400 protein-coding genes, 4 tRNA genes, 3 rRNA genes, 29 pseudogenes and 1 riboswitch (2 of these 437 only partly in view) are annotated in these 456,148 nt (G+C 64.6%); of the genes and pseudogenes, 262 read left to right on the forward strand and 174 right to left on the reverse strand.

Annotated features, from left to right (window positions below; translation table 11 throughout):
- Positions 1 to 420 carry the end of a DUF5719 family protein gene (locus ACQCS0_RS06615; protein WP_354153910.1) on the forward strand. Its footprint begins 1,173 nt before the window's first position, so 420 of the gene's 1,593 nt are visible here — the last part of the coding sequence; the start codon falls outside the window, past its left edge; it ends in the stop codon at positions 418 to 420.
- Between the two features lie 4 nt (positions 421 to 424).
- On the opposite strand, the gene ACQCS0_RS06620 is transcribed toward ACQCS0_RS06615, so the two are convergent.
- Complete coding sequence (locus ACQCS0_RS06620; RefSeq protein WP_354153909.1) at positions 425 to 940, reverse strand: metallopeptidase family protein; 516 nt, start codon at positions 938 to 940, stop codon at positions 425 to 427.
- Positions 941 to 1,061: 121 nt separating this feature from the next.
- Here ACQCS0_RS06620 and ACQCS0_RS06625 point away from each other — a divergent pair, with 121 nt between their 5' ends.
- The 4 genes from ACQCS0_RS06625 (at position 1,062) to ACQCS0_RS06640 (ending at position 4,675) form a co-directional block, all read left to right on the forward strand.
- Entirely contained in the window at positions 1,062 to 1,451 is a 390-nt protein-coding gene (locus tag ACQCS0_RS06625) for a DUF3499 domain-containing protein (RefSeq protein WP_282329252.1), read from the forward strand.
- Positions 1,452 to 1,531: 80 nt separating this feature from the next.
- Complete coding sequence (locus ACQCS0_RS06630) at positions 1,532 to 1,765, forward strand: Trm112 family protein (RefSeq protein ID WP_193340239.1); 234 nt, start codon at positions 1,532 to 1,534, stop codon at positions 1,763 to 1,765.
- 129 nt (positions 1,766 to 1,894) lie between these two features.
- Positions 1,895 to 3,373 carry an adenosylhomocysteinase gene (gene ahcY, locus ACQCS0_RS06635; RefSeq protein WP_354153908.1) on the forward strand — a complete coding sequence of 493 codons (1,479 nt, stop codon included), beginning with the start codon at positions 1,895 to 1,897 and terminating at the stop codon, positions 3,371 to 3,373.
- 63 nt (positions 3,374 to 3,436) lie between these two features.
- On the forward strand, positions 3,437 to 4,675 hold the full coding sequence (locus ACQCS0_RS06640; protein WP_354153907.1) for an Ig-like domain-containing protein: 1,239 nt from the start codon (positions 3,437 to 3,439) through the stop codon (positions 4,673 to 4,675).
- 36 nt (positions 4,676 to 4,711) lie between these two features.
- Here the strand turns inward: ACQCS0_RS06640 and ACQCS0_RS06645 are convergent, their stop codons facing one another.
- On the reverse strand, positions 4,712 to 5,512 hold the full coding sequence (locus ACQCS0_RS06645; protein ID WP_354153906.1) for an RDD family protein: 801 nt from the start codon (positions 5,510 to 5,512) through the stop codon (positions 4,712 to 4,714).
- Positions 5,513 to 5,581: 69 nt separating this feature from the next.
- Here ACQCS0_RS06645 and ACQCS0_RS06650 point away from each other — a divergent pair, with 69 nt between their 5' ends.
- Both ACQCS0_RS06650 and ACQCS0_RS06655 read left to right on the forward strand, forming a co-directional pair.
- Complete coding sequence (locus ACQCS0_RS06650; RefSeq protein ID WP_354153905.1) at positions 5,582 to 6,574, forward strand: stage II sporulation protein M; 993 nt, start codon at positions 5,582 to 5,584, stop codon at positions 6,572 to 6,574.
- Between the two features lie 123 nt (positions 6,575 to 6,697).
- Positions 6,698 to 7,801, forward strand: coding sequence for a TIGR01906 family membrane protein (locus tag ACQCS0_RS06655; RefSeq protein WP_354153904.1), 1,104 nt, complete (start codon positions 6,698 to 6,700; stop codon positions 7,799 to 7,801).
- Between the two features lie 35 nt (positions 7,802 to 7,836).
- Here the strand turns inward: ACQCS0_RS06655 and ACQCS0_RS06660 are convergent.
- Together ACQCS0_RS06660 and ACQCS0_RS06665 are read right to left on the reverse strand one after the other, a co-directional pair.
- A pseudogene (locus tag ACQCS0_RS06660) lies at positions 7,837 to 9,255 on the reverse strand (AMP-dependent synthetase/ligase); the annotation flags it as partial.
- A gap of 67 nt (positions 9,256 to 9,322) precedes the next feature.
- Complete coding sequence (locus tag ACQCS0_RS06665; RefSeq protein ID WP_426940113.1) at positions 9,323 to 11,005, reverse strand: dolichyl-phosphate-mannose--protein mannosyltransferase; 1,683 nt, start codon at positions 11,003 to 11,005, stop codon at positions 9,323 to 9,325.
- A gap of 46 nt (positions 11,006 to 11,051) precedes the next feature.
- On the opposite strand from ACQCS0_RS06665, the gene rsmI reads away from it, so the two are divergent.
- Together rsmI and ACQCS0_RS06675 are read left to right on the forward strand one after the other, a co-directional pair.
- Entirely contained in the window at positions 11,052 to 12,011 is a 960-nt protein-coding gene (rsmI, locus tag ACQCS0_RS06670) for a 16S rRNA (cytidine(1402)-2'-O)-methyltransferase (RefSeq protein ID WP_426939381.1), read from the forward strand.
- 171 nt (positions 12,012 to 12,182) lie between these two features.
- Positions 12,183 to 13,682, forward strand: a complete 1,500-nt coding sequence (locus tag ACQCS0_RS06675; protein ID WP_354153903.1) for an NAD-dependent succinate-semialdehyde dehydrogenase — start codon at positions 12,183 to 12,185, stop codon at positions 13,680 to 13,682.
- Positions 13,683 to 13,765: 83 nt separating this feature from the next.
- Here the strand turns inward: ACQCS0_RS06675 and ACQCS0_RS06680 are convergent, their stop codons facing one another.
- The 3 genes from ACQCS0_RS06680 to ACQCS0_RS06690 are packed head-to-tail and all read right to left on the reverse strand — an operon-like array spanning position 13,766 to position 18,775.
- Entirely contained in the window at positions 13,766 to 16,252 is a 2,487-nt protein-coding gene (locus tag ACQCS0_RS06680) for a transglutaminaseTgpA domain-containing protein (RefSeq protein ID WP_426940114.1), read from the reverse strand.
- Positions 16,249 to 17,652, reverse strand: a complete 1,404-nt coding sequence (locus ACQCS0_RS06685) for a DUF58 domain-containing protein (protein ID WP_354153902.1) — start codon at positions 17,650 to 17,652, stop codon at positions 16,249 to 16,251. The genes ACQCS0_RS06680 and ACQCS0_RS06685 overlap by 4 nt, the downstream gene beginning before the upstream one ends.
- Positions 17,653 to 17,665: 13 nt before the next feature.
- Entirely contained in the window at positions 17,666 to 18,775 is a 1,110-nt protein-coding gene (locus ACQCS0_RS06690) for a MoxR family ATPase (protein ID WP_354153901.1), read from the reverse strand.
- A 164-nt stretch (positions 18,776 to 18,939) separates the two neighbouring features.
- Here ACQCS0_RS06690 and ACQCS0_RS06695 point away from each other — a divergent pair, with 164 nt between their 5' ends.
- The 5 genes from ACQCS0_RS06695 to ACQCS0_RS06715 all read left to right on the forward strand — a co-directional run bounded on the left by ACQCS0_RS06695 (position 18,940) and on the right by ACQCS0_RS06715 (position 25,225).
- Complete coding sequence (locus ACQCS0_RS06695) at positions 18,940 to 19,899, forward strand: TatD family hydrolase (protein WP_354153900.1); 960 nt, start codon at positions 18,940 to 18,942, stop codon at positions 19,897 to 19,899.
- 258 nt (positions 19,900 to 20,157) lie between these two features.
- Positions 20,158 to 21,345 (forward strand): transglycosylase family protein, encoded by a 1,188-nt coding sequence (locus tag ACQCS0_RS06700; RefSeq protein WP_426940115.1) that lies wholly within the window; start codon positions 20,158 to 20,160, stop codon positions 21,343 to 21,345.
- 184 nt (positions 21,346 to 21,529) lie between these two features.
- Entirely contained in the window at positions 21,530 to 22,402 is an 873-nt protein-coding gene (gene rsmA / locus ACQCS0_RS06705; RefSeq protein WP_354153898.1) for a 16S rRNA (adenine(1518)-N(6)/adenine(1519)-N(6))-dimethyltransferase RsmA, read from the forward strand.
- The gene (locus ACQCS0_RS06710; protein WP_354153897.1) at positions 22,399 to 23,361 is read left to right on the forward strand and encodes a 4-(cytidine 5'-diphospho)-2-C-methyl-D-erythritol kinase; all 963 of its coding nucleotides are present in this window, start codon (positions 22,399 to 22,401) and stop codon (positions 23,359 to 23,361) included. The genes rsmA and ACQCS0_RS06710 overlap by 4 nt, the downstream gene beginning before the upstream one ends.
- A gap of 37 nt (positions 23,362 to 23,398) precedes the next feature.
- The gene (locus ACQCS0_RS06715) at positions 23,399 to 25,225 is read left to right on the forward strand and encodes an ABC-F family ATP-binding cassette domain-containing protein (RefSeq protein WP_354153896.1); all 1,827 of its coding nucleotides are present in this window, start codon (positions 23,399 to 23,401) and stop codon (positions 25,223 to 25,225) included.
- 359 nt (positions 25,226 to 25,584) lie between these two features.
- On the opposite strand, the gene ACQCS0_RS06720 is transcribed toward ACQCS0_RS06715, so the two are convergent.
- On the reverse strand, positions 25,585 to 26,229 hold the full coding sequence (locus ACQCS0_RS06720) for a TetR/AcrR family transcriptional regulator (RefSeq protein WP_354222312.1): 645 nt from the start codon (positions 26,227 to 26,229) through the stop codon (positions 25,585 to 25,587).
- A 150-nt stretch (positions 26,230 to 26,379) separates the two neighbouring features.
- Here ACQCS0_RS06720 and ACQCS0_RS06725 point away from each other — a divergent pair.
- The 9 genes from ACQCS0_RS06725 (at position 26,380) to sufU (ending at position 38,304) form a co-directional block, all read left to right on the forward strand.
- A tRNA-Gln gene (locus ACQCS0_RS06725) sits at positions 26,380 to 26,451 on the forward strand.
- A 107-nt stretch (positions 26,452 to 26,558) separates the two neighbouring features.
- Positions 26,559 to 28,040, forward strand: a complete 1,482-nt coding sequence (gene glmU, locus ACQCS0_RS06730; protein ID WP_354153894.1) for a bifunctional UDP-N-acetylglucosamine diphosphorylase/glucosamine-1-phosphate N-acetyltransferase GlmU — start codon at positions 26,559 to 26,561, stop codon at positions 28,038 to 28,040.
- Positions 28,040 to 29,020, forward strand: a complete 981-nt coding sequence (locus ACQCS0_RS06735) for a ribose-phosphate diphosphokinase (RefSeq protein ID WP_056348072.1) — start codon at positions 28,040 to 28,042, stop codon at positions 29,018 to 29,020. The genes glmU and ACQCS0_RS06735 overlap by 1 nt, the downstream gene beginning before the upstream one ends.
- Before the next feature lie 238 nt (positions 29,021 to 29,258).
- The gene (locus ACQCS0_RS06740; protein ID WP_185262977.1) at positions 29,259 to 29,849 is read left to right on the forward strand and encodes a 50S ribosomal protein L25/general stress protein Ctc; all 591 of its coding nucleotides are present in this window, start codon (positions 29,259 to 29,261) and stop codon (positions 29,847 to 29,849) included.
- 79 nt (positions 29,850 to 29,928) lie between these two features.
- Positions 29,929 to 30,525: an aminoacyl-tRNA hydrolase gene (gene pth / locus ACQCS0_RS06745; protein WP_354153893.1), complete on the forward strand. Its 597-nt coding sequence runs from the start codon at positions 29,929 to 29,931 to the stop codon at positions 30,523 to 30,525.
- Between the two features lie 112 nt (positions 30,526 to 30,637).
- Positions 30,638 to 33,376 carry a LuxR C-terminal-related transcriptional regulator gene (locus tag ACQCS0_RS06750; RefSeq protein WP_354153892.1) on the forward strand — a complete coding sequence of 913 codons (2,739 nt, stop codon included), beginning with the start codon at positions 30,638 to 30,640 and terminating at the stop codon, positions 33,374 to 33,376.
- Positions 33,363 to 36,083: a LuxR C-terminal-related transcriptional regulator gene (locus ACQCS0_RS06755; protein ID WP_354222348.1), complete on the forward strand. Its 2,721-nt coding sequence runs from the start codon at positions 33,363 to 33,365 to the stop codon at positions 36,081 to 36,083. Before ACQCS0_RS06750 ends, ACQCS0_RS06755 begins: the two co-directional genes overlap by 14 nt.
- Positions 36,084 to 36,504: 421 nt before the next feature.
- Entirely contained in the window at positions 36,505 to 37,830 is a 1,326-nt protein-coding gene (locus tag ACQCS0_RS06760) for a SufS family cysteine desulfurase (protein WP_354153891.1), read from the forward strand.
- 24 nt (positions 37,831 to 37,854) lie between these two features.
- Positions 37,855 to 38,304, forward strand: coding sequence for a Fe-S cluster assembly sulfur transfer protein SufU (sufU, locus tag ACQCS0_RS06765; protein ID WP_354153890.1), 450 nt, complete (start codon positions 37,855 to 37,857; stop codon positions 38,302 to 38,304).
- A gap of 42 nt (positions 38,305 to 38,346) precedes the next feature.
- Here sufU and nhaA read toward each other — a convergent pair whose 3' ends face one another.
- The 4 genes from nhaA to ACQCS0_RS06785 all read right to left on the reverse strand — a co-directional run bounded on the left by nhaA (position 38,347) and on the right by ACQCS0_RS06785 (position 42,057).
- Positions 38,347 to 39,660, reverse strand: a complete 1,314-nt coding sequence (gene nhaA / locus ACQCS0_RS06770; protein WP_354153889.1) for a Na+/H+ antiporter NhaA — start codon at positions 39,658 to 39,660, stop codon at positions 38,347 to 38,349.
- Positions 39,661 to 39,732: 72 nt separating this feature from the next.
- The gene (locus ACQCS0_RS06775; RefSeq protein ID WP_354153888.1) at positions 39,733 to 39,954 is read right to left on the reverse strand and encodes an SCO4848 family membrane protein; all 222 of its coding nucleotides are present in this window, start codon (positions 39,952 to 39,954) and stop codon (positions 39,733 to 39,735) included.
- A gap of 3 nt (positions 39,955 to 39,957) precedes the next feature.
- A complete protein-coding gene (locus tag ACQCS0_RS06780; protein WP_354153887.1) occupies positions 39,958 to 40,455 on the reverse strand; it encodes a DUF2505 domain-containing protein in 498 nt (165 codons plus the stop codon).
- Positions 40,456 to 40,515: 60 nt separating this feature from the next.
- Complete coding sequence (locus tag ACQCS0_RS06785) at positions 40,516 to 42,057, reverse strand: SDR family oxidoreductase (RefSeq protein WP_354153886.1); 1,542 nt, start codon at positions 42,055 to 42,057, stop codon at positions 40,516 to 40,518.
- A gap of 180 nt (positions 42,058 to 42,237) precedes the next feature.
- Here ACQCS0_RS06785 and mfd point away from each other — a divergent pair, with 180 nt between their 5' ends.
- Together mfd and ACQCS0_RS06795 are read left to right on the forward strand one after the other, a co-directional pair.
- Positions 42,238 to 45,930, forward strand: a complete 3,693-nt coding sequence (mfd, locus tag ACQCS0_RS06790; protein ID WP_354153885.1) for a transcription-repair coupling factor — start codon at positions 42,238 to 42,240, stop codon at positions 45,928 to 45,930.
- A 6-nt stretch (positions 45,931 to 45,936) separates the two neighbouring features.
- A complete protein-coding gene (locus tag ACQCS0_RS06795) occupies positions 45,937 to 46,758 on the forward strand; it encodes a metal-dependent hydrolase (RefSeq protein WP_354153884.1) in 822 nt (273 codons plus the stop codon).
- 81 nt (positions 46,759 to 46,839) lie between these two features.
- Here the strand turns inward: ACQCS0_RS06795 and ACQCS0_RS06800 are convergent, their stop codons facing one another.
- The 6 genes from ACQCS0_RS06800 to nirB form a co-directional block, all read right to left on the reverse strand.
- On the reverse strand, positions 46,840 to 47,085 hold the full coding sequence (locus tag ACQCS0_RS06800) for a hypothetical protein (RefSeq protein ID WP_282329226.1): 246 nt from the start codon (positions 47,083 to 47,085) through the stop codon (positions 46,840 to 46,842).
- Between the two features lie 52 nt (positions 47,086 to 47,137).
- Positions 47,138 to 47,863: a deoxyribose-phosphate aldolase gene (gene deoC, locus ACQCS0_RS06805; RefSeq protein WP_354153883.1), complete on the reverse strand. Its 726-nt coding sequence runs from the start codon at positions 47,861 to 47,863 to the stop codon at positions 47,138 to 47,140.
- A 101-nt stretch (positions 47,864 to 47,964) separates the two neighbouring features.
- Positions 47,965 to 48,849, reverse strand: coding sequence for an FAD-dependent oxidoreductase (locus ACQCS0_RS06810; RefSeq protein ID WP_354153882.1), 885 nt, complete (start codon positions 48,847 to 48,849; stop codon positions 47,965 to 47,967).
- A 203-nt stretch (positions 48,850 to 49,052) separates the two neighbouring features.
- Positions 49,053 to 50,204 carry a uroporphyrinogen-III synthase gene (locus ACQCS0_RS06815; protein ID WP_354153881.1) on the reverse strand — a complete coding sequence of 384 codons (1,152 nt, stop codon included), beginning with the start codon at positions 50,202 to 50,204 and terminating at the stop codon, positions 49,053 to 49,055.
- Between the two features lie 14 nt (positions 50,205 to 50,218).
- Positions 50,219 to 51,253 carry a uroporphyrinogen-III C-methyltransferase gene (gene cobA, locus ACQCS0_RS06820; RefSeq protein ID WP_354153880.1) on the reverse strand — a complete coding sequence of 345 codons (1,035 nt, stop codon included), beginning with the start codon at positions 51,251 to 51,253 and terminating at the stop codon, positions 50,219 to 50,221.
- A gap of 2 nt (positions 51,254 to 51,255) precedes the next feature.
- A complete protein-coding gene (gene nirB, locus ACQCS0_RS06825; protein WP_354153879.1) occupies positions 51,256 to 53,901 on the reverse strand; it encodes a nitrite reductase large subunit NirB in 2,646 nt (881 codons plus the stop codon).
- A gap of 263 nt (positions 53,902 to 54,164) precedes the next feature.
- Between nirB and nirD the strand changes: the two genes are divergently transcribed.
- Positions 54,165 to 54,527 carry a nitrite reductase small subunit NirD gene (gene nirD, locus ACQCS0_RS06830; protein WP_354153878.1) on the forward strand — a complete coding sequence of 121 codons (363 nt, stop codon included), beginning with the start codon at positions 54,165 to 54,167 and terminating at the stop codon, positions 54,525 to 54,527.
- A gap of 7 nt (positions 54,528 to 54,534) precedes the next feature.
- Here the strand turns inward: nirD and ACQCS0_RS06835 are convergent, their stop codons facing one another.
- Complete coding sequence (locus ACQCS0_RS06835; protein WP_354153877.1) at positions 54,535 to 56,304, reverse strand: phospho-sugar mutase; 1,770 nt, start codon at positions 56,302 to 56,304, stop codon at positions 54,535 to 54,537.
- A 112-nt stretch (positions 56,305 to 56,416) separates the two neighbouring features.
- Here ACQCS0_RS06835 and ACQCS0_RS06840 point away from each other — a divergent pair, with 112 nt between their 5' ends.
- On the forward strand, positions 56,417 to 56,902 hold the full coding sequence (locus ACQCS0_RS06840; protein ID WP_354153876.1) for an Rrf2 family transcriptional regulator: 486 nt from the start codon (positions 56,417 to 56,419) through the stop codon (positions 56,900 to 56,902).
- Between the two features lie 77 nt (positions 56,903 to 56,979).
- Here ACQCS0_RS06840 and ACQCS0_RS06845 read toward each other — a convergent pair whose 3' ends face one another.
- Positions 56,980 to 57,798, reverse strand: coding sequence for a purine-nucleoside phosphorylase (locus ACQCS0_RS06845; RefSeq protein ID WP_354153875.1), 819 nt, complete (start codon positions 57,796 to 57,798; stop codon positions 56,980 to 56,982).
- A 94-nt stretch (positions 57,799 to 57,892) separates the two neighbouring features.
- Between ACQCS0_RS06845 and ACQCS0_RS06850 the strand changes: the two genes are divergently transcribed.
- Together ACQCS0_RS06850 and ACQCS0_RS06855 are read left to right on the forward strand one after the other, a co-directional pair.
- Positions 57,893 to 59,341, forward strand: coding sequence for an NAD(P)H-quinone dehydrogenase (locus tag ACQCS0_RS06850; protein ID WP_354153874.1), 1,449 nt, complete (start codon positions 57,893 to 57,895; stop codon positions 59,339 to 59,341).
- Positions 59,342 to 59,365: 24 nt separating this feature from the next.
- Entirely contained in the window at positions 59,366 to 59,551 is a 186-nt protein-coding gene (locus ACQCS0_RS06855) for a PspC domain-containing protein (protein WP_354153873.1), read from the forward strand.
- A 28-nt stretch (positions 59,552 to 59,579) separates the two neighbouring features.
- On the opposite strand, the gene ACQCS0_RS06860 is transcribed toward ACQCS0_RS06855, so the two are convergent.
- The gene (locus tag ACQCS0_RS06860; protein ID WP_354153872.1) at positions 59,580 to 60,275 is read right to left on the reverse strand and encodes a hypothetical protein; all 696 of its coding nucleotides are present in this window, start codon (positions 60,273 to 60,275) and stop codon (positions 59,580 to 59,582) included.
- A gap of 315 nt (positions 60,276 to 60,590) precedes the next feature.
- Positions 60,591 to 60,860 carry a hypothetical protein gene (locus ACQCS0_RS06865; RefSeq protein ID WP_354153871.1) on the reverse strand — a complete coding sequence of 90 codons (270 nt, stop codon included), beginning with the start codon at positions 60,858 to 60,860 and terminating at the stop codon, positions 60,591 to 60,593.
- A gap of 276 nt (positions 60,861 to 61,136) precedes the next feature.
- On the opposite strand from ACQCS0_RS06865, the gene ACQCS0_RS06870 reads away from it, so the two are divergent.
- Positions 61,137 to 62,114, forward strand: a complete 978-nt coding sequence (locus ACQCS0_RS06870; RefSeq protein ID WP_354153870.1) for an HNH endonuclease signature motif containing protein — start codon at positions 61,137 to 61,139, stop codon at positions 62,112 to 62,114.
- Positions 62,115 to 62,356: 242 nt separating this feature from the next.
- Positions 62,357 to 63,151 (forward strand): potassium channel family protein, encoded by a 795-nt coding sequence (locus ACQCS0_RS06875; RefSeq protein ID WP_354153869.1) that lies wholly within the window; start codon positions 62,357 to 62,359, stop codon positions 63,149 to 63,151.
- A 90-nt stretch (positions 63,152 to 63,241) separates the two neighbouring features.
- Here ACQCS0_RS06875 and ACQCS0_RS06880 read toward each other — a convergent pair whose 3' ends face one another.
- The 5 genes from ACQCS0_RS06880 to ACQCS0_RS06900 form a co-directional block, all read right to left on the reverse strand.
- The gene (locus ACQCS0_RS06880; RefSeq protein WP_354153868.1) at positions 63,242 to 64,339 is read right to left on the reverse strand and encodes a type I restriction endonuclease; all 1,098 of its coding nucleotides are present in this window, start codon (positions 64,337 to 64,339) and stop codon (positions 63,242 to 63,244) included.
- 567 nt (positions 64,340 to 64,906) lie between these two features.
- Positions 64,907 to 65,161 (reverse strand): GIY-YIG nuclease family protein, encoded by a 255-nt coding sequence (locus ACQCS0_RS06885; protein WP_354154201.1) that lies wholly within the window; start codon positions 65,159 to 65,161, stop codon positions 64,907 to 64,909.
- A 175-nt stretch (positions 65,162 to 65,336) separates the two neighbouring features.
- On the reverse strand, positions 65,337 to 66,899 hold the full coding sequence (locus ACQCS0_RS06890; RefSeq protein ID WP_354153867.1) for an FAD-dependent oxidoreductase: 1,563 nt from the start codon (positions 66,897 to 66,899) through the stop codon (positions 65,337 to 65,339).
- Positions 66,896 to 69,124: a molybdopterin oxidoreductase family protein gene (locus ACQCS0_RS06895; RefSeq protein WP_354222303.1), complete on the reverse strand. Its 2,229-nt coding sequence runs from the start codon at positions 69,122 to 69,124 to the stop codon at positions 66,896 to 66,898. Before ACQCS0_RS06895 ends, ACQCS0_RS06890 begins: the two co-directional genes overlap by 4 nt.
- A gap of 1 nt (position 69,125) precedes the next feature.
- Positions 69,126 to 70,598 (reverse strand): MFS transporter, encoded by a 1,473-nt coding sequence (locus tag ACQCS0_RS06900; protein ID WP_354153865.1) that lies wholly within the window; start codon positions 70,596 to 70,598, stop codon positions 69,126 to 69,128.
- 270 nt (positions 70,599 to 70,868) lie between these two features.
- Here ACQCS0_RS06900 and ACQCS0_RS06905 point away from each other — a divergent pair, with 270 nt between their 5' ends.
- Positions 70,869 to 72,281, forward strand: a complete 1,413-nt coding sequence (locus ACQCS0_RS06905) for an MFS transporter (protein WP_354153864.1) — start codon at positions 70,869 to 70,871, stop codon at positions 72,279 to 72,281.
- A 153-nt stretch (positions 72,282 to 72,434) separates the two neighbouring features.
- Here ACQCS0_RS06905 and ACQCS0_RS06910 read toward each other — a convergent pair whose 3' ends face one another.
- From ACQCS0_RS06910 to ACQCS0_RS06935, 6 genes are all read right to left on the reverse strand, one after another.
- Complete coding sequence (locus ACQCS0_RS06910; RefSeq protein WP_354153863.1) at positions 72,435 to 73,166, reverse strand: glutamine amidotransferase; 732 nt, start codon at positions 73,164 to 73,166, stop codon at positions 72,435 to 72,437.
- A gap of 107 nt (positions 73,167 to 73,273) precedes the next feature.
- On the reverse strand, positions 73,274 to 73,714 hold the full coding sequence (locus tag ACQCS0_RS06915; protein WP_354153862.1) for a nuclear transport factor 2 family protein: 441 nt from the start codon (positions 73,712 to 73,714) through the stop codon (positions 73,274 to 73,276).
- Positions 73,715 to 73,733: 19 nt separating this feature from the next.
- Entirely contained in the window at positions 73,734 to 75,554 is a 1,821-nt protein-coding gene (locus tag ACQCS0_RS06920; RefSeq protein ID WP_354222301.1) for a biotin carboxylase N-terminal domain-containing protein, read from the reverse strand.
- A 129-nt stretch (positions 75,555 to 75,683) separates the two neighbouring features.
- Positions 75,684 to 76,373 carry a nucleoside triphosphate pyrophosphatase gene (locus ACQCS0_RS06925; RefSeq protein WP_354222299.1) on the reverse strand — a complete coding sequence of 230 codons (690 nt, stop codon included), beginning with the start codon at positions 76,371 to 76,373 and terminating at the stop codon, positions 75,684 to 75,686.
- Between the two features lie 64 nt (positions 76,374 to 76,437).
- Positions 76,438 to 78,972 carry an MMPL family transporter gene (locus tag ACQCS0_RS06930; RefSeq protein ID WP_354222297.1) on the reverse strand — a complete coding sequence of 845 codons (2,535 nt, stop codon included), beginning with the start codon at positions 78,970 to 78,972 and terminating at the stop codon, positions 76,438 to 76,440.
- 1 nt (position 78,973) lies between these two features.
- Positions 78,974 to 79,663 (reverse strand): TetR/AcrR family transcriptional regulator, encoded by a 690-nt coding sequence (locus tag ACQCS0_RS06935; protein ID WP_354153859.1) that lies wholly within the window; start codon positions 79,661 to 79,663, stop codon positions 78,974 to 78,976.
- Between the two features lie 161 nt (positions 79,664 to 79,824).
- On the opposite strand from ACQCS0_RS06935, the gene ACQCS0_RS06940 reads away from it, so the two are divergent.
- On the forward strand, positions 79,825 to 80,397 hold the full coding sequence (locus ACQCS0_RS06940; protein ID WP_354153858.1) for a hypothetical protein: 573 nt from the start codon (positions 79,825 to 79,827) through the stop codon (positions 80,395 to 80,397).
- A 123-nt stretch (positions 80,398 to 80,520) separates the two neighbouring features.
- On the opposite strand, the gene ACQCS0_RS06945 is transcribed toward ACQCS0_RS06940, so the two are convergent.
- From ACQCS0_RS06945 to ACQCS0_RS06960, 4 genes and pseudogenes are all read right to left on the reverse strand, one after another.
- Positions 80,521 to 81,984, reverse strand: coding sequence for a dicarboxylate/amino acid:cation symporter (locus ACQCS0_RS06945; protein ID WP_354222295.1), 1,464 nt, complete (start codon positions 81,982 to 81,984; stop codon positions 80,521 to 80,523).
- A 165-nt stretch (positions 81,985 to 82,149) separates the two neighbouring features.
- Positions 82,150 to 83,836 (reverse strand): annotated as a pseudogene (locus tag ACQCS0_RS06950) (DUF885 domain-containing protein).
- 9 nt (positions 83,837 to 83,845) lie between these two features.
- Positions 83,846 to 84,106 carry an acyl-CoA carboxylase subunit epsilon gene (locus ACQCS0_RS06955; protein ID WP_354154199.1) on the reverse strand — a complete coding sequence of 87 codons (261 nt, stop codon included), beginning with the start codon at positions 84,104 to 84,106 and terminating at the stop codon, positions 83,846 to 83,848.
- Positions 84,106 to 85,689, reverse strand: coding sequence for an acyl-CoA carboxylase subunit beta (locus tag ACQCS0_RS06960; protein ID WP_354153855.1), 1,584 nt, complete (start codon positions 85,687 to 85,689; stop codon positions 84,106 to 84,108). Before ACQCS0_RS06960 ends, ACQCS0_RS06955 begins: the two co-directional genes overlap by 1 nt.
- A 236-nt stretch (positions 85,690 to 85,925) precedes the next feature.
- Between ACQCS0_RS06960 and ACQCS0_RS06965 the strand changes: the two genes are divergently transcribed.
- The 14 genes and pseudogenes from ACQCS0_RS06965 (at position 85,926) to ACQCS0_RS07030 (ending at position 97,875) form a co-directional block, all read left to right on the forward strand.
- Complete coding sequence (locus tag ACQCS0_RS06965) at positions 85,926 to 86,843, forward strand: NAD(P)-dependent oxidoreductase (protein WP_354153854.1); 918 nt, start codon at positions 85,926 to 85,928, stop codon at positions 86,841 to 86,843.
- A gap of 68 nt (positions 86,844 to 86,911) precedes the next feature.
- Positions 86,912 to 87,820, forward strand: coding sequence for a biotin--[acetyl-CoA-carboxylase] ligase (locus ACQCS0_RS06970; RefSeq protein WP_354222293.1), 909 nt, complete (start codon positions 86,912 to 86,914; stop codon positions 87,818 to 87,820).
- Entirely contained in the window at positions 87,813 to 88,412 is a 600-nt protein-coding gene (locus tag ACQCS0_RS06975; RefSeq protein WP_354157694.1) for a PH domain-containing protein, read from the forward strand. The genes ACQCS0_RS06970 and ACQCS0_RS06975 overlap by 8 nt, the downstream gene beginning before the upstream one ends.
- A complete protein-coding gene (locus ACQCS0_RS06980) occupies positions 88,402 to 89,526 on the forward strand; it encodes an adenylate/guanylate cyclase domain-containing protein (protein ID WP_426940116.1) in 1,125 nt (374 codons plus the stop codon). Before ACQCS0_RS06975 ends, ACQCS0_RS06980 begins: the two co-directional genes overlap by 11 nt.
- A gap of 110 nt (positions 89,527 to 89,636) precedes the next feature.
- The gene (locus ACQCS0_RS06985) at positions 89,637 to 89,771 is read left to right on the forward strand and encodes a hypothetical protein (protein WP_354183539.1); all 135 of its coding nucleotides are present in this window, start codon (positions 89,637 to 89,639) and stop codon (positions 89,769 to 89,771) included.
- An 80-nt stretch (positions 89,772 to 89,851) separates the two neighbouring features.
- Positions 89,852 to 91,123, forward strand: a complete 1,272-nt coding sequence (locus ACQCS0_RS06990) for an RDD family protein (protein ID WP_354222291.1) — start codon at positions 89,852 to 89,854, stop codon at positions 91,121 to 91,123.
- Positions 91,120 to 92,022 carry a protein phosphatase 2C domain-containing protein gene (locus tag ACQCS0_RS06995; protein ID WP_354157690.1) on the forward strand — a complete coding sequence of 301 codons (903 nt, stop codon included), beginning with the start codon at positions 91,120 to 91,122 and terminating at the stop codon, positions 92,020 to 92,022. Before ACQCS0_RS06990 ends, ACQCS0_RS06995 begins: the two co-directional genes overlap by 4 nt.
- Position 92,023: 1 nt before the next feature.
- Positions 92,024 to 92,164 (forward strand): hypothetical protein, encoded by a 141-nt coding sequence (locus ACQCS0_RS07000; RefSeq protein WP_354183537.1) that lies wholly within the window; start codon positions 92,024 to 92,026, stop codon positions 92,162 to 92,164.
- 11 nt (positions 92,165 to 92,175) lie between these two features.
- Positions 92,176 to 93,000, forward strand: a pseudogene (locus tag ACQCS0_RS07005) (FtsK/SpoIIIE domain-containing protein); the annotation flags it as partial.
- Between the two features lie 122 nt (positions 93,001 to 93,122).
- Positions 93,123 to 93,692, forward strand: coding sequence for a hypothetical protein (locus ACQCS0_RS07010; RefSeq protein WP_354222289.1), 570 nt, complete (start codon positions 93,123 to 93,125; stop codon positions 93,690 to 93,692).
- A 136-nt stretch (positions 93,693 to 93,828) separates the two neighbouring features.
- Entirely contained in the window at positions 93,829 to 96,099 is a 2,271-nt protein-coding gene (gene ligA, locus ACQCS0_RS07015; protein WP_426939422.1) for an NAD-dependent DNA ligase LigA, read from the forward strand.
- The gene (locus ACQCS0_RS07020) at positions 96,096 to 96,914 is read left to right on the forward strand and encodes an inositol monophosphatase family protein (RefSeq protein WP_354222287.1); all 819 of its coding nucleotides are present in this window, start codon (positions 96,096 to 96,098) and stop codon (positions 96,912 to 96,914) included. Before ligA ends, ACQCS0_RS07020 begins: the two co-directional genes overlap by 4 nt.
- Positions 96,915 to 96,940: 26 nt before the next feature.
- The gene (locus tag ACQCS0_RS07025) at positions 96,941 to 97,453 is read left to right on the forward strand and encodes a GNAT family N-acetyltransferase (protein WP_354153846.1); all 513 of its coding nucleotides are present in this window, start codon (positions 96,941 to 96,943) and stop codon (positions 97,451 to 97,453) included.
- A 38-nt stretch (positions 97,454 to 97,491) separates the two neighbouring features.
- Complete coding sequence (locus ACQCS0_RS07030) at positions 97,492 to 97,875, forward strand: RidA family protein (RefSeq protein ID WP_354153845.1); 384 nt, start codon at positions 97,492 to 97,494, stop codon at positions 97,873 to 97,875.
- Between the two features lie 90 nt (positions 97,876 to 97,965).
- On the opposite strand, the pseudogene ACQCS0_RS07035 reads toward ACQCS0_RS07030, so the two are convergent.
- Both ACQCS0_RS07035 and ACQCS0_RS07040 read right to left on the reverse strand, forming a co-directional pair.
- Positions 97,966 to 98,355 (reverse strand): annotated as a pseudogene (locus tag ACQCS0_RS07035) (response regulator).
- A pseudogene (locus ACQCS0_RS07040) lies at positions 98,348 to 99,178 on the reverse strand (sensor histidine kinase); the annotation flags it as partial. The pseudogenes ACQCS0_RS07040 and ACQCS0_RS07035, both read right to left, overlap by 8 nt.
- Between ACQCS0_RS07040 and ACQCS0_RS07045 the strand changes: the two are divergent.
- From ACQCS0_RS07045 to ACQCS0_RS07065, 5 genes and pseudogenes are all read left to right on the forward strand, one after another.
- Positions 99,168 to 99,548 (forward strand): annotated as a pseudogene (locus tag ACQCS0_RS07045) (citrate:proton symporter); the annotation flags it as partial. The pseudogenes ACQCS0_RS07040 and ACQCS0_RS07045 overlap by 11 nt on opposite strands.
- A gap of 145 nt (positions 99,549 to 99,693) precedes the next feature.
- Positions 99,694 to 99,990 (forward strand): Asp-tRNA(Asn)/Glu-tRNA(Gln) amidotransferase subunit GatC, encoded by a 297-nt coding sequence (gene gatC, locus ACQCS0_RS07050; RefSeq protein ID WP_056348187.1) that lies wholly within the window; start codon positions 99,694 to 99,696, stop codon positions 99,988 to 99,990.
- 2 nt (positions 99,991 to 99,992) lie between these two features.
- Positions 99,993 to 101,552: an Asp-tRNA(Asn)/Glu-tRNA(Gln) amidotransferase subunit GatA gene (gene gatA / locus ACQCS0_RS07055; protein ID WP_354153843.1), complete on the forward strand. Its 1,560-nt coding sequence runs from the start codon at positions 99,993 to 99,995 to the stop codon at positions 101,550 to 101,552.
- Positions 101,552 to 103,060 carry an Asp-tRNA(Asn)/Glu-tRNA(Gln) amidotransferase subunit GatB gene (gatB, locus tag ACQCS0_RS07060; protein WP_354222284.1) on the forward strand — a complete coding sequence of 503 codons (1,509 nt, stop codon included), beginning with the start codon at positions 101,552 to 101,554 and terminating at the stop codon, positions 103,058 to 103,060. The genes gatA and gatB overlap by 1 nt, the downstream gene beginning before the upstream one ends.
- 215 nt (positions 103,061 to 103,275) lie before the next feature.
- Positions 103,276 to 103,896, forward strand: coding sequence for a hypothetical protein (locus ACQCS0_RS07065; protein WP_354153841.1), 621 nt, complete (start codon positions 103,276 to 103,278; stop codon positions 103,894 to 103,896).
- A gap of 5 nt (positions 103,897 to 103,901) precedes the next feature.
- On the opposite strand, the gene ACQCS0_RS07070 is transcribed toward ACQCS0_RS07065, so the two are convergent.
- Complete coding sequence (locus tag ACQCS0_RS07070; protein ID WP_354153840.1) at positions 103,902 to 104,813, reverse strand: LysR family transcriptional regulator; 912 nt, start codon at positions 104,811 to 104,813, stop codon at positions 103,902 to 103,904.
- 136 nt (positions 104,814 to 104,949) lie between these two features.
- On the opposite strand from ACQCS0_RS07070, the gene tdh reads away from it, so the two are divergent.
- From tdh to ACQCS0_RS07095, 5 genes are all read left to right on the forward strand, one after another.
- Entirely contained in the window at positions 104,950 to 105,996 is a 1,047-nt protein-coding gene (gene tdh, locus ACQCS0_RS07075; protein WP_354153839.1) for an L-threonine 3-dehydrogenase, read from the forward strand.
- Positions 105,997 to 106,004: 8 nt separating this feature from the next.
- Positions 106,005 to 107,201 carry a glycine C-acetyltransferase gene (locus tag ACQCS0_RS07080; RefSeq protein WP_354153838.1) on the forward strand — a complete coding sequence of 399 codons (1,197 nt, stop codon included), beginning with the start codon at positions 106,005 to 106,007 and terminating at the stop codon, positions 107,199 to 107,201.
- 83 nt (positions 107,202 to 107,284) lie between these two features.
- Entirely contained in the window at positions 107,285 to 108,403 is a 1,119-nt protein-coding gene (locus ACQCS0_RS07085) for an FAD-dependent oxidoreductase (protein ID WP_354153837.1), read from the forward strand.
- Positions 108,404 to 108,415: 12 nt separating this feature from the next.
- On the forward strand, positions 108,416 to 109,627 hold the full coding sequence (gene hutI / locus ACQCS0_RS07090; RefSeq protein WP_354153836.1) for an imidazolonepropionase: 1,212 nt from the start codon (positions 108,416 to 108,418) through the stop codon (positions 109,625 to 109,627).
- 113 nt (positions 109,628 to 109,740) lie between these two features.
- Positions 109,741 to 110,529, forward strand: coding sequence for a DeoR/GlpR family DNA-binding transcription regulator (locus ACQCS0_RS07095; RefSeq protein ID WP_354153835.1), 789 nt, complete (start codon positions 109,741 to 109,743; stop codon positions 110,527 to 110,529).
- Between the two features lie 16 nt (positions 110,530 to 110,545).
- Here the strand turns inward: ACQCS0_RS07095 and ACQCS0_RS07100 are convergent, their stop codons facing one another.
- Positions 110,546 to 111,226, reverse strand: a complete 681-nt coding sequence (locus ACQCS0_RS07100) for a histidine phosphatase family protein (RefSeq protein ID WP_354157677.1) — start codon at positions 111,224 to 111,226, stop codon at positions 110,546 to 110,548.
- Positions 111,227 to 111,325: 99 nt separating this feature from the next.
- Between ACQCS0_RS07100 and ACQCS0_RS07105 the strand changes: the two genes are divergently transcribed.
- On the forward strand, positions 111,326 to 112,105 hold the full coding sequence (locus ACQCS0_RS07105; protein ID WP_354153833.1) for a CPBP family intramembrane glutamic endopeptidase: 780 nt from the start codon (positions 111,326 to 111,328) through the stop codon (positions 112,103 to 112,105).
- Positions 112,106 to 112,228: 123 nt separating this feature from the next.
- Here ACQCS0_RS07105 and ACQCS0_RS07110 read toward each other — a convergent pair whose 3' ends face one another.
- The gene (locus tag ACQCS0_RS07110) at positions 112,229 to 112,867 is read right to left on the reverse strand and encodes a VOC family protein (protein ID WP_354153832.1); all 639 of its coding nucleotides are present in this window, start codon (positions 112,865 to 112,867) and stop codon (positions 112,229 to 112,231) included.
- A 204-nt stretch (positions 112,868 to 113,071) separates the two neighbouring features.
- Here ACQCS0_RS07110 and ACQCS0_RS07115 point away from each other — a divergent pair, with 204 nt between their 5' ends.
- Together ACQCS0_RS07115 and metX are read left to right on the forward strand one after the other, a co-directional pair.
- On the forward strand, positions 113,072 to 114,424 hold the full coding sequence (locus tag ACQCS0_RS07115; RefSeq protein ID WP_354153831.1) for a bifunctional o-acetylhomoserine/o-acetylserine sulfhydrylase: 1,353 nt from the start codon (positions 113,072 to 113,074) through the stop codon (positions 114,422 to 114,424).
- 68 nt (positions 114,425 to 114,492) lie between these two features.
- Positions 114,493 to 114,607, forward strand: a riboswitch (SAM riboswitch).
- Between the two features lie 12 nt (positions 114,608 to 114,619).
- Positions 114,620 to 115,735, forward strand: a complete 1,116-nt coding sequence (gene metX / locus ACQCS0_RS07120; protein ID WP_354153830.1) for a homoserine O-acetyltransferase MetX — start codon at positions 114,620 to 114,622, stop codon at positions 115,733 to 115,735.
- A gap of 4 nt (positions 115,736 to 115,739) precedes the next feature.
- On the opposite strand, the gene ACQCS0_RS07125 is transcribed toward metX, so the two are convergent.
- Together ACQCS0_RS07125 and ACQCS0_RS07130 are read right to left on the reverse strand one after the other, a co-directional pair.
- Entirely contained in the window at positions 115,740 to 116,252 is a 513-nt protein-coding gene (locus ACQCS0_RS07125; RefSeq protein ID WP_354153829.1) for a hypothetical protein, read from the reverse strand.
- A 138-nt stretch (positions 116,253 to 116,390) separates the two neighbouring features.
- A complete protein-coding gene (locus ACQCS0_RS07130) occupies positions 116,391 to 117,239 on the reverse strand; it encodes an SGNH/GDSL hydrolase family protein (RefSeq protein ID WP_354154197.1) in 849 nt (282 codons plus the stop codon).
- 95 nt (positions 117,240 to 117,334) lie between these two features.
- Between ACQCS0_RS07130 and ACQCS0_RS07135 the strand changes: the two genes are divergently transcribed.
- Positions 117,335 to 117,985 (forward strand): phospholipase, encoded by a 651-nt coding sequence (locus tag ACQCS0_RS07135; protein WP_354153828.1) that lies wholly within the window; start codon positions 117,335 to 117,337, stop codon positions 117,983 to 117,985.
- 48 nt (positions 117,986 to 118,033) lie between these two features.
- Here the strand turns inward: ACQCS0_RS07135 and ACQCS0_RS07140 are convergent, their stop codons facing one another.
- Positions 118,034 to 118,267: an RNA-binding S4 domain-containing protein gene (locus ACQCS0_RS07140; protein ID WP_111906389.1), complete on the reverse strand. Its 234-nt coding sequence runs from the start codon at positions 118,265 to 118,267 to the stop codon at positions 118,034 to 118,036.
- A gap of 33 nt (positions 118,268 to 118,300) precedes the next feature.
- On the opposite strand from ACQCS0_RS07140, the gene ACQCS0_RS07145 reads away from it, so the two are divergent.
- The 3 genes from ACQCS0_RS07145 (at position 118,301) to ACQCS0_RS07155 (ending at position 121,876) form a co-directional block, all read left to right on the forward strand.
- Positions 118,301 to 119,326, forward strand: a complete 1,026-nt coding sequence (locus ACQCS0_RS07145) for a DMT family transporter (RefSeq protein WP_354153827.1) — start codon at positions 118,301 to 118,303, stop codon at positions 119,324 to 119,326.
- A 133-nt stretch (positions 119,327 to 119,459) separates the two neighbouring features.
- Positions 119,460 to 120,845, forward strand: a complete 1,386-nt coding sequence (locus ACQCS0_RS07150) for a glycine--tRNA ligase (protein WP_354153826.1) — start codon at positions 119,460 to 119,462, stop codon at positions 120,843 to 120,845.
- A 2-nt stretch (positions 120,846 to 120,847) separates the two neighbouring features.
- Positions 120,848 to 121,876, forward strand: coding sequence for a GNAT family N-acetyltransferase (locus ACQCS0_RS07155; protein ID WP_354153825.1), 1,029 nt, complete (start codon positions 120,848 to 120,850; stop codon positions 121,874 to 121,876).
- Between the two features lie 73 nt (positions 121,877 to 121,949).
- Here the strand turns inward: ACQCS0_RS07155 and ACQCS0_RS07160 are convergent, their stop codons facing one another.
- On the reverse strand, positions 121,950 to 122,765 hold the full coding sequence (locus ACQCS0_RS07160; protein ID WP_354153824.1) for a DUF1295 domain-containing protein: 816 nt from the start codon (positions 122,763 to 122,765) through the stop codon (positions 121,950 to 121,952).
- A complete protein-coding gene (locus ACQCS0_RS07165; RefSeq protein WP_354153823.1) occupies positions 122,762 to 123,502 on the reverse strand; it encodes an alpha/beta fold hydrolase in 741 nt (246 codons plus the stop codon). Before ACQCS0_RS07165 ends, ACQCS0_RS07160 begins: the two co-directional genes overlap by 4 nt.
- A gap of 80 nt (positions 123,503 to 123,582) precedes the next feature.
- On the opposite strand from ACQCS0_RS07165, the gene ACQCS0_RS07170 reads away from it, so the two are divergent.
- The 6 genes from ACQCS0_RS07170 (at position 123,583) to ACQCS0_RS07195 (ending at position 129,923) form a co-directional block, all read left to right on the forward strand.
- Complete coding sequence (locus ACQCS0_RS07170) at positions 123,583 to 125,046, forward strand: YibE/F family protein (RefSeq protein WP_354153822.1); 1,464 nt, start codon at positions 123,583 to 123,585, stop codon at positions 125,044 to 125,046.
- A gap of 95 nt (positions 125,047 to 125,141) precedes the next feature.
- Complete coding sequence (dusB, locus tag ACQCS0_RS07175; protein ID WP_354153821.1) at positions 125,142 to 126,320, forward strand: tRNA dihydrouridine synthase DusB; 1,179 nt, start codon at positions 125,142 to 125,144, stop codon at positions 126,318 to 126,320.
- Entirely contained in the window at positions 126,304 to 127,602 is a 1,299-nt protein-coding gene (locus ACQCS0_RS07180) for a deoxyguanosinetriphosphate triphosphohydrolase (RefSeq protein WP_354153820.1), read from the forward strand. Before dusB ends, ACQCS0_RS07180 begins: the two co-directional genes overlap by 17 nt.
- 52 nt (positions 127,603 to 127,654) lie before the next feature.
- On the forward strand, positions 127,655 to 129,586 hold the full coding sequence (gene dnaG, locus ACQCS0_RS07185; protein ID WP_354153819.1) for a DNA primase: 1,932 nt from the start codon (positions 127,655 to 127,657) through the stop codon (positions 129,584 to 129,586).
- A gap of 66 nt (positions 129,587 to 129,652) precedes the next feature.
- Positions 129,653 to 129,725, forward strand: a tRNA-Asn gene (locus tag ACQCS0_RS07190).
- Between the two features lie 125 nt (positions 129,726 to 129,850).
- Positions 129,851 to 129,923, forward strand: a tRNA-Asn gene (locus ACQCS0_RS07195).
- 52 nt (positions 129,924 to 129,975) lie between these two features.
- On the opposite strand, the gene ACQCS0_RS07200 is transcribed toward ACQCS0_RS07195, so the two are convergent.
- From ACQCS0_RS07200 to ACQCS0_RS07210, 3 genes are all read right to left on the reverse strand, one after another.
- Entirely contained in the window at positions 129,976 to 130,383 is a 408-nt protein-coding gene (locus tag ACQCS0_RS07200; protein ID WP_185263057.1) for a hypothetical protein, read from the reverse strand.
- A 104-nt stretch (positions 130,384 to 130,487) separates the two neighbouring features.
- On the reverse strand, positions 130,488 to 130,667 hold the full coding sequence (locus ACQCS0_RS07205; RefSeq protein WP_354154196.1) for a hypothetical protein: 180 nt from the start codon (positions 130,665 to 130,667) through the stop codon (positions 130,488 to 130,490).
- 24 nt (positions 130,668 to 130,691) lie between these two features.
- The gene (locus ACQCS0_RS07210) at positions 130,692 to 131,945 is read right to left on the reverse strand and encodes a multidrug effflux MFS transporter (protein ID WP_354154195.1); all 1,254 of its coding nucleotides are present in this window, start codon (positions 131,943 to 131,945) and stop codon (positions 130,692 to 130,694) included.
- Positions 131,946 to 132,104: 159 nt separating this feature from the next.
- On the opposite strand from ACQCS0_RS07210, the gene ACQCS0_RS07215 reads away from it, so the two are divergent.
- From ACQCS0_RS07215 to ACQCS0_RS07235, 5 genes are all read left to right on the forward strand, one after another.
- Positions 132,105 to 132,959 (forward strand): phage holin family protein, encoded by an 855-nt coding sequence (locus tag ACQCS0_RS07215; protein WP_354153818.1) that lies wholly within the window; start codon positions 132,105 to 132,107, stop codon positions 132,957 to 132,959.
- A 39-nt stretch (positions 132,960 to 132,998) separates the two neighbouring features.
- Complete coding sequence (locus ACQCS0_RS07220) at positions 132,999 to 133,622, forward strand: CDP-alcohol phosphatidyltransferase family protein (protein WP_426940117.1); 624 nt, start codon at positions 132,999 to 133,001, stop codon at positions 133,620 to 133,622.
- Positions 133,622 to 134,530, forward strand: a complete 909-nt coding sequence (locus tag ACQCS0_RS07225; protein ID WP_354153816.1) for a DMT family transporter — start codon at positions 133,622 to 133,624, stop codon at positions 134,528 to 134,530. The genes ACQCS0_RS07220 and ACQCS0_RS07225 overlap by 1 nt, the downstream gene beginning before the upstream one ends.
- Before the next feature lie 130 nt (positions 134,531 to 134,660).
- Entirely contained in the window at positions 134,661 to 135,857 is a 1,197-nt protein-coding gene (locus tag ACQCS0_RS07230) for a glycosyltransferase (RefSeq protein WP_354153815.1), read from the forward strand.
- Between the two features lie 141 nt (positions 135,858 to 135,998).
- Positions 135,999 to 136,072, forward strand: a tRNA-Ile gene (locus tag ACQCS0_RS07235).
- Positions 136,073 to 136,163: 91 nt separating this feature from the next.
- Here ACQCS0_RS07235 and ACQCS0_RS07240 read toward each other — a convergent pair.
- The 3 genes from ACQCS0_RS07240 to ACQCS0_RS07250 all read right to left on the reverse strand — a co-directional run bounded on the left by ACQCS0_RS07240 (position 136,164) and on the right by ACQCS0_RS07250 (position 138,212).
- Positions 136,164 to 137,300, reverse strand: coding sequence for a site-specific integrase (locus ACQCS0_RS07240; protein WP_354153814.1), 1,137 nt, complete (start codon positions 137,298 to 137,300; stop codon positions 136,164 to 136,166).
- Between the two features lie 139 nt (positions 137,301 to 137,439).
- Positions 137,440 to 137,655 carry a helix-turn-helix domain-containing protein gene (locus ACQCS0_RS07245; RefSeq protein ID WP_354153813.1) on the reverse strand — a complete coding sequence of 72 codons (216 nt, stop codon included), beginning with the start codon at positions 137,653 to 137,655 and terminating at the stop codon, positions 137,440 to 137,442.
- A 215-nt stretch (positions 137,656 to 137,870) separates the two neighbouring features.
- Entirely contained in the window at positions 137,871 to 138,212 is a 342-nt protein-coding gene (locus tag ACQCS0_RS07250; protein ID WP_426940118.1) for an ArsR/SmtB family transcription factor, read from the reverse strand.
- 53 nt (positions 138,213 to 138,265) lie between these two features.
- Between ACQCS0_RS07250 and ACQCS0_RS07255 the strand changes: the two genes are divergently transcribed.
- On the forward strand, positions 138,266 to 138,625 hold the full coding sequence (locus ACQCS0_RS07255; RefSeq protein ID WP_426940119.1) for a hypothetical protein: 360 nt from the start codon (positions 138,266 to 138,268) through the stop codon (positions 138,623 to 138,625).
- A 22-nt stretch (positions 138,626 to 138,647) separates the two neighbouring features.
- Positions 138,648 to 139,154 (forward strand): hypothetical protein, encoded by a 507-nt coding sequence (locus ACQCS0_RS07260; RefSeq protein ID WP_354153811.1) that lies wholly within the window; start codon positions 138,648 to 138,650, stop codon positions 139,152 to 139,154.
- Here the strand turns inward: ACQCS0_RS07260 and ACQCS0_RS07265 are convergent.
- Positions 139,108 to 139,431, reverse strand: a complete 324-nt coding sequence (locus ACQCS0_RS07265) for a helix-turn-helix transcriptional regulator (RefSeq protein WP_354153810.1) — start codon at positions 139,429 to 139,431, stop codon at positions 139,108 to 139,110. The genes ACQCS0_RS07260 and ACQCS0_RS07265 overlap by 47 nt on opposite strands.
- A gap of 115 nt (positions 139,432 to 139,546) precedes the next feature.
- On the opposite strand from ACQCS0_RS07265, the gene ACQCS0_RS07270 reads away from it, so the two are divergent.
- From ACQCS0_RS07270 to ACQCS0_RS07280, 3 genes are all read left to right on the forward strand, one after another.
- Positions 139,547 to 140,524: a hypothetical protein gene (locus ACQCS0_RS07270; protein ID WP_426940120.1), complete on the forward strand. Its 978-nt coding sequence runs from the start codon at positions 139,547 to 139,549 to the stop codon at positions 140,522 to 140,524.
- 62 nt (positions 140,525 to 140,586) lie between these two features.
- Positions 140,587 to 141,300, forward strand: coding sequence for a hypothetical protein (locus ACQCS0_RS07275; RefSeq protein WP_426940121.1), 714 nt, complete (start codon positions 140,587 to 140,589; stop codon positions 141,298 to 141,300).
- Positions 141,300 to 142,412: a C40 family peptidase gene (locus tag ACQCS0_RS07280; protein ID WP_426940122.1), complete on the forward strand. Its 1,113-nt coding sequence runs from the start codon at positions 141,300 to 141,302 to the stop codon at positions 142,410 to 142,412. The genes ACQCS0_RS07275 and ACQCS0_RS07280 overlap by 1 nt, the downstream gene beginning before the upstream one ends.
- A 210-nt stretch (positions 142,413 to 142,622) precedes the next feature.
- On the opposite strand, the gene ACQCS0_RS07285 is transcribed toward ACQCS0_RS07280, so the two are convergent.
- Both ACQCS0_RS07285 and ACQCS0_RS07290 read right to left on the reverse strand, forming a co-directional pair.
- Positions 142,623 to 143,594, reverse strand: coding sequence for a DUF4268 domain-containing protein (locus ACQCS0_RS07285; protein WP_426940123.1), 972 nt, complete (start codon positions 143,592 to 143,594; stop codon positions 142,623 to 142,625).
- 505 nt (positions 143,595 to 144,099) lie between these two features.
- Entirely contained in the window at positions 144,100 to 144,384 is a 285-nt protein-coding gene (locus ACQCS0_RS07290; RefSeq protein ID WP_426940124.1) for a hypothetical protein, read from the reverse strand.
- A 206-nt stretch (positions 144,385 to 144,590) separates the two neighbouring features.
- Between ACQCS0_RS07290 and ACQCS0_RS07295 the strand changes: the two genes are divergently transcribed.
- The 6 genes from ACQCS0_RS07295 (at position 144,591) to ACQCS0_RS07320 (ending at position 151,280) form a co-directional block, all read left to right on the forward strand.
- Positions 144,591 to 144,878 (forward strand): hypothetical protein, encoded by a 288-nt coding sequence (locus ACQCS0_RS07295; RefSeq protein ID WP_190989882.1) that lies wholly within the window; start codon positions 144,591 to 144,593, stop codon positions 144,876 to 144,878.
- 60 nt (positions 144,879 to 144,938) lie between these two features.
- Positions 144,939 to 146,288: a hypothetical protein gene (locus ACQCS0_RS07300; protein ID WP_426940125.1), complete on the forward strand. Its 1,350-nt coding sequence runs from the start codon at positions 144,939 to 144,941 to the stop codon at positions 146,286 to 146,288.
- The gene (locus ACQCS0_RS07305; protein WP_426940126.1) at positions 146,281 to 147,762 is read left to right on the forward strand and encodes an SCO6880 family protein; all 1,482 of its coding nucleotides are present in this window, start codon (positions 146,281 to 146,283) and stop codon (positions 147,760 to 147,762) included. Before ACQCS0_RS07300 ends, ACQCS0_RS07305 begins: the two co-directional genes overlap by 8 nt.
- A 239-nt stretch (positions 147,763 to 148,001) precedes the next feature.
- Entirely contained in the window at positions 148,002 to 149,216 is a 1,215-nt protein-coding gene (locus ACQCS0_RS07310) for an ATP-binding protein (protein ID WP_426940127.1), read from the forward strand.
- 52 nt (positions 149,217 to 149,268) lie between these two features.
- Positions 149,269 to 150,744: a type IV secretory system conjugative DNA transfer family protein gene (locus tag ACQCS0_RS07315; protein ID WP_426940128.1), complete on the forward strand. Its 1,476-nt coding sequence runs from the start codon at positions 149,269 to 149,271 to the stop codon at positions 150,742 to 150,744.
- A gap of 161 nt (positions 150,745 to 150,905) precedes the next feature.
- The gene (locus ACQCS0_RS07320) at positions 150,906 to 151,280 is read left to right on the forward strand and encodes a hypothetical protein (RefSeq protein WP_426940129.1); all 375 of its coding nucleotides are present in this window, start codon (positions 150,906 to 150,908) and stop codon (positions 151,278 to 151,280) included.
- Between the two features lie 42 nt (positions 151,281 to 151,322).
- On the opposite strand, the pseudogene ACQCS0_RS07325 reads toward ACQCS0_RS07320, so the two are convergent.
- The 11 genes and pseudogenes from ACQCS0_RS07325 to ACQCS0_RS07375 all read right to left on the reverse strand — a co-directional run.
- Positions 151,323 to 151,385 (reverse strand): annotated as a pseudogene (locus tag ACQCS0_RS07325) (hypothetical protein); the annotation flags it as partial.
- Positions 151,376 to 152,068 carry a MobF family relaxase gene (gene mobF, locus ACQCS0_RS07330; RefSeq protein WP_426940130.1) on the reverse strand — a complete coding sequence of 231 codons (693 nt, stop codon included), beginning with the start codon at positions 152,066 to 152,068 and terminating at the stop codon, positions 151,376 to 151,378. The pseudogene ACQCS0_RS07325 and the gene mobF (ACQCS0_RS07330), both read right to left, overlap by 10 nt.
- Positions 152,065 to 152,568, reverse strand: coding sequence for a hypothetical protein (locus ACQCS0_RS07335; RefSeq protein ID WP_426940131.1), 504 nt, complete (start codon positions 152,566 to 152,568; stop codon positions 152,065 to 152,067). Before ACQCS0_RS07335 ends, mobF (ACQCS0_RS07330) begins: the two co-directional genes overlap by 4 nt.
- Before the next feature lie 526 nt (positions 152,569 to 153,094).
- The gene (locus ACQCS0_RS07340) at positions 153,095 to 154,204 is read right to left on the reverse strand and encodes a Gfo/Idh/MocA family protein (protein ID WP_426940132.1); all 1,110 of its coding nucleotides are present in this window, start codon (positions 154,202 to 154,204) and stop codon (positions 153,095 to 153,097) included.
- A gap of 66 nt (positions 154,205 to 154,270) precedes the next feature.
- Complete coding sequence (locus ACQCS0_RS07345) at positions 154,271 to 155,359, reverse strand: Gfo/Idh/MocA family protein (protein WP_426940133.1); 1,089 nt, start codon at positions 155,357 to 155,359, stop codon at positions 154,271 to 154,273.
- Positions 155,356 to 156,375 carry a Gfo/Idh/MocA family protein gene (locus ACQCS0_RS07350; RefSeq protein WP_426940134.1) on the reverse strand — a complete coding sequence of 340 codons (1,020 nt, stop codon included), beginning with the start codon at positions 156,373 to 156,375 and terminating at the stop codon, positions 155,356 to 155,358. The genes ACQCS0_RS07345 and ACQCS0_RS07350 overlap by 4 nt, the downstream gene beginning before the upstream one ends.
- A gap of 2 nt (positions 156,376 to 156,377) precedes the next feature.
- Positions 156,378 to 157,484, reverse strand: coding sequence for a Gfo/Idh/MocA family protein (locus ACQCS0_RS07355; RefSeq protein WP_426940135.1), 1,107 nt, complete (start codon positions 157,482 to 157,484; stop codon positions 156,378 to 156,380).
- 62 nt (positions 157,485 to 157,546) lie between these two features.
- Positions 157,547 to 158,602: an oligopeptide/dipeptide ABC transporter ATP-binding protein gene (locus ACQCS0_RS07360; protein ID WP_426940136.1), complete on the reverse strand. Its 1,056-nt coding sequence runs from the start codon at positions 158,600 to 158,602 to the stop codon at positions 157,547 to 157,549.
- Positions 158,599 to 160,569 (reverse strand): dipeptide/oligopeptide/nickel ABC transporter permease/ATP-binding protein, encoded by a 1,971-nt coding sequence (locus tag ACQCS0_RS07365; protein WP_426940137.1) that lies wholly within the window; start codon positions 160,567 to 160,569, stop codon positions 158,599 to 158,601. Before ACQCS0_RS07365 ends, ACQCS0_RS07360 begins: the two co-directional genes overlap by 4 nt.
- Positions 160,566 to 161,522, reverse strand: coding sequence for an ABC transporter permease (locus ACQCS0_RS07370; RefSeq protein WP_426940138.1), 957 nt, complete (start codon positions 161,520 to 161,522; stop codon positions 160,566 to 160,568). Before ACQCS0_RS07370 ends, ACQCS0_RS07365 begins: the two co-directional genes overlap by 4 nt.
- Positions 161,523 to 161,661: 139 nt before the next feature.
- Positions 161,662 to 163,287: an ABC transporter substrate-binding protein gene (locus ACQCS0_RS07375; RefSeq protein WP_426940139.1), complete on the reverse strand. Its 1,626-nt coding sequence runs from the start codon at positions 163,285 to 163,287 to the stop codon at positions 161,662 to 161,664.
- Positions 163,288 to 163,547: 260 nt separating this feature from the next.
- Between ACQCS0_RS07375 and ACQCS0_RS07380 the strand changes: the two genes are divergently transcribed.
- Entirely contained in the window at positions 163,548 to 164,306 is a 759-nt protein-coding gene (locus tag ACQCS0_RS07380) for a FadR/GntR family transcriptional regulator (protein WP_426940140.1), read from the forward strand.
- Between the two features lie 100 nt (positions 164,307 to 164,406).
- Here the strand turns inward: ACQCS0_RS07380 and ACQCS0_RS07385 are convergent, their stop codons facing one another.
- Positions 164,407 to 165,897, reverse strand: coding sequence for a PucR family transcriptional regulator (locus tag ACQCS0_RS07385; RefSeq protein WP_426940141.1), 1,491 nt, complete (start codon positions 165,895 to 165,897; stop codon positions 164,407 to 164,409).
- A gap of 173 nt (positions 165,898 to 166,070) precedes the next feature.
- Between ACQCS0_RS07385 and ACQCS0_RS07390 the strand changes: the two genes are divergently transcribed.
- The 3 genes from ACQCS0_RS07390 to ACQCS0_RS07400 all read left to right on the forward strand — a co-directional run bounded on the left by ACQCS0_RS07390 (position 166,071) and on the right by ACQCS0_RS07400 (position 170,245).
- A complete protein-coding gene (locus tag ACQCS0_RS07390) occupies positions 166,071 to 167,447 on the forward strand; it encodes an MFS transporter (protein ID WP_426940142.1) in 1,377 nt (458 codons plus the stop codon).
- The gene (gene speB, locus ACQCS0_RS07395) at positions 167,444 to 168,442 is read left to right on the forward strand and encodes an agmatinase (protein ID WP_426940143.1); all 999 of its coding nucleotides are present in this window, start codon (positions 167,444 to 167,446) and stop codon (positions 168,440 to 168,442) included. Before ACQCS0_RS07390 ends, speB begins: the two co-directional genes overlap by 4 nt.
- A 144-nt stretch (positions 168,443 to 168,586) precedes the next feature.
- A complete protein-coding gene (locus ACQCS0_RS07400) occupies positions 168,587 to 170,245 on the forward strand; it encodes a phosphodiester glycosidase family protein (RefSeq protein ID WP_426940144.1) in 1,659 nt (552 codons plus the stop codon).
- Positions 170,246 to 170,334: 89 nt separating this feature from the next.
- On the opposite strand, the gene ACQCS0_RS07405 is transcribed toward ACQCS0_RS07400, so the two are convergent.
- On the reverse strand, positions 170,335 to 171,366 hold the full coding sequence (locus tag ACQCS0_RS07405) for a DUF4192 domain-containing protein (RefSeq protein ID WP_426940145.1): 1,032 nt from the start codon (positions 171,364 to 171,366) through the stop codon (positions 170,335 to 170,337).
- 506 nt (positions 171,367 to 171,872) lie between these two features.
- Between ACQCS0_RS07405 and ACQCS0_RS07410 the strand changes: the two genes are divergently transcribed.
- From ACQCS0_RS07410 to ACQCS0_RS07425, 4 genes are read left to right on the forward strand one after another with little or no spacing between them, the layout of a single operon-like run.
- Positions 171,873 to 172,364, forward strand: coding sequence for a hypothetical protein (locus tag ACQCS0_RS07410; protein ID WP_426940146.1), 492 nt, complete (start codon positions 171,873 to 171,875; stop codon positions 172,362 to 172,364).
- Complete coding sequence (locus ACQCS0_RS07415; protein WP_426940147.1) at positions 172,361 to 173,389, forward strand: hypothetical protein; 1,029 nt, start codon at positions 172,361 to 172,363, stop codon at positions 173,387 to 173,389. The genes ACQCS0_RS07410 and ACQCS0_RS07415 overlap by 4 nt, the downstream gene beginning before the upstream one ends.
- Positions 173,386 to 173,835: a hypothetical protein gene (locus ACQCS0_RS07420; protein ID WP_426940148.1), complete on the forward strand. Its 450-nt coding sequence runs from the start codon at positions 173,386 to 173,388 to the stop codon at positions 173,833 to 173,835. The genes ACQCS0_RS07415 and ACQCS0_RS07420 overlap by 4 nt, the downstream gene beginning before the upstream one ends.
- The gene (locus tag ACQCS0_RS07425; protein WP_426940149.1) at positions 173,828 to 175,015 is read left to right on the forward strand and encodes an alpha/beta hydrolase; all 1,188 of its coding nucleotides are present in this window, start codon (positions 173,828 to 173,830) and stop codon (positions 175,013 to 175,015) included. Before ACQCS0_RS07420 ends, ACQCS0_RS07425 begins: the two co-directional genes overlap by 8 nt.
- A gap of 9 nt (positions 175,016 to 175,024) precedes the next feature.
- Here the strand turns inward: ACQCS0_RS07425 and ACQCS0_RS07430 are convergent, their stop codons facing one another.
- Entirely contained in the window at positions 175,025 to 175,657 is a 633-nt protein-coding gene (locus ACQCS0_RS07430; RefSeq protein ID WP_426940150.1) for a DUF4192 family protein, read from the reverse strand.
- The gene (locus ACQCS0_RS07435) at positions 175,654 to 176,055 is read right to left on the reverse strand and encodes a DUF4192 family protein (RefSeq protein WP_426940151.1); all 402 of its coding nucleotides are present in this window, start codon (positions 176,053 to 176,055) and stop codon (positions 175,654 to 175,656) included. Before ACQCS0_RS07435 ends, ACQCS0_RS07430 begins: the two co-directional genes overlap by 4 nt.
- Before the next feature lie 1,142 nt (positions 176,056 to 177,197).
- Between ACQCS0_RS07435 and ACQCS0_RS07440 the strand changes: the two are divergent.
- A pseudogene (locus ACQCS0_RS07440) lies at positions 177,198 to 177,864 on the forward strand (formyltetrahydrofolate deformylase); the annotation flags it as partial.
- 171 nt (positions 177,865 to 178,035) lie between these two features.
- On the opposite strand, the gene ACQCS0_RS07445 reads toward ACQCS0_RS07440, so the two are convergent.
- Both ACQCS0_RS07445 and ACQCS0_RS07450 read right to left on the reverse strand, forming a co-directional pair.
- On the reverse strand, positions 178,036 to 178,839 hold the full coding sequence (locus tag ACQCS0_RS07445; protein WP_426940152.1) for a creatininase: 804 nt from the start codon (positions 178,837 to 178,839) through the stop codon (positions 178,036 to 178,038).
- 195 nt (positions 178,840 to 179,034) lie between these two features.
- Positions 179,035 to 180,573: a purine-cytosine permease family protein gene (locus ACQCS0_RS07450; protein ID WP_426940153.1), complete on the reverse strand. Its 1,539-nt coding sequence runs from the start codon at positions 180,571 to 180,573 to the stop codon at positions 179,035 to 179,037.
- A 272-nt stretch (positions 180,574 to 180,845) separates the two neighbouring features.
- Between ACQCS0_RS07450 and ACQCS0_RS07455 the strand changes: the two are divergent.
- Positions 180,846 to 181,013 (forward strand): annotated as a pseudogene (locus ACQCS0_RS07455) (PucR family transcriptional regulator ligand-binding domain-containing protein); the annotation flags it as partial.
- Positions 181,014 to 181,248: 235 nt separating this feature from the next.
- Here ACQCS0_RS07455 and ACQCS0_RS07460 read toward each other — a convergent pair.
- Positions 181,249 to 181,427, reverse strand: a pseudogene (locus tag ACQCS0_RS07460) (DUF4158 domain-containing protein); the annotation flags it as partial.
- Between the two features lie 2 nt (positions 181,428 to 181,429).
- Here ACQCS0_RS07460 and ACQCS0_RS07465 point away from each other — a divergent pair.
- From ACQCS0_RS07465 to ACQCS0_RS07475, 3 genes and pseudogenes are all read left to right on the forward strand, one after another.
- Positions 181,430 to 181,540: pseudogene (locus ACQCS0_RS07465) on the forward strand (sugar phosphate isomerase/epimerase); the annotation flags it as partial.
- Between the two features lie 65 nt (positions 181,541 to 181,605).
- Positions 181,606 to 182,817, forward strand: a complete 1,212-nt coding sequence (locus ACQCS0_RS07470) for an MFS transporter (protein WP_426940154.1) — start codon at positions 181,606 to 181,608, stop codon at positions 182,815 to 182,817.
- A gap of 238 nt (positions 182,818 to 183,055) precedes the next feature.
- Positions 183,056 to 183,190 (forward strand): hypothetical protein, encoded by a 135-nt coding sequence (locus tag ACQCS0_RS07475; RefSeq protein WP_426940155.1) that lies wholly within the window; start codon positions 183,056 to 183,058, stop codon positions 183,188 to 183,190.
- A 63-nt stretch (positions 183,191 to 183,253) separates the two neighbouring features.
- Here ACQCS0_RS07475 and istB (ACQCS0_RS07480) read toward each other — a convergent pair whose 3' ends face one another.
- The 3 genes and pseudogenes from istB (ACQCS0_RS07480) to ACQCS0_RS07490 form a co-directional block, all read right to left on the reverse strand.
- Entirely contained in the window at positions 183,254 to 184,069 is an 816-nt protein-coding gene (gene istB / locus ACQCS0_RS07480) for an IS21-like element helper ATPase IstB (RefSeq protein WP_426940156.1), read from the reverse strand.
- A pseudogene (locus ACQCS0_RS07485) lies at positions 184,066 to 185,370 on the reverse strand (IS21/IS408/IS1162 family transposase); the annotation flags it as partial. The gene istB (ACQCS0_RS07480) and the pseudogene ACQCS0_RS07485, both read right to left, overlap by 4 nt.
- A pseudogene (locus ACQCS0_RS07490) lies at positions 185,327 to 185,530 on the reverse strand (hypothetical protein); the annotation flags it as partial. The pseudogenes ACQCS0_RS07485 and ACQCS0_RS07490, both read right to left, overlap by 44 nt.
- Between ACQCS0_RS07490 and ACQCS0_RS07495 the strand changes: the two are divergent.
- The 6 genes from ACQCS0_RS07495 (at position 185,438) to ACQCS0_RS07520 (ending at position 189,297) form a co-directional block, all read left to right on the forward strand.
- Entirely contained in the window at positions 185,438 to 185,728 is a 291-nt protein-coding gene (locus ACQCS0_RS07495) for a transposase (protein ID WP_426940157.1), read from the forward strand. The pseudogene ACQCS0_RS07490 and the gene ACQCS0_RS07495 overlap by 93 nt on opposite strands.
- Positions 185,729 to 185,781: 53 nt before the next feature.
- The gene (locus tag ACQCS0_RS07500; RefSeq protein WP_426940158.1) at positions 185,782 to 186,135 is read left to right on the forward strand and encodes an IS3 family transposase; all 354 of its coding nucleotides are present in this window, start codon (positions 185,782 to 185,784) and stop codon (positions 186,133 to 186,135) included.
- Positions 186,136 to 186,433: 298 nt separating this feature from the next.
- Complete coding sequence (locus ACQCS0_RS07505; protein WP_426940159.1) at positions 186,434 to 187,528, forward strand: tyrosine-type recombinase/integrase; 1,095 nt, start codon at positions 186,434 to 186,436, stop codon at positions 187,526 to 187,528.
- Positions 187,525 to 188,460: a tyrosine-type recombinase/integrase gene (locus tag ACQCS0_RS07510; protein ID WP_426940160.1), complete on the forward strand. Its 936-nt coding sequence runs from the start codon at positions 187,525 to 187,527 to the stop codon at positions 188,458 to 188,460. The genes ACQCS0_RS07505 and ACQCS0_RS07510 overlap by 4 nt, the downstream gene beginning before the upstream one ends.
- On the forward strand, positions 188,457 to 189,077 hold the full coding sequence (locus ACQCS0_RS07515; protein WP_426940161.1) for a tyrosine-type recombinase/integrase: 621 nt from the start codon (positions 188,457 to 188,459) through the stop codon (positions 189,075 to 189,077). Before ACQCS0_RS07510 ends, ACQCS0_RS07515 begins: the two co-directional genes overlap by 4 nt.
- Entirely contained in the window at positions 188,968 to 189,297 is a 330-nt protein-coding gene (locus ACQCS0_RS07520; protein WP_426940218.1) for a tyrosine-type recombinase/integrase, read from the forward strand. Before ACQCS0_RS07515 ends, ACQCS0_RS07520 begins: the two co-directional genes overlap by 110 nt.
- Positions 189,298 to 189,326: 29 nt before the next feature.
- On the opposite strand, the gene ACQCS0_RS07525 is transcribed toward ACQCS0_RS07520, so the two are convergent.
- The 3 genes from ACQCS0_RS07525 to ACQCS0_RS07535 are packed head-to-tail and all read right to left on the reverse strand — an operon-like array spanning position 189,327 to position 192,609.
- Positions 189,327 to 190,370 (reverse strand): tyrosine-type recombinase/integrase, encoded by a 1,044-nt coding sequence (locus ACQCS0_RS07525; RefSeq protein WP_426940162.1) that lies wholly within the window; start codon positions 190,368 to 190,370, stop codon positions 189,327 to 189,329.
- Positions 190,367 to 191,341 (reverse strand): tyrosine-type recombinase/integrase, encoded by a 975-nt coding sequence (locus tag ACQCS0_RS07530; RefSeq protein ID WP_426940163.1) that lies wholly within the window; start codon positions 191,339 to 191,341, stop codon positions 190,367 to 190,369. Before ACQCS0_RS07530 ends, ACQCS0_RS07525 begins: the two co-directional genes overlap by 4 nt.
- Positions 191,338 to 192,609 (reverse strand): tyrosine-type recombinase/integrase, encoded by a 1,272-nt coding sequence (locus tag ACQCS0_RS07535; protein WP_426940164.1) that lies wholly within the window; start codon positions 192,607 to 192,609, stop codon positions 191,338 to 191,340. Before ACQCS0_RS07535 ends, ACQCS0_RS07530 begins: the two co-directional genes overlap by 4 nt.
- Before the next feature lie 269 nt (positions 192,610 to 192,878).
- Between ACQCS0_RS07535 and ACQCS0_RS07540 the strand changes: the two are divergent.
- Together ACQCS0_RS07540 and ACQCS0_RS07545 are read left to right on the forward strand one after the other, a co-directional pair.
- A pseudogene (locus ACQCS0_RS07540) lies at positions 192,879 to 193,088 on the forward strand (integrase); the annotation flags it as partial.
- A gap of 83 nt (positions 193,089 to 193,171) precedes the next feature.
- Positions 193,172 to 193,663, forward strand: a pseudogene (locus ACQCS0_RS07545) (IS3 family transposase); the annotation flags it as partial.
- 42 nt (positions 193,664 to 193,705) lie between these two features.
- Here the strand turns inward: ACQCS0_RS07545 and ACQCS0_RS07550 are convergent.
- Both ACQCS0_RS07550 and ACQCS0_RS07555 read right to left on the reverse strand, forming a co-directional pair.
- Positions 193,706 to 193,858, reverse strand: coding sequence for a hypothetical protein (locus ACQCS0_RS07550; RefSeq protein WP_426940165.1), 153 nt, complete (start codon positions 193,856 to 193,858; stop codon positions 193,706 to 193,708).
- 644 nt (positions 193,859 to 194,502) lie between these two features.
- Positions 194,503 to 194,678 (reverse strand): annotated as a pseudogene (locus tag ACQCS0_RS07555) (transposase); the annotation flags it as partial.
- A gap of 396 nt (positions 194,679 to 195,074) precedes the next feature.
- Between ACQCS0_RS07555 and ACQCS0_RS07560 the strand changes: the two are divergent.
- Positions 195,075 to 196,553 carry an NCS1 family nucleobase:cation symporter-1 gene (locus ACQCS0_RS07560; protein WP_426940166.1) on the forward strand — a complete coding sequence of 493 codons (1,479 nt, stop codon included), beginning with the start codon at positions 195,075 to 195,077 and terminating at the stop codon, positions 196,551 to 196,553.
- A gap of 410 nt (positions 196,554 to 196,963) precedes the next feature.
- Here ACQCS0_RS07560 and ACQCS0_RS07565 read toward each other — a convergent pair whose 3' ends face one another.
- The 3 genes from ACQCS0_RS07565 to ACQCS0_RS07575 are packed head-to-tail and all read right to left on the reverse strand — an operon-like array spanning position 196,964 to position 200,263.
- Positions 196,964 to 198,415: an MFS transporter gene (locus tag ACQCS0_RS07565; protein ID WP_354155550.1), complete on the reverse strand. Its 1,452-nt coding sequence runs from the start codon at positions 198,413 to 198,415 to the stop codon at positions 196,964 to 196,966.
- Positions 198,416 to 198,462: 47 nt separating this feature from the next.
- Positions 198,463 to 199,338, reverse strand: coding sequence for a PfkB family carbohydrate kinase (locus ACQCS0_RS07570; protein ID WP_354155549.1), 876 nt, complete (start codon positions 199,336 to 199,338; stop codon positions 198,463 to 198,465).
- A 13-nt stretch (positions 199,339 to 199,351) separates the two neighbouring features.
- Entirely contained in the window at positions 199,352 to 200,263 is a 912-nt protein-coding gene (locus ACQCS0_RS07575; RefSeq protein WP_354155548.1) for a pseudouridine-5'-phosphate glycosidase, read from the reverse strand.
- A 117-nt stretch (positions 200,264 to 200,380) separates the two neighbouring features.
- Between ACQCS0_RS07575 and ACQCS0_RS07580 the strand changes: the two genes are divergently transcribed.
- Positions 200,381 to 201,283, forward strand: coding sequence for a LysR family transcriptional regulator (locus ACQCS0_RS07580; protein ID WP_354155547.1), 903 nt, complete (start codon positions 200,381 to 200,383; stop codon positions 201,281 to 201,283).
- A 9-nt stretch (positions 201,284 to 201,292) separates the two neighbouring features.
- Here the strand turns inward: ACQCS0_RS07580 and ACQCS0_RS07585 are convergent, their stop codons facing one another.
- Positions 201,293 to 202,582: an MFS transporter gene (locus tag ACQCS0_RS07585; protein ID WP_354155546.1), complete on the reverse strand. Its 1,290-nt coding sequence runs from the start codon at positions 202,580 to 202,582 to the stop codon at positions 201,293 to 201,295.
- A 391-nt stretch (positions 202,583 to 202,973) separates the two neighbouring features.
- Here ACQCS0_RS07585 and mobF (ACQCS0_RS07590) point away from each other — a divergent pair, with 391 nt between their 5' ends.
- The 4 genes from mobF (ACQCS0_RS07590) (at position 202,974) to ACQCS0_RS07605 (ending at position 207,955) form a co-directional block, all read left to right on the forward strand.
- Complete coding sequence (gene mobF, locus ACQCS0_RS07590) at positions 202,974 to 204,884, forward strand: MobF family relaxase (protein ID WP_426940167.1); 1,911 nt, start codon at positions 202,974 to 202,976, stop codon at positions 204,882 to 204,884.
- The gene (locus tag ACQCS0_RS07595) at positions 204,881 to 206,119 is read left to right on the forward strand and encodes a hypothetical protein (protein ID WP_426940168.1); all 1,239 of its coding nucleotides are present in this window, start codon (positions 204,881 to 204,883) and stop codon (positions 206,117 to 206,119) included. Before mobF (ACQCS0_RS07590) ends, ACQCS0_RS07595 begins: the two co-directional genes overlap by 4 nt.
- Positions 206,070 to 206,591 (forward strand): hypothetical protein, encoded by a 522-nt coding sequence (locus ACQCS0_RS07600; RefSeq protein WP_426940169.1) that lies wholly within the window; start codon positions 206,070 to 206,072, stop codon positions 206,589 to 206,591. The genes ACQCS0_RS07595 and ACQCS0_RS07600 overlap by 50 nt, the downstream gene beginning before the upstream one ends.
- A gap of 197 nt (positions 206,592 to 206,788) precedes the next feature.
- Entirely contained in the window at positions 206,789 to 207,955 is a 1,167-nt protein-coding gene (locus tag ACQCS0_RS07605; RefSeq protein ID WP_354155542.1) for an ATP-binding protein, read from the forward strand.
- Between the two features lie 565 nt (positions 207,956 to 208,520).
- Here ACQCS0_RS07605 and ACQCS0_RS07610 read toward each other — a convergent pair.
- The 3 genes and pseudogenes from ACQCS0_RS07610 to ACQCS0_RS07620 form a co-directional block, all read right to left on the reverse strand.
- Positions 208,521 to 209,688 (reverse strand): annotated as a pseudogene (locus ACQCS0_RS07610) (IS256 family transposase).
- 371 nt (positions 209,689 to 210,059) lie between these two features.
- Positions 210,060 to 210,863 carry a creatininase gene (locus tag ACQCS0_RS07615; RefSeq protein WP_354155541.1) on the reverse strand — a complete coding sequence of 268 codons (804 nt, stop codon included), beginning with the start codon at positions 210,861 to 210,863 and terminating at the stop codon, positions 210,060 to 210,062.
- Between the two features lie 57 nt (positions 210,864 to 210,920).
- The gene (locus tag ACQCS0_RS07620; protein ID WP_426940170.1) at positions 210,921 to 212,441 is read right to left on the reverse strand and encodes a purine-cytosine permease family protein; all 1,521 of its coding nucleotides are present in this window, start codon (positions 212,439 to 212,441) and stop codon (positions 210,921 to 210,923) included.
- 106 nt (positions 212,442 to 212,547) lie between these two features.
- Between ACQCS0_RS07620 and ACQCS0_RS07625 the strand changes: the two genes are divergently transcribed.
- Positions 212,548 to 214,095 carry a PucR family transcriptional regulator ligand-binding domain-containing protein gene (locus ACQCS0_RS07625; protein WP_354155540.1) on the forward strand — a complete coding sequence of 516 codons (1,548 nt, stop codon included), beginning with the start codon at positions 212,548 to 212,550 and terminating at the stop codon, positions 214,093 to 214,095.
- A gap of 42 nt (positions 214,096 to 214,137) precedes the next feature.
- Here ACQCS0_RS07625 and ACQCS0_RS07630 read toward each other — a convergent pair whose 3' ends face one another.
- Together ACQCS0_RS07630 and ACQCS0_RS07635 are read right to left on the reverse strand one after the other, a co-directional pair.
- Positions 214,138 to 214,959 carry an IclR family transcriptional regulator gene (locus ACQCS0_RS07630; protein WP_354155539.1) on the reverse strand — a complete coding sequence of 274 codons (822 nt, stop codon included), beginning with the start codon at positions 214,957 to 214,959 and terminating at the stop codon, positions 214,138 to 214,140.
- Between the two features lie 81 nt (positions 214,960 to 215,040).
- A complete protein-coding gene (locus ACQCS0_RS07635) occupies positions 215,041 to 216,297 on the reverse strand; it encodes an aminopeptidase P family protein (RefSeq protein ID WP_354155538.1) in 1,257 nt (418 codons plus the stop codon).
- A 237-nt stretch (positions 216,298 to 216,534) separates the two neighbouring features.
- On the opposite strand from ACQCS0_RS07635, the gene glyA reads away from it, so the two are divergent.
- From glyA to ACQCS0_RS07685, 10 genes and pseudogenes are all read left to right on the forward strand, one after another.
- The gene (gene glyA, locus ACQCS0_RS07640) at positions 216,535 to 217,875 is read left to right on the forward strand and encodes a serine hydroxymethyltransferase (protein ID WP_426940171.1); all 1,341 of its coding nucleotides are present in this window, start codon (positions 216,535 to 216,537) and stop codon (positions 217,873 to 217,875) included.
- Positions 217,872 to 219,091, forward strand: a pseudogene (locus ACQCS0_RS07645) (sarcosine oxidase subunit beta family protein). The gene glyA and the pseudogene ACQCS0_RS07645 overlap by 4 nt, the downstream one beginning before the upstream one ends.
- 27 nt (positions 219,092 to 219,118) lie before the next feature.
- Positions 219,119 to 219,541: a sarcosine oxidase subunit delta gene (locus ACQCS0_RS07650; protein WP_354156511.1), complete on the forward strand. Its 423-nt coding sequence runs from the start codon at positions 219,119 to 219,121 to the stop codon at positions 219,539 to 219,541.
- Complete coding sequence (locus tag ACQCS0_RS07655) at positions 219,538 to 222,483, forward strand: sarcosine oxidase subunit alpha family protein (RefSeq protein WP_426940172.1); 2,946 nt, start codon at positions 219,538 to 219,540, stop codon at positions 222,481 to 222,483. Before ACQCS0_RS07650 ends, ACQCS0_RS07655 begins: the two co-directional genes overlap by 4 nt.
- Complete coding sequence (locus tag ACQCS0_RS07660; RefSeq protein ID WP_282331799.1) at positions 222,476 to 223,111, forward strand: sarcosine oxidase subunit gamma; 636 nt, start codon at positions 222,476 to 222,478, stop codon at positions 223,109 to 223,111. Before ACQCS0_RS07655 ends, ACQCS0_RS07660 begins: the two co-directional genes overlap by 8 nt.
- Positions 223,111 to 224,484 carry an L-serine ammonia-lyase gene (locus ACQCS0_RS07665; protein WP_354166692.1) on the forward strand — a complete coding sequence of 458 codons (1,374 nt, stop codon included), beginning with the start codon at positions 223,111 to 223,113 and terminating at the stop codon, positions 224,482 to 224,484. The genes ACQCS0_RS07660 and ACQCS0_RS07665 overlap by 1 nt, the downstream gene beginning before the upstream one ends.
- Before the next feature lie 3 nt (positions 224,485 to 224,487).
- Positions 224,488 to 225,382: pseudogene (purU, locus tag ACQCS0_RS07670) on the forward strand (formyltetrahydrofolate deformylase).
- Between the two features lie 81 nt (positions 225,383 to 225,463).
- Entirely contained in the window at positions 225,464 to 226,363 is a 900-nt protein-coding gene (pdxS, locus tag ACQCS0_RS07675; RefSeq protein ID WP_426940173.1) for a pyridoxal 5'-phosphate synthase lyase subunit PdxS, read from the forward strand.
- Positions 226,364 to 226,654: 291 nt separating this feature from the next.
- Entirely contained in the window at positions 226,655 to 227,854 is a 1,200-nt protein-coding gene (locus tag ACQCS0_RS07680) for an aminotransferase class I/II-fold pyridoxal phosphate-dependent enzyme (protein WP_354163024.1), read from the forward strand.
- Complete coding sequence (locus tag ACQCS0_RS07685; RefSeq protein ID WP_354156028.1) at positions 227,851 to 228,810, forward strand: D-glycerate dehydrogenase; 960 nt, start codon at positions 227,851 to 227,853, stop codon at positions 228,808 to 228,810. Before ACQCS0_RS07680 ends, ACQCS0_RS07685 begins: the two co-directional genes overlap by 4 nt.
- 246 nt (positions 228,811 to 229,056) lie before the next feature.
- Here the strand turns inward: ACQCS0_RS07685 and ACQCS0_RS07690 are convergent.
- From ACQCS0_RS07690 to ACQCS0_RS07700, 3 genes and pseudogenes are all read right to left on the reverse strand, one after another.
- A pseudogene (locus ACQCS0_RS07690) lies at positions 229,057 to 229,362 on the reverse strand (integrase core domain-containing protein); the annotation flags it as partial.
- A 114-nt stretch (positions 229,363 to 229,476) separates the two neighbouring features.
- On the reverse strand, positions 229,477 to 230,697 hold the full coding sequence (locus ACQCS0_RS07695; protein ID WP_354156027.1) for a tyrosine-type recombinase/integrase: 1,221 nt from the start codon (positions 230,695 to 230,697) through the stop codon (positions 229,477 to 229,479).
- Complete coding sequence (locus ACQCS0_RS07700) at positions 230,694 to 231,899, reverse strand: tyrosine-type recombinase/integrase (protein ID WP_354156026.1); 1,206 nt, start codon at positions 231,897 to 231,899, stop codon at positions 230,694 to 230,696. Before ACQCS0_RS07700 ends, ACQCS0_RS07695 begins: the two co-directional genes overlap by 4 nt.
- 138 nt (positions 231,900 to 232,037) lie before the next feature.
- Here ACQCS0_RS07700 and ACQCS0_RS07705 point away from each other — a divergent pair.
- Positions 232,038 to 232,362, forward strand: a pseudogene (locus tag ACQCS0_RS07705) (integrase core domain-containing protein); the annotation flags it as partial.
- A 1,042-nt stretch (positions 232,363 to 233,404) separates the two neighbouring features.
- Positions 233,405 to 233,758 carry a MaoC/PaaZ C-terminal domain-containing protein gene (locus ACQCS0_RS07710; RefSeq protein ID WP_354156025.1) on the forward strand — a complete coding sequence of 118 codons (354 nt, stop codon included), beginning with the start codon at positions 233,405 to 233,407 and terminating at the stop codon, positions 233,756 to 233,758.
- A 1,536-nt stretch (positions 233,759 to 235,294) separates the two neighbouring features.
- On the opposite strand, the gene ACQCS0_RS07715 is transcribed toward ACQCS0_RS07710, so the two are convergent.
- The 5 genes from ACQCS0_RS07715 to ACQCS0_RS07735 all read right to left on the reverse strand — a co-directional run bounded on the left by ACQCS0_RS07715 (position 235,295) and on the right by ACQCS0_RS07735 (position 242,357).
- Positions 235,295 to 236,806, reverse strand: coding sequence for an NAD-dependent succinate-semialdehyde dehydrogenase (locus ACQCS0_RS07715; protein WP_426940174.1), 1,512 nt, complete (start codon positions 236,804 to 236,806; stop codon positions 235,295 to 235,297).
- Positions 236,807 to 236,958: 152 nt separating this feature from the next.
- Positions 236,959 to 237,912, reverse strand: a complete 954-nt coding sequence (locus ACQCS0_RS07720) for an alpha/beta hydrolase (RefSeq protein ID WP_354156023.1) — start codon at positions 237,910 to 237,912, stop codon at positions 236,959 to 236,961.
- Positions 237,909 to 239,396, reverse strand: coding sequence for an NAD(P)/FAD-dependent oxidoreductase (locus ACQCS0_RS07725; RefSeq protein WP_354156022.1), 1,488 nt, complete (start codon positions 239,394 to 239,396; stop codon positions 237,909 to 237,911). The genes ACQCS0_RS07720 and ACQCS0_RS07725 overlap by 4 nt, the downstream gene beginning before the upstream one ends.
- A 34-nt stretch (positions 239,397 to 239,430) precedes the next feature.
- Positions 239,431 to 240,582 (reverse strand): alcohol dehydrogenase catalytic domain-containing protein, encoded by a 1,152-nt coding sequence (locus tag ACQCS0_RS07730; RefSeq protein WP_354156021.1) that lies wholly within the window; start codon positions 240,580 to 240,582, stop codon positions 239,431 to 239,433.
- Between the two features lie 335 nt (positions 240,583 to 240,917).
- On the reverse strand, positions 240,918 to 242,357 hold the full coding sequence (locus tag ACQCS0_RS07735; protein WP_354156020.1) for a PucR family transcriptional regulator: 1,440 nt from the start codon (positions 242,355 to 242,357) through the stop codon (positions 240,918 to 240,920).
- A gap of 124 nt (positions 242,358 to 242,481) precedes the next feature.
- Here ACQCS0_RS07735 and ACQCS0_RS07740 point away from each other — a divergent pair, with 124 nt between their 5' ends.
- The 4 genes from ACQCS0_RS07740 to ACQCS0_RS07755 are packed head-to-tail and all read left to right on the forward strand — an operon-like array spanning position 242,482 to position 246,701.
- Positions 242,482 to 243,840, forward strand: a complete 1,359-nt coding sequence (locus ACQCS0_RS07740; RefSeq protein ID WP_354156019.1) for an aminotransferase class III-fold pyridoxal phosphate-dependent enzyme — start codon at positions 242,482 to 242,484, stop codon at positions 243,838 to 243,840.
- Positions 243,841 to 243,874: 34 nt separating this feature from the next.
- Positions 243,875 to 245,122 carry a CoA transferase gene (locus ACQCS0_RS07745; RefSeq protein WP_354156018.1) on the forward strand — a complete coding sequence of 416 codons (1,248 nt, stop codon included), beginning with the start codon at positions 243,875 to 243,877 and terminating at the stop codon, positions 245,120 to 245,122.
- Entirely contained in the window at positions 245,119 to 246,321 is a 1,203-nt protein-coding gene (locus tag ACQCS0_RS07750) for an acyl-CoA dehydrogenase family protein (RefSeq protein ID WP_354156017.1), read from the forward strand. The genes ACQCS0_RS07745 and ACQCS0_RS07750 overlap by 4 nt, the downstream gene beginning before the upstream one ends.
- Positions 246,318 to 246,701 carry an aldehyde dehydrogenase family protein gene (locus tag ACQCS0_RS07755; protein WP_354156016.1) on the forward strand — a complete coding sequence of 128 codons (384 nt, stop codon included), beginning with the start codon at positions 246,318 to 246,320 and terminating at the stop codon, positions 246,699 to 246,701. Before ACQCS0_RS07750 ends, ACQCS0_RS07755 begins: the two co-directional genes overlap by 4 nt.
- 174 nt (positions 246,702 to 246,875) lie before the next feature.
- Here ACQCS0_RS07755 and ACQCS0_RS07760 read toward each other — a convergent pair whose 3' ends face one another.
- Positions 246,876 to 247,004 carry a hypothetical protein gene (locus tag ACQCS0_RS07760; RefSeq protein WP_426940175.1) on the reverse strand — a complete coding sequence of 43 codons (129 nt, stop codon included), beginning with the start codon at positions 247,002 to 247,004 and terminating at the stop codon, positions 246,876 to 246,878.
- Positions 247,005 to 247,218: 214 nt separating this feature from the next.
- Between ACQCS0_RS07760 and ACQCS0_RS07765 the strand changes: the two genes are divergently transcribed.
- Positions 247,219 to 248,322, forward strand: coding sequence for a 3-hydroxyacyl-CoA dehydrogenase NAD-binding domain-containing protein (locus ACQCS0_RS07765; RefSeq protein ID WP_354156015.1), 1,104 nt, complete (start codon positions 247,219 to 247,221; stop codon positions 248,320 to 248,322).
- A 104-nt stretch (positions 248,323 to 248,426) separates the two neighbouring features.
- Positions 248,427 to 249,611, forward strand: a pseudogene (locus tag ACQCS0_RS07770) (acetyl-CoA C-acyltransferase).
- A gap of 143 nt (positions 249,612 to 249,754) precedes the next feature.
- Here ACQCS0_RS07770 and ACQCS0_RS07775 read toward each other — a convergent pair.
- Positions 249,755 to 250,243 carry a hypothetical protein gene (locus ACQCS0_RS07775; RefSeq protein ID WP_354156014.1) on the reverse strand — a complete coding sequence of 163 codons (489 nt, stop codon included), beginning with the start codon at positions 250,241 to 250,243 and terminating at the stop codon, positions 249,755 to 249,757.
- A gap of 1,054 nt (positions 250,244 to 251,297) precedes the next feature.
- On the opposite strand from ACQCS0_RS07775, the gene ACQCS0_RS07780 reads away from it, so the two are divergent.
- Positions 251,298 to 252,485: an amidohydrolase gene (locus tag ACQCS0_RS07780; RefSeq protein WP_354156013.1), complete on the forward strand. Its 1,188-nt coding sequence runs from the start codon at positions 251,298 to 251,300 to the stop codon at positions 252,483 to 252,485.
- A 729-nt stretch (positions 252,486 to 253,214) separates the two neighbouring features.
- Here the strand turns inward: ACQCS0_RS07780 and ACQCS0_RS07785 are convergent.
- The 3 genes from ACQCS0_RS07785 to ACQCS0_RS07795 all read right to left on the reverse strand — a co-directional run bounded on the left by ACQCS0_RS07785 (position 253,215) and on the right by ACQCS0_RS07795 (position 258,868).
- Entirely contained in the window at positions 253,215 to 254,486 is a 1,272-nt protein-coding gene (locus ACQCS0_RS07785; RefSeq protein WP_354156012.1) for a permease, read from the reverse strand.
- A 318-nt stretch (positions 254,487 to 254,804) separates the two neighbouring features.
- Positions 254,805 to 256,811: a hydantoinase B/oxoprolinase family protein gene (locus tag ACQCS0_RS07790; RefSeq protein ID WP_354156011.1), complete on the reverse strand. Its 2,007-nt coding sequence runs from the start codon at positions 256,809 to 256,811 to the stop codon at positions 254,805 to 254,807.
- Positions 256,812 to 256,813: 2 nt separating this feature from the next.
- Complete coding sequence (locus ACQCS0_RS07795) at positions 256,814 to 258,868, reverse strand: hydantoinase/oxoprolinase family protein (RefSeq protein ID WP_354156010.1); 2,055 nt, start codon at positions 258,866 to 258,868, stop codon at positions 256,814 to 256,816.
- A gap of 158 nt (positions 258,869 to 259,026) precedes the next feature.
- Here ACQCS0_RS07795 and ACQCS0_RS07800 point away from each other — a divergent pair, with 158 nt between their 5' ends.
- On the forward strand, positions 259,027 to 260,625 hold the full coding sequence (locus tag ACQCS0_RS07800) for a helix-turn-helix domain-containing protein (RefSeq protein ID WP_354156009.1): 1,599 nt from the start codon (positions 259,027 to 259,029) through the stop codon (positions 260,623 to 260,625).
- Positions 260,626 to 261,110: 485 nt separating this feature from the next.
- On the opposite strand, the gene ACQCS0_RS07805 is transcribed toward ACQCS0_RS07800, so the two are convergent.
- Positions 261,111 to 261,272 carry a hypothetical protein gene (locus ACQCS0_RS07805; protein WP_354156008.1) on the reverse strand — a complete coding sequence of 54 codons (162 nt, stop codon included), beginning with the start codon at positions 261,270 to 261,272 and terminating at the stop codon, positions 261,111 to 261,113.
- Positions 261,266 to 261,481, reverse strand: coding sequence for a hypothetical protein (locus tag ACQCS0_RS07810; RefSeq protein ID WP_354156007.1), 216 nt, complete (start codon positions 261,479 to 261,481; stop codon positions 261,266 to 261,268). The genes ACQCS0_RS07805 and ACQCS0_RS07810 overlap by 7 nt, the downstream gene beginning before the upstream one ends.
- Before the next feature lie 269 nt (positions 261,482 to 261,750).
- On the opposite strand from ACQCS0_RS07810, the gene ACQCS0_RS07815 reads away from it, so the two are divergent.
- The 4 genes and pseudogenes from ACQCS0_RS07815 to istB (ACQCS0_RS07830) all read left to right on the forward strand — a co-directional run bounded on the left by ACQCS0_RS07815 (position 261,751) and on the right by istB (ACQCS0_RS07830) (position 266,403).
- On the forward strand, positions 261,751 to 263,265 hold the full coding sequence (locus ACQCS0_RS07815) for an amino acid permease (protein WP_354156006.1): 1,515 nt from the start codon (positions 261,751 to 261,753) through the stop codon (positions 263,263 to 263,265).
- A gap of 234 nt (positions 263,266 to 263,499) precedes the next feature.
- A pseudogene (locus ACQCS0_RS07820) lies at positions 263,500 to 263,702 on the forward strand (IS3 family transposase); the annotation flags it as partial.
- Between the two features lie 359 nt (positions 263,703 to 264,061).
- A complete protein-coding gene (gene istA / locus ACQCS0_RS07825; RefSeq protein ID WP_426939904.1) occupies positions 264,062 to 265,600 on the forward strand; it encodes an IS21 family transposase in 1,539 nt (512 codons plus the stop codon).
- Positions 265,597 to 266,403, forward strand: a complete 807-nt coding sequence (gene istB, locus ACQCS0_RS07830; protein ID WP_426939905.1) for an IS21-like element helper ATPase IstB — start codon at positions 265,597 to 265,599, stop codon at positions 266,401 to 266,403. Before istA (ACQCS0_RS07825) ends, istB (ACQCS0_RS07830) begins: the two co-directional genes overlap by 4 nt.
- A 197-nt stretch (positions 266,404 to 266,600) precedes the next feature.
- On the opposite strand, the pseudogene ACQCS0_RS07835 reads toward istB (ACQCS0_RS07830), so the two are convergent.
- Both ACQCS0_RS07835 and ACQCS0_RS07840 read right to left on the reverse strand, forming a co-directional pair.
- Positions 266,601 to 267,470 (reverse strand): annotated as a pseudogene (locus ACQCS0_RS07835) (IS3 family transposase); the annotation flags it as partial.
- Between the two features lie 20 nt (positions 267,471 to 267,490).
- Entirely contained in the window at positions 267,491 to 267,781 is a 291-nt protein-coding gene (locus tag ACQCS0_RS07840; protein ID WP_426939106.1) for a transposase, read from the reverse strand.
- A gap of 75 nt (positions 267,782 to 267,856) precedes the next feature.
- On the opposite strand from ACQCS0_RS07840, the gene ACQCS0_RS07845 reads away from it, so the two are divergent.
- Positions 267,857 to 268,534 (forward strand): hypothetical protein, encoded by a 678-nt coding sequence (locus tag ACQCS0_RS07845; RefSeq protein ID WP_426940176.1) that lies wholly within the window; start codon positions 267,857 to 267,859, stop codon positions 268,532 to 268,534.
- A gap of 534 nt (positions 268,535 to 269,068) precedes the next feature.
- On the opposite strand, the gene istB (ACQCS0_RS07850) is transcribed toward ACQCS0_RS07845, so the two are convergent.
- The 5 genes and pseudogenes from istB (ACQCS0_RS07850) to ACQCS0_RS07870 form a co-directional block, all read right to left on the reverse strand.
- Complete coding sequence (istB, locus tag ACQCS0_RS07850) at positions 269,069 to 269,848, reverse strand: IS21-like element helper ATPase IstB (RefSeq protein ID WP_354156004.1); 780 nt, start codon at positions 269,846 to 269,848, stop codon at positions 269,069 to 269,071.
- Positions 269,845 to 271,385 (reverse strand): annotated as a pseudogene (gene istA / locus ACQCS0_RS07855) (IS21 family transposase). The gene istB (ACQCS0_RS07850) and the pseudogene istA (ACQCS0_RS07855) overlap by 4 nt, the downstream one beginning before the upstream one ends.
- 1,128 nt (positions 271,386 to 272,513) lie before the next feature.
- Entirely contained in the window at positions 272,514 to 273,551 is a 1,038-nt protein-coding gene (locus ACQCS0_RS07860; RefSeq protein ID WP_354156003.1) for an AAA domain-containing protein, read from the reverse strand.
- Positions 273,434 to 274,696: an AAA domain-containing protein gene (locus ACQCS0_RS07865; protein WP_354156002.1), complete on the reverse strand. Its 1,263-nt coding sequence runs from the start codon at positions 274,694 to 274,696 to the stop codon at positions 273,434 to 273,436. The genes ACQCS0_RS07860 and ACQCS0_RS07865 overlap by 118 nt, the downstream gene beginning before the upstream one ends.
- 108 nt (positions 274,697 to 274,804) lie before the next feature.
- The gene (locus tag ACQCS0_RS07870; RefSeq protein WP_426939429.1) at positions 274,805 to 275,287 is read right to left on the reverse strand and encodes a hypothetical protein; all 483 of its coding nucleotides are present in this window, start codon (positions 275,285 to 275,287) and stop codon (positions 274,805 to 274,807) included.
- Between the two features lie 224 nt (positions 275,288 to 275,511).
- Between ACQCS0_RS07870 and ACQCS0_RS07875 the strand changes: the two genes are divergently transcribed.
- Positions 275,512 to 276,702, forward strand: coding sequence for an acyl-CoA dehydrogenase family protein (locus tag ACQCS0_RS07875; RefSeq protein ID WP_354222281.1), 1,191 nt, complete (start codon positions 275,512 to 275,514; stop codon positions 276,700 to 276,702).
- Positions 276,703 to 276,713: 11 nt separating this feature from the next.
- On the opposite strand, the gene ACQCS0_RS07880 is transcribed toward ACQCS0_RS07875, so the two are convergent.
- From ACQCS0_RS07880 to ACQCS0_RS07890, 3 genes are all read right to left on the reverse strand, one after another.
- Positions 276,714 to 277,193, reverse strand: coding sequence for a transposase (locus ACQCS0_RS07880; protein WP_354156031.1), 480 nt, complete (start codon positions 277,191 to 277,193; stop codon positions 276,714 to 276,716).
- 378 nt (positions 277,194 to 277,571) lie between these two features.
- The gene (locus ACQCS0_RS07885; RefSeq protein ID WP_354155999.1) at positions 277,572 to 277,772 is read right to left on the reverse strand and encodes a hypothetical protein; all 201 of its coding nucleotides are present in this window, start codon (positions 277,770 to 277,772) and stop codon (positions 277,572 to 277,574) included.
- Positions 277,769 to 278,311, reverse strand: a complete 543-nt coding sequence (locus tag ACQCS0_RS07890; protein WP_354155998.1) for a hypothetical protein — start codon at positions 278,309 to 278,311, stop codon at positions 277,769 to 277,771. The genes ACQCS0_RS07885 and ACQCS0_RS07890 overlap by 4 nt, the downstream gene beginning before the upstream one ends.
- Before the next feature lie 91 nt (positions 278,312 to 278,402).
- On the opposite strand from ACQCS0_RS07890, the gene ACQCS0_RS07895 reads away from it, so the two are divergent.
- Positions 278,403 to 278,528 carry an ANTAR domain-containing protein gene (locus tag ACQCS0_RS07895; RefSeq protein WP_426939540.1) on the forward strand — a complete coding sequence of 42 codons (126 nt, stop codon included), beginning with the start codon at positions 278,403 to 278,405 and terminating at the stop codon, positions 278,526 to 278,528.
- 43 nt (positions 278,529 to 278,571) lie between these two features.
- Here the strand turns inward: ACQCS0_RS07895 and ACQCS0_RS07900 are convergent, their stop codons facing one another.
- From ACQCS0_RS07900 to ACQCS0_RS07920, 5 genes are all read right to left on the reverse strand, one after another.
- Positions 278,572 to 279,060 carry a hypothetical protein gene (locus tag ACQCS0_RS07900; RefSeq protein WP_354155997.1) on the reverse strand — a complete coding sequence of 163 codons (489 nt, stop codon included), beginning with the start codon at positions 279,058 to 279,060 and terminating at the stop codon, positions 278,572 to 278,574.
- Positions 279,057 to 279,536, reverse strand: coding sequence for a cupredoxin domain-containing protein (locus tag ACQCS0_RS07905; protein WP_354155996.1), 480 nt, complete (start codon positions 279,534 to 279,536; stop codon positions 279,057 to 279,059). The genes ACQCS0_RS07900 and ACQCS0_RS07905 overlap by 4 nt, the downstream gene beginning before the upstream one ends.
- A gap of 62 nt (positions 279,537 to 279,598) precedes the next feature.
- Complete coding sequence (locus ACQCS0_RS07910; protein ID WP_354155995.1) at positions 279,599 to 280,339, reverse strand: class F sortase; 741 nt, start codon at positions 280,337 to 280,339, stop codon at positions 279,599 to 279,601.
- A 35-nt stretch (positions 280,340 to 280,374) separates the two neighbouring features.
- Positions 280,375 to 281,124 carry a hypothetical protein gene (locus ACQCS0_RS07915; RefSeq protein WP_354155994.1) on the reverse strand — a complete coding sequence of 250 codons (750 nt, stop codon included), beginning with the start codon at positions 281,122 to 281,124 and terminating at the stop codon, positions 280,375 to 280,377.
- 197 nt (positions 281,125 to 281,321) lie between these two features.
- Entirely contained in the window at positions 281,322 to 281,804 is a 483-nt protein-coding gene (locus tag ACQCS0_RS07920) for a hypothetical protein (RefSeq protein WP_354155993.1), read from the reverse strand.
- Positions 281,805 to 282,143: 339 nt separating this feature from the next.
- Here ACQCS0_RS07920 and ACQCS0_RS07925 point away from each other — a divergent pair, with 339 nt between their 5' ends.
- Positions 282,144 to 282,347 carry a hypothetical protein gene (locus ACQCS0_RS07925; protein WP_426939432.1) on the forward strand — a complete coding sequence of 68 codons (204 nt, stop codon included), beginning with the start codon at positions 282,144 to 282,146 and terminating at the stop codon, positions 282,345 to 282,347.
- 247 nt (positions 282,348 to 282,594) lie between these two features.
- Here the strand turns inward: ACQCS0_RS07925 and ACQCS0_RS07930 are convergent, their stop codons facing one another.
- The gene (locus ACQCS0_RS07930) at positions 282,595 to 283,551 is read right to left on the reverse strand and encodes a ferritin-like domain-containing protein (protein WP_354155991.1); all 957 of its coding nucleotides are present in this window, start codon (positions 283,549 to 283,551) and stop codon (positions 282,595 to 282,597) included.
- A 218-nt stretch (positions 283,552 to 283,769) separates the two neighbouring features.
- Here ACQCS0_RS07930 and ACQCS0_RS07935 point away from each other — a divergent pair, with 218 nt between their 5' ends.
- The 4 genes from ACQCS0_RS07935 to ACQCS0_RS07950 all read left to right on the forward strand — a co-directional run bounded on the left by ACQCS0_RS07935 (position 283,770) and on the right by ACQCS0_RS07950 (position 286,030).
- The gene (locus tag ACQCS0_RS07935) at positions 283,770 to 283,976 is read left to right on the forward strand and encodes a hypothetical protein (RefSeq protein WP_426940177.1); all 207 of its coding nucleotides are present in this window, start codon (positions 283,770 to 283,772) and stop codon (positions 283,974 to 283,976) included.
- A gap of 124 nt (positions 283,977 to 284,100) precedes the next feature.
- Positions 284,101 to 284,454, forward strand: a complete 354-nt coding sequence (locus tag ACQCS0_RS07940; RefSeq protein ID WP_354155989.1) for a hypothetical protein — start codon at positions 284,101 to 284,103, stop codon at positions 284,452 to 284,454.
- 93 nt (positions 284,455 to 284,547) lie between these two features.
- Positions 284,548 to 285,375, forward strand: coding sequence for an alpha/beta hydrolase (locus ACQCS0_RS07945; protein ID WP_354155988.1), 828 nt, complete (start codon positions 284,548 to 284,550; stop codon positions 285,373 to 285,375).
- Positions 285,376 to 285,571: 196 nt separating this feature from the next.
- Positions 285,572 to 286,030 carry a hypothetical protein gene (locus tag ACQCS0_RS07950; RefSeq protein WP_354155987.1) on the forward strand — a complete coding sequence of 153 codons (459 nt, stop codon included), beginning with the start codon at positions 285,572 to 285,574 and terminating at the stop codon, positions 286,028 to 286,030.
- Positions 286,031 to 286,462: 432 nt separating this feature from the next.
- Here the strand turns inward: ACQCS0_RS07950 and ACQCS0_RS07955 are convergent, their stop codons facing one another.
- Both ACQCS0_RS07955 and cynR read right to left on the reverse strand, forming a co-directional pair.
- Positions 286,463 to 287,122: a cation diffusion facilitator family transporter gene (locus tag ACQCS0_RS07955; protein ID WP_426939541.1), complete on the reverse strand. Its 660-nt coding sequence runs from the start codon at positions 287,120 to 287,122 to the stop codon at positions 286,463 to 286,465.
- Positions 287,123 to 287,386: 264 nt separating this feature from the next.
- The gene (gene cynR / locus ACQCS0_RS07960; RefSeq protein ID WP_354155985.1) at positions 287,387 to 288,259 is read right to left on the reverse strand and encodes a transcriptional regulator CynR; all 873 of its coding nucleotides are present in this window, start codon (positions 288,257 to 288,259) and stop codon (positions 287,387 to 287,389) included.
- Between the two features lie 113 nt (positions 288,260 to 288,372).
- On the opposite strand from cynR, the gene ACQCS0_RS07965 reads away from it, so the two are divergent.
- From ACQCS0_RS07965 to ACQCS0_RS07985, 5 genes and pseudogenes are all read left to right on the forward strand, one after another.
- Entirely contained in the window at positions 288,373 to 289,032 is a 660-nt protein-coding gene (locus ACQCS0_RS07965) for a carbonic anhydrase (RefSeq protein WP_354155984.1), read from the forward strand.
- Positions 289,033 to 289,067: 35 nt separating this feature from the next.
- Entirely contained in the window at positions 289,068 to 289,538 is a 471-nt protein-coding gene (gene cynS, locus ACQCS0_RS07970; RefSeq protein ID WP_354155983.1) for a cyanase, read from the forward strand.
- Between the two features lie 74 nt (positions 289,539 to 289,612).
- Positions 289,613 to 290,113 (forward strand): nucleoside deaminase, encoded by a 501-nt coding sequence (locus ACQCS0_RS07975; RefSeq protein ID WP_354155982.1) that lies wholly within the window; start codon positions 289,613 to 289,615, stop codon positions 290,111 to 290,113.
- Between the two features lie 24 nt (positions 290,114 to 290,137).
- Positions 290,138 to 290,266, forward strand: a complete 129-nt coding sequence (locus ACQCS0_RS07980; protein ID WP_354155981.1) for a hypothetical protein — start codon at positions 290,138 to 290,140, stop codon at positions 290,264 to 290,266.
- A 403-nt stretch (positions 290,267 to 290,669) separates the two neighbouring features.
- Positions 290,670 to 291,511: pseudogene (locus ACQCS0_RS07985) on the forward strand (IS5 family transposase).
- 12 nt (positions 291,512 to 291,523) lie between these two features.
- On the opposite strand, the gene ACQCS0_RS07990 reads toward ACQCS0_RS07985, so the two are convergent.
- Positions 291,524 to 292,021: a M23 family metallopeptidase gene (locus ACQCS0_RS07990; RefSeq protein WP_354155980.1), complete on the reverse strand. Its 498-nt coding sequence runs from the start codon at positions 292,019 to 292,021 to the stop codon at positions 291,524 to 291,526.
- Between the two features lie 404 nt (positions 292,022 to 292,425).
- Here ACQCS0_RS07990 and rpsB point away from each other — a divergent pair, with 404 nt between their 5' ends.
- The 6 genes from rpsB to ACQCS0_RS08020 all read left to right on the forward strand — a co-directional run bounded on the left by rpsB (position 292,426) and on the right by ACQCS0_RS08020 (position 297,435).
- Positions 292,426 to 293,328, forward strand: coding sequence for a 30S ribosomal protein S2 (rpsB, locus tag ACQCS0_RS07995; protein ID WP_332761179.1), 903 nt, complete (start codon positions 292,426 to 292,428; stop codon positions 293,326 to 293,328).
- A gap of 120 nt (positions 293,329 to 293,448) precedes the next feature.
- Positions 293,449 to 294,285, forward strand: a complete 837-nt coding sequence (gene tsf / locus ACQCS0_RS08000) for a translation elongation factor Ts (RefSeq protein ID WP_354155979.1) — start codon at positions 293,449 to 293,451, stop codon at positions 294,283 to 294,285.
- 127 nt (positions 294,286 to 294,412) lie between these two features.
- Positions 294,413 to 295,150: a UMP kinase gene (pyrH, locus tag ACQCS0_RS08005; RefSeq protein ID WP_193340142.1), complete on the forward strand. Its 738-nt coding sequence runs from the start codon at positions 294,413 to 294,415 to the stop codon at positions 295,148 to 295,150.
- 125 nt (positions 295,151 to 295,275) lie between these two features.
- Positions 295,276 to 295,833, forward strand: a complete 558-nt coding sequence (gene frr, locus ACQCS0_RS08010) for a ribosome recycling factor (RefSeq protein WP_190988619.1) — start codon at positions 295,276 to 295,278, stop codon at positions 295,831 to 295,833.
- A complete protein-coding gene (locus ACQCS0_RS08015; protein WP_354155978.1) occupies positions 295,833 to 296,756 on the forward strand; it encodes a phosphatidate cytidylyltransferase in 924 nt (307 codons plus the stop codon). The genes frr and ACQCS0_RS08015 overlap by 1 nt, the downstream gene beginning before the upstream one ends.
- Before the next feature lie 94 nt (positions 296,757 to 296,850).
- A complete protein-coding gene (locus ACQCS0_RS08020) occupies positions 296,851 to 297,435 on the forward strand; it encodes a DivIVA domain-containing protein (protein WP_354155977.1) in 585 nt (194 codons plus the stop codon).
- Here ACQCS0_RS08020 and ACQCS0_RS08025 read toward each other — a convergent pair.
- The 5 genes from ACQCS0_RS08025 to ACQCS0_RS08045 all read right to left on the reverse strand — a co-directional run bounded on the left by ACQCS0_RS08025 (position 297,369) and on the right by ACQCS0_RS08045 (position 302,013).
- Positions 297,369 to 298,034 carry a hypothetical protein gene (locus tag ACQCS0_RS08025; RefSeq protein ID WP_354155976.1) on the reverse strand — a complete coding sequence of 222 codons (666 nt, stop codon included), beginning with the start codon at positions 298,032 to 298,034 and terminating at the stop codon, positions 297,369 to 297,371. The two genes, ACQCS0_RS08020 and ACQCS0_RS08025, sit on opposite strands and share 67 nt — an antisense overlap.
- 185 nt (positions 298,035 to 298,219) lie before the next feature.
- Positions 298,220 to 299,686, reverse strand: coding sequence for a cation acetate symporter (locus ACQCS0_RS08030; RefSeq protein ID WP_354155975.1), 1,467 nt, complete (start codon positions 299,684 to 299,686; stop codon positions 298,220 to 298,222).
- Between the two features lie 7 nt (positions 299,687 to 299,693).
- Positions 299,694 to 300,041, reverse strand: a complete 348-nt coding sequence (locus tag ACQCS0_RS08035; protein WP_354155974.1) for a hypothetical protein — start codon at positions 300,039 to 300,041, stop codon at positions 299,694 to 299,696.
- Positions 300,038 to 300,763, reverse strand: coding sequence for a LytTR family DNA-binding domain-containing protein (locus tag ACQCS0_RS08040; protein ID WP_354155973.1), 726 nt, complete (start codon positions 300,761 to 300,763; stop codon positions 300,038 to 300,040). The genes ACQCS0_RS08035 and ACQCS0_RS08040 overlap by 4 nt, the downstream gene beginning before the upstream one ends.
- Positions 300,764 to 300,822: 59 nt before the next feature.
- Complete coding sequence (locus ACQCS0_RS08045) at positions 300,823 to 302,013, reverse strand: histidine kinase (RefSeq protein WP_354156029.1); 1,191 nt, start codon at positions 302,011 to 302,013, stop codon at positions 300,823 to 300,825.
- Between the two features lie 178 nt (positions 302,014 to 302,191).
- Here ACQCS0_RS08045 and ACQCS0_RS08050 point away from each other — a divergent pair, with 178 nt between their 5' ends.
- The gene (locus tag ACQCS0_RS08050; RefSeq protein WP_354155972.1) at positions 302,192 to 302,572 is read left to right on the forward strand and encodes a DUF485 domain-containing protein; all 381 of its coding nucleotides are present in this window, start codon (positions 302,192 to 302,194) and stop codon (positions 302,570 to 302,572) included.
- Positions 302,569 to 304,185: a cation acetate symporter gene (locus tag ACQCS0_RS08055; protein ID WP_354155971.1), complete on the forward strand. Its 1,617-nt coding sequence runs from the start codon at positions 302,569 to 302,571 to the stop codon at positions 304,183 to 304,185. The genes ACQCS0_RS08050 and ACQCS0_RS08055 overlap by 4 nt, the downstream gene beginning before the upstream one ends.
- A 194-nt stretch (positions 304,186 to 304,379) precedes the next feature.
- Here the strand turns inward: ACQCS0_RS08055 and ACQCS0_RS08060 are convergent, their stop codons facing one another.
- Positions 304,380 to 304,538, reverse strand: a complete 159-nt coding sequence (locus ACQCS0_RS08060) for a hypothetical protein (RefSeq protein WP_354155970.1) — start codon at positions 304,536 to 304,538, stop codon at positions 304,380 to 304,382.
- A 113-nt stretch (positions 304,539 to 304,651) separates the two neighbouring features.
- Here ACQCS0_RS08060 and ACQCS0_RS08065 point away from each other — a divergent pair, with 113 nt between their 5' ends.
- The 4 genes and pseudogenes from ACQCS0_RS08065 to ACQCS0_RS08080 all read left to right on the forward strand — a co-directional run.
- Positions 304,652 to 305,248, forward strand: coding sequence for a hypothetical protein (locus tag ACQCS0_RS08065; protein ID WP_354155969.1), 597 nt, complete (start codon positions 304,652 to 304,654; stop codon positions 305,246 to 305,248).
- A gap of 361 nt (positions 305,249 to 305,609) precedes the next feature.
- Entirely contained in the window at positions 305,610 to 306,539 is a 930-nt protein-coding gene (locus tag ACQCS0_RS08070; protein WP_426940178.1) for an MTAP family purine nucleoside phosphorylase, read from the forward strand.
- Positions 306,536 to 307,603 carry an NAD-dependent epimerase/dehydratase family protein gene (locus ACQCS0_RS08075; RefSeq protein ID WP_426940179.1) on the forward strand — a complete coding sequence of 356 codons (1,068 nt, stop codon included), beginning with the start codon at positions 306,536 to 306,538 and terminating at the stop codon, positions 307,601 to 307,603. Before ACQCS0_RS08070 ends, ACQCS0_RS08075 begins: the two co-directional genes overlap by 4 nt.
- Positions 307,604 to 307,888: 285 nt before the next feature.
- A pseudogene (locus ACQCS0_RS08080) lies at positions 307,889 to 307,957 on the forward strand (hypothetical protein); the annotation flags it as partial.
- Positions 307,958 to 308,182: 225 nt separating this feature from the next.
- Here the strand turns inward: ACQCS0_RS08080 and ACQCS0_RS08085 are convergent.
- From ACQCS0_RS08085 to fadE16, 8 genes are all read right to left on the reverse strand, one after another.
- A complete protein-coding gene (locus ACQCS0_RS08085) occupies positions 308,183 to 308,887 on the reverse strand; it encodes a DUF2064 domain-containing protein (protein ID WP_354156032.1) in 705 nt (234 codons plus the stop codon).
- Positions 308,884 to 309,600, reverse strand: coding sequence for a glycosyltransferase family 2 protein (locus tag ACQCS0_RS08090; RefSeq protein ID WP_354156092.1), 717 nt, complete (start codon positions 309,598 to 309,600; stop codon positions 308,884 to 308,886). Before ACQCS0_RS08090 ends, ACQCS0_RS08085 begins: the two co-directional genes overlap by 4 nt.
- Before the next feature lie 115 nt (positions 309,601 to 309,715).
- A complete protein-coding gene (locus ACQCS0_RS08095; RefSeq protein WP_354156033.1) occupies positions 309,716 to 310,129 on the reverse strand; it encodes an Rv1678 family membrane protein in 414 nt (137 codons plus the stop codon).
- Positions 310,126 to 310,683, reverse strand: coding sequence for a TQO small subunit DoxD (locus ACQCS0_RS08100; RefSeq protein ID WP_354156034.1), 558 nt, complete (start codon positions 310,681 to 310,683; stop codon positions 310,126 to 310,128). The genes ACQCS0_RS08095 and ACQCS0_RS08100 overlap by 4 nt, the downstream gene beginning before the upstream one ends.
- A complete protein-coding gene (locus tag ACQCS0_RS08105; RefSeq protein WP_354156035.1) occupies positions 310,676 to 310,801 on the reverse strand; it encodes a hypothetical protein in 126 nt (41 codons plus the stop codon). Before ACQCS0_RS08105 ends, ACQCS0_RS08100 begins: the two co-directional genes overlap by 8 nt.
- Positions 310,802 to 310,943: 142 nt before the next feature.
- Positions 310,944 to 311,945 (reverse strand): Rv1681 family radical SAM protein, encoded by a 1,002-nt coding sequence (locus ACQCS0_RS08110; protein ID WP_354156036.1) that lies wholly within the window; start codon positions 311,943 to 311,945, stop codon positions 310,944 to 310,946.
- Positions 311,936 to 312,748, reverse strand: a complete 813-nt coding sequence (locus tag ACQCS0_RS08115) for an Rv1680 family SBP-like protein (protein ID WP_354156037.1) — start codon at positions 312,746 to 312,748, stop codon at positions 311,936 to 311,938. Before ACQCS0_RS08115 ends, ACQCS0_RS08110 begins: the two co-directional genes overlap by 10 nt.
- Before the next feature lie 12 nt (positions 312,749 to 312,760).
- Entirely contained in the window at positions 312,761 to 313,882 is a 1,122-nt protein-coding gene (gene fadE16, locus ACQCS0_RS08120; protein ID WP_354224808.1) for an Rv1679 family acyl-CoA dehydrogenase, read from the reverse strand.
- A gap of 572 nt (positions 313,883 to 314,454) precedes the next feature.
- Between fadE16 and ACQCS0_RS08125 the strand changes: the two genes are divergently transcribed.
- Positions 314,455 to 315,921 (forward strand): glycosyltransferase 87 family protein, encoded by a 1,467-nt coding sequence (locus ACQCS0_RS08125; protein ID WP_354156038.1) that lies wholly within the window; start codon positions 314,455 to 314,457, stop codon positions 315,919 to 315,921.
- A gap of 143 nt (positions 315,922 to 316,064) precedes the next feature.
- Here the strand turns inward: ACQCS0_RS08125 and ACQCS0_RS08130 are convergent, their stop codons facing one another.
- Both ACQCS0_RS08130 and ACQCS0_RS08135 read right to left on the reverse strand, forming a co-directional pair.
- Positions 316,065 to 316,754, reverse strand: coding sequence for a collagen-like protein (locus ACQCS0_RS08130; protein ID WP_354156039.1), 690 nt, complete (start codon positions 316,752 to 316,754; stop codon positions 316,065 to 316,067).
- 139 nt (positions 316,755 to 316,893) lie between these two features.
- Positions 316,894 to 317,367, reverse strand: a complete 474-nt coding sequence (locus ACQCS0_RS08135; RefSeq protein WP_354156040.1) for an Lrp/AsnC family transcriptional regulator — start codon at positions 317,365 to 317,367, stop codon at positions 316,894 to 316,896.
- A 195-nt stretch (positions 317,368 to 317,562) separates the two neighbouring features.
- Between ACQCS0_RS08135 and pdhA the strand changes: the two genes are divergently transcribed.
- From pdhA to ACQCS0_RS08150, 3 genes are read left to right on the forward strand one after another with little or no spacing between them, the layout of a single operon-like run.
- The gene (pdhA, locus tag ACQCS0_RS08140; protein WP_354156041.1) at positions 317,563 to 318,675 is read left to right on the forward strand and encodes a pyruvate dehydrogenase (acetyl-transferring) E1 component subunit alpha; all 1,113 of its coding nucleotides are present in this window, start codon (positions 317,563 to 317,565) and stop codon (positions 318,673 to 318,675) included.
- Positions 318,672 to 319,682 (forward strand): alpha-ketoacid dehydrogenase subunit beta, encoded by a 1,011-nt coding sequence (locus tag ACQCS0_RS08145; RefSeq protein ID WP_354156042.1) that lies wholly within the window; start codon positions 318,672 to 318,674, stop codon positions 319,680 to 319,682. The genes pdhA and ACQCS0_RS08145 overlap by 4 nt, the downstream gene beginning before the upstream one ends.
- 8 nt (positions 319,683 to 319,690) lie before the next feature.
- Positions 319,691 to 321,073 carry a dihydrolipoamide acetyltransferase family protein gene (locus ACQCS0_RS08150; RefSeq protein WP_354156043.1) on the forward strand — a complete coding sequence of 461 codons (1,383 nt, stop codon included), beginning with the start codon at positions 319,691 to 319,693 and terminating at the stop codon, positions 321,071 to 321,073.
- Between the two features lie 155 nt (positions 321,074 to 321,228).
- Here ACQCS0_RS08150 and ACQCS0_RS08155 read toward each other — a convergent pair whose 3' ends face one another.
- A complete protein-coding gene (locus ACQCS0_RS08155) occupies positions 321,229 to 321,891 on the reverse strand; it encodes an SACE_7040 family transcriptional regulator (protein WP_354156044.1) in 663 nt (220 codons plus the stop codon).
- Positions 321,892 to 322,058: 167 nt separating this feature from the next.
- Between ACQCS0_RS08155 and ACQCS0_RS08160 the strand changes: the two genes are divergently transcribed.
- The 7 genes from ACQCS0_RS08160 (at position 322,059) to ACQCS0_RS08190 (ending at position 330,138) form a co-directional block, all read left to right on the forward strand.
- A complete protein-coding gene (locus ACQCS0_RS08160) occupies positions 322,059 to 323,666 on the forward strand; it encodes a carboxyl transferase domain-containing protein (RefSeq protein ID WP_354156045.1) in 1,608 nt (535 codons plus the stop codon).
- 7 nt (positions 323,667 to 323,673) lie between these two features.
- A complete protein-coding gene (locus tag ACQCS0_RS08165) occupies positions 323,674 to 325,884 on the forward strand; it encodes a biotin carboxylase N-terminal domain-containing protein (RefSeq protein WP_354156046.1) in 2,211 nt (736 codons plus the stop codon).
- 2 nt (positions 325,885 to 325,886) lie between these two features.
- A complete protein-coding gene (locus ACQCS0_RS08170; RefSeq protein WP_354156047.1) occupies positions 325,887 to 327,050 on the forward strand; it encodes an acyl-CoA dehydrogenase family protein in 1,164 nt (387 codons plus the stop codon).
- Between the two features lie 85 nt (positions 327,051 to 327,135).
- Positions 327,136 to 327,930, forward strand: a complete 795-nt coding sequence (locus tag ACQCS0_RS08175) for a CoA transferase subunit A (RefSeq protein WP_354156048.1) — start codon at positions 327,136 to 327,138, stop codon at positions 327,928 to 327,930.
- A gap of 2 nt (positions 327,931 to 327,932) precedes the next feature.
- Positions 327,933 to 328,700, forward strand: coding sequence for a CoA transferase subunit B (locus ACQCS0_RS08180; protein WP_354156049.1), 768 nt, complete (start codon positions 327,933 to 327,935; stop codon positions 328,698 to 328,700).
- Positions 328,697 to 329,302, forward strand: coding sequence for a MaoC family dehydratase (locus ACQCS0_RS08185; RefSeq protein WP_354156050.1), 606 nt, complete (start codon positions 328,697 to 328,699; stop codon positions 329,300 to 329,302). The genes ACQCS0_RS08180 and ACQCS0_RS08185 overlap by 4 nt, the downstream gene beginning before the upstream one ends.
- Positions 329,299 to 330,138, forward strand: a complete 840-nt coding sequence (locus tag ACQCS0_RS08190; protein WP_354156051.1) for a CoA ester lyase — start codon at positions 329,299 to 329,301, stop codon at positions 330,136 to 330,138. Before ACQCS0_RS08185 ends, ACQCS0_RS08190 begins: the two co-directional genes overlap by 4 nt.
- A gap of 31 nt (positions 330,139 to 330,169) precedes the next feature.
- On the opposite strand, the gene ACQCS0_RS08195 is transcribed toward ACQCS0_RS08190, so the two are convergent.
- Positions 330,170 to 331,636, reverse strand: a complete 1,467-nt coding sequence (locus ACQCS0_RS08195) for a lipase maturation factor family protein (RefSeq protein ID WP_354156052.1) — start codon at positions 331,634 to 331,636, stop codon at positions 330,170 to 330,172.
- 46 nt (positions 331,637 to 331,682) lie between these two features.
- Here ACQCS0_RS08195 and ACQCS0_RS08200 point away from each other — a divergent pair, with 46 nt between their 5' ends.
- The 8 genes from ACQCS0_RS08200 (at position 331,683) to ACQCS0_RS08235 (ending at position 338,760) form a co-directional block, all read left to right on the forward strand.
- Positions 331,683 to 332,432 (forward strand): sulfite exporter TauE/SafE family protein, encoded by a 750-nt coding sequence (locus ACQCS0_RS08200; RefSeq protein WP_354156053.1) that lies wholly within the window; start codon positions 331,683 to 331,685, stop codon positions 332,430 to 332,432.
- A 34-nt stretch (positions 332,433 to 332,466) separates the two neighbouring features.
- Positions 332,467 to 333,651 carry a 1-deoxy-D-xylulose-5-phosphate reductoisomerase gene (dxr, locus tag ACQCS0_RS08205; RefSeq protein ID WP_354156054.1) on the forward strand — a complete coding sequence of 395 codons (1,185 nt, stop codon included), beginning with the start codon at positions 332,467 to 332,469 and terminating at the stop codon, positions 333,649 to 333,651.
- An 18-nt stretch (positions 333,652 to 333,669) separates the two neighbouring features.
- Complete coding sequence (locus ACQCS0_RS08210; protein WP_354156055.1) at positions 333,670 to 335,001, forward strand: site-2 protease family protein; 1,332 nt, start codon at positions 333,670 to 333,672, stop codon at positions 334,999 to 335,001.
- 158 nt (positions 335,002 to 335,159) lie between these two features.
- The gene (locus tag ACQCS0_RS08215; protein WP_354156056.1) at positions 335,160 to 335,825 is read left to right on the forward strand and encodes a MarR family transcriptional regulator; all 666 of its coding nucleotides are present in this window, start codon (positions 335,160 to 335,162) and stop codon (positions 335,823 to 335,825) included.
- Positions 335,822 to 336,346 (forward strand): hypothetical protein, encoded by a 525-nt coding sequence (locus tag ACQCS0_RS08220; protein WP_354156057.1) that lies wholly within the window; start codon positions 335,822 to 335,824, stop codon positions 336,344 to 336,346. Before ACQCS0_RS08215 ends, ACQCS0_RS08220 begins: the two co-directional genes overlap by 4 nt.
- Before the next feature lie 54 nt (positions 336,347 to 336,400).
- Complete coding sequence (locus tag ACQCS0_RS08225; protein ID WP_354156058.1) at positions 336,401 to 336,694, forward strand: YciI family protein; 294 nt, start codon at positions 336,401 to 336,403, stop codon at positions 336,692 to 336,694.
- Between the two features lie 46 nt (positions 336,695 to 336,740).
- Positions 336,741 to 337,907: a flavodoxin-dependent (E)-4-hydroxy-3-methylbut-2-enyl-diphosphate synthase gene (ispG, locus tag ACQCS0_RS08230; protein WP_104063099.1), complete on the forward strand. Its 1,167-nt coding sequence runs from the start codon at positions 336,741 to 336,743 to the stop codon at positions 337,905 to 337,907.
- A complete protein-coding gene (locus ACQCS0_RS08235; RefSeq protein ID WP_354156094.1) occupies positions 337,870 to 338,760 on the forward strand; it encodes a GNAT family N-acetyltransferase in 891 nt (296 codons plus the stop codon). The genes ispG and ACQCS0_RS08235 overlap by 38 nt, the downstream gene beginning before the upstream one ends.
- 21 nt (positions 338,761 to 338,781) lie before the next feature.
- Here the strand turns inward: ACQCS0_RS08235 and ACQCS0_RS08240 are convergent, their stop codons facing one another.
- The 3 genes from ACQCS0_RS08240 to ACQCS0_RS08250 all read right to left on the reverse strand — a co-directional run bounded on the left by ACQCS0_RS08240 (position 338,782) and on the right by ACQCS0_RS08250 (position 340,987).
- Positions 338,782 to 339,333: a TetR family transcriptional regulator gene (locus ACQCS0_RS08240; protein WP_354156095.1), complete on the reverse strand. Its 552-nt coding sequence runs from the start codon at positions 339,331 to 339,333 to the stop codon at positions 338,782 to 338,784.
- A gap of 119 nt (positions 339,334 to 339,452) precedes the next feature.
- Positions 339,453 to 340,196, reverse strand: a complete 744-nt coding sequence (locus ACQCS0_RS08245) for an ABC transporter permease (RefSeq protein ID WP_354156096.1) — start codon at positions 340,194 to 340,196, stop codon at positions 339,453 to 339,455.
- An 8-nt stretch (positions 340,197 to 340,204) separates the two neighbouring features.
- A complete protein-coding gene (locus ACQCS0_RS08250; RefSeq protein WP_354156059.1) occupies positions 340,205 to 340,987 on the reverse strand; it encodes an ABC transporter ATP-binding protein in 783 nt (260 codons plus the stop codon).
- A gap of 445 nt (positions 340,988 to 341,432) precedes the next feature.
- Between ACQCS0_RS08250 and ACQCS0_RS08255 the strand changes: the two genes are divergently transcribed.
- Genes ACQCS0_RS08255 through ACQCS0_RS08265 form a run of 3 tightly spaced genes read left to right on the forward strand, consistent with a single transcriptional unit; the run spans position 341,433 to position 345,492 of the window.
- Positions 341,433 to 343,241, forward strand: a complete 1,809-nt coding sequence (locus ACQCS0_RS08255) for a proline--tRNA ligase (RefSeq protein WP_354156060.1) — start codon at positions 341,433 to 341,435, stop codon at positions 343,239 to 343,241.
- Positions 343,242 to 343,250: 9 nt separating this feature from the next.
- The gene (locus ACQCS0_RS08260; protein ID WP_354156061.1) at positions 343,251 to 344,045 is read left to right on the forward strand and encodes a TSUP family transporter; all 795 of its coding nucleotides are present in this window, start codon (positions 343,251 to 343,253) and stop codon (positions 344,043 to 344,045) included.
- Positions 344,046 to 344,094: 49 nt separating this feature from the next.
- On the forward strand, positions 344,095 to 345,492 hold the full coding sequence (locus tag ACQCS0_RS08265; protein ID WP_354156062.1) for a pyridoxal-dependent decarboxylase: 1,398 nt from the start codon (positions 344,095 to 344,097) through the stop codon (positions 345,490 to 345,492).
- 39 nt (positions 345,493 to 345,531) lie between these two features.
- Here the strand turns inward: ACQCS0_RS08265 and ACQCS0_RS08270 are convergent, their stop codons facing one another.
- The 3 genes from ACQCS0_RS08270 to ACQCS0_RS08280 are packed head-to-tail and all read right to left on the reverse strand — an operon-like array spanning position 345,532 to position 348,477.
- Positions 345,532 to 346,563, reverse strand: coding sequence for an aminoglycoside phosphotransferase family protein (locus ACQCS0_RS08270; protein ID WP_354156063.1), 1,032 nt, complete (start codon positions 346,561 to 346,563; stop codon positions 345,532 to 345,534).
- On the reverse strand, positions 346,560 to 347,288 hold the full coding sequence (locus tag ACQCS0_RS08275; protein WP_354156064.1) for a VIT family protein: 729 nt from the start codon (positions 347,286 to 347,288) through the stop codon (positions 346,560 to 346,562). Before ACQCS0_RS08275 ends, ACQCS0_RS08270 begins: the two co-directional genes overlap by 4 nt.
- A 49-nt stretch (positions 347,289 to 347,337) precedes the next feature.
- The gene (locus ACQCS0_RS08280; protein ID WP_354156065.1) at positions 347,338 to 348,477 is read right to left on the reverse strand and encodes a DUF4439 domain-containing protein; all 1,140 of its coding nucleotides are present in this window, start codon (positions 348,475 to 348,477) and stop codon (positions 347,338 to 347,340) included.
- A 106-nt stretch (positions 348,478 to 348,583) separates the two neighbouring features.
- On the opposite strand from ACQCS0_RS08280, the gene rimP reads away from it, so the two are divergent.
- From rimP to rbfA, 5 genes are all read left to right on the forward strand, one after another.
- Positions 348,584 to 349,198, forward strand: coding sequence for a ribosome maturation factor RimP (gene rimP / locus ACQCS0_RS08285; RefSeq protein ID WP_354156066.1), 615 nt, complete (start codon positions 348,584 to 348,586; stop codon positions 349,196 to 349,198).
- Positions 349,198 to 350,178 carry a transcription termination factor NusA gene (nusA, locus tag ACQCS0_RS08290; RefSeq protein WP_354156067.1) on the forward strand — a complete coding sequence of 327 codons (981 nt, stop codon included), beginning with the start codon at positions 349,198 to 349,200 and terminating at the stop codon, positions 350,176 to 350,178. The genes rimP and nusA overlap by 1 nt, the downstream gene beginning before the upstream one ends.
- A 169-nt stretch (positions 350,179 to 350,347) precedes the next feature.
- Positions 350,348 to 350,725 carry a YlxR family protein gene (locus ACQCS0_RS08295; protein WP_141139999.1) on the forward strand — a complete coding sequence of 126 codons (378 nt, stop codon included), beginning with the start codon at positions 350,348 to 350,350 and terminating at the stop codon, positions 350,723 to 350,725.
- 152 nt (positions 350,726 to 350,877) lie between these two features.
- Positions 350,878 to 353,772, forward strand: coding sequence for a translation initiation factor IF-2 (gene infB / locus ACQCS0_RS08300; protein ID WP_354156068.1), 2,895 nt, complete (start codon positions 350,878 to 350,880; stop codon positions 353,770 to 353,772).
- 249 nt (positions 353,773 to 354,021) lie between these two features.
- On the forward strand, positions 354,022 to 354,531 hold the full coding sequence (gene rbfA, locus ACQCS0_RS08305; protein WP_354156069.1) for a 30S ribosome-binding factor RbfA: 510 nt from the start codon (positions 354,022 to 354,024) through the stop codon (positions 354,529 to 354,531).
- Positions 354,532 to 354,613: 82 nt separating this feature from the next.
- On the opposite strand, the gene ACQCS0_RS08310 is transcribed toward rbfA, so the two are convergent.
- Positions 354,614 to 354,847 (reverse strand): hypothetical protein, encoded by a 234-nt coding sequence (locus tag ACQCS0_RS08310; RefSeq protein WP_354156070.1) that lies wholly within the window; start codon positions 354,845 to 354,847, stop codon positions 354,614 to 354,616.
- Positions 354,848 to 355,056: 209 nt separating this feature from the next.
- Here ACQCS0_RS08310 and ACQCS0_RS08315 point away from each other — a divergent pair, with 209 nt between their 5' ends.
- Positions 355,057 to 355,542: a nucleoside deaminase gene (locus ACQCS0_RS08315; protein ID WP_354156071.1), complete on the forward strand. Its 486-nt coding sequence runs from the start codon at positions 355,057 to 355,059 to the stop codon at positions 355,540 to 355,542.
- 11 nt (positions 355,543 to 355,553) lie between these two features.
- Here the strand turns inward: ACQCS0_RS08315 and ACQCS0_RS08320 are convergent, their stop codons facing one another.
- Entirely contained in the window at positions 355,554 to 356,720 is a 1,167-nt protein-coding gene (locus ACQCS0_RS08320) for a pyridoxal phosphate-dependent aminotransferase (protein WP_354156072.1), read from the reverse strand.
- Positions 356,721 to 356,810: 90 nt separating this feature from the next.
- Here ACQCS0_RS08320 and truB point away from each other — a divergent pair, with 90 nt between their 5' ends.
- The 10 genes from truB (at position 356,811) to ACQCS0_RS08370 (ending at position 366,873) form a co-directional block, all read left to right on the forward strand.
- Entirely contained in the window at positions 356,811 to 357,749 is a 939-nt protein-coding gene (truB, locus tag ACQCS0_RS08325; protein ID WP_354156073.1) for a tRNA pseudouridine(55) synthase TruB, read from the forward strand.
- 2 nt (positions 357,750 to 357,751) lie between these two features.
- On the forward strand, positions 357,752 to 358,105 hold the full coding sequence (locus tag ACQCS0_RS08330; RefSeq protein WP_185263109.1) for a hypothetical protein: 354 nt from the start codon (positions 357,752 to 357,754) through the stop codon (positions 358,103 to 358,105).
- Between the two features lies 1 nt (position 358,106).
- Entirely contained in the window at positions 358,107 to 358,577 is a 471-nt protein-coding gene (locus ACQCS0_RS08335) for a hypothetical protein (protein WP_354156074.1), read from the forward strand.
- Between the two features lie 187 nt (positions 358,578 to 358,764).
- Positions 358,765 to 359,748 (forward strand): bifunctional riboflavin kinase/FAD synthetase, encoded by a 984-nt coding sequence (locus ACQCS0_RS08340; RefSeq protein WP_354156075.1) that lies wholly within the window; start codon positions 358,765 to 358,767, stop codon positions 359,746 to 359,748.
- A gap of 40 nt (positions 359,749 to 359,788) precedes the next feature.
- Entirely contained in the window at positions 359,789 to 360,643 is an 855-nt protein-coding gene (gene kynA / locus ACQCS0_RS08345) for a tryptophan 2,3-dioxygenase (RefSeq protein WP_354156076.1), read from the forward strand.
- A gap of 8 nt (positions 360,644 to 360,651) precedes the next feature.
- Positions 360,652 to 361,899, forward strand: coding sequence for a kynureninase (kynU, locus tag ACQCS0_RS08350; RefSeq protein WP_426939542.1), 1,248 nt, complete (start codon positions 360,652 to 360,654; stop codon positions 361,897 to 361,899).
- Positions 361,900 to 362,141: 242 nt separating this feature from the next.
- Complete coding sequence (rpsO, locus tag ACQCS0_RS08355; RefSeq protein WP_104063120.1) at positions 362,142 to 362,411, forward strand: 30S ribosomal protein S15; 270 nt, start codon at positions 362,142 to 362,144, stop codon at positions 362,409 to 362,411.
- A 248-nt stretch (positions 362,412 to 362,659) separates the two neighbouring features.
- The gene (locus tag ACQCS0_RS08360; RefSeq protein WP_354156097.1) at positions 362,660 to 364,912 is read left to right on the forward strand and encodes a polyribonucleotide nucleotidyltransferase; all 2,253 of its coding nucleotides are present in this window, start codon (positions 362,660 to 362,662) and stop codon (positions 364,910 to 364,912) included.
- Positions 364,913 to 365,036: 124 nt separating this feature from the next.
- Positions 365,037 to 366,380 (forward strand): pitrilysin family protein, encoded by a 1,344-nt coding sequence (locus tag ACQCS0_RS08365; protein WP_354156078.1) that lies wholly within the window; start codon positions 365,037 to 365,039, stop codon positions 366,378 to 366,380.
- A gap of 31 nt (positions 366,381 to 366,411) precedes the next feature.
- Entirely contained in the window at positions 366,412 to 366,873 is a 462-nt protein-coding gene (locus ACQCS0_RS08370; protein ID WP_354156079.1) for a DUF1579 family protein, read from the forward strand.
- 70 nt (positions 366,874 to 366,943) lie between these two features.
- On the opposite strand, the gene ACQCS0_RS08375 is transcribed toward ACQCS0_RS08370, so the two are convergent.
- Positions 366,944 to 367,225, reverse strand: coding sequence for a hypothetical protein (locus ACQCS0_RS08375; protein WP_354156080.1), 282 nt, complete (start codon positions 367,223 to 367,225; stop codon positions 366,944 to 366,946).
- A 207-nt stretch (positions 367,226 to 367,432) separates the two neighbouring features.
- Here ACQCS0_RS08375 and ACQCS0_RS08380 point away from each other — a divergent pair, with 207 nt between their 5' ends.
- A complete protein-coding gene (locus tag ACQCS0_RS08380) occupies positions 367,433 to 368,572 on the forward strand; it encodes a helix-turn-helix transcriptional regulator (RefSeq protein ID WP_354156081.1) in 1,140 nt (379 codons plus the stop codon).
- 13 nt (positions 368,573 to 368,585) lie between these two features.
- Here ACQCS0_RS08380 and ACQCS0_RS08385 read toward each other — a convergent pair whose 3' ends face one another.
- From ACQCS0_RS08385 to moaA, 3 genes are all read right to left on the reverse strand, one after another.
- Positions 368,586 to 370,178 (reverse strand): DUF222 domain-containing protein, encoded by a 1,593-nt coding sequence (locus ACQCS0_RS08385; RefSeq protein WP_354156082.1) that lies wholly within the window; start codon positions 370,176 to 370,178, stop codon positions 368,586 to 368,588.
- A gap of 216 nt (positions 370,179 to 370,394) precedes the next feature.
- The gene (locus tag ACQCS0_RS08390) at positions 370,395 to 370,661 is read right to left on the reverse strand and encodes a MoaD/ThiS family protein (RefSeq protein WP_160669617.1); all 267 of its coding nucleotides are present in this window, start codon (positions 370,659 to 370,661) and stop codon (positions 370,395 to 370,397) included.
- A gap of 4 nt (positions 370,662 to 370,665) precedes the next feature.
- The gene (gene moaA / locus ACQCS0_RS08395) at positions 370,666 to 371,847 is read right to left on the reverse strand and encodes a GTP 3',8-cyclase MoaA (RefSeq protein WP_354156083.1); all 1,182 of its coding nucleotides are present in this window, start codon (positions 371,845 to 371,847) and stop codon (positions 370,666 to 370,668) included.
- A gap of 132 nt (positions 371,848 to 371,979) precedes the next feature.
- Between moaA and ACQCS0_RS08400 the strand changes: the two genes are divergently transcribed.
- The 7 genes from ACQCS0_RS08400 (at position 371,980) to ACQCS0_RS08430 (ending at position 377,753) form a co-directional block, all read left to right on the forward strand.
- Complete coding sequence (locus ACQCS0_RS08400; protein ID WP_354156084.1) at positions 371,980 to 373,638, forward strand: molybdopterin-dependent oxidoreductase; 1,659 nt, start codon at positions 371,980 to 371,982, stop codon at positions 373,636 to 373,638.
- Positions 373,639 to 373,661: 23 nt separating this feature from the next.
- Positions 373,662 to 374,906, forward strand: a complete 1,245-nt coding sequence (locus tag ACQCS0_RS08405) for a molybdenum cofactor synthesis domain-containing protein (protein ID WP_354156085.1) — start codon at positions 373,662 to 373,664, stop codon at positions 374,904 to 374,906.
- Positions 374,894 to 375,388, forward strand: coding sequence for a cyclic pyranopterin monophosphate synthase MoaC (gene moaC, locus ACQCS0_RS08410; protein ID WP_354156086.1), 495 nt, complete (start codon positions 374,894 to 374,896; stop codon positions 375,386 to 375,388). Before ACQCS0_RS08405 ends, moaC begins: the two co-directional genes overlap by 13 nt.
- Complete coding sequence (locus ACQCS0_RS08415; RefSeq protein WP_354156087.1) at positions 375,385 to 375,954, forward strand: MogA/MoaB family molybdenum cofactor biosynthesis protein; 570 nt, start codon at positions 375,385 to 375,387, stop codon at positions 375,952 to 375,954. Before moaC ends, ACQCS0_RS08415 begins: the two co-directional genes overlap by 4 nt.
- On the forward strand, positions 375,944 to 376,405 hold the full coding sequence (locus tag ACQCS0_RS08420; RefSeq protein ID WP_354156088.1) for a molybdenum cofactor biosynthesis protein MoaE: 462 nt from the start codon (positions 375,944 to 375,946) through the stop codon (positions 376,403 to 376,405). The genes ACQCS0_RS08415 and ACQCS0_RS08420 overlap by 11 nt, the downstream gene beginning before the upstream one ends.
- A 94-nt stretch (positions 376,406 to 376,499) precedes the next feature.
- Entirely contained in the window at positions 376,500 to 377,270 is a 771-nt protein-coding gene (gene dapB, locus ACQCS0_RS08425) for a 4-hydroxy-tetrahydrodipicolinate reductase (RefSeq protein ID WP_354156089.1), read from the forward strand.
- A 3-nt stretch (positions 377,271 to 377,273) separates the two neighbouring features.
- Positions 377,274 to 377,753: a hypothetical protein gene (locus ACQCS0_RS08430; protein WP_354156090.1), complete on the forward strand. Its 480-nt coding sequence runs from the start codon at positions 377,274 to 377,276 to the stop codon at positions 377,751 to 377,753.
- Between the two features lie 7 nt (positions 377,754 to 377,760).
- Here ACQCS0_RS08430 and ACQCS0_RS08435 read toward each other — a convergent pair whose 3' ends face one another.
- The 3 genes from ACQCS0_RS08435 to ACQCS0_RS08445 all read right to left on the reverse strand — a co-directional run bounded on the left by ACQCS0_RS08435 (position 377,761) and on the right by ACQCS0_RS08445 (position 380,311).
- Positions 377,761 to 378,996: a heparan-alpha-glucosaminide N-acetyltransferase domain-containing protein gene (locus ACQCS0_RS08435; RefSeq protein WP_354156091.1), complete on the reverse strand. Its 1,236-nt coding sequence runs from the start codon at positions 378,994 to 378,996 to the stop codon at positions 377,761 to 377,763.
- A gap of 84 nt (positions 378,997 to 379,080) precedes the next feature.
- A complete protein-coding gene (locus ACQCS0_RS08440; RefSeq protein ID WP_426940180.1) occupies positions 379,081 to 379,938 on the reverse strand; it encodes an integrase catalytic domain-containing protein in 858 nt (285 codons plus the stop codon).
- Positions 379,892 to 380,311 (reverse strand): hypothetical protein, encoded by a 420-nt coding sequence (locus ACQCS0_RS08445; RefSeq protein ID WP_426940181.1) that lies wholly within the window; start codon positions 380,309 to 380,311, stop codon positions 379,892 to 379,894. Before ACQCS0_RS08445 ends, ACQCS0_RS08440 begins: the two co-directional genes overlap by 47 nt.
- Positions 380,312 to 380,468: 157 nt before the next feature.
- Between ACQCS0_RS08445 and ACQCS0_RS08450 the strand changes: the two genes are divergently transcribed.
- The 8 genes from ACQCS0_RS08450 to ACQCS0_RS08485 all read left to right on the forward strand — a co-directional run bounded on the left by ACQCS0_RS08450 (position 380,469) and on the right by ACQCS0_RS08485 (position 389,209).
- Positions 380,469 to 380,888: a hypothetical protein gene (locus ACQCS0_RS08450; RefSeq protein ID WP_354156145.1), complete on the forward strand. Its 420-nt coding sequence runs from the start codon at positions 380,469 to 380,471 to the stop codon at positions 380,886 to 380,888.
- Between the two features lie 9 nt (positions 380,889 to 380,897).
- Entirely contained in the window at positions 380,898 to 381,644 is a 747-nt protein-coding gene (locus ACQCS0_RS08455; protein WP_354156144.1) for a carbon-nitrogen hydrolase family protein, read from the forward strand.
- Positions 381,645 to 381,770: 126 nt separating this feature from the next.
- Positions 381,771 to 382,679 (forward strand): 4-hydroxy-tetrahydrodipicolinate synthase, encoded by a 909-nt coding sequence (dapA, locus tag ACQCS0_RS08460; protein ID WP_354156143.1) that lies wholly within the window; start codon positions 381,771 to 381,773, stop codon positions 382,677 to 382,679.
- A 41-nt stretch (positions 382,680 to 382,720) separates the two neighbouring features.
- Positions 382,721 to 384,412 (forward strand): ribonuclease J, encoded by a 1,692-nt coding sequence (locus tag ACQCS0_RS08465; RefSeq protein ID WP_354156142.1) that lies wholly within the window; start codon positions 382,721 to 382,723, stop codon positions 384,410 to 384,412.
- A 130-nt stretch (positions 384,413 to 384,542) separates the two neighbouring features.
- On the forward strand, positions 384,543 to 387,470 hold the full coding sequence (locus ACQCS0_RS08470; protein WP_354156141.1) for a DNA translocase FtsK: 2,928 nt from the start codon (positions 384,543 to 384,545) through the stop codon (positions 387,468 to 387,470).
- 9 nt (positions 387,471 to 387,479) lie between these two features.
- Positions 387,480 to 388,115, forward strand: a complete 636-nt coding sequence (pgsA, locus tag ACQCS0_RS08475) for a CDP-diacylglycerol--glycerol-3-phosphate 3-phosphatidyltransferase (protein WP_354156140.1) — start codon at positions 387,480 to 387,482, stop codon at positions 388,113 to 388,115.
- 9 nt (positions 388,116 to 388,124) lie between these two features.
- The gene (locus ACQCS0_RS08480; protein ID WP_354156139.1) at positions 388,125 to 388,604 is read left to right on the forward strand and encodes a CinA family protein; all 480 of its coding nucleotides are present in this window, start codon (positions 388,125 to 388,127) and stop codon (positions 388,602 to 388,604) included.
- 152 nt (positions 388,605 to 388,756) lie between these two features.
- Complete coding sequence (locus ACQCS0_RS08485) at positions 388,757 to 389,209, forward strand: helix-turn-helix domain-containing protein (protein ID WP_056342905.1); 453 nt, start codon at positions 388,757 to 388,759, stop codon at positions 389,207 to 389,209.
- A 26-nt stretch (positions 389,210 to 389,235) separates the two neighbouring features.
- On the opposite strand, the gene ACQCS0_RS08490 is transcribed toward ACQCS0_RS08485, so the two are convergent.
- The gene (locus tag ACQCS0_RS08490) at positions 389,236 to 389,853 is read right to left on the reverse strand and encodes a MarR family transcriptional regulator (RefSeq protein WP_354156138.1); all 618 of its coding nucleotides are present in this window, start codon (positions 389,851 to 389,853) and stop codon (positions 389,236 to 389,238) included.
- A gap of 41 nt (positions 389,854 to 389,894) precedes the next feature.
- Between ACQCS0_RS08490 and ACQCS0_RS08495 the strand changes: the two genes are divergently transcribed.
- The 6 genes from ACQCS0_RS08495 to dapF all read left to right on the forward strand — a co-directional run bounded on the left by ACQCS0_RS08495 (position 389,895) and on the right by dapF (position 395,566).
- Positions 389,895 to 390,119, forward strand: coding sequence for a DUF3046 domain-containing protein (locus ACQCS0_RS08495; protein WP_354156137.1), 225 nt, complete (start codon positions 389,895 to 389,897; stop codon positions 390,117 to 390,119).
- Positions 390,120 to 390,352: 233 nt separating this feature from the next.
- The gene (gene recA, locus ACQCS0_RS08500; protein WP_185263133.1) at positions 390,353 to 391,411 is read left to right on the forward strand and encodes a recombinase RecA; all 1,059 of its coding nucleotides are present in this window, start codon (positions 390,353 to 390,355) and stop codon (positions 391,409 to 391,411) included.
- Between the two features lie 127 nt (positions 391,412 to 391,538).
- Complete coding sequence (locus ACQCS0_RS08505) at positions 391,539 to 392,087, forward strand: regulatory protein RecX (protein WP_426939543.1); 549 nt, start codon at positions 391,539 to 391,541, stop codon at positions 392,085 to 392,087.
- A 77-nt stretch (positions 392,088 to 392,164) separates the two neighbouring features.
- Entirely contained in the window at positions 392,165 to 393,712 is a 1,548-nt protein-coding gene (gene miaB, locus ACQCS0_RS08510; RefSeq protein WP_354223585.1) for a tRNA (N6-isopentenyl adenosine(37)-C2)-methylthiotransferase MiaB, read from the forward strand.
- 3 nt (positions 393,713 to 393,715) lie between these two features.
- The gene (gene miaA / locus ACQCS0_RS08515) at positions 393,716 to 394,612 is read left to right on the forward strand and encodes a tRNA (adenosine(37)-N6)-dimethylallyltransferase MiaA (RefSeq protein ID WP_354156135.1); all 897 of its coding nucleotides are present in this window, start codon (positions 393,716 to 393,718) and stop codon (positions 394,610 to 394,612) included.
- 9 nt (positions 394,613 to 394,621) lie between these two features.
- Positions 394,622 to 395,566 (forward strand): diaminopimelate epimerase, encoded by a 945-nt coding sequence (gene dapF / locus ACQCS0_RS08520; protein WP_354156134.1) that lies wholly within the window; start codon positions 394,622 to 394,624, stop codon positions 395,564 to 395,566.
- On the opposite strand, the gene ACQCS0_RS08525 is transcribed toward dapF, so the two are convergent.
- Entirely contained in the window at positions 395,547 to 396,161 is a 615-nt protein-coding gene (locus tag ACQCS0_RS08525; protein WP_354156133.1) for a methyltransferase, read from the reverse strand. The two genes, dapF and ACQCS0_RS08525, sit on opposite strands and share 20 nt — an antisense overlap.
- Positions 396,162 to 396,604: 443 nt before the next feature.
- Between ACQCS0_RS08525 and hflX the strand changes: the two genes are divergently transcribed.
- Both hflX and ACQCS0_RS08535 read left to right on the forward strand, forming a co-directional pair.
- Complete coding sequence (gene hflX, locus ACQCS0_RS08530) at positions 396,605 to 398,170, forward strand: GTPase HflX (RefSeq protein ID WP_354156132.1); 1,566 nt, start codon at positions 396,605 to 396,607, stop codon at positions 398,168 to 398,170.
- On the forward strand, positions 398,163 to 400,220 hold the full coding sequence (locus tag ACQCS0_RS08535; RefSeq protein ID WP_354156131.1) for an ATP-dependent DNA helicase: 2,058 nt from the start codon (positions 398,163 to 398,165) through the stop codon (positions 400,218 to 400,220). The genes hflX and ACQCS0_RS08535 overlap by 8 nt, the downstream gene beginning before the upstream one ends.
- Before the next feature lie 13 nt (positions 400,221 to 400,233).
- Here the strand turns inward: ACQCS0_RS08535 and lexA are convergent, their stop codons facing one another.
- Complete coding sequence (lexA, locus tag ACQCS0_RS08540) at positions 400,234 to 400,977, reverse strand: transcriptional repressor LexA (RefSeq protein WP_354156130.1); 744 nt, start codon at positions 400,975 to 400,977, stop codon at positions 400,234 to 400,236.
- Positions 400,978 to 401,326: 349 nt separating this feature from the next.
- Between lexA and ACQCS0_RS08545 the strand changes: the two genes are divergently transcribed.
- From ACQCS0_RS08545 to ACQCS0_RS08580, 8 genes are all read left to right on the forward strand, one after another.
- Positions 401,327 to 401,767 carry a LysM peptidoglycan-binding domain-containing protein gene (locus ACQCS0_RS08545; RefSeq protein WP_354156129.1) on the forward strand — a complete coding sequence of 147 codons (441 nt, stop codon included), beginning with the start codon at positions 401,327 to 401,329 and terminating at the stop codon, positions 401,765 to 401,767.
- A 77-nt stretch (positions 401,768 to 401,844) separates the two neighbouring features.
- A complete protein-coding gene (locus ACQCS0_RS08550) occupies positions 401,845 to 402,963 on the forward strand; it encodes a histidinol-phosphate transaminase (protein WP_354156128.1) in 1,119 nt (372 codons plus the stop codon).
- An 81-nt stretch (positions 402,964 to 403,044) separates the two neighbouring features.
- On the forward strand, positions 403,045 to 403,671 hold the full coding sequence (gene hisB / locus ACQCS0_RS08555; RefSeq protein WP_426940182.1) for an imidazoleglycerol-phosphate dehydratase HisB: 627 nt from the start codon (positions 403,045 to 403,047) through the stop codon (positions 403,669 to 403,671).
- The gene (gene hisH, locus ACQCS0_RS08560) at positions 403,668 to 404,399 is read left to right on the forward strand and encodes an imidazole glycerol phosphate synthase subunit HisH (protein WP_354156127.1); all 732 of its coding nucleotides are present in this window, start codon (positions 403,668 to 403,670) and stop codon (positions 404,397 to 404,399) included. The genes hisB and hisH overlap by 4 nt, the downstream gene beginning before the upstream one ends.
- Positions 404,400 to 404,558: a hypothetical protein gene (locus ACQCS0_RS08565; RefSeq protein WP_354156126.1), complete on the forward strand. Its 159-nt coding sequence runs from the start codon at positions 404,400 to 404,402 to the stop codon at positions 404,556 to 404,558. It begins immediately after the preceding gene.
- Between the two features lie 57 nt (positions 404,559 to 404,615).
- Complete coding sequence (gene priA, locus ACQCS0_RS08570; protein WP_193340075.1) at positions 404,616 to 405,362, forward strand: bifunctional 1-(5-phosphoribosyl)-5-((5-phosphoribosylamino)methylideneamino)imidazole-4-carboxamide isomerase/phosphoribosylanthranilate isomerase PriA; 747 nt, start codon at positions 404,616 to 404,618, stop codon at positions 405,360 to 405,362.
- Positions 405,363 to 405,370: 8 nt separating this feature from the next.
- Positions 405,371 to 406,267: an SseB family protein gene (locus tag ACQCS0_RS08575; protein WP_354156125.1), complete on the forward strand. Its 897-nt coding sequence runs from the start codon at positions 405,371 to 405,373 to the stop codon at positions 406,265 to 406,267.
- Positions 406,268 to 406,321: 54 nt separating this feature from the next.
- Positions 406,322 to 407,626, forward strand: a complete 1,305-nt coding sequence (locus tag ACQCS0_RS08580; RefSeq protein WP_354156124.1) for an MFS transporter — start codon at positions 406,322 to 406,324, stop codon at positions 407,624 to 407,626.
- Positions 407,627 to 407,782: 156 nt separating this feature from the next.
- Here ACQCS0_RS08580 and ACQCS0_RS08585 read toward each other — a convergent pair whose 3' ends face one another.
- Positions 407,783 to 408,169 carry a DUF1844 domain-containing protein gene (locus tag ACQCS0_RS08585; RefSeq protein WP_056342948.1) on the reverse strand — a complete coding sequence of 129 codons (387 nt, stop codon included), beginning with the start codon at positions 408,167 to 408,169 and terminating at the stop codon, positions 407,783 to 407,785.
- A gap of 387 nt (positions 408,170 to 408,556) precedes the next feature.
- On the opposite strand from ACQCS0_RS08585, the pseudogene infC reads away from it, so the two are divergent.
- Positions 408,557 to 408,958: pseudogene (gene infC, locus ACQCS0_RS08590) on the forward strand (translation initiation factor IF-3); the annotation flags it as partial.
- Positions 408,959 to 409,305: 347 nt separating this feature from the next.
- Here the strand turns inward: infC and ACQCS0_RS08595 are convergent.
- Positions 409,306 to 409,587: pseudogene (locus ACQCS0_RS08595) on the reverse strand (hypothetical protein); the annotation flags it as partial.
- A 129-nt stretch (positions 409,588 to 409,716) separates the two neighbouring features.
- Between ACQCS0_RS08595 and rpmI the strand changes: the two are divergent.
- The 3 genes from rpmI to ACQCS0_RS08610 all read left to right on the forward strand — a co-directional run bounded on the left by rpmI (position 409,717) and on the right by ACQCS0_RS08610 (position 411,429).
- Entirely contained in the window at positions 409,717 to 409,911 is a 195-nt protein-coding gene (gene rpmI / locus ACQCS0_RS08600; RefSeq protein ID WP_009358635.1) for a 50S ribosomal protein L35, read from the forward strand.
- Between the two features lie 119 nt (positions 409,912 to 410,030).
- Entirely contained in the window at positions 410,031 to 410,486 is a 456-nt protein-coding gene (rplT, locus tag ACQCS0_RS08605) for a 50S ribosomal protein L20 (RefSeq protein WP_056342954.1), read from the forward strand.
- Between the two features lie 49 nt (positions 410,487 to 410,535).
- Complete coding sequence (locus ACQCS0_RS08610) at positions 410,536 to 411,429, forward strand: RNA methyltransferase (RefSeq protein WP_354156123.1); 894 nt, start codon at positions 410,536 to 410,538, stop codon at positions 411,427 to 411,429.
- A gap of 134 nt (positions 411,430 to 411,563) precedes the next feature.
- On the opposite strand, the gene ACQCS0_RS08615 is transcribed toward ACQCS0_RS08610, so the two are convergent.
- Positions 411,564 to 411,839 carry a GlsB/YeaQ/YmgE family stress response membrane protein gene (locus ACQCS0_RS08615; protein WP_056342958.1) on the reverse strand — a complete coding sequence of 92 codons (276 nt, stop codon included), beginning with the start codon at positions 411,837 to 411,839 and terminating at the stop codon, positions 411,564 to 411,566.
- 204 nt (positions 411,840 to 412,043) lie between these two features.
- Here ACQCS0_RS08615 and ACQCS0_RS08620 point away from each other — a divergent pair, with 204 nt between their 5' ends.
- Positions 412,044 to 413,060, forward strand: a complete 1,017-nt coding sequence (locus ACQCS0_RS08620) for a cation diffusion facilitator family transporter (protein ID WP_354156122.1) — start codon at positions 412,044 to 412,046, stop codon at positions 413,058 to 413,060.
- A 52-nt stretch (positions 413,061 to 413,112) separates the two neighbouring features.
- Here the strand turns inward: ACQCS0_RS08620 and ACQCS0_RS08625 are convergent, their stop codons facing one another.
- Positions 413,113 to 414,321, reverse strand: coding sequence for an MFS transporter (locus ACQCS0_RS08625; protein WP_354156121.1), 1,209 nt, complete (start codon positions 414,319 to 414,321; stop codon positions 413,113 to 413,115).
- A gap of 67 nt (positions 414,322 to 414,388) precedes the next feature.
- Between ACQCS0_RS08625 and ACQCS0_RS08630 the strand changes: the two genes are divergently transcribed.
- Entirely contained in the window at positions 414,389 to 414,841 is a 453-nt protein-coding gene (locus ACQCS0_RS08630) for a (deoxy)nucleoside triphosphate pyrophosphohydrolase (protein WP_426940183.1), read from the forward strand.
- 137 nt (positions 414,842 to 414,978) lie between these two features.
- Here the strand turns inward: ACQCS0_RS08630 and ACQCS0_RS08635 are convergent, their stop codons facing one another.
- The 3 genes from ACQCS0_RS08635 to ACQCS0_RS08645 form a co-directional block, all read right to left on the reverse strand.
- Entirely contained in the window at positions 414,979 to 416,106 is a 1,128-nt protein-coding gene (locus tag ACQCS0_RS08635; RefSeq protein WP_354156119.1) for an Rv2578c family radical SAM protein, read from the reverse strand.
- Positions 416,107 to 416,192: 86 nt separating this feature from the next.
- On the reverse strand, positions 416,193 to 416,849 hold the full coding sequence (locus tag ACQCS0_RS08640; RefSeq protein WP_354156118.1) for an SIMPL domain-containing protein: 657 nt from the start codon (positions 416,847 to 416,849) through the stop codon (positions 416,193 to 416,195).
- A 2-nt stretch (positions 416,850 to 416,851) separates the two neighbouring features.
- Positions 416,852 to 417,298 (reverse strand): hypothetical protein, encoded by a 447-nt coding sequence (locus ACQCS0_RS08645; RefSeq protein ID WP_354156148.1) that lies wholly within the window; start codon positions 417,296 to 417,298, stop codon positions 416,852 to 416,854.
- Positions 417,299 to 417,610: 312 nt separating this feature from the next.
- Between ACQCS0_RS08645 and pheS the strand changes: the two genes are divergently transcribed.
- The 3 genes from pheS (at position 417,611) to ACQCS0_RS08660 (ending at position 421,953) form a co-directional block, all read left to right on the forward strand.
- A complete protein-coding gene (pheS, locus tag ACQCS0_RS08650) occupies positions 417,611 to 418,672 on the forward strand; it encodes a phenylalanine--tRNA ligase subunit alpha (RefSeq protein WP_426940184.1) in 1,062 nt (353 codons plus the stop codon).
- Between the two features lie 2 nt (positions 418,673 to 418,674).
- On the forward strand, positions 418,675 to 421,218 hold the full coding sequence (pheT, locus tag ACQCS0_RS08655; RefSeq protein ID WP_426940185.1) for a phenylalanine--tRNA ligase subunit beta: 2,544 nt from the start codon (positions 418,675 to 418,677) through the stop codon (positions 421,216 to 421,218).
- A 69-nt stretch (positions 421,219 to 421,287) separates the two neighbouring features.
- Positions 421,288 to 421,953 (forward strand): 4'-phosphopantetheinyl transferase superfamily protein, encoded by a 666-nt coding sequence (locus ACQCS0_RS08660; RefSeq protein WP_354156115.1) that lies wholly within the window; start codon positions 421,288 to 421,290, stop codon positions 421,951 to 421,953.
- On the opposite strand, the gene ACQCS0_RS08665 is transcribed toward ACQCS0_RS08660, so the two are convergent.
- From ACQCS0_RS08665 to ACQCS0_RS08680, 4 genes are all read right to left on the reverse strand, one after another.
- On the reverse strand, positions 421,950 to 423,329 hold the full coding sequence (locus ACQCS0_RS08665) for a M1 family metallopeptidase (RefSeq protein ID WP_354223580.1): 1,380 nt from the start codon (positions 423,327 to 423,329) through the stop codon (positions 421,950 to 421,952). The two genes, ACQCS0_RS08660 and ACQCS0_RS08665, sit on opposite strands and share 4 nt — an antisense overlap.
- Positions 423,330 to 423,377: 48 nt before the next feature.
- On the reverse strand, positions 423,378 to 427,268 hold the full coding sequence (locus ACQCS0_RS08670; RefSeq protein ID WP_354156147.1) for a Pls/PosA family non-ribosomal peptide synthetase: 3,891 nt from the start codon (positions 427,266 to 427,268) through the stop codon (positions 423,378 to 423,380).
- A gap of 185 nt (positions 427,269 to 427,453) precedes the next feature.
- Positions 427,454 to 428,416: a quinone oxidoreductase gene (locus ACQCS0_RS08675; protein ID WP_354156113.1), complete on the reverse strand. Its 963-nt coding sequence runs from the start codon at positions 428,414 to 428,416 to the stop codon at positions 427,454 to 427,456.
- Positions 428,417 to 428,579: 163 nt separating this feature from the next.
- A complete protein-coding gene (locus ACQCS0_RS08680) occupies positions 428,580 to 429,671 on the reverse strand; it encodes an acyl-CoA desaturase (protein WP_354156112.1) in 1,092 nt (363 codons plus the stop codon).
- Between the two features lie 174 nt (positions 429,672 to 429,845).
- Between ACQCS0_RS08680 and argC the strand changes: the two genes are divergently transcribed.
- The 10 genes from argC to ACQCS0_RS08730 all read left to right on the forward strand — a co-directional run bounded on the left by argC (position 429,846) and on the right by ACQCS0_RS08730 (position 440,063).
- Positions 429,846 to 430,877, forward strand: coding sequence for an N-acetyl-gamma-glutamyl-phosphate reductase (gene argC / locus ACQCS0_RS08685; protein WP_354156111.1), 1,032 nt, complete (start codon positions 429,846 to 429,848; stop codon positions 430,875 to 430,877).
- Positions 430,874 to 432,040: a bifunctional glutamate N-acetyltransferase/amino-acid acetyltransferase ArgJ gene (gene argJ, locus ACQCS0_RS08690; protein ID WP_354156110.1), complete on the forward strand. Its 1,167-nt coding sequence runs from the start codon at positions 430,874 to 430,876 to the stop codon at positions 432,038 to 432,040. Before argC ends, argJ begins: the two co-directional genes overlap by 4 nt.
- A gap of 44 nt (positions 432,041 to 432,084) precedes the next feature.
- Positions 432,085 to 433,041: an acetylglutamate kinase gene (gene argB, locus ACQCS0_RS08695; RefSeq protein WP_354156109.1), complete on the forward strand. Its 957-nt coding sequence runs from the start codon at positions 432,085 to 432,087 to the stop codon at positions 433,039 to 433,041.
- A gap of 68 nt (positions 433,042 to 433,109) precedes the next feature.
- Positions 433,110 to 434,354 carry an acetylornithine transaminase gene (locus tag ACQCS0_RS08700; protein WP_354156146.1) on the forward strand — a complete coding sequence of 415 codons (1,245 nt, stop codon included), beginning with the start codon at positions 433,110 to 433,112 and terminating at the stop codon, positions 434,352 to 434,354.
- Positions 434,351 to 435,367: an ornithine carbamoyltransferase gene (gene argF / locus ACQCS0_RS08705; RefSeq protein ID WP_354156108.1), complete on the forward strand. Its 1,017-nt coding sequence runs from the start codon at positions 434,351 to 434,353 to the stop codon at positions 435,365 to 435,367. Before ACQCS0_RS08700 ends, argF begins: the two co-directional genes overlap by 4 nt.
- The gene (locus tag ACQCS0_RS08710; RefSeq protein ID WP_354156107.1) at positions 435,367 to 435,903 is read left to right on the forward strand and encodes an arginine repressor; all 537 of its coding nucleotides are present in this window, start codon (positions 435,367 to 435,369) and stop codon (positions 435,901 to 435,903) included. The genes argF and ACQCS0_RS08710 overlap by 1 nt, the downstream gene beginning before the upstream one ends.
- A gap of 107 nt (positions 435,904 to 436,010) precedes the next feature.
- On the forward strand, positions 436,011 to 437,216 hold the full coding sequence (locus tag ACQCS0_RS08715) for an argininosuccinate synthase (protein ID WP_354156106.1): 1,206 nt from the start codon (positions 436,011 to 436,013) through the stop codon (positions 437,214 to 437,216).
- A 6-nt stretch (positions 437,217 to 437,222) separates the two neighbouring features.
- Positions 437,223 to 438,662, forward strand: a complete 1,440-nt coding sequence (argH, locus tag ACQCS0_RS08720) for an argininosuccinate lyase (protein ID WP_354156105.1) — start codon at positions 437,223 to 437,225, stop codon at positions 438,660 to 438,662.
- A gap of 116 nt (positions 438,663 to 438,778) precedes the next feature.
- Complete coding sequence (locus tag ACQCS0_RS08725) at positions 438,779 to 439,315, forward strand: pyridoxamine 5'-phosphate oxidase family protein (RefSeq protein WP_354156104.1); 537 nt, start codon at positions 438,779 to 438,781, stop codon at positions 439,313 to 439,315.
- Positions 439,316 to 439,325: 10 nt separating this feature from the next.
- Positions 439,326 to 440,063, forward strand: coding sequence for a maleylpyruvate isomerase family mycothiol-dependent enzyme (locus ACQCS0_RS08730; protein ID WP_354156103.1), 738 nt, complete (start codon positions 439,326 to 439,328; stop codon positions 440,061 to 440,063).
- 4 nt (positions 440,064 to 440,067) lie between these two features.
- On the opposite strand, the gene ACQCS0_RS08735 is transcribed toward ACQCS0_RS08730, so the two are convergent.
- A complete protein-coding gene (locus ACQCS0_RS08735) occupies positions 440,068 to 440,589 on the reverse strand; it encodes a methylated-DNA--[protein]-cysteine S-methyltransferase (protein WP_354156102.1) in 522 nt (173 codons plus the stop codon).
- Positions 440,586 to 442,109, reverse strand: a complete 1,524-nt coding sequence (locus tag ACQCS0_RS08740) for an AlkA N-terminal domain-containing protein (RefSeq protein WP_354156101.1) — start codon at positions 442,107 to 442,109, stop codon at positions 440,586 to 440,588. The genes ACQCS0_RS08735 and ACQCS0_RS08740 overlap by 4 nt, the downstream gene beginning before the upstream one ends.
- Positions 442,110 to 442,187: 78 nt before the next feature.
- Between ACQCS0_RS08740 and ACQCS0_RS08745 the strand changes: the two genes are divergently transcribed.
- The 10 genes from ACQCS0_RS08745 to ACQCS0_RS08790 all read left to right on the forward strand — a co-directional run.
- Positions 442,188 to 442,838, forward strand: coding sequence for a DNA-3-methyladenine glycosylase (locus ACQCS0_RS08745; protein WP_354156100.1), 651 nt, complete (start codon positions 442,188 to 442,190; stop codon positions 442,836 to 442,838).
- 131 nt (positions 442,839 to 442,969) lie between these two features.
- Positions 442,970 to 445,198: an AAA family ATPase gene (locus ACQCS0_RS08750; protein WP_354156099.1), complete on the forward strand. Its 2,229-nt coding sequence runs from the start codon at positions 442,970 to 442,972 to the stop codon at positions 445,196 to 445,198.
- Between the two features lie 79 nt (positions 445,199 to 445,277).
- Positions 445,278 to 446,591, forward strand: coding sequence for a tyrosine--tRNA ligase (tyrS, locus tag ACQCS0_RS08755; RefSeq protein ID WP_354156098.1), 1,314 nt, complete (start codon positions 445,278 to 445,280; stop codon positions 446,589 to 446,591).
- A gap of 503 nt (positions 446,592 to 447,094) precedes the next feature.
- Positions 447,095 to 448,619: ribosomal RNA gene (locus ACQCS0_RS08760) — 16S ribosomal RNA — on the forward strand.
- A gap of 548 nt (positions 448,620 to 449,167) precedes the next feature.
- Positions 449,168 to 452,313 (forward strand): 23S ribosomal RNA (locus tag ACQCS0_RS08765).
- Between the two features lie 236 nt (positions 452,314 to 452,549).
- Positions 452,550 to 452,666 (forward strand): 5S ribosomal RNA (gene rrf / locus ACQCS0_RS08770).
- Together the 16S, 23S and 5S rRNA genes form the textbook arrangement of a ribosomal RNA operon.
- Before the next feature lie 326 nt (positions 452,667 to 452,992).
- Positions 452,993 to 454,798: a hypothetical protein gene (locus tag ACQCS0_RS08775; protein ID WP_426940186.1), complete on the forward strand. Its 1,806-nt coding sequence runs from the start codon at positions 452,993 to 452,995 to the stop codon at positions 454,796 to 454,798.
- Between the two features lie 5 nt (positions 454,799 to 454,803).
- The gene (locus ACQCS0_RS08780) at positions 454,804 to 455,793 is read left to right on the forward strand and encodes an HAD-IIA family hydrolase (protein ID WP_354154410.1); all 990 of its coding nucleotides are present in this window, start codon (positions 454,804 to 454,806) and stop codon (positions 455,791 to 455,793) included.
- Between the two features lie 9 nt (positions 455,794 to 455,802).
- A complete protein-coding gene (locus ACQCS0_RS08785) occupies positions 455,803 to 456,033 on the forward strand; it encodes a hypothetical protein (RefSeq protein WP_354154409.1) in 231 nt (76 codons plus the stop codon).
- Positions 456,034 to 456,035: 2 nt separating this feature from the next.
- On the forward strand, positions 456,036 to 456,148 hold the 5' end (the start) of the coding sequence (locus tag ACQCS0_RS08790; RefSeq protein WP_354154408.1) for a TlyA family RNA methyltransferase. 700 nt of this gene lie beyond the right edge of the window; the window shows 113 of its 813 coding nt (coding positions 1-113); its start codon is at positions 456,036 to 456,038; the stop codon falls past the right edge of the window.

Below are 456,148 nucleotides of genomic sequence, written 5' to 3' on the forward strand. Positions count from 1 at the left end.
GTGGCTGCAGCCCGCGTCACGCGGGGCGTCACGAACGAGAAAGCCTCGGACGTGGCCTGGGCTGCCTCCGGTGTCCGGCTGGGAAGCCAGCACGTGGTGCCCGTGCCCCAGGGCGGTGACCGGATCCTGGTGTTCGGCGTCCTCGAGAACCGGGCCACGGTCACCTACGCTGCCATCACCTCGGACGGCAAGATCCGCGCTGCCGCAACTGCCGACGTCGCCGGCGGCACCACAACGTCCATCAAGGTCCCCGAGAAGGTGGACGAGTCGGAAGTCGTGGCCTACGTTGTCTCCGCTTCGGGTGACGCCGCCTACGGCGCGCTGCTCCTGCAGCAGGAGGGCCGGGACGACATTTCCACGGTGGCCTTTACGCCGGCCGCTGCTGGGCACGAAAAGGTGCCGGTCTCCCTGGGATACTGACCGGTCAGTACCGGCGGCGGTAAACCGGATCCAGAGTTTCCGGTGCCACGCCAAGCATTTCGGCGGTGTGTTCCACCACAACGTCGTGCACCAGGTCCTGGAGTTCCTCCCGGCTGCCGCAACCCTGCTCAACTACCCTGCGGTACAGGGTGATCACAGGGCCCTCCTCGGCGGTGGCTGGAGTGTAAGCGCCCATGGGAGGCTGTGCGGCGTCGGCGACCAACTGCTCCAGCTGCGGGGGTATTTCGTCCACGGCGAACCGTACGCCATCGAGCGTTTTGCCCCAGATGTCGTGGAGCCGCTGCGCGGAATCCAGCACCATCTCATCAAAGCGGTCCGAGCGCGTCCGATATCCGGGGAGTGTGGGCAACATCAGCTCCCCGCGCAGGCCGCGGCCGTGGCGGTTCCGGCGGCGCATCGCAAAGCTGCGGCCGGGCGAACCCGAGCCCGTTTCTGCGGCGCGGACATCCGGGTCAGCCAAACGGACCGAAAAAGCTGAATCTTGGTTCGAGGACTGCATACCTTGACTGTAAACCCGGGCGCAGAATTACGCGACATAACGCCCGTTTGCGTGCCGGGGCGCGGCGGTCGTTTCGGCAAATACTCCGGACGGGCAAGGATACGGAGTAGTCTGTGATGTCGTGGGAGCTATCCGTCAATGTTCAAGGTCAGCCTGCCGTCAGTCGGCGGTGGCAACTTTGACGTACGTCTATTCCGATTCCACCGCCGTCCTGGGTCCGCTTGCCACCTACGCCGAGCCTCATTGTTACGATTTGTGCGAGCAGCACGCCGGCTCCCTGACGGTGCCCCGCGGCTGGGAAGTGCTTCGTTTGGCGATGCCGACCAGCCCGCAGCAGCCTGGACCGGACGACCTCCTGGCCCTTGCCAACGCGGTCCGCGAAGCGGCGGGACAGCCGCCGAAGCAGCAGACCACGCCGGGCCAGCGGGTCTCGCATTCAGCGCTGGAGGCCCCAGCCGGCACGGAAGGCGTCCGCCGGGGGCATCTGCGCGCACTGCGCGAACCTTCCTGAGGTGGATCTGGCGGTAGGCTGGAACCTGCTAATCAGTCAGCCAACGGCGCGAACGAGCGCCCCTGTTGGGAGCACCAATCATGCCAAAGATCAGTCCTGAACTGTTGTCCGTCCTCCGCTGTCCGGTGACCGGTTCGCCCGTGGTCCAGGAAGGCGAAGAGCTTGTGTCGACGGCGGCCGGAGAATCGGGCGTGAAGCTGCGCTACCCGATCGAGGATGGTATCCCGCTGCTGCTGCCGCCGGAACTTCTCCAGGCCGCTACCGCTGCCGGCTCGGACCAGCACGATCCCGCTGTCCGGCCGGCCACGGACTAAACCCCGGCTGCGGACACAACCGTAGGTACTGCCCAGGCAGCGCCTGGAAACCCCGTACCACCACCAGCAGTCGACTTTCGCGCAGACGCTTAAACGCCGTCGCCGCCATCGGACAAGCAAAGGAACCCCATGACAATTGACTACAAAGTAGCCGACATATCGCTGGCCGAAGCCGGCCGCCACCAGATCCGCCTGGCCGAGCACGAAATGCCCGGCCTGATGTCACTCCGCACGGAGTTCGGGCCCACCCAGCCGCTGAAGGGCGCCCGGATCGCGGGATCCCTTCACATGACGGTGCAGACCGCCGTCCTGATCGAAACCCTCACAGCCCTCGGCGCCGAGGTCCGCTGGGCCTCCTGCAACATCTTCTCCACCCAGGACGATGCCGCCGCGGCCGTCGTGGTGGGCACTGGAACGGCCGAGGACCCGCAGGGTGTCCCGGTGTTCGCCTGGAAGGGCGAAACGCTGGAGGAATACTGGTGGACTGCCCAACAGATCCTGGCTTGGCCGGGCGCGGATACCAACCCGGAGCTTGGCCCGAACATGATCCTCGACGACGGCGGCGACGCCACCATGCTGGTGCACAAGGGGGCTGAGTTCGAAGCCGCCGGCGCCGTGCCGGCGACAGGCGAGGACGAGTCCGAGGAAGGCCGGATCTTCCTGGACGTGCTTCGCGCCTCGCTGCAGGAAGACCCCCAACGGTGGACCCGGATCGGGGCCGGGCTGCGCGGCGTCACCGAGGAAACCACCACCGGCGTGCACCGTCTCTACCAGCTGGCTGAGCAGGGCAAACTGTTGTTCCCGGCCATCAACGTCAACGACTCGGTCACCAAGAGCAAGTTCGACAACAAGTACGGCATCCGCCACTCTCTGCCTGACGGCATCAACCGGGCCACTGATGTCCTGATGGGTGGCAAGGTAGCCGTCGTCTGCGGTTATGGCGACGTCGGCAAGGGAGCCGCAGAAGCATTCCGGGGCCAGGGTTCGCGCGTCATCGTCACCGAGATCGATCCCATCTGCGCCCTCCAGGCAGCCATGGACGGCTACCAGGTTGCCAAGCTTGAGTCGGTGCTGAGCCAAGGCCACATCTTCATCACCACCACCGGCAACAAGGACGTCATCCTGGCCGAACACATGGCCGGCATGCGCGACAAAGCCATCGTCGGCAACATCGGCCACTTTGACAACGAGATCGACATGGCGGGACTGGCGCGGATCCCTGGCATCAGGAAGGTGGAAATCAAGCCCCAGGTACACGAATGGGTGCTCGACGCCGAAACCTCGGAAGAGCGCTCCATCATCGTCCTGTCCGAGGGGCGCCTGCTGAACCTGGGCAATGCAACCGGTCACCCGTCCTTCGTGATGAGCAACTCGTTCGCCAACCAGACCATCGCCCAGATCGAGCTGTGGACCAAGCGGGACCAGCCCGAAGGCGAACGCGAATACAACAACCAGGTCTACGTCCTTCCCAAGATCCTGGACGAAAAGGTTGCCCGGCTGCACCTCGACGCCCTCGACGTCGAACTCACGGAACTTTCCAAGGAACAGTCCGACTACCTGGACCTGGACATCGCCGGACCGTACAAGCCCGAGCACTATCGTTACTGACGTGTGACTCCCCGGGTGCCAACCGCGCCCGGGGCTGTTACGTCCAAGTATTAAGATCGGACCATGGAACCTGTTGTTAAGCCACGCCGGAGGGGGACCGCCAAGAAGATTCTCTTGGTGGCAGCCGTGTGTGTCCTTGCCGCGACGGGCGGAGTTTTCGCCGCCGTCGCGCCGGGCTTCGCGCGCGGCGGACTGGAGTCCGAAGCCAGCTCAGCAGTCCGGTCCGCACCGGGAGTCGCATCGCCCGTGGTGGCCCCGGTCAAGGTGGACGTCACGCCGGCCAACGCCGCGAAGCAGGTGAACCCAGCCACATCCGTGTCCCTCACGGTGGGTAACGGTCGGATCGAGAGCGTGACCCTGACCAGCACAGCCGGTGAAGCCGTCCACGGTACCTTCGCCGGCGACGGCAGCAGCTGGACTGCGACGGATCCCCTGAAATTCAACACCGAATACAGCCACACATATGTGGTCACCGACGGTGCGGGACGGGAAACGAGCACCACTAACTCGTTCAGTACGGTTTCCAGCACCCATGAGGCGGACGCCGCCATCTACCCCCTGGACGGGATGAAGGTTGGCGTGGGCCAGCCGCTGCAGGTCATTTTCAGCGAACCGGTAGTCAACCGGGATGCCGTGGAGAAAGCCATCAAAATCACCTCCAGCGCAGGGCAGACCGGAGCCTTCCACTGGTTCAGTGAAACCATGGTCCGGTACCGCCCCGAGGCCTTCTGGGCGGCGAACTCCACCGTCACCATGGACATGCAGCTCTTCGGCGTGGACCTTGGCAACGGCCAGATTGCCAACTTCAACAAAAAAGCCACCGTCAATTTCGGGGACAAGCGGGTGGCCATCGCGGACGCCACCGCCCACACCTTCACGCTCAGCGTCAACGACCAGGCGGTGAAAACCCTGCCGGTCAGTATGGGTGACAAACGCTTCCCGTCAGCGCGTGGCTACGCGGTCCTGATGGAGAAGAACCGCTATGACCACTTCCGGGCCGCCAGCATAGGACTCAAGCCCGGCGATCCCGCCTACTACGGCGAAGTGGACGTCGAATATTCCATCCGCCTCACGCTGAGCGGTGCCTACATTCATCAGGCGCTGGAGTCCGCCTTCCCATACATCGGCAACACGAACGTCTCCCACGGCTGCATCGGGTTCGCTCCCGACGGCGCCGCCTGGGTTTTTGCCAACATGACCACCGGCGATGTGGTTCAGATTGTTAACACCGAAGGCGACTACGCCGCCCTCGACGACGGCTACGGCGACTGGAACATCCCCTGGGCTGAGTACAACAACTAGGAACCCTTCGGCCTGCGAGCAGGAACACGTCCGGTCCTACGGGCCGAAAGGCAGGCGGCCCAACCGCTCTGCCGTGGCCGAGTTCCGGCGCCGGGCCTGCCGCAACCGCGCAAGTTCGCGGTGCCGGCGTTCGGCGGTAACTGCCGCCAGGTACTGGTCCGAGCGGGTTCCCGGGGGCGGCGGCGGGGCCACATGCGTGGCCAGTTCCGTGGCGATCGATGCCGCTACTCCGGCGGCGGACAGCGGTGCCATGCGGCCGGCCTGCCGGATGAATTGGGCAGCCTGCCGTGCGGTGGCGTCCGGAATCCGGCCGATGTCCGCCGCTGAGGCCCAGGCCTGAAGCTGCGGCGGAACAAAGACGTGGACCGGCGCCTCGACTGGCACCCGCCGGCGCAGCGCATACGTGCCGGCGAGGATGTCACCCAGCCGCTTGGAGCGGCTGTTGAAGAGCGCGACGCCGATGGCAAGGCCGCCCAGGGTCAGGTAGATTTCCAGGAACCCGGTCAGCCCGCGGATCACCGCATGGCGGAACCGGATGGCACCGCCGTCGTCCCTGACCACCCGCAGGCCGGCCGCCAGTTTTCCGAGCGAAAGCCCCCGGGTTAGGGTCTCCACCGCCACGGGGAAAATCACAAAACAGAAGACCACAGTCACCAGCGTCAGCGTCCGCATTGCCGCCTCGTCAAGGTCCTGGCCCGCGGCTGCGACGCCCAGCAGGATCAGGACCAGCAGGATGACGTTGAACAGTACATCCAGCAGCAGCCCAAGGGCACGGGCGGCGAAGGACGCGGGGCGCAGTTCCAGGACAACTGCCTCGCCGGTGATTATCGAACTCAAGCGGAATACCCCAATCCCTCGTCAAGCGTCCTGCGGACGCTCACAGTCTAGGGCGGCTAGGCTGTTGCCGTGGATATGGATGCCTTCTCCGCCGCCAACGGGGACAAGTGGTCAAGGCTGCACCAGCTCGCCCATAAGCGGCGCCTCAGCGGCGGCGAAGCCGACGAGCTGCTGCGGCTCTACCAGTCGACGTCGGCGCACCTTTCGTTCATCAGGTCCATTGCGCCGGAGAGCGGCCTGTCCGCCTCCTTGTCCGCCACCCTGGCCCAGGCACGGACCCGTTTCACGGGCGCACGCTCCAATGTGATGGCGGACGTGGCCCGTTTCTTCGTGGCTGCCCTGCCCGCAGCCCTATACCGCCTGCGGTGGCTGACGGTGGCCTGCGGCGCCGCATTTGTGCTGGTCGCCGGCGCCTACGCGCTCTGGATCGGGACGTCTCCGGATGCCCTGCGGTCCGTTGCCTCTGAGGCTGCGGTCCGGCAGTACGTCGAGGAAGACTTCATTGACTACTATTCGGAAAACCCTGCGGCCTCGTTTGCGGGGGCCGTCTGGACCAACAATGCCTGGATCAGCGCCCAGGCGGTGGCCCTGGGCATCACCGGCATCTGGGTACCCATGATCCTGTTCACGAACGCCCAGGGCGTCGGGATTGCCGCAGGAGTCTTCGCCGCAGTGGGCCAACAAGGTGTGTTTTACAGCTACATCCTGCCGCACGGGCTCATGGAACTCACCGCTGTTTTTATTGCCTGTGCTGCGGGCTTGCGGATCTTCTGGGCCATGGTGTCCCCGGGACCACGGACGCGGGGACGGGCCGTGGCGGACGAAGGCAGATCGCTGATCACCGTGGCCCTGGGGCTGGTGCTGGTGCTGTTCGTCTCCGGCTTGGTGGAGGGCTTTGTCACGCCCAGTCCACTTCCGGTGTGGGCCAAGATCGGCATCGGCCTGGCAGTACTGGCCGCGTATTGGAGTTACGTCCTGGTGTGGGGACGGCGGGCCTATGACGCCGGTGAACGCGGCGATTTGCAGGCCGGTGACGCCGGATACAGCGAAATCGCCGCATGAATCCACTGGCGCCGGGGTGGCTCCTCGCCCTCGTGCAGGAGCGGGCGGTAGGCTCAACATCAGATACACGGCGCTGCCCGGATCAGAGCCGGCAGCGCGGACCCCAACGGAAGTGACGCTGCTGTGAATGACAATTCTCCGACCCCTGCCAAACGCACGGAGCCGCAGCCGGATCCGGACCTGGATACTTCATCGGACACGGACGAACCGGCTTTTGCCTGGCTGAATGACTCCGGCTCCAGCACTCCCGAGGCGTCCCCGGCCGGTAGTTCCGGTTCCGTCCAGGGCGGTGTCACCCAGCCCGAAAGCCGCGCGGGCCGAAAAGCCGCGGAGGCCGCCGTCGAACCTCCCGCCGTCGCACCTACCGTAGAAGAGTCACTCCGCAAAGAACCGTCCGCGCAGGGCGCCACCCGAAACGGTGCCCACTTCAGCGAGCCGCTCCCCACGTCAGCCCTGCAGGTCCGTCCGCCGCAGGAGGAAGTGGAACGCCGCAACGCGGAGCGCGAAAGCGCAGCCAACGCCAAGCCCGTGGCTCCGCGCATCTGGCAAGTCCTGCTGGCCCTTTTCTACCCCGTGATCCTGCTGGTGCTTGCCGTCCGCGCGGTCACCAGCCCGCTGTTCCTGTGGGCCGAGTACAACCGGCCCGGGTTCCCCGGCGACGGGTACGGCTTCAGCACCGACGACCGGATGACGTACGGCTCCTACGCCGTTGACTACCTCAGCAACTGGGCGGGGCCGCGGTACCTGGGCGACCTGGTCAACCGCAGCGGCGGGGACCTTTTCAAGGACGGCGAAGTCAGCCACATGGCCGACGTGAAAATTGTCATCCTCTCGGCCTTGGGGGGGGGAGCCCTCCTGATTGTCCTCAGCCTTGTGGCCATCGCTTACCTGCGCCGCCGGAGCACCGGCGGAGTGCGCCGCGGACTGTTCGCAGGATCCATCGTTGCGCTGGCGATCATCCTGGGCCTCGGCGCGCTGGCCGTGCTCGGCTGGCAACAGTTCTTCACCGAGTTCCACCGGATCTTCTTCGCCAGCGGTTCCTGGACGTTCGCCCTGGAAGACACCCTGATCAGGCTGTTCCCGGGCCAGTTCTGGATCGATGCCGGCATTGTCATCGCCGCGCTGGTCCTCTTGGCAGCCCTTGTGACGCTCATCCTCACCTGGCCCACGCGCCGCCGTCGCGGGCTGGCCAGGGATGACCAGGACGCCGCTGAGGTGCAGCCCTAAGCGACTTCCCAGCCCTCGGACTTAGCGGTCCGCTACTTGCGGCCCGTGATGGTCAGGAAGCCCTCAGGGTCCAGCTCGCCGAGGTCTCCGGTCCTGAAGAAACCGTCCACGAAGGCCCGTGCGGTGGCGGTTTCGTTGGCATGGTAACCCTTGAACACGCCGATCCCCTTGACCAGCACTTCGCCGTCCTCGGCCACGCGGATGGTGGTGCCCGGCAGGGGGATGCCTACGCTTCCCACCTTGGTCCGGGCAGGCGTGTTGGCTGTGCAGGGCGCCGTTGTTTCGCTCAGCCCGTAGCACTCAAGGACCCGGATTCCGGCGCCGCGGAAGAAGTGCGCGTCCTCAGGCGCCAGGGGGCCCGACCCCGATACCGCGTAGCGGACCCGGCCGCCCAGGAATTGGCGGAGCTTCGGGTACGCCAGTTGGTTAAAGACGGCATGCTGCGCCCGCAACGCCATTCCCGGTCCGCTGCCCCGGCCGCGGGCAGCGTTGTCCTCTGCTGTGGAGAAGCGGACGGCAGCGGCCGAAGCAGCCGCGAAGATCCCGGCTTTTACTGACCCTGCGGCCTGGTGCGCGGCGTCCGCCCGGAGCTTCGCGAAGATCCGGGGCACCGCCAGGAGGAACGTGGGTTTGAACGTGCCCAGATCCGCCGGCAGATCAGCCGGACCGGTGATATGGCCCACGGTGGCACCGGCATGGAGACACGCCAGCTGGGCGGCGCGGGCGGGCACATTGGCCAGCGGCAGGAACATCAGGGTGCGCGCATTCTGCGCCTTGATGATGTCCGGGAGAAAGGCAACAGCGTTGACGGCCACGAGCGCGAAGTTGCCGTGGGTGATCTCGCAGCCATTGGGACGTCCGGTGGTCCCGGCGGTGTAGACCACGGACGCGACGTCGTCCAGGCCTGCGGCGGAGCGGTGGCGTTCCAGCTCGGCATCAGTGACGCCCATTCCGGCACCCGAGAGGCTGGCCAGGTTCGGGGCAGCGCCGTCGACATCCATCCTCACCACGGCGACCAGCCGGTCCTCGAGCAGGGCGGATGTCTCCAGGATGCCTGTAACCAGCGCCACCTTGCCGCGGTCTTCGGCGAACACCCGCCGCGCGCCGGAGTGGTGCAGGATCCACTCCATCTGGCCGGGGGTCGAGGCCTCGTCGATGGGAACGCTCACGCCGCCGGCAAACCAGATGGCGAAGTCCACCAGCGCCCACTCATAGCAGGTGGAGGACATGATGGCCACCGTGTCGCCGGGCTCCAGGCCGCCGGCGATCAGTCCCTTTGCCAGGGCACATACATCGTGCAGGAATTTCTGCGCCGGAACATCGGTCCAGCCGTTGGGGCCTTTGCGCGCGTAAAGGGCGTGGGCCGGATTCGCGGCCTCCCGCTGGCGCAGGAGATCAGTGACATTGCTGCCGGGCTCCAGCTCCACTAGGACTTTTGTGCTTACTTCCCGCACGGGTGGCGTCTCCGTTCCGCTGCCTCAACGCAGTTCGCGGCTGGTCAGGGTCTCATGCAATCCTGCCTTAGATCCAGGACGGCATCCACATCCGGAAGCGCCATTCCTGGTAGGGGATGGTCTCCGCCGTCCACACAGGGTAGAAGAAAGCGGACAGCAGGAATGCCCCGGCGACGAAGAGTGCCACCAGGTAAACACCGGAGCGCCGGCGCCAGAGCGGGTCGGTGTCCCGGCCCAGGACAATGCCCAGGCAATATACCAGCGCCAGCACCAGGAAAGGCTCGAAGGAGACCGCATAAAAGAAAAACATGGTCCGCTCCGGGTACATAAACCACGGCAGATAGCCGGCGGCCACACCCGCAAGGATCGCCCCTGCACGCCAGTCACGGCGCCCGGCCCACCAGAACAGCAGGACCACCAGCGAGATGGCCCCTCCCCACCAGATCATCGGGTTCCCCACCGAGAGAATGGCTGAGGCGCAGTTGGGCACGTCGCATCCCGGGACGCCCTGCTCCGGTGTCTGGTAGAAGAACGACGTCGGCCGGCCCATCACCAGCCAGCTCCAGGCACTTGCCTCGTAGGGGTGTTCGGAGCTCAGCCCCTGATGGAACTTGTAGGCCTCCAGGTGGTAATGCGCCAGGGAACGCAAAGCGTCAGGCAGCCAGCCCCACGCCGCGGAGGGGTTGCTCTGGGCCCACTGCCTGAAGTAGGCGCCCTCGGAACGGAACCAGCCGGTCCAAGTGGCGGTGTAGACCACCACGGCAACCGGAACCATGCTGGCAAAGGCCTGAAGCCCGTCCTTGATGATCCCGCCGCTGACCCAACCGCGGATTCCCGCGACGCGCCGTGCATTGAGGTCCCACAGGACCGTCAGTACCCCGAAGCCGGCGAGGAAAAAAAGGCCCGACCACTTGGTGCCCACCGCGAGGCCTATGCACACTCCCGCGGCGAGACGCCACCAGCGGATCCCCAGCCATGGCCCCGCCAGCAGCTGACTTGGTGAGGGCTGGCCCTTCGGGGACGCGGCCGCGAGCCGTCCGAGCCGTGCGGCCAGCCGCCGTCGACCGTCATCGCGGTCCAGCAGCAATGCTCCGAAGGCCGCCAGGGTCCAGAACATCAGGAAGATGTCCAGGAGTGATGTCCGTGACATCACCAGGTGGTGGCCGTCGACGGCGAGCAGCAGGCCAGCGGCAGCAGCCAGAGGCACTGAGCGGAAGAGCCTCAGCGCAATCAGGGTGAGCAGCAGGATGGAGAGGGTCCCGGTGAGTGCGGCCGCGAACCGCCAGCCGAACGGATTATCGGCCCCGAACAGCCACATGCCACCGGCGATCATCCATTTGCCCACGGGCGGATGGACCACGTACTCGGGAGTGTCCAGGAGGATGGCCGGGTTGCCCGCGTTGAAGGAGTCGTTGGCCTTGTCCGGCCAGCCCCGTTCGTAGCCGCTGACCAGGTAGGAGTAGGCGTCCTTGACATAATACGTTTCATCGAAGACCAGGCTGTGCGGCGTGTCCAGCCGCACAAAGCGGAGGACGCCCCCGATCGCGGAGGTCAGGGCAGGAACCAGCCAGAACCAGAGACGCAGCGACGGCGGGTAATCCTGCCAGCCGCGGGTGCTTCCGATCAGGCGCTCGCGAAGGGCTGCAGCGGAAAAGGCGCTCGCCGGACGGGCGATCCAGGGGCCTCGTTCCGGCTGGTTGGTTTGGCCGGCCTCGGCAGGCCGCATGGAGGTCTGCGTCACGAGCCCCATGCTACCTTTTGCAGCTTGGGCCGCCTGCCAGCAGTACGCTGGGGGAGTGGACCCTAACCCCAGCACCTTCGCCGATTCCCGCCCTGCAGAACCTTCCGTTGCCGCCGGGGAGGAGCCAGAGACCGAGGTTTACGTGACAGCGGACGCGGCTGCAGCGGCACCAGCTGCCACGGGTCCAGGCCGGATTGTGCTGGCGGCGACGCCCATCGGCAATGCCGGCGACGCGTCGGCCCGCCTGATCGAGCTGCTGGGCACGGCGGACATCGTGGCCGCCGAAGACACCAGGCGCCTGCACCGCCTTGTCCAGAACCTCGGAGTCACCGTCGCCGGGCGGGTCATCAGCTACCACGAGCACAACGAGGCCACCAAGACCGCGGAGCTGCTGGAGCACGTCCGGTCCGGCAAAACCTTGGTGATGGTCACAGACGCCGGCATGCCTTCGGTCTCGGACCCGGGGTTCCGGCTCGTGGAAGGTGCCGTGGCCGCCGGACTGACCGTAACCGCCGTCCCGGGACCGTCTGCGGTACTGACTGCACTGGCTCTCTCCGGACTGCCCACCGACCGCTTCTGCTTTGAGGGGTTCCTGCCCCGGAAAGCCGGCGAACGGGCGTCGCGGCTGGCGGACCTTTCGGCCGAACGCCGGACCATGGTGTTTTTTGAGGCCCCGCACCGCCTGGAATCGATGCTGCGGGCGCTGCGCGAGCGCTTCGGTGCCGAGCGGCGGATCGCTGTCTGCCGCGAACTGACCAAGACCTACGAGGAAGTCATCCGCGGGACGGTCGGAGAACTGTTGCTGTGGGCCGAAGGCAACGAGGTCCGTGGCGAGATCGCGGTGGTGCTGGGCGGCGCCCCCGAGCAGGCGCCGGGCACCCCCGAAGACCACGTAGCGGCCGTCAACGAGCTGGTGGCCCAGGGAATCCGGCTAAAGGAAGCCGTGGCAGCCGTCGCTGAGGACGTCCGCGTGAGCAAGCGGGAGCTGTACTCGGCGGTCCTCGCCGCACGATAAGGGCGCGAAGCCTCAGCTGTGCAGCTGCACAACGGCGTCTGGTATCTGTAGTGCGTCCAGGCGTAGACCCTCTGGCGGCCACCGCAGTAGTCTGACAGTAAATCAGCCGGGAAGGCAGGCCACCAGGCCTGTGTAGTGGCTGGACCAAACCTTACTGACGAGGGAGTCAACGTGACTGTCACCGCACTGCCAGCTGTTACCGCGGAGCGCGAAAGCGCGCTGCTGGCCTCTGTTCCTACCGGACTGCTGATCAACGGCGAATGGCGCCCGGCGGCTTCAGGCAAGACGTTCGACATTGAAGACCCCGCCACGGGGAAAGTGCTCCTCAGCATCGCTGACGCGGGCCCGGAAGACGGCAAGGCTGCCTTGGACGCGGCCGCCACCGCGCAGGAGTCGTGGGCGAAGGTTCCGGCCCGTGAACGCGGTGAAATCCTCCGCCGTGCCTTTGATATGGTCACTGCGCGCGCCGAGGACTTCGCGCTGCTGATGACCATGGAAATGGGCAAACCGCTGGCCGAAGCCCGTGGCGAGGTCACCTACGGCGCGGAGTTCCTGCGCTGGTTCTCCGAGGAAGCCGTCCGCATCTCCGGCCGCTACTCCACCGCACCGGACGGCAAGAACCGCCTGCTGGTGACCAAGAAGCCGGTGGGCCCGTGCCTGCTGATCACGCCGTGGAACTTCCCGCTGGCCATGGCCACCCGCAAGATCGCCCCTGCTGTCGCCGCCGGCTGCACCATGGTGCTGAAGTCAGCCAACCTCACGCCGCTGACCTCGCAGCTGTTCGCCGCCGTAATGCAGGAGGCGGGCCTGCCCGCCGGAGTCCTGAACGTCATTCCCACGTCCACTGCAGGCGCCACCACCGGTCCGCTGATCAAGGACCAGCGCCTGCGGAAGCTGTCCTTCACGGGCTCCACCGAGGTGGGCCGCCGCCTGCTCGCCGATGCCTCCGAGACTGTACTGCGGACTTCCATGGAACTCGGCGGCAACGCCCCGTTCGTGGTCTTCGAGGATGCGGACCTGGACGCCGCCGTCGCCGGTGCCATGCTGGCGAAGCTGCGGAACATGGGCGAAGCCTGCACCGCCGCGAACCGGTTCATCGTGCACGAATCCGTCGCCGACGAATTCGCCCAAAAGTTCGCCGCGAAAATGGGCGAAATGACCACCGCCCGGGGCACCGAACCGGAATCCAAGGTCGGTCCCCTGATCGACGCCAAGAGCCGGGACAAGGTCCACGAACTCGTCTCCGACGCCGTCGCCTCCGGCGCCAGGGCCGTAGTGGGCGGCGCCCCGGCCGAAGGCCCGGGCTACTTCTACCCGCCCACCATCCTCACCGGCGTCACCGAAGGCACCCGGATCCTGTCCGAGGAAATCTTCGGCCCCGTAGCCCCGATCATCACCTTCGGCACCGAGGACGAAGCGGTCCGCCTGGCCAACAACACCGAGTACGGGCTGGTGGCATACGTCTTCACGCGCGACCTGAACCGCGGAATCCGGATGGGCGAACGGCTCGAGACCGGCATGCTGGGCTTGAACGCCGGCGTCATCTCCAACGCCGCCGCACCGTTCGGCGGCGTCAAGCAGTCCGGGCTGGGACGTGAAGGCGGCCTCGAGGGCATTGAGGAATACCTCTACACCCAGTACATCGGCATCGCGGACCCCTACGCCGGCTGAACGGACAATCCTCCGGCTGACAGGATTATCCTCCGGTCAGCCGGGTACTCCAGCGTCTGCGGGCAGCCAACAGCAGCTGGCTGCTATTGGCTGCCTCGCGGCCGGAACAAGCGGTCGCGCGCCCTCGACCAGGAGCGTGCGGCGGCTTTTGCCATCACGCGTGCCAGACGGTTGAACCCCCTAAACGGGGCGACCAGGAGCCAGGCCAACCGTCCCAGAACCGACGGCGGGAGCCAGTCGGCACGGAGACGCCGGGGGAGTGAGGCGTTGGCACGCAAGGACTGCTGTACCGCCGCGATGCGCGGGGCAATCGCCCCAGTCCTGCCGCGGCCTGCTGGGTCCTGGACAGGCGGCCCGTAGTGCCGGCGTTCGAAGTCGGAGGTGAGGCTGCGGATGGCCTGATGCGCGGCGTCGTCCATTCCACCGCTCTCGCCGAGCAGCGATGACTGGCGGAGCCGTGCGGAATAAGTTCGGGCTGTTTCGCTGGATTCCGGTGGCAGGCCGTAGTCAGTTCCCAGGTCGCGGATTTCAGCCCACGCCAGCGGAACCGCGTCCTCCCGGGCCCGGTCCTCGGTGCGGAGCCGCCGTGCACGCCGCCCCATCCTCACCAGCCGTGGCGAGGCCGCCAAAAGGACAAGGCCAAGCGCGGCCGCCGTCCCGAGCAGCCACGGCAGGAGCACCAGCCCCACGTCCCCATTGCCGCCACCTGCACCGGGGAGGGGCGCCGCCGACGCACCTGGCGTGGAGGCCGGGGCTGTTGTGCCCGGAAGGAGGTCGGCGTTGTTTTCCAGCGACCCGGGGCTACCCGGGTTGCTGGTTTCCGTGGCGTACGCGGGTATGACACCACGCGACGGGGTGGGTTCAAACGGCACCCACCCAAGTCCCTGGAAGTAGAGTTCGGGCCAGGCATGGGCATCCCGGGCGTCCACCTCATACTCGGGCAGTGCACCTTGCCCGGCTACGGACACCGTGGAACCGGTGGTACGGCCCGGCGCGTAGCCCACGGCGATGCGGCTGGGGATACCCTCCAAGCGGGCCATCACAGCCATCGCGGACGAGAAGTGGATGCAGTAACCGCTCTTCTGGGTCAGGAAATCGGCCAGCACCGAAAGCCCATTCCCGTCATAGCCGCCCTGGACAGGTGACTGGAGTGAATAGGTGAACTCACCCGACCGCAGGTATTTCTGGATGGCCATGGCCTTGGCGAAGGGCGTGTCGCTGGACGCCGTCACCGTGGCAGCGGTGCTCCGGACTATGTCCGGGACGTTGCCGGGAACCCTGGTGAAATCATCCCGGATTCCCCGCACGGCCTGCGATGACTGTTGCAGCAGGGAGGCCGTGAGCTTAGGCGTCGAGGACACCACAATGTATTGCTGTGCCCGCGAGTTGGTGTTGGATCCCTTGACGGCCAGCGTGGCCGGGTCCCACGTCCAGGAGCCGTTGAGCCCGCGGATTGACTCAGGCGCATACGGCAACGGCAGATACGGGCTGGTGAACGTGCCCGTATCCACGGCAGTCACCTGGCGGAGTTGCTCCTCGGCGACGATCTCGTAGCCCGTCTCAAGCTGTCCGGCCACGGGGCGGCGCTCGGCGTCCCGGTCATCAGGTCCCCAGGATTCGCCGTCGAAATTGTCAACAGTGACGGACCGCAGATAGAGCGACCCGGCCGCATTGGTGGCATAAGTGATCCGCCCGCTGCCTGCTGGTGCCCGCAGGCTGTTTCCCAAGGTAATCATGGGATTCAGGCCGGTGCCGGCGCCCCAAGGGTTCAGCCGGGCGCCCTGCGGAAACGTGCCGTGCTCGAAACCGGGAATTGCCGCCGGCACCGCCAGGGTTGCCACCAGCGCTACGGTTCCGGTCAGCACGGCCCGACGCAGCTGGCCGGGATTCCGGCCGCTGTCGGCTGATGTGCGGGAATCCGGCGCAAACCACTGGCTGCACGCGAGGATCATCAGGTATCCGGCCACCGTGGCAATGAAGCCCCAAACCCCCACGCTCTGGGGCTTCACCGTGGCGGGGACCACCAGAATGGCCAGAAGCCCCAGTCCGGTTGTTGCCGGCATGCCAAGCGGCACGGCCAGCGCATCGATGAGGATGACGGTCAGGCCCAGGGCCGCGCAGCACACCATCACGATCCCTGCATTCGGAGCCACCGGGGCACTTTCCGCAAGGACCGTCTCGCTCGCCCGGCTGATGAACCTGTCCACTTCGGCCAGGGTTGCCCCGGACGGGATGAAACCGGCAATGCCCGTGCTCCGGAAGAACGTCAGTGTTAGAACCGCGATCAGCGACGCAAAGCCGCCGGCTGCCACCACCAGGGGCTGGGCCCGCAGTGCGCGGAGCGTGGCGATGGACAGGCAGACCACCACTACCGTGGTCAGGATGGGTAAGTACCAGGCCCAGCCGCGCAGGACGCCGTTGAGGGAAATTGCGGCGCCCGCAACAGAGAGGGCCACAGCCCCGGCCATGGCCCAGGGGTACGCCCCAACCCGCGTCCGTGCCGGGACTTGTCCAGGGGCACCCGTTGCTGCCTTGTCGCGGGAAACGTTGCGTTCCGGTGCCAGCGTCACCGCCCCACCCCCGCTCCGCGGCGCACGTCTGCAGCCGCCGTGGCAGGCGCAGCACCGGCGTGGTCGAAATGGGTCCAGGCATCCGGGACTGAAATCGAGGTTGTCACGGCCACTGCCCTCCAGCCGCCCCGGCGGAGTGCCTCCAAAGAGTCCTCGGAATCCGCCGGCCTGTCGGAAACGATGATGGCGAAGGCGTTCGCGCCGTAACCCGCCGCCGGAGCGAGGGCTCTGGCCTCGCTCGGCGAGATCCTGCCGAGCACGGCAATCAGGGGACCCCGCATCCGGTGGGCCGAGAGTTTATCCATGAGTTGATCGTCGAAATCAGCCGGTCCGGCATCCTGGCCACCGTGGTCCCGGGCAGCATGGTGCGGACCGGAGAGCTGGATGGCAGCGAGGCTTTCGGCGATCGACTGGAGTCCGGACACTCCGCTGAAGTCTTCCGCCTCCGGTTCCGGCGCGGACGGGGAACGTAGGAACGCGGGTTCGCCGCGGGGGTCCAGGAGGCGGAGGGCGTAGCTGCGCTCCGACAGGTGCGTGCAGATAGAGATCGCGGCCACCACGGCCCACTCGAATGTGCCGCTGGTGATCATCTCGTGGCCGTCCGCGGAAGCACTGCCCCCGAGACCAGAACCGTGGCCAGCGGAAAACGCAGCGAACCGTTGGTCCAGGATGACGGTGGCCTCCGGTGTCGTGACGGATTCCTCCTGACGTACCATCAGGGCGCCGTGGTGGGCGGTCGCGGCCCAATGCACCCTGCGCATCGGATCGCCCGGGCGGTATTCACGGGTCATGACGTCATCGTCGCTGGGGTTGGCACGGGTACGCGTGGCTGTGATGCCGTCGTTCCCGCGGGCTCCCGCGAGGCCCGTCGCGGGAAGCTCGACGGCGGCGGGCGTCACGGTGAGCGTGTCGCCGTCGTCAATTGACCGCCGGTGCAGGGACAACCCGAACGGATCCGTGAACTCGGCTGTTACCGGGCCGATCAGGTATTGTCCGCGTTTGGTGGATCGCAGATGATATTCGTACCTGCTGGTCCCGCCCTTGGCGGAGCGGGACGGAAAATGGAAGGCCGGGGATTCCCCGAACCGTGGCGGCAGCCGTTCCTCCATGATGGCCCGGCCGCCACCGGAACCGGTCCGTGCCACCGCGAGCCTAACCGTGGTGGCAGCGGAGGTTTCCACCGGGGAGGGGTTGAACTCGCGGTAGACCTGGAACCGCGGCTTGAGGAGCCTGATTCCGGTGAGCGAAACCAGGGGAAGGACTATGAGCAGAACACTCAAACTCAGCAGATCCCGCCGTCCCATGATTTGGGCAGACAACAGGCAGACGGCGCCGGCGGCCAGGAGCCCCCAGCCACGCTGGCTGAAGAGGTGCCGGGGGAGTCGGTCACGCAGCGCCATGTGACAGCCCAGCCTAGTGGTTCCGGCGCAATCCGGCGGGCGGGGCCGATGACCGGGCCGGGTTGTTCACCGGCTCCTGGTTCACCGGGAGCCGGGAGAGGATGCCCCGGATGACGGTGTGCGGCGTCTCGCCGGCGCCGGCTGCCTTGCGGTCCAGGATGATCCGGTGGGCCAGCACGGATTCCGCCACGCCGACGACGTCGTCGGGCAGCACAAAATCACGGCCGTCCAGGGCCGCTGTGGCCTTCGCAGCCCGGAGCAGCTGGAGCATGGAGCGTGGGCTGGCGCCCAGCCGCAGCAGCGGGCTTCCGCGCGTTGCGCGGCCTACCGAGACGGTGTATTCCTTGACCGCCTGAGATACGTAAACCTGCTGGACGGTTGCGATCATCGCTGCGACGTCGGCCGCGGTGATCACGGGCGAGACCTTGGCCAACGGGGAGGTCGCCTGATGAGTCTCCAGCATCTCGATCTCGGAGTCCTTGTCCGGATAGCCCATGGAAATCCGTGCCATAAAACGGTCGCGCTGGGCTTCTGGGAGTGGGTAGGTGCCTTCCATCTCGATCGGGTTCTGGGTGGCCACCACCATGAACGGTTCGTCGAGTCTGTAAGAGTCGCCGTCCACCGTGACCTGGTGTTCCTCCATGCACTCCAGGAGGGCTGATTGCGTCTTGGCGGACGCGCGGTTGATTTCATCGCCAATGACGATGTTGGCGAACACAGCACCCGGGCGGAACTCGAAAAGCCGCGACGCCTGGTTGTAGATGGACACGCCCGTTACGTCCGAAGGCAGCAGGTCCGGGGTGAACTGGATGCGGCTGACCGTGCAGTCGATGCTCCGGGCCAGGGTTTTGGCCAGAAGGGTCTTGCCCACGCCCGGCACGTCCTCCAGGAGCAGATGGCCCTGGGCCAGCAATACTGTCAGGGCGAGCCTGGCCGCATCCGACTTTCCGTCGATGACGGTGTTAATCGATGCCAGGATCCGCCGGCTGGCCGCGTGGAATGCTTCCCTGTCCATGGCTGCTGACTTGTGGCCGTTGAGCTGGCCCACTTGCTCCGTCACGGCGGAAAAGTTCCGGCTGGCAGTGGTCACCTCGTTGACAGCGGTGCGGCGGTGGGAATTCATCTGCAACCTTTCAGCCCGGGGATCGCCCGGAACGGGACAGCAGGCCTGCCTTCGCCCGGCGGTGGGCGTTCGCGTCTGTTCGTACCAGCCTACTAACACAACTGCCCTCGCTGACAGAGAGTTCCGGGAATTCTGCGGGGATCGGCCGCCGCTAGGCTTGAGGGATGTGCAATTCGCTGATTCCCGCCGCCTACCGCGCAGTCGGGACGGACCCTGAAGATGCAGCCCACGCTGCCGCTGAGGCCGCAGCCGGTGCTGCGGCCGGCACCCCAGCCGGCGCCGGGCGGCAGGCGCGGCCGGACTATCCGCCCGCGCCGGAGCCGTTGCCCGTCCCAGTGATGGACAACCATACGCACCTGGACTTCCCCGACGGTGAGAGCCCCGTGGGGATCGCCGCGGCGATGGATGCGGCCCAGGCCGTCGGAGTGCAGGGGGCTGTCCAGGTGGGCTGCGACCTGGAGTCCTCTCGGTTCACGGTCCGCGCCGTTGACCTGGACAGCAGGTTGCTGGGCGCCGTGGCGCTGCACCCCAACGACGCCCCGGACTATGCCAGGCGTGGCGAGCTGGAGGATGCGCTGACGGAGATTGAGCGATTGGCCGCCCATCCCCGGATCAGGGCCATCGGCGAGACAGGCCTCGATTTCTTCCGCACAGAAGGGGACGGCCTGGCCCACCAGCGCTATTCGTTCCGGCGGCATATCGATATCGCCAAGCGACTGAACCTGACGCTGCAGATCCACGACCGCGACGCTCACGACGACGTGGTGCAGGTCCTGCGCGAGGAGGGGGCTCCGGAACGGGTGGTGTTTCATTGCTTCTCGGGTGATGAGGCGCTCGCCACGATCTGCAACGCTGCGGGCTGGAACATGTCCTTCGCCGGCACGCTGACGTTTAAGAATGCCGCCAACCTCCGCGCCGCACTGGCGGTGGCAGACCCGGACCTCATGCTGGTGGAAACGGATGCGCCGTTCCTGACTCCGCATCCGCACCGCGGCCGTCCCAACGCCAGCTACATGGTGCCGTACACCGTCCGCGCCATGGCCGAATTGACAGGAACTGACCTCGCTGAGCTCTGCACCCGGATCAGCGAGAATACCGCGCGGGCGTACGGATCGTGGGACTGATCCCGGCCTCGACAGATGGCTTGATAAACATACTTCGTATGTAAAATTCTTGGCCGCTTTATAACGCTACGGTTACAGTAGAGAACTATTAGCCGGGGTCGGGGAAGGCCTTCGGATAATTTCACTTCATTCGCAGCAGGACCAGGCAGGGCTTGATGCCCACTGCCTGCCGCGTGGGGTGTGGCGGCGCAACGGTGCCCGGAGCTTGTCCCCAGGGTCACGCGCCGGCTATTTCACTGCGTTTTTCCCCGTGCCCGGATGGATCTAAAGTTACGGGCAATCGTGGTCAAGCTCTTCACAACGGACGGCAAGTTCAGTTTTATCAAGGTGGGCACCCAACTCGTGGTGCTGTGTGCTCTGGTGTTGGGCCTCGTGGCCTTCGTCGGAAATAACAAAACCGTTACCCTCAACGTCGATGGAAAAGTGACTTCGGTCCAGTCCTTCGGCGGCACCGTGGGCCAGGTAGTAAAAAGCGCCAATGTAGAACTGCAGTCGGCTGACCGCGTCTCGCCCTCGGCGGACGCCAAAGTGGAGAACGGCACCGTGATCAACGTCAACATGGCCAAGGCAGTCAAGGTCAGCCTGGACGGTTCCGAAAAGACCATCAACACCACGGCGCCGGATGTTGCGGGCCTCGTGACCGAACTCGGGGTGGCCAGTTCCTCCTCCGTCTCCGTCCCCAAGGACGCCCAGCTCGCTGTGGCCGGATCCTTTGTGTCGATCTCCACGCCCAAGTCCGTCAGTATTGTTGCCGACGGCAAGGCCGCCACGGCCACCACCACCGCGGGGACCGTCGCCCAGGTGCTGACGGACGCCGGCATCACCCTCGGCGTCGACGACCGCACCTCCCAGCCGGGCAACGCGCACGTGGTCAACAACATGGTGGTCAAGGTCTCCCGGGTGGATACCAGCCAGACCGCAGCCACCACTGAAGATGTTGCTTTCGACAGCATGACCACCGAAAGCGCCGAGCTCTTCAAAGGCGAGAAAGAGGTCACCCAGGCCGGCGTGGCCGGCAAGGTGGACAAGAGCTTCAAACTGGTGATGGTTGACGGCCGTGAAGCCTCGCGGACCCTGGTTTCCGAAACGGTTTCCGTGCCTGCCGTGACTGAAAAGGTCACGGTCGGCACCAAGGCAAAGCCAGCGGCCGTGGCCGTGACCGCGGCCGGAACGAGCACCGGTGCCGCAGCACCGGCCATGATGAACGAGGCCATGTGGGACAAAATCGCCCAGTGTGAGTCCACCGGAAACTGGTCCATCAACTCGGGCAACGGCTACTACGGCGGCCTCCAGTTCGACATCCGGACCTGGATCGGTTCCGGCGGCGGCGCCTACGCCCCCAACGCCAGCCTCGCCACCAAGGCGCAGCAGATCGACATTGCCAACCGCATCTACGCACAGCGAGGCCTCCAGCCGTGGGGCTGTGGCTGGGCAGCTACAAGCTAGGTGCCAGTAAGCCCCTGCGCTGTCGGCAGCTGATCACAACCGCCAGGCAAGCAGAAGGCAGCGGCCGGTCCCGGATTGCCCTGGGGCCGGCCGCTGCCGTTAGGCGGAAACACGCGCCGCGTAACACGCATGATCCGCGCGGAAAGCGGATGGCCCGTCACAGCAGCCGGGATAGGATACCTAGGTGACTGAACCGACTGCCGCCGCGCCCGCGCCCCTCTTCGGTGCCTCCGACATACGCCGGCTGGCGGAAGAAATCGGTATCCGGCCCACCAAGACCCTGGGCCAGAACTTCGTCATCGATGGCAATACCATCCGCCGGATCGTCTCGGTTGCCAACATCGGGCCAACCGAGACCGTGCTGGAAGTCGGGCCCGGGCTTGGCTCGCTCACCCTGGGCCTTCTGGACGCCGCCCAGACGGTCGTCGCCGTTGAAATCGACCCTGTCTTGGCAGCGAAGCTGCCCGAGACCGTCAAGGCCTGGCGCCCTGAAGCGGCGGACTCTTTCCATCTTGTCCAGGCCGACGCCATGAAGGTGACGTCCCTCCCGGTTGAGCCCACGGCCATTGTGGCAAACCTGCCCTACAACGTTGCCGTGCCGGTGGTCCTGCACCTGCTCCAGCATTTCCCCAGCCTGCAGCACGGTCTGGTCATGGTCCAGGACGAGGTTGCCGACCGCCTGGCTGCGGGGCCCGGATCAAAGACCTACGGGGTGCCCTCGGTCAAGGCAGCCTGGTACAGCAGCATGCGCAAAGCCGGCGTGATCGGCATGAACGTCTTCTGGCCGGCGCCGAAGATCCAGTCCGGACTCGTGGCCTTCACCCGGCGCGAACCACCTGAAACAACCGCCACCCGTGAGCAGGTGTTCGCGGTGATCGACGCCGCCTTCGCCCAGCGCCGGAAAACGCTGCGCGCCGCCCTGGCCGGCTGGGCCGGCGGTGCACCCGAGGCCGAACGTTGCCTCGTCGCTGCCGGGGTGGCTCCTTCTTCCCGGGGCGAAGTCCTGGACATCCACGCCTTCGCCCGGATTGCCGAAGCCCGCGAGGCCGGGTCGTGAACGCACTCGCGGGGAAGTTTCCCACACGGACTGTCCGGGTGAAGGCGCCCGGCAAGGTCAACGTTTCCCTGGACGTAGGGCCGTTGCGCGCGGACGGTTACCACTCCGTTGCCAGCGTCTACCTGGCCGTTTCCCTCTATGAGGAAGTGGCAGCCACCAACACGGAGACGCCGGGGATCACCGTCAGCATCAGTCCTGACAGCACCCTGGACCTGGACGGCGTGGATATTCCGCTGGATGAGAAAAACCTGGCTTATAAGGCCGCAGCGATCATGGCCGATGTCTCCGAGCATTCCACCGGGGTGCACCTCGAAATCACTAAGCGGGTCCCCGTGGCCGGGGGCATGGGTGGCGGCTCGGCCGATGCCGCGGCCACCCTGCTGGCCTGCGATGCGCTGTGGAACAGCGGGCTGTCGCGGGACGAGTTGGCACACCTGGCCGCTGAACTGGGTGCCGACGTCCCGTTCTCCCTCCTCGGCGGAACCGCCGTCGGGCTCGGCGTTGGCGACGACCTTTCGCCGGCCCTGGCCAAAGCCCAGACCGACTGGGTCCTCGTGGCGGCGGACTATGGACTGCCCACTCCCGAAGTCTTCCGCACCCTGGACCGGCTCCGCGAGGCCGAAGGGCTGGACATTGCCGAGCCCACGGCCGTGGATCCCAAGATCCTGCAGGCGCTGCGGAGCGGGGACGCCGACGCCCTGAGCCGGGTCCTGGTGAACGATCTCCAGCGGGCCTCCATTGAACTTGCCCCCGCGCTCCGCGATACGCTGGGAATGGGCGAGTCCCATGGCGCCATCGCGGGGATTGTCTCCGGTTCGGGACCCACAGTGGCACTGTTGACGCACAATCCAACGGCTGCCGAAAGCCTGGCCGAGGATCTGCGGCACTACGGTCTGACAGCACTTGCTGTCCACGGGCCAGTGCCCGGCGCCCGCATCATCTCCGATACCCTCCTTTAAGAGCCCCTTCCTTACTGAGCAGCAGAAAGCAGTCCTCTTGGCACACCTTCTTGGCGGCGAAAACCTTTCGGTTTCGTACGCAACGCGCACCGTCCTGGACGGCATCACCCTCGGACTCGAGGAAGGTGACAGGATCGGCATGGTGGGCCGGAACGGCGACGGCAAGTCCACGCTGATGCGCCTGCTGGCGATGCGTTCAACCCCGGATTCCGGCCGGGTGACCAAGCGCAGCGAAGTCAACATCGGTTATCTGGACCAAAGCGACGTGCTCGACGGCGACCTCACGGTCGGCGCGGCGATCGTCGGCGACCAGGCCGACTATGAATGGGCCCGTAATCCCCAGATCCGCGAAGTCATGGGCGGGCTTGTGTCCGACGTCGACTGGCATGCCAACGTCCACGCCCTCTCCGGCGGGCAGAAGCGGCGGGTGGCGCTGGCCAAGCTGCTGATCGAGGACCACGACGTCATCATGCTCGACGAACCGACCAACCACCTCGACGTGGAAGGTGTCGCGTGGCTGTCCAGGCACCTGAAGACCCGCTGGCGGGCGAACCAGGGCGCCTTCCTGGTGGTCACGCACGACCGCTGGTTCCTGGACGAAGTCTGCACCAAGACCTGGGAAATCCACGATGGCATCATGGACCCGTTCGACGGCGGCTACGCGGCCTACGTCCTGGCCCGCGCGGAGCGTGACCGCGCGGCGAATGTTATGGAAGGCAAGCGCCAGATGCTCGTGAAGAAGGAGCTCGCCTGGCTGCGCCGCGGCGCTCCGGCCCGCACGGCCAAGCCGAAATTCCGCATCGAGGCCGCCAACGCCCTCATCGCCGATGTCCCCGAGCCACGCGACTCCACAGCCCTGAGCAAGATGGCCACCGCCCGGCTCGGCAAGGACGTCCTGGACCTCGAGAACGTCTCACTGGACTTCCTCGGCGGCGACCCCGGACAGAAGCTTTTCGACAACATCACCCTGCGGCTTGCACCCGGTGAGCGGCTGGGACTCGTGGGCGTCAACGGCGCCGGCAAGACCACGCTGCTGAAACTCCTCAACGGCGAGATTGAGCCGTCATCCGGCAAGGTCAAGCGCGGCAAGACCGTGGTCACCGCCGTGCTGACCCAGGAGGTCAAAGAGCTCGACGACGTCTCGGACCTGCGCGTGATCGAAGTCATCGAGCGCGAAAAGCGGTCCTTCAACGTGGGCGGCAAGGAATTCACGGCGGGCCAGCTCGTAGAGCAGCTGGGCTTCACTAACGAAAAGCAGTGGACCCCGGTCCGGGACCTCTCCGGCGGTGAGCGCCGACGCCTCCAGCTGCTGCGTCTGCTGGTGGGGGAGCCGAACGTGCTGATGCTCGATGAGCCCACCAACGACCTCGACACCGACACCCTCGCCGCCGTCGAAGACGTCCTTGACGGTTGGCCGGGCACGCTCGTTGTGGTCAGCCACGACCGTTACCTGCTGGAGCGCGTGACGGACCACCAGATGGCGCTGCTGGGCGACGGCAAGATCCGCGCCCTGCCGCGCGGCGTGGACCAGTACCTCGAACTCCGCGAAGGGGCTCTTGCCGGCTCCACGATCACCGGCGGCGGCAACCCTGTCACCGGCCCGAGCGGCAGCACCGCCCCTGCCGCGTCCGGCTCCTCCGAAGCCGAAAAGCGCGACGCCCGGAAGGCCAAAAACCGGATCGAGCGCCAGCTGGGCAAACTGGAGCAGCAGGAAAAGAAGATTCACGACCAAATGGTCAGGAGCACCGCAGAATCTGACTTTGACGCCCTCGCCGACCAGAACAAAAAACTCAAGGACCTCGCCACAGACCGCGAAGCCCTGGAACTCGAATGGATGGAAGCCCTGGAAGTCCTCGGCGAGTAACCCTGTTTGCGGCGTGAGTGGCGGCTTAGGTGCCGGAGCCGCCTCTTCCGCGTCGCCGTGGGTGCCGCAGCCGGCCCTTCCGCGTCGCTTAGACACGACGCAAAGGGGCCACTCGCTCGCTGAGCGAGCTCCCGTCCCGATGCGCCGCGATGCGCTCCTTTCGGAAGGACCGCCTCCGGCGAGCTGAGCTCGCCTCCCAGAGTGGAACCGAAGGCACGCGACCGTAACCGTCGGCAGGGGGTAGTCGTGGGGGCGCCTGAACGGAACTCTTGGCACTAGTGGTGCGGGGGACCTTCGCGCTAAGCGACGGCGAAGGTCCACTGCGCCGCGAAGGCGACCACGGACTGCGCCTTGGGGGCTTAAGTGTCCGTTCGCGCGGGATCTTCGATGCGGAGCTCGGGGTCTTTTTGGAGGCCGGTGAGGCCGTTCCAGGCGAGGTTAACCAGGTGCGCGGCCACGGTGTGTTTGTCGGGCTGGCGGCTGTCCTGCCACCATTGGCCGGTCATGGCCACCATGCCCACGAGCATCTGGGCATACATGGCGCCGTCCTGGGCGCTGAAGCCGCGGCGGTGGAATTCGTCGGACAGGATGTGTTCCACGCGTGCGGTGACCTGGGACAGCAGGGTGGAGAAGGCGCCTTCGGGCTGCGACGGCGGTGCGTCGCGCATCAGGATCCGGAAACCCTCCGCCCGGTCCTCGATGTAGGTGAGGAGGGCCAGGGCGGCGCGTTCCACCAGGACCCGTGGTTTTCCTTCTTCGGTCAGGGCAGCGGTGATCGAGTCCAGCAGGATGTGGAACTCGAAGTCCAGCACCTGCGTGTAGAGGCCCTCTTTGGAGCCGAAATGTTCGTAGATCACGGGCTTGGAAACACCGGCGCAGGCCGCAATTTCCTCAATGGTGGTCCCGTCGAGCCCGCGCGCGGCAAAAAGGCCACGGCCGACGTCGACCAGCTGGCTGCGCCGCTGCACGCCTGTCATCCGGGTCCGGGGTGGGTTATTGCTCACATTTTCCATCATGCCCTAGCGCCGCTGAAACGGTTGGAACCGGTGGCGGGACAGGGGCCCGGCTGCCGAGTTTCCTGCCAATGTCGCGGGGGGCCCTGAAGCCATGGCAAAATAAATACTTGTGCCTTGGCCTTTGCGCCTGTGGCATGGTCCGCCCTGGTGTAATGGCAGCACCCCGGCCTTTGGAGCCGTGGAGTATAGGTTCGAATCCTATGGGCGGAACTGCTGTGCGATGACCGTCCAGTAGGATGAACTCGGTGCCCCCCGGCGATCTGGCAGGGCAGGCACCCCGCCCAGCGCAACGCGCAACCAAGCAAGGAGAACCGTACGTGATCCCCGAGACTGCCGGCCCAGCCGCCGTCATTGTTCTGGCAGCAGGCGCCGGTACCCGGATGAAATCCCGTACCCCGAAGATCCTGCACGAAATCGGTGGCCGGTCCATGGTTGGCTACGCCCTCCTGGCAGCTCGCAGCATTAATCCTGGACGGCTGGCCCTGGTGGTCCGCCACGAGCGGGATCTGGTGGCCCGCCACCTCAACGAGCTTGATCCCGAAGCCCTGATCGTGGACCAGGACCACGTTCCCGGCACCGGCCGCGCGGTTGAGGTGGCCGTGCAAGCGCTGGACGCCCAGGAAAAACTTGCAGGCACCGTCGTGGTCACTTACGGCGATGTTCCACTCCTGACCGGCAGCCTGTTGGCGGATCTGGTGGCCACTCATGAGAGGGAGGCCAATGCCGTCACGGTACTGACCGCGCTGTTGTCTGACGCCACGGGCTACGGTCGCATTCTCCGTGGTGATGACAGCTCCGTCACCGGCATCCGCGAACACAAGGATGCAACAGAAGCTGAACGCCTGATCCGCGAGGTCAATTCCGGGATCTACGCCTTCGACGCCGACGTCCTCCGTGACGCGCTGGTCCACATCACCACCGACAACTCGCAGGGTGAAAAGTACCTCACCGACGTGCTGGGAATCGCCCGGCAGGCGGGCGGCCGGGTTGCTGCCGTCGTCACCGAAGACCGCTGGCAGGTGGAGGGCGCCAATGACCGGGTGCAGCTGTCCGCCCTCGGCGCGGAACTGAACCGCCGCACCGTTGAAGCCTGGATGCGCGCCGGGGTCACCGTCGTTGACCCCGCCACCACCTGGATCGATTCGACCGTCACCCTCGACGAGGACGTCCGTATCCTGCCGAACACGCAGCTGCACGGCGCCACCACCGTGGCGCGGGACGCCGTCGTCGGCCCCGACTCAACCTTGACCGATGTCCGCATCGGCGAGGGCGCCAAGGTGACCCGCACACACGGTTCCGGCGCTGTGATCGGCGCGGAAGCCGCCGTGGGCCCCTTCACGTACCTGCGTCCCGGCACCGTGCTCGGCGACACCGGCAAGATCGGTGCGTTTTACGAAACCAAGAACGTCACGATTGGCCGAGGCTCCAAACTTTCCCACCTCGGCTACGCTGGTGACGCCGAAATCGGCGAGGACACCAACATTGGTTGTGGCAACATCACGGCCAATTACGACGGCGAAAAGAAGCACCGCACGGTGATCGGCTCGGGTGTACGCACAGGTTCCAACACGGTCTTTGTTGCACCGGTCACCGTGGGGGACGGTGCCTACAGCGGCGCCGGCGCGGTGATCCGCAAGGACGTCCCGGCAGGGGCGCTCGTCCTGTCCGTTGCCGCACAGCGCAACGCCGAGGGATGGGTTGTGGCCAACCGCCCCGGCTCGCGCTCGGCTGAACTGGCGCAGGCGGCCGCCTCAGATTCCTCACATACCCCGGCATCGACAGAAGAGGACCAGCGATAATGAGCGAAATTACGGCACGCGGCGAGAAGAAGCTGGTGCTAGCCGCTGGGCGTGCGCACCCCGAACTGGCGCGGGAAATCGCCAAGGAGCTGGGTACCGAGCTGCTGCCCGTTGATGCCTATGACTTTGCCAACGGGGAGATCTACGTCCGAGCCGGCGAAAGTGTCCGGGGAACGGACGCGTTCGTCATCCAGGCCCACCCGGCGCCGCTGAACAACCACCTCATGGAACAGCTGATCATGATCGATTCGCTGAAGCGGGCCTCCGCCAAGCGCATCACCGTGGTGTCCCCGTTCTACCCGTACGCACGGCAGGACAAAAAGGGACGCGGCCGTGAGCCGATTTCCGCCCGCCTGGTGGCGGACCTGTACAAGACCGCCGGTGCTGACCGCATCATGAGCGTTGACCTGCACACCTCGCAGATCCAGGGCTTCTTCGACGGTCCCGTGGACCACCTTATGGCCATCCCACTCCTGGCGGACTACATCCGCACCCGCGTCGCCGCGGACAACGTTACTGTCGTGTCCCCGGACACCGGCCGGGTGCGCGTTGCGGAGCAGTGGGCCGAACGCCTGGGCGGAGCGCCACTGGCGTTTGTGCACAAGAGCCGGGACCTCACCGTTCCCAACCAGGCCGTCTCCAAGACTGTCGTGGGCCAGATCGAGGGCCGTACCTGCGTCCTCATCGATGACATGATCGACACCGGCGGCACCATTTCCGGAGCGGTCCAGGTCCTGAAGAACGCCGGGGCGAAGGACGTCATCATTGCCGCGACGCACGCTGTCTTCTCCGAGCCCGCTGCACAACGGCTCTCCGAATCCGGCGCCCGCGAAGTGGTGGTCACCAACACGTTGCCCCTCACCGCGAATCAGCAGTTCCCGCAGTTGACGGTGCTGTCCATCGCACCGTTGATCGCCCGCGCCATCCGTGAAGTGTTCGACGACGGGTCTGTCACCAGCCTGTTCGACGGCAACGCCTGATTCCCACGCTGTTGCAGCCGGCGGCGGGCCCGTTTTCAGTATTTGGTCCCGGCGCTGGTAAGCTTTTTGACGATACCTTGGCGAGGGAGCGCATCCGGGAAACCGGATCGCAGGTCTCCGTTATCGACTGGGTCTGAATCTCCCTTCTGGAAGGGCCGCCTCACGGCCGCCCGGCGTTGAAGGTCGTAACAGACCTCCGCCCTTGCTGAACACCTTTTAGACTTCCAAGGAGATACACATGTCTGAGCAGAAGCTCGCAGCAGAAGTACGCACCGAATTCGGCAAGGGCTTTGCCCGCCGCGCGCGCATGGCCAACCTGATCCCCGCCGTCATCTACGGCCACGGCGCCGAGCCGATCCACATCACGCTTCCGGCGAAGGCCACCACGCTGGCAGTCCGCAAAGCCAACGCCCTGCTGACCCTGGACGTCAACGGCGAAGAGCACCTAGCCCTGGTCAAGGACGTCCAGCGCGACCCCATCAAGCAGATCATCGAGCACATCGACCTGCTGACCGTCATCAAGGGCGAGAAGGTCACCGTGGACATCCCGGTTCACATTGTTGGCGAACTGGCTCCGGGCAGCGTCTTCAACCAGGAACTCACCGTCATCTCCCTTGAGGCAGAGGCAACCCACCTGCCCACCGCCATCGAGGTCGACATCGAAGGCCGCTCCGCCGGCCAGCACATCCACGCTTCCGACCTTGTCCTGCCGAAGGGTTCGGTCCTGCTGGCCGACGCCGACGCACTGGTGGTCCACATCTCCGAGGCCACAGAGGTTACTGAGGAAGAGGCACAGGCTGACTCCGCAGCCGCAGTCTCAGCCGAGTAATAACGGCACAGTTTGATGTGTGGCCGGGCCCTGTCAGGGTCCGGCCACAGCCATGTCCGGACCACCTTAGGATTGAATAATGACTGACACCTGGCTGATCGTTGGCCTCGGTAACCCCGGGGCCGAATACAAGGACAACCGGCACAACGTCGGCCAGATGGTCCTGGACGAACTTGCGGGCCGGATGGGTGGAAAGTTCAAAACACACAAGGCACGCGCCCAAGTGCTCGAAGGGCGGCTCGGGCTCGGCGGTCCCCGGGTGGTGCTGTCCAAGCCGATGAGCTATATGAACGTTTCCGGCGGCCCTGTGGCGGGCCTGGCGAACTTTTACGGCATTGATCCTGACCATGTTGTTGCGGTGCACGATGAGATTGATATCCCGTTTAACACGCTAAAGCTGAAATGCGGTGGCGGCGAGGGCGGTCACAACGGACTCCGGGACATGTCCAAGGCACTGGCCACCAAGGATTACTTGCGGGTACGGGTGGGTGTGGGCCGCCCGCCAGGGCGGATGGAAACTGCAGACTATGTCCTGCGCGATTTTGGCACTGCAGAACGCAAGGACCTTCCGTTCCTGCTCGATGAGGCGGCCGATGCCGTGGAATTGCTGGTCAGGGAAGGACTTACCGCGGCCCAGCAGAAGTTCCATCCGGCCAGGTCAGACGGTCAGCAATAAAACTTAAAACGGTCTGTCCCTGTTTACCTGTGTGTGCCAAGGGGTAGTCTTCTTTCTAAGCGGGGGGCGATGGGGCTTATCCCGCTTTAGGTGGGATTTAGGGGACAAGTTCATGTCAATCGAGCCACTCAGCTGGGGACGTGGGTCACCGCTCAACGACGTTGGGCTGCGCACCGACACTGCTGGCCGATCAGAGCCGCAGCCATGGTCCGTGCCCGCGCGGAGCGCCAACCTCGATGCGGTCCGTACAGCCCTGACCAGCCTCGAATCCCTGGGAGTCGTCATCACCGGCGGACGCGGCGTCGGCAAGTCCTCCTTAGCCAGGACGGCCGTCTCCGAGTTGGGGCCGGATATCTGGACGTTGCAACTGCGCAGCGGACCGTCATCCGGAACAACGCCCTACGGTTGCCTGGCTTTCCTGCTGGCGCGCCTTCCCCAGGCGTACATGGGGTCACCCACGGCCATCCTCCGCGGCATTACATCCCTCATCAAAAGCGATGCCGCTGGGCGCCAGTGTGTCATCACCCTGGACACCGCGGGCGGCATCGATGACATGAGCGCCGGCGTACTGCTCAACATCCTCCTGACAGGGACCGCCCGCATTGTGGCCGTGGCACCCATGATCAGCGACCTTCCGGCCGACTTCCACTGGCTCCTCAGCGACCGCCGGCTCACCGAGGTCAGGTTGGACAACCTCAATGAACTGCAGACCCGCCAGGTGCTGCTTTCCCTGCTGGGCCACCGCGTGTCGGCCTCCCTGGTCAGCACCTTCCACACCATGGTTGGCGGAAACCCGCTGCTCCTGAAGGCGCTTGCCACCGAGCAGCAGCATTCGGGGAACCTGGTTCTTTCGGACTCCGTCTGGACACTGCGGGACAAAGTGGTGCTCGACGGCGCGGCCAGCCTTGACGACATCGTCCGATCCCAGTGGACCCGGAAATCTCCGGAGGAACGGGACGTCATCGAGATGCTCTCCTGCGCCCGCAGCGTGGAACTGTCCGGGCTGACTACCGTTTACGGTGCCGGTGTGGTGGCGGACATGGAGGATTCGGGCCTGCTGAAGATCGATTCTTCGGACCACCGATGGGTTTCACTGCGCGAAAAGTACCTCGGCGACGTTGTTCGCTCCTGGCTGAGCATCACTCGTCGACGGGAACTGCGGAGCCTCCTCCTGGGCGGCAAGGAGCCTGACCCGGCCACCATGACGGTGGAGGAGCTGATGGCGTTCGGCGCCTGGACCCAGGAATGCGAGGCTGAGTTGAGTCCGGCCATGGCGCTGGCCGCTGCCGAAGCCGCAGTGCAGCTCTTTGACCCTCATTTTGCCCTCAAGTACGCCGACACATTGAAGCGGAATGACCCCCAGTGGGTGCCGGCCCAGCGGCAGAAGGCGGCAGCGTACCTGCTCATGGACCTGCCGGTGCAGGCCATGGCAGCATTGGACGATATTTCCCAGCCGCAGCTGGACAACCTGGACGTTGAAGAGTTCGCCCGGGTGGTCGCTGCCAAATCGCGGGTTATGGTCTGGCTCCCCGAACACACCGCCCGAGTGCCGGCACTTCTGCAGACGGCACGGGAGCGGCTTGGCGTGGAACCGGGAATCGCGAAGGGCTGGCCGGAGCCCCTGGCTGCTGCGGCCAACCGGATCAGCCTGAGCGAATTCGAATACCAGGCCTTCGTGGGGGACTACTCCGCCGCCCTGCCGGCGCTGGAAGCCGCCGCGGACCCCGGGCAGAATCCGGATACCTGGTTCAGGATGAACTCAGCGGTAATCCTCATGAGCGCACTGTCCATGACAGGGCGGGAAATGGACGCGCTGAGCCTGATGAGGCAGGTGGGCGGGCAGATCTCGGACGCCGCCGAGATCGTGGGGCTGCGTGAGAAGTTCGCCGGCCGGGCGTACAACGTGCTCCTGATGGCAGGGCAGTGGCGCCGGTGCATCGACCTCCTGGATCCGCCGTCCGCGCGCGAATTCCACCGGCTCCCGTACCGGAGTGCTGCCGCGGAGCTCGATGCCGGCATCGCCTACGTATACTCGGGCCGCGGTGCCGCGGCCCTTGATTCGCTGCTCTCGGCCGCTGCGCAGCTGGAGCTGCGACCCCTCCAGAGCATGCTCCGCGCCGCCTACGCTGCCATCGCCTTCGCATATGCGCAGATCGGCAATGCCGGGCAGTCCCGGAAATATCTTGACAGACTGCAGCGGACAGCAGGCGCCGCTGACCATGCCACCCGCAGCCGCACTGAATTCTGTGCCGATATGGCCGCCCGTTGGCTGGGGGACAGCGACGCAGCCACCCGCCTCAAGCAGTCCGCCCGCCGCGACATCGCAACGGGAACGTTCACCCTTGCCGGGATCAGCCTGCTCGGAGCAACGGTCAACGGCACGGACGCTGACTTCCGGCTAATGGAACAAGTGGCCGGGCATCGCCAGGGCCCCTTGGCCGAAATTTCACGGCTGATCGCCGTGGGCAGCCGGACCCGCGATGCCAAAACGTTGCTTGCCGGCGGGGAACTGGCGGCCACCCTCGAACTGGATGCCGTTGAGGCCCGGTGCATGGCGCTGGCCGTTGACTACGCCCGGCAGGCGGGTGACTCGGTCTCCGCCAGGACTGCACAGGCCCGGCTCGACATCCTTGCAGCCACCGTTGCCAGCCTGCCGATCGTACCGAGCAGCGGCAGCCCGCTCCTGACAGCGCGGGAGCGGCAGATCGCGCGGCTGGCAGGCCGGGGCGCGTCCAACCGCGACATTGCCGAAGAGATGGGAGTGTCCGTGCGCACTGTGGAAGGGCACCTTTACCAGGTCTTTACCAAACTCGGAGTAACGTCCAGGGGTGATCTGACTGGACTCGTATAACGGCCACGCAGCCAAACCAGGACCGCCGTACCGGCTTCTCACGGGCCGGCGTGAACCGCTGGACCGGATCTGCAATATCATCCGCAGCCGTACGAGTCAGGCAGTGTTCCTCATGGCGGGCCCGGGCATCGGGAAATCAACGCTGACCGAGGCCATCACCGAGCGGCTTGCCCAGGAGATGATCATTGTTCAGATTCATGGAAGCTCGTCGCTGTCCGGTGTACCCTTTGGAGTTCTGGCGCCGTACACCGCGGAGCTCACTGCCGAGGACTCGGTGTCCCCGGTGGCTGTGCTGCGGTCCGTGTGGAGGTACTTTGAGCAGCTGAAAGGCGGCAAAGATACCCCGTTGCTTCTGATGATGGATGACGCCCATCACCTGGACGAGGCATCGGCCAGCATTGTGGCGGACATGATCACCGCCGGCTGGGCCACCGTGCTTGCTGCCGGCAGGCCGCGACCCGGGCTGCCGCAGCCGCTCGCGCAGCTCTGGTACGACGGCCTGGCCGACCGTGTGGATCTGCGTCCCATGAACCGGGAGCAGATCGAGGAAGTCCTCTCCCATGTCCTTGATGGAACAGTCCCCGCTGGAACCATTGACACTATCTGGAGTGCATCCGGCGGAAATCCGCGGATTCTTGATGCCTTGTTGCACGATGCCGCAGAGCGGGGCCAACTCGCAAAGCGGAACGGGATCTGGATGCTGCTGGGCCCTTTGCCTGCCGACGGACCAAGGCTCACCGAGGTGGTGGTGAAGGACATGCTCCGCCGCGGCCCAGAAGAACAGGAAGTCCTGAAACTTGTTGCCCTCGCCGGGCCCGTGAGCCGTAAAATGATCGAGGACACTTTTGGCGCCGACGTGGTGCGCACGCTTCTGGACCAGCAGATGATCGTCGAAAATTCCGGCATTCCGGCCGAACTCCGGATCTGGAACTCCGTATTCGGAGAGGCGCTCCGCACCAGCATCTCGGTGTCACGGAGCCTGCAGCTGCTTGAAAAGATCCAGGATCAGCTCGGCACCGCACCCGAAGGGTCTGAAGGCAGGATGAGGGCCGTGGAATGGGCCCTCGAATGCGGATTAAAAATATCCGATACCGAGCTGCTTGAGGCCGCCGGCACCGCCTTGGTCCACTCCCGAAATTGGAGTAGCCGCACGATGGCGGAAAAGGTCGCGGACCCGGACCTCGTACCGCAGGCACAGGCTGTCCAGGCAAGGGCCCTATTCAATGAAGGCGACTTCGTTGGTGCCGCTAGGCTTCTGGACGGGTGCTGGCTGCAGCTGAGGAAGGGGCCCTGGGCTGTTCCGGTCCTGATGCTCAGGGCAATGGCGCACCAGGCTCTGGGGACACCGCTGGCAGTATTTGCAGCCGATTCCCGTGAAGCGCTTCAGCGCGCCGGTGCCATGACGGCTGGCCCCTTGGCCGTACTGCAGGATTCCGAACAGGCACCCGGTGCTCCTGACAAGATCTGGCAGGAGTGCTTGCTTCACCTGTTGGAGCTTGGCGAAGCCGGCAACCACCAGGCGTTGGCGGCCGAGGTCCAGGAACTTCGTAGCGGCCGCGGTGGTGATGCCACGGAGGACGCCCTGCATGCTGTGGGCCTCGCGCTGTTGGCCCATGCCCTCGCCTCGGCCGGACGTGCCGTCCAGGGGCTGGATGCTGCATTGCTGTCGGCCTCGGAACTTCCCGCCCTGCAGGGTGGCGTGTTCTTCTTCAATGAATTTGTCCTCGGCCGCCTGGTGGCAGACTACCTGGCCATGGGGGAGTGGGAGTCCGCGGAACGGGAGTTGGCGAACTACGTCGCCGGACAGCCGAGGGGTATCGCATATTTCAGCGGCAGCCTCGAGGTACTCCGTGGCTACTCGTTGCTGCGCCAGGGGCGGATGGAACGCGCCTACCAAACGCTGTTACCGGCTGTGGAGACCTTGCGGCTCAACGACCCGTTGCAGCTGTTCCGGTTTGGGTCCGGGCTGGCGTTCTATGCAGCGGCGAGGCTCGGTGACTCCGCCCAGGCCGGCCGGCTTGAGCTGGATTACAAGGATTCACCCGCGGGCTCCACTGGCTTCGGACTCCTTGCCACGGCCTACGCCGCAGCAGCATCAGAGTATGTAACGCACGACGGGAAAGGCCTGGCGTCCCTCCACACACTGTCCACCACGCGCGAGGTGACCAGCCGAGCCGGGACACTTCTGGAACTTTTGGCACTCTGCTGGGACCTTGGCGATCATTCCGTGATCCCTTTGGTCCACACGCTGGCGGGGAGCGTTGAAGGCCGCTGGGCCGCTGCAATGCTCACCCTGGCGGAGCATTGGGAGTCCGAAGACGCGGATTCCATCATGGAGACGGCGGCCATGCTTGAAGGCGCCGGATTCGTCAACCTGGCGCGGGAGGCATACGCCCGGTCGAACACCGTCCTTGAGAGCTCCGGGGAGCGCCGGCGGGCCCGTCAGGCAGTGGCCCTGCGGGAGAAGTGTGACCACGAACTGGGGGAGCGGTTTCGGGAAGGCCACTTCATCGCCGCAGCACCGAGCGTGCACCTCACGCGCAGGGAACAGGACATCGTAGAGCTTGCTGTGCAGGGCCTCACCGACAGGGAGATCGCACAGAAGCTCATGGTGTCCGTGCGCACTGTGGAGGGCCACCTTTACCGTACCTACGTCAAACTCGGCGTGCGGAGCCGCGACGAACTGGCTACAGCCCTTCCGCACTAGGGACTGCGTACGGAAGCCCTCCGTCCGGGCCCCGAACGCGGACGTCCCTATATGCGTATCCACGGGGCCTAACCCGTAGCCCGGGCGCAAAAAACTAGAGTACTGCCTACTCGTGCGCCGGGCGTTCGTGTGCGGTTGACTTAGTGCGGCAGGAAAACCCGGATTCACCGGAACCGTGGACCGGCCAACAGACTTTATAGGCCTCGTTTTGACGCAAGCTTCCGGCCCCTGGGGCCGGATCGAAACGGGGCCGGCGACGTCGGAGTCTTCTGAGACCGAGACTCTCCCCCCAGCCGTCGCCGGCCCTCACTTCCGCGGGCTGAAGCCCGGAGCTGCTGTGGCGGTTGCCCCTCGGGCCACCGCCACAGTGGTGTTGTGGGACAATTGAGTGTCAATCCATTGGCATCTCAAGGAGTTCGCTTTGGCCCTAGTATCAACGCCTGCCACGCTGGAACGCGCAGTGCCGGCCATGGATAACGCCGAAGTCCTCAGGATTCGGAACGACTTCCCCGTACTTGGCCAGCTGGTCAACGGCCAGCCCTTGGTGTACCTCGATTCGGGCGCCACGTCGCAGAACCCGCTGAGCGTCATCGAAGCTGAGCAGGAGTTTTACGAACAGCGCAACGCTGCCGTGCACCGCGGTGCCCACTATCTTGCGGTGGAGGCAACAGAGGTTTTCGAAGATGCCCGCCAGACCATCGCGGACTTCATCGGTGCGGACTACGCGGAAACGGTGTGGACCTCCAACGCCACCGAAGGCCTGAACCTGATCAGCTACGCGCTGTCGAACGCCTCGCTGTGGGCGGCGCAGGGGCGCGGTGACGGGCGGCTGAAAGACCTCGGAGTGGGCCCGGGTGACCAGATCGTGGTGACGGAAATGGAGCACCACGCCAACCTGATCCCCTGGCAGGAACTGGCGTTCCGCACCGGCGCCACATTGCGCTACATCCCCATCGACGACGCCGGTTTCTTGCGGATGGACAGTGCGGCCGAGATCCTGGGACAAAAAACCAAGGTCCTCGCCTTCACCCACGCCTCCAACGTGCTGGGCACCATTAATCCGGTGCAGGAACTGGTGGCGCTGGGGCAGCGGGCCGGAGCCCTGGTGGTCCTGGACGCCTGCCAGTCTGCGCCGCACCTGCCGTTGAACGTCAAAGAGCTTGACGTCGACTTCGCCGTCTTCTCCGGCCACAAGATGCTGGCGCCCACCGGAATCGGTGTCCTCTACGGTAAGCAGGACATCCTGGATGTGCTGCCGCCGTTCCTCACCGGAGGATCCATGATCACCACCGTGACCATGGACCGGGCCGAGTACCTGCCCGCGCCGCAGCGCTTCGAGGCCGGTACCCAGCGCATCTCGCAGGCGGTTGCCCTGGCCGCCGCAGCCAACTACCTCACGGAAACCGGCCTGGACCGCGTGCACCGCTGGGAATCCGAGCTCGGCCAGCGGATGGTGGCGGGACTGGAATCCATTCCCGGCATCCGTGTGCTGGGGCCCACCGCAGGACAGGAACGGATCGGCCTCGCCGCATTCCACGTCGATGGCGTGCACGCGCACGACGTCGGACAGTTCCTGGATTCCCGGGGCATCGCCGTCCGCGTGGGACACCACTGCGCCCAGCCGCTGCACCGCCGCCTGGGCCTGACCGCAACCACCAGGGCAAGCGCCTACCTGTACAACACCACAGACGACGTCGACGCCTTCCTGGAAGCCGTTGCCGGAGTCCGGTCCTATTTCCGCGTCTAGCGCGATCACCGAAGGTACACCTCAATGAGCCTTGACCAGCTGTATCAGCAGATCATCCTTGACCATTCCAAGGTCCGCCACGGCAGTGGACTGGCGGGAATCGCCGCGCCGGCGGGGGCGTCCACGGGCCAGTCCCGCCAGCTCAACCCCGTCTGCGGTGACGAAGTCACGCTGCGGGTGGCTGTTGAAGGCGGCAAGGTGGCGCAGATTTCCTGGGACGGCGAAGGCTGCTCCATCTCGATGGCATCGGCGTCGGTCCTCAGCGAGCTCGCGGAGGGAATGACCGTGGACGAACTCCGCGCCGTCATTGGCAACTTCCGCGAAGTGCTCCGCTCGCGTGGGAAAGTCCACGCCGATCCCGAAATCCTGGGCGACGCCGCGGCATTTGAGGGTGTGGCCCGCTACGCCGCGCGCGTTAAGTGCGCCATGATTTCCTGGGTTGCCGCCGAAGACGCCCTGAACCAGGCAACCTAGGCCCGTACGGTCCGAAGCCGGTGCGCAGCCGCGCCGCGGCGGTCAGCGCCGCTGCTCGAAAACGTCCGGGACGCCGTCGCCGTCGGCATCACGCCGTTCCGTCTCTTCCACTGCGCGGTAATGCCGGTTCCGCAACCGGAGCACCACGGCGGCGAGCAGGGCGGCCGCCAGTGATCCGGTGAGGATGGCCACCTTCGCGTGGTCATCGTGCGCCGAGCCCGCACCGAAGCTCAGCTCTGCGATCAGCAGCGACACCGTGAAGCCCACTCCGGCCAACATTGCAAGGCCGGCGACATCGATCCAGACGAGGCCGTCGTCGAGCTTTGCCCTGGTGGTCTTAGTGATCAGGTAGGTAGTGCCGAACACTCCAATCGTCTTGCCGACCACCAGCGCAGCCACAATTCCCAGTGCCACAGGATCCGCCAGGGCCGACCTGAAGCCGTCGAGGCCACCCACGGCTACTCCGGCGGAAAAGAAGGCGAAGACCGGGACGGCGAAACCTGCCGAAAGCGGGCGGAGCCGGTGTTCAAAGGACTCAGCCATCCCGGAGCCGGTCTCACCACGACTCCGCGACGCCAGTACCGGCACGGCAAATGCGAGCAGCACGCCGGCCACCGTGGCGTGGATACCGGAGGCGTGCACGAGTCCCCAGGTGGCGGCGGCCAGCGGCAGCAACAGGTACCAGCTTCGGACCCTCCTCTGGGCCAGAAGGGCAAACAGCCCCAGCGGAACCAGCGCCGCCAGCAAGAAGAGCGGCTGCAGCCCGGACGAGTAGAAGAAAGCGATGATGCCGATGGCCAGCAGGTCATCCACTACGGCCAAGGTCAGCAGGAAGGTCCGGAGGGCAGCAGGCAGGTGGGTGTTGATGACGGCCAGGACGGCCAGGGCAAAAGCGATATCAGTGGCTGTGGGAATTGCCCAGCCACGCTGGCTCGCAGCGTCCTGCCCCAGGTTCACCAGCGTGTAGATCAGGGCGGGAACTGCAACCCCTCCCACGGCCGCGGCCACGGGAACCACGGCCTTGGACACCTTGCGAAGTTCGCCGGAGACAAACTCCCGCTTGAGTTCCAGGCCGGCCAGGAAGAAGAAGATGGCCAGTAGACCGTCGGAGGCCCATTGCCCCAGGGAGAGCCGGAGGTGCCAGGGTTCGTAACCGATTTTCAGGTCCCGCAGTGTGAAGTAGCCCTCGGCCGCCGGTGAGTTGGCCCAGAGGAGTGCGGCAGCAGTCGCCAACAAGAGGAGGGCGCCGCCGGCTGTTTCCAGTCTGAGGATCGCGGAGATCCGCAGGAATTCAGGGTAGCTTGAGCGGCTGAGGACCTTAGCGGCGAAGGCGGGACGGGAAGGGTGCTTGGCCATGAATGGCTCCTGGAATTGGGGGGTCGGCAAAACTATTGCCGACCAGACTTCCCGGCGCACCTTTGTATCAGCCTACCCGAGCAGGCCCATAACTCCGATCACCGCGGTGACAGCTCCCAGCACCATCGAGATGCTGACCAGCACCACATGGACGGTGAGGAACTTTGTGGCCTTGCCGGCGGCGTCCCGCGCCCGGGGGTCCTTCATCACGCGACGCAGGAACTGCGGCCAGACCACGAGGGACCAGATGCCGGCGATGATCAGCAGGCAGCCCGCAAGCAGAGGGAGCTGCACGGCCTAGTGGCTTTCGAGCCAGGCCTGGGCCTGCTGGGACTGGATGTTCAGGGCCTTGGACACCATGGGCTCGGCCGCCTCGGCGATCTTGCCGCCCAGGAAGGGAACAGAGGACGTGACGTTGCCTTCGAGTTCAATGCGTGTGTTGCCGCCCTCTGCGACGAGCCGCTGGACCGCGGTCACATCAAGGGGGGCGCCGGCGATCTTCAGCGTGATGTTGCTCTGGCGGGAACCGTCAGCCGCTGGAGCCTCCCAGTTTTCCACCTGCGTCACTGTGAGCTTTTCGCCCACGAACTTGCGGGCGATCTCCGGCAGGCGGGTGGTGGGGAGGGTACGTACCGAGGTGGTGCTGAATGCTCCGTCGACGTCTCCGGCCACTTCGAAGGACTCCAGGGTGCCGCCAACGAATTGGCTGGTGTGCCGCTGGAAGTCCTCGTTGATAAAAACAGCAGCAACGCTGCCGACGGCGTGCGGAAGGGTGGTGGTTGCACTCAGTGCCATGGGTCCTCCAGTGATGTGTAGGTCAGAACGCTTTTTGCTCCCCACATCCTACGGGGAGCCCTACTGGTTGTTGGAACCGGCCCCCGCGCTGTCGGCGCCGGCGATCTTCTGCGCGGCGGTGGTGATGTTCCGTGCCATCGCCGGAAAAATGAGGCTGTGGAATGGCAGTACGGCCAGCCAGTAGAGCTTTCCGCTCAGGCCCTTGGGGAAGAAAATCGCCCGCTGCCGGTAGCGGCTGCCCGTCCCGTCAGGTTCCACGGACAGCTCAAGCCAGGCACGTCCGGGGGCGCGCATCTCTGCGCGGAGGCGTAACAGTTTTCCGCGCTCTATCCGTTCCACACGCCACCAGTCCACCACTTCGCCTGAGGCCAGGGTGCCAGGATGCCGACGTCCCCGCAGCAAGCCCGCGCCGCCGGTGAGCTTGTCCAGCCAGCCCCGAACGCGCCAGGCAAGCGGCAGTGAATACCAGCCGTTCCGGCCGCCGATCCCTTCGATGATGGTCCACACGTGGGCAGGAGCAACATCCCCGTGGAAAGTCCGCTCATCCATATAGACCGTGTGGCCTGCCCAGTCCGGATCGCTGGGCAGCGGATCGGCGTCCGCCCCGGCATTTGACCACGTGGTTTCCACCTGGCCGTCACGCTCCTTGCCCAGGGCTAGGGCAACAGCCCCCCGGTACGGAGTCAGACCGCCAGCCGGCACGGGAATATGGGCGTCGATATCTTGCTCGCGGGACACGGCATCGTGCTGCAGCGACTCGACGAGCGGCAGTGACATGGACAGCGGGATCGGCGTGGTCAGCGCCACCCACAGGCCGGCAAGCTTAGGGGCCGGAATGGGCAGCGCCAGGACCACCCGGTACGGCAGCCCGGCCTCGGCGGCGTATTCCTTCATCATGCCCGCGTAGCTCAGGACCTGCCGGCAGCCGATGTCGAAGGTGCGGTTGACCGGCCCGTCCATGGAGGCCGCACCCACAAGGTAGTGCAGTACGTCCCGGACGGCGATCGCTTCGATCTTGTTGCGCACCCAGCTTGGGGCCGGCATCAGCGGAAGGGTCTCGGACAGGTGGCGGATCATTTCGAAGGACGCCGACCCGGAACCGATCACCACCCCGGCCTGGAACACCACAGCCTCCACCGCGCTATCCAGGAACACCTTCCCCACGGCTTCCCGGGAGCGCATGTGGGTGGACAATTCGACGTTGGCCGGGTGCAGGCCGCCCAGGTAAACGATCCGGCCTACATGGGCTGCGGCGGCAGCTGTGGCGGCTGTTTCCGCCATGGCCTTTTCCTTGGATTCGAACCCGGCGCCGGCGGCCATGGAGTGAACGAGGTAGTACAGCACGTCGACCCCGGCCAGCGCCTGGCGCAGGGAAGCGCCGTCGTCGAGACTGCCCTGGATCACCTCAACTTTGCCTAGCCACGGCACGCCTGCGATCTTGGCCGGAGTCCTGACCATGACCTTTACGGTGTGGCCGGCCTCCAGCAGCCGGGGGACCAGGCGGCCGCCGATGTAGCCGGTGGCTCCGGTCACGAGGACGGTTTGCGCCGTCCCTGCGGCCACGGTGGAGGGAGTGTCGCTCGGACTCTTGCTATCGCTCATTGAAAGCTCCTCAGGCCAGGCGGGGGGATGCGTCAAACGGGTGCGCTTCCTCAGCAAGCTTAGCAACGGGGGTTCCCGGCGGGCCCCGGTGCAGGGGTAGGCTGGGATGACCCGGGATTCGAAGAGAATTTCGGGTTTTCGTGTTGCCTGCGATCCCTTGAACCCACAGGAGTTTCCGCCATGAGCCCCACTGGCCCGTCCCATCCTGGCCCGTCCCACGCCGGTCCCTCGCTGGCCGGGCTGCGCCGTGTCCTGGCAGAAGACCAGACGTTCGCCAGGGTCCAGGCGGAGGCGGCCAGGGGCTTTGATGTCCGGGGCCAGGATTACCAGGTCAGCGCGCCGGCCGGTCTCCGTGCCGTCCTGCTGGCGGAAATGGCAGACGGCCTGGCCTCCGGTGCCGACGAAGGAACTCCCGATGGCGGGTTCCCCCCGGTGGTGCTGGCAGTCACCGCGACAGGACGCGAGGCAGAGGACCTGACGGCGGCCCTGCGTGCCTACCTGCCGGCCGATTCAGTGGCCGAGTTCCCCAGTTGGGAAACCCTGCCGCACGAGCGGCTCTCGCCCCGTTCGGACACGGTGGGCCGCCGGCTGTCCGTCCTGCGCCGCCTGGCTCACCCGGAAGGTTCGACGGCGGGCCGGCTGCGTGTGGTGGTGGCGCCGGTCCGCGCTGTGGTCCAGCCAATCGTCGCCGGGCTGGGTGAGCTGGTTCCGGTCACGCTGAAGGTGGGACAGGACATGCCGTTCTCCAACGTGGTGCGGAGCCTCGCCGACGCGGCCTACGCACGCGTGGACATGGTCACCCACCGTGGCGAATTTGCCGTCCGCGGCGGCATCATCGACGTCTTTCCGCCCACCGAGGACCATCCCATCCGGGTGGAGTTCTTCGGCGACGAGGTAGACCAGATGCGCTGGTTCGCGGTGGCCGACCAGCGCTCGCTGTCGGCGCCCGGCATGCACCACCCCACCGAACTCCATGCCCCGCCCTGCCGCGAAATCCTGATCACGCCGTCAGTGATGTCCCGCGCGGCCACCCTGAAGGCGCAGCTCCCCGCGGCCGCGGACATGCTCGAGAAGATCGCCGGCGGCATCACCGTGGAAGGGATGGAATCCCTGGCCCCGGTGCTGGTGGATGCCATGGTCCCGTTCGTGGAGCAGCTGCCCGCCGGGTCCATCTCGGTGATTATAGAACCGGAAAAGGTACGCCGCCGCGCACATGATCTTGCCGCCACCAATGAGGAGTTCCTGGAAGCTGCCTGGTCCACGGCATCCGATGGCGGCACGGCTCCGCTGGACCTCAGCTCGCAGGCGTCGGAAGCCTTGCACTCCGCCAGCTTCCGTTCCCTGGCCGAAACCCGGAGCTCCTCGCTGGAGCACGAGGTGTCCTGGTGGTCCATTACGTCACTGGCCACCGACGAGGAGCTGCTGCCGGAGATCGACGTCCTCAACCTCCGCGCCCGGGAACCGCGCGGCTACCAGGGCGATGTGGCCGAGATGATGGACTTCATCGGCTCCCACGTTCGGGACCAGTGGCGGATCGTGGTTGCCACCGAGGGACCCGGCCCGGCGCAGCGCCTGGCGGAACTGTTCCACGACGCCGACATCCCCTGTGCCCGGGTGGACACCCTTGAGAAGGAGCCGCAGGCGGGCATCATCGAGGTGACCACTGCCGCCGTCGGACGCGGTTTTGTCCTGGACAGCCTCAAGCTGGGGCTGCTGACCGAAGCGGACCTGCTGGGACGGACGTCCGCAGGCTCCACCAAGGACATGCGGCGCATGCCGTCCAAGCGGCGAAACGCCGTGGACCCGCTGCAGCTGGTCAACGGCGATTCCGTGGTGCACGAACAGCACGGCATTGGCCGTTTCATCGAACTCATCCAGCGCAAGGTGGCAGGCGGCGGAGACGGCGTCCGCGAATACCTGGTCCTGGAATACGCCCCGTCCAAGCGCGGCGCCCCCGGGGACCGCCTGTTTGTCCCCACCGACCAGCTGGACCAGGTGACCCGCTACGTCGGCGGAGACACGCCCGTGCTCAGCAAGATGGGCGGCTCCGACTGGGCCAGCACCAAGTCCAAGGCACGCAAGGCCGTCAAGGAGATCGCCGGCGAACTCATCCGGCTGTACTCCGCGCGGATGGCCTCAAAGGGCCATGCCTTCGGGCCGGATACCCCGTGGCAGCGCGAGCTGGAGGAGGCCTTCCCGTATGTGGAAACGCCGGACCAGCTGACCACCATCAACGAGGTCAAGGCGGATATGGAGCGCGAGATCCCCATGGACCGCCTGGTGTCCGGCGACGTGGGCTACGGCAAGACCGAGATCGCCGTCCGGGCCGCGTTCAAGGCGGTCCAGGACGGGAAGCAGGTGGCGATCCTGGTGCCCACCACCCTGCTCGCCCAGCAGCACTACGAAACGTTCACCGAACGCTTCTCCGGCTTCCCCCTGCGGGTCAAAGCCCTGTCGCGGTTCCAAGGGACCAAGGAAACCAAAGAGACCGTTGAGGGCGTCAAGAGCGGCTCCGTAGACGTCGTCATTGGAACCCACCGGCTGCTGTCGAAGGACTTCGCGTTCAAGGACCTGGGCCTGGTGATCGTGGACGAGGAGCAGCGCTTCGGCGTGGAGCACAAGGAAGCGCTGAAGAAGATGCGGACCAACGTGGACGTGCTGGCCATGAGCGCCACACCGATTCCGCGGACCCTGGAGATGTCGTTGACCGGTATCCGGGAAACGTCCACACTGGCCACCCCGCCGGAGGAACGCCACCCCGTCCTCACCTACGTGGGCCCGTACACGGACAAGCAGACCTCGGCCGCCATCCGCCGCGAGCTGATGCGCGAAGGCCAGGTGTTCCTGGTCCACAACCGGGTATCCACGATCGAACGGACCGCCGCCAAAGTCCGCGAACTGGTCCCGGAGGCGCGCGTGGAGGTGGCGCACGGGCAGATGTCCGAGAGCCGCCTGGAGCAGATCATTGTGGACTTCTGGGAAAAGCGCTTTGACGTCCTGGTGTGCACCACGATCATCGAAACCGGCCTGGACATCTCCAACGCCAACACCCTGATTGTGGACGGGGCCGACAAATACGGCCTCTCCCAGCTGCACCAGCTCCGCGGCCGGGTGGGCCGCGGCCGTGAACGCGCCTATGCCTACTTCCTTTACCCGTCCGAGAAGCCCCTGGGCGAGGTGGCCCTGGAACGGCTCAAAGCCGTGGCCACCCACAACGAGCTTGGCGCCGGGATGCAGCTGGCCATGAAGGACCTCGAAATCCGCGGCGCCGGCAACCTGCTGGGCGGCGAGCAGTCCGGCCACATCCAGGGCGTGGGCTTCGACCTCTACATCCGCCTGGTTGGTGAGGCAGTGGCCGACTTCCGCGGCGACGCCGAGGAAAAGGCCGCCGAAATGAAGATCGAGCTGCCGGTCAACGCACACCTCCCGCATGATTATGTGCCGGGGGAGCGGCTCCGCCTGGAGGCCTACCGCAAGCTGGCATCTGCCTTGACGTACGAGGCCATCGGGGAGGTGCTGGCCGAGCTTGTGGACCGCTACGGCGAACCGCCGCTGCCGGTCCAGAACCTCATTGCCGTGGCCCGCTTCCGGGTGGGTGCCCGCGAAGCCGGCCTGTCCGACGTCGCACTTCAGGGCAACTTCATCAAGTTCTCGCCGGCGCAGCTGCCGGAGTCGAAACTGATGCGGCTGACCCGGATGTACCCGGGTTCCCAGTCTAAGCCTGCCCTGGACGCGGTGCTGATTCCGAAGCCCAAGACCGCGAGGATCGGCGGCCGCGACCTGCAGGACGCCGAAATCCTCGAATGGGCCAACGGGGTCATCCGCAACATCTTCTCCGACGCGCCACTCGCCGCGCCGGCAGTAAGCGGTTAGGGCTTGATGGGAGGACACCACGCCGCGTCGGGGGCCGCGGCGTGGGTAGCTATTGCCTCAACCGGACCGTACACGCTGGGCTGGTATCCGCTGGACGCCACAGGAATCCTCATCGGCGGGATGGCGACGGCGGGGACGGCGCTCGTGTGCGACTGGGACCACCGCCACAGCACGGTGGCCAGCTCGCTGCCACCGCTGTCCAACCTGATTGCCGTGGGGATTGAGAACGCCAGCGGCGGGCACCGGCAAGGCACCCACTCGGTGCTCGGGGCGGCTTGCTTTGTGCTGCTGGCCACGATGGCCGGGCAGTTCCAGCTGCAGACGGACTGGGGCCTGCTGTCCGTGGGTGCCGGCCTGCTGTGCATGTTCATGATCAACATTGCGGCCAAGGCGCTGAAGCTGTTTCCCAAGTCCGGATTTATCAGCAACTGGATTTTTGCGCTGACCATGGCCGGACTGGTGACCTGGTTCGCGCCGGGGCAGTGGACCTGGCTGCCCGTCTCGATGCTGACGGGGGTGGTGGTCCACATCGTGGGGGACATGATCACCACAGGGGGTGTGCCGCTGCTCTGGCCGATCGTCATCAAGCCGCCGAAGTTCCTCCGGAAGCTGCCGGTACTCAACGACGTCTGGAAAGCCAACGGCGCCTTTTCCTTGCCGCTGCTGGGCCGCGCCGGTTCCAAGCGCGAGTGGCTGGTCCTGATCCCGGTGAGCGCCTACGCGATGGTGGGCATGTGCGTAGCGGCGTGGTCGCTGGCGAAAACACATTTCCCAGCCGCCATGGCGATCGGAAAGACTGCGGTCAGCCGCCTGTTGGGCGCGGGCTGACGCGGCCGGTACAGTTCACGACTTAAAAAGCTGCGGCCCCGGAATATCCGGGGCCGCAGACCTTTAAGTTGCAGAGGGTTCTTACTTGCCGCCGGCTGAATCGGAGCGGCCGGTGATGGTCTGCGGGATCCAGAACGCCAGGAAAAACAGGCCCAGGCAGACGGCCATCGGCCACGGGTTGCCGAGCGTAAGGAAGGACAGGGAGTAGATGGAGCCCAGGAACAGCGCCATCATGGGTACAAACAGAAGGATGCTGCCCACGAGGCTGTTCTCGTTCTGGGGGGTCTGTACCGTTGCGTTGCCGGACTCGGTGGTCTTGCTGGACATTATTTCCTCCTCGGCCCCGCGGGGCTCAAACAGTGGCGGCTCCGGGCCGGCGTCAGTAACTGGATGAACCCTGTTCACCCTTGACGATGGCAATGCCGGAACTGGCACCAATACGTGTTGCACCTGCAGCAATCATAACCTGAGCGTCGGCCAGGGAACGTACGCCGCCGGACGCCTTGACGCCGAGATCGGGGCCTACGGTGCGGCGCATCAGAGCGATATCCTCGGCCGTGGCACCCCCGCCATTGAACCCCGTGGACGTCTTGACGAAGTCCGCCCCCGCTTCAACGGACGCCTGGCAGGCAAGGACCTTCTGGTCATCGCTGAGCAATGCGGTTTCGATGATGACCTTCAGGATGGCTCCGCCTGCGTGGACCGTCTCCGCGACGGCGGAGATATCGTCCACCAGCGCACCCTTGTCACCGGCACGGGCAGCCGCGATGTTGATGACCATGTCAATTTCGTCCGCACCATCCAGTACCGCGCCGCGGGCTTCAAAGGCCTTCACGTCGCTGGGCGTGGCACCCATGGGAAAGCCGATGACCGAGCACGTGAGAACCCCGGACCCCTTCAGGGCGGTCTTGACTGTCTTGACCCAGAGGGGGTTAACGCAGACCGACTTGAAGTGGTACTCAGCGGCCTCGCCACACACTCCGAGGATCTCCGCTTCGCTGGCCTCGGGCTTGAGCAGCGTGTGGTCGATGTAGGAAGCGATGTTGCCCGATGCTGAGACCGTACCGGCTCCAGTCTGGTCGGTAGGAGTGGCTGCGTTGCTCATGATGGTCCCTTCCATGTGGCCTTGTGGGCCGCCGGAGCCACGCAGTGCGTGGCTGTTCAGGTGACCATCTTGTCACAGCGGGTGTCACGGCGGGCGGAGGTTCAGGCGGCCGCAGGCACGCGCCCGGCAACACCCGTGGCCGGGTCGTCCGCCGCTGATATAGCGGTCATCAGCTGCGCCGCGCAGGCGCCGGCGGCAGAGGCCGCCGCGACCAGCAGCCCCAGCCGCACGCCGTCGAACGCGGCGGCGTCGCCGATGGCCCAGACGCCGTCGACCGATGTCCGGTAGTCCTTGCTGATGGCGATTCCGCCGTTGGGGGCGGTAGCGAGTCCGGCGCTGGCGGCGAGTCCATCGCGGGAAATCCGCTCTTCGGCCAGGACAACCAGATCGCCGTTCATGCTGCTGCCGTCTTCGAAGACGACGCCGGAGGCGGTCAGGCCTGAGCCGGCGCTGGAGTGCACCACGGCGGCCGGCCGGACCGTTGTGCGGATAGGCCGGACGCCGCGGGCCCTCAGCACCGCTTCGGCCTGGCCCGCTGCCGCGCCGGTTCCCACGAGGATCCCCAGTGGCCGCCGGCCCAGCTCCCGCGTCACTTCCCTCACGGCGTCGCCGATCCGGGCTGCGTCGTCGATCGTGGAGTAGCTCAGGCAGCGGCCGGCGCCCGCCACGGGGGACGCGACGGGCGCTGATCCGGTGGCGATGACCAGCTCGTCGTAGCTCAGTTCCATGCCGTCGGCGGTGGTGACGGAACGGTTCCCCGCGTCGATGAAGCTGGCTGGCTGGCCGAAGCGGACTGATACCTGTGGCAGCTCTGCGAGTTCCAGGAGTTCGGCGGGAGCGTCGTCCCGGTTGCTGAGGACGGTGACTGTGCCGCGGAAGCGTGCAGCGTCAAGCTGGCGGACCAGCGCCTGTGCGGCGGGCCCTGCTCCGGCAATGACAATGCGAGGAACCGGGGAAACTGAGGTGGACGGTGCCGGAGCGGACATGTGCTGGCCCTTTCGCTGGCGGCCGCAGGAGCGGCCGGAACTTCGTGATGAATCCCAGCGTAGGCTGCCCGTTTTTCCACCGTGTTTCCGCATTGTCGCTGCCATTTACCGCCCGGTAACAATAGGAGTTCTTGTCCAGATAATGCGCTCAAAACGGCGCTTTGGCCGCATTATCTGGACAAAAACTCCTTTTGCGGGAGGCGCTAGACCCGGATCCGGTAACCCCGCTTGACCACCGTCTCCACCAGGCGGCCGTCCGGCAGCGATGACCGCAGGCGGCTGACCGTCATGTCCAGTGCATGGACCGAGCCCTTCAGCTCCAGCAGTTCCGACAGCGATTCCCGGGAAAGTACAGCCCCACCAGCCCCCAGCAGGGCACGCAGCAGCAGCAGTGGCGCAGGCGCCAGCTCAACGTGAACTCCATCGACCCGCAGGCTGCGCCCGCGCAGCTCAAGGTTGCCGGACGCGGTGTCCAGCCTGCGCACATGGTTAAGGGCGAGGTGCTCGCACACCAGCCGGATGAGGGCACCCATCCGGAACCGCTCCGGGATGAGCGGGGTGATGCCGGCGTCGAGCAGGGGCTGCGCGGTGACCGGGCCCACCACTGCCGTGGTGACGTTTGTTTTCAGGCTTTCGATGAGCTGCTTGTAGACGCCCATCTCGTGGGCGGTACTCCATACGGCATCGACGGCGGGTGCGCTCGTAAAGGTAAGCACGTCCAGGTTGCCGCTGCACACAGCCTCAATAAGGCGCGGAAGCCGGTCTTCGCCGTCGGGCTTCACCCAGCGGTACGGGGTCACCGTCAGAACCGTGGCGCCGGACATACGCAGGCGTTCCAGCTGCCGGACGTCCGTGTAGCCGTGCAACTGCACGGCCACGGTCTTGCCGCGCACGCCTTCGGCGAGCAACATGTCCACCAGCGTTGCGGTGGTTTCGTCGCTGCTGATTCCGACGTCGGCGAGTCCGGCGGCACGGACGGCGCCGCGGGCTTTGGGGCCGCGGACAAACATCCGGCACCCGGCGAGGGTGTCCAGCAGCTGCTCACCGATCCCAAAGGAGTCGGCGGCTTCGCACCAGCGGCGCATGCCGTACGCCGTGGTGGCGATGCACAGGTCCGGGCGTGCGGCGATGATCGCCTTGGTGTCCTCGATGAGGCGGACGTCCTCCTGCACCGGGGCGATCTTAAGGGCCGGGGCATGCAAGACTTCCGCGCCGCGGCGTTCCAGGGCCTCGATAAGGTCCCGGGAGCGCCGGTGCGAGGACACTCCAATGCGGAAACCCTCCAGGGGGGAATCAGCCGATTCCCCCCTGGAGGTCTCTTCAGCCTGGGGTTCTGCGGGTGCCAGTGCGGTCATGGGGGTCAATCCTTTCATGAACCGAGCAGCGAGGCCGCCAGGCGGTCGAGGTCGGCGGCGGCCTCAGCATGCCCGCGGTTGGCTTCCGCCACGCGAACCACCTCGCCAATGACCAGCACGGCGGGATTGCTGCACCCGGCAGCAGCGGAGGTGATTGTGCCCAGGTCCGCGATGGTGGTGCGCTGGCCCGGGCGGTAACCGCGTTCGACGACGGCCATGGGCATGTCGGGTCGCATACCGGCTTTACGGAGTCCGGCCGCGAGCTGGTGCAGGGTGCCAATGCCCATCAGAACCACAATAGTGCCGCCCAGCCCGGCCAGGTGCGTATGTTCCTTTTCGGTCAGCGGCCCGTGGCCGGAGACCACGGTGAACATGTGGCTGACCTCGCGGTGCGTGACGGGGATGCCGGCGGCCGCCGGCACGGAGATCGCGCTGGTAACACCGGAAATGACACGGACAGGCACGCCCGCCGCGACGCAGGCGGCGACTTCTTCGCCGCCGCGGCCAAAGACGTACGGGTCGCCGCCTTTGAGCCGGACGACGTTATTGCCGGCGAGGGCGCTTTCGACCATGAGCTTCTCGATGTCGGCCTGGCCCACTTTGTGGTGGCCGGGCTTCTTGCCCACATCCACGAGTTCGGCGGAGGTCAGGTCCGGCAGGTCCTGGCAGGGAGCCAGCCGGTCGAAAAACACCACGTCCGCATCGCGGAGGGCCTTCACGGCGGCGACAGTCAGCAGCTCGGTGGTGCCGGGGCCGCCGCCCACCAGGGTGACGTGGCCGACGGGTCCGGCGGCAGGCTCGGCCGCCACCGGGATGCCGGTGGCGGCGCAGCGCTCGAGCAGGGGCTCCCAGCCGGGCTGGCCGTCGTCGACCGCCGCGACCAGGAACGGGCGCTCGGGAAGCGGGCCGTCATGCGCCGCACCCGCAGGGGTGCTGAGGCGATAGACGACGGCGCCCGCGGCCACGTAGCGGCGGACCGCCTGTCGGGCGGCGTGGTCGGAGCCGGTGACAAGGACTTCGCGGCCGGTGAGATCGATGCTGAGCTGCATGGCTACACCTCGTTCTCGGCGCGGGGCCGCATGGGGATGGAGGCGCCGATCAGGACCGGCTGTTGGCCGGCGCGGCTTTTTTCCTCCGCAGTGGCCGGGCGCATCTGGCCACGCTCGTCGGAGACGAAGGTGATGGAGTCATCCTTCTGGTCGGGCGCGTTGACGAAGGACCGGAACCGGCGCAGGCGCTCGGGGTCCTTGAGGGTGTCGGCCCATTCGTCCACGTAGGTGTCAACGTGCTTGGCCATGGCGGCTTCAAGTTCCGCGGCGATGCCCAGGGTGTCCTTGACCACCACGTCCTCGACGTGCTTGATGCCGCCGTCGAGCTCTTCCTGCCAGCGCGCGGTGCGCTGCAGGCGGTCCGCCGTGCGGATGTAGTACATGAAGTAGCGGTCGATGTACTTGAGCAGGGTTTCGTCGTCGAGGTCCTTGGCCAGGAGCTGGGCGTGGGCCGGGGTGGCACCGCCGTTGCCGCCGACGTACAGGTTCCAGCCGTCGGCCGTGGCGATCACGCCGACGTCCTTGCCGCGGGCCTCGGCGCATTCACGGGCGCAGCCGGAGACGCCCATCTTGAGCTTGTGCGGGCTGCGGAGGCCTCGGTAGCGGAGCTCGAGCTGGATGGCCATGGCCACCGAATCCTGGACACCGAAGCGGCACCAGGTGGAACCCACGCAGGACTTCACGGTGCGCAGGCTCTTGCCGTACGCCTGGCCGGATTCGAAGCCGGCGTCCACCAGCTCCTTCCAGATTTCCGGGAGCTCTTCCAGCCGGGCACCGAACATGTCAATCCGCTGGCCGCCGGTGATCTTGGTGTACAGGTTGTACTTCTCGGCCACGGCGGCGATGACGCCGAGCTTCTTGGGAGTGATTTCGCCGCCGGCGATGCGGGGGACCACCGAGTAGGTGCCGTCCTTCTGCATGTTGGCGAGGGCGCGGTCGTTGGTGTCCTGCAGGGTGCCGCGGCCGGCGTCCAGGACGTAGGCGCTGTTCTGGCTGGCCAGGATATTGGCGATGGTGGGCTTGCAGATGTCGCAGCCGGCGCCGGTGCCGTACTTGGCCATGATCTCCTCGAAGGAGGTCAGTTCCAGGACGCGGATGGCGTCGAAGAGTTCCTGGCGGGACAGCTCGATGTGCTCGCAGAGTGCCTTGGAGACCTCGACGCCGGACTTGGTGAGTTCGGTTTCCAGCAGCTTCTTGAGCATCGGCACGCAAGATCCGCAGCTGGTGCCCGCGCGGGTGCAGCCCTTGAGCTCGCCAAGCTCCTGGACAGGGGCGTTGCCGTCGCAGGCGCCGCAGCCGTTGATGGTGTCGCGGATGGTTCCGGCGGCCACGTTGTTGCAGGAACAAAGGATGGCATCGTCCGGGAGTTCGGTGTCCGGGGCGTCGCCGCCGCCGGCCGCCGTGAGGTAAGCGCCCGGTTCGGCGCTGAGTTCACGGCCGAGCAGCGGGCGCAGGCTCATGTAAGGGGATGCGTCGCCCACGAAGATGCCGCCGAGCAGGGTCTTGGCATCGTCGGTGGTGACGATCTTCTGGTAGACACCGCGGGCGGGGTCGGCATAGACGATCTCGAGGGAGTGCTCGGTCCGGGCGAACGCGTCACCGAAGCTGGCAACGTCCACGCCGGAGAGCTTGAGCTTCGTGGCGGTGTCAAAGCCCGGGAAGGTGGCTGCGCCGCCGTGGAGGCGGTCCGCGACGATCTCGGCCATGGTGTTGGCGGGGGCAACCAGACCCAGGCACATGCCCTCAAAGTTGGCCACTTCACCGATGGCCCAGATACCGGGGACTTCTGTGGCACAGAAATCGTTGATGACCACGCCGCCGCGCGCGCCCAGGCTGAACTGGGGCTCCTCGCCCTCGGCTGCGCGGAAGAGTTCGTCACGGGGCTTGACGCCGATGGCCACGATGACGAGGTCGGCGGGGATGATCCGTTCGTCTGCCATGAGGACGCCGGTGACCTGTCCGTCGTCGTCGGAAAGGACCTGCGAGGGGAACACTCCGCCGTGGACCGTAAAGCCCTTGGCTTCGATGAGGCGGCCCAGTGACTGGCCAGCGCCTTCGTCCAGCTGGGTGTTCATCAGCCACGGTGCGCCGTTGATAACCACGGGAGTCGCGCCGAGCTGTTCAGTGCCTGCAGCTGACTCAAGTCCCAGGAGCCCGCCGCCGATGGTCACGGCATTGATAGTGCGGCCCAGCTTTTCCGTGAGCTCCGCGATGGCCTTGTTGATGGCCCAGACGTCCTCAAGCGTGCGGTAAACATGCACGTGCTCGGCGCCGGGGATGGGCAGCCGCATGGCGTCGGAGCCGGTGGCAACCACCAGGTCGTCGTATTCAAAGATGCTGCCGGCAGCGGTCTCAACCGTCTTTGCCTCGGCATTGATTTTGACCACGCGCTCGCCGGTCTTCAGTGACAGGGAAGCGTGGTCCCACATCGAGGCAGAACCCAGGGTCAGGTCTACGCTGCTGTCCGTCAGTGCCTTGGAGAGCGCCACGCGGTCGTAGGGGAGGTGGGCTTCTTCCGTGAGGACCGTGACGTCCCAGCCCTCAAGGCCCCGGGTGTGCATGGCATCGGCGAAGCGGTGGGCAGCAGGGCCGCCACCGGCGACGACGATCCGGCGCGTTGCCGTCTGGCGTGAAGTCTGTTCGGTCACTGTGGGCCTTTCGCATGTGCCGCAGACGGTGTTCTGCGACTTTCTCTGACGAGGTGTCCATTCAGACTAGGTAGTCGCAGTTTCGCTTCAGTTTCCCTTATGTTTCGTAGGCTTAACTTCTGCATCACGAACGGGTTTCCGAACGGGTGAGGTCTCTTTTACGCGCCGGACACATGCACTGCACGCCTTTGAAACACCCGTTGCCTAAGTTGTTTGGTACGGCCATAGAGGTGGCCAATCAAGCACGGGGAGAGGAGCCGGACATGACGGCAACACTGGAACTTGGGGCGCTCGCCGCCGACACCGCTACCTGGCACCGGGTCTGCGCCGTGGACGAGCTTGAGCTCTCCTGGGGCGAAGCGGCACTCATTGCGGGCCGCCAGGTGGCACTCTTCCGGACTGGGCCCAGTGAGGTTTTTGCCGTGGCCCACGAAGATCCGGCCACCGGCGCCCACGTAATGGCCCGCGGCATTCTGGGCTCACGCGGCACGCGCCCCACCATCGCTTCGCCGCTGCACAAAGAGGTCTATGATCTGGAAACCGGCGAATGCTTCGGAACCGCCGCGGTGCGACTGGAAACGTTCAGCACCCGCATTTCAGACGGTTTCATCGAAGTTGGGGTTTAGCGTCCCACTAGAGTCCGAGGGCCTCGCGGACGTCGTCGAGCACATTATCTAGAACGGTCCGGGCCAACTGGCGGACTTCGGGCAGTTCGGCCGCTGACTCAACCGGGAGGATGACTTCCACGTAGCACTTGAGCTTTGGCTCGGTGCCGCTGGGCCGGATGATCACACGGGTCTGGTCCCGGGTCAGATACAGCAAACCATCAGTGGGCGGCAAGTGCTCGCTCCCGTCGGCCAGGTCCACGAAGGATTCAACAGCGGACGAACGGAACGACTCGGGCGGGCTCACGCGGAGCCGGTTCATCATGGCGTCCAGCAGGCCCACATCGGCCACCCGGATGCTCAGTTGGTCGCTGGCGTGCAGCCCGTGCTGAAGGTAGAGCTCATCCAGGGTGTCGAAGATGGTTTTTCCGTCCGCCTTGGCAGCGGCAGCCAGTTCCGCGATGAGGACAGCGGCAGAGATCCCGTCCTTGTCCCGGACCAGTTCAGGGGCAACGCAGTAGCCCAGGGCTTCCTCGTAGCCGTAGACCAGCCCGGGCACCCGGGAAATCCACTTGAACCCGGTCAGCGTTTCCGCATGCGCGTATCCTGCCGCGGCGGCGATGCGGGAGAGCAGGCGCGAGGACACGATCGAATTGGCGAAGACGCCTGCCCCTCCACCATCGCCTGCTTCGTCCGTACTGCTGGACGCTTCGTCAGTGCAGGGCGCCAGCCGGGCCACAATGTGTGCTCCCAGCAGCGCGCCCACCTCGTCGCCGCGGAGCATGCGCCACGCGCCGGTGTCAGGATCCTTGGCCGCCACTGCCGCGCGGTCCGCATCCGGATCGTTGGCCAGGACAATATCGGCGTCCACGCGGGCCGCGGTCGCCAGAGCCAGGTCCAAAGCACCTGGTTCCTCCGGATTCGGAAAGTTCACCGTGGGAAAGTCGGGATCCGGCTCCGCCTGTTCGGCCACGAGAGTGACATCGGCAAAACCGGCAGCATTCAGCACCGCCACGGCAGTTTCGCCGCCCACACCGTGCATGGGGGTCAGGACTATCCGCAGGTCACGGGACGGGAAGCGGGCCGCATCGGCGAGTGCCGCCGTCGCGCGTTCATAATCCGCCGCAACGGACGGGTCCAGCACTGTCCAGCCGCCGGCGGCAAGGGTGATGGTTTCCAGGGCGCCCACGGCGTCGATCCGCGCGGCGATCCGCGCGTCGTAGGGCGCCACGATCTGTGCTCCGCGGCCGCTGTCCTCCACGGCATGACGGCCCAGGTACACTTTGTAGCCGTTGTCCTGCGGGGGATTATGGCTGGCGGTCACCATCGCGCCGCCGTCGCAATTGAGGGCCCGCACGGCGAATGCGAGCAGCGGGGTGGGCAGCGCGGACGGCATCAGGAACGTTTCGATCCCGGCGGCCGTAAAGATGGCCGCCGTTTCCTCGGCGAAGATGTCGGAGTTGTAGCGGGCGTCATAGCCGACGACGGCGCGTGGCCGGGTCCCGGGGGCGGCCTCAGCCACCGCATCAACCAGGAAGTCGGCGAGGCCGGCGGCGGCGCGGCGCACCACCACACGGTTCATGCGGTTCGGCCCGGCGCCCAGGGCGGCGCGGAGGCCTGCGGTGCCGAACTGAAGGGTGCCGTTGAAGCTGTCGGCCAGCTCCTGTGACGCTGCGGGGGAGCCCTCCTCCGCGAGTTGCAGCAGCTCGGTGAGCTCTGCGGCCGTGGCGGGATCCGGATCTTTGGCCGCCCATTCGCGGGCCTGGCTGAACAAGGAAGCGGCATCGGAGGACGTCATGCGGTCAACGCTATCGTCATTGCTTCAGGAACTGTGCCTGAACACCCGCCTGTGACAGCGGAAACCAGCGAAATCCTTGCAGTAAATTTTCTGGACAAGTAACGTCGCGAATATGAAACTGGGGCAGGGTGTTGAGTGGGGGCTGCATAGCTGCGTCAATATGTCCTGGACCGCGCCGGGGGAGGCCGTCAGCAGCGCACGGCTGGCCGAGTTCTACAAGCTTCCCGCCGCGTACCTGAACAAGCAGCTCCAGGCGCTGGTGCGGGCCGGCATCCTGACCTCGGTGTCCGGCCCGCGGGGTGGCTTCTCGCTGGCCAGGCGTCCGGCCCGGATTTCCGTCCTTGACGTGGTCCTCGCCATTGAAGGAAATGACCATGCCTTCCGGTGCGAAGGCATCACCAAGGACGCGCCGGGCGGGAGTATGGACGCTGACTACGCCCGCACGTGCCTCATCTCCCAGACCATGCGCCACGCCGAAGTCACCTGGCGGACCGAGCTGTCCCGGCAGAGCATTGCCGGGATCGCACAGTCCATCGAGCGCCGCTTTCCCGAGGCCCGGGAGGCCACGGTCAGCCAACTTATGGGCGCCAGGTTGTGACCAGCCCATAAGCAACGCGGGGTCAGTTAGCGCCCGTTGCAAGGCCTCGGATGGACGCTAAGTGACCCCGCGTTGCGCTAAAGCCTGGCGACGATGCCAGCCAGCAGTGTGGAGATGCGCGGTCCGGCGGCCTGGCCGGACTCGATGACTTCCTGGTGGCTCAGCGGCATGGCGCTGAGGCCGGCAGCAAGGTTGGTGACCAATGAAATTCCGAACACTTCCATGCCTGCGTGACGGCCGGCGATCGCTTCCAAGGCAGTGGACATGCCCACCAGGTCCGCGCCGATCCGCTTGGCATACTGGACCTCTGCCGGCGTCTCGTAATGCGGCCCGCTGAACTGGGCATAGACGCCTTCCTCCAGCGAGGCGTCCACTTCGCGGGCGAGGGCGCGGATGCGTGAACTGTACAGGTCTGTCAGGTCAACAAACGTTGCGCCTTCCAGGGGGGAGGTGGCGGTGAGGTTGATGTGATCTTTGATGAGTACCGGGGTGCCCGGCGTCCAGTTTTCGTTGAGTCCTCCGCAGCCGTTGGTGAGGACCAGCGTTTTGCAGCCGGCTGCCGCGGCGGTGCGGATGCCATGGACCACGGCGCGGACGCCTTTGCCCTCGTAGTAGTGGGTGCGGGCGCCCAGGACCAGCGCACGTTTGCCTTCTTTGGTCAGGACGGAGCGGATGGTACCCACGTGTCCTTCCACGGCCGGGGCATGGAAGCCCGGGACGGTGTCAGCGGTCAGGGTGGCGGTGGTCTCGCCGATGAGGTCGGCGGCTTCGGCCCAGCCTGAGCCCAGGACGAGGGCGATGTCGTGGCTGTCAACTTCGGTCTCCCGGGCGATGTAGTCAGCAGCGGAGCGCGCGGCGGCGAAAGGGTCCGTGTTCTGGAAGTCTGTATTACTCACTGGTACAAGTTATCGTGCTGCTGCCGCTGTGCACAGTGGCAACAGCGGTGCTCCAGGCCGCGGCCGGCACCGTGACGGGCCACTCTTTTATTGGTTGTCCCGCGCTGATGCGGGACAATGGTTGATTGTGACTACGCACCCTGATTTCAGCTCCCCCCGGATCGCAATCCTCGGAGGTGGCCCCGGCGGATACGAAGCCGCTATGGTCGCTGCCTCGCTGGGAGCGCAGGTCACCATCATCGAACGCGCGGGCATGGGCGGCTCGGCCGTGCTAACCGACGTTGTGCCTTCCAAGACCCTGATCGCGACGGCGGACCTGATGACCCGCGTCGGTGAGGCGGGCGAGCTGGGAGTGAAGTTCGACGTCGACGGCGGCGACTTTGTGCCGGCGATGCGCGCCGACCTCAAACACATCAACGACCGCCTGCTCGGCCTTGCCCGCCAACAGTCCACCGACATCTCCAGTGGGCTGGAGCACCAGAACGTCCGCATTCTGCTCGGTTCGGGCAAGCTCCTGGACAACCACACCATTGAAGTCCTGACCGCTCGCGGTACAGAAATCGTGGAAGCTGACACCATTCTGCTGGCCGTCGGCGCGCACCCCCGTGAGCTGCCCACCGCGCGGCCGGACGGGGAACGCATCCTGAACTGGGCGCAGATCTACAACCTTGACGAGCTTCCCGAGGAACTGATTGTGGTGGGCTCCGGTGTGACGGGTGCCGAGTTTGCCTCCGCCTACAACGGCCTGGGCTCCAAAGTCACCCTGATCTCCAGCCGCGACCGGGTGCTGCCCGGCTCGGACACCGACGCCGCTGAGGTGCTGGAGGAAGTCTTCGAGCGCCGCGGTGTGCGCGTGCTGTCCCGCGCCCGTGCCGAAACCGTCGAGCGGACCGACGACGGCGTCGTGGTCACCCTCGGTGACGGATCGAAAGTCACCGGCAGCCACTGCCTGGTCTGCGTGGGTTCCATCCCAAACACCGCCGGCATCGGCCTTGAAGAGGCCGGCGTGGCCCTCACCGAGAGCGGCCACATAAAGGTCGACGGCGTCTCCCGCACCACGGCGCCGAACATCTACGCCGCGGGCGACTGCACCGGCGTGCTGGCTTTGGCCTCGGTGGCCGCAATGCAGGGCCGGATCGCGATCGCCCATTTCCTGGGCGACAGCGTGATGCCGCTCAAGCTTCACCAGGTGGCGTCCAACATCTTCACCTCTCCCGAGATCGCGAACGTGGGCGTTACCGAGGCGGAGATCCAGTCCGGCAAATACCAGGGCGACATCGTCAAACTCTCGCTCAAGAGCAATGCCCGCGCCAAAATGCGCAACCACAAGGACGGCTTCGTCAAGATCTTCGCGCGCAAGGGCTCCGGCACCGTGATCGGCGGTGTTGTGGTGGGGCCGAACGCGTCCGAGCTGATCTTCGCCATCTCCCTTGCGGTCACCCAGAAGCTCCACGTCGACGACGTAGCCAACACCTTTACGGTCTACCCGTCATTGAGCGGGTCCATCTCGGAAGCCGCGCGGCGCCTGCACGTCCACATGTAAATGACTTGGGGTAGCGTGGCGGGCATGACTACAGCTCTGGAGCGGCCACGCCGCGGAAAAATCATCGGTGGCGTTTGTGCCGCCCTGTCTGCCCGGTTCGGGGTCCCGAAGTTCCTGGTCAGGATCGGCTTTGTGATCTTTGGCCTGGTGGGGATCGGCGAGCTGGTCTACATCGCCCTGTGGATCATGATCCCCAAGGCCCCGGCCTGAAGACCGCCAGGGATCCCGGCCTCGACGCCTAAGCCAGGGCGTAGGGCGGGACCGTGCACCCGGCTGCAAACGGGATGAACCAGCCATCGAAACCCAGCTTCCCGGCGTCGATTTCCGGAAGATCGGGGCTGTCCGAGTAGAGAGCTGGACTATCCGCCTCCTCCAACAGGACTTCCTCGACCTGTGCCCGCCAGTCTTCCGGGAGATCGAGTTCATAGATGTCCTCGGTGATTTCCGCCTGATCAAGCAGGCAGCGGACGGCGAGTTCGGCTGCGAGGCATCCGGGGGCTGTCCAGCCGCGGACCAGCGATGCCGTTACATCGGAAGCCACCACGATGAACTTTTGGGTGAAGTTGGCGTCGTAGCTGGCGGCGAACCGAGGCGGCAGCGAGGACAGCACAGAGGTACCGGCGACGTCAGACGGAGTAACCGCATCCAGGGCGGTCAGGGTTCCCAGATCGCGGAAGAGCTGGTCAACGAGAACGCCCGACGAGTTCCACAGGAGTCCTGCCAGCACGAGTATCTGGCGCACAGCTGTTTTCCGGTCTTCCGGCGAGGCCGCGGCCATTTCGTCCAGGTCTTCGGGTTCGAACTGCAGCCGCTGTTCCGGCGTCATGTCATCGGGGTGCGGGTCAAGACCCAACAATTCCAGGCTCAGCCCCGTGAGTTTCCCCGCGTCGGCCAGCAGCTCTTCGGTGATGTCGTCTTCTTCGTCGGCATTCATGGCCCCGATGCTACCTGCCGCCCGCGGTCGCCCCCGATTCGCGTTACGCGGACATGTCCGGGAACCCGGAAACCAGTCATGCACGGTGCATGCCTCCTAGAGATTTCTGGTCATACGGCCGCAGCCACCCCCTTGGTGGGAGTGGCCACAACGTCTCGCTCATGCTCTCTGCGTGTACGGCAAGTGGCGAAAAGGAGGGCATGACCAACCCCTTGCTTAATCAGCACCCCTGAGGGGTCGCGGCTAGCACTATGGCCGCCAGATCGTGGCCTCGGAGACTGGCCTCTGGGTCAAATTTGTGGCGTAGGTGCAGCGCTACCCGATGTGGTTGTAGCGGGGGCGCCGCAGCATCGCCGATGAATCCACCGGGAAGGCTTGGTTATATTTGCTCACGATGTCGCGTACAACATCGATGAACCACGACGGCGCTTCGGGCGCGACCACTACTCGGTTTACAAGCTGTTTCAGGTCGACGGCAAGTAGCTTGCCCGCTGGTAGCGTCCGGTAGTCGATCACGTTTTCGTAGTCGACGTTGGGGCTGCGTTCAGACGCGGGCGGTTTGTCCGCTTGTTCCGCTGGGGTCATAGGCCGCAGTGGCGTCAGATCTAAATATTGGATTTCGACCTCCTGCTCGTGGCGAAAGCTTTCACGCTTGTAGCTGTATAGACGATTCAGTTTAAGGCGTCCAGCAGGCCAGGATTTTCGAAGTCAACATAGCGGACCTCCACCAGGTTGGACTCCTTTTGGTCTGTAAGTTCCGCGTCAGAGTCTGTTTGAAAGAGTGCCGAGCGCTATCCTCATATTTGAATCATTTCGAGGGGGGAGACACCGTTGCCGTATATAGCTGTCGCATTTGGAATCGTGATCGTCGTGCTAGTGCTCCTGGCTTCGTATTGGTATATCGTCCTGCCAATTGTGCTGGTTGCTTTGGCGGGCGTGAAGTTGCCCCGGCTGATCCGGGATATTCGTAAGAAGCGCTATTTTGCGAGCGAAGACTTTCTGGAGAGGAAGGCTGCGATCAATTCGGTCGTCGATGAGCACAATGAGATAGCTGAGTACACCTCTGAGATTCGTAGCCGCGGAACGTTTCAGCTTGGCTTAGCGGCCACGGGCGCTCACGCGCACCTGGCGTCGTTCGATAATACGAGCAATCACAACTACCGCCGCGACCGTAATGTAGCTAACTACCAGGCACAGAATGTGCATAACTGCTCACTGCAAGTTGTCCGCAATGCTAGCTCCGATCCCCTCAAGTATCTGATGAAGTACTTCAACATCAAGGCGGTCGAGGCAAACCTCTCTGATGTGGAACATCTGGGTGAGGAGGTGGCCCGACTCGAAGACGCGGTCGACAATTTACGCCAGCGCGAGACGAGTATTACAGCGTCGTTCAACCCTCCTGCGTTCATCTTGAAGCACTACGCGGACGAGTTCATGGAGCACGTCGGAATCGAACTCTCGCCCATCAGCGTTCCGTATCCTGAATATGCCTTCGAATACGTAAGCGCTGGTGGGAACAGCTCGCAGAGAACGACCGTCACCCTGAATACCGAGACGATTGACGCGCTCGTAGAGACGCTTTCGCAGAAGATCCGGTTTAGCCAAAGCGCGGCTGGCCAGCGAGCACTTATGACTGCGAAGCTCCGCCAGTTCATCAAGACGAGAGACCGCCACACTTGCCGATACTGCTCAGTGTCGCTCGCTGCGGAGCCCCATCTTCTTCTTGAAGTGGACCACGTTGTTCCTGTCTCGAAGGGCGGGATGTCAACGCCGGAGAATCTGCAAGCCCTATGTTGGCGATGCAACAGGACCAAATCGAACAAAGTCGCGCCCGTTTGAGAAGTCACGACGCGCCAAACCGGATTAGCAACGGCTCCGGAAGGCCGAACACTCTTCACACACAATCTTAAGGGCTACTATCCTGGCGATGGTCGATCTTGAACGTCTGGCGTCGCGTTTCCGGACCGGGCCGCGTAGAGCCCACAGATAACTCACTGAGGTTCTCTGCTTTGCCAGCTTGTGTGTCGTTAGCCCTGTCACTGGATACCCGCAAGCGCAGCGCTCTGTCCTAGCATGCAGGGATGACGCAACTACTCTGGCGCAGACACACCGAATGGCCGCTACTCGCAGTCGCAATCTTGTTCCTCGCCGCATACTCCGCCCAGGTCATCATGGAACTACCGCCGCAACAGGATGACCTCCTCGAACGGGTCATCTGGGCAACTTGGGGGCTCTTCGGGATCGATTATCTGGTCAACCTTACCCTTGCAAGGAACAGATCACGCTGGTTTTTCCGCAATATCCACGAGCTGGTCATCCTAGTCCTGCCGGTGCTTCGACCACTGCGGCTGCTGCGACTGGTCACCCTGTTGAAGGTTCTGCACCGGACAGCGGGACACTCTCTCCGAGGACGGGTGTTGACATATGTCCTTGGCGCCGCCGTGCTCGTGAGCTACGTCGGCGCGGTCGCGATCCTCGATGCCGAGAGGGGTGCCGAAGGATCGAACATCAACGACTTCGGGGACGCCCTCTGGTGGGCTGTAGTTAGCATCACCACCGTGGGCTATGGCGATCATTTCCCGGTCACCCTGGCTGGAAGACTGGTTGCGGTCGGGCTCCTGCTCGGCGGCATCGCGGTACTGGGTGTTATTACCGCGGCCGTAGCTTCATGGCTCGTGGAAGCCGTCTCCATCAAGGTGACCGAAGAAACGGAGGTTACGGAAGACTCCCTTCGCCGCGAAGTGGCTAGCCTGACCGAGCAGGTCCGAGAACTTATAAACCGGCTCGACCCGAGCCTAGTCAAACAGGGCGACCAACAGGGCCCGGTAAGTGTCACATCTCCACAACCCCACGCCCCCGGCCTCGCGCAGGATTGAAGTAAGCAGTCTGAAGTATTCTCAAACGCAACTCAGTTTCAACGTGCGGGCCGCTTGCTCCTAATAGCCGGGCCGGTGCCCCAGCCAGGATCAGCCAGCGCTGAGGTAACTCTTTACACTCATTCGCAGCGTGTCGGCGTGATCGTAAATTTCCTCAAGACTGCTAATCGGAATTCGAGTTTCGGTCTTGTTTTCATCGAACACGCCGAGGTATTTCTGTACACGGTTGAAGTGCAACCGCGCAATGGGCTTACGGTTATTGTCGTCAAGTAACACGGCAAAGTAAGATTTAGCATCACGCTGTACTACTCGCCCGGGCTTCACGTCACCGCACACTATAGCGCGAACTATGTGGTACCCCTCTAGCTCCTCCAAAGTCGTTTCGATTCCAGTCTCCATGAGGTCGTCCTCCACCGCCTGCGCGCTGGTGACTGTGGTGGCAATTATCGGGTCGTTGGCCATCGGGAAATTCGGTGATCCCAGAGCAGTTTTGAGGCGCTCATTTACCTGATCGTTTAGAAACTGTTTTGCAGCCTTTGTAACCAGCCCGGTGAACTGCTCACGGACCTTCTGCGTATAGGGACCGTCGTAAACCTTGGAAGTCCAAAACTTGATCCAGTCGTTTTCAGGCGCCTTGAACTCCGAGGCAATCGCGCGCTTGATGGCGCCGATGTACTTCAATTCCCCAGCGGCACTGATTATGGAGTCGAGGTCGAAGACTTCCTTTGATAGCTTAATCAGTTCCGGGATCAGCGTCTCGTCAACGTCATTGAGATCCAGAACTAAGAACGGCTTCGCATCCATGCGATTAGGCGCGTCAAGATCTGTGAAGAACTGATAAACTTCGCCGTTAGTAAGGATGGCGATGCGGGCATTTGTTACAGCAAAGTAGCGGTACAACTGGGAGGCGTGCTCTATCTTGAGCGACTCCTTCGACTTCTTGCACTCCACCAAGATTTGCACGGTACCTCCATGCATGATGGCATAATCAATCTTCTCGCCCTTTTTCACGCCGACATCCGCCGTGAACTCCGGGACAACCTCTAGCGGGTTAAATACGTCGTATCCCAAAATAGTCGAAATGAACGGCATTACAAAGGCATTTTTTGTAGCCTCTTCCGTTTCAATTTGGGCGCGTTGCTGTCGCACCTTCGCGGCTAGCGCGGTCAATCGTTCTGCAAACTCCATAGCTTTCCCCCTACTAAAGGCCTAGAGGCCCATATTAGCGGCCCTCGTCGGTCACCGGGGCAGCCGTGAACCCGAGCGTCGTAAACCTGTGGCCTCCTCCCCCCAATTGGTTGATGGCAACCACAGGAGGAGGGAATGAACGGAGGGCCTCCGAGAAGCATCGGCAGAACTGGTGGCACGCCCGAGACTGAATAGCCATGTCATAACCGACTCATCGTCGGGCTACTAATATTGCCGGAAGCGTATCGAATCCCGGAGGCGCAGGATGGTTCCAGTTCTTGTCATCGTTAGACTTAGCCTGGTCCAGCAGGCCTGACGACTCCGGCCGCTATGATAAATTTCTTGGGCACACTAGGGGCAAACATAACTGCAGCATTCATCCCCATTTCAAAAATCATGACTGTCTTGGACAAACTCTAGCCGCACGGGCCGTTCCTCGGCCCAAGAAGGCGCGCGTTGCAGACGCATGTTGTGCCGCGCCCCAGCCCTCAATTCCCCCTGTTCGCGACTGGGCGGGCAAGCGGCACAACTCACGACGTCTCTCCTGATTTCACGGACTTGAAACTGTCAGAAGTCCTGGTCGTCCCTAGGGTGAGGACCAGCAGCGATGGCGCTGCGTAAGGCCGATCGTGTTGCGGTGAGGGCTTCTCGGTATGGGCTTCCGTCTGCCTTCTCAATATTTAGAGGAGGCAACAGATGTTGGATGATTCGGTCCTCGAAATCGAGGGCGTGCTTGTCATCCGCTAACTGCACGCTGGTAAACAACAGGTGATTGCTCATCCACGCCGTGAGGCGCTTTTCAGCTGTCCGGTCCAGCTTTATACCCCCTCTCGAATCGAAGCGCCAGGAAGCAGATGAAGCTCAATGGCCAGAATGGACGCCAAGGAGAATCGAGGGGAGGAACCGCCGACGCGTCGACGATGATATTTTCTGAATCGCTTTCCCAAGTCATTCTCGGCACGGCCCACATACAAGGGCTTCCCGGCTTCAGGACGACTCAGGCGGCGGGAGCCGCCTGGAAGTGTTTTTCAATGAGCCCCTTGATGTCCTCGTGGCAGCCGCCGCAGCCGGTGCCGGCACGGGTTGCCTTGGACACCTCGGCTACGGTAGAGCAGCCATCCGCCACGGCACCCTGGATCCTGGCGCCGCTGACACCGGCGCAGCGGCACACGGTTCCTTCCGGATCGGCAGGACCGGACGCGGCCAGCTGGTCCGGACCGTCCAGCCGCAGCAGCAGGGACCTGTCGGCCGGCAGTTCCGCGCCGCGCTCGAACAGCCCGACGAGCTCGGCGGCGGTCCGCGGCATGCCCACGGCCACCAGGCCTTCCAGCACTCCGCCGCGGGTGGTCATCTTCACGTAGCGGCCGTGTTCCGGATCGGCCCACTGGGCGATCTGCCGCCGGGGCCGGCCGTTCACGGCACCCGCGGTGAGCGCCTCTTCATCCCACGGCTCGGCCCCGTTGTCGCCGGCCACAGCCATGTTCATGCCACGGGCCTTGAGCACAATCACACCGGCCTGTTCCTGCGGCAGCTCTTGGAGCGCGTCCGCCTCGTCCTGTGTGCCGGTGGCCAGCAACGTCAGGTATTCGGCCAGCCATTCGGCCTGCCGCCACCCGGGCCCCACCAGGCCGGACGGGCCCTTCGCTGTGCGGCATTCGCCGCAGGCGGGGTCCGGGCAGCGGACCTCGGCGCAGTCGCCGATCGCGAAGATGTGCGGCTCGTGGTGGGCACGCAGCCGGTGGTCCACCAGGATGCCGGCACCAACCGACAGGCCGCAGCCTTCGGCGAGCTCGGTCCTGGGGCGGACACCGCAGGAGAGGACCAGGAGGTCGCCGTCGATCGCCGAACCGTCATTGAGCAGCAGCGCCGAGAACCCGCCGTCGGGCGCGTTGTGCTCCACCCCGGTGGACCGGGCGTTGCCGGCCATCCGGACGCCGCACCGGCGCAGGCTGGCCGCGAGGACCGCTCCGCCGCCGCGGTCGATGTTGCGGCCCAGCGGGTGTGGCCCGTTGTGTACCACCGTGACAGTGGCGCCTTCTTCCGCCGCCGCGAGGGCTGTCTCGAGGCCCAGGACGCCGCCGCCCAGCACCACAACACGCTTGCCGCCGTCGACCCCTGCGCGCAGAACCGAAGCGTCCCGGAGGTCCCGGAGCGCGGTCACTCCGGCCGGAAGGACGGGGGATGCGGGGTCCGGGTTGATGCCGGTCAGGTTGGGGATGACGGGCCGGGAACCGGTGGCGAAGACCAGCCGCTCATAGTGGGCGGAGGTGCCGTCGGTGAGGATCACCTGCTGGCGGGCGCGGTCCACGCGGCGGACCCGCACGCCAAGCCGGACGTCCACGCCGTCGGCGGCCAGGGCTGCCGCGTCGGAGAGCGCCAGGGCATCGGCCGTGGTGCGTCCGACGCCCAGATCGGCCACCAGCACACGGTTGTACGCGGCTTCGGCCTCTTCACCCACCACGGTCAGGCTGACGTGCCCGTCGCGGACCGCGGGCAGCAGTTCATCGATCAGGCGGGCAGCCACGGGGCCGAAACCAACAACGACAATCTGCTCACTCATGAGGCCTCCGATGTCTGAAGAACACTGCTCTGTTGTCCGGTTGCGACCGCCCGGACCCACACGTTGTTGAACTTGAATTCGGGCATCCCGGAAATGGGATCCGTTGCCGCCTCGGTGAGGCGGTTGGCGCTTTCAAGCTCCGGAAAATGGAACGGCAGGAAGACCGTCTCGGGACGGATCGCGGTGCTGAGTTCCGCACGGCAGAACACCTCCCCGCGTTCATTGGCCACCGAGACAAAGGCACCCTCGGTGATGCCCATGGCGGCCGCGGCTGCGGGGTGGATCTGCATTTTCGCCTCGGGCTGCGCGGCCAGCAGCTCGGACACCCGCCGGGTCTGCGTCCCGGACTGGTAGTGCTCCAGGAGGCGGCCGGTGATCAGGGTCATGGTTTTCGCGGCCGGGGCTGTGGGGTCCCCAACGGGGGGCGCGGCCGGCGTACGACGGCGGCGGGGCGTCACCGGGGTCATGACCGCCTTTCCGCCGGCGTGGGCAAACGCATCAAGGAACAGCCGGGGCGTACCGGTGCTGCCCACAGGGTAGGGCCAGTAGGCAGCTTCGCCGCGGTCCAGCATGGCGTAGTCAATGCCGGAGTAATCGGCGTGCCCGCCGGCCGAGGCCAGCCGCAGTTCCTCAAAGACCGTTTCCGGATCTTCGCTGTACGTGGACGGGGCCTCGAGCGCTTCAGCGAGCCTGGCCATGATCCAGAGTTCGCTGCGTGCGCCGGCCGGCGGCTGCAGGGCCCGGCGGCGGCGCAGTACGCGTCCCTCTAGGTTGGTGAGCGTGCCTTCCTCTTCGGCCCACTGCAGGACCGGGAGGACGAGGTCGGCTTCGGCGGCCGTCTCGGACATAAAGAAGTCGCAGACCACCAGGAAGTCCAGGCCGCGGAGCCCGGCGATGACGGCGTTTGCGTCGGGGGAGGCCACCGCGATGTTGGAGGCGTGCACAAGAAGGCACCGGACGCCGTCGGGCTGTCCCAGTGACTTCAGCAACTGGACGGCGGGCAGTCCGGGCCCGGGAATGGTTCCCTCCGGGACGCCCCAGACGCCGGCCATGTGGGCGCGGGCGGCGGGGTCGGTGATCTTGCGGTAGCCGGGGAGCTGGTCGGCCTTCTGGCCGTGCTCGCGGCCGCCCTGGCCGTTGCCCTGGCCGGTGAGGGTGCCGTAGCCGCTGCGGCGTGAGCCGGGCAGCCCCAGGAGGAGGCTGAGGTTGATCGCGGCGGTGGCGGTGTCCGTGCCGTCCACGTGCTGTTCCACACCGCGTCCGGTGAGGATGTAGCTGCCGCCCTTGCCTGCGCCGTCGGCGAGCCTGCGGGCGGTGTCCCGGATGAGCTCCGCCGGGACGCCGGTGAGGGACTGGACGCGTTCGGGCCAGAACGCGTTGACGCTGCGGACCACAGCCTCATAGCCGGTGGTGCGCGCTGTGATGAAGTCGTCGTCTGCCAGGCCCTCGTGGATGATCACGTGCGAGAGGCCCAGCAGGAGGGTGAGGTCGGTGCCCGGCAGGGGCTGGAGGTGGAGGCCGCCGCCGTCGGCCGTGAACTTTGCCGTGGCTGAACGGCGGGGATCCACCACGATCAGCCCGCCGGCGTCGCGGGCGCCCTGGAGGTGCTGCACAAACGGCGGCATGGTTTCGGCCACGTTGGAGCCGAGCATCATGATGGTGCTGGCGGCGTCCAGGTCGGCCAGCGGGAACGGGAGGCCGCGGTCCAGGCCGAACGCGCGCATCCCGGCGGCCGCGGCGGAGGACATGCAGAAGCGGCCGTTGTAGTCGATGCGTGAGGTGCCCAGGGCCAGGCGGGCGAACTTGCCCAGCATGTAGGCCTTCTCGTTGGTGAGGCCACCGCCACCGAAGACCCCGACGGCGTCCTTACCGTAGCGCGCCTGCGTGTCCTTCACGGCGGCGGTGACCAGCGCCAGGGCCTGGTCCCAGCCGATGGGGCGATGGACGCCGTCGGCGCCCTTGAGGAGCGGTTCGGTGACCCGTCCGGGGTGGTTCAGGAGCGTGGCTGAGGTCCAGCCTTTGCGGCAGAGGCCGCCGCGGTTCGTGGGGAAATCCCGGCCGCTTACTTCGAGGAGGGGGGCTTCCGCAGCGGCCAGCGCCGCGGATTCAGCCGGCACGGGGACTGACCCCGGCTCGGAAGCCGGGGTCAGTTCCGCAGGGGATGTGAGCGTCATGGCGCACTGCAGGGCGCAGTAAGGGCAGTGCGTGTCGGCGCTTTTGGTCATGTTAGACGTGTCCCATCGCGTTTCGGTTGGCGTTGCGGATGTAGAAGAACCAGCAGACCGCCAGCATCAGGACGTAGGCCCCGACGAAACCGTAGAAGGCCGGGGTGTAGGAGCCGCTGGCAGTGTTGGAGGCGTTCAGCACCTGCGGGATCACGAAGCCGCCGTAGGCGCCGATGGCCGAGATCAGTCCGAGGGCCGAGGACGCGAGCCGCTGGGTTTGCACGGTGCTGGCGCCGGACTTCGCCGCCCGGCTGGACGTGGCGAAGATGATGGGGATCATCCGGTAGGTTGCGCCGTTGCCGAAGCCGCTGGCGGTGAAGAGCATCAGGAACAGGACCAGGAAGAGCCAGAAGTTCTTCAGCGGCAGGGTCCAGATCATGGTCAGGGTGATGACGGCCATGCTGGCGAACGCTGCCACGGTCATCCGTGCCCCGCCCATGCGGTCAGCCATGCGTCCACCGTAGGGGCGGGCGAGTGAACCGACCAGCGGGCCGAGGAACGCCAGCGATAGTGCCACGGTGCCGACTCCGATGGAGGAGAACGCCGGGAAGTAGTCCTTGATGAGCTTGGGGAACACACCGGCGAAGCCGATGAACGAACCGAAGGTGCCGATGTACAGCAGCGCCATGATCCACAGGTGCGGTTCCCTCAGTGCTGCGACCGAACCGGCCACGTCACCCTTGGCGCTGGTGAGGTTGTCCATGTACTTCCAGGCACCGAAGGCGGCGATGAGGATGAAGGGGATCCACATCCAGCCGGCCATGGGCAGGTTGACGCTGCCGACGGCCACCAAAGTGATCACAATTGGGACGGCGAGCTGTGCAACGGCTGCACCCATGTTGCCGCCGGCGGCGTTCAGGCCCAGGGCCCAGCCCTTCTCGCGTGCCGGGTAGAAGAACGTGATGTTGGCCATGGAGCTGGCGAAGTTGCCGCCGCCGAAGCCTGCCAGAGCTGCCACGAAGAGCATGACGCCGAACGGGGTTTCCGGGTTGGAGACGCAGAGTCCCAGGCCGATTGAGGGAATCAGGAGGAGGAGCACGGACACGATGGTCCAGTTCCGGCCGCCGAAGCGGGGAACCATAAAGGTGTAGGGAATCCGGAGCGTGGCGCCTACCAGGCTGGGCATCGAGATCAGCCAGAAGATTTCCGAGGTGGTGAACGTGAAGCCGGCTGCCGGAAGCTGGACCACCACGATGGACCAGAGCTGCCAGACCACAAATCCTAGGAACTCGGCGAAGATGGACCAGTTCAGGTTGCGGCGGGCGATGGCCCGGCCGCCGGACTCCCACTGCTCTTTGTTCTCGGCGTTCCAGTTGGCGATCCAGCGGCCGGGACGGAAGTCAAGGGCGGGGGCATCTGTTGTACCCGTGGAGGGCTGCGCGCCGGCGGATGAGGACACGCCTCCGTGCAGCGGGTCGGCGTCTATATCTACGGAATTGCCGGGGCCGGCATTTGCGCTGCGGTCAACAGTCACGGTGGACCTCCTCATGGGGGATGTTGTTCTTCCACGGTAGAGAAGGCGCGTTTCGCGGACAGTCGCGGTTTGTTAACGTGCTGTGACATTTGCCTATCGGCAGCCGGCCGGCGGCGTGAGGAGCGTTAACGGCCGAAGGATGAGACATGGGCCACAAGTCCACATGGCGGACCTTTTGTCCATTGAATGGACGGCTGGAACTACTATCGGACTCTAACTACTGCGCGCCGGGTCTCACAAGGTCCGGCCGGTTCTCAGGAAAGAGTTCCTATGTCATCCATTCACACCACCGTGGAGCCAGGATCCCCCAAGGCGGTGAACTCGCGCGGCCGCGTGATTGTGGCCAGCCTGATCGGCACCACCGTTGAGTTCTACGATTTCTACGTCTACGCGACCGCCGCCGTGCTGGTCTTCCCGGCGCTGTTCTTCCCCAATCAGAACGAGACCACCCAGCTGCTCAGCTCCTTCGCTGTCTTTGGTGTGGCCTTTGTTGCCCGCCCGCTGGGATCCATCGTCTTTGGCCACTTCGGCGACAAGTTCGGCCGCAAGGGCACCCTGGTAGCCTCGCTGCTGACCATGGGCATTGCCACATTCCTGATCGGCTGCCTGCCCACTGCGCTTGTCCCGGGCTGGGAATTCTGGGCTCCGGCGCTGCTCGTTGTCATGCGGTTCGCCCAGGGCCTCGCCCTTGGCGGCGAATGGAGCGGCGCTGCCCTGCTGGCCACCGAAAACGCCCCGGCCAACAAGCGCGCCATCTACGGCACGTTCCCGCAGCTCGGCGCACCCATCGGCTTCATCATCGCGAACGTGATCTTCCTGGTGGCCAGCTACACGCTGACGCCGGCCGACTTCCTGGCCTGGGGCTGGCGCGTGCCGTTCCTGCTCAGCGCCGTCATGGTGATCATCGGCTTGTACGTCCGCCTGAAACTGATCGAAACCCCTGCCTTTACCAAGGTGCTCGAATCCAACGAGGTGGCCAAGTTGCCGCTGGCCCGGGTCTTCAAGTCCAGTGGCCGTCCGCTCATACTGGGCACGTTCATCATGCTCGCCACGTACGTGCTCTTCTACCTGATGACCACGTTCACGCTGACTTACGGAACCCGCGCCTCCAACCTGGGTGCTGCCAAGGCTGCCGCAGAGAAGGCCGGCAAACCAATGTCCGAGGCCGCCGCGGCAGCGTTTGTTCCCGGCCTCGGCTTCAACCGCAACGACTTCCTCTGGATGCTGATTGCCGGCGTCGTCTTCTTCGGCATCTTCACCCTGGTTTCAGGGCCGCTGGCGGAGAAGTACGGTCGCCGCAAGATGCTGCTGACCGTCACAGGTGGCATTTTTGTCTTCGGCCTTTTGTTCGTTCCGCTGTTCAGCGGCGGCTTTGTGGGCACCATGGCCCTGCTGATCATCGGCTTCTCGCTGATGGGCCTCACGTTCGGCCCCATGGGTGCGCTGCTGCCCGAACTGTTCCCCACCAACGTGCGCTACACGGGCTCCGCCGTCAGTTACAACGTGTCCAGCATCCTGGGTGCTGCGGTGGCCCCGTTCATCGCCGTCGCGCTGTGGGAGCTGGCTGACGGCAGCCCTGTCCTGGTCGGTGTCTACCTGACCGCGATGTCGGTGCTGACGCTGATCGCGCTGTTCGTGTCCAAGGAAACCCGCGACCTGGACTACGAGAACAACGTAGCCTGACGCGCCGCCGTCGGGCGTTCCAGCCCGGTTGCTGACGGAACTGCCCGGCATGTTCTCCGTTATTGCGGGGAACATGCCGGGCATTGCTGTGTCCGGCCGGGACCAACGGGGGGAGGAACGCACGACGGCGGCACCCGCCTACCAGCGCGGAGCTCAGCCGGCGTAGCGGGCCACGAAGTTCTTCAGAATGGTCATGGGCGCGGTGACGGTGAAGTTACGGGCGGCTGCCATCAGTTCCTCGGCGGATTCCGGCGGGAAGTAGCCGGCATGCCGGTAGATGTCGATCCTGGTGACCAGGCCCTCCGCGTCCAGCTCAGGGTGGAACTGCGTGGCGTACAGGTTCTGCTTGATCCGGAACATGTGGACGGGGCAGGCCCGGGAGGATGCCAGCAGCACGGCGTGGGAAGGCAGTTTGGTGCAGGCCTCCTTGTGTCCGGTGAAGGCGGTGAAGCGGCGCGGCATCCCGCGCAGGAGCGGATCCGCGAGCCCTGCCTGCGTCAGCTCGATTTCCACCCCGCCCAACTGTTCGCCAAACGTCCTGTCGATGAGCGCGCCCTGGTGCCTTCCCAGAGTCCCGACCCCGTAGCAGGCGCCAAGGAACGGGAAATCCTCAGCGACGATCCGGTCCAGCAGCACGGCAAGCTCACGCTCCACCCGGTGCTGGGTGTCGCTTTTCTTCTCTGCGGGGTCGCTGGAGGTGAAGGGACTGCCCCCCACAATCACGCCGGAGTATTCGGCCAGATCCAGTTCCGGCAGGGGAGCGGCTTCAAGCCGGACACGCCGGAGCTGTTCCGGTGCCAGGCCGCCATACCGCAGGTACGCGGCGTACTCGTCGTCAGCGGCGGCGTCTTCGGCCCGGGAGGCCAGGAGCAGGAAAGGCTTCACACGCTAAGTGTGCCGTTGGCTCCAGCCCAGCGCCAGAGTGCAGCCTGCGCCGGAGGGTTGTCCGGCGCCGGCGTGCACTCATGAAGGAACACGGCACCGGACTGATGTCAGTGGCTGGCCGGCTGCGCGAGCGATCGCCGGGACTGCGGCTGTGCGGCCGGATCCGCGTGGCGGTGGACGAGCTTCCAGTAGCCTTCTTCGCGCCGGAAGATGCTGGTCACGCGGAGCGCGAATTCCTCCGGCGCCGCGGCGCTCTCCAAGCGGGCCCGGAAGTGTTCCGTTTCCACCAGGTAGGCCGTGTCACGTGCGGTGTATGAGGTGATGGTGTCGAACCCGAGCATCTCGCCGTCGTGGAACTGGCGGGACGCCTGGTCCAGCCGGGCCTCCACCTGGGCCCAACCGCGGGCGATGCCGCCGAACGGGTTGGCCAGCGTGACGTCGTTGAGCCTGGAGTACAGGTCCTTGACGGCACCGGGATTCCCACGGGTGATTTCCGGAACCGCCAGGTGGTAGCGGTCTACTTCTTCTTCAAAACTGGGTGCAAGCATAGGGTGCCTCCGGCAGGGTCTAGTCTTCGATCGTGGCGATGACGGCGCCGGCCGACACCGTCTCACCGGCCGCTGCGCTGAGTCCGGTGATGGTGCCGGAACGGTGCGCGGTCAAGGGCTGTTCCATCTTCATCGCTTCAAGAACCACCACCAGGTCACCCTCGGCCACAACGTCGCCGTTGGCCACGGCAACCTTAACGATGGTGCCCTGCATCGGGGAGGTCAGCGCGTCCCCGGCGGCGGCCGCTGCCGCACCGCCTGAACGCACGCGCTTCTTGGACTTGCCGGACTTGGCTCCGGAACCCGCGGCGGAACCCGCCCCGATCGAACCCAGGGAGGCAGGCAGGACAACCTCGAGGCGCTTGCCGCCTACTTCAACCACCACACGCTGGCGTTCACCGGCATCGCCGCCGGCGTCAGCGGTTCCGTCCGGCGTCCAGGCAGGAATGTTGTTGACGAATTCGGTTTCAATCCAGCGGGTGTGGATGCTGAACGGCCCTTCCTCGGGCGCAAAGGCGGGGTTTGATACAACGGCGAGGTCGAAGGGGATAACGGTGGGGATGCCTCCCACCACCATTTCCTCCAGGGCGCGCCGGGAACGCTGCAGGGCCTGGGCGCGGGTGGCGCCGGTGACGATCAGCTTGGAGAGCATCGAGTCGAAGTTGCCGCTGATGACATCGCCCTCTTCCACGCCGGAATCGATCCGGATGCCAGGGCCGGTGGGGTTCTTCAGGGTGGTGATAGTGCCAGGGGCGGGCATGAAGTTGCGGCCCGGGTCCTCGCCGGTGATGCGGAATTCGAACGAGTGGCCGCGGACCTCAGGATCGCCGTAGCCGAGCTCCTCGCCGCGAGCCAGCCGGAACTGTTCGCGGACCAGGTCGATGCCCGTGACTTCCTCGGAGACACAGTGCTCCACCTGCAGGCGGGTGTTGACCTCGAGGAAGGAGATGGTGCCGTCTTGGCCCACCAGGAACTCGCAGGTTCCGGCGCCGAGGTAACCGGCTTCCTTCAGGATCGCTTTGGAGGATTCGTACAGGCGGCGGTTCTGCTCTTCGGTGAGGAACGGGGCCGGTGCTTCTTCAACGAGCTTTTGGTTGCGGCGCTGCAGCGAGCAGTCACGCGTGGAGATGACCACGACGTTGCCGTGGGCGTCCGCGAGGCACTGCGTTTCGACGTGGCGCGGGGCGTCCAGGAAGCGTTCAATGAAGCATTCGCCGCGGCCGAACGCTGCGATGGCCTCACGGACGGCTGACTCGAAGAGCTCCGGGATTTCTTCGCGGGTGCGGGCCACTTTGATGCCGCGTCCGCCGCCGCCGAAGGCTGCCTTGATGGCCACCGGCAGGCCGAACTTGTCCACGAACTCGAGGATTTCCTCGGCAGACTGCACAGGATCGGCGGTGCCGGGGACCTGGGGCGCGCCGACCTTCTCGGCGATGTGCCGGGCCTGGACTTTGTCGCCCAACGCGGAAATGGCGGCAGGGGAAGGGCCGATCCAGGTGATCCCGGCGTCGATGACCTTGGCAGCGAACTCGGCGTTTTCGGCGAGGAAGCCGTAACCGGGATGGATGCCGTCGGCGCCGGACTGGCGGGCAACGTCGATGATCTTGTCCATCACCAGGTAGGACTCTGCGGCGGTGTCGCCACCCAAGGAGTAGGCCTCGTCGGCAAGCCTGACATGGAGCGCGTCGCGGTCCGGATCGGCGTAGACGGCCACGGAGGCAATGCCTTCGTCGCGTGCCGCGCGGATGATGCGCACGGCGATTTCGCCCCGGTTTGCGATCAGCACCTTGGTGAGGTTCGACTGCACGGGACTAGCGGACTGCTCCAAATTTGCTGACAAGGCGTCTCCTTCTTTCCTTCAGGGAGCCTAGCGCGATTTTGTGGGTTCCGCCGATATTACTTGCGGTTTCCGCGTGTAAACGGGCACAGCTTTGTAGGGAACCTACAACTGGCCGGAAAATCGCCGGAATTATTCGGCCGACCACAGCTCCGTGATGCGTACGTTTGCGTGCCCGAGGAGACTGCGCAGCGTGGAGACTGACAGGCCCACAACGGCGTGCGGGTCCCCGTCCACCTTCAGGATGAACGCGCCGCCCAGGCCGTCGATGGTGAAGGAGCCGGCGCAGTGCAGCGGTTCGCCGGTGGCGATGTACGCGTCGATCTCTTCGGGATCCATGTCCGTGAAGTGGACCTCGGCGGAGGCGACCGCCCCGAGCGTGGCGCCGGATCCCAGCGCCGTGATGCCGGCGTCGGGCGCTGCGTCGGTCCCTTCCGCGGCGGCCGGTTCGTCATCGGCTGCCGTCGCGCGGCAGTCCACCAGCCAGTGCCCGGTGTGCAGGACCCCGCTGTTGCCGCTCATTCGCAGCATCCGTTCGCGGGCGACGGCGGCCGTGTACGGTTTGCCGTGCGCCTCGCCGTCGAACTCGAAGACGGAGTCGCAGCCGATGACCAGCGCGCCCTCGGCTTCCGGCAACGCGGCCACCGCCTCGGCTTTGGCGCGTGCCAGCAGTAGCGCGGTATCGTGCGGATCCGTGACGCCGTAGCGTGCCTGGACCTCGTCCTCGTCCACGTCGGAGACCAGCACGGAGTGCCGGATGCCGGCGTCGGCCAGGAGCTTGGTGCGGGCGGGGGACTGGGAGGCGAGGATGAGGCGGGTCACCGTTTCAGCCTAACGGACCGCAGCAGAACAACGCGGGGTCACTTACGGCCCATGCAGCCGGGGGTCATAGGCGCGAAGTGACCCCTCGTTGCTCTGAACGGGTGGGTGCTGGCTGGCGTTCCAGCCGGGCGCCCTCCACGTCCACATCCGGCAGGATCCGGTCCAGCCACTTCGGCAGCCACCAGGTCTTTTCGCCGAGGAGGTACATTACGGCCGGGACGATGGTCATGCGGACCACAAAAGCATCCAGCAGCACACCGAACGCCATGGCGAAGCCCAGCGGCCGGACCATGGTCAGGTGGCTGAAGATGAAGCCGGCGAACACGCTGACCATGATGATCGCGGCGGCGGTCACCACGGTGCCGGCATGGCTGAAGCCGATGCGTACGGCCTTTTTGGCCGGGGCGCCATGCATATAGGACTCACGCATGCCCGACGCGATGAACACCTGGTAGTCCATCGCCAGGCCGAACAGCACACCGATCAGGATGATCGGCAGGAAGCTCAGGACCGCGCCGGGATTGGCGACGTCGAACACTCCACCCAGCCAGCCCCACTGGTAGACGGCCACCACCAGGCCGAAAGCGGCGGCCAGGGACAGCAGGAAACCGCCGGTTGCCAGGAGGGGAACCACAATGGAGCGGAATACCAGCAGCAGCAGGATGACGGAAAGCCCGACGACGATCGCCAGGTACGGCGGCAGGGCGTCACCGAGTTTTGTGGAGACGTCGATGTTGCCGGCGGTCTGCCCGGTCAGGCCGATGGTGACCCCCGTTTCGGCCTGGATCTGGGTGCCGCGTTCGCGGAGTTCGCTCACCACCTGCACCGTGCCGGCCTTGGCGGGCCCCTCTTCCGGGATGACCTGGAATACGGCGGTGCGGCGGTCTTCACTCAGTGCCACTGGCACTGTTGCCACCACGTTGTCCACGCCACGGATCAGGTCCGCGACGTCATACTGCAGTTCCTGGGCCCGGGCTTCGTCCAGGCCGGCCGGGAATTCACCCACCACCACAATGGGGCCGGTGACGCCTTCGCCGAAGCTCCGTGCGGTGACGTCATAGGCCTGGTAGGCCTCGGAGTCCACCGGTTCGGAGCCGCCGTCGGGCAGTGCCAACTGGAGCTGCGCGGCGGGCAGGGCTAGCGTTCCCAGCAGGAGCACGCCGGCGACGAGCGCCACGACGGGGTGCCTGGTGACCATGCCGCCCCAGCCCCGGGTGCTCTTTTCCTCATCCTTGGCCTGGTCCGCAACCTCATGGCCGGCCTCGGCGTTGTGGGCATCGGCCTTGGCCCAGGCCCGCCGGGAAATGATGCGCCGTCCGATCAGGGACAGCAGGGCCGGGGTCAGGGTGAGCGCCACAAGGACGGCCACCGCGACGGTGCCGGCCGCGGCCAGTCCCATCACGCTCAGGAACGGCAGGCCGGGCACCACCAGGGCAGCCAGGGCGATGATGACCGTCAGGCCGGCAAAAAGTACCGCGTTGCCCGAGGTTCCGGTGGCGCGCGCCACGGATTCTTCGGGATCCATACCCGCCTGCAGCTGGGTCCGGTGCCGGTTGACGATGAACAGGGAGTAGTCGATGCCCACCGCGAGGCCCAGCATCAGCGCGAGCATGGGCGAGATGGAACTCATCTCGAAGGCGCCGGAGAGGGCGAACGTGATGCCCACGCCGACGCCAACGCCGATGACGGCCATCAGTAGTGGCAGGCCCGCGGCGATGAGCGTGCCGAGCATCAGGATCAGGACCAGGGCCGCGACCCCGATGCCGATGATTTCTGCGGTGCCGAAGAGTTCTGAAATGTCTTCGGTGATTTCCTTGCTGGCCAGTGCCGTCACCCCAGCGGAGGACGTCTCATGCGCGATGTCCTGCACCTGCTGGCGCACCGCCGGTGTCAGGGCATTGATGGAGGTGTTGAACTGCACCTGTGCCACAGCTGCCTGACCGTCCGTTGAGACAAAGCGGATCCCGGCGGAAGCTTCCGCCTGCCGCTTGCCCAGGTCCAGCTTGGCTTTGGCGGCCTGCCATTCCTGGGTGCCGGCTTCGAGCTGCGCCTTGCCCTGTGCGAGGGCGGCCTTCTGTGCTCCAAGCCGGGCTTCGATCATGGCTGGGGTGGCGCCGCTGGCGGCGAACTGCTGCTCCGCGGCGCTCAGCTGCGCGGTGCCGGCGTCGAGTTCGTCGCGTGAGGCATCCAGGCGGGCCTTGCCCGCGGCAAGCTGCTGCTCGCCGTCGGCGATGGCCTGCCCGGCCTGGTCCAGCTGGGCCTGCGTGGCGAAGGGATCCACCGTGGCCTTGACGTCAGGCAGTTCACCAAGCTTGGTGAGGGCAGCCGTGACGGCTGCGCGGCTGCCGTCGGTAAAGCCGCCTTCCGGGGCTTCAAAGACGATTGTGGCAGAGCCGCCCGACGCTGCCGGCAGTTCCTGCTTCAGCTTGTCCGCGATCCGCTGTGTCTCAGTGCCCGGAATCTGGAAGTTGTTGGACAGCGTGCCGTGGAAGGCGGCTGCTGAGCCGCCGACGGCCACCAGCGCCGCGAGCCAGAGCGAAATGACCAGCCAGCGGTGGCGGTAGGAGAATTTGCCGAGGCGGTAGAGCAGCAGGGCCATGTCAGAGCCGTTCTTTGTTGAGGTGGGTGGTGGCGGTTGTGGACGTCGCGGAGGGGCTGGCCGCCGGAACGGGGCTGCCGAAGCCGGAGCCGAGGTGGCCCATGGCGTCAATGAGCAGTTGCCGGAGGACAGCGAGGGAAGCGGGGGAGAGATCGGCGCCGCACTGGACGAACCACACGTCCATGGCCGCCTTCCCGCAGGAGATGACGGAGCCTGCGAGGGCGCGCAGGTACAGTTCGTCGACGACGGCGCCCGGGGTTCCGGCGAAGCGCTCCCTGGCGGCGCTGATGATCTCCTCGGTGCAGTGGTCCCACGCTTCGAGTTCGGACCGGGACAGGACCGCGTTGTCCTGGGTGAGTGTGAAGAGCTCAGCCAGCGGTGCCACGGTCATTAGGTCAGCGAGTTGCATCAGTGCCGCGCGGGCGGACTCGAGAACGGGCTCGTTCGCGGGGCGTAGCCGGAACTGCTGAAGGGCGCTGTCCAGGAACCCGTGCGTCACCGAAGCCAGGGCGGCTTCGATGCTGCTGAAGTAGTTGAAGAACGTGCGGCGCGATATCCCGGCGGATTCGGCGATGTCTTCCACCGTGAAATTCCCGGGGCCCTTCGCGCGCAGCAGAGTCAAAGCGGCGTCGGTGATGGCCTGGCGGGTGGCGGCTTTGTTGAGCTCACGGCGCGAGAGAAGTTCGGGCATGAAATTACACTACGTGCAAGTTTGCACGCCGCGCAAGTTGATTCACAGGAAGATGAAAGGTTCCCGACAGCTCCCCCTGATGCTGTCGCCGGAGACTGGGAGAGTTCCCATCTGGGACATCGTGACCAGCCGTCACCTGACGGCAGATCCAGGAGACAGAAATGGTACGCACAAAGAGAATTGCCGTCGGCCTCACGGCCACTGCGCTGGCCCTTGGCGCCGGGATCGGCGTCGCCGGCATGGCGTCGGCAACCACGACGCCCACCCCCAGCGCCAGCTCAAGCGCCTCAGCCGACGGGAGCACCGGCACTCCCCCAGCTGAAGGGAAGGGCATGCGGGGCGGTCACGGCCACGGCGGCTTCCGCGGCGTGGACGCGGCGGAACTTGCCACCAAGCTGGGCGTGGATGAAGCCAAGGTGACGGAGGCCCTGAAGGCCTACCGTGACGCCAACAAGCCCACCACCCCGCCGGCCGACGGAACTGAAGGAACCCGGCCGGACCCGGCCGCGAAGCAGGCTGAACTGGCGAAGTCCCTCGCGGCGACGCTGGGCATCGACGAGGCAAAGGTCGCAGCGGCGCTTGAAGAGCTGCGGAGTGCCGAACAGGCGGATCGCGCCGCGGCTCTGAAGACGCGCCTGGACGCAGCAGTCACTGACGGCAAGCTGACCCAGGCCGAGGCGGACGCCGTGACCAAGGCTGTCCAGAACGGAGTCATCGGGGGTGGCGGCCGCTAGCAAAAGGACACCCCGCCCCGAAGAGTTTTTGTCCAGATAATGCCCCTTTAAGCGTTTCCTGGGCGCATTATCTGGACAAAAACTCGGGGGTGGGGTGTTGCGGGGTGTGGCTGCGGCGGTGCGTTAGGCCTTGGCGTCCGCCAGCTCGCGTCCGGCTTCCGGAGAGTCAGTAGCTCCGGTGATGGCGGAGGGATCCGCGGCGGAGGAGTCGGCGTCGTCGTCCACAAACGGAGTGCCGTTCCGGGGCGCGTTGTAGAGCGCCTCGTCAAGGATGCCCTGGCGCTTGGCCACAATGGTGGGCACCAGGGCCTGGCCTGCAACGTTGACCGCGGTGCGGCCCATGTCCAGGATGGGATCGATCGCCAGCAGGAGTCCGACGCCGGCCAGGGGCAGTCCCAGCGTGGAGAGCGTCAGGGTGAGCATCACCACGGCGCCGGTGGTGCCGGCCGTTGCGGCGGAACCGAGGACCGAGACGAGGGCGATGAGCAGGTAGTGGCTGGCGTCCAGCTGGACGCCGAAGAACTGGGCCACGAAGATGGCGGAGATCGCGGGGTAGATCGCGGCGCAGCCGTCCATCTTGGTGGTGGCGCCCAAGGGCACGGCGAAGGAAGCGTAGGCGCGGGGAACACCCAGGCTGCGCTCCGTGACGCGCTGGGTCAGCGGCAGGGTTCCGATTGAGGAGCGGGACACAAACGCCAGCTGCACGGCAGGCCAGACGCCGGAGAAGTACTGCTTCACGGACAGGCCATGGGAACGGATGAGGGACGGGTAAACCACAAACAGCACCAGGGCAAGGCCCACGTAGATGGCGAAGGTGAACTTGCCGAGCGCGCCGATGGTGTCCCAGCCGTAGACGGCCGCGGCGTTGCCGATCAGGCCGACGGTGCCGAGCGGGGCGATGCGGATGATCCACCAGAGGACCTTCTGGATGACGGCCAGTGCCGAAGCGTTGAGGGTCAGGAACGGCTCGGCAGCTTTGCCTACCTTGAGGGCGGCGACGCCGACGGCGATGGCAATGACCAGGATCTGGAGCACGTTGAAGCTGATGGAGGTGCTGACTGTGGTGGCTGCGGTGGCGCTTTCGGTCACGGTGGAGCTGGCGCCGAGGCCGAGGAAGTTCTTGGGGAACAGCCCGATCAGGAAGGACCACCAGTCACCGGACTTGCCGGCGTACTTGGCCTCCTGGGTGATGCCGGTGTTGGCGCCGGGCTGCAGGAGCACGCCGAGGCCGATGCCGATCAGGACGGCGATCAGGGACGTGATGGCGAACCAGAGCAGGGTGTTCCAGGCCAGCTTGGCGGCGTTGGAGACCTGGCGCAGGTTCGAGATGGAGCTCACCACGGCGGTGAAGATCAGCGGAACCACCGCAGTCTGCAGCAGTGCAACGTAGCTGGAGCCGATGGTCTGCAGCGTGGCGCCGAGACCGTTGGGGGACTCCTTGGTGCTGCCCGTGTACTTGGCCAGCAGGCCGAGGCCCAGCCCGACAATAAGGGCGGCGATGATCTGGAAACCGAACGAGCCAGCCCACTTGGGCAGCTGGAAGCCGGTCTTTCCTGCGGATTCGGGGGTGCGGGTTTGAGTGCTCACCAGAACACGCTAGGCCCGGGCGCTTATCACGGCGAACAGATGTTGAGAAATGTTACGCCGCCACGTTGCCATCGAGGCCCAGGAATCCCCGCGAATCCGGCGTCATACAAGGCAATTGTGAAGTTATTCCCGCCGTCATTGTGCCAAACGTCACCCCGGACCTTGCTAATCCAGCAGCGCCCGGCGGAGCGTATCGAGGCCGACCGATCCGATGTTCAGCGCCCGCGTGTGGAACGCCTTGAGGTCGAAGCCTGGCCGGGTTTCGAGGTCGGCGCGGATCTGTTCCCAGAGGCGCTGTCCCACTTTGTAGGAGGGTGCCTGGCCGGGCCAGCCGAGGGTAGCGGGTGAATTCGAATTTGAGCTGGCCTTCGCTGATGGGCAGGTTTTCCTTGAGGAAGTCGTAGGCCGCCTCCGGGGTCCACGTTCCGGTGCCCCAGCGTTCGGGGATCTCCAGTTCCAGGTGGACGCCGATGTCGAACACCACGCGGGCCGCCCGCATCCGCTGCATGTCCAGCATGCCCATATGGTCGCCGGGATCGGCCAGGTAGCCGAGTTCCTGCATAAGCTTTTCGGCGTACAGGGCCCAGCCCTCGCCGTGGCCGGACGTCCAGCAGATGTTCCGCCGCCACTTGTTCAGCAGTTCCCGCCGGTAGGTGGCGGTGGCCACCTGCAGGTGGTGGCCGGGGACGCCTTCATGGAAGACCGTGGTGGTTTCGGCCCAGGTGGTGAAGGTGTCTTCGCCGTCAGGAACTGACCACCACATCCGGCCCGGGCGTGAGAAGTCATCAGAGGGGCCGGTGTAGTAAATGCCACCCTCGTCGGTCGGGGCGATAAGGCATTCAAGCTTCTTCATCACGTCCGGGATCTCGAAGTGCACGCCGGCAAGCTCGGCAACTGCCTTGTCCGAGAGTTCCTGCATCCACGCTTTGAGGGCCTCCGTGCCCTTGAGCTGGCGTGCCGGGTCATTGTTGAGGACGTCCTTGGCCTCCGCGATGCTGGCCCCTGGCTTGATGATGGATGCGACATTTTCCTGCTCAGCGATGAGCCTGTCGAGTTCCTGGACTCCCCACGCGTAGGTCTCTTCGAGGTCGACGGCGGCGCCCAGGAACGAGCGCGAGGCCGGTGCGTAGCGTTCCCGGCCGACGGCGTCCTGCTGCGGGGCGGCAGGCAACAGTTCCGTGCGGAGGAATTCCGCGAGGTCCCGGTAGGCACCCCGGGCGGCGGCAGCACCGGCGTCGAGCCTTCCCTGCGTTTCGCCGGGCAGGGGACCGCCTGCAGTCCGGGCCCCGGCGGCGAGCTTGGCGAAGAAGCCGTCTTCGGCGGCGTATTTGGTGGTCTGCTCGATGACGATGGAGACCTGGCGTTCGGCCGCGACCTTGCCCGCGTCCCGGGCCTGGCGCAGGGATTCGATGTAGCCGCGGAGAGCGCCGGGGACATTGAGGGCGCGGCCGGCGATGTGCTCCCAATGTTCAGCGGTTTCGGTGGGCATCAGGTCGAAAATGGCCCGGATGTCCTGTGCGGGGGAGGCGATGTTGTTCAGCTCCGCCACATCCCAGCCCGACTCGTGGATTTCCAGCTGGAGGCCGAGCCGTTCCCGCATGGCGTCCAGGGTGACGGTATCGACGTCGTCCTGGGGCGCGAGGCCCTCCAGGGCGGCAAGGGCCTTGCGGGCCTCTGCTGCGAAACCGGCGATGCCGGCGGGGGAGTAATCCGGGTACTCGGTCTCGTGCCCCGGCAGCCCCAGCGTGGTGGCAAGCGACGGGTTCAGCCGGATGAGTGTGTCGGTATAGTCATCCGCCACGGCATCGATGACGGAGTGCGGACGGGCGGCGGGGACGGCTTCGGTAGTCACCCCACGAGCCTAACCCCGGCTCCGCCTCCACGCGCCGGGACCCGGCGTCGGGGCGAGCCGCAGCTGCTGGCGACGCACCCAGTCGCGGGCGGTGGGCTTTCCGGCCGCCACGGCGTCCGCGCCGCCCAGGGAAAGCACGACGGCGGTCAGCGCCGCGAGCTCCTCGGCCGTCGGTTGCCCTTTGACTACAGAAAGCACGGGGGCATCGGCGGGCGCATTGGTTTCGACAGGCTCAACCAACGGGGCTCTGACCAGCGGATCTTTCGCCATCACAGCGGGATGTTCCCGTGCTTCTTGGTGGGCAGGCTCGCCCGCTTGTCACGGAGGGCACGGAGGCCCTTGATGATCTGGCCCCGGGTGTCAGACGGTGCGATGACAGCGTCCACGTACCCAAGCTGGGCGGCCTGGTAGGGGTTCAGCAGCTCGTCTTCGTACTGCCGAATGACCTCGGTGCGCCGGGCTTCGACGTCCCCGCCGGCCTCGGCAACGGCGGCCAGGTCGCGGCGGTACAGGATGTTGACGGCGCCCTGGGCACCCATCACGCCGATCTGCGCCGTGGGCCACGCCAGGTTCAGGTCGGCGCCGAGCTTCTTGGAGCCCATCACGATGTACGCGCCGCCGTAGGCCTTGCGGGTGATGACCGTCAGCTTGGGGACGGTGGCTTCGGCGTAGGCGTACAGCAGCTTCGCGCCGCGGCGGATGATGCCCTGGAACTCCTGGTCCTTGCCGGGCAGGAAGCCGGGGACATCCACCAGGGTGATGATGGGGACGTTGAAGGCATCGCAGTTCCGGACAAAGCGGGCGGCCTTCTCCGAGGCTGCGATGTCCAGCGTGCCGGCGAACTGCAGCGGCTGGTTGGCCACGATGCCCACGGTGTGGCCCTCCACCCGGCCGTAGCCGATGATGACGTTGGGGGCATAGAGGGACTGCATCTCCAGGAAATGGGCGTCGTCAACGATCTGTTCGATGACGGTTCGCATGTCGTACGGCTGGTTGGCAGAGTCCGGGACGAGCGTGTCCAGGGCGAGGTCGTCGTCGTTGATCTCCAACTCCTGCTGGTGCTCCAGCACCGGGGCCTCGGCGAGGTTGTTGGACGGCAGGAAATCCAGCAGTTCGCGGACGAACTCGATGGCATCGGCTTCGTCGGAGGCCAGGTACGTGGACGTGCCCGTGTTGGCATTGTGCTGGCGGGCGCCGCCGAGGGTTTCCATGTCCACGTCTTCGCCGGTGACGGTCTTGATGACGTCCGGTCCCGTGATGAACATGTGCGAGGTCTTGTCCACCATCACCACGTAGTCCGTGAGGGCGGGGGAGTATGCCGCGCCGCCGGCGGACGGGCCCATGATGAGCGAAATCTGCGGCACCACACCGGACGCGTGGACGTTATTGCGGAAGATGTCGGCAAACATGGCCAGTGACGCCACCCCTTCCTGGATGCGGGCGCCGCCGCCGTCGAGGATTCCCACTACCGGGCAGCCGTTGCGCAGGGCGAATTCCTGGACCTTGACGATCTTCTCGCCGTTGACCTGGCTCAACGATCCGCCGTAGACCGAGAAGTCCTGGCTGTAGACGGCAACGGGACGCCCGTCCACTGTGCCGTAGCCGGAGACAAGCCCGTCGCCGAGCGGCTTCTTCTTTTCCATGCCGAACGCAGTGGAGCGGTGCACGGCCAGCGCGTCAAGTTCCACAAACGAGCCCTCGTCCAGCAGCAGGTCCACGCGCTCGCGGGCGGTGTTCTTGCCGCGGGCGTGCTGCTTCTCGATGGCCTCGGGGCCGGAGGGTTGTTCTGCACGGGCCTGGCGGTCGCGGAAATCGGCGATCTTTCCCGCTGTCGTTGTCAGATCGTGGCTCATCAAGTGTCTCCGGCTCTGTAGCAGATTGGTGCTGTAACAATGTGGTGCTGCGTGAGGTGGTGGCGGGCAGGCCAGGCGCGGGATTTAAGTAGCTTCCACACAAAGGACGAACCCTGCTGGCTAGTCTAATGACGCACCTGCGTGGGACGACTGTAGAAAACCTACAATTTTCCGCGCTTTCCAGCGGCCAGCCCATATGTTACTCACCGGTAACATACCTCGGCTACAGTGGAGCCATGACTTCCAGCAACGACGCAAGGTCCACTGCCGCGACGCCGTACCAGGCCGCCGGGTCCCTTCGGGGCCGCACCATTCTGATGTCCGGCGGCAGCCGCGGCATCGGGCTGGCGATTGCCACCCGGGCCGCGCAGGACGGTGCCAATATTGTCCTGATGGCCAAGACCGGCCAGCCCCATGCCAAGCTGGCAGGCACTGTCTTCAGCGCCGCCGAGCAGGTGGAAGCCGCCGGGGGCCAGGCTCTGGCCATCGTCGGTGACGTGCGCAGTGACGACGACGTCGCCGGAGCCGTGGCGGCCGCCGTCGAACGTTTCGGCGGGATCGACATCGTCCTCAACAACGCGTCCGCGATTGATCTCTCCTGCACCGACGACGTGGACATGAAGCGCTACGACCTGATGCAGGACATCAACGTCCGCGGGACGTTCCTGCTGTCCAAGCTGTCGCTGCCGGCGCTGCGTAAATCGGCCCACGCGCACATCCTGACGCTCTCGCCGCCTTTGAATCTTGACCCCTACTGGGCAGGCAGGCACCTGGCGTACACGATGGCGAAATACGGGATGAGCCTCACGACGCTGGGCCTTGCCGAAGAACTGAAGGCCGACGGCGTCAACGTCAACTCACTCTGGCCGTGCACCCTCATCGATACAGCGGCCATCCGGAACATGCCCGGCGGCCAGGAAATCGTCCACGCTGCCCGCGGACCGCAGGTCATGGCCGACGCAGCCCATGCCGTCCTGACCGGCAGCAACCTGGCCGGGACGCGCGGGGCCGGCAACCACGGGGGCAGCGCGGGTGCGCCCAGCGGCAACTTCTACACGGACGAACAGGTGCTCCGCGCGGCAGGTGTCACCGACTTCCGTCCCTACAGCCTCGGGGCAGCGGAGGATCGGCTGGTTCCGGACATATTCCTCTGAGCCGCGGGTTCCAGCCATGTGGCTGCGGGAACAGCCAGCGGCGGCGCTTGAGTCGATAGGATTCAACCATGGATGACGCACGCACCCCAGGAAATCCGTTGAATCGCGGAGCCTTGGCGGACCAGGATTTCCTTGCGGCCACGGGCATCGCCAAGGTGGTGGTGGTTGACTCCACCGGCTCCACCAACGCCGACCTCCTGCGCTCGATTACCGTTGAACCCAAAGAATGGCCGGACCTGTCAGTGCTGACAGCCGAGTACCAGACCGCCGCCCGGGGACGCCTGGACCGGCGTTGGGAGGCTCCTCCGATGAGCTCGGTGTCGGTGTCACTCGTCCTGCGGCCCGCCAACGCAGAGGGCAGGCCGCTGCCCACCCACACGTATTCGTGGCTGTCCCTGCTGGGCGCACTCGCGCTGCGGGAGACGCTGACCGAGGCCGCGGGCATTCCGGCCGAGCTCAAGTGGCCCAATGACGTACTGGTCCGTGGCCGAAAGATCGCCGGGATCCTGGCCCAGCTGGGGCCAATGGGGGACGGTTCCGTTCCGCCGGTCATTTTGGGGACCGGCCTGAACGTGACTTTGACCGCATCGGAGCTCCCGGTGCCCACAGCGACGTCGGTTGCCCTGGAAGGGCCGCTGACCGTTGATCGGACCCTGCTGCTCAAAAGCTACCTCGCCCATTTCACAGTGCTTTACCGCAGCTTCTGCAATGCCGACGGCGACCCCACCGCCGGGATAGCCGGCGGCGCGTCGCTCCACAAGCGGGTGGCGTCCGTCATGGTGACGCTGGGCAAACAAGTGCGTGCGCAGCTGCCCGGTGACCACGAGATCATCGGGCACGCTTCGAGGCTGGACGAGTACGGCTCACTCCTGGTGGTGGACAAGGATCGCCGGGAACATGTGGTCACCGCCGGCGACGTAGTCCACCTGCGCCCGTGGGCACCGCCCGGCCAGGACGCCGAAAGCGGCTATGCGTAAAGGCCTTGTGCCGGGCGAGCAGGTCATTACGATCACCCGCCCGCAGCCGAGGAAGCTGGCTGGCCCTGCCGCAGCCTTCATTGCGGCGCCGGCCGCGGCAGCCTTTGCCAGTGCCTGGACCGTGCGCGGCGAGGCGACCCGATTAGTGCCTGTGGCTTCCGCTGACTGGACGCCGTGGATCGTCCTGGCATGCGTCATGGCCGCAGCGTGGATATGGTTGGCATATTGCCTGCCTCGGCTCCTGCAGTGGCAGGCAACCCGGTACATCCTCACGAGCCGCCGGATTGTTGCCCGCTATGGCATGGTGCGGCGCCGGGACGAGCAGGTCAACCTCGCGTCGATCCGCCACGTCACGGTCCATCAGTCGGTGCTGCAGCGCATATTGCGCTCCGGGAATATATCCTTGGAAACCGGGTACCAAGGTGTGGTGGGCGTCCAGGACGTCCCGGAAGCAGTACGGTTCCGGGACTTCGTGCTGGATGCAATCGACGAACTGCCCGTGGGCGGGGACCCGGGGACCGGTGAGATATCGGATTACGCAAACCAAGCGCTGCCGTGGGACTTGAGAGAAGGTGGAGACGATGAACGATGAGGACCAGCGGGACGAAGCGGGCCTGCCGGCTCCCGCCGTGCCTGAAACTGCCCACCCGGCAACAGGCACACTCTCTCCCGAACGGGTGGCTGCCAAGGCCCTCGAGGCCAGGCTGTTGGGCGGCGAACGGAAGCTGCGGCGCCGTGAGGTGGCAGCCGGGGCAGGGCTGTCCCTCCTGTCGGCGCGGAAGCTGTGGCGTGCCCTCGGCTTTCCGAACTTCGGCGACGAAGACGTCGCGTTCACCGAACGGGATCAGGCGGCACTGTCCACGGTGGTTGACCTGGTCCGCACCGGGGTGCTGACCGAAGAAGCCGCCATCTCCGTGACCCGGTCCATCGGACAGATGACAGACCGCATGGTGGTCTGGCAGATCGAGGCCCTGGTGGAGGACATGGTCCACGAGCAGGGCGTCACGGACGCCGTGGCCCGCAAGCGTCTGGTGAAGGAGCTGCCCTCCTTGCTGGACGCCCTGGAGGAGATGCTGGTCTATTCGTGGCGGCGGCAACTCAATGCAGGTGTTCAACGCCTGGCCGTGCGGGCCGAGGCTGGCTTGCAGGCCAGCGAAGAAGGCCGCGATGGCGATGAGGACGATGCCCCGCTGCCGTTGGCCCGCGCCGTCGGTTTTGCTGACTTGGTTTCCTATACGAGTCTCTCCCGCCGGATGAATGAAAAGACCTTGGCCCGGCTGGTCCAGCGCTTTGAGAACAAATGCGCCGAGATCATTTCCGTTGGTGGCGGGCGGCTGGTCAAGACAGTCGGCGACGAAGTCCTGTATATCGCGGAAACGCCGACTGCCGGAGCCGAGATCTCGCTCGCGCTGGCCCAGGCGTTCACCGAAGACGAGATCCTGCCGGAAGCGCGGGTGGCCATGGTCTGGGGCAGGATCCTGTCCCGGCTGGGGGACATCTACGGCCCCACGGTCAACCTCGCGGCCCGGCTCACCACGTTGGCGGATCCGGGAACGGTCCTGATCGACTCCATGACTGCATCCGCGCTGGACCAGGACAAGCGCTTCATTCTCGTTCAGCAGCCCGCTGAAAATGTCCGCGGGTTCGGCGAAATCCACCCGGTGCTCCTGGCACGCGGACAAGGAAAAGGCCTGGTCCTCGACTAGGGCGTTACCCCGAATCCGGCAGTTCAGGAATGCGGAGCCGGGACGGCGGCGTCACAGTCTGATGAGTCCACCGTTCTCCGGAACCCTGGCAGGAAGAACCCCCCTGAATCATGATGAACGAGGCCGAGCGCTGCCAGCAACTGATCCGGGGCGGCGCCATGTTCTGCAACGGCATGCGGTGCTCCGCCGCCCAACAGGGCGGCACGCAGCGGCAATCAAAGTGGACCTCCCGCAGCGGGCTGTGATGGACCGTGCGGCGGCGCACGCCAGCCAGAATCCCGGTACTATCCCGGTAGTACAAACGGCTCCACGGGGAGGAACGGGAATGGCAGCCAATCTTGAGCTTGTTCCGGCCACGGCGGGGAAACGGCTCGGCCCAGCAGTGCTCGACTGGCTGGCCCCCGTCGCGGTCCTGGTGGTGACTTTCGTCATCGGGTTCGCGGGAATCACCCGCACGCAAAACGGCGGCTTCATCATCTATGACACCGGTTCGCTGGTCCTGTTCGGCAGCCTTCCCCTTGGGCTGACGCTGGTGCATGTGGTGGTGCTGGTGGGCATGGAAGGCCGCTCCGGGAAGACCCTCGACAATCACGTCATGGGCATCCGCAGCGCTGACAAAGATGGCTACGCGCCCGGCGGCGGCGGAGTGTTCCTGCGCGGCCTCATCACGGGCGCGGGCATCATCCTGGCGCTCCTGGCCGCAGTGGCCGTCGTCATCTTCAAATGGTTGGACGTGGCTGTCTTCATCCTCGGCCTGCTGCTGTTGATCGGCACCGTGTGGGCCGTACTTGTGGTGGTTTCCAACACCTGGGACCGCGACGGCAGGCTCCGCGGCTGGCATGACACCGCAGCCAAAACACTGGTGTGCGACGTCAAGGACGGCCGCAGCCCCATTACCTCCGGCGGCATCCAGGGACCGTACAGTTTCGCACCCCTGGACCTCCCTCCTGTCCAGCAGGTCGCCTCGCCAGTCGCAGGGGCCGCTAAGCCGCCCCAGGTCGTGAACGCCCAGGCGTTCGTGGCCCAGCCATCGGTGCAGCCTTCGCAGCCGCCGGCCCAACAACCCGTGCACCCGTACGCGCCGCAGCCGTCCGCACAGCCGTCCTTCGCACCCCAGCCGTACGCGCCGCCGTCGTCCGCCCATTTTCAGGAGCCGCACGCGCAGGCTGCAGCCCCGGCGGTTCCCACGCCCGCCGCCCAATCCCATCCCGATGACGACCTCGACCGTGCGCAGATGCGCGGCGGCGCAATGTATGCGGCGGCCGTCGCCGTGCTGCGGACAAGGCTCGACGACGGCCGGGACTTCCAGCTCGACCGCAATGTCCTGGTGGGCAGGAATCCCCTGGACCAGGCGGGGGAGCAGCAGGTCCAGCTGCTGGCGATCAGTGATCCTGGCCGATCGATCTCCAAGCCACCCCTCCCCCTGCCGACCGACGGTGCCGGTGTTTGGGTGACTGACCGGAACTCCACCAACGGCAGCGCCGTCACCACGCCGGACGGCCTGCGCACGCCGCTGCCGCCGGGCGTGCCCGCTTTTCTCAGCCCGGGATCCACTGTCCGCTTTGGTGACCGTTCCTTCCACCTAGGACAGGCATGAACTCCCAGCCCGCCAGTGACCCAGCTGACGCAGACCACGGAACCGGCCTCAGCCTCAGTTACGGCTGCGGTACGGACCGTGGGCTGCGCCGCGAATTGAACGAGGATTCCTTCATCGCCTCCGACCCCGTCTTCGCCGTGGCAGACGGCATGGGCGGACACGAAGCCGGCGAGATTGCCAGCGGCATGTGCGTGCGCGCCCTCGCTGCCATGCCGCAGCTCGCCACCGGGGAGCGGAGTGTCACGGCGGCAGTGCTCCAGCAATACCTGCTCCGCGCCGACAGCTCCATCCGGGAAGTGACCGGCGCCCGGGCCGGGACCACGCTCACCGGTGCCGTTGTGGTGGAACAGATGGGCATGGCGTACTGGCTGGTCATGAACATCGGGGATTCCCGCACGTACCGGCTGAGCCAAGGGCACTTTGAACAAGTCAGCGTGGACCATTCTGAGGTCCAGGAACTCGTGGATGCCGGTGAAATCACGCAGGAACAGGCCGGTGTCCATCCCCGCCGCCACGTGGTGACGAGGGCGCTGGGCACCGGGGACGAGATCGAAGCTGATTACTGGCTCCTGCCCGTTGAGGAGGGCGACCGGATCATGGTCTGCTCCGACGGACTCAATGGCGAACTCACGGACGAGCACATCTTCCGGATCCTGAGCACCGTGGGGCATCCGCAGGACGCCGTGGATGCCCTGATCCAGGCTGCGCTCCGCAAGGGCGGAAGGGACAATGTCACCGTCATTGTGGTGGACGCCAGGAACGTGATGAACGACGGCGGCATCGCCGTCACGGCGCCCCGCCCCGCCGCTGATGCTGCGGAGGAAGCCACACTGCCCCGGGGACAGGTTGTTGACGCCAGCTGGCCGGCCGGCCATCACGACGGAAGAGGGGAACGCTGACATGGCAACCGCAACATACAGTGCGGGCACGTGGCTGGGCGTTGTCCGGGTCAACACAGTTGTCCTCCTGGGGCCCGGGACCCCGCCCGCCCTGGTCCAGTCCCTGTGGGAACTGCTGGCGCACGCCCCGGCAGTCCACTAGGTACTCCATGGCCGCCCCTTGGGATCAACCTCGTGGTCACCGGTGACCGGCCCAACGCGGTACCGGCGACATTGTTGGCCTCCATCCAGCGCAGGCTGGTGCTGAGGCTGACGTCCGAGGACGGCTACAAGTCCATGGACGTCGCCAAGGACGTCCTCACCAGCTCCTCACCGCCCGGGCGCGGCATGCTGGCCGGCAACTCCAACCTGGCGCTGCAGGCCCGTGAAGTCCACGAGCTCAGCCAGGCAATGCTGTGCCAGGGGCCGGAATCGGCACCCAAAATCCAGCGGCTTCCCGAACTGCTGGACTTGGATGTGCTGCCTGTCGGCAGGCCGGACCTGCCCGTCATCGGCGTCGACGACGAAACCCTGCAGCCGGCCGAGATCATGGCCCAGGGGCCGCTGCTGCTGGCCGGTCCGCCAGGCGCCGGCAGGACGGTGGCGCTGGTGACCCTGGCGTACGCGCTGCGCCGCTCCATTTCGGACACAGGGCTGGTTTACATCGGCTCGCGCCGGTCCGCGGTGGCGTCGCTGCCGCTCTGGAACCGTTCGGGGGCGGGTGCCGTTTCGCAGCTCGTGCCGGCGTCCATCAAGGCCGATCAGTGGGTCATTGGGGAATCGGAAACGTCAACCTGGTCCTCGGCCTGGTCCCTGGTCCAGCCTTTCAAATCCGGACGCCGGGGCCTGCTCATCAACCCGGGCGACATCGAAGGGGACAGTCTCCTCACGTCGCTGGGGCGCGTCAGCCCGCAATTCATATCTGGCCGCGGCTACATCGTGGGACGCGGCAAGGCGCGGAAACTGCAGATCGACGTGCCTCCGGAAAACAGGGGCTGAGCCGTTGCTTGCCACGGGCTCGTACATCTAATGGATTTGCGGGCCCCGGGGCGTTGTAGGAGACTACCGGAAACACTGTTCGCTGCGGCAAGGGGCTGCCGCGCGCCGTCGAAAAGGTGACCATGATCCGATCTTCATCCGTGCTCCGCGACGTGTCCGCTGCTGCGGCTGCTGCGGTGCTGGCGTTCCTGGTTGGCCTTTCTGCGGCGGCCCCGGCGCAGGCCGACGACGGTGGAAATGGCAGAATGCCCTGTGTGGTGCTGTGCGGCCCGGCCGACGACCCGACGCCGCCCAGTCCGGGCAAACCAACGCCGACGCCCTCACCGCCGGCCCCAGTGATCGATCCTCCGGCACCGCCGCCCGCGCCCGTGGTGCCCGCCCCGGAACCCATTCCCACCCTTGTACCGGAACCGAGCGTTTCGCTGGCTGAGGAATCGACGCCGGCCACGCCCAGCGCCACCATCGCCAGCCCGCCGTCGTCGTCGTCTGCGAGCCCGTCCACGGAATCGAACTGGACCAAGCCCATCACCAAATCGGCCAAGCCCACGCAGGCCGCCGCTGTTTCCCGGAACGACGGCTCCGGCCTCTTCGGCGGCCCCGGATTGCCGGCCATTATGGCGGGCGTGCTGCTGGTGGGAGTCTCAGGCCTGGCCTTCGCTTTGTGGAGCAGGAACCGACTCGCCTCGCACTGACCAGGTCCCGCACGCATGGGGAGTGGTGCATGGGCAGCGGCGCCCGTCGACAGCGGGATAGGTCCTCCGCGGCCGTTTACGGGGCTCGGCGGCGCATGGGCGTTTGGTTGTCGTGGCCGTAGGGCAAGATAGGTCTGTGAGCACAGCACCGGTCCCCGCAGAAAAAACAGCAAACAGCACTGAGGAACTTTTGCATCAGGATGCCGTCCCCGCCGGGTCCGTTCGCGAAGAATACGAAAACCTGACGGACCTGGTCAGGAAGTACCGGTTTGCGTACTACCAGCAGGACGAACCCCTGGTCTCGGACGCTGAGTTCGACGCACTGTTCCGGCGCCTGGAGGAGATCGAGGCACTGCATCCGGAGTTGGTAGCCAATGATTCGCCCACGCAGGAGGTTGGCGGGGAAGTCTCAGCCGCGTTCGCCGCCGTCGAACACCTGCAGCGGATGTACAGCCTCGAGGACGTCTTTTCCCTGGCGGAGCTGGAAGCCTGGATCACCAAGGCCGAGGCCGGCGTCAGCAAGCTGGGGGACACCGCCCAGCTGGCGTGGCTCACGGAACTGAAGATTGACGGCCTCGCGGTCAACCTGTTGTACCGCGACGGGAAACTGGTCCGTGCCGCCACGAGGGGTGACGGAACCACGGGTGAAGACATTACCCACAACGTCCTGACGATCAAGGAAATCCCGACGGAACTGACGGGCACCGGCTTTCCCTCCGAGGTGGAAATCCGGGGTGAGGTCTTTATCCCCTCGAAGGCTTTTGCGGAATTCAATGAGGCACTGATTGAAGCCGGCAAGGCGCCACTGGCCAACCCCAGGAATGCTGCCGCCGGTTCGATCAGGCAGAAGGATCCGGCGGAAACCGCCAAGCGTCCGTTGCGGATGTTTGTCCACGGCATTGGTGCGCGCGAAGGGCTTGAGACACTGACCCAGTCCCAGACGTACGCCGTGCTTGAACAGTGGGGCCTTCCCGTCAGTCCGTATTTCGAGGTTCTCGGTGGCCTGCCGGAGGTCCTGGCCTTCATCAAGCGCTATGGCGAGCAACGGCATACCCTGATGCACGAAATCGACGGCATCGTGGTCAAAATCAACGACTTCGCCACGCAGCGTGCCCTCGGCTACACCTCCCGCGTTCCCCGCTGGGCCGTCGCCTACAAGTACCCGCCGGAAGAAGTCCACACCAAACTGCTGGACATCCAGGTCCAGGTGGGCCGTACCGGCCGTGTGACCCCGTTCGGGGTACTCGAGCCGGTGAAGGTGGCAGGTTCCACTGTGGCCCGTGCCACGCTGCACAACCAGGACGTGGTCAAGGCCAAGGGCGTGCTGATCGGCGACGTCGTGGTGCTGCGCAAGGCCGGAGACGTCATCCCGGAGATCGTCGGCCCCGTGATGGCGCTGCGCACAGGCCGTGAGGACGAACTGCGCGAATTCGTGATGCCCGCCGAGTGCCCGTCCTGCGGCACGGAGCTCGCACCCTCCAAGGAGGGTGACATCGACATCCGCTGTCCCAATTCCAGATCCTGCCCTATCCAACTGACGGAGCGCGTCGCGCACCTGGCCGGCCGCGGGGCCTTCGACATTGAGGCCCTCGGCGGTGAAGCTGCCGTGGCACTTACCGATCCGGCGGAGCCCAGGCCCGGCCCGCTGGTAAGCGAATCGGGGCTCTTCTCCCTGACCGCGGCGGATCTGGAGCACGTGCGGATCCTGCGCGAGAAACGTTCCAAGGGCGTGGGCACCGGCATCTTCGAGCTGGTCCCGTACTTCTGGACAAAGGCAACCGCCACGACGCCGTCCAAGCCCACGGCGACCACCGCGAAGCTCTTAGCGGAGCTGGAGAAGGCAAAGGCCCAGCCACTGTGGCGGGTGCTGGTTGCCCTGTCAATCCGGCACGTTGGTCCCCGCGCCTCGAGGGCCCTGGCCACGGCGTTCGGCACCATGGACGGCATCCGGAACGCCTCCGAGGAAGACCTGGCCCACGTCGACGGCGTCGGCCCAACCATCGCGGCCGCACTGAAGGAGTGGTTTGCCGAGGCCTGGCACGTGGAAATCATTGACCACTGGGCCGCGGCCGGGGTCCGCATGGAGGACGAGCGCGACCAATCCATGCCGCGGACCCTGGAAGGGTTAACCCTTGTGGTTACCGGCTCCCTGCCGACCTTCAGCCGGGACGAGGCGAAGGAAGCGATCCTCATCCGCGGAGGGAAAGCCGCCGGCTCGGTCTCGAAAAACACCAGTTATGTGGTGGCCGGCGAAAGCGCAGGCACCAAACTCGACAAAGCCGAACAGCTCGGAATTCCCGTGCTGGACGAGGACGGCTTCCGGGAACTCCTAGCGAACGGCCCGGCGCCTGCCGCCGAAGCCGCGCCCACACCGACGTCCACAGAATCAGAAGAGGCAGCCGAATGAACCAGCAGGATCTCATTACCGAACTGCTTGCGGTGGCCCGTCAAGCAGCCGCCGCCGGCGCCGCCGTACTGGCTTCCCGCAATGGCGAAACCCTGGATGTCAGCAACAAAGGCGACGCCGGCGATTGGGTTACGGCCTTTGATGTCGCCGCGGAGAACGCGGTTCGCGATGCCATCACGGCCGTTCGCCCACAGGACACCATCACGGGCGAGGAACACGGGACCACCCGGCCCGCTGCCCCCTCCGGTTATCGCTGGTCCATCGACCCGCTGGACGGTACCACCAACTTCATCCGGAACATCGTCTACTACGCCACCTCCGTGGCAGTGGCGGATTCCGACGGCGTCTGGCTGGCTGGCGTCGTCAACGCCCCGGCGCTGGGCCGCGTCTACTACGCTGCCCGTGGCCAGGGTGCGTGGCTGGAAGAAGGCGGCCGGGTGACCCGGCTCCATGGCCCGGTGCCGGACCGTACCGGGCAGATCCTCGCCACCGGCTTCAGTTACGACCCCGCCATCCGCTCCGAACAGGCGGCACTGCTGGGCAGCCTGATGGACGGATTCGCAGACGTCCGGCGGCTGGGCTCCGCAGCGCTGGACCTCTGCATGGTGGCTGACGGGACCCACGACGCCTACGGCGAACGCGGGCTCAACGAACATGACTTCTCCGCCGGTGCGCTGATTGCCGAGGAAGCCGGTTGCTGGGTCCGGCGTCCCCGGCTGGCCAGTCCGCTGGATGGCGGACCCTCCGACGAGGACAGGCTAGCGGCCTGGACCTGCGCCGGGACCTTGGCGTTGTCCGGGAAGTTTCCGCTGTGACGCCGTTGCGCCACTAGCATTGTCAGGTGCTATCGCAAATAACCATCCGTCCGGCCGTAGAGGCAGACTTCCAGGCCATCGCCAGGATCACCGTGGACTCATACCTGGCAGCAGGGTATTTCGACAGCGCGGACCATCCGTATATGCAGCAGATCCAGGATGTTGCCGCCCGTGCAGCGAAGGCCACCATCTGGGTTGCGGAGCGTGGCCGGCAGGTGGTGGGATCCGTGACTCTCGCGCTGGCAGGTGAACCGTTCGCCGACATCGCCCGGCCGGATGAGCTGGAGTTCCGGATGCTGGTTGTGGATCCCGCGGTCCAGCGCAGTGGCGCAGGCAAGGCCATGGTGGAGGCCATCATTGAGTATGCCAAATCGCTGGAGGGGATCGCCGGCATTGCCCTGACCACCGGCGGGACCTGGGAGAGCGCCCACGGCCTCTACCGGAAGACAGGCTTCAAACGTGTCCCCGAGCGCGACTGGTTGATTCCGGGCACCGACATAAAGCTGCTGGTTTACCGGCTTGACGTCCAGTCAACCTAAAGTGGTGCCGACTCATTTTCGGCACTGAAAGGCCCACCATGCGCAAAACATTCGGCACCGGCTCCGTCTGGGAGCAGACCCTCGGCTACTCCCGCGCCGTCCAGGTGGACAATACACTGTACATCTCCGCCACGGCTGCCAGCGGCGAGGATGGCATTGTGGGCGATGACTTCTACACGCAGACCCAGTACATCCTGCAGAAGCTCGGCGTGGTCCTGGCCGACGCCGGTTTCAGCTTCGACGACGTGGTCCAGTCCAAGCTGTACCTGACGGACATCAGCAAGTGGGAAGAGGCCGGCCGCGCCCATGGTGAGGTCTTCGGCGAGATCCGCCCCACGCTTGCCCTGGTGCACGTCCTGCCGTTCCTTGACCCGAAGATGCTCGTCGAGATCGAGCTCGTGGCGCAGAAGAGCGCCAACTAGCACGCTCCAACCTGCACCCCCGGCGCGAACGGATACTTGGGGCCCTGGATTCCGGGGCCCCAAGTGTCCTTTCGCGTTCGAAGGGCGCCGCTACTGGCCCGGGAGGCTGTAGCGGTGTTCCGGGCGTCCGGTGGTCCCGTAGCGCAGTTGGATGTCGACGGCTCGTCGTCGGCCAGCGAGGACAGGTACCGTTGCGCCGTGGCGGAACGCTTTCCGCAGCGACCCGGTGTCCGACGCGGCTCTGAGGATCATGGTGTCCACGTCGAGCTGCTGCAGCAGGTCGAGCCCTGAGGCGTCCGGCAGGTAAACATCCAGCAGCACCAGATCCGGGCGGAGACTGTGGATCGCCTGCAGGGCCAAGGACGCCGACCCCACCGGCGCCAGCGCAAGGAATCCCGCCACCGAATCCACATACGCGGCATGCAGCTTGGCCACGTGGAAATCGTCATCCACAATCAGCACCCTGAAATCCTCAGGCATCATTGTCCTCTCGAGCCAAATCCGTGGTCCCCGAAGGTGTCCCCGCCCCTGTCCGGGCCGTTGTCCCCGGCTCCAGCAAGCGGACGTCCCCGCCGCGGCGCCGCGCCAACTTCCGGGCGAGGGCCAGGCCCAGCCCCTGCCCGCCACGGCTCCCGGCGGCCAGCCCGTCGCCGGAATCGGCGACGACGATGTGCAGCGTCCCGCCGTCGTCGTGCGGTTCATCCAGCACCTCCAGCTCCACCCAGCGGTCCGGGGACGAACCGGCGACGGCGGCGTTCACCGCGTTGTCTATCAGGTTGCCCAGCACAGTGGTCACGTCCTGCGGCTCCGTGACTTGGCCCCGGACCAGTGTTTCGGGCCCGATCCGCAGCGTAACACCGCGCTCATCAGCCTCCACCCCCTTGGCACCCACAAAGGCCTGCAAGTACGGGTCCTGGAACAGTTCCGCCTGGTCCACCGGAAACTTCAGCGGCCCCGTCGCGACCAGCCCGGCCAGGTAATCGTGGGCCTGCTGGTGCTGCCCGATGCTCATCAGGCCAGCGATGGTGTGCAGCTGGTTGGCGAATTCGTGGCGCTGCGCGCGCAGGGCCGTGGACATGGTGCCCACGGCGTCGAGCTGCCGGGTGAGCTGCTGGAGTTCGGTGCGGTCCCGGAGCATCACCACCCAGCCCAGGTCCTCGCTTCGATACAGGGCCTTGCGCGCGTTGGCCACCAGGACACTGTCGCCGACCACCAGCTCAATGGCATCGGCCTCCGACGCGTCAGGCCGGGTCAGCGCCTTGAGCTGCCCGGGCACCGGAGCGTCGGCCCACGGCGTGGTCGAGGCCATGTCCGCGTGGCTTGTCCAGATCATCCCCACGAGCATGGGCCCGTTCACGGCCGTCATCACCGGCGTCCTCAGCATCCCCATGACGTTCTTCATGAGCAACGACGCCTTCTACTTCGGCGTCCTGCCCGTGCTCAGCGAGACCGCCGCGCACTACGGAATCAGCGCCGCGGACATGGCGCGTGCCTCCATCACCGGGCAGCCGTTCCACCTGCAGAGCCCGCTGGTTCCGGCCATCCTTCTGCTCGTCTCGCTGGCCAAGGTGGACCTCGGCGACCACCACAAAAAGGTCCTTTGGCGCACCGCAGTGGTTTCCCTCGTCATGCTGGGCGTGGGGATGCTGACGGGAGCCATCGGGATCGGTTAGTCTATAGCTGCCTGCGGCTGGCCCTTGTGGCCGGGACCACGGCACCGATGTGCCCGTCTGACGCCCGCTGGGGGTCGTCAGACGGGCACTGACGTTTCCCCACTAGACTGGTTCGGAAAACAATCCGAACCTGCAGGGGAGATCCATGGCTGCGATCAACCGTGACGATGTTGCGCACCTCGCGCAGCTCGCTCACATCGAGATGAGTGCTGAAGAGCTGGACAGGATGGCCGGCGAACTCGCCGTCATCGTTGATTCAGTGAAGTCCGTGAGTGAAGCCGCCGGTGATGACGTCCCGGCAACCTCCCACCCGATCCCGCTGACCAACGTGTTCCGCGAGGACGTTGTGGGCCACACATTCACCGCGGAGCAGGCACTCTCGGGAGCTCCGGATTCCGATGAGAACCGTTTCAAGGTCCCGGCAATCCTGGATGAGGCATAACCATGACTGACACCAACGAACTCATCCGCCTCTCTGCCGCGCAGTTGGCCGCCAAGCTGGCCGCCCGCGAGGTCACCTCCGTCGAGGTCACGCAGGCTTACCTGGACCGGATTGCAGCTGTCGACGGCGGCGAACGCGGCGTGAACGCGTTCCTGCACGTCAACACTGAAGAAGCGCTCGCCGTCGCCGCTGAGGTGGACGCCATCCGTGCCGCCGGCGGTGCCGCTGCCGAGGAACTCCACGTGCTCGCCGGCGTGCCGATCGCGGTCAAGGACCTCATCGTCACCATCGGCCAGCCCACCACGGCAGGCTCCAGGATCCTCGAGGGCTGGCACAGCCCCTACGACGCCACAGTGGTCAAACGCCTCCGCGCCGCCAAAATGCCCATCCTGGGCAAAACCAACCTGGACGAATTCGCCATGGGTTCCTCCACCGAGCACTCCGCGTACGGCCCCACCCGCAACCCGTGGGACCTGGACCGGATCCCCGGCGGTTCCGGCGGCGGCTCGGCTGCGGCCGTTGCTGCCTTCGAGGCCCCGCTGGCCCTCGGTACGGACACCGGCGGATCCATCCGCCAGCCCGGCGCCGTCACCGGCACCGTGGGAGTCAAGCCCACCTACGGCGGCGTCTCCCGCTACGGTGCTATCGCCATGGCTTCCTCGCTGGACCAGATCGGCCCGGTTTCCCGCACCGTCCTGGACTCGGCGCTGCTGCACCAGGTCATCGGCGGGCATGATCCCTTTGACTCCACATCCCTGCCCGACCCCCTGGCAGACCTAGTCGCCGCCGCCCGCGTGGGCAACGTCGAAGGCATGCGGATCGGCATCATCAAGGAACTCCACGGCGAGGGCTACCAGGCCGGCGTCGAGAACCGCTTCAACGAAGCCCTGGAACTGCTGAAGCAGGCCGGTGCGGAAATCGTTGAGGTGTCCTGCCCCAACTTCCAGTACGCCCTCGGTGCCTACTACCTGATCATGCCGTCGGAGGCCTCCTCCAACCTGGCAAAGTTCGACGGCGTCCGGTACGGCCTGCGCGTCCTGCCCGAGGACGGACCCATGACGATCGAACGCGTTATGGGTGCCACCCGCGCCGCAGGATTCGGCGACGAAGTCAAGCGCCGCATCATCCTGGGTACCTACGCGCTGAGCGCCGGCTACTACGACGCGTACTACGGGTCGGCCCAGAAGGTCCGTACCCTGGTGCAGCGCGACTTCGAGGCCGCGTTCGCGCAGGCCGACGTCCTGATCTCGCCCACGGCGCCCACCACGGCGTTCAAGCTCGGCGAGAAACTGAATGACCCGCTGGCGATGTACCTCAACGACGTCGCCACCATCCCCGCCAACCTGGCAGGCGTTCCCGGGCTGACCCTGCCCGGTGGCCTGGCGGACGAGGACGGCCTTCCGGTCGGCATCCAGCTGCTGGCTCCGGCCCGCGAGGATGCCCGGCTCTACCGGGTGGGTGCTGTCCTGGAATCCCTGCTTGAGGCACAGTGGGGCGGACCGCTCCTGGACCGTGCACCGGCGTTGGTTGAGACCCTTGTTGAAGCCAAGGAGGCAAAATAATGATCACTGAGGCAACCCTGAGCTTCGAAGAGGCCATGGAGAAGTACGATCCCGTCCTGGGGTTCGAGGTCCACGTGGAACTCAACACCAAGTCCAAGATGTTCTCCTCCGCGCCCAACGTCTTCGGCGACGAGCCGAACACCAACGTCAACGAGGTGGACTTGGGCATGCCCGGTGTGCTGCCGGTAGTGAACAGGGTCGCGATCGAGTCCTCGATCAAGATCGGCCTTGCCCTGAACTGCAAGATCGCTGAATCCTGCACGTTTGCCCGGAAGCAGTACTTCTACCCGGACACTCCCAAAAACTTCCAGACGTCACAGTACGAGGACCCGATCGCGTACGACGGCTACCTGGACATCGAACTCGCGGACGGGACCATCTTCCGCGTGGAGATCGAGCGCGCCCACATGGAAGAGGACGCCGGCAAGCTGACCCACATGGGCGGGGCCGCCGGCCGCATCCAGGGTGCCGACTTCTCGCTGGTGGACTACAACCGCTCCGGCGTTCCGCTGGTGGAGATTGTCACCAAGCCCATCGAGGGCGCCGGTTCCCGCGCCCCGGAGCTGGCCAAGGCCTACGTGGCCGCCGTCCGGGAGATCGTCAAGAACCTGGGCGTCTCGGACGCCAAGATGGAACGCGGCAACGTGCGCTGCGACGCGAACGTTTCGCTGCGCCCGCACGGCCGCGAACGCTTCGGCATTCGCTCCGAAACGAAAAACGTCAACTCGCTGCGCGCCGTCGAACACGCCGTCCGCTACGAGATCCAGCGGCACGCAGCCGTCCTGGATGCCGGCAACCCGGTCATCCAGGAAACGCGCCACTGGCACGAGGACACCCGCACCACCACCTCGGGCCGTCCCAAGTCGGACGCCGATGACTACCGCTACTTCCCGGAGCCCGACCTGGTCCCGATCGTTGCGTCCCGCGAATGGGTCGAGGAACTCCGCGCCACTCTGCCCGAGCCGCCGGCGGCCCGCCGAAAGCGCCTGCAGGCCGACTGGGGTTACTCGGACCTGGAATTCCGCGATGTTGTCAACGCCGGCGTGATGGATGAGATCGAGGAAACCATCGCCGCAGGAGCCGCTGCCTCCGTGGCCCGCAAGTGGTGGATGGGCGAGATCGTTGGCCGGGCCAAGAACGCCGACGTCGATCCCGGCCAGCTGGGCGTGCAGCCCGCCACCATCGTGGAGCTGAACCGGATGGTTGAGGACGGCAAGATCAACAACAAGATGGCCACCGAGGTCCTGGACGGCGTCCTCGCCGGCGAAGGCACCCCGGCGGAGATCGTGGAGAAGCGCGGACTCGCCGTCGTTTCCGACGCCGGCCCCCTCCTGGAAGCCATCGACGCCGCCCTCGCCGCGCAGCCCGACGTCGCGGACAAAATCCGCGCCGGCAAGCTCCAGGCGATCGGCGCGATCGTGGGCGGCGTTATGAAGGCCACCCGCGGGCAGGCCGACGCCGGCCGCGTCAAGGAGCTGATCCTCGCGAAGCTCGGCGTTGAAGGCTAGCCGAGGGCCGAGCCGCAGGCTAAGCAGCCTGTTTTAACCCAACTGGGTCGCAGTTAATGCTGTCATGAGCGCTCATTACGACATCTACTGCGACCCAGTTGGGCTTTAAGTACTCGCTTCCTGCCCGAAAAGTACGCGTGTTCAGTGTGGCTTCCCGGTTCTAGACTGAAGATCCAGGGCGCCGGAGCCCTGCCGGTGCTGTGGGAGGAATGGCCATGTTGGTCCAAGAACCGTTCAGATTCCGCAAGGTCCTGCTGGCCGGCGTCGTAGCGCTGGCGCTGACCGGCACCGGCGTCGCCATCGCCTGGTCCGCGGACACGCCATCGCCGTCTCCGTCAGCGTCTGGCCCGGGGAAGTCGGACAAGGCGCCGGGCCAGGAGAAGCCGGCCAAAGCCCAGCGCCCGCAGCATCTGCACAGTGAAAGTGTGGTGAAGAAGGCGGACGGGTCCTTCGAAACCGTGCTGACCCAGCAAGGCACGGTGGACGCCGTCAGCGAAACCTCGGTCACCGTCAAGAGCGAAGACGGCTTCACCCAGACCTACGCCGTCAACGCGGATACCAAGATCATCAAGTTCCCGGCCCCGGCCGCGGACGGTTCGCCGGCAACGGGCGACGACGGGAAGCGGCTGAAGCGGTCAGAGGTCACCATCGCGGAAATCGCCACGGGCGAGGCCGTCAGGATCTCGGGCGTGAAGAGCGGCGACGACGCCACGGCGCGCCAGATCGTGGAGGGCGCCGGTGCCGGTCCGGGCAACGGCCTTGGGAAAAGCCTGGGCAAGGGGCACGGCCACGGGATGGGCAAGGGCCTCGGCCACGCCAAGCCATCCGAAAAGTAGGTAGCCTAGCCCTGTTCCACCAGTCCGGTCATGATCGCCTGCAGCGCCTCGCACACAATCATCACCGAGCGGCGCTTCAGGTTCTCCGGGCGGGCCAGGATATCGATCCGCCGCCGGGTGCTGATGCCCTCAAGCGGCCGCAGCACAATGCCCGGGTTGAGCACGGGCCGCGCCGTATGCCGCGGCAACAGACCCACCACACCGCCCGCCGCGACCAGCGCGGCCACCGTGGAGTAGTCGTTGATCCGGTGGACGATGTTCAATTCCTTGCTGGAGACGGCCGCGACGGCGGACAGCACGTCCGCGGGAGAGTAACCCGTGTGGCTGGTCACCCACGGTTCGCCTACGACGTCGGCCGCGGTCAGTGTGTCCTGGCTGGCCAGGCGATGTTCCGCCGACAGGGCCACATCCAGCGGTTCGTGCGCCAGCGGGATCACTGCCACACGCTCCTCCGGCCAACGCGGGCTGTGGTCCATCCGGTGCGCCAGCACCAGGTCGTACCGCGCCGTGAGCGCCGGAAAGTCCTGCTGCGCCACGTCCTCGTCGGAAAGCTGGATCCGCGGCTGGCCGGGCGCGTCCAGCATGCGGGCAAGCGGCGCGAACAGCGCCTGCCCCGCGCTGTGGAAACCGCTGATGGTCACGGGGCCAACGGGCGAGCCGTGATAGGCGCCGATCGCCGTCCGGGCGTCCGCCATGGCACTGACGACGGCGGCACCTGCGTCGGCGAGCACCTGGCCGGCTTCGGTCAGCACCAGGTTGCGGCCCTCTTTGCGGGTCAGCGGAACCTCCACGTTGCGTTGCAGCAACGCCAGTTGCTGGGACACTGCGGACGGCGTCACCATGAGCGTCTCGGCCACCGCCTTCACGCTGCCCAGGGCCCCCAGTTCCCGGAGGATTTCCAGCTGATGAATTTCCATCCGTCCAGTCTATACATTAGCTAATACTTCATCGTCGATTGAGAAAAAACTGCTTGTGCTAATGCTTCGAAATGGCTCTAATGAAGGGAGATCTCCGCCCGCAGCCGCGAGGCGACTGCCAAGAGTTAGGAAGCCAATGAAGGCCCTCTACAAGTCTGGTGCACACGCCGGGTTCGAACTCGTCGACCGCCCCGAGCCCGAAGCGGGACCCAACGACGTCAAGATCCGGGTCATGACCACAGGGATCTGCGGCACGGACCTGCACATCCAGTCCTGGGACGCCTGGGCACAGAGCATGATCCAGGCGCCGCTCATCGCCGGCCATGAGTTCTACGGTGAAGTAGTGGAAATCGGCCACGGCGTCCGCGACGTCAAGGTGGGGGACCGGGTATCCGGTGAGGGCCACGTGGTCTGCGGGATCTGCCGGAATTGCCGCGCGGGGCGCCGCCATATGTGTATCCATACCGTCAGCGTCGGCGTGCAGCGGGACGGCGCCTTCGCCGAGTATGTTGTCATCCCCGAGACCAACGTCTGGGTCCACCAAGATCCCTCCATCACCCCGGAGCTCGGCGCGATTTTCGATCCGTTCGGCAATGCCGTGCACACCGCCCTAAGCTTTCCCCTGGTGGGCGAGGACGTGCTGATCACGGGTGCCGGGCCCATCGGACTGATGGCCGTTGCGGTGGCGCGCCACGCCGGTGCGCGCAAGATCGCCATCACTGACGTCTCCAAGCCGCGGCTCGACCTGGCACGCCAGCTGGGCGTGGACCTGGCCATCGACGTCTCCACCACGCGCGTCAAGGATGCCCAGCGTGAACTCGGCATGCGGGAGGGCTTCGACATCGGGATGGAAATGTCCGGCCACCCCACGGCCCTCCCTGAGATGATCAACAACATGAACCACGGCGGCCGTATTGCCATGCTCGGCCTGCCCAGCCAGGACATCACCATCGACTGGGGCAAAGTGGTCACGCACATGCTGACCCTGAAGGGCATCTACGGCCGGGAAATGTATGAGACCTGGTACGCCATGAGCGCCATGCTCTCCTCCAACCCGGTCCTGCACGCCGGCATCTCAGCGGTGGTGACGGACACGCTGCCCGCCGCAGAGTGGGAAAAAGGTTTCGCGACCGCCCGCGCCGGCGTTGGCGGAAAAGTTGTCCTCGACTGGACCGAACTCTAAGGAGCACCATGTACACCTCCATCAAGGACCAGCTGCTGACTGAGCTGGACGACATCCGCACCGCCGGGCTATTCAAAACCGAACGCAGCATCAACTCCCCGCAGTCCAGCCACGTCACGGCAGGGCAGATCGGCCAGCCCGGCGCCACCGTCCTGAACTTCTGCGCCAACAACTACCTGGGCCTCGCGGACCACCCGGACATCATCGCCGCCGCGAAGTCAGCCATGGACTCGCGGGGCTTCGGCATGGCCAGCGTCCGCTTCATCTGCGGCACCCAGGACCTGCACCTGGAACTGGAAGCCAGGGTCTCCAGGTTCCTCGGCACGGAGGACACCATCCTGTTCTCCAGCTGCTTTGATGCCAACGGCGGGGTCTTCGAATCCCTCTTCGGGCCGGAGGACGCCATCATCTCCGATGCCCTCAACCACGCCTCCATCATCGACGGCATCCGGCTCTGCAAGGCCCAGCGGTTCCGCTACGCCAACCAGGACATGACGGACCTCGAGGCCAAGCTTGTTGAAGCGAAGGATGCACGGCGGAAGATCATCGTCACCGACGGCGTGTTCTCCATGGACGGCTACCTGGCGCCGCTGGAAGCCATCTGCGACCTCGCCGAGAAGCACGACGCCCTGGTGATGGTGGACGATTCCCACGCCGTCGGCTTTATGGGTGCCACCGGTGCCGGAACCCCCGAGCATGCCGGGGTGTCCCAGCGCGTGGACATCTACACCGGAACGTTCGGCAAGGCCCTGGGCGGCGCGTCCGGCGGCTATGTGTCCGGCCGCAGCGAAGTGGTGGCCATGCTCCGCCAGAAAGCGCGCCCGTACCTGTTCTCCAACTCCCTGGCCCCCGCGATCGTCGCCGCGACCATCAAGGCGCTTGACCTGGTGGAGAACTCCGGTGACCTGCGGACCCGGCTGTTCGAGAATGCCCGGCTATTCCGCCGCCGGATGACCGAGGAGGGCTTCGAACTCCTGGACGGCGAACACGCGATTGTTCCCGTGATGTTCGGGGATGCCGTGATGGCCGCCAAGGTAGCGGACCAGATGCTCCAGCACGGCGTCTTCGTCACCGCGTTCAGTTTCCCGGTGGTCCCGCGCGGCGCCGCCCGGATCCGTGTGCAGCTTTCAGCGTCGCACTCAGCGGACGACGTCGAAGCGTGCGTGGGTGCGTTCGTCGCCAGCCGTGCGGCGGTAGCAGGCTAACCCAGCCAGGTTTAACCCAGCCGGGCTAAACCTTACAGAGCAGGACCGGCGCGGACGCAGGGCAACTCTGCAAGGATGGAGCCATGGCAGCACACTACGACGTCCTGATTGTGGGCGGCGGCATCGCCGGCCTGTCCCTGGCCTCCGCGCTCGCGGGCAGCTGCAGCGTGGCGCTGGTGGAAGCGGAGCAGGAGCTGGCGTACCACACGTCCTCCCGCTCCGCGCGCCAGCTTATTCCGAGTTACGGCCCTGAGGTGGTCCAGGAACTCACGGTCCGGACCCTGGAGCTGATGGCGGCCCGGGACGCGCAACTCCCCGAACCTGTCCTGACGCCGCGGAGTTTTATGCTCATCGGCACCGAGGAGTCCGTCCGCGCCGAGGCCAGCGGCCACATGAGTCCCATCACGCACGACCGGGCACTGGAGCTTTGCCCTGCACTGGTCCCCGGGGCCTTCTCAGCCGCAGGCCTGGATACCGGATCCTTCGGCTGTAACGCCCCGCTGCTGCTGGCCGATCACCGCCTGCGGGCGGAGGCCGCCGGCGCCGACATCATCACCGGGGCACGGGTGCATTCCGCCCAGCGGCTGGGCTCGGGCTGGGAGATCGGGGCCGGTCAGGAAGCCTTTGAGTCCGGTGTGCTGGTCAACGCGGCCGGCGCCTGGGCCGATGAAATCGCCGTGATCAGCGGTGTGGAGAAGCTCGGGCTGCAGCCGTACCGGCGCACTGCGGCGATCGTCGACGTCGAACGTCCCCTGCCCGGGCACAGCCCCATGGTGGCGGCAGCGGACAACTCGTTCTATTTCCGCCGGGAGGGCACCGAGGTGCTGATCTCGCCGTCGGAAACGGTGCCCAGCGGACCCGAAGACGCCAGGCCGCGGCCCGGCGATATCGAGCGGCTGATCGTGAAGCTCAACCAGCTGACCACGTTGGGAATCCGCGGAGTTCGGAGCGCATGGACGGGGCTCAGGACCGAGGCAGCCGACGGCGTTCCGGTAGCCGGTTTCGACGCCGAAGCCCCCGGGTTCTACTGGCTGGCCGGTCAGGGCGGTTACGGCTTCCAGACCTCATCGGCCATGGCCGAGCTCGCCGCCGCGCAGATTCTGGCCGGGCAGGGCACCGGTCACAGTACCGTTGCGGACCATCATCCGGCATCCCGGACAGCGGAGGCGCTGGCGGCCACGCGATGGTCCATCCGGCGCTGAACAATGGAACCCATGAGCACCCTGATCACCAACATCGCCGAGCTGATGACCCAGGATCTGGACCACCGCGTCCTTAAAAAGGCCGCCGTGGTGATCGAGGGCGAACGGATCGCCTGGCTCGGTTCCGCCGCGGATGCGCCGGCGGCCGACGAAGCCGTGGATGCCGGCGGCCGGGCCGTTTTGCCTGGCTGGGTGGATTCGCACACCCACCTGGTCTTCGCTGGCGACCGCACCGCGGAGTTCGAGGCGCGGATGGCAGGGGAGGCGTATTCGGCCGGTGGTATCGCCGTCACCATGGGCGCCACACGGCGCGCGTCCGATTTCGACCTCACCCGGCTGGCCATGGCGCGTGTGTCCGAGGCCGTGTCGCAGGGCACCACCTACCTCGAAACCAAGACGGGGTACGGGCTGGACATTGAGCATGAGGCCCGGAGCGCCCGGATCGCCTCCACGGTCGCAGACGAAGTCACCTACCTTGGCGCCCACCTTGTCCCCGCGGGCACCGATGCCGAGGCCTACACCGATCTCGTCTGCGGGCCCATGCTTGATGCCGTCCGGCCCTACGTCCGGTGGGCGGACGTGTTCTGCGAGAAAGGCGCCTTCACTGCCGAGCAGTCCCGCCGTGTGCTGGAGGCGTGCCGCGCCTCGGGACTGGGGATCCGGGTCCACGGCAATCAGCTTGGCGAAGGTCCCGGCGTGCAGTTGGCGGTGGAATTCGGGGCAGCCAGCGTGGACCACGTGAACTACCTGTCGGACCGTGACGTGGCGGCGCTCGCGGAAAGCTGGTCCGGCTGGAATCCGGTCAGCGGTACGGGTGGCCGGGGCACCGTGGCAACCTGCCTACCCGCCTGCGATCTTTCCACCCGGCAGCCGCTGGCCCCGGGGCGTGAACTGTTGGACGCCGGGGTGCAGGTGGCGTTGGCGTCCAATTGCAATCCGGGTACCTCGTACACCAGTTCCATGGCGTTCAACGTGGCGACGGCGGTGCTGCAGATGCGGTTCAGCGTCCACGAGGCGGTGCGTGCTGCAACCTATGGGGGCGCGCTGGCGCTGCACCGGGAGACAGGGCACGACGCCGACGGCGCCCGGGCGGTGGGTTCGCTCGCCGTCGGGCACCGGGCAGATCTGCACATGCTCAACGCGCCCTCCGCCACGCACCTCGCCTACCGCCCGGGTATGCCGCTCACGTACGGGGTGTGGCGGGCCGGTGCGCGGGCACGCTAACTGGGGTCACGTATTTGTGATTGCGATGTGATCATTTGGTCCTGTTATGATCAGATAACGTCATATTCTGGTGACTGTTTGACGCCGATTTGTTTGACGCTGAGAGGCTCCCCATGACCCGCACTGACCGCCTGACGGCCATTCTGGACATCCTCGCCAAGACCGGCCAGGTGGAGGTGGAGGAGATTGTCACGCAGCTTGCGGTCTCGCCTGCCACGGCGCGGCGTGATCTGGACAGCCTGGCCAAGCGACGTCTGCTGACCCGCACCCGCGGCGGGGCCACCACAGGCGCCTTGGCCTACGACCTTCCTGGCCGGTACAACCGTGACGACCACGCCGAAGCCAAGGAACAGATCGCCCAGGCCGCCGCGGCCCTGATTTTTCCCGGCGCGGTGATCGGGCTGTGCGGCGGCACCACCAGTACAGCCTTGGCGCAAATCCTGGCCACGCGCGAGGACCTCAACGCTCCCGGCCACCAGTCCACCCTGACGGTGGTCACTAACGCCATCAACATCGCTGCGCAGTTGGCTGTCCGCCCCAACATCAAGGTCATGGTGACCGGCGGCATCCTAAACCCCCGCTCGTACGAACTGGTGGGACCCTACACCGACATCATTATGCAGAAGGTGGTCATGGACATCGCCTTCATCGGCGTGAACGGAATCGACCCTGAGGTCGGTCCCACCAATACGGGGGAGGGCGAGGCGTCAGTCAATGCCCTGCTCGCCAGCCGGGCCCGGATCTCGTACGTGCTGGCCGACTCCTCCAAGGTGGGCGTCAGAGCCTTTGCCACCATGGATGGCTACGAGTTCACCCGCCTGATCACCGATTCCGGGATCTCCGCCGAGGACAAGGCGGCGTTCGAAGCCAATGGCACCGAGGTGATTGTGGCCCCGCACTAGGTGCCGCGAACAGCCCCTAAAAGATCACCGGCGGCGCATCCAGGACGGTCTCGTCCACCCGGCGGTCCACCCATTGGCTGAATGGAATGTCGAGTTCGTACTTGCCCAGGTCGGTGCGCAGAAGTGTCCGCACCGCTGCATTGTCCGGGTTGTTGAGGGATTCGAAATACTCCACCGACCAGTGGAACCAGCGCATGCAAAACAGGCGCATGGTGAGCCCGTGGGTCACCAGCAGCGCGTTCGGGGCGTAGTCCGGTTTGGACCAGTGGCGGTAGAGCGTCTCCATAAAGGATGAGATCCGGTCGTAGACGTCGGAGCCGGATTCGCCCTCCCGGAACCGGTAGAAGAAATGGCCGTAGGCGTTGCGGAGTTCCTTCTGGTCTTCGATGTCGCCGGCGATCTGGAAATTGGCCCAGTCCTGCTCGCGGAGGCGCGGTTCTTCGATCACCCGTTCCGTGAGATTGCCGAGGTTCAGTGCCGCCAGGGTCTGGTGCGCCCGAAGGTACGGGGATACGTAGACGCAGACCTGCCGGCCGTCCAGCTCGCGGCGGATCAGTTCGCCGGCAGCCGTGGCCTGCGCCAGGCCCTGGGGAGTCAGCGGAATCCGGTAGTCCGGGACCCTGTTGTAGATGGACGTATCGACGTTGGCCGCGGACTGGCCGTGCCGGATCATGAAGATTTTCCCTGGCGCGCTCATAAGCCCCAAGCATAGGTCCTGCCTCCGTCGCAGGGCCTCACTGCGAGCCGGGCCGCCGGGAATCAGCGAAGAACCAGAAACTACAGGCAAGATGGAACCATGTTGGTTCCCTCCCGCCGTCGCCTGCGGATCGAAGTCTGGATTGTGCTGGGTCTTTCCCTGGGGCAGTCCGCCGTCTACTCGGTGGTGCAGCTGCTGGACAAGATAACCCGGGCCCAGCTGGCCGAAGGCACGTCCACGCTGAACCGGTCACAGAGCCCGCGCGAATACTTCGACCTTACATACCAGCTGCTGGACATCATTTTCGCCCTGGTGCCCGTGCTGCTGGTGGTCTACTTCCTCACGGACCAGCGGCAATCCGGTGCCGGCGTAAGCTCCCAGAGCGGTTCGGCTTTCCGGAAGCTGGGCTTCAACTTCGCCCGGCCGGGCCGTGACCTGCTGCAGGGCTTTGGCCTGGCGGCGCTGATCGGGATCCCGTCACTGGGACTCTACGCCGCGGGGCGTGCGCTGGGGATCACCACGGCCATCATCCCCAGCGCACTCGACTCATACTGGTGGACAGTTCCAGTCCTGATTCTTTCAGCGCTGCGGCACGCCGTGGTGGAGGAAGTCATCGTGGTGGGCTACCTTCTGGACCGATTCGGCAAGTTCGGCTGGCGCATGCCCCTGGCCATCTTCGCCAGCTCGATGCTCCGCGGCACCTACCACCTGTACCAGGGCTTCGGGCCGTTCATCGGCAACGCCGTGATGGGTGTGGTGTTCGCCTGGCTCTACACGAGGACCAAACGGGTGATGCCGCTCGTCATCGCGCACGCGCTGCTGGACATCGTGGCGTTCGTGGGCTTCAGCCTCTTTGGCCGGGCCGTGGGACTGGGGTAAGAGGGCCGTTGTTCCCATGCCGCACCGTGCACTGAATAAGGTCCGGCTTAAAAGGTTTCGGCCGCCATCGGTGGGTGGCATCATTGGCTCCCGCTGATGGCGGCCGAAGCTTTGAACGAGCAATCAGATGGTGACTGCTCCGGTAGAGGTTTCGAAGGTCACTGACAGGATTCCAGGGGTTCCATGCGGAGCCACCCAGTCAACGGCGACGTCCTCCAGGGGCTTTTCGACGGGTTCACCCAGCCATTCCGTCACGCGTGCGGCGGAACCGGCTATGGTCAGGCAGCTCATCTTGACGTTGCTTTCATAGGCATTTGACGGGTGCAGGGCGGGGTCGCCCGCCCACTTGAGCATGTACGGGACCTGCGGGTCCGCGATCAGGCCCAGGATGCCGATCTGCTTCCAGACCAGCTCGCGGCCGTCCGGGAACTTGCGGTTGCCGTTGACGGCAGCACGGCCCAGCCGGTCTTCGAACGGAGCGAGGTCGTCCACTTCGACGCACCAGCCCATCCAGCCGCCGCCGGCTTCGGACCGGGCCCGGACAGCCTGCCCGAAGGGGGCCTTGTCCGATGCCGGGTGGTTCAGGACCTCCACAACTTCCAGGTATTTGTGGCCGGCCAGGGGAATAATCATGTTCCGGGTTCCAAACCGGGGGTGCACCCCGCCCTTCACGGCTTCAACGCCGAGGGCGGACGAAATACGTTCGGTGGTGGCAACGAGGCCATCTTGTTCACAGGCGTAAGAGACGTGATCCATGCGCATGCCATCATCTTGGCACTTTGTGATCCGGCTCTCAGCTAAGGGTAGCCTTACCGGAATCCGTTGCGTCACGAGTGGACATTCCGCCGGAATGCAGGAGAAGGACCGGCCAGCTGACCACCTTCGTCACAATCCTGTTCCTGTCCGGGAAAGTCTTCCTACACTGAACGCAACGGAGTTGTGCCACACCACGTCAAGGAGCATTGAATGTCGAACGCATGGTCTTTCGAAACCCGCCAGATCCACGCTGGCCAGGAACCGGACAGCGCCACCGGCGCGCGGGCGCTCCCAATTTACCAGACGACGTCGTTCGTTTTCCCGAGTGCCGAAAGCGCCGCCAACCGGTTTGCCCTCGCAGAACTCGCACCGATCTACACCAGAATCGGCAACCCCACGCAGGACGCCGTGGAACAGCGGATTGCCAGCCTTGAGGGCGGGCTCGCTGCACTGCTGTTGAGCTCGGGACAGGCCGCCGAAGCCTTTGCCATCCTGAACATTGCCGAAGCCGGGGATCACGTGGTGGCCAGCCCCAGCCTGTACGGCGGGACGTACAACCTCCTGGCGCACACCCTCAAGAAGTTCGGCATATCCGTCACGTTTGTGGCTGACCCGGACAACCTCGACCAGTGGCGCGATGCCGTCCAGCCCAACACCAAGCTCTTCTTCGGCGAGGTGGTCTCCAACCCGCGGCAGGACGTGCTGGACATCGAAGGCGTGTCCGGGGTAGCTCATGACGCCGGCGTCCCCCTGATTGTGGACAGCACCCTGTCCACCCCGTACCTCATCCGCCCGCTCGAATGGGGCGCGGACATTGTGGTCCACTCCGCCACCAAGTATCTGGGCGGCCATGGTTCCGCGATCGCGGGCGTGATCGTGGACTCCGGAAAGTTCGACTTCGGCGCGGACCCGGAACGGTTCCCGGGCTTCAACACCCCGGACCCCAGCTACAACGGGCTGGTGTATGCCCGGGACCTCGGTGCCGGCGGTGCCCTGGGTGCCAACCTGTCCTACATCCTCAAGGCCCGGGTGCAGCTGCTGCGCGACCTCGGCTCGGCAGTGTCACCCTTCAACGCATTCCTCATCGCCCAGGGCTTGGAAACGCTGAGCCTGCGGGTGGAGCGGCACGTGGCCAACGCCGTCGATGTTGCCCAGTGGCTTGAGGCAAGGGACGACGTCGAATCTGTCGCCTATGCCGGTCTGGCCTCCAGCCCCTGGTATGAGCGCGGCCGCAAATACGGCCCCAAAGGCACCGGGGCGGTGGTCTCATTCAACCTGGCCGGCGGCGCGGAGGCCGGGAAACGCTTCGTGGATGCCCTGGAACTGCACTCCCACGTTGCCAACATCGGGGACGTCCGTTCACTGGTGATCCACCCGGCATCGACCACGCACAGCCAGCTCTCGCCGGAGCAGCAGGTCATCGCCGGGGTCACGCCGGGACTCGTCCGCCTGTCCGTGGGCATCGAACACATCGATGACATCCTGGCCGACCTCGAGGCCGGGTTCCGGGCAGCCAAGGGTGCAGCGGACCCCAACAAAGACGCGGTGGGCCCGCAGGAGTAGGGCTTCAGCGAAGTCACAACCAGTCACACGCTTAGCAATAGACCGGGGCTGTTCGTACACTCGAAGTAGGTCATGAGTGCCAGCGACAGCCCCGGCTTGCTGGCCGGCAACCCTCTTTTGCGGCGGGGTGCCCCGGGTGAGGACCTGGCCTGCCGGTCAATTGACGGTGGGCAAGCGCTTAGAAAAGGTCCTTCCATGACGATTACGATTTCCCGTACTGCAGCACCCGGAAACGGCGTGGTCCGTTACGCCAGCATCGGCGGACTTGAGCTCGAAGCCGGCGGTTACCTCCCGGACGTCACCCTTGGCTATGAAACGTGGGGAACCCTCAACGCGGACGGCTCCAACGCCGTCCTGATTGAACACGCCCTGACCGGCAGCACGCACGTGACGCGCGGCGACAGCGACGAGCCAGGCTGGTGGGAGCAACTGGCCGGACCCGGTGCACCGGTGGACACCGACCGGTTCTTTGTGGTCTCCATCAACGTCGTTGGTGGCTGTTACGGCTCCACCGGGCCATCCTCGGTTGCCCCCGACGGCAAGCCATGGGGGTCGCGGTTTCCGTTGGTAACGCTGCGGGACACCACGGCGGCTGAGGCCAGGCTGGCTGACCAGCTGGGCATCCCGAGCTGGTACGCCGTGCTGGGCGGCTCCATGGGCGGCGCGCGGGCATTGGAATGGGCGGTCACCTACCCGGAACGGGTCCAGCGGTGCGCTGTTATCTCGATCGGTGCCGCCAGCACGGCCGAACAGATCGCGTTCGCCCAGGCGCAGACGCTCGCCATCCGCCAGGACAGCAATTTTAACGACGGCGATTACTATGGCGGTCCGCTGCCGGAGGACGGACTGGCCCTGGCGCGGCGCATTGCGCACATCACCTATCGCTCCGCAGAGGAATTTGATGGTCGCTTCGGCCGGTCGGCCCAGCACCCGGAATCGCCATTCCAGGCGGCGGCGCTGGGGGAGCGGGGCCGCTACCAGGTGGAAAGCTATCTGGATTACCAAGGCAAAAAGCTGGTGCGGCGCTTTGATGCCAACAGCTACATCGCCATCACCGACGCCCTGATGAGCCACGATGTCTGCCGCGGGCGGGGTTCCCTGCATGAGGCCTTGGGCCGGGCTACCGCCAGGTTCTTCGTGGCCGCCGTGGACAGTGACCGGCTGTATTTCCCGTCCCAGTCCCGTGAGCTGGCCGACGCGCTCCCGGGTGACGTGGATGTGCACGTTATTGAGGCGCCGATCGGCCACGACGGCTTCCTGACCGAGATTGGCCAGCTCGGCACCCAGCTCCGGAATACGTTCCTGGTCTAAGCAGTTAGCCGTTCATGATGTCGGAGCGGCGCTTCATATAGTCCTCCATGGCCAGCTCGCCGTTGCTGTACTGCTGGTCGAGTTCGGCCAGTTTCCGGGCACGGTATCCCTGCGGGCCCGACGGCGGCAGGGGAATAGCGGGGGCGACAGGCGGCTTCGGTGCTTCCGCGCGCTGCGCCGGCACCGACTGATCATTGGCTTGCGGCTGGCCGTACGGCGGGAACTGCTGGTCTGCAGATGGAATCGGCTGCATGGGCGGCAACGGCTGGCTCGGCGGCAGGGGCTGTGGGCTCATGACCTGGCGGAAGCCGCCACTCATGTAATCCTGCTGCGTATAGCCGTCACGGGGCTGTTTGTTCTGCTGCCCTGGGTACTGTTCGCCGCCTGGAAACTGCTCAGGGTAGCGACCGGAAAAGCTCTGCTCCTGGTTCCGTTTGTTGACGGACTTCCGGTACATCCGCATCGCCATAGGCACCACGAACGACAGAATGATGATCCAGAAAAACAAGCTGTTCACGGTGTAGCGCCTCTCATATGTGTCCTTCCAGCTTAACCCCGGAGTCCACACGCCCGGCCGGGATCCGCAGGAAGGCTCCATCCCGGTTCACGGCATCCTGCACGGCATCGCTGTTCCCTGTGTCATGCCGGCCCGCCGCTAGCGCCGGGCGTCGGCGGTGCCCAGCGGCCCCTCGCCGGATCCCAATGGAACGCCAGGGCCGAACACGGGGCCTGGCATCGGACGTTTTGCGGTGATGCCGTCGCCGGAAGAGCGGTGGCGCAGCCGCCGCACCACCCACGGGACAAAGTACTCGCGGGCCCACACCAGGTCTTCGGAGCGGGCTGCCCGCCACGTGCGGACGGGCAGGGGCTTGGGCCGGAGCGGCTCGAGAGTGTGGTTCACGTTCAGCGAATCCAGCACCATGGCGGCGATGGTGTGGTGTCCCAATGGCGAAAAGTGCAGGCGGTCCTCGTCCCACATCTGCGGATCGTTCAGCTGCTTGAGCGACCACATGTCAGCGATGATGGCGTCATGGCGGGCGGCCACGGTGCGCAGGTTCTCGTTGTAGATGGCCACCTTGCTGCGGATCCGTCCCAGCACCGAGGAGCCGGTATCCGGGCCGTTGAACAGCACCACCGTGGCACCGCCCATGGCCAGGATCTGGACCACTGAATCAAGTTTTTCGGCGAGGGCGTCGGGGTCTCCGCCGGGCCTGATGAGATCGTTGCCGCCGGTGGAAAGGGTTATCAGGTCCGGCTTCAGCGCCAGGCACGGAGCGAGCTGCTGGTCCACGATCTGCTGCAGGAGCCGGCCGCGAACCGCCAGGTTGGCGTAGGCGAAGTCCGTCGGGCCGCGGCCCAGTTCCTCGGCCACCCGGTCGGCCCAGCCGCGGAATCCGCCGGGCCTGGTTGGGTCGGGGTCGCCGATGCCCTCGGTGAATGAATCTCCCATCGCTACATAGCGGCTCCATGGGTGCGCTTCCGTGGCCCTGGGTGGGCTCTGCATGGCTTTCGCGTCATTCACGGTCCTATCCTGCCTCCTCTTTCACAAGCTACGCCACCGTAGGTAGTTACCACCGGGTAACTGTAAGAATGGAAACCATGACTGTCGCCCAAGTATTTCCCGCTCCTGTTGTTCTGTGGTCCCGGCCGGAGGACCAGCGCTCCGGGAAGCCGCTGCTGGTGCTGCTGCACGGCTACGGTGCCAACGAACAAGACCTGCTGAGCCTGGCGGATATGCTTCCCGAGGATTTTGTTGTTGCCTCGCTCCGGGCGCCCCTGGTGACCGGCCCCGGGTTTACATGGTTCCCGCTGACGGCTTCCATCGAATACACGCTCGACGCCGTCAAGGCCGCAGCCATGTACGTGCAGGACTGGATTGACACCGTCAAAGCCGACCACCCGACGGTGACGCTGCTCGGCTTCTCCATGGGAATGGCCATGGCCACCACGCTGCTCCGGCAGCGCCCCGCTGACTACGCCGCCGTCGTCGGGCTTTCCGGTTTTGTGGTCAACGCGGACGGCGACCCCGCCTTCAAAGACGGCGAACTGGACGGCACGGTGCCGCTCTTCTGGGGCCGGGACCAGCAGGACCCCGTAATCACTACCGACAAAATCGACTACACCATGGGCTGGGTGCGGGGGCACGTCAAGCTCACCAAGGTGCTGTATGCGGGCATGTGGCACGGCATCAACCAGCAGGAAATCGGGCACGTTTCCGAGTTTCTGACGCACGAGGTGCTGAACAAATAAACGTACGACGGCGGCCGGCGGCACAGTGCCGCCGACCGCTGACGCTTGTCAGGCTTCGGGGGCCACAACCTTCACGGTCTGCCCGTTGACGGTGACCGTGTCGCCGTTGTGCAGCTGGCGTCCCCGGCGGTCATCGATCGCGCCGTTGACTTTGACGAGGCCGTTTTTGATCAGCTCAGCGGCTTCCACGCCGTCCTCCACCAGGCTGGCGAGCTTCAGGAGCTGGCCAAGACGGATCATGCTGTCGCGGATGGGGATCTCTTGAATGTCCTGGTTGCTCATACAAGTAATAATGCCTGACGTAAGGTGAATCCAATGACCCACACCCCCCGGCTGCCGCGGTTCGCGGGGCTCCCGCTGGCCGTCGTCGCGGGACTGGCCATTCCCGTCCAGGGCCGGATCAACGGTGCCCTCGGCGTCCGGCTCAACGACGGCATCGCTGCGGCCGTGGTGGGCTTCAGCATCGGCCTGGTGGTGATGATCCTGATCTCCCTGATCCTGCCCAGCGGCCGCGCCGGTCTCGCCAGGATCCTGCCGGCGGTCCGGTCCCGGGCCTTCCCGCCCGTGTACGTCCTGGCCGGCGGCATCGGCGCCCTTTTTGTTTTCTCGCAGTCCTTCACCGTGGGCATCCTGGGCGTGGCACTGTTTACCGTCGCCGCCGTGACCGGGCAGACCCTGAGCGGGCTGCTGGTGGACCGGCTGGGCATCGGTCCGGCCGGCAAACGGGCCGTAACTCCCCTGCGGATCATCGGATGCGTGCTGACGGTAGCCGCCGTCGCCTGGGCGGTTTCGCCACGGCTGGCTAGCCCGCCGGGTTCCCCGGGTGCTCCCGCGGAGGGAGCCGGCGGCCTGGAAACCTTGGTCCTGCCGTTGATCCTGCCGGTCCTGGCCGGGTTCCTGATGAGTTTCCAACAGGCCATGAACGGGACGGCGACGGTCCACTACGGTTCGCCGATCGCCGCCACGCTGGTGAACTTCGTGGCCGGCGCGGTGTTCCTGTGGATTGCCTTGGCCATCAAGCTGGCCGTTGTTGGACCGGGCAATCCGTTGCCGGCGGAGTGGTGGTACTACCTGGGCGGACCCATGGGCTGCGTGTTCATCGGCCTGGGTGCGCTGCTGGTCCGGAGCCTGGGAGTGCTGGTGACCGGGCTCGGCATGATCGCCGGACAGCTCCTGGGCTCCCTGGGGCTGGACCTTCTGGTGCCGGCCCCGGGAAGCATCGTGGCCCCGGCCACCGTCCTGGGCACACTGCTGACGCTGGCCGCCATCATCCTGGCCACCCTGCCGTGGCCGCGCGGCGCCTTCCGGAGGCAGGCAGTTTCCGGAGGCAGTGGCCGGTAGGCTAGGACACGCAGTTCTCTGCATCTTGTTCCTTCGCCCGCCCCGCCCGCACCCAGCGGTGATGCACCCACGTGCAGCGGGGCCAGATACCCGCGGACCGCACCCAGCGGCCCTGTAGAAATTGGAGTCCACCATGGCAGCAAAATCCGTACTCGACCAGGTCATTTCCCTTTCCAAGCGAAGGGGCTTTGTGTTCCAGGCCGGTGAAATCTACGGAGGCTCGCGCTCTGCCTGGGACTACGGACCCCTCGGCGCTGAGCTCAAGGAAAACATCAAGCGCCAGTGGTGGCAGTCCATGGTCCGCGGCCGCGAGGACGTAGTGGGCCTGGATTCCTCCGTCATCCTGCCCCGACAGGTATGGGAAGCCTCCGGCCACGTTGACGTCTTCTCCGATCCGCTGGTGGAGTGCCTCTCCTGCCACAAGCGCTACCGCGCTGACCACCTCGAGGAAGAGTACGAGGAAAAGAAGGGCCGCCCCGCCGAGAACGGCCTGAAGGACATCGCCTGCGCCAACTGCGGCACCCGTGGTGAATGGACCGAACCCCAGGAATTCTCCGGCCTCCTCAAGACCTTCCTGGGCCCGGTGGCCAACGAGGAAGGCATGCACTACCTGCGCCCGGAAACGGCCCAGGGCATTTTTGTGAACTTCAGCAACGTGCTCACCACGTCCCGGAAGAAGCCGCCGTTCGGCATCGGCCAGATCGGCAAGTCCTTCCGGAACGAGATCACCCCGGGCAACTTCATCTTCCGCACCCGTGAGTTCGAGCAGATGGAAATGGAATTCTTCGTTGAGCCCGGCACGGACGAAGAGTGGCACCAGTACTGGATGAAGGAGCGCATGTCCTGGTACACCGGCCTGGGCATCCGGGAGGAGAACCTGCGCTTCTTCGAGCACCCGCTGGAAAAGCTGAGCCACTACTCCAAGGGCACCACGGACATCGAATACCGTTTCGGTTTCCAGGGCTCCGAATGGGGCGAGCTCGAAGGCATCGCCAACCGCACGGACTTCGACCTCTCCACTCACTCCAAGGCTTCCGGCCAGGATTTGAGCTACTTCAACCAGGCCACCAATGAGCGCTACACCCCGTACGTGATCGAGCCGGCCGCTGGCCTGACCCGTTCCTTCATGGCGTTCCTGGTGGATGCGTACACCGAAGACGAGGCACCGAACGCCAAGGGCGGCGTCGACGTCCGTACCGTCCTGCGCCTTGACCCGCGACTGGCTCCCGTTAAGGCTGCGGTGCTGCCGCTGAGCCGCAACGAGGACCTCTCGCCGAAGGCCAAGGACCTGGGCGCGCAGCTGCGCAAGAACTGGAACATCGACTTCGACGACGCCGGCGCGATCGGCCGCCGCTACCGCCGCCAGGATGAGATCGGCACCCCGTTCTGCATCACCGTGGACTTCGACACCCTGGAGGACCAGGCAGTGACCATCCGCGAACGCGACACCATGAGCCAGGAACGCGTCTCGCTGGACAAGGTGGAAGGCTACCTGGCCGCCCGCCTGATCGGCGCCTGAGCGTGGCCATCGAATACCGCGAATGGCTTGAGGGCGATGACCTGACGCTGCTGGAAGTCTGGGGCGGCCCGGAGACCGAACAGGCACGGCAGTTCCGTGGAGCCCTGGCCGTCTCCTCGGCCGGGACGGACGGTACTCCGTGGCGCCGCTGCATCGTGGCCGAGGACGTCATTGACGGCGTTGGCATTCCGGTGGCGGCGGGCGTTGTCTACGAAGCCTCGCTGCACCCGGAGCGGCTGTGGAGCTACATCGAGGTGGCGCGCGATCACCGCCGCGCCGGCATCGGTGCAACGCTCCTGACCATGCTGCGCCGCGAAGCCGAGCAGGCGCCGTCGGGCGTTACCAAGTTGCGCGCGAAGGTGCAGCCGGGCACTGCCGGGGCCGCGTTCGCCGAGGCGTTCGGGCTTGCGCCCATCCAGCGTTCCCGGCTGGTGGTGGTGGAACCGGGCGCCCTGAAGCTGCCGGTGTTCCCTGCGAAGAACGACGGCGGCGGGCCGGCCAACGACGAAAACGCCGGTTCCGACGTCGTGATGGACCTCGCTACCGGCTCCGTTGAGCTGACCGACGTCGTGGGGCGGTACTACACATCCATCCACGGCTGGGATTCGCCGGGCGTGCTGTCGGTGGGGCAGGTGCAGAAGCTGTTCCTGGATGACCTCACCGGCGCGCATGGTGCGCTTGTGCTGCGCGTAGAGCCGGGGTCAGCCTTCGGCGCCGCCGTTTCGCCCAGCAAGAAGGGCCGGATCCGCGCCTTTGCGGTGAGCTATGCGGAGGCGGCCCTGGACCCGGCGGCGGACGCGTCTGCCCAGGGCGCCAAGGCCACGGATGTGTTTGTGGGCCACGAACCCGCGCTGGACTCGGACGACGCCGCAGCTGCGGTCCGTGACCTGCTCTCGCTCCTCGCGTATCAGCACCCGGTCATGCTGGAACTGGACGATTCGATGGCCGCGCTGCGCGCCGCCGTCGAGCCCTTGCTGGAATCCGGCAAAGCGCGCCAGGCCGGCGCGGACACGCTGGTCGTCTCGGACTGACCCCCGTACCCAATTGACTCGCAGTTAACGCTCTCACAACGCGAAATGGCGTAATGGCGACGTTAACTGCGAGTCAGTTTGGGGGCAGTCGCCGGCGTTTGGGCGGCCACGGGATGAAGCCGCTGGTTGCTTCGACATATTCCCGGTAGCCGGGCCGGCCGGACATCGCCTTTTCCGTCAGGGGCTTCCCGGTCTTCCCCGCCAGCGTCCATACCATCAGCGCCGCTGACAGGATAGTCAGGATGCCCGGCCAGGAGTCTGCGGTGATGAGGAACAGCCCCGTCCAGATGGCTGCATCACCGAAATAGTTGGGATGCCGGGTGTATCGCCACAAACCGGTATCCAGCACCGTGCCGCGGCGGGACGGGTCCTTCTTGAACTGGGCCAGCTGCCAGTCGCCCACGGTTTCGAACACAAACCCCGTCATCCACAGCAGGATGCCGAGCACGGCCACCCAAGCCACAGGCCCGGTGGCGAACATCCCTATCTGCAGCGTCAGGGACACAAAGAACATCACCGCGCCCTGCGGCAGGTAGACACGGCGGAGCGCATAGACGTTCCTGGATCCGGGCGCAGGTTCCAGCAGAGCCTTGTACCGAGGGTCTTCGTGTCCGTCGCGTGCCCGCCACCCAATGTGGCCACCGAGCCGTAAGCCCCACAGGGCCGACAGGAAAAGCAACAGGAACCTGCGGGTGTCATCGCCAGATCCGGCGGACAGGAACCAGGACACCACGGCCACCGCCACGAAGCCCGGGCCCCAGGCGACGTCCATCACCGAGTGCCGGCCCTGCCGCACGGCCACACCAAACGTCAGCGCCAGGACTGCCAGGACCGCCAGTGCTGTCCAGGGCAGTGACGCGGCGAACTCCGGCCAGGGGAAAGGGCTCATAGGGCCACTTCAGCGGAGGACATGGGCGCCAGTTCAGTCAGCGTGCGCGAGACGGGGTGTGTGAATCCGGTGCTCGCGGCGAAGGCCGTCATGACAAAGCCGGTGGCCAGCGTGTGCCACAGACGGCCGCGGCGCACCATAAAATGACCGGCACCGTGGATCGAAACATACTGCATGGAGGCTGCTGTCCCGGTGGCTCTGCGCGCGAAGGCCAGGGACTGGGACGGGCTGGTCATGTGATCTCCGGTGCCGTGGACAATCAGGACCTTGCGCCCAGTGAGCGGAGTTGCCGGTGTCTCCGGGCTGAGCCACGGGGCCAGCGCCACTACGGCGTCCACCTGCGGATCGTCCGCGGCACTCACGGCGGTGAGGCCGCCCATGGAGTGCCCCACCAGATACACGGGAACGCCAGGGTGTTGCGCACTGATCTGCTGGAGGGCCCAGCGGGCATCTTGCAGTGCAGACCGGTCCGGCCCGTTCCAGCCCCGCACGCTGTTCCGCAGGGACCATACGGCCAGGCCATGGTCCTTCCCGGCACGGTGCAGGTGGCGGGCGAACGTGATCATGCGCAGCGGGCTCAGGTGGCGAGCTTCCACGGGCTCAAAGCTGTGTGCCTTGCCCCCGTGCAGGACCAGTGCCACGCCGCGCGTTGTCCCCGCGGACGGCAGTACGGTGAGTGCCGCCTCCCGCCTCGCAGCAGGTTCGTTGGTGTGAAATTCAGTGCTGCGGTCCGTCACGTGTGGTTCCTCTCGGTTCATGCCATTTATCAACCCTAAGGCGCCGGACGTAGAGTGCAAGGTATGAGGTTCAACTGCTGATGGGCTCCGGTCACTCCCACGCTTCAACAGATCATTCGGAGCCGACAGCCGGGGCGATTGCTGCCCGGCGGAAGGCAAACCGCATCCTGGCAGCTGTGCTGGCACCGCTGACGCTGCTGACGCTGGTTGGCATGGCCATGCTGTGGCCGTCCGGGTCCCAAGAGGGGATCTCCCTCGCCAGCCCTTACGCGGCGGCGCCCGGCGTTACGTTTGATACCGGCAAGATCCAGAGCGTCGTGGAAGAAAGCTGCTTGCAGGGCTCCACGACCGCCAGCCCGCCGGCGGACACCAGCGGCCAGCCTGCCCCCGCCGGCTCCGAGTGCATGTTTGCCTTTACGGAACCGGACCAGGGCGGCAGCCCCGTCAAAGTAGTGATCAATCCTGACGTGGCGCAGTCCCACGGCGTGAAGCCGGGTGACCAGATCAGGTACCTCAACCTTTCGAACGCCCAAGGTGCCGCGGCGTCGCAGGGGTCCCCGGCGTACATCTTCGTTGACTTCGTCCGGACCGTGCCCATCGTGATCCTGGCGCTCCTCTATGCCCTGGTGGTCATCGCGGTGGCGCGCTGGCGTGGACTCCGGGCACTGCTGGGGCTGGTGGGCGCGTATTTCGTCCTTGCCGGCTTCATGTTGCCGGGGCTGGTGGAGGGCAAGCCTCCGCTGCTGCTGGCCCTGGTGGGGTCAACGGTGATCATGATCGGGGTCCTGTATTTTGCCCACGGATTCTCAGCGCGGACGTCCACGGCGCTGCTGGGCACCATGTTCGGCCTGGGCATCACGGCGCTGCTTGCTGCCTGGGCCACCGACGCCGCCAACCTGGCCGGCGTGGGCAGCCACGACGCCGCTACCCTGATCAATACCTCGGCCAACATCTCCATTTCCGGGGTGATCCTCTGCGGCCTCATCATCTCCGGCCTTGGTGTCCTCAACGACGTCACCATCACGCAGTCGTCCGCCGTCTGGGAACTCTACGAGCTGGCCCCCGGCACCAGTGCCCGCAAGCTCTTCACCTCCGCCATGCGGATAGGCCGGGACCACATCGCCTCCACGGTCTACACCATCGCGTTTGCCTACGCCGGCGCGGCCCTGCCCATCCTGATCATTGTGATGCTGTATGACCGGCCGCTGGGGGACACCCTGACCAGTGCCGAGCTGTCAGAAGAAGTCATCCGCACACTTGTGGGCTCCATTGGCCTGGTCCTCGCCATCCCCGTCACCACCCTGATCGCCGTGCTGGTGGTCAAGGCCACCGGCGTCCGGACGGTGGGTCAGCCCGCCGTCGGCATCCCGGACGAAGACCGCCGACTAAACGGCACCCGGGGCGCCGACTCCATTATCGCGGACGACGTCGGCGTTACCGGTGCGCTCCAGGCGGCCGCCTTCGAGAGATGGTCACGGCAGTCCACGGAAGACTCCGACGATCCTGTCCTCGCCCGGAGGGGGCGCCGCGCAGACCGCGGCTGAACGGCAGCTGGCCGCCCGGCGCTGCCGGAGAGTTCCAAAGGGCGTGTCCACATGGCGTGGCTCGCCGATTTGCCCGCCTTTGCGACAATGGACAGGTGACTGTTACCGCAACGCCTCCCGCCCCCAAGCTGGAACTCCCTCCCCTGAAGCTGGGCCCCATCACGGTGGACACCCCCGTGATCCTGGCTCCTATGGCGGGTATCACCAACTCCGCTTTTCGTCGTTTGTGCCGTGAATACGGCGGCGGCCTGTACGTGGCGGAAATGGTCACCTCGCGCGCCCTCGTGGAACGCACCCCCGAGTCGCTGCGCATCATCTCGCACGACGACGACGAAAAGGTCCGCTCCGTCCAGCTGTACGGCGTGGACCCCGTTACGGTAGGCCACGCAGTGCGCATGCTGGTCGAAGAGGACCGCGCGGACCACATCGACCTGAACTTCGGCTGTCCCGTTCCCAAGGTGACCCGGCGCGGCGGCGGGTCTGCCCTGCCCTGGAAGACCGATCTCTTCACCTCGATCGTCCAGACCGCGGTCAAGGAAGCGTCCAAGGGCAATGTCCCGCTCACCATCAAGATGCGCAAGGGCATTGACGAGGACCACCTGACGTACCTCGACGCCGGCCGGATCGCCCGTGATGCCGGGGTGGCCGCCGTCGCGCTTCACGGCCGTACCGCAGCGCAGTTCTATTCCGGCCAGGCGGACTGGTCTGCGATCGCCCGCCTGCGCGAAGCCCTGCCGGACATCCCTGTCCTCGGCAACGGCGACATCTGGTCTGCGGAGGACGCTGTCCGGATGGTCCGCGAAACCGGCGTGGACGGCGTGGTGGTTGGCCGCGGCTGCCAGGGACGCCCGTGGCTGTTCGGTGACCTCATGGCTGCCTTCGAGGGAAGCGACGTCCGCCACAAGCCGGACCTGCACAAGGTGGCCGAGAGCGTCTACCGGCACGCTGAGCTGATGGTGGAAACCTTCGGTGACGAGGGCAAGGCCCTTCGGGAGATCCGCAAGCACATGGCCTGGTATTTCAAGGGTTATGTGGTGGGCAGCGAACTACGGACCAAACTGGCCATGGTGTCCAGCCTGGAGGTACTGCGCGAGACACTGGGCCAGCTGGACCTGGACTCGCCGTACCCCGGCGTGGATGCCGAAGGCCCGCGCGGCAGGGCAGGATCGCCCAAGAAACCGGCGCTTCCCAAGGACTGGTTGGAATCCCGTGCCCTGAACACAGCCCAGTCCCGGGACATCTCTGCCGCCGAGTTGGATGTCTCCGGTGGCTGAGACGCGCACCACGGCACAGGCCCTGCCCGGCTACGAGGCCCACGATTCCGCCCGCTGGGTGGAGGAACCGCCCAAAAACAACTACCGCTCCGATTTTGAGCGGGACCGCGCCCGGGTGCTGCACTCTTCGGCCCTGCGCCGCCTCGGCGCGAAAACGCAGGTGGTAGCCCCGGATACGGATGACTTTGTCCGCACCCGCCTGACCCACAGCCTCGAAGTGGCCCAGGTGGGCCGCGAACTGGGCCGTGCCCTGGGGTGTGACCCGGACGTGGTGGACACCGCTTGCCTGAGCCATGACCTGGGGCACCCGCCGTTCGGCCACAACGGCGAGTCCGCCCTGAACGAGGTGGCACATGCCATTGGCGGTTTCGAAGGCAATGCCCAGACCCTCCGGCTCCTCACCCGGCTGGAGCCCAAGGTCCTGGCCACCGACGGGCGCCCGGCCGGACTTAACCTCACGAGGGCCAGCCTGGACGCGGCGGCGAAATACCCCTGGTCCGCGCTGAACGCGCCGGTGATCCACGGGCAGCGCACCAGCAAGTTCGGCGCCTATGAGGACGATCTGCCCATCTTCGACTGGCTCAGGGAGGGTGCGCCGGAACGCCGGTCATGCCTGGAGGCACAGGTCATGGACCTTGCCGACGACATTTCGTATTCCGTCCACGATGTCGAGGACGCGATCGTGGCCGGGCACTTCCAGCTGCGCTGGATGGATAACCCGGACCACCGGGCCCGTGTGGTGGGCTATGCCAAGCAGTGGTACCTCCCGCACAACGACCCCGCCGCGATCGACGCTGCCCTGGCCCGGCTGGAAGCTACCGACGTGTGGGTCCGCGAGGCCGACGGCAGCCGCAAATCCATGGCCGCCCTGAAGAACATGACGAGCCAGCTGATCGGCCGGTTCTGCCAGAGCGCCCTGGAGACCACCCGTGCCGTCTACGGCCCGGAAAACCTCACCCGGTACAGCGCCGAGCTGATGGTTCCGGACGAGACGGTCATGGAGATCGCGGTGATGAAGGGCCTGGCCACCACGTTTGTGATGACCACCGAACACCGCCAGCCCATCTACGAGCGCCAGCGCGAGGTGCTGCACGCTCTGGTCACTGCCCTGAACGCCACGGGGGACCGTCACCTGGAGCCGATGTTCGCGGCTGACTGGCGGGACGCGCCCGACGACGGCGCACGGCTCAGGGTGGTCATCGACCAGGTGGCGTCGCTGACAGACGGCTCGGCGCTGGCTATGTACGAACGCCTCGTGGGGAGCCTGCCGTCGCTGTGGTGACAGACGCCATAGGGCGGCCTTCACGGGTGTTCCCCGGGACTAGGATGGCTCTGTGGCTGGCCTGATCAAACGCGATGACATAGACGAAGTACGCCAGCGCACGGACATCAAGGAAGTGGTTGACGGCTACGTCACGCTCAAGGGTGCCGGGCTGGGAACGTATAAGGGCCTGTGCCCCTTCCACGACGAACGGTCGCCGTCGTTCACCGTGCGCCCCCAGGTGGGCAGGTACCACTGCTTCGGGTGCGGTGAAGACGGGGACGTCATCGCCTTCGTGCAGAAACAGGACCACACCTCATTTCATGAGGCCGTGGAAAAACTTGCTGCCCGCATCGGCTACGAACTGCGCTACGAAGACGGCGGCACCGGCCCCAACCGCGAGGAAGTGGGCAAGCGCCAGCGACTGCTGGATGCCCACAAAATCGCCGATGAATTCTTCCGCGCCCAGCTGTTGACGCCCGGCGCCGCCGAAGGCCGGAACTTTCTGTTCGGCCGCGGCTTTGACCGCGCCGCCTCGGAGCAGTTCGGCGTGGGCTACGCGCCGCAGGGCTGGGATGCGCTCCTGAAGCACCTCCGCGGCCGCGGCTTCACGGACCAGGAGCTCAAGCTGACGGGGATGTTCTCCGAGGGGAACCGGGGCATTTATGACCGGTTTCGCGGCCGGCTCATTTGGCCCATCCGCGACATCGCCGGCGACACCATCGGCTTCGGCGCCCGCAAGCTGTATGAGGACGACCAGGGCCCCAAATACCTCAACACCCCCGAAACCACGCTCTACAAGAAGTCCCAGGTGCTTTACGGGATCGACCTCGCCAAGCGCAGTATCGCCAAAGACCGCCAGCTTGTGGTGGTTGAGGGATACACGGACGTGATGGCCTGCCACCTGGCGGGAGTCCCGACGGCGGTGGCCACCTGCGGCACGGCGTTCGGCACCGAGCACATCAAGATCGCCCGCCGCCTGCTGTCGGACGACGGCACCGGGGGAGAGGTTATCTTCACCTTTGACGGTGACGCCGCCGGGCAGAAGGCGGCACTGCGCGCCTTCGAGGAAGACCAGCGCTTTACCGCCCAGACCTACGTGGCCGTGGAGCCCACCGGCGCCGACCCGTGCGACCTGCGCCAAAGCAGGGGCGACGCCGCCGTGCGGGACCTGATCGCCACGCGCCGGCCCCTGTTCGAGTTTGCCATCAAGGCCACGCTCAGGCGCCACAACCTGGACACCGTAGAGGGCCGGGTGGCCGCGCTTCGGGAATCGGCTCCGGTGGTGGCCCAGATCCGCGACGCAGCCATCAGGCCCGAGTATGCCCGGGAACTGGCCGGCTGGCTTGGCATCTCGGTTGAAGATGTCAGCCGGGCTGTTGGTGTCGCCATGAAGCGTGCCGCCGCTGGCGGGCCGGCTGCACCTGGGAAACCCTCAGGAGCCGGTACGGCGGCTCAGCTGGGGTCCGCCCAGGCGGGCGGGCCCGGCGTGGCTGCCGGTCCGACGTCGGGCGCTGTCCCTTCCTATCAGCGGCCCGACCCACGGGACCCCGTGGCCTCCATGGAACGGCAGGCCCTGGAGGTAGCGCTGCAGGAGCCTGCACTCCTGGGCGGCGGCATCTGGGAGCGCTTCTCCGGGGCCCGGTTCATCACGCCCGCCTTCCTGGCCGTACACGATGCGATGCGCGCCTCCGGCCCCGAGCTGATCGGCGACCCCGCACGCTGGGTGAGCCAGGTGATGGAGGAAGTCCCGGAACCCCTGCGGCCGTTGGTGTCCGAACTGTCCGTGGTGCCGCTGCCCGCTAGCACCGCCGAGGGAGTCCAGAAGTACGGCAGAGGCATTCTCACTGCGTTGTTTGAACTCCAGATCACGCGCGTTAAGGCGGACAAGATGAGCCAGCTGCAGCGACTCGACCCAGGCTCCGAGCACGACCGGATCCAGCAGCTGCAGCGCGAACTGATGATGCTCGAAATGGAACGCCGGGCACTGCGCTCCGACGCGTGAAACGCGCCGATTTCGCTCCGATTTCGTTTCCCCGCACGGTGTTTGCTAGGCTGGTACCCGCTTCATTCCTCCTTAGCTCAATTGGCAGAGCATTCGACTGTTAATCGAAGGGTTGCTGGTTCAAGTCCAGCAGGAGGAGCGCACAATCCCCGTTCCGGGTCTCCGGAACGGGGATTTTTGTATACCCGGGGCGGGTATGCAAGTCTGTGCTGCCGCCGATTTCCCATTCCCGGGAAACCTTTGCTAAGGTCATACCTGCTTCATTCCTCCTTAGCTCAATTGGCAGAGCATTCGACTGTTAATCGAAGGGTTGCTGGTTCAAGTCCAGCAGGAGGAGCAAACAAACAATAGATCCCCGTCCTCATCTCTGAGGGCGGGGATTTTTTGCATCAGACAAAGTCCATTTCCACTTGCAGGAAGCACTCCGCTTCGGCAATGGCCGCGCGGAAGGCGTCCTGCTCGGTGGGGAACTTGCGGGGCTCCCGCGGATGCCACTCATGGGCTGCTGAGTGCACCCGGACGAAGCCGGAGGCCGGCGGTGCGTAGAAGATGCCGAACCGCTGCACCGGCCATTCGGGCGACGTCTCCGGGGCCACCAGGAGGGCGGCGCTGAAGGCGGCGTTGAACCACTGCGCGATAGGCCGCCGTCGGTCGTCCGTGAAGAGTCCGGCGGCATAGAGGGCTGCGGACTGCTCGCCGGTTTGGGCGCACAGCCGGTCCCACCACAAGGGCAAGATGCCTGAGTCGCAACGTTGCCATGTGGCCGGGGGCGGCGGGGAGAACTGCCAGCTGGGCACGGATCTATTTTATCGTGGGAAAGTACCCCAGCGGCAGGGGTTGGCCCCTCCTCGGTGACCCGCGATTTGGCGCCCGGTCACAACGGCTCTCCAGACCCCCACAACTACGGGCGGTTCCAAGGGCCCGGGTTAACCCGGTACAGCAGGGCAGCACCGGCCAGCGCACCCAGGATTATGCCTAGGGCTCCACTGCCGACCACGCGCCCAAGGAAGTAACCGGCCACGCCGCCCAGCACTGCCCCGAGGAACAGTCCCCGGGGGTTTCGGTGCGGCTTGCGTGGCATGCGTTTCATCAGTGATCTACGGGTTCAGTGGATCGAGGGCACGGTGCGCGGCCTGACGATCAGCCAGAGGCCAGCTATCGCCATCAGTATGCAGGCGGCCTGCACGGCGCCCATGGGGGTGGAGCTGGTGATGCCCAGCCACCCCACCACCGGTGACACCAGGCCGGCCATCAGGAACGTCGCGGCACCCAGGAGCGACGCAGCCGTCCCGGCCTGTGCTCCGTGGCTGCTCAAAGCCAGCACCTGGACACAGGGGAACGTAAAGCCAGTGCCCATGATGTAGAACCAGAGCGGAACCATTGCGCCCCAAAGTCCCAGGCCGGCCTGGTCAAAGACCACAATCAGCAGGGCCATGAGGAACATCCAGGCTGTGGAACAGGCAAGGATCCACTGCGGGGGGACGATACGGATGAGCCTGGAGCTGATCTGGACACCAGCCACAATGCCCAGGGAATTGATGCCGAACAACAGACCGTATTCCTGCGGCGAGAACCCGTAGATGTCCTGGAACAGGAACGGCGAAGCGGACAGGTAAGTAAAGAGGCCTGCGAAGTTCATGCCGCCCACCACCAGGAGGCCCACGAAGATCCGGTCCGTGAAAAGAACCTTGTACCGCTGGCTGGCAGTCATGCCGGTCAGCCCGCGCTTGTCCGGTGGCAATGTTTCGCGGACCAGGACGAGTGCGGCGATGATCACCAGCGTGCCGTAACCGGCCAGGAACACGAAGATTCCCGGCCACGGCATCACCAGCAGCAGCTGCGATCCGATCACCGGGGCCAGAATCGGAGCCAGTCCGTTCACCAGGGCCATGCGCGAGAACATCCGGACCATGGCATAGCCGGAGAACAGGTCCCGCACCATTGCCATGGCCACCACACCGCCACCCGCAGCCCCCACACCCATGAGCACGCGGAAGAAGCCCAACGTAGAGATGTCGGTGGACAGGGCTGCTCCCACGGAGGAGGCGATGTGCAGGGCCGTGGCCAGGATCAGCGGGAGCCGGCGGCCGAACTTGTCGCTGAACGGGCCCACCACCAGCTGGCCGAGGGCAAAGCCCACGGTAGTGCCGGCCAGTGTCAGCTGGACCTGGGCCTCGGTGACCCCCAAGCTCGCTTCCAGTGCCGGGAACGCAGGCAGGTACAGGTCGATGGTGAAAGGGCCCAGCGCGGTGAGTGCACCGAGGAGGAGGATGTACAGCAGTTTCCGGCGTCGGGTCAGCGAATCGCCCGGATTCGAGTGAGTGGTCACGGAGATCAATCCTAGGCCCGGAAGTTCCATCTTTCCGGGGTTGCGGGCGCGCCGTGGGGCCAACCAGGAAGTTTGCCCCGGACCGGAATGATAGTTTTGGGGGCAGGACCGTGCTGCGGCGGGCTCCCACAGCACACGGATGCCGAATCGACCAGGCAGCAGACTACGCAACAAGTTAGGCGGGAACCGATGAGCGGACGTCACACCGGGCGCACCGGCCAGGGATTGCGGATCACCGCGCTGCCCAGGACGCTGAAACTACTCTTTCGCCTGGCCCCTCGCCAACTCAACGATGAAATCGCCTTCGCCAAGATCGAGCTCAAGCGCAAGGGAATCCAGGTAGGCGTCGCCGCCGCGTTCTTCGCCGTCGCGCTTCTTTTTGTGGCGTTTCTTGTGGTGGGCCTCATCGTGGCCGCCATAATGGGCCTGGCCACCGTCATGCCGGCGTGGCTGGCCGCGCTGCTCGTCTGCGCCCTCTTCCTGGTCATCGCCCTCATCGGTGCCCTGATCGGCCTCAGCAAATTCAAGCAGGCCATGCCCTTGGTCCCGGCCGAAACCATCCGCGGGATCAAACACGATCTCGGCATCGCCAAGGAAGGCTCGCGCTTCAACGCCGAACTGCTCGATCCTGCCAGCCCGGAGGCCAAGGCCGCGAAGGCTGCCAAGGACGAAGCAGCCGCGAAGGCCAAGGCCGCGAAGGAAGCCAAGGCCGAGGCGCATAAGAAGGAGTTCCCGCACGCGTCCGAGCCCGAGCTTCACCGCCGCCTCGAACAGCGCCGGCGGCACCTGGCACAGGTCCGCGACGAGCTGGATACCGAGCTCGACATCAAGCCGCAGGCCATGTTCGTACTGGGCGCTGCCAAGGAGAAACTTGGCGAGGGCACGGCTGCCGTTGAATACGGCGCGGCCGCGGCCAGCCAGAAGTTCGCTGCCTTCTCGGGCTCCCGGGACGGCGTTGGCGTGCGCTGGAAGCCGCTTGCCGCCCTTGCGGCCTCCGCGACGATCCTTGTGGTGCTCCTGCGCAGGCTGCTCCGGAACCCCTGACAACAGACATCACACTGGGAACTATGGAAGGGGGGCGGATTGAGGTTCATTGGCGCTGGCGCGCGACCCGGCCGACCCCAGATTGACCACGACCGCGTTTTCACACTCCCCAACGCCCTGACGGTGCTGCGCTTTATGGGCGTGCCGCTTTTTGTCTGGCTGGTCCTGGCCCAAAAGGAGTATGGGACCGCCGTTGTGGTTCTGGTGGTTATGGCGGGAACCGACTGGATTGACGGGTATGTGGCCCGCCGTTTCGACCAGGCGTCCAGGCTCGGCCGGGTCATGGACCCGCTGGCGGACCGGCTTGCCCTGATCGCGGTGGCGGTCACCCTGGTGATTGCCGGCGTCGTGCATTGGCTGTATCTGGCCGCACTCCTGGTGCCGGACGCCGTGCTCCTGCTGCTGACGCTCTCCTACTTCGGGGGCCATCCGGACCTGCCGGTGAGCCGTGTGGGCAAGGTCCGCACCGGATTCCTGCTTCTGGGCACACCGCTGCTGGTCCTGTCGCGTTTGGACACCCCGATTGCCGGGCCGCTGTACGTTGCCGCCTGGATCGTGCTGGGACTCGGGCTTGCCGGCCACTGGATTGCCGCCTATAACTACTTCTGGGCCATTCTGCGCAAGGGCCGTCAGCAGTCCCATCAGGACGGCGGCACCGGCTGATGGTGTGGGTGGCCGTTCTGCTGGCGGTGCTTGGAGCGTTCTGCCTGGCCTTCGGAGCGCAGAAGCAGGGGAGTGCAGTCAAGGCTGACACCGGCGGGCTGGCGCTGAGTTCACACGGATTCCTCCGTCTGCTCCGCAATCCGCGGTGGGTGCTGGGACTTCTCCTGCTGTGCGTCGGGATGGGAATGAACGCGGTGGCATTGGTCTCCGCGCCGCTGACGGTGGTACAGCCGATCGGCGCCATTGCTCTGGTCATTACCACGGTGGTGAATGCCCGGGACCAGGACATCACCATCAACCGGGCCACAATGGTGTCCATCGCGGCCTGCGTGACCGGCTCCGCGCTCTTTGTCCTCCTCGCCGTCAACGTGACGCAGGAGAACCACCACGTGAACCAGGAGGACGAGCTCACCATCGTGTTGCTGCTGGCACTGGCCGTCGGCGTGTTCGGCACCCTGGCGGTCATGTTCCGGCACCGGATGGGCGCGTTTGTCTACATCCTCGGCGCCGGCATGCTGTTCGGCTTCGTCGCGGTCCTGACACGTATCATCGGCAAACACCTGCTGGATCCGAACGGGCTGGCACTGCTCAATGTCCAGTGGTATTCGGTAGTGGCCATCGCAGCGGCCGGCGGCCTGGGTTCGTGGTTTGTGCAGAGCGCCTACTCGGGCGGCCCGCCGGACCTTGTCATCGCCGGGCTGACTGTCATCGACCCGATCGTGGGTATCGCCATCGGCATCGTGATCTTGGGTGAGCTGCGCCCGGACGTCCACGCCGTGATGGCGATTGCCATGGCTACGGCTGCTTCGCTTGCTATCGTGGGGGTGATCGCCCTTTCCAGGCACCATCCCGAGGTCACTAAGCGCAGGAAAGATGCGCGGAAGGCGGCGGGAAGGGCGTCCCACTAGCCTGTTTTCCCGACCAGCCCATCTTCATGACCATCCGATTTTCACTAAGAGGCCCCGTGCTACCTTGCCGGCGGCCCACCGGTGCAGCCAGCGACAGCTGCCCGCACCGTGACCTTCAGGAGCTCTCCACGTGACAACGCCCTCTGACCAGCGACCCTTGACCGTACTGATTGCCGCGGATACGTATCCGCCCCACATCAACGGGGCCGCCCAGTTCAGCTACCGGCTCGCGAAGGGTATGACGGGCCGCGGCCACAATGTGCATGTGCTGGCCTGCCGGGCGGACAACGGTGCGAGCTTCACCGAGTTCCGCTCCGAGGCGACCGTGCACCGGCTCCGCTCGCACGGGGTCTTCACCCACGAATACTTCCGCATCTGTTTCCCCTGGGAAATCAAGAAGGAGATCGGCCTCCTTTTCGATCGGATCAAGCCCGATGTAGTGCACATCCAGAGCCATTACATGATCGGCGAGCACGTGCTCTACGAAGCGGGGAAGCGGGGCATCAGAATTGTGGCCACCAACCACTTCATGCCTGAGAACCTGAACCCGTTCCTGCCGTTCCCGCAGTGGTTCAAGGACATCATCGGCAAGATCTCCTGGAAGGACATGGGCAAGGTCATGGGCCAGGCTGACGTGGTCACCACGCCCACACCCCTGGCCGCCAAGGCCATGCACCAGCACGCTTTCCTGCACAAGGTACTGCCACTCTCCAACGGCATCGACTCCGCAGCCTACGAGCTGAAGCCAGGCGAAGTTATCGAACCGCACGCCCATCCGACAGTGGTATTTGTGGGGCGCCTGGCCGAGGAAAAGCACGTGGACGTGCTGATCAATGCCGTGTCCAAGACGCCCGAAGAGCTCAACGTCCACCTGGATATTGTGGGCGGCGGCGAAGTCCGCGCGGCTCTTGAAGCGCAGGCGGAACGGCTCGGAATGGGGGAGCGGGTGAAATTCCTGGGACTGGCCAGCGACGAAGACCTCCGTGAGGCCTACATCAGGGCAGACCTGTTCTGCATGCCGGGGACCGCTGAGCTTCAGTCCCTGGTGACCCTTGAAGCCATGTCCGCCTCCACTCCCGTCCTGCTCGCGGATGCCATGGCACTGCCGCACCTGGTGCGTGACGGCGAGAACGGATACCTGTTCACACCCAACGACAGCGACGACCTCGCAGCCAAGATCACGAAGATCCTCCAGCTGCCGGCCGACGAACGGGCGGCAATGGGCCAGGCCAGCCGGCGGATGGTTGAACCGCACAGCATCGAGGGCACTTTGCAGACCTTCGAGGACCTCTACCGGGGTGCAACCTACGACGACAAAGCGCTCTGACTGCGATCTGGCAGCTGCTCGCTCCATCCTGGCCGGGGCCCGGAGTCCTGGCTGCGTGGTCCTGATGGCCGCCACTATTTGCTAGAGTGTTTTTGCCCTGCTGAAGCTGAAGTCGTCCACAGACCACGCTGGCAGGGGCGGGGGGCTATAGCTCAGCTGGTTAGAGCGCGGGACTCATAATCCTAAGGTCCTCGGTTCAAGTCCGAGTAGCCCTACCCGGAAAGAGCCCCTGACCTGCGGAACGCGGATCAGGGGCTCTTCTCTTTTGAAGTTCTGAGGTAGGCATCCACCGGAAACCCACCGGATTCATTCCATGCGCTGGCCGAACGCCTCCAATAGCGTCGTGTTGTCCGGCGCTTCGTGGGTCTTCTGGACGTAATGCTTCCGCGTGACGTTCTCGCTGGAATGCCCCAGCTGGGCCGATGCCACGGCCATCCCTGAGGAGGCCTCCAGCAGGGTTCCTACCGTCTTTCGGAAGGTGTGCGGGGTGACCCACTCGAAGCCGAGCTCGTCACGCGCTGAGCGCCACTGCTTGCGGAAGTTGTTGGGGTCCCGGAGCGAGCCGACGGCAGAGGGGAACACGACGTCCCACGGGTTGGCCACCAGCTGCCCAATTTGCCGCCTTAGGAGCATTTCCACTGCGAAGGCGGGTAGGAAGTACCTCTGGCGGGAATGGGCGCTCTTAGGGTGTTCCTGGATGGTCAGGCCCTGACGTGGCATGTAGACGATGGTCCCGTTCACCGTGACTGTTGGGCGCGCGGCCTTCAGGTCGATGTCTTTCCAACGGATCGCGAGGGCTTCGCCGATGCGCGCCCCGGTGGCGAGCATGATGTCGACGACGTCGAGCATGTCCACGGTGGGGTAGCGGCCGGCCTGCTTCTTGCTGGCCTCCCACTGGCGGAGCCCGGCACGCAGGGCGCCGACCTCCGCCACGGTCAGGGCCCGGACCTCCTTGTGGCTGGTTGGAATTGTGGCGACTTCACGCAGCGGGTTGCCGTCAAGGGCGCCGTGCCTGGCTGCCAGGCCGAGCATGCCCGACAGGACGGTCTTGCAGAGCTTCGCGGTGGCGTTTCCGTGCTTGGTCCTCATGGTCTTCAGGAACCGGTCCAGGGTGGAGACTGTGGTTTCCCGGATCCGGAGGCCGCCGACGCCCGGGCAGACGTAGTTGTCCATGATGTCCCGGTACCGGCGCCGGGTGTTCAGCGCCCGGCCTGTGTCCTCAAACTCCGCCCACCAGATAGGGGCGAGCTTCGTGATGCGCATGTCACCGGTGATGTCCTCCCCGGCTGGCATTGCCCGGTCCGTCAGGGCAGAGATCAGCAGCCGCTCCGCTTTCGCGCCACGGTCATTCTTTGATGTAGCTGTAGCCCGGGCCTCGACTTTCCGGGTGACGCCGTCGAAGTCACGAAACCGGGCCATGGCCCGCCAAACTCCGGGGCTCACCTCGTCCCGGCTTATTCTCCCCCAAGTGCCGATTTGAAGTGGGGGCCTAGGCATAGCTGGCGTTGTTTTCAGGGAGGCTGTTGTCCGGAGGGGCGTGCGAGACCACCAATCTGACCTGAACGTGCCGGCGGGATGCCATCTACGGTTCCAGTCTTGCCGATAACCAAGCGTCAAAGTCCCGGCGGCTGATGCGCAGATGCTTACCGATCCGGTGAGCTTTGGGGCCGACGTGCTTCACCCGCCATTGATAGAACGTCTGTTCGGGGATCTGGAGTTGAGCGCAGATCTCTTTTGGCGTGAGCCATTGCTGTTCGGCCGCATCCGGCCCGCCGCTGCGTTCTGGCGTGGTAGTCATGAGAGATTCCCCTTCATGTCGGCATTACTGCCGGTACGTGCTGCCGGCGTTGTTCCTAGTTCATAGGCGCCAGTAGATCTGGCGGCATGACTTTGGGGCAATAGCTTGCGCTAATACACGCGGGTGCGCCCGTGGCCCAGGCTCGCTTTGCACGGAAACAGACCCTCCGGCTTCGTTCAAAGTCGCGAAACCTGCGGCCGACTTTCGTCCCGGTCCTACCGAATTTGCTTTACCTCGCCGGTAAGGCCGACGGCCAGGGCTTCGATATGTTCCCGCACTTGATCCGGACGGGCGGTAAATCCGGCAACTGACATGCGTTCCACAAGACCAGCGCGATGCAGCATTACTACGTGCCTACGGACGGCCGGTGAGGATAGTCCGAGTGCGGATCCGATTTCGCTGCAGGTTGAGGGGCCGTTCCTGAGCAGGAAGCGGATGATGCGGCTTCGCGTTCGGTTCATCAAGATGCTCGGCATTGAGACCACAACCTGAGGAATAGTGAAGGACCTGCTGCTGTAGACGGGTCTACAGCAGCAGGCTACTCCGGTAGGCGTCATGTTGGAAGAGGCTGGCAGTGGAAATGATCCCTGAAGGAATCGAGGAGGCTGCCATGCAAGACCACCCACAAGTCAGGGCTTATACCGAGGCGGCACTGTCACTCCGGGCCGAACGATACTGGGACTACGGCTCCCGGGACGAGCGTGTTGAATTTCTGCGGGCGCTGGGCGAGGTGCTGACAGAGGTTTGCTACCATCTGGACCTAAATGAGGTGCTGCCGCCGATCATCCCAGAGGCGTGGCACGACGTCACTGCTGCTGCCGTCCGGCGACTGACCGCGCGACCATCGGCGAAGCTTCTCCTCTTGACGTATCTTGACCTTCGAATTGAGCAGCTGATTGCCGAGCCGGATGACTCGGGGAATACTGAGGCAGAGGGGGTCACCGCGCCTGACGGGGCGGCCGACCCATAAATCTGCTGATCAAAGGTGGGCAATGCGGACAAACGGCGAGAGGGCGCCCAGCGACGTGTTGTCTCCCCAGGCCCAGCTTGCCCGTCGTCTGAACCTGTTACTGGACGTCGTTGTTGCCGAACGTGGGAAGCCCGTAACGTTCCGCGAAGTTCAGGCGGAGCTCGAGGCCAGGGGCATCAAGTTGTCCCGAGCGCGCTGGTTCTACATGAAAGAGGGGACTGGGCGTCTGGTCAGTGATCCTGTGCTGCTGGCAGGGCTATGCAACATCTTCAACGTTGATCCCAACTACCTGGCTGGTGATGACGCCGAGTTGCCAGAACGCATCGATTCGCAGCTTGAGTTCGTGAAGTCCCTCCGTGCGGCCCGGGTGAAGTCCTTCGCCGCCCGAACCTTGGGCGACGTGTCGCCCGAAACCCTGCGGGCCATCTCTGAATATCTCAATAAGGACATCGGTCGCCATCCAAAAGCGGAACAGGCTGCGGCTAGTCCTCCAGAAGGTACTGAAGATGAGCCGCCAGCAGCTCCTTGATCCGTCCGGGGTTGGCTGAATACCGCGGAGAGCGGCCATGCCGTCTGCCCGGTTCCACGTCCACCACGATGGCGCCGGACTCCTCGAGGGCAAGCAGGTGTTTGGCGACGCTCGGCTCGCCGGCACTCACTGCGTCCACGATGTCCCCGCGCGTTGCCGGACCGTGCGCTGAAAGGTACCGCAGGATCTCGTTGCGCGACCTGTTACCGAAGGTCGCGACGGCGGCTTCGACGTCGGCCGACCATGCGGCGTCGTGAGGCTGCGTAATCCTGGGCATGCAACCATTCTTACCGAATCGCACAGAAAAAGTAAGACCCGGAGTCTTGACGATACTTTAACTATCTTTGACAATAGTTTGCATAGCCTTCATGTAGTTGTGGTTGGCGCCCTGTGTGGCCGCCACTCTTGAGCGGTCAGCGGTGCTGACAGCGGACATATTGGAATCGCTAGTTGAAGCGGTGAAGACCATGCGAGTCGAAGCCCGGGCGAATCAAGCCCAACAAGAACAAGCCCAGCAGGGAACTATCGATGTCTCCTTGAGCGGTGCCCCAGAGCCGGCAACGCTGGCAGTCCCGGTGGACCAGATTATGGTGGCCGTGGACGGGGTGCAGCGCTACGTTGTCTCGCATCTCTCGCGCATCGGCCGCGCGTGCGATGTGGACGATGTCATGCAGGACATCCGGGTGGCCGTCTGGGATGGGGTGACGCGAGGTCATTACCGGCAACTACCCGGAGTGCCGTTCGGCGCATGGGTCCAGGGCGTGTGCGCGAATGTGTGCGCGGCACACATTCGCCGGGAGATGACCCACCAGACGCTACCGCTGCTCCTGGAGCCAGAGGCCGACGGCTGTCGGTCGCTTGACGCAGTGACGCTGCTCGGTATGGACCGTGGGGCTGATCGAAGCGCTGAGAAGTTTGTCGACCAGCAGTGGGCGCGAACCATTATCGAACTGACCCGGGAGAGCGTTCCTGGCGGAGTGTGGGAACTTGCCGTCGACAGTCTCACCGGGCCGCGGCGGTACGGTCCGCCCTCGCCGCAGGACCGCCGGCGGTGGCACGCGGCGACAGTGGTCCGCCAGACGGCGAGGACTGTTCAAAGCGCGCTGGAGGTTGACCAAGCCTGCATCCGGAACATCCGGGACGTCTGCGAGCAAGCAGCAGAGTGCTTGCCTACGCCGGTGCTCCGCCGCACGGCGGCAACGATTGTTCGTCCAGACGTCCGGGGCCCGGAACGAACCAGGGCCGTGGTGGCACTGGCCGCCGAGCTTGGCGTCACGGAGCGCTATGTGGCCGTCCAGATCGGCTTCGCCCGGCGGTTGTATCAAACCTCGTGGAGGATTCTCCGGGCTGGAATGCGTTCCGCTCGCTGAGTCATGTCCTAACCGGCGGTTCAGGACATGAACGGGACGTGAAGGGTGGAAAGGTGTTCTCTTTGAGAAATGCACTGCCGAGCCTGGGCCGACGCCGGGGGTGGTGGTTTATGGCGATAGTCATCCTGGGCGTGGCAGCAGTTTTGATGGGTCTCGCGCGGCCACAGTCCGGGCCCGCCGCAGAGTCGGTTGTGCCGCCGTCAAAGGGGCCGGCTGAAGATGGACCGGTTACGCCGCACCCGAAGCCGCAAGGGGAAACCCCGACGGCGGCTCCGGCCATTTCGGGGGCCGTTCCGGATGGTGCCCCGCGCACCACCGACTTCCGGCACGTCGCTTCTGCGGCAGCAACGGCGATCTATTCGTGGGACACCCGTTCGTCGTCGTACTCGGAGGTTTACTCGCGGGTCCGCGCCTGGTGGCACGTGCTGCCGGACGGCTCCAATCCGCTGGCGGTGCTGGTGCAAGAGTTCGAAGCGACAGGCGTCAACGCCGGATCATATGCGTCCTTGGCCAGCCAGCAGGCATACCGCTCGGCCAGCGTCGAGTCGTTGACGTGCGACGGCGAGCTGGCCAAGGTGCGCGAACAGCCGGCTCCGTGGGTGGGGCTGCATGTGTGCACCGTCTCCCTTCAGGTTCTGGAACAGTCGACGGCGACCCGGAACTCGTACACGGCCCCTGTCAGTGTGATGGTGAACTGCCCGCCCGCCTCCACGGCACCGCCGGATCGCTGCGCCATGGTCGCCTTCTACGCTTCGCCTAACAGGATCGTGTACTGATGCCTGCTGCTGTGCTGCTGGCGGGGCTTGCTACGCGTCGGGCTATTTGGCGGGCAGTGGTGGCAGCGGTCTCAGCGCTGTTTCTGGCGGGTGCCCTTGCGTTCTGCGCCGCGGTCGCGGTGCTCGGGGCCAATTCAGCAAAGGCGGCGTCTGTCTGCTCACCAGCGTCCTTGGGTACTTCGCCTGTCGCCAGGGCACCCGCTGCGATTGTCCGCGATGGTAGCCAGCCAAGCCTGAATCTGACCGCCCGACAAGCGGCTGTGGCGGAGGACTACGTTTCAATCGGAAAGCAGTTGGGAATACCTCGGGATGGCCAGGTCATTGCGATCATGGTGGCCTTGCAGGAATCCAGCTTGAGGGTCCTGGCCAACGCGAACGTGCCCGATTCGCTTAGTTACCCGAATGACGGTGTCGGCAGAGACCACGATTCTCTGGGAAGTGCCCAGCAGCGGCCAGCGGCAGGCTGGGGGAGCGTTGCTCAACTGATGGATTCCGCGTACAACGTGCGGGCCTTCTACGGCGGGCCCACTGGCCCAAACCGCGGGAGTCCACGGGGGCTGCTGGATATCCGTGGCTGGCAGTCCATGACCAAAGGCCAAGCTGCCCAGGCGGTCCAAGTGTCCGCTTTCCCGGAACTATATGCGCGCTGGGAGGCTGAAGCGACGGCCATTGTTGACGCTCTCGATGACGGTACGGCACCGGTTCTCTGCAACGGAGCGCCGAACCTCAAGCCGATGATCGCAGAACCCGCCAATCTGACTGAGATCCGCAAAGACATCTTGCGGTTTACGTTGGAAGGCGTCGGCGGCACGTATATATGGGGCGGGACGGCGTTCAAAGCCTGGGACTGCTCCGGCTACGTGCAGTGGATTTATCGGCAGGCCGGCATCAACCTCCCTCGAGTGGAGCAATGGCGCGTCGGTGTGAGAACTGACAATCCCCAGCCAGGAGACCTGGTCGTCCAGAACGCCCAAGGGCCGAACAATTGGGGACACGTTGGCATCTTTGCCGGGAACGGCATGATGTGGAGTGCGCTCAATCCTTCGGTGGGGACGCTGCTGCATCCCATAGCTTGGAATTCGGACACGGCGTACTTTGATCTTGTAATGTAGCGGTAGAAGTTGCGGCCGTCCGCGACGCCCACCACCGCCTGCTGTCCGGTTCTCCGAGGGCATCTCCCTAACCATGCATGTGAGAAGGCATTAGCGCGGTGGCTGGATACAGCTGCTGTGGCCTGAGTCGTTCATCAAGTACAGCCAGCCGTTGGTCTCGACGTGTGCATGGAATTCGTTCTCGAATGCGACTTCGTCATGCTGAGCCATTTACAGAGTTCCTCCGAAGATCTTCGGACCGCCGATGGCATCAAGAGCCTGACGCATGCGGGTTTGGCTCTGAATTAGCCAATCGACCATTTCGGGCCAGCGCGCGGTGTCTGTGACGTCGTAATCCGCCGGCCCATCGACGATCTTGGCCGCTTTCCGGCCGTCCATCCGGTCCCATTCCACGGCGCGCCCGAGGGCGGCTTCAAAAATGTCCCGTTGCGCCAGCGCTGCTTCGAAGCGCTGGGAGTTGATAGTCGCATCTGGGTCTTCGAAGTAGAACTGGGTGATCATACCTGCGCGCGTAAACGCCATCGAGAGCACCACGCCACGTGCTCCGGTGGATGTGTTGGCCCAGCTTTGCGTGCTCCGGCGACCGCGGGTCCATGTCGGGTGTTGGGTCCGGATTCGCTCGAGTGCGAGCGCCCAGAACTCTGCGTAGATGGCTGCTTTGCCGCCTGCCTCAGACGACGCCGATGTCGCGCGTCGCACCTGTTTCTCCCAGTCATTCGGCTGGGCTACCAACTCAAAGCTCGGTGCTGGCTCCGAACCACCGATCCGCACCACTTTGATGACCACGCCGAAGAATCGAGTGTTCTCATCAGTCCGCTCATTCAGCCAGTCGATTGCCGCTCGATGCTCCGGCCGGAATCCGGTTGTGAGCCAAATGATCGTTGTTGGGTCGGTTCCGGCGGCATAGGTAAGGATCTGGCCCAAGTGGGTATGGTCTGAGAATTCCAACTGGTTCTCGACGATGACAACGTCGCCGGTTGCTTCGTCATACCCCTTCAGATCGAGACTGAAGTCGCCGACTGGATGTTCGGCCGCTTCCAGGATGAGCTCCATCCCCAGCAGATCACTCAGAACGTCAACATTCTGAAGCAGCCATGGCGTGAAGTGATGTGCCTCGTGCGGCCACACCTCACGGGGCTGGACCTGAACAATGCGACCAAGCTGCGCCAATGAGTTCACCATCACGCAACCTCTTCCCTAGATGCGATGGATTTCTTCATGGATTCCCCCATTGGAAAAGTTGAATGATGCATCGAGAATCATATGCCGGTGCCAGTGCCTGCCCGGCACATGACGTTCCGCTGCCACCCGAGTACCAGATGGCCGGAAGCAGACCCGGCGCTGACGCGAAAGATTAGTGTGCAGTGGAGCCCGGAACCGGATTGCCGCAAGGGTATGTTCTCACAATCGTGCTCGGTCAGCTTGTCATTCAGAGGCTACGGTTCACGTCGCCAGCTCGGAAGTGGATGTGACGACCGAGATGCGGATGCCGCAGTTATGGCCGAGAAACGCGGCGCTGCAATGGCCGGGCGGACAACCCTGCACTGACGACTCGTTCCTCGTTACGCCGAGGGAAGATGATCAGATCTGTGGGCGAACATTTGGAGCTACATCCATGGCGTCCAGCGGTTGATTGGACGCAGAGCACGCAACCTCTCAGTGTGCTGGAGCCCGTCCCTAAGGACTCTTACAGTCCGCTCTCGCCTTTCCACTCCTCCGGTGTCACTCGCTTGATGCTCGACGAGTGCGCCCACCCCATGTGGTACTTGCCGGAAGAATCGAGCCATTCAATCAGTCCGTAGGTGTGCGTCCATCCCACAGCCTTACCGTAGATCCCGCTGACGTACACCAGAGGCCGGCCGTACTTGGGGAAGTCTTTGATTGGATCAGGGTCGTCAATCGGCCGGCTCTCTTCGGCTTGAATCCGGGCAAACATGCGCTCGGAGTCGTCTGGACTACCACGCTTGATCACCGGACAAGTATAGAACATATATTCGAACAGAAATCTGGGTGGCAGCGCAGCGGTGTGCTCCAGCTGGTTGAGGCAGCGAACCCGTGGACACGTTGCGCAAGTGTCCTTATCGGGCCACACACGGTCATGTCGCCCCGTCCCGCCGCCTCCATGAAGTCGTGAACCCAAACCCTTACGCCCTTCGATGACAACAAATGGAGTGCCCAATGTTGATGGCAGCTGTAGACCCCGGAATCACCCCGAACGCCAGCTTTCCCTTTCTTGAATCGCTGAAACAGATCGGCGGCGGCATCTTGGTCGGCGCGTTCATAGTGATCGCCATTGTCGCAATCGTCGGCGCAGCGATGCTCCTGGCGGGGAAGCTGAGCCAATCCTCGCGGCTGGCGTCCGGCGGCGGCATGATCCTGCTCTGGACCGGCCCCGTGGCCGCGATCCTGGGCGGCATCAACGGCTACATCCTCTGGTCCCAGACGGCGTTCAACCTTGGATTCTAGGTCCCGTCAGTCATGGTTCAGTGTGATCTGAATGGATGGTGGCCGCCCGGGTGCGGTCTCGTGTCTCAAGCCAACGACGGTGTTCAAAGTTCCATCACGTCGTTCTTCGCGAACATTCTGCAAAACGTCGCCGCCTGGATCTGGTCGTTTATCACGGGCGCTTTCAGCGTCTCGGATGTAGATGATTCTCAGTGGACCGCCATCGAAGGACTGACGAATTGGTGGGTCGTAGTCATGCTCACGCCGCTCATCGTCGTGATGATCCTCCAACTGCTCTCCGCCCTCATCAGTCAGCAACCCCGCCGTCTGGTGCGGGCGCTCGCGGGCGGCGCCGCCGCTATCCCCATGGTCGCGGGCGCCGTCTACCTGGTCCGCCAGCTCACCAAAGTCAGCGATGCGGCGTCGACGGCGCTACTCGGCTCACTGGGAACAGACCCCTACGTGCTGTTTATGCGGCTCTTCGGTTTCGAGAAAGCTCCTGCCGGCTCTGGGCGGGAGTGGAACGTCGTGGCACTGGCACCCGGGTCCACTGGCGGCGCGGCTGGGGCCGTCGTCGTCACCGCCATGGCCGTCATCGTGGTCTGGGCTCTGGCGTTCATTTTGATGTGCTCGATGATCTTCCGGTCGTTCGCGCTCATCGTGCTGGCCGCCGTCGCCCCGGTCGCGCTGATGCTGATGCCGTGGGAGAAGACGAAATCAATGACGCGCCGGTGGACAGAGATCGTGGTCGCACTGCTCTTGGCCAAGCCGCTGGCCGCGACAGTGCTCGCGGTGGCCATCAAACTATTTGCCGAGTCGAAGTCGTTCGCCGGTTTGGCGGCTGGGACGGTCGGGATGGCTCTGGCGTGCGCCGCGCCCATGATGGCGCTGCGCCTTGTGAGCTTTGCCGGTGGCGAGCTGGCGGCAGCCGCGCAGACTGCAGGTGGCGGCCACGTGCTTTCCCGGAGTTCTGGCTTCGCTGCCCGGCAGATCAGTCGGCAGACGGGCGGCCGCTTCACGCTCGCTGCGTTGGCCAGCCGCTCAGCCATGAACCGCCCCATCCAGTCCAGCAGGCCGGTATCTCCCACTAGGACGCTGCCGCCCCGTGTACCGCTGCCCGGGATCGGGACAGGCCCGACGCCGTCGCAGACTTCCGGCGGTGGAGGCACCGCTGTGATGCTCGACGCCGGGCCGTCGCCTTCCGGCCCCATGTCGCCGCATGCGCGGAAAGAGCACGAGACAACACGACCGAATGCGCGCACGTCGCCAAGCGGACCGATGACCGGCGCGAACCTCGAGCCCGCACGGCCGCCGTCGCCCCAGTCCGCAACGGATCCCAAAGCCGTTCCTGCAGCGGCGCCGCCAGTGCGGCCGCTGGAGCCGCGGCAACCAATCGTCCAGCCACCCAAGGATGGAGATTCCCGTGTCTGAGAACTCCCGGGCCCTCGAAGCCGTCAAATTTCCCAGATATGAGCGACGCGGCTTGTTCATGGGTCTGATGTGGTACCAATTGCTCTTCCTCGCTGGCGGTGTCCTGGTGGCCAGCACGGCATCGGCGGTCAGCGGCCCTGCCGGCCTTTTCGCCTCGGGACCAATGTGGCTGACGCTGCTACTCCTCGGGTTACTGCAGTACTCACGGATTCCCTACCCGGTCTGGGCCAGCCACGCTGTCCTGTTCTTCGTCAGGCTAGCCACGAAACAGACCCGCTTTCTCGTGAGGCCTGAACGGGCTGCCCTGGCCGGGCGGCTGGCGCTGCCCGGCGGATTGGGGAACCTGGAGGTGCGCCGGACGTCCAGCAGCGAGGCGTTCATCGTGGACGCCCGCGGCAGGGAAGCCATCGCCGTGTTGCGGTGTAGCACAAGATCATTCGCCCTGTTGGACTCTGACGACAAGGCGTGGGCTGTGCAGTCATGGTCTCGAGTGCAGGCAGGTTTGGCTCAGCGCAGCAGCGTTGCGAGAATCGCAGTGCAGGATTACACGGTCCCGTATCCCTCGTCAGCTCTGCGCGACTTCTATGGCCGGACAGTCACGAACGCGGACCGCGATGGGGAACTCACCTGGGGACAGCGAGCCTACGAGGACCTGATCTCCGCAGCCGGCTCGGCGATGAGCCATGACCTCTTGCTCACCCTTGTTGTGGACACCGCCAAGGCCCGACGCCGTATCAGAGAGAGCGGCGGGGGACTGGTCGGCGTCGAACGTGTCCTGCGGCTGGAAGTCGAGGCCATGACCACCGCGCTAGGCACTCACAATGTCAGGGTGGAGGAGTGGCTTCCCGAGGCGGGCATCCTCGACGTTGTCCGTGGTGCCTTCGATCCCGCCGCTGTTCCGGACGCCGTTTCGGCGCCTGACCACCAGAACGACGGCGACCCCAAGGTTCAGAGCCTCCCGGCGGGACCCATGGCAGTCGACGAGCACTGGACCTATCTGCGCACGGACACGGGCTTTCATCAAACCTTCTGGATCGCCGAATGGCCCCGGCAGAAGGTCTTTCCGGGCTTCCTCCATCCGCTGATCTATGTCGGGGAATTCCGCCATACGGTGACTGAGGTGATCCGGGCCGTACCCACAACTGAGGCACTGCGGGACATCCGATCCGCCCAGGAAGCCCACGAAACCAGGCGACGCATCAACACACGCTTCGACAGGCCACTCACCCGGGAGCAACGGGCCGAGGAGGAAGAAGTTGCCCAGCGGGAGGAAGAGATCGTCGCTGGTCACGGCGACGTCCGTCCGGCTGCCTACGTGACCATCACGGCGTCCACCCTTGAAGATTTGGCCCGGCATAGGCAGGAACTGGAATCGGCTGCGGCAGGAGCCTTCGTCGAACTGCGGCTGCTAGCCGGGCAGCAGTGGGCCGCATTCGTCGCTGGCGCGCTTCCGTTCGGGAGGGGGCTTCGATGACACGAGCACGTCAATCGGTTCAGTTCGTGCCGACCGGTGGAACCAGACAGGAGCGGAAGGAACGACGCCGACGCTCAGCCGCCGGAGACAGCCAACCGTGGGAGGTCGCGCTCCACGCCTTGAGAGGGAGGGCAGATTCTGCACTCGACAGGAACGAACTCGGCGACTGGGGGAGCCGCGAACCCAACTCCCTGCGTGGCCCACACCGTTTGCGCCCGGCACCACACCGCGCGTCCACCATGACCTTTGCCGCTGCCTACCCTTTCATTACCGAGTCAGGCCTGGGCCATGAAGGAACATACATTGGCACTGACGTGTTCGGCTCTGGCGCGTTTGCCTATGATCCGTGGATTCTCTATGACAAGGGCGTCATCAGCGGTCCTTCAATAGTGGTTATCGGCACCGTTGGGACTGGTAAGTCCATGTGCGGAAAGTCCCTGGTGGCTCGGTCGATCACACTGGGGCGGAAGGCCGCCGTCGCGTCCGACCCCAAGGGGGAATGGGTCGCCGTCGCCCATGCAGTGGGTGGCAAGGTCATTTCAGTTGGCCCGGGTCGTTCCGCTCGCGTCAACCCACTCGACGCGGGACCGCGCTCCAGCGCACTGAGCGAGGCACAATGGCAGGCCGTGGTTCGGCAACGCCGCCGCTATCTGTTGGTGGCACTGGTCTCCCTGATGCGGCAAGGGATGCCGCTAAGCCCTGTCGAACACACGGCACTGGACATGGCTCTGATGGAGACCGTTGCCGAGAACTCGAATCCCACATTGCCTATGGTCCTGGACCACTTGCTGAACCCGTCAAAAGAAACGATCGGATTAGTGGGCAAGGACGGGGGACAAGCAGTCAGCCACTCCCTGCGCCGCACAGTCTCTGGCGACTTGGAAGGGATGTTTGATGCTCCGTCCACTGTTTCTTTCGATGCCGAAGCACCCATGATGGTGATGGACACCTCCGCGCTGATCGGCGCCTCGGAGCAGGCGCTATCGCTTGCGGCGGCGTGTGGCGCCACCTGGCTCGAGGCAGCAGTCACCAATCCCGACGGCGGCAAACGGCTGGTGGTGTACGACGAAGGCTGGCGAATGTTGGCAGACCCGTACATGCTCGCCAAGATGAGCGAGCAGTGGCGACTTGCCCGTACCTACGGCATCGCCAATTTGTTGATCATGCACAAAGTCGCCGACCTCAATGAAATCGGCGACAGCACCAGCGGCCACCGCCAAAAGGCCCTCGGCCTGCTTACCGAAGCGGACACTAGAATCATCTACCGGCAAAAGCACGACGCCATGCGCCTGACCAAAGAAGCACTCGGGCTGACTGAGGCCGAATGTGAGCACGTAGAAAACCTTCCCAAGGGCGTGGGACTCTGGAAGGTCGGGAACCGCTCCTTCATCGTGGCCAACAGGGTCACTACTGACGAGCTGGCAGTCTTCGGCACCGATGACCGGATGGTCTGAGGCCAGGATGAATCGGCGAAGCACTGACAGTCCGCTGGTCACAGCCGGCCTGATGGCGACAGCCAGCTATGTCTGTCTGTGCGTCCTCGTCCAGGCAGCCGCCCAAACCCTGACCTCTTGGCGCTGCGGCGACAGTCCGCCGTCGCCCTTCAACCCTGGCGCCGCCGTCGGACTCCTCATCGGCAGGATCGACTGGATCGTCCGTCAACCAGAGGGGTGCGACGTCGGCGTTGCCAGTGTCGGGTGGGTGGTCGGCCCGGTGCTGATTCTGGTGGCGGCGCTCGCCGTCGGCTGTTACCTGCTTTGGAAACGGTGGAAGCAATCAGGTGCGTGGCTGCGCCAGGACATCCTGAAACGTGAGGGGATCGCCCAGCGCGCCGAAATCCTCCAAGATTTCGGAGCCAGAGCCGTCCGAAGGCGAGGCAAATTCACGCGGCCAGGCCTGGCCGAGCCCCGGATCCAGGACGTGGCGTGGACCTTGGGCCGTTCCCGCGGAGTCACGATCCATGTCTCCACGGAGGAGTCGATGGTCATTCAGGGCGCCCCACGCTCGGGTAAGGGCCTCTATATAGTCATCAATGCCATCCTCGATGCGCCGGGCGCCGTGGTCACTACCTCCACCCGTGCTGACAACCTTGTAGTCACAATGACGGCACGCGCCAGTGGCGGTAGACCGGTCACCGTGTTCGACCCGCAGGGCATGTCAGGGCTCCCCTCGACCCTTCGCTGGTCCCCGGTACGAGGCTGCCAGGACCCTGACATCGCCACCCGCCGTGCCCTCGTCATCACCGCCGACACGGCGATGAAGGGCGAGAACGCCGCCTGGCAAAAGCGCTCCCTGATCATCCTGCAATGCCTCCTTCATGCGGCGGCGCTGTCTGGGGAAGGCGTGCGCGCCTTCCGGCGCTGGTCATCGAGTCCTGTCTTGGCGCGCGAGGCTCTGGAAGTACTCAGCAGGCCCGAGGCTGCGCTGGGGTGGCAGGCGGATCTGATGGGAATCCTGGAAGATGACCCTAGGAACACGTCCAACTCCTGGATTGGGGTCTCGGCTGCTGTCGCACCGCTGTCATCCCCGAGGGTGCTTGCCGCGCTGGACCCCCAGGATGAGTCCGTGGAGTTCGACCCAAAAGTATTCATCCGTGACTGCGGTACGTTGTATCTGATCGGCACCCGTGCCGGAGCCGCCGCAGCAGGGCCGTATCTTTCCGCCCTGATCGACGACATCGACAATGCCGCTCGCGAGATGGCCTTCACCGCGCCCGGAGGGCGGCTGGATCCACCGTTGTCCCTGATCCTGGACGAGATTGCCAACCTGGCCCCGTGGCCAGGCCTGCCCATCACCCTCTCTGACGGTGGTGGCATCGGCATTTCGACCCTTGTGGTCCTGCAGTCCCTGTCCCAGGCCCGGACGGGTTGGTCCATCGATGAGGCCGCAACCATCTGGGATTCGCCAAGGATCTGCCGCCACGACGCCTGGAAGGTGGGATCCAGGGGCTCGTCGTCCAGGGGATCGTTCTCGCTGACATAGGCGCGGTTTCCCGTCCTTCCTCGGGTCATGCTCACATACAGCAGTTCGCGCGTGAGCCGGCCCTGCGTCACTACGGTGTGTCCGGTGTCCACGGTGATGCCCTGCGAACGGTGCGCCGTCGTCGCATAGCCCAGCTCAACCGAGGACTCAACATAGTCGCGATGCAGCGTGACTGTCGCGCCGGTATCCCGTCGAACAACGGTCAGCGAGCCGTTGCGCCAGCCGGTACGGACGACGTCCATCATTGTGCCGTTCCGGATGAAGTCGCCGACGCTATCCGTGATGTGGCGGTCATTCCGGCGTGCGATGACCGTATCCCCGGTCCCGGCCCGCAATCCGTCGCCGAGCGGCACTGTGTGCTCCGCGTCCACGGCACCTTGGATTGCGCGGTCGGCCTGGGCACGCTCGTTGAGCATGCTGACGGTGTCGTTGTCCGCCGCGATGAGGATGGACGAGCTGCCGGCACTGATGTCTGCCTGCCAGTTCGAGTAGGCATGGTCCACCATGTCCAAGTAGCTGCCGTGGTCGATCCGTAGGTGAGCTTCATAGTCGGCGATTGCTCCGACGTCGCCTTCCCGGAGCTTGAGGGATGCCGCCTGTTCCCACGCATGTTCGAACCGCCAGATGGCGCTCAGCCGCACGGTCTTGCCCTGCCGGTCCAGCCAGCCAAGGACTCCACCGGCGTCGACAGCGTCCAGCTGCCCCAGGCACCGTCGGTGATGCGCTGGACTCGGTTGACGATGACCATATGGGTGTGGAGCTGCGGATCTCCGGCGCGGGACTCCCAATGGTCGAAGGCCGCGGCGATGGCGCCACGGGTGCCGAGGTGGGCGACGCCGTTGCGGCCGGCCCGTGTATGGATGACGCTTGCTTCGAGCCATTCGAGGGTGGCGTTGACTGCTTGGTGGTGGGTCTGCAGGATTTGGTCCTGAATGCTCCGGGGGCTCAAGGCCCAGAGGACTGACACGGACTTGGGGACGCTGAATGTCAGATCGAAGCCGACGACGGCGTGACGCGTTTCGATTCGGCCCTGGCTGTTTTGGACGACTGTGGGTTGGCCGTGCGGACGGCCCAGGGGAGAGCCGGTGTCTGGGTGGGTGGCGTGGTCGAAGATGGCTTTGGCGTCGGTTTCAGTGACTTTGTCTTCGGTGGTCCGGTTGATGCCTGGCAGGCCGTGGCCGAGCCAATAGCCCTGAGGGGTTCCGGCCTTCATGTAGTACGTGGTGGCGTCGCCGGGGGTGACGGTCAGATCGTCCATCATGGTGGTTTTGAACAGGTACTTCAGGCCGGACTGGGCCGAGAGCCTGGCGATGGACATTGTCATGGCTGCGCGGCTTGGGGGTTGCGGCTGGCAGACGACCAGCCGCGACGGCGAAAGAGCTGTTTGGTGCTGTTGTCGAGTTCGACACCGACTGCACGGGTGAGGGCCAGTAGCTTGCCGGCGATGTGGAGGAGGTCCTGAGCGCCGGTTTGCTGGACTGTGTGGAGGCGTACGACGTCGGCGCCCAGGCTCCTGATGGTTGCCCTTTGGTCAGCGTTCTCGGCTTCGAGGCGGTCGATGTCGGTTGCCTGGGAACGGAGCTGGCCGAGAACGTTGTCCAGTTCCTGTTTGCCAGCGGGGCCTGGGGCTGCCGGGGCATTCGAGGAATCAGGGGCCGCGCCATGGGGTGGGACCTGGCAGCGGAGGGGTTGGCGTCCCTGCGGTGTGTGGCGCCGCCGTCGCCGGTCACGCTGTCTGTTGGCGCAGCGGGTGGAGCAGAACCGTTGCGACGTGCGCGACGGTATGTAACGTCCTCGACATTCCTCGCAAGTTTTCCCGCTCACCACCGTTCATCAACGAGGATGCAACGGGCGACATGACTGGCCGTGAGCAGGCGCTCACGGCGAAGGCCTTAGATGCCAGAGGTGTGAAACTTCTTTTCGCTCTGAACAGTCGAAGCGGAAGGCGGACATCCGATTGCGATTCAGGCAGGTGTCGTCCATTGCCTGGATCGCAATGGGGTCGACGGTCGACGGCATTGTGGCAGCAAAGCAATCTGCGTCGCCGGCGGTCTTGCTTGTGCCAAGAGTGGGACCGGGTCATAACCACGCTCGGATGACGTGAGAATCAGTGATGAAGCCGCTGCGCATGAGGCAGTACCAGCACGGTAAAGTTCCTCAAGGGCGGCCCGCGCGGAACTTACCCCACCCTCCCCTCAACCACAAGGATGCCATCAGCAATAGGACGCCATTACCCTCCCTGCAAACGGCTTCCAGACTTACGGCACCAAAGGACACACCCCAAGAAAAACACAATCGGACCAATGTCACTAGGCGAACGAGGCAGGCGACGGGATACTGGCAGTTCGCGTCATCGGCCGGTGATTTCTGAGACAAGCACTTTGCGTCCCTCGCGCAGCGACAGGCTTAAGGCATCGGCAGTGGCGATTGATGCGGCGGCGGCGCTGCCATCCGTTAGTGCTGCGAATTCGGCCACCGCTGGCTCGCCGCGTAGTAGTGAATGGAAATAGGAGAGTTCTTCCTCGATCATGCCGCGCAGCCAAAGCGGTGGCTCGATGCTCGGATTGCCAAAGAGGACCCCGCCGTCCGCAGCGCCGCGGTTGTAAAACGCCGTCCTGTCATCATCTTCGGCCTGGGAACGATGGAGAAGGCTGGACTCCGTGCGCTCCGGGGTACGCACCTCGACGCCAGTGTCTTGAAGGTCGATGCGGATAGCGCCCATGGTGCCTTCGATGAGCACGTAGTGTTCGGGCCAGCGGAAGGCCGACCCGTACTCGAGGGCGGCGAAGGTGTTGTTGCCGAACTCGAGTGTCATCAGCAAAAGATCGTCTTCGTTGCCGTAGCCCGGCCCGAGGTGTGCGACATTTCCGCCGGCCATGGTGGCACTGACGGCTGGCCCCATAATGCTTTGAACAAAGTCCAGTTCATGGATGTGGTGGTACAGGTGTCCGCCGGAGAGCTCACGGCGTTTCTTCCATGTCACTTCCCCCTGCGGCTCTTCCCAGTTGTTTCGGACCGCGCGGCAAAACACCACCTCGCCAATCGCGCCCTCGGCTATGAGGGCCTTCGCTCGTCGCACTCCTCTCATGAAATTCATGGCGTGCCCGGCCATGAAGAGTACCCCGGCCTGTGCGGTCTCGGTGATCATCCGGGAGCAATCTTCGAAGGAGAGGGCTATGGGTTTCTCGCAGAAGACGTGCTTGCCGTGCTGTGCGGCGACGAGCACCGCCTCGGCATGGGCCCAGTTGGGGGAGGCGACGACGACTGCGTCCACGTCCTCGCTGGCGCAAAGTCTTTCGATGGATGCGCTCACCTTCGCGCCGAGCACGAGGGCTGCATTCGCCGAGTTTTCCGCGTCGAAAATCCGGGTGATGCTGGCGGAGGGTTCTTTGAGTAGGGCGCGGCCAATGGCCAGACCAAAGTATCCGGCGCCGACCAGGCCGTAACGGACCTCAGACATGGAATTTCCTTTCGAAACGCTGTGGTGTGAAGGGGCGGCTCGTAGGGGATAAGTGGGTCAGGTTATCTATGAAACGACTGCTGCCACGCGGACGGGCTGACCTGCGGCCACGGAGGCGTAGGCCGCGTCGATGACGGCTAGGCTTGCCGCTGCGTCGGCTTGGCCGTAAGCGGGGCTGCTGCCGCTCCGGAGGTCCTGCTCCCATTGGTTGAGCATGCGCCGCAGGATTGCTATGGAACTCGGCCCCTCCACCGGCAGTGCGGAGACGCCTCCAGCGGTGTCGAACCGGCTGACTTGCGGTTTGTCGTCGTCGGAGCTGGCGTTGCCGTGGGACCCAAGGATACGGATGCTGGAGGAGACGGGTCCCAACCCGGGGGCGGCGGGAACACGGCCCAGAGTCACGGTGGCCGTCACCCCGTTTTGCAGCAGCAGGGATGCGACAGCGGTGTCCTCGACGCCGTTATCTCGGTGCAGTCCGCTGAACAGAGTCGAGGCCTCGCAGTGGACCTCCAAAACTTCCAGCCCGGTCAGGAAACGGATGTAGTCCACAGGGTAGAGCAGGAAGTTCAGGATTTCCCCGCCCCCTGAGAGCGCCGGGTCCACCACCAGTTCGGGTCGCTCCACCGAGGTGGCAAAGTGGGCGCCGCTGGCAAACCATTCCACGTCAACATGCAACGGCAGCCCCATGTTCCCGGCATCGATCCACCGCCGCAGCCGTTGGACTGCTGGCGAGTGGAGCCGGTTGATGACGCTCAAGGATGTCTTGGCGGATGCTTCGGCTGCCGCCAGGGCAGCAATGTCCTCCGAGCTGGTACCGATGGGCTTGTCCACCAGGACATGCAGTCCTGCCTTCAGGGCCTGGGTGGCTAGGGCCGCGTGGCGGGTAGGTTCACTGCAGATAATGACGGCGTCGACGGCGGCTGGATCCAGCAGCGGTTCCAGGGTGTTGAAGTAGGCAACGTTCAGGCTCTTGGCGGTCTGGGCCGCATCCTCGTGCATCCAGGCGGGGCTCAGGGTCTCTTCGGCGACGCCCACCAGCTCGACGTCAGCGGTTTGGGCCAGAATTTCCGCATAGGGCACTGCGTGCCGGATGCCTGACAGGAAGCCGATCCGCAGGCGGGACCGCGGATTCTGGGCAGAGGCATGGGCGCTCATCGGATGACCCCTTTCTGATGGATGGACGGGATAGACAGGTCGATGGCCCGCCCGGTGTCCAGCGATTGCTGCGCCGCCAGTCCGGTCGCCAGGGCAGCACGGACCTCGGCAGTCCTGATGATCGGTTCCGCGCGTCCTTCGACGAGCTCGATCCAGTGGCACAATTGGGCGGTCATGGCACCTTCCACGGAGCTGGGCGCGGGCCGGGCGCCGTCGCTACTGAGGCCCGGATCGTCCTGGGTGCTGTGCGCCAGCGTCCCTTCCGACCCGGCCACGACAATGCGGCGAAGCACGTCGGCGTGTTTGCGCAGGGAGTAGGAGATTTCCAGCAGGGCCAGCGACCCGTCGTCGAACTTCACGGTCAGCTGGAAGCTGTCGTGGACGGGCATCTGGGCGGCATAGCTGGGGAACGATCGGGCGAACACCCGGACTGGGTTGCGCTGGAGCAGCCACACGGCCAGATCGATGCAGTGGCTGCCATTGTGCACTGGGTGGCCGCCGGACTTGGCGGCGTCGAGCTGCCAGCCGCGCCACCCGCCGGGCCACACATATCCGGTGTACCAGCTGAGGTGGGTGAGGCGGGGGGTGCCGATCTCACCGGCTTGGATGGAGGCGGCGATGGTGGCGATGGAAGGCTGGAACCGCACGGTCTGGCCCACCATCAGGCTTAGTCCGCGCCCTTCGGTTGCCTCCACCATCGAGTCGAGATGGTTCAGGTTCAAGGCCGCTGGTTTCTCGACGTGCACGTGTTTGCCCGCTTGGCCGGCTGCGATGGTGAACCGGGCATGGTCGGGGGTGGCATTGGTGATGTCCACTGCGGTGACGGCGGGATCTTTCAGGATTTTGTCGATGTCCGTGGTGGCTGTGGCCCCAGGATAGAGGGCGGCCAGGGAGGCGGCCCGTTCCAGGTTGGAGCCGTAGACGTAGGCCACCTCGACCCCGGGGATTTCTCGGAGGGCCGCGAGGTGGTCGCGGGCGATGTTTCCGCTGCCAATGATGGCTACCGTGCTGGTCATCCTCAGACTCCGGCGAGTGCATCTGAGGCAGCATGTGCGGCCGCCTGACGGGCAGCTGCCACCTGGGCCATGGCTTCGGCGCCGGCTACCACTGCGGTGGCAGGCGCCTCGATCAGCACGCTTTCCTCCCCGCGCATTGCGGCTGCGATCTCAGCAAGCTCACATTCCACGGCCGCCTGCATCCACAGCGGGCTCGTTGCTCCGGCGGCGTTGTAGGCTTGCTTCCGCTCGGCTGAGTCCCGCAGCGAGGCGTTGGCTTGCTCCGAATCAAAGATGCCCCATTGGGCGCTCACTTGGCCGTCGGTGTATTGGCTGACGACCCCGGTCCTCAAATTGGCCTCCAGGGCTGCCAACGTGCCGGAGATGCGGAACCGCCAGTCGGCCACGTGGGCCGAGGTCGACAGCTCGTGGTAGGCGACGGCGCCTGAGGCGAACTTTAAGGTGGTCTTATGGACGCTGTCCTCCGGAGGGCCGCCGGCTGGCCGGGGGGCCCCTGCCGTTGCCCGGATTTCGACCGGGTCGCCCAGGATCCAGGTCAGCAGGTCGAGTTCATGGATTTCGTGGAGCAGTTCCCCGCCGGTGCGGGCCCCGTCGAGCTTCCACCAGTTATCTGCCCCCTGCGGGACATGTATCAGCCGGGAACGGCTGCCGTATCCTTCCAGCAGTGTCCCCAGTTCGCCTGAGCGGGCGGCGTGGTACATCCTCTTGATGCCAGGCATGGTCCGTTCCACGTGTCCGACCAGCAGCAGGCCTGTGCTTCGACCGGCAGCCTCGACCGCGGCCAGGGCGTCCGGGCCCGTAATGGCCAGGGGCTTTTCGACAAAGACGCTTTTGCCTGCATTGAGCAGGGCGATGGTCGCCGCGGCGTGGGTGTGGTTCGGGGTGGCGATCATGACAAGGTCGACGTCGGCGGCGGCAGCCAGCTGGGAGGGGTCCGAGAGGGTGCGCGCGCCGACTCGCCGGGCCAGCTCGTCAGCGGATGTGGAGTCCAGGTCGCAGATGGCGGTGACTTCGAAGGCGTCGTCGTCTCTGCAGGCCAGGGCAAGGGTGGTGCCGAAGAAGCCGGAGCCAAGCACGGCGACGCGGATGGGAACGTGGGAATGACTCATGAAGGTGCCTCTTTAGAAAGGTTCAGAAGGGTTTGAATGTCCGGCAACAGCGACGGGGGAGCCTAGGCCGACAGCGGGGCGGCGGGGGCGGCGTCGTTGGTGCCGATGGGGTGGAAGCAGCGCAAGGTGTGAAGGGGCTGCTTGCTCCGGACAGTCAGGGGCGGCATTTCGTCCGAACACTCGGCCGTGGCTTTCCAACAGCGGGTGCGGAAGGGACAGCCGGACGGCGGCCGGACCGCGGAGGGCACGGGACCTTCGAGGTTAATGGGGTTGATTTCGTCCAGGATGCTTGGCGTGGCCGAGAGCAGGGCCTTGGTGTAGGGGTGTGCCACGCCGCCGGGGGTGAGTGCCGAGGGTACCTCCTCCACGATCCGCCCCAGGTACATGGTGACGATCCTGTCGCTCATGCGCCGGACGGTCTGGATGTCGTGGGAGATGAAGACCATGGCCAGGTTCATCTCGGATTTCAGGCGCAGCAGAAGGTTCAGGATCTGGGCGCGGACCGAGACGTCCAGGGCCGAGGTGGGCTCATCGGCCACCAGCAGTGAGGGTCCCAGCGCCAGGGCGCGGCCGATGGCAACCCGCTGGCGCTGGCCACCGGAGAGCTGGGTGGGCAGCGCATCCGCGGCACTCGGGGGCAGTCCCACGAGGTCCATGAGCTCGCGCACACGGGTCTCACGGGACGCACCGCTGCCCAGACTGTGGACGTCCAGCGGATCCCGGAGGATCCGGCGGATGGGCAGGCGGCGGTTCAGGGCGGTGGATGGGTCTTGGAAGATCATGCCCACGTTGCGGCCGAATTCGGTGCGACGGTGCTCGGCGGACATCTCCCACAGCGGTGCCCCGTTGAACAGGACGGTGCCGTCGGAGGGTTTCTGCAGGCCAACGATGGTCTTCGCCAGGGTCGATTTTCCGCAGCCAGACTCGCCGACGATGCCTATGGTCTCCCCGGCGGCGACGCTGAGGTTGGCCCCTGTCAGGGCGTACACGGTCTCTTTGCCGAAGAGGCTGGAGCCCTTGATGGCGTGGCGTACGTGGATGTTCTTCAGCTCGAGGACTGGAGTGTCGGCCTGGGTGTGTGCGTCTGGCAGGGATGGTGTGCCTGGGGATGTCCTCATATCAGGGTCTTTTCTTTCAGCAGTTCGTCGAGTTCGACGGCCGGGTGATGGCACGCGACCAAGTGGTCTTCTTCACTCCGGGTCACAGGGGGTTCGACAGTGTGGCAGACGGCGCTGGCCAGGGGACAGCGGTCAGCGAAGCGGCAACCGGCAGCGAAGTTCGCCGGGGAGGGAACCACGCCCTTGATCTGTGTGAGGCTTTCATCCCCTGCTTCCAGGGATAGCACCGCGGAGAGAAGACCGCGGGTGTAGTGGTGTGCGGGTTGGCCCACGACGGCGTCGATGGCGCCGGATTCGGCGACCTGGCCGCCGTACATGACGACTACCCGGTCCGCGATGTCGGAAACCAGGGCGAGGTCGTGGGAGACGAGCACGAGAGCAAAGCCCAGTTCGTCTTTGAGCCGCAACAGCAGCTTCATGACCTGGGCCTGGACTGTGACGTCCAATGCCGTCGTTGGTTCGTCGGCCACGATGAGCTTCGGTTCGCGGGAGAGGGCCATGGCGATGAGCACCCGCTGGCGCTGGCCGCCGGAGAGTTCGTGTGGAAATGCTTTGAGGGTACGCTGCGGATCCAGGTTCACCAGTTCCAGGAGTTCCTCGCAGCTGCGTTTGCCGCCGCGGCGGACGAACTGCCCCAGTTGGGACCTGATGGTCATCGCCGGGTTGAGCGAGGACAGGGCGTCCTGGTAGATCATGGAGATGCCGTGGCCCATCTGCGCCCGCCGCTTCCCGGGTTTCATGTGGAGCAGATTCTCACCTTGAAAGAGGATGGAGCCGCCAATCTGTGCTCCGCGTGGTTCCAGACCCATGATGGCCAGCGAGGTGAGCGACTTGCCGCAGCCGGATTCGCCGATCAGGCCCAGGACTTCGCCGGGCCGTACTTCGAAGCTGATGCCGTTGACGACGTTGACGCCGTTGTGGCGGTCCGGGAACGAGATGGTCAGTTCCTTCACTGACAGCACGGGGGCCAACCCTGAGAAGTCTTTGAGTCGGCCCCTGATGCGGGCCGCTGCAGCGGTAAGACCCGGCAACTGGACGGCGGAGGCGGCCGAGCGGGCTTCGGCGACCTCGGAAAATTCGGCCCTGATCGCGGTCTTGGCCGCTTTGGAGGCTTTGGCTGAGGGGGCGGCGAGGGCGTCCGAGAGGCCCTCGGACAGGACGTTCAGTGACACGACCGTCAGGAAGATCAGCAGGCCGGGGAAGGTGGTGGCCCACCAGCCGCCGAGCATCAGGAGTTCCTTGCCCTCGGCGATAACGCTGCCCCAGGAGGCGTAGGGCTGCTGGACACCGGCGCCGATGAAGGACAGTGATGCTTCGAACACGATGGCGTCCGCCACCAGCACGGTGCAGAAAACCAGGATCGGTGCGGCGCAGTTGACGGCGACATGGCGGGTGATGATGAAGAAGCGTCTGGCGCCGATGATTTTTTCCGCTGCGACGTAGTCCTCGCCGTATTGGTCCAGGACGTTGGCGCGGACGATGCGGGCCACCATGGGTGTGTAAAGGAAGCCGATCGCCGCAATGAGCACCGGCAGGTCGCGGCCGAAGACGGCTACCAGAACGGCGGCCAGGGCGATTCCGGGGAATGCCATGATGATGTCCAGGATGCGCATGATCACTTCATCAACGACCTTGCGGCTGGTCGCGGCTATGGAGCCGATGGCCGCGCCGGCGACCAGGGCGAGCAGGGTGGATCCGAGCCCGATGGCCAGGGACCAGCGGGCGCCGGTGGCCAGCCGGGCCATCAGGTCCCGTCCTTGGCCGTCCAGGCCTAGGGGGTGCTCCCAACTGGGCGCCTTGTCGGTGGCCACGGATTGGAGATTCGGGTCCGCGGCGATGAGCAGCGGACCGAGGGCCGCGCCCAGGGTTACCAGCGTGATGATGACGACGGCGATCCAGCCGGAGACTGTGAGGCGTCCGAGCTTGAAGCCGGAACGCGAGAGGCGGGCGGTGAGCTGCTTTCTCATGATGAGTGGCTCCTCAGGCGGGGGTTGGCGATCATGGAGAGAATGTCCACGATGAGGTTAATGACTACGAAGCCCAACGCGATGGTGAGAACGGCACCCTGGACGATGGCTGGCTCGTTGTTTTTCACGGCATCGATCATGATCTGTCCCATGCCCGGCAGGTTGAACATCTGCTCGATTACGACGGCGCCGCCCATGAGGTAGCCCACCCGCAGTCCAAGGACATTCAGAGGGTTAATGAGGGCGTTGCGCAGGACGTTGCGCCCTACGACCACGACGGGGTGCAGGCCGCCGCCCCGGGCAGTGCGAACGTAGTCCCTGTCGAGTTCCTCGACCATGGACGTGCGGATGATGCGAGTCATCTGGGCGGCTATGGGGAATGCCAGCGACACGGCCGGCAGTGTCATGCTTTGCAGCCAGCCCGAGAGGGAGTCCCCCGGATTGATGTAGCGGCTGGCGGGGAAAATCGGGTTCTCGATGGCCAGCCACTGTACCAGCAGGAGGGCGATCCAGAACGACGGCGCGGCCACGCCCAGCAGTGTGGCGAAACGGATGACCTGGTCCGGCCAGCAGTCCCGGTAGATGGCGGAGACCGTACCAAGAATGAGCGCCAGGGTCAGGGCGATGATCAGCCCGAGGAAGGTCAGCTGCATCGTCAGCGGCAAGGCGGTGGAGATCATGTTGACCACGGTTTCGCCCGTAGCCAGGCTCTTACCCAACTGACCCTGAAGGATAAGCCCCACAAAGACGAAGTACTTGACGAAGAAAGGATCATTGAGTCCGTGCTCGGCCCGGAACTGTTCCAGCTGGCCTGCCGAGACGGGGGCGTCGGCAAAGACAGCCACGGCGGGGTCGGTCTTGGAAAACTGCATGACGGTGAAGACAAAGAGGATGATGCCCAGAACCAGCGGCACCAGCGAGATGACACGTCGTCCGAGCAGTCTTAGAACCATTACCACTACGGGCTCCTTTGAGGGGAAGGAAGGAAGGGTGTTTGCCGGGACCCAGGCCCACCGGGGCCCCGGCAAACACTTGTTGTTTGCCGGGGGTCCGTCCTACCAAAGCCTCGGCAAACGATGAGGGGCGCCTTTTCTACGCCGTGCGGGTGGCCTTGAGAAGGTTCACGCCAGGGATGTCCAGCGCCTTGACGCTGTCCATTTTCTTGGGATCCCACGCCGTGAAAAGCTGCATATGCATCACAGGGTAGATCACCGCTTCATCGGCAATCGTGTCCAGGGCAGCATTGGTCTTGGCCTTGTGGTCCGCCGGATCCGTGGCCTGGATGGCAGCGTTTAGCTGTGCGTCCAGTGCTTTGAATTCCGCTGTCTCGCCCCACTTGTTCCAGGGCAGGAACGTGTTGGAGTTCGAGTAAAACCAGCGGATGTTCAAGTCGGCATCGGCACCAAACTGGTTGGGGTTGCCGGAGAACGTCAACGCGTCCACAGGTTCCCCTGCTGCAACCTTGGAATTGAAGGCCGCCGTCTCCTCGACGTCCAGGGTGGTGGACACGCCCACAGCATCCCAACCTTCCTTGATGGTGTTGACAGCCACCTTGGTCCAGGAAATGTTGGTGGAGAGCAGAGTCACCGAAAGGTTTTTCACGCCGGCCTCCGCCAGAAGTGCTTTGGCCTTGTCCGGGTTGTAGGCATACTGGGTGGCTGCCTTGTGGTACTCCGGGCTCTTGGTGTGCAGGAAGGACGTTGACGGCGTGCCCTTCCCGGCAATGGCAACGTCAATCAGCTTCTGGGTGTCAATGGCCATGCGCAGTGCCTGGCGCACGCGCTTGTCATTGAATGGCGCCTTGTTGGTGTTGAAGACCAGGCCCAGCAGGTTCATGCTGTCCACGCCCTCGACGGTGAGGCCCTTGCCCTTGAGGGAGTCAATGTTGTCCTGTGGGATGTTGTCCGCAATCTGGACACCGGAGGCGCCTGAGGTAAGCAGCCCAACCCTTGCCGCGGCGTCCACCGAGACGTTCCACTGCATGGAGGTGAACGTCGGCTTCAGGGAGCCGTTATACCCGTCGTGCTTTTCAAACGAGGTGAAGGAGGTGTCCTGGTGGGCCTTGACCTTGAACGGTCCGGAGCCGATGGCGTTCTTGCCCTGCTTGAGGAAATCAGCGTTCTGCGACTCGAAGACGTGCTTGGGCATGATCTTCACAATGGAGAACCGCTGCATGGCCGACGCGAACGGGAACTTCATGGAAATCTTGACCGTGGTGTCATCGACCTTGGTAACGCCGTTCAGCCATGAGGCGAAGAAGGCGTTCGTGAGGACCTTGCTTTTCGTGTCCAGGACGCGGCCGAAGGAATAGACGACGTCGTCCGCGGTCACCGGCTTTCCGTCATGGAACGTGGCACCAGGGCGAAGCTTGACCGTCCACTCGGTGGCCTTCAGATCCGCCGGCATTTCACTGGCCAGCGCGGCGTACGGGGTTCGTGTGACGGCTTCGGCGTCCCAGAGGCCCTCATAGATGTGGTTGTGGGCTGCCATGGCGAAGGCAGAGCCCGTGTTCAGCGGGTCCCAACTGCTGTTGTTGTTATAGCCAATGGCGACGTCAATGTGGTCGAGTGCCGCTGCGCTGCCGGCCACGGATCCGCTGGACTTGGGTCCGCCGCAGGCGGCCACCCCTGCGGTCAGGGCGGCGGCGGTGCCCATAAGGCCGGTGTACTTCAAGAACGCACGGCGGTCTAGGCCACGGTATTCGACTGCGTCACGCATGCTTTTCCTTCGGGTTGAGGTGTTGGTGGTCCGAGGTGCTTACCGCCAGAAGTCTGACGATGTAGGACCTATCGTTGATGATTAACGTGATCCACGTCAAGGGAAATCGATAAATTGGCTAAAAATGGCCGATTCTCTTCGTTCATCGGTCCTCGTACGTCTGAGGACTAGTTGGAAGACGTAGGACAGTGGTGTACTTAGCTGTACGGTAGGAACGCCCCATCGGAAGATGGGAAGATGCGATGCGAGGAGACGACACCATGAGCACTCACCCAGACGCCGGTGGCTGGGCTGCGCCCGCGACTGAGCGGGAGACGCTCACGGACAGGCTGAAGCGCTACATCCTTGACAAGCACATGCTCCCTGGCGATCCGTTGCCGAGCGAGACTGATCTGGCGGAAATCCTCAGCGCCAGCCGTTCCAGTGTGCGGGAAGCACTGCGGACGCTTGCCGCCCTCGACATCATCGAAATCCGCCACGGGCACGGAACGTTTGTTGGCCAGATGTCATTTGCCGGCACCATCGAGAGCCTGATCTTCAAGGGGCTCCTCAGCAGCCAAGGCGATCTGGAAGTCATTGACGACCTCATTGACTTGCGTGAAGCCTTCGACATTGCACTGACGGACCATGTGATGGCCGGGCTGGCACAGACCCCCGACCCTGCCATTGAAGAAACGCTGGCCGCCATGGACACCCATGCGGCGGCCAACAATCCGGCGGGGGTGGTGGCAGCGGAGAAGCGTTTCCACCAACAGCTGCTGGGCCACGCCGGCAACAAGCTTGCCACCCAACTTGGAACGGCCCTGTGGGAAGTCCACACCACCGTGGCCAACACCATCAGGACACCCAGTCAGGAAGAGCTGCTGGAGACGGCCAAAACCCACAGGACCATGTACGAGATGGCCCTCCACTCCCGCGGCCGGCGCTATCAGGCTGCCATTCTGGACCGCTATGAGCCGCTGCGAGGGCAGGTTCAGAAGCAGGCCAATGGTCCGCGGGCTGGCCAGGCGCGCGCCTAATCGTTCCGCTGATACCTCTGGCTTGACTGTGTGGCACTCAAGGGGAGCCTCAAGCCTTTCCGCGGGGCCGCCGTCGTACGCGGGAAGGTCAGCGGTGACATTACTCGCGAATCTCCATCGCTTCGTGGATCTGAAGGGCGAACCAGAGTTGAGCCAGGGCGGATGTTGCGGTCATGTCTAGCCCAGTCAGCTCACTGATTTTCCGGATCCTGTAAATGATGGTCTGCCGGTGAGTGAATAGGGCCGCTGCCGTCTTCTGCCAGGAGCGTTGCAGGTCCAGATACGTTTTCAGAGTGAGAATCAGATCCGGCTGGCGTCCTCGCTCATATTCGAAAACCGGGCCAAGGAGCCGTTGGACGAGTGCCTGTCCTTCTTCGTGGCTGGTCAACCCCAGCCAGGATGGGCCTTCGGCGTATCGCACGAGCTGCTCATTGTTGCTGCCTGCTGTTCCTAGGGCCCATAGTGACTCCTGAAGAGCGCTTTGAATGCCGGTAGGGGTAGCCGGCGTGCTAACCCCGATCATGGTGCCGGGCGGCAGCGCATGGAGTAGCTGTTCGTTGGAACACTCCTTGGACACCAGAATGTGGAGCTTGTTGTGTCTCTCCAAGCATGTGGTTGGGAAGCCGTGGCGCCACAGATTCGAGTGTGCGTTGGCCAGGTGCTGTCCTGCATTTGTGGACATGGAGACGACCAGAAACTCCTGCCCCGGAATGCCGAACTCGGACAGCCGACTTTCCAGATCCTTGATACCGTATCGGCCGTCGAATGCCTGAAGGAGGAACTCGGATCCCAGCCGGAGCCGGTTCTCCAACCCCAGAACGGTACGCGACAACTCCAGGCCGAGGACCGTCGCCGCATGGAGCAAAACCACGGCATCGGGGTGCGGATCGGACGCGGGCAGGACCACCAGCAGCGCGTTGGCATGCGTAGGAATTTCCATAAGAAGGACGTCTTGGTCAAGGACCCGGTGCCACTGGAAATTCTTCGCCGCTCCCTGGGCCGGCCCCACGAGATGTCCCAGCTCTGCGGCCAGAGTTGTCGGCAACGCCTCGCTGTCGGGGTGCCACGGGTGCAGACACCGCCGATCCACCACGAACAGCTGAGAATTCAACTCGGCTGCCAGCCCGTTCAGCAGGGTCTGCCAGTTGTTCGCTCCGGCAAGACGGAGAAGGTCATAAATCCTGGCCGTCTGCCGCAGTCTGCGGGATTCCTCCAGGAGCGAGGACTCGGCGACCGAACGGGCAATGGCGATGAACGGCAGAGGGTAGGGCACGTTGATCACAGGTAAGGGGAGTGCGTTGCACGCTTCCATAAATTCAGGCAGCAGCGGAGGAGCGTGCATTTTTTCGCCCACAGCTAAAGCGCTGGCCCCTGCCCGTACCAGGGACTGAGCGAGTTCCACCTGTCCGGCGGCATCGGCCGGAATCGACAGTCCGTTGGTCATCATGATTTCGCCGCCGGTGACCCACTCCCACAGCCGGGGCAGGTCCGACGTGTGTGCCCACGTGATGCGGTTCCCGAGGCCCTTGGAACCCGCAATCAGGCTCAACCCCAGCTGAGGCTCAGCGATCAGTTCGGCAACAGTAATCACTAACAGAGTTCCTTTGGTTGGTGCGGGGGACGGTGACTACGAGTTTATACAAATGTCTAGCCGTGTTTGCCATTTGTAGTTAATTGACGAATATGCCGGGTGACGCCGGTCACCCATGATTAAGTCACTTACTTCCCGGCTCAACGAAGAGCCTTCAACAGAGAGGGTTTGCAATGAGCGCAACGAGCAATCTCATTGATGACGCCCCGCTTACAAATTTCCACAAGAAGCTGACGTTCTTCGCCTCAGGCGGTCCCTTCATTGACGGCTATGCGCTGTCAATCATCGGAATCGCCTTGATCACCATGACCCCCGGCCTGCACCTGAGCACCGTGGAAATCGGCATGATCGGTGCAGCGAGCCTGGTCGGCATTTTCTTCGGCGGGGCCATCTTCGGCTGGCTGACGGATAAGATCGGCCGGCACAAGATGTACATCGCCGACCTCATCGCCCTGGCAGTGTTCTCCGGCCTGAACGCCTTCGCCACCGAAGTCTGGCAGGTTGTCCTCTGCCGGTTCCTCCTGGGCGCTGCCATCGGCGCTGACTACCCCATCGCCACCTCGCTCCTTGCAGAGTTCCTCCCGAAGAAGCACCGTGGACGTCTCCTGGGTGCCACCTTCGTGGTCTGGGCGATCGGCGCGGCAACTGCCTACGCCGTCGGATTCCTGCTCCGCGACACCGGTCCCGACGTCTGGCGCATCATGGTTGGCAGCCCGGCGATCTTCGCCGTCGTCACCCTGCTTTGCCGGCTCGGAACTCCTGAGTCCCCGCGCTGGCTGCTCTCCCGCGGCCGCCGTGACGAGGCGGAAGCCATCATCAAAAAGGTTTACGGCCAGCAGTACAGCCTCGCCGACATTGCCTCGGACAGCGAAGGTCCGGCCAGGCAAGGAAAGTTCCTGGACATCTTCAGGCGCCAGGCATGGAAACGCACCCTCTTTGTCTCCATCTTCTGGACTGCCCAGGTGATCCCGCTCTTCGCGGTCTACACGTTCGCCCCGGACCTGCTGGCCTCCATGGGCATGACCGGGGACGCCAACCTTTACGGGGGATCCTTCTTGATCTCCATGCTGTTCGTTGTGGGCGGTGTTCCCGGTTTGTGGCTCGTCGAGAGGATCGGCCGCCGGAAGCTGCTCCTGTGGAGCTTCGGCATTATTGTGGTGGCCCTGGCCATCCCCGCCTTCATCACGAATGTCCAGGCCGGCCCGCTATTCATCGCCCTGGCGATTTTTGCCCTTGCCTCCGGCGCGTCCAGCTTCCTCGAAGTCGTCTACCCCAACGAACTCTTTCCCACGGAGGTCCGGGCCACGGCGGTGGGCTTCGGCACGGCGATCAGCCGCGTTGGCTCGGCAGCCAGCACCTACCTGATGCCCGTCGCCATCCTCAGCTTCGGCGCAGCAGGCTCGCTGCTCATCGGCGCCGCCATCTCCCTGGTAGGTCTGGTGGCCACCTTCTTACTGGCACCGGAAACCGCCAACAAGTCCCTCGCCGAACTCACAACTGACAAAAGGCCGGTAACCCCGGCAACCACCAAAGAAGGAACACTGGTATGACCACCCACAAGCCAATCGGGCCCGTCGACGCAACGAAGGTACCCCGCTACGCCGGCCTCGGAACCTTCGCCCGGCTCCCTCAAATCGACCGGGTCCCGGACTACGACATTGCCATCGTCGGCGTACCGTTCGACGGCGGCACCTCCTTCCGCCCCGGCGCCCGCTTCGGGCCCGCCGCAGTCCGCGAAGCATCCCGGCTGCTGCGCCCCGGCTACCACCCCGAACTCGGCGTCGAGCCCGTATACGAGGCCCAGGTGGTGGACGCCGGCGACATCGCCTGCACGCCCTACGACATCACCCGCGCAGTCCGCGAAATCGAAGAGCAGGCACGGCCCCTGATCAGCGACGACAAACGGCTCATCGCCATCGGCGGTGACCACACCATCGCCCTTCCCATGCTGCGCGCACTGAACCAGGTGCATGGGCCCGTTGCCCTGCTGCACTTCGACGCTCACCTGGACACGTGGGACACCTACTTCGACCAGCCGATCACGCACGGCACGATCTTCCGCCGGGCCTTCGAAGAGGGACTGCTCGTTGAGGACAAGTCCATGCACGTGGGTATCCGTGGGCCTGTCTATGACCGGAACGACTTCCTGCGGGACCACGAGTTCGGCTTCCAGATCATCCGATGCTCGGATTTGGATGTTATCGGCGTCCCGGCCGCAATCCAGCGAGTCAAGGATCGGCTGGGCGACACTCCGGTCTACGTTTCCATCGACATCGATGTGCTTGACCCCTCGTATGCCCCCGGCACCGGTACCCCCGAAATGGGTGGCCTGCACTCCCGCGAACTGCTTGCCCTCTTGCGGGGACTGAACGGAATCAACATCGTCGGAGCCGACGTCGTCGAGGTCGCCCCCGCCTACGACCACGCGGACATCACCACCCTCGCAGCCGCAACCCTGGTCTTTGACCTCCTGGGCCTGATGGTGAACCGCTCCAAGGGTGCCACCATCCGAGGCGAGGAAGCCCTGGAAGTCGCCGGCGTCTAGTCAAACGACCTGTTGCAGGCCGCCGGCGCGCCGGCGGCCTGCAACCGTTCAAGCAGGTGAACGGCGCGCAAAGGTTCGAGGAACAGGCCCCTGCCAAGCTAGGAATGGGCGTTTTTAGCCTGTCAGGCTCCCTACGGTGGATAAATGAAATCCCCCGTAAAGCTCCGCACTACCATGACTGGCGGCCTGGTTCTGGCCTTTTGTTCTGCACTCATCGGCCAGGCCGGCCCATCCAGCGCTGACGACAATCCCCGCGACGACGGCACCGGCAACCAGCCCATCCATCTGAATCTGGGCGCCGCAGACCTTCCAGAACAGCGGACAGTCAGCACGCTCGCTCCGGGCGTCACATTGACCAAGATCAGTCGCGGGGGAGCTGACTCGTCTTTGTCCTGGACTGCAGAGGTTGCCATCCCCTCCGATTCACCGGACGCTGACGCACCGACGTCGCCGCTCTCGAGCCAGTCCACCGCACAACACACTGTCGAGAAGCTGAAAGCAGCAGGCGTTGACTCCCGCGTGGAGCATGTTCAGTCCCCGCAACTCGCGGACGGTGGCGGGGACTTAGGCTACCGCGTGCGTGCCGGACAGTTCGCGGCGAAAGCCGATGGGGCCGCCGTCGTAAGTCAGATCAAAGCTGCAGGGTTCGAGTCGTCAACGACCTACACCGGTTGGGACGGTGACTTGGGCACGAGTGCGGACACCCGCGGCCCCTGGAACCTGGAAGTCATCACTATCGACCCGAAGGACTACCGTGGCGAACTCACCGCGTCCTTCGGCCCGGACCTGGAAAAGCGCGAAACGACCAGCCAGCTGGCGTCCGCTGCCGGCGCGATCGCCGCTGTGAACGCAGGCTTCTTCGTTTTCGATCCTAAGGCGGGCGCTGAAGGTGATCCCGCCGGCGTCGGCGTGTATGGGGGCACGACGCTCAGCGAGCCAGTTGCAGACCGTCCGGCCCTCATCATTGACGGCAATAAGAACAGCACCAGTATCGAGCGCCTTTCCTGGGCCGGTTCGCTCTCTTCTGCGACCGGCCAGTTGGCGTTGGATGGCGTCGACCGGGTGCCAGGTTTGATCCGCAACTGCGGGGGAGCGAACGACCTTCCTACACCGCTGGCGCTGCATGACGTTACCTGCACCAATGCCAACGAGCTCGTCACGTTCACTCCGGAATTCGGGCCGTCCACCCCTTTTGGTCCGGGCCTCGAGGTGACTGTGGACGCTGGCAACATTGTCACCGGTGTGGCAGAAACCCGTGGCACGGCGGTGCCTGTTGGCGGTCACACCCTCCAGGCAACAGGTACCGACGTTGAGAGGCTGCGAACCCTTGCGCCGGTCGGTGCCAAGCTCAAGATCGGAACAGACCTGGTCGGCGAGAACGGAAAGACTCTCCGCTCGAACAAGGCCACCAGCGTAGTGAATGGCGGCCCCCTGCTGGTCAAAGACGGCCGCCAGGACGTCACGGTCAAACGGGACGGCATGGTCCACCCCAACGACGGCAACAGCTTCTACTACGGATGGGTGCACAAGCGGAATCCTCGAACGTTCGCCGGTACAGATGCCGCGGGCAGGACGTTATTGGTGACTGCTGACGGACGATCCACCGCATCGCTGGGTTTGAGTTTGAAAGAGGAAGCCGATGTCGCCATGTCCTTGGGTATGGTCCAGGCGATGAATCCGGACGGCGGAGGATCGACGACGGCGGTTGCCGGAGGGAACGTGCTGAACAGCCCGTCGGGTGGAACAGAACGAGGTGTTGGAGACGCCCTTCTCGTGCTGCCTGGTCGGCCTGAGAAAGAATAAAATCAGGCCGAGCAAGGTAAGTAACCCTGGATCGTCCGGGTGGGGCTGGGAAATACGGTTCGCCGTGATCGCATTCGGGGGTCCTCTCCTCAGGAGGCCTCGAGCCCTCGGTTCTGGTACGCCGTGCTCTTGTCCATGCTCCAGCCAGCCACCATCCCGGCGCCGATCATTTGGTCGCTGAGCCTGGCGAGGCGGTAGTCGGGGTCGGCTTCGAGGGCGAGTTCCAGGAATTGGTGGGCTTTGCTGCCCCGGCCTTCCCACCAGTTGATGAAGGCGATGGCGGTCAGGGCGGGAGCCGAGTGCTGCGTGGCGCTGTGCGTGTAGGCGTGGACGAGCAGCTGCTCTGCCCATTCAACTCGGGACCATTGCGGCTTGCTGTGCGTCTGGGCGAGCAGGACCTTGTCCATGGGTTCGTCGATTCCGGGGATGTCGGCCATGAGTTGATCGCGGATGGCAGGAAACTGCAGGTTCGCGATCAGGCCGATAGTTTCCTCCAGGTCCGGGTAGGTGGAGGCCGCCGAGAACATCGCCGCCCAGAGGCTCCGGGCCTGGTCCATGGCGTCTCCGGGTCTCATTCCCTGGATCTCCAGCACTCTCCTCTCGACCGCATCAAAAGTCTGAGTCTCTTTGGTGGATGCTGGCAGCGTGACTGCGTTGGTCGGCTCGATGGTGCTCCCGCGGTAGACGAATTCGGCGTTGATTTGGCTCGACTGGGTGGCACTCAAGGGGAGCCTGATTCCGTCCTTGGGGTCGCCGTCGTACTGTGAAACGGTGTGGTCACCGACGAGGAGTCCGTCGCGGATTGTCATTCCGGACTCGGCAAGGGCGCCTGTCAGGGCCGCGATGGTGGCGGCGTGGGGCCGCTTTTGGCCGGTCTGGGCTTCTGAGGTGTAGACGGCGAAGAGTACGCTCGCCGCCGCGGCGTCGTGGGCCAGGTAGCCGGCGACCATGTGTGCGTAGCTGATTTCAGTTCCTGGCTTTGGCAGGTCGACGCGGAGTGTGGCCCCGACGTGGTTGTCGGAGAGGGTGATGCAGACGAGGCTTTGGTGGGGCCAGAAGCCCAGGGTGTGTCCGATGAAGCTGAGGACGTCGGCGGGGGTTTTGATGGTGAGCGTTTCCATGTTCCTTCTCCTTCAGCGCCTGGCGGGCACCGGGTGTGCCTGTCAGATGTGTGCGTCGTTCTGATAGCGGAGTCCCCGCTGGGGATGAGGGGCCGGAGTGCAACTTGGGGAACCGGGCCCAAGCCAAAATTTCGCGAGGAAATAAGCGACGGATGAGCGCCGAACGAAATTTTTGGGTCGGGATCGGCGCATGGCGCCCTGGTTGCGCGGAGGACCCGCCCAGCGATGATGGGGATCAGAATGACAAACAGCGAAGATTCTTCTGGTCATTCATGGAGTGTTTTGGCTGGCGCGGCATGACGCCCTATAGATCGGCGCGAATCCTATGGTGTCCGCGGCGCGCCGAGCGCGTTTCGAGGGTGAGTTCGGCGCGGTCGACAACGCCACTTGCCTTTGCGTTGGAATTAAACGCACTTGCTCTGGACATGTCCAGAGCGCAAGCGTTCAATAAGAAAGTAAGCAACTATTGCCTGTCCAGGGGGCCGGGCTGATTGATGGGGTTTCCGATGGAAGGTCTCAATTCTGCCGCCGAACATTCGCCGCTGCGCAGCGCGGCGGAAGGATTTCGCATGCTTGACCTGCCAAGCCATCTTTCATTGGATGATCTGATATCGATCGTAGAGAGGGCCAGGCAGAAACGGATAGAGGTCGACGTCTCTGAGTCCCTTACTGGAGGATCGGTCTGCGGGTTGTGGCTGTCCACGGATAGCGCGGAGATAATCCTGCACGCGCCCACGCCGTCGGCACTGCATCGCCAGCAATTCATCCTTCACGAACTGGGCCATATGGTGCTGCGACACGATGAGCTGGTGGTGTCCTCAAACTATGCGGCGACATTGTTTCCGGACCTCTCCGGCGAGAAGGTGTCGCGGATCCTGGGGCGAAGTGACTTCCTGGACCATATCGAGGCCGCAGCCGAAACCTTGGCGGATCTCTTTGCCGCTGCAATCCGGGACAGCAGCCTCGAGCCGCGGTCTTTTGAACGGATTTTCGGATGATTCAGGACATTTCCGCCGTCGTGATCTGGTGTCTGGCGCTGTGCCTCCTGCCCGATCTGAAGCGGCGCAAAGACCAGAGCATCCTGGTGGCGGCCCTAACCATCGCCACTGCACTCACGCTCAACGTTGACCGGATCTACATCGCGGGGGACCAGCTACTCGGGAACCGCAATCTCCTGGACCTCATAGCCAATATCTTCATGGTTGTCGGTATCTACTTCCTGTCCCGTGCGATCCTGCGCGCCGCCGATGTCAGCGAGACGGTGGACATTCACAACAGAGCAGGGCTTTCGGTGCTCGGGATTGTCGTTGTGGCCTTGATTGTCAGCTTCAGCCTGGTTGATGCTCCGCGGACTTCGACTTCCTTTATGCGGGATTTTGGAAGCCAGTGGCCGGCGGCCGTGTACTCGAGTGTTCAGTTCCTCTACATCGGCGTGGTGGTGGCCATCACCGGCTTTACTTGTTTCAGGTTCCGCGGCGAGATGGCAAGGCCGTACTTTCGCGTTGCTTTTGTGTTCATCGGCCTGGGGTGCGCGCTGGCTGTGGTGTTGGTCTTTGCCGTGCTGGGAATGGACGTTCTTCATCTCATGCGCGAGCTTGAGGCAATGACGCGTCTCTCCTATGTCTACGACGCTGCCGAAGTGGGCGCCATGGTTTTCCTCTGTGTGGGTCTCGCCTTGCCGCCCGTCGCACGTCGGCTGGAGCGCAGTTCTGATGCCCGTGCCGCAGCTGTCCTCGTCGAACGATTGTCTGGGCTTTGGGACCGAATCACGTCGGAGCGATCCGAAATCCGACTAAATCTGGCTCAAACTGCGGTCGACCGCCACGATGCCCCCAAGCGCCGGCTGCATCGGATGTTGGTGGAGATCCAGGACGCACTATTCGTGGACCCGCACCTTGCCCAATTGCTGAGTCAAAATGATCTGGATGTTCTGCGAGAAGCGGAGCAGCATCTCGGAGCCCGGTTTGCAGAATCTGGACATCGACGACCGAAGCTGTCACGGAAAGGGGAAACACATCCGTGACCGATAGCGAAGTTGGGTTCCCCGAACAGCCGCAGGCGAAACTCGCGCGGAAGCTAAATCTCCTCCTGGATCTTTTTGAGGCCCAGGGATCATCGCCCCTGACGTATCCGCAGATAAGCAAGCACATGTCTGACCGCGGAACGCCGTTGTCTCGTTCCCGCTGGGCCTACATGCGAGCCGGCGACAGTTCCATGGCGACGGACCCGCAGCTTTTGCAGAACCTTGCCGAATTCTTCGGCGTTGACCCGAGATACCTTTTGGACGACGACGGCGAGGTTCCCGACTTGGTGGACGCGCAACTCGAACTACTGCGCACACTGCGGGAAAACCGCGTGAGAAACTTTGCTGCACGACAACTGCAGGGGATTTCTCCGGAGACGTTACTGCGGCTCCGCAAAGCCATCGACGAACGCCTGAAAGCACCCGAGGACGACGTCGATGCGTAGGGCCGCTACTGCTGTGGCCATAGGTTGTGGTATTGCCGGCGCTGCCGCCTTCCTCGTAGCGGCCTATTTTGCTCGGGAAGTTGTGGTGCCCAAGAGGCAGCGGAGGGAAGGTCTCGAAATCCGTCGTGTGGTCCACGGAGCCGACGAAACGCTGATGGTGGAGTTGCCGGCATCGGCGTGGACGACGGCTCCAGGCCGCTACAGCATCTGGTTTTCCAACGGCACAGGCCACGCCTGCATTGGAGAGATTGTGTCGACGGACGCCAGCGCCGGAACGGTAACCCGCCTAGTTGAACGGGTTGACTCCGGGGACCTGCAGAACGCCAAGACCGGCATTTGGAGCGGATACGTCTATCCGACGCCGGAGCCGTTAGGGCTGCCCTTCTCGGACGTTCAGATTCCAGTCGAGAACGGCTTGGCGCCCGCCTGGAAGTTCACACCGACGCAGGCGTCCGGCGATTCTTCCACTTGGGCGATCCATATCCATGGCTTGGGCGGATCGAAAGCCGGCGCTCTCCGCGGCGTGCCCGTTGCGAACCGACTGGGATACACATCCCTGGTTGTTTCACTCCGGAACGACCGGGATGCGCCTGCATCCAAGGACGCCCGCTATCACCTGGGGCAGTCCGAATGGGACGACGTTGAAGCTGCGGTGTCGTATGCCGTGGGGCAGGGTGCACGCCAGATAGTTCTTTTCGGCTGGTCTCTCGGTGCCTCAATTGCTCTTCAGCTGGCGGCATCATCGGAGTTTCGGGACCTCATCTCCCGGCTCGTGCTCAATGCCCCCGTTATCGACTGGAGTAGCACCCTGATGGCCAACGCCCGGTCCAGTTTGCTGCCCGGTTGGGGTGCACGGCTTGGACTGCAGATGCTTGGGTCATCCGGAACACGCTGGATCACTGGCCTGGACGCTCCCTTGAGCTTTCATACCCTGGACTTTTTGGCCCGGGCGGACGAACTCAGTGTTCCCATCCTTGTCATCCACAACGAAGGGGACCGTTCGACACCCTTTGCCATTTCCCGCGAGTTCGTCACCCGGCGCCCCGAGCTGGCAACGCTGCTCACTTTTCCCTCGGCGGAGCACACGCAGGAGTGGAATTCCGACCCGGACGGATGGGACGCGGCGGTGGAGAACTGGCTCCGAAACGGCCCGCCGTGGACTGCCGCCGTAACCCTATGACCGCGGGGCTTATGAAGCTTCGAGTCCCCGATCCCGGTAGGCCGCGCCCTTATCCATGCTCCAGCCAGCGACCATTCCGGTTCCGATCATTTGGTCGCTGAGCCTGGCCAGACGGTAGTGGGGGTCCGCTTCGAGGGCGAGCTGCAGGAACTGATGGGCCTTGCTGCCTCTGCCTTCCCACCAATTGATGAACACAATGGCGGTCAGGACTGGAGCCGAGTGCGCTGTGGCACTGTGCGTGTAGGCGTGGACGAGCAGTTGCTCGGCCCATTCGATACGGGACCACTGCGGCTTGCCGTGTGTTTGGGCCAGGAGGATCCGGTCCATCGGTTCGTCGATTCCGGGGATGTCGGCCATGAGTTGGTCGCGCACGGCGGGGAACTGGAGGTTCGCGATCAGGCCGATGGTCTGCTCGTCGTCCGGGTATGTCTTCGCTTCAAGCATTTCTGTCCAGAGCGCCCTGGCCTGCTCCATCGCCTCCCAGTGGCTCAGGCCCTGGATTGCGGCGACACGGCTCTCAACGGCATCCTTGGTCTGGGATTCTTTGGTCGATGCTGGCAGCGTGATGCGGTTGGAGGGTTCGATGATGCTGCCGCGATAGACGAATTCGGTATTGATCTGGCTGGACTGGGTGGCACTCAAGGGAGCCGGCCGCCCATCTCAGGGTCGCCGTCGTACTGTGACACCGTCTGGTCTCCGACGAGGAGTCCTTCCCTGATGGTGAGTCCTCGCTCGGCGAGGGCGCCCGTGAGCGCCGCGATGGTTGCAGCGTGTGGCTTGTTCCGGGCGCCATCCAGGGGCTCCGAGGTGTAGACGGCGAAGAGTACACTTTCGGCGCTGATGTCATGGCCGAGGTGTCCGGCCACCGTCTGCGCGTAGCTGATTTCGGCACCTGGCTTCGGAAGGTCTACGCGGAGGGTTGCCCCGACGTGGTTATCGGCGAGGGTGATGCAGACCAGGCTTTCTTGAGGCCAAAACCCCAGGGTATGGCCGATGAAACTGAGGACGTCGCCGGGGGTTTTGATGGTGATCGGTTCCATGTTCCTTCTCCTTCAGCGCCTGGCGGGCACCGGGTGTGCCTGTCAGATTTGTGTGTCGTTCTGATAGAGGAATCACCGCTGGGTACGAGGGGCCGGAGTGCAACTTGGCTCGCTCCCGGCGCATCGCGCCGTGGTTGCGCGGAGGACCCGCCCAGCGATGATGGGGATCAGAATGACAAACAGCGAAGATGCTTCTGATCATTCATGGGGGCGGGGGAGCGGGGCGGCATGACACCGTCGAACATTGGGGGCTTCGTCTGAAACCTATTAAGTTAGGCTTGGCCGGATTGGCTCGCGAGGGCGACTTTGGCATGTTCGGCGACGGACTGGGCTGCGAGTACAAGAAAACGGCGCCGCTCCCTCATCTCTCCTGCATTGTTCCTCGGCGGAATAGGAATGCCCTGCAATCAGCCTCCGCGGGTTGGCCTGCCGAACTGTGACGTCGAGAAGCCGAACGGCGCCGTCGAACACCTGACCAAGCACGTATGGGAGACGCCTATATCCTGCTAGGTGTCGCGCTGCGGCCAGGGACGATTCAGGTGTCAGGTTGCGGTCTTAGAGTTGGTCTACCCCCTCGTCAGAAAAGAAGAGGCCAACCCTATTCCGATGGCCTTTGGACACCTTCCTGACGTCAGGCTGGGGTGTATGGCAGCTGGACGAATTGAGACGCTGTGAATGGAGGATGGCGGGGGAGTTTGCCTTCCGGGTTCTGGATCCCTAATCTGTGGTGTTCTTGGGGCGCTGGGGGGCATAACGGTTGTACTCGAAGTCAGGTCCGCGAAGGCTAACTCATTGACGGCTCAGCACGCGATGTACTAAAACAGGTCCGCGGGATAGGAACCAAACGACCAAGGCCGCGAGCACGAGCCGAAGAAGAGAATTTGAAGGGTGAGGTGGCGCCAGCGGCGAGTGTTATCGGCACGTGCGCTTCCTGGCTAGCATCCAGCGGGTCGGACTCTTGGGCCACGACGACCTCGACGTAGCCGCAGCATCCCGAACTGCGGCATATGATGGGGCCAAAGAGCGGCGGATGGGGTCATGCTACGCGGAAGGATGCACATGGCTGGCAGACCGAGGCAGGACAACGGGCAGGTCCAAGGAGCTGCGGCCTCGCTGTTGAACGGTCTTGCTGTACTGGAGGGCTCCGGGATTCCTTCACTCCCGTTGCCGAACAATTTGGCATGCACTGGCAACTGCGGGCACAAGGGTCGAAACGTCGGGTCCTCATCATGGTTTCCAAATTTGAGCACTGCCTCAACGATCTGCTGTTCCGGGCCCGCATCGGGGAACTTCCCATCTATATCGTTGGCGTCGTCTCCAACCATCCCGATCACAGACGGACAGTCGAATGGCACGGCATCCCCTTCTTCCACGTGCCTGTCACAGCAGACTCCAAACCGGCCGCCGAAGAACACCTTCTCGAACTCATCGAACAGTTGGAGGTCGAACTGGTCGTTCTGGCCAGGTACATGCAGGTCCTCAGCGACGAACTGACCCGCCGGCTGGACGGCCGGGCCATCAACATTCATCACTCCTTTCTGCCCAGCTTCAAAGGCGCGAAGCCCTACCACCAGGCGCACGCCCGGGGCGTGAAGACCGTCGGTGCCACCGCCCACTACGTCAACGCGGAACTCGACGAAGGGCCCATCATTTCCCAGCAGGTAGTGGATGTGGACCGCACCTACGGGTCCGAGGACCTGGTCGCGGCCGGGCGGGACACCGAGTGCAAAGCCCTGTCCAACGCCGTCCCGCTGGCACTGCGAGGGGCGCGTCTTCCTCCAGGGCACCAGGACAGTGGTGCTGCGCTAAATCCGGCACTGGGCGGCAGCAATGACGCACCGGTACTGGCCATGCCCGCCGCGGCCCGAATATACGTCCGGGCCCGCCTGTACCTCCACCAGAGTGACACGAAAGGCGCCGCGGGAAAGTCTCTCACGGCACCTCCGTTGCACTGTGTGAATCGTGCGGGATCGTTGGCCCCTACCCCGGCACAACTGTAAGCGCGGGTTCACGGACCAGTTCGCTTGCGAGGTCGGCGGCCAGATCTTCGACGACCTGTCCGTACAGCAGTTCGCCCTTGGCAGCGCTGGAGCCCGCAGCCGATGACAGGCACCCGGTAGCGGGTGTCCGCTCCGGCACCACCGGGAGCCTGTCGAAGCGTGGCAGGGCTGCGGCAGGACCGTCGACCAGGCGGTCCATTGCAACCCGCGCCGGTTCGCGGTGGAGCATGAGCGAGGTTTCCAGGACGCCGCCGTGCTCGATGTCCCAGCCCGGGAAGCCATCGGGGTAGACCTGCGTCAGCGTGTCCTGGCTGACAAAGTCCCAGTACGACAGCAGTAGCACGCTCTGCTCTGCCCCGGACTTGATCCCAAGCTCGTCCAGGGCCAGGTCGATTCCCTCGTACAGGAACTGGTAGTTCTCGAAATGGCCGTTGATGAAGACCACGTGCCGGACACCCTGGTTGAGGAAGGACTTGACCAGGTTGCGTGCCACGCCGATGAGGGTGGCACCATCCATGCTGGTCGTGCCGGAGAGGTGGTTGCCGCCACCGGACTTCTGCTGGGACTTGTACCCGTAGGTGATGGGTTGAGCAACCAGTGCACCCAGCCGCGTGGCAACACCCTCCGCGAAGTGGGAGGACAGGATGGTGTCCGTTCCCAGCGGCAAGTGTGGGCCGTGCTGCTCCAAGGACCCGACGGGAATGAGGACGATCGCCTCCCCGGATGCCAAAGCTTCGCGGTAGGCGAAGGCATCCAGGTCTTCCAGAAATACTGACTTTTCCATGCTGGTGGTGCTCCTCGTTAAGTGCGGTGTAATCCAGTGGCGGTGGCCGGCGGCCGCCGCCACCGGGGTTTCAGGTGCTGATGATGTTGTTGTCCTAGCCGAACGGGAAGCTGGTGATGTTCTCAGCTTTGTCGTCCCCCACCACCAAGATGTCGTGCTCACGGTAGCGGCTGACCGTCGGGGTCCGTCAGAGTGTCAGTGTTTCAATATCCGGCCGTTGCGCTGGGCTGTGGCGAACCGCAGGTCGGCGGTGGCCTGCGCAACGGTGGCGGCCGGTAGGGCCGAGTCCAGGTGCCTGCGGTGGTAGGCCGGGCCCAGGAGGGCGTAGCTGCCGGCGCTGGCCAGGCCGCCTGCGAGCCAGGACAGGTCCCAGCCGCCCAGGGCTACGGCAATCGGACCCTGCATGGCGGGCACGAGCCCGTACATAAACAACCAGGTGGCGAAGATGCCTACGAGGAGGGATACCACGCCGGCCCAGTTGACGACGGGGAGCCGTTTGGTGCCCACTGCGTCGAAAAGCCTCTCCGGGTTGCCCGGCCAGCGCTTGTCGAGCCAGAAGTAGTGGACCAGCATGACTCCGCCCCAGGCCGCCACCCAGGCCACGAGCCCGATCAGCCAGGCGTCCAGGACCGCGGCGAAGTCCTCCTGGAAGATGAAGAAGACGACGGCGGCGAGCGAGAAGACGCCGACGAACAGGTTGAGCTTGCGGCGGCTGATGGTGATGTCCAGCGCCTGGGTGGCCACTGAGAACGTGTAAATGTTCAGGATGTTTGTGGCGATGGGTCCGTGCAGCACCATCAGCAGAACGGGCAGCGCCATAACACCGAAATTCTGGACAATGAGTTTTCCAGGGTCGATCTCACCGCTGTTGGTGGCCAGGCTGGCGCCGAGGATGCCGAGCCAAACCACTGGGATGAACTGGCCCAGGACAGAGGCCAGGTAGACCTTCTTTTTGGGGACTTCGGTGCTGACGAACCGGGAGTAGTCGGCCGCGTAGGTGAACCAGGTGATGCCCCAGCCGATGCCGATGGCGGTCATCACGGCACTCATGGCGGCAATGCGCTCTGAGCCTTCAAGGATCTGCCCGGCCGGGCCGGCGTAGCCCCAGTCGATCTTCATGCCGAACCAGGCGACGGCTGACATGACGGCCAGGATGATGATGGTGGGCGGCACGGTCCACTTTTCGAAGGCCGCGATGGCCTTGTAGCCGAACCAGGCGATCGCCACCTGTGCGGCCATGATGGCCGTGGCCACAGCAATCTTCCAGGCGTAGTTATGGGCAGTGGGATCAACCCAGCCGAGGGTACCGAACAGGGCCATGACCAGATCCAGGATGATCCAGGTGTTGACCGCGCACCAGCCGATCACCAGGACGGCCTGGATGGCCGCCGGGAGGTAATTGCCCTGGCGGCCGAACGCTGCCCGGGCCAGGACCATGCCGGTGGCGCCGGTCTTCTGGCCGAGCAGGACGAAGCACCCGAACAGCAGCATTCCGATCAGGTTCCCCAAAACAAGAACCGTAACCGTGTCGGCAAAGCCGAGGCCGAGGTGGATGCCGAGGGCGCCGAGCACCCAGTTGATCGGCGCAAGGTTCGCGCCGGCCCAGATCCAGAACTGACCAGAGACTTTCCGGGTCCGCTGGGACTCGGGAATGGGCTGAAGCCAGGCCTCGTGGTCTACGTGGTCTTCGTTGACCACGGAACCGGCGGGAACCGATGGGGATTTTTCAGGCATTGAAGCCTCCAGGAGAGTGGTGATAAGGGGTTTCCTCAAGGCTAAGTGGCCCAGACCACATAACCTAGATACGATGTGTATTAGTAATCGTTCCCTGATGCGACGGAGTGTAAGTGCCAATCCGCTTGGAAGAGGTCCTGAGCCACCCGACACTGGCGGCTGCAGATCCGGTTGTCCGGGCCGCAGCCCTCGCAGTGGCCCAGACCCAGCTCCGATGAATCCATTCGAGCGAAATTCTGGGCATCGCACCGCTGCTGGGCGGCGGGGAGCTTCTGCTTACCGGCGGGGCATCCCTCGCCCTCGCCTCCGATGAGCGGCGGACCAATTACATCCGCGAACTGGCAGAGCGGGGCGTGGCCGCCCCCGCCGTCGAGACCGGCCAGGCCCTGCCTTCTTTGCCCTCCTCGATGGTCGCGGCTGCTGAAGCAGCGGGCCTTCCGTTGATCGAGCTTCGCAAGGTAGTGCCATTTGTCGGCGTCATGCAGGCCATCAATTCGATGCTGGTTAGCGAGTCGGTCTCCCAGCTGCAGCGGGCTGATGAGGCCAGTCATGCGATGGCTGTTGAGCTGGCGCATGGCGGCAGCCTGGATCGGATTCTGGCTGTACTGGCCGTGATCACGCACACCGACGTGACCCTGACCTCAATATCGGGAGCCACCCTGGCTAGTGGAAACCCCAGGACTCGGACGAAACGGCAAGACGGGAGGCCAGCCAGGAAACCAGTTCAGGGGGCACACTTGGGTGTCTTCGGCCAGCGCGACGCCCGGGTAGCGCAGCAGAACCAGCTGGACGGTGAAGCCCAGCCTGTTCGCGTCTCCGCGGCGTTGCCGGATCAACGACATATCCGCCTCGCTGAGCGGGCATGGATCGCCTGCACGGCGCCAAGGAGGCCCTCGGCTTCATCCGCTCCCTGCTCTGGCAGCGTCCGACGACGAGCTTCGACGATGCCTTCTCGAACCAGGGCTAAGTGGCCCGGTGAGAAGAATTGCGGATGCTTTGATCTCGGACCGCGTCCAAGGGGAGCGGTGTGTTTTGAGTAGGCCACGCCCGTTCGTCGACCTGCGGCGCGCGGCCGGTTACTCGTTCTTCTTCATCGCTTTTGCCGGACGACTACCTGTAGCCATGATCGTGGTTGGCATGCTCACTATGGTGACGGCCGTGCGCGGTTCGATCGTCGACGCCGGCATTGCCTCCGCCACGGTCGGTCTCGCATCCGGGCTCGGTGGCCCGCTCGTGGGAGACGCAGCCGACCGCTGGGGCCAGCGCTGGGTGCTCACCGGGGCCGCGGTGTTGAACGCCTGCGCAATCATCGGAGCGGTGCTGGCGATTCAGGTCAACGGCCCGCTCTGGGCGATTGTGCTGGCGTGTGCACTCGTGGGCGTCACCGGTCCGCAGATTTCACCGCTCACTCGTGCCAGGTGGTTGGCGCTGCTCGATACCTTTCCCGAGGGCGAGGCCACTGAAGCTCACGCCAGCGCGGCCATGAGCTATGAGGGCATGGCCGACGAACTCACCTTTCTCTTCGGCCCAATCTTGGTGGGTCTGCTGGCCACACTTCTCACTCCGGCCGCGCCACTCGTGCTCGCTGCCGCGCTTACCCTCGTATTCGTGAGCGCGTTCGCCTGGCACGCCACAGCGCCGAAGACGGGCACCTCGCACAAGCACCACAGAACGGTCGGTTCGCTGCGCCCCTTCCTCAAAAACCGTGTTCTGCTTCCCGTGGTGGGGATGTTCACGATGGGCGCGTTCTTCGGCGCTACCCTCACGGCCCTCACCGAGTTCATGAGCGCGCGTAGCGCCGAGGCCCAGACCGGCTTGGTCTACGGCGCTATGGGATTGACCTCGGCGATCTGCGCGCTTGCGGTGGCCGCAGTCCCAGTCCGCGTGCCACTCTGGCGGCGCTGGCTCGTGGGCGCCTGCATCATCGCGATCGCGGCCATTGCCCTGCCGGGGGCGACTGAGTTGTGGCAGCTCGTCGTGCTGCTCATGGTGGCCGGCATCGGTTCGGGCCCGACCCTGGTGACCATCTTCCGCATTGGCGCTACCGTCGCGCCCCGCGGTCGCCTCACGACCACCATGGCCCTGCTCAGCAGCGGGGTAGTTGTCGGGCAGGCGGTCGCCACAGGCGTGAGCGGCTCGATCGCGCATGCCGGCGGCTACCCGGCCGTTGCCGTGGTGGTAGTGGCGGCGGCCATCGCGGGCTTCGCTCTGTCCCTCGCCAACGCCGCGGTCTCTCGTCGCTGATCGCTCGTGGACACCCCTGACAGGCCCGTTTCTGCCCTGGAGTCGTAGGTTGCCCGGAGCAGCCTTGCGCTGGACGCGGACTGTCTGAGGAATCAGCGGACAGCGCCAGAGCGTCGTTCTGAGAGTGGGGGCGGGGAACGTGGCGGCTCTAATTCTAGCCGCCCACAGTTCCAGGCCACTACGACCAGCACCAAGGCTTAGCGTGGTATTTTTTTCCGTTTTCTGATTCTGGCCGCTATTGGCCACCGCAGTCCTGGCCGGGGTCCTGCTGGATGACCTGGCCGGCTGGTGGTGGGCAGACCCCCTGGCGGGCCTGGTCATCGTCTACTACGCCATCCGCGAAGCCGTGGAAATTTTCCGCCACACCGATTAGCCATCAGCATGCTTGCAGGGCCCCGGCCCTGGCCAGGACCTGAGCGGCTCCGGCACGGGACTGTCAGCTCGCGGCCTGCTGGGTTCGGGTGTGGGCGAGGCGATAGGAGTCGGTGCCGGTTTCGATGATGGTGCCCTTGAACGTCAGCCGGTCAACGATCGCCGCGCAGAGCCGCGGGTCGGTGAAGGTCTTCGTCCATCGGGAGAACGACTCGTTTGTCGCGATCGCCACAGACGCTTTCTCTTCACGTTCTGTCAGGACCTGGAAGAGCAGTTCGGCGCCGCGCTTGTCCAGTTCCATGTAGCCGAGTTCGTCAATGCAGAGCAGATCCACCCGCCCGTACCGGGCGATGGTTTTCGCCAGGACTTTCTCATCCTCTGCCTCGACCAGTTCATTCACCAGGCGCGTGGCGAGGATGTACTTGACCCGGAACCCTTTCTCCGCCGCCGCGGTGCCCAGACCGATGAGGAGATGGGATTTGCCTGTCCCGGAGTCCCCGATCAGACACAAGGGGTGGCCTTTGCGGATCCAGTCTCCGGTGGCCAGGGTATTGATCGTGGCGGGGTTGATGTTCTGGTTCGCGTCATAGTCGAAGTCACCCAACCATTTATCGCGCGGGAAATTCGCCGACTTCACCCGCCGGACAGAGGAGCGCCGGTCCCTGTCATCACACTCGGCCAACAACAGCTCCGCCAGGAACCCCTGATAGGAGAGCTGCTCCTTTCCCGCCACCGTGAGTGCCTCGGTAAGGACCGCCCGGATCGTCGGCAGCCGCAGGCGCCGGCAGGCCTGGTCCACGGCCGCCGTCGCGGCTTCCTCCGTCAGCCCGCGGCGGCGGCGCAGGGTGTTGGAGACAACAACGGGGTTGGTCGGACTCATGAGATGTTCTCCTGCACGGTCGGGACTGGTGGCGTGGTTCTGCGGGTGAGGAGTTCGTTATAACCGGCCACCGACGGTAAGGGCCGGTTATCCGGCGGCAGGCCGGCAATGACGGCTGCCGGATCGGCCAGACGGCGCTGGGTGAGACTGACAATCTTGTGCTCACGCAGATCCGTTGTTGCACCGGAATCGCAATCGGGCCGGACCCACCCCGCACCACCGCGTTCGGAGGCGGTCAGGCGGGCTTCAACAGCGACCACGTCAGCCGTGACCGCGCCGACCTGCAGGGCGGCGGTGATGCCGGCGATCACGTCGGCAGCATCCATGCTGCGGTGGAGCAGCAGGACATCGACCAGCTCGCGCGTGGCCTCCGAATCACCGTCGGTCCGCCTGGCCGCGGCCCAGAACGCGTCATGAGCGGGCGTGAACACACCCGCCGCCCGGGCCTGCGCCAGCGCGGTGGACCCCGGCAAAGCACCCGGCTTTATTCTGAGTACCTCCAGATAATGATCGAGTTCCACGCAACTGCCTTCACGGGCAACAACCCGGGCATGCCGGGCAATAGGGGTGCGTCCGTCAAAGACAACGACTTCGGACGCCTTCAAAGACACCCGGACCCTGCGGCCGATGAACCGGACCGGCACGGAGTACTTCACCATCCGCACCCGGATCAGCGACGACCGGTCAACCCGCGGGGTCAACACCAGGCCCGGGTCGAAGAGATCAGCTGGCAGCGGGTTAAGCAATAGCTGCTCGGCCGCATAGTCATTGGCGACGGTGGAGAGTTTCCCGCTGATCCGGCGCCGGTCATCGGCTTCGTCCCAGGCAATGATCTGCCCGTTCAGTTCCGCCAGCGACCCCACCGCCGGCACCGGGGAAAGATGAGTACGCCGGAACCTGCCAACATCTCCTTCAACACCACCCTTCTCATGAGCACCGGCCAGACCTGGCTGGCAATAAAACGGGTCAAACCCGAAATGCGAACGAAAAAGAACCCACCGGTCGTTCTCCACCCGTCCCCGCCCTGTTCCCAGGACGGTCTTCACCGCGGCCGTGAGATTGTCGTAGCGGATATGCCCGGTGGGGATGCCGCCAATGGTCGCGAACGCGTCAATATGGCCCTCCAGGAACGCTTCCTGGCCCTGCGTCGGGTAGACCCGATGGACAGCCTTCACGGAGAAGGAGAGCCGGAACGCGAACATGTAGCACTTGGTGCGGACCCCAGCCAGATCAACCCACACCTCGCCAAAATCGACTTCAGCCTCGGCCCCCGGGGCGTGTTCCTGGGGAACGAACACCTCCAGGGATGTTTTGCCGGCCTCTGAGGTGTACTACTGATGTGAGACACAGTTTGAAAGGATTGTGCCCATGTCTGCTCGACCAACCTATTCCGATGAGTTCAAGGCTGATGCTGTTGCGTTGGTGATTTCCTCGGGTCGTTCGCCGGCGTCGGTTGCGCCGGAACTGGGGATTTCCGTCACCGCTCTGAAACGCTGGGTGCGGCTGCATAATGAGGGCCAACCGGAGGGCGGGGGCAAACCAGATGAGCCGGGGGATCCAGCGAAATACAAGGCACTGGAAGCCCGGCTGCGTGAAGTCGAGAGGGAAAATGACTTCCTAAAAAAAGTTTCAGCGTTCTTCGCCAGAGAACAACGGTAGAGGATCTCTACCGCCTTGTTCAGGCGAAGAACGCGCAGTTTCCCGTCCAATGGATGTGTGGGCGGCTGGGCATTTCCAGGGCCTCGTATTACCGGTGGCTGGCTGCGGAAGAGTCCCCGACGGCGGCCCGGCACCGGGAGCTGACGGAACACGTAAAGGTCATGTTCGATTCCTCCGACGGGATTTTCGGGCACCGTATGGTCCATACGAAACTTGCCGCTGCCGGCATCGAGGTATCGGTGGGAACCGTGGCGGTCATCATGGCAGAGAACGGCTGGGCTGCGAAGCGGATGCGGGCGTTCAAGCGCACGACGATTCCCTCGGATCCGGACAGGGTCTTCGCGGATCTCATCGGGCGGGATTTCACCTCCGCCGCCCCGGGAACGCGTCTGGTCGGGGACATCTAATGCCGGCGTCGGCATTAGATGTCCTATGCCGACCTTGGGGCTATGCCGATGATGCTGGTAATGGTGCTGGTCAACGGGGTTTTGTGGGGTTGAGATGTCGGCATAGTTGATCGGCGGTCATGCTTCAGACACAGAGTGTCTGGAGGTGAAGGCTGTGACGAAGAGATCGTTAACGGCTCGGCCGCAAGTGGATCGGATTCCGCGGGTTCCGGTGGGGCCGTTGGCTCCATCGGTGTTGGTCGAGTGTTCATCATGGTTGGCTGGGCAGGGGTATTCGCCAGGTTCAGCGGCGGGCATCGTGAACTTGCTTGCACGTCTGAGCGTGTGGATGCAGGCGGAGGGCGCGGGCATCGACCAGATCGGTCAGGCGCTGCTTGACCGGTTCGTGGCTTCAGAGCGTACGCGAACCGTGGTGGCGGCCACGGTGACCACGTGCATGGGCGCGATGCGCAGGTTCTTGATCGCGGCGGGATACCTGGCCGCGAACGATAACGAGGCGCGTGCGGCCACTGAAGCGCAGGCCGCGGTGACCGCGTGGCGCACGTGGATGCGGGACGACCGCGGGTTGCTCGAGAAAACCATCGACGCCCGCTGCTACTACGGGGCCGGACTCGTGGACGTGGTAACGACGCCAGGCGGCACTGTCGAGTGGTTCCGTCTGGACGCGCCGGTCGTCAACGCTTACGTCACTGAGCGGGGCCGTCCCTACGGGGTCGTGACTCGTGCTCACATCGTCGATGCGGCTCGTTGCTTGCTGCGGTGGGCGTTGAGCACGGGGCGGATCGGCCGGGATCCGACAGCGGGGGTCTTGAAACCTCCGGGAACGAGGCGGGCCCTGCCTCGCGGGGTCGGCGCGGATCAGGTTGCTGCGCTGTTGAGCGTGTGCAACCCGGCCACCGCGATCGGTGCGCGCGACCGGGCAGTGGTCACGATCCTTGTGCGGCTCGGCCTGCGCGCCGGCGAAGCCGCCCGCCTCACCCTCGACGACATCGACTGGACTGCAGGACAGCTCAAGGTCAGCGGGAAGGGCCGCGAGCACACGCTGCCGATCCCGGTCGACGTTGGTGAAGCATTGGAAGCATGGCTGCGGGCGCGTCCCCCTGCACTCGATCGTGGGGTGTTCGTCCGTATGAAAGCACCACGCAGGATGATGACACCGTCGGGGGTCTCGGGAATCATCGCCCGGTTGTCGGACCTGGCGGGCATCGACCAGATCCACGCCCACCGGCTACGACACACCGCCGCGATGGACGTCCTGGCTGGCGGTGGCACCTTGACCGAGGCCAAGGAACTCTTGGGCCATGTCTACACGGCGACCACGATGGCCTACGCGAAGGTCGATCTTGTGTCCCTGCGTGCTCTGGCGGTCCCATTCGGGCAGGTGCCGCGATGACGACGCTGCGTGAACACCTGGAGGAATACCTGACGTTGCGCCGCGCCCTGGGATTCCAGCTGAACGACATCGAGCGGCAGGTCGGGCTGTTCTGCACATGGCTCGAAGCACAAGGCCAGACAGCGACGTTCACCATCGACGACGCCGTCGCGTGGGCACGCCTCAACCCTGATGCGCACCCGTCGTGGTGGGCGACACGTCTGTCGCTGGTGCGCCGATTCGCCGCGCACCTGAGCGCGAACGGTGTCGAGGTCCCCGTCATCCCCGGTGGCCTGCTGTCAGCGAAGAAGCCCCGGGCAGTGCCTTACATCTACAGCCAAGACGACGTCGATGCGCTGCTTGCCGCCTGCACTGAGGCGTTCTCCAACGAGCGCGTCGCCGCGACAGTGCACACCGTCATCGGCCTACTCACCGCAACGGGGCTACGTATCAGCGAGGCGTTGAACCTTCGAGTCGATGACATTGACCTGCGCAACGACGTGCTGGTGATCAGGGCGGCGAAGTCGGACGAGCGGCTCGTTCCCGTGCACGCCTCGACGACGGCAGCGCTCATACGATACATCGATCTCCCGGCAAGGACTGCCACCAGCCCTGACCCGCATGGCCCGATTTTCGTGACCTCCAAGGGGACCGGGTACCACTACGTCTCCTTCTTTCCGCTGTTCAAACGGGTTCGGGAGCGAACCGGACTCACCCCGCGCGGCAGAGCGCGGCCCCGGCTCCACGACCTGCGGCACACCTTCGCCACCGCGCACATGACCGCGGCCTACGCCCACGGCGGCGACCCCGACAGGGTGCTGTCGTTGCTCGCCACCTGGCTCGGGCACTCCGACGCCGCCCACACCTACTGGTATCTGACCGCGACCGGCGAGCTGATGGCGCTGGCCGCTGGCATGCTCGACCGCGCTCCCAAAGAAGGAGAATCATCATGAACGCCCTGGCCACGAGCCTGCAAACCTACTTCACTGCCTTCGCCCGCACCCAGCGTGACCTTTCCAGCAACACGATCGCGTCCTACCGCGACACCTGGCGGATGCTCCTCAAACACCTGACCGCCACGCTCGGTGTTCCCACAGACAAGATCGATTTCGATGCCCTCACCGTCACGAACGTCTCCGGATTCCTCGACCACCTCGAACACGACCGCGGCAACAACGCCAAGACCCGCAACACCCGACTGACCGCGATCCGAGCCGTGCTCAGTCGCGCCCTTCCCAACCACCCCGAGCACGCCGCCACGATCACGCAGGTCCTCGCGATCCCTCCCAAACGCACCACCAGGCCGGTCATCGAATTCCTCACCCCTGGAGAAGTCGACGCGCTACTCGCAGCACCCGACCATCAGACCTGGACCGGGCGACGTGACCACGCGCTGCTGGCCATGGCGGTGCAGACCGGCCTTCGGATCAGCGAGATCTGCGCACTGACCCCTCAACGACATCCATCTCGGCGCTGGACCTCACGTCACCTGCACTGGCAAAGGCCGACGCCAGCGCTCCACCCCACTGACCCGCACCACCGTGAACACCATGAAGCACTACCTCGCTGAACGGGCGACCCGGCCCGGAACTGCGATGTTCTGCGGTCCTCACGGACAAGCTCTTTCCCGCGACGCACTCGAGCACCGCCTCGCTAAACATCTGAACACCACGAAAACCACATGCTCCAGCCTCGCAGGCAAGCACGTCACGATGCACACCCTGCGGCATTACGTGGACGGCTGGGTTATGTGGCTGGTTGGGTGTTTCCGCTGGTGGGGGCGCTCGTAGGGCTGGTTCCGGCCACATAATCCTGGGTGTTATTGACAGGCGCGGTCGAGCCATTTGAGGAGATCCTGGTCGCTCGTCCAGTCGGGCAGGGACTCGGGTGTCAGCGACTGGTAGGCGTTTTCGATGGCAATGCGTTTTGCCTCCGTGTCGGCGCGGGCGTAGATCTCGGTGGTGGACACGTCGGCGTGTCCGAGCAGGTCGCGTATGTAGATCAGGTTGACTCCGGCTTGAAGCAGGTGCATCGCCCGGGTTCGTCTGATCACGTGTGGGGTTACGTTCAGGCCCGCTGCATATCCGGAGTCGCGGCGACGCAGGGATTGGACGTGTCTGGCGAGGATTTTGGTGATACCCCAACGGGTCAATCGGATTTGGTTTGGCCCGTTGAATAGCGGGTCTGCGTCTGCACCGACGCCGGGGTGGGGCGGGCGACGGGCGAGGTAGTCCGTCACGAGCCTGGCTGTGGGGTCCATCAGCGGGACCCGCCTGGTTTTGGAGCCTTTGCCATGCAGCGTCACCACCATGGGGCGGGCCGTGCGGATGTCGGATGTGTTCAGGTCGCAGATCTCTTGGACCCGGGCCGCCGTGTCGTAGAGCATGGAAAGGAGGACCGTGTCACGCAGCCCACGCCCGGTGGCCGGGTCCGGAGCGGCCAGAAGGGCTTTCACCTGGTCTGCAGTGAGGTGGCCCATGTCGGGGGCCGAAGTCTTCTTTTGCTTGACGGCGAGGATTTGGGTGGCTTGACTGAGGAACTCTGGCCGCTCGACTGCGGTGTATCGGACGAAAGATTTGATGACGGCGAGGCGTTGGTTGCGGGTCGCCGCGGAGTTGTCACGTTCGGCTTCGAGCCAGTCCAGAAAGGCGAGTACCCGGACCCGGTCGAGGTCCGTCAGGCTCAGCTTTTCGGGTGGGGTTCCCTCCACGTCGCGGAACCAGGTGAGCAGCAGTTTGACCGCGTCTCGGTAGGATGCGATGGTCTGGGCGGACAGGTCCCGCTCGCCAGCCAGGTGGTCGATGAGGAACTTCGAAAGCCATTTGCCGGCCAGATCCCCGCCGCCTTGGTTGACGCGGCTCATCGCTCAGCGCCTTCCGTCGCGGCCGGGTCCGGGTCCGGGATGACGTACCCGAACCTGGCTTGGGTCATGGCGGCAACCTCAGGGTGTGCGTCCGCGGTCAACTGGAGGTAATACTGAGTCCCGCGCAAGTCAGCGTGACCCATATAGGCGGACAGGTAAGGCAGCATCACCGCCAGGTCCGCGCCGCCGGCCGCCCAACGGCGCAGGTTCTGGACGGCGAAGCCGTGGCGCAGCGAATGGATGTGCGGGCCACCCCGAAAATGGGGGATGTCGGCGTCGGAGAGGTAGCGGCGGAACCTGTTGTAAACCGTGGACTTATCAACCGGTTTGGAGGGGTCGCCGGTGTGAAACAGCTTGTGGGCGGGTCCGAAGTGGGGTTCGGCGGCCGCGATATAGCTTTCCAGGGTGGCGGCGAGGCGTCCGGTGACGGGCACGAGACGGTTATCGTGGTTCTTCCCGTCGCGCACCTCGATGGTGGCGCGGACCGGGTCGAAGTCGCACAGTTCCAGATTGAGCGCTTCTGACAGGCGCATCCCGGTTGCGTAGAACACCCGGAACAGCACCGGGTCGACCAGCGCCCTGTTCGAGATCTCCGAGAGCGCCTGGGTGTCGATAGCGTGGAAGAGGCGGCGGATCTCGTCATCGCTGAACACGTACGGCGGCGGCCGGTGGGCGGTCTTCACGTGGGTCAGGGTCGGTGGTGCCCACGCTTGCCAGCCGAACTGGCGGGAGTGCTCGGCCAACTCGCGCAAGACGATCTCCTCGCGGCGGATGGTGGACGCCTTGAGATGGCGGCCGTAGAGGAATCCCTCGACAGCTTCTTGGATGATCGAGCCATCCGCGTATCCTTCCCGGCGGGAGTGCTCGGCGAACTGACGCAACACCCGTTCTTGGCCGTTATACCGGAACCCGCCGGCGCGGCGCGCGGCGACCAGGGTGTCAACCAGAGCGGGCAGCGTCGGCGCGTTCACGGCTGCGCCCCTTCCCCCGCGTCCAGGACATCTTCAACGTCGAGGGCACAACCACGCAGGTGCTCGGTATCGAGCCTGAAGTAGTGCGCGGCCGTCGTATTGGCCGACGCATGGCCCAGAACCGCCGTTACAACAGGCGGGGGCGTATCGGATTGGAGCATCGCCACCGCCAAGGCGCCGCGCAGCGAGTGAAGGCCGTGCGACCGCCCGGCCGGGAACACCATCCCGGCCCGCCGCGCGTAGTAGCACAGCCGGCTACCCGCGGAGGTGGACGAACCGAAAGCTGTGAACGGGTAGCGATGTTTCACGAACACCTGCCGGCAGTCTGCTTCGGGCCGTCCATGGCGGATGTAATCGATCACAGCCCATCCGACGTCACCCGGCAGCGGCAGCGTCAACGGCAGACCGGTCTTGTGCTGCGAAAACGCCACGGTCTTGGCCCGCCAGTCGAACCATCCGAGTTCCAAGCGACGCAGGTCGCCGACCCTCAAACCGAGCCGGGCGGTCAGTAAGACCATCGCGTAGTCACGTTTCCCGATGGCCGATTGCCGATCGATCTGGTCTAAGACCAGGCGGACCTCCTCAGCCGTCCACGGGTACGGGGCCGACTCGCCACGCCGAGGATAGCGCTGGGGCGGGAGCCGCCCGGCCAGATCTTCCCGGACCTGCCCTACCTGGTGCAAATGGCGAAGGAAATCGGCCAATGCCGAACGCAGCGAGCCAGTGGTTTTCGGGGCGTAACGCCGGCGCTGGAGCCGGACCCAAAACCCGACCAAATCTTGGGCCTGCACCTGGTCAAAGGTTTCCCGCCCGACCTCCTCGAGATAGACGAGGAACTGGTCCGCGGCGCGTTGCTTCGTCACGACGCTGGCTTCGGCATTGCCCCGCAGCCGGCACACCGCGAGATATTCGTCCCTGACCGCGCGGAAACGTGCTGGGCAGTTCTCGATCAGCGGCGTTGTGGCCTGGCCCACCTGAGGGAGGTCCCCATCCAGGGCTTCCATCAGGAGGATCAGGGGCCGGCGTGCGAGTTGAGCATGCCTGGAACGAGTTGGCTCGCGCAGGGCGGCGAGCCTGGACCCGGACCGCTCGGCAACAAAATCGAGGCAGTCCGCCTCGGTGGGGAGCCCCTGGCCACGGGCCTCGAGAAACCTGGCGAACGCGTTGAACTCCGCCGCGTGGCGTTTGATCGTTGTGCGCGACCTGTCCGCCGCCATCAACGCGGCGATCACCCGCCCTGACGCTTCGCGAATGTCTGATGTTTCCATAAGAATCGGCCTCTCTGCTAGTGGTGAACAGACAAGGCAATTCTTCGCCGCGCTCAAGAGACAGCTATGGCCTACCGGCATGGAAAACAGGCGCGGAACCCCCACAGGGTTGAAGACGCGGACCTGAACCAGGACGTTGACCCGGACCCCCAGGATTATGTGGACGGAACCAGCCCCACGAGCGCCCCCACCAGCGGAAACACCCAACCAGCCACATAACCCAGCCGTCCACGTAATGCCGCTTATGTGGAACTCCACATAACAGGCACACGACGGCAATGAATCTCCTGACCGGCGGGGTCGACGTCGCCGTCATCGCACTCTGGCTCGGTCACGCCGACACGCACAGCACCGACGCCTACCTCCACGCCGACATGGCGATCAAACAAGCTGCCATCGAACGGACCAGGCCGCTCGGCGTCACTCCCGGCAACTACCACCCCGAACCGGACATCCTCGCCTGGCTCACAGCCCTATAACTATGCCGACATCTCAACCCCACAAAACCCCGTTGACCAGCACCATTACCAGCATCATCGGCATAGCCCCAAGGTCGGCATAGGACATCACATACCTGCGCACCGGTGAGGGTTGGCTCTACTTGGCCACCGTCATCGATCTGTGCACGCGCATGGTCGTCGGCTGGGCGATGGCTGAGCACATGCGCGCCTCCCTGACTACCGGGGCGCTGAAGATGGCCAGGGACCGCGGTCACCTGCAGCCTGGCGCCATTTTCCACAGCGACAGAGGAACGCAATACACCTCCCGGGAAATGAGCGTCTGGTGCACCGGGAACGGCGTCCGACAGTCCATGGGAGCCACCGGAGTGTGCTGGGACAATGCAGTGGCCGAATCGGCGTTCTCATCCCTGAAAAACGAGTTCTACCACCACCACAGCTTCACGACCCGACAGGAGGCCCGGCGCGGAGTGATGAAGTACATCGAAGTGTTCTACAACCGTTGGCGGCCCCACAGCAACAATGACGGACTGCCGCCGGCCACCGCAATGGCGGCCTTCACCTCCACCGCGCAACCGCTACCCGCGGCTGCATGACCAAAAAGAAACTACGCGACTGTCTCACATCCTTGACACACCTCACTCGTACTCGATCCGGGCCCGGCGTGCCTTCACATACTGGCGCACCGTCGAATACGAAACCTCTGCCTGGTGTTCATCGATGAGGCGGTCGAAGATCCGCTGAGCGGTATGCCGCTGCTTCCGCGGCGCAACCAGATCCTGCTTCAGCATCACGTCAATGGCAGGCTTGAACCGATCCAACTTAGGGGCGACCCGGACCGGGGTCCTTCGGCTCGGCGGCTCTGCCGATGCCAGCGCCTGACGAACCGTTCGCCGCGCAACACGATACTTCGTGGCCAACCCCCGGATGGACAGGCCATCGATTCGAGCGTCCCGCCGGATCTGAGCAAAAACATCCACCCTCGACTCCATCACTGCCTTCCACCATCGGAAAAACACTCTGACGGAATCAACGGTGGGGTGGGCTCAAGTGAAACTGCGATTAATGCTCCGGCGAGTCGCGAGGTGGGCTCAAGTCAGGCTGCCAGAGTGGTACCCACTCAAACTGCCATAATCAAGGGCCATCCTTGAAAACGCGTAGACGTGTCGCACTATATGTTTCGGAGTAGTTCTGCCTCAGACCGAATACGAGCGATGCACTCAAGTGCTGTCATTTCATCTGAGTGGATGGTCTCTGTCCATCCGCCTGTCCGGATCATGTCGTCAGGTCCGAGCCACATTGGCAAGCTGAGGTCCACACGCCACCAATGCTTGACGGAACCTTCGACAGCAGACCCTGGAGTCCGGGTCGGGTTCCGGTTGTCATTTAAACGAAATCCATGCGCGTCTCCACGGCCGACGGCTCGCAAGCCACGGACCAGGAAGACGCTGTCCTTCACGCCGCGGTTCTTGATGTCGGTGAGCCCGCTCATCCAGAACTTCGCGCCCTCGCCGCAGGTGCCGGCCCAGAGTCGAGGATTACTTTCTCCCCGCCCAGGGTGACGCCGACGGCGGCGTAGATGGGCCAGTTGGCGACTTGCCCGTCCCGGATATCCTCGAAGGCCTGGCGGCGATACTTCTCTGGCCGCTCGTCGCGTTCTTCGGCGTCGATCTGCGTGCGCTGATCGCTTGGTCCGGAGGCTATGCGTGCCAGATGCCGGGCCCGTGACTATCAATATAAGTCGTCCGGGTTCTATGGGATGGACTTGGCCGAGGATACGGTGATGGTGTGGTGGCGAAGCCTGCGGTCGCGCCTTATCCAGCCGGCGCCTACAGCGTTCGACGGGTCTCTGGGCATGCATGCGCGCAAAGAGTACATTGGCGGTTGAGACCAACCGGCCTGCGGAAAAGCCTCGATGCGGTCTGATTCAGATTCAGATCAGAAGAAAATTCTAATATTGACGTCCCAGATTTCACAAGGCGGAAGTTTGGGAAAGGGAGGTTTAGCATGTCTCTGATAATCCCGCCGGGCGCAAGTCCCCGTCTCTACAACCAGGACCTCGCGCCGAGTGAACATCGCACCTGGGGTTTCTATTCGCTGTTCGCGATGTGGATGTCTGACATCCATTCCCTCGGCGGTTACACCTTCGCCGCTGGCCTGTTTGCGTTGGGTCTCGGTGCCTGGCAGGTGTTCCTTGCCCTGGTGGTGGGAATCATCATCGTCTTTTTCCTGATGAACCTCTCCGGCTTCGCCGGCCAGAAGACCGGGGTGCCATACCCGGTGCTCGCTCGAGTCTCATTCGGAACTTTCGGCGCCAACCTGCCGGCCCTGCTTCGCGCGCTGGTGGCAATTGCCTGGTACGGGATCCAGACCTGGCTCGCCTCCCGTGCTGTCATCATCATCGCCCTGAAGATCTGGCCCGAGGCGAAGGGCCTGACGGAGAACGACTTCCTCGGCGAATCCACTCTCGGCTGGCTGGCGTTCCTGCTGATGTGGTCGCTCCAGCTTCTTCTGCTCCGCAACGGCATGGAGACGATCAGGAGGTTCCAGGACTGGGCCGGACCGGCAGTCTGGGCGGTAATGGGCCTGCTGGTCGTATATATCCTGATGAACGCCGGCTGGAACATCTCCCTCGACTTGCCGGGCGGAACGGCGGTCTGGGGTGTTGGACATGCTTTCTTCGCCGCCATAGCCTTGACGGTGACGTATTTCTCCACCCTGATGCTGAACTTCTGCGACTTCTCCCGGTTCGCGCCATCCCGCGAGGCAGTGCGCTCGGCGAACCTCTGGGGGCTGCCGGTGAACTTCATTGCCTTCTCCGTGGTCTCCGTTGTAGTCACCGCCGGAACCTTCCAGCTCTACGGGGAACACATCTACGACCCGGTCGAGATCGTCGGACGGATCGACAACATCTGGGCACTGCTGCTCGGTGCCGTCACCTTTGCCGTCGCCACCTTGGGAATCAACGTGGTGGCGAACTTCGTCTCGCCCGCCTACGACCTGGCGAACGCCTGGCCCTCGAAGATCGACTTCAAACGGGGCGGGCTGATCTCGGCAGTAATCGCCCTCGTCATAACGCCCTGGAACTTGTTCAACAGTCCCGTGGTGGTCAACCTTTTCCTCGGAGGACTCGGAGCGCTGCTCGGTCCCCTATTCGGGATTATCATGATCGACTACTACGTTCTCCGCAAGCAGCACGTACTGGTTCGGGACCTGTTCAGGGAAGAGGGCTACTACACGTATACCCGCGGCTGGAATCACAAGGCCGTTATCTCGTTCCTCGTCTCGGCTGTCCCGGCGGTGATCTTCGGGCTCGTTCCCGTCTTCGGAGTCCTCTCGGCCTTCTCCTGGTTCATCGGAGCAATCATTTCGGCCACGGTGCATTACTTCATCTCGCGCCATGACACGACCCTGGCCGAATCGCTTGCGGCCGCGATCGCCGCAGAACCTGACAGGGGTGCGGCCGCGGCGCCGGTGTCCGGGTAGACCGGGGCCGCTCGAGATTTGGGGCCCGAGAGTTCGAATATCGACTTGCGTGCAAATAAGCTCCGCCCTGGAGTCCACCCGACAGAACGAGTGGGCCCTCTTCCGCTGCGGCACTCAGTTTCAAAAAGCTGCGACAGTCGTTGTTGCCTTGCCATGTACTGCACCGGGTGGCCGCTGTATTGGGGACTGTCTTTGCGATTCAGTTCGTGGCCAGCACGACAGGAACCAACGACACGCGAGGACGTAGGGAGACGCGGTTACTTTGCGAAGAACTCGCGTGTGCCCAATGAAATACACTGTCCTCTGAGAAGAGGTCAGGAGTTCGAATCTCCTTGACTCCACACAGTAGAGGGCCTTTCGGCCAGCGGGAACGCTGCCCGAAAGGCCCTTTTTTGGTGGGAAACGCAGAGCTACGTCCTCGCCACCTCAACCCCGGCCTCGGTGGGCCGCGGAATCAGCAGGGACATCAGCAGGGCTGCAACCGTGATCCCGGCGCCAACCAGCATTGCCACAACGTAACCGGCGGCACCGGAACCGGCGTTTGCCTGCAGCGCCGGCATGATGGCGAAGCTCAACCCGGCACCCAGTCCAAATGAGGCGGCATTCATGCCGGGCAGGAATCCGGGGTTGTCCGCCGGGGAGAGCACCACGCCAAGACCGTTGAGCATGATGTTGGCCATGCCCGCATATGTGACGCCCAGGAAGAGGGTGCCGCCAATGAGGAACGTCAGGTTTTGGGTTCCTGCAAGGGCCAGCACCACGATGCCCAGGGTGCTGCCACCCAGGCCGATACGAAGGATGGTCAGGTACCCAAGGGTGGAAGCCAACCTGCCTGCGAACGGTCCCATGATCCAGCCAAGGAGCGCATAGGGCGTCAGCAGGAGCAATGAGGCCATGTCAGCCTTGAGTCCAAAGCCCACGTCGGGGTTTTGCGCCAGCGACATCACCACACCGTTCACCGTTGCGAAAACACCGGTCATGGTGAGGGTGGTTGTCAACAGCATGGCCCACGTTGAACGCTTCTTCATAAGAGCGGGCGTGGCCAGCGGCTGGCGGACGGCGCCTTCAATCTTCCAGAAGAAAACAGCCGACACAATGCCACCAGCCAGCAGGCTGAGAACCAGCATGCCGTTACTTGCCGCGCCCTTGCCGAGCTCATTGACAGCAGTTTGTAGGAATAGGATGGTCACTGCCAGGGCCAGGACGCCCCACCAGTCCATGCGGACGCCCTGCGACGGTTTGGAGTCCGGTACATAGCGGGTGACAAGAACGACGGCGATGACGCCCACCGCAGCGATGACCCAGAAGATCGAGCGGAAACCGAACGCGCTGGCCAGGAATCCGCCGGCGAACGCGTCAATGCCGGCGATTCCACCGTTGACTGCCGTGACGACGCCCATGAGCGTGCCGTACTGCCTCGCATCCTTGACCTTGGTGCGCAGGACCATCAGGCACACCGGCACAATGGCTCCCGAAATTCCCTGAATCATGCGGGCGATGATCAATACCGTGATGTTGGGAGCCATCGCGGCGAGGACGGATCCCAGAACCATGACTCCCACCATGAGGACCAGGATCTTCCGGCGGCCTACGATGTCGCTGAGCCGGGGGAGGAACAATCCAAAGAGAGCCGTGCTGGTGAAGAACGCAGTCTGGGACAGCCCAACCGTGACTTCGCTCGTGTTCAGATCTCCTGCCATCACGACAAGAACGGGGCTAAGCATGCTCGCGTTGAGTTGGAAGGCCACGCAGGCCGCCAGCAGTGCCACCATGAGGGAGATGAGGCCCTTTTTTTCGGCGGGCACGGTGGGCGCAGCGGTGGAGGATTTGGGCATGGCTTTAGCAGGCAATGGGTGCGTCATTGGAACCCTTACTGGTTTTAAGTCTCCACTCCTGTGGAGGGTTGGGGTTAGTCCGGCATGGAAGCGCCAGGCGAGCTCAGCACGCGTGCGGCGTTGGTATGGCCTCCGACGCACGCGGACTTCAGGTCGCCGTTGGCGAGAAATGTTACGAGGAACCCGGCAGCGAAGGCATCGCCTGCTCCGGTGAGGTCCCGGACCTCGGCCACAGGCGGGACGGGGATGGCGATCAAGCCTTCCGGGGCGCCAAGGACCACAGTGGGGTCTGCGCCGGCCTTGGTCACCACTATGGTGTCCGGCAGGAGGTGGAGGTTGGGTCCGGCACCGCCGTCAATGCAGAGTCCAAGAAGCTCGGATTCGCTTTGGTTGCCGATGAGGAAGTTGGGTCGCAATTCCTTCATCAGATCGAGGAATTTGTCCACTCCGTAGTGGGTGAGCATTCCTGTGGAGGAGGCATCGATGGAGACCAAGATGCCCCTTTGACGGGCCCGCGCAATCAGGCCGGTGACGGTGTGGCCCACCGGTTCACCCTTGAAGGTGTAGGCGGGCACATGCAGAAGTTCGACGCCGTCGAGCCACTCATCGGGGACATCCTCCAGCAGAGTGGCGGCTCCACGATAAGGGAGCATGGTGCGTTCGCCGTCCTGGTCGATAAGGATAACGATGGTGCCGGTGGCCCCGCGCCGCTGTACGCGGACATCGATGCCGTCGGCGGCGAGACCGTTGACCAGGGAGTCTCCGAGCGGATCGTCGCCGACACAGCCAATGAACCGTGTGGGCCCGAGGCGGCTGGCGAAACTGGCAACATTTGCCGCACTGCCGCCCCGGGTGTGGAAGATCTCCACTTCGGTGTCCGTACCGTGCCTGATGGGCTCCTCGAGCCACACGATGACATCTTCTACGAGATCTCCAACAATTCCCAGCACGATTTTTAGCCCTTTACTTTGCCAGCGAGGTGGCCAAACGCCCACCCAGCGACACGTTTCCGCGGTATACGTCGATGTTGACTTCCAGGCTGCGGCCATTGGTGTCGCGCTGGATGAAGTCGAGGAGGAATGGGGTGCTGGCATTGCCGGCGATGCCCTGGCGGTCGGCTTCAGCCCAGGCCCGGGTGAGGATGTCTTCGAGTTCCTCCGGGGGAAGCTGCTTGTCTTCCGGCACCGGGTTTGCCAGCAGCACCGATTGGGGCAGCTCGAATTCGTCGCGCGCACGGATGATCGCGGCAGCCTCATCGGTGGTCTCAACAGAGTAGTTAATGCTGAAGCCGGAGTCTGTCACGTAGAAGCCGGGGTACTTGGTGGTGCCGAAGCCGATCACGGGGATGTTGAGGGTTTCGAAGCGCTCCAAGGTGGCCCCAACGTCCAGGATGGACTTCACGCCCGCGCTGATGACAACGATCGGCACCTGGGCCAAGGTGGTCATGTCGGCGGACTCGTCGAAGGTTTCGCTGGCGCCGTGGTGGACGCCGCCCAAGCCGCCGGTGGAGAAGACCTTGACGCCTGCGTGGTGTGCCAGGAATGCGGTTGCCGCAACTGTGGTGCCGCCGTGCACGCCGCGTGCGCGGACCACGGGAAGGTCGCGCAGGCTGACCTTGTCCATGTTGTCCACCTTGGACAGTTCGGTGATCTGCTCGGTGGTCAATCCAACGGTGGGCACGCCGTTGTACACGCCGATGGTTGCCGGGACGACGCCGGCAGCCCGCAGGCTGGCCTCGGCTTCGAGGGCAACCTCAAGGTTGCGGGGGCGGGGAAGTCCGTGGGTGAAGATGGTGGACTCAAGCGCCACAACCGGGCGGTCTTCCCGGACAGCCGACCGGACTTCTTCTGAAACAAAAATGGCATTCGAACCCATGGGAAATCTCTCTATCTCGTCTTACTGCGACCACGATTGAGGTCTCTGTCACCAACGATATTGATCCCATCAAGTAGGATCAAGAAACAAAAATTGGGGTCTTGATAGACTTAGCCTATGAAACTTACATTGCGCCAGGTGGAAATCTTCGTGGCCGTTGCCGAGCACCTGCACTTCGGACGGGCTGCCGAGGCACTGCATATTTCCCAGCCCACGGTGAGCCAGGAAATTGCCCGGCTCGAGAAGGCCCTGGGGCTGCCGCTCTTTGACAGGTCGCGGCGATCGGCCTCGCTGACGCCCGCCGGCGAGGTGATGGCGGCGGAGGGCCGGCTGCTGATGGCGCAGGCGGACGGGCTGGTGGGAAGGGTTCGCCTCTATGAGGAAAGCCGGATGCGCCAAGCCATGGTCGTCGCCTCGCCCAGCGTCATCAACCAGCTGCTCCCGGCCGTCATCAGCCGCGCGGAGCATGTGCTGCCGCACGTTGTCATCACGGAGACCGCTGTCGATACCGGCGCGGTTTCCTCCACCCTGGAGCACGAACACGGCGATATCGGTCTGGGCCGGTTCCTCGATGAGATCGAAGGGTTCACTAAGGAGACCATTGTCAAGGAGCAGGTTTTCGTGGCACTGAGCCGCAACCATCCACTGGCCGCCCGAGCGCATATTGACTTGGGGAAGCTCGAGGACGTGCCGCTGCTGCTGTGGCCCCGCGAACAAAACCCTAGCTACTACGACTACCTGCTGCAGCTCTGCACCGACCGCGGCCTCAGCCCCATGATCCTTGTGAGCCCGCCAAGAATCGTCGGTTCCCGGCGCTACCTGCTCTCGGAGTCGCGCGCGTTTTCGCTGGTTCCGGCGTCTATGGTGGGACACTTGTCCGCGGATCTCATCACACTTCCGCTGGAAAAAACTGCCTCCGTGGCGCTCGAGATGCAATGGCGCACCAGCGACGTCCGGCCGCAACTGAAGACCCTCCGCAAGCTGATTCGCGAGGAAGCGCAGGCACTGGGCCTGATCTGAGTCCGCCGCCTAAACACCCGGCTGGCGGCTGAAGGCCCGGCTCGCCAGGCTCAGTGCGGCAAGAACGACAGCGGCTCCCGTCGCTAGTGCGAATCCAGACATCGAGCCCCAGGACTCAGAAAAAATGCCGCCCACGGCGGTGAAAAGAGCCTGCCCCACGACCAGTGAACCGGCCATCATGGTCATGACCGTGGTGGTGCGCCCGCGCGGGGTCCGCTCATTGGCAATGCTGAACAAGGTCACAATTGTGACTCCAACTCCGGCGCCGGCGGCTGCCAAGGCGAGGGCCGCCGCCGTAATGGTTGGGGCGAAGACCAGTGCGGTTGCGGCCGCGGCGGTGAGGCCGGCGAAGATGAGCCAGCGGGCGTGAAGGGTGAATCTGGCGGGGGCGAAGATGATCAGGACGGCCGTGATGACCGAGCCGATACTCATGCCGCCATAAACGATTCCGGTGGAAAGCTCGTGTCCCTGGTTCTTCATGAACACGGTCAGTGCTGTCAGTGTGGCTCCAAAGAATGCCCCCACCATAAACATGCCAAGCGGCAGGATCATGAGCGGCGCTTGGAAGATGCCGGCCAGTTGGGGTTCCGTGCCAGCGCCCTCGGGGTTTAAGGCGGTTGCGTCGGGCCCGGCGGTTGGATGGAGGGCAAACCAGACGACGAAGATGGCTATCATGGCGGCGGCAACCGCGAGCGGGGCGCCGGCGCCGAGCGCGGTGGCGGCCACGCCCACGGCCACCGGGCCCAGCACAAATGCTGTTTCATCGGCGACGGATTCGTGGCTCATGACGAGCGAGAGCATGCGTACCCGCCTGGCTCCGACGGTGCGTTGGGTCGCAAGGGAAACCAGCCGGGTTCGGGCGAAAGCTGCGACCTGGGGCGCGCTGGCGCCGACCCAAAAAGCCACGGCGCTGAGCCCCCAAAGCGGGGCGCCGGAGTAACCCATGGCCAGAAAGACGAGCAGGGCAATGATGTTGCTGGCGGAGAGCAGCAGAAGCACGGTTCGTTGGCCGTATTTGTCGGCGAGTGATCCAACCAGCGGCCCCGCTGTCGCCGTGCCCACGCCGGCCAAGGCAGATACCAACCCGGCTTCGGCAATTGAGCCCCGGATGCTTGCGGTGAATGTCAGCAGGCCCACCACTGTCATGGCAAAGGGCAGGCGGCTGATGAAGGCCAGCGGAAAATAGACAGGCCCGACGGCAGCGAACAGTTCCATGGCCCGCGACGGGGTGCGGACCGGGGGCGCGGTGGATTGCAGGCCCGCTGGTTCAGCGGCCTTGGTCTGTTCCCTGGTGTTCATGCATGTCCGCTTTCTCTCCGGAACGGCTGCGCTGGAATGCCGGATTCCCGTCCGCACTTCCGTCCCCTTGAGCCTAGGAAATAGAGAGATTCAGAGCAACAATGAAAAATTTCATGATCGATAGCTAAAGACTATCTACCATGGGTGTTGTCGACCTGGGCGAGCTGATTCAAAAGAAACCGGGTGCGGCTTGGCTCCGAAGCCACTCCGCGCAGTTCTCTGTGCAGTCTCGGACTCTGAATCTGTCACACTTCTTGCATCATCGAAAAGTGAGGTCCCTGTGGGCGGTAGGCTGGGTCAATGATGACCGTGCATAAGCTCAGTGCCGGCGACGGATACACGTACTACACGCGTGAAGTCGCTACCGGGGACGAGCTGCGCGCAGGGAACCGTGCACTTGGGGGATTACTACACCGTGGACGGGAACCCTCCCGGTCAGTGGGGCGGCGGCGGAGCTGCCCTCCTGGAGGTTGCAGGGGCGGTGTCCGAGGCGCAGATGAGCGCCCTGTACGGGGAAGGTCTGCACCCGGACGCGGCCGTGAAACTTGCGAAAGACCCGAGCACCAAGGTTGCCCTGGGGCAGCGGTACAAGCGGTTCTCACAGACCGATAACGAGCTTCAGTCACGCATAGACCGCGGCATGGGCGACTACACGCGCATGAACCATGCCGCCCCTGATGCGGATACCAGGCGACTGATCCGCACCAAGGAAGGCGCCCAATACTTCCGCGAGCTCAACGGCAGGAACCCTGCCGATAAGGAAGAGCTCGGCAAGTTCATCACCGCCCAAACCAAACCCGCAGCCCAGGCTGTGGCCGGTTACGACCTGGTATTTGCGCCCGCTAAATCGGTCTCCATTCTGTGGGCCACCGGCGGGGACGAAGCACGCGTCCAGATCGAAGCGGCCCACCACGAAGCCATCGAAGAGACCATGGGCTTCCTGGAAAAAGAAGCGACCTTCACCCGCCGCGGACGCAACGGCGTCCGACAGGAAGACGTTGAAGGCGGACTCGTCTACACCGCTTTCAGGCACTGCGATTCCCGCAACGGTGACCCGCAGCTCCACGATCACATCGTGGTGGCGAACAAGGTCATGGGCGCGGACGGGAAGTGGTCGTCCCTGGACGGGCGGCTGCTCTACCAGTACGGGGTTGCCGCGTCCGAGCACTACAACCGCACCGTGATGGAGAAGGTCTGCGCCCGGCTGGGAGTCGGTGTCAGCCCCCGCAAGGTCACCGGTGACCGGCCCGTCATCGAGATTGCCGGGGTGGCCGTCGCGGCCATTGAAGCCGGATCCTCACGCAGCAACGACATCAAACCTGCCCTGGATAACCTCGTGCAGGAGTTCACCGGGAACCACGGATACGCCCCTCACCAGAAGCAGATGATCGCCCTCGCCCAGCAGGCGACCCTGGCCACCAGGCCGGCGAAAAAGTCAGCCCGCCGCCTCTCGGACCTGGTCACGCAGTGGCGGCAGGAGTTCGCCCGGGTCCCCGGCGTGCTCGTCGGGCCGGCCGCCGTTGAAGCTGCCCGTGCGCACCGCTACGACGCCCGGAACGCCGCGGACCGGAACAACACACCATTGGTCACCCACGCCGATGAAGTGGATCCGGCCGTTGAAGCCGCCCAGGTGATCCGCACCCTGGAACGGTCCCGCGGTACCTGGGGAGAGCACCACATCGACGCCGAAACGCGCCGCCGGCTCGGGTCCAGGTTCGCGGAACTGACCATCCCGAAAGAACTCATTGAGCAGGTCAAGGCCCGCGCCATTGACCAGTTCTCGCTCCGCATCACCACCGATGTTCCCGGCCCCGGGCCGGAAGCATTGCGCCTGCGCAACGGTGCCAGCCGGTACGGGAAAGTCCACTCCACGCTCTATACCTCGTCCGGTGTCCTGCACAGTGAGGACCGGTTGCTGACAGCCGCGCAGCGGACTGTTATCCCCGCAGCGACCACCGAATTTTTCGCCACGGCCGCTGCGTCCCAGGAGAAGACGTTCGATGCCGGGCAGCTGCGGATGGCGAGCGTATTTGCGTGCAGTGACAAGCTCTTGGTCATCGGTGTTGGTCCTGCCGGTGCGGGTAAAACCACCGCGCTGAAACTCGCAGCCGACACGATCCGCGCCGCCGGAGGCAACGTCATTGGCCTTGCCCCGACGGCGGCGGCCGCCGCGGTGATGGGTAAGGAACTGGGAGCGAACGCGAGCACCATCGACTCCTTTGTCCTCGGGCACCGGAACCACAGCCCGAACCGGATCCTACTGAACCCGGGGGACGTCCTGTTCATCGATGAGACACGATGACCTCACAGGTTTACACCGCCTGGGAAAAGGACACCACTGCCGGTAAGCACTCGGTCATGATGGCCTTCGACAATGCCACTGTCACGGACTTGAACGCCCGCGCCCAGGCCTACCGCCTCGGTACCGGTGCACTGGCGGAGGGGCCGGCCGCTGCGCTGCGTGACGGGCTCGCCGCCCGGCCCGGCGACGTCGTCGTCACCCGGAAGAACGACCGTCGCCTGAGCGTGAACCACGGCAAAGACTTCGTGAAAAACAACGACGTATGGACCGTGACCGAAGTCCACCCCGGCGGGGCCATGACCGTCCGCCACCAGGACCACAACGGCACCATCACCTTGCCCGCGGCGTACGTGCGGGAGAACGCGATGCTCGGCTACGCAGCAACGATCCACCGCACCCAGGGCATGACGTGCGATACCACCCACGCGATGATCGGCTCAGGCCTCTCCCGCGCCCTCGCCTACGTCGCAGCGTCCCGCTGCCGGGAATCGAACCACCTGTACGGTGTCCTCGCCGACGGCGAAACCCTCACCGATGTGCTGCGCACTGTGGCAGGAAACCACGACGGGAACCTCACCGCACACGAACAGATCGACGCCGCCCGGGCAGTCGCCCGGTCCCTGCCGGAGATGGTCTCCGTCTATCAGGACATTGATGACCAGGCCAACGAACTACGGATGGCCAACACCGCCCGGACCATCCTGGGCGAACGAACCGCGGAGCCGTTCATCGCCTCCGACGCCTGGGGAGCTGTCGCGACCCATCTGCGCCACGCGGAATCCGAAGGCTTCAGCCTGACCAACCTTCTCACCGACGCCACCGGGACACCGTTCGAGGAATCCCAGGATCCCGGGGCTGTCCTGGCCTGGCGGGTCGAGGACAAACTCGACTACTGGCGCACCCGCGCCCAAACCCCGGCCCGCCGGCCTCTTGAAGCCGTCAGCGATCAGGCACTGGCACGCCTCGCCCGCCGCGCCACCGCGGACCTGATGCGCGCCCGCGCAGACACCGGCACGAACCCTGCCACCGCCCCCGACCGCCGGGACCTGGCCCGGAACTGGTTGAAGGAAACCAAGGAAACCCCGTGGCAGTACCTACCGGATCCCCGACTCCGACACCACCGTGATCCCGGACCAGTACACCCAGCAGGGAACCGGGGCCGAACTGAGATTCCGCGTTACCGCCATGCACAAATACTCCGCGCAGACCGCCAAGGAGCCCCTGGCAGGCGCTGACGCAGCACTCATGGCAGAGGCCGCTAACGTGGAAGCGACCGTCGCCGAAACACCCACACCCGCCGAGCAGGTCGTGGACCAGCTGCGCCAGGAACGGTCCCAGGACACCACCCTGACCCCGGAACAGGAACGAGCCGAACGCATCGCCGCGATGGCACGCCGCATCAAGGGCACCAGCAACACGTCCACGCCCGAACAATCCCCGGAAGCAGTCACCGAAGCCATGAAAGACATCGCCGAACGCCGGCGAGCTGAGAAAGACACCCAACCAGCAGCGCCGGCAGAGTCTCTGCGCGACCGGCTGGCCCGGGTACGGCAGGAAACCGAGGCCACGTTAGGCCAGACGCCAAACGCCGCCGAGAAGATCCGCCAAGCACAACAAGCCCAGGAAGCCGAGGACGCCAAGCGGCGGGCACAACAGACCGGCCCCGCAACAGGACCCGAAGCAGGACGCCGAGGACCACGGCTATAAACACGAGGGGTTGCGCACACAAGTAGTTGGTTGGGTGCAAGTCCTGCGCCTCACGTCCTCCGGTCCATTGACATGGGTACAACGGAGTCGGGCCTCCGCGACAGCGTGGTTAAGCCCAGTACATCAATGTCTACCGGAATCTATCGTTTTGCTATAGTCGCTTATATTCGACTAGACATTCGTAGAGATGAGGCACCGTGGATCCCGTATCGAATCCCTACTCGCCCGGAGCAGGACGAAAACCGGCGGCCCTTGTCGGACGCGACCAGCCCCGCCGGGATTGGCAGGTTGCCATCGAGCGTGTTGAAGCAGGCAGAACGGCTCAGCCTTTCGTTCTTTACGGGTTGAGGGGAGTGGGCAAGACAGTTCTGCTCTCGGATTTCCGCCGGTCCGCGAGTGACCGGGACTGGCTGGTCGCACAAGTCGAAGCGGGCGCCGGCAAGGCACTGCGCGAGGCGCTGGGAGAAGCCCTTCACGCGCCTCTTGCCGATCTGGCACGCCCGTCGGCCGGGCGCCGACTACTGAAAGCCTTGAAGACAGCCGTCAGCTTCAAAGCATCTTATGACCAGAGCGGAACCTGGAACTTCGGTCTGGACCTTGCAGGAGCCTCCGGTGGGGGAGCGGACACCGGCGTCCTCGAAACCGACCTCCGCAAGCTCATCCACGACCTGGCATCAGCTGCAGAGGAGGAGAACGTCGGCCTCGCCATCCTGATTGACGAAGCTCAGGATCTTGATCAGGCCGAACTAATAGCGCTCTGCGCCATCGCCCACGCCGCCGCCCAAGATGACTGGCGCGTACTTTTCGCCTTTGCCGGCCTGCCGAGCCTGCCCAGAGTCCTCGCGGAAGCGAAATCCTATGCCGAACGGTTCAACTACGGAAAAATCGAGGAACTCCGCGGACCCGTCGCCTCGCAAGCATTGACGAAGCCCGCAGCCGAGGATGGGGTCCAGTGGGAGGACTCCGCCGTCGCTCTCATCGTCAACGAAAGCGCTGGCTACCCGTACTTCCTGCAACAATTCGGACAGGACACATGGAACGCCGCCACCGGCATGAGCATCACATACGAGGACGCCCGCGTCGGTGCAGCTAACGGCCGGGCAGCCCTGGACAGCGGATTCTTCCGCGCCCGATGGGACCGGGCCACCCGAGCCGAACAGAACTACCTCAGGGCCATGGCCGAAGACAGCGACAAAGGCAGCTCATCCGGGGAAATAGCAGCGCGCCTGGGACGTAGTCCGGCAAGTTTCGGCCCGATTCGCGCAAACCTGATCGCGAAGGGCCTCGTCTACGCTCCCGAACATGGAGTCATCGCCTTCACCGTCCCAGGAATGGCGTCCTTCATCAAACGCCAATCCAATTGAGCCTTGAGCTGCCGTGAGATGCCAGAACACCACGACGTCTCATCTCCGAACTTGCTCCTCCAACACAGCCGGCATTGACTCGCCAGGGCGGGGAATGCTAGCCTTAACTAAGCCCTTCTCATGTCCTGTCATACTGTCAGCTTGACATAAGATCCGTTATCGGCGCTTAAAAATGGGCGGGAGAGTGGCCGAAAAAGGGGCTTTCTGTCGCTTGCCAATCTTGTTGGCGAATTGCCAATTGATCTGGCGAATCTTGTCAGCCATCTGGCGAGTCATCCCCGCCAGGACCCTCGAGCCACTCGAAGGCGGCCCAACAGCCAGCGGCACGCCCAATCCCGCCACAAATGACACTGGTTAACTCCGTGAACCCCGGTTCTCGCCAAGAACCCTGTCAACGAAACTGACCCATCACGTGCGGCCCGCCCCTGCCCTGACTGCAAGCTACGTTGTCAATTTCGCCAACTACACTGGCAAGCCACACTTTCCTTGTCGATTGCCAAGACAGTTGGCCAATTGACAGGCTAGTTGGGGACTATCTCATTAACGGTGTATCCGGCGTTTTCATTTAGTAGCTTTCAGCTGCCGGGAATCGGTCGCTGAAAGTGATGGCGAAGGCGTTCAAAGCGGGCTTCCAACGCACGGCCCATCGGGTCTTGCCGGCACCGGTCGGATCGAGGGATCGGGTGACCAGATACAGGCACTTTAGCGCAGCCTGCTCGGTGGGGAAATGACCCCGGGCCTTGACGGCGCGCCGGTATCTGGCGTTGAGGGCTTCGATCGCGTTGGTCGAGCAGATCACGCGCCGGATTTCCACGTCGTAGTCCAGGAACGGGATGAACTCCTCCCACGCGTTCTCCTACAGCCGCACGATCGCCCCGTATTTCCTGCCCCAGCGCTCCGTGAGCTCCTCGAATGCCGCTCTGGCCGCCGCAGCGTTCACGGCGGTGTAGATGGGCCTCACGTCCCGTTTGAGAGCGTCCCAGTCCTTCTTCGAAGCCAGCCGGAAGGTATTCCGGATCAGGTGGATGATGCAGGTCTGAACGATCGTGAGCGGCCAGACGTTGGTGACGACTTCGGGCAGGCCTTTGAGCCCGTCGCAGACCAGGAAGAAAGTGTCTTTCACGCCGCGGTTCTTGATGTCGGTCAGCACGCTCATCCAGAACTCCGCGCCCTCCCCACCGGTCCCGGCCCAAAGGCCCAGGATGTCCTTCTCACCCTCCAGGGTGACCCCGATGGCGGCGTAAATCGGGCGGTTGGCGACCTGCCCGTCCCGTCGCACCATAGATCTCGGCGAAGTGCGCGCTGATTTCTCCCGTGGTCAGGCCCTGGGCGTAGAGCGAGAGGACCATCTCATCAACCCCGGTCAGGCGGCGCTGGCGCTTCTTGACGATGACCGGTGTGAACGTGCCGTCCCGGTCCCGCGGCACGTCCACCTCCACCGGGCCGGTGGTCTCCGTCAACACCGTTTTGGGGCGCACCCCGTTGCGGGAGTTCGCTGTCTGCTTCCCGGCCGTATCGTGCTTTTCATATCCGAGATGCTCGGTCATTTCCTCATCGAGCGCGGTCTCGATCACGGTCTTGGTCAGCTGCTTGAGCAGACCATCGGGACCGGTCAGGGACAAGCCCTGTTCCTTCGCCATCCTGACCAGCTCGCGGGCAGCGTCGGCCTCGGATATTTCTTTTTTCTTCTCAGCGGTTTTCGTACTCGGCACAGCCTCAAGTTTTGCGGCCATATCGGGCTCCTCCCCGCCAGGCTCACCGCCCGGCGTGTCGAGCCAGATACGCCGTTAATTCCACAGTCCCGCTAGTTGGCCAAACTGGCCAAGGGGTGTCGTTGGTGGTGGGTTGTGAGCGTTCGGTGGAAGCATTGTTGAATGCATGAGGTAGCTGGCCCGCACCTCGCTGACTCCGCAGCCGATGCAGGTCTTCCACGGGTGTCCGTAGGCCGGTAGAGTCTCGTCCTGTCGGCCGTATCCTGGCCTGGGTGCACCCTTGGGTATCCGATGGGCGTAGTCCCGTGACAGTAAAGGCGCCGCGGGAAAATATCCCGCGGCGCCTGAGTTTTTACTGTCTGAATCGTGCTCTCTGTTGGTTCGGGTCCCGCCTACGCCGCAACGACTGCAGTCGCGGGCTCACTGAGCAGTTCACTTGCGAGGTCGACGGCCAGATCTTCGACGACCTGTCGGTACAGCAGCCCGCCCTTGGCTGCGCTGGAGCCCGCAGCCGATGAGAGGCAACCGGTGGCGGGTGTCCGCTCCGGCACCACCGGGAGCCTGTCGAAGCGCGGCAGGACCGCGGCAGGGCCGTCGACCAGGCGGTCAATGGCTACCTGGGCCGGTTCGAGGTGGAGCATGAGCGAAGTTTCCAGGACCCCGCCGTGCTCGATGTCCCAGCCCGGGAAGCCACCGGGATAGACCTGCCCCAGCGTGTCCTCGCTGACGAAGTCCCAATACGACAGCAGCAGCACGCTCTGCTCTGCCCCGGGCTTGATGCCCAATTCCTCAAGGGCAAGATCGATTCCCTCGTACAGGAACTGGTAGTTCTCGAAGTGGCCGTTGATGAATACCACGTGCCGGATGCCCTGGTTGAGGAAGGACTTGACCAGGTTGCGGGCCACTCCGGTAAGGGTGGCGCCGTCCAGGCTGGTCGTACCGGTGAGGTGGTTGCCTCCGCCGGACTTCTGCTGCGATTTGTACCCGTACGCGATCGGCTGGGCAACAAGTCCACCCAGCCGCCGGGCAACACCCTCCGCGAAGTGGGATGACAGGATGGTGTCGGTTCCCAGCGGAAGGTGTGGACCGTGCTGCTCCAGGGACCCGACGGGAATGAGGACGATTGCGTCCCCGGACGCCAGGACTTCGCGGTAGGCGAAAGCATCCATGTCTTCCAGAAATACTGACTTTTCCATGCTGGTGGTGCTCCTCGTTAAGTACAGTGTGGAAATAGCGCCGGTTGCCGCCGAGTATCAGGCGCCGGCGATGGTGCGGGCCGGGGCCGGGGCCGGTGCCGGTGCCGTGGTTGCGTCGGCGCTGGTCAGGTGCAGGTAATGGCGGTGATAGCGCGGTCCCATGATGGCGTAGGCTGCGGCGCTGGTCAGGCCGCCGGCGAGCCAGGAGAGGTCCCAGCCGCCGAGGGCCACGGCGATGGGTCCCTGCATGGCCGGTACCAGTCCGTACATGAACAGCCAGGTGGAGAAGATGCCGATCAGCAGGGATGCGATGCCGGCCGGGTTCACGCCGGGCAGGCGCTTGGTGCCGACGGCGTCGAACAGCCGGGTGGGGTCGCCGGGCCAGCGCTTCTCGATCCAGAAGTAGTGGACCAGCATGACTCCGCCCCAGGCTGCTACCCAGGCGACGAGGCCGATCAGCCACGCGTCTAGGACGGCGGCGAAGTCTTCCTGGAAGATGAAGAAGACGACGGCTGCGAGGGAGAAGACTCCGACGAACAGGTTGAGCTTGCGGCGGCTGATGGTGATGTCCAGCGCCTGAGTGGCTACGGAGAAGGTGTAGATGTTCAGGATGTTGGTGGCGATCGGTCCGTGCAGGACCATCAGCAGCACCGGGAGTGCCATGACGCCGAAGTTCTGTACGATCAGCTTGCCGGGGTCGATCTCACCGCTGTTGGTGGCCAGGCTGGCGCCGAGAATTCCGAGCCAGACGACGGGGATGAACTGGCCCAGCACGGAGGCCAGGTAGAGCTTGCGCTTGGGGACTTCGGTGCTGACGAAGCGGGAGTAGTCGGCGGCGTAGGTGAACCAGGTGATGCCCCAGCCGATGCCGATGGCCGTCATGACTGCGCTCATCGCGGCGATCCGTTCGGAGCCTTCGAGGATGTTGCCGGCGGGGCCGGCGTAGGTCCAGTTGATCTTCATGCCGAACCAGGCGACGACGGACATCACGGCGAGGATGATGATGGTCGGCGGGACGGTCCACTTTTCGAACGCCGCGATCGCCTTGTAGCCGAACCAGGCGATAGCGACCTGCGCGGCCATGATGGCGGTGGCCACGCCGATCTTCCAGGCATAGTTGTGGGCTGTCGGGTCCACCCAGCCGAGGGTGCCGAAGAGTGCCATGACGAGGTCCAGGATGATCCAGGTGTTGACGGCGCACCAGCCGATGACCAGCAGGGCCTGGATGGCTGCCGGCAGGTAGTTCCCCTGCCGGCCGAAGGCGGCCCGGGCCAGTACCATGCCGGTGGCCCCGGTCTTTTGGCCGAGGAGCACAAAGCAGCCGAAGAGCAGCATGCCGATCAGGTTCCCCAGAACCAGAACGATGACTGTGTCGGAGAATCCGAGGCCGAGGTGGATGCCGAGGGCGCCGAGTACCCAGTTGATCGGGGCGAGGTTGGCGCCGGCCCAGATCCAGAATTGACCGGAGACTTTCCGGGTTCGCTGGGACTCGGGAATGGGCTGGAGCCAGGCCTCGTGGTCTATGTGGTCCTCGTTGACCACTGGACCGGCGGGCATCGCTGGGGATTGTTCACGCATTGGAGCCTCCGTGAGAGTTTTAGGTCCTTCAAGGCTATGTGGCACGCACCACATCTAGCTACATGTAATGTGTCTAGTTAATGCTTGTTCTATGCGACGGAGCGTCATGACAATACGCCTTCAGGATGTCCTGAACCACCCGACGCTGTCCGTCGCTGACCCCGTCATCCGGGCCGCGGCCGGCAGAGCGGCCGGCACACAGCTCCGCTGGATCCACTCCAGTGAAATTCTGGACATCGCTCCCCTGCTCGACGGCGGGGAGCTGCTGCTGACGGGAGGCGAGGCTTTGGCTTCCGTCTCCGAGGAACGGCAGATTATGTACGTCCGCCAGCTGGCAGAGCGGGGCGTGGCCGCCCTGGCCATCGAAACCGGTGTCACCCTCCCCTCGCTCCCGTCCGCGATGGTGTCGGCCGCCGAGGCAGCCGGCCTTCCGCTAATCGAACTCCGCAAAGTGGTGCCGTTTGTTGGTGTGATGCAGGCCATCAACTCAAAACTGGTCAGCGAGTCGGTGGCCCAGTTGCGGCGGGCGGACGAGGCGAGCCACGCAATGGCCGTCGAACTGGCGCACGGCGGCAGCCTGGACCGGATCCTCGCGGTGCTCGCCGGCATCATCAATGCCGAAGTGACGTTAGTTTCCCTCGCGGGCGCAACGCTCGCCAGCGCGACGCCGGGCGTCGCCGACGAAGACGCTGAAATTGCCGGCTCAGCTCCCGCCGGCCAGGTTCACGCCGGTCTGATCCACATTGACGTGCCGGTGCGCGGCATCCTTGCGGCGCAGCTAGTGCTCCGGGTCCCGGCGCACGAGGACGAAAACCTTGCCCGCACTGCCGGAAAACGCTCGGTGGATATCCTGGCCCTGGCCATGCTGCAACGGATGTCGCCCGGCCTCCGGGAGGTTGCGGTAGCTGCCCTGATCCGCGCGATTGATTCCGGCAGCCAGCCGTGGCGGCTGCAGCAGTTGGCCTCGGCAGCCGGAATCCCGGCGTCCGTCCCGCTGGTGGCCGTGGTGGTCCGGTCAGATACCTCTCCGCAGTTGCGGACGTCGGTGGAGCAGTTGCTGGCCCGGGCGGCGCACTCCCACGCCACTTACGTCGACAACGCTGAGCTTCTCGCGGTGGCGAACCTTGGCGGCGACAATCCGGACGAGTGCCGGAAAAAGCTTATAGCCGGTCTGTTGGAGCTCCCGGTCCTGGCCAGAACGCTCGCGGCTGTTGGCCCCTTGGTGGCCGGAGTTTCGGATGCTCCCTGGTCGCTGTCCGAGGCCAAGCTCACCCTGGAATTGGCCGCTTCTCGGGAACAGTCCCGTTCCGAAACTGGCGGCGCGCACCATCCCGTCGTTGACGCGGAGGCGTTCGCCGTGGAGCGGCTCGCCGTTCAATCGCTGGACCCCTATCAACGGCGGAATTTTGTGCGCCAGCAGCTGGGGTCGCTCCTGGATCATGATGCACGCCGCAACTCGCGGCTGCTCGAGACTCTGGAAACGTGGCTGGATTGCGGCTGCAACACCGCCCAGGCGGCGAGGGAGCTGCATCTGGAACGGCAGTCGATGCACCAGCGGCTGCGGCGGATCTTCGAGCTCTGCGGCGGTGATCCCCGGGAAACGGGACGGCTGGCCGCCTTGCATTTAGCCACCCTGCTCGCACGGCTCGTCTGAGGAGCAACCCCCATTGAGCCTCGCCGCCGCCCGGGGCTGCCCTCAGCCCTGGCTTTGGTTGGCGAGTTCCGGGTTTCCGCCCAGCCGCGTGGTGACCTGGTCCGCGGCTGCGGCGCACGCCTCGCCCAGGCGTTGCAGCCGGTCGCGGGAGACGCGGAAACGTGGGGCCGGGATCAGGACGCTGGCCACAATGTCGCCGCGGTGGTCATAGACGGGGGCGGCGACGCCGACTTCGTCGATGGAGGATTCGCCGTAGTTGATGGCCCAGCCGCGGCGGGATACGTCGCCGAGTTTGATCTGGTATCCGTCGAGGCTGGCATCGTCCAGCCCCGGGTAGGTGATGGCTCCGCTGCGCAGCAGGGCTTTGACCCGCTCTGCGGGTTCGGCGGAAACGAAGACCTGGACCGATGCGCTCATGGCGTCCCGGTACCGGGCGCCCAGCGGGGTGGTGTGTTTGATCTGGTGGTGGCTGGCGATTTGTTCCACGCACATCGATTCGGTGCCGTTCCACACCGTGAGGGCGCTGGTTTCGCCGGTTTGTTCGGTGAGTTCGCGCAGCACCGGGTAGGCCACGCGCCGTTCTTCCAGTTCGGCGAGCAGCGGACCGGCAATGGCGATCAGTCCCAGGCCGAGACGGAAGCGGCGGGTTTCCGGGTCACGTTCCACCAGGTGTTCCTGTTCGAAGGTGGCCAGGATCCGGGAAACGGTGCTTTTGTGCAGACCGACCCGGTTGGCGATCTCGGTGACTCCGAGCAGCGGCTCGTCGGCAGTGAAGGTCCGCAGCACGGCGATGGCGTTGACGATGACGGAGGTGCCTTTGGTGTCGCCGTTTCCGTTGATCTCCGGGGATTCTTCTTGACTCATGGTGGTCCATCGTTCCGTACAGAGGCCGAAAAAGCGGCGCCACGTGGGACGTGGCGCCGCTTGTTCGCGGAGCAGGGGCGGTTAGGCGCCGATGATGTTGTATTCCGGGCCGAAGGGGAACTTGGTGATGTTCTCGGCCCCGTCTTCGCCGACCACCAGGATGTCGTGCTCGCGGTATCCGCCGGCGCCGGGCTGGCCGTCCAGGACGGTGATCATCGGTTCCATGGAGACGACCATGCCCGGTTCCAGCACGGTGTCGATATCCTCGCGGAGCTCGAGCCCGGCCTCCCGGCCGTAGTAGTGGCTCAGGACGCCGAAGGAGTGGCCGTAGCCGAAGGTCCGGTTGGCCAGCAGACCATGACCCACGTAGATTTCGTTCAGTTCGGCCGCGATGTCCTTGCAGACGGCTCCCGGCTTGATGAGTTCCAGACCCCGCTTGTGGACCTCAACGTTGATGTTCCACAGTTCCAGGGAGCGTGCGTCGGGTTCGCCGTAGAACAGGGTGCGTTCCAGGGCGGTGTAGTAGCCGGAAGTCATGGGGAAGCAGTTCAGGGACAGGATGTCGTGTTCCTGTATTTTGCGGGTGGTGGCCCAGTTGTGGGCGCCGTCGGTGTTGATGCCGGACTGGAACCAGACCCAGGTGTCGCGGATTTCGGAGTCCGGGAAGGTCCGTGCAATTTCGTGGACCATGGCTTCGGTGCCGATCAGGGCGACCTCGTACTCGGTGATCCCGGCGGTGATGGCGTTGCGGATAGCTTCGCCGCCCAGGTCACCAATGCGGGCGCCGTGCTTGATGACCTCGATCTCCTCAGCCGACTTGATCATCCGCTGGCGCATGGCCGCCTGCGCGACGTCGACCAAAGTGGCGGATTCAAAGGCTGCCTGGATCTTGTTGCGGTTGTCCAGCGGCAGCGAATCGTCCTCGACACCGATTCGACGCGGGGAAATGCCGCGGGTGCGGAGCGCCTCCTGGATGGCGAAGATGTAGTTGTCCCGGCGCCAGTCTGTGTAAATCACGTTGTCACCGTAGCTGCGGCGCCACGGCATACCGGCGTCGATGTTGGCCGTGACGGTCACGGTGTCGTCCTTGGTGACCACCATGGCATAGGAGCGGCCGAAGGAGGTGAAGAGAAAGTCGGAGTAGTACTTGATGGAGTGGTAGCTGGTCAGAACGACGGCGTCCAGGCTCTTCTCCGCCATGATTCGGCGCAACCCTGAAAGCCGGCGCTCAAATTCGGTATCGGAGAAGGTGAGGCTGACCTTCTTGCCATTGTTCAGGACCTTGAGGCGCTCCAGCTTGGTGACGTCGTTGGCGGCTTCGGTTTGCGTGCTGGTCATGGTGTGTTGCCTTTCTTCAATGAGATCTATACAAGGTTGCATTCAAAGCAACGCTGTTGCAACAGGCTATGCATGACCGGTGCCACAGTCAAGGTTCTATCCCTGATCCACCCGGAAGAATCAGAGTCCGGCTCAGGATAGAAAGTGATTGACGTAACACTGCAACCGTTCTAGAGTTGCATTCGACGCAACACTGTTGCATTCGCCTAGAAGTTTCTTGAACCGAAAGAGGCCGCCATGACGGGCACCCTGAACCACTCCCTGGCCAGCGTCGACGCTGACGTCGCACGCGCCATCGACCATGAGCTGGTCCGCCAGCAGTCCACGCTGGAAATGATCGCCTCGGAGAATTTCGCCCCGTCCGCCGTCATGGAGGCGCAGGGCTCGGTCCTGACCAACAAGTACGCCGAGGGCTACCCCGGCAAGCGCTACTACGGTGGCTGCGAGCACGTGGACGTCATCGAACAGCTCGCCATCGACCGGGTCAAGGCATTGTTCGGGGCGGAATTCGCCAACGTGCAGCCGCACTCCGGCGCCCAGGCCAACGCCGCGGCCATGTTCGCCCTGCTGGACCCGGGCGACACCATCATGGGTCTGAGCCTGGCCCACGGCGGCCACCTCACCCACGGCATGAAGATCAACTTCTCCGGCAAGCTCTACAACGTGGTCCCGTACCACGTGCGTGAAGAGGACCTCCGGGTGGATATGGCCGAGGTCGAGGCACTCGCCCTCGAACACCGCCCGAAGCTGATCGTCGCCGGCTGGTCCGCCTACTCCCGCCAGCTCGACTTCGCCGAGTTCCGTCGGATCGCGGACCTCGTGGACGCCTACCTGATGGTGGATATGGCCCACTTCGCCGGCCTGGTGGCTGCAGGGCTGCACCCGAATCCGGTGCCCTACGCCGACGTCGTCACCACCACCACGCACAAGACCCTCGGCGGCCCTCGCGGCGGCGTCATCCTCGCCAAGGAAAAGTACGCCCGCAAGATCAACAGCGCCGTGTTCCCCGGCCAGCAAGGCGGCCCGCTGGAGCACGTCATCGCTGCCAAGGCCGTGGCCTTCAAGCTCGCCGGCACCCCTGAATTCAAGGAACGCCAGGAACGCGTCCTGCAAGGATCGAAGCTTCTGGCCGAACGGCTGCTCCGTGAGGACGTTGCCGCGGCCGGCATCTCTGTGGTCAACGGCGGCACGGACGTTCACCTGGTCCTGGTGGACCTCCGCCACTCGGAATTGGACGGCCAGCAGGCCGAAGACGCGCTGCACCGGATCGGCATTACGGTGAACCGCAACGCCGTACCGTTCGATCCACGCCCGCCGATGGTGTCATCCGGACTCCGCATCGGCACACCAGCCCTGGCCACCCGGGGCTTTGGTGCCGTGGAGTTCGCCGAGGTTGCGGACATCATCGCGACGGCGCTCATCGCCGCTGCCAGCGCTGCATCGCTTAGCGAGGACACCGCCGTCGAGCTCCGCGCCCGGGTGAGGGCCTTGGCAGAACAATTCCCCCTTTACCCCCACCTCACCGCCGACGCCGCCTTGGCGGGCGTTGAGGCAGACATGATTGGAGCAGCCCAGTGAGCAACCAACAGCTCCCGGAGCACCCGGATTTCCTCTGGCGGAATCCGGAACCCAAGTCCTCCTACGACGCCGTGATTGTGGGCGGCGGCGGGCACGGCCTGGCTACCGCCTACTTTCTGGCCAAGAACCACGGGATGACCAACATCGCCGTCCTGGAAAAAGGCTGGCTGGCCGGCGGCAACATGGCCCGGAACACCACCATCATCCGTTCCAACTACCTCTGGGACGAGAGCGCGGCCATCTACGAGCACGCACTCAAGCTCTGGGAGATCCTGCCGGAGGAGCTCGAATACGACTTCCTGTTCAGCCAGCGCGGCGTGATGAACCTCGCCCACACCCTGGGTGACGTCCGTGAAAGCATGCGCCGGGTCGGAGCGAACAAGCTCAACGGCGTGGACGCGGAATGGCTGGATCCGCAGCAGGTCAAGGAACTCTGCCCCATCCTGAACATCAACGACAACATCCGTTACCCCGTGATGGGCGCCACGTACCAGCCCCGTGCGGGCATCGCCAAGCACGACCACGTGGCCTGGGCTTTCGCCCGCAAATGCGACGAACTCGGCGTGGACATCATCCAGAACTGCGAAGTCACCGGCTTCGTCAAGGACGGCAACCGCGTGGTGGGCGTCAAGACCAATCAAGGCACCATCAACACCGAAAAGGTGGGCCTGTGTGCTGCCGGGCACAGCTCGGTCCTGGCCGAAATGGCAGGCTTCCGGCTCCCCATCCAGTCGCACCCGCTGCAGGCGCTGGTCTCCGAACTGCACGAGCCGGTCCACCCCACCGTGGTCATGTCCAACCACGTGCACGTCTACGTCTCCCAGGCACACAAGGGCGAACTCGTCATGGGTGCCGGCGTGGACTCCTACAACGGCTACGGCCAGCGCGGCTCCTTCCACGTGATCGAGCACCAGATGGCTGCCGCCGTCGAACTCTTCCCCATCTTTGCCCGGGCACACGTGCTCCGGACGTGGGGCGGCATCGTGGACACCACCCTGGATGCCTCCCCCATCGGGGCAACACCCCGGTGGAGAACATGTTCGTGAACTGCGGCTGGGGCACCGGCGGCTTCAAGGGCACCCCGGCCGCAGGCCTCACCTTCGCGCACAACATCGCCACCGGGACCCCGCACAAGCTGAACAAGCCGTTTGCGCTGGAACGCTTCGAAACCGGCGCCCTGATCGATGAACACGGCGCAGCCGCCGTCGCCCACTAGCCGCCGTCCCCCAGAAAGAAGACGCACATGCTGCTCATCCCCTGCCCCAACTGCGGCTCGCGCGACGAGACCGAGTTCCACTACGGCGGCCAGGCCCACGTGGCCTACCCGGAAAACCCCACCGAGCTGAACGACCGCGAATGGGCCGAATTCCTGTTCTACCGGGACAACACCAAGGGCGCCTTCGCCGAACGCTGGCTGCACAGCACCGGCTGCCGCCAGTGGTTCAACATGCTCCGCGACACCGTCACCTACGACATCCAGGCCGTCTACCCGATGGGCACGCCCCGGCCAGCACCGGCCAACCCGGCCGTCCCGGACTCAGGCACTGCCAGCACCGCCGCTGACAGCACCACCACCGGTACCGCCGCGCCCAGCATCTCGGGCACCAGCATTGCCCCGGCCGATTCCGCCCCCAGCACCACTGCCCCGAAGGGAGCAACCAAGTGACTTCCCAGAACGCCCGCCTCGCCGCCGGCGGACGCATCGACCGCACCATGTCCTGGCGCTTCACCGTGGACGGCGAGGAATTCACCGGACACCCCGGCGACACCCTCGCCTCGGCCCTGCTCGCCAACGGCCGGATCGCCGCCGGAAACTCGCTTTACGAGGACCGGCCCCGCGGCATCATGTCCGCCGGGGTGGAGGAAGCCAACGCACTGGTCCGGGTCGAAGCACGGTTCCCGGGCCATGTGGCCGAATCCATGCTCCCCGCCACCACAATCACTCTGGTGGACGGCCTGAAAGCGGACCTGCTCAACGGTTTGGGCCGCTTGGACCCCGAGGAAGATCGGGCTGAATACGACAAGAAGTACGTCCACACCGACGTGCTGGTGATCGGCGGTGGCCCCGCCGGCCTGGCCGCGGCCCGCGAAGCGGTCCGCACCGGCGCCCGCGTGATGCTCATGGACGATCAGCCCGAACTGGGCGGATCCCTCCTGTCCGGATCCACTGCGTCCGGACTGGCCGAGGACATCGAAGGCAAACCCGCCCTGGAATGGGTCGCCGACGTGGAAGCCGAACTCGTCTCCGGAGCCGAAAGCACGGTCCTGAACCGCACCACGGCCTTTGGCGCCTACGATGCCAACTACGTCATCGCGGTCCAGAACCGCACCGACCACCTGTCCAGCCCGGCAGCGCCTGGTGTATCCCGGCAGCGGATTTGGCACGTGCGTGCCAAGCAGGTGGTGCTGGCTCCCGGCGCCCACGAACGGCCCCTGGTGTTTGAGAACAACGACCGCCCGGGCATCATGCTCGCCTCGGCCGTCCGCAGCTACCTCAACCGCTACGCCGTCGCCGCCGGGCAGCGCGTGGTCATCAGCACCACCAACGACAGCGCCTACGCCCTCGCCGCGGACCTCCGCGACGCCGGCGTGAAGGTTGCCGCCGTCGTCGACGCCCGCCCGCAGCTCACCGCCGTGGCAGGTGCCGCCGTCGAAGCCGGCACCCGGGTGCTGATCGGCAGCGCCGTTGCCAACACCGCATCCAGCCGTGCAGATGGCCGCGTTGCGGGCGTCACCGTCCGCAGCATCAACGACGACGGCGACCTCACCTCCGGCGTCGAAGAGATCGCCTGCGACCTGCTGGCAGTTTCCGGTGGTTGGAGCCCGCTGGTGCACCTGCACTCCCAGCGCCAGGGCAAGCTGCGCTGGGACGAGGACCTGGCCGCTTTCGTGCCGAGCACCGTGGTTCCCAACCAGCAGTCCATCGGCTCCGGCCGCGGCAGCTTCGAACTCCTTGACTGCGTCGACGAAGGCATCTCCGCCGGAGCCGCGGCAGCGATCGCGGCGGGCTTCGCCTCGGAAACCGAGCCGACCACTCTTGGCGAGCCGAAGGCCTCGGCCCCGACCCGCCAGCTGTGGCTGGTGCCCGGTCAGACCGGCGGCCCGGATGACTGGCACCACCACTTCGTGGACTTCCAGCGCGACCAGTCCGTGGCAGATGTCCTGCGGTCCACCGGCGCCGGCATGCGGTCCGTGGAGCACATCAAGCGCTACACCTCGATCAGCACCGCCAACGACCAGGGCAAGACCTCAGGGGTCAACGCGATCGGCGTTATCGCAGCGGCGCTGCGGACCGCCGGCGAAGCCTCCCGTGGCATCGGCGACATCGGCACCACCACCTACCGTGCACCGTTCACCCCGGTGGCGTTCTCGGCCCTCGCCGGACGCCAGCGCGGCGAACTCTTCGATCCCGCCCGCCTCACGTCGGTCCACCCGTGGCACGTCGGGCAGGGTGCCCTGTTCGAGGACGTTGGGCAGTGGAAGCGGCCCTGGTACTACCCTCAGGCCGGGGAAGATATGGACGCTGCCGTGCTCCGGGAGTGCGCCGCCGTCCGCGAATCCGTCGGTTTTATGGACGCCACCACCCTGGGCAAGATCGAAATCCGGGGCAAGGACGCCGGTGAGTTCCTCAACCGGATGTACACGAACGCGTTCAAAAAGCTCGCCCCGGGTTCCGCCCGCTACGGCGTGATGTGCATGGCGGACGGCATGATTTTCGACGACGGCGTGACCCTGCGCCTGGATGCGGACCGGTTCTTCATGACCACCACGACCGGCGGCGCCGCGAAGGTGCTGGACTGGCTGGAGGAATGGCTGCAGACCGAATGGCCTGAGCTGGACGTGCACTGCACCTCGGTGACCGAGCAGTGGTCCACCATTGCCGTCGTCGGGCCCAAATCCCGGGCGGTGCTCGCCAAGGTGGCGCCGGAACTGGCAGCAGACGGCGGACTCGAAGCAGATGCCTTCCCGTTCATGACATTCCGGGAAACCACACTGGCTTCCGGCGTCCAGGCACGGATCTGCCGGATCTCGTTCTCCGGCGAACTGGCCTACGAGATCAACGTGCCGTCCTGGTACGGGCTGAACACCTGGGAAGCGGTGGCCGCAGCCGGGGCTGAATTCAACATCACCCCCTACGGCACCGAAACAATGCACGTGCTCCGCGCAGAGAAGGGTTACCCGATCGTTGGCCAGGACACCGACGGTACGGTCACCCCGCAGGACGCGGGGATGGAATGGGTGGTCTCGAAGGCCAAGGACTTCATCGGCAAACGCTCCTACGCCAGGACCGACGCCCAGCGCGCGGACCGCAAGCACCTGGTCAGCGTCCTGCCCGTGGACGGAACGCTGAGGCTGCCCGAAGGCACCCAGCTTGTGGAAAAGGGCATCGCCACGAACCCCGCCTACGGCCCGGTCCCCATGGAGGGGTTCGTGACCTCGAGCTACCACAGCGCCGCTCTGGGCAGGTCCTTCGCGCTGGCCCTGATCAAGAATGGCCGCAACCGCATCGGCGAGACCCTGGTGGCCGCAGCCGGCGACCAGTTCGTTGACGTTGTTGTGGCAGAAACCGTACTTTTTGACCCCGAAGGGACCCGCAAAGATGGCTAACACAGCAGCACTCGACGGCATCAATGGACTCCGCGACATCCGCCGCAGCCCTGCCTCACACCTGGCCGCGGCAATGGATGCCGGCTCCATCCAGGGAACGGTGGTCCTGAAAGAAGGCCTGTTCCAGACCATGGCCGGCGTCCGGGTGGATCCCCGCTCCGAAGAAGGCTCACGGATCGCCGCCGTCACCGGCGGCCTGCCGGCACGCTGCGGCGACGTGGGCGGCACGGACCGCGTCACCGTTCTTTGGCTGGGACCGTCCGAGTTCCTGGTGGTGGCACCGGAAGAAGCCCACGATTCCCTGGGCGGTGACCTCATCGGCTCCCTCGTGGCCGCGCTGGGCGACGCACCGGGCCAGGTTGTGGACCTCTCCGCCAACCGCACCACGTTCGAGCTCTCCGGTCCGCGTGCCCGGGCCGTCCTGGAAAAGGGCTGCGCCCTGGACCTGCACCCCCGCAGCTTCACCACGGGTGCAGCCCTGTCCACCGAGGTAGGCAATATCCCGGTGGTCCTGCAGAAGACCGGGGAGGAAAGCTACCGGATCTTCCCCCGGGCCTCGTTCGCGGAGTTCCTGGGCCGTTGGCTCCTGGACGCAATGAGGGAGTTCGCTTCCCCCGAGGTGCCCTGATGGCGCTTAGCGCCCTGGACCTGTTTTCCGTTGGCATCGGGCCGTCGTCCTCACACACGGTCGGCCCGATGCGGGCGGCAAAACTGTTCGCTGACGGGCTTAAGAGCGGTGGGCTCTTGAGCTCAACCACCCGGGTCCGGGCCGAACTGTTCGGCTCCCTTGGTGCCACCGGGCGGGGCCACGGCTCCGACAAGGCGGTGGTACTGGGCCTGCAGGGCCTGGACCCGGAGACGGTGGATACCGCCACCGCCGACGACCAGGTGGCCGCAGCCGCCCTCGACGCCGAACTTATGATCTGCGGAGATCACCGGGTGGACTTCAACTGGGACGAGGACGTAGTACTGCACCGCCGCAAGTCCCTCCCCGCCCACCCCAACGGCATGACCTTCCGGGCCCTGGACCACACCGAGACCGTCCTTAGCGAACGAAGCTTCTACTCCATCGGCGGCGGCTTTGTCGTGGACGGCGACGCCGATTCCGGCGACAGGGTGGTGGCCGATGACACCGCCCTGCCATACCCGTTCACCAGCGCCGACGAACTCCTGGCGATCTGCAAGCGCGAGGGCATGTCCATCTCCGACGTGATGCTCGCCAACGAACTCACCTGGCGCAGCGAAGCGGAGCTCCGCGAGAAGCTGCTGGCACTCTGGGCCGTGATGCGCGAGTGCGTGGACAACGGCTGCGCCGCGGAAGGAATCCTTCCCGGCGGGCTCAACGTCAGGCGGCGCGCGCCGTCGTTATTCAAGACCCTGACCGCGGATACGGGCGTCACCGATCCCCTCCGGGCGATGGAATGGGTCAACCTGTTCGCCCTCGCCGTCAACGAAGAAAACGCCGCGGGCGGGCGGATTGTCACCGCTCCCACCAACGGCGCGGCCGGCATCGTGCCTGCCGTCCTGCACTACTACGTCAAGTTTGTTCCGGGGGCCGACGAGGACGGTGTGGTCCGCTTCCTCCTCGCGGCAGCCGCCGTCGGGATTCTTTTCAAGATCAACGCCTCCATCTCCGGCGCCGAAGTCGGCTGCCAGGGCGAAGTGGGCTCTGCCTGCTCCATGGCGGCCGCGGGCCTGTGCGAGGTCCTCGGCGGCACCCCCGAACAAGTGGAAAACGCCGCCGAAGTGGGGATCGAGCACAACCTCGGGCTGACCTGCGACCCCGTGGGCGGCCTGGTGCAGATCCCCTGCATCGAGCGGAACGCCATCGCCAGCGTCAAGGCGATCAACGCCGCGCGGCTGTCCCTTCACGGGGACGGCAGCCACAAAGTGTCCTTGGACAAGGCCATCAAAACCATGCGTGAGACAGGAGCGGACATGAAAACCAAATACAAGGAGACCTCCCGCGGAGGTCTCGCCGTCAACGTGATCGAGTGCTGAGCCATGACCGACATCCAGACTGAAACACGCCCGTTACCGGTCACCACCGTGGAACACGTCCTGACGCTGGACTGCCCCGAGACGCCGGGCATCGTCCACGCCGTCTCAGGTTTCCTGCTGGAGCATGGCTGCGACATCGTGGACAGCAAGCAGTTCGGCGAACGGTCGGAGGCGCACTTCTTTATGCGCGTGCACTTCGCGTCCGACGGCGATGCCTCCACCGCTGAGGCGTTGCGGGCCGCTTTTGGCCCGGTGGCGGAGCGGTTCGGGATGAGTTGGCGGCTGGAGCGGCACGGCGCCAAGCGCCGCGTGCTGATCATGGTGTCCAAGTTCGGCCACTGCCTCAACGACCTGCTGTTCCGCGCCAGAACCGGCGAGCTTCCCGTGGAGATCGCCGCTGTGGTCTCAACCACACACGGACCACCAGACGCTGGTGGAATGGCACGGCATTCCGTTCTTCCACGTGCCCGTCACCGCCGACACCAAGCCCGCCGCCGAGGCCCGGCTGCTGGAACTGGTGGACGAATTCGACGTGGAACTGGTGGTGCTGGCCCGCTACATGCAGGTGCTCAGCGACGAACTCACGCGCAAGCTCGACGGGCGCGCCATCAACATCCACCACTCGTTCCTGCCCAGCTTCAAGGGCGCCAAGCCGTATCACCAGGCGTACGCGCGCGGTGTGAAGACCGTGGGGGCCACCGCCCACTACGTCAACGCCGAGCTCGATGAAGGTCCGATCATCTCCCAGCAGACCGTTGAGGTAGACCACACCTACGGCCCCGAGGACCTGGTCGCTGCCGGCCGGGACACCGAGTGCAAGGCACTCAGCAACGCCGTGCGCTGGCACTGCGAAGGCCGCGTGATCCTGCAAGGTAACAGGACCGTCGTACTGCGCTGATAGCTGTCCGGCCAGAAGCACGGCCGAAGCTGTGTCACGAGGGCGCATGTCACGTCCCATAAAAAACGAAAGAGACAGCCAATGAATCAGGCATTTCCCACGATAACGGGCAGCAACCGCGTCAAGCGGGGCATGGCGGAGATGCTCAAAGGCGGCGTCATCATGGACGTCGTCAACGTTGAACAGGCCCGCATCGCCGAAGACGCCGGTGCCGTTGCAGTCATGGCCCTGGAACGTGTTCCGGCCGATATCCGTGCCCAGGGCGGCGTGTCCCGCATGTCGGACCCGGACATGATCGACAAGATCATCGACGCCGTCTCCGTGCCGGTCATGGCCAAGGCCCGGATCGGCCACTTCGTGGAGGCCCAGGTCCTGCAGTCCCTCGGCGTGGACTACATTGACGAGTCCGAGGTCCTGACCCCGGCCGACTACGTCCACCACATCGATAAGTGGAACTTCAAGGTTCCCTTCGTCTGTGGCGCCACGAACCTCGGTGAGGCGCTGCGCCGCATCAACGAAGGCGCGGCCATGATCCGCTCCAAGGGCGAGGCCGGCACCGGCGATGTCTCCAACGCCACCGGGCACATGCGCCAGATCCGCGCCGAGATCGCCAAGCTCGCGGCCTTGCCCGAGGACGAGCTCTACGTCGCGGCCAAGGAACTGCAGGCCCCGTACGAGCTGGTCAAGGAAGTTGCCGCTGCCGGCAAGCTCCCCGTGGTGCTGTTCACCGCCGGCGGCATTGCCACCCCGGCCGACGCCGCGATGATGATGCAGCTCGGCGCTGACGGTGTGTTTGTCGGTTCCGGTATCTTCAAGTCCGGCAACCCGGCCCAGCGTGCCGCTGCCGTGGTCAAGGCCACCACATTCTTCGATGACCCGGACGTCATCGCCAAGGCCTCCCGCGGCCTCGGCGAGGCCATGGTGGGCATCAACGTCGCTGACATCCCGCAGCCGCACCGCCTCGCCGAGCGCGGCTGGTAGGACTCTTCGCCGCCGAGCGTCAAGGAGAACCATGACAGCAAGCGCGGAAAAGATGGACAGAATAAGCGCCGGGAACAGCCCGAGGTTAAGTAGGAAACCTGTTCCGGTGAACCGGACAGCCACAACTTTCCCTACTGCATCGGCCGAAACGGACAAGGAACCTCCGCAGAAGGTTCCTGGCCGTGGCCCCCGGTAAAGGCACCGGTCAACCCTGCCCAACCGCCGTCACGACCCAAAGTCCAATCATTACCGCAGAAGACCGATCACAGTCTCGATGAGGAGTAAAACACCATGCAGCAACTCGCGCACCGGCTCGAACGTCTGGGCACCGAAACCGCCTTCAGCGTCGCCCAAGCCGCGGCCGGATGGAAGGCGAAGGGGAACCCTGTGTACCCCTTCCATCTCGGCGACATTAACATCCCAACGGCCCCGCATATCGTAGAAGCGATGAACCGGGCCATCGTCGACGGCTATACCGGTTATTGCCCCGGCCCTGGCATCCCCCAGTTGCGCGAAGCCCTCGCCGAGGACATCGGAGCCCGCCGGGGTATCGAGTTCACCCCGGACAACGTCGTGGTGATGACCGGCGGCAAGCCCGTTATCACCAAGTTCCTGCAGGCGGTCATGAACCCCGGCCAGGAAGTGCTCTATCCCAACCCCGGCTTCCCAATCTACGAATCACAGATCGAGTACCTCGGCGGCACGGCCGTGCCTTACCGTTACCTGCCCACGAGCCAGGGCTTCGCGATCGACCTCGACCAGGTGCGCGCATCGATCACCCCGAACACTGTCGCAATCATCTACAACGACCTGCAGAACCCAATCTCGGCCGAGTCGACGGCGGCCGAGCGGGAGGCAATCGCACAGCTCGCGCAGGAGCACGACCTCTGGGTACTCTCCGATGAGGCGTACTTCGAAACGCGCTATGAGGGTGTCTCGAACTCGATCGCGTCGCTTCCCGGCATGGCGGAGCGCACAGTAATCCTCTACACCTTCAGCAAGAAGTTCGCCATGACCGGATCCCGCCTCGGCTGCGCCGTCGCCCCGCTCGAGATCGCCAAAATCCTCAGCACACTCAACACCAACGACGAGTCGTGCACAACGCACTACGTGCAATGGGCCGGCATTGAAGCACTCCGCGGAACCCAGCAACCCGTACAGCAGATGCTCGACATCCTGCGCGGGCGCCGGGATGCCGCATGCGAACTCGTGAACGACATCTCCGGCATGCACGTCGCCGTGCCGCAGTCGACCTTCTACCTGTTCCCCGACGTCACCGAGGTCATGGAGCGCATGGGTTACACGGCAGTCGGCGATTTCGCCTCCGCAGCCCTGTACGAAACCGGTGTCTCCTTCTGCACACGTGAACACTTCGGCCGCCGCCAGCCCGGCGAAGACCGCCAGTACATTCGCCTCGCCTACTCGGGTATCGACGTCGCCGATATCCACGACGGCCTCGGCCGCCTGCGCAAGTGGATCGAGACGGCATGAGCCGGGTCGTCGTCACGGGACGTGTACCCGAAACCGCACTCGAGAAGCTGCGTGCAGAACACGAAGTCGATGCCTGGGCGGGTCCGGAAGCGATTGGCCGCGAGGAGCTCCTGCGCCGGGTAACCGGGGCCGATGCCGTGGTGAGCCTGCTCACCGAACGCATCGACGCCGCGCTGCTCGACGCCGCCGGCCCGCAGCTCAAGATCGTCGCGAACGTCGCCGTCGGCTATGACAACATCGACGTGCCCGCTTGCACCGAGCGGGGCGTCGTCGCCACCAACACACCCGGCGTGCTCACGGAGGCCACGGCCGACATCGCGCTCGGCCTCATCCTCTCAGCAACCCGCAGGCTCGGCGAGGGCGAACGGCTCATCCGCTCCGGCAAAGACTGGAAGTGGGGCATGTTCTTCCTGCTCGGCAGCAGCCTGCAAGGCAAGACCCTCGGCATCGTCGGCATGGGCGGCATCGGCCAGGCGACCGCACGCCGGGCCAAGGCCTTCGGCATGGAAATCGTCTACCAGTCACGAAGTGAGATCGACCCCGCGCTTGCCGACGAGCTGGGCGCCCAGCGGGTCGAGCTCGATGAGTTGCTGGCCATATCCGACATCGTCTCCTTGCACTGCCCCTACGGACCGGCCACCCACCACCTGATCGGCGCCGGGCAACTCGCAGCCATGAAGGACACGGCATACCTCATCAACACCGCGCGGGGACCGATCATCGACGAAGCAGCCCTCGCTTCTGCCCTTCGCGAGGGGCAGATCGCCGGCGCCGGGCTGGACGTTTTTGAAAACGAACCCAACGTGCACCCCGGATTAGTCGAGCTCGAGAACGTGGTGCTCGTGCCGCACCTTGGCTCCGCCACCGTCGAGACCCGAACCGCGATGGCGATGCTCGCCGCCGACAACACCCTTGCAGTGCTCAGCGGCGAACGAGCGCCCACCCCGATCAATTAAAAGCACCTGGCGTCCACCGAGCGAGGCGACAACATGAACGAGTACGAGCCCGTCGCGAAGGCATGGGGCTCGTACTCGTTCATGTTCTTCACGAGCGAAGGAATTGTCGGGCGAGTTTCAGGGACCAATTGCGTGATTCTCTCCCCTAAGGAGCGACCAAATGGAACACCGATAACAAGCCTTCCGTCAAGCTTGCGGCCACTGAGCTGCCGCGAGGATTTCGGACAGCGGAATTGATGGTTTCTTCTACGCTGCCAGGGCTGGCTGTTGATAACCATAGTGGACTTCGTTGGGCCGTCGGTAACCGAGCGCGGAGTGTCGGCGCCGACTGTTGTAAAACCCCTCGATGTAGCGAATGACGTCGCTGCGTGCTTGTGATTTGGACGCGTAAACGGTCCGGTAGACGCGCTCGTTCTTGAGCATCGAGAAGAACGATTCGGCCATGCTGTTGTCCCAGCACACGCCCGTGCGTCCCATCGATGAGCGCATGCCAAGGCCGGTCACCACGGCCCGAAACCCGGCCGAAGTATACACGCTGCCGCGGTCGGAATTAAGCCGAATTCGGTTTAATTCGGATTATGCCGAGAAAAACGTTAAGCCGAGGTTGGGGAGTTTGCCCTTGTGGTTCGGGGGTCGGCGCGCTGTTTCTCGGCTTAAGGTTTCGTGCTATTTCAGTGTGTAGAGCAGTTGAAGTTCGTCGTCACTGAGCATCTCGGTGCTCATGGCGCTGATTGCCGGGTTGGCGGCATTCATTGCTGTCCGCATCATGTCAAGGGTGGCGAAGGCATAGAACGCCGAGGTGGTGTTCATGCTTTCGTGTCCGAGCAGTTGCATGATGATCGGTAACGGTATGCCTTGCTTGTAGAGGTCCATGGCCTTGGTCTTCCGCAGCATGTGGCAGTGGAGGTTGCCCGGGATCGAAGTGCACCGTTCGCGGGCGATGTCCCCGGCTTTCTTGAGCACCGCAGCGACGGTGTCGCTGGAAAGGGCAGTTGGTTGACCGCGGTGGAAGCTATAGAACAGGGGCCGCGTCGCGGGCCGGTTTGCGCGTTGGGGGTGGAACTCGTCGAGATAGACCTTCAGGTGTTCAACCGTCTTTTCTCCGAGGGGGACGACGCGGCTCTTATCCCGTTTGCCCGTGAGGGTCAGGTGGGCCGGTCTTGCCAGTGCCAGGTCATCAATGGTTAGCGCTTCCCAGATCCGGTTGAACGTGACCCCGATCGAGACCGGTGGGACCGGGGCTGCGGTCGAGGAGACGAAGAACCTCGGACGCTGTTGCCCGAATCTCTTGCGGGATATCCGGTCGCAGTCGGCGAGAATATCGATGATCTGGCCGGTGATTGGCAGGCGCCGGCTTCTGTTGCCCTTGGACCACAACACATCGATTTCCCCCTTATCGAGGTCAACATCCCGGGGTTGCAGCCTGCGGGTTTCGCAGGTCCGAAGCCCGCACGAATGCATCAGTCCAAAAAAGGCGACGGACTGCCATTTCCACGGCGAAGTGGTCTCCAGCCCGGTAGCGGATCGGAAGAACAACGAGATTTCCTCGCGGCTCAACAAGTAGGGCTGAGAGCGGAAGAACCCGCTCTTCCAGGACTCGGCAAGCACATACGCTTCCGGGTTGCCGTGGGTCCGCATCCAACGGCCAAAATCCCTGATGTATGACATCCAGGACGGGCTGGACCCCGGCTGGGACGACTTCTTGAGCATGACCCAACCCTCGATGGCCTGCTGGTCAAAAGACGCCACCTCGTGTTCCTTGCAGTAGGTGTCGAAGCTGCGCAGATACCAGATTCGCGAATCGCCGTAGCAGCCCATGCTTTGCTTGAAGGCAAGATACCGCGTCAGTTCCCGGGCGAACACGCTGGTGAACTCATACGTGTTCATCGCCCTGCCCCTTCCGGCAGCGGAAGGACACACGAGCGCAATCGTTCGGTATCCGCACTCAGATACACATTGGTCGAGTCACTGTGGGCATGACCGAGAATCGCCGAGATCGTCGGCAACGCGGTGCCCGCCCGCAACAGCCTGGACGCCGCGTTGTAGCGAAGGACACGCGTTCCAACCTTCACATCTTCCACCCCGGACGCACGAAAGACCTTGTTGACGATCACGTAAATCGCCGCATGGTCAGCCAAGGCAACATGCGGGGCCTTCAGCCTCAAGAACACCTCTTCCTCATCGGAGACCGGCCGCTCCTCAAGCACGTAGTGCGCAAGCTTGGCCAGAACCAGTGGCGGTAACGGCAGGGTCAACGGGTTGCCGGTCTTTTGCTGCACGAGCCCTATCGTGCCGCCCCGCCAGTCAATGTCCGCCAGCCGCAGGCTGCGGATATCGCACGCGCGCAGGCCGGTGGCCAGCGAGAGCAAGGTAATCGCCGCGTCCCGTGAGGACACCAACCCTTGACAGCAGCCGTCAACAACTTGTCCTTCAACTCCGGCATCGAGCAAGGGAACAATCTCGTGGTGGCGCCTGGCCCGTGCCAGGGCCAGGGCATCGAGCAGATCCGTGCGGGAGGTGAATTTCAGGAACGGGCGGAAGCTGGCCACCGCCGACCACATGCTCGACTCAGCCCACCGGATTCGAAGGGACTCGAGAAATCCCAGAACGCTGTACCCGTCGGCGTCAGCCCACCAGGAAATCCCGCCGGCCTCCAAGAAGATCAGATACTCGCAGGCCAATCCACGGAAACAGTCTTGCGTGGAACGAGCGAGGCCACGCTGCTCCATGTCCTGGGACCATGCAGCCAGTAACTTGGAGAATTCCGGGCTGCTGGGTTTTTCCTTCTGCCTCCCTCGGGGTCTCATGGAAAGATCCACGGCGCCGGTATGCAGGTACGAGTCAAATAACCACACCAACCGGCCGTAATCGGTATGGCGCTGGGCGCTGTACCGCCCGGTCCGCGGGCTCGTCGTCATCGAGGCGAATTCCGCACCCAACTCGCTTGTGTAGACGAAATCCTGTTTCTTGGCCAGAAACCCCAGCCACTTGATGGACTTGCGAAACTGGCCGATCGTGGACTGCATATAGCCGGCGTCCTCCAACGCGGCCACAACGACATCTCCGATAGCCGTGACTGTCGTATCCATTGCCTTGTCCTTCCGCTGGGAGCATGGATACAAGACAAGTTAGGCGGAAACATTAAGCCGAGGAACAGGCACGCAACCCCCGAACCACAAGGGCAAACTCCCCAAGCTCGGCTTAACGATTTTCTCGGCATAATCGGAATTAAGCCGAATGCGGTTTAATTCGGACCGCGGCAGCGTGTATACCTCGGCCGGGTTTCGGGCCGTGGTGACCGGCCTTGGCATGCGCTCATCGATGGGACGCACGGGCGTGTGCTGGGGCAACAGCATGGCCGAATCGTTCTTCTCGATGCTCAAGAACGAGCGCGTCTACCGGACCGTTTACGCGTCCAAATCACAAGCACGCAGCGACGTCATTCGCTACATCGAGGGGTTTTACAACAGTCGGCGCCGACACTCCGCGCTCGGTTACCGACGGCCCAACGAAGTCCACTATGGTTATCAACAGCCAGCCCTGGCAGCGTAGAAGAAACCATCAATTCCGCTGTCCGAAATCCTCGCGGCAGCTCAATGCTGCTGCTGCGGACGCGAGTATCTTTTCTCCCAGGAAGCCATAGAAGCTACCTTTTGCCGTAAACCCTACGGCCGCTGCTTTGTCTCGAACAGAGGGCCAACTACGCTGTCTGGAGCTGAATCTGGAAGTTGCAAGACTCGACATCATCTGAAGGACCGCCTTCAAGAAGGCTCCGTCGTCACTCGCGATAATCCCGCTCAGGGTTCCCCCTCAGGGACAAGTAGTGGCCGTGCAGAAAAGTACGGACATTCCGTGCAATCGCCTTGTAGTACATGACAAGCGGCGGAACCGCTGCGAGTCAGCGATTCTCATAACTATGTGTCGAAACCCAGTGGTTGCGTGGTTGCATCCCGGTCCTGACCTTTAGAAACGGGACACTTTGAGCGGGGGCGCAACTACTCAAATCGGACACGCGCGAGTATCGAAGCAAGCGCTTGCGCTGGCGAGCTGTTCTGGCTCGTGTCCGTCACACGTTTACCCCACGGAAATAATGAAAAGCGTTGACATGTCAGGGGTTGTCCCTCGGCCGAAAAATGCCTAAATTCCGCGGAATAGCGACACAACGCAGGCCCTTGGCAACCAATGAAATACACTGTCCTCTGAGAAGAGGTCAGGAGTTCGAATCTCCTTAGCTCCACAAAGAAAGCCTTCTGACCTGCGGAAACGTTGGGACGGAGGGCTCTTTTCTCAGCCAGTTCTGAACCCACTCCACGAAAACCCCACGTTTTGCGACGAATAGCCTCGGCTAATCACGCGGTTTCGTCGACTTTGCCAAGCCTGATCTCTGACTACGGGAATTTCCCGAACGGTGCCCTTCCGGCCCCTACATATCAGCGGTGGGTTCAAGTCTTGGGCCGGTTCCTCGCACGCGGCAGTATCCAGGCCGTAGCCGCACGCCATCGTCAGTGGCAGCACCGGGTCGGTCATCCGGGCGCGTTACCGGGCCACTGGCGCCGGCGCGCCTTCTTGACGGGCTTTCACGTAGGAGCGCACCGTGCTATGTCAGGAGATTGTGGATTTCGCGGACCGGTTCGACCCGCAGGGCCTTCATACAGACACTGCCGCTGCCGCGAGAGGTCCCTTTGGGGGCCTGATTGCTAGCGGCTGGCACACGATGGCTCTCATGATGCGGATCCTGGTCCGGTTTTACCTCAACGAGGCGGCAAGCCTGGCATCGCCTGGAGTCGACGAGCTGCGCTGGATGTCACCGGTGCGCCCCGGGGACGTTCTTTCCCGATGCACTGCTGTGCAGGCACGGCCTTCCCGGGGCAAACCTGACCGCGTGCTCGTGCACACAGCCATTGAAATCCTGAACCAGAATCAGGAACGGTGGCTACCGTGCCGATGATGAATCTTCTCCGGCGCCGACCGGGCACGTTAACTGTGCCGTCGTGGCCGGAGAGTGAACCGAGTATTAGCCACTGTTCTGCACAGTTATTCGGCCAGCAGTGGAAGTGCCGCGGCCATCCGGCGGTCGCCAGCCGCCACAGGACGCCGTTACCCTTACGGCGGTCTATACAGGTGGGAGTTAGGGGTTGTTCAGATCGGGACGGGTCGGTGGCTTCTCCGTCCTGTCAGGCATACGGCGGCCAAGGTCAGAGCTGCCGCGGCTGCGGTGAAGAGCACGGCCTGGGGTAGCCGGTGGTGGGGGCTATCAGAGCCAGCAGGTACGGCGCTGCCAACCCGGAGCAGGCGAGGGCTATAGGACAAGGCGATGGCGGCGCCCAGTTCTCCCGGTGCGGCGATTTGCTCGACCTCCCGGAGCCTGACCATGGGGCATAGGCCGTACCCGGCACCTAGGACGAGGGTCGCGGTCATCGCGGTGGCAGTTCCGCGGAAGGCTGTGGCGAACGCCGCGGCTAAGTTCAGGGCTGTCGGATGCTATCGGTGTGCTCAAGGGCGCTGATTCAACAATGTGAGCCCGATTAAGGGATGCGGATCGCGAGTTGCTGGCAACGGCTTTTATCGCTGGGATCCGGGTACGACCGTTTGCGGATTTCTTACAATTTCTTTGCTTATTGGGGTTCTTGTCCTGCCTTCGGATGGGCTGAGGGGGAGGGCGGCTGGTTTGCTTCGAGGCCGCTGGGCCAGCCAGTGGAGGTAGTCGCGTTTTCTGGACCTGGCAGTCTGGGCTTCTCAGCGCATCAAGGCCGCAGCTTGGCAAAGTGGGCTCTCGCTGAGGGTGCCAAGTCAAACACAAGGGTCCAGTGGGTCTGCGTTTCGCCCAGTTGTGGCACGGTTTCCCCTTGCTCTATGTAGCGAAATGGCATGGGGTCGTCGGCCGGCCGCCACCAACCGCTTAATGGCGCAGGGTCACCGCTTGCGGCTGTGGCACTGGCGTCCTGGTGCTGGTGCACGTGCTGATTTGCGGCTGGCATCATGGCCTCGTAGTTCCCAAGTGCTGCGGTCGTGTAGAACATAGGATTCAAACGTTTCGCCCTTCAGGGCGGGCAGGACCCACCCACCTGAACTGCCCCGGTCTGGCGGGGGTTGCGTGCCGGCTTATCCAGATTTCAGTCCGTTTCCGGTCCGTTGCAGTAGTGGCAGCCCTCTTCACAGCTGTCCTGCGACATGGCTGCATCCATCCCTAAGCTGGAGGATGCAGACCCAGTCCGGACGGTAGCGCTTGCCGGCCAGGGGAGCAGGTGCGCAACTCCTCGGTCCAGCATGCCGGGCATGCCTGCAGGGGAATGGGCACCAGTCCGTGGCCGCGTCGTTGTTTCACATTCCTTACGCTGTGCTTGCTGATAGAGAATGTTTCTCATCAAGAGTCCTTTGAGGTCGGCGACCAGGGAGATCGCTCATGGATGTGGTGAGGTTCGGTGGTGTCGGTCCGTGTAGTTCACGGCCATAGATTCTGCGTCCCGCCCTGGTAATCGGTGCCTCAGCTACCTGCGGCGTAGGGGTCTGCGATGCCGATGTATTGGGTGGTGGTGTATTCGGCGATGCCTTCGGAGCCGCCTTCGCGGCCGAGGCCTGATTGTTTGACGCCGCCGAAGGGGGCGGCGGCGTTGGAGATGACGCCGGCGTTGAATCCGACCATGCCGAATTCGATCTGCTCGGCCACCCGCAGCAGGCGGTTGAAGTCGCGGCTGTAGAGGTAGGACGCGAGGCCGTATACGCTCGCGTTGGCCAGCCGAATGGCGTCCTCTTCCGTGGCGAAGGTGGTGACGGGGGCGACGGGGCCGAATATTTCCTGGCGGAGGATCTGGGCGTCGTTGGGCACGTTGGCCAGGACGGTGGGCGGGTAGAAGTACCCGGGGCCAGCTGCCGGGGAACCGCCGGTGAGTGCGGTTGCGCCGGCCTCGATGGCGGCGCTCACCAGCGCGTGCACGTCGTCGCGGGCGCCGGCGTCGATCAGCGGACCCACCTGGGTGGTCGGTTCGGTGCCGCGGCCGGTGGCAAGGGCGCCCATGGCTGCTGCGAACTTGGCGGTGAACTCGTGGGCCACAGACTCCTGAACCAGGAACCGGTTGGCGGCGGTGCAGGCCTCGCCCATGTTCCGCATCTTCGCCGCCATGGCTCCTACAACGGCCTTGTCCAGGTCCGCGTCTTCGAACACGATGAACGGGGCGTTACCGCCGAGCTCCATCGAGGTCCGCAGCACGTTCTGCGCGGCGTTGGCCATCAGTCGCTTGCCCACGGGGGTGGAGCCGGTGAAGGAGACCTTCCGCAGCCGCGAATCTTGCAGCAGCGGTCCGGAGATCCCTGAGGCGGACGAGGAAGACACTACGTTGAGGACACCGACGGGCAAGCCGGCCTCCATCATGGTTTGCGCAAAAAGCAGGGATGTCAGCGGGGTCAGCTTCGCCGGCTTCAGGACCATGGTGCATCCTGCGGCGATGGCAGGGGCTACCTTGCGGGTGGCCATGGCGAGCGGGAAGTTCCAAGGCGTGATGAGCAGGCACGGGCCCACCGGCTTGTGCTGGACCAGGATCTTGTTCTTGCCCTCCGGGGTGGTGAGGTACCGGCCGTAATCACGGACGGATTCCTCTGAGAACCAGCGCAGGAACTCCGCCCCGTAAGCGACTTCCCCGCGGGATTCGGCCAGCGGCTTGCCCATTTCCAAGGTCATCAGCAGCGCGAAGTCCTCGGCACGCTCGGTCACCAGATCGAAGGCCCGGCGCAGGATCTCGGCGCGCTCACGCGGTGCAGTGCGTGCCCAGGAGGCTTGGACCTTATCGGCCGCGTCGAGCGCGGCGACGGCGTCCTCACTCGTGGCGGAGGCGAGGGTAGCGAGCACCTCCCCCGTGGCGGGGTCATGGACATCGAACGTGCCGCCGTCGGACGCGTCCCGCCACCGACCTCCGATCAACAAGCCGGTGGGGACGGAGGCAAGGAGGTCAGCCTCACGCTGGCGTGAGACAGCAGTCGGATCAACGAGGGCAGTAGTCATGAAGATTCCTAAAGAAAGTAAGTGACGGTGATAACCCACCATTAGGGTGGAGGGCTATCACTGTCCTTTGATTGATCAGCCCGACGGGCTCAAGCGCCGGAAGCGCGACTGGCCACTTCGGTCTTGTGATGGCGGGACGTACTCCATCTCATTTAGATAGTGCGGTCCCTGATAAAGGCAGCGACGTGGTCGACTGTTTGTTCTCCACGGGGAATACGTCCCGCGGAGGTGAACAAGCCGTGGGCGTACCCGGGGAGGTGCTGGTACTGGACCTCCGTGCCTGCCCGGGCCAGGGCGGCGGCGTAGTTTGCCCCCTCGTCAACCAGCGGGTCGTTGTCCACAGTGATCACGTAAGCGGGTGGCAGCCCTGCGGGGAGCTGGGCTAGGGAAGGACTGATATCCGGTGCAGCGCGGTCTACGCCCTCTGGCAGGTAGTGGTCAGCGAACCAGCGGATGGTGTCAGCAACTAGAGGGAACCCCTCGGTGACGCGTTTGTAGGAGGGCGAGGACATGGTCAGATCCACCATGGGGTACATGAGGACCTGGGCCACTACAGGCAGGGGATCTGTGGTCGTGGCGTTCTCATTGGCCAGGACTGCGGCCAATTGTCCTCCCGCGCTATCACCGACGAGCACAGCCTCGGTTACGTCCAGGCCGTGCTCGTTGCCGGCGTCGAACAACCAGTGCATCGCCATGCGGCTGTCGTCAATCGCAGCCGGGTAGGGGTGCTCCGGGGCAAGCCGGTAGTCCACAGCAATGACCGGCAGATTCGTGAGGGAGGCCAGGCGACGGCACAGTCCGTCATGAGTTGAGAGGCTGCCCATGACCCACCCCCCGCCGTGGAAAAACAGCACGACGGGGGTGGGGCCTGCAACGGTGCGGGGGTCATAGACCCGCACCTTGAAACCATCCAGGCTGAAGTCAGTGACCGACGCCAGCGGATCACCGCTAAGGCCGTTGGCCGCGCAACCGTTCTCGTAGAGCTCGCGCACATGCTTCACGGAGTAGGAGTGAAACGGGCGTCCACCGGAGGCACGGAATTTCTGCAGCAGCTCTGCAGCCTCCGGCGCTACGGGCCTCCCGCTGAACCGGTCGGTTTTTGTCACTTTCCGGGTCCGGATTCGGCCAGCTGCAGGTAGTCCTCGAGCTGGAGGTCGTGGGTGTGGGACCGGTATTCTTCGACGGTTCCGGACCAGTTGTTGATAACGCGGCCGTCCTCGTTCTTGTACCAGGAGGAGCATTCGGAGGAGAAAGCGGACTTCTGGAGTTCTTCCTGAACGTGTGCGTTGAACTTCTCAACTACCGCGCGGTCCACTTCCAGGAACCTTGATTCATCGGCTGCGATGTACTGCACAGCCTGGGCGATGTAGCGGTGCTGGGCCTCCAGCATGGATACCACCGAGTTGTGGTTGAGGTTGGTGTTGGGCCCGTAGACCAGGAAGAGGTTGGGGAAGTTGTCGACGGTGATGCCCAGGTAGGCTTCGGGGGCGTTGCCCCAGCGCTCGTCGAGGCCGATTCCGTCGCGTCCTGAAACGCGCATGGATCCCATGAAGGCGTGGCTCTTAAACCCGGTGGCGTAGATAATGACATCAAACTCGTGCTCGACGCCGTCAGCGGTGCGGAGGCCACGGGGAGTGATTTCTGTAATTGCCTCTGTCACGAGTTCTACGTTCTCGCGGGTCAGTGCGGGGTAGAAATCATCGCTCCGTAGGATCCGCTTGCAGCCGAAGTCGTAGTCGGGAGTGAGCTTGGCCCGCAGTTCAGGGTCAGACACCTGGGTCTCGAGGTGCTGGCGGGCCAGCTCGACTCCTTCCTCGGAAGCTGCGGTGTGGCGGCGGGTGCGTTCGAATCCGGCTTCGCGGAATTCGTGGATTTCCTGACGCAGTTGACGGTAGGTGTCCGGGTTTTCCTGGAAGCGGGCGCTCTCTTCCTCCGTGAAGATGTACTGGTCACGGGGGAGGATGTAGTTGGCTGAGCGCTGGAATACGGTCAGGTTCGATGCGATCTTGGCGACCTCGGGCACGTACTGAACTGCAGTTGCGGCGGAGCCGATGGACGCGACGCGCGTGCCGGTCAGGTCAAGGTCGTGCCGCCACTTGGAGGAGTGGAAGGCCGCGCCTTCGAATGTTTCGGTGCCGGGGAAGTTGGGGATGTTCGGTTCGTTCAGCTGGCCCCAGGCAGCCACCACGGAACGAGTCAGGAACTCCGAGCCATCGGCGGTGTGCACGGTCCAGAGGCGGCGGTCCTGGTCCCATTCAGTCGTGGTGATGTTCTGGCCGAAGTGGATGTGCTTACGGAGCCCGAATTCCTCAACCATGGAACGGAGGTAGCCCTGGAGTTCCTCCTGGCCGGCAAACATGCGGGAAACCTTGAGGTTCAGGAAGTAGCTGTAGCAGTACACAAGCGCCTGGGTGTCGCATGCGGCGCCGGGATAGGTGTTCTCGCGCCATACGCCTCCAACATCGTTGCCGCGCTCGAGGATCAGGAAGTCGTCGATGCCTTCCTGGACGAACTGGGCTCCCTGGCCTAGGCCGCCGAAGCCGGCGCCGATGATGATCGCGCTGTAAATGTGGTCATTTGTGGAGGTCATGATGTTCTCTCTTCGGAGCTGGAAATGTGGGTGTTCAGGGAAAGGTAATTATTTGGCGCAGTGCGTGGCCGCCGTCGAGCGTGTCCATGGCGCGGTTGATCTCTTCCAGCGGGATGGTGTCTGAGACCAGGCCTTCAACGGCCAGCTGGCCGGATCGCCAGAGCTGTTCGTAGATCGGGATGTCATGTTCCGGAACCGCCGAGCCGAGGTAGCTGCCCACGATCGAGCGTGCCTCCGCTGTAAGGGTCAGCGGGTCGATGTTGATTGATTGGCCGGGTGCGGGCAGTCCAACGGTGACGGTAATGCCGCCCGGCTTTGTCAGTGCGACCGCTGTTTCCAGAGCGCGCGGGTGTCCTGCCGCTTCGATGACGGCGTCGAACTTTTCGCCGCGGTCCAGGGCGTCAGCGGAGGTCAAGGCGTCAGTGGCTCCGAGCTTTCGCGCGGCTTCCAGTTTTGCCGGCAAGGTATCGATACCGACGACGTGTTCGACTCCGGTGGCGATGGCCGTGATGAGTGCCGCCATGCCTACTCCGCCGAGACCGACGATGGCTACCCGGGTGGAAGGTGCGGGCTTGGCGACGTTGAGGATAGCTCCTCCTCCGGTGAGCAGTGCGCACCCGAGCAAAGCGGCTATGTGCGCCGGAACGTCCGCGCCCACGGGCACCACGGAACGGCGTGAGACCACTGCATAGGTGGCGAATGCGGAGACTCCGAGGTGGTGTTGGACGGTCTGACCCTCGCGGGAGAGTCTGCGGTTGCCGCCCAGCAGCGTTCCTTCTGTATTGGAAGCACTGCCCTGCGCGCATGGCGTTTTGCCGTTGGAGTTGCATCCTGCACATTCACCGCAGCGGGGAAGGAAAGTCATGACGACGCGCTGGCCCAGGGAGATGTCGTTGACACCCTCGCCCAGTTCCTCCACAATGCCGGCTGCCTCATGACCGAGCAGCATCGGGACCGGCCGCGGCCGGTTGCCGTTGACCACGGAAAGGTCGGAGTGGCATACGCCCGCTGCCTCGATGCGGACTAGGATCTCGCCCTTGCCTGGTCCTTCGAGTTCAAGGTTTTCCACATGGATGGGACGGGTATCAGCGTAGGGCCGCTCTGCCCCGATGGCCTCAAGTACCGCCCCGCGTATGGTCCTGGTGGTGGTCGTCTTTGTTATGGAGTTCGTATCTACGATCGTCACGATTGTCCTCTCAGTGGTGCGGTGGAGCTGTGCAGGGGGAGGCTTGTTTGGGAGGGAGCTGCGGCGCTGGGCAACACATGCGCGCTGACTCGGTTGTCCTCATCGTTCCTCCACGACGGACTGTCCATTGAGAGTAGGCAGGCTGGGACTTCACGTCACGGTGCGGAAGGTCAATATTTGCACTTCTCTTTGTACGAAACGTCAAAGGGCCGGACCGGCGGACGCGGTTTGCGCGGCGTTTGGCACAGGTTGCCGAAGGCGGAAAGGGATTGGCATCAGGGGCGTGGATCTGCTTGGCAAACGGTTTCATCCGTCCAGTACGCTGGATATGCGCGCTAGTCTTTGGGCGATGCCTGAGAGCGGCCTCTGAGGGCGAGCCAGAGTTGGGCTGCCACGTCGGGGTCATCCAGGTCAACCCCCAACAGTTCCTTAGCTTGGGCGATTCGGTAGCGGACTGAGTTCCGGTGTACTCCGAGCTCGCGGCCGGCGGCCTCCCATTGACCGCGATGGGCCAGGTAGGCGCGGACCGTTTCAAGGAGCTGACCGGTGTGGGAGGTTAGTTCATCCACCCATTCATCTGCCGGCAGGTCGAGGCCGTGACCAACGCGTATCAGCTGTCCTGCGGGGGCCGAGGCAGCGGCCTCGGCCACCTGTGCTCCAATTTCGTGGAGGCGCCGTAGAGGCATCGGGCCACCCCATGCACCGCGGACACCTTTTGGCAGCCTTGGATAGGGGCTCGACGCAGACTGCAGCACAAACGTGACACCGGAACGTTCGAGTACCAACCCGGACAGAGCGGGCTGGGCAGCCAGATGTTCGATATCGGGCAGGACCGCGACGAATGCTGTTTCCGGTAGCGGATCGGAGTCCATCTGCTTAGCAAGGAGCCGCGCTGCGTCGTCATGTCCTTCCAGGACCAGCGCCGCGAGCATGCCCTCAGCCCGTCGGCGCTCTGCCGCGGCGCGGCGTTGCCCGGCTGCTCTGGCGGCCAGGAGCGTGGATGCGGTGAGGAACAAATGCCGCTCGGCGGCAGCCAGTTGCCCGCTTCTACCCAACGCAAGATACCCGGAAGCGGCCGGACCGTCAGATACCGGGTAGAGCGAAGCAACACCGGATGCCAGTTGAATATTGCCGGTGGCCCCTCGGCGGGCGTTCCGCAGGATGGCAGATTCCCGTGTGAGTTCGACCAGCAGTCCCGGCGGAAGTTCTGCACCGCTGGCGGCGGACGATGGGGTCCCGTCACCTTCGGGCAGGTAGGCCACCCAGGTTCCCAGGGCGCGCGACAATTCGCGGACGATCTCCGGCTCCGCGTTATCCTGTGCGGCCGCCCGCGTCAACGCGACCTGAAGCCCCAAAAGAGCAGTGAGTTCAGCTTCGCCGCCTTGCCTGACAAGTTCCCAGTAAGCGCGCGAGACGGCCAGGAAGGGAGACTCCCGGGGAATGGTCAAAAGCGGAAGGCCGGATTCAACGCAAGCTGCCCGGAGCTCGTCCGGCACCATGGCATGGCCTGAGCCCAGGCCAAGACCCAAGGCAGCGACACGACCGTCCACCAGCCGCTGCACATAGTTTTTGGCGGCCTCTTGACGTGCGTCTCCGTCCAGGTCGGTGAGCTGCAACCCGACGGTGAGGAGAAGCTCGCCGCCGTAGAGGAACATCGTCGGATCCTCCAGCTCGGAGACGTGCACGCCCGTGAGTTCCACGCGGGGGAGCGGTATCGGCCAGTAGGGCGCGAGGTCGCGCTTAGCGGCCTCGACGAGCCTTGCGAGGGTGATCATGGGTAAATCATAAATGACCGGTTTTTGTACGCTTAGACCGAACCGGAAATATCTTTGGATGTATTGTCCAAGGACACGTCATCGGACTGTCCCTATGGTGGATTTCACCACACCAGGAGGACCTATGACTGTCACATCAGAACTCGCCGCAAACCAGGCCACCGATCCGGCCAGCGTTAAGGCCACCGCACGCCGCCTGCTCACCGAACTTCCGGGACCGCGTTCCCGCGAGTTGGAGACCGAACGCCGCCAGCACGTCACCGACGCATTCGGTATTGTCATGCCCGTTTTTATAGACCACGCGCAGGATGCGCTGCTCGTAGACGTTGACGGAAACCATCTCATCGACTTCGCCTCAGGCATTGCCGTGACGAGTGTTGGTGCCGCGAACCCGCAGGTGGCCAAGCGTGCCGCCGCCCAGCTGGAGCGCTTCACCCATACCTGCTTCATGGTGACCGAATACGCGTCCTTCGTCGAGGTCTGCCGGTGGCTCAATGAACACACCCCGGGCGACTTCGAAAAGCGGACCGCACTGTTCACCACCGGAGCTGAGGCGGTTGAAAACGCCATCAAAGTGGCCCGAGCCGCTACTCGACGCCCCAACATTCTCGTCTTCGACGAGGCCTACCACGGGCGCACCCAGCTCACGATGGCGATGACGGCAAAGGAAAACCCATACCGGCTCAACTTCGGACCCCTGCCGGGCTCAGTTTTCCGCGGACCGACCGCCCCAGCGCACACCTCTCCTGACGGACCGGGTAAGGCACTTGAGCAGATCGAGGCGCTTCTCGCCGAAAACGGTGCGGAAACCTTCGCAGCCATGGTCATCGAACCGATCCAGGGCGAGGGCGGCTTTATTGTTCAGGCTCCCGGGTTCCTTCAAGGTCTTCGTGAAATCGCTACCCGCCACGGCATCGTTCTGGTCATCGACGAGATCCAGGCAGGCATGGGCCGGACCGGCACGCTGTTCGCATCCGAGCACGAAGGAATTGCCGGCGACATCACCCTGACCGCTAAGGCACTCGGCGGCGGCCTGCCGCTTTCGGCCGCTACCGGCCGCGCTGAGCTCATGAACGCTGTCCATATCGGTGGCCTTGGCGGAACGTACGCTGGCAACCCCGTAGCCTGTGAAGCCGCTCTGGCCGTGTTCGAGCTCCTTGAAGACGGCGCCCTCTTGCGGAACGCCGTTGCCATCGAAACCGCGGTGCGGCGTCGTCTGGAGCCGCTCGTCAAATTAGACGGTGTCGCGGACGTTCGCGGCAGGGGTGCGATGATGGCGATCGAGTTCAGCGACGCCTCCGGACCCCGCAAAGACCTCGCCACCACAGCAGCGAAGGCAGCCAATGCCCATGGTGTCCTAACTCTTACCTGCGGGACCAACGGAAATATCATCCGGCTGCTGCCTCCTCTCGTCATCGAAGCCGACGTCCTTGACGAGGGCCTGGCGGTACTGGAGGCATCCATTCGGTCGGCACTGTCATGACTTACCGGGGAAGGTGGACCGGGCGGGATCAGTTATGAGGTCGGGAGCGGAATCCGGCGCGCCACTTGAGGGGATTGTCGTCGCCGACTTCTCCCGCGTGCTTGCCGGTCCGCTCGCGACCATGACCCTGGCTGATCTCGGTGCCCGGGTCATCAAGGTGGAGCGGCCCGGAATCGGGGATGACACGCGGGAATGGGCGCCACCTTCCTCCAAGACAGGCGCGACCTACTTCGAAAGCGTTAATCGGAATAAGGAATCCGTCACCCTTGACCTGACAGACCCCGAGGACCTGGAGCTTGCCCGGGAACTGGCACGCCGCGCCGACGTCTTGGTGGAGAACTTCAAACCCGGCGGGCTCGCCCAACTGGGCCTCGGATATGAATCATTGGCCGAGGAGAACCCCGGCCTGGTGTACGCATCGATTTCGGGTTTCGGCTCCGAAGGCGGACGCGATTTGCCTGGGTACGACTTCATAGTTCAAGCCGTGGGGGGACTGATGAGTATTACCGGGGACCCGCAGGGCGACGCCTACAAAGTAGGTGTGGCACTGGTCGATGTACTGACAGCGAAAGATGCCACGATCGGCATCCTCGCCGCCCTTACAGAGCGTAATTCCACAGGCCGTGGAAGACGGATTGAGGTCAATCTCCTCTCAAGCCTGCAGGGCGCCCTTGCCAACCAAGGCCAGGCGTACCTCGGCGCCGGTGTTACTCCTACGCGACTGGGCAACGACCACCCTTCCATCGTCCCGTACCAGCTTCTTGCCACACGTGATGACCCGCTGGCCGTTGCTGTGGGTAATGACTCACAGTTCGCCAGGCTCTGCCGCGCTATCGGCAATCCGGAGCTGGCGGCGGATCCGCGGTTTATCACCAATTCAGCCCGGGTAAAGCACCGGCGGGAACTGGTCCAACTGTTGGAAGCCGGGCTCGCGGGCGCTGGAGCGACGGAATGGCAGGACCAGCTGGTTTCCGTGGGAGTCCCGGCAGGCCGCGTCGCTGGCATAGGTGAAGGCATCGCATACGCCCAGTCACTGGGTTTGGAACCGACCATTCAAGTCCATGACAAGGACGGAAGCGTTACCGGCCGCCAAATCCGCCATCCGATCACCTGGACGCCTGCGCTGCCACCGCGCACCCAAGCCCCACCCGCCCTCGGTGAGCATACCGGGGAGGTGCTGGACTGGCTGCGGCACCACCCCCAAAGCAAGACGTTTACCGACACCCCTCAAAGCTCCGCCCATTCCCAAAATCGCTTATGCCCAGGAGGGACCACCTCATGACTCTTGCCCCTAGTTCCGCCGACGTCGAGGCCGCTGCTGCACCCGACCCCTCGGACCTGATCTCCTTCGACACTCTCCTCACGGCCGAGGAAACCGCATTACGGGACCGGGTCCGGACCTACGTTCGGGACGAAATCAAACCGAACATCGCCACGTGGTACGAAGAAGCGCGGTTCCCCCTGGAAATCGTCCCCGACCTAGCCAAACTTGGCCTGCTGGGCATGCACTTGAAGGGCTACGGCTGCGCTGGCGGAACGGCGGTGGACTACGGGCTCGCCGCTGCTGAACTCGAGGCCGGTGACTCAGGCATACGTACCTTCGTCTCGGTCCAGGGGTCTCTGGCCATGTCTGCCATCTCTAAGCACGGCTCTGAGGAGCAGAAGCAGGAGTGGCTTCCACAGATGGCAGCCGGCACGGCCATCGGATGTTTCGGTCTCACCGAACCTACCGCCGGTTCGGACCCTTCCGCCATGGCAACCTATGCCCGCCGAGACGGCACGGACTGGATTTTGACCGGCGGAAAGCGTTGGATCGGGCTCGCCAACGTGGCACAGGTGGCAGTGATCTGGGCCCAGACGGACACTGGCGTACGCGGCTTCGTCATACCAACCAAAACTCCAGGCTTCACCGCCACACCGATCGAGCCCAAGCTGTCAATGCGTGCATCTGTCCAGTGTGAAATCACTCTGGATGATGTGCGTCTTCCGGCCGACGCGGTCCTGCCAAACGTCACTGGCCTCCGCGGGCCTTTCACCTGCCTCAATGAGGCACGTTATGGCATTGCCTGGGGAACCATGGGAGCCGCACGTGACGCCTTCGAAGACGCCCTGGACTATTCCAAAAATCGGATGCAGTTCGACCGGCCGTTGGCTGGCTATCAGTTGACTCAGCAGAAACTCGTGAACATGGCGCTAGAGATCAACAAAGGCTTTCTTCTCGCACTACACCTGGGCCGACTTAAAGATGCCGGCAAGCTGCAAAACCATCAGATCAGCGTGGGCAAATTGAACAACTGCCGCGAAGCGATCGAAATCTGTCGCGAAGCACGCACAATCCTTGGCGGCAATGGGATAACCCTCGAATACTCGCCCCTTCGCCACGCGAACAACCTCGAGTCCGTTCGTACCTACGAGGGCACCGACGAGGTACACACCCTCATCCTTGGCCAGAAGCTAACGGGCATAGGAGCCTTTCGGTGAGTGCCGCCGTTGATGCACCGGCCATGTCAGGCACCGCCCCCGGTGCCAAAGGGACGGTGCAGCTCCGGCTCCTCATAGACGGAGAATGGGTATCAGGCAACGGCGGCCACCTTAGCTTTGTCAATCCCAGCCGCCCTGCGCAGATCGTCGCCGAAGGCGGCATCGCCGTCCTTGCCGATGTCGACAGGGCCGTCATGGCAGCGCGGGGCTTCCAGCGGGCCTGGAGCCGGACCCGAGTCCACGAACGCGGCGCCGTCCTGTCCCGCGCCGCCGCAGCCCTGGAGTCGGAAGCCGACGCGCTTGGCCTCGAACTTTCCCGCGAAGAAGGCAAGACCCTCGCTGAGGGAAGGCGGAGGTGCTGCGTGCAGCCCAAATCCTGAGCTACTTCGCTGCCGAAGGTGACCGCGTGGCGGGAGAGCATTTCGCTTCGCCCCGACGAGGCGAACGCATCCTGGTTACCTGTAAACCGCTTGGCGTAGTGGGCATCCCTATGCCGGTACTCACGGCGCCTTCATGGCACCGACGTGCGCGCGCTTCCTGCTGGTCAGGCTGGCTCAACCAACTTCGTCCGGCGAGAAGAACTCGTCGGCCCCGTCCTGGCGGTCCGGCGGGCCGCGATCGCTGAGGAAGCATTCGGGATGGCCGAAGAGTCCGAGTTCGGCAAGTCCGCAGCGTTGTTCCACCCGAGGCCTCGCGACAGTATTGGAAGCTGTCGAAGTCCTCGATGTAGACATTCTTCACCTCAACTCGGAATCTGCGGGTTCAGATCCGCAGGTGCCCTGTGGCGGATCAAAAAACAGCAGCTTCGGTCCTAAGGAGCAGGGCGGCGCGGCCAAGGACCTCTATAAACACACGACAACGGTCTACCTCCGCGGGTAGGAACGGAAGCAGGATCAGATGTCTCACACTCTTTCAAAAACGGCTGACCCCGCAGCGGTGTTAGCCGCAAATGCGGGGCAGCCTAATATCATCCAAACCTTCGGCGTCGTTGGCGCGGGTCTCATGGCAAGCCAGCTCGTCCTGCTGGTCGCGGACAAACTCCGCATCCCAGTCCTCATCAGCGACCTTTCCACCGATCGGGTGTCCGCAGCCCTCCACCGAATGCGCGGACAACTTGACCGGCAGGAGGCCAGAGGCAAGCTCCGACCCGGTGAGGCAGCCGAAATTGCCGGGCTAATCCGAGGCACCACTGATCCGTCGAAGTTCAGCGGGTGTGACGCCGCGATCGAGGCGGTCTTCGAGGACCAAAGGACTAAACGGAGTGTATTCCGACAGCTAGAGGAGCACATCGGGCCGGACGCCCTCCTGCTCACCAACACTTCCTCGCTCTCCGTCACTGATATGGCACGAGGTCTCAAGCACCCAGGAAGGGTCCTTGGGTTCCACTTCTTCAATCCAGTCGCTGTCCTTCCGCTCGTCGAGTTGGTCCGGACCCCCCTCTCGTCCGAAACAGCTCTCGCCTCAGCTTGGAGCCTCGCCCGGGCTCTCGGCAAGACTGCCGTACCTGTAGCTGACACGCCCGGCTTCGTCGTGAACCGACTCCTCACGCGCCTGTTCAGCGAAATACTGGCTGAAATCGATAGAGGGGGTGACGCCGTCACCGTCGACCGTTCCCTCTCACCGTGGGATCTGCCGATGACGCCCCTTGAGCTGATCGGCTTCATAGGCCCCACAGTGCAACAGCACATCTGTGACACACTGCACCGCGCATATCCCGCCCGCTTCGACCGGTCAGCCTCTCTCACTGCAGTCGTAAAAGCCGGGCTGCCGGGCTTCTTCGACGAAAACGGCAAGGTTTCGCCCGCCGCGCTGATACTGTCGGCGGAGCCGCATGGGGTGGACCCCGTAGGGGTACGGCTGCGCGTCCGCCACGCTCTGGCCCAAGAAGCCCAGCTCCTGCTAAACGAGGGCGTCGTCGCAACCTGGGAGGACATCAACCGCTGCATGACTCTCGGCGCCAACTTCCCGACAGGTGGTCTGACACGCCTCCTTGAGACGTAACCAGCACTACCGTTCAAAAACAAAGGACGGCCAGTCGAAGTAATTTCGCCCGACTCCAATAAGATCCGGGAGTACTTGCAGTGCAAACAGAACCAAACTTCCGACTGCCCGATCCAAGGGATGTCGTTATAGTCGGCGCAGCACGCACCGCTCAGGGACGACTGCTGGGCCAATTGGCATCACTTTCCGCCGTCGAACCTGGCGCAGCGGCCATTGCTGGTGCCCTTGCACGGGCAGTCGTCTCGGCAGCTACCGTCGATGCCGTCGTCATGGGCTAAGTTGTCCAGTCAGGCACCGGACAAAACCCGGCCAGGCAGAGCGCAGTCGCCGCGGGAATTCCACTGAGCGCACCCGCCGTGACAGTGAACAAAGTGTGCCTCTCGGGACTGTCGGCCATAATCGAAGCCGCCCAAATGCTGCGCCTTGGCGACGCAGCCGTCGTGGTCGCCGGCGGCCAGGAATCGATGAGCCAGGCCCCCCGCCTTGTCGCAGGCACGCGGACCGGGAATGCTTACGGAGCGCTCACTCTGATGGACGCAGCCGCCCGGGACGGATTGACAGATGCTTTCGACCACAAGGCCATGGGCCTGGCTACTGACCGCTCCAACTTGGCGCTGGGCATTTCGCGGGCATCCCAGGATGCCGCCGCCGTAACCTCGCACTTGCGGGCGGCCGCAGCGCAGAACTCTGGAGTGTGGGCCGAGGAAATTGTCCCGGTGAAGGTGCCCACACGAAAGGGCGTCCTCGAAATTACCGAGGATCAAGGAATCCGCCCCGATGCTTCACAGGAGTCGCTGGCCCGATTACGGTCTGCCGTTCTCCCCCGGATGGGATGGTGACGGCAGCAACGCCTCACCTTTGACCGATGGCGCCGCCGCCGTTGTGCTTACCACCCGAGAGACAGCCCATACGCATGGGTGGAATGTCCTTGCAGTCCTGCGGTCACACGGACAAATCGCCGGAACCGACACATCCTTGCCGGACAAGCCCGCCAAAGCAATCCTCGCAGCCTTGTCGCGCGAAGGCTGGACAGCCGATGAACTCGACCTGATCGAGATCAATGAAGCCTTCGCCTCGGTTACGTTGCATTCCGGAAACTCGCTCGGCGTGTCCGAAGACCGGTAAACATTAACGGCGGCGCAGTCGCCGTCGGACACCCAATCGGTGCTTCGGGAGCCCGGCTGGTTGTTACTGCCGTGCACGAACTCATCCGCCGCGAAACGGGTCGGGCCGCCGTCGCACTATGCGGAGGCGGGGGCCAGGGCGTCGTCCTGCTCCTGGAACGCTGATGTTCGAGCAGTGGCACGCCGCTACACACCTCCGCCGAACAGGAGAATGGCAGGACCATGTGGGCGAAATAGTAGAGATCCGCTCCAACGGGCGCGTTGTTCGCCGGGGCATCGTCGAAGAAGAGAAGCCGGACGGTTCAGGTCTATGGTTGTCGGCCGATGCCGCTGACCGCCGGGAGTACTTCTGCAAAGATCTCGGCTACGAGCTTTGTTGCTAGTCCATGGGAGACCGTCATCGACTGGCTGAAGAGCGGCGCTTCGTGAAACATCACCGCCATCCATTCCACAGCTTCGCACCTCCAAACCTGGGATCGCATCTGAGCCCTGCGGTCCTGGGCAGGCAATGCAGTCCATCGTTGGCTCTGCTGATGCTCGGACACCCAGATTTGACCGACTACGTGGCTGGCTTGGAATGCGCGGAAGGACTGAACAACACCTAATCCGTCTGAAACACCAACTGCAGGCATGCTCGTGACCGGAGTGATCATCGGGGCGGGGTTGCCGGTTACGGGGATCCATTCCAGCTTCCGGCCATGCGACAAGGTGTTGAAGCCTGGTTCTCCAAGCACTCCATAAGAGCGGCGAACCGACACCGTCGGTTTCTGTTGCTGCAGAATCGAACTGGTCGGCATTTGAGACTTCTCTTGCAAGCCGCGGGAATACTCGCTGTCCCGCAGGCAGTTGGAGTCCGGGACAGTTCTACTGTCGGTTCTGACTGCTGTATGAGACCCTGTGCGTCGATTCGACTGGCCACCGGTCGGAGTGGTCCTGCTTACGTGCTGAGCCTACCCAACCGGACTGCTGGAAACCGCCAACCGATGGGGAAGTACCAACCGCTTCTTCGGGGGCCCCGAGGCGCCGGGAGGTGTTCTTGGTCTGAACGAGGATCCTGCTTTTCATGAGCTGTTCTCTTCTCTAATTTGTGAACGGAAGGGGCAACTGCAAGACGTTGAACGTCAGGAGTAAGTGCTTTGGGAGTACGCTTCTATCGAAGCTGGTACGGACCGAACGAGCGTCCATACAGTCTGGGAGCCGTGCAGCGGTGGCATAACTTCTCCTTGCTGCAGGTAACGGACGAGCAAGGGAGCACTCTCGGGTCCCCACCAGCCGCTACAAGGCGCGTGGTGCCCTGTTCTTGCGTTGATAGTCGAACTGTTCGAGCGGTTCACCTGAAGCTGCAGCACGGATGCCCCTTTTTTGGCGTGGTCCTGACAATGAGGCCTGAGCGTGAATACCGCTTGGAGAGTCAGGCTGTCCCATGATCGTAGGGAAGCCCCAGACGCGAGTCACCGTACAGTTCGTCAAGACTTCCGCTTTTGTCTGTACTGATCGCCGAAACAGCGATCTTCGCTTTCCCGGGCTCTTGATAGAGTCCTTTCAGGCAGGGTTGAGATGGACCCGGACCAGCCCAGAAGTGACTGCGTGCAAATTTTAGAGGCCCGGGTTCGCGCCAGGGACACCTAACCAAGTTGCAAGCGCTCAGCGTCCTCCGGTGAGCAGCACCCCTGACGCCTGACCCCGTGGTCCTGCCCTCACCGGTATAGGCTCAGGAACGACTATTGTCGCCACTTCAGCGAGGTCAGTTCGATGTCGGATGATTGGACGTCCCGGGGCAGCCAGGGCCGACTCGTTTTATGTCCTGCTAAGCGGGCGATACTCAAGGAACCAGGAGACACAGTAACCGTTATGGCAAGCCTGCGCACTGCCCTCGCAGAGGGCGTCAGGGAGTGGAAGTCGCGGGTTCAGGTCATGGCCCACGAAATTCATTCCAACCCCGAGGTGGCCTTCGAGGAGGTCCGCTCGTCGGCGGCGGCAGCGGGGCTCTTGGCTGAAGGCGGCTTCACAGTCGAGCGGGGCACCGGTGGTCTTGCAACAGCTTTTACAGCTACCGCCGGAAGCGGTGCCTTGAAGGTGGCACTTTGTGTGGAATACGACGCGCTTCCAAACATTGGACATGCGTGCGGGCACAACCTTATTGCTGGCGCGTCAGTCGCGGCTGCCCTTGCCCTGGTATCGCATGTAGATGAGCTCGGCATCACACTGAAGGCCATTGGAACCCCTGCTGAGGAAAACGGTGGCGGCAAGGCGCTTCTTCTTGAACGTGGGGCGTTTGACGGGATCAGCCTCGCCCTGATGGTTCACCCTGTCCAGGATGGGGTGACCTATGACCCGGCAGGTACCAGCGCCCTGGCGATGGGCAGGTACAGGGCGACGTTCGTTGGGAGGGCCGCCCATGCGGCAGCAGCCCCCCACTTGGGCGTAAACGCTGCAGATGCAGCTGTGCTGAGCCAAGTCGCCGTAGGGTTACTGCGTCAGCAGATACCTGGAGACCACCGAATAGCTCTCTTTGTCGCTGAGGCGGGGCACGCCACGAACATCATCCCAGAACGGGCTGTGGTCGAGTTTGAGTGCCGGGCATTCACTTTGAGGGAATATGAAGCCCTGCTTGAGCGCGTCCGCGGCTGTTTCGAAGGGGCCGCCGTGGCCACTGGAACAACGCTGATCATTGAGGCGACAGAACCCGCATATGAGCCGTTACTCCAAGACAACGCCCTGGCTGCACACTGGACTGACGCCATGTTCACGTTCGGCAAGGACACGTCGACGTCCGCTGGGATGATTGGTGGGTCAACTGATATGGGCAACGTCTCCCAGGTAATTCCCACCCTCCATCCCTGGCTGAGCATCCCCGGGGCGAATGTACCAATCCACTCTCACGAGTTCGCAGCATTTGCCGATTCCCCTGCGGCATACAGCGTGATGTTCGAGGCAGCAACCGCCTTGGCTTGGACAATCGCCGGCGCAGCAACGACGCCCGCCGAAAGAGAACGCTTTCTCAAAGCGGCATACCGCCGCCAGACACCCACCGCGTAGGTACCCCATGAGTACCAGGACTAAGTCGCGAGGAGAGAAAAGTCTATGTCCCGGGTGTCCGGCTGACCGGTAGTGTTTGTCGAACGCTGGATTCGGGGTTGATACTCGTCGCTTCGAACGTGATGCCGGCAGCCTTCAAAGCAGGCCTGCGACGGCACCCATCGTGCCTGCCTTTTGTCTCTGGGGTCAGGTGCGCTAGATAGAGCATTCAGGACGTCATCCCAGTCGGCAAGATTCAATCGACCCTGACCGGGGCCAGCGGGAGTTGGTGCTTTAGATACTGCGCGGGATTCGACGATATAAGTCCCGGACATGCAAAGCGGGCGCCAAGAGGTTGGTGACGAAAGGACCACGATGCCCTTCGGAGGGGGCTTGACCTGCGCTGAACTCAAGGAAGGCCACGGCCAAGAGCCGGGTAAGGAGCGGTCGCACGGGTCCGGACCTAAATAGGTGGAGGGGGTCGAACCTGCCATTGCGGGTCTTTCCAGAAGTTGACAACGTCTGAGCCCCGGCAGCGGTTGGTTCAGAGACGAATTACCCCTGGGCAAAGTCGACGGCGGTTCATCGTTCACCGGACTCAGGTCTATGCCATCTCCCGAGTTGCTGGATCCGCTTCTCTGCTGAATTGTGGGTCTTCTTTAAGAACTTTGGCGATGCCAGAGGCGTGGGCGAACTCCATCGGACCACTTTGTCCGATGGAGTCCGGCCGCACGTGTCAGCGATATGGCTTCAGCTGGCGGGATGCGAAAGGGCAGGATCCAACTCTTCATCGGCTCGGTCAATTGTATCTGCTGAACTGACTAGACGCGGCGGGGAGAGCTTATAGGCGCCGTAATAGACGCCTGCAGCCAAGGCCATGGTAATCAAGGGCGTAAGCTGGGACACTACCGGCCACGCTGTTTGTTCAGTGAGTGCAATTCCGATTGCTGAAGCAAATACCCAGGCCACCGCGCCGGGGCTGATCGCTTTGAGATTAGCCGGGCGAATATCGGGGACAAGATTTTGTGTTTTCCTGTTCAGTCCGATAAATACCAGTGCGATAGCAACCCAGGCGGTTACAAATACGCCTTGCCAGGCCAGAGCCTTGAGTAGGTAGCTCAGAACGTCCGTGAGCATGAGTAAAAAGGCCAGTGCGCCGCAGACGATTACCCATACATAGCGGGGCAGGTTGAGCCGAAATACCCGGCTGGCAAATGCCGAGAGGTTTTCGGATGCCAGGAAGTAGTTGGCGGTATTGATGCGGGTCTGTGAGATGAGGATGATAAGTAAGCCGGCCAGTCCCAGCGATGAGATAAATGCCTGGACGACCCCGGTTTCAGAGGCTTCAATTCGCCATGCACTCATGATGTAGATGCCAACCAGCCCGTTCAGCCCGAAAGTGAACGCGTAGAAGACCCATCCAAATGTCACCGTCCCCAGGAACTTTTCGTCTTTTTTTCGTCCCAGCCGGGCATAGTCAAAGGTGTACATCATCATGATGTAGACGCCCATGTAGATCAGGTAGGAAGTGAGCCAGCCCGGCAGGGCTGATGAGACGGCGGCCTGGCCAATCCAGGCTGTGGGTACTCCCCGGATGAGAGTAGCGGCGATGACCACCGCAATCAGACCAGCAACGTAGAGCGGGAGCAGGACGCCGTTGAGTTTGTCCAGCCAGTTCTGCACGCCGCCCAGGGCCAGTGGTATGGCGTAGAGCACCACGATGCCGTACCAAATGACGATGCTTCCACCGAAGTACTCGTGGAACGCGATGGCGATGATGGACCCTTCGAACACTGCATAGTAGATGGCAGTGGCTGCGAAGATCAGCGATGCCAGTGCCGAGCCGACCAGTCCGAAGAGCGTACGGGAGAAGAGACTGACCGTGAGCCCTGTCCGCGCCGCGTAGCGCGAGAGAACCAAGTTGATGGCACCGTAAGTGACAACGGTGAGTGCCATTCCGATCAGTGTGTTCACGACGCCCACTGCTCCTGCTGAAGCGACCGCGACGTAGATCCAGAACATAGCGGAGAATACCGCCCACCAAGCCATTGTGAGCGACCATCTTCCGGCACGCTCAGTGGCGGGTAGAACGTAATTTGAGTATGACAATTTTGCACCTTTCAAATCTTTGAAGAAGCTAGGGAGGGGGATGCTTGGCGGTAGATCGTTTTGAGAGGAGCTGCCAGGGCTCCTCCGTGTTTCGAACCGGCGTTAGCTCCCCGCCAAATTGAACTGCTTCCTTCACCGTGGTCACGGATCTGTCGCGATTGCAGGGCAATGAAGATAGCGGGTCCGCCGACGCGATCAGCGCCGGCGGACCCGGTGTTGGTCAGAATGCGCTTAGTGCCAGTGGGCCGACGAACGCTTTTCCATACTCTTGCGGAACTCTGAGGTGGTCTCCGGGAACAGTTCTCCAGTGCCCCAGTCCAGGATGACGCCGTGGCGGCGGATCACGTCGAGCATGTCCACCTCTCCGGCGCGGTACTTCTCCGCCACGGCGACGGGATCGGCAGTCAGCCACCCTGGCCGGTCTGCACGGATCTGCTGGCGCAGCTCAAGGCTGGCTGCTTGATCGATCTCGAACTGGTCCAGGTCGCGATCGATTTCGCGGATGATGACGCCGTAGTCCTTCGCTGCGCGTTCGATCGACACGTACTGGTCGATGACGTCTTCGAGGACTTCGTCGAAGGGGCGTTCTAGGGGATCGCCATAGCCGCCACCACCAGCGGACGGGCGGGTAAACGAGTCCCCGGAGTGCAGCGGAACGGCAGAGAAGTTGGAACCGAGAAACCTTTCCTGATCGGTGCCCTTGTTCATCCAGACACCATGCGGGATCGACGGCAGACCGCCTTCAATGCCCCACGTGATGGAGCGTGCACGGTCGCAGCAGTAGCTCATCACGGTCTTCGTCGCGTCGACCAGGGTGCCGCCCTTTTCGATGCCGAGGCCGCCGCGGAATCGACCGGGGCCGCCCGAGTCAGTACCAATCTGGTGCACTGTGGTCAGGACCGGTGACAGCCGCTCCTGACCTTCGATGGGCTGGACCGCCAAGCCGGGTCCGAAAACCGGGGCAGTGGCGCTGGCGCCGTCCTTGGAGGCTCGGCCGCCCCAGCCGCCGGCCATCCAGTCGTACCACATGAAGTAAGGGTTATCGTCGGTGCGGCCGTCGCGGCCACCGACCAGGAGGTACTCGAGGTTGAAGGCGCAGGCCATGGCGCGTTCGGGCATGATCTGGGACCAGAGCTCGAAGATTCCGTTCATGAGCTTTTCGTAGGGACCGGAGCAGAACCCGGTGACCGCGTAGGGCCAACCGGCATTGACCACGGTTCCCTCCGGCCCGATTTCTGCATCGACGGCGGCGTAGAAGCCGGAGTTCAGCGGAACGTCCGGGAAAAACGTCTTGGTGCCGGCGTAGATGGCCGAGTGGGTGGTGCCGTAACCGGAGTTAAGGAAGGTTTCGACGGCCGGAGCCGAACCGGTCAGGTCGTAGTGGATACCCTTGCCGTCCAGCGTTAGCTTGATTTTGATGGGCACCAGGCCCTCGCCCTTGCCCGGGTCGAAGTCGATGTAGTCGGTGGTCTCCCACACTCCCTGCGGTAGGGATTCCAATCGGCGCAGGACGATCCGTTCAACGTAATCCTGGGTTTCCTGCATCGCGGCGACAACCGTCGATTTGGTGTACTTGTCCACCAGTCTGAGGACTTCGCGCTCGCACACGGCTGTCGCTTCGGATTGGGCCTGTAGGTCACCCATCGCCTGGCTGGGCGCGCGGGTGTTGGAAACCAGGAGCTGGGCGACGTCGTGCAGGAACACGCCCTTGCTCCAGATACGGACGGGAGTAATCCGCAGGCCTTCACCGAAATGCTCCTTGGCGTTGACATCGAATGAACCGGGAACGTTGCCGCCGATGTCAGCCCAGTGGCCCTTGTTCTGGGCGAAGGCGATTACCTCCCCGTCCGAGAAAATCGGCCGGATGAAGCTGACGTCGTTGAAGTGCGTACCTCCCCGGTAGGGGTCGTTGATGGCGAACACGTCGCCGGGGTGAATGTCTTTTCCGAATTCTTCAATGACGGCCTTGCACTGGAAGTGCAGGGTACCCACGTGGACGGCGATGTCGCCGCTTCCCTGCATGACGGTGTTTCCGTTTGCGTCACAGAGGGCGGAGGAGAAGTCACGGGAATATATGACGAAGGAGTAGCAGGTCCTCAGGATCTGCTCGCTCATCAGGTCGACGCTGGTGACGAAGGCGTTTTTCAGCACCTCGAATGTCACGGGGTCAAGGCCTGATGCCTGCCGTGCATCGGTGTGGGCGACATGGAGATCTGGCATGGTGATCACGTCGGTCATGATTAGGCTTCCTGCTCGTCTTTGAATTCTGTGAGGTGGATCCGGATGTTGAGCCACTCGTCGATTTCGGCGGTTGTGCGCGGGGGCACGACTGTTGTGGAGTCAAGCTGGTCGATGATGGCGGGACCTTGGAAGGTCGCGCCTGCCCCGAGCTTGGTGCGGTCGTAGACGGGCGTATCGACCCAGCCGTCCTTCCCGAAGTACACCGGCCGGACCGAATCGGGCTCGCCGGGCTCGGAGACCCGTTTTGTCGCCGGGGCGAAGGAGGGCTTGGGCGTCTTGCCGATAGCGGAGAGCTGAAGCTGGTAGATCTCCACGGGCTGGTCATCTTGGCGGAACGCAAATTCGCGCTCGTGCTGCTGGTGGAAGCTCTGGATGGCTTCTTCGAGAGCACCGTCGCCGGTTCCCATATTCACGGCTAGCGATCGCCATTGTCCCTGGTAGCGCATGGAGATGATCCGCTGCAGGATCGAATTTTCCGCGGATACGCCTTCGTGGCGGAGCCGGGCGGTGGCCTCCGTTTCGAGGGCCTTGTACTTGCTCTCCAGGTCTTCCGGATCGGCGTTTGCGGCAACGGCCGTGTACATCGCGGACAGGTCGTGCCTGATGTCCACCAGGAGGCAGCCCAGTGCGGAGGTGACACCGGGGTTGGGCGGAACGACGACGGTGGGAATGTTCAGTTCCCTGGCCACCTCTACCCCGTGCAGGGCGCCGGCGCCACCGAAGGCGAGCAGCGCGAAGTCGCGGGGGTCGTAGCCGCGGCGGATGGAGATCAGGCGGACGGCGTCGGCCATGTTGGCGTTCGCGACTTGGAGGATGGCGTGGGCGGCCTCGGCTTCGCTCATGTCCAGCGGTTCAGCGATGGCACGCTTGATCACGGCCTGCGAGAGCCCGCGGTCCAGCGTCTTCGCGCCGCCGGCCAGGGTGGATCCGAGCCTGTTCAGGACCACGTTGGCGTCGCTATTGGTGGGCTCTTGGCCGCCCATGTTGTAGCAGGCGGGTCCCGGATCGGCACCCGCGGACTGCGGGCCGTTGCGCAGCGAACCGGCAATGTCAATGTGCGCGATCGAGCCGCCGCCGGCGCCGATGGTGAGGACCTCGATGCTGGGGAAGACGATGGGGTGGCCGTATTCAACCTGCCATTCCTTGGTGATGCGGAGCTCCCCGTCGGAGACCAGGGCAATATCGGTAGACGTGCCGCCCATGTCCAGGCTCACGGCGTTTTCGAAGCCACACTGCTGGGCGATGTGTTTGGCCGCGATGGCGCCGGCTGCGATGCCGGACGCTGCGAGGCGCACCGGGTAGCGCTTGACCATGCGGGGGGTCATAGAACCGCCGCCGGAGTGCAGGAGCAGCAGGTCGCCGTCGTAACCGCCGGTCTTGAGCTCCTCGGCGAGGCGGCTGACGTAGCCGGATACCAGGGGTCCCAGCACGGCGTTGGAGACGGCGGTGTTGAAGCGGTCGTGCTCGAAAATTTCAGGCAGGATCTCGGCCGAGGTGGAGACCGTGGCTTCCGGAAGTTCCTCTTCCAGGATTTTCCGCATCCGAATTTCGTGCTCGGCGTTAGCGTAGGAGTTGATGAAGCAGACGGCGATGGTTGTGACGCCGCGCTTACGGAGCACCGCGGCGAGACGGCGGGCTTCTTCTTCGTCCAAAGGAGCGACGATGTTGCCGGCGTAGTCAATACGCTCGGTCACCTCGAACCTGTCGCGGCGGCGGATGTAGGGGCCGGTTACGTCGTTGTAGGCGTCCCAAAGGTCGTCTTTGGTACCATCCCGGATCTCGATGACATCCCTGAACCCCTTTGTCGTGACCATGGCTGCGGGGGGAAAATTCCGGGTAATCAGGGCATTCGTTGCTACCGTGGTGCCGTGTGAGAACAGCGACACGTCCGCCAAATTGACCTCGGCCCGTTCCACCCCGCTCAATATCGCCAGCATGGGGTCGGCCGGTGTCGACGGGACCTTGGTGACACGCATACGCTGTGTTTCTTCATCGAAAATGCAGACGTCAGTAAATGTTCCCCCGACGTCGACGGCGACTCTGAGATTGGACATCTATGTTCCTCCAGGAAGCTGATTGGGATACCAACAACCATCCGCTGTGACGTGAATCTCTGTCACTGGCGAAACTAAAATTAAGGAACACACACCGTTGTGAGAATTACAATCAGCCTTCCGCCCGGCGCTCCGTTACGTCGAACTTAGGAGTCAGGATGCCCGATAAGTCTCCCGTCACTCTTCATGCCGTGGTGTCAGAAGCTCCGTTGGGCCTGGCTCCTCTGGTCCCGGGCAACCCGGACGCTGTCATAACGGGAGCCCACACAAGCGACATCCACAATCCGGCGGCCTGGCTGGAACCAAACACTGTTCTGCTCACCACCGGGTTGAGGTTTGTGAACACTGAACGGGATGAACGGCTGGCCGTGAGACTCGTAGAAGATCTGCGGAAGGCCCGCGTAGCGGCCCTGTTTTTCGGCGTTGGGGTTTACTTTGACCAGGTCCCCGCCATGCTGGTCGCAGCATGCAAACAAGCCGGGTTCCCTTTGTATACGGTGGCACCCGACGTTCCCTTCCACCGCATCGAGAACTTCATCAACCAGTCCCAAGCGTCTCCTGACGCCTACCTGCAAAAGCGGGCACTGTGGCTAAGCAATGACCTGCTGCAAAGCATCTCTGCCGAGAACCCCGTCCACGCCCTCATTGTCAGGCTCGCCATGGCATGCCGGGGTACAGCGGTGCTTTACGAAGATTCCGGACGAATCGTCGAATCCTCCGGGGACGGACCGACCCACTTGATCTGGAAAGAACTGCGTAACGGCAATAACAGGTCTGAGATCGTGGTGATAGGGCAGTGGGGAGTTATGGCCCGGCCGCTGGTGCTTCGAGGGGACGGCTTTGTCATTGCGGTGGCCAGTAGGAATCACCGCGTACTGAAAGATCTCGGAGACCTACTGCTGGAGACGACGCAGCGACTCCTTGCGGCAGTGAATGGAATCGCTCAGTTCTCAGATTCGAGACAACGGCACGAAAACACGCAATTGCTGACCCTGCTGCAAGACGGCGTGCCCGTGGCCCGCGAGTTCAGGCACTGGGAGCGGATGCGTGCGTTCCGATTTACACCCTACGAGCCCCTTCGGGCCGTGGTCGCCGCAAATCTCGCCCAGCAGCCGATGGACCCTTCCTTTTCGGAACAACTTTTGCGCCGAGCCGAAGCCAGTGGTCTGGGACTATTGCTCGCGGAGAATGGGCGAACTCCCGAGAGTCCGCCGGGCTTTCATGCTGTGGTTTCGAACTCATCAGCCTTGGACGCCTGGCTGGAGTTGACGGACAGGACTGTTTTCGTCGGCCTGTCTGAACCTTATTCCGACCTTGCCAGGACCCCCGAGGCTTTCCGGGACGCAGAGGCAGCAGCAGGCATTGCCCGCAGGCAAATCCAGGCATCGACAAGGACCGGCTCCGGGATCTATAGGGGGATCGTCCGGCTAGACGACGTGGACCCAGCCACGTGGCTCCTTGCCCGTCGGCAGTCACCACAGGATAAGGACAAGCTAAATTTGTTTGTTGAGGCACTACATGGCGACAGCGAACTGAAGCAGACGGTCATCTGCTACCTGGTGAACGATCTGGACGTTGCGAAGGTCGCTGGCGTGTTGTTCGTTCACCCGAACACCGTCCGATACCGGTTGAAGAAAGTTGAAACTTTGGTAGGCGGGTCTCTCTCGAGCCCACGGATAATTGCCAACCTTTACCTCGCCTTTCATGACGACATAGTTGCTTTGAGCCAGGCCTGGAACGAATCGGGCAATCCGTAAAACACGCAAGTGGGACCCGGCTGTCATGGTGCGGAAGCGGGAATAAACCGAGCCTCTTCAAGAAACTGGCTCCAGCATTTCTTCACCCCTTTGTCTGGCTGATGCCGGTCGCCGCCGAATCTTCCAACCGACCCTATTTGTGCCTACTCTCCGACGACAGAGTTAAGGCCGGTGGAAAGACTTCCGCCCGCACGGACACCATCCGTGGGATGCCTGCGTCGATTTAATAATTCGTGGCCCAGCCAGAGGGAAATGGTGGCGGTGTCGATGCCCGCCGCGAGCATCCGCATGACGGTGGTGTACCTAAGAACGTGCGGGTAACAGTTTTTGCCGCCAGCGTCGGACAGGTGGGTGGCCGCAGCTCTCGTATGGACGCGGAGCCGTTTGCGCGACCGCGTCGGGTGTCATCGAACGGCAGCCGCCTTGGGCGGTGAAGACCGCGGACGCGGGAGCCGGTGACAGGTTGTTCTCAAACCAGGCCTGCATTACCAGGGCCGTGGCGGCGTCCAGCGGCGTGATCCGCTCTTTGCGGCCATTCCGTAGGAGGCAACGTGCGACGGGCGGGTCAGCTGGAGATCGGCCCATGCCAGGTGCGTGAGTTCTGAGATCCGCAGGCCGGTGGTGACCAGTGTCAGGATAATCAGCATGTCGCGCCTGCCGACCGGGCTTCGGACGGGGCCGCGAGCGGGGCGTCGACCTCCGCGTCCGTGAGATAGCTGATCTGTGCTTTGGGTGCGGTCTTGGCACGGATGGCCAGCACCCGACTGATCAGGTCCGCATGCTCGGGATGCAGGTAGGCGGCGTAGCCGAAGAACGCATGGATGGCCGCAAGCAGGGGCGTTTCTAGTCGCGGCACTGTTGCACCGCCCTGTTTCCAGATAGTTCAGGAAGCCGGTGACCGTAGCAAGAAATCAGCTTTCGCTGACGTCAGGGGTCACGTCCATGTGTCTGTTCTCTGGACGGAGTGGAGGGGCGCCCTCTGATCATACGTTGTACCTTGCGTATAAGAGCGACAACGGAAACAGTGCAGATCATCCATAGACTCGGGAAGCTGCACCGCACACACTGGCAAGGAAAAGTGATTGGTATCACCGACGCCCTCCCAATCTAGGAGTCAAGAAATCCATGCAAGACCCAGAACGCGGCATCAGACCGGTATCGCCAGAGACAGCGGCCGAAATCTCCGTAGCGCCCCGTACGGAGCACAAAAAGCTCCGGTCACGCCACGTCACCATGATCACACTCGGCGGCATCATCGGCGCGAGCCTTTTCGTAGGCTCGGGCAACATCGTCCGCGCGGTAGGCCCCGCGGCCATCCTGTCATATCTGATCGGCGGGCTGATCGTGCTGCTCACTATGCGGATGCTCGGCGAGATGGCTGCCGCACGGCCGACCGTCGGTTCCTTCATGGAATATGCCCGGGTCGGCCTCGGCGAATGGGCCGGGTACTTCGTCGGCTGGCTCTACTGGTACTTCTGGGTCGGCGTCATCGCGTTTGAGGCCGTCGTCGGCGGTGCGATCCTCACCGGGTGGTTCCCGGAAGTCCCGCAGTGGCTGTTCTCCGTTCTTCTAATGCTCATTTTCACCACCACAAACTTGGTATCGGCGCGATCCTTCGGCGAAGTCGAATTCTGGCTCGCGAGCATCAAGGTCGTCACGATCATCGTGTTCCTCGGCATTGGCACCCTTTTCGCACTCGGGCTGTGGCCGAACGCCGCCTTCTCGGTCCCGAACCTCTGGACGCACGGCGGTTTCGCCCCCAACGGACTGTGGCCGGTCATCAGCGGTGTCGCGATTGTGATCTTCTCCTACTTCGGCACCGAAATCGCCGTCATGGCAGCAGCCGAATCCGAGAACCCGACCAAGGGCATCCGCCAAGCCACGAGGACTGTGGTCTGGCGCATCCTGCTGTTCTTCGTCGGCGGTGTGCTGCTCATTGTGACCATCGTTCCGTGGAACGAACTCCCGAAACCGAAGGTAGAAGCGCCGTTCGCCCATATCTTCGGACTTTTCGGCCTGCCAGGCGCTTCCGTCATCATGGGCGCAGTCATCCTCACCGCAGTATGCTCGGTCCTCAACTCGGGTCTGTACTCGGCTGCACGGATGTTCTCCGCGCTCGCCGCACAGGGCCTCGCCCCCCGCATCGTGGCCAGGAAGTCCAAAGCAGGCGTCCCATTCGTCGCTGTACTGGCGTCGACCATCGGCGGCTATGCAGCCGTGCTGGTGAACTTCCTCGCCCCGGACTCCGGGATCTTTGACTTCATCATGAACTCGGCCGGTCTTGTTGCTTTGTTCGTATACGCATTCATCGCGGTCACTCAGATGCGGCTGCGCCAGAAGATGACGCCAGAAGAGCGCACAAACCTGGAGATCAAAATGTGGCTACACCCATGGCTGGGCATTCTAACCGTCGCCGGGGTCGCAGGCATCGTCGTGGTGATGCTGTTCACCGACGATGATAGCCGGGCCCAGGTGTGGATGAGTCTCATTTCGGTGGCCGTGCTCGCCGTCTTCTGGCCGCTCGTTCGTCGAGGGATCAAGGGCCGCGGCGCGCAGCCGCCCGGCGGTGCCATCGACCACTCACACCCGGCCGTGCACGACATCGCCCGAGACGAAGTGGAGCACCTCATCCACCAGTGAACGCAGACCCGGCCGCCAGCCTGAACACTTTTGGCCACGCTGGCGGCCGGATTTCCGGCTTGGCAGCAGCCGTTCCAACGAGGTACACAGCGCTCCGGTCACCACAGTTCGACGTTTGGCACCGTCAACCGACTGACTCCTTGTACTCGCGGGGACGTATCCAGTGCAAGTCTGCCGCCTTCCCGGAAAGAGACGGAACCACCGGCGCCAACGGGGCGTAGCGGTGCCCGGTGTTTCGGCTTCCAGTCCGATGCGACCTCCTGCGGCCGGCACATCCGGTTCTTCAACGTCATCGACAAATACACCGCACCGCGCTGGCCATCATCCAACGCCGGTCGTTCAAGGCCTCAGATGTGGTCGCGATGCTGGAGAACATCATCGCCGAAACCGGCACCGTCCCGACCCACGTCAAAAATGACAGATGTGAAGGAGGCCCAGGGGCGGCGCCGGGACGTCCGGTGGACGACCGGCTAACGGGCGCATCGCAAGACCACATTCTCAGGTTGCCATGCTTACCTCTGCGCCCGATTGATAGGTTTGCGACTAACGTTTGATGGGTTTCTGACGGGGAGACGGAGCATCATGGAATCAGGCCCCAAGGACCTGTTGGAGCTCAGGCGGGCGGGCGATGCCCAGCCCTTATGGTTCCTTGACCTTGTGGGTATGGCACTCTGAAATGGCCCCACTTAGGGGACTTTTAGCCGTTTGAAATGGCCCCACCCTCGACCCGCCCGTAGCGTTCTTTTTGTCCGCCAAGACATAAGAGAACGGAACGGGATTGAAAGAGAGATCGAGAGTGAAGCAATTCGAGCGTATCCGCCTTGATGCGAGGGATAAAGATATGTCGATCAGAGAGCTGGCACGGGTGCACGGCGTTCACCGCCGCACCGTGCGGGCCGCGTTGGCAGAGGCCACGCCGCCGGCACGGAAGACGCCCGAGCGGAAGGCTCCGAAGCTGGGGCCTTGGGAGGACACCATCCGGGCCTGGTTGACCGCTGACCAGAAAGCGCCGCGCAAACAGCGCCACACGGCCCGGCGGATCTGGCAGCGTCTGGTCGATGAACACGGCGCCGTAGTTGCCGAGTCCACGGTCGCCCACGCCGTGGCCAGGATCCGCCGCGGGCTTGTGAGCACTCCGGCTGATGTTGCCGTCCCGCAGACCCACGCCCCGGGCGGGGAAGCCGAGGTCGACTTCGGCGAGTTCCAGGCCGTGATCGGCGGCACGCAGGTGAAGCTGTTCATGTTCGTGATGCGGCTCTCCTACTCCGGACGCGCCGCGCATGTGGCCTACGCGAACCAGTCGCAGGAATCCTTCCTGGACGGGCACAACACCGCGTTCGAACGCCTCGGCGGGATCCCGGCCAAAATGATCCGCTACGACAACCTCAAACCCGCGGTCACCACCGTGATCCTGGGCCGTGAACGGCTGGAAAACGAACGCTTTATCGCCCTGCGCTCCCATTACGGGTTCGACTCGTTCTTCTGCCTGCCCGGCATCGACGGCGCCCACGAAAAGGGCGGCGTCGAAGGTGAAGTCGGCAGGTTCCGGCGCCGCTGGCTGACCCCGGTCCCGGAGTTCGATACCCTCGCGGGGCTGAACGCGTATATGGCCGGCTGCGATGTCAAAGACGACCACCGCGTCATCACCGGCCGACCCGTCACCGTCGGTGCCGCGGCAGCGGAGGAAGCCGGCATGCTCCGGCCGTTGCCGGCGGACACGTTCGAGGCCGCCTCGACGTTCTCGTTCAAGGCCGACCATAAGTCCCAGGTCTGCGTCCGCCAGTCCTACTACTCGGTCCCGGCCCGCTATGCCGGGCGGCGGGTCAGCGTCAGGCTCGGTGCGCACACCATCGAGATGTTCGCCGAAGGCGCCCGGATCGCGTCCCACGTGCGGGCCATCCACAAGTATTCCTACGTGCTGGAACTGGACCACTACCTTGAGGTCCTCACCCGCAAACCCGGCGCCCTGGCCGGGGCAACAGCGCTGATGACAGCCCGCGCCTCCGGGGCCTTCACCGCAGCCCACCAGAAATTCTGGGACAGGGCCCGGGCCGGGCTCGGCGACAAAGCCGGCACCAAAGCCCTGATCGAGGTGCTGCTGCTGGCCCGGACCCTGCCGGCCGCCGCGGTCACCGGCGCGATGGAGAACGCCGTGAGGACCGGGGACTTCGACCCCGATCATCTGGCCATCCACGCCCGTGCCAGCCAGAGCTTCCACCACGTCCCGGCGGCGCTACCAGACGAAGTTGCCGGACGGATCAGGCACCTGCCCGACCGCTGGGAGCCCTCGCTGGCCGGCTACGACCGGCTGCTGGCCGCGGCAGGCAGCCGATGAGCGCCGGGCAGAGACCGTCCATGGGCCAGCTCAGTGAGCCGGCCGCCGCCGCGGCGATCGGCGCAGCCTGCAAAACCCTGTATCTGACCGGCGCCGCGCAGGTCGCCGGGTCCATGGCCGCCGAAGCCGCCCGGCAGCGCCTCAGCCACCAGGGATACCTCGCCGAAGTCCTGACCTATGAATGCGAGGAACGCGATAACCGGTCCCGGGCCCGGCGGATCAAGGAAGCCAAGTTCCCTCGCAGCAAACGCCTCGAAGACCTGGACCTGGCCCAGATCCCAGACCTGCCGCCGGCGACCCTGACGCACCTGGCCACCGGCGCGTGGATCGATGCCGGGGAACCGCTGGTACTCCTGGGCAATTCAGGGACCGGGAAAACACACCTGCTCATCGGTCTGGGCATGGCCGCCGCCGAGCAAGGACGGCGGGTCCGCTACATCACCACGGCCGCCCTGGTCAACGAACTCGTCGAAGCCGCCGACAACAAGGAACTATCGAGACTGGTCGCCAAATACGCGCGCCTGGATCTCCTTTGCCTTGACGAGGTCGGCTACGTCAAGCTCGATACCCACGGCGCCGAGCTTTTGTTCCAAATCATCACAGCCAGGGAAGAACGTGCGTCCATAGCCTGCGCAAGCAATGCCCCGTTCAGCGAGTGGGGCCAGACGTTCACCGACCCCCGCCTCGCAGCGGCAGTCGTGGACCGACTGACCTTCCGCGGCCACATCATCAACACCGGCACCGATTCCTACCGACTGAAAACAACCCAACAAACCATCAACAACAAGTCCCGGCAAAACTGACCGGAACACCAACAGGGTGGGGCCAAAACAAACGGCGAACCCGGGGCCAAATCAACTTGCTATTCCCAACCTTGTCCAGCCGCAGATCGGCGGCGGGAAATTCGATACCGGACACCTCTCGAAAATCGAGGCGCACCCTGATGCAACCGCCCTGAGGTGTGTCAAGGATGTGAGACAGTCGCGTAGTTTCTTTTTGGTCAGGCAGCCGCTGGAAGCGGTTGCGCGGTGGGTGTGAAAGCCGCCATTGCTGTGGCCGGCGGGAGGCCGTCATTGTTGCTGTGGGGCCGCCAGCGGTTGTAGAACACTTCGATGTACTTCATCACTCCGCGCCGGGCTTCCTGGCGGGTTGTGAAGCTGTGGTGGTGGTAGAACTCGTTTTTCAGGGATGAGAACGCCGACTCGGCCACTGCATTATCCCAGCACACCCCGGTGGCTCCCATGGACTGTCGGATGCCGTTACCGGTGCACCAGACACTCATTTCCCGGGATGTGTACTGCGTTCCGCGGTCGCTGTGAAAAATGGCACCAGGCTGCAGATGACCGCGGTCCCTGGCCATCTTCAGCGCCCCGGTAGTCAGAGAGGCACGCATGTGGTCAGCCATCGCCCAGCCGACGACCATGCGCGTGCACAGATCGATGACAGTAGCCAGATACAGCCAGCCCTCGCCGGTGCGCAAGTATGTGATGTCCCCGACCAGACGGGTTCCCGGGGCGGCGGAGGTGAAATCCCGCCCGATGAGGTCCGCGAAGACCTTGTCCGGATCCGAGGGAATCGTCGTGCGCTTGAACGCCCGCATCCGCTTCGCGGCCCAGCCGTTCTCCGCCATGATGACCGCCACCGTTCCCACCGACACCTCGATGCCAGCGGCGGCAAGTTTCGTATGGACCATGCGGTGCCCGAATATCCCGTCGGAAGAATCGAACATGACCTTTACGTGTTCTGTCAGCTCCCGGTGCCGGGCCGCCGTCGGGGACTCTTCCGCGGCCAGCCACCGGTAATACGAGGCCCTGGAAATGCCCAGCCGCCCGCACATCCATTGGATGGGGAACTGCGCGTTCTTCGCCTGAACAAGGCGGTAGAGATCCTCTACCGTTGTTCTCTGGCGAAGAACGCTGAAACTTTTTTTAGGAAGTCATTTTCCCTCTCGACTTCACGCAGCCGGGCTTCCAATGCCCTGTATTTCGCCGGATCCACCGGATCATCGGGTTTGCCCCCGCCCTCCGATTGGCCCTCATGATGCAGCCGCACCCAACGCTTCAGAGCGGTTACGGAAATCCCCAGCTCCGGCGCAACCGAAGCCGGCGAACGTCCCGAGGAAATCACCAGCGCAACGGCATCAGCTTTGAACTCATCGGAATAGGTTGGTCGAGCAGACATGGGCACAATCCTTTCAAACTGTGTCTCACATCAGTAGTACACCTCACCCTTCGTATCAGCGGGCTGGACCAGGCCGTGTTTGAGCGACTGGTCTCCAGCTGCGGAAGGCAGTTCACAGCGATTGAGTTCTGGAAGTGCCCCAGGATTGAGGACCTCACCCCGATTGAGGACCTGTCAGGGCTCCGGATGGTCTCGTTCTATTGGAATCAGCGGTCCACACGACTATGGAACCTTTCGCGTACGCCGCATCTGACTGCGTTGCGGGTAGAGGACTTCACCCGATTCCACCGGCTGGATGATCTACTAACCGGGCACGCTCTGAAGGAACTCATCCTTGGTGACGCGGTATGGAGCAAGACTACTTTCGAGACGCTGGAGCCTCTGGCCTCGCTGACGGGATTACTGAGTCTAAGCTTGCTTCCGAAACGCATCGACGATGGTCGGATCCAGCCTCTTGGTTCACTGACCAACCTCGAAAATCTACGAATACCATGCAACCTGTTCACAACAGAGCAGATCGCTTGGCTCCGAGCACGGTTGCACGAAACAGTGGAATCGGAAGCGTTGAACGCCCTTCTCCGGCTAACGACACCCTTCGACATCGACGGCAAGCTGCGCGATGTTCTCCTGATTGGGAAGCGTAAGCCCTGGCTCAACTCCGACCAGGACGCGGCAAGAATCCACAAGCACGTTTCCAAGTTCGAACAACTGGTCGCCAGCTTCCGAAGCGACCCAAGCCTCGAGCCGGAGTGACCAATCGCAGAAAGCCCCGGCCGCTATCCAACGTCCCGACGACCGAATAGCGTGTCGAATACGCCGTTAAAGGATCCCCAAACGCTCATCCGGGGTCACGCCATTCCTGGCTAACCAATGCTAGCCAAAAACCAATACGTTCCGTTGAGCGTTCCGCAAATGGAACTCGGAGAAGCCGTTCATCAGCTCCAGCTTTTCCGAGATCAAAGCCAAAATATTGATCGGATCGAAACTAGAGGTTCAGACTGGACCCCTATTTTTGTGTCCCGCGTGTCGGGACAATCAGGGCATGGGACGTTCGAGAGAGATCCGCGGGTCCGCTGCTGCATGCGTCCTGATTCTCTCCGTCTCCGCCTGCGGAAGCGTTGGTAATGAGGTGCAGGGAGAATGGCGCCAGGAGTGTCAATGGCCAATAGTTTGTGCCCACGGGCGGCCAGCAAAAATGCCCGCTGGTGGCCATGAAAACTGCCCACTCATGGCCATGAGATCTGCCCACCAGGTGTTTGGTGGCGTTGGCCATGTTGGGTTGTGGTTTTAGTTCATTGGTTTGACTCCTTTTCCGGCCAAGGCCTGGCTGAGGCGGATTGATTCGCCTGAGGTCTGGCATACGTGCGCGTGGTGCAGCAGCCGATCGACGGTTGCTGTGGCGAGGGTTTTGGGCATGAGTTCGTCAAAGCCGGCCGGATGCAGGTTTGAGGACACCGCGATGGACCGTTTCTCATAGGCGGCATCGACGAGGCGGTAGAGCCCCTCGGCCGCGTCGGTGCCGACCGGCAAGAGGCCTATATCATCGACCACCACTAAATCTGCGCGTAGGATCCGGGCGACGACTTTGGTGACGCTGTCATCGGAGCGGTGGGCGCGCATGAGGGCGCCGAGGTCCTCGAGCCGGAACCAGGCGACGCGCATGCCGGCCTCGACGGCCTGCTGCCCGAGGGCTTCGAGGAAGAACGTTTTGCCGGTGCCGGAGGGGCCGCAGATCACGACGTTTTCCTTCCGCCCGATCCATTCCAGCGTCCGCAGCGCCTGCTGCGTCGGGGCGGGGATCGAGGAGGCGGCGGGATCCCAAGTGTCGAAGGTCTTCCCGGTCGGGAAGCCAGCGGCCTTGCGTCTGGTGGCGAGCATGGACCGGGACCGGCCGGCGACTTCCTCGACGAAGAGGGCTTTGATGACTTCGGCCGGTTCCCAGCGCTGGGCGCGGGCGGTCGCGATCAGTTCCGGCGCCAGCGCCCGTGCATGGGGCATCTTCAACTGCCGCATCAGCGCCTCCAGCTCCGCCGGCAGGACGGGTGCGGTGGCCGGGACGGGGCTCATGCGCTTTCCTCCAGCGCGGTGGCGGCGCTGGCTGTTATGGGTGGGCGTCCGATGGCGGCCCACCCGGCGGTGCCTTGGGTGAGGGACCGGGTTTCCCGGCGGCATGGGTGGTGGTGCGGGTGAGGGCGGCGTTCAGGATCGAGGCGAGATCCTTGTTCGCGAAGCGGCCATGGATGGCCGCGGTCCCCAACGCGTGGTCGACTTCGGATTGGCCTGCGATCTTGGCCAGGGCGACGGCTTCGGCCATCTTCACGTTCATCCGCGCGGTGCCCGCCGCGGCGGCCTCGAGCAGCCAGGTGCGGGCGCCGTCGCCGATGGCGAGGAACTCCGCTTCCGCGGCGGTCCTGGCTTTCGTCGTGTACTCACCGGGGATCCGGGGCCTATGGTCTGGGAAGTGCGCGTCGTTGATTGCCGGGCTGCCGGGGCGGGCGCGCCGGTGCCGGGCGACTTCGACCGGGCCCTGGCTGCCGTGGTGGACGACGATGACCTGCTCGTCGGCTCCGGCGCCGTGGGCCCGGACGAACACCCGCGCGCCGAGCAGATATGCCGGGACGGAGTACTGGCCGTTCTCGAACGTGACCATCGGCGTGTTCTCCGGGACGGTGCGGGAGAGACCGAACGCGACGGTGTGGGCGGTGTCCGGGATCCGGTGCAACCGCGGTGCCTCCTCGGTGAGCATCGCGGCGGGTTTTCGGCGGGTGGCCCGGTGCTCACGGTTATTGACCTCGTCCATGAACGACTGGCAGGCCGCTTCGATCTCGGCGAAGGAAGCGTATTCGGCACGCAGGTTAGTGTCCTTGGGCACGATGTCGGCTTTGGCGAGTTTCACCGAGGACTCCACGCCGCCCTTGGAGGCAGGGTCCGCCGGCTGGCAGGTCAACACCGTCACGCCGTAATGGCGGGCGAAGTCGACCGTCTGCTGGTTGCGCACCGGGACCCCGGCGACATGGGAAACGGTGACCGTTTTCTCGTTATCCGTGAGGACGTAGGTTGGGGCGCCGCCAATGACACGGAAGGTGCGGTCCAGCGCCGCGAACACGCTCGGCGCCGTCCGGTCCCGCAGCGCGATGACGATCCTTAAGCGGGACCACGCCAGCCAGGCCACGAACAAAACGGTCTTCTTCCCCTCGATCACGGGGCCGTCGCCGAAATCGTACTGAAGCCACATGCCCGGTTCCGTGATCCAGGGCCGGTGCACCCGGACATGACCCAGCCGCCAGGCGGCGCGGACCTGCGCGACGGCCCGGCGGGTCGAGCGTTCCGAGCCCTCATAGCCGAGGGCCCGGAGTTTCTCGTGGGCTTTATCGGCGCGGATCTTGCCCTTGGAGGCCTCGATCCATTCCTCGATCTTGGGCAGGAACGCATCGGTGACCCGGCCCCGATAGACCGGTTCCGCGATCGGCTGGCCGGCATCCCTGGCAGCGACGTGCCGGGCGACCGTGTGGTGCGAGCAGCCGGTGAGTTCCGCGGCGGCACGCAACGATCCGGTCAGATCATACGCAGCAAGTATTTCCATGATTTCTCCGTCAAACTTCATTAGGGCCTCTTCCCGGACGACTTTGGTGCGACTAGACACCGTCATCAAACCCCGGGAAGAGGCTCCCGCCGCTTAAGCAGCAGGGCTAAGTAAAGGAAGTGGGCAGATCTCATGGCCACCAACGGGCAGTTTTCATGGCCGTCAGTGGGCAGTTCCGTGGCCGCCTATGGGCAGTTTTTCATGGCCGCTAACATCCCCCAACGGGCGGGCTGTGCAGACGGCTTTGGACATTCTGTGCAGTCGACTTCGGAAACTGACAAGCGGCGGAACCGCTGCGAGTCAGCGATTCTCATAACTATGTATCGAAACCCTGAGGTTGCATCCCGGTCCTGATCTTCAGATACGCGACACTTGGAGCGGGGCGCAACTACTTAAATCGGATACGCGCGGGTGTCGACGCAAGCGCTTGCGCTGGCGAGCTGTTCTGGCTCGTGTCCGCCACACGTTTACCCCACGGAAATGATGAAAAACGGTGACATGTCACGGACTTGCTTTGGCTCGAGGAACGTCTAGATTCCGCGGATTAGCAAGACAACGTCAGTCGTTGATAACCAATGAAATAGACTGTCCTCTGAGAAGAGGTAAGGAGTTCGAATCGCCTCTATGTCCACAGACATGCTCCCCGCGGCCCGTGCCGGACTTGTGCAGCAGGCGCGTCTCCGACCAGGGGGACCCGAGCCGTGACGTGTGATCCCGCCCCAGATTCCAGCGTTAGGTGTTGCGTGGTGGTCTTCGGGTCATGGGGTCAGACCAAAGAGAGATTGAACAGCGGCACCTTCACGGTCCGCAACCTGGGTCGTCCACCTGGTCGTACGTTTGTCGGCTGTCGTCTGGCTCACGTACTCAGCAAGAGTGTCAAGCCAGCACTGAAGCGCTATTCAGACGGCGTTCACCCACCGCTTACCCACCGGAAACAATGAAAACCAACGAGATATAACGGATGACTGCGATCCCTCGATGGGCCGTTCTGCCCCAGAATCTAGGGATAATCACTATCCAACGAATACTGACGAAAAGCACTCACTCATAATCCTAAGGTCCTCGGTTCAAGTCCGAGTAGCCCTACTGTGTGTTCCCTCCGGTCTGCGTCCACGCAAACCGGAGGGCACACGTGTCTCAGACGGATGCCTAGTCAAGAATGGCTGTGGCGAGCTTTTGGCGGATCACGTGTTCTTCGCCGCTCCCGGTGGTTGGCAGCCGCAGGAGCGGAATGCCGTGCGCGAGGCAGATCGCGTCCTTGAAGCCGTCCCGGACTCGTTGCAGAGGATCAGCCTCGTGGAAGGCGAAACCATCAACTTCCACCGCGAGGACAGGCACATTGGTGATGCGGTTGTATATGACGAAGTCCACCGTGGCGCGGTTGCGCACGTAGGCCATCTGCTGGGCCGTGAGCCTGGACAGGTCGGGGAGCAGATTGCGCAAAACGACCTGCTGAGCAACGGCCAAATCCGTGTACGTTGCCTCGGCAAGAATTTCGAGGAGCAGGGTCCACACGATGTTTTCGGAAGCGAACTTGGACGTGTTTTGAATGCGGGCAGCCAAGGGCCGGAGCACCGCCGAGTACTCCTTGTAGAGGAGATCGAATACAGATACGACTGCGCTATCGAACACGCCGTGCTCGGGATCCTGGTATTGGATGAACTGGACCAGATCGCGGAGATGACGGCTGGCCGGCAGCATGTCGTAATTCGTCACCAAAATGAACCGTTTGACCGCCCGGGATACCGCCACGTTGACCAGTTGCGGGCTATCCACAAATTCAACCCCGAAACGTCCGTTTTTCGTCTCGTCCAGGACCGTGCTCATGATGATGACTTCCTTCGCGCGGCCCTGGAACTTGTGGACGGTGTCAGCCTGGATGGTGTTGACGAGGGCTTCCGCCACTTTGTCCACTTGCAGACGGTACGGCGTGACCACACCTATGTCTTCAGGCCGTGTGTCTGAGCAGAATTCTTGCAGGACTTCCTCTGCAATAACGTCCGCTTCCCGCTGGTTGGTGCGACCGCGCACGTGCTGCCGCATGTGGTTTCCCTTAGCTGTGCGTACCACTATGAGCGCCTTGTTGTCCGGGTCACTGACCGTGTACGGAACGAGTTGCCCACCGTAAAACTTCTTGTTGCAGAAATCGATGATGGCAGGGTCGCAGCGGTAGTGCTCCCGGAGCATTGTGCGGGGGAGGTCGGTGCCGAAGCGCTCGATGATTGAGGACAGGATACTGTGCCGCCCATAGTCGTAACTTGGCGCAGGTGCTGGCCGGCACGCTCGGATGCACCCTTCGCCGCTATGTGCTGTAGCTGCTGCAGGTCGCCCACCACGATGACGTTCCGTGCGCAGGAAAGCGCCACGCCCGCGACTAGAAGGTCCACCTGGGACGCTTCATCGATGATCAGGTAGTCCAGCAGGAAGCCAGCCGGGATGCTTCGCCGTAGCGAGTGGCAGGTACTCAGGATCACTGGATAATCGTTGGCAAAGTTCTTGAAGTCCCGGCGATAAGTGTCGTCCGAATAGCCTTGAGACCGGCCACCGGAATAGCGCTGGTACAGACCGGCGTCCAGCGCTTGTCGTGACAAGTGCCCCAGTTCGTCTTCGAGACCGGGGCAGTCGTTCTGATCGAGCTGCGCTTTCGCTCGCTCGATTTGCTGTTCCAACTCCGCAATTTTGCTGTCGTAGAAAGCAGCCTGGAGACGCAGGATTACGTCCGTGTTGTCTGGATCGATGTGCTTCGTGGATCCATATCGAAAACGGCCCTTGAACCGTCGAAAAACTCTTTTGAGGCGACTTTCATTCGCTGGAACGGCCGCTGTCTGGGCGAGGAATTCGAGGATACGGTTGGACGGCCGCTTCAGGAGTGTCAATGCCGGAAGCGAGGGCAGTTCGTGACTGTCGACATGGTGGCTGAAGTGACGCCGTTCAAGTTTGTAGGCATCCAGCTCCTGCCGCAGCATAGCTAGCTCCCGGGCCATCACCTGCAAGTGCTGGAGTTGCTTGTCGAGGTCCGAAATCCGACCGGCTGCTGGCAAGGACACAGTTGAGCGCCCGGCTTGGCGTTGCACCTCGACGTTTTCGGCGTGTTGTCCCGCGAAGAACTTACGTCTCACGTCGCTACGCCCCAAGTCTGCAACGACGTGGCCGAGCCCTTCCCGCGCGAGCTTGTCGCGGACGTTTTCCACCGCGGCATCATTGGAAGACACAATGCCCACAGTTGTCCCCGGGGAACGGATGATGTTGGCAACCAGGTTCAGTATTGTTTGCGTCTTTCCTGTTCCCGGCGGCCCGTCGATGACCGAGATACGGTGGGTGAGGCCTTTCATCAGAGCCTCGCGCTGGCTGAGGTTTGACGAAAACGGGAAAATAAGTTCCCCGATTTCCGCCGAGGCATCCAGGGCTTCGCCGCGAAGGTAGAGATCGAGGATGCTCCCCTAGGGGATGGCCCGAAAGCTCTTGTATAGGGGGCGCAATGGATCGTCCTGCCCGAGATGGGAAACGACGTGGTGCCAGTAGTTGAGGACGTCGTAAGCTTCGGTGGCGTCCTCCGCAGCGTGGACAATGCTGATCTCGTCCTGCCTGCATGTCCTATAGACTTCGCGTCCGCTGGTTAAGGAGAAAACGCGCCACCAGGTCTGGCCTGGACCGTCAAAACGCCACACCTCCGTCACTCCCTGCACGGGATCTCCACGGATGCTGACACAGTCCCTATCCTCAATGGGTTCGCGTGTCGGGTTGCGCAGAATCATGACGTTCTGGGCCGAATACCTGTATTTCCGCGGGCTGCTGGCTAACTGGAATGTAACGAAGGTGAAGTCGGCGGCGACAACGTAATCCAAAACTTGCGAGGTTTTGTCGTGAAATCCGGGCTGGTCCCTGCTCCGGATGAGAACGGCCTCGCGGCGCGGGTCAGTCAATACAATTCCCCCAAGTGAAAGATGCAACATCCTTGCCCCCGACGTTATCGAAGTTCGCTGCACCGTTCGACCGCCTGGGCGTTTGCAGGTCCAGCTTCGTTCCATCGCCACCGTTGCGGAGGGTAAGCCCGATGCGGTAAGTTACTCATCAGTAACTTAATGAACTTCCGGGGATATTCGCGCCTTGGAGCCGTCTATCAGCACTGATCCCTAGCGAGGAAACCATGCCTAAGAAATCCATTGACATCAACAACCTTCCGTACGCCGACGGCGACTTCTTCGCCTTCGAGCAGCTTCTCACCGCCAAGGAGCAGGACCGGCTGGCCGAGATCCGGGGTTTCCTTGCCCGCGAAGTCCGGCCGATTGCCGTGGATTGCTGGAACCGCGGTGAGTTCCCCATGGAACTCATTCCCAAGCTGGCCGAAATCGACCTGGTGAGCCCGGTGCGGCGCCAGGGCTACTCCAACCTGTTTGCCGGCCTGGTCCACGCCGAGGCCACGCGCGCCGATACCTCCATCGCTACCTTCATGGGCGTGCACGACGGACTGTTCACCGGCTCCATCGAAGCCCTTGGCTCCCAGGAACAGCAGGACGCCTGGCTCCCGGATATTTATTCGCTGAAGAAGATCGGCGCATTCGGGCTCACCGAACCCCTGGGCGGTTCCGATGTGGCCGGCGGCACGCGCACCACAGCACAGCGCGACGGCGACACCTGGATCCTCAATGGCGACAAACGCTGGATCGGCAACGCTACATTCGCGGACTGGGTGGTCATCTACGCCCGGGACCTCGCCGACAACCAGGTCAAGGGTTTCCTGGTAGATACGGCGCTGCCCGGGTTCAGTGCCACCAAAATCGAAAACAAGATCTCCCTCCGGACCGTCCAGAACGCAGACATCGTCCTGGAGAACGTGGTGGTTCCGGACTTCTTCAAGCTGGCAGGCGCCAACAGCTTCCGCGACACCAACAAGGTCCTGAAGGTCACGCGGCTGTCCGTGGGCTGGCAGGCAGTTGGCCAGCAGCTGGCAGCGTTTGACGTGGCTCGCCGCTACGCCGTGGAACGCCACCAGTTCGGCCGTCCGCTGGCGTCGTTCCAGCTCGTCCAAAGCCAGTTGGTGCAGATCCTCGGAAATGCCGTTAGCTCGATGGCCATGATGGTCCGGCTCTCCCAACTGGAGGACGCTGGCCAGGCCAAGGACGAACAGTCCGCCCTGGCCAAGGCATTCACCACCGCCCGGATGCGCGAGAGTGTTGCGATCGGCCGCAGCCTCCTGGGCGGCAATGGCATCGTGACGGACTTCGAGATGGCCAAGATTTTTGCAGATGCCGAAGCCATCTACTCGTATGAGGGAACCCACGAGATCAACACCCTCGTGACCGGCCGTGCCATCACCGGGATCTCTGCCATCGTCTAGGGCGTGTCTCTTTATTGGCGTAGCCAGATGACGACTGCGTACAGGATAACGCCGGCGCGGTAGGTCAGTGTGAGTTTGTCGAAGCGTGTGGCGATGCCGCGCCATTGCTTGGAGAGGCTGAAGGATCTTTCGACGGTGGTGCGGCCTTTGTAGGTCTCGGAGTCGAAGTTCACGGGCCGGCCGCCGCGTGAGCCGCGGCGTTTGGCGTGTCCGATCTGATCGGAGGGTTCCGGGATGACGGCTTTGATACCCCGGTCGCGGAGTATGGCGCGGTTCGCCCGGGACGAGTAGGCCTTATCTCCCATCGCGGCATCGGGGCGGGTTCTGGCGCGACCTCCGCCGAGACGAGGAGCCCGGGCTGCTTCCATGACGACGGGGAACATGGGCGAGTCGCCGCCCGCGCCGGGGCCAAGACTCATCGCCAGCCGGCTGTCCTTGCCGTCGCAGGCGTGCTGGATCTTGGTGCTTAGCCCGCCCCTGGAGCGGCCGATGGCGTGGTCAGGCGGTTGGGTAAAAAGTTTCTTGTAATTCGGGAGTTCCCCCTGTGGCGCGGGGAAGGTTCGTCCCGTGCTGGTGGGCTCGGTTGATAGTTGAGTCCACCAACACGGTCCAGTCGATCAGCCCGGCCGCGTCCGCTTCGGCCAGAAGCCTCGTGTGGATCCGGTCCCACGTGCCGTCGGTTGCGAAACGGCGGTGCCTAGGTGTTCGTCGAATGTGTGAACGTCGCCCATGGCATTGAAACACCATGAAGGTGCGTTTTTGCTGCCATGACACTCCATGCAGCGACGTCGCGCACGTCAATGATGCTGGTCGGCAAGTCGGGGGCGAATGGTGCTAGGACTGGGCCAGGCCGGCATGCGGGTAGCGATTTAAGTCAAGGTGGACCTGCGGAGGTCTTCATCACCCGCGAGTTCGTACCAGGTCTCCGCCTCCAGTGTGGGCGAGGGCGTGTCAAGGTTCCAATACAGGGCATCGATGAGATTCCTGAGCTCTTGGACCGCCAGAGTGGGGAGGATCATTCCCGGTCCGCGGGGATCGTTGATGAGCTGGGACAGCCGCAAGGGTGTCATGGTGCGGTATCTCGGACGCGGGGCCAACTGCAGAGGATGCTGTTCACTGTGACTCCATCAGAACGCGTTGAGAGGGTGTAGGTAGCGTCCCTGAGTGTAATCCGCGGCCCGGAAGCGAGCTCCACGAACGGGCTCCAGGCCCAAGCGGCGGCCAGGCGGACGGGCAAGCCGGTGCGGGCTAGCACCCTGAGCAGCATCAGTGTGACGGCCCCTCCAATCAGCAGCCCGGCCAGCTGGACCAGAAGGTAGCCCACCGCGTCAGGGACCGCAGCCCGGACCGCGAGGAAATAGATCTCAGCCGTGGACGGGTAAAACGTGGGCACATGCGGCCGGTTAATGGCCGCGCAGAGAGGGTTTCCGGACGGAAAACCCGTGGCGGCCACGGACTCTGTCCCAAACAGATCCACTGAACAGACAGCTTTCCCGTCAGGACCTGACGTGCCCTGCGCAAACAGCCAGGCCGGCCGGTGATCGGCGAGGGTCTCATCGCGGGCCTCTTCGGTAATGATGTGGTTACCGAAGCGGAGGGGTTTGCTCACACTGCTAGCCGTGCCCTCCGGGTGGCGCTGAGAGTCGCTGCCGCCGAGGAGCTGGCAACCCATTTACGGGCCGCCCTGGAGCAGGACAGCTATTGATGTGGCCTGCGGGACGATCATGGCCGCGGACCGGTGTTCCAGGGACCAGGCATTTGACATTCTTTGCCACGCGTCAAACAACCGCAACGAAAACTTGGCGACCTCGCCCAGGAACTCATAACCCGAACTGCCGGGGCTACGGTGATGACAGCACATTTCGACGACTAGCGCTCCCGCTCAACAGGGCGGGTTTTCCGGTGCAGGATCAGTGCGGTGGCGGCGAGGAGGACCGCGGCGCCCTGTGCGAGGGCGGTGAGGGTTTTCTCAGCGAACCAGACGGGTTCGTACATGGCCGGGAAGGGCCCGAACGCCGGGAGGTCGATGTAGCGGTAGAGGAGCAGGATCGCCAGCCCTCCGCCGGCGGTGAGCAGGGCAAGGAGCCATGCGGGGCGGCTGCCGCGGATCAGGACGTAGAGCCCGGCGGCTACGGCGGCGGCGGCTTCGGCGAGAAAGAGGTTGCCCTCGCCGAAGCCTTCCGGGGCGGCGGACTGGTAGCCCGGGGCAAGGCGTGCATGCACGATCGCGTCCACGGCCAGAGCGGCCGCCGCCAGGACCCGCAGGACGGGGCCCGCAACGGTGCCACGGCCTGGGCGGCCTGGTTCCGGGGTTCCCGCGCCGGTGATACCCCGGGCAGGGGTGCGGTCCTTTCTCATTTGACGGTCAGGGTCCCGTGCATGTTGGAGTGGTAGGTGCAGTGGTAGGAGTAGGCCCCTGCCTTGGCGGGGGCGGTGAAGGTGGTGCTGGTGCCGGCTTTGACGACGGCGTCGAAGGACCCGTCGTCAGCGGTGACGGTGTGGGCCACGTTGTCCATGTTCATCACGGTCACGCTCGCCCCGGCAGGGACACTGTCGGGGCCGGTGTAGGCGAAGGATTTGATGTGGATCGTCAATTCAGCCGCCATCCCGGAGGACCCGCTGGTGGCTCCCATCGTGGCTCCCATTGATGATGCCATCGGGGACGCTCCCATCCCGGCATCCATGGACGCTGACGCGGAAGCCGTTGGCGGCGTCGGCGACCCGGGTGTTGAGCTGGACCCTCCTGGGGTGGTCCCGCAGGCGCTGGCACCGATGATGGTGGCCGCGCCAATCAGGGCAAGGGCGAGACGTTGCGGGGTTTTTATCGTCTTCATGGTGTTTCCCTTCAGGGAGCTGACGGGCGCTCCTGGCGGAGGCGAGGGCAGCGGTTCCGGGTTCAGGCGGGGTGGCTGGAGGTCAGGTGGGCGTAGACGACGGTGTTGTCCAGGTACTCCCGGGTGGCGGGGTCGTAGCCGCCGCAAGTGATCAGGCGGACCTCGGGGCGGTCCGCGTTCTGGTACACCTCCACGGTCGGGAAGGTGGCTTTATGATAGACATCGACTTTGTCCACGGTGAAGACCGCGGCGGTGTGGTCCGCGCGGGTGACGGTGAGGGTCTGGCCCGGGGTGAGTTCGTGGAGCCGGTAGAACAGGCCAACATCGCTGTTGGTGGTATTGACGTGGCCGAGGATGACCGCGGACCCGCTCTGGCCGGGCATGGGCGAGTCCTGGTACCAGCCCCCAGGTGCTCCCGGTTCCCCAGACGGAGTCTGGACTTCACCGTTGACTTGCTTGCCGACGGGGGTCAGGGCCGCGTCAACGCCGATGGCGGGGACAACGACCCGGACCGGCGCAGAGGCGGGCAAAGCCGCATCCGGGGCCGCAGGAACAGCCGCGGACGGCGGGATGGGCGGTGCCGGTGCATTGACCTGGTCAGTTAAGGGCGCTGGCGCAGGGCTGCTGGCGTCAGGGAATGGAGCCGTGGCCGGTGCCCTGGCCGAGACAGTGCTGGTGCCGCCCGGGACGGGTGGTTCGGCGTGGAGCCCGAGGCCGATCGTGGTGATGCCGCCAGCCAGGAGCAGGGCCGCCGCCGCGGACGCCATGAGGCGTCCGCGGCGACTGCTGTTTTCAGGTCCCATTAGATCCCTGCTTGTCCTGTCGCCTTGATCAGGCGTTAGGCTGCCATCTTGCGGCGGAGGGCGTACGCGCCGCCGGCTGCCAGGACGAGGCCGCCACCTGCTGCCAGGAGCCCCAGGTCAGGGCCGGCCGGGGCCGGGGTGGTGATGCCGGTGCCGGGGGCGCCGGCTGGCATGGCCTTCAGGGTCCCGCACAGCGCCGGCGAGGTCGCGGCCAGCGGCAGGGACGGCACGAGGTCGCTGGGAGCCTTCTGGGCCGCGTCGGACAAGGTGGCCGGGTCCAGGCCGTGGACGACGACAACGGCGGTGCCGGCCTTGAGCGCATCAGCGGTCTTCGCATCCAGGGTGAAGGTGCGGTTGTAGGTGTAGGAGGCGCCCATCCCGGCGACCTTCAGATCGGTGCCAGCTGCCGGGCTGGTGTCACCGCTGGTGGACAGGGTCGCACCGATCCCGCCGTAGGCCGGGGCACCTTCGGTGGTGCTGATCACGCCGTCTTTGTTGGTGTCGGCGGACATGTCCGGGCAAGTGCCCTTCGCGCCGATGTGGATGTGCTGGACGTGCGGGTAGGGGCTGCCGTTGAACATCGCGGCGAGACCGGAAACTTTCTCCGTGACCGTTGCCTGGTCACCGCTGACGGTGATCATGACGGTTCCCGAGGCGTTGCTGCCGTTGATCGCGGCCAGGTTCGCCTGGTAATTCGTGTTGTCCGCGGCCAAGGCCGGGCTGGTGGAGAGTGCAAGGGCGCCCAGGGCCAGGGCCGGGGCAATCAGGAAAGCGGATTTCATCATGATTCTTTTTCCTCCATTGACAATGAACGCCCCCCCAGATGGGCACGCCCATGACTGTGACACTAACGGTTCGTTGTGCTCCACGCCACAGATTGGTCAGATGTCATGAACTTTCCTTCGCCGCACCTGAAGCCTCTCACCTGCCCAAACACCCGGTCCGGGCACCTGGGGCATGCGGCAGGGGGGTGCATGAAGCGCTATTCGGACCAGCAGGCCAGCACTGTGGTGGCCACCTGGTAGGCGAACGCGGCGCGGGTCACCTCGTGCGGGCCCAGCGTTTCCGGCAAGGCCGACGCGTCCACGGTCAGCACAAAGCTGTCCTTAACGAAGGCAGCGGACGCTGGCGTCTGGAAGGCCGGGAACCCCAGGTTCGCCAATCCCTCGATCGGGTCGGCCGCAACCGTACTCCGCTGCAGCTCCTGAAAGAAAGCGTGTGCAGCATCCGGGTCAGCGGCTTCCTTGACCGAGAGCACGAGCGCACCGCCCGGCAGAGTGTAGGTGCAGGTGTAGAACTTGTCTGCCCACGTTGCGGCGGTGCCCGGGACAGACGGGAGGGCCAGAATCTTGACGATGTTGGCACGGGTTTCCTCCCCGCACACCATCAATGCCGCCGCCGAGGGCCCACCCGCGTCGGCAACGGGAATATCAGAGAGCGGCGAAGCTGATGCGGATGCAGCCACCGTAACAGCCGGACCCGGCGCCGTGGTCCCGGGGCCGGCACCGCACCCAGCCAGAACCAGCATCGACAACGCCGCAACAGCCGGGACAAGAACCCGATGCGTCGGAGATCGTAGCGGCGAGTTTACCCGTCCCATCAAGCACACACCTTCCAAAAGGTAGTCCTGGCCGACACCTTACCGCCCGCCACTGGCTATTCGGTACCGGAGCCTCCCCGGACGGGTCCGGCAACACGTCCGCGCCCGGGTCCCTGCATATGGGACCTGACCGGGCAGCGGCCGGCCGAGGCCCTGCTGCCGCGCTCCGTTTCCCATGTCAGCGGACCAGGACAGCCATCCTTTGTGGCCGCGGTCTCGAACCGCGGGCATGAACTATTACAGCCCGGCGGCGCAGGACCGGGCCAAGACGCCACATATGATGCAGTGGAAAAGGTCCTGACCGGCATCTTTGAACCGTTGAGCAGGCACACCCTTGCCGTCCGCTGGAACCAGGCCGTTGAAGCCATGGCCAAACGCCTCGAAGCCCAGGACAACGGCTCCGAATAGGCCACTCGGGCACCCGACCCGCTGTGCCCCCGGCAAAACGCGGGGATTGGAAAGCCTGACCTGGAAACCCACGCAGGAGAGATCTCGGGTGTCCGGCGCACGACTTTAGCCGTACCGCACCCCACTCGAGCCGATGTCTTTGGGTATTTAGTACTTCTCTTCTTAGCGGGCTGCTCCGGGGTTTCGGTATCCCCGGAACAGCCGGACACCTCGGCAGCGTGCGAACCGGCCCGTCGGTTCGTGGGACTTAGTCGTTGTCGTTATCGCCGCTGGTGTTGATGCTGCCGTTGACGCCTGCCGGGAAGAACCCGCCCGACGTGACCTGCTCTGAATCGAGGTAGGCGATGTTCAACACTTGGGCTGCGGTCCGGCTGAACGCCAGCCCGTTCGCGTCAGTGGGAACAAGGTTGGCCACGGCCGCGGTGCCGATGCCCTGATCCAGATCCGTTGTCCCGTCGAGGCTGTCCCGGGCGTCCGAAATCTTCTGCACCGTGGTGTAGATCGCCGGGGTCTGGACCCCCAAAGCGTAGAGCGTTGTACGGATAATCCCCGCATGGTAGGCCTCGACGGCCAACAGTCCCGCGGCCGCCTCAAGATAGGTCTTATTACTGATCAACGGAGCCGCGCCCTTATACGCGGTGACACCGACGTCCTCGAAGATAAAGGCCCCGAACAGGAAGTTGACCTCATTGGCATACACATCGAACTTGTCATGCGGACCGATCAGCCCCGCAGCCCGGGCCGCGGCCGTGAAGCTATCATCAAGACTGATCCTCGGCCTCGACACCGCAGCGCTGCCCAACGCACTGCGGAGGAACGCGACATGGGTCTTTTCATCCCCGGCGATCTCCTCAGCATACTTTTTGATCAGAGGCGTCTTGAACGGTACAGCCCTGCCGCCGACCACCGGACCCCGCCGCCCCGTCCCGGTGGTCATGTTATCCGGCAACCCCATCCCCGTGACGGCCCGGAGATAAAACTCAGCCTCAAGGTATTCCAAGTTCAACGCGAAGTTCAGAATCGCCGCGTCACTGGGGGCCCCGGCCTCCTCCGCAACAGCAGGCGACGCCGCCGCGGACGCGGCAACGAAAGCCGCCCCGGCGGTGAGCCCGCTCAGCCCGGCCGCCCGGAAAAACCGGCGACGGTCCACCGCGCTCTCCGCGCTCCGGGAAATAGCGTCAACAATAAAACGTTGTTCGAACATGGGACATTCTCCTGCCATTCAAACGAAATGGCGGGGGCAGGACATACTCCTTTTAGCGCACCCCAGCGCTGCGACACCCTCGTCGCCACGACCACACCGGCCATGATACCCGTCACAATACCCGGGTCGGAAACGATGAGGAAGAGGATAAGCCAACCACTCCCAAGCGACTGGAACCCTGTTCTTTGAGCTAACTACCGCGACCGACCGTGGTACCCTTGGCCTCGAGCATGAACCTGGGCGCCAACGCCGGTGTGGCCAGCACCAACCAGAACACCTTGGATGAGAACAACACCGCCGGAACCGACCGTGGTTCGTTCGTTTCGGCGTCGAACCTCGGCCTGAACCTGGGCGCCACGGCCAACGTCCCGAGCACCATCCAGAACAACACCACCACGCGGAACAAAAGATTCATCGGCAGCTAATCGAACCGACCCGGGGGATCTCGCGTGGACAGAGGGTCCCTGAACACGTCCTCTTGCACCGTGAAAGCGTGTACAGAACCGGGCCGTGGGGAATGACCGGGCGCCGGACCTTGTTAGTCCGGCTATGACACTTCTTCCCACACAGGCAGCACCCGGCCTCGCACTCGCCCTAGTCGGCGGGGGAACCACCGATGAGCTGAAGCTGGGTACCGGGGCCAGCGGCCTGGCTAACCTCCCCGTGGCCTACGGCCTGAGCGAGGAAGCCGCCCGGTCCTGGGGCCTGAACCTCTCGCACGCGATCAAGGACGGCGAGCCGGACCTCTTCAACGAACCAGGCATCTTCATCCTCGACGAGGACGGGACCCTGTTCTGGTCCAGCACCGCGACCATGCCCTTCGGCCGGCCGTCCCTGGACGATGTCATCGCCGGGGTCCGCTACGCCCAGGAGCACGACTACCCGCCCCACGGTGCCGCCTGAGACCTCGGGCGCAGACAAAGTCCGGCGCACCCGGGAGCCGCCAGCGCACCGGACTCCACAACCGGCCGCAATGAACGGAAAGGCAGCACATCCATGACCCCCACCCAAGCCCCTGTGCGGCGCGAACACGTCGAGGTCGCCGGTACATCCCTTTCATATCTGAGCAGCGGCGATGACCAGAGCCCCACGCTGCTCTTGCTGCACGGCACGTTCTGGAGCCGCGTGTGGCTGCCGGTCCTGCCCGCCTTGGGAATCGTCCGGCGGTGCATTGCCCTGGACCTGCCCGGATTCGGGCACAGCGAAGGCGAACTCGACACCAGCCACGCCACCGTCCCGGCCCTCGCAGAAACAGTTCTCGACGCCGCCGATGCCCTCGGACTGGACAGCTTCGACCTGGCCGGGCACGACATCGGCGGAGGAATAGCCCAACACCTCGCAGCCACCAGCGGGCGGGTGAACAAACTCGTGCTGATGAACTCCGTCATGTTCGATTCGTGGCCGGTGCCTGCGGTGGAAAGGTTCCGCGACCCGCAGGTCCGGGCAGCCACGACAGCCCCGGAGCTGCTGGAAGCCCGTGCGATATCGACGCAGCGGGCCATCAAACGCACCCTCAGCGAGGAGGAACTGGCTGATTACCTCTCGCCGTGGAACGAACCGGCCCGCCACAGGTCGTGGATGGCCATGGCCGCAGCCGCCGACCCCCGTTACACCCTGGACCTGGTCCCGCTGCTGCAAGAAGCCCACATACCGACCCGTCTGGTCTGGGGCAGCGAGGACGACTTCCAAAAAGTCAGCTTCGCGCACCGCTACATCAACGAGATTCCGGGATCGGATCTCGTTGAAGTCAACGGCAATCACATTCCCACCGAAGATTCACCGGCAGCCGTCACCCAGGCCATCCTGGAGCACCTCGTCAAATGACAGCGGCCGAAACCTCCGCCTGCACACCCCCTGGCATGGGAACATCTGAATCCGCCTGAAGTCCGGGCCCGGGCAAGTTCGGGCAGAAGAACCCGCTCCCACTGCCCTTGCTCCCGGGCAGACCAGCGCGCACCATGACAGATAACAAAAGGACCGTCCCGCGCTGATCGGCCTGACAACCGTAAACGGAGGATCAATGACCAGGGACGCCACTATCCACGCCCAGGAGCGCTTCGGCGTCGCCATGAACAGCGGGAAACTCGATGAATTCGATGACGTCGTCACGACCGGCTGTGTCAATCACGACCCGGAACCAGGACAAGGACCGGGCCCGCAGGGATTCAAAGACCTGTTCACAGGATTGCGCTCTTCTTTCATGATCAAATTCCTGCTCACGGCCTTCGCGACCGCAGTTCTGATAGTGCACACCCAATTGATCGGGCTCGTCGCGCACGCAGCGGCAAACGGGGCCCTGCACTCCACGGAACTGGGCGCGGCAAAGGCTCAGGTCACCGTCGCTGCAGGAGGCGCCCTGGTGGTCCTGCTGGTCATCACGGCCCATTCGGTCTACAGGCCCGGGGCCGGACCCGCTACGGGCTGCGTAAGCAGCAGCAATACCCCACCTCGCCAACAACAGCCGCGGTCCTCGCCGTAAACATCGGACCCACGCGGCCACGGGAAGGCCAAGACCCCTGCCGGGGCGTCTCCGGTTGTCCGGCCAGCAGTTGTGCGGGACGGGCATGATGAATCCCGGAGCTTCGCCAAGTCCGTACTTATTCGTCCTGCCGCCGCCGCTGAAATCGGCGGCGCCTGGCCGGTGTTCAGGTCGTCCGCGAAAAACCAGGCGTGGTGGTGGGCCGGGCTGGGCGCATGTTCTCAGAGACGAAGGATTTCAAGAACAGGGTCATTCGAGAAGCGTGGTGCTTGCAGCGGACTGCCGGAAAGCGACGCCGTTCTTCGGGAAACCGCCATTGTGATTGTCAGTTTCAGCGGTCCAGGGGCGCTGAAAATGACAGCCGGAAGGGATCTCAAACGGTGTCTTGCGAACGATCGTTTCTATGATTCTGGTGACCTGCGAGCGTTCGGCCTAGCAGTGCGCTGAACAAATGGGTGGCTTAGGGCGCGCCTTTTGCCCCCACGCGGCGTGCAGCATCAGTCCCACCACGATGAGCGAGGCGATAGCGTCCGCACGGGGAAACGCGGGGGTCAAAACGATGAGGCCGGCGACCGCGGTGGCAATGAAGCCGTAGAGATCGGTCAGGAGGGGCTGGAAGGATCCTTCTACGTTCAGGCTGGACCGGTTGGCTTTGGCCAGCAGCCACACCGCCACCAGATTCACGATGCCCCCCAGGATCGCGACGACCAGGACAGGTCCGCCCTCGACGGGAGGCGGATCGAAGAGACGGTGGATGGCCTCCACAGCAACCAGGGCGCTGCTGACCAGCAAGGTGATGCCATTGGCGGCCGCGGAAAGGATTTCCGCACGCTTGAATCCGAAGGTCCAGATTCCCCGCGCCGGGCGTGCCGCCGGGTTGATCGCCCACAGGGAGGCTGCGATCGCCCCGGCGTCGGTGAGCATGTGCCCGGCGTCGGAGAGCAAAGCCAGCGACCCGGAAACGCCGGCCACGATGACTTCCACGACCATGAACCCGACAAACAGGGCAAGGGCAATAACCAGATAGCGCCGGTCAGCGTTGCCGCTATCCCGTGGCTGTGACCGCTGTGACCGCTGTGACCGGCAGAGGATGCGCCCTCCTCATGTCCGGGTGCGTGGACGTGATCGGCGCTCATCGCCCGGTGTCCTTCTGCGCGGGGCCGGTGCGCTCGGGATGAATAGCGACGGTGTGCGGCACCTGAACCTTTACCGGGGGTTCTCCTGACATGATGGGCAGAACCCCCGCGATGATGATTCGCGCCACCTAGCGCCGGCGTTGGTTTCGTCTGTGGCGTTTGGATGGCGTTGGGCAAGTCTTTTGCGGGTGGCCGCGTTGGCCACGGCCGGGTCAGGCGGCTAGCTCCACGTCGATGACAGCTCGGTGAAAGCGTGGCTGGCTGCGCTCACGTAGGCGCCTTTCCTTCTGAGCAGGGCTGCGGTGCGGTGTGGAATGGCCGGGGCCAGGTCAACCGGATGGAGCCCGTGGTGTTCGCGGGCAATGGCTTCGGGCAGCACGGTGGCGAGCTGGCCGCGGCGGACGATTTCCACGATCGCGCTGATGGAGTCGGCTTCAATTGCGACGCGGGGGTCAATGCCGTGGTCGCGGAAGTACTGGTCGATGTGGCGCCGGGTTGCGAAGTCGTTACTGAGAAGCACTAGCCTCTCTTGTTCAAGCTGCCGCAGGTCCATGGGTGTCTGCACGCCGGCGCGGGGGTGGTTATTGCCGACGACCAGGCCAAGGGTTTCGACGAACAATGGCTGGGTCTCGATCTCAGACGAACGTGCCTGGGCGAAAGCGATGCCTAGATCGAGGGTGTCCTCGGCCAGTGCCGCCTCGATGCGGTCCTGGGTCATCTCCTGCACGCTCAAGGTGATGCCGGGATAGCGGGTGCTGAAACGTTCGACCAGCGGACCGATCAGGTAGGCGGTGAACGTGGGTGTCATAGCCAGCCGGAGCGATCCACGGGTTAGATCCTGCACGTGGTGGATGGCCCGGGTTCCCGCGTCAAGCTCCAGCAGGGCGCGACGGGCATAGCGCAGGTAGGTCTCGCCGGCGTCGGTCAGCCGCACGGTGCGCCCGGACCTGTCCAGGAGTTGGACGTGCAGCGTGGTCTCCAGTTGTTTGATCTGTTGCGACAGCGTCGGTTGGGAGACATGGAGTGCCTCGGCCGCGCGGGTGAAGTTTTGGTGTTCCGCGACCGCGGTCAGGTAGCGGATGTGGCGTAGCATCACAACTCTCCAACTATAGGAATTACTTATTGATTCCATTATAAACAAGTCTTGGACACTATAGTTTGGTTCCGTCATCCTTGAGTTATCCCCAAACATGAAGGAGACGGCCCATGAAAGACATCATCGAAGGCTTTCTGAAATTCCAACGGGAAGCCTTTCCGGATCGCTCTGAACTCTTCAAGGAGCTGGCCACCGCCCAGAACCCTGGGGCCCTGTTCATTGCCTGCTCGGACAGCCGGGTAGTGCCGGAGCTGCTGACCCAGCGGGAACCGGGCGACCTGTTCGTGATCCGCAACGCCGGCAACATCGTGCCGGCCTACGGCCCGGAGCCGGGCGGTGTCTCCGCGACCGTCGAGTACGCGGTCGCCGTCCTGGGCGTCACGGACATCATCATCTGTGGCCATTCCGACTGCGGAGCGATGACTGCCATCTCCACCGGCACGAAGCTGGACCACCTGCCGGCAGTGGCCAGCTGGCTTGCCCACGCCGACGCTGCGAAGGCCGTTAACGCCGCCCGCACCCACGGATCGGCCCAGGAGCGACTGGAGGCCATGGTCCGCGGGAACGTCATCGCCCAGCTGACCAACATCAGGACCCATCCCTCCGTCGCCTTGGCCCTGGACCAGAACCGGCTGAGCCTCCACGGCTGGGTCTACGACATCGAAACCGGCTCCATCGACACCCTGGACGGCGTCACGGGCCTCTTTGTCCCACTCGCAGACAACCCGCAGACCTGTGCCATGCCGGCCAGATCCGGCTTGGCCGCCTAACTACCTGATATCACCGAAAGAAATAGGAAAACACCATGATTCATTCCCAGAACACCCAGGCTCCGCGCGAGGAACTGACCGCCGCCATCATCGACGCCAAGATGCGCAAGGACCTCTCTTGGCAGGAGCTGACCAACGGTACCGGCTTGAGCCTTGCCTTCGTCACCGCCGCCCTGCTCGGCCAGCATCCATTGCCGGAAGCCGCTGCGGAAATCGTCGTCGAGCGGCTGGGCCTGGGCGAGGACGCCTCCAGGCTGCTGCAGACCATTCCGCTGCGCGGCAGCATCCCCGGCGGCATCCCAACCGACCCCACCATCTACCGTTTCTACGAAATGCTGCAGGTCTACGGGTCCACCCTGAAAGCACTGGTGCACGAACAGTTCGGTGACGGCATCATCAGTGCTATCAACTTCAAGCTGGACATCAAGAAAGTTGACGACCCCGACGGCGGTTCACGTGCCGTGATCACGCTCGACGGAAAATACCTGCCCACCAAACCGTTCTGATCCCGGCCTGGCGGCGGCCTCACTTCTGGGGCCGCCGCCTATCCCTGAATCAACCTCCCAGGCAAGGACTTATCATGGACTTCATCCAACGCACCATCGACATCGCACGCGCCAACGTCGAGGAGGGCGGGCGGCCGTTTGCCACCGTCATTGCCCGCGACGGAGAGATCCTTGCCGAGAGCCCCAACCGTGTGTCGCAGACGAACGACCCGACCGCGCACGCCGAGATCCTCGCGATCCGCGAGGCCTGTTCCCAACTCGGTACCGAGCACCTGACCGGGTGCACCATCTACGTGCTCGCCCATCCCTGCCCGATGTGCCTCGGCTCGCTGTACTACTGCAGCCCCGAGAAGGTCGTCGTCCTCACCCAGCGCGACGACTACGAACCGCACTACGTCGACGACCGCAAGTACTTCGAACTGGCCACCTTCTACGCCGAGTTCGCCAAAGACTGGACCGAACGACGGCTGCCGGTGGACTACCAGCCCCGGGACGCCGCGATCGACGTCTACCGTGAATGGCAGCGATGCAACTCGGGCAACCGCCACGTACTCACCCCGCCACCCGCAGGGTAGCCGGGCGCCGCCGGGGGTGCCCCGATGTTGGCAACTCAGCGACGGCATCATCAGCGCCATTACTTCAAACTCACCGTCAAGAAGGTCAAGGGCATGGACGGCGGTTCACGCGCCGTGATCACCGACCCCCAGAACCCATCCCAAACAGCCTGAGGTCACTCACGCGTCGCCGCTGTAACCGATGCGGTGCCCCATCGCCATGTCGTTGAACTCGCCCAACCGGGTCGTCGCGAGGTCGATCGTTACCGGACGCCGTTTCTTAGCGTCGCGCACGCCCTGACGCCTCCCATGGATCCGATGTGGCCATCGTTTCCCTCGCCCAGAACCAACTCCCAGCGTGTCGGCCAACCACGAATCCACCGATATCCAGACACTCTGATGGCGCGCCTAATGTCGTGGTAGTCCGGACGTCGTCATCCAGAAGTGGTCCGCAAATGACAAGCTGGGGCCTAGTGCGTGTCTCCGAATCACTTGGTAGGCCATTTGGCAATATTTAGGGGTGAGTTCGCGTTCCGCTTTGTTGTCCGATGCCCAGTGGGAGTTTATTTCCCCGTTGATGCCTGATTCCTCGGGGAAGTCCGGTCGGCCCTTCAATGACCACCGGTTGATGACCGAGGGCACCATCTATCGCTACCAGACGGGATCCATGGCGTGATCTCCCTGCCCATTTCGGGTCATGGAAGACCGTGTGGAAGCACCACCGCCGCAACAGCGCCAGCGGGACCTGGGACAAGGTTCTGACTGCGTTGTTGACCCGTGCCGATGCACAAGGGCTGATCAACTGGGAGGTGTCTGTGGACTCCACGGTCAACCGCGCCCATCAACACGGCACGAACCTTCCCCGCCACACAGGGGGACCTCTCGAAATACATGAATCTGTTTGATGAGCCTGATGACCACGCCATCGGCCGCTCCCGCGGTGGGCTGACCACCAAGATCCACGCTCTGGTTGACGGCAATATGCGCCCCGTGGTCCTTCTCCTGGGCCCCGGCCAGGGCGGAAACTCGCCCATGTTTGAAAATCTTATGGACGCCCTCAAGGTCGAGCGGGAAGGTCCCGGACGGCCCCGCACCCGACCAGACCGGGCCATGGCTGACAAGGCCTACTCATCCAAAGCAATTCGGGCCTACCTGCGCGGGCGGGGCATTGAATGCGTCATCCCCGAAAAGGACGATCAGAAAGCCAACCGCAAACGCAAGGGCTCCTCCAGCGGACGCCCCGTCATCTACGACAGGGACGCCTACAAACGGCGCAACGTCGTCGAGCGCAGCTTCAACACCCTCAAGCAATGGCGACCCCTGGCCACGCGCTACGACAAACTGGCCCTCACCTACCGGTCAGCGACCGTTCTGCACGCCATCGTCATCTGGAGCACCCTATTAGGAGACACGCCCTAGTGCCGTCAGCCGTCAGCCAGTGTCCGGCCCCAAAGGCAACAGGATGGACGGGCGGAGGTCCGTGACGAATTCCAGCGGATTGACATACGCGTCCCCGCGCCGGACGCCCCAGTGGACGCAGGCAAGGGCGCCACAGTGCCCGGGTAGCAGCGTTCCGATGGTTTCGCCCTTCGCCACCACGGTTCCCGCTGTGAGCGGGCTGTCGACCGGCTCAAAACTGCTGCGGAGACCGCCCCCGTGATCGATGGTGATCACAGGGCGGTCCACTACCACTCCCACAAAACGGACGGTGCCGGACTCCGGCGAGGTGACCGGGACGCCGTCGTGCGTTGCCTCCAGGTCCACACCCCGGTGCCCGCTCATCCACGGCTTGTCAGGAGGGTCAAAGGCGCGCAGCACCGCGGGCCTGGGGGAGAGCGGCCACGCCCAGGAAGCTCGCGGCGCTGTCTCCGCTGGAGCCACCGCTGCCGGAAACAGAAGGACGGCGGCGAGCACAAGCAATGCTTTCATGAACCCAGCTTTACGTGCCGGATCCCTGATGGGGAGTCCATGCTATGGCCATGTGGAAAACGCCCGCCGAAGGCCCCCTGGTAGTCCAGCGGATATTGGCTCCTGTAGTACACTTGGTGGAGCAGTTTGCTGTGCCCTCAACGCTTGCGTCGGCACGCCTCATTCAGGAATGCGGGGGAGCAGCAACTGACTACGCGTATCCAGCCCTCCAAATCTGAAGCCCCGGCTTTGTATGAGGAGGATTGTGTCTCTTGCGGTCAGGGCCTCGCGGTCCTGATGGGAGTCGCAATGGATGCCAGGAGCACGGCCCGCCTTGGGCCACGCTAAATAACCGTCAACTATTGGCAGGGTAAGAGAGCCTGAAAAGGCTCTCTCATGAATGACCTGCCGGAAGGAGCGCCGGCATGCCCGTCGTAACTATGCGCCAGCTGCTTGACAGCGGCGTCCACTTTGGACACCAGACCCGCCGTTGGAACCCGAAGATGAAGCGATTCATCTTCACGGAGCGCAACGGCATCTACATCATTGACCTTCAGCAGTCGCTGTCCTACATCGACCGCGCCTACGAGTTCGTAAAGGCCACCGTTGCACACGGCGGCACCGTACTCTTCGTAGGCACCAAGAAGCAGGCCCAGGAATCCATCGCTGAGCAGGCTACCCGCGTTGGACAGCCCTACGTGAACCAGCGCTGGCTCGGCGGTATGCTGACCAACTTCCAGACCGTTTCCAAGCGCATCCAGCGCATGAAGGAACTGGAAGAGATCGATTTCGACGACGTCGCCGGTTCCGCGTACACCAAGAAGGAACTGCTGCTCCTTCGCCGTGAACTCACCAAGCTGGAAACCAACCTCGGCGGTATCCGCAACCTGACCAAGGCACCGTCCGTGCTCTGGATCGTGGACACCAAGAAGGAACACCTGGCCGTTGACGAAGCCAAGAAGCTGAACATCCCGGTTGTGGCCATCCTGGACACCAACTGCGATCCTGACGAAGTCGACTTCCCGATCCCGGGCAACGACGACGCCATCCGCTCCGTCAACCTGCTGACCCGCGTTGTCGCCGACGCCGTTGCGGAGGGCCTCATCGCCCGCCACAACCGCGCCACGGGCACCACGGAAGCTCCGGAAGAGCCGCTGGCCGAGTGGGAGCGCGAACTCCTCGAAGGCAGCAAGACTGAAGAAGCTCCCGCCGCTGAGGCTGCTCCGGCCGCTGAAGAAGCTGCCGCTCCGGCAGTCGAAGAAGCAGCCCCGGTTGCCGAGGAAGCTCCGGCAGCCGCCGAGGCTCCCGCCGCCGACGCTGACAAGTAAAGCCGGATTCTCCGGCGCTGCCCGCAGCGCCGGAGCACCTGACAGGATGGCGGCTCACCCGGTGAGCCGCTGTCCTGTCGGTCCGTACACCACATACATTTTCTAGACAGAGGGGTTCCCATGGCGAACTACACTGCCGCCGATATCAAGGCTCTGCGCGAGCGCACCGGCGCCGGCATGATGGATGTCAAGAAGGCTCTTGACGAAGCCAACGGTGACGCCGAAAAGGCCATCGAGATCATCCGCATCAAGGGCCTCAAGGGCGCTACGAAGCGCGAAGGCCGCTCCACCGCTGAAGGCCTGGTGGCCGCCAAGGTCAGCAACGGCGTCGGCGTTATGATTGAAGTCAACTGCGAGACCGACTTCGTGGCCAAGGCTGACAAGTTCATCCAGCTGGCTGACAAGGTCCTGGCCGTGGCTGTGGAGTCCGGCGCTGCCGATCTCGACACCCTCCTGGCCATCGAAGTTGACGGCAAGCCGCTGTCCGAGGTTGTCGTCGAAGAAGGTGCAATCCTCGGCGAGAAGGTTGTTGTCCGCAAGCTCTCCCGCATAGTGGGCGGCACCGTTGACGCGTACCTGCACAAGACGTCCAAGGATCTCCCGGCCCAGGTCGGCGTCCTGTTCGCTGTTGACGGTGAAGGCGAAGCCGCTGCCACCGCCGCGCACGACATTGCAGTGCACATCGCAGCGATGTCCCCGAACTACCTGACCCGGGAAGACGTACCGTCCGACCTGGTCGAGTCCGAGCGTCGCATTGCCGAAGAGACTGCCAAGGCTGAAGGCAAGCCCGAGGCGGCAATGACCAAGATTGTGGAAGGCCGCGTAACGGGCTTCTTCAAGGGTGAGGTCCTGGTTGACCAGGCTTTCGCCAAGGATGCCAAGAAGTCTGTGGCGCAGGTTCTCGAAGAGGCCGGCGTCAAGGGCACGTCCTTCGCACGTTTCCGCGTCGGCTCCTAGCCGAATCCGCAAAGGGGTGGCCACTTCGGTGGCCGCCCCTTTTGCATGCACCGGCTAAACGTCCGATGAGACCTTTGGCCACCCGGCACGATAACCTTTTTCAGAGTTCACCAACGGGAAGGCACCCATGGAAGCCGTCAATTCTTCAAGCCAGCCAGAGAAAAGCAGGCGCCGCGTCCTCCTGAAGTTGTCCGGCGAGGTCTTCGGCGGCGGCAAGCTGGGCGTCGATCCCGACACCGTCCGCGATGTCGCCAAGCAGATCGCTGCGGCGGTCCCCGACGTCGAGGTCGCAATAGTCGTCGGCGGCGGTAACTTCTTCCGTGGTGCGGAACTGTCCCAGAGCGGCATGGACCGTTCGCGCGCGGACTACATGGGCATGCTCGGTACCGTCATGAACTGCCTGGCGCTGCAGGACTTCCTGGAGCAGGCCGGCGTGGAAACCCGCGTGCAGAGCGCCATCACCATGGGCCAGGTCGCCGAGGCGTACATTCCGCGCCGGGCCATCCGGCACATGGAAAAGGGCCGCGTGGTCATCTTCGGCGCCGGCGCCGGCCTACCGTACTTTTCCACGGACACTGTGGCCGCCCAGCGCGCCCTGGAAGTCCACGCGGATGTTGTCCTGATGGCCAAGAGCGGCGTGGACGCCGTCTACACCGCGGATCCGAAGAAGGACCCCACTGCCGAGAAGCTGGACACCCTGAGCTACGACGACGCCCTGCGCCGCGACATCAGGGTCATGGACCAGACGGCAATGACCATGTGCAAGGACAACAACCTGTCCATGGTGGTTTTCGGAATGGAAGGCGAAGGGAACGTCACCCGCGCCATCCTGGGTGAAAAGCTCGGTACCCTGGTGACCCCGTAGCTGCAGCTAGGATGATCTGAGTACGGTTCCATGGCCGCGGCCGGGCAACAATGGAACCAGGAACACTGAACCAAGATTGTGCAGGGAACCGGTATCCGGACTGCACTGATTTCTGAGGAGAGACCGTGATCGAAGAAACCTTGCTCGAAGCCGAAGAGAAGATGGACAAGGCAGTAGAGGTAGCCAAGGAAGACTTCGCCTCGATCCGCACCGGACGGGCAAACCCGGGCCTTTACAACAAGGTCCTGGTGGACTACTACGGTTCGCCCACCCCGCTGCAGCAGCTCGCTTCCTTCGCCATTCCGGACGCGCGCACCATCCTCATCACGCCGTTCGATAAGACCGCGCTGCGGGACATCGAGAGGGCCCTGAGTGATTCCGAGGTGGGTGCCAACCCCTCCAACGACGGCAACGTCATCAGAATCACCATCCCGGACCTGACCCAGGAACGCCGGAAGGAATACGTCAAGATCGTCAAGACCAAGGGCGAGGACGCGAAGATCTCCATCCGCAACATCCGGCGCAAGGCCAAAGAGACGCTGGACAAGCTGGTCAAGGACGGCGAAGCCGGCGAGGACGAAGGCAGCCGTGCCGAAAAGGAACTGGATGCCCTGACCAAATCGCACGTGGACGGCATTGACGAGCTGCTCAAGCGCAAGGAAGCAGAGCTGCTCGAAGTCTGATGAGCCAGGCAGAGCAGGCCCCCACACAAAGGGCGCGCACCAGGGGGAAACAGTTGCGGAGTAATCCGACACCCAAGGCCGGCCGGAATCTTCCGGCAGCCATTGTGGTGGGCTTGGCCATGCTGATCGGTGTGCTGGGCGGCCTGGTTTTCCTCCCGCTCGGATTCGTGGCGGTCACCACCGGGTTCGCGGTCTTCGGAGTCTGGGAGATCTTCCGCGCCCTGGAGGCGAACGGAACCAGGATGCCCATCGTCCCGGTCATGGTGGGTACAGTCGGCATGCCGTTTGCGGCCTATTTCGGCGGTCTTGAGAGCCTTCTTTTCGTCATGCTCCTGAGCTGCGTTGCAGTTCTCCTCTGGCGTTCAGTGGAGAGCCCGGCGGGATCAGCGAACAGCATCTTTGCCGGCGTGTTCACCCTGGGTTGGGTGCCGTTCTTCATCAGTTTCGCCGTGCTGCCGCTGCACGCCGTCGGTGTCACCACCCCGGTGGGTCTCTGGCCTGGCGGGACCGTGCCGCCAGGGGCCTGGCAGGTGGCCGTGATGCTCCTGCTAGTGGTTTCGAACGATACGTTCGGCTATCTCGTAGGCGCGTCGCTGGGCAAACATCCCATGGCCCCCAAAATCAGCCCCAAGAAATCCTGGGAGGGTTTCGCCGGATCCGTTGCCGGGGCCGTGTTGATCGGCATCCTCGCCAGCATTTTCCTGCTGGACAAACCCTGGTGGGTGGGGGTGATCCTTGCGGTTGGCGTCGTTGCAGCGTCCACCGCAGGAGACCTGGCCGAGTCCATGGTCAAGCGGGAACTGGGAATCAAGGACATGAGCAGCATCCTGCCCGGACATGGGGGCGTCATGGACCGGCTGGATTCCATCGTCTTCGCCTGTCCCGTGGCATTTGTGCTGTTCGCACTGGTCGCGGGCGTCTGACACGGCCTTAACTGCCCACCTCCGCCGGAGCACCGGCAGCGCCAATAGACTGGTGCGTAACCTGACCCAGCTGAAGAGCAACAAAGGAACAACAGTGGCATTGGACTTTCAACGGAAAACTCCCGCGTCGTTTGAGCGCGTGCGGGGCAACGAATTCGGGTACAACGCCAAACAGGTGGACCAGTTCCTCCAGCGGGCCAGGGCGGCACTTGAAACACCGAAGGCCACCAGCCGAGGCGTCACCAGCGCCGACGTCCGGGGCGTCTCCTTTGACCCGGTCAAGGGCGGCTACGCTGCCGCCGTCGTTGACGCAGCGCTGGACCGGCTCGAAGACGCCTTCGCCCGCCGCGAACGGGACGAACTGATCGCCGCCAAGGGCGAGGATGCCTGGCTGCGGGAGATCGGCAGCCTCTCCGGAATCCTCAGGGGCCGCCTTCACCGGCCTGACGGTGAGCGGTTCCGGCGGCCGTCAAAGAAGAAGGCCCGCAGTTACAACATCCTGGATGTGGACAACCTTTGCTACGACCTGATCGGCTACCTCGAAGAGGACAAGCCGCTCAGCGTGGACAACGTCCGCCGGGTGGTCTTCCGTCCCGCCGTCGGCAAGGACGGCTACGAAGAGACGCAGGTAGATGCCTTCCTGGACCGCGTGGTTGAACTCATGGCGGCCATCGACTGAAAGCGTCCCGGCACGCTGCCCCGGACCAGGCTCAATGACTTTCCCGGGGAGTGGGGGACACAGGCGTGAATTGGCGCCAAACTGCCATATACGTCCTGTAGCCGTAGACCGACGAACCGGTGAAAAAAGCCAGTCCGAACACTTGCCCCTACGGCGGCCGCACCGGAGACACCTGTCCCGAAGATGGATGTCAGCAGCCCTGCCAGGATCGCGATGAGCGCCGAGTTCGCTGTGCTGATGAAAGTCATGCTGCTTCCTGCCACATGGCTCAGTGGGTTGAGGCTCCCCAGGGAGTCGTACGTCTGGACGGAGCCTGGCAGGTCGTCGTGCACGGAGGTCATGAAGTGCCGGGAGATGCCCGGGTCAAGGGCAACGTAGGCCGACCGCGGTCGGTTCATCGCGAGCACATACATCAGGTCCTCGTACGCAACATTAAAAACCCGGACCTGCGAGAGGCAGCCGATGACGACGTCCACGAAGAGCACCACTCCGGCCAAAACCATGAACATGTCCGAGAACGTGGTGGCCTGACCCACAAGCGCCAGGCTGACCAGGCTGGCGGAGGTGAACATCAGGAACATGCCGATGCGGGTCAGCACCTCAGCCTGTGTAGTGCTGCGGGATGCAAGCAGGCTCCAATGCTCGGTGGCGAGCAGATGCGCCCGGACCGACGGCGGGACTCCGTCCGCCTCGTTGGGGGTGCTTCCGTCCTGCGTGGAGATGCCGCAATTGTCCTCCCTCCGGCCGCCCGGAGGGAAGCCCAGGACCGCTTGTGCGGGTACGATCAGCGTTCGGTGGCCAATGGCCGTTCCGGCGTGTGCAGCCGGGTCATGACCCGTGCCGTGGTCCGCGGAATCCGATGTTTTGTCGCCCGGGAGACAAGCACTGTCACGGCGAAGGCGGCGGGAACGGTCCACGCCGCCGGCTGGGCCAGCCAGAACGGCGTGCCGGCGGCGCCCAGGATGTTTCCCCACACCATGGCGCCACCGCAGAGGACGCCTCCGGTCACCATGCCGGCGATGGCGCCCGCATCGGTGAGCCCGCGCCACCAGATGCCCAGCAGGAGCACCGGGCAGACGGTGGAGGCCGTAAACGCGAACACCAGGCCCACGCTTCCGGCCAGCGCCATGGAATCAGTCATCAGGGCAAATCCCAGCGGGACCACAGCGGAGACGACGGCGGCGAGCCGGAATCCCCGCACACCGCCGCCGAGCACGTCCTGGCTGATTACGCCCGCCAAGGAGACCACCAGGCCGGACGTGGTGGACAGGAACGCGGCAAAGGCTCCGGCCACCACCAACGCGGAGAGCAGATCGCCGGCGGTTCCACCGATCAGCTGCCCCGGCAGCAGGAGAACCACGGCGTCCGGCTGCCCTGACAGGGCGAGTTCGGGCGCGAACATCCGCCCCACCAGCCCGTAGGCGGTGGGAAACAGGTAAAACACCGAGAGCAGCCCGAGCACGATCAGGGTGGTCCGCCGGGCCGAATGTCCGTCCGGATTCGTGTAGAAGCGGACCAGGACGTGAGGGAGTCCCAGCGTGCCGAACAGCAGCGCCACCAGCAGCGAGATGTTCTGGTACGGCCCGGCCGGGGCCAGCCCGGTGGGATTCACGACGGCGGGGGCCACAGCGGCTTCCCCGTCACCGGCGAGCGTAAACACGATGAACAGGACGGGCACAGCAATGGCGGTGAGCTTCAGCCAGAACTGGAACGCCTGCACAAAGGTGATGGAGCGCATGCCGCCGGCCACAACGGTCAGGCACACCACAACCACCACGGCGGCGGAACCCACCCAGGCTGGCAGCCCCGTGGTGATCCGGATGGTCAGGGCCGCACCATGGAGCTGCGGCACGATGTACAGCCAGCCCACCACAACCACCACCACACTGGTCACACGGCGGACTGCGCGCGAATCCAGCCTGGCCTCGGTGAAGTCCGGGATCGTGTAGGCGCCGGACCGGCGCAGCGGTGCGGACACAAAGAGCAACAGCATCAGGTAGCCGGCGGTGTAGCCCACGGGAAACCACAGCGCGTCGGTACCGGACAGCAGGATCAGTCCGGCTACGCCGAGGAAACTCGCCGCAGAGAGGTACTCTCCGCCAATGGCCGAGGCGTTCCACCATGGCCTGACAGTCCGGGAGGCCACGTAGAAATCTCCGGTGGTCCGGGAAATCCGCAGTCCGTAGAACCCTATGGCGGCTGTTGCCAGCGAAACGATAACAAGTGCCATCACACCCACGGCGGGATTCATCAGGCCATCACTTGTCCCCGGCCAGGTCCCGGTAGCGGGTCTCATTCCGTGCCGCGGACCGGATAAAAAGCCAGGCGCTGAGGCCGATCACTGGATAGATGCCGGCACCCAGCAGAATCCAGTCGAACGGGACACCCGCGACCCGGGTATCGGCCAAGCCCGGCACGGCTGCCAGCAACGGGAACGCAGACAGGATCAGCAGGAACACGATGGCCACAACCAGGGCCAGCCGCAGCTGGGAACGGATCAGGGAGCGGACGAAGACCTGTCCCACGTCTGATTCCTCCGCCGCCTCGCGGGATTCCCCGGCGGGCCGGGGCGCAGAGCGTGGGGCGGTGACGCGGACCCGGGTCATGCCTGCGGCCGGATGCGGGTGGCTTCCAGCTTTTCCCTGACCATGGGAAGGTGGCGGCGGCTGATGGGCAGGCCGGCGCCGGCCACCGAGACGCTGGGCTTGTCCGCCGCCAGCTTCATGGACTGAACATGCTTCAGCGCCACCAGGTAGGACCGGTGCGTCCGGATGAACCCGGCCTCCGCCCACTGCTGCTCAAGGTCTGCCAGTGGCACACGGATGAGGTAGCTGGCATCCGCGGTGTGCAGCCGGGCGTAGTCTCCCTGCGCCTGGACGTATGTGACGTCGTCGCGCCTGATCATCCTGGTGGTGCCGCCCTGGTCAACGGTGATCATCTCAGGGGCGGCGGCGGCGCCGCCGTCGCGCAGCAGCTCGCTGATCCGGCCCACCGACCGGGAGAGCCGCTCGGCCCGGACGGGCTTGAGCAGGTAGTCCACGGCGGCCAGTTCAAAGGCTTCCAAGGCGCAGTCCTCGTCCGCGGTCACAAACACCACCGCCGGAGGTTTGCTGCTGCGCGTGATGGCGCGTGCCACATCAAGGCCGGACACGGCGGGCATGTGAATATCCAGGAAGACGGCATCAATCCTCTCAGTGTTCAGGGCCCGCAGTGCCTCCGCGCCGGACGTAGCCCGGTGGATGACCCCGATCCGGTCGTCCTTGCCCAGCAGGTAGGCCAGTTCCTCCACGGCGGGTAGCTCGTCGTCGGCGACGAGGACATTAATCATGGTCCTACATTAGCCGCCGCAGGCGGTTGGAAGCAGGCGGTTGGAAGCATGCGGCTGGTTCAGGCGTCATGACCGGGCTGGGACTTGGGCACGCGCATGGTGATCAGCGTTCCCTCGCCCGGCGCCGTCTCGATCACCAGTCCGTGCTGGTCACCGTACACCTGCCGGAGCCGGGCGTCCACGTTGCGCAGCCCCACATGGTCGCCGTCGTGGTGCCCGGCCAGCATTGACTGGAGCTCGGCAGGGTCCATCCCCACGCCGTCGTCCTCGATGGTCACTTCCGCGTAGGCGCCCGAATCGTTGGCGGTGATGGTGATGTGGCCCGCCCCTTCCTTGGCCTCCAGGCCGTGCCTGACGGCGTTCTCCACCAGAGGCTGGAGGCTGAGGAACGGGATGACGGTGCTCAGGACTTCCGGTGCGATCCGCAGGCTGACCTGGACGCGCTCACCGAATCGGGCACGCTCCAGCAGCAGGTACCGGTCAATGCAGCGTAGTTCCTCCGCCAGCGTAGTGAAGTCGCCGTGGCGCCGGAACGAATACCTTGTGAAATCGGCGAACTCCACCACGAGTTCGCGCGCCCGCTCCGGATCCGTGTTGATGAACGACGCGATGGCGTTCAGCGAGTTGTAGATGAAATGGGGGCTGATCTGGGCACGCAGCGCCCGGACTTCGGCTTCCATCAGCAGCGTCCGGGACGCGTCCAGCTCAGCGAGCTCCACCTGGACGGCCACCCAGTCCGCCACTTCGCTCGTGGCACGGACCAGGCCCGCGCCCGCCGACGGGGCAAACGCCGCCACGACGCCCACCACCCGTGACCCGGCACGGACCGGGGCGATGACTGCGGCGAGGCTCCCGGAGGCAAGGTCCGCACCCAGGTCCCGCGCCTGGAGCACCGCGGTCCGGCCGCCGAGCAGGACGTCGGCGGCCAGGCCCATCAACCGGGGCTTCAGTTCCTCGGCGGCACCGTCCCAGGCGAGCACCCCGGCCGAATCGGTGATGGCCAGCGCATCACAGCCCAGCAGGTTCCTTAGCTGCCGGCTCGCCTTGGCGGCGCCTGCCGGATTGAGGCCCGTACGCAGGTGTTGCCCGGCACTAGATGCAGTGTGGAGGGTGTTGTACGTGGCGCGCTCGGCGTCGGTGCCCAGCTCACGGAAGGATCGGAGCAGCTTGATGCCAGCGCCGACGACGACGGCGATCGCCAGCACAATCACCGCAACTGCGGCGGCGGTCAGGAGCGGGGAGTCTGGCATGGTGCCCAGCGTAGCGGCGGGTGCCGTTAGTCGCAGCATTGTTGCCGTTGAGCGACCGTTGCGGCCATGGTTCTGGAAAAGAGGACTACCGCAGCGCAGAGTGATTGCAGTCACATTGTCCGCATCCTGTCCGCAGGCCGGTCCGTGTGAACCAGGCAAGTCTCAATGAGGAGGAACGATGGGTAACGATGCCCAGACTCCGGACGCAGCGGCGTCCGTGGACTTCGAACAGGTCCAGTCGACAGAGCGGTTCCAGGAACTGCGCAAACGTCACCGCAGCTTTGTGTTCCCCATGGCTGTGGCATTCCTGCTGTGGTACTTCGCGTATGTCCTGCTGGCGGACTACGCCGTCGAATTTATGTCCACAAAAGTGTGGGGCAACATCAACGTCGGCCTGATCCTGGGCCTGCTTCAGTTCGTCTCCACGTTCGCCATCACCGGCTGGTATGTCAGCTACTCCAACCGGAAGCTGGACCCCATCGCGGCGGAGATCCGCAACGAAATCGAAGGCCATGAGTTTGATAAGGACGGCAATATCGTGAGCGGAGTGAACAAATGATCGGAATTGCCACGGCGGTGGATGTGGCCGCCCTCAAGGACACTACGTTGCTTAATATGGGCATCTTCGGCCTTTTCGTTGCCGTGACCATGGTGATTGTGCTGCGCGCCAGCCGTAACAACAAAACCGCTGCCGACTACTACGCGGCCGGACGCTCCTTCACCGGCCCGCAAAACGGCACCGCCATCGCCGGCGACTACCTCTCGGCCGCTTCCTTCCTGGGGATCACCGGCGCCATCGCCATTAATGGCTACGACGGATTTATGTACTCCATCGGCTTCCTGGTTGCCTGGCTCGTGGCCCTGCTGCTGGTCGCTGAGCTGCTCCGCAACACCGGCAAGTTCACCATGGCAGATGTCCTCTCGTTCCGGCTCAAACAGCGCCCTGTGCGCATCGCCGCCGCCATCTCGACCCTCGCGGTCTGCTTTTTCTACCTCCTGGCCCAGATGGCCGGCGCTGGCAGCCTGATCTCCCTGCTCCTGGGCATCAGCGACTGGGGCGGACAAGCACTGGTGATCATCGTCGTCGGCGCCCTGATGATCATGTACGTACTGATCGGCGGCATGAAGGGCACCACCTGGGTCCAGATCATCAAGGCCATGCTGCTGATTGCCGGCGCTGCCGTGATGACCTTCTGGGTGCTTGCCATCTACGGGTTCAACCTCTCCGACCTGCTGGGCGGCGCCGCGGAAACCTCGGGCAACCCGAACATGCTCAACCCCGGCCTGCAGTACGGCAAAACCGAAACGTCCAAGCTCGACTTTATGTCCCTGGGCCTTGCCCTAGTCCTGGGTACTGCCGCGCTGCCCCACGTGCTGATGCGCTTTTACACGGTACCGACCGCCAAAGAAGCCCGTAAGTCCGTTGTCTGGTCCATCGGGCTGATCGGACTCTTCTACCTGTTCACCCTGGTCCTGGGTTACGGCGCTGCAGCGCTGGTGGGAGCCGAAACGATCAAGGCTGCCCCGGGCGGCGTCAATTCGGCGGCACCGCTGCTGGCCTTCTATCTCGGCGGACCACTGCTCCTGGGCTTCATCTCCGCGGTGGCCTTCGCCACCATCCTGGCCGTGGTGGCCGGCCTGACCATCACGGCCGCAGCGTCCTTCGCCCACGACATCTACGCCAGCGTTATCTCCAAGGGCAACGCCGACGCCGAGACCGAGGTCAAGGTGGCGCGGCGCACCGTGGTGGTTATCGGGGTGATGGCCATCCTGGGCGGCATCTTCGCTAACGGCCAGAACGTGGCTTTCCTGGTGGCGCTCGCCTTCGCCGTCGCGGCGTCGGCGAACCTCCCAACCATCGTCTACTCGTTGTTCTGGCGCCGGTTCACCACCCAGGGTGCGGTCTGGAGCATGTACGGCGGCCTGGGCTCGGCCATCATCCTGATCGCCTTCTCGCCTGTAGTTTCCGGACTGAAGACCTCCATGATCCCGGGTGCCAACTTCGCCTTCTTCCCCCTGAGCAACCCCGGGATTGTGTCCATCCCGCTGGCATTCCTGCTCGGCTGGCTGGGCACGGTGCTGGACAAGAAGCGCGAGGACACCGCCAAGCAGGCGGAAATGGAAGTGCGGTCCCTGACCGGTGTGGGCGCGGAGAAGGCCGTGGACCACTGATCGATGGCTGAGTACGGAACAGGCCGACAGTCCGGAGCAACCGGGGACTCCGGAACCGGCTGATAGTCGGAGAGCCCCTGTGCCGCAAGGCATAGGGGCTCTCTGACATTTCAGCGGTCGGCGGCCGGTGCCATGCCGTCGTCGTCCTTTCACCGGATCCGGCGCCGGAGTCGGTGCCGCTTCAGCCGGGCCGTCTACGCGACAATCATGAGCGCCAACAGGGGCGCCGCGAGGTGGCTGAAGTGCAGGCTGGAAGTGTCGCGGATGAAGGCAAGGGCCGCCACATGGGCCCCGGCTGCCGTCAGCAGGAACGCCACGGCGGACCGGGACCCGATACTCCGTCCGCTCTCCAACGCCAGGATATTCCACAGGGTCAGGCAGTTCCCCAGCCGCCGGTGAGGACCGCGAGGGCAGGCTGCCAGACGGAACCGGCAACTCTCGGCGCCGTAAGGAGGCTCGAACTTTCATGAACGCACCTTACCCTCACGTCCAGCACATCCACGGCGGCGCCAAGGGCGTCTGCCTTCCCGCGTCGGCTGATAAGGACGGCGACGGCGTGGTCTCCACCACCGAAGGCGCACCATCCTGCGGCGCCATTGTCACCACGCTTTCCACCAGCGGCGACACCAGCCGTGCGGCCGGGCCTGACCTCAAGCTCGCTGGCCAGGGCGCCAGCTACACCGTTGACCGCATGTTTGAGCTGAGCTCCGAGACCAAGGCAGCCTTGGAAGCAGGCACCGCCGTGGTGGTTGTACACGGCCTTGACCCCGCCACGCTGAGCCCGGCAGGCTGCGCTGACACCGGCGTCACGACGGACTCCGGTCGCCGCGGAGGCCTTCTGGCCTCCGCGGCGGTTGGAGTTCTGCTCCTTTTGCCTCTGGCTGGCTGCGGCACCGGAACGCCCGACGCCGGTTCCGCACCGTCGGCTCCCGCCTCACCGCCGGCGTCGGCTGCTCCCGCCACTACTCCTGCTGCGGCGCCGGCCCCGCCTGCCGCGGCTCTGCGGCGCCCGCCGTCGACCCTTTACCGGCGGTACTGTCACCTCCGAACCAGTAACACTTGAGATCCCCGCCATCGGCGTCCGGACCAACCTCCTGAGCTTGGGCCTGCGGGGGAACCGGTCGCTTGTAGTGCCGCAGGACACCGGCACCGGCGTACCCGCAAGCTGGTCCAACGGCTCGCCCACTCCTGGCGACCGCGGCCCGGCAGTGATGCTTGGTCACGTGAAAGCGCGCGGCGGCGCAACGGGCGTTTTCGCCGACCTGCGCCAGCTGACCCCAAGCACTTTCACCTGCACGGACCACCCCTGGTCTTCCCCGCCTACGAAACCGCTGACGGTTCCGCCGTGTTCCCAGCGCCCGCGTTCGAAATACGTAAGGATTCCACCCGCGTCAACTGCTGCGCGTGGTTGGCATGATGGGGTCATGGACTATCCCTCGGAACCCTTCGCCCGCGTCGGCATTATTGGCGGCACGGGCCTGTACCGGCTGCCCGGCGCTGCCGTGCTGGAGACGCTGGATGCCGCGACGCCTTTTGGCCCGCCGTCCAGCCCCGTCACCGTTGCCCGGCTGCCTGCTCGGGACGGTCCCGGAGGTGCGGACGGCCCGGTGGTCGTGTTCCTGGGCCGGCACGGCCGCGGACACAGCATTGCCCCGCAGCAGATCAACCACCGTGCCAACTTCTGGGCGCTCAAGAGCATGGGTGTGGAGGCTGTCATTTCGTCCGCGGCAGTGGGCGGACTGGTTCCGAGCCACGGAACTGGGACCTTTGCCGTACCCGACCAGTTTCTGGACAGGACCTGGGGCCGGGCGGACACTTTCTATGACGGCTCGCTGCCCACCGGCGTGCAGCACCTGCCCGCCGCCGAGCCTTACAGTGCCCCGCTGCGCGCCGCACTCATCGACGCTCTGGAGGTGCAGGGCGAACACTTCGCACCGGCTGCAACCGTGGCTGTCATCAACGGGCCACGCTTTTCCACCAAGGCCGAGTCGGCAGCCCTGGTCCGGGCCGGTGCGCATCTGGTCAGCATGACCCAATACCCCGAGCCGGTGCTGGCGGCGGAGCTGAACATGCATTTCGCGGCGCTGGCGTTCATCACCGACGCCGACACCGGCCACGACGGTTCCGAGCCCGTGACCGCGGAGTTGGTACTCGGCCGCCTGGCGGCCGCGCAGCCGCGGGTTCTGGCCGTGCTATCCGAGGCGGCGAGGAGGGTATCCGCGGGGCTGGCCTGCGTGGAAACGGCGGACGGCGGCGGATTCCCGCGGATGGCCCTTATGCCCGCCGACGCCGTCGCCACTGTGATGGGCGCCGCCAGCCCGGTCAGCCCCGGTACTGGAAGGAGGACGCCGTGAAAATTCTGGTCACCGGCGGAGCCGGTTTCATTGGCGGCCACATCGTCGGGGCCGCCCTGGCCCGCGGCTGGGAGGTCCGGACCCTGGATTCGCTGGATCCGGTGGTGCATCCGGTCAGGCCGGCAGCACATCCCGGCGCGTCTTTGCTGGTGGGCGACGTTGGCGATGCATCCACCGTTGCTGCGGCTTTGGAGGGGATCGACGTCGTTGTCCATCAGAGCGCCAAGGTGGGCCTCGGCGTCGACTTCTCCGATGCGCCGGACTATGTCCGCAACAATGACCTGGCCACGGCCGTACTCCTGGCAGGCATGGCCTCGGCCGGCAGGGACAAGCTGGTGCTGGCCTCCTCCATGGTGGTCTACGGCGAGGGCGCCTACACGGACTCATCCGGCCGGCTGATGCGGCCCGGCCCACGCCGGGTGGAGGACATGAACCACGGAATCTTTGACCCCCGGGACCCTGTCACCGGCGAGCTCCTGCAGCCCACACTGGTCACCGAAGGCGCGGTGCTGGACCCGCGGAACGTCTATGCTGCCTCCAAACTGGCCCAGGAAAACCTGGCATCGGTCTGGGCCCGTTCAACCGGAGGCACTGCCGCGGCCCTGCGGTACCACAACGTCTATGGCCCCCGGATGCCCAGGGACACACCCTATGCGGGCGTGGCCAGCCTGTTCCGCTCGGCCCTGGCCCGCGGGGAGGCGCCGCGGGTGTTCGAGGACGGCGGCCAGCGCCGCAGCTTCATCCACGTGGCGGACGTGGCGGAGGCAAACCTGTGCGCCGTTGAAGCGCTGGCAGCGGGCGGGGTCATGGCGGCAGGCAGTATGAGGGCATACAACGTAGGAGCCTCGGAGGTCCATACCATTGGTCAGATGGCGGGGGTCCTGAGCGCTGTTGGCGGCGGCCCGGTCCCCGTGATCACAGGGGACTTCCGGCGGGGCGACGTCCGGCACATCACCGCGAGCTCTGCACGGGCCAAAGCCGAACTGGGTTGGGCTCCGCGGCGCAGTTTCGAGGACGGCATGCGCGAGTTCGCCACCGCCCCGCTGCGTGGGGAACTGCCCTAGACGGCCGGTCCCAGAGCCTCCTGGCCAGCGGGGATCCGCAACCGAAACCGGCACCCACCCGCAACGTTGGCAACCTCCAGAGCACCACCATGGGCCTGCACGATGCCGTGGACAACCTTCAGGAGCATGAAAACGCTCGTCGATGAGCGACCTGATGGGAATGCCGCGGCCCTGTATGAATGGGCTTCTGTGCACGACATTCTGGGGCGCGACACGGAAGCGATTCCCCTATAGCGCCTTGCCCTCGACGCAGGTCTCGATGATAGGCGACGGCTTCAGGCACTCATTCAACTCGCCAGCTCACTGCGAAACGTGGACGAGTTCGAGGCGGCCATTCGAGTCCTCGAGGATGTGGAGGAAAACAACGTCGCCGGAGATGCGCATCCTGCCTTCCTCGCCCTGGTACTTTTGGGGGCCGCAGCAATCCGGTTGCCGGGCAGCACCATCCACCACAGCAAGAACGCACCTGCCGTCTGCAGCGCATGCAACTGCGCAAACAACACCGCCTGCGGCCTGAAGCGGGTGTCCGCCGCTGCCGCTGCTGGCTCTGCCGTATCGGATTCCACCCTTGATCCTGCCCTATGCCGTCCCGGAGACCACAGCGCGGTCTTTGGGCTTGTCACCGCGGCCTCTTGTCTGGAGGTGTTCGACGGCGGCCGCCACCGCGGCAGCAAATTCGGTGTCCGGGATTTCCGCGGCGATCTCCAGTGCATCGTCCATGTGGTCCATGTCCCTCAGAACCGGCAACAGCCCTACTGATAGTCCGTTCGCCGCCAGTCGGGAGAGCTGGTCGGCTCCGGTCGTGTCCGTGGACATCGGCACGCCGCGGACCAGCGCGCCGTCGGGGCGGCGGAGGGCTAGCGCCCAGAAGCCGCCGTCGGCGGACGGTCCTATCCAGGCATCGTGCTGTGGCGTCGCGGCGGACCAGTCCATGCGTAGCGGGGCAAGATGTGCCGGTGAAATCTGGGGTGTGTCCATGCCGACGATCAGCAGGGGGCCGGTGGCGTCGTCGCAGATTGCGGCGAGGCGTTCATCCAGCGGGCCGCCGGTCTGGGCCACAACGGCGAATCCTGCGGCATCCCGGGCGCGTGGTGTCCCGTCCATAACCAGCAGCCGTTCGCGTACCGGCAGGAGTCTGATGGTATCTAGGGTCCTGCTGAGGCTGAGTTGTGCCAGGTCAGCGGCCTGAACGGGCGTCAATGGCGGAGTCAGTCTGGTCTTCACCCGGCCCGGCAGGCACTCCTTGGCGATAACCGCCACCTGCAGATCAAGCGTTGGCCTCACGGCTGTTCCTCGCTGCCGGGAAGGGTACGGACCGGCCCGGCAGCAGCTGCGGCGGCTGCCGCCCGGAGCTGTGCCGACATATCCCGCACAGCCCTCACTGTGCCCAGGACTGTTCCGGTTACCTTGGACTTGCCCGTGCGCTGGGCATAAACCACCGGAAGTTCGGTGATTCTCCAGCCCCGCAGGCTGGCTTTGAGAAACATTTCGAGAGGATATCCGCTCCTGCGGTCCTCAAGCTGAAGGGACAGCAGATCCGCGCGGCGTGCGGCCCGCATGGGTCCGAGGTCGGTGACGGCTTCGCCGGTGCGGCGGCGCAGCAACCAGGCCAGGACATAGTTGGCGCTACGGGCATGTAAAGGCCATGAACCCCACTGCGGCTGGCGGCTGCCCAACACGAGATCGGCGGTGCCGGCCATGACAGGCGCCAGCAGGGCAGGCAGCCCGGCCGGATCCAGGGAGCCATCGCAGTCACAGAACGCCACGAAGTCCGCCGTAGCGGCGAGCAGGCCGGCATGGGCTGCCGCCCCGAAGCCTCGTCGGTTTTCCCGGATCACCGTCGCCCCAAGCTCCGCCGCTAGTTCCGCCGAACCGTCGGTGGAGCCATTGTCCACCACGATGGCCCGGTACCCGTGAGGCATCCGGGCCAGGACCCATTGCAACGCCCCGAATTCATTCAGACACGGCAGAACAACATCCACAGTAGGCCCGGTCATTTCGCTCACGCCGCCACGCCATGGGTCCAGGCCCGCGGATGCGGCCTTGTCCCTGGCCGGTTCACCGCATCGTGGGACTCACCTCGGGGCAGGATAGGCTCGCCTGCCGCAGCCATTAGTCCGGCCCGATGGGCCTGGCTCGCCGTTCAGGGGTTGGTTTGTCACCGACGAGCATGATTCCGATAAAGGCCATGCCGATTCCGGTCAGCAGCGCTGCCGTTCCAACGTCGCCGGCGATCAGCCCAAACTCCTGTCCGTAGGTGGCAAGGCGGAGGAGGCCCAGGACGATCATCACTGCCCCGACACCGAACAGTATGGGGCGCAATCCGAGCATGGTCCCCACGATGCCGATCAGGGCAAGAACGAGAAGAATCACGGCCTGTGCCGGATTGACCGGCACCAGCTTGAGCGGACTATAGTCGATGAGTCCGAACAGGGCGGTTGCCCCTGTGGCTGCACTGAGCATGAGTGCCCGGCGCCGGGTTCCCCGATCCAGCCCGGTACGAAAGGCGCCGCGGGAACCTGTCATGATGCCCTCAGCGCCAACCTGGCCAGGCGGGTCGAGGAGGTCCGCCAGCGGGGACGGAGCAGGCCGTCGAGCCCCGCCGTCCGGCCGGCGGCCGTCGCTAGCAGCACCGCGTGCACGGCGAGCATGAGGTAGTAGGACCAGTGCCACTCGTTGGGTGCGTTCAGGACCGACATGGTGATGGCCAGGGTCTGGATGATGCCGATCGCGGCCCAGAACCGGGTGAGCAGGCCGGCGAGCAGGAACGCGCCGAGGCTGAACTCGACCAGCAGAGTCGCATAGCCGAACAGCGTGAAGTTCGGTAATACGACGTTCTGGACCAGCCAGGAGAACGGCGGGACGACCGGATGCTCAACAGCGTAACTGGTGAACTGGAAGAGTCCTGTGCCCTGGTCGCGGCCAAAGTTGGGGGGGAGCTTCCAGCCGACGTTCTGGATCCACATCAAGGCCACGGTAATTCGCAGGCCGGTGATGACGGCCCGGGCGGTCCGCCCGGAGTCGAGACCTTCGGCGGCGGTCCTGCCGCCCGGCGTCGTGGTCGCGGCCAGATCAGACATGGTCGGAGACCTTGCTGTTTTCCTTCATGAGGGTGTTGTTGAAGGGAACAGTGCCGGCCGGCAATCCCACGCGCCCGCCGTATGTTTGTACTACAAGCACCTCGTCGTTGGGGGTCATGGCTTCATGCTAGCCCCAAGGAGTGTCCTGGGCGACCGGCAAAGCCTTACGGTTGGCGTACATCGGGTGAGTTCTGAAATGCACGCAGGCTCCCGCGGATTTCGGTTGGTCCGCTGAGCCGGTCCGGACACTGTAAGCCCGGCTACGCGCAGGGGAAAAGTTTGGCGGCGGCGCCGGCTGCAGCCCATTGTTCGGCGAAGAGCCGGTAGACCTCGCTGAGCGCCGGTCCCAGGGGTTCGATCTGCGTGCTGACCAGGGCGTGGTCATCTGTCGCGGCGACGGGGTGCCAGTACACCCCGTCGGCGGTGACGGTGACTTCGGGGACCAGTGTTTCGCGGGTGAACTGGACTCCAGTGTCGGCGGCTCCCTGCTGCGCGACCGGGCGGATGACCTGATCGGTCCGCGGGATGCCCAGCCCGTCAAGAAAATCGTGCAGTGCGGCCAGATCAGTCGCGTGCGGCGATGCGATCGTGGCGGCCACCCGGACCCGGAAACCCTCGCCCAGTGCAACCTGGATCCCGGCCACCGCCCGGGCCCAGCTGCCGGCACCGCGGTGCCCGTCGTGGATCTCGGGGGTCGGGGAGTCCAGGCTGATCTGCAGGGCGAAGCCCTCGCGCGGCATCGCCTGCAAGGAACGAAGCCCGGGCCCCCGGAACAGCATGCCGTTGGTCAGCAGGGTGGTTGGCAGCAGCCGGACACAGTCCGTGACAATCCGGGCAATGTCGGGCAGCAGAAACGGTTCGCCGCCGGTGAGATATACCTCCTGGACGCCCCAGTCGGCGCCGGCCCGGACCAAGCGGGCGATCCGTTCGACGCCGAGCTCCCGGCGCTCGGCCCTGGGTGAGGAGGCGACACAGCAGTAGTCACAGGCGAGGTTGCAGTGGAAGTTCGTGTATAGCCAGAGCCGGGCCCCGGGCAGGCGGTCCGGTCCCAGCGTCACTGCGGGGTCGGGCAGTCGGCCGCGACGAACGACGACGGCGCCGGGACCGACGTCGGTCCATGACTTGGTGATGAGGGTGTTGCCCGTTCGTTCACACCAGCGTTGGACCAGGTCAAACTCGGTCGCGGAGCCAATAGTCACCGCACCGGTGGCACCCTCGGCCAGGGTCCCCACCATGCGTACCAGGTCCAGGATCACCACCACTTGGTCACCCCCTGTTCCTCGACGGCGGCGAACAGCCCGGTGTAGCCGTCCAGTTCGGGCCGGACCCAGCGCCGCAGTCCCTCGAGCTCCAGGATCCGGCGGTGCTCGGGCCGTTCCCAGTCCATGGCCAGGAGCGTGCTGACCCACGGCTCGTAGCGCTCGGCAGGCAGGGTGTCCAGGGCGGTGAACATGCAATGGCAGTACGGTTCGGTCTGCCACACCGACTCCAGGGCCTCCGGCATCAGCTCCCCGCCGCCGATGCCTTCCCAGGTGGTGATTCCGATGGCCGCGACGTCGGCCTCGCCGGCGAGTACCGCGTCGATGGCGTCCAGCTCGCTGCGCCCGGTGTCGCCGTGCTTGCCGATGTCACTATTGAACCGTGTCACCTCCAGCAAGGTGAGGTCCAGGCCGGCCCGGGCCAGGTAGTACAGCGGCAGGATGGCGGCCTGGGCTGAGTCCGCGGACCCCAGGGCGAGCCGCTGTCCGGCGATGCCGCCCGGGCCGGAGAGCCCGCTTCCGGTGCGGGCGACGAACACGGTCGCGAACCTGGTGTCGGTGTCGCGCATCGCCAGTGCCCGGGCCCGGCCACCGGTCTGCATGACCGTGCGCACATAGGCCAGGTTGGTGTTCCAGATGATGTCGACATGTCCGGCCCGCAGCGCCTGGACCTGGCGTCCATAGTTGGAGAACAGGACAAAGTCCATCGGAGCCGGCGAGCCCGTGAAGTATTCGCGGATGCCTTCCCAGATGGGCACCACATTCGGGGTGTAGGCCACGGCCCCCACCAGCAGCTGCTCGGACATGATCCGGCCTCCTCAGAACAGAGGCAGGCCGGTGACGGCCCTGCCATAGAAGTCGTATAGCGCATCCGCTGTCGGCGCCATGACCGATCCCGCCCGCGCATCACGGAAGGCCCGCTCGATGGGCAGGTGCTTGGAGAACGCCGCACCCCCGCAGACCCGCATGGCCGCATCGGTGATCTCAAGTGCCGCATCATTGGCCGAGGCCTTCACCCCGAGCACATGCAGCATCGTGTCCTCTCCGGGAGCCGCGACGCTGCCCGCGGCATGGGCCAGATAAGCACGCTGCGCCGCCAGGCTGATGCCCATCCGGGCGATCTGGGCCCGGATCGTAGGTAACCCGGCCAAGGACTGGCCCAAGTGTTCGAGCCGGGCTGCTCCCACGTGTTCGACAGCGGCCCGGGTAGCGGCAGAAGCCAGACCCAGCGAGACCGCCGCGTTGCCGAGGTTGAACCACGGCAACACCGTCTCCATCATCAGCGCGAAGCCCGCCGACGGCCCACCCAGCCGGTACCCGACCGGAAGGTCAGCATCGACGGTCATCGGTGCGGAGTCGTTGCCGCGCAGCCCGAGCCCCCGCCAGGGACCGGCCACGTTCAAACCCGGCGTACCGGCGGGAACGGCATACAGGTCCACCTCACCGGGCACGCCCGAGGGTGTGCCGGTCGAGACCACATAGACGTCGGCGTGCGCGGCCGACGTCACCCAACTCTTATCCGCGCGCAACCGGACAGTAGTCCCGCTGGCGGTCGCGATTGAGACGGGCGCCCAGAAATGCGACCGGGATCCCCGCTCACTGAAGGCCAGCGTGCCCAGCGTAGTCCCGCGCGCCATCCCGGCAAGCAGCTCCGGCAGATCCGGGGGCGGCGCGGCCGCAATCGTGACTGCGGCGGCGGCATGCATCAGATAGATCATCGCCGTTGAACCGCACGCCTCCGCCAGCGCACTGACCGTCTCGGTGAATACCTCCGGCCCGGCACCGGCACCGCCGGCCTCGACGGGCAGCACCAGCCCCAGGAGGCCGCCGGCCCGCAACTCCGCGACCGCCTCAACGGGGTACACCCCGTCGGTGTCCACCCTCTCGGCATGCTCCCGCGCGACCCTGACCACATCAGCCAATGCCTGGCTTGTTGACAATCCACTCACCCCATCCGCCCAAAAGCGCCCTCGCGTGCCCCCATCGCATGCTGACGAGGGTCACGGCCAGCACGTGACGATTATGCACTCCGCCCGGCCTCCACGCCAGAGACCAAACCTTACGGTCCAAAAACGTTCGGGCAGGCAACACCCTTGGACAGTCCGTAAACGGCTATTCGCGGTTCACCGACTTATGCGACTTGTGCCTCAAGCAACCTTGTGCAGGTCGAACCCAATACGAACCCGGCGTGGAGCTGCCGGCCTGTAGGATCCCGTGGCGGTGGTAGGCAGCGGCGCCCCGGTGGGACGGTAAGCCGAGAACCGCAGGCCTTGCCGGGCTCCGGGAGCCGGAGGCGCTGGTGATGATCCGTGGACGGGGGTTTCAGGGCATAGGTCGGTGCTCAGGCCCAAGAGGCATCTCGTAGGACGCGTTGGAAGGAAGGATCGGCGATGTTGTCGATGAAGTGATCTCGGGCGTGTGTTCGATGCCGGTCCCGGGCCAGACCTTACGAAACGCGAACGCTCCTGTGGTTCCATGGCCCACCGTCCTGCACGTGGTGCAGGATCAAGGGGTGAGCGAACGAACACGCCGCCGCGCGCGGGCCGGCCAGGCTCCCGGGCCAGCGGGGGACAGCCCGGCGGCACACGGGACGCCGCGCGCCGGCGCAACCATGGCGGCGCTGGCGCTGGTGGCATTGTTGGCCGGCTCCGTCTGGTGGACCGTCACCACCGATCCGTCAGCGGAGTGGGTGTCCCCCCTTGGCGCGCTGGCGGCATGGGTACTCTTTCTCTCGGCCGCCCTGATGGCGCGCCGGATGCCCGCCCGGCATGCGGCCGCCGTCGTGCTGCTGGGCTCGGTACTGCTGGGCACCGCGGCGATTTCGGCACCGCCAGCCACGAGCAATGACTCCGCCCGCTACGCCTGGGATGGCATCGTCCAGAAGGCGGGAATTAGCCCTTACCGATACGTGCCGGCCGATGAGGCTCTTCGGCAGCTGCGACCGGAATGGCTGTTCCAGGACGCCGGACCGGACGGAACCTGCCACACCAACCCCTTTTCGGCCGGCACGGAGACCACCACCAACATTCCCGGCGGCGGCACCCTGTGCACGGGAATCAACCGGCCCTCCGTGCCCACTGTCTATCCGGCCGTGGCGGAGCTGTATTTCCTCGCCGTCCGGCTCCTCCCCGGCGCAGAGGTTGGGTTCATTGCCTTCCAGCTGGTCGGGCTGCTGCTGAGCCTGGCCGTGACGGTGCTGTTGCTGACGTTCCTGCGCCGCACAGGCCGTCCGGCACACCAGGCAGTGTGGTGGGCCTGGTCCCCGCTGGTGGCCTTCGAAGCCATCAACGGCGCCCACGTGGACACCCTCGGCGCGGCGTTGGCGCTGGCCGCTGCGCTGCTGCTGGTGGGCCAGCGCACGCTGGGTTCCGGAATAGCCTTCGGCGCGGCGGTAGCCACCAAGCTTATTCCCGCCATCAGCGCCCCGGCATTGCTCTACCGCCAGCCGGTCCGCTTCGTCGCCGCGGCCGCGTCCACCTTCGCCCTGGCGTACGTGCCGTATGTTCTCGCCAGCGGCTGGACCGTGCTGGGCTATCTGCCCACTTACCTCAAATCGGAGGGGTACGACGGGCAGGACAGCCCGCGCTTCACACTGTTGAAGCTGTTGCTCCCGGCCAGCTGGGCGATGCCGGCGGCACTGGTGCTGCTGCTGGGCCTGGCGGTGTATGTCTGGCGGACCACCAACGCCGCCCGGCCATGGGACGGGCAGGTTTTCATGCTCGGCGGGACGCTGCTGCTCGTCTCGCCCAGCTACCCCTGGTACGCCTTGCTGCTCCTGCCGTTCGTGGTGCTCAGCCGGCGCTACGAGTTCACCGCCATCGCCCCCGTACTGGCAATGATGTATTTCACCGGCGCCGAACCATACGGCCAACTGGTGGCCCGGCTGGGACTGGGCGCCGCCGCCGCCCTTATCGTGGTTGCGACGGTGATGAGACGACGGCCTTCCCCGGGTTCAGGGAGGACCTCCGCGCCCGTGTGAAACGCGGCCACGGCTCTGCTGTAGATAGTTGAGGAGGCCGTAAGAGTCACGACGGCCGGAGGCATCCCGACAGGGGAACCTTTCCTCGGAACGCAAATGGATCAGTAGGCACAGAAGCATCTGACCGGGGCTGTTCCCCGCAGCTACGCCTGGGGCTTGAGCTTGATGTTGATCATTCTCAGCTCGTCGGTGCCTTCGAAGCGGTAAACGAGGTCGATCTTCTTGTCGCCGTCGCAGGTGATGAGGCCAGCCACGTCGGCCGCCTTGGTGCCGTTCTCCGTGCTCGCCTTCACCTCGTTGTAGGCCGGCTTGCAGGTGTTGTCCATCTTCAGCGTCTTGATGCCGGCGATGAAGTCTTCCTTGGTCAGCTGGTCATGGAGGGCGGGGTCAAGATAGTCGTCGTAGGCCTTGGAACTGTCGCCCGCAATCACCAGTTTCGTGAAGCCGTCAGCCAGGCCCCGGGCATGGTTGGTGGCTCCGTTGACAACGTTGACCAGGATGAGCACGCCGACGACCGCCAGCAGCAGGACGCCGCCCACAATCCCGAGGATGGTCCACAGCTTCCGGCGGTTTCGCGCCGGGGGTTCCTGTCCGGGCAGGCCGAACGGTCCATCTGACGAGTACTGGCCAGGTGCCCCGTACTGTGCGGTCAGGCCGAACTGCGACGGAGGACCGTATTGCCCCGGCGCGCCGTACTGTCCCGGCGCACCATGTGTCGGGTTGCCCGGCAGCGGTGGCGCGCCGTGCTGCCCGGGGTTGCCGGGCTGCCCGGCTGGTGGTGCGGGCCAGGCCGCCGGCTGGACCGGCTGGTACGGTTCCTGAGGATTGCTCACGATGGAGCCTTTCCGGCAACGCACTGGCACTGCCTTATTGTTGGGACCCGCTGAACGGCACCCATGGATTCACCTTGGAACAGCCTATAACCCACCCCGCCGGGGCTGGGTATCGGAGTAAAAATAAGGGCTGCCGGCCCTAAGCGTCTCCGGATCCCCGCTCAAGCAATGGCTGGATGCGGAAGGGGATGAGTTCGCCCATGGCCAGTGCGGTGTCCGTCCGGTCCACTCCATCGCACGCCAGGATTTTCCCGTTGATCCGGAAGAGGTCCTCGGCGTCCAGGGCCACCACGCGGAGCAGGAGGTCAGCGGAGCCGGTGAGGCCGTAGCCTTCCAGGATTTCCGGAATGCCGGCGAGGTCATGGGCCAGCTGCCCCAGTTTCTGCTGCTGGACATGGACGGAAATGAACGCCATCAGCGGATAGCCCAGTGACACCGGGTTGATCCGCCGTTCAAAGGACAGGAAGACGTGCTTCTTCTCCAGCTGGGCCATGCGCGCCTGCACGGTGTTCCGGGACAGCCCCAGCTTCTGGGCCAACGCCACCACCGTCCGCCGGGGGTCGCGGGCCAAGGCCGAGAGTAGCCGCGTGTCTGTGCCATCCAAAACGTGCATAATGCGCAACTTTAGCACGGTGACGTCTCTGCAAACAGGGCATTATGCGCAGTATCCGCCGCGGTGGTTGTACCCATTGAGCGTTGTGAGTAGGGTCACAAATATCCGGGGCAACGGCGCCCGGGCGGCCGACGGCGGGCGGGACCATAAGTCCCCAGGCTCCGGTCAAACGACGTGAGAAGGTTGCGTGCCATCGTGTCTACAGACAGGAACCTGATCCAGCTGATTACCCCGGCAGGGGAGCGGATCAGCCACCCGGAGTTTGATCCCTGGGTGAAGGACATCGGGGATGAGCAGTTATGTTCCCTTTACGAAGACCTCACGGTGATCCGGCGGATCGATGTTGAGGCCACCGCCCTCCAGCGTCAAGGCGAACTTGGTCTTTGGCCCCCGTTGCTGGGGCAAGAGGCGGCGCAGGTCGGTTCCGGCAGGGCCCTGCGCGAGGACGACTTTGTTTTCTCCAGCTACCGGGAAAACGGTGTGGCCTACTGCCGCGGCGTGGACCTGACGGACATCACCCGGGTTTGGCGTGGCACGGCCTCCTCCGGCTGGGATCCGTACACCGTGAATATGGCAACCCCACAGATCATTATCGGTGCGCAGACGCTGCATGCCACCGGTTACGCCATGGGCATCCAGAACGACGGCGCGGACTCGGTGGCGGTGACGTACTTCGGCGACGGTGCCACCAGCGAAGGCGACGTCAACGAGGCCATGGTCTTTGCCGCCAGCTTCCAGGCGCCCGTGGTCTTCTTCTGCTCCAACAACCATTGGGCCATTTCGGAGCCTGTGCGCTTGCAGTCCCACATCCAGATCGCGGACCGGGCTACCGGATTCGGCATTCCCAGCCTCCGGGTGGACGGCAATGATGTGCTGGCCGTTATGGCAGCCACGCGCGTGGCCTTGGACCGTGCCCGGCATGGCGGCGGACCCACGTTCATCGAAGCGGTCACCTACCGCATGGGCCCGCACACCACCGCTGACGATCCCACCCGCTACCGTGACGCCAACGAACTGGAGGACTGGGCCGCGAAGGACCCCATCCAGCGCGTCAAGGCCCTGCTGGAACGCAAGGGCCTCCTCACGGATCAGGTCAAGCAGCACGTTCACGACAAGGCAGAGGCGGTCGCCCGCGACGTCCGTTCGGGCTGCATCAACATGCCGGATCCGGAGCCGATGGACATCTTCAAGCATATCTACAGCGAGCCCAACTCGTGGCTGGACCGGCAGCAGGACCACTACGCCCGTTACCTGGCTTCCTTCGGCGATCCCGCGGGAGCCACCTCAGAAGAAGGTGCACGCCGATGACCCAGATGACCTTTGCCCGCGCCATCAATTCCGGCCTGCGCAAATCCCTCGAAAACGATCCAAAAGTCATCCTCATGGGCGAGGACATCGGCACCCTCGGCGGTGTTTTCCGGGTGACTGACGGCCTGCAGAAAGATTTCGGCACGCACCGTGTGGTGGACACCCCGCTGGCCGAATCGGCCATCATGGGCACCGCCGTCGGCCTCGCCTACCGCGGATACCGCCCGGTGGTGGAGATCCAATTCGACGGCTTCATCTACCCTGCATTCGACCAGATCGTGAGCCAGGTGGCGAAGCTGCACTACCGCACGCAGGGGGCCGTGAAGATGCCCATCACCATCCGTGTCCCGTTCGGGGGCGGCATCGGCTCGCCTGAGCACCACTCCGAGTCGCCCGAGGCGTACTTCACGCATACCTCGGGGCTTCGAGTGGTCAGCGTCTCCAACCCGCAGGACGCCCACACCGTGATCCAGCAGGCAATCATGTCCGATGATCCGGTACTGTACTTCGAACCCAAGCGCCGCTACCACGACAAGGGTGAAGTGGATGAGGGCATTGATCCGCGCACCGCGCTGCCCATGGACACCGCCCGCCTTGTCACCGAGGGCACGGACGTGACGCTCGTGGCCTACGGGCCGTTGGTGAAGACGGCCAAGGACGCAGCAGCCGCGGCCGCCGACGAAGGCATCTCCATCGAGGTCATCGACCTGCGCTCGCTGGCACCCGTGGACTACGCCACCGTTGAAGCATCCGTCCGGAAAACAGGCAGGCTCGTGGTCACCCACGAAGCCGGCCAGTCCGGTGGCCTGGGCGCCGAAGTGGCAGCCAGCATTACCGAGCGGTGCTTCTACCACCTCGAAACCGCCCCCGTCCGCATCACCGGATTCGATATTCCCTACCCGTACTCCAAGCTCGAAATGCACCATCTGCCCGGCCTGGACCGGATCCTCGACGGCGTGGACCGGGCCCTTGGACGCCCGAACTCCCTCAGCGGGCTGGAAGGATGAGGGCAACCATGATCAAGGAATTCAGGCTCCCGGACCTCGGCGAAGGCCTCACGGAATCAGAAATCCTCAGCTGGAAGGTGGCAGTGGGGGACACGGTGACGCTGAACCAGGTCATCGCCGAGGTGGAAACCGCAAAGGCCGTAGTGGAGCTGCCGTCACCGTTCGCGGGCGTGATCACTGCGCTCCATGAAGAGCCGGGAACAATCGTGGAGGTGGGCAAGCCGATCGTCTCCTTCGAAGTAGCGGACGACGGCGGCGCCTCACCTTCAGAGCTTGCGCCCGCCGGGGTTGCGCCCGCCGGGGCGGCCACTGCTGTGGCGGGGACCGCGAAACGCGAGCCGAACCTGGTGGGGTACGGCGCCGTCGTCGAAAGTTCGGGCCGTCCCGTCCGCCGGGCCCGCACCTTCACCACCCCGGTGGTTGAGCAGGTTAGGACCGAAACGCCGGTGGTTGAGCCTGTCGAAACCAGGTCCGCTGACACTGCGGAGCGCCCACGCTCCACGCCGCCGGTCCGGAAGCTGGCCAGAGACCTCGGTGTCGAGCTGGCCACGGTCGCGGGTACCGGTGCCGGCGGACTGATCACGCGGGAGGATGTCCGGAATTTTGTCGGCGGGGAACTGTCGGCGCCGGTGCGCCATCTTTCCGCCGTATCCGATTCGGTTTCCCACGCGGGACTGGCGGCACAGGGTGGGCGGGAAGTCCGGACTCCCATCAAGGGTGTACGCAAGTTCACGGCGGCCGCGATGGTGGCGAGTGCGTTCACGGCTCCACATGCGACGGAATTCCTCACGGTGGATGTGACGCCCGCCATGAACCTGTTGGCCAAGCTGAAGACGAGTAGGGCCTTTGCCGGCTACAAGCTCACGCCGCTGACGTTGGTGGCCAAGGCGGTGCTGATCGCGCTGCGGCGGAACCCGTCGCTGAACTCACGGTGGGAGGAGGCAAGCCAGGAGATTGTGCAATTCAACTACGTGAACTTGGGCATCGCCGCGGCGACTCCCCGCGGGCTCACCGTGCCGAACATCAAGGACGCGGATACCTTCTCGCTGCTGGAACTCTCCGAAGCCCTGACCGGGCTGACCGAGACGGCGCGGGCGGGCAAGACTGCCCCGGCCGACCTCTCCGGCGGCACCATCTCCATCACGAACATCGGCGTCTTCGGCATCGATGCGGGCACGCCCATCCTGAACCCTGGTGAGGCAGCCATTCTGGCCATGGGGGCCGTGCGGAGAATGCCGTGGGAATTCCAGGATGCAGTTGCCCTGCGACAGGTCATGACACTGAGCCTGTCCTTTGACCACCGCCTGGTGGACGGGGAGCAGGGCTCTCGGTTCCTTGCCGATGTTGGCGCCATCCTGGCCGAACCCGGCATGGTGCTCACTATGGTCTGACCCACGAGTTTTTGTCCAGATAATCCGGGTTTTGGGCGATCTAAACCGCTTTATCTGGACAAAAACTCTGGGGTCTGGGTCGCCCCGCCGCTCAGGCCCGCACCACCCGTAGGGCCCTTTTTGTCGCCCGGACCCCGGAGGCACCGAGCCTGTGGTCAGGGAGCTTCGGGAACCTCCACCGTGAGTGCCGCCATCGCCATGCTCTCCAGAAGCGGCCGGGCCGTTTTGTGCGCGATCTTGCGTCCGTGGTTCCGTATGGAGTGCGGCGTGGAGTTGATCAGGCCGAAGGCAGCGTGGGCCCGCATCCGTAGTTCGATGGCGTCGGTGCCCGGATGCAGCAGCGACAGGACCTCCACCCAAATCTCCACGTAGTTCCGCTGCAGCGTCCGTACCTCGGACTGGTCCTTCTGGCTGAGGTTGCTGAAATCCCGGTCCTGCACCCGGATCACGTCCGGCTTTCCCAGCGCGAACTCCACCTGGAAGCCCACTAGTCTGCGGAGAGCGGCGAGTGGGTCCGTGGTCTCGGCAATGACGCGCCGGCCACCGTCGAGCAGCTCGCGGCTGACGGTGAGCAGCAGGTCTCCCAACACCGCCTGCTTGCCCTGGAAGTGGCGATAAACGGCCGGGCCGCTGACACCAGCTGCGGCGCCCAGATCTTCCAACGACACCCGGTTGAACCCGTGCAGCGCAAAGAGCGCCGCGGCCGCGGTAAGTAGGGCCTGGCGGCGGTTCTCCTTCGCCTGGCTGCGGGGTGTTCCGGGAGTTACGTGGGCTGCCAGTGCCTGTGCGGACGGTTTGACCGGTGGGGTTGTGGGCATGCTTTTCCTCCTAGGAACAGCAGATTCTAACAATGTCCTGTTGTGTTGGACATCACAGTTAATAAAGACTAACCTGATTTCCAGTTATAAAGCATTAACCGAGCTGGCTTCTCCGGCTCTAGCCGGAGCCTTGGTGGCTTTCACAGGATGAGGAACGGACACCGTCGATGGAGACCCTTGCCAGCCGGCTTGATGCCGCAAGTGAAGTGTTTGCTGCAAACAACACTGCGCAGCTCGCGCTGGCCGCCGAGCTCCGTACCAAGCTGGCTGACGCCGCGTTGGGAGGGCCGGAGAAGTCGCGGGAGCGCCATGTGGGCCGCGGCAAGCTGCTGCCCCGGGAACGCATCGACCGGCTGCTGGATGACGGCAGCCCGTTCCTGGAGATTGCGCCGCTGGCAGCCAACGGCATGTACAACAACGAGTCGCCGGGTGCCGGGGTCATTGCCGGGATCGGGATGGTGCACGGCCGCCAGGTCCTGGTGATTTCCAATGACGCCACGGTCAAAGGCGGCACCTACTATCCGATGACGGTGAAGAAGCACCTCCGTGCCCAGGAGATTGCGCTGGAGAACCGGCTGCCGTGCATCTACCTGGTGGATTCGGGCGGGGCCTTCCTTCCGAAGCAGGACGAAGTCTTCCCGGACAAGGAGCACTTCGGCCGGATCTTCTTCAACCAGGCGAAAATGTCTGCCGCGAAGATCCCGCAGATCGCCTCGGTAATGGGTTCCTGCACGGCGGGCGGCGCTTACGTTCCGGCGATGAGCGATGAGACGGTGATCGTGCGGAACCAGGGCACCATCTTCCTGGGCGGTCCGCCGCTGGTAAAGGCCGCCATCGGCGAGATCGTCACCGCGGAGGAACTGGGCGGCGGTGACGTGCACTCGAGGATCTCGGGGGTCACGGACCATCTCGCCGAGAACGACGAACACGCACTGCAGATCGTCCGCGACATCGTGGCCACCCTGCCGAGGCCGGCGGCTCCCGCGTGGGATGTGGACACCGCCGTCGAGCCTCTGGCGGATCCGGAAGAGTTGTACGGCGCCGTCCCTACGGACGTCAACGCGCAGTACGACGTGCACGAGGTCGTTGCCCGGCTGGTGGACGGCAGCAGGTTCCACGAGTTCAAGAAGGAGTACGGCACCACGCTGGTCACGGGGTTCGCCAGGCTGCACGGGCACCCGGTGGGGATCGTGGCCAACAACGGCGTGCTCTTCAGCGAGTCCTCGCTCAAGGGCGCACACTTCATCGAGCTCTGCGATCAGCGCGGCATTCCGCTCATTTTCCTGCAGAATATTTCCGGGTTCATGGTGGGCAAGGACTCGGAACAGGGCGGCATCGCCAAGAACGGCGCCAAAATGGTTACCGCAGTGGCCACCGCCAGGGTTCCCAAACTGACCGTCGTCATCGGAGGGTCCTTCGGCGCGGGCAACTACTCCATGTGCGGGCGGGCCTACTCACCGCGCTTCCTGTGGATGTGGCCGGCGTCCCGCATCTCCGTCATGGGCGGCAACCAGGCCTCCGGCGTCCTGGCCACGGTCAAGCGCGACCAGTACGAAGCGGCGGGCCGGGAATGGTCCGCTGAGGACGAGGAAGCCTTTAAAGCCCCGATCAAACAGCAGTATGAAGATCAGGGCAGCCCTTACTATTCCACCGCCCGCCTTTGGGACGACGGCGTGATTGACCCCGCGGACACCCGCACCGTCCTGGGACTGGCGCTCGACGTCGTCTCCCGCGCCCCGCTGCCGGAGACCTCCTTCGGCCTTTTCCGGATGTGAGTCAGCCATGACCGTTTCCTCGCCCGACATTCGTTCCACCACTCCGCAGAAGCCGCTGTTCAACACCGTGCTGGTCGCCAACCGTGGGGAGATCGCCTGCCGCGTGATCCGCACCCTGCGAGCACTGGGCATCCGTTCCGTGGCCGTCTATAGCGACGCCGATGCCGGGGCCCGGCACGTGCACGAGGCTGACACTGCCGTGCGGATCGGCCCCGACGCCGCTGCAGAGAGCTACCTCAAGATTGCGGCGATCATCCAGGCCTGCCGCGACACCGGCGCCGAGGCTGTGCACCCCGGCTATGGCTTCCTCAGCGAGAACGTCGATTTTGCCCGCGCCCTTGAATCCGCCGGCCTCACTTTCATCGGCCCTGGCGTGGAATCCTTGAACGTCATGGGCGACAAGATCCGATCCAAGAACCACGTGGCCGGCTACGGTGTCCCGGTGGTGCCGGGCATCGCCGAACCGGGCATGACTGACGCGCAGCTGATCGAGTCCGCGGACGCCGTCGGATTCCCGTTGCTCATCAAACCGTCAGCGGGCGGCGGCGGCAAAGGCATGCACATCGTGGAACGGGCCGCGGACCTGCCCGCCACCTTGGAAACCGCCCGCCGCGTCGCCGCGAGCGCCTTCGGCGATGACACGCTGTTCCTGGAGCGGCTGGTCCGCATGCCCCGGCACATCGAGGTCCAGGTCCTGGCCGACAACCACGGCAACGTGATCCATCTGGGGGAGCGGGAGTGCTCGCTGCAGCGCCGCCACCAGAAAGTGATTGAGGAAGCGCCGTCGCCGCTGCTGGAGTCATTGCACGACGGCGGGGCCACCCGGGCTCGGATCGGCGAGGCCGCCTGCCAGGCGGCCCGCAGCGTCCACTACAGTGGCGCGGGAACTGTGGAGTTTCTGGTCTCCGACGAGGCCCCTGACGAGTTCTTCTTTATGGAGATGAATACCCGCCTCCAGGTGGAGCACCCGGTGACCGAAATGGTCACCGGCGTAGACCTGGTCGAATGGCAGGTCCGCATCGCCGCCGGTGAGGAACTGACCGTCCGCCAGGACGACGTCGAACTTAACGGGCACGCCGTCGAAGCCCGCGTCTACGCGGAAATCCCGGAGCGGAACTTCATGCCGTCCACCGGGACCGTGCTCCTGCTGGACGAAATGCCCGATCACGGAGCCGGCACGATCCGGGTGGATTCGGCCCTGCTCGAGGGGCTCGAGATCTCCTCCAGCTACGATCCGATGATCTCCAAAGTCATCGCGTGGGGCCCGGAGCGCACCGTTGCCCTGGACACACTGGACGCGGCACTCGCCGGCTACACAGCCCTTGGCATCGACACGAATGTTGAGTACCTGAGGCTGCTGATCAACGACGACGACGTCCGCGCCGGACATCTCGACACCGGCCTGATCGAGCGCAAGATGCCCGACTTCGCCTTCCGGCGGGTTGACGACGCCGAAAAGGTCGCGGCCGCCCTGTCCGCCGTCGTGAGCGGGGAACAGGACAGCACGGGGACGCCCCCCGGTCCCTGGCAGGCCAGCAACGGCTGGCGGATCGGCGCGCCGGCGCCCCGGCGGATCAGCCTGGGAACACCCGACGGCGGTATCGCAACAGTGAGTGTTATAGGCCGCGTGGCCGCCGGCCCGGTCCAGGTCTGTGTCGGTGACGGGCCCTGGCGGACAGCTTCGCTGCGACTGCCGGGCCGCGGGAGCCTGGTCCTTACCCTGGACGGCGAATCCACGGAGTATGCGCTGGCGCCGGCGGACGCGGGCCCGGTCAGCCTCACCCCGGATAACCGGGCCTCAGGCGGTCCCGCGGAACTGTTCCTCGGCAACGGAGGCTGGTCCTGCCGGCTGGAGGTGCTGACGCGGGAGTCACGGCTGGTCCGGGTGCTCGCCGCCGTCGAGCGCGAGGAAGGCACCGCGGACCCGGAGGTGCGCTCGCCGATGCCCGGCACCGTGGTGTCCGTTGCCGTCAACAACGGCGACTCCGTGGAAGCCGGCCAGGTTCTTCTCTCCGTCGAAGCGATGAAGATGGAACACCAGCTGGTGGCAGAGGTGGCCGGCACGGTCCACCTCAGCGTCAAGGCCGGTCAGCCGGTCAAAGCGGACCAGGTGCTGGCCACCATCCACCCGTCAACCACCGATCCAGACGCGGATTCACTTCAGGATTCCAACACGGAGTCGAACAAGGATTCCAACAACACAGGCAAGGGAGCCTAGCCATGGCAGATTTTGAGCTCAGCGAGGAATACCAGGACCTCAGCGACACCGTCCGGGATTTTGCGGACACCGTGGTGGCGCCGGTCTCGGCCAAGCATGACGAAGAGCACAGCTTCCCGTACGAGGTGGTGTCCCAGATGGCGGACATGGGCCTCTTCGGGCTGCCGTTCCCGGAAGAGCACGGCGGGATGGGCGGGGACTACTTCGCCCTGGCGCTCGCCCTCGAACAGCTGGGCCGGGTGGACCAGTCCGTGGCCATCACGCTGGAAGCAGGCGTCTGCCTCGGCGCAATGCCGGTGTACCGGTTCGGCACCGAGGCCCAGAAGGAGGAGTGGCTCCCGCTGCTGGCCTCCGGCAAGGCGCTCGCCGGGTTCGGACTCACGGAGCCGGAAGCAGGCTCAGACGCCGGTGGGACCAAAACCCACGCCCATCGTGAGAACGGTGACTGGGTGATCAACGGCAACAAGGAATTCATCACCAACTCCGGGACCGACATCACGCGCCTGGTCACGGTCACCGCGGTGACCGGCCAGAAGGAACGCAAGGATGGCAGCCTCAAGAAGCAGATTTCCACCATCCTGGTGCCCACCACGACTCCGGGTTTCAGGGCGGAGAAGGCCTACAACAAAGTGGGCTGGAACGCCTCGGACACGCACCCGCTGACGCTCAAGGACGTCCGGGTGCCGGAAGCGAACCTGCTCGGTGCGGAGGGGCGGGGTTACGCGAACTTCCTTTCCATCCTGGACGAGGGCCGGATCGCCATCGCGGCTTTGGCGACGGGGGCTGCGCAGGGCTGTGTTGACCTGTCGGTGAAGTACGCCAAGGAACGCAGCGCGTTTGGCCATCACATCGGCAAATACCAGGCCATCTCGTTCAAGATCGCCCGCATGCAGGCCCGGGCCCATACAGCCCGCCTGGCGTACTACGACGCCGCGTCGAGGATGCTGGCGGGGAAGCCGTTCAAGACGCAGGCGGCCATCGCTAAGATGGTCGCAGGCGAGGCGGCCATGGACAATGCGCGGGATGCCACCCAGGTATTCGGCGGCTATGGCTTCATCAACGAATTCACCGTGGCACGCCACTACCGCGACTCCAAGATCCTTGAAGTGGGGGAGGGCACCACGGAGGTCCAGCTGATGCTGATCGCCCGCGAACTCGGACTGTAACAAGCCCGCTGGTCGGGAATGCCACGCGGTGGTCGAGCCTGCTACGCGGTGGTCGAGCCTGTCGAGACCCTTGAAAGGACCAACGATGATCAACAAGGTTGTTGCCAGCGCCGAGGAAGCCATTGCGGACATTCCCGACGGCGCGTCGCTCGCGGTGGGAGGGTTCGGCCTCTGCGGAATCCCGGTGGCACTGATCGATGCCCTGCACCGGCACGGCACCAAGGACCTCGAAACCGTCAGCAACAACTGCGGCGTGGACGGCTGGGGGCTGGGCGTACTGCTCCGTGACGGCAGGATCCGGCGGACCGTCAGTTCCTACGTCGGCGAGAACAAGGAGTTCGCGCGCCAGTACCTCTCCGGCGAGCTTGAGGTGGTCCTCACCCCGCAGGGAACGCTGGCGGAAAAGCTCCGGGCCGGCGGCGCCGGGATCCCCGCCTTCTACACCAAGGCCGGGGTCGGCACGCAGGTTTCCGACGGCGGCCTGCCGCAGAAGTACGATGCCGACGGCGGCATCGCCATCGCCTCTTCCCCCAAGGAAGTGCGGACTTTCAACGATGTGGACTACGTCCTGGAGGAATCCCTGACACCCGACTTCGGACTGGTCCACGCGTGGAAAGGTGACCGCCACGGCAACCTGGTTTTCCACGCCACCGCCATGAACTTCAACCCGCTCTGCGCCATGGCGGGAAAAATCACCATCGCCGAGGTGGAGGAGCTGGTGGAACCGGGCGATCTGGACCCGGAGCACGTCCACACGCCAGGCATCTTCGTCCAGCGGGTGGTGGTGGTGCCCGCCGGTGAGAAGCGGATCGAAAAGCGGACCGTCGCCCTTGCCCAGGCTGCCGGAACCGAGAGCACCACCGAACAGGCAGGAGCGTAGCCATGGAGTCCAGCAGTACGCAGGGAGCGCCTCCCCGCCCCGAAGCCGTCCGGCCCGAATACCGGCGTGCCGCAGTCGACCATCCCGAAGGCACCAATCCGGAGGCCAAAGGGTGGACGCGCAACGAACTGGCCGCCCGGGTGGCCCGGGAACTCAGTAACGGGCAGTACGTCAACCTGGGCATCGGCATGCCCACGCTCATTCCCAACTACATCCCGGCAGGCGTCGAGGTGGTGCTGCACTCGGAGAACGGGATCCTGGGCGTGGGACCGTACCCCAGCGAGGACGCGGTGGATCCGGACCTTATCAACGCCGGCAAGGAAACCGTCACGGTCAACAAGGGAGCCGCGTTCTTCGATTCCGCCTCCTCGTTCGGCATGATCCGCGGCGGGCATGTGGACGTCGCCGTGCTCGGTGCCATGGAAGTGGCCCAGAACGGGGACCTGGCCAACTGGATGATCCCGGGCAAGATGGTCAAAGGCATGGGCGGGGCCATGGACCTGGTGTTCGGTGCCAAGAAGGTGATCGTGATGATGGAACACGTGGACCGCAACGGCTACCCCAAAATCGTGGAGAACTGCTCGCTGCCGCTGACCGGCAAGGCCTGCGTGGACCGGATCATCACCGACCTCGCCGTGATAGACGTGGTCACCGAAGGCGGGCGGTCCCGGCTGGTGCTCCGCGAACTGGCCCCCAACGTCTCCGTGGAGGATGTGGCGGCGGCAACCGGCGCCGAACTGTTCGAAGAAGACCAGGAGCTCACCGTATGAACGGGGTTCCGCGCCCCGATGCCCCGGGCCCGACAACCGATGCCCCCCGGGTCATCGAACAACGCGGCCTGTACTTTGACGAGCTCGAAGAAGGTGTTGTCTACGCGCACCGGCCCGGCCGCACCGTGACCGAGGCGGACAACGTCCTGTTCACCACGCTCACCATGAACACCCAGGCCCTGCACTTGGACGCCGCGTGGAGCGCCGGCCAGCCGTTCGGCCAGCGGCTGGTCAACTCGATGTTCACGCTGTCCACCCTGGTGGGACAGTCCGTCTCGCAGCTCACCCAGGGCACCATCATCGCGCAGCTGGGCCTGACGGACGTCTCCTTCGCGCACCCGCTCTATCACGGGGACACGCTCTACACCGAGACGGTGATCACCGGGAAGCGCCTCTCGGGATCGCGTCCCGGGCAGGGGATCGTAAGCATGCAGCACACCGGCAGGAACCAGGACGGCACCGTGGTGGCCCAGGCCACGCGGAGCTGCCTCATGTGGACCCGGGACGCCCATACGGCGCAGTCCTCCGGGCAACAGGTGCAGCCTGCGGGAACTGAAAAGGGGAGCGTGCCGGGCCCCGAAAAGAGGACAATGTCCGTATGACATTCGTGATGGGTCCCGCCCTGCTCTTCTGCCCTGCCGACCGTCCCGAGCGTTTCCCCAAGGCCGCCCAACGAGCGGACGCTGTCATCGTGGACCTCGAGGACGCCGTGGCACCCGCGGACAAGCAGCGGGCGCGCGGCGCCATCCTGGCCCAGTTGGGCGCTTCCGGGGAGGGACCGGAGCTCGATCCCAGCCGCACCATCGTCAGGATCAACCCGGCTGGCACCGACGAGTTCGAGAAAGACCTGCATTGCCTTGCCCACACGCCGTACCGCACGGTGATGCTGGCCAAGGCCGAGAACGCGGCCCAGCTCGAAGCCCTGGCGGACTACCACGTCATCGCCCTGTGTGAGACCGCCGTCGGGGTCCTCAACGCGCCCGCCATCGCGGCGGCCCCCAACGTGGTGGCACTGATGTGGGGCGCCGAGGACCTCCTGGCTTCCCTCAGCGGCACGTCCAGCAGAACGGACGACGGCGGCTACCGCGCCGTGGCCCTGCACGCCCGGTCCGCGGTGCTGCTCGCCGCACGGGCCTGCGGGAAAGAAGCCGTGGACGCCGTGTACGTCAACATCCCGGACCTTGACGGGCTGGCTCTGGAGGCAGCCGATGCCGCAGCGTCAGGATTCGGCTCCAAGGCCTGCATCCATCCCACGCAGGCGGCCGTTGTCCGGGGCGCCTACGCCCCGTCCGAGGCCGACGTCGCCGAGGCCACAGAACTGCTGCGGGTCGCCGCTGCCGCTGGATCCGGCGTGTTCCAGCACGGCGGCAAAATGATCGATGGCCCCATCCTCAAGCACGCGGAAGCCACCATCCGCCGGGCAGGCATCCGCTCGTAGGGCCGCCGGGCAGGAACCGCGAGGGCCGGAATCACCGCCGCCGCCCGCGGGAACCGCGGAGCGAAAGCGGCGGGATGTCCTCATAGAGCGGCATCCTGACCCAGCGCTCGCCTGTCTCCCGGAACTCAGCCCTGGTGGCGAAACGGTATAGGTAACTGTTGACCCGCACCCAACGCGGCGGATCGCCGTCGAACGGGTCGGCACGGAGTAGCCGCAGCGTCTGCTGGTCCGCCTCCAGCAGCTTCGTGAGGAATGCGTAAAACCACTCCTCGTGGACCGTGCGCAACGGCAAGAACCACATCAGCCAGTCCAGCCGCAGGTGGTATGGCGCCCACTGCCGGGGCAGTCGGCGCACGTCACCGGGTTTGCCCCTGAACGCATATTCGCGCCAGTCCGCCGAGTCCCCAGGTTCCTTGTCCAGGGTGCCCTCCACCACGATCTCGACGCGGTGCTTCGTTACCGTGCCGAACGCGCCGTACGTGTTGGCCAGTTGCCAGCGGTTGAAGCTGGCATTCATCAGCTGCCCTTTGGAGAGCAGGTTGCGCAGCGGCCAGTAGCTGAGCGCCACCAGCAGGAAGGTGGCCAGCAAAGTGATGGCAAGCCAGTACAGGGGACTGCCGCGGACGTCTACCCGGGGATCCCCAGTCAGCGGCAGGAACGGCAACACGGCGTGGGCCGCGGGGTCGCTGACCGCTGCGAAGGCCAGCACAACGGCCATCCAGTTAAGCCACGCAAAATTGCCGCTGGCCACCAGCCACAGCTGGGTGAAGATGATGATGCCGGCGGCTGCGCTTGCCAGGGGCTGCGGTGCGAAGAGGAAGAACGGGACCACCAGCTGGGCGAAATGGTTCCCGAGGACCTCCAACCGGTGGAAAGATTTGGGCAGGAGATGTGCCTGTCGGCTCAACGGCCCCGGCATGGGCTGGGTTTCGTGGTGGAAGTATAGGGCCGTCATGTCGCGCCATTCCCGGCCGCCGCGGATCTTGATCATCCCGGCGCCGAACTCCAGCCGGAAAACGAGCCAGGCCAGCAGGATCAGGATGGTGCGCGGCGGCTCGGTCTGGTCCGAGCCAAGGAACGCCACCGTGAACCCGGCCTCCAGCAGCAGCATCTCCCAGCCGAAGCCATAAAATGTCTGCCCCACGTTGACGATCGACATGTACAGCAGCCACAGGGCCAGAAACGCGATCAGCGGAACCCACGGCGGGCCGAGCTGGGGGATGCCGGCCACCAGGAAGGCTGAAATTGCCAGTCCGGTAGCGCAGACACCACGCAGCAGCCTGTCCGAATAACGCCAACGGAACAGCGTGGGCCGCCGGCGCGCGCTGAACCCTCCCAGATAGTCCGGTACCGGCAACAGACCGCGTTCGCCCAGCAGCGCTGGGAACTGGTTCAGGGAAGACAGGAACGCAACAAAGAACAGTGCCGCCACACCTCGCTGCAGCACCTGCCGGGCGAATCCGTACTCCGGCGCACCGAACCAGGAAACCCAGTCCACGCAATCCACGTTACGCCCGGCGTCGCTGTCCGCCCACTAGGATCGGATGGTGTTTGCATTGGTGCTCATTGCGGTCGTTGCGGGGGCTCTGGCCCAGCGGCTGGCCGGCCTCGGATTCGGCCTCCTCGTCTCTCCCGTCCTGGTGGTGCTGCTCGGTCCCTTCGACGGCGTCATGATCATTAACCTCTGCGGCGCAGCCTCATCCCTGCTGATCCTCTCCAGGGTCTGGCGGCATGTGGAGTGGAAGCGCTACTTCGGACTCGCGCTCGCCGCCCTCGCCGGGGTACTGCCGGGTGCCTGGCTGGCCAGCAATGTGGCCGAAGCGCCGCTGGAGATCTGCATCGGCGTCCTCCTCATCATCGCCCTGCTGGCCTCGCAGCGGCTGACGCGCAGCTCTTGGCGTGCCAGCGGCCCTGTTCCCATGGTCTCTCTCGGCTTCACCAGCGGACTGATGAACGCGGCAGCGGGCGTCGGCGGACCGGCCATCACCGCGTACGCCATTGCCACCCGGTGGGAGCAGAAGAGTTTCGGCGCCACCCTCCAGCCCTATTTCGTGACCACCGGGCTGTCTTCCCTGGCCATCAAGTACGTACTGTCGGGTGGACATGTTCCCGGCCTGGATGCTTGGCAGTGGCTCAGCATCCTGACCGCCATGGTGGCGGGAATCATCGCAGGCGATCTGCTGTCCGGCAAGGTCAAACCGGCCGCTGTGCGCAGGATCGTTGTGGCCATCGCCTACATCGGAGCCGTGTCCACGCTGGCGAAGGGCTTCATCGAACTGTCGGCGGGAGCCTGACCGGACAGCGGGCCGGGTGCGGGATACTTAACCCATGCAGCCTCGCAGAATCGTCCTCCTCGGATCCACCGGTTCCATCGGCACCCAGGCGATTGACGTCGTCGACGGCGCTCCCCACCTTTTTGAGGTCGTGGCGCTCAGCGCCGGCGGCGGCAACCTGGAGCTCCTGGCCCGCCAGGCCGTCCACACCGGTGCCGGCGCGGTAGGCATCGCAGCGGGGGATCCCCGGCAGCTGCAGGACCTGATTTCCGAGGCCGCGCGCCTCGCTGGGCGGCAGGATTATCGCCCCGAAATCATCGCCGGCCCGGACGCCTCGGCCCGAATCGCAGCCGTAGCGGCGGACGTGGTACTCAACGCCATTACCGGGTCCATCGGGCTCGCCCCGACTCTTGCCGCACTGAAGTCTGGTGCAACACTGGCGCTGGCCAACAAGGAATCGCTGATCGTGGGCGGAGCGCTCGTGAAGGCCGCCGCGGCTGAGGGGCAGATCGTTCCGGTCGACTCTGAGCACTCAGCGATAGCCCAATGCCTGCGCTCCGGCTCCGCGGCTGAACTTGAAAAGCTTATCCTGACGGCGTCCGGTGGGCCGTTCCGGGGCCGGACGCGGGAGCAGCTCCACGACGTAACGCCGAAAGAGGCCCTGGCGCACCCCACGTGGGACATGGGCCTGATGGTCACCACCAACTCAGCCACGCTGGTCAACAAGGGCCTGGAGCTCATCGAAGCCCATCTGCTTTTCGACGTGCCGCTGGACCGGATCGATGTTGTGGTCCACCCGCAATCGGTGGTCCATTCCATGGTCCAGTTCATCGACGGGTCCGTCATCGCCCAGGCCTCCCCGCCGGACATGCGCCTCCCCATTGCCCTGGGGATGGGCTGGCCGGACAGGGTCCCCAAGGCAGCCTTCCCGTGCGACTGGACCAAGGCCACCAGCTGGACGTTCGAACCGCTGGACACCGTAGCCTTCCCGGCGGTGGACCTGGCCAAGGACGCCGCCAAGCAGGGGAGCACCTTTCCCGCCGTCTTCAATGCGGCAAACGAGGAAGCGGTCATGGCGTTCCACGCGGGGCGCATCCGCTTCACCGAAATCGTGGACACCATCGATGCTGTCCTCAGCGAACATTCAGGATCCTCCGGGCTGACGCTGGAGTCGGTACTGGATGCTGAAAACTGGGCACGTACGCGCGCCCACGAACGTTTAGCAGTCAGCAGTCTCTAGGAAGCAGCAGATCAACGCATGAGCCCCGTCCTCCTTTTCATCCTCGGCGTCGTCTTTGTGGCGATCGGCATTGCCGTGTCCATCGCGCTGCACGAAGTAGGCCACCTGGTGCCCGCCAAACTGTTCAAAGTGCGCGTCACCAAGTACATGATCGGCTTCGGCCCCACCCTGTGGTCCAAACGGAAGGGCGAAACTGAATACGGAGTGAAAGCTATTCCGCTGGGCGGCTACGTGTCCATGATCGGCATGTATCCACCCAACAAGGACGACGGAACCGTCCGCCCCTCCAGCACCGGGATGTTCCAGACCCTGGCCACGGAGGCCCGGTCCATGGCACACGAGGACGTGGGTCCGGAGGACGCAAACCGCGTGTTCTACCGGCTGCCGGTGTGGAAGAAAATCATCGTGATGCTGGGCGGTCCGGCCATGAACCTGCTGATCGGCGTGGTCCTGACAGCCGTGCTGCTGATGGGCTTCGGCATGGCCACGGCCACCACAACCATCGCCGACGTCTCCAAATGCCAGGTGGCGGCCGGCCAAACGGTTGATCCCGATTCCCCGGACTGCCAACTGACTCCCGCGGCCGCCGCCGGGCTCCTGCCCAACGACGTGGTCACCTCCTTTGACGGGAAAGCTGTCACCGGGTGGGACCAGATGACCGAATGGATCCGTGCCTCCGCCGGCAGGGAAGTGAGCATTACCGTGGAGCGCGACGGTGCGCCTGTCACCACCACAGTAACTCCGGTACTCTCTGCCCGCCCTGTCGTCGGTGTGGACGGACGCCAAGCCAAGGACGACGCCGGCACCCTCCTGTACCAGGACGTCGGATTCCTGGGCATCGGCTCGCAGACCGAACTGGTTCCCCAGCCGGCGTCGTCCGTCCTGCCCATGGCGGGCGAAAACATCAAGCAAGTGGCCGGCGTCATCTTCAACTTGCCCGCAAGGGTGGTGGGCGTCGCCAAGGCGGCCTTCAGTGAGGAAGAGCGGGACCCTAACGGCCCCATCAGCGTGGTGGGCGTCGGGCGCGTGGCCGGTGAAGTGGCCGCCATGGAAGAAGTGCCGCTCCAGTCCAGGATTGGCGCCTTGGTAGGGCTGCTCGCCGGACTGAACTTTGCGCTCGCGGTCTTCAACCTGATCCCCCTGCTTCCGCTCGATGGCGGCCATGTGGCCGGAGCGCTGTACGAAGGGGCACGGCGGCGGGTGGCCAACCTGTTCGGCAAACCGGATCCGGGCGCCTTTGACATTGCCAGGCTGCTCCCGGTGACCTACGTGGTGGCTGTGTTGCTGATGGGCATGAGTGCGCTCCTGATCTATGCCGACATCGTCAAGCCGGTGAACCTGTTCGGCTGACTCCTGCCGGCGGATGGATCACCTGGAGCGTATCCCGGCCTGCTGCAGCAGTACCTGACCACATCGGGTGATTTTGAACAATCAGCCTTTATTGGCTGATATTTAATAATCAGCTATTTTTGATTGATTATGCGTGATCATCTGGGTACGGTTAAACCATGTACGTACTGACCATCGACCAGCGCGGCAGCACCGCCGACGTCGACCGCGTTCCCGATCTGATCACCGCGCTGCGCAGCCTTGCGTCGGCGCCCTTTGAGCGCTCAGTGGGTGATGAACTCCAGGGCGTGGTGGAACATGCCGAGGATGTGGTGGAGATCGCCATGTACGCACTCCGGAGCGGGCACTGGTACGTCGGGATCGGCGTCGGTGCCGTGCAGCTCACCCCGGGTGGCAGCCCCCGGGAAGGTTCCGGGAGCGGCTTTGTGGCAGCGCGAAAGGCCGTGGAACTCGCCAAGGGTGCGGCTGGTCAGGTGCCATTGTCGGTGGTGTCCGGCAGTATCGGCCGTGGCCGGGAGATGCCTCCCCGCGCCAAGGAAGGAGCAATGAGCAGTGCAAATGCCCAGGCGGTGCTTCGCCTGATCGGACGGCTGGTGCAGCAACGCACACCGGCCCAGTGGCGGGTGGTGGACCGGTTGCGCGCACTCCAGGGCGGCGATGGGAAGCACGGCAGCCAGAAACACGTGGCCCAGGAACTGGGAATCACGGAGCAGTCGGTGAGCCGTGCTGTGCTCAGGTCCGGCTGGCAGGAAGAATGGGCCGCCAGGCCTGCCGCGGCCATGCTCCTCGAGTGCGCCCATTCCCAGATTGAAGGCGACCGGTGAACGCACTATGGATCGCAATTGCCCTGCTGGTGGCCGGATTTGCAGGCTGGCCGGTGACCGCACTGGTCTTCCGGCTCGCCCGGACCATTGACGACAAAGCGGACGCGGCCAGTAAGCCGGCCCCGGACGCATCAGCCCAGGATCCTTCGGCCGATGTCACCGTGGACACCGTGTCGGAAGCCCCGCGGACCGGTACCCGGCAGACCGTCGACGGCGAGCTGACGGCAGGAGGCGGCCAGCCGCCGTCGGACGTTCCCCAGCCGGCGTCCACGCTGCCGGCCCAGCGGATCCTGCGCGGCGGGGCAATCATCGGAGTCCTGGAACGCCTGGGCGTCTGCGTGGCCATCCTGACCGGACAGCCGGTGGCCATCGCCTACATTGTGGCCATCAAGGGCCTGGGCAGGTTCGCCGAATTGAAGGAGACGCCCGTGGCTGCGGAACGGTTCATCATCGGAACGCTCACATCCATGCTGTGGGCCGCGGGAACGGCGGCGGTGATCAAGGTGGTGTTCCTGCAGTGAGTCTTCCCGGTGCCCGGATCGGCGGCAGCCCACCCCTGGGGATAGGGTGTCCTTATGACTGTTTTTGCCGTTGAGTATGTGTACGCCGCCGATTCCTCCGCCGTCCGTGATGACCACCGCCCCGCACACCGCGCCTGGCTGGCGGGTCTGGCGGATGAGGGCCAACTGCTGACCAGCGGACCCTACGGTGACGGGGCAGGCGCCCTGCTGATCTTCAAGGTCCAGGACGAAACCGAGCTGAACGAACTCCTCAAGCAGGATCCGTTCGCCGTCGCCGGCACCATTGCCGGGATCCGAACCACCGAGTGGACTCCCGTGATCGGCCTCCTGGCCGCACACGCATCCTGATTCCCGGACCTATTTCACTACTGAAACACCTATTCAAGGAGTCCACGTGACCTCGGTCAGCCTGGGAATGCCGTCAGCACCGCCGCCCGTCCTCGCCCCCCGCCGCAAGACGCGGCAGATCAAAGTGGGTTCCGTCGGGGTCGGTTCGGACTCGCCCATCAGCGTGCAGTCCATGACCACCACGCCCACTACGGACATCAACGCCACCCTGCAGCAGATCGCGGAACTCACCGCTTCCGGCTGCGACATCGTACGCGTCGCCTGCCCTTCTGCCGATGATGCGGAGGCACTGCCCATCATCGCGCGCAAGTCCCAGATCCCCGTCATTGCGGACATCCACTTCCAGCCCAAATACGTGTTCGCTGCAATTGAGGCCGGCTGCGCGGCAGTGCGCGTGAACCCGGGAAATATCCGCAAGTTCGATGACCAGGTTAAGGAAATCGCCCGCGCCGCGAAGGACCACGGGACCTCCATCCGGATCGGCATCAACGCCGGATCCCTCGAGCCTGGAATCCTGAAGAAATATGGCAAAGCCACGCCCGAGGCCCTCGTGGAATCGGCCGTCTGGGAAGCCTCGCTGTTCGAAGAGCACGGTTTCAACGACTTCAAGATCTCGGTCAAGCACAACGACCCCGTCATCATGGTTGCTGCCTACGAGATGCTGGCCGAGCAGGGCGACTGGCCCCTGCACCTGGGCGTGACCGAAGCCGGGCCCGCCTTCCAGGGAACCATCAAGTCCGCTACGGCCTTCGGGGCGCTCCTGGCCAAGGGCATCGGCGACACCATCCGGGTTTCCCTCTCGGCGCCGCCCGTCGAGGAAATCAAGGTGGGCAACCAGATCCTCCAGTCACTGAACCTGCGCCCGCGCAAACTGGAAATCGTCTCCTGCCCGTCATGCGGCCGCGCCCAGGTGGACGTCTACACCCTGGCCGAGCAGGTCACTGCAGGGCTGGAAGGCATGGAAATTCCGCTACGCGTGGCAGTGATGGGCTGTGTTGTGAACGGGCCGGGCGAAGCCCGCGAAGCCGATCTGGGTGTGGCGTCGGGCAATGGCAAGGGCCAAATCTTTGTGAAGGGCCAAGTCATCAAGACTGTGCCTGAGAGCGAGATTGTTGAGACACTGATCGAAGAGGCCATGCGCATAGCTGAAGAGATGGGGGAGGCCGATGGCGAAGATGCTGTCAAGGGTAGCCCCGTGGTTAGCGTCTCATAAAGAGGACGCCGCGCCAGCGGGGATATCCGTCAGGACCCTCGCCGGTGCGGACACCCCTGCCCTGCGGCGCCTCGCGTCGCAGGACCCGGTGGCCAATGTATTTATCCTGGCGCACCTTCGGGCGGCTGGTTCGGCTGCGCCCACCACTGGTGGTGCGGCTGTCTTGGGAGTTTTCGACGACGGCATCCTGGCGGGCGCGTGCTGGGCAGGCGCCAACCTGGTCCCGGTCCAGCTTGACCCGGAATTCACCGGGCTTGTCGCTGCGGCAGCAAGCACATCCGGCCGCCGCTTCGCCTCCGCCTTCGGCCCCGCAGATGCCGTCCTTGCACTGCATGCTGAGCTTGCAGAACTGGGGCATGCGGCCCACGAGGTGCGGGATGAACAGCCGCTGATGACGCTGTGCGGGCCGCCGACAGTGGAGCCGAACGAGGACCTGGACCTTGGCCGGCTGGCCGATTTTGACCGGATCCTTCCTGCCTGCGCCGCCATGTTCGAAGAGGAAGTCGGCTATTCGCCGTTCCTCGGGGGCAAGGAGTTCTATAGCCGTCGGGTGGAAGGCCTCATCCGGGAAGGCCACTCATTGGCGCACGTCAACGAATCCGGCGATGTTGTGTTCAAGGCCGAGCTGGGAGCTGTGACAGCTGACGTCACGCAGATCCAGGGTGTATGGATGAACCCGGGCTACCGCGGACAGGGTCTGAGCGCAGGCTACATGGCTGCCGTAGTGGAGAAGGCACGAACGCTTGCCCCTGTCACCAGCCTTTACGTCAACGGCTTCAACCTGCGTGCACGGTCCACGTACGAGCGGGTGGGCTTCCGCCAGGTTGGCACCTTCGCCACGGTGCTGTTCTAGCCTCCAGGATGCCGCATTAGGTCACCCCCCAGCTTTCAGGTCACCCGTCAGGTAGTGCTGGATGTTAGGCGCCACGAGCCGGACAACGTCCTCGGGGGAAGCGGACGCGAGCGGTTCCAGCCGAATGACATACCGGACCAGCATCACGCCCACCATCTGCGTGGCCACGAGACTTCCGCGCATGGCCACTTCTGCGGGCGGTCCGGGGACTCCCGCCATGATCCGGCTGAGGATGGTGCGCTGTACCAGTTCCCGCAGCAGCAGGGTCTTCGCCTTCGAACCGATGGTTCCCCGGAGGAAGGCCACCAGGCTGTGCTGGGCCGGGCTCTCCCACAAGCGCAGCACCGCACGCACAATCGCCTCGGCCCGGTCCTCCGGCGAGTAGCCGTTGACGCCCGCCAAGACCTTCTCCGGGTCGGCCGGCAGTGCCACGCTCAGCGCAAAAAGCTGGTCCTTGCCTTTGAAGAAGTGGTGCACCATGGCGGGGTCCACTCCGGATTCCCGGGCGATCTGGCGCAGGCTGGTCCCCTCGAAACCGTGTTCGGCGAACAGCCTCCGGGCGGTGTCCAGGATCTGGTCCCTCGACTCGCTTGCCCCGCCGCGTCTGCCCCGCCGGACCGGACCAGCCGGGCTGCCTGCGGACTCCGCGGCGCCCGCAGGATCTAAGCCGCCCGCCGGATACTGCTGTCCATTCACGAAGTCCGCCGCCGCAGGGTCAACGACGCGAGGACCAGAACCGCCAGGACAATGGCCACCATGATGCCGGCGTCCATCCACAGCTGGTCTGTGGCCTCGGTGTTGGTGGCAATCTCCTGGAGCGCATCCACCGAAAAGGTCAGGGGCAGGACGTTCGACACAGCCTCCAGGGCCTCGTTCATCCTCTCGCGGGCCACAAAGAGGCCACAGAGCAGAATCTGCGGGACCACCACCACCGGCATAAACTGCACGGCCTGGAATTCTGTGCGGGCGAAGGCCGAACAGAGCAGCCCCAGGGCGACGCCAAGAACCGCATTTATCACGGCAATCATGACCACCAGACCCGGGCTGCCTTGGATGTCGAGCCCGAAAATCCAGTAAGCCACGGCGGTAGCCGCCAGCGACTGCAGCGCGGCCATGATGGAAAATGCGAGCCCGTAGCCGAAAAGCAGGTCCGCCTTGTGGATGGGAGTGGTCAGCAGCCGTTCCAGGGTCCCGGAGGTGCGTTCGCGCAGCATCGTGATGGACGTGACCAGGAACATCACCACAAACGGGAAGATCGCCAGCATCATCAGGCCTACGCGGTCAAAAGTCCTGGGCGCGCCTGGCGCCAGTGTTTCATTTTCGTAGAGAAAGTACACGGCGGTTAGCAGCAGCGCTGGAACCACCAGGATCAGCGCGATGCTTCGGTGGTCGTGCCGGAGTTGGTCCAGGACGCGCCGGGTGGTGGCCAACAGCATCAACACGTTCATGACCGTACCGTCCCTTCGGTGGACCGGCCCTCGGCGGTGTCCTGGATGATGTGCAGAAAGGCTTTCTCCAGATCGGCGCTGTGCCCGCGTTGACTCAATTCCGCTGGCGTCAGCTGCGCCAGGAGCTTCCCTTCCCGGAGCAGGAGCAGCGATCCGCAATGGCTGGCTTCCTCCATCACATGGCTGGAAACCAGGAGTGTGGTCCCGGACTCGGCCATGGTTCGGAACCGGTCCCACAGGTCCGCACGGAGCACCGGGTCAAGGCCGACGGTGGGTTCATCCAGGACGAGCAGGCTGGGACGAGCCACCAGGGCGCAGGCCAGTGACACGCGGCTCAGCTGACCGCCGGAGAGGTCGCCGGTTTTCTGCCTGGTCTGCGGGTCAAGCCCGACGGCGGCGATCGCCTCCGCGGCTTCGGCGCGGCCCTTGCGGTGCATAGCGCCGAAGTAGCGGACGTTGGCTTCGACGGTGAGGTCCGGATACACGCTGGGGGACTGGGTCACGTAGCCCACCCGGTGCCGCAGGTCAGGGTGCCCGGCGGGCAGCCCCAGTACTTTTACTGAGCCGGAGGTGAGTAGTTGGACGCCCATGACGGCCCGCATGAGGGTGGTCTTGCCGCTGCCGGACGGGCCCAACAGCCCGGTGATCTGGCCCGTGTGGATGGAAAAGTCCAGGCCGCGCAGGACGGAAACATTTCCCCTTGTGACGTGCAGGGAGCTGGCGGCGACGGCCACCTCAGGCTCGGGGCTGGCCGGGGCCGCTGCTGCTGAATGGGACATGTGTGCCCTCCGAAATGCTGGGAGTCCTCGCTTAATTCACCAGGTGATGAATTAAACCTAGACCTGCCGAAGGTCGCCGTCAACAACTTCGAATGGAAAAAACCCTTGTGCATGTGTCGGCTATCACATAGGTTCGACCTAGCTGCGCTGGAGTGGGTGGGCGGTCTCACCAGTCCTCACCAGTACCCAGGCGTCAACGGCCATGGAGCCACGTCCGCATGTAATGACCAGCCGTTTACGGCCAGGGGCTTTGCACGCCGGGCGTGGCTCCAGTGCGTTCCGCCCGCCCGGCCCTCAGCACAGCCCCGCATCCGGCTCCGCGCCTGGCTCTGGTCCGGCTCAGGTTCCGCCGCCAGAAGGGGCTTGGATTGCCGGTAGATTAGTACCCAGAAGAATTGCCCCGTCCTGCTTTCCAGCAGCTATTCCCAGAAACGGATGCCCACCCTTGGTCACAAGAATGTCCCAGCTTTTCCTGCGCACCTTGCGTGAAGATCCCGCCGACGCCGAGGTGGCCAGCCACCGGCTCCTGATCCGGGCAGGCTATATCCGCCGGGCCGCGCCGGGTATCTACACCTGGCTGCCACTGGGGCTCAGCGTGCTGCGCAAAGTGGAACAGGTCATCCGCGAGGAAATGTCAGCTATCGGCGCCCAGGAAGTCCACTTCCCGGCACTGCTGCCCAAGGAACCCTACGAGGCCACCAACCGCTGGACGGAATACGGCGAAGGCATCTTCAGGCTCAAGGACCGTAAGGGCAACGACTACCTGCTGGCACCCACGCATGAGGAAATGTTCGCCCTGCTGGTCAAGGACCTGTACTCGTCCTACAAGGACCTGCCGCTGAGCATTTACCAGATCCAGAACAAATACCGCGACGAAGCACGCCCCCGGGCGGGCTTGATCCGCGGCCGCGAATTCATCATGAAGGACTCCTACTCCTTCGACGTGGACGACGCCGGCCTGGACGCCAGTTACGCCGCACACCGCGTCGCCTACCTCAGGATTTTTGAGCGTCTGGGCCTGGAGGTTGTTCCCGTTGCGGCCACCGCCGGAGCGATGGGCGGGTCAAAGAGCGAGGAATTCCTGCACCCCACCGAGATCGGTGAGGACACTTTTGTGCGCTCCGCCGGAGGGTACGCGGCCAACGTTGAAGCCGTCACCACTGTGGTTCCCCCGGACATCGACTTCACCGGCGCCCCCGTCGCCGAGGTCCGGGACACCCCGGACACCCCCACGATCGACACGCTCGTGGACGCCGCCAACGTCCTCGCTCCGCGGGCAGAGGCCGACGGCGGCGCCTGGACCGCCGCTGACACGCTCAAGAACGTCGTCCTCGCCGTCACACTGCCCACCGGGGAGCGCCAGCTCGTCGTCATCGGCCTCCCCGGCGACCGCGGCGTTGATCTCAAGCGCGTCGAAGCGAACATCGGGTCCTTCTTGCCGCTTGCCGGCGAGATCACGCTCGAAGCCGCCAACGACGACGACCTCAAGAAGCAGCCCCTGATCGTGAAGGGCTATCTCGGCCCCGGCATGTCCCTGGACGCGCCGCTGCTGGGCACCGAGGGCGCCGCAAAGATGCTCTATCTCGTGGACCCCCGCGTCGTCAGCGGCTCCGCCTGGGTCACCGGCGCCAATGATGCCGGCAAGCACGTCTTCGGTCTCGTCGCAGGCCGCGACTTTGGTTGGGACGGCGTCATCGAGTGCACCGACGTGCGCGCCGGTGACGAGGCTCCGGACGGCTCCGGTCCGCTCGAAACCGCCCGCGGCATCGAAATGGGCCACATATTCCAGCTTGGCCGCAAGTACGCCGCGGCCCTGGACCTGAAGGTCCTGGACCAGAACGGCAAGCAGGTCGTGGTGACCATGGGTTCCTACGGTGTTGGTGTCACCCGCGCCGTCGCCGCCCTCGCCGAGTCAAACCACGATGAGAAGGGCCTGATCTGGCCCCGCGCCGTCGCCCCGGCAGATGTCCACGTGGTGGCCGTCGGCCGCGGCGAGGAGATCTTTGCCGCCGCCGAGAAGCTGGCCCTGGAACTCGAGGCCGCCGGCCTGGACGTCATCTATGACGACCGGCCCAAGGTCTCCCCGGGCGTAAAGTTCGGCGACGCGGAACTCGTCGGCGTCCCCACTATCCTGGCCGTCGGCCGCGGCCTGGTGGACGGCGTTGTGGAAGTCAAGGACCGCCGCAGCGGCGAAGCCGAGAACGTAGCCGTGGACAAGGCTGTTGACTATGTGGTCACCGCCGTCCGCAGCTGACCTGCGGCGGTGATTTCCGGTTTCGAGTCGATCCAACTCACCACGATCATCTTGATTGTGGTGGCTGGATTTGCGGCCGGCTGGGTAGACGCGGTGGTGGGCGGCGGGGGCCTGCTGCAGCTGCCGGCCATGCTACTGGTACCGGGAATCACGCCGGTCCAGGCCCTGGCCACCAACAAGATGGGGTCTATTTTTGGCACCACCACGAGCGCGGTGACGTACTACAGGCGGGTGAAACCGGACCTTCGGACAGCCGTGCCCATGGCGCTGATCGCCCTTGCCGGCAGCTTCGCCGGGGCAGTTCTGGCCGCCACCCTGCCTGCGAGTGTCTTCAAACCGATCATCGTGGTGGCGCTGGTCGTCGTCGCGCTTTTTACGGCGCTGAAGCCCAACGTCGGCGACATCACCGTGCTGAGGCACGATGGCCGCGCGCACTACGTGGTGGCCTGCCTGATCGGGGCCGTTATCGGCTTCTATGACGGCCTGATCGGTCCGGGCACCGGTTCCTTCCTCATCATCGCGCTCGTTTCGGCGATGGGCTATGCCTTCCTGGAGGCCAGCGCCAAAGCCAAGATCGTGAACATGGCCACCAACGCAGGCGCCCTGTTCTTCTTCCTGCCCCACGGGTCAATCCTGTGGGGTGTTGGCCTGGTGCTGGGCCTGGCCAACATGGCCGGCGGCTACCTGGGCGCACGGACCGCGGTGAAGCAGGGAAGCCGCTTCATCCGTGTTGTATTCCTGCTGGTGGTAGGCGCCCTGATCATCAAACTCGGCATCGATGTCTGGCTGGAAAACTTCGCCTGACAGGGTTGCCAAAGCCCTCGCAGTCGCCGGCCGGGCGTACCATGCAGGTATGTCCGCAGGCGGGGAATCCTATTCGGAAGCATTGTCAGCGGCGGCACGCCGCGCCGCCGAGTGGCTGGCGAGCCTGCCGGACAGGCACGTCGGTCCTGCCCAAAGCGCCCACGATCTCGCGGCCGACTTCGGCGGCCCACTTCCCGAGCAGGGCATGCCTGCCGCAGCTGTGGTTGAGTACCTGGCGGACAAAGCCGAGCCGGGGCTGATGGCCATGCCCTCGGGGCGCTTTTTTGGCTGGGTGATCGGCGGGACGCTGCCTGCTGCCCTGGCCGCGGACTGGCTGGTCAGCGCCTGGGACCAGAACTCCGGCCTGCGCTACGCCACGCCTGCCATAGCCGCCATCGAAGAGGGGGCCGGCCACTGGCTGCTGGACCTCCTGGGCCTCCCGGCGGAATCGGATGTCGGCTTCACCACGGGTGCCACCATGGCCAACTTCACCGGGCTGGCCGCTGCGCGGTGGCGGTTGCTGGCCGATGCCGGCTGGGACCTGGACGTCGATGGCCTGGCAGGCGCCCCGCGGATCAGGTGCTTTGTGGGCCAGGAGCGCCACGAGACGATTGACCTGGGCCTGCGGTACCTCGGGCTCGGCCGGCCCACCGCGATCCCCGCTGATGCCCAAGGCAGGCTGGTCGCCGCAGACCTGGACCGGCTGCTGGCGGAAGGGTCCGGGCCCGCGCTGATTTGCCTCCAGGCCGGCAACCTCCACTCCGGAGCCTTCGACCCCTTCGATGCCGCCATCGAGGTTGCCCGGCGGCACGGTGCCTGGGTCCACGTGGACGGAGCGTTCGGACTGTGGGCCGCCGCCGTGCCTGAATTCGCGGAGCTCACCCGCGGCATGGCCCTGGCCGATTCGTGGGGGACCGACGCCCATAAGACGCTCAACGTCCCGTACGACTGCGGTATTGCCATCGTCAGGGATTCAGCAGCGCTGCGCAGCGCCATGGGACTGCAGCACACCAGCTACCTGATCCACGACGTCGAAGGCCCAGGCGATCCCTTCGAGAAAGCGCCGGAGCTGTCCCGCCGCGGCCGCGGGGTGCCGGTGTGGGCCGCCCTCCGCTCCCTGGGGCGGGACGGCGTTGCAGCCCAGGTCCGTGGGCTCGCCGACGCCGCTCGGACGATCGGTAGCCGCCTGGCCGACGTGGACGGAGTCGAGGTGCTCAACACGGTGGACTACACCCAGGTTTCGCTCGCCTTCGGGGACGACGCCACCACGCGAGCCGTGACAGCCCGGGTGATCGAGGACGGCAAGGTCTGGATGTCCGGTTCACGCTGGCAGGGCAGGGATGTCCTGCGCGTCTCGGTCAGCAACTGGACCACTGATGCGGACGACGTCGGCACTGCCGTCGAGGCAGTCAGCTCCGCTTTGGCGGCTGTGCGGGCTGCCGGCTGATCAACTTGAGGCACCGTTCCATCGGGAACCACCCGATGCTCAGCTGTCGCCGTGGCCCGGCTCAGGCAGAGCGTGCGCCGAGGGAAGGCCGTCGAGGGTCCGCCCCGCAAGGGTACTGGCCACCCAGAGGGACCGGGTCAGATCGCCTTGGTGGCGCGGCATGGCCGCGTAGCAGAGGGCGTTCTCCACTTCGCGCGCCACGGCCCATTGGCGGGAAGCCTCGGCATCGAGTCCGGCCGCGGCGCTGAAGTCCTGGCAGCGCCGCCTCAACCCTCCTGCCGGATCGCTCCGGGGCAGGTCGCCGAGACGATTCCACAGCAGCGGTGCCACCGCGAATTCCGGTTCGCCAATCATGGGTTGCGGGTCGATTGCTACGAAAACCTGCCCGTTCTGCGCTCCACTGTTGGCCAGAGGCCGGGCCAGGATGTTCAGGAAATGCAGGTCCGTATGGACCAGGACATCGCGGCCCGAGCGTCGGCCCACGGCACCGCGGGTCTGGCAGACCTCCAGGGCCGCCTCCAGGAGCCAGCGCGGGAACGGTCGGCCCTGCTGTTCCCAGTCGGCGGGGAGGTCATCGCTCCATTGTTCGGCGCGCCCCGCGATGTGGTCGAATTCCTGCCACTGCGGCCGTCCGTCCGGCACCAGGCCCAACTGCCGCATGGTGCTGCCCCAGGCAGCCGCCGCATCGTCCAGCGGAAGGGTCTGGAGTGAGGAGTCCGCATCCAGCCGCTCAAGGAGCATGGCGCAGGTTCCGGCGTCGGATCTTAACAGCTGGACGGCGCCGGAGCCTCCCCACAGGGCCAGCGCATGGCGTTCCATCCGTGCCTCATCGTGGGGAAAGGCGATCTTGAGCGCCGCCGGAGTCCCATCCGTCCGGCGGACAGGGACCACCACGCCGCCGTGGCCATGCCACGGGAGGGCGCCGGCTGCCAGGTCAACAGCCAGTTCCCAATGTTCCAGCCGGCCCTGCACGAGTCCCGGGAGGGAGGAGAGCCAGGCCCGTCCCGCACTGCTGTGGCTGTAACGCATGGTGAGGGCCGGCGGGATCTGCACGCCAATCCGGACGCTCATAGGACGCCGCTTGCGCCGAGCATGTTACCGATGGAGAACGTGGCAGCCAAGGCCAAAGCCCCGCCCGCCACTACCCTGGCGGCGGCCCGCACTTTAGAGCTGCCGCCGATCCAGGCGCCCAACGCTCCGGTGGCCGCGAGTGCCACGAGTACGGCCACGAAGGTCAGGGGAACCCTGATGTTCTCCGGAGGTAAGAGGATAGCGAGCATCGGAAGGATGGCGCCGATGAGAAATGCGACGGCGGAGGCAATGGCGGCGTGCCACGGACTGACGATGTCTGTCTCGTCGATGTTCAGTTCGGCGGACAGGTGCGCGCCCAGCGCGTCGTGGGCTGTCAGCTCCCGCGCCACTTCCCTTGCTGTGTCCAGGCTCAGTCCCTTTCCCTGGTAGATCGCAGTGAGTTCCTCCAGCTCTTCCTCCGGCTGGTCCTGCAGCTCCAGGCGTTCCTTTTCGATCAGGGCCTGCTGGCTGTCCTTCTGGCTGCTGACGGACACGTATTCGCCCAAGGCCATGGAAACTGCACCACCCACCAGGCCTGCAGTGCCGGCGACAAGGATCGGGCCGGATTGTGTGGTGACACCGGCGACGCCCACCACGATTGCGGCGACCGAGACGATGCCGTCATTGGCACCCAGCACGCCGGCGCGCAGCCAATTCAGGCGCTGCGCGACGTCGTTCTGATGTGGCTCATTCTCGTGAAGGGCGGGGGCGCCGGCACTGTCCATGCCTCCAGCAAAGCATTAGTGCCCGCGGCAAGCCAGTGCAGGGCCTTGGCTACGAATTGCCCTGGGCGCTGGTTGTGGAAGGTCCCGGGGTTGATACAGGCTCCGGCAGCGGAGGCAGGAGAGCTTCTTCCAGGACCATGCCGGGAACCGGACCCGGCGATGCGCCCCAATGGGCGGTCCGCCGGGCCGCCGACTGAAGTGCAGAGAGCGCCCATTCACGATCGCGCCCCTCGCTGAGGGCCACCAGGTCGCCGAGCACAGGCAGTAGCCCCGACTCCAGTGTTCCCAGCCCGGCTGCAGGGTCTGCCAGGAACACCTGGCTCAGGGCATAACCGGGCTGCCTCAGGGGTACGGCGGCGCAGTGGGACCTACCCATGGCGTCTGCTTCGTTTCGGAGGGTGACGTGTTGGGCCAGGAAATTCGACGCCGGAGCAGCTGACCCGGAGTTAAGCCGGGTCAGCGCGGCCTGGTACGCGTAGACCAGTTCCAGCTCGCCGGCAACGGCAGAGGCAAGCGCCGGGCCGAGGTCCGCCCCAGTGCTTGCGTCGGCGACCGCCGCTTCGCTGGGACAGCTGGCGGCGGCTGTAGCCGTAGCAGGCGTGGGGGCCGCCGGTGATGCCAGGGGGGACGGTCCGGCAACTGGAAGCGGTGCCAATGCGATCCCGGCCGCCGAGGCCAGCTCCTCCGCGGCCAGAAGCTGGGCAGTGCCGGTGCCGGCGAGAAGGCGGGCCATGCCGCCGTCGGCCGTTTCGGCGTCCTGGAGCCGCTGAGCCCCGCTTGCCTGGAGGGCAGCGGCGAAGTCCGCGGTGGACCACGGCGTGACGCTGGCCAGCGCCGACGCCGTGGCAGGGTCGGTCGGGGCGCGATTCCCGGAAGCAACAGCCGGCAGCATCAGCGCCTGTGCCTGGACAGTCAGCAAAGTCACAACGCGTGCCAGGGCAGCCGCTAGGGGGGTCGGCGCGGTGGCGCCGGCAGCGCCTTCCAGGTCCTGGCCCGCGACCCGCAGGGACAGGGAATCCGCGAACGCAGATGCCCTGGCCTGCTCGGAAAACGGCGGCGCCGCAGGCGGGGAAGGTTCGCGGGGGATGAGTACCAATCCCAGGCTCACCACCAGGAGGGTGGCCAGCCCAAAAACGGCGTACCGGAAATAGCGCCTGCGGCGGCCGGTTTCCTGCGTGTCGTCCTTCACAACAGACCATGTTCTCACGCCCGATGCGGATCTTCGTGCACCACTGCGGCCGGAAAATCGTTACGCTAGTAGTCATAACATCATCTATTGGAAGGCGGCCGGCATCGTGAGTAATGCAGAAGCCACGACTTCATCAGACGCTACCGGAACGGGTACCGCTGTTGCTGCGCCCGCCAACAATCCCGAAGCCATCAGGCTCCGGGCGCTGCTGGAACCGGCGGTGCAGGCCAACCGCCTGTACCTCGAGGACGTATCCATCATGGCGGGTTCGCACCGCGTGGTTCACGTGGTGGTTGACCTGCCGCAGGAGGAAACCGGCGGCGTGAACCTTGATGTCATTGCGGACATCTCCAGGATCCTCTCCGATGTCCTGGATAATGATCCAGCGGACGACGGGCGCCCCTACGACCTCGAGGTTTCCTCCCCGGGAGTCGCGCGTCCCCTCACCGAAGTCCGGCACTGGCACCGTGCCCGGGGCCGGATGGTCAAGGTTAACGTTATCCAGGGCGAAAATGTCACCGGCAGGGTCCAGTCAGTGGATGATTCCGGCGTCACCATCATCCCGGAGATCGCCGTCAAGAAGGGCATGAAGCCCAAGCAGGGCGATTCCCAGATTCTTCCTTTCGACAGGATCCGTAACGGAAAAGTCGAGATCGAATTCAGCCACCTTGAAGAAGCTGGTCTGGAACCTGAGCACAATGGACCTTCTGAGGAGGCCTGATGGATATTGACATGAGCGCGCTGAGACTACTGGAGCGTGAGCGCGAAATTCCGCTGGACCTCCTGATCCCCACCATCGAGCAGGCGCTCCTGGTGGCATACCACAAATCGCCCGGCGCCTTCGAGAAGGCCCGGGCCGAGTTGGACCGCAAGAGCGGCCACGTGACCATCTGGGCCGTGGAGATCGACGACGACGGTGACCCCATCGGCGAGTTCGAGGACACTCCTACCGGTTTCGGCCGTATTGCAGCGAGCACCGCACGGCAGATCATCCTGCAACGACTGCGCGACGTTGAGGACGACGCAATACTGGGTGAGTTCAAGGGCCGCGAGGGCGAACTTGTGGCTGGCCTGATCCAGCAGGGCAACAACCCGCACATGATCCAGGTCAACCTGGGTTCGGTGGAGGCCTTGCTGCCGCCGCCCGAACAGGTGCCGGGGGAGAAGTACATCCACGGCAACCGGCTCCGCGCCATCGTTATCGATGTCCATCGCGGCACCAAAGGCCCGTCCGTCACTCTGTCCCGTTCGCACCCGGGACTCGTCCGGAAGCTCTTCGAACTGGAGGTCCCGGAGATCGCGGACCGCTCCGTGGAGATCGTGGCCCTGGCCCGTGAGGCCGGCCACCGCACCAAGATCGCGGTCAAGGCCAACACCCAGGGCATCAACGCCAAGGGCGCCTGCATCGGTGAAATGGGTTCCCGCGTCCGCGCCGTAATGACGGAACTGAACGACGAAAAAATCGACATCGTCGACTTCAGCGAGGATCCGGCAACGTTTATTGCCAGTGCACTTTCCCCATCGCGTGTGAATTCGGTCACCATCGTGGACGAGGCCACCCGCTCCGCGCGTGTGGTGGTCCCGGACTACCAGCTCTCGCTGGCCATCGGCAAAGAGGGCCAGAACGCCCGGCTGGCGGCCAAGCTTACGGGCTGGCGAATCGATATCGTCTCCGACGCTGCCCCGGCGCGCGAAAGCTGAAACCGCTCCGGGCAACGGCCAACGGCGGATACCGTCGGCCGATGCCCTGGTTTCGGGCAGAACTGCCCTGAGGGGCTAGACTAGACATGACCGCGCCTAACGGCCGGTATTCGTGTGCCCTGAGTATTCCCGTTCCGCCAATGCGGTTGGGGCCCCGGGGCCGGCAGTTATGAACGTCAGGAAGATACTCACCGTGGCAGAAGTGCTTCACACCGAGGATCAACCGCAGCGTACCTGCATCGGATGCCGGAAAAAGGCACCGCGGTCTGAGTTACTCCGGCTCGTCGCCGAAGGCAGCGGTTCCACCGCAGTGCTGGTAGACGAACGACGCCGGATGGCTGGCAGGGGTGCATGGCTGCACCCCAGCGAAGCGTGCCTGGCCCTGGCGGTCAAGCGGCGAGCATTCGGAAGGGCCCTCAACGGCGCAACCGGGTCCACCGCCGTCGAACGCCGGATCATGGCAGGCAAGCAGGACGCCGGCCCGTTGCAGGTACCCCTGGTAGCTGCAGCAAAAACCGTCCAACCTGAAAGCGGGTCAGAAAACTGATGGAAACCCGATGAGTTCCCAGCGATGAGTGCGCAACGATGACAACTTTGTTGCGCTCTGCAAGGGGCCCTGTAGTTGCAACCGCGGCTGGGGCCCGCATTAAGAAGTAGACGGTTCGTGCCTGGCTCGGTGCGGACCGAGACAGGAGAAATGTGGCCAAGGTCCGCGTACATGAGCTTGCTAAAGAGCTCGGTATTACTTCCAAAGATGCAGTAACCAAACTGCAGGAACTGGGCGAATTCGTTCGCTCTGCCTCTTCAACCATTGAGGCCCCGGTGGTGCGGAAGCTCCGCAACGCCTACCCCGACGCAGCTGCTAAGACCGCAGCTCCGGCAGCCGCGCCCAAGGGGCCTGCCCCGTCGGCCGACACACGACCCGTAGCACCTGCTCCGGGCCCCGCAGCTCCCTCAGCCCCCGCAGCACCAGCTGCTGCGGCTCCGGCTGCACCCGCTCCCGTTTCTGCGGCCCCTTCAGCCCCGGCTGCTCCGGCTGCAAGTGCACCGTCCACCGGCGCCAAGCCCGGTGCCCGTCCGGCACCGAAGGCTGAAGCCCCGGCCGCGCCGACCCGCTCCGGCGGATCAGCGCAGGGTGGTTCGCAGGGCGGCTCCGCACCGCGTCCCGGCGGTCCCCGTCCGGGCAACAACCCGTTCGCCACGTCCCAGGGCATGCCCCGCGGCCGCGGAGGCGACGGCGAGCGTGCTCCACGTCCGGGTAACAACCCGTTCGCTCCTTCGCAGGGCATGCCCCGCGCGGGTGGCCGTCCGGACGGCGACCGTCCGGGTGGTCCGCGCCCCGCAGCCGGTGCCGGCGGCCCCCGTCCGGGTGGTCCGCGTCCCGCAGCCGGTGCAGGTGGCCCCCGTCCGGCTGCTGGCTCGGGTGGACCCCGCCCGGGTGCACCCCGGCCCGCGGGTGCCGGTGGAAACCGGCCCACGCCGGGGATGATGCCCAACCGCACCGAGCGTCCCGCACCTGCTGGTGCAGGACGTCCCGGCGGCGGCGCACGCGGTCCCGGACGTCCAGGTGGCGCTCCGGGTACCGGTGGAGCTCCGGGAACCGGTGGCGGCGCTCCGGCCGGCGGCGGCTTCGGCAAGGGTGGCCGCGGTCGCGGTGGCACCCAGGGTGCCTTCGGTAAGGGCGGCGCAGGCCGTGGCAAGCAGCGCAAGTCGAAGCGTGCCAAGCGCCAGGAACTCGAACAGATGAGTGCTCCGTCGCTGGGTGGCGTGAGCGTACCCCGCGGCGACGGCAACACCGTAGTCCGGCTTCGCCGTGGCTCGTCCATCACGGACTTCGCCGACAAGATCGAGGCAAACCCCGCAGCACTGGTGACGGTCCTCTTCCACCTCGGTGAAATGGCCACGGCCACGCAGTCGCTGGATGAAGAGACCTTCGCGCTGCTCGGCGAGGAGCTTGGCTACAAGCTCCAGGTTGTGTCGCCGGAGGACGAAGAGCGGGAGCTGCTCTCCGGCTTCGACATCGACTTCGAAGCAGAGCTCGAAGCCGAAGGCGACGACGACCTCGAGGCACGTCCTCCAGTGGTCACCGTCATGGGCCACGTTGACCACGGTAAAACCCGTCTGCTCGATGCCATCCGCAAGTCCGACGTTATGGCGGGCGAGCACGGCGGCATCACGCAGCACATCGGTGCTTACCAGGTCACGCACACCCACGAAGACATCGATCGTAAGATCACCTTCATCGATACTCCGGGCCACGAGGCGTTCACCGCCATGCGTGCCCGTGGTGCGAAGGTCACCGACATCGCCATCCTGGTGGTCGCAGCGGACGACGGCGTAATGCCGCAGACCGTTGAGGCTCTCAACCACGCGCAGGCAGCAAATGTGCCGATCGTGGTGGCTGTGAACAAGATCGACAAGGAAGGCGCCAACCCGGAGAAGGTCCGCGGCCAGCTGACCGAGTACGGTCTGGTTCCCGAAGAATACGGTGGCGACACCATGTTCGTGGAGGTCTCTGCCCGCCAGGACCTCAACATTGACGAGCTGCTCGAGGCTGTCCTGCTCACCGCGGACGCTGCCCTGGACATGCGCGCCAACCCGAACAAGGACGCCCGCGGTATCGCGATCGAAGCCAACCTGGACAAGGGCCGCGGTTCCGTGGCAACCGTCCTGGTGCAGTCCGGCACCTTGCGTGTCGGTGACACGATCGTGGCCGGTACGGCCCACGGCCGCGTCCGCGCCATGTTCGACGACGACGGCAGTGTCCTGACCGAGGCCGGCCCGTCCCGCCCCGTGCAGGTGCTGGGTCTGTCCAACGTGCCGCGCGCCGGCGACACCTTCTTTGTGACCGCTGACGAGCGCACCGCCCGCCAGATCGCCGAGAAGCGTGAAGCAGCCGACCGCAACGCCGCCCTGGCCAAGCGCCGCAAGCGCATCAGCCTGGAAGACTTCGATCAGGCCGTGGCCGACGGCAAGATCGACACCCTCAACCTCATCCTCAAGGGTGACGTGTCCGGTGCCGTGGAAGCCCTCGAAGATGCACTGCTCAAGATCGACGTCGGCGAAGGCGTGCAGCTGCGCGTCATCCACCGCGGCGTTGGTGCTATCACGCAGAACGACGTCAACCTGGCAACGGTCGACAGCGCTGTTATCATCGGCTTCAACGTCAAGCCTGCCGAGCGGGTTGCCGAACTTGCAGACCGCGAAGGCGTGGACATGCGCTTCTACTCCGTCATCTACGCAGCAATTGATGACATCGAGATGGCCCTCAAGGGCATGCTCAAGCCGGAGTACGAAGAGGTCCAGCTGGGCACCGCCGAGGTCCGCGAAGTCTTCCGCTCTTCCAAGTTCGGAAACATCGCCGGTTCCATCGTTCGCTCGGGCATCATCCGACGCAACACGAAGGCCCGCATCAGCCGCGACGGCAAGACCATCGGTGACAACCTCACCGTTGAGACGCTCAAGCGCTTCAAGGACGACGCCACTGAGGTCCGCACGGACTTCGAGTGTGGTATTGGCCTTGGTTCGTTCAACGACATCACCGAGGGCGACATCATCGAGACCTTCGAGATGCGCGAAAAGCCGCGCGTCTAGGTTGTCTTAGCGTTACAGGTGCGGGGCCGTTGGGTTTTCCCGGCGGCCCCGCCCCTACGCTGGGCGGCATGGGATCTGCGATCCCTTGCCGCCCAGCTTCGGCAGGCCCGATGCCACTCCCAGGCCGCCGGAAAAACCCAACGCGGGTCCGTCGTGAACTCGCCGTTAGTGCGTGGCAATGAATCCAAGATGAGTGCGACAGTCGCCCAAGTGGCCGCCGTCGTACATCCAAAATTTTTAGGAGTGGAAATGGCTGATCCCGCACGGGCTGCCAAATTGGCGCAGCGGATTAAGGTTGTTGTTGCTGAGGCTTTGGGCCGGAAGGTTAAGGATCCTCGGCTGGAGGGCATCACTGTTACCGATGCCCGGGTGACCAATGATCTGCAGCATGCCACGATCTACTACACCGTTTTCGGCGACCAGGCGATCCAGGCTGATGCTGCCAAGGGCCTGGAGAAGGCCAAGGGTGTGCTCCGCCAGGAGGTGGGGCGTAACGTGACGGTCCGCCTGACACCGACGCTGGAATTCGTCGCGGACCAGATCCCCGTCGTTGCCTCGAACCTGGAGGAACTGCTCCGGGCCGCCAAGAAGCGTGACGCCGAGGTGGCTGCCCTGGCCGAAAACGCCAAGCACGCCGGCGACGCCGATCCGTACAAGAGCGACGTTCCCGCCGATGTGGAGATCGACGAGGACGACTTCGACGAAGAGGACATTGACCTCACCGACGACGAAGATCTCGACGAAGACGCTCATAAGTAACTGACACCAGGAGATGGCCCGGACCCGCAACTGAACTGCGGTCCGGGCCTTCTTTTGTCTGCCGGACCGGGCCCGGCAGGATCTACCTGATGTAGGCCTTCAGCACGGTTCCAGTCGGTTGCCCGAAGCTGAAGCCGGCCGTGGCGTACATGGGTTTCCCTATCAGTTCGACGGCCGCAGGACCGTCCACAGCCAGGAACTGTGAAGCCTCACGGGTCCAGGCATCGATCTTCACAATCTCGTTGCCGAACAGCGAGGCTGCGTAGACATCCCCGCTGTCGGACACTGCGATGCCGGTGGGGCTCAAAGGAGTCATCAGCCCTTCGGCCAGGATCTTCGGCTCTGGCGATGAGTAGCTTTCGCCACCCCCCCGGACGGGGCTGGGCAATGAGACCAAAGTGGATATGGAATTAACAGCCCCCGGGCGCCAGGCTAGTCCTCCGGGCGGACGGCGTCGACGGAAATTTCCCTTTGTGAGCCCCCTATTTTGAACCGGAAATCCTGGGTCATGGCTAGGATCTAGTTATGACGCAGGAGAGCGAGAACCACGAGGCCACCCGCTACCTGGAACAGGCTATTGACCTGGCTGTCCGCAACGTCTCTGACGGCGGCGGGCCGTTTGGTGCGCTGGTGGTGACTGCGGATGGCCGGGTCCATGAAGGCATCAACCGGGTCACCCGGGACAACGACCCCACCGCGCATGCCGAAGTGGTGGCAATCCGCGCTGCGGCAGCCGCAGGCGCCACGTTCGACTTGAGCGGCGCCGTGCTATACGCCAGCTGCGAGCCGTGCCCGCTCTGCCTGTCCGCCGCTTTGTGGGCGCGGATCGATCGAGTTTATTTTGCGGCCGACCGCCATGGTGCAGCCGCTGCCGGTTTTGACGACGCCGTGTTCTACGAGTATTTCAACGGCACACGTCCGGAACTGCTGCCGGTCGCCCAAGCCGCCATTCCGACGTCGGACGCTCCGTTTCTTGCCTGGCGCCGCAATACGAAACGCAAAGACTACTGACCAGTGCGGGGTCAGGAGTCCTGGCGATCCGGCAGCCTGCCGACGCCATTGACCAGATCCTCGCGGGCACCACACAGCGCGATCCGTACCCAGCCTTCGCCAATCGAGCCAAACGCGGTTCCTGGCGCGAACGCGACGCCGGAATCGGAGAGGAACCGTCGGGTCCAGCTCCGGACATCCCCGTCGCTGACATGGGAGACGTCGGCCCAAAGATAGAAGGCTCCCTGGGCGCTTAGGTACGGGATTCTTTTGGCGTCCAGCACGGCTGAGGCAGCGTCCCGGTTGGCCCGGTAGTGGTCATGGGCGTGACGGACGTAATCCTGCGGACCTGTCAGCGCCGCCAGCGCCGCATACTGCGACGGGGAGGCAACGCAGGAGACAATCGCCTCCATCACGTTGTTCATCTTCTGTTCCAGCCCCGGCGGACAGACCAGGGCACCGATCCTCAGCCCGGTCAGGCCGTACGTCTTGGAGAGAGTCAGTGACGTGAATACCCGCGCTTCGCCGGGGACGTCGCTGTCGAAGCAGGCCGGGCTGACGTGGGGGACGTCGTAGGTGAAGGCCTCGTAGCATTCGTCGGAAATGATCCAAAGATCATACTTGCGGGCAAGGTCCACCAGCTGGCGGGTCAGGTCCCCGCCGAGGACGGCGCCCAGCGGGTTGGACGGGGAGTTCAGGATGAGCACCCGGGTCCGGTCCGTGATGAGCGACTCAATGTCATGGATCCGCGGCTGGAAGTCATGCTCGGGATACAGCGGGTAACCCACGGGTACGGCATTCAGGAGCCGGCTGGTCATGGCGAATGTAGGGTAGCCGGGGTTGGGGATCAGGATCTCGTCGCCGGGGGAGAGCAGGAGGCTCATGGCGAAGTGCAGGCCCTGCTGCGCGCCGTCCACCACGTAGACACGCTCCGCTCCGAGGCTGATATCGAGTCCGGCTCGTTCGCGGAACCTGGCGGCGAATGCTTCACGGAGGGCCGGGATGCCGGCGTTGGGCGTGTAGTTGGTCTCGTCCCGGTCGAGGCACGCCATGCCGGATTCCAGGATGTGGCGGGGGAGCGCGAAGGCCGGTTCGCCGATGCTCAAGACGATGGCCCCGGGGGTATGCCAGGCAGCCTCGGTGATTTCCCGGATCTGGTTGACGGGGACGTCGCGCGCGTGCGCCGCAATCTCAGGCATGGATGCCATCCTAGCCGCCGGAGTTGGGGGCTGGGTTGGGTGCAGGGCTTGTGGGCAGGGGTGGTGGTCAGCGCCGATATACTAGGAAGCGTGCTTTCTGGACTGGTGATAGTGGACAAACCGCAGGGATGGACCAGCCATGATGTGGTTGGTCGGATGCGGCGTCTCGCCGGAACCCGGAAAGTGGGGCATGCCGGCACCCTCGATCCCATGGCTACCGGCGTCCTGGTGGTCGGCATCAACAAGGCCACCCGGCTCCTGACCTATATCGTGGGCACGTCCAAGACGTACACGGCAACCATCAGGCTGGGCCAGTCCACCATCACGGACGACGCCGAAGGTGACGTGATTGCCGCCGCCAGTGCAGCCGCCGTCGCCGACGAAGCAATCCACGACGGCGTCGCCGCCCTCACGGGTCAAATCCAGCAGGTGCCCAGCAGCGTCAGCGCTATCAAGGTCAACGGTGAACGTGCCTACGCCCGGGTCCGCTCGGGTGAAGAGGTAAAGCTCGCGGCGCGCCCGGTCACTATCCACCGCTTCGAAGTTCACGGCATCAACCGGGAATCCGGCGGCGACGTTGTGGACATTGATGTCACTGTGGAATGCTCTTCCGGCACTTACATCCGGGCCCTCGCCCGCGACCTTGGCGACGGGCTGGGAGTGGGCGGCCACTTGACCGCCCTCCGCCGGACCAACGTTGGCCCGTACTCTCTGGGCCAGGCCCGGACGCTGGAACAGCTGGCCGAGGAGCTTAATGTCCTGGAAATGTCCCAGGCTGCCCGGGCGCTGATGCCCAACCGTGAACTCACGGCAGAGGAGACCACCGAAATTTCCTTCGGACGCCGGATCGCAGCCGGGGCAGAAGCGGGCGATCCCGCGGCCGCCACCACTGAGCACCCAGCGGCGGCGTTCGCGCCCGACGGCACCCTCGTAGCGCTGCTGGCGGACTCCGGAAACTTTGCCAAACCGGTCCTGGTGTTCGCGCCGGGCAATGGTGCGCCCGGAAAAGCAGCGGGCGGGGATGCCTAGGCATGGACGCCTACTTCTACATCATCTTGGTGGTCGGCCTGCTCTCCAGCGGGATCTGCCTCGGTGCCGGCATCCTCAAAAAGGCCCCCAACGATTTCACCATCCTCTCTGTTGCTGCCGTCGAGCTGGCACTGCTGGTTTACCTGGTGGGCTCGATTGTGAGGGTTATCGCGGGCGAACCGATTGCCGGCGAAGCCTGGGAATTCTGGGGATACCTGGCCACTGCGATGCTCCTGCCGCCGGCGGCCGTATACTGGTCCATCCTGGAACGGACCCGCTGGAGCAACTTCGTCCTCGCCGCCGTCGGTGTCACGGCCTTGGTGATGGCCGCCCGCATGAACCAGATCTGGTACTGAAATGGAAGAAGCACGCAACGTGAAAGCACCTCGTTCGGAAGCATCCCGTGCCAAGGCAGATGCCAAGGCCGGCGGCAAGGACACCCGGAACACCGGCCCCGGGCGTCTGCTTATCGCCGTCTATGCAGTGTTTGCCATTTCGGCTACCGCACGCGCCGGCTACCAGATCCTGACGAAGTTCTCCGAGGCTCCGTTTGCATACCTGCTGTCCGCCTTCGCGGCGCTGGTCTACGTGGTGGCAACCGTGTCCCTGGCCAAGCCCGGCCGCACTTGGTTCAGGATCTCCCTGGCCGCCGTCCTGGTGGAACTTGTCGGTGTGCTGGTGGTGGGGGCGTTGAGTGTCGTCGATTCGGTGGCGTTCCCGCATGAGACCGTCTGGTCCCTTTTTGGCCGGGGGTACGCGTTCATTCCGCTGCTGCTGCCGATCCTTGGACTGGTGTGGCTTTACCGGCGCCGGCCGCGCCGGCAGTAATCCCGCACCAGCGCTGCACCGCACCAGCGATCGGCGGCTACCGGTAAGCCTTCGGGTAAGTCCGCGAGTGCCGGCCCGTTGGCCTGGCGGCGTGCGGAAGCCATCTTGAATGCGGGTAATCTTAGAGAGTTCCGGCGCCGGTGCGTTCGGAGAGATGTCAGTTTTTAGGCAGTAAAAGGCGAGGGTGATGGTCTACATCTGGAACGATCCGGCCGAGGTCCCGGCGGACTTTGGTCCCTCCGTTGTCACTTTTGGCAACTTCGACGGCGTGCATCGCGGGCATCAGCAGGTGCTCTCGGAGCTTATCCGCTCGGCGCGGCTCAACAAGACCAAAGCCGTCGCTGTCACCTTTGACCCGCACCCGGCCCTGATCCACCGCCCGGAGTCCGCGCCCGAAATGATCATGGGCCTGCAGGACAAACTCGTGGCATTGGGGGAGCTGGGCCTGGATGCCATTTTGGTGATGAAGTACTCGCTGAACCTGGCCAGCCTTACCCCTGAGGAATTTGTCAGCCAGGTCCTGGTGGACAGCCTGCACGCCAGCCATGTGGTGATCGGTCACGATTCCCGGTTCGGCCGCGGCAACTCCGGTGACCTGGACACCATGAAGCAGTTGGGCGAAAAGTTCGACTTCGACGTCCAGGTCATCAGTGAGTTCGGTTCGGAAGGTTACCCGCTGCATAACGACGGCGGCACGGACCGCCGTTGTTCCTCCACCTGGGTGCGCGAAGCATTGGCGGAGGGTGACGTCGCCACCGCAGCCGCGGTGCTGGGACGACCACACCGGATGCGCGGCGAGGTCGTCCACGGTGCCGCTCGCGGCCGTGTGCTCGGGTTCCCCACTGCCAACCTTGCCCACCAGGCCAGCGGGTTCATCCCAGCCGACGGAATCTACGCCGGCTGGCTGGTGGACCAGGCCGGCACGCGCTGGCCGGCGGCCATCTCGGTGGGGTCCAATCCCACGTTCGACGGCGTCAGCCGCCAGGTCGAAGCCCATGTGATCGACCGTCCGCACGAGGCCGTGGAGGACTTCGATCTGTACGGCCAGACAGTAGTGGTCGAATTTGTGGCGCGGCTCCGCGGCATGGTGGCATACCGTGGGCCGGAGGCGCTTGTTGACCAGATGCGTCTGGATGTTATTCAGGCCCACGATCTCCTGGTGCGGCGCTGACCGGGTCCCACCCGCAACGAACAGCCAGAGAGGCAGCACCGTGGCCGTCGAGAAGAACACCCGCAAACTGGACAAAGGCATTGTCCGCGATTTCAGTTCCCGGATGAGCTACGCGTCCTATCTTCAGCTGCCTACCCTGCTCAGTGCACAGCAGCCGGTCAGCACACCCGAGCACCACGACGAGCTGCTGTTCATCATCCAGCACCAGACCACCGAGCTGTGGCTGAAGCTGGTCCTGCATGAGCTCCGCAGCGCTGCGGCCTGGCTGCGAGCAGATAATCTCGGCTCCGCGCTTAAGGGCATCGCCCGGGTCAAGCACATTCAGAAAACCCTGACGGAGCAGTGGTCCGTGCTGGCCACGCTGACGCCCACGGAGTACTCCCAGTTCCGCGGTTTCCTGGGCAACTCCTCCGGCTTCCAGTCCAGCCAATACCGGGCCGTCGAGTTTGTCCTCGGCAACAAGAACCGCAAAATGCTGCCGGTGTTCGAATCGGACCCGGAAGCGCACGCCATGCTGGAGGAGCTGCTGAACGCGCCCAGCATCTACGACGAGTTCCTGGCCTACCTGGCCCGGCAGGGTTTCGACGTGCCGCAGTCCATCCTGGAGCGGGACGTCACCCGCGCCCACGAGTTCTGCCCCGACCTGTTACCGCTGTTCAAGCACATCTACGAAAACGCCGCCGCTAACTGGGGCGCCTACGAGGCCTGCGAGGAACTGGTGGACCTGGAAGATAATTTCCAGCTCTGGCGGTTCCGGCACCTCCGCACTGTCCAGCGGACCATCGGGATGAAAACAGGAACCGGGGGATCAAGCGGCGCTGCCTTCCTGCAGAAGGCCCTTGAGCTCACCTTCTTCCCTGAATTGTTTGCGGTACGGACGGAGATCGGCCAATGAGCAACCCGATGGACGCGAAGATGGAAAATCACGACGCCGCCACCCTCCTAGAGCAGGCAGTGCGACTGGACGCCGCTGACCCGTTGGCACGCTACCGCGGCCTCTTCATCGGGACGGACACGGACCTTTCCTACCTCGACGGCAATTCCCTGGGCCGGCCGCTGAAGAGGACCCCGCGGGACATCAGCACCTTTATCGAGGAAGGCTGGGGCGGCAGGCTCATTCGTGGGTGGGACGAGGAATGGCTGGACCTGCCAGAGGCCATCGGCGATCAACTGGGCCGCGCTGTCCTCGGCGCAGCCGAAGGCCAGACCGTCATCGCCGACTCCACCACGGTGGTGCTCTACAAACTGATCCGTGCTGCGCTGGCCATCGTTGTTGACGCGGCCCGCACCGAGATCGTCCTGGACACGGACAATTTTCCCACGGACCGCTACCTGGTCGAGGGCATCGCCCGCGAGGAAGGCCTGACCCTGCGCTGGATCGAAGCCGATCCAGCGTCCGGGGTCACCGTTGAACAGGTGCGGAACGCAACCGGCCCGGCCACCGCCGTCGTACTTTTAAGCCACGTGGCGTACCGCTCCGGCTTCCTGGCCGACCTTCCGGGTATTACGGAAGCTGCGCACAGCGCGGGGGCATTGGTGGTCTGGGATCTGTGCCATTCCGCCGGCTCGGTGGAGCTGGACCTGGACGGGGCGGATGTGGATTTTGCTGCGGGCTGCACCTACAAGTACCTCAACGGGGGACCGGGCTCGCCGGCGTTTGCCTACGTCAACCGCCGGCACCTGCCCGGACTCCAGCAGCCGATCTGGGGCTGGATGGGACGCAAGGACGCGTTCGAGATGGCAGCGGGCTACGAGGCGGCGCCCGGCATCCGCAGTTTCCTGAGCGGCACGCCGGCCATCTTCGGAATGCTGGCCATGCGCGGGACCCTTGACCTCATCGAAGAGGCCGGCATGGCTGCCATCCGGGAGAAGTCGCTGAAACTCACCGCCTACGCCGTGCAGCTGTATGAGGCCTGGCTGGCGCCGACGGGCGTGGAGCTGGCATCGCCGCGCGATCCGGAGCTTCGCGGGAGCCACATCACCTTGGACCATCCGGCGTTCCGGAACGTGACGGCTGCGCTGTGGGAACAGGACGTCATTCCGGACTTCCGCGCACCACACGGGATCCGCGTGGGGCTTTCGCCCCTGAGCACCAGCTTCGCTGAACTGTTCCGGGGGATGGCTGCCATTCGGGATCAGCTGCACCGCTGAGCTGCTGCCTGTGGCTGACGGTTTTTGGGGACGGCATTTGGTGACGGTGCTTGGCGACGGCGCGGGCTGTTTCGACAAGATTGCGGCGGGGCCGGTAAACTAAGGGTTGGTTCCGGCTGCAGTCCGTGGCGGCTGGTTCCTGTCATGTGTGGAAAGCCCCTGGTTTCCGGGGAATTTGCGCACGGGCAGACCCGGCAGTGAAGTACTGAATCGGGCCTCACGGCACATCTCTAGGAGTTATTGTGGCACTTGAAGCCGCTGTAAAGCAGTCCATCATCCAGGATTTCGCAACGTCCGAGGGCGACACCGGTTCACCGGAGGTCCAGGTTGCAGTCCTGACTCAGCGGATCAAGGATCTGACTGAGCACATGAAGGTGCACAAGCACGATTACCACACCCAGCGCGGTCTGCTGGCCATGGTTGGTCGTCGCAAGCGTATGCTCACCTACCTCAAGAACACTGACATCACCCGCTACCGTGCGCTCATCGAGCGTCTCGGCCTGCGCCGCTAGTCAGCTTTAAGGGGCGGCCCCTTCCGCGACGGAAAGGGCCGCCTTCTTCAGAACAAAATTAAACAGGAGGATCAACCGCATCACGCATTCGCGGTCCTCGGTAGTGATCCCCGGGAACGGCTTCGAAGAATGAAGCCCTCGGCCCGTGGGTCTCGATCGATGACCGGGTGCAGTGCAGGCCAGTAGACAGATGCTGGACTGGGTTGATGCGGCTGGACTCCGTGAAACAAGAAACGGAGGTGACTCTCTTGGAGGGTCCCGAAATCCAGTTCTCAGAAGCAGTCATTGACAATGGCCGCTTTGGCAAGCGTGTAATCCGCTTTGAAACCGGCCGTCTTGCCAAGCAGGCAGCCGGCGCAGCCATGGTGTACATCGACGAAGACACCGCACTGCTGTCCGCCACCACCGCGGGCAAGCACCCGCGTGAAGGCTTCGACTTCTTCCCGCTGACGGTTGACGTTGAAGAGCGTATGTACGCCGCCGGCCGTATCCCGGGTTCGTTCTTCCGCCGCGAAGGCCGCCCGTCCACCGAGGCCATCCTCGCCTGCCGCCTCATGGACCGCCCGCTGCGTCCGGCCTTCGTCAAGGGCCTGCGCAACGAGGTCCAGATCGTGGTGACCGTCCTGGCCATCAACCCTGACGAGCTCTACGACGTGGTGGCCATCAACGCCTCCTCCATGTCCACCCAGCTCTCCGGCCTGCCGTTCTCCGGCCCGATCGGCGGCGTCCGCGTTGCCCTTGTCGCTGACGAGCACGGTTCGCAGTGGGTTGCCTTCCCCAAGCACTCCCAGCTCGAGAACTCCGTGTTCAACATGGTTGTAGCCGGCCGTGTTGCCGGTGACGACGTCGCCATCATGATGGTCGAAGCCGAAGCTACCGACAACTCCTGGAACCTCATCAAGGAACAGGGCGCCACCGCTCCCACCGAAGAGGTTGTCTCCGAGGGTCTCGAGGCTGCCAAGCCGTTCATCAAGGCTCTCTGCGAGGCGCAGGCTGACCTGGCCGCACGCGCGGCCAAGCCCACTGTTGAGTTCCCGGTCTTCCTGGACTACCAGGATGACGTCTATGCCGCTGTTGAGTCCGCTGCCGCCGAGAAGCTGGCCGCTGTCTTCCAGATCGCTGACAAGCAGGAACGCGATACTGCAACGGATTCACTCAAGGACGAAGTCACGTCTTCCCTGGCCGGCCAGTTCGAAGGCCGCGACAAGGAGCTGTCGGCAGCATTCCGCTCGGTCACCAAGCACGTTGTGCGCCAGCGCATCCTCACGGACCAGATCCGCATTGACGGACGTGGCCTGACGGACATCCGCCAGCTCACCGCCGAGGTTGAAGTTCTGCCCCGCGTGCACGGCTCGGCAATCTTCGAGCGCGGCGAAACCCAGATCATGGGTGTCACCACGCTGAACATGCTCAAGATGGAACAGCAGATTGATTCGCTGTCGCCCGTCACGCGCAAGCGCTATATGCACAACTACAACTTCCCGCCGTACTCCACCGGTGAGACCGGCCGCGTGGGCTCACCCAAGCGCCGCGAAATCGGCCACGGCGCCCTCGCAGAGCGCGCCATCATGCCGGTGCTTCCGTCCCGCGAGGAATTCCCCTACGCGATCCGTCAGGTGTCTGAGGCTCTCAGCTCCAACGGTTCGACGTCGATGGGTTCCGTCTGCGCCTCGACGCTGTCCCTGCTCAACGCAGGTGTGCCGCTGAAGGCAGCCGTTGCTGGTATCGCCATGGGCCTGGTCTCCGACCAGGTTGACGGCCAGACCCGCTACGCAGCCCTGACCGATATCCTCGGCGCCGAAGATGCTTTCGGCGACATGGACTTCAAGGTTGCCGGTACCGCCGAATTCGTGACGGCCATCCAGCTGGACACGAAGCTCGACGGCATCCCCGCTTCCGTGCTGGCAGCAGCACTGAAGCAGGCCCGCGAAGCCCGTCTTCACATCCTGGACGTCCTGAACTCCGCGATCGACACTCCGGATGAACTCTCCGAGTTCGCGCCGCGCGTCATCGCGGTCAAGATCCCGGTTGACAAGATCGGCGAGGTCATTGGGCCCAAGGGCAAGATGATCAACCAGATCCAGGAAGACACCGGCGCGGACATCTCCATCGAAGACGACGGCACGGTCTACATTGGCGCCACGAACGGTCCGTCTGCTGACGCAGCACGATCCGCGATCAACGCCATTGCCAACCCGCAGATCCCCGAAATAGGCGAGCGCTACCTGGGTACGGTCGTTAAGACCACCACCTTCGGTGCCTTCATTTCGCTGACCCCGGGCAAGGACGGCCTGCTGCACATCTCCGAGCTGCGCAAGCTGGCCAACGGCAAGCGCGTGGACAACGTTGATGATGTGGTTTCCGTCGGCCAGAAGATCCAGGTGGAAATCACCAAGATCGATGACCGTGGCAAGCTGTCGCTGTCCCCCGTAGTGGCTGAAGAAGAAGGCGTCGAGCTCGTTGACGCTTCCGCCGCAGAGGGCGCTGCCGAAGCGGAGTAGTCCACTGACGCGGAGTAACATCCTCCGTCACTCAGCATGAATCGGCGGGGCCGGTGGATGATCCACCGGCCCCGCCGCTGTTACGATGGCAGCCAGATCCGGTTGCCTCTCCTGAAAGGCTTCAATGACTGTTGTACCCCTGCCGCTTGAGCAGAACCAGCCCGGCGACACCCTGGTCCACGGCTCCGACGGCGGCTCCGTTGTCCGGCGTTCGGTGCTGCCGGGCGGCGTGCGGGTACTCACCGAAGCGATGCCGGGCCAGCGTTCGGCGACCATCGGTTTCTGGGTGGGCGTCGGGTCACGCGATGAAGCCCCGGGCCAGCACGGCTCCACACACTTCCTGGAGCACCTCCTGTTCAAGGGGACCAAACGCCGCACTGCCCTGGAGATCGCCTCGGCCTTTGACGAGGTGGGCGGGGAGTCCAACGCAGCCACGGCCAAGGAGAGCACGTGCTATTTCGCGCGGGTGCTGGACACGGACCTGCCCATGGCCATCGACGTCATTGCCGACATGATCACCGGCGCCGTCCTGGATCCGGCCGAGATGGAGCAGGAGCGCGACGTCATCCTGGAGGAAATCGCCATGGACAGCGATGACCCCACGGACGTGGCGCATGAAAACTTTGTGGCTGCCGTCCTGGGCACCCACCCACTCGGCCGCCCCATCGGCGGCACGCCCGCCGCGATCCGCGCCGTCGCCCGTGACTCCGTCTGGGAGCACTACCGCCGTTACTACCGCCCGGATGAGCTGGTCATCACCGCCGCCGGGGGCCTGGAGCACGACGTCGTCTGCAGCCTTGTGGTGGACGCCCTCCACACTGCCGGGTGGTCACTTCAGCCGGACGCCGCCCCGGTGGATCGCCGCTCCACCGCGCGTGCGGACATCACCGGCACCGCCGGGCTGCATGTGGTCAAGCGTGCGGTAGAGCAGGCTAACATCATCATGGGCTGCCCCACGATTGTGGCCACCGATGAACGCCGTTACGTCATGAGCGTCCTCAACGCCGTCCTGGGCGGCGGGATGTCCTCGCGGCTGTTCCAGGAGATCCGCGAAAAGCGTGGCCTGGTGTACTCCACGTACTCCTTTGCCTCCTCCTACGCGGATGCCGGCTACTTCGGGATGTACGCAGGGTGCACTCCGTCCAAGGTCCGCCAGGTGCTGGACCTGCTGGGGCTGGAGCTGGACAAGCTTGCAGAAGGCGGGATCTCCGACGATGAACTGCGCAAGGCCGAGGGCCAGCTGTGCGGCGGAATTGTCCTGGCACTGGAGGATACTGGTTCCCGTATGTCCCGCCTGGGCCGCGCTGAACTGGTGTCCGGTGAATACCAGGACATCGACGAGACCCTGCGGCAGATCAAAGCTGTCACCGCGCAGGAGGTCCAGGACCTGGCCAGGGAACTCGCAGATGCGCCGCGGACTGTCACCGTGGTGGGCCCGTTCGAGGAAACCGAAACCTTCGGTCTCTGACCGGCAGGCGTACGCCAGCCATAATGAACCTATGAACCTTTCGCAGCCGGGCACGGTGCACGCCGTGCTGGAGAACTTTCTGGGCCATTGGCGCGGCACCACCCGGCTGGACGCGTCGGCCTGGGGGCCCAAGCGCACGGGCTCGGCGGAAATCAGTTACACCAGGGCAGCAGGGGGCTACGCCGTCGTGCAAAGTTACAGACACACCGAAGCTGATGGCACGCACTTTGAAGGCCACGGCGTTTTTACTGTCGACCGCGACCACAATGACATCCTCTGGTACCACGTGGACAGCATGGGCCAGCCGCCAGGAGTCCCGGCCCGCTGCACGTGGGTGGAGGGTGTGCTGCGAGTCGAGCGCCACAGTGACAGGGGGACTGCCCGCCATACTTTCCGCGTGGACAACGACGTGCTGATCCACACCGCCGAGTTGCGCCTCGGCGACGGCCAGGACTTTGTCCCGTTCATGACCTCCGAGTGCCGCCGCGTCTGACCCCTTCCCGCTGTGCGTTCCACCTGCCCCCGCGCGAACGGACGTTTGCGGCCCTGCAGAATTCCGACAGTCAGCCGGCTGATTCCAGAATCCTTGTCCGCGGAGCGCCGTTCAACGCTGGCGCTGCGGACGACGAATTCCACACCTTACTTTTCAGGTTCGCCAGCAATTGCTCAGCCTGGCCGCGTTCGTTGAAATCGAGTTCCACCACCACGTAGTGGGAATCATCCACAGGCTGGGAAATCCGGTGGCCGACAACTCCGGAGGCCGCGCGGTCCACCGGATCCCGGTCGAAGGCCGCTTTCCACATGCCAAAGTCCTTGATGCCATGTTCTATTTGCAGTGTGTACATTGCTGCTTCTCCTTAGTTGATCGCGTTAGTTGGCGGCACTTGTTGACTCCGTGCTCCCACCCTTAGCTCCGCCGCCAGGAGAGCCTCACGGTTCCGCCGCGATACCTACCGTCACGGTAACTGTTGGCCGCTGCCGCCGGTATCCCAGAAATCTGGGCCCCCTGGGACGGAAGCGCCGGCGCCGGCCGCAGAGCGCATACTGGGGGAATGACCACTGGCAGGCCCTGGAACCGGAGCCTTGAACGGATCCGGCTGATCGGCGATTCCGCCCCGGATCACCACTCATTGCGCACCGCTGTGATTGCTGAGCTGGGCCGCGTGCTTCCGTTCAGTGCCTTCGTCTGGCCGATTTCAGATCCGCTGACCGCGACGGGCATCTCGCCCATTGCCCGGATTCCGTGCCCGGACGATCTGCCGTTGCTGATTCGGCTCAAGTACCTGACGCTGGCAGGTCGGTGGACGCGGTTGGCGATCAATCCGTCGCCGGCGACGACGCTGCTGCTAGAAACGGCCGGCAATCCATCACGGAGCCTGGTGTGGGAGGGACTGATGAAGCGCTACGGAGTGACCGATGTCCTGTTCGCAGTGCTGGCGGACAAACACGGCTGCTGGGGTTGGCTTGACCTCTGGCGAACGGCGCAGGACGGTCCCTTTACTGCCGAGGAAGTGGGATACATCGCCGCCATGACACGTGAGGTGATGCCCGCCCTGCGCCGTTCAATAGCCCGGCAGTTTCTGATGGAGGCACCCGGCGGGCGCGACCCCGCAGGACAGGAGGTGGTCCGTGCGGGGGCGCCAGCCATCGACGGAGGTCCGAGGCCGGACTTGCCTCAGCAGGCTGTGCTGACTCTGGATGCGGAGATGGCCGTGGTGGGTAGAACGGCTTCGGTGGAGGAGTGGCTGGGGCTGCTTCAGCCTGGCCCACGTCCCTTTCAACGCGTACCGGCTGAGGTTCTCAACGTTGCTGCCCAGTTGCTGGCGCGTGAGGCCGGCGTGGATGGTCATCCTGCGTCCGCCCGTGTGCACATAGGGTGGGGCCAGTGGGCCCTGCTCCAGGCCAGCCGGATTGACTCCACCGACACAGCGGCCATTCCGCCATTGGCCGTGACCATCCAGGCATGCCCTCCGGAAGCGAGGCTTGATATGTTCGCCCGGAGCTTCGGGCTGACAACGCGGCAGCGGGAATTGTTTGATCTTGCAGCCAGCGGCGCCGACACCAACGCCATGGCGGCTGCCTTGGGGATTGGGGCCTACACCGTCCAGGATCAGTTCAAGCAGATTTTCGATACGTGCGGCGTCCATAGCCGCGCGACGTTGTTGGCCTTGGCGATGGGAACGGCCCAGTAAACTGGACGGGCCTTCAACTCTGTGGCGGTGGCATGCTTTTGTCCAGGTCGAGTTCCGGATGCACGTCCAAGACCGAACCGGGGCTGATGCCGGTGCCGGTGCCGGCCAAGGGGATGTTTGCTGGCCAGTGGGGTGGTTCCCAGTCGGGGTGGTCGCTGGCATAGTGTCGGCCGGACGGTGATATCCAGCCGGGTGGTTCGTTCTTGGTGGCCGTGGTGGGCGTCCAGGCTGTGGTGTGGCGGAGTCTGTGATGGCGGCGGCACGGCTGGCCGAGATTCGAGATCCCGGTGGTGCCTCCGTGGGCCCAAGCGAGGAGGTGGTCGGCTTCGTTGTCGAGGGAGTGGTTGCTGCAGCCGGGGAACGGGCATTTGCCGTCGCGGAGCCTGAGCCATTGGCGTTGGGCTTTGGTGAGCCGGTAGCTGCTCCGCCCGATCTCCAAGGGTGCACCGTCACGCGGGTCGATCAGGACGCGGTGGAAGGACTCCGCTCCGTCCGTGACGAGCCGGCGGGCCATCGACGGCGGAATCGGCCCGTATCCGTCGAGGATGGCCGGTTCATCCGTGAGGCCCAGCAGCGAGAACACCGGGACGGTAATGAGGACCTGTGCCCGCGGCGACGGAACACCGTCGACCGCTGCCATGCCACCGGTCTGTTCGCGGCTAGTGCCGCCGACACGGCCCGTTTCGGGCTTACCGCCGGACATTGCGGTCGCGCCATCGGTTCCGGCGCCGGCGATGTTGTTGGTCAGGAGCCAGGTCGCGACGGTGTCTGCGCGGAGCTGGCTGAGGGTCCGGCCCTCATGAGGTCCTTGGAGGGATCTCGCTGCGGTGGTGGTGCGGTCCCAGATTCCGGCCGCCTGATCGGCGGGGAGATAGGCGGAGAGCCAGGCCATCCCGTCCCGGTCCGGGGCGTACTCCACCCGCCGGTCCTGGACACCGCGTAGGTGGCGTTGTTCGATGCTGACCGGGTGGTGGCGTTGTTCGATGCTGACCGGGTGGTGGCGTTGTTCGATGCTGACCGGGTGGTGGCGTTCCCGCCACGTCCGGGCCTTGTGCCGGAACCTTCCGGGGATGAGCTCACCGGCGAAGCCACGTGCCGGATTCGCGACGTCCGGGTCCAGGAAATGCGCTTCGAGCGCTTGTGCACCGGCAGGGTCCAGGTTCACGGTTTCGTCGACCATGATCCGGGCGTGCTGCCAGGAGATCGTCCCGGCCTGCAATGCGGACAGGGTCAGCGGCAGGGCCGTTGTGAGTTGGTGCGCTTCGGCGAGCAGGGCACTGGCGGCGCGTTCGCTGACCGTCAGAGCACACGCGACCTCAGCGACCACGGCCATCTCCTGCTCGGTATGGTCCTGCGCCGACTCAGCAGGGCCCGCCAAAGCCTCGGCCGAGCCGGCATATACGGCGGCCGCATGGGCCTTCAAAGCAGCCAACTTCGCCTCCCCGCAGGCCACAGCAGCCAACGTCTGCAGGGCAGTCTCGGCGCGCCGACGGAGTGGATCATCACACAAACCCGAGGCTTCAGCAGCTTCACGGAGCACCACCGCCAGCTCAGCGAAAGACACCGAAAGGGCCTCCGCCGTCGCCACAGCTGCTCTGCTATCCATACTCAAATGATCCCCGGAGGGTATGACAATAACGCCGAGGCTGAAAAGCTATGTGCATAACTCCGCGGCCACGGTCTTGATGGCAGCTATCGCGACTACGAGCCCGGGCCTTTCGGCGCGACGGACACTTACTTCCCTCAGATCCTGTGGCTCAGCTGTCCGCCGGGTCTGCGATCCGGGGCTTCAACTGTCCGTTCGCGCTGTCTGAAGGGTGTCCTACCCGCCGGCGAAGGGCGGCAGTACGTCAACCACATCGCCCGGATTTAACACAGTCGTGCGGTCCCGCACAGCGACCTCGTTGAGCAGGAAGCTGCTCCGGGACAGGATTCGTTGCAGGGGAGGAGTGCCAGCAGGTGGCTCGGCGCGGTCCACAGCCAGGACTGCCTGCAGCAAGCCGGCCACCGTAGTCCCGGACGCGAGATCAAAGGACTCCTCGTCCACACCCGCGGCAGCGCGTGCGGCAGCGAAGTAACGTACGTTCAAGAATTCAGCCTCCGATGGCGCTCATGCTGCGGTCCGGCTGGACAAAGTCCGGCGCGCCAAGACCTGTGTGGTCCATGCCGTGGGCCTTTGGCTTAACCCACATGGCGTCCTGCCAGCGTTCGGCCAGGGCTTCGTCGCTGGCGCCCTCCCGCAGCAGACCCAAAAGATCAAACTCCTCACGGGAGAACAGGCAGCTCATGATCTTGCCCTCGGCGGTGATCCGCGTGCGACGGCAGTCGGCGCAGAACGGCTCCGTGACGGACGCGATGATCCCCACGGTGCCGAGCACCGCGCCTTCGGCTTCGGGCGCCGGCTCGACGGCCTCCAGCACCGCTCCCTCCGCCCCCCGCGCAGGACCAGCCGGCCCCGCAGACCCGGCCACCCGGCGTCGTACTTCAAAGCGTTCTGCGGGGGCTCCATCGCGGGCGCGGGGATCGGGACTCAACACGAAGTCGCGCGAGAGCAGGGAACGGATCTCGGCCGCCGTGATCATGTTCCGCCGGGTCCAGCCGTGGTCCGCATCAAGGGGCATCTGCTCGATGAAGCGTAGTTCGTAGCCGCGGTCCAGCGCCCACGCGAGCAGGGACGGCGACTCGGTGTCGTTGATGCCCCGCATCAGCACGGCGTTGAGTTTGACGGGGCCCAGCCCGGCCGCCCAGGCGGCATCGACGCCGGCCAGGACACGGTCCAGGAACGGGCGCCGGGTCAGCTTGGTGAAGGTCTCTTCGTGCAGCGAATCGAGCGAGACATTGATGCGGGTCAGGCCCGCGGCCTTCAGCGCGCCCGCCTTTTTATCCAGGCCCACGCCGTTGGTGGTCATGGAGATCGGCAGCTCCGGATGATTGCTGCGCAGTGCCGCAATGATGTCAATCAGGTCCGCCCTGACCAGAGGCTCCCCGCCCGTCAGGCGCAGTTCACGGACACCCAGCAGGTCCACGCCAATGCCGACAATCCGCACAATCTCCTCAGCCGACATCACAGCCTGTTTGGACAGCCACTCAAGCCCTTCGGCCGGCATGCAGTAAGTACAGCGCAGATTGCACTTGTCCGTTAGCGACAGCCTCATGTCCGTGGCCCGGCGGCCGTACTGGTCCAGCAGCCCGGGCGGCGTGCCGGCCGGCCGGGCAGGCGGCAGGCCCGGCCCGGCATCTTCTCGGGGTTGCGGCATGCCTAGCTGAACACTCATGAAATCAGGCTACGCCACGTTTGGCCGCGGCATGGCGCCGATGCTGCAGGATGATCTTACGGAAGTCGTACAGAACTCCCGAAGCAGGCCAAGTCCGGCGCTGCCGGGTTCCGGCGAACCTATGCTGGAGAGGTGAACAGCTCCCAGCCCCTGCAGGATTCGGCCGACGACGGCGCAACCTCTCCGGGGCGCTCGGGAACCGACGGTGCCGCTCACGGCAGCCGCCGCTGGGCCGCCGCGTCGGGAGCTGTGGCCGCCGGCGCCGCCGTCGTCATAGGGGAGCTGCTGGCAGGTCTGTTCAGTCCCTCCCTCTCGCCCCTGACGGCAGTCGGCGGTGCCATGATCGATGCCGTTCCGCCGGGTGTGAAGGACTGGGCCATCTCGCTGTTCGGCACCGCCGACAAAGCGGTGTTCGTGGGCGGGATGCTGCTGGTTATCGTAGCCGTCGGGTCGTTGGCCGGGATCCTGGAACAGCGCAGGCGGTTTGCCGGTGCAGCGGTGATTGCTGTTTTTGGGCTCGTCGGGCTTAGCACGGTCCTCACCCGCGCCCAGATGACCCCGGCCGCGGCCGTAGTGCCACTGGCCGCAGCCCTGGCCGGTGCGCTCCTGCTGGGATGGCTGATCCGACGCCTCCACGAAGGACCCCCGGCAGGCGCCGCGGGGACAGCAGCCGGGACAGGTGCCGCGAACGCGCAAGTTCCCGCGGAGACAGCAACAACCGCCGGGCGGCGCACGTTCCTGCAGGTCTTGGCTGCGAGCGCCGGGGCCACCGCCGTAGGCGGGGTTGTCGCCGCCGTGTGGCGAGGCGCAGCCTCAGGCATCAGTACTGCCCGCGAAATGCTGCTACTGCCTGCCGCAGTCTCTGGAGCGCCCGCCATCCCGGCCGGCGCCGAGGTAGGACTGGACGGGATGGAGCCGCTGGTCACCCCGAACCGGGAATTCTACCGGATCGACACCGCCCTGATTGTCCCTTCCCTTGACCCCGAATCCTGGGTACTCCGCGTCACGGGAATGGTGGAACAGGAGATTGAGCTGAACCTGGCTGATCTGCTGTCCAAGCCCCTGATCGAACGTCATGTGACCATCGCCTGTGTGTCCAACGAAGTGGGCGGGGACCTGATCGGCAATGCACGCTGGCTTGGCTGGCCGGTGCGGGAACTCCTGGCCCTTGCCCGGCCGCAATCCGGTGCCGATATGGTCCTGTCCCGAAGCTCCGACGGCTGGACTGCGGGCACCCCGCTGGAGGTCCTCACCGGCGATCGCGACGCCCTGCTCGCGGTGGGGATGAACGGCGAACCGTTGCCGTTGGAACACGGCTTTCCGGTCCGGATGATCGTGCCTGGCCTCTACGGCTACGTTTCCGCCACAAAATGGCTCACCGAACTCCGTGTCACCAGGTTCGCTGACGACGTCGGCTATTGGACGCCGCGCGGCTGGTCCGACCGTGGCCCCATCAAAACGTCCTCACGGATCGACGTGCCCCGCGCCGGCCGGCGGGTGGGTGCTGGAACGGTCATGTTTGGCGGCGTGGCCTGGGCCCAGCACACCGGGATCGGCAGAGTGGAACTCCGCGTCAACCGCGGTCCGTGGCAGGAGGCCCGCCTCGCACCCGGGATTTCGCTGGACACCTGGTACCAGTGGCAGGCTGGCATCGAGCTGACTCCGGGCCAGTACGAGGTCCAGGTCCGCGCAACGGACCTCAACGGCGAGCCGCAGGTCCAGGAACGCCGGCCGGTTGCTCCCGACGGGGCCACCGGCTTCCACACTATTAGAGTTGATGTGAATCCATGACCGCCCGGACCGAAGGCAGGACTATGCACAGCCCTCCGCACAAGCACGGCCACACGACCCACCAGGCGCGGTCCGTGGCCCTGCACCGTGCCGCCGTCACCGAACTGCTGACGCCCCTGCTCGCCCAGGGGCAGACGGAAACTCTGGCGCTTCGCGACGCGCTGGGCAAGGGCCTCGCCCAGGACGTTATGGCCCCCCTGAGCCTCCCGCCGTTCGCCAACTCCCAAATGGACGGCTTTGCCGTCAACTGCTTGGACGTGCCCGACGGCGGTGCGGAGCTGCCTGTGGTTGTCCCCGTTCCGGCGGGTGCCGTGCCGGCGGCCCTGGACCGCGGCACTGCCGCCCCCATCATGACGGGGGCCATGATTCCCGCCGGTGCTGACGCCGTCGTGCCCGTGGAACGTGCCGTTCCGGACCGGTTCCCCTCCCAGGGGGAAACAACCACTGTGTGGCTGCCGGCGACGGCGGCAGGCACCTTCGTGCGGTCGGCCGGCAGTGATATTGCGGCGGGGGAGCGGGCGCTGGCCGCGGGAACCTTCCTCGGCCCGGCTCAGCTGGGGCTGCTGGCGGCCCTGGGGATCGCCGAAGTTACCGTGCGCATGCCGGTGACCGTCCTGCTGGCAACCACGGGCGACGAAGTGGTGGAACCCGGCCGGCCCCTGCCAGCCGGCAAGATCTACGATTCCAACGGAACCCTCCTCGAGAGTGCCATGCGGCAGGCGGGCCTGGCCGTGGTGCGCACGGCCATCGCCTCTGACCATCCTGACGAATTCCGCACTCTGCTGCGCAGCCATGCTGGCGCTGTGGACCTGATCGTAACGACGGGCGGGGTCAGCAAGGGAGCTTACGAAGTTGTCCGCCAGGCCATGGACGGCCAGGCTACCGAGTTCCTGCATGTGGCCATGCAGCCCGGTGGCCCGCAGGGTATCGGGACGTTCGAGGGTGTGCCGTTCCTGGGATTCCCGGGAAATCCGGTCAGCTGCCTCGTTTCCTTCGAAATGTTCCTGCGGCCCGTGCTGGCTGAACTGTTTGGATCGCCTGCACCTCGGATCCCGGCCCGCGCACGGCTGGGCCACAGCCTTTCCTCACCTGAACACAAGCATCAGGTCCGGCGCGGTACTCTCCAGGGGGACGGAACCGTCCGCCTGGAAGGTGGCGAAAGCTCCCACCTCATGCATGCCCTCGCCGGCTCGAACGCGCTGGTGCACGTACCCGTGGGGGTCTCGGCGCTCGCCGAGGGCGACGAGGTGGAAGTATGGATGCTGTGAATCCAGAACATAACCCGTCCGCGCTGACCCACCTGCGCCAGGACGGCAGCGCACAGATGGTGGACGTGTCAGCCAAAGCCGAAACGACCCGGGAAGCCACCGCCACTGCCACGGTACGCACCAATGACGAAGTGCTGGGCCTGCTTGGATCCGGTGGCCTGCCCAAGGGTGATGCCCTGGCCGTGGCGCGGGTGGCCGGCATCATGGCCGCAAAAAAAACCCCCGACCTCATCCCACTGTGCCACCCCTTACCGCTCACGAAAGTCACCGTGGACTTCGAGCTCGGAACCGATTCCGTGGCGATCCTGGCCACGGTCAAGACACGCGGGGTCACCGGGGTGGAGATGGAAGCACTGACGGCGGCCTCTGTAGCCGCACTCAGCGTGTACGACATGATCAAGGCCGTCGACAAGCACGCAGTGCTAACTGACATCAAAGTGCTGGCGAAAAGCGGCGGCAAGAGCGGGGACTGGACACTATGAGCACCGAGAGCACTATCCTGCCCGAGCCAAACAGCGAGCTTCTTGCACCTCAACCACACCTGCCGGAGCCGCACACGCACGGCGAAGTGCAGGGGCGCAAGGCCGGGGTTGTTATTGCCTCCACCCGCGCCGCCGCAGGCATCTATGCGGATGAAACCGGGCCCGTCATCATCGACTGGCTCACAGAGCACGGCTTCGAGGCGTACCCCGCCATGGTGGTGCCGGACGGCGAGCCCGTCGGCGCGGCGATCCGGGCCCTCCTCACCCAGCATCCCGCCGTCGTGATCACCAGCGGCGGCACCGGGCTCAGCCCGGACGACCGCACACCGGACGTGACCCTGCCCCTTCTGGACCGGGAAATCCCGGGCATCATGGAGGCCATCCGGCGCGAAGGCGCAGCCAAAACTCCGCTGGCGGCGCTCAGCCGCGGGCACGCCGGAGCTGCGGGGCAGACGTTTATTGTCAACCTGCCCGGGTCGCCCAAGGGCGTCATGGACGGACTGGCGGTGCTCGATCCGCTAATCGGGCACCTGTGCGACCAGCTGGAGGGCGGCCATGGGCACTGAATCGGTTTTCGAAGTGGTCCACGCGGTGCTGAGTGCAGAACCGATCTCCGTGGACCAGGCCATCGCTGCCGTCGAGTCTGACACAGCAGGGGCGGTGGTCAGCTTCAGCGGCGTTGTGAGGAATCACGACGGCGGCAAGGCAGTGGAGCGGCTCAGTTACAGCGCGCACCCCACGGCTCACCAGGTGATGGCCGACGTCGTCGCCCGCCTGGCTGCCGAGCATGCCGGGGACGGATCCGCCCCGCAGCCCGTGCGGATCTGGGCTGCCCACCGCATCGGAATGCTCAACATCGGTGATCCGGCGCTGGTCTGCGCGGTCTCCGCTGCGCACCGCGGACAGGCCTTTGCCGTGTGTTCCGAACTGGTGGACCGCATCAAGGAGCAGGTGCCCATCTGGAAGGAACAGTTCTTCGCCGACGGAACGGTGGAGTGGGTCGGCGCAGGCAGCTAGGGCGCACCGGCTTCCCTACCCCTTCCGGAGGCCGCGAGGAAGCGCACAGCTTTCGGTTCAATCCCGCACCGGGCCCGACGGTAGGGTTAACGGCATGATCGAACAACTCTCCGCGCCCACCCGCGTGGCTGTCCTGGGCGCCAACGGGCGCATGGGCGCCGAAGCCGTTAAGGCCGTTGAAGCGGCTCCTGACCTGCTGCTCGTAGCCGCCCTGGGACGCGGCGACTCTCTGGACCAGCTGGCCACGTCGGGTGCCCACATAGTGGTGGACCTCACCGTCCCCGAAAGCACCGAAGCAAACGTGCGCTACGCCGTCGAGCATGGCATGCATGCCGTCGTGGGGACCACCGGTTGGGATGCCACCAGGCTAGCCGCCCTGGAGGCACAGCTGGCGCAGCACCCCGGAACCGGGGTGCTGATTGCCCCCAACTTTGCCCTTGGCTCCGTGCTGGCATCAGCCTTTGCCGCCAAGGCCTCCAAGTATTTCGCGTCCGTGGAAATCATCGAACTCCACCACCCGGAAAAGGTTGATGCCCCATCCGGGACGGCTGTCCGCACCGCCCAGCTCATTGCCGCCGAGCGCAAGGCTGCTGACGTTCCGCCTAGTCCTGACGCGACCACCAGCGAACTCGCCGGCGCGCGGGGTTGCGACGTTGAGGGGGTCCGTGTGCACAGCGTCCGGCTGCGAGGGCTGGTGGCCCACCAGGAGGTCTTGCTCGGGGGTCCGGGGGAGCAGTTGACCTTCCGGCACGATTCCTTTGACCGGGCCTCCTTTATGCCTGGAGTGCTGCTGGGCGTGCGCAATGTCGCCGCGCATCCGGGACTGACGGTGGGCCTGGACGGCTACCTGGACCTGGGGCTCTAGGCCGTGGGCGGGTTTTTTGCCGCGTTCCGGAAGAACCGCACGAAGATCTGGGTGGGTGCCGTAACCCTCCTGCTGGTCTTCTACCTGGTGGTGTCCTTCCAGCGCTCCATCCTCCTGTTGCTGGACAGTAACCCCGCCGCCAAGGCCATCGGAGCTGCCTACCTGGTCCTCCCGGCTATCGGCGCCTGGGCCATGATCCGTGAACTGCTGTTCGGCGCCCGCACGGAACAGATGGCCAAGGTCCTGGAAGCCGAAGGCGGGCTCCCGGTGGACGAACTGCCGCGCACACCCGCCGGCCGGATCGTCCGCTCAGCGGCGGATCTGGAATTCGAAAGGTACAAGGCCGAGGCGGAAGCGGCGCCCGGTGACTGGCGTTCGTGGTTCCGGCTCAGCTGCGCCTATGACGCCGCCGGGGACCGCAAGCGCGCCCGCGCGTCCATGCGCGACGCCGTGAAGCTGTTCCGCGGCAAGGTTCCGGCGTAGCGCAGGTCTAGCGCAGGCTGGACCGGTGGCCGCGCCCCAGCTGGTTGGCCGCATGGCCCACCAACTCCAACGGACCCCGCCACTTCAGGATCACAAACACAATACCCGCGATGATGGCCGTCGCGGCATGCGCCCAGTACATCCCGTCCTCGGTCCAGCCCGCGGGCAGCGGCTTCAGGTAGAACGCTGAAACAACCCAAACATGCGCTGAGTAGAGCGTGAGCGTCATGGCACCCGCGCCCCGCAGCGGCAGCAGCAGGTCCAGGTCCAGCCAGTCAGCCAGCCTGCCGAGCAGGAGGAACACGCCCACCACGGCGGCTGCGACGCCGCAGGTGTGCAGAAGGTCCAGCGTGGTGGCCGAATGCGGCGCCGCCGACGCCAGCCACCACCAGGATCCTTCTTGCCGGATTCCAGTGAGGTTGACCTGGAGGACGCTGTCCAGCGGGTATCCGGGCGCGTTCAGGACTGCCTCCAGCGCGGCCCGGCCGCCCCAGTTCTCCATCGCGGCGGTGCCCAATGCCTTGGCCAGTGCGGCCACCGCCGCGCCGCCGCAGAGCAGCAGGACAGGAACTATCGCTTTGGTGAGGGCCAGCCGGCCGATGACCAGGCCCACCAGCAGGTATGACAGCCACTGGAACACCGGGTAGTAGCCGGTCAGAAACAGGTCTCCCAGCATAGGGAAAGGGGTTGAGAGGTCTTCCCAGGAGGGGTTGTGCCCCAGGTTCAGGGGCGGATTGGCCGCCATAAGCCAGGGGCGGAGCAAATAGGCCAGCACCGGGGAAACCAGGATCCAGCCGACGGCCCAGCCGCACAGCGCCCCCAGCTTCAGGCCCAGGAACGGCAGGATGCACAGGAACAGGAGGGCGTAGTGGACCAGGATGATCGCAAGGTTTACTTCCAACCCGCCCAATGAGAGCCCGACGGCGGCAATCACCAGGGCGCGCAGTGCGATGCCGCGGCGGGCTGCGTTCAAGGCAGTACCTTCCGGCGGTAGCTGCTTTCCGGTGGACAGCGCCAGTCCCACGCCGGCCAATACGGCAAACAGGGCGGCCGCCCTGCCGGAGAAGGTAAGGCCGATCCAGGTGGGCGTTAGATCGGCGTTTGCCTCGAAAGTGGGGAGCAGATGCGTGGCCATCATGCCAAGGAGCGCCAGCCCCCTGGCGGCGTCTATACCGCGGAGGCGGCCCGCGGCCTGTGAGGTTCGAGGCACCCGCGAGGGTCTTGCCGGGGCACGGGACGTCATCAGGCGATATTCTCACACCAACCTTTGTGGCGGCAGTCAAGGGCCCACCGGACACACGGTCTTAAAGACCCGAAACGACTCATGTCAAGATGCACGCGAAAGTGTCTTGCTTGCCTCATCTAATTGTGCTCGCGTGGATGATGCTTCCAGTGCCCGTGTTTTCGCTGCGGCGAGTGCGATCAGCTGGGTCTGGATCTTGGTGATGCCGCGGGTGAGGTCGGCCGGGTTGGTGATCTCCATCAGCTCGGCGAGTTCCGCGGCTTTAGCTCCGGTCAGGATCCCGGAATCGATCACGCGTTGGTACGGGGTACGCGGTTTGTCATAGATGCGGGCCTTCTTCCCGTGCTTATTGGAGCGCCAGCCGACCGCTTTCGTGGTGGCGGTGAAGAGGTTCAGCCGTACCCGCACGAGGGCGTAGAGGGCGTTGAGCAGCTTCAGCTCCGCGGCGGTATCGTAGCGGTAGTGGAAGGCGTGCCGGCGGACCACGTCGCCGTTTTTCTGCTCGACGTGGGCGTTGTCGTTGGACTTGTACGGCCGGGACCGGGTGAAGTAGATGTCCTTGTCATCGACCCATTTGATCAGGGCGTAGTTGATGAACTCTCCTCCGTTATCGGTATCCAACCCGACCATGGGGAACGGCAGCCGTGCCACGACCTCATCCATTGCCTCCAGCACCCATTTGTGCGCGCCGTTGCGGACCGCGACGTTCTCGGTCCAGCCGGTGAACACGTCCGTGGCGGTGAGGGTCCTGGCGAATTCCCCGGCCAGGGTGGGGCCGCAGTGGACGACCATGTCGGCTTCGATGAAACCGGGAGCCTGTTCGTGTTCATCCCCGGCCTTGCGGACCGTGATTGAGTTGCGCAGCAGGGGCCCGGCCTTGGTCGCGGACAGGCCTTTAGGCCTGCCGGCGTCCTTGGTCGGTTTGAGCAGCCGTGGTGGCACCGGAGACCTTCAGCAGCTGCGCCCTCACCTCAGGGGTCAGCCTGTCCTTGTCCAGTTCCCCGAAGGCCTCAAGCTTGGGCAGCCACAGGTCCATGGTGGCGGCCAGGTACTTACCCGACGGCATCCCCGCGAACCGCCACACCTCGATCAGGACCTTGAGGGTGCCGTAGCCGTAAGTACGTCCCCGCGGCTTCCGCACAACAGCCTTCGCAGGACCCTTACGCTTACGGGCCGTGGACAGCGCCCGACGGGCATTGGCCCTTGACCAGCCGGTGACGGCCACCAGCTCATCGAGCACCGCCCCCTTGGCCTTCTTGGCTCCTTTCGCATAATCGCGTGCGTACTGCTTCGTGATTTCCCTACGCGTACCCATCGACAGGCCCATCCCTCATCGTCACCGCCGTGCCCGTGGCGGCCCGTGATTTACGCGAGCGTTTCTCAAATGAGGCACGCACCCCATCTCGCGAGCACTATTGATGAGTCTGGTCGAGACCTTGTATTCGAATATATATTCGAATAATATGGACACCATGCAAACCCCATCCCAGTCGCGGCCGTTTCCGGAATTTCCACTCGCCGGCGGATCGGTGCGCCCGGCCCGGGATGCCGAGGACGCCGCGCCGGCACATCCTGCAGGTTTGATGAAAGCGATGAGCCCAGGAGTGGTTGACTTCCTTTTCCGGCAGCTCGTGGCGGGCCGGCCTCCCGTGGACATCCAGTGGCAGGACGAAGGGGTGACACTCACCGCCCAGCCGGCGGGGGCCGAGCTGGCCCGCAGGTTGGCCGAGAGCGACCTCGACGCCTTGACGCCGACAGAACTGTTCCACTACGTCCGGTCGGCCCAACGGCTTGCAGCCTGGGCCGAGGGGCTGCGGGAGGCTGCGGTAGAACGGTACTGCCAGCCGGGGAACGCCCAGGATGGCGTGGCGAGGACTGACGCGCATCCCTAGGATAGGGAGGTGACTGATGCCCTGACCGTCTCTGCCGTGCAGTACCAGGCGCTGGAAGGCGGGATTGTCCCGAATGTGCAAGAACACGTCCGGCTGATCGAGGATGCCGAATCCCACGGCGCCCGGCTGGTGGTGTTCCCAGGGCTGTCGTTGACGGGATACAACCTGGAGCAGTTGGCCGATGACGGCTATTGGCTCCAGCAGAACGACCCGCGGCTGGGCGACCTTTACGAAATCTGCCGCCGGACCGGGATTACCGCCGTGGCCGGTGCTGCCTATCGGGAACCTGATGGTACTCCGCGGCTCGCCAGCCTCGTGATCCACCCCGACGGCACCATCGGACTCGGCTTCAAAACCCACCTCCACGGCCAGGAGCGGGAGGTCTTCGCCGCGGGCGACGGTGCACTCGTGATCGACCTGGATGGCTGGAAGATCGCGCTGGCCATCTGCTTTGACGCCGCCGTTCCTGCTCACTCCACCGGAGCAGCCCAGTCCGGTGCCGACATCTATGCCGTATCGGCGCTGTACACGCTGGCCGAAGATCGACGGCTTGCGCTGCACCTTGGAGCCAGAGCCATGGACAACCGGATGTTCGCCATCCTGGCGAACCTTGGCGGATCCACGGCGCTGGGCCCTTCCTGCGGCCTCAGCGGGTTCTGGGGACCGGACGGCTTCGAACTGAAAAAGGCAGCCGGAACCGGCACGGAAGTGGTCACCACCGTCCTGCAACGGAGTGCCTTGCGGAAATTCCGCTGACGCTGCGGGTGTCGGACTTCCAGTGGGCGCGGACCTCAGTTCCCGGGGCATGGCAGCCCGCCGTTTGACGCGTATCACGCAGCTCCCATTGTCCTAACCAGCTGCCGACAGGGTAACGTTTTTTCCATGCCTCACAAATCCGCCACCGCTCCTGCCCTTGGTACGCTCCTGACCGCTATGGTCACGCCCTTCACCAAGGATGGCGCCGTGGACTACAAGCAGGCAGCCGAACTGGCCACCAAACTTGTGGACGACGGCTGCGACGGCCTCGTCGTCACCGGTACCACCGGCGAAACGTCCACCCTCTCGGATGAGGAAAACCTTGGCATGTTCCGCGCTGTCAAGGAGGCCGTGGGAGACCGCGCCGCCATCATCGCCGGCACCGGGACGAACGACACCGCACATTCGGTGCACCTCTCCCAACAGGCGGCAGCGCTCGGCGTCGACGGCCTCCTGCTCGTCACGCCCTACTACAACAAGCCCAGCCAGGCCGGGCTCCGGGCACACTTCGAGGCTGTAGCCTCCGCAACCGATGTGCCCGTCATGCTCTATGACATTCCGGGCCGTTCCTCCATCGCGATCGAGCCCGAAACCATGATCCGCCTGGCGCAGCACCCGAACATCGTCGCAGTCAAGGATGCCAAAGCCGATTTTGTTGCAGCCAGTCGCGTGATGGCGGAGACGGACCTGTACTTCTACTCGGGCGACGACGGACTGACCCTTCCGTGGATGTCCTTGGGCGCCGTAGGACTCGTGGGTGTTACAACCCACATCGCTACGCGCCGCTTCCGCGAACTGATCGACGCCATCAATGCGAACGACTTTGAAACCGCGCGTAAGATCAACTTCGAGCTGCTGCCCGTTGTACGGGCAACGATGACCCGTATCCAGGGAGCCGTTGCAGCCAAACAAATTCTTAAATGGCAGGGAGTCCTGCCCAACTCGATTGTCCGTTTGCCCCTCGTGGAGCCGGACGAAGCCGAGATCGTATCCATCCGCGAGGATTTGGCGGAAGCGGGGCTGGTCTTTCCCTGAGGGCTAAGACCAGCACCCTTCCGCCTGGAAAGTAGTGCACTATGACCCAAACCGCCCTTCCCGGCCTTGTCACGCCTCCACGTCTGCCGCAAGGCGCCCTTCGGATCGTTCCGCTGGGCGGACTGGGGGAGATCGGCCGGAACATGGCCGTGTTCGAAATCGACGGCAAACTGCTCATCGTGGACTGTGGTGTCCTCTTCCCGGAGGAGACCCAGCCCGGCGTTGACCTGATCCTGCCCGATTTCTCCTACATCGAGAACCGTCTCGACGACATCGTGGCCGTTGTTCTGACCCACGGCCACGAGGACCACATCGGCGCCGTTCCGTACCTCCTGCGGCTGCGCGCTGACATCCCCCTGGTTGGCTCTCAGCTGACGCTGGCCCTCATCGAGGCCAAGCTGCAGGAACACCGGATCCGTCCATACACGATGACCGTTGAAGAGGGCCAGGTCGAAAAGTTCGGCCCCTTCGAGTGCGAGTTTGTCGCGGTCAACCACTCCATCCCCGACGCACTGGCCGTGTTCATCCGCACGGCCGCCGGCACTGTCCTGCACACGGGCGACTTCAAGATGGACCAGCTGCCCCTGGACGGCAGGATCACCGACCTTCGGCACTTCGCCAAGCTGGGTGAAGAGGGCGTTGACCTCTTTATGTCCGACTCCACCAACGCCGACGTCCCGGGCTTCACCACTGCCGAAAAGGAAATCGGCCCCACACTGGAACGTCTCTTCGGCCAGGCCACCAAGCGCATCATCGTGGCGTCGTTCTCCTCGCATGTCCACCGCGTCCAGCAGGTACTCGACGCCGCCGCCAAGCACAACCGCAAGGTGGCCTTCGTGGGCCGCTCCATGGTCCGCAACATGGCCATCGCCGCCAAGCTTGGCTACCTCGACGTTCCCGAGGGCCTCCTCGTGGACATCAAGAACATCGACAACCTGCCGGACAACCGTGTGGTCCTGATGTCCACGGGTTCCCAGGGCGAACCGATGGCCGCGCTTTCCCGCATGGCCAACGGCGACCACCGCGTAGTGGTGGGCGACGGCGACACCGTGATCCTGGCCTCCAGCCTCATCCCGGGCAACGAGAACGCCGTGTTCCGCATCATCAACGGCCTACTCAAGCTCGGTGCGGACGTCATCCACAAGGGCAACGCCAAGGTGCACGTCTCCGGACACGCGGCCGCCGGCGAGCTGCTCTACTGCTACAACATCCTTGAGCCGCTCAACGCCATGCCCGTGCACGGCGAGACCCGCCACCTGATCGCCAACGGCAAGATCGCCATCGAGTCCGGCGTCCCCACCGCCAGCGTCATCCTTGCCGACAACGGCACCGTGATCGACCTCAAGGACCACCGCGCAGACGTTGTAGGCCAGGTTGAAGTGGGCTTTGTCTACGTGGACGGCTCCAGTGTCGGCGAAGTCACCGAAGCGGACCTGAAGGACCGCCAGACGCTCGGCGATGAAGGCTTCATTTCCATCATTACCGTCATCAACCGCACTACCGGCAAGGTGGTCTCCGGACCCGAGATCCATGCCCGCGGCGTGGCCGAGGACGATTCGGTCTTCGACGAGATTATCCCCAAGATCAACGCCGCCCTGGAGGAAGCCGTGCTCAACCGCACGGACCACACCACGCACCAGCTCCAGCAGGTTGTCCGCCGCGTTGTCGGCACCTGGGTCAACCGCAAGCTGCGCCGCAAGCCCATGATCATCCCGGTGGTCCTCGAGGCGTAACAGCCCCGAAGGCAAGCGGAATGGCAAAGGCCCGGTTCTTTTGGAACCGGGCCTTTCCCATCTGCAACATGAGGCCGGGAACAGCCGGAAATCCGCGGAAAACCACGCCAGTTCCGGTACCGTGGCAGGTATGGCCACTCGTACTACTCCCGCGCCCCGAGGCTCCGCTGGCAGCAAATCCAGCGCCAAATCCGGCAGCTCGGCGGGACGCGGCGCAGGCGCCACAGGGTCCAGCCGCACCGGCGGCCGGGCCGGTTCATCGGCGGGCACCGCACGCACCCGCCAGCTTCCCGCCGTCGACCAGCGGCAGCCCTGGCTGCTGCGCGTTGTGGGCGGCGCCTGGCTGGGCGTCGGCCATCTGGTTGGCGGCGGCGTCCGCAGGATCGGCTCCGATGTCAGCGACCTGCCGGCAGACGAACGCCGCGACGGCGCTGCCCTGTTCAACCTTGCCCTGGGCGTCTTCGTCGCCACCTTCGCCTGGTGGGGAATGACCGGCTGGTTCCCTGACGCCGTCTACAGCGTGGTCAATGGCACTTTCGGCTGGATGTCGCTGCTTTTGCCGCTGATGCTTTTTGTGTGCGCCTTCCGGCTCTTCCGGCAGCCCGACGACGGCCGGGGAAACAACCGGGTGGGCATCGGTTTTCTCATCATGACCTTTGCGGGCTGCGGCCTTGCCCACGTCGTGGGCGGCCAGCCCACCGTAGCCGCAGGCTTCGACGGACTCCGCCAGGCAGGCGGCATGCTCGGCTTCCTGGCCGCCTCACCTCTCGCAGCCATCCATGCCGCGGTGCCCATTGCGGTCTACGGGCTGCTGGCTTTCGTCTCATTGCTCATCATTACCGCCACCCCCTTCGGAGCCATTCCACGCCGGCTCCGGGGGGCCTATGAGCACCTCATGGGCATCGACCTGCAGGAACCCGGTGACAACGGGGACAGCCACGACCGCAGCTACCTCGAGGAAACCCCGGCAACCCCGGCAACCCAGGCGCCGCGGAAGAAGAAGCGACGCTTCTTCGGTAAGGACCACGAGTCCGACGCAGGGCTGGAAGGCTACGTGGGCGACGAAGCCTTCGAGCACGCCGTTATCGACGACGAGGCTGACGCCAAGCCAGAGAGTGGATCGCGCCCCGCTCCCGGTGTGCGCCGCCCCACGAAGGCGGAAATCGCCGTCGAGAAAATCAAAGCCGCCCAGGGCATCGGCACCGCAGGGAGCGCCCCGGAAGCGGACAACGCCACCGAGGCCATCCCCCTGGTCACCCCCGGCATGGTCGCCGCAGGCTCACTCAACGCGGCAGCCGCCGCCGTCGCGCAGGTGCCGGCCAAGCCCGTCACACCGATGCCCCTTCCGGCTCCCATTCCGCAGCGGACCGAGCAGCTATCACTGGCGGGCGACGTCACCTACACCCTGCCGCCGTCGGACGTTCTGACCCCGGGCTCGATCCCCAAGGAGCGCACCGAAGCCAACGACGCCATTGTGGCTTCGCTGACCGAGACCCTCAACCAGTTCAACGTGGAAGCGCAGGTCACCGGCTTCAGCCGCGGGCCCACCGTCACCCGGTATGAGATCGAGCTGTCCCCGGGCACCAAGGTGGAGCGGGTCACCGCCCTGTCCAAGAACATCTCCTACGCCGTGGCTTCCAGTGACGTCCGGATCCTCAGCCCCATCCCGGGCAAGTCCGCCATCGGTATCGAGATTCCCAACACGGACCGCGAGACCGTTTCCCTCGGTGACGTCCTCCGGAGCCAGAATGCGCGCCGGACCGACCACCCAATGGTGATGGGGGTCGGCAAGGACGTCGAAGGCGGTTATGTCGTGGCGAACCTCGCCAAGATGCCGCACCTGCTCGTCGCAGGTGCCACTGGCGCCGGTAAGTCCTCGTTCGTGAACTCCATGATCACCTCGATCCTTATGCGGGCAACCCCGGATGAGGTCCGCATGGTCATGGTGGACCCCAAGCGCGTGGAGCTGACCGCCTACGAAGGCGTCCCGCACCTGATTACTCCCATCATTACCAACCCGAAGAAGGCTGCAGAGGCCCTGCAGTGGGTAGTCCGCGAGATGGACGCCCGCTACGACGACCTCGCCAACTACGGGTTCAAGCACATCGATGACTTCAACAAGGCCGTCCGCGCCGGCAAGGTCCAGCCGCCCGTGGACTCCAAGCGCGTCATCCGGCCCTACCCGTACCTGCTGGTGATTGTTGACGAGCTCGCCGACCTGATGATGGTGGCCCCGCGCGACGTCGAAGACTCAATCGTCCGCATCACCCAGCTGGCCCGTGCCGCCGGCATCCACCTGGTCCTGGCCACCCAGCGGCCCTCCGTAGACGTCGTCACCGGCCTCATCAAGGCCAACGTGCCGTCCCGCATGGCCTTCGCCACGTCCTCCGTCACGGACTCCCGCGTGGTCCTTGACCAGCCCGGTGCCGAAAAACTCATCGGCCAGGGTGATGCTCTGTTCCTGCCGATGGGTGCCTCCAAAGCCATGCGTGTCCAGGGCGCCTGGGTCACGGAGTCTGAAATCCACAAGGTTGTGGAACACGTCAAGGGCCAGCTCAAAGTCGACTACCGCCACGATGTCGCCCCCGAGGCACCAAAAAAGCAGATCGACGACGACATCGGGGACGACCTCGAAGTGCTGCTGCAGGCCACCGAACTGGTGGTCACCACCCAGTTCGGTTCGACGTCGATGCTCCAGCGCAAGCTCCGGGTGGGCTTCGCCAAGGCCGGACGGCTGATGGACCTCCTCGAGTCCAGGGGAGTGGTAGGTCCCTCCGAAGGGTCCAAGGCACGTGACGTCCTGGTCAAGCCGGATGATCTCGCGTCGGTGCTCGCAGCCATGAAAGGCCAGGACGCGCCGGCAGTTGCCGACTCGCAGACGGCGGCGCTCAGCGACAACGCCAACTCGAACATCGCCCAGGGCGGTTATGCGGAAGACCTCGTGCAGGCCGACCTGGACCAGCGCAGCCAGAAGGTTGAGTACTTCGACGGCGCCGACAGTACCTCGGGCGACGACGAGGACGGTTCCGAAGACGCGTGGTCCCTCACCGGACGGTAGCCTAGGAGTGTGACTAGCACCGAAGCAACTGCCGCCGGCTCCAGCAGCCCAGGAATCTGGAATCTTCCCAACATCCTGACCATGCTGCGCATCGCCCTGGTGCCGTTCTTCGTCTGGTTCCTCCTCGCCGATGCTCCCGGGCTGAACAGCGAGTCGGGGCCCTGGCGCTGGGCCGCGGTGGTGGTGTTCGCCGTCGCCATCTACACGGACAAGCTCGACGGCGACATCGCCAGGAGCCGTGGCCTCGTCACGAATTTCGGCAAAATTGCAGACCCCATCGCCGACAAGCTCCTCATCGGCTCAGCCTTGGTGATGCTTTCTATCCTGAACGAACTGCCGTGGTGGGTCACTATCGTCATCCTCGTCCGAGAGTGGGGCATCACCGCCCTTCGCTTCTTTGTCATCCGGTACGGTGTCATCCCGGCCTCGCGCGGAGGCAAGCTCAAGACCGTCGTTCAGACGGCCGCGATCTTCCTGTACCTCCTGCCACTCGGCTCGCTGGCACCGTGGCTTGTATGGGTGGCTTTCGCCGTCATGATGGTGGCTGTCCTGATCACGGTATGGACCGGCGTCGAGTACGTCATTGAAGCGCTGCGAATCCGGTCACAGGGCAAACGGGCCGGAACAACTACAGCTGGAAACTAGGGAGCAGACGTGACCAATCTTCACCACCTGGCGGAACAGGCAGTCAAAAAAGCCCTGGAAACGGGCCGCACCGTAGCGGCCGCGGAGTCGCTCACCGCAGGAATGGTCAGCGCCGTGATCGCCGACACAGCCGGATCTTCAGGCATGCTCCAGGGCGGCGTGGTGGCTTACCAGAACTCCGTCAAAGTGGACGTCCTCGGCGTTCCGGAAGAGCTTCTGGCCGCTGCCGGATCCGTTGACGGCGCCGTCGCAGCGGCCATGGCGGACGGGGCAAGGACTGCACTGCGGGCTGACATCGGCATCGCCACCACGGGGGTAGCCGGCCCGGAGGAACATGACGGCAAGGCGGTGGGGACGGTGTTTATCGGGATCGCCACAGCGGCCGGTGCGTCCTACCTCGAGTACGGCTTCACGGGTAACCGGGCCGAGATCCGCGGACAGGCTTGTGGTGCCGCGCTGGAAAGCCTGATAGCGGCGCTATCTTCCTGAAGCTACCGGGCGTGAAGTTGCCGGGAACAAATCCCGGTGTCCATTAGTTATTAGATTGTGTCGCTTCCGTATAGCGGAGGCGCCTAGGATGAATAAACAACCACGGTTCGCTCCACGGCGGACCGCACTTATGAGGGAGCAAGGCGATACAGATGGTAAAGCAGCCCGTATCCATAAACGGCGTTGTCCGCTGGAAGGATGTGGGCCTCGCCGATCAGGCCAAGAGCGAACAGAAGGAGCGCAAGATGGTTGTACTTCGTCACGAAATCGGTGATGTCCTGCGCGATGTACGCCAGCGCCAGGGACGCACGCTCCGCGAAGTTTCGCACAGTGCCCGTGTTTCCTTGGGCTACCTCAGCGAAGTGGAACGCGGCCAGAAGGAAGCTTCATCAGAGCTCCTCTCGTCAATCTGCTCAGCCCTGGACGTGCCGCTGTCCAGCATGCTCAGGGAAGTCAGCGACCGTGTTGCCGTCGCGGAGGGCGTAGCCGTTCCGGACACCGTTCCCCAGGAATTCTCACAGCGCTACGGCCGCGACCTGGATCGCGATCTCAACGCTGAACTCAACAACGAACTGTCCAAGGGCCTGCTTTCCGGCGCACGCTAAGCCGTCGCAGGAACCAGACAGGAACTTCAACAAAGCCTCCGGCCACTGGCCCGGAGGCTTTGTTGTGTGGTGGTTATTTTTTCCGCGTCGCCGGCGGACGGGTCCTTCGCGAAGCCGTCAACTTCAAACATGGAGTTAAGCTTTGCCATGTATTCGGCGAGGGTCTGCAGTTCCCCGACCGGCCACTCAGCCAGCCGTTCACGGAAGTCCTGGCGGCGCGCATCCTGTACCTGGTGCATTCTTTCCTCGCCCTTTTCGGTCAGGCGGATCGACTGCGCCCTGCCGTCCAGGGGGTCAGCTTCCTTGAACACCAACCCGATGCTTTCCAGGAAGGCGATCTGGCGGCTGACGGAAGGCTTGCCCACGCCGATGTTCAGGGCCAGGTCTGTCAACCGGATGGGTCCCTCGCGCCGGATGACCGAAAGCAGTCCGTAGGCCGCCGGTTCCATGTCCGGGTGCACCTGCCGCGAGAGCTGATGGGAGACCGACCGGGCACGGCGCCAGAAGAGACTGATTTGGTGTTCCACGGTGTTCAGGGCTTCATCGACGGTGTCTTTGGCCGCACCTGTCTCCGCAGGGGAGGTCGCGGGAACGCCGGTCTCAGGACGGCCTGTCGCAGGAGTGCCGTCGGCAGGGTTGCTCATGGCAACAATTCTAGGGTCCGGGACCGTGAGAGACTCTATTGGTGCGGATCAGTGACTATTGGCGGCTTATGGACGACGAATTCGGGTCCGGCTACTCCCGGGTCCTGAGCAGCACCCTGGTTCTGGCCGGCGCCGGCGGGCGCACGGCGGACCAGGCCCTCGCCGCCGGGGTGAGCCCCCGACAGGTGTGGTTGGCCGTCTGCGACGTCCAGGATGTGCCGCCGGAGCGGCGACTGGGACGCGACGTCAAACCCCTGCGCGACTGACACCGCCACCAGCGCATCGGCGTTCACCGAGCTGATGTGCGTCCCGTTCTGCGCTGACACGCCGCCGGATCTGTTCGAATATCTGTTCGGGTAAAGCTATGCTTTTCGTAGTTGGTTATCCACATAGGCGATGTCATCCGGCCAGAATGTCAGCGGGTGCCATTAGCGTCAGAGATGACCAAGAAATGGCCGCTGAGGCCACTCCAAAGCGAGAAACATTAGAGGTGTGAACCATGGCGGCAGCCCCGGATCGGCAAAAGGCGCTCGACGCAGCGCTGGCACAGATCGACAAGCAGTTCGGCAAGGGCTCGGTTATGCGGCTGGGCGATGAAGTCCGTGCCCCCATCGAGGTCATCCCCACCGGATCCATCGCGCTGGACGTGGCTTTGGGAATTGGTGGCCTGCCCCGCGGCCGCGTAGTGGAGATCTACGGTCCGGAATCTTCGGGTAAGACCACCGTGGCACTGCACGCCGTTGCCAACGCGCAGCGCCTGGGCGGCATTGCCGCCTTCATCGACGCCGAGCACGCCCTGGACCCCGAATACGCAGCACGGCTGGGCGTTGATACGGACGCCCTCCTGGTCTCGCAGCCGGATACAGGCGAGCAGGCCTTGGAAATCATGGATATGCTGATCGGCTCCGGCTCGCTGGACGTCATCGTCATCGACTCCGTTGCTGCCCTGGTGCCGCGTGCGGAAATCGAGGGCGACATGGGCGACAGCCACGTGGGTCTGCAGGCCCGCCTCATGAGCCAGGCGCTACGTAAGATCACCGGCCGCCTGAGCCAGACGAAAACCACCGCCATCTTCATCAACCAGCTCCGTGAAAAGATCGGCGTGTTCTTCGGCTCCCCCGAGACCACCACCGGCGGTAAGGCCCTGAAGTTCTACGCGTCCATCCGCATCGACGTCCGCCGGATCCAGACGCTCAAGGAAGGTGCCGACTCCGTCGGTAACCGCACCAAGGCGAAGATCGTCAAGAACAAGATGGCCCCGCCCTTTAAGATCGCCGAATTCGACATCATCTATGGCCAAGGCATCTCCCGCGAGGGCGGCATCATCGACATGGGCGTGGAGCACGGAATTATCAAGAAGTCGGGTTCGTGGTTCACGTACGACGGCGACCAGCTGGGCCAGGGCATGGAGAACTCCCGCAGGTTCCTGCGAGACAACCCTGAGTTGGCGACCGAACTGGAACGCCTGATCAAGGAGAAGCTTGGTGTCGGGGTAGTCAAGCCCGCCGAAGACGAGGCCAAAGACACACCGAAGCTTAAGGCTGTTGACGGCTTCTAGGGACGCCCCTGACCTGACGGCCGGTCAGGGCGCAGGATGGCGTGCGGCCGGTCAGAGCGCCGGATCGGGGCGACGGCAGCGGAGACGCGGCCGCGAACGCCCGGCCGGACCAGCTCCGGATGCTGCCATCGCAGCCGATGCAAACGCAGACGCCGAACCGGATGCCGCATCCGTGGCGCGGGCCATCGTGCTCCGGCAACTGACCAGTTCGGCCAAAAGCCGGCTGCAGCTGGCGCGGAAACTGGCCGAGCGGAACATCCCGGAGGATGTGGCGGAAGCCGTCCTGGACCGCTTCCAGGAGGTCCGCCTCATTGACGACGCTGAGTTCGCAGACATGTGGGTGCGCAGCCGTTCGCAGTCCCGGAAGCTCGCCAAAGGGGCCCTCCGGCGCGAGCTTGCGGACAAGGGGATTGACGCGGACACCGCCGCCGTGGCGCTGGAACAGTTGTCCGACGCCGACGAGGAAGTGGCGGCCCGGCTCCTCGTGGAACGTAAGCTCCGGGCAGGCTCGGAATTATCGGACCGCGCCGAGCGGGACAAGATCACCCGGCGGTTGGCGTCCATGCTGGCCCGCAAGGGCTATCAGCCGTCGCAGGCGTTCCGGATCGTCGGAGAAGTGCTCGACACACAGGCGGAGGCCCAAACAGGCGCACAGGACGGCCCGCTGGACTCGTAGGCCGACGAAGCAGCCCCGTCAGCCGATCCGGCAGCCAGGGCGATCCAGCAACCTGAGCGACCCGCTACCCTTAACAGGTGAGTTTGACCATTCCTTCCCCCGCATCCGGTACCGCCCCGTCAGCCGACCCTGCCCTTCAGCAGCCCCGTACCTATCAGGTGCGCACGTTCGGCTGCCAGATGAACGTGCACGATTCGGAGCGGATGGCAGGCATGCTCGAGGCCGCGGGCTACGTGGCGGCCAGTGGCGAGCAGGCCGACGTTGTGGTGTTCAACACCTGTGCGGTACGGGAAAACGCCGACAACAAGCTGTACGGCAACCTGGGCATGCTGGCGCCCGTCAAGGCCGCCAACCCGGGGATGCAGATCGCCGTTGGCGGCTGCTTGGCGCAGAAGGACCGGGAGACCATCCTCAAGAAGGCTCCCTGGGTGGATGCTGTCTTCGGCACGCACAACGTCGGGGCGCTCCCGGCACTGTTGGACCGGGCCAGGCACAATAACGAAGCCCAGCTGGAGATCCTCGAATCCCTGGATGTTTTCCCCTCCACCCTGCCCACCAAGCGTGATTCGGTGTATTCCGGCTGGGTGTCCATCTCGGTCGGCTGCAACAACACCTGCACGTTCTGCATCGTCCCGGCCCTGCGCGGGAAGGAAAAGGACCGCCGCCCGGGGGACATCCTCGCGGAAATCCAGGCCCTGGTAGATGACGGCGCCATCGAAGTCACCCTGCTGGGCCAAAACGTGAACTCCTACGGAGTGGAGTTCGGTGACCGGCAGGCGTTCTCCAAACTACTGCGCGCTTGCGGGGCAATTGAAGGCCTGGAACGGGTCCGCTTCACCAGCCCCCACCCCGCCGCCTTCACCGAGGACGTCATTGACGCCATGGCCGAAACCCCCAATGTCATGCCGCAGCTGCACATGCCGCTGCAGTCCGGGTCCGACAAAGTCCTGAAGGACATGAAACGGTCCTACCGGTCCACCAAATTCCTCGGCATCCTGGACAAAGTCCGCGAGAAGATCCCGCACGCCGCCATCTCTACGGACATCATTGTCGGCTTCCCCGGCGAAACCGAGGAAGACTTCCAGGCCACCCTCGACGTTGTGGAGCAGTCGCGCTTCGCCACCGCTTTCACGTTCCAGTACTCGAAGCGTCCCGGTACCCCGGCCGCGGCCCTGCCGGACCAGCTTCCCAAGGCCGTGGTCCAGGAGCGATTTGAACGCCTGACCGCACTGCAGGACAGGATTGCCGCCGAAGAGAACGCCACGCAGCTTGGCCACCGGGTAGAGGTGATGGTCACTGCCCATTCAGGGCGCAAGTCCGAGGAAACCCACAGGCTGTCCGGCCGGTCCCAGGACCAGCGGCTGGTGCATTTCTCCGTTCCCGAGGGGGCAGAGACGCCGCGTCCCGGGGACCTGGTCACCGTCACCATCACCGAAGCCGCAGCCTTCCATCTCGTGGCCGACCCGTCCGTGCAGGACTACAGCCTGCGGCGCTCCCGCGCGGGGGACGCCTGGGACAGGTCCCAGGCCGACTCGTGCGGGGCTCCCGCGCCGGCTGCCGCAGGCGGCGCCGGCCGGAGCGGGGTCTCGCTGGGTATGCCCACACTGCCGGTCCGGAGCCGCTGACCGGTGGCCCAGCCTCCGGTTATTGCCGTTGTTGGTCCTACGGGGTCCGGTAAGTCCGATCTGTCCGTGAACCTTGCCCTGGAACTGGATGGCGAGGTCATCAACGCTGATGCCATGCAGTTCTATCGCGGGATGGACATAGGCACCGCCAAGATCACGCCGGCAGAACGCAGGGGCGTTCCCCATCACCTTCTGGACACCCTGGACGTCACGGAGGAGGCCAGCGTTTCAGACTTCCAGCAGCAGGCCCGGAGCATCGTCAGCGATATCCACGCACGTGGCAAGCGCGCCATTCTGGCGGGCGGTTCCGGTCTTTACGTTCGGGCTGCGCTCGACGTCCTCGAATTCCCCGGCACAGATCCTGTCCTCCGGGGGCAGCTTGAGGCTGAGCTCGAGGAAGTCGGCCAGGATGTCCTCCTCGCGCGGCTCCGGGACGTGGACCCGGTGTCAGCGGCCCGTATCTCGGATTCGCGCCGGATCATCAGGGCGCTGGAAGTCCACGAGCTCACCGGCCGGCCGTTCAGCTCCTTTATGCCCCAGCGCGAGTATTTCCAGCCTGCTGTCCAGATCGGGCTGGCGGTGGACCGAGACGTCCTCCGTGAACGGCTGGCCCAGCGCGTCCACACCATGGTGGACCAGGGGCTGCTGGCGGAAGTGCGCCGCCTGGAAGCGGCCGGTCTGCGCGGCGGCAAAACTGCGCCGCGGGCTCTGGGCTATGCCCAGTTCCTGAAAGTGCTCGACGGCGGCTCAACAGTTGCCGGGGCAGCCGAAGACACCATCGTGGCCACCCGGCAGTTCGCAAGGCGCCAGCTCACGTGGTTCCGTGCAGATCCCCGCATCAGCTGGTTGGACTGGCGGGCGCCGGACCTTGCGGCCCAAGCCGTGGCTCTCAGCCGGTAATCTAGGACCATGGATGCAACTCCCGCAGAGACCACAGAGCCCGACTTCCGCACCCTGGGCGGACTCCGCTTCTCCAAGGGACACGGAACAGGCAACGACTTTGTGCTGATCGCTGACCCCGACGGCGTCCACACCATCGATGCGGCCCAGGTGGCCGCCCTCTGCGACCGTCACCGCGGAATCGGCGGCGACGGCCTGATCCGGGCCGTCCCCTCCCGGTACCTCTCCGAAGGCCGCGAACTGCTGCTCAGCAGCCCCGAGGCGGATTGGTTCATGGACTACCGCAACGGCGACGGGTCCCTGTCGGAAATGTGCGGCAACGGGGTCCGTGTTTTTGTGCATTTCCTGCGTGCCGAGGGACTGGTAGACCTGCCCGACGGCGGCGTACTCACCATCGGGACACGCGGCGGCGTCAAGACCGTGGTCCGGACAGGGGACAGCTACGCGGTGGACATGGGGCCGTGGGAATTCATTTTCCCCGGCGACGCGACCGCCAAAGCCATGGATTCGTTGGTCTCCGCGGATGGCCTGGAAGTGCCCCGCCCGGCTCTGTCCGTCAGCATGGGCAACCCGCATACCGTGGTGGCGCTTGCTGAACTGTCCGAACTGGAGTCCACCCGGCTTTACAAGGCTCCGCAGGTCGATCCGGAGCCCGCCAACGGGACCAATGTTGAATTCGTCGTGCCTGCTGAGCCGTTGGTCCACAACGGGACCGGCACGGTCACCATGCGCGTCCATGAGCGGGGCGTGGGCGAAACCCAGTCCTGCGGAACAGGCGCGTGCGCGGCCGCAGTCGCCATCCGGCACTGGGCAGGGGCGGAAGCGCCGGACTCCTGGCTGGTCAACGTGCCCGGCGGCGTCGTAGGCGTCAAATTCTTCGCCGCTGCCGGAGGGCGCGAGCACGTCGAGCTCAGCGGGCCCGCCGTCATTGTGGCTACTGGGACGCTTTCCTGACCCGAAGGATCCGGAAGGACTTGGATGTGGACTCCCTGCTGACGGTGAACGATGCATCCAGCTCGGTCGAGAGCCAGCGCTGAAGCGAATCCGAGCCCAGGTTTTTTTGGACCACCAACCACGCGGAGCCGCCCGGCGCCAGCCGGGGCAGCCACATCTTCAGTAGGCCGTGGAGTTCATCCTTGCCGATCCGGATAGGTGGGTTGGACCAGATCGTGTCGAAGCGCAGTTCCGGGTCCACGGCGTCGGGAGTGCTGGCCAGCACGTTGCCCAGACCCAGCAGGGCCGCATTCTCGGTGGTTAGCGTGATGCAGCGTTCATTCACATCCACGGCGTAGACCTTGGCATGCGGCGCGCGCAATGCGAGGGTCAGGGCTATGGGTCCCCAGCCGCAGCCGATGTCAAGAAGGTTGCCTGTAGGGTCCGGGGCCGGGACCTCGGCCAGGAGCACCGCCGTCCCCTTGTCAATACCATCGGGACTGAAGATGCCGCCCGACGTCTGCAATGTGCGCGTCTCGCCGGCCAGTTCCACTGTGAGCGGTTTGCGGGTGAACGGCCCGGCGGGCGATGCGCTGAAATAGTGTGCGGACTCCATAACTGGCCAGATTAGTTGGCCGGGGTGCGCAATGCGAAACCGCGGCCACCGCTTCTGCTAATCTTGAACCCATGTTCTTGATCTTCGAGTAGCCGGCACGGCCGGTGTCCCTCCCGGACGCCGCCTGTCCCGAAGCCGTGCCCCGCAGCGATGCAGGTATTAACCTTCCGCAAAGTGCGCCACATAACGGGTCCTCGTAGCTGTTATGCCGCCGGGCAATACTCGAGTGATCTGCCGTTGCCGGTCCCTTGCAGTTTGCCCGCACTTTCCACCACTCCACGCATCTCCCGGATGCGACGACTCCCTGCACGCCCTGGTCCGGACCGGCGCGCGCAGCAGACCAGGAGGCCCGGATGACTGCAAGCCGTCAGCCCAGCGCGAATACTTCACCACAGACCAACGATCCGCACTATTCTGAAAATGCCGAATCTTCAAAGGAGACCATGACCAGCCAGCCCAACACCGGTTCCGATCCAGCAGCCCAGGACATGAGTCCCGAGGAGATCCAAGCTGTCATCGACCGGATTCTCGCCAAGGACGTACCGGCCAGGAACGTCACCGCCGCAGACGGTGACAAAGCCGTGTTCGGCAGGGCTCAGGCGATTTCCCGCCTGGACGACGAACACACCAGCTACGACGGCGACCAGCAGGACCGGGAGGAACGCCGTGCACTACGGCGCGTGGCCGGTCTGTCCACCGAACTCGAAGATGTCACCGAAGTCGAATACCGGCAGCTGCGGCTCGAACGTGTGGTGCTGGCCGGCCTATGGTCCGAAGGCACCTTGGCCGACGCGGAAAATTCCCTGCGTGAACTCGCCGCCCTTGCCGAAACAGCAGGCTCGGAAGTCCTGGACGGTATGGTGCAGCGCCGCGCCAAACCGGACCCGGGCACGTTCCTCGGTTCCGGAAAGGCCCTTGAGCTCAAGGAAATCGTGATGGCCACCGGGGCTGACACGGTTGTGGTGGACGCCGAGTTGGCACCGTCCCAGCGCCGAAGCCTTGAGGACATCGTCAAGGTCAAGGTCATTGACCGCACGGCGCTGATCCTTGACATCTTCGCCCAGCACGCGAAGAGCCGTGAAGGCAAGGCCCAGGTCGAGCTGGCTCAGCTCGAATACCTCCTGCCACGCCTGCGCGGCTGGGGGGAATCGATGTCCCGCCAGGCCGGTGGCCAGGTGGGCGGCGCCGGCGCCGGCATGGGTTCGCGCGGACCCGGTGAGACGAAAATCGAACTGGACCGTCGCCGGATCCGGACGCGCATGGCCAAACTGCGGCGCGAGATTGCGGCGATGAAGCCGGCGCGTGAAACCAAGCGGGCCAACCGCCGTCGTAATTCAGTCCCTTCCGTTGCGATTGCCGGATACACGAACGCCGGGAAGTCATCGCTGCTGAACAGGCTGACCGACGCCGGTGTGCTGGTGGAGAACGCACTGTTCGCCACACTGGATCCCACCGTGCGAAAGGCCGAGACCTCTGATGGCCTCGGCTACACCCTCGCGGACACCGTGGGTTTTGTCCGGTCGCTGCCCACGCAGTTGGTGGAGGCTTTCCGCTCCACGTTGGAAGAAGTGGCTGACGCGGATCTGATCCTGCACGTGGTGGATGTGTCCCACCCGGACCCCGAGGGCCAGATTGCTGCTGTCCGCAAGGTCTTCAGCGAAGTGGATGCCCGCAAGGTGCCAGAGATCATTGTCCTGAACAAGGCCGATGCCGCTGATCCGTTTGTGGTGGAGCGCCTCAAGCAGCGCGAGCCGCGCCACGTAGTGGTCTCGGCCCGCACCGGCCAGGGGATCGCTGAACTGCTGCGGGCCATCAGTGACGGGATTCCGCGGCCCGGCGTAAAGCTGGAGCTCCTGATTCCCTACGATCGCGGTGACCTGATCAGCAAACTGCACGAGACCGATGCCGAGATCCTGAGCCTGGATCACGGCGAGCACGGTACCCGCGCTTTGGTGATGGTGCGTGAGGGCCTTGCGGCTGAACTGGAATCCTTCATCAACCATGACTGAAGTTGTGGCGGGGGAAGTCAAAGGTACGGCCGGCGAGCAGTTCGTGATCGAACTGCTCGACCGCGCTGTGGCCGGCATGGGCGGTCAAAGCCGCAGCGGGCAGCACGAGATGGCCAGGCAGGTGGCCAGGGCCATCGAAACCGGCGACCACCTCCTGGTCCAGGCCGGGACGGGGACCGGAAAGTCGCTGGCCTACCTGATTCCGCTCATTGCGCACTCGCTCGTGAGTAACAAGCCCACGCTGGTGTCCACAGCCACGCTTGCGCTGCAGACCCAGATTGTGGGGCGCGACCTTCCCCGGCTGCTGAAGACCATCACCCCCGCCCTGGACCGCCCGGTCAAGGTGGCCCTTGTCAAGGGCCGTTCCAACTATGTGTGCCAGCATAAGCTCGTAGGCGGGTTCCCTTCTGAAGAACCCGCCGAGGGCCAGCTGTTCTCCCTCGGCGAGGACACCAGTGTCCCGCATTTCGCCGCCGCCCTGGGCGGGCCGTCGTCCCAGCTGGGGAAGGAAGTGGTGCGCCTGCGGGAGTGGGCGGAAAAGACCACCACGGGCGACCGCGATGAACTGCTTCCCGGTGTAACGGACCGGGCCTGGCGGCAGGTGTCAGTGACGTCCATGGAATGCCTGGGCGCGCAAAAATGCCCCATGGCGGCCGAATGCTTCAGCGAACTGGCACGCCACGAGGCCGCCGAAGCTGACGTGGTGGTCACCAACCATGCCATGCTCGCGGTCAGCGCCTTTGAAGGCCTCGCAGTGCTCCCCGAGTACGACGTTGTGGTGGTGGACGAGGCCCACGAACTGCAGGACCGGGTCACCGGTGCGGTTTCGGGGCAACTCTCCGTGGCAATGGTCCACGCTGCGGCGTCGGGCGCGCGGAAGCACACGGCCATCACGGTGGATGCCCTCAACGCAGCTGCCGCCAACCTGGAACTCGCCCTGGCCGGGGTGCCCAACGGGCTGCTCCCCAACGGCCTCAACGACGAACAGCTGGACTGTGTGGACCAGTTGCGTGAGGCGTGCCGGGCTGCACTCTCTGATTCCAAGGGTGAGGGCAGCCAAACGGCCGACGGCGGGCGGCAGCTCGCGCGCTCACGCCTGATGCTGATCCTCGAACTGTGTGAACGGCTCATTGTGTCCCGTGAGAACCGTGAAGTGGTGTGGTTTTCCCGCGCAAGTTCCTTCGACCCGCAACAGGGCTATGCCCAACCCGACGAGTCTGCGCCGGCTCTGGTCAACATCGCGCCGCTCAGCGTAGCCGGAAAGCTCCGCGAAGGGCTGTTCGCCGGCCACACCGTGGTGCTGACGTCGGCCACGCTTGCCATCGGCTCAGCCTTTCAGCCGGCCGCCGGCGGCCTGGGGCTCGTGGGGGAGGGCGCGCCGAGCTGGACCGGGATCGACGTCGGATCGCCCTTTGATTATCCCAAACAGGGGATCCTCTACGTCGCAGGGCACCTGCCCAAGCCGGGCCGCGGGGCGTCGCCGGAGGCACTCGATGAACTTGAAGCGCTGATCCGGGCGTCCGGCGGCGGCGCCCTGTGTCTCTTTTCATCGCGCCGGGCCGCCGAGGAGGCCGCGGAGGCGATGCGTCCCCGGCTCGGCCTCAGCATTCTCTGCCAGGGCGACTCGACCATGACTGCCCTCGTGAAGCAGTTCGCGGACGAGCCCGATACCTGCCTCTTCGGAACCATGTCACTCTGGCAGGGCGTGGATGTTCCGGGCGGATCATGCCGGCTCGTGGTGATCGACCGCATTCCGTTCCCGCGGCCGGACGATCCGCTGATGACAGCACGGTCCCGCGCCGTTGCGCAGGCCGGCGGAAACGGCTTCATGGCGGTATCGGCCACCCACGCGGCCATCCGCCTGGCCCAGGGCGCGGGCCGGCTGATCCGTTCAACCGGAGACAAAGGCGTGGTGGCCGTGCTTGATTCCCGGCTTGCCACCGAGCGCTACGCAGGATTCCTCCGCGCCGCGCTGCCGCCGTTCTGGCCCACGACGGACCGCACGACAGCGTTTTCTGCCTTGGAAAGGCTGGCCGGGAAGGGCACCTGACTGAACGCTGGTACTAGAGCGAGCGCAGGACCGAGACGACCTTGCCCATGATTGTGGCGTGATCGCCCAGGATGGGCTCGTACTGCGTGTTCTGCGGCAACAGCCACGTGTGTCCATCGCGCTGGCGGAACGTCTTCACGGTGGCTTCGTCGTCCAGCAGGGCCGCGACTATATCGCCGTTGGCGGCGTCGGCCTGGCGGCGGACCACGACCCAGTCGCCGTCGCAGATGGCAGCGTCCACCATGGAGTCGCCGGCCACACGCAGCATAAAAAGTTCACCCTGTCCCACGAGTTGCCGCGGCAGGGGCATCACGTCTTCCACCACCTGGTCGGCAAGGATGGGCCCGCCCGCCGCGATCCGGCCCACCAGCGGCACCATGGCGGTGTCCATGGCGGAGGGAAGCTCAGTGACCGTTCCGCCGAGGCCATGCAGGACTGAGGGCTTGGTAGTCCCCTTGGACTTAGTGGACCCGCCATCCAGTGTCAACGGCATGAGGACCTCCATGGCACGCGGACGTTTGGGGTCCCGGCGCAGGTATCCCAGCTTTTCCAGCTGCGACAACTGGTGGGTCACGCTGGACAAACTCGCCAGGCCCACGGTGTCGCCGATTTCACGCATCGACGGCGGATAGCCGTTGTCATTCACCGAGCGCTGGATGGTTTCAAGGATCTTCTTCTGGCGGGCGGTGAGCCCCTTGGGGGTCCGTTGGGGCTGGCGGCGCGGTGTCGCCTTGCCCTCGGCGGCTGGTGCTGCCATGTACGCCAATGCCTTTCGGTTGCCCGGATCCGTTCCGGCCGCTGGTGCCTGGAAAGCCCCGGGGCTGGTGTCGGAGTTGATTGTCAGACCCTGCTGATCAACTACAGAGGTGGTTGTTCTTTGATCCAAACGTAGGCCAGCCACAGGGCTTTTTCAAACATTTGTTCTAGCGAGTCTCGACAATATTCGTTGATAAGTGCTAAAAATGAAGAAGCAAAGTTCGAATATGTGTTCTACTCGTTGCTTGCGGATTCGAATACTCGCATCTATGGACGGCCCAGGCCGGCACCGGCAAGTGGACGCGGAGGACGCGCCGGGCAGCACAGTATGGTCCAGGAGGGCTCATTTCATGTCAGCTATATCTGCTTCGCAGGACTCGCGTCCGCAGCTCGTTTCCGTGCAGGACCTCACCGCGCGGCTGTGGACCGGGCCCCTGCCGGCTTCGGGTCCGGCGCCCACGCAGCGCAGGGAATCCCTGCCGCGGCTGCGCCTGACCCGCAGGGGACGGATTGTCCTCATCGGCATCCCGCTGGTGATCCTTGCCGCAATCCTGCTTTCGCTGGCAGGTTTCCTCAATGCACCGGCGAAGGCTGCCGACTCTGCCGCCGACCTGTCCTTGACGCCAACAGTGTCGGTAACAGTCCAGGCAGGGCAGTCTCTCTGGGCCATCGCCAGTACTGTTGCGCCCGAGCGTGATCCCCGTGATGTCATCGCGGATATTGCTCAGTTGAACAATCTTTCCGCCGGCGGCGTTGTCCCCGGACAGCAGCTCTTCGTCCCCACGAAGTAGCAGGCTTCAGGCTCTGGAGCGTGCCGCCGCAGGCCGTCACATTTTCCGGCCGTCTGCTTCGGACCTAAACTGTTCAGGTGAATGACCAGCTAGAGCGTCTGAACAGACTTCCCCTCCGGACCAACCTCCGCGGACTAACCCCGTACGGTGCCCCGCAGTTGGATGTACCTATCCTGCTGAACGTCAACGAAAACACCCATGGGGTCCCGGCGGACGTCCAGGCCGCGATCAGTGTGGCCGTGACGGAAGCCGCGGCAGGCCTCAACCGCTATCCGGACCGTGAGTTCACCGAACTCCGGGGAGCGCTGGCCGAATATCTCGGCCACGGTCTTGATGCCGCCAACATTTGGGCAGCCAACGGATCCAATGAGGTCCTCCAGCAGATTCTCCAGGCTTTCGGCGGACCCGGCCGCACGGCCCTGGGATTCCCGCCCACGTATTCCATGTACCCGCTCCTGGCCAGCGGCACGGACACCGGGTACATCATCGGACAGCGCGCCGATGACTACGGGCTCAGTGCCGAATCGGCTGCGTTGCAGGTCAAGGAGCTTCAGCCCAACATCGTTTTCCTGTGCTCGCCGAACAACCCGACCGGCACGGGCCTGGGCCTGGATGTTGTGGAGGCTGTGTACACGGCCGGCGAGGCAAGCCAGACCATTGTGATCGTTGACGAGGCGTACCACGAGTTCGCCCACGATGGAACGCCCAGCGCCCTTACGTTGCTGCCCGGCCGGGAGCGACTCATCGTGTCCCGCACCATGAGCAAGGCGTTCGCCCTCGCGGGTGCCCGCCTGGGCTACATGGCCGCCGCTCCTGAAGTCACGGACGCACTCCGCCTGGTCCGGCTGCCGTACCACCTTTCAGCCATCACCCAGGCAACGGCCCTCGCCGCCCTGCAGCACCGCACTGCGCTGATGGCCGACGTCGAGGACATCAAGGAGCAGCGCGACCGCATCGTCTCGGAACTCACCCGCATGGGACTCAAACCTGCCGCCTCCGATTCGAACTATGTCTTCTTCGGCGGCCTCGACAACCCGCATGATGTCTGGCAGCGGCTGCTGGACGACGGCGTGCTGATACGCGACGTCGGTATCCCCGGCCACCTGCGTGTCACGGCGGGCACTGAGACGGAGACCACATCGTTCCTGACGTCGCTGGAACGCATCCTGGCCAGCCAGGCCGGGCTGCCCGCCTAAACTTGAAGTATCGGCGCCGCCGCGCGCCGGCACATCTCCTTCGCTTTCGCACCTCTGACTTCGCCTAAAGGACATATGACCATGAGCTTCACCGGATCGAACGCTGCCGCGCCCCGGACCGCACGCATGGAGCGTGCCACCAGTGAATCGTCAGTGCTCGTGGAGATTAACCTCGACGGCACAGGCGTTTCGGACATCGACACGTCGGTCCCGTTCTACGACCACATGCTGACGGCGCTCTGCAAGCACTCGCTCATTGACATGACGGTCAAAGCCACCGGCGACACTCACATTGACGTCCACCACACGGTGGAGGACGTCGCCATCACGTTCGGTGAAGTTCTGCGCACTGCCTTGGGAAAGAAAGCCGGTATCCGCAGGTTCGGCGAGGCCACCGTGCCCCTGGACGAAGCCCTGGCGCACGCTGTGGTCGACGTCTCCGGCCGCCCCTATCTGGTGCACGGCGGCGAGCCTGCCGGGCAGGAATACCACCTGATCGGCGGTCACTTCACGGGATCACTGACCCGCCACGTTTTTGAGGCGATCACCCTTCATGCCGGCATCTGCCTCCACATGAACGTCATCGCGGGCCGCGATCCGCACCACATCGTGGAAGCGCAGTTCAAAGCCTTCGCCCGCGCGCTGCGTGCTGCGGTGGAACCCGACCCCCGTGTTGAGGGGATTCCGTCCACAAAGGGTGCCTTGTGAGCGGCCAAATACTCCGGGATGGCGCCGTCATCGATCCGGCCTCCGGCGTGAAGCGCGTATCGCCCGAAGGCAAGCCCACAGTCACCGTCCTGGACTATGGTTCCGGAAACGTCCGCTCCGCCGTGCGCGCCCTGGAGCGGGCCGGGGCCGAGGTTATCCTCAGCTCCAAGCCCGAGGACGTGCTTAATGCCGACGGCCTGGTAGTACCCGGGGTCGGTGCGTTCGAGACTGTTATGCGCGAGCTCAAGGCCGTGGACGGCATCCGCCTGATCGGCAGGCGCGTGGCCGGGGGCAGGCCGGTCCTGGCAATCTGCGTGGGCCTGCAGGTCCTGTTCGAGGCCGGGGTAGAGCACGGTACAGAAGCCGAAGGCATGGGGGAGTGGCCCGGCAAGGTGGAGCTGCTTCCCGCAGAGGTGGTGCCACACATGGGCTGGAACACAGTGGACGTTCCGGAAGGATCCAAACTCTTCGCCGGCGTCGCGGACCAGCGCTTCTACTTCGTCCACTCCTATGGTGTCCAGGCGTGGAACTTCGACGTGATCCAGCCCCGGATGACCGCACCGCTGGTGACCTGGTCAGAGCACGGCGCGCGCTTTATCGCCGCTGTGGAAAACGGACCGCTCTGCGCTACCCAGTTCCACCCCGAAAAATCCGGCGACGCCGGTGCCCGGCTGCTGCGCAACTGGGTAGACGGCCTTCGCCAGCCAGCTGCCACGGACGCCGCCTAGATGTGGTCGGTTGTCCTGATGGGCCTGGCCGGCGTCCTGGTGGGCGGCGCCCTGTCCTTCAGGCAGCAGCACAAACCAATGTGGACCCAGATGGGCTTCTACGTCCTGGCCGGCATGGCGCTTCTGGCCGCCTACCTGCTGACGCTTCCTGGAACCTAGCCCCATGCATTACCAGTTCCGCTTCCATGAGCAACCCATCACCCAAGAGGATTTGAGATGACCACCGCAACCGATCTGCCGGTTCTTGAACTGCTGCCCGCCGTCGACGTCGTAAACGGACAGGCCGTGCGGCTGGTCCAGGGAGAGGCGGGCAGCGAGACGAGCTACGGCACGCCGCTGGAGGCAGCCCTCAACTGGCAGGACCAGGGCGCCGAATGGGTGCACCTGGTGGACCTCGACGCCGCGTTTGGACGTGGCTCGAACGCCGGGCTGCTCCGTGAAGTGGTGGGCAGGCTGGACATCAAGGTGGAGCTCTCCGGCGGACTCCGGGACGACGAATCCCTTGAGGCGGCGCTGGCCCTCGGCGTGGCCCGCGTCAACCTCGGCACGGCTGCGCTGGAAAACCCCGAGTGGACCCGCAGCGCCATCGACCGCTTTGGCGACAGGATCGCCGTCGGCCTCGACGTCCGCGGAACCACTCTGGCCGGCCGCGGCTGGACGAAGGAAGGCGGCGATCTCTGGGAGGTCCTGGGCCGGCTCGAAGAAGCCGGGTGCTCCCGGTATGTTGTCACTGACGTCACAAAAGACGGCACGCTGCAGGGTCCCAACGTTGAACTCCTGCGCCAGATGGTGGAGAAGACCGGCAAGCCGGTGGTCGCGTCCGGCGGCATCTCCAGCCTGGACGACCTGAAGGTGCTGCGCTCCCTGGTGCCGCTGGGCGTCGAAGGCGCGATCGTGGGCAAGGCGTTGTACGCCGGCGCCTTCACGCTCCCCGAAGCCCTCGACGTCGCCGGACGCCGCTAAGCAGTTCCGTGGACAGCACGCACAACGCCGATCCGGCCGTGGAATCCCCGGCGCCGCGCCACCTGCCCGGACACATTGCCGCAGCACTGGCGGGCGCGGGTGGCCGGACTGACTCGGCAGGCCAGCCGTGGGAAGGGCGGAGCCTCGCCGGCGATGGCGGCCGGATCCACAACTTCGAGGACGACGACGGCACGGCCGACGCCGGCTACCTCGCCGCCGTCGCGGCCATGGTTGAAGGCGCCGGCGACGAAGCTGCCGTGGTGGCTTCGCTGGCCACCGCCCGCGTGTTTATCCCGATCATCGCGCAGCTAGGCGAAGCAGCGGAAGGCGTCGATGGCCTGACGGCGGACAAGCAGGCGGACATGGCCCTGGTCACCCTCAAGGCTTCGGACGGCCGGACGGCCATGCCGGCCTTCACCTCGGCGGACGCCTTGGCTGGCTGGCACCCCGACGCCCGGCCGGTGGCGGTGTACGCCGCCCGGGCTGCCCTCTCGGCCGTGGCCGAGGGAGCGGAGCTGCTGGTGCTCGATCCGGGCTCGGAGGTCACGTTTGTGGTCCGGCGGCCCGCCGTCTGGGCACTGGCCCAGCAACAGGACTGGATCCCTTCCTACACTGATGCAGCACTGGAAGCTGAGATGGCTGGGGCAACGGCCGCGTTCCCGGCAGTGCGCCGGCTTGCCCTCCTCCAGGGTTCCGGCGTCACCGCCCGCACCGGCACGGGTGCCACCCTCCCCGGGGGCGGTGCCGGACCGGAACTGCAGGTGCTGCTCGACCTTGAGGATGGCCTGGACGCCGCAGCAGTCCAGGCCCTGGTGTCCGGGCTCCAGCAGGCGTGGTCCCGGAATGTATTGTTTGGAGAGCGTGTTGACTCGATCGAAATCAAGTTGCGGCGCGCAGCACAGTAGCTGACGGTTGGCGCGGAGATCCCGGCTGGCGTGGGCAGACAAAAAGGATTTTTCGTGAACTTCGCTCTATACCGGGAGCTGCTGGCCGTCCGGCCCATCCGGCGGCTGCTGCTGGTCGGCATGATCGCCCGCATTCCCCATTCGGCGGCAGGCATGCTGCTGACCCTGCACATCGTCCTCACCCTGGACCAGGGCTATGCAGCTGCCGGCGCCGCGGCGGCTGTCATGACCATCGGCATCGCAGTTGGCGCACCATGGCGCGGCCGGCGCGTGGACACTGTTGGCCTCCGCCGGGCTCTGATTCCGTCGGTGGTGTCCGAGGCGGTCATCTGGTCCGTGGTGCCGCATGTGTCCTACCAGTGGCTGCTTCCGCTGGTGTTCGTCGGTGGCCTGCTGACGTTGCCGATCTTCAGTGTTGTGCGCCAGTCCCTGGGCGTCCTCGCGGACGGCGACCAGCGGCGGACCGCCTATGCGCTGGACTCGATTGCCACAGAGATGGTGTTCATGATCGGGCCGGCCGCCGGAGCCGTGGTGGCGACCAGCGGCTTCACTGTTCTGGGCCTCACGGTGGTGGGTGTGTCCACGTCACTGGCCGGATTGTTCCTCATGTGGTTCAACCCGCCCACGCGAAGTGCCACGCAATCTGAGGAAAGCGAAGCGGACCAGCGCCATGCCGCGGAAGTGGCTGTGCTTTCCGCCGCACCGGCCCACCTCCAGGAAGCGGCGGCGGACCTCGCTCCGGCCGGGGCAGAACGCACCCGCAGCGGGCCGGCGGGGCTGCGGGGCAAGGTGGCCCACAACTTCGCCTGGTTCACGGCCACTGTCGCGGCCGTCTTCGCCGTGGCTGCTGGAACCGGTATGGTGCTCAGCGGCACCGACGTTGGCATTGTTGCTGCCTTGGAAACCGGCGGCCACCAGGCTGAAATCGGCATCGTATTCCTCTTTTGGTGCGCCGCATCGGTGGTCGGCGGGCTGGTGTACGGGGCCATGCACCGTCCCGTGTCGCCGATCCTCCTGCTGCTGGGCATGGCCGCCCTGACCATCCCGATGGGCTTCGCCCAAGACACCTGGACGCTGGCTTTTGTCTCGATCCTTCCGGGCCTCTTGTGCGCTCCCGTCCTGTCGGCAGCCTCCGAACGGGTGGCAGATCTGGTGGCGGAGGACCGCCGCGGCGAGGCAATGGGCTGGTACGGCTCTGCGCTGACTGCCGGCGTTGCGCTCGGGGCACCACTTGCCGGGATTTTCATAGACGGGATGGGACCGTCCGGCGGGTTTGTCTCCGTGGGAGTGGCCGGCGTTCTGCTCTGCGTTGTGGGACTGCTGCTCCAGGCCCACAGACGCCGCCGCGCTGCGGTCTGACGCCGGCCTCCAGAGTTTTTGTCCAGATATTCCGCCTTTTCAGGTGCGGAAGTCTCGTTATCTGGACAAAAACTAAGTGAAACACGACGGCGGCGGAGATCCGTGTGGACCGTCCGCCGCCGCCGTCGTTGTACTTTTAGAGTTTGCTGGTTGGGTCTAGTTGACGGCACCGGTGTACTTCTCGCCCGGGCCCTTGCCCGGGGCGTCAGGGATGATGGACTCCTCGCGGAACGCGAGCTGCAGGGAACGCAGGCCATCGCGCAACGGGCCGGCGTGCTGGGATCCGATTTCGGGGGCCGCTGAGGTCACGAGTCCGGCAAGGGCGGTGATGAGCTTGCGGGCCTCGTCCAGATCCTTGAGTTCCTCCGCATTGTCCTCGGCGGCGAGGCCCAGCTTGACGGCGGCTGCGCTCATCAAGTGCACTGCGGCGGTAGTGATGACCTCGATGGCCGGCACCTCCGAGATATCGCGGATTTGCTGGGTTACGTCAGCCTTGGCGGCGGGGGCCTCGAAAACGTGTGAATTGCTGTCTGGGGTGCTCATACTGGTAAGCTTGTCACAGACCGACTGGATGCCGTTATTTCGCTATGGAGGGTCCCACCAGCGCTTAGCTGCGTTTGGCGGGATTTGTTTTGTAGAATGACATGCAGTTTGCAAGCGGAGTTCTCTCCCACCCGCGTCAGCCGTTTTCCCGCCGGAAGTAATTCCTGAGGAACCAAGGTTGCCGGGTAACGGTCGGACAGTTCTTTCAGGTGTCAAGCCTGGGGAAGTGCGCACTGCCTCTACTGAGGACGGTGCATCCGACCATTGAGGCCTTCGATTGCTCCGGCAATTGGGGGCCTTCTCTATTGTCCGGTGGAATACCACATCAATCACAGGAGTTTTAACATTAGCGAGCCAAGAATCAATGAGCGTATCCGCGTCCCCGAGGTGCGGTTGGTCGGTCCTGCAGGTGAACAGGTAGGAATCGTCCGTATTGACGATGCCCTGCGTTTGGCTGCCGAATCCGATCTTGATCTCGTTGAAGTTGCACCGCAGGCCAAGCCTCCGGTGTGCAAGCTGATGGACTTCGGCAAGTACAAGTACGAGGCCGCCGTTAAGGCGCGTGAAGCACGGAAGAACCAGACCAACACGGTTCTGAAGGAAATCCGCTTCCGCCTCAAGATTGACACCCACGACTACGAGACCAAGCGCGGCCACGCACTGCGCTTCCTCGGTGCCGGTGACAAAGTCAAGGCCATGATCCAGTTCCGCGGCCGTGAGCAGCAGCGTCCGGAAATGGGCATCCGCCTGCTCCAGCGCTTCGCTGACGACGTCGCTGATGTGGGCGTTGTTGAGTCCAGCCCCCGTATCGATGGCCGCAATATGGTCATGGTTGTGGGCCCGCTGAAGAACAAGGCCGAAGCCAAGGCTGAGGCACGCCGGGCATCGCAGCGTGCGGAGGCCAAGGCGCAGAACGAAGCGAAGGCTACGGGCGGTGGCCGCGTCGACGTCTCCGGCGACGACCAGGCACCGCTGACGCAGTCGCTGGCTGACCTTCTTCCGGAAGGTTTTGCCATCACCACGGTGCCGGAAACTGAAGCCCCCGCCGAAGCTGAAACGCCTGTTGCGCCTGTTGAAGCAGCTCCGGAATCCGAAGCCCCAGTCAAGGAAGCCCCAGTCAAGGAAGCTCCGGCAGAGGAAGTTCCCGTCAAGGAAGCTGCCCCGAAGGCAGCGCCCGTCAAGGAAGCAGCCGTCCAGGAGGCGCCCAAGCAGGCAGCCCCGAAGGCCGCTGCTCCCAAGCGTGAAGCTCCCAAGGCCGCTCCGGCTCCGGTCAAGGCTCCAGCCGCCGTCAAGCCCGCCGAAGCGGCTCCGGCAGCTCCGAGGCCCCCGGTGCCGATGCCGAAACCGATCGCACGCCCGGCAGCGCCGAAGCCTGCGGCAAGGCCTGCCCCCAAGGCAGCTCCGAAGCCGGCTGGCAAGAAGACTACCTAGTTCACAGCTGCGGGAGGTTATCCTCCTGCAGTACGCAACCAGCATGCCGCCTGCAGGGGCGGCTGCTCGAAAGAACTGCAGACAATGTCTGTGGACACGTAAGGAGATCGGTCCCCATGCCGAAGATGAAGACCCACAGTGGTGCTAAGAAGCGCTTCAAGCTGACCGGCAGCGGCAAGCTGCGCCGCCAGCAGGCCAACCGCCGCCACTACCTTGAGCACAAGTCCTCCAGGCTGACTCGTCGCCTCGCCGGCGACAAGATTGTCTTCAAGGGTGACGCAAAGGTCATCCGGAAGATGCTCGGCATCTAAGTTCCAAGTTCTCTGACTGATGCCACCTGGCAGCAGTCAACTACCAAAAAGGCTTCTCAGGCCAGCCGGTTGTTCCGGCAGTAGATGCTTGGGATCAGAATTTTCGAAGGAGTACGCACGTGGCACGTGTGAAGAGGGCGGTCAACGCCCACAAGAAGCGCCGGGTTATCCTTGAACGCGCGAAGGGCTACCGTGGACAGCGTTCACGCCTGTACCGCAAGGCCAAAGAGCAGCTGCTGCACTCGTTTGTGTACAGCTATGGCGACCGCAAGAAGAAGAAGGGCGACTTCCGCCGCCTGTGGATCCAGCGCATCAATGCTGCATCCCGAGCCAACGGCCTGACTTACAACCGTCTGATCCAGGGCCTGAAGGCCGCTGAGGTCGAGGTTGACCGCCGTATGCTTGCTGAGCTGGCCGTTTCGGATGCTAACGCATTCGCTGCGCTGGTGAAGATCGCCAAGGATTCCCTGCCTGCCGATACGTCCGCTCCGGCCGTCGAAGCCGCAGCCCCCAAGGCTGCCAAGGCACCGAAGGCCAAGGCTGCAAAGCCTGCCGCTGACGTGGCTGCCAAGTAGCACCCACGCCAGTTCGAGGACTGGTGGCTGAAGCCACTAAGGTTCTTACATGAACGAAACCGGGCGCCCGCAAGACTTTCCACTCTCCAATCCCCGAGCTGATCGGGTGAGGAAGGTGGCACAACTTGCCGGGCGCCCGGCGCGTTTAAAACGCAGCGAGTTCATGGCAGAGGGTCCGCAGGCTGTCCGAGAGGCCCTGACGCTGCACCAGAAACGAGTTGCCGCGGGGGAGCCCGGCGTCGTCTATGAGGTCTACGCTAGCGAGGCATGCCTCGACAGGCACCCGGACCTGGAGACACTCGCGGAGGGCATCGACGCATACCTCACTACCGACGAAGTGCTGGCCGCGATGGCGGACACCGTTACCCCGCAGGGCATTCTCGCGGTCTGCGGTTTCCTGGACGTGAGCCTTGAGCAGGTCCTCGACGCCGGCCCGCGGCTGCTTGCAGTGCTGTGTCAGGTCCGGGACCCCGGCAACGCGGGCACCGTGCTCCGGGCAGCTGATGCGGCCGGGGCGGACGCCGTCATCCTGACCTCGTCCAGCGTTGACATCTATAACCCCAAGGCGGTCCGTTCCACCGCAGGTTCCCTGTTCCATTTGCCAGTGGTCCTGGGCGCCGATATCGCGGAAGTGGCAGCCGCCTGCCGTGCGCGGGGGATTGGCATCCTGGCTGCCGACGGCAACGGTGACGTGAACCTTGATACGCTCCAGGACGAAAACGCCGCCCGCCGAATCGCAGGCCCCGGCGTCGAATCGTTGTTCGCCCTGGAGAATCCCACAGCGTGGCTGTTCGGAAACGAGGCCCAGGGCCTCGCCGAAGAAGAACTGACGCTGGCCGATCACCGCGTGGCCGTGCCCGTTTACGGCGGAGCGGAAAGCCTGAACCTCGGCACGGCGGCAACGGTGTGCCTCTATGCGAGTGCCCGGTCTCAGAAGGCATGACTGAAGTTCGGGGTGGCTCACGGGAAGTCAGACCAGCCGGGATATTTAACCTAATTGGACATATGACTTAACAAGGAAGGGCCCCGGAAGTTCTCCGGGGCCCTTGCTGTGTGAATCAGATGAGGTAGGGGTAATCAGGGCGCCCGTGTGCTCTTGCTGCGTCCTGTGATGGCGCCGTAGACACCGGCGACCACGAGGCCGCCGACGATAGCCAGGATCCAAGTACCCAGATCAAAGAAGGCAAGGTCACCCTTGCCGAACAGGAGGCTGCCAATCCAGCCGCCTACAATCGCGCCGACCACGCCAAGCACGAGACTCGTCACCCAGCCGCCGCCGACTTTACCCGGCATGACGGCCTTGACGATGGCCCCTACGATGAGGCCGAGAATAATCCAAGCAAGAAAACCCATGTCTCCTCCTTCATATTCGTCGGGATTAGACGTCCCGATTAGTGTTCAAGCTAACATACGGCTCCTCTAATGTCAGCAGGCTTAGTGCATGTCAGAGGTGCGTCTTCTGCACCCAAAAAGGTACGGTGTTCGGGGGGCGGAGCCGACTGCGGCGCCGCGAATTTCCCTGCTTGGTTCTGAAACTCGTGAAGAGGAGAAGCCTCCGTGGCTGCAAATGGCGGTACCAAGGCGATCGTCGCGGCCCTTGCCGCAAACCTGACCATCGCCGTCCTGAAATTCGTGGCCTTTTTTCTGACGGCATCCTCGTCAATGCTCGCCGAAGCCATCCACTCCATGGCCGACTCGGGCAACCAACTGTTGCTCCTGATCGGCGGTAAGCGCGCCAGAAAGGCAGCCAGCCCTGAGCATCCGTTCGGCTATGGCCGTGAACGCTACATTTACGCTTTCATCGTCTCGATCGTGCTTTTCAGCGTGGGCGGGCTTTTTGCACTTTTCGAAGCGTGGGAGAAGCTGCAGCACCCAAACGCCATTGAGGGGGACTTCTGGTGGGTTCCGTTGGCGGTGCTGATCGGCGCCATCGTTGCCGAATCGTTCTCGTTCCGGACGGCTATCATCGAGTCCAACCACATCCGTGGGAAGCAGGGCTGGGTGAGTTTTGTGCGAACAGCCAAGCAGCCGGAACTGCCGGTCATCCTGCTGGAAGACCTCGGGGCGCTTCTGGGCCTGCTGTTCGCCCTCGTCGGTGTGAGCATGACCATCGTCACCGGCAACGGGATCTGGGACGCCGCGGGCACCGGCATCATCGGCCTGCTGCTCGTGGCCATCGCGGTTGTCCTGGCTATCGAAACCAAGTCCTTGCTGCTGGGCGAGTCCGCCACCCGGGATGATGTGGCCCGCATCAGCGAGGCCATCGAGGCGGAGGGGCACAACCGCATCATCCACCTTAAGACCCTTCACCTCGGACCGGAGGAGCTGCTGGTGGCCGCCAAGATCTCCGTAGGCGCCGCCGAATCCGGCCGGGACATCGCCGCTGCGATTGATGATGCCGAGTCCCGAATCCGTACGGCCGTTCCGATTGCTCGGGTGATCTACCTCGAACCGGATCTGCACCGGGAAGCCGGCCGCACGGACGAGATATCCGGTGCAGGGCACGTTTCAGGCGCGGGCCACGCTTCAGCCGAAGCCGAAGCCGAAGCCGGGGCCCAGGACCCGCCGGCCTGACGTTAGCGCACAGCATGCTGCGGTGAAGCCGCTGCCCGCCCGTTCCTCCGGATCAGGCGGCCAGCGGCTTCTTGCGTTCCAGGAGCCCGCTGGTCACAGCGATGCCAAAGCCAAGGACGGCCAACACGGCCCCCACGAGCGCGGGCGCCACGAAGCCCCAGCCCCAGGCGATCACTACGCCGCCCAGGAAAGCGCCCAAGGCATTGGCAACGTTGAGCGCTGCATGGTTGAGCGAGGAAGCGAGGGAAGGTGCGTCCGGCGAGGCATCCAACAGGCGGGTCTGCAGGGCAGGGATCAGCATGGAGCCGGACGCCCCCACCACAAAGACCATCACGAGGGCTGACCAGGGCCAGTGCACAGCGACCGCGTAAACCACCAGGGCGACGGCGATGCCGGGCAGGACCCAGTACAGCGTGCCCATCACCGACTTGTCCGCAAGCCTGCCGCCGATGACAGTTCCCGCCACCATGCCCAGTCCGTACAGTGCGACCACAATGGGCAGCAACGACGCCGGAATCCCGGCCACCAGGGTCATGGTGTGGGCAATGTAGGTGTAGGTCGCGAAGAAGCCGCCAAATCCCACGATGCCGATCAGAATGGCCAGCCACACCTGAAGCCGCTTGAGCGCACCCAGTTCGCGGCGGATGCTCGCGTCAGGATGGGGTGCCTGGTACGGAACATAGCGCCACAGCAGCACCAGCGTCAGCAAGCCAATTCCTCCTACCAGAAGGAACAGCAACCGCCAACCGAAGGTCTGGCCCACCCAGGTGGCCGCCGGTACGCCGATAACGTTTGAAACGGACAAGCCTGCCATCACCATGGAGATGGCCCAACCGCGGCGGGTGGGGGATACCAGGGAGGCAGCGATCACGGCTGCGACACCGAAGAATGCGCCGTGCGGAAGTCCGGCCGCAAACCGGGACACCAACATGCTGCCGTAATCGGGAGCAAGATAGGACGTCAGGTTGGCGAGGGTGAAGAACAGCATAAGGCCGAGCGCGAGGTGTTTGCGCGGCAGTTTGGCTCCGACTGCGGCCAGCAAGGGCGCGCCCACTACCACTCCGAGGGCATAAGCGGAGATGAGGTGCCCCGCTTCCGGGGTGCTGATACTGAGTCCTTGTTCCACCTCTTTGAGCAGGCCCATCATGGTGAACTCCGTGACGCCTATTCCGACGCCTCCCATGGCCAGCGCAAAAATCGCTGCGCCGACATGCGGAGTCTTCGCCTTGGACGCGGTAGAGGTTCGGACGACGCTGCTCATGTGCCTGCTTTTCAAAGGGGATGTTGGGGGAGGGCCCGTAAACCATTCTCCCTCATAGACTGGGGCAGTGAGTGGACTGATACAGGTAGTTGGTGGAGCAATAGTGGACTCGTTGGCGGAGCCCACGCGCATGCTGGTGGCCCGGCGGACTGCTCCCGAGCAGCTCGCCGGGCTCTGGGAGTTCCCCGGCGGCAAGGTCGACGCCGGGGAGGAATATGTGGCCGCGTTGCACCGGGAACTCAGGGAGGAGCTGGGCGTAGACGTCCGCTTGGGGCCGGAACTCCGCGCCGGGACGGCGGCTGGCTGGCGGCTGAATGAGCGGGCCAGCATGCGGGTGTGGTTGGCGGAGATTTCCAGCGGTGATCCCCAGCCCCTCGAAGACCACGACCTGCTGACATGGATCAGCACCACGAACCGTGATGAAGCTCTCAGTCTTCCGTGGATCCCGGCCGACTTCCCGATTGTCCGGGCACTTCTTGAATCTTTGGGCACGCCGGTGGGTTCAACCGCCAGGCGCTGAATTCCAGGACGTCCGGACACCACATTGAGCACCCCGGCTCCAGCAGCCCTGCAAAATCCCGACCTCCCAGGACATGAAGGACTTCCTGCAGGAGAAGTACAGGAGCCTGGTCATCCCGGCCGGCTAGGAAACTGCCCCTAGAACAGGGTGGGCTGCTGACGCGGCCCGGCGGCGGCCGGCTGGGATTCCCCAGTTGGCCGTTCCTGTGTGCCGGCGGGGATGGACGGGATACTCCCGGCGGGATACTGGGCTTCCTCGCCGCGAGGATCGTCCTCGAGGTCACGGTGGCTGAAACCGTGGCCGCTGGTGAATCCGTGCCGCTGCTTGAAGTAGTGGACTTTTGCGGCGAGCCACGTGCGGTATTCCTTGGAAGCATAGGAGCCTGTGCCGTAGAGCCTCCGGTAGCGGCCGGCCAGTTCCGGGTGGTTCCCGGCAATCCACTGCATAAACCATTCCCGGGTACCAGGCTTCAGGTAAAGAGCGCCGGCGGTGACGCCCGTCGCTCCTGCGGCGGCCAGGGAGCCGAACAGGGCATCAAGCGCTTCGTCGCTGTCGGAGAGCCACGGCAGGATGGGCATCGCCATAACACCGCAGGGGAGCCCGGCATCGCGCAAGCGGGAGACCAGCTTGAGCCGCGCCCGCGGCCCTGGTGTGCCTGGTTCCACGGCTTCGGAGAGTGCCTCATCCGTCATGGCCAGGGAAATGCCCACACCCACCGGCACCTGGGCGGCAGCCCGCTTCAGCAGCGGAATGTCACGGGCGAGCAACGTCCCCTTCGTGAGGATGGACAACGGCGTGCCTGAGTCAGCCAAAGCGGTGATGATTCCCGGCATCAGCTGGTAGCGGCCCTCGGCCCGCTGGTAGGGATCCGTGTTGGTGCCAAGGGCCACCTGGTGGCGGTTCCAGGATGGCTTGGCCAGCTCCTTCCGGAGGACCTCGGCGGCATTTACCTTCACCACCACCTGGCTGTCAAAATCCAGCCCGGCGTCAAAGTCCAGGTACGTGTGGCTCTTGCGCGCAAAACAATAAACACAGGCGTGGCTGCAGCCGCGGTACGGGTTGACGGTCCACTCAAACGGCATCCGCGACCCGGCCACCACCTTGTTGAGCACCGATTTGGCGGTGACCTCATGAAAGGTGATGCCGGCGAACTCGGGGGTGGTGACAGAACGGACCAACCCGGCAAGGGGGAGCAGGGCAGGTGACGGGCCACTTCCGAGGTCATCGGCGGGCCGGGGCATCAGTGCTTGTGCATCCCATCTCATGCCCTCTATTCGAAGATATGTTCGAACTTAAGTCAAGGACCGGACACTTGGGAAGTCCGCGCGCCGGGCACCGGCTGTGGGAGCCGTCAGGCCTGCAGTTCCCACACCACGGTGACGCTGGCGCTAATGCTCGCGTGGCCAGCTTCCACGCTGATGGCTTCGCTGGCGGCGGCGCGTTGGATCCGGGCCACCGGAACCGGTCCGGGTGCATCGGGGTGCTCGGCAATTGAGGTCACCGCGCCAAGCCGCGCGGACGCTAGGGCTGCAAACTGTTCGGCTCTGGCCGCGGCATCCCGCCAGGCAGCTTCCCGGGCAAGGGAGGCGACGGCTGACTCATCGGCGAAGCCCAGCTCCAATCCGTTCAGGCGCACGTCATCGCCGCCGGCATGCACGACGGCGGCAATAACGCCGGAGGCCGCAGCTACTTGGCGCAGGCGTACGGTAAGCCCGCTGGAGGCCACATAGCCGGTCACCTGCTGGCCGCCGCCGTCGCGCCAGACGAACTCCGGCCGGACGTTCAGCCCGGACGTCCGGATGTCCGCATCAGCCACGCCGTGCCGGCGGAGCGCACCGGATACAGCCGCAGACGCGGTTCCCGCGTCCGCATAGGCGGTGCCCACGCTGTCCCGCCGGCATTCGACGCCCACGGAAATGGTCAGCAGGTCCGGTCGCGCCTCCGCTGTCCCCGTTCCGGTCACGGTGATGGTCCGGGAATTGGCCCTCGTGTTGGGTTCAACCGTCATTGTCAGACCTCGATTCCGCCGGCCCCAAGGGGCGCCGGCCTTGTTGTCCTGCTGTCAACGTAGCCGCCGGCCGCCAGGCCGGCCTGCCGTTCGAAGAAATTCTCCGACGCCGGATCGCCCGTCCGGAGCAGCGACCAGCCTGCAGCCAGGAAATACAGCGGAAGAAAGGGCAGTCCCAGGCAGCAGGCGTACTGGCTGCAGTGCTTTTCCTCATGACCCAGGAGAGTCGGATTGGAGGTCAGACCTTCAGCCCGGATCCTGCAGATAACCACGTTGCCAAGGGTAAAGGCCCCGGCATAGGGAAGGCGCCACCGGTAACCGGACGCGATGAGCAGCCCTCGAGGGCCTTGGCTAACGGCGGTTCCCGCCGCTGCGGCAACGGCCAGGCCCAGCAGGGTGGTGCCGTTGGCCAGGTTGGCAAGCTGCCGTACCCGCTGCCCTGCCGTCACGTGCCCTGCCGCAACGTGCCCCGCCGCGTGCGGCCCAGCCCTCAACGGTCCGGCCCCCAACTGCCCTGCCGTCAACAGCTGCGCTGCTGCCCGGCCCTGCCCTTGTGTCATGAGGCCATGGTAGCCGGAGCCTTCACTTAGACTGGAGGATAGTGGCCGCCGGTTTTGACCGGTGTGCCCTGACCTGGTCATCGAGTGCATTCGTCACGCATGGATTCACGGAATGACCTGCCAGTGACGGATGCGCTGCCGGGAAACCGCGCGCGGCTGCACCCCTCACCGGCAGCCCCGACTCGTAGCTAAGAACAGTAGATGACTGAAACTTTGCCGGGCGCCGCCATCCCGAACCCTAGGGATGAAGCCGCCATCACTGCCGCTGTAGACCAGGCCATCGCCGCCATTGCCGGCGCTGGCTCCCTTGACGAGCTCAAGGCGGTGAGGCTGGCGCACACCGGTGAGAAGTCACCGCTCAGCCTGGCCAACCGGGAGATCGGCGGACTGCCGAAAGACCAGAAAGCCGTAGCCGGCAAGCTTATGGGTTCCTCCCGGGGCCGGGTCAACAAGGCGCTCGCGGACCGCACCGCCGAGCTGGAAGCCGAGAACGACGCCCGGATCCTGCTGGAAGAGACAGTGGACGTCACAGCCGCACCCCGCCGTCGTCGGGCCGGAGCCCGGCACCCGCTCTCCACGCTGCAGGACCGTGTAGCGGACATCTTTGTTGGTATGGGCTGGGAAATCGCCGAAGGCCCCGAGGTGGAATCCGAGTGGTTCAACTTCGACGCCCTGAACTTCAAGCCGGACCACCCCGCCCGCGAAATGCAGGACACGTTCTTCGTGGAGCCGCCCGAAGCCCACCTGGTGATGCGGACGCACACATCCCCGGTGCAGGTCCGTTCCATGCTGGAACGCGAAGTGCCGATCTACGTGCTGTGCCCCGGCAAGGTGTTCCGCACCGACGAGCTCGATGCCACCCACACTCCGGTGTTCCATCAGTTCGAGGGCCTGGCCATCGACAAGAACCTGAGCATGGCCGACCTCCTGGGCACGCTGGAGCACTTCACCCGGCAGATGTTCGGTGACGAGGCCTCCGTCCGGCTGCGCCCGAATTACTTCCCCTTCACGGAGCCCTCCGCGGAACTGGACATCTGGCACCCGGGCGCCAAGGGCGGCCCGCGCTGGATCGAATGGGGCGGCTGCGGCATGGTCAACCCCAATGTCCTCCGGGCCGCAGGCATCGACCCGGACATATACTCCGGTTTCGCATTTGGCATGGGCATCGAGCGCGCGCTCATGTTCCGCAATGAAGTCGGCGACATGCGCGACATGATCGAAGGCGACGTACGTTTCAGCGAGCACTTCGGGATGGAGATCTAACAGTGCGTATCCCACTTTCCTGGCTGCGTGAATTCGCAGCAGTACCGGCCGGAGCAACGGCCGAAGACGTGATGGCCGAACTGGTCAAGGTCGGCTTTGAAGAAGAGGCCGTCCACCGCCCCACGGACGCCCTGCAGGGTCCGGTTGTGGTGGGCCAGGTCCTGAGCATCGTCAAGGAACCCCAGACCAACGGCAAAACCATCAACTGGTGCCAGGTCCGGGTTGTCCCCGAAGGCCAGGAACAGGCCCTCACCGGCGACGGCATCGACCCGTCCGGCGTGCAGGGGATCATCTGCGGCGCCCACAACTTCGTTGAGGGCGACAAAGTGGTGGTCACCCTTCCCGGTGCCGTCCTGCCCGGCGACTTCCGCATCTCCGCGCGCAAGACCTACGGCCACCTCTCCGCCGGCATGATCGCCTCCGTCCGCGAACTGGGCATCGGTGAAGACCACGACGGCATCCTGGTCCTGTCCCGGATCGGGCTGGATCCCGAAATCGGCACGGACGCCATGGACCTCCTGGGCCTCTACGACGAAGCCGCCGAGATCAATGTCACCCCGGACCGCGGCTATGCGTTCTCCATCCGTGGTGTGGCCCGCGAATACGCGCACGCCACCGGAACCTCCTTCACGGACCCGGCGTCAGAGGTCCTGGCTCCGGCAGAGCTTTCCGGCGGCTACGGTGTCAAGCTTAACGACGACGCGCCCATCTACGGCAAGCCCGGCTGCGACCGTTTTGTGGCCCGCACGGTCCGTGGCGTCGACGCCACTAGGCCGACGCCCGCGTGGATGACCTCGCGGCTGCGGCTCGCCGGGATCCGCTCCATCTCCCTGCCGGTGGACATCTCCAACTACGTCATGCTTGAGCTTGGCCAGCCCACGCACTGCTATGACCTGGACAAACTGTCCGGCGACATCGTGGTCCGGCGCGCCGTTGCGGGGGAGAAAATCACCACCCTGGACGCCAAGGAGCGCGCGCTCGACGTCGAAGACCTCCTCATCACCGACGGTTCCGGCGCGATCGGCATTGCCGGCGTGATGGGCGGTGCCGCCACGGAGGTGAGCGATTCGACGTCGAACGTCCTGGTGGAGGCGGCACACTTCGACGAGGTGTCCATTGGCCGATCCCGCCGCCGGCACAAGCTGCCGTCCGAGGCGTCCAAGCGCTTCGAGCGCGGCGTCGACTGGCACGTGGCGGACATCGCGGCCCAGCGTGTTGTTGACCTCCTGGTGGAACTCGCCGATGGGATTGCTGACCAGGCGGGGACCGACGTCGGGACCGCGCCGGACGCCGTGACCATCGCGCTGCCGGCAGCCTTCGCCGCCCATCGGATCGGCATTGATTTCACCGAAGAACAGATCACCACCGCTCTGGTGGACCTCGGCGCTGCCGTGGAAAAGAACGACGGCGGCTGGACCGTGACCGCCCCGAGCTGGCGCAACGACCTGGACACCAAGGAAGACCTCTCCGAGGAAGTCGCGCGTCTGGTGGGCTACGAGAACATCCCCGCCACCCTTCCGGTGGCCCCTCCGGGACGTGGCCTGACCCGTGTCCAGCAGCAGCGCCGTCGGCTCATCCAGGCGCTGGCTGACGCCGGGCTGACCGAAGTCCTGGCCTACCCGTTTGTCTCCAAGGCCGCCAACGACACGTTCGGTGTCGCCGAGCAGGGTGCTGCCCGGAGCGCGGTCAAGCTGGCGAATCCCATCAGCGAGGAACACGGCTTCCTGCGCACGTCCATCCTCCCCGGGCTCATCGAGGTGGCCAAGCGGAACCACTCCCGCGGCTTCCGCGACCTGGCGCTCTTCGAGTCGGGCCTGGTGTTCCTGCCGAGCGGGACCGTGGGTACACCGTCCATCCCGCCGCTGGGCGTCAAGCCCTCCGACGAGGTGCTGGATGCACTGTACGACGGCGTTCCGGACCAGCCGCTGTACGTCGCCGCTGTCCTTACGGGCCACGATTCACCTGCTGCAGCGAACCACACCCCGCGCTTGTGGGACTGGTCCGACGCGCTGGATATTGTCCGGCTTGCCGGGGACGTCCTGGGTGTGGAGATCGTGGTCAGCCAGGGTGCGCACCAGGCGTTCCACCCGGGCCGGGCCGCGCAGCTCTCGCTGCGGACCGGCGAGGTGGTGGGGTACGCCGGCGAGCTGCACCCGAAGCTTCTGGCTGCGCAGGACATGCCCGCCCGTTCGGTGGCGCTGGAATTCAACGCCGATGCGTTGTTCGAGGCAGCCGCGGATGTGATTGTGGCCCGCCACATCTCCACGTTCCCGGTAGCCACCCAGGACGTTGCCCTGGTGGTGCCGCAGGACGTTCCGGCGGACCAGGTCCTCGAGGCCCTCCGCGAAGGCGCCGGCGACCTGCTGGAGGACGTGGCGCTGTTCGACGTCTACGCCGGCAAGGGCATTGAAGAGGGCAAAAAATCGCTCGCCTTCGGCCTGCGTTTCCGGGCCACGGACCGGACACTGACGGCCGATGAGGCCTCGGCTGCGCGCGAAAGCGCTGTTGCCCTGGCTGCAGAGCGCTTCGGCGCCGTCCAGCGCTAAGCGCGGATCCGGATGGCGGGGCCGGTGAGGGCGGGGCCGGCACGAGAGATGGCGGAGCCGGGCACGATAGTGCCGGTTTTGCGTTCCTGCCCTCCCGGATTGCCGGGAGGGCAGCTCCCGTCGGCGGGCCACCAGTCAATAGCGCTGGGGCCTGCCGAGCAGGCCCGCGCCGGCGCCCTGGCGCCTGGCCCCCGGGCCGTTTTTGTGGCGGGCCGGTGTGCCCTGCGAACGTTCGCGGCAGAACTGCTGGACGTCCCGGCGTCGGACCTCACCACGCACTTCAGCTGCCCCCGGTGCGGAGCCGGCCCCGAGCTATCGCACGGCAGGCCGGGATATACGCTCAGGGGAGTGCCTGTGCCGCTCGCGCTGAGCCTGTCCCGGAGTTCCGGCTGGATCCTGTTGGGCGCCGTGGTGGATCCACCGGCCGGAGTCACGATGGGCCTGGACCTGGCGGACCCGTCCGGCATGGCCTTTGAGGGGTTCGACGGCGTGGCCCTCACCACCGCGGAGCGCGCGGCCCTCACCGGGGTGGCCGGGCCTCTGCTGCTGCAGGAGCGGGCACGGCTCTGGGCGCGCAAGGAAGCCTGGCTCAAGATGACGGGCGACGGCCTCACTACCGCCCCGGAAACGCTTGATGTTTTGTCCCGCCCGGAAATCAGGGACCTGGCCGCCGGAGAGGCGGGCCTCCCGCTCAACTTTCGCGCCGCCGTCGCGGTTTCGCGTACCGTCAGTTAGCGCACTGGCAGGGGCGGAAGGGCAGCTTCGAGCAGCCACGGGTGCAGGAGAGCCTCAGTGTCCAGGCCGGTGGCCCGGTCCGCGGCGAGGATAAAGGCCGCCGTGGACACTGAACCGTGACGGTGGGTATCCGTCCAGTCATGCAAGAGGGCAAAAAATGCCAGGTCGCCGCAGCGGATCCGCAGGGCATGCAGGGCCAGGGCACCGCGCTTGTAGACGCGGTCATCAAACATCAGCTCCGGCCCGGGGTCGCCCACGATGATGTCCTGGCTGCCGGCGGCCAGCTTCCGCCAGGCTGCGGCGGCCCGGTCCGCAATGGGCAGGACGCCCGCTTCCTCGGACCAGATCCACTCCGCGTAGCAGGCGAAGCCTTCGTGGAGCCAGATGTCCGCCCAGGATGAGGCCGTGAGAGAGTTCCCGAACCACTGGTGCGCGAGCTCGTGGGCGATGAGCCGCTGGGACTCCCACTCCTGCGACAGGTGGTTCCGGCCCAGAATGGACAGCGTCTGAGCCTCAAGCGGTATTTCCAGCTCGTCTTCGGTCACCACCACGGAATATTCCGGAAACGGGTAGGGCCCGAAGCAGCTGGCAAAGGTGCGCATCATTTCCGGCTGCCTCGCCAGGCCCTCACGGGCCGCGTCGACCAACAGCGCCGGGACGGCGGCGAACTGCGGAACCTGGCCGTCCACGTTGAAGGGAGTCAGGGCGAGGAACTCATACCGGCCAATCTGGACCGTGGCAAGGTAGGTGGCCATGGGCTCGGCCTGCTCGTAGACCCAGGTCTCGCGGCTGGACCTGCTGGTGTGGGAGATCAGCGTGCCGTTGCACACGGCCCTGTAATTGGCGTCGGTGGTCACACTGATTTTGTAGCTGGCCTTGTCGCCGGGGTGGTCGTTGCACGGGAACCAGGACGCGGCGCCGTTCGGTTGGCCAGCCACGAGGACGCCGTCGGTGAGTTCCTCCCAGCCCACCTCGCCCCAGAACCCGCGCCGGGGAACAGGGTTGCCGTCGTACCGGATGTCCAGGGTAAATTCCTTGCCCGCCGGCAGTGCAGCCTCGGGCACAATGACCAACTGTCCTGCGCGCTGGCTGAACTTCTTAATCCGGCGCCCGCTGAGCTGGATCTTCGTGGCCCGGAGCCCGGTCAGGTCCAGCACCAGGGCCGCCGTCGCGTACTGGGTAACGGCGTTCAGGAGGGCACGCCCACTCAGCCGGTTGCTGCTCAGCTTGTAGTCAAGGTCCAGTTCGTAGCGGCTGACCCTGTACGCGTTCGTGCCATGGCCCGGCATGTAAGGATCAGGTGCTGAAGCATCCTGCTCCGAGGTGTGGGCAGGGCCGGTACTCGCGGCCGTCGGGCTCGGTACGGGGGAACTCATAAGACGGTCTTTCCGATTAGCGTAGGCGGCAGGACAGCTTGTGAAGGGCTACCGCGGTTTGGAAGCGGACGCCGCGGGACCGTTCCAGGGGCTCACCGGGTTGCCCATCCAGTAGGTCGCGGCCGGAACCGATTCGCCCCGCATCACCAGCGAGGCCGGTCCTACCGTGCCGCCGCTGCCGATGCTCGCTTGCGGCAGGATGACGCCGTGTGGGCCCATAGTTGCTCCGTCTTCGAGGGTAACAGTGTCCAGGCTCATGACCCGGTCATGGAACAGGTGGGTCTGGACCACACACCCACGGTTGACGGTGGAGTTCCGCCCGAGGGTGACCAGGTCCGCTTCGGGAAGCCAGTAGCTTTCGCACCACGTGCCGCGGCCGATCCGGGCGCCGAGCGCCCGGAGCCAACAGACCAGGGCCGGGGTCCCGGTGGCTGCCCGCGCGAACCAGGGGGCGCTGACCATTTCGATAAACGTATCGACCACCTCGTTGCGCCAAATGAAGGAGCTCCAGAGCGGGTGCTCGCCCGCCCGGATCCGGCCCACGAGGACCCATTTGGCGACGACGGCGCTGCCCGCGGCCACCGCGCCCGCCAGCAGCATCACGACGCCGCCCAGGGCTGCGGCAATCCCGTAGTTGTAGGCGGCAGCCAGCCAGTCAAAGGCAAGCATCACGCCGGCGGCGATCGCCACCGTTACCACCACGGGGATGAAGCGGCCCAGTTCCCAGAGGCAGCGGGCAAACTTGAGCCGCAGCGGCGGCTGATAGGTGCGGGTGTCGTCCGAGGCGATGGCGGTGCGCCGGAGCCGCACGGGTGGGCTGCCCAGCCAGGACGTCCCTGCTTTGGCCTTGGCCGGTGTGGCCGACAGGACGGCGACGAGTGAGTTCTTGGGGACGTTCCGGCCGGCAGCGGTCATGCCGGAGTTGCCCAGGAAGGAGCGCTTGCCGATCTTCGCGGGCGCGATCCGCAGCCACCCGCCGTCGAGCTCGTAGGAGGCCACCATGGTGTCGTCGGCCAGGAATGCGCCCTCGCCCACGGTGGTCATCTTGGGGATGAGCAGGACGGTGGAGGCTTCGACGTTCTTGCCGATCTTGGCACCGAGGAGGCGCAGCCAGACCGGAGTGAAGAGACTGGCATAGATGGGGAATAGCAGGTCGCGGGCCAGGTCCAGCACGCGTTCCGTGGCCCAGACCTGCCAGCCGATCCGGCTGCGGACGCGATAGTAGCCCTCGGCCAGGCCGATGCCGAGCAGCCGGGTCGTGACCAGAATGAGCAGCAGGTTGACCACGAACCACACGAGGGCCGCGGGTGCGAGGGCGAGCAGGATCTGCGGCATGGCGGCGGAGAGCGAAGCGCTGCCCCGGATGAAGCCAAAGATTACCAGCCCTGCGGCGGCGGCGGAGACGTAGGGAATCAGGGCCAGCACGGCCGAAGCCGCGGCAAATCCGGCGAACCAGAGCCGGCCAATCAGCCGATGTTCTGCGGGAGTGTCCGGCAGCGAGTGCTTGGCCTTGCCCCGGCGTTCGGCCGGGGACCCGGCAACGTGGTGGCCGGCCTTGACCTTGCCGAGGACCGCCGAGCCTGGTTCCACCTGGGCTCCGGCGCCGATGGAAGCGCCGGGCATCAGCGTGCTGCGCGCCCCGACGCTGGCTCCTGCCCCGATGTGGACGGCTCCGATGTGGACGATGTCCCCGTCGATCCACCAACCGGAAAGGTCCACTTCAGGCTCAATGTTGGAGCCACTGCCGAGGGAAAGCAGTCCGGTAACCGGGGGAAGTGAGTGCAGCTGGACGTTGTTGCCGATCCTGGCGCCCAGCGCCCGGGCGTAGTAGGGCACCCATGGTGCGCTGGCGAGGCTGATAGCACCGGCGAGGTCCTGGATTTGTTCTGCCAGCCACAGGCGCAGGTGCACACGCCCTGAGCGCGGGTACGTTCCCGGCTTCACCTTCCGCAGCAGGATCCGGGCCGCGGCCACGGAAATCAGCATCCGGCCGGCCGGAGAGACGAAGACCAGCCAGGACGCGGCCACCCACCACCAGGAAACTGTGGGGGCGGCACTGAAGCCCGCCAAGGCAGCCAGCACGTTATTAGCCGCCATGAGGTAGGTCAGCCAGCGCATCCCCACCAGGATGTGCAGGGGAATGCCCATCAGCGTCTGGAAGACCTGGGATTTGAACGCGGTGGGGCGCACAGTCCTGGACGGCGCCGGCCCGGCGGGCACGCCGTCGGGAAGTGTCTGGCGGGCCGCATCAATCAGGGCCCCGATCCTGGGCGTGGCGTAAATGTCGGCGACCGTGATGGTCGGGTACCGGCCCCTCAGAGCGGAGACCAGCCGGGCAGCGGACAGGGAGCCGCCGCCGTAGGCGAAGAAGTCGGCGTCGAGGCTTGACACGGGGCTGCCAAGGACGGCCCTCCACTGTTCGGCGATCCAGGCGGCATCTTCCGGCAAGTTCAACGGAGCAGCGTCCGCCTCCGCCGCGCCGCTCCCGGTCAACGGCCAGGGCAGGGCATGACGGTCCACTTTGCCGCTGGTTTTCGTCGGCATGGACTCGACGACGGTCAGCAGCGGAATGAGGGGGGCGGGGAGGCTCGCCGCCAGGAGCTCACGGGCTGCCACCAGATCCAGGTCCGCATCAGCGGCGGCCAGGTATCCCACCAGGATCTGGTTGCCGGCCGCGGTTGTCTGGACGGCCGCCGCCGCTCCGGCGACGTGGGGGAGGGCCTGCAGGGCAGCGTCAATTTCGCCCAGTTCGATCCGCCGTCCACCGAGCTTGACCTGTTCGTCCGCACGGCCCATAAAGATCAGGCCGGCGGCTTCGTAGCGGACCAGATCGCCGGAACGGTAGGCGCGGTCCCAGCCGAAGGACGGCATGGGTGCGTACTTCTCCCGGTCCTTGTCCGGGTCAAGGTAACGGGCCAGCCCGACGCCGCCGATGATCAGCTCGCCGATGTCCCCTTCGCTGACGGGCAGTCCGTCGGGGTCCACCACGGCCAAGTCCCAGCCGTCCAGCGGCAGCCCGATCCGGACCGGACCGGGACCACCCAGGGGAGCAGCGCAGGCCACGACCGTGGACTCCGTGGGGCCGTAGGTGTTCCATACTTCCCGGCCCGGGATGGCAAGCCGTTCGGCGAGCTCGGGCGGGCAGGCTTCGCCGCCAAAAATCAGGAGCCGGACACTCTCCAGGGACTCTGCGGGCCAGAGTGCCGCAAGGGTAGGAACAGTGGACACTGCGGTGATGCCGTGGCTGATGAGCCAGGGGCCAAGGTCCGTTCCCGTCCTGACCAGGGCACGCGGCGCGGGCACCAGGCAGGCGCCATGACGCCAGGCAAGCCACATTTCCTCGCACGAGGCATCAAAGGCGACGGAAAGCCCTGCCAACACCCGGTCCTGCGGGCCGAGTGGTTCCTCTTGCAGGAAGATCCTGGCTTCGGCGTCAACAAAGGCGGCGGCGGAGCGGTGTCGGACGGCGACTCCCTTGGGCGTGCCGGTGGACCCGGAGGTAAAGATCACCCAGGCGTCATCGCCGGGCTCTGCAGCACGGCTTTCGGCTTCACGGCTCTCGGCAAAATGGTGCTCAGCGCCTCGGCCGTCTTCCTTGGGCCGGGAGGCCGTGACAATGACCGCGGCCCCACCTGTGAGGACTGTGGCCACGCGTGCCTCGTTGAAGACGAGCCGTGCACGTTCCTCGGGGTCGTCGGCGTCCACGGGCACGTAGGCGGCGCCGATGTGCAGGATCGCGAGAATCGAGATGTAGAGCTCATTGGTCCCGGACGGAATCCGCACGCCGATCCTGTCGCCGGCGCCCAGTCCGGCGGCCCGGAGCTCCCGCCCTTTGGCCCGGACCGCGGCCATCAGGTCCGCGTAGCTCAGGGAGCGTCGGCCGTCGTCGAGCGCCGATGCCTCCGGGAAGCGGATGGCCGATTCCGCCAGGATGGCCATGAGCGTCCGCTCGGGCGGGGCCAAGGGCAAACCGGCCAGCTGGGGGCGGTAAAGATCTTCCGGCCAGGATGCCACGACGTTTGACTGATGCTCACTCACGGACGGATCCTGCCTGAGGAAAGCGAACGGAAGGTGTCCTTGACTGGTTGAAGGTTCATATTCCGTTCATCCGTAAGCAGGCGCCATCAGGGAACCAGCAGGACCTTGCCCGTGGTGCGCCTGCCCTCGAGGTCCTCGTGGGCACGTCGCGCCTCGGCAAGGGGGTACGTGGCACCGATCCGGACCAACAGGCGCCCGTTTTCTGCGGCGGCGAAGATCTCCGCCGACCGCCAGCGGCGCTCCTGCTCATTGAGCAGGAAGTGGGCCAGGGACGGGCGGGTCAACGTCAGCGACCCGCCCGCATTGAGACGCTGCGGATCCACCGGAGGAACGGCCCCGGAGGCTGCCCCGAACAGGACCAGCGTGCCTCGCGTGCGAAGGCAGGAGAGGGACCCGTCAAAGGTGTTGCGGCCGACGCCGTCGTACACCACGTCCACGCCCTTCCCGTTGGTGAGTTCGCGGACATGGTGGGGGAAGCCCTCATACCGCAGCACATGGTCGGCCCCGGCGTCGCGGGCAAGTTCTCCCTTGGCCTCCGAGGAAGCCGTGGTGATGACTCGGGCGCCCCTTTCCTTCAGCAGTTGGATCAGCAGCAGGCCGACGCCGCCGGCACCGGCGTGCGTCAGTACGGTGTGCCCCGGTTCGACCTTGAAGGAGGAATTGATGAGGTAGTGCGCGGTCATGCCTTGGAGCGGCAAGGCAGCCGCCGTCAGGTCGTCGACGCCATCCGGCACCGGAATTGCCTTGGCCGCATCGAGCACCGCGTAGCCGGCGTAGCATTTAGTTCCCTCGGCCGTGGCCACCCTGGTGCCGACTGCGAAGTTTTCGACGCCCTCGCCGAGCTCCTCTACAGTCCCAGCGGCTTCCGAGCCAGGCGTAAAGGGGAACGGGACCTGGTACATGCCGCCGCGCTGGTACGTCTCAATGAAATTGACGCCCGTGGCCGCGACTTTGATGAGTAACTGGCCGGGGCCGGGCGTCGGGCGGTCCACCTCGGCGAGCTCGAGGACTTCCGGGCCTCCGGGCTGGCGGACAACGATGGCATGCATAAAGGGTCTCCTCTCCGGGCGGGGATTTCCCGCAGCCGGTGTCTCTGACCATCCTAGGGATACCGCTACCGACGACGAAGCGACGGCCGGTAGCCGGCCGTCGCTTCGGGACATAAGGAGGGAAGGGCCATGCGGGGGAGCCGCGTGACTCGGGGTGTGCATGCTAGAACCGCCGGGTCACCGTTGCCATGGGGCACTCGAAGTGGCGTCCTGCGGCAAGGCCCACGTCGTTGAGGTAACGGACGATGATGCCGTAGGACTGCAGCAGCGTGGTCTCCGTGTAGGGCACCTGGTGCTTCTTGCAGTACTCGCGGACGATCTTGGCAGCCTTGTCCAGCTGGGGGCGCGCCATGTCCGGGAAGAGGTGGTGCTCGGCCTGGCGGTTCAGGCCACCGAGCAGGATGTCCATAAACCGGCCGCCGGAGATGTTCCGTGAGGTCAGGACCTGGCGGCTGAAGAAGTCCACGCGGCTGTCCGCGGGCAGGACCGGCATGCCCTTGTGGTTCGGTGCGAAGGAAGCACCCATATAGAAACCGAAGACGGCAAGCTGCACACCAATGAAGGCGAACGCCATTCCCAGCGGAAGGAACGTAAAGGCGAGCGCGGGGAGGAGACTGAGCCGGACCAGCAAAATGGGAAGCTCTACCCAGCGGTGCGTCACCTTGGCCCGGCGGAACACGAACTTCACGGAATCGATCTGCAGACCCAGTCCAACAAGGAACAGCAACGGGAAGAAGAACCAACCCTGCTTGCGGGTCAGGAATGAAAACCGGCCCTGCCGCGTGACGGCACCTTCGGTGTGGAAGGCGATGGCCCCGGTGGCAATGTCCGGATCCTTGGAAATGACGTTGGGGTGGTTGTGGTGGGCGCCGTGCTTCTGCTCCCACCAGGAGTAGCTCATCCCTGCCACCGAGGTGGCCAGGATCCGGGCGGTCCAGTCGTTGGCCCGGCGCGACGCGAAGATCTGGCGGTGCCCGGCCTCGTGGGCCAGGAAACTGAGCTGAGTGCAAAGAACTCCGACTGCCGCGGCAATGAGGAGCTGGAACCAGCTGTCGCCGATCAGGGCGAAGCCCAACCAAGTAGCGGCCATCAGGAGGACCAAGCTGGCAAAGAGTGTGACGTAGAAACCGACGCGCCGTTCCAGCAAGCCTTCGGCCTTAACGCTTTTCAACAGCTCCGAATAGCTCAGGACAACGGCGTTGGGCTGCCGGACACGCGATTTAGGGCGCTCTGACGTGGGGAAGGTGGTGGTCATGGAGCCGGGCCTCGTAACTGTTTGGGGCAACGCTGCAGCCGACATTCGGACTGCACGGTCAGGATCACCCTCATCCCAGCCTACGCCTGCCTGTCCAGCGGGACTCGGACTCGACGGAACATCCTATGCATAAATATCGGGCACACTGAATATTTTTGCTGTAAGATTCAGGGCATGACTATTTCTGTTGCCGTCTCCGGAGCCAGCGGCTATGCCGGGGGAGAAGTCCTGCGCCTCCTGGCGGGGCATCCGGACGTGACCATCGGTGCCATCACCGCGCACAGCAATGCAGGCTCCCGTCTCGGTGAACTGCAGCCGCATCTGCACGGACTGGCCAGCCGCATCCTGGAAGTCACCACGGTGGAGAATCTTTCCGGCCACGATGTGGTGTTCCTGGCGCTCCCGCATGGCGCTTCGGCCGAGATCGCGGCCCAGCTTCCGGAAGGCACCGTAGTGATCGACGCCGGCGCAGATCACCGCCTCGACGATCCGGCCGCGTGGGAAAAGTTCTACGGCTCGGCCCACGCCGGGACGTGGCCCTACGGCCTGCCGGAGCTCCCCGGCCAGCGCGAGGCCCTCAAGGGCGCCACCCGGATCGCCGTCCCGGGCTGCTACCCGACCTCGGCCCTCCTGGCGCTGACGCCCGGGTTCGCCGCCAAGCTGCTCCAGCCCGACGACGTCGTGATCGTTTCCGCCTCCGGCACCTCGGGTGCGGGCAAAGCCGCGAAGGTGAACCTCATCGGCTCTGAGGTGATGGGCTCCATGAGCCCCTACGGCGTGGGCGGCGGCCACCGCCACACGCCCGAGATTGAGCAGGGGCTCTCTAACGCTGCCGGTGAGAGAGTTACGGTGTCCTTCACTCCGACGCTCGCGCCTATGAGCCGCGGCATCCTCACCACAGCCACCGCGAAGGTCAAGCCCGGCACCACTGCGGCGGACCTCCGCCAGGCGTGGGCGGATGCCTACGACGACGAACCGTTTGTCCACCTCCTGCCTGACGGGCAATGGCCCGCCACCAAATCGGTCCAGGGCTCCAACCACGCCGCCATGCAACTGGCATTGGACGAACACACCGGCCGCGTGATTGTGACGTGCGTCATTGATAACCTCACCAAGGGGACTGCCGGCGGCGCCGTGCAGTCCATGAATATCGCGCTTGGCCTGGCGGAAACCGCCGGCCTCAACCTGCAGGGAGTTGCACCGTGACCGTTACCGCCCCCCTGGGATTCCGTGCCGCAGGCGTCACCGCCGGCCTGAAGACCTCCGGAAAGCCGGACTTCGCCCTGGTGGTCAACGATGGCCCGACCAAGGCCGCCGCCGCCGTTTTTACCAGCAACCGGGTGGCCGCGGCTCCCGTCCACTGGTCCCGCCAGGTGGTCTCGGACGGCCGTGTGGATGCAGTGGTCCTCAACTCCGGCGGTGCCAACGCCTGTACCGGCCCCCAGGGGTTCCAAAACACCCACAGCACGGCCGAAAAAGTGGCCGCTGTCCTGGGCATCTCGGCGACGGACGTTTTTGTCTGTTCCACAGGTCTAATCGGCGAACAGCTGCCCATGGACAAGATCCTCCCGGGCGTCGAAGCTGCCTCGGCCGCGTTGAGCCCGGACGGCGGTCCGGCTGCGGCCACCGCCATCATGACCACAGACTCGGTGTCCAAGTCCGCGCTCTTCATCGGCACGGACGCCGACGGCCAGGAGTTCACCATCGGCGGCATCGCCAAGGGCGCCGGCATGCTGGCACCAGGCCTGGCCACCATGCTGGTGGTCCTCACCACTGACGCCGATGTCGAAGCGGAAATGCTCGACGTCGTCCTCCGCGATGCCACGCGCGTCACCTTCGACCGGGCTGATTCGGACGGCTGCATGTCCACCAACGACACTGTGGTACTGCTGGCTTCCGGCGCCTCCGGTGCCGTCCCGTCCGCCGAAGCCTTTGGAGCCGGGCTGACCCAGGTGTGCGCCGAACTGGCGCGCAAGCTGATCGGGGATGCCGAAGGCGCAAGCCATGACATCGCCATCCGCACGTTCAACGCGGCCAGCGAGCGGGACGCCGAAACCGTCAGCCGCTCGGTGGCCCGGTCCAACCTGTTCAAAGCAGCCATCTTTGGCAAGGACCCAAACTGGGGCCGCGTGCTGTCCGCCGTGGGCACCACGGATGCCGTGTTCGAACCGGATCAGCTCAATGTCGCCATCAACGGCATCCAGATCTGCCGCAACGGAAGCATCGGCGACGACCGCAACCTGGTGGACCTGGAACCCCGCGAAGTTCTGGTGGAAATCGACCTGCAGTCCGGTGCCGCCGAAGCTACCATCTGGACTAACGACCTTACCCACGACTACGTCCACGAGAACAGCGCCTACTCCAGCTGATCCTCACGCCTGATCCCACCAGCAACCCTGGAGATACTGCACGCATGAACACCCAGACCCGTGAAACCACGTCCATGAGTGATGCCCAGAGCAAGGCCGGCACGCTGATTGAGGCGCTGCCTTGGATCCAGCGGTTCGCCGGCTCCACCATGGTGATCAAATACGGCGGCAACGCCATGGTTAATGACGAACTGCGCCGTGCTTTCGCCGAAGACGTGGTCTTCCTGCACCATGTGGGCATCCACCCCGTGGTGGTCCACGGAGGCGGTCCGCAGATCAATTCCATGCTGGCGCGGCTGGGTATCGAGTCCGAGTTCAAAGGCGGCCTCCGTGTCACCACTCCCGAAGCCATGGACGTGGTCCGGATGGTCCTCACCGGCCAGGTAGGCCGCGAACTGGTAGGCCTGATCAACTCCCACGGCCCCTACGCCGTGGGAATGTCCGGCGAGGACGGTGGCCTGCTCCGCGCCGTCCGGACCGGGACTGTCATTGACGGCGAGGAAGTTGACCTGGGCCTGGTAGGCGAAGTCGTCGGCGTCAACCCGGAGGGCATCCTGGACATCCTGGCCGCCGGCCGCATCCCGGTCATCTCCACGGTGGCGCCGGAAATAGAGTCCGACGGCGTCGAAACGGCGGCCGGAGAGGTCCAGACCACGGGCCAGGTCCTGAACGTCAACGCCGACACCGCCGCGGCGGCCCTGGCCGAAGCCCTGGGGGCGTCCAAACTGGTGATCCTCACTGACGTCGAGGGACTGTACGCCAACTGGCCGGACCGGTCATCCCTCATCTCCTCCCTCACGGCATCGGAGCTGCGCCTGCTCCTGCCGTCACTTGAATCAGGCATGATCCCGAAGATGGAGGCATGCCTCAAGGCGATTGACGGCGGAGTGGAACGCGCGCACATCGTGGACGGCCGCCTGCCGCACTCGATGCTCCTGGAAACATTCACGACGGCGGGCATCGGCACGCAGGTCGTCCCCGATGAGGAAGTGAACGCATAGTGACAAGCACTGAACTGAACCATTCCGCTGAAGGCCGCAGCAGCGATGGGGGGACGGGCGGGACCCCCATCGCTGCGGAGGCCACGGCGACCACCCTCGTTTCCCACAGCACTGGCGCTGAGTGGCTCACGCGCTATTCCACGTCCCTGATGGGCGTCTTTGGTACCCCGCAGCGGGTTCTGGTCCGCGGTGCCGGCTGCCTGGTCTGGGACGCCGACGGCAAGGAATACCTGGACCTGCTCGGCGGTATTGCCGTCAACGCCCTGGGCCACGCCCACCCGTTTGTCACGTCCGTGATTTCGAGCCAGCTGGCAACCCTTGGCCATGTCTCCAACTTCTTCACCAGCCCCACCCAGATCGCACTGGCCGAAAAGCTGCTGGCACTGACGCATGCCCCGGCGGGCTCCAAGGTGTTCTTCACAAACTCCGGCACCGAAGCCAACGAAGCCGCCTTTAAGCTGGCACGGCGCAATGGCACGGGTCCCCACGGCGCGCCCCGCACCAAGATCATCGCCCTCGAAGGCGCCTTCCATGGACGCACCATGGGTGCCCTGGCCCTGACCGCCAAGGAAGCCTACCGCGCACCGTTTGAGCCGTTGCCCGGCGGCGTGGTCCACATCCCGTTCGGTGACATTGACGCCCTGGAAGCAGCCGTCGACGAAACCGTGGCCGCGGTCTTCCTGGAGCCCATCCAGGGCGAAGCCGGAGTGCGGCCACTGCCTCCGGGCTACCTGAAGGCAGCCCGCGAAGCGACCACAAAGGCCGGCGCCCTGCTGATCCTGGACGAGGTCCAGACCGGAATCGGCCGGACCGGCAAATGGCTCGCGACGGAGGACGACGGGATTGTTCCGGACGCCATCACCCTGGCAAAGGGCCTCGGCGGCGGCTTCCCCATCGGCGCACTGCTCACGTTCGGTGAGCAGACGTCGTCGCTGCTGACTGCTGGCCAGCACGGGACCACCTTCGGCGGCAACCCGGTGGCCACAGCGGCCGCGCTGGCCACGCTGCACGCGATCGAAAGCCAGCGGGTACTGGAAAATGTTGCTGCCGTGGGGGATTACCTCCGCACCGGACTCGCCGCCATTGACGGTGTCACCGAAGTCCGGGGCGTTGGTCTGCTCATCGGCTTCGACCTGGACGCCGAGGTGGCCCCCGCCGTGGTGACCGCAGGCCTTGACGCCGGCTTCATCGTCAACAGCCCCGGGCCCCGCACCATCCGGCTTGCCCCGCCGCTGGTCCTCACCAAGGACCAGGCAGGAACCTTCCTCGCCGCCCTCCCGGCAATCCTCCAGACAGCTAAGGACGCGCAGTGACCCCCGTAGTTTCTTCCGCCGGCACGGCCAGCACCACCCGCCACTTCCTGAAGGACACGGACCTCAGCCCCGCCGAACAGGCCGAGGTCCTGGACTTGGCCGTCCGGATGAAGGCCGCGCCCTACAGCGTGCAGCCGTTCGCCGCGGAGGGCAACGGCCGCAAGACCGTGGCCGTCATCTTCGACAAGACCTCAACCCGTACCCGGGTTTCTTTTGCCACGGGCATCGCGGACATGGGCGGCAACGCCCTGATCATCAACCCCGGCGAGGCCCAGATCGGCCACAAGGAGTCTGTCGAGGACACCGCCAAGGTCCTGGAGCGTATGGTCTCCACCATTGTGTGGCGCACCGGCGCGCACTCGGGCCTGGTGGCCATGGCGGAGAACTCCAACGTGCCCGTCATCAACGCCTTGTGCGACGACTACCACCCGTGCCAGCTCCTGGCGGATCTGCTCGCAGTCAAGGAACACAAGGGCGAGCTCAAGGGCCTCACCATGAGCTACCTCGGCGATGCCGCCAACAATATGGCCAACTCCTACCTGCTGGCCGGAGTCACCGCCGGGATGCACGTCCGCATCGCCGGCCCGGAAGGCTACCTCCCGGCAGCGGAGATCGTTGCCGCGGCGGAGGAGCGCGCTGCCCAGACCGGCGGTTCCGTCCTGGTCACCACCGACGCCGTCCTTGCCCTCAAGGATGCGGACGTTGTGGCCACGGACACCTGGGTCTCCATGGGCCAGGAAGCCGAAAAGGAAGCCCGGCTGCAGCTGTTCCGGGAGTACTCCGTGGATGAGGCGGCCATGGCACACGCGGCGGAGGACGCCGTCGTGCTTCACTGCCTGCCCGCGTACCGCGGCTACGAGATTTCGGCGGGCGTCATCGACGGCCCGCAGTCGATCGTCTGGGACGAAGCCGAGAACCGGCTCCACGCGCAGAAGGCCCTGATGGCCTGGCTGATGCACCGGTCGGGGCTCGCCGTCGTCGAAGGCTTGGCCCCCGTGGAGGTTGGCAACTAGTGTCCGTCCCGCTGGCATCGCCGGGCTCCAGCCCGGCCACCAAAACGGCCCGCCAGGCGCGCATCACCGCGATCCTTACGGGTGAATCGGTGCGCTCCCAGGCGGAGCTGGCCGCTTTGCTGGCGGACGACGGCGTCCAGGTCACCCAGGCCACGCTGTCCCGGGACCTCGTGGAACTCGGCGCCGTCCGGGTCCGCGGCAAGGAAGGCGTGCTGGTTTACGCCGTCCCCGGCGAGGGCGGCGAACGTGCGGCCAAGAGCGGGGTCAGCCAGGAGATCTTGGATGCCCGGCTTGCCCGGCTGTGCAGCGAACTTCTCGTCACGGCGGAAGCCTCGGCCAACATCGCCGTGCTCCGGACCCCGCCCGGTGCGGCCAACTTCCTGGCACTGGCCATTGACCACTCGGTGATGCCATCCATTTTGGGGACCATTGCCGGTGACGACACCGTGCTGCTGGTTTCCCGTGATCCGCAGGGCGGGCAGGACCTCGCGGTCCGGTTCCTGCAGCTCGCCGAGGAAGCCGGCGGCAGCCAGTAATCCCACCCCGCCAGAACACCTTCCCGGTGTGACAGGCTGTCCCCGGAACGTTTTTCCCTGAAAAATTTCCCCTGATAATATCTACAACCCCAATTAGGAGCATTCTCGTGACTGAGCGCATTGTTCTGGCCTACTCCGGTGGCCTCGATACTTCCGTAGCCATCGGCTGGATCGGTGAAGCCACCGGTGCCGAGGTCATCGCCGTGGCGGTCGACGTCGGACAGGGCGGCGAGTCGCTGGAGACCATCCGCCAGCGTGCACTGGGCTGCGGCGCGGTCGAGGCTTACGTGGCCGACGCGTCCGACGAGTTCGCCAACGAATACTGCATGCCCACTTTGAAGGCCAACGCCCTCTACCAGGGTCACTACCCGCTGGTTTCGGCCATCTCCCGGCCGGTCATCGTCAAGCACCTGGTCAAGGCCGCCCGCGAGTTCGGCGCCACCACCGTGGCCCATGGCTGCACCGGCAAGGGTAACGACCAGGTCCGCTTCGAGGTGGGCATCCAGACCCTCGGCCCGGACCTGAAGTGCATCGCCCCCGTCCGCGACCTCGCCCTCACCCGCGACAAGGCCATCGCCTTCGCCGAGGAAAAGGGGCTACCGATCGAAACCACCAAGAAGAACCCGTACTCGATCGACCAGAACGTCTGGGGACGCGCCGTCGAAACCGGCTACCTCGAGGACATCTGGAACGCGCCCACCAAGGACATCTACGACTACACCGCGACGCCGGAGTTCCCGCCCGCTCCGGATGAGGTCACCATTTCCTTCGAAGCCGGGGTGCCGGTAGCGATCGACGGCGTCCGGGTCACCCCGCTGCAGGCCATCAAGGAACTTAACCGCCGTGCAGGAGCGCAGGGTGTAGGCCGGATCGACGTCGTCGAGGACCGCCTCGTGGGCATCAAGTCCCGCGAAATCTACGAGGCCCCCGGTGCCATGGCGCTGATCACCGCGCACAAGCACCTCGAGGACATCACCGTCGAGCGCGAGCAGGCCCGCTTCAAGGCCACTGTTGGCCAGCGCTGGGCCGAACTGGTCTACGACGGCCAGTGGTTCTCACCGCTCAAGCGCTCCCTGGACGCGTTCATCGAAGACACCCAGCAGTACGTCACCGGCGACATCCGCATGGTGCTGCACGGTGGACAGGCGATCGTCAACGGCCGCCGCTCCGAGACCTCGCTCTACGACTTCGACCTCGCCACCTATGACACCGGCGACACGTTCGACCAGTCCATGGCGCGCGGCTTCATCGAGCTGTGGGGCATGTCCGCCAAGGTTGCCTCCGGCCGCGATATCCGCGTCGCAGGAAAGTAAATATCGGTGGTTGAGCCTGTCGAAACCCCGAAATCCGACGCGACCAACACCGGCGCACTGTGGGGCGGCCGGTTCGCCGGCGGCCCCGCGGATGCACTCGCGGCGCTGAGCAAGTCCACGCACTTTGACTGGCGGCTGGCCCGCTATGACATCGCCGGCTCGAAGGCGCACGCCCGCGTGCTGCACAAGGCCGGGCTGCTGGACGACGCCGAGCTCGACGGCATGCTGGACGCCCTGGGCCGGCTGGATGACGATGTCGCCTCCGGCGCGTACTTGCCGGCGGAATCCGATGAGGACGTGCACGGGTCGCTGGAACGCGGCCTGATCGAGCGCGCCGGCACCCAGTTGGGCGGCAAGCTCCGCGCCGGCCGGTCCCGCAACGACCAGGTGGCCACGCTGGGCCGCATGTTCCTGCGTGACCACGCCCGGATCATCGCGCGCGGCGTGCTGGCAACCATCGAGGCTCTGGTGGACCAGGCCAAGGCGCACCAGGGTGTGGCCATGCCCGGCCGGACGCACCTGCAGCACGCCCAGCCCATCCTGCTCAGCCACCACCTGCTGGCCCATGCCTGGGCGCTGCTGCGCGATGTGCAGCGGCTCCAGGACTGGGACAAGCGCGCAGGGGTTTCGCCTTACGGTTCCGGTGCCCTCGCAGGCTCGTCGCTGGGCCTCGATCCGGAGGCCGTCGCGGCGGACCTGGGCTTCTTCTCCGCCACGCACAACTCCATTGACGGCACCGCATCGCGCGATGTCTTCGCCGAGTTTGCGTGGGTTACGGCCATGATTGGCGTGGACCTGTCCCGCGTCTCGGAGGAAGTCATCCTGTGGGCCACCAAGGAGTTCTCCTTTGTGACCCTGCACGATTCCTACTCCACCGGTTCCTCGATCATGCCGCAGAAGAAAAACCCGGACGTCGCTGAGCTGGCCCGCGGCAAGGCAGGGCGCCTGATCGGCAACCTGACCGGGCTGCTGGCCACGCTCAAGGGCCTGCCGCTCGCGTACAACCGCGATCTACAGGAAGACAAGGAACCGGTCTTCGACGCCGCCGATACCCTGGAGCTGTTGCTCCCGGCCGTCTCGGGCATGATCGCGACGCTGAAGTTCAACACTGAACGGATGGAGTCGCTGGCACCGCAGGGCTTCGCTTTGGCCACGGACATTGCCGAGTGGCTGGTCCGCCAGGGCGTTCCGTTCCGCGAGGCACACGAGCTCTCCGGGGCGGCCGTGAAGCAGGCCGAAAGCCGCGACGTGGAGCTGTGGGACCTGACGGATGGGGAGTACCTTGCCATCTCGGAGCACCTGACTCCGGAGGTCCGCACCGTCCTGTCCACCGAGGGGTCGCTCAAGAGCCGCAACTCCCAGGGCGGCACCGCACCGGCCGCCGTCGAACGCCAGCTGCTTGCCCTCGAAGGCGAGCTTGCCGGGGTGCGCGGGTACGCAGCCTGACAGTCAGACGCCCTCTCAGTTAATGCATCATTTTGGCCGACGCTCTCTCACTTTCCGCAAGGAAATGGGAGGGCGTTGTGCGTTGACGGCCGAGGCCTCCCCGCTACCATTACGCCATGAGTGACACCTTCCGCAGCAACCTGCGTGCCCTGCCGGACTTCCCCAAAAACCTGCCGGACTTCGAGCCCGCCACAGCCCCGGCAGACCCGGTAGCGCTGTTCAAGCTATGGCTGGACGAAGCCCTCGCCGCCGGGGTGCTGCAGCCCCATGCCTGCAGCCTGGCCACGGCGGACGGAAACGGCCGGCCCTCTGCCAGGATGCTGATCCTGAAGAACATCGACGACGACGGCTGGCACTTCGCCACGTCCCGTACCTCCCGGAAGGGCAGGGAGCTGTCCGTCAACCCGAGCGCGGCCCTGAACTTCTACTGGCCGCAGCAGGGCCGGCAGGTCCGGGTTGCCGGCCCGGTGGTTGAGCTGTCCGCCGAAGCGTCGGCGGACGACTGGCAGGCGCGTCCGGCCGCCGATGGCAGCGACAATCCGGACTGGCAGCTCTACGCCGTCAGGCCGACGGAACTGGAGTTCTGGCAGGCCCGCCACGACCGCCGGCACATTCGGCACCGCTGCGGACCGGACGGTATCCCGCTCAGCTAGGATGGGCGCCATGACAGCTCCCGCACCGGCTGACCTGCTCGCCGAACTGCATAAGGCCGCCGACGCCGTGGCCTCCACCGCCGCGAAGTTCATCGATGAGGACATCAAGGCACCGGCAGGACTGCCCGGATGGACCCGCGGGCACGTCCTGGCGCACCTTGCCGGCATCTCCAACGCCATGGCACGGCAGCTGGAATATGCTGCCCGCGGTGCCACCGTTGAGCTGTATGACGGAGGCCAGGACGGGCGTACGAAGGCCATCGAGATGGCCGCAGGCCACAACGCGGATGCCCACCGGGCCGACGTACAAGCAGGCCTGGACCGGGCACGGACGGCTTTTGACTCGCTGGAAGCCGGCTCCGGCTGGCAGGTACCCATTACCTACCGTGGCGGAGTGGTCTTCGACGGTGGCCTGGCGCTCTGGCGGGAACTGGTGATCCACACGGCCGACCTGGATGCTGGTCTCGGCCCCGAGACGTGGAGCCGGAAATTCTGTGAGCACCTCTTCGACTTCCTGGCTGCCCGCGTGCCGGCAGGGGAGAAGCTGGTGCTGCAGCCGCTCGGGCTGCCGCCCGTGACCCTTGGCAGCGGCCGGTCCACCGTCATCAGCGGGATGATCACGGACATTGCCGCCTGGCTGGCCGGCCGTGAACCATCGCTCGGCAGCCTGCGTGCCTCAGCCGCCGCGGACGGCGTGGATCTCCCGGAACTGCTGCCATGGCCAGCCGGGACACCCACAGCGCGGTAGCCCCCTAACCGGCCTCCCGGGCGAGCAGGCTTTCCTTGGCCTCGCGGGCCAGCAGGCTCTCCTTGATGGCCAGGCCCCAGCGGAAACCACCCAGGGAACCGTCGGTGCGGATGACGCGGTGGCACGGCACAAACAAGGCCGCCGCGTTGAAGGCACAGGCGCTGGCCGCGGCCCGGACCGCTTTCGGATTTCCGGCAAGTTCAGCGTACTCGGTGTACGTCACCGGTGAGCCGGCGCGGACGGTCCTCAGCACATCCCAGGCGTTCGACCGGAAGGGCCCCGACTTCTGCCGCACCGGAACGGCCATGGCCGGTGCGGGGTCGCCGGCATAGAACGCTTCCACGGCCCGGGAGATGCTGCCCAGATCCGTTACCGCCTCAACGTCTCCGGGACGCAGCTCGGGGTGGATCTGGCCCATCAGCTCGTCCGGCCCGGCGGTCCAGCCCGACGCGAGGACGACGCCGTCCTGGGCCAGGATGGTGAACGGACCGTCCGGCGTAGATATCACTAACAGCTCGGCTTTCATAGCATCGCTTTCTCTGGAACCGCTGGTACACGTTGGGTGGATTTGGGCACCGCGGCGGCGCGCCACAGGTGCATGGTGGCGTAGGACCGCCACGGGCTGACCTCGCGGAAGTCCGGGCTGGCCGCGACGCCGGGCAGGTCAGTACCATGGCGGTCCTGGCTGTGTGCTGGGGCGAGCGCCTTGATGCCATTTCGCACGGCGGCGTCGTTGGCCAGGAACACGTCCGGCGCGCCGAGTACCCGCATTGCCACGTAGCCGACGGTCCACGGCCCCACACCGGGAAGGGGAAGCAGCTTAGCGCCGAGTCCGGGCAGATCGTCCCCGTAGCCAAAATCCAGGTGGCCGCCGGCGAGGGCCGAGGCGGCTGAACGGATGGCGTCAATCCGGCGTTGCGGCCCGCGCAGCAGCGAGTAGCCGGCCTCGGCTATCTCGGCCGAGGTCGGAAACAGCCGCTCGAGTCCCTCGCCGGGAACCAGGCTGAGACTGCCTGCGGCGGCCAGCTGCGTCAGTGCGGTCCGGGCCGCGGCCACTGTGATTTGCTGCCCGATCATCGCCCGGATGAGCAGCTCCTGCGGATCCACAGCCCCGGGCATCCTGATGCCCGGGGCGTCGGCTACCGATGCGGCCAGGCGGGGTTCCTGCGACAGGGCACTGTCGATGGCTACCGGGTCGGCGTCAAGATCGAAGAGCCGGCGCACCCTGCTCAGCAGGACGGGCAGGTCCCGGAGGTCCACCGCGCCGATGGTGAGGGTCAGTGGCCGCCCGGGCGCGCCGCCGTCGTACGTCACACTGAAACGGGCACCACCATGCGGAAGCTGCAAAGTACGGGCGTACGACGTCGGTGTCCCCGCCTCGATCCCGGGGATCGCCCTGACGGCGAGGAAGGAAAAGATGCCGGGGTCGAACGGTTCGCGGTACGGCAGGCTCAATGTCAGCGAGGTTGCGGCCGCAGGGGAGCGGTGGTGTCTGGCGGTCGCGCGCACGGCGGTGGGAGTCATGGCGAAGACCTCCACCATGGTGTCGTTGAACTGGCGGACGCTGCTGAAGCCGGATGCGAATGCGATGTCCGCAAGCTTCATCGCCGTGGACACCAACAGCGTGCGGGCGGTCTGGGCGCGACTTGCCCGGGCAAGGGAAAGCGGGCCGGCGCCGAGCTCGTGGGTGAGGATGCGGTTGAGCTGGCGGGAGGAATATCCCAGCCTGGCGGCGAGGCCCCCCACCCCGTCCCGGTTGATCACACCGTCGTTGATCAGGCGCATCGCGCGGCCCGCAAGGTCCTGCCGGATGTTCCACGCAGAAGTGCCGGGCACCGCCTCAGGGAGGCAGCGCTTGCACGCACGGTAGCCGGCGTCGTGCGCTGCGGCAGAGGTCTCGTAGAAGGTGACGTTCACCGCTTTCGGGGTCCGGGCGGGACAGGACGGACGGCAGTAGATGCCGGTGGTCCGGACAGCGGTGTAGAACTGCCCGTCGAACCGGGTGTCCCGCGCGTCAATCGCGCGGTAGCGCTGCCAGAAGTCCATGACCTCCATCCTGCCAGCCAGCAACCGGGTCTGCTAGCGGAAATCGGACACGGCCGTGGCGTTCGGTAGAGTCGGACCATGACCGTCAGCAGCAGCCCCATGGCTCCAGAGCAGCTCCGTGAACTGCTGTCGGGCGACGCCCGCGGGGTGGCTCCGCAGTTGCTGGGATCCGTACTGACACACCACAGCCACGAGGGGACCGTGGCTGTGCGGATCACCGAGGTGGAGGCATACATGGGTCCCGGCGACTCGTCGCATCCTGATCCGGGCTCCCACACATTCCGCGGCCCCACGGCTCGCAACGCGCCCATGTTCGGCCCGGCCGGCCACCTCTACGTCTATTTCACGTATGGCATGCACTACTGCGCCAACATCGTCTGCGGTCCGGCGGGAGCCGCATCAGCGGTCCTGCTGCGGGCGGGCGAGGTGGTGGAGGGGCAACACCTCGCACTGGTGCGGCGTCCGACGTCGAAATCGGCCCTTGACCTGGCGAGCGGCCCGGCCCGGCTGGCCACCACGCTGGCCCTGACCGCGGCAGATAGCGGCCGGGATGCCCTTGCTGACCCCTTCGAGCTCCGGCTGCCTTCGGCGCCGGCTACCGTGTTTAGTTCCGGGCCGAGGGTAGGCGTCTCCGGCGACGGCGGTTCCGCAGAGTATCCGTGGCGCTTCTGGCTGCCAGGCAATCCCACCGTGTCCCGCTACAAGGCGGCTAAGGTGCGCCGGGCATAATCCGTCCCGCACGTGTGGCCGTCCGCCGGAAAATGAACAGCGGACGACTTCCGGGGCAGGGGACCGGCGGGCGCGTTAACCGAAATGGTTGTAGAATGGACGGTCTGTCTTTTGCGATAGGGGAACGTTTAATGCTCGACGCCGATTTGGCCCACGAACGGAACTATGTTGCCGGCCTGTACTCGCGGCTGGAAGAGCTCCGCGCGGAAAAGCGCCTGCAGTTGGCACAGGTCCGCCGGGCCGGTGCCGTGGGCACCATGCAGAATGTCTCCGAACGCGACGCCTTCGCCGCGCTCTACGAGGACCGCCTCGCCCAGCTCGACGCCGTCGATGACCGCTTGGTCTTCGGCCGCCTTGACCTGGATTCCGGTGAGGCCCAGTACATTGGGCGCATCGGACTGACCACCGATGACCTCCAGCGGCTCATGGTGGACTGGCGCGCGCCCGAGGCCGGCCACTTTTATCAGGCAACGGCGTTTGACCGGCAGGGCGTCCGCCGCCGGCGGCACCTGATTCTGCAAGGCCGGGAAGTCAAGGCCATCGAGGACGACGTCCTTGATGCGGATATGCTCGCGGACGATGCCTCGCTGCAGGGCGAAGGCGCATTGCTGGCGGCTCTGGATTCCAAGCGCACCGGCCGGATGTCCGACATCGTCGGCACCATCCAGTCGGAGCAGGACCGCATTATCCGGTCTTCCATGTCCGGCGCCCTCGTGGTGCAGGGTGGTCCCGGTACCGGCAAGACTGCTGTGGCGCTGCACCGGGCCGCGTACCTGCTCTACACGCACCGGGAACGGTTGAAGACTGCCGGCGTGCTCCTGGTGGGCCCGTCGTCGTCGTTTATGAAGTACATCGAGCGTGTTCTTCCCTCGCTCGGTGAGACCGGCGTGGTCATGGCCAGCGTGGGCCGCCTGATGCCGGGGATCAAGGCGGTTGCTGAACCCGAGGCCGAGGTCGCGGCCATCAAGGGGCGGCTGGACATGGTGAAGGTTGTCGCCAATGCGGTGGCGAACCGGCAGCGGATCCCTACCGAAGACCGTGTCCTTGACGTCGACGGCCGCAAACTGGTGCTGACGCGGCGGCAGGTGAGCCGTGCGCGTGAACGTGCGCGGTCCACCGGCAAGCCGCACAACGAGGCACGCCTGACGTTCATCAAAATTCTGCTCCGCGAACTGACCGACCAGATGACCGATCTCGTGGAAGCCGGAAGCATCGGCAACAACGCCGACCGCTCGTACTTGGCGGAAGATGTCCGCACGGCCCGCGACGTCCGGATCGTCCTGAACCTCTGCTGGATGCCCGTGACTCCGGAGAAGCTGATCACCGAGCTGCTGAGCAAGCCCGCAGTACTGGCGGCCTGCACACCGCACCTGTCCCTTAAGGAGCAGTCACTGCTGCTGCGCCCCGCGGATGCTCCCTGGACCGAGGCTGATGTCCCGCTGCTGGATGAAGCCGCCGAGCTCCTTGGCGACTTGGACCCGGCAGCCGGCCGTGGACTTGCACAGCAGGAGCACGACCGGGCCCGTGACCTTGCCAACGCCAAGCAGACGCTTGTGAACATGGGGGACATGGGTGTCGACGTCCTCATCACCGCCGAGGAACTCGCCGACCAGAACCAGGAGCGCGAGAACCGCCAGACGGCAGCCGAGCGCGCCACCAGCGACCGCACGTGGGCCTTCGGCCACATCGTGGTGGATGAGGCGCAGGAACTTTCGCCGATGCAATGGCGCCTGCTGGTCCGCCGTTGCCCGCTGAAGTCCTTCACCATCGTGGGCGATATTGCGCAGACCAGTTCTGTTGCCGGTGCCAACTCGTGGCAGGGGGCCCTGGCGCCGATGTTCGGTGACCGCTGGCAGTTGGAGGAGCTGACAGTCAACTACCGGACGCCGTCCCAGATCGCCGAGGCCGCCGCCCGTATGGCCAACGCTGCCGGACTGGTGGTTTCCGCGCCGAAGGCCGTCCGCGAGGGGCGCTGGGCCCCGGTCATCGACAAGGTGGACCACGGACACGTGGTGAGCCGTTTGGTGGAGGTGCTCCCCGAGGAACTGGCAGCGCTCGACGGCGGCCTCCTGGCCGTGATTGCCGACGGCGACCTTCTGCCCGCGGCAACGTCAGCCCTCCGTGCTGTATATGGCCGGCGGATCGGCAATGGGGCAGGCAGCTACGAGCAGGACATCGTGGTCATCAGCCCGCGCGAGGCCAAGGGCCTGGAGTTCGACGGCGTTGTGGTCCTCGAGCCCTCCGTCATGCTCAACCACGAGCACGGCCGCGTGGGCGATCTGTATGTCGCCATGACCCGGCCCACGCAGCGGCTCCGGCTGATCGCCGCGGAAGGTATTCCGGCCGGCATCGAAGGCTGAGCCGGTTCGCTTTACCCCTTGACGCCCGGCGCCGTTCATTTCGGCGCCGGGCGTCGTCGATCCTGCTAACTTAGAAGTCGTGTCAGAACTCAACGATTTCGAATCCCAGCAGAACGACCCCACCTTCGCCAATGTCTGGCAGGAACTGAAGTGGCGCGGCCTGGTCCACGTCTCCACCGATGAAGAGGAACTGGAAAAGCTCCTCGCCGGTGATCCGATTACCTATTACTGCGGATTCGATCCCACCGCGCCGAGCCTGCACCTGGGCAACCTGGTCCAGCTCCTCGTGATGCGCCGGCTGCAGCTGGCCGGGCACAAGCCGCTGGGCCTGGTGGGCGGATCCACGGGACTGATCGGCGATCCGCGGCCCACCGCAGAACGCACACTGAACACCAAGGACACCGTTAACGAATGGGTGGGCTACCTGCAGGCCCAGGTTCGCCGATTCCTCAGCTTCGATGGCCCCAGCGCCGCCCGCATGGTCAACAACCTCGACTGGACCGCACCGCTGAGCGCCATCGACTTTCTGCGCGAGATCGGCAAGCACTACCGGGTCGGCACCATGCTGCGCAAGGATGCTGTCGCTTCCCGGCTCAGCTCGGACGAGGGCATCAGCTACACGGAATTCAGCTACCAGATCCTGCAGGGCATGGACTACCTCCAGCTGTTCCGCGACTACGGCTGCATGCTGCAGACCGGCGGCTCGGACCAGTGGGGCAACCTCACCAGCGGCACCGAACTCATCCGCAAAGTTGAGGGTAAGAGTGTGCACGCCCTGGGCACGCCGCTGATCACCAACTCGGACGGCACGAAGTTCGGCAAGAGCGAAGGCAACGCCATCTGGCTCGACGCCGGCATGTGCAGCCCGTACGCCTTCTACCAGTTCTGGCTGAACACCGCCGACTCTGACGTCGTGGACCGGCTCAAGGTCTTCACCTTCCTGAGCCGCGCAGAGATCGAAGGGTTGGCAGCGGCTGTGGCAGAACGTCCCTTTGCACGGGAAGGCCAGCGGAAGCTGGCGTTCGAAGTGACCTCCCTGGTGCATGGTGTGGAGGCAACGGAGAAAGTCATCGCGGCGTCCGCTGCCCTCTTTGGCAACGGTGACCTGACCGCCCTGGATCGGCCAACGCTGGAAGCAGCCACATCGGAGCTTCCGTCCGCACGCATCCAGGTGGATGGCCTCGGGATCATTGACCTGCTTGTGGCATCTGGCCTGTCGGAGAGCAAATCCGCGGCCCGGCGGACTGTCGGTGAAGGCGGCGCCTACGTAAACAACGAGAAGGTGTCCGACCCGGAAGCTGTCATCTCCGAGTCGGAGCTGCTGCATGGCCAGTACTTGCTCCTGCGCCGCGGCAAGAAGAATCTCGCGACTGTCGAAGTCCTGGTTCCCTAGCCTTCCAAAACGATATTCGCGCTCCTCCGCAGCCGATTTGCAAGGCCGCGGGGGAGCGTGTATTGTTTTCTGAGTCGCCGCCACTGAGTGGCGACAAACCCCCTTCACAAAAGAAGCGATTCATTGTGTGCAAAGCACGATAATGATGAAAAGCTTCACTTTTTGATGGGCGGATTCGTTCCACAGAGTGAATATCGGGAACATAACCCGGATTTGCAAAGTGAATAAGAATGAAATAAGCTATAAACATCGCAGCGAAGAAAAGCGAAACAAGAGAATTCATTCAATATGAATTGTTTCGAGAATTATTCGAATGTGTCTGTTGTTTGAGAACTCAATAGTGTGCCAAGTTTGTTGATACCAATTGTTTTATTGATTGGTTGTTTTGGCCAGGCCTGTCCACCCCGTGGATTGGGTTTGGTTTTTACAGCTGGTTTCAAATTTTGCAGCTTTCTTCTTCCGTTATTTCCGGGGGTGTTGGTTGTGTTCGTTTTTGTTTTACTTCAACGGAGAGTTTGATCCTGGCTCAGGATGAACGCTGGCGGCGTGTTTAACACATGCAAGTCGAACGATGAACCTCACTTGTGGGGGGATTAGTGGCGAACGGGTGAGTAACACGTGAGTAACCTGCCTTTAACTCTGGGATAAGCCTGGGAAACTGGGTCTAATACCGGATATGACTCCTCATCGCATGGTGGGGGGTGGAAAGCTTTATTGTGGTTTTGGATGGACTCGCGGCCTATCAGCTTGTTGGTGAGGTAATGGCTCACCAAGGCGACGACGGGTAGCCGGCCTGAGAGGGTGACCGGCCACACTGGGACTGAGACACGGCCCAGACTCCTACGGGAGGCAGCAGTGGGGAATATTGCACAATGGGCGAAAGCCTGATGCAGCGACGCCGCGTGAGGGATGACGGCCTTCGGGTTGTAAACCTCTTTCAGTAGGGAAGAAGCGAAAGTGACGGTACCTGCAGAAGAAGCGCCGGCTAACTACGTGCCAGCAGCCGCGGTAATACGTAGGGCGCAAGCGTTATCCGGAATTATTGGGCGTAAAGAGCTCGTAGGCGGTTTGTCGCGTCTGCCGTGAAAGTCCGGGGCTCAACTCCGGATCTGCGGTGGGTACGGGCAGACTAGAGTGATGTAGGGGAGACTGGAATTCCTGGTGTAGCGGTGAAATGCGCAGATATCAGGAGGAACACCGATGGCGAAGGCAGGTCTCTGGGCATTAACTGACGCTGAGGAGCGAAAGCATGGGGAGCGAACAGGATTAGATACCCTGGTAGTCCATGCCGTAAACGTTGGGCACTAGGTGTGGGGGACATTCCACGTTTTCCGCGCCGTAGCTAACGCATTAAGTGCCCCGCCCTGGGGAGTACGGCCGCAAGGCTAAAACTCAAAGGAATTGACGGGGGCCCGCACAAGCGGCGGAGCATGCGGATTAATTCGATGCAACGCGAAGAACCTTACCAAGGCTTGACATGAACCGGTAATACCTGGAAACAGGTGCCCCGCTTGCGGTCGGTTTACAGGTGGTGCATGGTTGTCGTCAGCTCGTGTCGTGAGATGTTGGGTTAAGTCCCGCAACGAGCGCAACCCTCGTTCTATGTTGCCAGCGCGTTATGGCGGGGACTCATAGGAGACTGCCGGGGTCAACTCGGAGGAAGGTGGGGACGACGTCAAATCATCATGCCCCTTATGTCTTGGGCTTCACGCATGCTACAATGGCCGGTACAAAGGGTTGCGATACTGTGAGGTGGAGCTAATCCCAAAAAGCCGGTCTCAGTTCGGATTGGGGTCTGCAACTCGACCCCATGAAGTCGGAGTCGCTAGTAATCGCAGATCAGCAACGCTGCGGTGAATACGTTCCCGGGCCTTGTACACACCGCCCGTCAAGTCACGAAAGTTGGTAACACCCGAAGCCGGTGGCCTAACCCCTTGTGGGAGGGAGCTGTCGAAGGTGGGACTGGCGATTGGGACTAAGTCGTAACAAGGTAGCCGTACCGGAAGGTGCGGCTGGATCACCTCCTTTCTAAGGAGCACCTACAGCCACCGCGCCGGATGTACTGTCCGTGTGGTGGGGTTGTCAGGAGTATATGCCCGTTGCGCAGACGATTGTTCTGCGGCGGGTGCTCTGGGGTGGAATATCAACGGATAGCGGCTGCTTGTTTCTTTCCTTGCCTAGTACGGATGTCCTCTTGAGGGTGTCCTGGAACGGTGTGGGTTGGGGGTGGGTGGTTTAGTGTTTGGCACACTGTTGGGTCCTGAGGCAACAGGGCCGGTGGGATGTGCTGCGGCCTTTTGGGTTGTGGTGTGTTTTGTCGGGTTTGTTTGTTTCTGGTTTCCTGGCTGCATCGATCGCACGGTTGACCTTTTGGGGTTGTGTGTGGGGTGTGTGGTTTGGGGTTGTTGTTTGAGAACTACATAGTGGACGCGAGCATCTTTTATAAGAAGCAATTTCCAAGAATATATGAACCTGGATCTGTCCGGGCGTCTGTTGCTGTGGCCTTTTGGGGTTGTGGTGGTGGTGTCCGGGTGGTTTTCGTGGTTCTCTCGAAAATTAGCGTTTTGATCTTTTGTGGTCAAGTTTTTAAGAGCACACGGTGGATGCCTTGGCATTAGGAGCCGAAGAAGGACGTAGGAATCTGCGATAAGCCTGGGGGAGTCGATAACCGGACTTTGATCCCAGGGTCTCCGAATGGGGAAACCCCGCCAGGGGAGCGATCTGCCTGGTGACCCGCATCTGAACACATAGGGTGTGTGGAGGGAACGCGGGGAAGTGAAACATCTCAGTACCCGCAGGAAGAGAAAACAATAGTGATTCCGTTAGTAGTGGCGAGCGAACGCGGATCAGGCTAAACCGTTCCATGTGTGATAGCCGGCGGGCGTTGCATGGGCGGGGTTGTGGGACTTTCCGTATCAGTTCTGCCGGACTGGTGAGGTGTGATGTGCAGGCATAGGTGAACGGTCTTGAAAGGCCGGCCAGAGAGGGTGTGAGCCCCGTAACCGAAATGTTTTGTGCCGCCTGGAGAGTATCCCAAGTAGCACGGGGCCCGAGAAATCCCGTGTGAATCTGTCAGGACCACCTGATAAGCCTAAATACTCCCTAATGACCGATAGCGGACCAGTACCGTGAGGGAAAGGTGAAAAGTACCCCGGGAGGGGAGTGAAACAGTACCTGAAACCGTGTGCTTACAATCCGTCGGAGCATCTGCAGTTTGTCTGTATGGGTGTGACGGCGTGCCTTTTGAAGAATGAGCCTGCGAGTTAGTGTTACGTCGCGAGGTTAACCCGTGTGGGGAAGCCGTAGCGAAAGCGAGTCTGAATAGGGCGTTGCAGTGGCGTGATCTAGACCCGAAGCGAAGTGATCTACCCATGGCCAGGTTGAAGCGACGGTAAGACGTCGTGGAGGACCGAACCCACTTCAGTTGAAAATGGAGGGGATGAGCTGTGGGTAGGGGTGAAAGGCCAATCAAACTTCGTGATAGCTGGTTCTCCCCGAAATGCATTTAGGTGCAGCGTTGCGTGTTTCTTGCTGGAGGTAGAGCTACTGGATGGCTAATGGGCCCTACAAGGTTACTGACGTCAGCCAAACTCCGAATGCCGGTAAGTGAGAGCGCAGCAGTGAGACTGTGGGGGATAAGCTTCATAGTCGAGAGGGAAACAGCCCAGACCACCAACTAAGGCCCCTAAGCGTGTGCTAAGTGGGAAAGGATGTGGAGTTGCGAAGACAACCAGGAGGTTGGCTTAGAAGCAGCCATCCTTAAAAGAGTGCGTAATAGCTCACTGGTCAAGTGATTCCGCGCCGACAATGTAGCGGGGCTCAAGTACACCGCCGAAGTTGTGGATTTCAGATATTAGCTAAGCCGCCCTTGTGGGTTGGTTCAGGCGTCTGGAGTGGTAGGGGAGCGTCGTGTGGGCAGTGAAGTCGCGGTGTAAACCAGCGGTGGAGCCTACACGAGTGAGAATGCAGGCATGAGTAGCGAAAGACGGGTGAGAAACCCGTCCGCCGAATGATCAAGGGTTCCAGGGTCAAGCTAATCTGCCCTGGGTAAGTCGGGACCTAAGGCGAGGCCGACAGGCGTAGTCGATGGACAACGGGTTGATATTCCCGTACCGGCGAAAAACCGTCCATGTTGAACAGGGGATACTAACCGCCCGATACCTGCCCGCCCACCCTTTTGGGGTGATGTGGGTTTTGGTGGAGCGCGGGACCTGATCCTGGGAGGCAAGCGTATTAACAGGTGTGACGCAGGAAGGTAGCCAAGCCGGGCGATGGTTGTCCCGGTCTAAGGATGTAGGGCGAACGGTAGGCAAATCCGCTGTTCATGATGCCTGAGATCTGATGGGACCCCCTCACGGGGGGATTTGGTGATCCTATGCTGCCGAGAAAAGCATCGACGCGAGGTTTTAGCCGCCCGTACCCCAAACCGACACAGGTGATCAGGTAGAGAATACTAAGGCGATCGAGAGAATTATGGTTAAGGAACTCGGCAAAATGCCCCCGTAACTTCGGGAGAAGGGGGCCCCAACCTTGAACACCACATGCTGGTGGGAGGGGATCGGGGCCGCAGAGACCAGGGGGAAGCGACTGTTTACTAAAAACACAGGTCCGTGCGAAGTCGCAAGACGATGTATACGGACTGACTCCTGCCCGGTGCTGGAAGGTTAAGAGGACCGGTTAGCCTCACGGCGAAGCTGAGAATTCAAGCCCCAGTAAACGGCGGTGGTAACTATAACCATCCTAAGGTAGCGAAATTCCTTGTCGGGTAAGTTCCGACCTGCACGAATGGAGTAACGACTTCCCCGCTGTCTCAACCATAAACTCGGCGAAATTGCAGTACGAGTAAAGATGCTCGTTACGCGCAGCAGGACGGAAAGACCCCGAGACCTTTACTATAGTTTGGTATTGGTGTTCGGAGTGGCTTGTGTAGGATAGGTGGGAGACGTTGAAGCCCGGACGCCAGTTCGGGTGGAGTCATCGTTGAAATACCACTCTGGTCACTTTGGACATCTAACTTCGGCCCGTAATCCGGGTCAGGGACAGTGCCTGATGGGTAGTTTAACTGGGGCGGTTGCCTCCTAAAAAGTAACGGAGGCGCCCAAAGGTTCCCTCAGCCTGGTTGGCAATCAGGTGTCGAGTGTAAGTGCACAAGGGAGCTTGACTGTGAGAGAGACATCTCGAGCAGGGACGAAAGTCGGGACTAGTGATCCGGCGGTACATTGTGGAATGGCCGTCGCTCAACGGATAAAAGGTACCTCGGGGATAACAGGCTGATCTTGCCCAAGAGTCCATATCGACGGCATGGTTTGGCACCTCGATGTCGGCTCGTCGCATCCTGGGGCTGGAGTAGGTCCCAAGGGTTGGGCTGTTCGCCCATTAAAGCGGTACGCGAGCTGGGTTTAGAACGTCGTGAGACAGTTCGGTCCCTATCCGCTGCGCGCGCAGGAAATTTGAGAAGGGCTGTCCTTAGTACGAGAGGACCGGGACGGACGAACCTCTGGTGTGTCAGTTGTACTGCCAAGTGCACCGCTGATTAGCTACGTTCGGATGGGATAACCGCTGAAAGCATCTAAGCGGGAAGCTCGCTTCGAGATGAGATTTCCATACACCTTGTGTGTGAGAGGCCCCCAGCCAGACCACTGGGTTGATAGGCCGGATGTGGAAGCGAGGACTAACGACTCGTGAAGCTGACCGGTACTAATAGGCCGATAACTTACACCACACACCACCCCGTAAACCTATTCAAAAGAGGTTTGCAACAACGGGTGGTAAAAAGATAACAAGACTGCTTGCGTCCACTATGTGGTTCCCAAACAACAAACCCGACACGGGTTCGTTGCAGGGAACAAAAAACACAACATAATAACAACACCACACCTGCAACCAAAAGTTGCAGCAAAGCATGTTGTAACCACTGATTTCCCACACACCCCCTCGGGGTGTGACGGGTAAAAGGGTTACGGCGGTCATAGCGTGGGGGAAACGCCCGGTCCCATTCCGAACCCGGAAGCTAAGACCCACAGCGCCGATGGTACTGCACCCGGGAGGGTGTGGGAGAGTAGGTCACCGCCGGAACATCATTACAGGTCGAGAACCCCCCAACCACCAGGTTGGGGGGTTCTCCCACGTTAACCACCCAACCCACAAAACCCACCCACCCAAGACCACAATCCCGTCCAGGGAACGCCGCAGAAACTGTGCGGGCGGCCGCTGGGAGTGTGAACATTCCCACGACGGCGGCCTGGAGACGGATCCATGTCATCTGTCGGTGGGCTCTCGCCTAGAATTGACTGAGATGTACGGACTTCGAAGCGCTTGATTTCGGGTTGCGTAGGATAACGAAACACGGAACGAGCGGCTGCGATTGCGCCAGTGGTCGGCTCATAACAGGAGGAATCCCCATGGCTGAGCACAACGGCGGCAACCGCGGCGGTAACGACCGCGGTCCTTTCCGCGGCAACAACAATTCCGGCGGCGATCCGCGTGGATTTCGTTCCCGGGAAGACCGCAATTCCGAGTCTCCGAAGCGTGCGCCTGGTTCCGGTGAGCGCAAGCCCTTTAGCGGTGGTGGTGAGCGCAAGCCGTTCAGCGGTGGTGGTGAGCGCAAGCCGTTCAGCGGTGGCGGCGACCGTAAGCCGTTCGGTGGTGGCGGCGACCGTAAACCTTACGGCGACCGCGACAACAAGTCCTTCGGTGACCGTCCCCGCCGTGAGGGTGACGGTGAGCGTCGTACCTTCGGCGGTGGTGAGCGTAAGCCGTTCGGTGGTGGCGGCGACCGTAAACCTTACGGCGACCGCGACAACAAGTCCTTCGGTGACCGTCCCCGCCGTGAGGGTGACGGTGAGCGTCGTACCTTCGGCGGTGGTGAGCGTAAGCCGTTCGGTGGTGGCGGCGACCGTAAACCGTTCGGTGGTGGCGGCGACCGTAAACCGTTCGGTGGTGGCGGCGACCGTAAACCTTACGGCGACCGCGACAACAAGTCCTTCGGTGATCGACCCCGTCGTGAGGGTGACGGTGAGCGTCGTGGATTCTCCGGCAGCGACAACCGCAAGCCGTTCGGCGACCGCCAGGACCGTGCCCCACGCAGCTTCGACCGTGGAGACTCCGGCCCCCGCCAGTTCGGCGGGGAACGTGCCGAAGACCGCCCGGCCCGTGTACCCAACGCGCGCGATCTTCGCAGCGCCAACCGCCCGGACCGCGAGCGTTCGCCGGAAATCGATGAGGATGTCACAGGCAAGGAGCTCGACCGCGCTACCCAGCACCAGATCAAGACCCTTGAGGACAAGAGCGCTGAGTGGGTGGCCCGACACCTGGTAATGGCCGGACGCCTGATCGACGAAGAGCCCGAACTGGCCTTCCAGCACGCCCTCGCCGCGAGCCGGCGTGGTGGCCGCCTGGCTGCCGTCCGTGAAGCCGTCGGCCTGACCGCTTACGCGGCAGGACACTACGGCGAAGCACTGCGCGAATTCCGGACCTACCGCCGCATCAGTGGTTCGAACGTCCATCTGCCCGTGATGGCAGACTGCGAACGCGGACTGGGCCGGCCTGACCGCGCCCTCGACGTAGTGCGGTCCGAGGAAGCCAACGATCTGGACGCGCCCGGCAAAGTCGAGCTGGCCATCGTTGCCGCCGGGGCACGGTCTGACCTTGGCCAGTTGGAGGCTGCCGTGGCGGAACTTGAAATTGCCCAGTTGGACATCAACCGTGCGTTCTCCTACAGCCCAAGGCTCTTCCGGGCCTACGCAAACGCCCTGGCCGCCGTCGGCCGCGAAGATGAGGCAGCAAAATGGCAGAGGCAGGCCGTCGTGGCTGAAAATGCCTTGGGTATTGGTGCCGATGAGGAACCGGACATCGTGGACCTGGGCTGGGACGAGGAAGAGGAAGCCCGCGAGGAAGCACAGCACCGGCGCCTGTTGGAGCGCGCTGCCGCAAGTCCCGAGACCAGCGCGTCCACGCCTGCTGCCCGCTCCCAGGTAGCCTCGGACAAGACTGTCGTTGAGACCGCCGGTGTTGATGTAGCCATCGACGACGTGGAATCGGATTTCTTCGAGTCCGATGACGCCGAGTCTGACGAGGATTCCGTCGAAGCAGACGAGCTGGAAGCCGGTGACGCCAAGCAAGATGAAGAAGAGCGTGACGCCGAGCCCACCGACGCAGACGACAGCACCAACGGCAGCGATGCCCACTCTGATGGACGGGACAACTAGCAGCTATGACTGAAGTTCCACTGATTTCCCTGTTCGACGCCCTTTTGGCGGACCTGGACGGTGTGGTCTACACCGGACAGCACGCCATCCCCGGCGCCGTGGACTCGCTACGGCAACTGGAAGGTTTGGGCATTGGCCTCGGCTATGTCACCAACAATGCTTCCCGCACTCCGGCGCAGGTGGCGGCGCATCTCCGCGAACTGGGTGCGCCCGCCGACGACGAGCAGGTGGTCAGTTCCTCGCAAGCCGCGGCAGAACTCCTGGCATCGCTCTTCGCCCCCGGCGCTCGGGTGCTGATCACCGGCAGCCCCGCTCTGGCACAGGAAATCGAGCTGGTGGGACTCACTCCTGTCTACAGCCAGGATGAGAATCCGGTCGCCGTGGTCCAGGGATTCAATCCCGGGATCGGCTGGAAGGATCTGGCCGAGGCATCGTTCGTCGTGTCGGCCGGAGCCCTGTGGATCGCTACCAACACCGATATGTCCATTCCGCAGGCTCGCGGCATGGCCCCGGGAAACGGCACGCTGGTGGCAGCCGTGGCTGCCGCTACCGGACTGACTCCGAGGGTTGCCGGCAAGCCGGAGGCTCCGCTGTTCCACGCCGCCGCCAAACGGCTCGCGGCTGACCGCCCGCTGGTGGTGGGGGACCGCCTGGACACGGACATTCTCGGTGGCAACAACGCCGGGTTTGCCACGGTGGCGGTGCTGACCGGCGTCGACACCACGGCCAGCATCCTGGCCGCACGTACGGCCGAGCGTCCGGACTACATCATCAATTCCCTCAGCGACCTCCACCGTCCCTACCCGGCCGTGCACCAGACTGACGGCACACACCGCTGCGGGGCGTCCGCCGCGCGGGTCAGCGGTGACACGGTCCAGATCAGCGGCAGCGAGAGCGACCTGGATTCGTGGCGGGCCGCTTGCGCCGCCTGGTGGACTGCGGTTCCTGACGCCGCGCGGCCCACCGAGCCTAAACTCGAGTGGCGCGATCATTAGACTGGCCCGATGACTGAGCTGAACGAAGCGCATCATCCGGAAGCAGCCCAGCCAATGCCGGAATGGCCGGACGCAGCTGCACCGGCAACCACCGATCCGTCCATTGCGGCCCTTGTGGCCGCACTGGGCGGCGTCGAAAAGTTGCCCGTATCGGAGCATGAAGCTGTTTACAGCGACCTCCACGATGCCCTGCTGCACGCGTTGAACGAAGAGGCCCCAAACGGCGAAGGAGAAGCTTGAGCATGGCACGACTTGACCAGGCGCTTGTCGCCCGCGGCCTGGCCAGGTCCCGGACCCATGCTGCATCGCTGATTGCCGAAGGCAAGGTGAGCTCGGCCGGCCAGGTTCTGTCCAA

Origin of the sequence: Pseudarthrobacter sp. S6 (assembly GCF_050156575.1) — a bacterium.
In the GTDB taxonomy this organism is placed as follows: domain Bacteria; phylum Actinomycetota; class Actinomycetes; order Actinomycetales; family Micrococcaceae; genus Arthrobacter.

Excerpts from the sequence above, each read along its gene's own strand:
- ACQCS0_RS06620 (WP_354153909.1), bottom strand. The coding sequence starts at position 940 with ATGCAGTCCTCGAACCAAGATTCAGCTTTTTCGGTCCGTTTGGCTGAC.
- ACQCS0_RS06630 (WP_193340239.1), top strand. The coding sequence starts at position 1,532 with ATGCCAAAGATCAGTCCTGAACTGTTGTCCGTCCTCCGCTGTCCGGTG.
- ahcY (WP_354153908.1), top strand. The coding sequence starts at position 1,895 with ATGACAATTGACTACAAAGTAGCCGACATATCGCTGGCCGAAGCCGGC.
- ACQCS0_RS06640 (WP_354153907.1), top strand. The coding sequence starts at position 3,437 with ATGGAACCTGTTGTTAAGCCACGCCGGAGGGGGACCGCCAAGAAGATT.
- ACQCS0_RS06665 (WP_426940113.1), bottom strand. The coding sequence starts at position 11,005 with ATGGGGCTCGTGACGCAGACCTCCATGCGGCCTGCCGAGGCCGGCCAA.
- ACQCS0_RS06685 (WP_354153902.1), bottom strand. The coding sequence starts at position 17,652 with ATGGCGCTGCGTGACCGACTCCCCCGGCACCTCTTCAGCCAGCGTGGC.
- ACQCS0_RS06690 (WP_354153901.1), bottom strand. The coding sequence starts at position 18,775 with ATGAATTCCCACCGCCGCACCGCTGTCAACGAGGTGACCACTGCCAGC.
- ACQCS0_RS06695 (WP_354153900.1), top strand. The coding sequence starts at position 18,940 with ATGTGCAATTCGCTGATTCCCGCCGCCTACCGCGCAGTCGGGACGGAC.
- ACQCS0_RS06700 (WP_426940115.1), top strand. The coding sequence starts at position 20,158 with ATGGATCTAAAGTTACGGGCAATCGTGGTCAAGCTCTTCACAACGGAC.
- ACQCS0_RS06735 (WP_056348072.1), top strand. The coding sequence starts at position 28,040 with ATGAGCGAAATTACGGCACGCGGCGAGAAGAAGCTGGTGCTAGCCGCT.
- ACQCS0_RS06740 (WP_185262977.1), top strand. The coding sequence starts at position 29,259 with ATGTCTGAGCAGAAGCTCGCAGCAGAAGTACGCACCGAATTCGGCAAG.
- pth (WP_354153893.1), top strand. The coding sequence starts at position 29,929 with ATGACTGACACCTGGCTGATCGTTGGCCTCGGTAACCCCGGGGCCGAA.
- ACQCS0_RS06750 (WP_354153892.1), top strand. The coding sequence starts at position 30,638 with ATGTCAATCGAGCCACTCAGCTGGGGACGTGGGTCACCGCTCAACGAC.
- sufU (WP_354153890.1), top strand. The coding sequence starts at position 37,855 with ATGAGCCTTGACCAGCTGTATCAGCAGATCATCCTTGACCATTCCAAG.
- nhaA (WP_354153889.1), bottom strand. The coding sequence starts at position 39,660 with ATGGCCAAGCACCCTTCCCGTCCCGCCTTCGCCGCTAAGGTCCTCAGC.
- ACQCS0_RS06780 (WP_354153887.1), bottom strand. The coding sequence starts at position 40,455 with ATGGCACTGAGTGCAACCACCACCCTTCCGCACGCCGTCGGCAGCGTT.
- ACQCS0_RS06785 (WP_354153886.1), bottom strand. The coding sequence starts at position 42,057 with ATGAGCGATAGCAAGAGTCCGAGCGACACTCCCTCCACCGTGGCCGCA.
- mfd (WP_354153885.1), top strand. The coding sequence starts at position 42,238 with ATGAGCCCCACTGGCCCGTCCCATCCTGGCCCGTCCCACGCCGGTCCC.
- ACQCS0_RS06795 (WP_354153884.1), top strand. The coding sequence starts at position 45,937 with ATGGGAGGACACCACGCCGCGTCGGGGGCCGCGGCGTGGGTAGCTATT.
- ACQCS0_RS06800 (WP_282329226.1), bottom strand. The coding sequence starts at position 47,085 with ATGTCCAGCAAGACCACCGAGTCCGGCAACGCAACGGTACAGACCCCC.
- deoC (WP_354153883.1), bottom strand. The coding sequence starts at position 47,863 with ATGAGCAACGCAGCCACTCCTACCGACCAGACTGGAGCCGGTACGGTC.
- ACQCS0_RS06810 (WP_354153882.1), bottom strand. The coding sequence starts at position 48,849 with ATGTCCGCTCCGGCACCGTCCACCTCAGTTTCCCCGGTTCCTCGCATT.
- ACQCS0_RS06815 (WP_354153881.1), bottom strand. The coding sequence starts at position 50,204 with ATGACCGCACTGGCACCCGCAGAACCCCAGGCTGAAGAGACCTCCAGG.
- cobA (WP_354153880.1), bottom strand. The coding sequence starts at position 51,253 with ATGCAGCTCAGCATCGATCTCACCGGCCGCGAAGTCCTTGTCACCGGC.
- nirD (WP_354153878.1), top strand. The coding sequence starts at position 54,165 with ATGACGGCAACACTGGAACTTGGGGCGCTCGCCGCCGACACCGCTACC.
- ACQCS0_RS06835 (WP_354153877.1), bottom strand. The coding sequence starts at position 56,304 with ATGACGTCCTCCGATGCCGCTTCCTTGTTCAGCCAGGCCCGCGAATGG.
- ACQCS0_RS06840 (WP_354153876.1), top strand. The coding sequence starts at position 56,417 with ATGAAACTGGGGCAGGGTGTTGAGTGGGGGCTGCATAGCTGCGTCAAT.
- ACQCS0_RS06855 (WP_354153873.1), top strand. The coding sequence starts at position 59,366 with ATGACTACAGCTCTGGAGCGGCCACGCCGCGGAAAAATCATCGGTGGC.
- ACQCS0_RS06860 (WP_354153872.1), bottom strand. The coding sequence starts at position 60,275 with ATGAATGCCGACGAAGAAGACGACATCACCGAAGAGCTGCTGGCCGAC.
- ACQCS0_RS06865 (WP_354153871.1), bottom strand. The coding sequence starts at position 60,860 with ATGACCCCAGCGGAACAAGCGGACAAACCGCCCGCGTCTGAACGCAGC.
- ACQCS0_RS06875 (WP_354153869.1), top strand. The coding sequence starts at position 62,357 with ATGACGCAACTACTCTGGCGCAGACACACCGAATGGCCGCTACTCGCA.
- ACQCS0_RS06880 (WP_354153868.1), bottom strand. The coding sequence starts at position 64,339 with ATGGAGTTTGCAGAACGATTGACCGCGCTAGCCGCGAAGGTGCGACAG.
- ACQCS0_RS06890 (WP_354153867.1), bottom strand. The coding sequence starts at position 66,899 with ATGAGTGAGCAGATTGTCGTTGTTGGTTTCGGCCCCGTGGCTGCCCGC.
- ACQCS0_RS06895 (WP_354222303.1), bottom strand. The coding sequence starts at position 69,124 with ATGACCAAAAGCGCCGACACGCACTGCCCTTACTGCGCCCTGCAGTGC.
- ACQCS0_RS06905 (WP_354153864.1), top strand. The coding sequence starts at position 70,869 with ATGTCATCCATTCACACCACCGTGGAGCCAGGATCCCCCAAGGCGGTG.
- ACQCS0_RS06915 (WP_354153862.1), bottom strand. The coding sequence starts at position 73,714 with ATGCTTGCACCCAGTTTTGAAGAAGAAGTAGACCGCTACCACCTGGCG.
- ACQCS0_RS06930 (WP_354222297.1), bottom strand. The coding sequence starts at position 78,972 with ATGGCCCTGCTGCTCTACCGCCTCGGCAAATTCTCCTACCGCCACCGC.
- ACQCS0_RS06935 (WP_354153859.1), bottom strand. The coding sequence starts at position 79,663 with ATGCCCGAACTTCTCTCGCGCCGTGAGCTCAACAAAGCCGCCACCCGC.
- ACQCS0_RS06940 (WP_354153858.1), top strand. The coding sequence starts at position 79,825 with ATGGTACGCACAAAGAGAATTGCCGTCGGCCTCACGGCCACTGCGCTG.
- ACQCS0_RS06955 (WP_354154199.1), bottom strand. The coding sequence starts at position 84,106 with ATGGCGAAAGATCCGCTGGTCAGAGCCCCGTTGGTTGAGCCTGTCGAA.
- ACQCS0_RS06960 (WP_354153855.1), bottom strand. The coding sequence starts at position 85,689 with ATGAGCCACGATCTGACAACGACAGCGGGAAAGATCGCCGATTTCCGC.
- ACQCS0_RS06965 (WP_354153854.1), top strand. The coding sequence starts at position 85,926 with ATGACTTCCAGCAACGACGCAAGGTCCACTGCCGCGACGCCGTACCAG.
- ACQCS0_RS06970 (WP_354222293.1), top strand. The coding sequence starts at position 86,912 with ATGGATGACGCACGCACCCCAGGAAATCCGTTGAATCGCGGAGCCTTG.
- ACQCS0_RS06975 (WP_354157694.1), top strand. The coding sequence starts at position 87,813 with ATGCGTAAAGGCCTTGTGCCGGGCGAGCAGGTCATTACGATCACCCGC.
- ACQCS0_RS06980 (WP_426940116.1), top strand. The coding sequence starts at position 88,402 with ATGAACGATGAGGACCAGCGGGACGAAGCGGGCCTGCCGGCTCCCGCC.
- ACQCS0_RS06985 (WP_354183539.1), top strand. The coding sequence starts at position 89,637 with ATGATGAACGAGGCCGAGCGCTGCCAGCAACTGATCCGGGGCGGCGCC.
- ACQCS0_RS06990 (WP_354222291.1), top strand. The coding sequence starts at position 89,852 with ATGGCAGCCAATCTTGAGCTTGTTCCGGCCACGGCGGGGAAACGGCTC.
- ACQCS0_RS06995 (WP_354157690.1), top strand. The coding sequence starts at position 91,120 with ATGAACTCCCAGCCCGCCAGTGACCCAGCTGACGCAGACCACGGAACC.
- ACQCS0_RS07000 (WP_354183537.1), top strand. The coding sequence starts at position 92,024 with ATGGCAACCGCAACATACAGTGCGGGCACGTGGCTGGGCGTTGTCCGG.
- ACQCS0_RS07010 (WP_354222289.1), top strand. The coding sequence starts at position 93,123 with ATGATCCGATCTTCATCCGTGCTCCGCGACGTGTCCGCTGCTGCGGCT.
- ACQCS0_RS07020 (WP_354222287.1), top strand. The coding sequence starts at position 96,096 with ATGAACCAGCAGGATCTCATTACCGAACTGCTTGCGGTGGCCCGTCAA.
- ACQCS0_RS07030 (WP_354153845.1), top strand. The coding sequence starts at position 97,492 with ATGCGCAAAACATTCGGCACCGGCTCCGTCTGGGAGCAGACCCTCGGC.
- gatC (WP_056348187.1), top strand. The coding sequence starts at position 99,694 with ATGGCTGCGATCAACCGTGACGATGTTGCGCACCTCGCGCAGCTCGCT.
- gatA (WP_354153843.1), top strand. The coding sequence starts at position 99,993 with ATGACTGACACCAACGAACTCATCCGCCTCTCTGCCGCGCAGTTGGCC.
- gatB (WP_354222284.1), top strand. The coding sequence starts at position 101,552 with ATGATCACTGAGGCAACCCTGAGCTTCGAAGAGGCCATGGAGAAGTAC.
- ACQCS0_RS07065 (WP_354153841.1), top strand. The coding sequence starts at position 103,276 with ATGTTGGTCCAAGAACCGTTCAGATTCCGCAAGGTCCTGCTGGCCGGC.
- ACQCS0_RS07070 (WP_354153840.1), bottom strand. The coding sequence starts at position 104,813 with ATGGAAATTCATCAGCTGGAAATCCTCCGGGAACTGGGGGCCCTGGGC.
- tdh (WP_354153839.1), top strand. The coding sequence starts at position 104,950 with ATGAAGGCCCTCTACAAGTCTGGTGCACACGCCGGGTTCGAACTCGTC.
- ACQCS0_RS07080 (WP_354153838.1), top strand. The coding sequence starts at position 106,005 with ATGTACACCTCCATCAAGGACCAGCTGCTGACTGAGCTGGACGACATC.
- ACQCS0_RS07085 (WP_354153837.1), top strand. The coding sequence starts at position 107,285 with ATGGCAGCACACTACGACGTCCTGATTGTGGGCGGCGGCATCGCCGGC.
- hutI (WP_354153836.1), top strand. The coding sequence starts at position 108,416 with ATGAGCACCCTGATCACCAACATCGCCGAGCTGATGACCCAGGATCTG.
- ACQCS0_RS07095 (WP_354153835.1), top strand. The coding sequence starts at position 109,741 with ATGACCCGCACTGACCGCCTGACGGCCATTCTGGACATCCTCGCCAAG.
- ACQCS0_RS07100 (WP_354157677.1), bottom strand. The coding sequence starts at position 111,226 with ATGAGCGCGCCAGGGAAAATCTTCATGATCCGGCACGGCCAGTCCGCG.
- ACQCS0_RS07105 (WP_354153833.1), top strand. The coding sequence starts at position 111,326 with ATGTTGGTTCCCTCCCGCCGTCGCCTGCGGATCGAAGTCTGGATTGTG.
- ACQCS0_RS07110 (WP_354153832.1), bottom strand. The coding sequence starts at position 112,867 with ATGCGCATGGATCACGTCTCTTACGCCTGTGAACAAGATGGCCTCGTT.
- ACQCS0_RS07115 (WP_354153831.1), top strand. The coding sequence starts at position 113,072 with ATGTCGAACGCATGGTCTTTCGAAACCCGCCAGATCCACGCTGGCCAG.
- metX (WP_354153830.1), top strand. The coding sequence starts at position 114,620 with ATGACGATTACGATTTCCCGTACTGCAGCACCCGGAAACGGCGTGGTC.
- ACQCS0_RS07130 (WP_354154197.1), bottom strand. The coding sequence starts at position 117,239 with ATGCAGAGCCCACCCAGGGCCACGGAAGCGCACCCATGGAGCCGCTAT.
- ACQCS0_RS07135 (WP_354153828.1), top strand. The coding sequence starts at position 117,335 with ATGACTGTCGCCCAAGTATTTCCCGCTCCTGTTGTTCTGTGGTCCCGG.
- ACQCS0_RS07140 (WP_111906389.1), bottom strand. The coding sequence starts at position 118,267 with ATGAGCAACCAGGACATTCAAGAGATCCCCATCCGCGACAGCATGATC.
- ACQCS0_RS07145 (WP_354153827.1), top strand. The coding sequence starts at position 118,301 with ATGACCCACACCCCCCGGCTGCCGCGGTTCGCGGGGCTCCCGCTGGCC.
- ACQCS0_RS07150 (WP_354153826.1), top strand. The coding sequence starts at position 119,460 with ATGGCAGCAAAATCCGTACTCGACCAGGTCATTTCCCTTTCCAAGCGA.
- ACQCS0_RS07160 (WP_354153824.1), bottom strand. The coding sequence starts at position 122,765 with ATGAGCCCTTTCCCCTGGCCGGAGTTCGCCGCGTCACTGCCCTGGACA.
- ACQCS0_RS07170 (WP_354153822.1), top strand. The coding sequence starts at position 123,583 with ATGGGCTCCGGTCACTCCCACGCTTCAACAGATCATTCGGAGCCGACA.
- ACQCS0_RS07180 (WP_354153820.1), top strand. The coding sequence starts at position 126,304 with ATGTCTCCGGTGGCTGAGACGCGCACCACGGCACAGGCCCTGCCCGGC.
- ACQCS0_RS07205 (WP_354154196.1), bottom strand. The coding sequence starts at position 130,667 with ATGCCACGCAAGCCGCACCGAAACCCCCGGGGACTGTTCCTCGGGGCA.
- ACQCS0_RS07210 (WP_354154195.1), bottom strand. The coding sequence starts at position 131,945 with ATGGAACTTCCGGGCCTAGGATTGATCTCCGTGACCACTCACTCGAAT.
- ACQCS0_RS07215 (WP_354153818.1), top strand. The coding sequence starts at position 132,105 with ATGAGCGGACGTCACACCGGGCGCACCGGCCAGGGATTGCGGATCACC.
- ACQCS0_RS07225 (WP_354153816.1), top strand. The coding sequence starts at position 133,622 with ATGGTGTGGGTGGCCGTTCTGCTGGCGGTGCTTGGAGCGTTCTGCCTG.
- ACQCS0_RS07245 (WP_354153813.1), bottom strand. The coding sequence starts at position 137,655 with ATGACTACCACGCCAGAACGCAGCGGCGGGCCGGATGCGGCCGAACAG.
- ACQCS0_RS07250 (WP_426940118.1), bottom strand. The coding sequence starts at position 138,212 with ATGACGCCTACCGGAGTAGCCTGCTGCTGTAGACCCGTCTACAGCAGC.
- ACQCS0_RS07255 (WP_426940119.1), top strand. The coding sequence starts at position 138,266 with ATGCAAGACCACCCACAAGTCAGGGCTTATACCGAGGCGGCACTGTCA.
- ACQCS0_RS07260 (WP_354153811.1), top strand. The coding sequence starts at position 138,648 with ATGCGGACAAACGGCGAGAGGGCGCCCAGCGACGTGTTGTCTCCCCAG.
- ACQCS0_RS07265 (WP_354153810.1), bottom strand. The coding sequence starts at position 139,431 with ATGCCCAGGATTACGCAGCCTCACGACGCCGCATGGTCGGCCGACGTC.
- ACQCS0_RS07280 (WP_426940122.1), top strand. The coding sequence starts at position 141,300 with ATGCCTGCTGCTGTGCTGCTGGCGGGGCTTGCTACGCGTCGGGCTATT.
- ACQCS0_RS07285 (WP_426940123.1), bottom strand. The coding sequence starts at position 143,594 with ATGGTGAACTCATTGGCGCAGCTTGGTCGCATTGTTCAGGTCCAGCCC.
- ACQCS0_RS07295 (WP_190989882.1), top strand. The coding sequence starts at position 144,591 with ATGTTGATGGCAGCTGTAGACCCCGGAATCACCCCGAACGCCAGCTTT.
- ACQCS0_RS07310 (WP_426940127.1), top strand. The coding sequence starts at position 148,002 with ATGACCTTTGCCGCTGCCTACCCTTTCATTACCGAGTCAGGCCTGGGC.
- ACQCS0_RS07315 (WP_426940128.1), top strand. The coding sequence starts at position 149,269 with ATGGCGACAGCCAGCTATGTCTGTCTGTGCGTCCTCGTCCAGGCAGCC.
- ACQCS0_RS07320 (WP_426940129.1), top strand. The coding sequence starts at position 150,906 with ATGCAGCGTGACTGTCGCGCCGGTATCCCGTCGAACAACGGTCAGCGA.
- mobF (WP_426940130.1), bottom strand. The coding sequence starts at position 152,068 with ATGACAATGTCCATCGCCAGGCTCTCGGCCCAGTCCGGCCTGAAGTAC.
- ACQCS0_RS07340 (WP_426940132.1), bottom strand. The coding sequence starts at position 154,204 with ATGTCTGAGGTCCGTTACGGCCTGGTCGGCGCCGGATACTTTGGTCTG.
- ACQCS0_RS07345 (WP_426940133.1), bottom strand. The coding sequence starts at position 155,359 with ATGAGCGCCCATGCCTCTGCCCAGAATCCGCGGTCCCGCCTGCGGATC.
- ACQCS0_RS07350 (WP_426940134.1), bottom strand. The coding sequence starts at position 156,375 with ATGACCAGCACGGTAGCCATCATTGGCAGCGGAAACATCGCCCGCGAC.
- ACQCS0_RS07355 (WP_426940135.1), bottom strand. The coding sequence starts at position 157,484 with ATGAGTCATTCCCACGTTCCCATCCGCGTCGCCGTGCTTGGCTCCGGC.
- ACQCS0_RS07360 (WP_426940136.1), bottom strand. The coding sequence starts at position 158,602 with ATGAGGACATCCCCAGGCACACCATCCCTGCCAGACGCACACACCCAG.
- ACQCS0_RS07365 (WP_426940137.1), bottom strand. The coding sequence starts at position 160,569 with ATGAGAAAGCAGCTCACCGCCCGCCTCTCGCGTTCCGGCTTCAAGCTC.
- ACQCS0_RS07370 (WP_426940138.1), bottom strand. The coding sequence starts at position 161,522 with ATGGTTCTAAGACTGCTCGGACGACGTGTCATCTCGCTGGTGCCGCTG.
- ACQCS0_RS07375 (WP_426940139.1), bottom strand. The coding sequence starts at position 163,287 with ATGCGTGACGCAGTCGAATACCGTGGCCTAGACCGCCGTGCGTTCTTG.
- ACQCS0_RS07380 (WP_426940140.1), top strand. The coding sequence starts at position 163,548 with ATGAGCACTCACCCAGACGCCGGTGGCTGGGCTGCGCCCGCGACTGAG.
- ACQCS0_RS07390 (WP_426940142.1), top strand. The coding sequence starts at position 166,071 with ATGAGCGCAACGAGCAATCTCATTGATGACGCCCCGCTTACAAATTTC.
- speB (WP_426940143.1), top strand. The coding sequence starts at position 167,444 with ATGACCACCCACAAGCCAATCGGGCCCGTCGACGCAACGAAGGTACCC.
- ACQCS0_RS07400 (WP_426940144.1), top strand. The coding sequence starts at position 168,587 with ATGAAATCCCCCGTAAAGCTCCGCACTACCATGACTGGCGGCCTGGTT.
- ACQCS0_RS07405 (WP_426940145.1), bottom strand. The coding sequence starts at position 171,366 with ATGGAAACGCTCACCATCAAAACCCCCGCCGACGTCCTCAGCTTCATC.
- ACQCS0_RS07410 (WP_426940146.1), top strand. The coding sequence starts at position 171,873 with ATGGAAGGTCTCAATTCTGCCGCCGAACATTCGCCGCTGCGCAGCGCG.
- ACQCS0_RS07415 (WP_426940147.1), top strand. The coding sequence starts at position 172,361 with ATGATTCAGGACATTTCCGCCGTCGTGATCTGGTGTCTGGCGCTGTGC.
- ACQCS0_RS07425 (WP_426940149.1), top strand. The coding sequence starts at position 173,828 with ATGCGTAGGGCCGCTACTGCTGTGGCCATAGGTTGTGGTATTGCCGGC.
- ACQCS0_RS07435 (WP_426940151.1), bottom strand. The coding sequence starts at position 176,055 with ATGGAACCGATCACCATCAAAACCCCCGGCGACGTCCTCAGTTTCATC.
- ACQCS0_RS07445 (WP_426940152.1), bottom strand. The coding sequence starts at position 178,839 with ATGGAAAAGTCAGTATTTCTGGAAGACCTGGATGCCTTCGCCTACCGC.
- ACQCS0_RS07450 (WP_426940153.1), bottom strand. The coding sequence starts at position 180,573 with ATGCCTGAAAAATCCCCATCGGTTCCCGCCGGTTCCGTGGTCAACGAA.
- istB (WP_426940156.1), bottom strand. The coding sequence starts at position 184,069 with ATGAGTCCGACCAACCCCGTTGTTGTCTCCAACACCCTGCGCCGCCGC.
- ACQCS0_RS07495 (WP_426940157.1), top strand. The coding sequence starts at position 185,438 with ATGTCTGCTCGACCAACCTATTCCGATGAGTTCAAGGCTGATGCTGTT.
- ACQCS0_RS07500 (WP_426940158.1), top strand. The coding sequence starts at position 185,782 with ATGTGTGGGCGGCTGGGCATTTCCAGGGCCTCGTATTACCGGTGGCTG.
- ACQCS0_RS07510 (WP_426940160.1), top strand. The coding sequence starts at position 187,525 with ATGACGACGCTGCGTGAACACCTGGAGGAATACCTGACGTTGCGCCGC.
- ACQCS0_RS07515 (WP_426940161.1), top strand. The coding sequence starts at position 188,457 with ATGAACGCCCTGGCCACGAGCCTGCAAACCTACTTCACTGCCTTCGCC.
- ACQCS0_RS07525 (WP_426940162.1), bottom strand. The coding sequence starts at position 190,370 with ATGAGCCGCGTCAACCAAGGCGGCGGGGATCTGGCCGGCAAATGGCTT.
- ACQCS0_RS07535 (WP_426940164.1), bottom strand. The coding sequence starts at position 192,609 with ATGGAAACATCAGACATTCGCGAAGCGTCAGGGCGGGTGATCGCCGCG.
- ACQCS0_RS07550 (WP_426940165.1), bottom strand. The coding sequence starts at position 193,858 with ATGCTGAAGCAGGATCTGGTTGCGCCGCGGAAGCAGCGGCATACCGCT.
- ACQCS0_RS07560 (WP_426940166.1), top strand. The coding sequence starts at position 195,075 with ATGTCTCTGATAATCCCGCCGGGCGCAAGTCCCCGTCTCTACAACCAG.
- ACQCS0_RS07565 (WP_354155550.1), bottom strand. The coding sequence starts at position 198,415 with ATGACGCACCCATTGCCTGCTAAAGCCATGCCCAAATCCTCCACCGCT.
- ACQCS0_RS07575 (WP_354155548.1), bottom strand. The coding sequence starts at position 200,263 with ATGGGTTCGAATGCCATTTTTGTTTCAGAAGAAGTCCGGTCGGCTGTC.
- ACQCS0_RS07580 (WP_354155547.1), top strand. The coding sequence starts at position 200,381 with ATGAAACTTACATTGCGCCAGGTGGAAATCTTCGTGGCCGTTGCCGAG.
- ACQCS0_RS07585 (WP_354155546.1), bottom strand. The coding sequence starts at position 202,582 with ATGAACACCAGGGAACAGACCAAGGCCGCTGAACCAGCGGGCCTGCAA.
- ACQCS0_RS07595 (WP_426940168.1), top strand. The coding sequence starts at position 204,881 with ATGACCTCACAGGTTTACACCGCCTGGGAAAAGGACACCACTGCCGGT.
- ACQCS0_RS07600 (WP_426940169.1), top strand. The coding sequence starts at position 206,070 with ATGCACAAATACTCCGCGCAGACCGCCAAGGAGCCCCTGGCAGGCGCT.
- ACQCS0_RS07615 (WP_354155541.1), bottom strand. The coding sequence starts at position 210,863 with ATGGAAAAGTCAGTATTTCTGGAAGACATGGATGCTTTCGCCTACCGC.
- ACQCS0_RS07620 (WP_426940170.1), bottom strand. The coding sequence starts at position 212,441 with ATGCGTGAACAATCCCCAGCGATGCCCGCCGGTCCAGTGGTCAACGAG.
- ACQCS0_RS07625 (WP_354155540.1), top strand. The coding sequence starts at position 212,548 with ATGACAATACGCCTTCAGGATGTCCTGAACCACCCGACGCTGTCCGTC.
- ACQCS0_RS07630 (WP_354155539.1), bottom strand. The coding sequence starts at position 214,959 with ATGAGTCAAGAAGAATCCCCGGAGATCAACGGAAACGGCGACACCAAA.
- ACQCS0_RS07635 (WP_354155538.1), bottom strand. The coding sequence starts at position 216,297 with ATGACCAGCACGCAAACCGAAGCCGCCAACGACGTCACCAAGCTGGAG.
- glyA (WP_426940171.1), top strand. The coding sequence starts at position 216,535 with ATGACGGGCACCCTGAACCACTCCCTGGCCAGCGTCGACGCTGACGTC.
- ACQCS0_RS07650 (WP_354156511.1), top strand. The coding sequence starts at position 219,119 with ATGCTGCTCATCCCCTGCCCCAACTGCGGCTCGCGCGACGAGACCGAG.
- ACQCS0_RS07660 (WP_282331799.1), top strand. The coding sequence starts at position 222,476 with ATGGCTAACACAGCAGCACTCGACGGCATCAATGGACTCCGCGACATC.
- ACQCS0_RS07665 (WP_354166692.1), top strand. The coding sequence starts at position 223,111 with ATGGCGCTTAGCGCCCTGGACCTGTTTTCCGTTGGCATCGGGCCGTCG.
- pdxS (WP_426940173.1), top strand. The coding sequence starts at position 225,464 with ATGAATCAGGCATTTCCCACGATAACGGGCAGCAACCGCGTCAAGCGG.
- ACQCS0_RS07680 (WP_354163024.1), top strand. The coding sequence starts at position 226,655 with ATGCAGCAACTCGCGCACCGGCTCGAACGTCTGGGCACCGAAACCGCC.
- ACQCS0_RS07685 (WP_354156028.1), top strand. The coding sequence starts at position 227,851 with ATGAGCCGGGTCGTCGTCACGGGACGTGTACCCGAAACCGCACTCGAG.
- ACQCS0_RS07695 (WP_354156027.1), bottom strand. The coding sequence starts at position 230,697 with ATGAACACGTATGAGTTCACCAGCGTGTTCGCCCGGGAACTGACGCGG.
- ACQCS0_RS07700 (WP_354156026.1), bottom strand. The coding sequence starts at position 231,899 with ATGGATACGACAGTCACGGCTATCGGAGATGTCGTTGTGGCCGCGTTG.
- ACQCS0_RS07715 (WP_426940174.1), bottom strand. The coding sequence starts at position 236,806 with ATGACTACTGCCCTCGTTGATCCGACTGCTGTCTCACGCCAGCGTGAG.
- ACQCS0_RS07725 (WP_354156022.1), bottom strand. The coding sequence starts at position 239,396 with ATGACCTCCACAAATGACCACATTTACAGCGCGATCATCATCGGCGCC.
- ACQCS0_RS07735 (WP_354156020.1), bottom strand. The coding sequence starts at position 242,357 with ATGATCACCCTCGCAAGGCTCGTCGAGGCCGCTAAGCGCGACCTCGCG.
- ACQCS0_RS07740 (WP_354156019.1), top strand. The coding sequence starts at position 242,482 with ATGACTGTCACATCAGAACTCGCCGCAAACCAGGCCACCGATCCGGCC.
- ACQCS0_RS07745 (WP_354156018.1), top strand. The coding sequence starts at position 243,875 with ATGAGGTCGGGAGCGGAATCCGGCGCGCCACTTGAGGGGATTGTCGTC.
- ACQCS0_RS07750 (WP_354156017.1), top strand. The coding sequence starts at position 245,119 with ATGACTCTTGCCCCTAGTTCCGCCGACGTCGAGGCCGCTGCTGCACCC.
- ACQCS0_RS07765 (WP_354156015.1), top strand. The coding sequence starts at position 247,219 with ATGTCTCACACTCTTTCAAAAACGGCTGACCCCGCAGCGGTGTTAGCC.
- ACQCS0_RS07775 (WP_354156014.1), bottom strand. The coding sequence starts at position 250,243 with ATGCCGACCAGTTCGATTCTGCAGCAACAGAAACCGACGGTGTCGGTT.
- ACQCS0_RS07780 (WP_354156013.1), top strand. The coding sequence starts at position 251,298 with ATGGCAAGCCTGCGCACTGCCCTCGCAGAGGGCGTCAGGGAGTGGAAG.
- ACQCS0_RS07785 (WP_354156012.1), bottom strand. The coding sequence starts at position 254,486 with ATGTTCTGGATCTACGTCGCGGTCGCTTCAGCAGGAGCAGTGGGCGTC.
- ACQCS0_RS07790 (WP_354156011.1), bottom strand. The coding sequence starts at position 256,811 with ATGACCGACGTGATCACCATGCCAGATCTCCATGTCGCCCACACCGAT.
- ACQCS0_RS07795 (WP_354156010.1), bottom strand. The coding sequence starts at position 258,868 with ATGTCCAATCTCAGAGTCGCCGTCGACGTCGGGGGAACATTTACTGAC.
- ACQCS0_RS07800 (WP_354156009.1), top strand. The coding sequence starts at position 259,027 with ATGCCCGATAAGTCTCCCGTCACTCTTCATGCCGTGGTGTCAGAAGCT.
- ACQCS0_RS07805 (WP_354156008.1), bottom strand. The coding sequence starts at position 261,272 with ATGCTGATTATCCTGACACTGGTCACCACCGGCCTGCGGATCTCAGAA.
- ACQCS0_RS07815 (WP_354156006.1), top strand. The coding sequence starts at position 261,751 with ATGCAAGACCCAGAACGCGGCATCAGACCGGTATCGCCAGAGACAGCG.
- istB (WP_426939905.1), top strand. The coding sequence starts at position 265,597 with ATGAGCGCCGGGCAGAGACCGTCCATGGGCCAGCTCAGTGAGCCGGCC.
- ACQCS0_RS07840 (WP_426939106.1), bottom strand. The coding sequence starts at position 267,781 with ATGTCTGCTCGACCAACCTATTCCGATGAGTTCAAAGCTGATGCCGTT.
- istB (WP_354156004.1), bottom strand. The coding sequence starts at position 269,848 with ATGAGCCCCGTCCCGGCCACCGCACCCGTCCTGCCGGCGGAGCTGGAG.
- ACQCS0_RS07860 (WP_354156003.1), bottom strand. The coding sequence starts at position 273,551 with ATGCTCCGGGAGCACTACCGCTGCGACCCTGCCATCATCGATTTCTGC.
- ACQCS0_RS07865 (WP_354156002.1), bottom strand. The coding sequence starts at position 274,696 with ATGAAAGGCCTCACCCACCGTATCTCGGTCATCGACGGGCCGCCGGGA.
- ACQCS0_RS07875 (WP_354222281.1), top strand. The coding sequence starts at position 275,512 with ATGCCTAAGAAATCCATTGACATCAACAACCTTCCGTACGCCGACGGC.
- ACQCS0_RS07885 (WP_354155999.1), bottom strand. The coding sequence starts at position 277,772 with ATGACACCCTTGCGGCTGTCCCAGCTCATCAACGATCCCCGCGGACCG.
- ACQCS0_RS07900 (WP_354155997.1), bottom strand. The coding sequence starts at position 279,060 with ATGAGAAAGGACCGCACCCCTGCCCGGGGTATCACCGGCGCGGGAACC.
- ACQCS0_RS07905 (WP_354155996.1), bottom strand. The coding sequence starts at position 279,536 with ATGAAGACGATAAAAACCCCGCAACGTCTCGCCCTTGCCCTGATTGGC.
- ACQCS0_RS07910 (WP_354155995.1), bottom strand. The coding sequence starts at position 280,339 with ATGGGACCTGAAAACAGCAGTCGCCGCGGACGCCTCATGGCGTCCGCG.
- ACQCS0_RS07915 (WP_354155994.1), bottom strand. The coding sequence starts at position 281,124 with ATGATGAAATCCGCTTTCCTGATTGCCCCGGCCCTGGCCCTGGGCGCC.
- ACQCS0_RS07930 (WP_354155991.1), bottom strand. The coding sequence starts at position 283,551 with ATGTTCGAACAACGTTTTATTGTTGACGCTATTTCCCGGAGCGCGGAG.
- ACQCS0_RS07940 (WP_354155989.1), top strand. The coding sequence starts at position 284,101 with ATGACACTTCTTCCCACACAGGCAGCACCCGGCCTCGCACTCGCCCTA.
- ACQCS0_RS07945 (WP_354155988.1), top strand. The coding sequence starts at position 284,548 with ATGACCCCCACCCAAGCCCCTGTGCGGCGCGAACACGTCGAGGTCGCC.
- ACQCS0_RS07950 (WP_354155987.1), top strand. The coding sequence starts at position 285,572 with ATGACCAGGGACGCCACTATCCACGCCCAGGAGCGCTTCGGCGTCGCC.
- cynR (WP_354155985.1), bottom strand. The coding sequence starts at position 288,259 with ATGCTACGCCACATCCGCTACCTGACCGCGGTCGCGGAACACCAAAAC.
- ACQCS0_RS07965 (WP_354155984.1), top strand. The coding sequence starts at position 288,373 with ATGAAAGACATCATCGAAGGCTTTCTGAAATTCCAACGGGAAGCCTTT.
- cynS (WP_354155983.1), top strand. The coding sequence starts at position 289,068 with ATGATTCATTCCCAGAACACCCAGGCTCCGCGCGAGGAACTGACCGCC.
- ACQCS0_RS07975 (WP_354155982.1), top strand. The coding sequence starts at position 289,613 with ATGGACTTCATCCAACGCACCATCGACATCGCACGCGCCAACGTCGAG.
- ACQCS0_RS07980 (WP_354155981.1), top strand. The coding sequence starts at position 290,138 with ATGTTGGCAACTCAGCGACGGCATCATCAGCGCCATTACTTCAAACTC.
- ACQCS0_RS07990 (WP_354155980.1), bottom strand. The coding sequence starts at position 292,021 with ATGAAAGCATTGCTTGTGCTCGCCGCCGTCCTTCTGTTTCCGGCAGCG.
- rpsB (WP_332761179.1), top strand. The coding sequence starts at position 292,426 with ATGCCCGTCGTAACTATGCGCCAGCTGCTTGACAGCGGCGTCCACTTT.
- tsf (WP_354155979.1), top strand. The coding sequence starts at position 293,449 with ATGGCGAACTACACTGCCGCCGATATCAAGGCTCTGCGCGAGCGCACC.
- pyrH (WP_193340142.1), top strand. The coding sequence starts at position 294,413 with ATGGAAGCCGTCAATTCTTCAAGCCAGCCAGAGAAAAGCAGGCGCCGC.
- ACQCS0_RS08015 (WP_354155978.1), top strand. The coding sequence starts at position 295,833 with ATGAGCCAGGCAGAGCAGGCCCCCACACAAAGGGCGCGCACCAGGGGG.
- ACQCS0_RS08030 (WP_354155975.1), bottom strand. The coding sequence starts at position 299,686 with ATGAATCCCGCCGTGGGTGTGATGGCACTTGTTATCGTTTCGCTGGCA.
- ACQCS0_RS08035 (WP_354155974.1), bottom strand. The coding sequence starts at position 300,041 with ATGACCCGGGTCCGCGTCACCGCCCCACGCTCTGCGCCCCGGCCCGCC.
- ACQCS0_RS08040 (WP_354155973.1), bottom strand. The coding sequence starts at position 300,763 with ATGATTAATGTCCTCGTCGCCGACGACGAGCTACCCGCCGTGGAGGAA.
- ACQCS0_RS08045 (WP_354156029.1), bottom strand. The coding sequence starts at position 302,013 with ATGCCAGACTCCCCGCTCCTGACCGCCGCCGCAGTTGCGGTGATTGTG.
- ACQCS0_RS08050 (WP_354155972.1), top strand. The coding sequence starts at position 302,192 with ATGGGTAACGATGCCCAGACTCCGGACGCAGCGGCGTCCGTGGACTTC.
- ACQCS0_RS08055 (WP_354155971.1), top strand. The coding sequence starts at position 302,569 with ATGATCGGAATTGCCACGGCGGTGGATGTGGCCGCCCTCAAGGACACT.
- ACQCS0_RS08065 (WP_354155969.1), top strand. The coding sequence starts at position 304,652 with ATGAACGCACCTTACCCTCACGTCCAGCACATCCACGGCGGCGCCAAG.
- ACQCS0_RS08070 (WP_426940178.1), top strand. The coding sequence starts at position 305,610 with ATGGACTATCCCTCGGAACCCTTCGCCCGCGTCGGCATTATTGGCGGC.
- ACQCS0_RS08090 (WP_354156092.1), bottom strand. The coding sequence starts at position 309,600 with ATGACCGGGCCTACTGTGGATGTTGTTCTGCCGTGTCTGAATGAATTC.
- ACQCS0_RS08095 (WP_354156033.1), bottom strand. The coding sequence starts at position 310,129 with ATGACAGGTTCCCGCGGCGCCTTTCGTACCGGGCTGGATCGGGGAACC.
- ACQCS0_RS08100 (WP_354156034.1), bottom strand. The coding sequence starts at position 310,683 with ATGTCTGATCTGGCCGCGACCACGACGCCGGGCGGCAGGACCGCCGCC.
- ACQCS0_RS08105 (WP_354156035.1), bottom strand. The coding sequence starts at position 310,801 with ATGACCCCCAACGACGAGGTGCTTGTAGTACAAACATACGGCGGGCGC.
- ACQCS0_RS08115 (WP_354156037.1), bottom strand. The coding sequence starts at position 312,748 with ATGTCCGAGCAGCTGCTGGTGGGGGCCGTGGCCTACACCCCGAATGTG.
- ACQCS0_RS08135 (WP_354156040.1), bottom strand. The coding sequence starts at position 317,367 with ATGCACGTTTTGGATGGCACAGACACGCGGCTACTCTCGGCCTTGGCC.
- ACQCS0_RS08145 (WP_354156042.1), top strand. The coding sequence starts at position 318,672 with ATGACCCAGATGACCTTTGCCCGCGCCATCAATTCCGGCCTGCGCAAA.
- ACQCS0_RS08150 (WP_354156043.1), top strand. The coding sequence starts at position 319,691 with ATGATCAAGGAATTCAGGCTCCCGGACCTCGGCGAAGGCCTCACGGAA.
- ACQCS0_RS08155 (WP_354156044.1), bottom strand. The coding sequence starts at position 321,891 with ATGCCCACAACCCCACCGGTCAAACCGTCCGCACAGGCACTGGCAGCC.
- ACQCS0_RS08160 (WP_354156045.1), top strand. The coding sequence starts at position 322,059 with ATGGAGACCCTTGCCAGCCGGCTTGATGCCGCAAGTGAAGTGTTTGCT.
- ACQCS0_RS08165 (WP_354156046.1), top strand. The coding sequence starts at position 323,674 with ATGACCGTTTCCTCGCCCGACATTCGTTCCACCACTCCGCAGAAGCCG.
- ACQCS0_RS08170 (WP_354156047.1), top strand. The coding sequence starts at position 325,887 with ATGGCAGATTTTGAGCTCAGCGAGGAATACCAGGACCTCAGCGACACC.
- ACQCS0_RS08175 (WP_354156048.1), top strand. The coding sequence starts at position 327,136 with ATGATCAACAAGGTTGTTGCCAGCGCCGAGGAAGCCATTGCGGACATT.
- ACQCS0_RS08180 (WP_354156049.1), top strand. The coding sequence starts at position 327,933 with ATGGAGTCCAGCAGTACGCAGGGAGCGCCTCCCCGCCCCGAAGCCGTC.
- ACQCS0_RS08185 (WP_354156050.1), top strand. The coding sequence starts at position 328,697 with ATGAACGGGGTTCCGCGCCCCGATGCCCCGGGCCCGACAACCGATGCC.
- ACQCS0_RS08190 (WP_354156051.1), top strand. The coding sequence starts at position 329,299 with ATGACATTCGTGATGGGTCCCGCCCTGCTCTTCTGCCCTGCCGACCGT.
- ACQCS0_RS08200 (WP_354156053.1), top strand. The coding sequence starts at position 331,683 with ATGGTGTTTGCATTGGTGCTCATTGCGGTCGTTGCGGGGGCTCTGGCC.
- dxr (WP_354156054.1), top strand. The coding sequence starts at position 332,467 with ATGCAGCCTCGCAGAATCGTCCTCCTCGGATCCACCGGTTCCATCGGC.
- ACQCS0_RS08210 (WP_354156055.1), top strand. The coding sequence starts at position 333,670 with ATGAGCCCCGTCCTCCTTTTCATCCTCGGCGTCGTCTTTGTGGCGATC.
- ACQCS0_RS08215 (WP_354156056.1), top strand. The coding sequence starts at position 335,160 with ATGTACGTACTGACCATCGACCAGCGCGGCAGCACCGCCGACGTCGAC.
- ACQCS0_RS08225 (WP_354156058.1), top strand. The coding sequence starts at position 336,401 with ATGACTGTTTTTGCCGTTGAGTATGTGTACGCCGCCGATTCCTCCGCC.
- ACQCS0_RS08235 (WP_354156094.1), top strand. The coding sequence starts at position 337,870 with ATGCTGTCAAGGGTAGCCCCGTGGTTAGCGTCTCATAAAGAGGACGCC.
- ACQCS0_RS08245 (WP_354156096.1), bottom strand. The coding sequence starts at position 340,196 with ATGCTGTTGGCCACCACCCGGCGCGTCCTGGACCAACTCCGGCACGAC.
- ACQCS0_RS08250 (WP_354156059.1), bottom strand. The coding sequence starts at position 340,987 with ATGTCCCATTCAGCAGCAGCGGCCCCGGCCAGCCCCGAGCCTGAGGTG.
- ACQCS0_RS08265 (WP_354156062.1), top strand. The coding sequence starts at position 344,095 with ATGTCCGCAGGCGGGGAATCCTATTCGGAAGCATTGTCAGCGGCGGCA.
- ACQCS0_RS08270 (WP_354156063.1), bottom strand. The coding sequence starts at position 346,563 with ATGAGCGTCCGGATTGGCGTGCAGATCCCGCCGGCCCTCACCATGCGT.
- ACQCS0_RS08275 (WP_354156064.1), bottom strand. The coding sequence starts at position 347,288 with ATGGACAGTGCCGGCGCCCCCGCCCTTCACGAGAATGAGCCACATCAG.
- nusA (WP_354156067.1), top strand. The coding sequence starts at position 349,198 with ATGGATATTGACATGAGCGCGCTGAGACTACTGGAGCGTGAGCGCGAA.
- ACQCS0_RS08295 (WP_141139999.1), top strand. The coding sequence starts at position 350,348 with ATGAACGTCAGGAAGATACTCACCGTGGCAGAAGTGCTTCACACCGAG.
- rbfA (WP_354156069.1), top strand. The coding sequence starts at position 354,022 with ATGGCTGATCCCGCACGGGCTGCCAAATTGGCGCAGCGGATTAAGGTT.
- ACQCS0_RS08310 (WP_354156070.1), bottom strand. The coding sequence starts at position 354,847 with ATGACTCCTTTGAGCCCCACCGGCATCGCAGTGTCCGACAGCGGGGAT.
- ACQCS0_RS08315 (WP_354156071.1), top strand. The coding sequence starts at position 355,057 with ATGACGCAGGAGAGCGAGAACCACGAGGCCACCCGCTACCTGGAACAG.
- ACQCS0_RS08320 (WP_354156072.1), bottom strand. The coding sequence starts at position 356,720 with ATGCCTGAGATTGCGGCGCACGCGCGCGACGTCCCCGTCAACCAGATC.
- ACQCS0_RS08330 (WP_185263109.1), top strand. The coding sequence starts at position 357,752 with ATGGACGCCTACTTCTACATCATCTTGGTGGTCGGCCTGCTCTCCAGC.
- ACQCS0_RS08335 (WP_354156074.1), top strand. The coding sequence starts at position 358,107 with ATGGAAGAAGCACGCAACGTGAAAGCACCTCGTTCGGAAGCATCCCGT.
- ACQCS0_RS08340 (WP_354156075.1), top strand. The coding sequence starts at position 358,765 with ATGGTCTACATCTGGAACGATCCGGCCGAGGTCCCGGCGGACTTTGGT.
- kynU (WP_426939542.1), top strand. The coding sequence starts at position 360,652 with ATGGACGCGAAGATGGAAAATCACGACGCCGCCACCCTCCTAGAGCAG.
- ACQCS0_RS08365 (WP_354156078.1), top strand. The coding sequence starts at position 365,037 with ATGACTGTTGTACCCCTGCCGCTTGAGCAGAACCAGCCCGGCGACACC.
- ACQCS0_RS08370 (WP_354156079.1), top strand. The coding sequence starts at position 366,412 with ATGAACCTTTCGCAGCCGGGCACGGTGCACGCCGTGCTGGAGAACTTT.
- ACQCS0_RS08375 (WP_354156080.1), bottom strand. The coding sequence starts at position 367,225 with ATGTACACACTGCAAATAGAACATGGCATCAAGGACTTTGGCATGTGG.
- ACQCS0_RS08380 (WP_354156081.1), top strand. The coding sequence starts at position 367,433 with ATGACCACTGGCAGGCCCTGGAACCGGAGCCTTGAACGGATCCGGCTG.
- ACQCS0_RS08385 (WP_354156082.1), bottom strand. The coding sequence starts at position 370,178 with ATGGATAGCAGAGCAGCTGTGGCGACGGCGGAGGCCCTTTCGGTGTCT.
- moaA (WP_354156083.1), bottom strand. The coding sequence starts at position 371,847 with ATGAGTGTTCAGCTAGGCATGCCGCAACCCCGAGAAGATGCCGGGCCG.
- ACQCS0_RS08405 (WP_354156085.1), top strand. The coding sequence starts at position 373,662 with ATGCACAGCCCTCCGCACAAGCACGGCCACACGACCCACCAGGCGCGG.
- moaC (WP_354156086.1), top strand. The coding sequence starts at position 374,894 with ATGGATGCTGTGAATCCAGAACATAACCCGTCCGCGCTGACCCACCTG.
- ACQCS0_RS08415 (WP_354156087.1), top strand. The coding sequence starts at position 375,385 with ATGAGCACCGAGAGCACTATCCTGCCCGAGCCAAACAGCGAGCTTCTT.
- ACQCS0_RS08420 (WP_354156088.1), top strand. The coding sequence starts at position 375,944 with ATGGGCACTGAATCGGTTTTCGAAGTGGTCCACGCGGTGCTGAGTGCA.
- dapB (WP_354156089.1), top strand. The coding sequence starts at position 376,500 with ATGATCGAACAACTCTCCGCGCCCACCCGCGTGGCTGTCCTGGGCGCC.
- ACQCS0_RS08435 (WP_354156091.1), bottom strand. The coding sequence starts at position 378,996 with ATGACGTCCCGTGCCCCGGCAAGACCCTCGCGGGTGCCTCGAACCTCA.
- ACQCS0_RS08445 (WP_426940181.1), bottom strand. The coding sequence starts at position 380,311 with ATGGGTACGCGTAGGGAAATCACGAAGCAGTACGCACGCGATTATGCG.
- ACQCS0_RS08450 (WP_354156145.1), top strand. The coding sequence starts at position 380,469 with ATGCAAACCCCATCCCAGTCGCGGCCGTTTCCGGAATTTCCACTCGCC.
- dapA (WP_354156143.1), top strand. The coding sequence starts at position 381,771 with ATGCCTCACAAATCCGCCACCGCTCCTGCCCTTGGTACGCTCCTGACC.
- ACQCS0_RS08465 (WP_354156142.1), top strand. The coding sequence starts at position 382,721 with ATGACCCAAACCGCCCTTCCCGGCCTTGTCACGCCTCCACGTCTGCCG.
- ACQCS0_RS08470 (WP_354156141.1), top strand. The coding sequence starts at position 384,543 with ATGGCCACTCGTACTACTCCCGCGCCCCGAGGCTCCGCTGGCAGCAAA.
- ACQCS0_RS08485 (WP_056342905.1), top strand. The coding sequence starts at position 388,757 with ATGGTAAAGCAGCCCGTATCCATAAACGGCGTTGTCCGCTGGAAGGAT.
- ACQCS0_RS08490 (WP_354156138.1), bottom strand. The coding sequence starts at position 389,853 with ATGAGCAACCCTGCCGACGGCACTCCTGCGACAGGCCGTCCTGAGACC.
- recA (WP_185263133.1), top strand. The coding sequence starts at position 390,353 with ATGGCGGCAGCCCCGGATCGGCAAAAGGCGCTCGACGCAGCGCTGGCA.
- dapF (WP_354156134.1), top strand. The coding sequence starts at position 394,622 with ATGGATGCAACTCCCGCAGAGACCACAGAGCCCGACTTCCGCACCCTG.
- ACQCS0_RS08525 (WP_354156133.1), bottom strand. The coding sequence starts at position 396,161 with ATGGAGTCCGCACACTATTTCAGCGCATCGCCCGCCGGGCCGTTCACC.
- hflX (WP_354156132.1), top strand. The coding sequence starts at position 396,605 with ATGACCAGCCAGCCCAACACCGGTTCCGATCCAGCAGCCCAGGACATG.
- ACQCS0_RS08535 (WP_354156131.1), top strand. The coding sequence starts at position 398,163 with ATGACTGAAGTTGTGGCGGGGGAAGTCAAAGGTACGGCCGGCGAGCAG.
- lexA (WP_354156130.1), bottom strand. The coding sequence starts at position 400,977 with ATGGCAGCACCAGCCGCCGAGGGCAAGGCGACACCGCGCCGCCAGCCC.
- ACQCS0_RS08545 (WP_354156129.1), top strand. The coding sequence starts at position 401,327 with ATGTCAGCTATATCTGCTTCGCAGGACTCGCGTCCGCAGCTCGTTTCC.
- hisB (WP_426940182.1), top strand. The coding sequence starts at position 403,045 with ATGAGCTTCACCGGATCGAACGCTGCCGCGCCCCGGACCGCACGCATG.
- ACQCS0_RS08565 (WP_354156126.1), top strand. The coding sequence starts at position 404,400 with ATGTGGTCGGTTGTCCTGATGGGCCTGGCCGGCGTCCTGGTGGGCGGC.
- priA (WP_193340075.1), top strand. The coding sequence starts at position 404,616 with ATGACCACCGCAACCGATCTGCCGGTTCTTGAACTGCTGCCCGCCGTC.
- ACQCS0_RS08585 (WP_056342948.1), bottom strand. The coding sequence starts at position 408,169 with ATGAGCACCCCAGACAGCAATTCACACGTTTTCGAGGCCCCCGCCGCC.
- rpmI (WP_009358635.1), top strand. The coding sequence starts at position 409,717 with ATGCCGAAGATGAAGACCCACAGTGGTGCTAAGAAGCGCTTCAAGCTG.
- ACQCS0_RS08610 (WP_354156123.1), top strand. The coding sequence starts at position 410,536 with ATGAACGAAACCGGGCGCCCGCAAGACTTTCCACTCTCCAATCCCCGA.
- ACQCS0_RS08615 (WP_056342958.1), bottom strand. The coding sequence starts at position 411,839 with ATGGGTTTTCTTGCTTGGATTATTCTCGGCCTCATCGTAGGGGCCATC.
- ACQCS0_RS08625 (WP_354156121.1), bottom strand. The coding sequence starts at position 414,321 with ATGAGCAGCGTCGTCCGAACCTCTACCGCGTCCAAGGCGAAGACTCCG.
- ACQCS0_RS08635 (WP_354156119.1), bottom strand. The coding sequence starts at position 416,106 with ATGAGATGGGATGCACAAGCACTGATGCCCCGGCCCGCCGATGACCTC.
- ACQCS0_RS08640 (WP_354156118.1), bottom strand. The coding sequence starts at position 416,849 with ATGACGGTTGAACCCAACACGAGGGCCAATTCCCGGACCATCACCGTG.
- pheS (WP_426940184.1), top strand. The coding sequence starts at position 417,611 with ATGACTGAAACTTTGCCGGGCGCCGCCATCCCGAACCCTAGGGATGAA.
- ACQCS0_RS08665 (WP_354223580.1), bottom strand. The coding sequence starts at position 423,329 with ATGAGTTCCCCCGTACCGAGCCCGACGGCCGCGAGTACCGGCCCTGCC.
- ACQCS0_RS08670 (WP_354156147.1), bottom strand. The coding sequence starts at position 427,268 with ATGGCCATCCTGGCGGAATCGGCCATCCGCTTCCCGGAGGCATCGGCG.
- ACQCS0_RS08675 (WP_354156113.1), bottom strand. The coding sequence starts at position 428,416 with ATGCATGCCATCGTTGTCCGCCAGCCCGGAGGCCCGGAAGTCCTCGAG.
- ACQCS0_RS08680 (WP_354156112.1), bottom strand. The coding sequence starts at position 429,671 with ATGACCACCACCTTCCCCACGTCAGAGCGCCCTAAATCGCGTGTCCGG.
- argC (WP_354156111.1), top strand. The coding sequence starts at position 429,846 with ATGACTATTTCTGTTGCCGTCTCCGGAGCCAGCGGCTATGCCGGGGGA.
- argB (WP_354156109.1), top strand. The coding sequence starts at position 432,085 with ATGAACACCCAGACCCGTGAAACCACGTCCATGAGTGATGCCCAGAGC.
- ACQCS0_RS08725 (WP_354156104.1), top strand. The coding sequence starts at position 438,779 with ATGAGTGACACCTTCCGCAGCAACCTGCGTGCCCTGCCGGACTTCCCC.
- ACQCS0_RS08730 (WP_354156103.1), top strand. The coding sequence starts at position 439,326 with ATGACAGCTCCCGCACCGGCTGACCTGCTCGCCGAACTGCATAAGGCC.
- ACQCS0_RS08735 (WP_354156102.1), bottom strand. The coding sequence starts at position 440,589 with ATGAAAGCCGAGCTGTTAGTGATATCTACGCCGGACGGTCCGTTCACC.
- ACQCS0_RS08740 (WP_354156101.1), bottom strand. The coding sequence starts at position 442,109 with ATGGACTTCTGGCAGCGCTACCGCGCGATTGACGCGCGGGACACCCGG.
- ACQCS0_RS08745 (WP_354156100.1), top strand. The coding sequence starts at position 442,188 with ATGACCGTCAGCAGCAGCCCCATGGCTCCAGAGCAGCTCCGTGAACTG.
- ACQCS0_RS08750 (WP_354156099.1), top strand. The coding sequence starts at position 442,970 with ATGCTCGACGCCGATTTGGCCCACGAACGGAACTATGTTGCCGGCCTG.
- ACQCS0_RS08775 (WP_426940186.1), top strand. The coding sequence starts at position 452,993 with ATGGCTGAGCACAACGGCGGCAACCGCGGCGGTAACGACCGCGGTCCT.
- ACQCS0_RS08780 (WP_354154410.1), top strand. The coding sequence starts at position 454,804 with ATGACTGAAGTTCCACTGATTTCCCTGTTCGACGCCCTTTTGGCGGAC.
- ACQCS0_RS08785 (WP_354154409.1), top strand. The coding sequence starts at position 455,803 with ATGACTGAGCTGAACGAAGCGCATCATCCGGAAGCAGCCCAGCCAATG.